Origin of the sequence: Gardnerella sp. DNF01195 (assembly GCF_049244175.1) — a bacterium.
Taxonomy (GTDB): Bacteria; Actinomycetota; Actinomycetes; order Actinomycetales; family Bifidobacteriaceae; genus Bifidobacterium; species Bifidobacterium leopoldii.
In genome coordinates this window covers 865,073-1,326,445 of sequence record NZ_CP058383.1, presented here as the reverse complement: position 1 = coordinate 1,326,445, position 461,373 = coordinate 865,073, and the positions used below count along the sequence as shown (strand labels likewise).

355 protein-coding genes, 18 tRNA genes, 10 pseudogenes and 1 riboswitch (2 of these 384 only partly in view) are annotated in these 461,373 nt (G+C 42.7%); of the genes and pseudogenes, 293 read left to right on the top strand and 90 right to left on the bottom strand.

Annotated elements, in window-relative coordinates:
- On the top strand, positions 1-50 hold the 3' portion of the coding sequence (locus HXT43_RS05145; RefSeq protein WP_174143421.1) for a hypothetical protein. Its footprint begins 2,293 nt before the window's first position; the window shows 50 of its 2,343 coding nt (coding positions 2,294-2,343); the start codon falls outside the window, past its left edge; it ends in the stop codon at positions 48-50.
- 95 nt (positions 51-145) lie between these two features.
- Here the strand turns inward: HXT43_RS05145 and HXT43_RS05140 are convergent.
- Together HXT43_RS05140 and HXT43_RS05135 are read right to left on the bottom strand one after the other, a co-directional pair.
- Positions 146-218, bottom strand: a tRNA-Ala gene (locus HXT43_RS05140).
- A 115-nt stretch (positions 219-333) separates the two neighbouring features.
- Positions 334-1,020 (bottom strand): DedA family protein, encoded by a 687-nt coding sequence (locus HXT43_RS05135; protein WP_004105614.1) that lies wholly within the window; start codon positions 1,018-1,020, stop codon positions 334-336.
- Between the two features lie 227 nt (positions 1,021-1,247).
- On the opposite strand from HXT43_RS05135, the gene HXT43_RS05130 reads away from it, so the two are divergent.
- The 23 genes from HXT43_RS05130 to HXT43_RS05020 all read left to right on the top strand — a co-directional run bounded on the left by HXT43_RS05130 (position 1,248) and on the right by HXT43_RS05020 (position 31,085).
- Positions 1,248-1,991, top strand: a complete 744-nt coding sequence (locus HXT43_RS05130; protein ID WP_101885869.1) for a teichoic acid transporter — start codon at positions 1,248-1,250, stop codon at positions 1,989-1,991.
- Between the two features lie 130 nt (positions 1,992-2,121).
- Entirely contained in the window at positions 2,122-2,391 is a 270-nt protein-coding gene (rpsO, locus tag HXT43_RS05125) for a 30S ribosomal protein S15 (protein WP_004109774.1), read from the top strand.
- Between the two features lie 364 nt (positions 2,392-2,755).
- On the top strand, positions 2,756-5,518 hold the full coding sequence (locus HXT43_RS05120; RefSeq protein ID WP_064340706.1) for a polyribonucleotide nucleotidyltransferase: 2,763 nt from the start codon (positions 2,756-2,758) through the stop codon (positions 5,516-5,518).
- Positions 5,519-5,765: 247 nt separating this feature from the next.
- On the top strand, positions 5,766-6,629 hold the full coding sequence (locus tag HXT43_RS05115) for an aldo/keto reductase (protein ID WP_064340693.1): 864 nt from the start codon (positions 5,766-5,768) through the stop codon (positions 6,627-6,629).
- 14 nt (positions 6,630-6,643) lie between these two features.
- Entirely contained in the window at positions 6,644-7,609 is a 966-nt protein-coding gene (locus HXT43_RS05110) for a polyphenol oxidase family protein (protein ID WP_004105603.1), read from the top strand.
- 176 nt (positions 7,610-7,785) lie between these two features.
- On the top strand, positions 7,786-9,219 hold the full coding sequence (locus HXT43_RS05105) for a hypothetical protein (protein ID WP_004574116.1): 1,434 nt from the start codon (positions 7,786-7,788) through the stop codon (positions 9,217-9,219).
- 111 nt (positions 9,220-9,330) lie between these two features.
- Positions 9,331-10,665: a C1 family peptidase gene (locus tag HXT43_RS05100; protein ID WP_004105599.1), complete on the top strand. Its 1,335-nt coding sequence runs from the start codon at positions 9,331-9,333 to the stop codon at positions 10,663-10,665.
- A gap of 264 nt (positions 10,666-10,929) precedes the next feature.
- On the top strand, positions 10,930-12,111 hold the full coding sequence (locus HXT43_RS05095; protein ID WP_004574114.1) for a 3-deoxy-7-phosphoheptulonate synthase: 1,182 nt from the start codon (positions 10,930-10,932) through the stop codon (positions 12,109-12,111).
- A gap of 113 nt (positions 12,112-12,224) precedes the next feature.
- Entirely contained in the window at positions 12,225-12,722 is a 498-nt protein-coding gene (locus tag HXT43_RS05090) for a hypothetical protein (RefSeq protein ID WP_004105595.1), read from the top strand.
- The gene (gene mtnN, locus HXT43_RS05085) at positions 12,715-13,425 is read left to right on the top strand and encodes a 5'-methylthioadenosine/S-adenosylhomocysteine nucleosidase (protein WP_004105593.1); all 711 of its coding nucleotides are present in this window, start codon (positions 12,715-12,717) and stop codon (positions 13,423-13,425) included. Before HXT43_RS05090 ends, mtnN begins: the two co-directional genes overlap by 8 nt.
- A gap of 206 nt (positions 13,426-13,631) precedes the next feature.
- Positions 13,632-14,858, top strand: coding sequence for a phosphate ABC transporter substrate-binding protein PstS (gene pstS, locus HXT43_RS05080; protein WP_004574113.1), 1,227 nt, complete (start codon positions 13,632-13,634; stop codon positions 14,856-14,858).
- Between the two features lie 106 nt (positions 14,859-14,964).
- On the top strand, positions 14,965-15,912 hold the full coding sequence (gene pstC, locus HXT43_RS05075) for a phosphate ABC transporter permease subunit PstC (protein ID WP_174164405.1): 948 nt from the start codon (positions 14,965-14,967) through the stop codon (positions 15,910-15,912).
- Positions 15,913-16,965 (top strand): phosphate ABC transporter permease PstA, encoded by a 1,053-nt coding sequence (gene pstA / locus HXT43_RS05070; RefSeq protein WP_174164249.1) that lies wholly within the window; start codon positions 15,913-15,915, stop codon positions 16,963-16,965.
- A gap of 77 nt (positions 16,966-17,042) precedes the next feature.
- The gene (pstB, locus tag HXT43_RS05065; protein WP_004105584.1) at positions 17,043-17,822 is read left to right on the top strand and encodes a phosphate ABC transporter ATP-binding protein PstB; all 780 of its coding nucleotides are present in this window, start codon (positions 17,043-17,045) and stop codon (positions 17,820-17,822) included.
- A gap of 253 nt (positions 17,823-18,075) precedes the next feature.
- Positions 18,076-19,479, top strand: coding sequence for an NCS2 family permease (locus tag HXT43_RS05060; RefSeq protein WP_421780947.1), 1,404 nt, complete (start codon positions 18,076-18,078; stop codon positions 19,477-19,479).
- Positions 19,480-19,869: 390 nt separating this feature from the next.
- Positions 19,870-20,391 (top strand): 50S ribosomal protein L10, encoded by a 522-nt coding sequence (rplJ, locus tag HXT43_RS05055; protein WP_004105577.1) that lies wholly within the window; start codon positions 19,870-19,872, stop codon positions 20,389-20,391.
- Between the two features lie 97 nt (positions 20,392-20,488).
- Complete coding sequence (gene rplL / locus HXT43_RS05050) at positions 20,489-20,869, top strand: 50S ribosomal protein L7/L12 (protein ID WP_004105575.1); 381 nt, start codon at positions 20,489-20,491, stop codon at positions 20,867-20,869.
- 587 nt (positions 20,870-21,456) lie between these two features.
- The gene (locus tag HXT43_RS05045; RefSeq protein WP_116442587.1) at positions 21,457-22,224 is read left to right on the top strand and encodes a hypothetical protein; all 768 of its coding nucleotides are present in this window, start codon (positions 21,457-21,459) and stop codon (positions 22,222-22,224) included.
- Positions 22,225-22,699: 475 nt separating this feature from the next.
- Positions 22,700-23,590, top strand: coding sequence for an Abi family protein (locus HXT43_RS05040; RefSeq protein ID WP_415688552.1), 891 nt, complete (start codon positions 22,700-22,702; stop codon positions 23,588-23,590).
- A 530-nt stretch (positions 23,591-24,120) separates the two neighbouring features.
- A complete protein-coding gene (locus HXT43_RS05035; protein WP_421780945.1) occupies positions 24,121-25,329 on the top strand; it encodes a hypothetical protein in 1,209 nt (402 codons plus the stop codon).
- 439 nt (positions 25,330-25,768) lie between these two features.
- The gene (locus HXT43_RS05030; protein ID WP_004574107.1) at positions 25,769-27,109 is read left to right on the top strand and encodes an FHA domain-containing protein; all 1,341 of its coding nucleotides are present in this window, start codon (positions 25,769-25,771) and stop codon (positions 27,107-27,109) included.
- Positions 27,110-27,126: 17 nt separating this feature from the next.
- Positions 27,127-30,885 carry a helicase gene (locus HXT43_RS05025; RefSeq protein WP_174143424.1) on the top strand — a complete coding sequence of 1,253 codons (3,759 nt, stop codon included), beginning with the start codon at positions 27,127-27,129 and terminating at the stop codon, positions 30,883-30,885.
- On the top strand, positions 30,882-31,085 hold the full coding sequence (locus HXT43_RS05020; RefSeq protein ID WP_004105564.1) for a hypothetical protein: 204 nt from the start codon (positions 30,882-30,884) through the stop codon (positions 31,083-31,085). Before HXT43_RS05025 ends, HXT43_RS05020 begins: the two co-directional genes overlap by 4 nt.
- A 131-nt stretch (positions 31,086-31,216) precedes the next feature.
- Here HXT43_RS05020 and HXT43_RS05015 read toward each other — a convergent pair whose 3' ends face one another.
- Entirely contained in the window at positions 31,217-31,996 is a 780-nt protein-coding gene (locus tag HXT43_RS05015; RefSeq protein WP_174143425.1) for an SAF domain-containing protein, read from the bottom strand.
- A 112-nt stretch (positions 31,997-32,108) separates the two neighbouring features.
- Positions 32,109-32,285 (bottom strand): FmdB family zinc ribbon protein, encoded by a 177-nt coding sequence (locus HXT43_RS05010; RefSeq protein WP_004574103.1) that lies wholly within the window; start codon positions 32,283-32,285, stop codon positions 32,109-32,111.
- Positions 32,286-32,594: 309 nt separating this feature from the next.
- On the opposite strand from HXT43_RS05010, the gene HXT43_RS05005 reads away from it, so the two are divergent.
- From HXT43_RS05005 to fdxA, 10 genes are all read left to right on the top strand, one after another.
- Positions 32,595-33,677 (top strand): hypothetical protein, encoded by a 1,083-nt coding sequence (locus HXT43_RS05005; protein ID WP_032835317.1) that lies wholly within the window; start codon positions 32,595-32,597, stop codon positions 33,675-33,677.
- Positions 33,678-33,850: 173 nt separating this feature from the next.
- Positions 33,851-34,144, top strand: a complete 294-nt coding sequence (groES, locus tag HXT43_RS05000) for a co-chaperone GroES (RefSeq protein ID WP_004114319.1) — start codon at positions 33,851-33,853, stop codon at positions 34,142-34,144.
- A 246-nt stretch (positions 34,145-34,390) separates the two neighbouring features.
- Positions 34,391-35,488 carry a histidinol-phosphate transaminase gene (gene hisC / locus HXT43_RS04995; RefSeq protein WP_112928489.1) on the top strand — a complete coding sequence of 366 codons (1,098 nt, stop codon included), beginning with the start codon at positions 34,391-34,393 and terminating at the stop codon, positions 35,486-35,488.
- 110 nt (positions 35,489-35,598) lie between these two features.
- Positions 35,599-35,680: transfer RNA gene (locus tag HXT43_RS04990), tRNA-Tyr, on the top strand.
- A gap of 1 nt (position 35,681) precedes the next feature.
- Positions 35,682-35,753 (top strand) — tRNA-Thr (locus HXT43_RS04985).
- A 4-nt stretch (positions 35,754-35,757) separates the two neighbouring features.
- Positions 35,758-35,831, top strand: a tRNA-Met gene (locus HXT43_RS04980).
- A gap of 53 nt (positions 35,832-35,884) precedes the next feature.
- A complete protein-coding gene (rpmG, locus tag HXT43_RS04975; protein ID WP_004105548.1) occupies positions 35,885-36,055 on the top strand; it encodes a 50S ribosomal protein L33 in 171 nt (56 codons plus the stop codon).
- A 124-nt stretch (positions 36,056-36,179) separates the two neighbouring features.
- The gene (locus tag HXT43_RS04970) at positions 36,180-37,451 is read left to right on the top strand and encodes an FAD-binding protein (protein ID WP_174143426.1); all 1,272 of its coding nucleotides are present in this window, start codon (positions 36,180-36,182) and stop codon (positions 37,449-37,451) included.
- Between the two features lie 290 nt (positions 37,452-37,741).
- Positions 37,742-39,373 carry an APC family permease gene (locus HXT43_RS04965; protein ID WP_064340729.1) on the top strand — a complete coding sequence of 544 codons (1,632 nt, stop codon included), beginning with the start codon at positions 37,742-37,744 and terminating at the stop codon, positions 39,371-39,373.
- Between the two features lie 122 nt (positions 39,374-39,495).
- On the top strand, positions 39,496-39,828 hold the full coding sequence (gene fdxA / locus HXT43_RS04960) for a ferredoxin (RefSeq protein ID WP_004105541.1): 333 nt from the start codon (positions 39,496-39,498) through the stop codon (positions 39,826-39,828).
- A gap of 35 nt (positions 39,829-39,863) precedes the next feature.
- Here fdxA and dinB read toward each other — a convergent pair whose 3' ends face one another.
- Positions 39,864-41,174, bottom strand: a complete 1,311-nt coding sequence (dinB, locus tag HXT43_RS04955) for a DNA polymerase IV (protein ID WP_064340705.1) — start codon at positions 41,172-41,174, stop codon at positions 39,864-39,866.
- Positions 41,175-41,283: 109 nt separating this feature from the next.
- Here dinB and HXT43_RS04950 point away from each other — a divergent pair, with 109 nt between their 5' ends.
- The 42 genes from HXT43_RS04950 to HXT43_RS04745 all read left to right on the top strand — a co-directional run bounded on the left by HXT43_RS04950 (position 41,284) and on the right by HXT43_RS04745 (position 71,527).
- Positions 41,284-42,216, top strand: coding sequence for an EamA family transporter (locus tag HXT43_RS04950; RefSeq protein WP_004105538.1), 933 nt, complete (start codon positions 41,284-41,286; stop codon positions 42,214-42,216).
- 111 nt (positions 42,217-42,327) lie between these two features.
- Positions 42,328-42,414: transfer RNA gene (locus HXT43_RS04945), tRNA-Ser, on the top strand.
- 296 nt (positions 42,415-42,710) lie between these two features.
- Positions 42,711-45,665: a peptidase gene (locus HXT43_RS04940; RefSeq protein WP_415707219.1), complete on the top strand. Its 2,955-nt coding sequence runs from the start codon at positions 42,711-42,713 to the stop codon at positions 45,663-45,665.
- Between the two features lie 182 nt (positions 45,666-45,847).
- Positions 45,848-46,141, top strand: coding sequence for a metal-sensitive transcriptional regulator (locus HXT43_RS04935; RefSeq protein WP_004574096.1), 294 nt, complete (start codon positions 45,848-45,850; stop codon positions 46,139-46,141).
- A gap of 15 nt (positions 46,142-46,156) precedes the next feature.
- Positions 46,157-46,825 carry a YigZ family protein gene (locus HXT43_RS04930; protein ID WP_415707218.1) on the top strand — a complete coding sequence of 223 codons (669 nt, stop codon included), beginning with the start codon at positions 46,157-46,159 and terminating at the stop codon, positions 46,823-46,825.
- Positions 46,826-46,835: 10 nt separating this feature from the next.
- Positions 46,836-47,462, top strand: coding sequence for a hypothetical protein (locus HXT43_RS04925; protein WP_004105530.1), 627 nt, complete (start codon positions 46,836-46,838; stop codon positions 47,460-47,462).
- A gap of 8 nt (positions 47,463-47,470) precedes the next feature.
- Positions 47,471-49,645, top strand: coding sequence for a 4-alpha-glucanotransferase (malQ, locus tag HXT43_RS04920; protein WP_100209130.1), 2,175 nt, complete (start codon positions 47,471-47,473; stop codon positions 49,643-49,645).
- Between the two features lie 256 nt (positions 49,646-49,901).
- Positions 49,902-50,351, top strand: a complete 450-nt coding sequence (gene rplM / locus HXT43_RS04915; RefSeq protein WP_004574093.1) for a 50S ribosomal protein L13 — start codon at positions 49,902-49,904, stop codon at positions 50,349-50,351.
- Between the two features lie 17 nt (positions 50,352-50,368).
- Positions 50,369-50,857, top strand: a complete 489-nt coding sequence (gene rpsI / locus HXT43_RS04910; RefSeq protein WP_004105525.1) for a 30S ribosomal protein S9 — start codon at positions 50,369-50,371, stop codon at positions 50,855-50,857.
- A gap of 367 nt (positions 50,858-51,224) precedes the next feature.
- Positions 51,225-53,930 carry a bifunctional acetaldehyde-CoA/alcohol dehydrogenase gene (gene adhE, locus HXT43_RS04905; protein WP_004105523.1) on the top strand — a complete coding sequence of 902 codons (2,706 nt, stop codon included), beginning with the start codon at positions 51,225-51,227 and terminating at the stop codon, positions 53,928-53,930.
- A 322-nt stretch (positions 53,931-54,252) separates the two neighbouring features.
- Positions 54,253-54,561, top strand: coding sequence for a 30S ribosomal protein S10 (gene rpsJ / locus HXT43_RS04900; protein WP_003808013.1), 309 nt, complete (start codon positions 54,253-54,255; stop codon positions 54,559-54,561).
- 16 nt (positions 54,562-54,577) lie between these two features.
- Complete coding sequence (gene rplC / locus HXT43_RS04895) at positions 54,578-55,228, top strand: 50S ribosomal protein L3 (protein ID WP_004105519.1); 651 nt, start codon at positions 54,578-54,580, stop codon at positions 55,226-55,228.
- A gap of 5 nt (positions 55,229-55,233) precedes the next feature.
- Positions 55,234-55,899 (top strand): 50S ribosomal protein L4, encoded by a 666-nt coding sequence (rplD, locus tag HXT43_RS04890; protein WP_004105517.1) that lies wholly within the window; start codon positions 55,234-55,236, stop codon positions 55,897-55,899.
- 5 nt (positions 55,900-55,904) lie between these two features.
- A complete protein-coding gene (gene rplW, locus HXT43_RS04885) occupies positions 55,905-56,201 on the top strand; it encodes a 50S ribosomal protein L23 (RefSeq protein WP_004105515.1) in 297 nt (98 codons plus the stop codon).
- A 34-nt stretch (positions 56,202-56,235) separates the two neighbouring features.
- A complete protein-coding gene (gene rplB / locus HXT43_RS04880; RefSeq protein WP_004574091.1) occupies positions 56,236-57,066 on the top strand; it encodes a 50S ribosomal protein L2 in 831 nt (276 codons plus the stop codon).
- 15 nt (positions 57,067-57,081) lie between these two features.
- The gene (gene rpsS / locus HXT43_RS04875; protein ID WP_004114357.1) at positions 57,082-57,360 is read left to right on the top strand and encodes a 30S ribosomal protein S19; all 279 of its coding nucleotides are present in this window, start codon (positions 57,082-57,084) and stop codon (positions 57,358-57,360) included.
- A gap of 16 nt (positions 57,361-57,376) precedes the next feature.
- Positions 57,377-57,736, top strand: coding sequence for a 50S ribosomal protein L22 (gene rplV / locus HXT43_RS04870; RefSeq protein ID WP_004105510.1), 360 nt, complete (start codon positions 57,377-57,379; stop codon positions 57,734-57,736).
- 2 nt (positions 57,737-57,738) lie between these two features.
- Positions 57,739-58,557: a 30S ribosomal protein S3 gene (gene rpsC, locus HXT43_RS04865; protein WP_004574090.1), complete on the top strand. Its 819-nt coding sequence runs from the start codon at positions 57,739-57,741 to the stop codon at positions 58,555-58,557.
- A gap of 4 nt (positions 58,558-58,561) precedes the next feature.
- Positions 58,562-58,981, top strand: coding sequence for a 50S ribosomal protein L16 (gene rplP, locus HXT43_RS04860; protein ID WP_004109684.1), 420 nt, complete (start codon positions 58,562-58,564; stop codon positions 58,979-58,981).
- On the top strand, positions 58,981-59,232 hold the full coding sequence (gene rpmC / locus HXT43_RS04855; RefSeq protein WP_004105502.1) for a 50S ribosomal protein L29: 252 nt from the start codon (positions 58,981-58,983) through the stop codon (positions 59,230-59,232). Before rplP ends, rpmC begins: the two co-directional genes overlap by 1 nt.
- Before the next feature lie 2 nt (positions 59,233-59,234).
- Complete coding sequence (gene rpsQ / locus HXT43_RS04850; protein ID WP_004114365.1) at positions 59,235-59,501, top strand: 30S ribosomal protein S17; 267 nt, start codon at positions 59,235-59,237, stop codon at positions 59,499-59,501.
- A 91-nt stretch (positions 59,502-59,592) separates the two neighbouring features.
- Entirely contained in the window at positions 59,593-59,961 is a 369-nt protein-coding gene (gene rplN / locus HXT43_RS04845; protein ID WP_004574089.1) for a 50S ribosomal protein L14, read from the top strand.
- 1 nt (position 59,962) lies between these two features.
- On the top strand, positions 59,963-60,298 hold the full coding sequence (gene rplX / locus HXT43_RS04840; RefSeq protein WP_004105501.1) for a 50S ribosomal protein L24: 336 nt from the start codon (positions 59,963-59,965) through the stop codon (positions 60,296-60,298).
- Entirely contained in the window at positions 60,295-60,867 is a 573-nt protein-coding gene (gene rplE / locus HXT43_RS04835; protein WP_004109679.1) for a 50S ribosomal protein L5, read from the top strand. Before rplX ends, rplE begins: the two co-directional genes overlap by 4 nt.
- Before the next feature lies 1 nt (position 60,868).
- Positions 60,869-61,054, top strand: coding sequence for a type Z 30S ribosomal protein S14 (locus tag HXT43_RS04830; protein WP_003808046.1), 186 nt, complete (start codon positions 60,869-60,871; stop codon positions 61,052-61,054).
- A gap of 86 nt (positions 61,055-61,140) precedes the next feature.
- On the top strand, positions 61,141-61,539 hold the full coding sequence (gene rpsH / locus HXT43_RS04825; RefSeq protein WP_004105495.1) for a 30S ribosomal protein S8: 399 nt from the start codon (positions 61,141-61,143) through the stop codon (positions 61,537-61,539).
- Between the two features lie 16 nt (positions 61,540-61,555).
- Complete coding sequence (gene rplF / locus HXT43_RS04820) at positions 61,556-62,095, top strand: 50S ribosomal protein L6 (RefSeq protein WP_004105494.1); 540 nt, start codon at positions 61,556-61,558, stop codon at positions 62,093-62,095.
- A gap of 1 nt (position 62,096) precedes the next feature.
- Positions 62,097-62,468: a 50S ribosomal protein L18 gene (gene rplR / locus HXT43_RS04815; RefSeq protein ID WP_004109670.1), complete on the top strand. Its 372-nt coding sequence runs from the start codon at positions 62,097-62,099 to the stop codon at positions 62,466-62,468.
- Positions 62,465-63,193, top strand: a complete 729-nt coding sequence (rpsE, locus tag HXT43_RS04810; protein WP_004574087.1) for a 30S ribosomal protein S5 — start codon at positions 62,465-62,467, stop codon at positions 63,191-63,193. Before rplR ends, rpsE begins: the two co-directional genes overlap by 4 nt.
- Positions 63,193-63,375: a 50S ribosomal protein L30 gene (gene rpmD, locus HXT43_RS04805; RefSeq protein WP_004105491.1), complete on the top strand. Its 183-nt coding sequence runs from the start codon at positions 63,193-63,195 to the stop codon at positions 63,373-63,375. Before rpsE ends, rpmD begins: the two co-directional genes overlap by 1 nt.
- A 2-nt stretch (positions 63,376-63,377) precedes the next feature.
- Positions 63,378-63,833 (top strand): 50S ribosomal protein L15, encoded by a 456-nt coding sequence (rplO, locus tag HXT43_RS04800; RefSeq protein ID WP_004105490.1) that lies wholly within the window; start codon positions 63,378-63,380, stop codon positions 63,831-63,833.
- A 195-nt stretch (positions 63,834-64,028) separates the two neighbouring features.
- Complete coding sequence (secY, locus tag HXT43_RS04795) at positions 64,029-65,372, top strand: preprotein translocase subunit SecY (RefSeq protein WP_004574086.1); 1,344 nt, start codon at positions 64,029-64,031, stop codon at positions 65,370-65,372.
- 28 nt (positions 65,373-65,400) lie between these two features.
- Positions 65,401-65,961: an adenylate kinase gene (locus tag HXT43_RS04790; protein WP_004574085.1), complete on the top strand. Its 561-nt coding sequence runs from the start codon at positions 65,401-65,403 to the stop codon at positions 65,959-65,961.
- A 142-nt stretch (positions 65,962-66,103) separates the two neighbouring features.
- The gene (infA, locus tag HXT43_RS04785; protein ID WP_004105485.1) at positions 66,104-66,322 is read left to right on the top strand and encodes a translation initiation factor IF-1; all 219 of its coding nucleotides are present in this window, start codon (positions 66,104-66,106) and stop codon (positions 66,320-66,322) included.
- A gap of 20 nt (positions 66,323-66,342) precedes the next feature.
- Positions 66,343-66,456 carry a 50S ribosomal protein L36 gene (rpmJ, locus tag HXT43_RS04780; RefSeq protein ID WP_003842636.1) on the top strand — a complete coding sequence of 38 codons (114 nt, stop codon included), beginning with the start codon at positions 66,343-66,345 and terminating at the stop codon, positions 66,454-66,456.
- A gap of 144 nt (positions 66,457-66,600) precedes the next feature.
- Complete coding sequence (gene rpsM, locus HXT43_RS04775) at positions 66,601-66,978, top strand: 30S ribosomal protein S13 (protein ID WP_004105472.1); 378 nt, start codon at positions 66,601-66,603, stop codon at positions 66,976-66,978.
- A gap of 83 nt (positions 66,979-67,061) precedes the next feature.
- Positions 67,062-67,460, top strand: coding sequence for a 30S ribosomal protein S11 (rpsK, locus tag HXT43_RS04770; RefSeq protein ID WP_004105468.1), 399 nt, complete (start codon positions 67,062-67,064; stop codon positions 67,458-67,460).
- Between the two features lie 79 nt (positions 67,461-67,539).
- The gene (locus tag HXT43_RS04765; protein ID WP_004574084.1) at positions 67,540-68,535 is read left to right on the top strand and encodes a DNA-directed RNA polymerase subunit alpha; all 996 of its coding nucleotides are present in this window, start codon (positions 67,540-67,542) and stop codon (positions 68,533-68,535) included.
- 77 nt (positions 68,536-68,612) lie between these two features.
- The gene (rplQ, locus tag HXT43_RS04760; RefSeq protein ID WP_004129014.1) at positions 68,613-69,047 is read left to right on the top strand and encodes a 50S ribosomal protein L17; all 435 of its coding nucleotides are present in this window, start codon (positions 68,613-68,615) and stop codon (positions 69,045-69,047) included.
- Between the two features lie 129 nt (positions 69,048-69,176).
- Positions 69,177-70,415, top strand: coding sequence for an Mbeg1-like protein (locus HXT43_RS04755; protein WP_117008583.1), 1,239 nt, complete (start codon positions 69,177-69,179; stop codon positions 70,413-70,415).
- A 28-nt stretch (positions 70,416-70,443) separates the two neighbouring features.
- Positions 70,444-71,349 carry a tRNA pseudouridine(38-40) synthase TruA gene (truA, locus tag HXT43_RS04750; protein ID WP_064340474.1) on the top strand — a complete coding sequence of 302 codons (906 nt, stop codon included), beginning with the start codon at positions 70,444-70,446 and terminating at the stop codon, positions 71,347-71,349.
- A gap of 92 nt (positions 71,350-71,441) precedes the next feature.
- Positions 71,442-71,527, top strand: a tRNA-Ser gene (locus HXT43_RS04745).
- Positions 71,528-71,797: 270 nt separating this feature from the next.
- Here HXT43_RS04745 and HXT43_RS04740 read toward each other — a convergent pair.
- Positions 71,798-72,799, bottom strand: coding sequence for a hypothetical protein (locus HXT43_RS04740; RefSeq protein ID WP_004105452.1), 1,002 nt, complete (start codon positions 72,797-72,799; stop codon positions 71,798-71,800).
- 171 nt (positions 72,800-72,970) lie between these two features.
- Here HXT43_RS04740 and nusA point away from each other — a divergent pair, with 171 nt between their 5' ends.
- The 6 genes and pseudogenes from nusA to ribF all read left to right on the top strand — a co-directional run bounded on the left by nusA (position 72,971) and on the right by ribF (position 80,228).
- A complete protein-coding gene (nusA, locus tag HXT43_RS04735) occupies positions 72,971-74,053 on the top strand; it encodes a transcription termination factor NusA (RefSeq protein ID WP_004105450.1) in 1,083 nt (360 codons plus the stop codon).
- 319 nt (positions 74,054-74,372) lie between these two features.
- Positions 74,373-74,520 (top strand): annotated as a pseudogene (locus tag HXT43_RS04730) (translation initiation factor IF-2 N-terminal domain-containing protein); the annotation flags it as partial.
- Between the two features lie 176 nt (positions 74,521-74,696).
- Positions 74,697-77,228 (top strand): annotated as a pseudogene (infB, locus tag HXT43_RS04725) (translation initiation factor IF-2); the annotation flags it as partial.
- Positions 77,229-77,230: 2 nt separating this feature from the next.
- On the top strand, positions 77,231-77,770 hold the full coding sequence (gene rbfA / locus HXT43_RS04720) for a 30S ribosome-binding factor RbfA (protein ID WP_410297460.1): 540 nt from the start codon (positions 77,231-77,233) through the stop codon (positions 77,768-77,770).
- A gap of 48 nt (positions 77,771-77,818) precedes the next feature.
- Positions 77,819-78,922, top strand: coding sequence for a tRNA pseudouridine(55) synthase TruB (gene truB, locus HXT43_RS04715; protein ID WP_415688569.1), 1,104 nt, complete (start codon positions 77,819-77,821; stop codon positions 78,920-78,922).
- Positions 78,923-78,983: 61 nt separating this feature from the next.
- A complete protein-coding gene (gene ribF, locus HXT43_RS04710) occupies positions 78,984-80,228 on the top strand; it encodes a bifunctional riboflavin kinase/FMN adenylyltransferase (protein ID WP_004105442.1) in 1,245 nt (414 codons plus the stop codon).
- 59 nt (positions 80,229-80,287) lie between these two features.
- Here ribF and radA read toward each other — a convergent pair whose 3' ends face one another.
- Positions 80,288-81,775: a DNA repair protein RadA gene (radA, locus tag HXT43_RS04705; RefSeq protein ID WP_076002627.1), complete on the bottom strand. Its 1,488-nt coding sequence runs from the start codon at positions 81,773-81,775 to the stop codon at positions 80,288-80,290.
- A gap of 107 nt (positions 81,776-81,882) precedes the next feature.
- Between radA and HXT43_RS04700 the strand changes: the two genes are divergently transcribed.
- Positions 81,883-82,539, top strand: a complete 657-nt coding sequence (locus HXT43_RS04700; RefSeq protein ID WP_004109607.1) for a hypothetical protein — start codon at positions 81,883-81,885, stop codon at positions 82,537-82,539.
- Between the two features lie 103 nt (positions 82,540-82,642).
- Entirely contained in the window at positions 82,643-82,732 is a 90-nt protein-coding gene (locus HXT43_RS04695; RefSeq protein ID WP_004268639.1) for a 30S ribosomal protein bS22, read from the top strand.
- Between the two features lie 136 nt (positions 82,733-82,868).
- Here HXT43_RS04695 and rpiA read toward each other — a convergent pair whose 3' ends face one another.
- The 4 genes from rpiA to HXT43_RS04675 all read right to left on the bottom strand — a co-directional run bounded on the left by rpiA (position 82,869) and on the right by HXT43_RS04675 (position 87,901).
- Positions 82,869-83,567, bottom strand: coding sequence for a ribose-5-phosphate isomerase RpiA (gene rpiA / locus HXT43_RS04690; RefSeq protein WP_004105437.1), 699 nt, complete (start codon positions 83,565-83,567; stop codon positions 82,869-82,871).
- Between the two features lie 388 nt (positions 83,568-83,955).
- On the bottom strand, positions 83,956-85,062 hold the full coding sequence (locus tag HXT43_RS04685) for a ribonuclease H family protein (RefSeq protein ID WP_415707217.1): 1,107 nt from the start codon (positions 85,060-85,062) through the stop codon (positions 83,956-83,958).
- Positions 85,063-85,096: 34 nt separating this feature from the next.
- Positions 85,097-86,770: a phosphoglucomutase (alpha-D-glucose-1,6-bisphosphate-dependent) gene (pgm, locus tag HXT43_RS04680; protein WP_101885886.1), complete on the bottom strand. Its 1,674-nt coding sequence runs from the start codon at positions 86,768-86,770 to the stop codon at positions 85,097-85,099.
- Positions 86,771-86,800: 30 nt separating this feature from the next.
- Complete coding sequence (locus tag HXT43_RS04675; RefSeq protein WP_004105433.1) at positions 86,801-87,901, bottom strand: diacylglycerol/lipid kinase family protein; 1,101 nt, start codon at positions 87,899-87,901, stop codon at positions 86,801-86,803.
- Positions 87,902-88,283: 382 nt separating this feature from the next.
- Between HXT43_RS04675 and HXT43_RS04670 the strand changes: the two genes are divergently transcribed.
- The 5 genes from HXT43_RS04670 to HXT43_RS04650 all read left to right on the top strand — a co-directional run bounded on the left by HXT43_RS04670 (position 88,284) and on the right by HXT43_RS04650 (position 97,554).
- A complete protein-coding gene (locus tag HXT43_RS04670) occupies positions 88,284-90,101 on the top strand; it encodes a L,D-transpeptidase (protein WP_112928497.1) in 1,818 nt (605 codons plus the stop codon).
- A complete protein-coding gene (locus HXT43_RS04665) occupies positions 90,098-91,582 on the top strand; it encodes an App1 family protein (protein WP_415707216.1) in 1,485 nt (494 codons plus the stop codon). Before HXT43_RS04670 ends, HXT43_RS04665 begins: the two co-directional genes overlap by 4 nt.
- Positions 91,583-91,671: 89 nt before the next feature.
- Positions 91,672-94,176 (top strand): S9 family peptidase, encoded by a 2,505-nt coding sequence (locus tag HXT43_RS04660; protein WP_415707215.1) that lies wholly within the window; start codon positions 91,672-91,674, stop codon positions 94,174-94,176.
- Positions 94,177-94,463: 287 nt separating this feature from the next.
- Positions 94,464-95,174, top strand: a complete 711-nt coding sequence (locus HXT43_RS04655; RefSeq protein WP_004105425.1) for a Crp/Fnr family transcriptional regulator — start codon at positions 94,464-94,466, stop codon at positions 95,172-95,174.
- 58 nt (positions 95,175-95,232) lie between these two features.
- Positions 95,233-97,554 (top strand): transglycosylase domain-containing protein, encoded by a 2,322-nt coding sequence (locus HXT43_RS04650; protein ID WP_174143438.1) that lies wholly within the window; start codon positions 95,233-95,235, stop codon positions 97,552-97,554.
- Positions 97,555-97,695: 141 nt separating this feature from the next.
- Here HXT43_RS04650 and HXT43_RS04645 read toward each other — a convergent pair whose 3' ends face one another.
- Positions 97,696-98,850 carry a quinone-dependent dihydroorotate dehydrogenase gene (locus HXT43_RS04645; RefSeq protein WP_004105417.1) on the bottom strand — a complete coding sequence of 385 codons (1,155 nt, stop codon included), beginning with the start codon at positions 98,848-98,850 and terminating at the stop codon, positions 97,696-97,698.
- A 228-nt stretch (positions 98,851-99,078) separates the two neighbouring features.
- Here HXT43_RS04645 and HXT43_RS04640 point away from each other — a divergent pair, with 228 nt between their 5' ends.
- The 16 genes from HXT43_RS04640 (at position 99,079) to rsmD (ending at position 118,612) form a co-directional block, all read left to right on the top strand.
- On the top strand, positions 99,079-99,936 hold the full coding sequence (locus HXT43_RS04640) for a DeoR/GlpR family DNA-binding transcription regulator (RefSeq protein ID WP_004105415.1): 858 nt from the start codon (positions 99,079-99,081) through the stop codon (positions 99,934-99,936).
- A 533-nt stretch (positions 99,937-100,469) separates the two neighbouring features.
- Positions 100,470-101,663, top strand: a complete 1,194-nt coding sequence (locus HXT43_RS04635; protein ID WP_116442599.1) for a hypothetical protein — start codon at positions 100,470-100,472, stop codon at positions 101,661-101,663.
- 600 nt (positions 101,664-102,263) lie between these two features.
- Positions 102,264-103,520 (top strand): AMP-dependent synthetase, encoded by a 1,257-nt coding sequence (locus HXT43_RS04630; protein ID WP_421780939.1) that lies wholly within the window; start codon positions 102,264-102,266, stop codon positions 103,518-103,520.
- A 396-nt stretch (positions 103,521-103,916) separates the two neighbouring features.
- Positions 103,917-104,213 carry a 30S ribosomal protein S6 gene (rpsF, locus tag HXT43_RS04625; RefSeq protein ID WP_004574062.1) on the top strand — a complete coding sequence of 99 codons (297 nt, stop codon included), beginning with the start codon at positions 103,917-103,919 and terminating at the stop codon, positions 104,211-104,213.
- A gap of 154 nt (positions 104,214-104,367) precedes the next feature.
- Positions 104,368-104,949 (top strand): single-stranded DNA-binding protein, encoded by a 582-nt coding sequence (locus HXT43_RS04620; RefSeq protein ID WP_064340624.1) that lies wholly within the window; start codon positions 104,368-104,370, stop codon positions 104,947-104,949.
- Between the two features lie 139 nt (positions 104,950-105,088).
- Positions 105,089-105,337 (top strand): 30S ribosomal protein S18, encoded by a 249-nt coding sequence (gene rpsR / locus HXT43_RS04615; protein WP_004105399.1) that lies wholly within the window; start codon positions 105,089-105,091, stop codon positions 105,335-105,337.
- 16 nt (positions 105,338-105,353) lie between these two features.
- Entirely contained in the window at positions 105,354-105,800 is a 447-nt protein-coding gene (gene rplI, locus HXT43_RS04610; protein WP_004105397.1) for a 50S ribosomal protein L9, read from the top strand.
- Positions 105,801-106,340: 540 nt separating this feature from the next.
- Positions 106,341-107,465 carry a mevalonate kinase gene (gene mvk, locus HXT43_RS04605; protein ID WP_064340625.1) on the top strand — a complete coding sequence of 375 codons (1,125 nt, stop codon included), beginning with the start codon at positions 106,341-106,343 and terminating at the stop codon, positions 107,463-107,465.
- Positions 107,466-107,600: 135 nt separating this feature from the next.
- Positions 107,601-108,698, top strand: a complete 1,098-nt coding sequence (gene mvaD / locus HXT43_RS04600) for a diphosphomevalonate decarboxylase (RefSeq protein WP_004574055.1) — start codon at positions 107,601-107,603, stop codon at positions 108,696-108,698.
- A 9-nt stretch (positions 108,699-108,707) separates the two neighbouring features.
- A complete protein-coding gene (gene fni, locus HXT43_RS04595) occupies positions 108,708-111,071 on the top strand; it encodes a type 2 isopentenyl-diphosphate Delta-isomerase (RefSeq protein WP_174143440.1) in 2,364 nt (787 codons plus the stop codon).
- A 127-nt stretch (positions 111,072-111,198) separates the two neighbouring features.
- On the top strand, positions 111,199-111,393 hold the full coding sequence (gene rpmB, locus HXT43_RS04590; RefSeq protein ID WP_004105392.1) for a 50S ribosomal protein L28: 195 nt from the start codon (positions 111,199-111,201) through the stop codon (positions 111,391-111,393).
- A 91-nt stretch (positions 111,394-111,484) separates the two neighbouring features.
- On the top strand, positions 111,485-113,923 hold the full coding sequence (locus tag HXT43_RS04585; protein WP_174143441.1) for a DEAD/DEAH box helicase: 2,439 nt from the start codon (positions 111,485-111,487) through the stop codon (positions 113,921-113,923).
- Positions 113,924-114,212: 289 nt separating this feature from the next.
- Entirely contained in the window at positions 114,213-115,361 is a 1,149-nt protein-coding gene (locus HXT43_RS04580) for a PfkB family carbohydrate kinase (protein ID WP_064340538.1), read from the top strand.
- Between the two features lie 72 nt (positions 115,362-115,433).
- Positions 115,434-116,372 (top strand): nucleoside hydrolase, encoded by a 939-nt coding sequence (locus tag HXT43_RS04575; RefSeq protein ID WP_410294747.1) that lies wholly within the window; start codon positions 115,434-115,436, stop codon positions 116,370-116,372.
- A gap of 60 nt (positions 116,373-116,432) precedes the next feature.
- The gene (locus HXT43_RS04570) at positions 116,433-117,866 is read left to right on the top strand and encodes an MFS transporter (RefSeq protein ID WP_410294748.1); all 1,434 of its coding nucleotides are present in this window, start codon (positions 116,433-116,435) and stop codon (positions 117,864-117,866) included.
- 161 nt (positions 117,867-118,027) lie between these two features.
- Positions 118,028-118,612 carry a 16S rRNA (guanine(966)-N(2))-methyltransferase RsmD gene (gene rsmD, locus HXT43_RS04565; protein WP_410294749.1) on the top strand — a complete coding sequence of 195 codons (585 nt, stop codon included), beginning with the start codon at positions 118,028-118,030 and terminating at the stop codon, positions 118,610-118,612.
- Between the two features lie 487 nt (positions 118,613-119,099).
- Here rsmD and trmD read toward each other — a convergent pair whose 3' ends face one another.
- The 7 genes from trmD to cysS form a co-directional block, all read right to left on the bottom strand.
- A complete protein-coding gene (gene trmD, locus HXT43_RS04560; protein WP_004574049.1) occupies positions 119,100-119,984 on the bottom strand; it encodes a tRNA (guanosine(37)-N1)-methyltransferase TrmD in 885 nt (294 codons plus the stop codon).
- Positions 119,985-120,024: 40 nt separating this feature from the next.
- Positions 120,025-120,624: a ribosome maturation factor RimM gene (gene rimM / locus HXT43_RS04555; RefSeq protein ID WP_415707256.1), complete on the bottom strand. Its 600-nt coding sequence runs from the start codon at positions 120,622-120,624 to the stop codon at positions 120,025-120,027.
- A gap of 1 nt (position 120,625) precedes the next feature.
- Positions 120,626-120,859, bottom strand: coding sequence for an RNA-binding protein (locus HXT43_RS04550; RefSeq protein WP_004105376.1), 234 nt, complete (start codon positions 120,857-120,859; stop codon positions 120,626-120,628).
- A gap of 2 nt (positions 120,860-120,861) precedes the next feature.
- Positions 120,862-121,323 carry a 30S ribosomal protein S16 gene (gene rpsP, locus HXT43_RS04545; RefSeq protein ID WP_004574047.1) on the bottom strand — a complete coding sequence of 154 codons (462 nt, stop codon included), beginning with the start codon at positions 121,321-121,323 and terminating at the stop codon, positions 120,862-120,864.
- A gap of 116 nt (positions 121,324-121,439) precedes the next feature.
- Positions 121,440-122,663, bottom strand: a complete 1,224-nt coding sequence (locus HXT43_RS04540; protein ID WP_415707212.1) for an endonuclease/exonuclease/phosphatase family protein — start codon at positions 122,661-122,663, stop codon at positions 121,440-121,442.
- Positions 122,660-124,330, bottom strand: coding sequence for a signal recognition particle protein (ffh, locus tag HXT43_RS04535; protein WP_004105368.1), 1,671 nt, complete (start codon positions 124,328-124,330; stop codon positions 122,660-122,662). Before ffh ends, HXT43_RS04540 begins: the two co-directional genes overlap by 4 nt.
- A 75-nt stretch (positions 124,331-124,405) precedes the next feature.
- Complete coding sequence (cysS, locus tag HXT43_RS04530; RefSeq protein WP_410299481.1) at positions 124,406-126,043, bottom strand: cysteine--tRNA ligase; 1,638 nt, start codon at positions 126,041-126,043, stop codon at positions 124,406-124,408.
- 193 nt (positions 126,044-126,236) lie between these two features.
- Here cysS and HXT43_RS04525 point away from each other — a divergent pair, with 193 nt between their 5' ends.
- From HXT43_RS04525 to rpmF, 6 genes are all read left to right on the top strand, one after another.
- The gene (locus HXT43_RS04525; protein WP_004105363.1) at positions 126,237-127,574 is read left to right on the top strand and encodes a nicotinate phosphoribosyltransferase; all 1,338 of its coding nucleotides are present in this window, start codon (positions 126,237-126,239) and stop codon (positions 127,572-127,574) included.
- A 233-nt stretch (positions 127,575-127,807) separates the two neighbouring features.
- Positions 127,808-128,137, top strand: a complete 330-nt coding sequence (locus tag HXT43_RS04520) for a DUF3039 domain-containing protein (protein WP_119527012.1) — start codon at positions 127,808-127,810, stop codon at positions 128,135-128,137.
- Positions 128,138-128,264: 127 nt separating this feature from the next.
- Positions 128,265-128,813 (top strand): pantetheine-phosphate adenylyltransferase, encoded by a 549-nt coding sequence (gene coaD, locus HXT43_RS04515; protein WP_032835291.1) that lies wholly within the window; start codon positions 128,265-128,267, stop codon positions 128,811-128,813.
- Positions 128,814-128,828: 15 nt separating this feature from the next.
- Complete coding sequence (locus tag HXT43_RS04510; protein WP_415707211.1) at positions 128,829-129,866, top strand: hypothetical protein; 1,038 nt, start codon at positions 128,829-128,831, stop codon at positions 129,864-129,866.
- A gap of 2 nt (positions 129,867-129,868) precedes the next feature.
- The gene (locus tag HXT43_RS04505) at positions 129,869-130,498 is read left to right on the top strand and encodes a YceD family protein (RefSeq protein WP_004574043.1); all 630 of its coding nucleotides are present in this window, start codon (positions 129,869-129,871) and stop codon (positions 130,496-130,498) included.
- A gap of 332 nt (positions 130,499-130,830) precedes the next feature.
- The gene (gene rpmF, locus HXT43_RS04500) at positions 130,831-131,025 is read left to right on the top strand and encodes a 50S ribosomal protein L32 (protein ID WP_004574042.1); all 195 of its coding nucleotides are present in this window, start codon (positions 130,831-130,833) and stop codon (positions 131,023-131,025) included.
- A 554-nt stretch (positions 131,026-131,579) separates the two neighbouring features.
- Here the strand turns inward: rpmF and rnc are convergent.
- Positions 131,580-132,401 (bottom strand): ribonuclease III, encoded by an 822-nt coding sequence (gene rnc / locus HXT43_RS04495; RefSeq protein WP_004105351.1) that lies wholly within the window; start codon positions 132,399-132,401, stop codon positions 131,580-131,582.
- A 127-nt stretch (positions 132,402-132,528) separates the two neighbouring features.
- Here rnc and HXT43_RS04490 point away from each other — a divergent pair.
- From HXT43_RS04490 to HXT43_RS04475, 4 genes and pseudogenes are all read left to right on the top strand, one after another.
- Positions 132,529-134,290 (top strand): annotated as a pseudogene (locus HXT43_RS04490) (ABC-F family ATP-binding cassette domain-containing protein); the annotation flags it as partial.
- Between the two features lie 104 nt (positions 134,291-134,394).
- Positions 134,395-134,625 (top strand): annotated as a pseudogene (locus HXT43_RS04485) (ABC transporter C-terminal domain-containing protein); the annotation flags it as partial.
- 66 nt (positions 134,626-134,691) lie between these two features.
- Positions 134,692-135,453 carry a ribonuclease PH gene (rph, locus tag HXT43_RS04480; protein ID WP_004105347.1) on the top strand — a complete coding sequence of 254 codons (762 nt, stop codon included), beginning with the start codon at positions 134,692-134,694 and terminating at the stop codon, positions 135,451-135,453.
- Between the two features lie 22 nt (positions 135,454-135,475).
- On the top strand, positions 135,476-136,162 hold the full coding sequence (locus tag HXT43_RS04475) for a non-canonical purine NTP pyrophosphatase (protein ID WP_004105345.1): 687 nt from the start codon (positions 135,476-135,478) through the stop codon (positions 136,160-136,162).
- A 31-nt stretch (positions 136,163-136,193) separates the two neighbouring features.
- On the opposite strand, the gene HXT43_RS04470 is transcribed toward HXT43_RS04475, so the two are convergent.
- Together HXT43_RS04470 and HXT43_RS04465 are read right to left on the bottom strand one after the other, a co-directional pair.
- Positions 136,194-136,274: transfer RNA gene (locus HXT43_RS04470), tRNA-Leu, on the bottom strand.
- A 70-nt stretch (positions 136,275-136,344) separates the two neighbouring features.
- A tRNA-Thr gene (locus HXT43_RS04465) sits at positions 136,345-136,417 on the bottom strand.
- 330 nt (positions 136,418-136,747) lie between these two features.
- Between HXT43_RS04465 and pgi the strand changes: the two genes are divergently transcribed.
- The 10 genes from pgi to HXT43_RS04415 all read left to right on the top strand — a co-directional run bounded on the left by pgi (position 136,748) and on the right by HXT43_RS04415 (position 149,551).
- Complete coding sequence (gene pgi / locus HXT43_RS04460) at positions 136,748-138,442, top strand: glucose-6-phosphate isomerase (RefSeq protein ID WP_004105339.1); 1,695 nt, start codon at positions 136,748-136,750, stop codon at positions 138,440-138,442.
- A gap of 172 nt (positions 138,443-138,614) precedes the next feature.
- A riboswitch (M-box (ykoK) riboswitch) is annotated at positions 138,615-138,775 on the top strand.
- A gap of 104 nt (positions 138,776-138,879) precedes the next feature.
- The gene (locus HXT43_RS04455) at positions 138,880-139,026 is read left to right on the top strand and encodes a hypothetical protein (RefSeq protein ID WP_004574037.1); all 147 of its coding nucleotides are present in this window, start codon (positions 138,880-138,882) and stop codon (positions 139,024-139,026) included.
- Positions 139,027-139,262: 236 nt separating this feature from the next.
- Positions 139,263-141,011, top strand: a complete 1,749-nt coding sequence (locus HXT43_RS04450) for an ABC transporter permease (protein WP_004105335.1) — start codon at positions 139,263-139,265, stop codon at positions 141,009-141,011.
- Between the two features lie 82 nt (positions 141,012-141,093).
- On the top strand, positions 141,094-142,608 hold the full coding sequence (locus tag HXT43_RS04445; protein ID WP_032835348.1) for a nitrate/sulfonate/bicarbonate ABC transporter ATP-binding protein: 1,515 nt from the start codon (positions 141,094-141,096) through the stop codon (positions 142,606-142,608).
- Between the two features lie 256 nt (positions 142,609-142,864).
- Entirely contained in the window at positions 142,865-143,230 is a 366-nt protein-coding gene (gene rplS / locus HXT43_RS04440) for a 50S ribosomal protein L19 (protein ID WP_004105329.1), read from the top strand.
- Between the two features lie 28 nt (positions 143,231-143,258).
- Positions 143,259-144,047, top strand: a complete 789-nt coding sequence (gene lepB, locus HXT43_RS04435) for a signal peptidase I (RefSeq protein WP_004105326.1) — start codon at positions 143,259-143,261, stop codon at positions 144,045-144,047.
- 65 nt (positions 144,048-144,112) lie between these two features.
- Complete coding sequence (locus HXT43_RS04430) at positions 144,113-144,856, top strand: ribonuclease HII (RefSeq protein WP_410297447.1); 744 nt, start codon at positions 144,113-144,115, stop codon at positions 144,854-144,856.
- A gap of 12 nt (positions 144,857-144,868) precedes the next feature.
- On the top strand, positions 144,869-145,972 hold the full coding sequence (locus HXT43_RS04425; RefSeq protein ID WP_004105321.1) for a LacI family DNA-binding transcriptional regulator: 1,104 nt from the start codon (positions 144,869-144,871) through the stop codon (positions 145,970-145,972).
- A gap of 270 nt (positions 145,973-146,242) precedes the next feature.
- A complete protein-coding gene (locus HXT43_RS04420; RefSeq protein WP_415688593.1) occupies positions 146,243-148,789 on the top strand; it encodes an ABC transporter in 2,547 nt (848 codons plus the stop codon).
- A gap of 51 nt (positions 148,790-148,840) precedes the next feature.
- Positions 148,841-149,551, top strand: a complete 711-nt coding sequence (locus HXT43_RS04415; protein WP_004574033.1) for an HNH endonuclease family protein — start codon at positions 148,841-148,843, stop codon at positions 149,549-149,551.
- Positions 149,552-149,607: 56 nt separating this feature from the next.
- Here HXT43_RS04415 and HXT43_RS04410 read toward each other — a convergent pair whose 3' ends face one another.
- From HXT43_RS04410 to trxA, 3 genes are all read right to left on the bottom strand, one after another.
- A complete protein-coding gene (locus HXT43_RS04410) occupies positions 149,608-151,203 on the bottom strand; it encodes an MDR family MFS transporter (protein WP_004105306.1) in 1,596 nt (531 codons plus the stop codon).
- Positions 151,204-151,366: 163 nt separating this feature from the next.
- On the bottom strand, positions 151,367-152,353 hold the full coding sequence (locus HXT43_RS04405) for a G5 domain-containing protein (RefSeq protein ID WP_004574031.1): 987 nt from the start codon (positions 152,351-152,353) through the stop codon (positions 151,367-151,369).
- Between the two features lie 148 nt (positions 152,354-152,501).
- A complete protein-coding gene (trxA, locus tag HXT43_RS04400; RefSeq protein ID WP_004105301.1) occupies positions 152,502-152,843 on the bottom strand; it encodes a thioredoxin in 342 nt (113 codons plus the stop codon).
- 107 nt (positions 152,844-152,950) lie between these two features.
- On the opposite strand from trxA, the gene serS reads away from it, so the two are divergent.
- Together serS and HXT43_RS04390 are read left to right on the top strand one after the other, a co-directional pair.
- Positions 152,951-154,237, top strand: a complete 1,287-nt coding sequence (serS, locus tag HXT43_RS04395; RefSeq protein WP_004574030.1) for a serine--tRNA ligase — start codon at positions 152,951-152,953, stop codon at positions 154,235-154,237.
- Positions 154,238-154,433: 196 nt separating this feature from the next.
- Positions 154,434-154,518 (top strand) — tRNA-Ser (locus HXT43_RS04390).
- 412 nt (positions 154,519-154,930) lie between these two features.
- Here HXT43_RS04390 and HXT43_RS04385 read toward each other — a convergent pair.
- From HXT43_RS04385 to HXT43_RS04370, 4 genes are all read right to left on the bottom strand, one after another.
- Positions 154,931-156,187 (bottom strand): hydroxymethylglutaryl-CoA synthase, encoded by a 1,257-nt coding sequence (locus HXT43_RS04385; RefSeq protein WP_116442607.1) that lies wholly within the window; start codon positions 156,185-156,187, stop codon positions 154,931-154,933.
- A gap of 35 nt (positions 156,188-156,222) precedes the next feature.
- Positions 156,223-157,605, bottom strand: coding sequence for a hydroxymethylglutaryl-CoA reductase, degradative (locus HXT43_RS04380; RefSeq protein ID WP_116442608.1), 1,383 nt, complete (start codon positions 157,603-157,605; stop codon positions 156,223-156,225).
- Positions 157,606-157,692: 87 nt separating this feature from the next.
- Entirely contained in the window at positions 157,693-158,970 is a 1,278-nt protein-coding gene (locus HXT43_RS04375; RefSeq protein ID WP_064340379.1) for an acetyl-CoA C-acyltransferase, read from the bottom strand.
- A gap of 1,082 nt (positions 158,971-160,052) precedes the next feature.
- Positions 160,053-160,634: a xanthine phosphoribosyltransferase gene (locus HXT43_RS04370; protein WP_004110321.1), complete on the bottom strand. Its 582-nt coding sequence runs from the start codon at positions 160,632-160,634 to the stop codon at positions 160,053-160,055.
- A 188-nt stretch (positions 160,635-160,822) separates the two neighbouring features.
- Here HXT43_RS04370 and HXT43_RS04365 point away from each other — a divergent pair, with 188 nt between their 5' ends.
- The 23 genes from HXT43_RS04365 to HXT43_RS04255 all read left to right on the top strand — a co-directional run bounded on the left by HXT43_RS04365 (position 160,823) and on the right by HXT43_RS04255 (position 186,901).
- A complete protein-coding gene (locus HXT43_RS04365) occupies positions 160,823-163,759 on the top strand; it encodes an ATP-dependent helicase (protein WP_415707210.1) in 2,937 nt (978 codons plus the stop codon).
- A gap of 142 nt (positions 163,760-163,901) precedes the next feature.
- A complete protein-coding gene (locus HXT43_RS04360; protein ID WP_064340381.1) occupies positions 163,902-164,315 on the top strand; it encodes a DUF4418 family protein in 414 nt (137 codons plus the stop codon).
- A gap of 38 nt (positions 164,316-164,353) precedes the next feature.
- Entirely contained in the window at positions 164,354-165,565 is a 1,212-nt protein-coding gene (locus tag HXT43_RS04355; protein ID WP_101885909.1) for an FtsX-like permease family protein, read from the top strand.
- A gap of 2 nt (positions 165,566-165,567) precedes the next feature.
- A complete protein-coding gene (locus tag HXT43_RS04350; protein ID WP_101885910.1) occupies positions 165,568-166,350 on the top strand; it encodes an ABC transporter ATP-binding protein in 783 nt (260 codons plus the stop codon).
- A 436-nt stretch (positions 166,351-166,786) separates the two neighbouring features.
- Entirely contained in the window at positions 166,787-167,413 is a 627-nt protein-coding gene (rpsD, locus tag HXT43_RS04345; protein ID WP_004105277.1) for a 30S ribosomal protein S4, read from the top strand.
- Between the two features lie 141 nt (positions 167,414-167,554).
- A complete protein-coding gene (locus HXT43_RS04340) occupies positions 167,555-168,229 on the top strand; it encodes a histidine phosphatase family protein (RefSeq protein ID WP_004105274.1) in 675 nt (224 codons plus the stop codon).
- Between the two features lie 146 nt (positions 168,230-168,375).
- Positions 168,376-168,822 carry a DUF948 domain-containing protein gene (locus HXT43_RS04335; RefSeq protein ID WP_004105272.1) on the top strand — a complete coding sequence of 149 codons (447 nt, stop codon included), beginning with the start codon at positions 168,376-168,378 and terminating at the stop codon, positions 168,820-168,822.
- On the top strand, positions 168,822-169,067 hold the full coding sequence (locus tag HXT43_RS04330; RefSeq protein WP_004105270.1) for a hypothetical protein: 246 nt from the start codon (positions 168,822-168,824) through the stop codon (positions 169,065-169,067). The genes HXT43_RS04335 and HXT43_RS04330 overlap by 1 nt, the downstream gene beginning before the upstream one ends.
- A 211-nt stretch (positions 169,068-169,278) precedes the next feature.
- The gene (gene alaS / locus HXT43_RS04325; protein WP_117008563.1) at positions 169,279-171,963 is read left to right on the top strand and encodes an alanine--tRNA ligase; all 2,685 of its coding nucleotides are present in this window, start codon (positions 169,279-169,281) and stop codon (positions 171,961-171,963) included.
- Positions 171,964-172,016: 53 nt separating this feature from the next.
- The gene (gene ruvX, locus HXT43_RS04320) at positions 172,017-172,481 is read left to right on the top strand and encodes a Holliday junction resolvase RuvX (protein ID WP_004119274.1); all 465 of its coding nucleotides are present in this window, start codon (positions 172,017-172,019) and stop codon (positions 172,479-172,481) included.
- A 45-nt stretch (positions 172,482-172,526) separates the two neighbouring features.
- Positions 172,527-173,708, top strand: coding sequence for an endolytic transglycosylase MltG (gene mltG, locus HXT43_RS04315; RefSeq protein ID WP_064340386.1), 1,182 nt, complete (start codon positions 172,527-172,529; stop codon positions 173,706-173,708).
- 172 nt (positions 173,709-173,880) lie between these two features.
- Complete coding sequence (locus tag HXT43_RS04310; protein WP_117008562.1) at positions 173,881-174,297, top strand: peptidase A24; 417 nt, start codon at positions 173,881-173,883, stop codon at positions 174,295-174,297.
- A 49-nt stretch (positions 174,298-174,346) separates the two neighbouring features.
- Complete coding sequence (gene aroC, locus HXT43_RS04305; RefSeq protein ID WP_004119269.1) at positions 174,347-175,534, top strand: chorismate synthase; 1,188 nt, start codon at positions 174,347-174,349, stop codon at positions 175,532-175,534.
- Complete coding sequence (locus HXT43_RS04300; protein ID WP_004119266.1) at positions 175,531-177,213, top strand: bifunctional shikimate kinase/3-dehydroquinate synthase; 1,683 nt, start codon at positions 175,531-175,533, stop codon at positions 177,211-177,213. The genes aroC and HXT43_RS04300 overlap by 4 nt, the downstream gene beginning before the upstream one ends.
- 19 nt (positions 177,214-177,232) lie before the next feature.
- The gene (gene aroQ, locus HXT43_RS04295; protein ID WP_076002657.1) at positions 177,233-177,688 is read left to right on the top strand and encodes a type II 3-dehydroquinate dehydratase; all 456 of its coding nucleotides are present in this window, start codon (positions 177,233-177,235) and stop codon (positions 177,686-177,688) included.
- Between the two features lie 62 nt (positions 177,689-177,750).
- Positions 177,751-179,433: a CTP synthase gene (locus HXT43_RS04290; RefSeq protein ID WP_004119263.1), complete on the top strand. Its 1,683-nt coding sequence runs from the start codon at positions 177,751-177,753 to the stop codon at positions 179,431-179,433.
- Between the two features lie 410 nt (positions 179,434-179,843).
- On the top strand, positions 179,844-181,403 hold the full coding sequence (gene sufB / locus HXT43_RS04285; RefSeq protein WP_117008644.1) for a Fe-S cluster assembly protein SufB: 1,560 nt from the start codon (positions 179,844-179,846) through the stop codon (positions 181,401-181,403).
- The gene (sufD, locus tag HXT43_RS04280) at positions 181,403-182,650 is read left to right on the top strand and encodes a Fe-S cluster assembly protein SufD (protein ID WP_117008561.1); all 1,248 of its coding nucleotides are present in this window, start codon (positions 181,403-181,405) and stop codon (positions 182,648-182,650) included. Before sufB ends, sufD begins: the two co-directional genes overlap by 1 nt.
- Positions 182,651-182,659: 9 nt before the next feature.
- On the top strand, positions 182,660-183,436 hold the full coding sequence (gene sufC, locus HXT43_RS04275; protein ID WP_004105229.1) for a Fe-S cluster assembly ATPase SufC: 777 nt from the start codon (positions 182,660-182,662) through the stop codon (positions 183,434-183,436).
- 94 nt (positions 183,437-183,530) lie between these two features.
- Positions 183,531-184,874, top strand: coding sequence for a SufS family cysteine desulfurase (locus HXT43_RS04270; RefSeq protein ID WP_174143475.1), 1,344 nt, complete (start codon positions 183,531-183,533; stop codon positions 184,872-184,874).
- An 87-nt stretch (positions 184,875-184,961) separates the two neighbouring features.
- Positions 184,962-185,609, top strand: a complete 648-nt coding sequence (sufU, locus tag HXT43_RS04265) for a Fe-S cluster assembly sulfur transfer protein SufU (RefSeq protein ID WP_116442614.1) — start codon at positions 184,962-184,964, stop codon at positions 185,607-185,609.
- A gap of 32 nt (positions 185,610-185,641) precedes the next feature.
- Positions 185,642-186,115: a metal-sulfur cluster assembly factor gene (locus tag HXT43_RS04260; RefSeq protein ID WP_064340461.1), complete on the top strand. Its 474-nt coding sequence runs from the start codon at positions 185,642-185,644 to the stop codon at positions 186,113-186,115.
- Positions 186,116-186,214: 99 nt separating this feature from the next.
- Positions 186,215-186,901, top strand: a complete 687-nt coding sequence (locus HXT43_RS04255) for an HAD family hydrolase (RefSeq protein WP_174143462.1) — start codon at positions 186,215-186,217, stop codon at positions 186,899-186,901.
- A gap of 220 nt (positions 186,902-187,121) precedes the next feature.
- Here HXT43_RS04255 and HXT43_RS04250 read toward each other — a convergent pair whose 3' ends face one another.
- The 3 genes from HXT43_RS04250 to HXT43_RS04240 form a co-directional block, all read right to left on the bottom strand.
- Positions 187,122-187,787 (bottom strand): DUF4125 family protein, encoded by a 666-nt coding sequence (locus HXT43_RS04250; RefSeq protein ID WP_117008558.1) that lies wholly within the window; start codon positions 187,785-187,787, stop codon positions 187,122-187,124.
- Positions 187,787-189,796, bottom strand: a complete 2,010-nt coding sequence (locus HXT43_RS04245; protein ID WP_415707207.1) for a DUF4037 domain-containing protein — start codon at positions 189,794-189,796, stop codon at positions 187,787-187,789. The genes HXT43_RS04250 and HXT43_RS04245 overlap by 1 nt, the downstream gene beginning before the upstream one ends.
- Positions 189,797-190,063: 267 nt before the next feature.
- Positions 190,064-190,137: transfer RNA gene (locus tag HXT43_RS04240), tRNA-Pro, on the bottom strand.
- 260 nt (positions 190,138-190,397) lie between these two features.
- Between HXT43_RS04240 and lysS the strand changes: the two genes are divergently transcribed.
- Complete coding sequence (lysS, locus tag HXT43_RS04235) at positions 190,398-192,095, top strand: lysine--tRNA ligase (RefSeq protein WP_004105214.1); 1,698 nt, start codon at positions 190,398-190,400, stop codon at positions 192,093-192,095.
- 70 nt (positions 192,096-192,165) lie between these two features.
- The gene (locus HXT43_RS04230) at positions 192,166-192,906 is read left to right on the top strand and encodes a phosphoglyceromutase (RefSeq protein WP_004119231.1); all 741 of its coding nucleotides are present in this window, start codon (positions 192,166-192,168) and stop codon (positions 192,904-192,906) included.
- A gap of 171 nt (positions 192,907-193,077) precedes the next feature.
- Here the strand turns inward: HXT43_RS04230 and phoU are convergent, their stop codons facing one another.
- On the bottom strand, positions 193,078-193,758 hold the full coding sequence (phoU, locus tag HXT43_RS04225) for a phosphate signaling complex protein PhoU (RefSeq protein WP_004105212.1): 681 nt from the start codon (positions 193,756-193,758) through the stop codon (positions 193,078-193,080).
- 241 nt (positions 193,759-193,999) lie between these two features.
- Here phoU and HXT43_RS04220 point away from each other — a divergent pair, with 241 nt between their 5' ends.
- Entirely contained in the window at positions 194,000-195,304 is a 1,305-nt protein-coding gene (locus tag HXT43_RS04220; RefSeq protein WP_117008556.1) for a sensor histidine kinase, read from the top strand.
- Between the two features lie 82 nt (positions 195,305-195,386).
- Here the strand turns inward: HXT43_RS04220 and HXT43_RS04215 are convergent, their stop codons facing one another.
- Positions 195,387-195,653, bottom strand: coding sequence for a DUF2530 domain-containing protein (locus HXT43_RS04215; protein WP_004105210.1), 267 nt, complete (start codon positions 195,651-195,653; stop codon positions 195,387-195,389).
- Between the two features lie 185 nt (positions 195,654-195,838).
- Between HXT43_RS04215 and HXT43_RS04210 the strand changes: the two genes are divergently transcribed.
- The 3 genes from HXT43_RS04210 to HXT43_RS04200 all read left to right on the top strand — a co-directional run bounded on the left by HXT43_RS04210 (position 195,839) and on the right by HXT43_RS04200 (position 199,006).
- Positions 195,839-196,984 carry a CHAP domain-containing protein gene (locus HXT43_RS04210; RefSeq protein WP_064340455.1) on the top strand — a complete coding sequence of 382 codons (1,146 nt, stop codon included), beginning with the start codon at positions 195,839-195,841 and terminating at the stop codon, positions 196,982-196,984.
- Between the two features lie 135 nt (positions 196,985-197,119).
- On the top strand, positions 197,120-197,842 hold the full coding sequence (locus tag HXT43_RS04205; protein ID WP_032842321.1) for a C40 family peptidase: 723 nt from the start codon (positions 197,120-197,122) through the stop codon (positions 197,840-197,842).
- Positions 197,843-197,980: 138 nt separating this feature from the next.
- The gene (locus tag HXT43_RS04200; RefSeq protein WP_004105206.1) at positions 197,981-199,006 is read left to right on the top strand and encodes a universal stress protein; all 1,026 of its coding nucleotides are present in this window, start codon (positions 197,981-197,983) and stop codon (positions 199,004-199,006) included.
- 335 nt (positions 199,007-199,341) lie between these two features.
- Here the strand turns inward: HXT43_RS04200 and HXT43_RS04195 are convergent, their stop codons facing one another.
- Complete coding sequence (locus tag HXT43_RS04195) at positions 199,342-200,607, bottom strand: glycosyltransferase (RefSeq protein ID WP_410295135.1); 1,266 nt, start codon at positions 200,605-200,607, stop codon at positions 199,342-199,344.
- Between the two features lie 140 nt (positions 200,608-200,747).
- Positions 200,748-201,167 carry an OsmC family protein gene (locus tag HXT43_RS04190; protein ID WP_174191511.1) on the bottom strand — a complete coding sequence of 140 codons (420 nt, stop codon included), beginning with the start codon at positions 201,165-201,167 and terminating at the stop codon, positions 200,748-200,750.
- A 151-nt stretch (positions 201,168-201,318) separates the two neighbouring features.
- Between HXT43_RS04190 and HXT43_RS04185 the strand changes: the two genes are divergently transcribed.
- The 9 genes from HXT43_RS04185 to HXT43_RS04145 all read left to right on the top strand — a co-directional run bounded on the left by HXT43_RS04185 (position 201,319) and on the right by HXT43_RS04145 (position 211,407).
- Positions 201,319-202,191, top strand: a complete 873-nt coding sequence (locus HXT43_RS04185; protein ID WP_116442616.1) for a thymidylate synthase — start codon at positions 201,319-201,321, stop codon at positions 202,189-202,191.
- 77 nt (positions 202,192-202,268) lie between these two features.
- Positions 202,269-202,913: a dihydrofolate reductase gene (locus HXT43_RS04180; protein ID WP_174143468.1), complete on the top strand. Its 645-nt coding sequence runs from the start codon at positions 202,269-202,271 to the stop codon at positions 202,911-202,913.
- Between the two features lie 49 nt (positions 202,914-202,962).
- The gene (locus HXT43_RS04175) at positions 202,963-203,511 is read left to right on the top strand and encodes a low molecular weight protein-tyrosine-phosphatase (RefSeq protein ID WP_116442618.1); all 549 of its coding nucleotides are present in this window, start codon (positions 202,963-202,965) and stop codon (positions 203,509-203,511) included.
- A gap of 249 nt (positions 203,512-203,760) precedes the next feature.
- The gene (locus HXT43_RS04170; protein ID WP_004105198.1) at positions 203,761-205,128 is read left to right on the top strand and encodes a dipeptidase; all 1,368 of its coding nucleotides are present in this window, start codon (positions 203,761-203,763) and stop codon (positions 205,126-205,128) included.
- Between the two features lie 158 nt (positions 205,129-205,286).
- Positions 205,287-205,925, top strand: a complete 639-nt coding sequence (locus tag HXT43_RS04165) for a DUF3043 domain-containing protein (protein ID WP_004105197.1) — start codon at positions 205,287-205,289, stop codon at positions 205,923-205,925.
- 153 nt (positions 205,926-206,078) lie between these two features.
- Positions 206,079-206,852 carry a DUF4191 domain-containing protein gene (locus HXT43_RS04160; RefSeq protein WP_032835341.1) on the top strand — a complete coding sequence of 258 codons (774 nt, stop codon included), beginning with the start codon at positions 206,079-206,081 and terminating at the stop codon, positions 206,850-206,852.
- Between the two features lie 606 nt (positions 206,853-207,458).
- A complete protein-coding gene (locus HXT43_RS04155) occupies positions 207,459-208,067 on the top strand; it encodes an ECF transporter S component (RefSeq protein ID WP_004105192.1) in 609 nt (202 codons plus the stop codon).
- 54 nt (positions 208,068-208,121) lie between these two features.
- Positions 208,122-210,941 carry an ATP-binding cassette domain-containing protein gene (locus tag HXT43_RS04150; protein ID WP_174143469.1) on the top strand — a complete coding sequence of 940 codons (2,820 nt, stop codon included), beginning with the start codon at positions 208,122-208,124 and terminating at the stop codon, positions 210,939-210,941.
- A 393-nt stretch (positions 210,942-211,334) separates the two neighbouring features.
- Positions 211,335-211,407: transfer RNA gene (locus tag HXT43_RS04145), tRNA-Arg, on the top strand.
- 21 nt (positions 211,408-211,428) lie between these two features.
- On the opposite strand, the gene HXT43_RS04140 is transcribed toward HXT43_RS04145, so the two are convergent.
- Complete coding sequence (locus HXT43_RS04140; protein ID WP_080550925.1) at positions 211,429-211,692, bottom strand: Txe/YoeB family addiction module toxin; 264 nt, start codon at positions 211,690-211,692, stop codon at positions 211,429-211,431.
- Positions 211,693-211,709: 17 nt separating this feature from the next.
- Positions 211,710-211,985, bottom strand: coding sequence for a type II toxin-antitoxin system RelB/DinJ family antitoxin (locus tag HXT43_RS04135; RefSeq protein WP_019260758.1), 276 nt, complete (start codon positions 211,983-211,985; stop codon positions 211,710-211,712).
- A 656-nt stretch (positions 211,986-212,641) separates the two neighbouring features.
- Here HXT43_RS04135 and HXT43_RS04130 point away from each other — a divergent pair.
- The 14 genes from HXT43_RS04130 to HXT43_RS04065 all read left to right on the top strand — a co-directional run bounded on the left by HXT43_RS04130 (position 212,642) and on the right by HXT43_RS04065 (position 248,639).
- Positions 212,642-213,574, top strand: a complete 933-nt coding sequence (locus HXT43_RS04130) for an ORF6N domain-containing protein (RefSeq protein WP_415707203.1) — start codon at positions 212,642-212,644, stop codon at positions 213,572-213,574.
- A 1,240-nt stretch (positions 213,575-214,814) separates the two neighbouring features.
- Positions 214,815-220,937 (top strand): Rib/alpha-like domain-containing protein, encoded by a 6,123-nt coding sequence (locus tag HXT43_RS04125; protein WP_415707201.1) that lies wholly within the window; start codon positions 214,815-214,817, stop codon positions 220,935-220,937.
- Positions 220,938-221,301: 364 nt separating this feature from the next.
- On the top strand, positions 221,302-222,984 hold the full coding sequence (locus HXT43_RS04120; protein WP_421780925.1) for a SpaH/EbpB family LPXTG-anchored major pilin: 1,683 nt from the start codon (positions 221,302-221,304) through the stop codon (positions 222,982-222,984).
- Positions 222,985-223,192: 208 nt separating this feature from the next.
- Positions 223,193-224,368, top strand: coding sequence for a class C sortase (locus HXT43_RS04115; RefSeq protein WP_004119160.1), 1,176 nt, complete (start codon positions 223,193-223,195; stop codon positions 224,366-224,368).
- A 1,113-nt stretch (positions 224,369-225,481) separates the two neighbouring features.
- Positions 225,482-231,598, top strand: coding sequence for a S8 family serine peptidase (locus HXT43_RS04110; RefSeq protein ID WP_421780923.1), 6,117 nt, complete (start codon positions 225,482-225,484; stop codon positions 231,596-231,598).
- 455 nt (positions 231,599-232,053) lie between these two features.
- A complete protein-coding gene (locus HXT43_RS04105; protein ID WP_410294779.1) occupies positions 232,054-232,797 on the top strand; it encodes an Abi family protein in 744 nt (247 codons plus the stop codon).
- A gap of 752 nt (positions 232,798-233,549) precedes the next feature.
- Positions 233,550-239,249, top strand: coding sequence for a S8 family serine peptidase (locus tag HXT43_RS04100; protein ID WP_415707200.1), 5,700 nt, complete (start codon positions 233,550-233,552; stop codon positions 239,247-239,249).
- A 369-nt stretch (positions 239,250-239,618) separates the two neighbouring features.
- Positions 239,619-242,570 carry a hypothetical protein gene (locus HXT43_RS04095; protein ID WP_421780921.1) on the top strand — a complete coding sequence of 984 codons (2,952 nt, stop codon included), beginning with the start codon at positions 239,619-239,621 and terminating at the stop codon, positions 242,568-242,570.
- On the top strand, positions 242,567-244,303 hold the full coding sequence (locus HXT43_RS04090; protein WP_421780919.1) for a SpaH/EbpB family LPXTG-anchored major pilin: 1,737 nt from the start codon (positions 242,567-242,569) through the stop codon (positions 244,301-244,303). Before HXT43_RS04095 ends, HXT43_RS04090 begins: the two co-directional genes overlap by 4 nt.
- A 90-nt stretch (positions 244,304-244,393) precedes the next feature.
- Positions 244,394-245,479 (top strand): class C sortase, encoded by a 1,086-nt coding sequence (locus HXT43_RS04085; protein ID WP_410295129.1) that lies wholly within the window; start codon positions 244,394-244,396, stop codon positions 245,477-245,479.
- A gap of 755 nt (positions 245,480-246,234) precedes the next feature.
- Positions 246,235-246,308 (top strand) — tRNA-Lys (locus HXT43_RS04080).
- Positions 246,309-246,428: 120 nt separating this feature from the next.
- A complete protein-coding gene (gene xseA, locus HXT43_RS04075) occupies positions 246,429-247,907 on the top strand; it encodes an exodeoxyribonuclease VII large subunit (RefSeq protein ID WP_421781104.1) in 1,479 nt (492 codons plus the stop codon).
- A gap of 45 nt (positions 247,908-247,952) precedes the next feature.
- On the top strand, positions 247,953-248,285 hold the full coding sequence (locus HXT43_RS04070) for an exodeoxyribonuclease VII small subunit (protein ID WP_004573891.1): 333 nt from the start codon (positions 247,953-247,955) through the stop codon (positions 248,283-248,285).
- A 281-nt stretch (positions 248,286-248,566) separates the two neighbouring features.
- A tRNA-Arg gene (locus HXT43_RS04065) sits at positions 248,567-248,639 on the top strand.
- Positions 248,640-248,645: 6 nt separating this feature from the next.
- On the opposite strand, the gene HXT43_RS04060 is transcribed toward HXT43_RS04065, so the two are convergent.
- Complete coding sequence (locus HXT43_RS04060; RefSeq protein ID WP_004105159.1) at positions 248,646-248,795, bottom strand: DNA-binding protein; 150 nt, start codon at positions 248,793-248,795, stop codon at positions 248,646-248,648.
- Between the two features lie 358 nt (positions 248,796-249,153).
- On the opposite strand from HXT43_RS04060, the gene ileS reads away from it, so the two are divergent.
- Both ileS and murI read left to right on the top strand, forming a co-directional pair.
- The gene (gene ileS / locus HXT43_RS04055) at positions 249,154-252,588 is read left to right on the top strand and encodes a mupirocin-resistant isoleucine--tRNA ligase (protein WP_174143511.1); all 3,435 of its coding nucleotides are present in this window, start codon (positions 249,154-249,156) and stop codon (positions 252,586-252,588) included.
- Between the two features lie 136 nt (positions 252,589-252,724).
- Entirely contained in the window at positions 252,725-253,498 is a 774-nt protein-coding gene (murI, locus tag HXT43_RS04050) for a glutamate racemase (protein ID WP_004105157.1), read from the top strand.
- Between the two features lie 26 nt (positions 253,499-253,524).
- On the opposite strand, the gene HXT43_RS04045 is transcribed toward murI, so the two are convergent.
- Positions 253,525-254,175, bottom strand: coding sequence for a vitamin K epoxide reductase family protein (locus HXT43_RS04045; protein ID WP_004105156.1), 651 nt, complete (start codon positions 254,173-254,175; stop codon positions 253,525-253,527).
- Positions 254,176-254,287: 112 nt separating this feature from the next.
- On the opposite strand from HXT43_RS04045, the gene HXT43_RS04040 reads away from it, so the two are divergent.
- A complete protein-coding gene (locus HXT43_RS04040; RefSeq protein WP_174143512.1) occupies positions 254,288-255,208 on the top strand; it encodes a PHP domain-containing protein in 921 nt (306 codons plus the stop codon).
- 46 nt (positions 255,209-255,254) lie between these two features.
- Here the strand turns inward: HXT43_RS04040 and HXT43_RS04035 are convergent, their stop codons facing one another.
- A complete protein-coding gene (locus HXT43_RS04035) occupies positions 255,255-255,473 on the bottom strand; it encodes a DUF3107 domain-containing protein (protein ID WP_004105154.1) in 219 nt (72 codons plus the stop codon).
- Positions 255,474-255,536: 63 nt separating this feature from the next.
- The gene (locus tag HXT43_RS04030; protein ID WP_254596682.1) at positions 255,537-257,267 is read right to left on the bottom strand and encodes a phosphotransferase; all 1,731 of its coding nucleotides are present in this window, start codon (positions 257,265-257,267) and stop codon (positions 255,537-255,539) included.
- A gap of 155 nt (positions 257,268-257,422) precedes the next feature.
- Between HXT43_RS04030 and HXT43_RS04025 the strand changes: the two genes are divergently transcribed.
- Positions 257,423-258,982, top strand: a complete 1,560-nt coding sequence (locus tag HXT43_RS04025) for an ATP-dependent helicase (protein ID WP_174143514.1) — start codon at positions 257,423-257,425, stop codon at positions 258,980-258,982.
- Between the two features lie 145 nt (positions 258,983-259,127).
- Here the strand turns inward: HXT43_RS04025 and HXT43_RS04020 are convergent, their stop codons facing one another.
- Entirely contained in the window at positions 259,128-260,924 is a 1,797-nt protein-coding gene (locus HXT43_RS04020) for a zinc-dependent metalloprotease (RefSeq protein WP_174143515.1), read from the bottom strand.
- 260 nt (positions 260,925-261,184) lie between these two features.
- On the opposite strand from HXT43_RS04020, the gene HXT43_RS04015 reads away from it, so the two are divergent.
- The gene (locus tag HXT43_RS04015; protein WP_174143516.1) at positions 261,185-262,072 is read left to right on the top strand and encodes a YlbL family protein; all 888 of its coding nucleotides are present in this window, start codon (positions 261,185-261,187) and stop codon (positions 262,070-262,072) included.
- 58 nt (positions 262,073-262,130) lie between these two features.
- Here HXT43_RS04015 and HXT43_RS04010 read toward each other — a convergent pair.
- Positions 262,131-262,204: transfer RNA gene (locus tag HXT43_RS04010), tRNA-Val, on the bottom strand.
- 118 nt (positions 262,205-262,322) lie between these two features.
- Here HXT43_RS04010 and HXT43_RS04005 point away from each other — a divergent pair.
- Genes HXT43_RS04005 through HXT43_RS03995 form a run of 3 tightly spaced genes read left to right on the top strand, consistent with a single transcriptional unit; the run spans position 262,323 to position 265,418 of the window.
- A complete protein-coding gene (locus HXT43_RS04005) occupies positions 262,323-263,843 on the top strand; it encodes a DivIVA domain-containing protein (protein WP_174143517.1) in 1,521 nt (506 codons plus the stop codon).
- A 31-nt stretch (positions 263,844-263,874) separates the two neighbouring features.
- The gene (recO, locus tag HXT43_RS04000; protein WP_004573900.1) at positions 263,875-264,621 is read left to right on the top strand and encodes a DNA repair protein RecO; all 747 of its coding nucleotides are present in this window, start codon (positions 263,875-263,877) and stop codon (positions 264,619-264,621) included.
- A gap of 2 nt (positions 264,622-264,623) precedes the next feature.
- Positions 264,624-265,418, top strand: coding sequence for an isoprenyl transferase (locus HXT43_RS03995; protein WP_004105147.1), 795 nt, complete (start codon positions 264,624-264,626; stop codon positions 265,416-265,418).
- Positions 265,419-265,435: 17 nt separating this feature from the next.
- Here the strand turns inward: HXT43_RS03995 and HXT43_RS03990 are convergent, their stop codons facing one another.
- Together HXT43_RS03990 and HXT43_RS03985 are read right to left on the bottom strand one after the other, a co-directional pair.
- The gene (locus HXT43_RS03990) at positions 265,436-266,668 is read right to left on the bottom strand and encodes a M20 family metallopeptidase (RefSeq protein WP_421780914.1); all 1,233 of its coding nucleotides are present in this window, start codon (positions 266,666-266,668) and stop codon (positions 265,436-265,438) included.
- A gap of 74 nt (positions 266,669-266,742) precedes the next feature.
- Positions 266,743-267,132 (bottom strand): MTH1187 family thiamine-binding protein, encoded by a 390-nt coding sequence (locus HXT43_RS03985; RefSeq protein ID WP_064340585.1) that lies wholly within the window; start codon positions 267,130-267,132, stop codon positions 266,743-266,745.
- A 191-nt stretch (positions 267,133-267,323) separates the two neighbouring features.
- Between HXT43_RS03985 and HXT43_RS03980 the strand changes: the two genes are divergently transcribed.
- The 8 genes from HXT43_RS03980 (at position 267,324) to HXT43_RS03945 (ending at position 274,445) form a co-directional block, all read left to right on the top strand.
- Positions 267,324-268,844 carry a glycine--tRNA ligase gene (locus HXT43_RS03980; protein WP_004105144.1) on the top strand — a complete coding sequence of 507 codons (1,521 nt, stop codon included), beginning with the start codon at positions 267,324-267,326 and terminating at the stop codon, positions 268,842-268,844.
- A gap of 69 nt (positions 268,845-268,913) precedes the next feature.
- Positions 268,914-270,068, top strand: a complete 1,155-nt coding sequence (gene dusB / locus HXT43_RS03975; protein ID WP_421780911.1) for a tRNA dihydrouridine synthase DusB — start codon at positions 268,914-268,916, stop codon at positions 270,066-270,068.
- Between the two features lie 202 nt (positions 270,069-270,270).
- Positions 270,271-271,482: a cell division protein FtsZ gene (gene ftsZ, locus HXT43_RS03970; protein ID WP_032835254.1), complete on the top strand. Its 1,212-nt coding sequence runs from the start codon at positions 270,271-270,273 to the stop codon at positions 271,480-271,482.
- 24 nt (positions 271,483-271,506) lie between these two features.
- Positions 271,507-271,965, top strand: a complete 459-nt coding sequence (locus HXT43_RS03965) for a cell division protein SepF (protein ID WP_004105139.1) — start codon at positions 271,507-271,509, stop codon at positions 271,963-271,965.
- A 159-nt stretch (positions 271,966-272,124) separates the two neighbouring features.
- Positions 272,125-272,943 (top strand): tRNA (guanosine(46)-N7)-methyltransferase TrmB, encoded by an 819-nt coding sequence (gene trmB, locus HXT43_RS03960; RefSeq protein ID WP_116442639.1) that lies wholly within the window; start codon positions 272,125-272,127, stop codon positions 272,941-272,943.
- Between the two features lie 107 nt (positions 272,944-273,050).
- Positions 273,051-273,122: transfer RNA gene (locus tag HXT43_RS03955), tRNA-Glu, on the top strand.
- 281 nt (positions 273,123-273,403) lie between these two features.
- Positions 273,404-274,084 (top strand): ECF transporter S component, encoded by a 681-nt coding sequence (locus HXT43_RS03950; RefSeq protein ID WP_032842304.1) that lies wholly within the window; start codon positions 273,404-273,406, stop codon positions 274,082-274,084.
- Between the two features lie 287 nt (positions 274,085-274,371).
- Positions 274,372-274,445, top strand: a tRNA-Ile gene (locus tag HXT43_RS03945).
- 80 nt (positions 274,446-274,525) lie between these two features.
- Here the strand turns inward: HXT43_RS03945 and HXT43_RS03940 are convergent.
- Both HXT43_RS03940 and HXT43_RS03935 read right to left on the bottom strand, forming a co-directional pair.
- Entirely contained in the window at positions 274,526-275,428 is a 903-nt protein-coding gene (locus HXT43_RS03940; RefSeq protein ID WP_004105130.1) for a carbohydrate kinase family protein, read from the bottom strand.
- A gap of 283 nt (positions 275,429-275,711) precedes the next feature.
- The gene (locus HXT43_RS03935) at positions 275,712-277,307 is read right to left on the bottom strand and encodes an aminopeptidase P family protein (RefSeq protein WP_004573905.1); all 1,596 of its coding nucleotides are present in this window, start codon (positions 277,305-277,307) and stop codon (positions 275,712-275,714) included.
- A gap of 278 nt (positions 277,308-277,585) precedes the next feature.
- On the opposite strand from HXT43_RS03935, the gene HXT43_RS03930 reads away from it, so the two are divergent.
- Entirely contained in the window at positions 277,586-279,043 is a 1,458-nt protein-coding gene (locus HXT43_RS03930; protein WP_116442640.1) for a bifunctional folylpolyglutamate synthase/dihydrofolate synthase, read from the top strand.
- 13 nt (positions 279,044-279,056) lie between these two features.
- Here the strand turns inward: HXT43_RS03930 and HXT43_RS03925 are convergent, their stop codons facing one another.
- From HXT43_RS03925 to HXT43_RS03910, 4 genes are all read right to left on the bottom strand, one after another.
- Positions 279,057-279,785 (bottom strand): aspartate/glutamate racemase family protein, encoded by a 729-nt coding sequence (locus HXT43_RS03925; protein WP_004105127.1) that lies wholly within the window; start codon positions 279,783-279,785, stop codon positions 279,057-279,059.
- A 35-nt stretch (positions 279,786-279,820) separates the two neighbouring features.
- Positions 279,821-281,062 (bottom strand): carboxylate--amine ligase, encoded by a 1,242-nt coding sequence (locus HXT43_RS03920; RefSeq protein ID WP_410299450.1) that lies wholly within the window; start codon positions 281,060-281,062, stop codon positions 279,821-279,823.
- A gap of 134 nt (positions 281,063-281,196) precedes the next feature.
- Positions 281,197-282,993: a UDP-N-acetylmuramoyl-L-alanyl-D-glutamate--2,6-diaminopimelate ligase gene (locus tag HXT43_RS03915; RefSeq protein WP_174164129.1), complete on the bottom strand. Its 1,797-nt coding sequence runs from the start codon at positions 282,991-282,993 to the stop codon at positions 281,197-281,199.
- A 25-nt stretch (positions 282,994-283,018) separates the two neighbouring features.
- Positions 283,019-283,798: an exonuclease domain-containing protein gene (locus HXT43_RS03910; RefSeq protein WP_004573910.1), complete on the bottom strand. Its 780-nt coding sequence runs from the start codon at positions 283,796-283,798 to the stop codon at positions 283,019-283,021.
- Between the two features lie 278 nt (positions 283,799-284,076).
- On the opposite strand from HXT43_RS03910, the gene HXT43_RS03905 reads away from it, so the two are divergent.
- A complete protein-coding gene (locus HXT43_RS03905; protein WP_415706227.1) occupies positions 284,077-284,625 on the top strand; it encodes a sigma-70 family RNA polymerase sigma factor in 549 nt (182 codons plus the stop codon).
- 68 nt (positions 284,626-284,693) lie between these two features.
- On the opposite strand, the gene HXT43_RS03900 is transcribed toward HXT43_RS03905, so the two are convergent.
- The 4 genes from HXT43_RS03900 to HXT43_RS03885 all read right to left on the bottom strand — a co-directional run bounded on the left by HXT43_RS03900 (position 284,694) and on the right by HXT43_RS03885 (position 287,808).
- Complete coding sequence (locus tag HXT43_RS03900) at positions 284,694-284,768, bottom strand: 50S ribosomal protein bL37 (protein WP_369803150.1); 75 nt, start codon at positions 284,766-284,768, stop codon at positions 284,694-284,696.
- Between the two features lie 137 nt (positions 284,769-284,905).
- Positions 284,906-285,406, bottom strand: a complete 501-nt coding sequence (gene ybaK, locus HXT43_RS03895) for a Cys-tRNA(Pro) deacylase (protein WP_004105119.1) — start codon at positions 285,404-285,406, stop codon at positions 284,906-284,908.
- Positions 285,407-285,582: 176 nt separating this feature from the next.
- Positions 285,583-286,638, bottom strand: a complete 1,056-nt coding sequence (gap, locus tag HXT43_RS03890) for a type I glyceraldehyde-3-phosphate dehydrogenase (RefSeq protein ID WP_004573912.1) — start codon at positions 286,636-286,638, stop codon at positions 285,583-285,585.
- 372 nt (positions 286,639-287,010) lie between these two features.
- Positions 287,011-287,808: a thiamine diphosphokinase gene (locus HXT43_RS03885; protein ID WP_101886177.1), complete on the bottom strand. Its 798-nt coding sequence runs from the start codon at positions 287,806-287,808 to the stop codon at positions 287,011-287,013.
- Between the two features lie 298 nt (positions 287,809-288,106).
- Between HXT43_RS03885 and asnB the strand changes: the two genes are divergently transcribed.
- The 10 genes from asnB to HXT43_RS03835 all read left to right on the top strand — a co-directional run bounded on the left by asnB (position 288,107) and on the right by HXT43_RS03835 (position 298,342).
- Positions 288,107-289,993: an asparagine synthase (glutamine-hydrolyzing) gene (gene asnB, locus HXT43_RS03880; protein WP_004105112.1), complete on the top strand. Its 1,887-nt coding sequence runs from the start codon at positions 288,107-288,109 to the stop codon at positions 289,991-289,993.
- Between the two features lie 230 nt (positions 289,994-290,223).
- The gene (gene infC, locus HXT43_RS03875) at positions 290,224-290,985 is read left to right on the top strand and encodes a translation initiation factor IF-3 (protein WP_012913964.1); all 762 of its coding nucleotides are present in this window, start codon (positions 290,224-290,226) and stop codon (positions 290,983-290,985) included.
- Positions 290,966-291,160: a 50S ribosomal protein L35 gene (gene rpmI / locus HXT43_RS03870; protein WP_004128670.1), complete on the top strand. Its 195-nt coding sequence runs from the start codon at positions 290,966-290,968 to the stop codon at positions 291,158-291,160. The genes infC and rpmI overlap by 20 nt, the downstream gene beginning before the upstream one ends.
- A 68-nt stretch (positions 291,161-291,228) precedes the next feature.
- On the top strand, positions 291,229-291,612 hold the full coding sequence (gene rplT, locus HXT43_RS03865) for a 50S ribosomal protein L20 (protein ID WP_004105106.1): 384 nt from the start codon (positions 291,229-291,231) through the stop codon (positions 291,610-291,612).
- Positions 291,613-291,706: 94 nt separating this feature from the next.
- Positions 291,707-292,666 (top strand): site-specific tyrosine recombinase XerD, encoded by a 960-nt coding sequence (gene xerD / locus HXT43_RS03860; protein ID WP_004105098.1) that lies wholly within the window; start codon positions 291,707-291,709, stop codon positions 292,664-292,666.
- A 48-nt stretch (positions 292,667-292,714) separates the two neighbouring features.
- The gene (locus HXT43_RS03855; RefSeq protein WP_004105096.1) at positions 292,715-293,554 is read left to right on the top strand and encodes a ParA family protein; all 840 of its coding nucleotides are present in this window, start codon (positions 292,715-292,717) and stop codon (positions 293,552-293,554) included.
- Positions 293,555-293,745: 191 nt separating this feature from the next.
- Positions 293,746-295,671 carry a translational GTPase TypA gene (gene typA / locus HXT43_RS03850; protein ID WP_004105095.1) on the top strand — a complete coding sequence of 642 codons (1,926 nt, stop codon included), beginning with the start codon at positions 293,746-293,748 and terminating at the stop codon, positions 295,669-295,671.
- Positions 295,672-295,713: 42 nt separating this feature from the next.
- The gene (locus HXT43_RS03845; RefSeq protein WP_004573915.1) at positions 295,714-296,121 is read left to right on the top strand and encodes a hypothetical protein; all 408 of its coding nucleotides are present in this window, start codon (positions 295,714-295,716) and stop codon (positions 296,119-296,121) included.
- Between the two features lie 125 nt (positions 296,122-296,246).
- A complete protein-coding gene (locus tag HXT43_RS03840) occupies positions 296,247-297,245 on the top strand; it encodes a prephenate dehydratase domain-containing protein (RefSeq protein ID WP_004573916.1) in 999 nt (332 codons plus the stop codon).
- Complete coding sequence (locus HXT43_RS03835; RefSeq protein ID WP_064340236.1) at positions 297,239-298,342, top strand: prephenate dehydrogenase; 1,104 nt, start codon at positions 297,239-297,241, stop codon at positions 298,340-298,342. The genes HXT43_RS03840 and HXT43_RS03835 overlap by 7 nt, the downstream gene beginning before the upstream one ends.
- Before the next feature lie 321 nt (positions 298,343-298,663).
- Here HXT43_RS03835 and HXT43_RS03830 read toward each other — a convergent pair whose 3' ends face one another.
- The gene (locus HXT43_RS03830) at positions 298,664-298,957 is read right to left on the bottom strand and encodes a DUF6725 family protein (protein ID WP_064340235.1); all 294 of its coding nucleotides are present in this window, start codon (positions 298,955-298,957) and stop codon (positions 298,664-298,666) included.
- A gap of 85 nt (positions 298,958-299,042) precedes the next feature.
- Here HXT43_RS03830 and HXT43_RS03825 point away from each other — a divergent pair, with 85 nt between their 5' ends.
- The 15 genes and pseudogenes from HXT43_RS03825 (at position 299,043) to HXT43_RS03755 (ending at position 315,423) form a co-directional block, all read left to right on the top strand.
- The gene (locus HXT43_RS03825) at positions 299,043-300,011 is read left to right on the top strand and encodes a tyrosine recombinase XerC (RefSeq protein WP_117008927.1); all 969 of its coding nucleotides are present in this window, start codon (positions 299,043-299,045) and stop codon (positions 300,009-300,011) included.
- Positions 300,012-300,396: 385 nt separating this feature from the next.
- Positions 300,397-302,025, top strand: a complete 1,629-nt coding sequence (locus HXT43_RS03820; RefSeq protein WP_101885958.1) for a peptide ABC transporter substrate-binding protein — start codon at positions 300,397-300,399, stop codon at positions 302,023-302,025.
- Between the two features lie 201 nt (positions 302,026-302,226).
- On the top strand, positions 302,227-303,153 hold the full coding sequence (locus tag HXT43_RS03815) for an ABC transporter permease (protein ID WP_004105077.1): 927 nt from the start codon (positions 302,227-302,229) through the stop codon (positions 303,151-303,153).
- Between the two features lie 12 nt (positions 303,154-303,165).
- Complete coding sequence (locus HXT43_RS03810; protein WP_004105075.1) at positions 303,166-304,158, top strand: ABC transporter permease; 993 nt, start codon at positions 303,166-303,168, stop codon at positions 304,156-304,158.
- A gap of 24 nt (positions 304,159-304,182) precedes the next feature.
- Positions 304,183-306,207, top strand: coding sequence for a dipeptide ABC transporter ATP-binding protein (locus HXT43_RS03805; protein WP_004105069.1), 2,025 nt, complete (start codon positions 304,183-304,185; stop codon positions 306,205-306,207).
- Between the two features lie 179 nt (positions 306,208-306,386).
- Entirely contained in the window at positions 306,387-307,253 is an 867-nt protein-coding gene (locus HXT43_RS03800) for an exodeoxyribonuclease III (protein WP_117008926.1), read from the top strand.
- A gap of 179 nt (positions 307,254-307,432) precedes the next feature.
- A complete protein-coding gene (locus HXT43_RS03795) occupies positions 307,433-308,197 on the top strand; it encodes a DUF3710 domain-containing protein (protein ID WP_004105066.1) in 765 nt (254 codons plus the stop codon).
- 24 nt (positions 308,198-308,221) lie between these two features.
- A complete protein-coding gene (locus HXT43_RS03790; RefSeq protein ID WP_410294652.1) occupies positions 308,222-309,043 on the top strand; it encodes a DUF3159 domain-containing protein in 822 nt (273 codons plus the stop codon).
- Between the two features lie 37 nt (positions 309,044-309,080).
- Positions 309,081-310,481, top strand: coding sequence for a class I SAM-dependent RNA methyltransferase (locus tag HXT43_RS03785; RefSeq protein ID WP_410295133.1), 1,401 nt, complete (start codon positions 309,081-309,083; stop codon positions 310,479-310,481).
- A gap of 399 nt (positions 310,482-310,880) precedes the next feature.
- A complete protein-coding gene (locus HXT43_RS03780) occupies positions 310,881-311,351 on the top strand; it encodes a GNAT family N-acetyltransferase (protein WP_004111719.1) in 471 nt (156 codons plus the stop codon).
- Between the two features lie 195 nt (positions 311,352-311,546).
- Entirely contained in the window at positions 311,547-312,164 is a 618-nt protein-coding gene (locus HXT43_RS03775) for an SAP domain-containing protein (protein WP_004574894.1), read from the top strand.
- 178 nt (positions 312,165-312,342) lie between these two features.
- Positions 312,343-312,849 (top strand): annotated as a pseudogene (locus HXT43_RS03770) (conjugal transfer protein); the annotation flags it as partial.
- A 251-nt stretch (positions 312,850-313,100) separates the two neighbouring features.
- Positions 313,101-313,202 carry a tetracycline resistance determinant leader peptide gene (locus tag HXT43_RS03765; protein ID WP_207719977.1) on the top strand — a complete coding sequence of 34 codons (102 nt, stop codon included), beginning with the start codon at positions 313,101-313,103 and terminating at the stop codon, positions 313,200-313,202.
- Positions 313,203-313,217: 15 nt separating this feature from the next.
- Positions 313,218-315,137, top strand: coding sequence for a tetracycline resistance ribosomal protection protein Tet(M) (gene tet(M), locus HXT43_RS03760; protein ID WP_415707187.1), 1,920 nt, complete (start codon positions 313,218-313,220; stop codon positions 315,135-315,137).
- A gap of 118 nt (positions 315,138-315,255) precedes the next feature.
- Positions 315,256-315,423, top strand: coding sequence for a cysteine-rich KTR domain-containing protein (locus tag HXT43_RS03755; protein ID WP_000336323.1), 168 nt, complete (start codon positions 315,256-315,258; stop codon positions 315,421-315,423).
- A 59-nt stretch (positions 315,424-315,482) separates the two neighbouring features.
- On the opposite strand, the pseudogene HXT43_RS03750 reads toward HXT43_RS03755, so the two are convergent.
- The 3 genes and pseudogenes from HXT43_RS03750 to HXT43_RS03740 all read right to left on the bottom strand — a co-directional run.
- Positions 315,483-315,629, bottom strand: a pseudogene (locus HXT43_RS03750) (XRE family transcriptional regulator); the annotation flags it as partial.
- Between the two features lie 88 nt (positions 315,630-315,717).
- Positions 315,718-315,918 (bottom strand): annotated as a pseudogene (locus HXT43_RS03745) (transposase); the annotation flags it as partial.
- A gap of 619 nt (positions 315,919-316,537) precedes the next feature.
- A complete protein-coding gene (locus HXT43_RS03740; protein WP_415707252.1) occupies positions 316,538-317,341 on the bottom strand; it encodes a sulfite exporter TauE/SafE family protein in 804 nt (267 codons plus the stop codon).
- A 129-nt stretch (positions 317,342-317,470) separates the two neighbouring features.
- On the opposite strand from HXT43_RS03740, the gene HXT43_RS03735 reads away from it, so the two are divergent.
- Positions 317,471-317,809 (top strand): hypothetical protein, encoded by a 339-nt coding sequence (locus HXT43_RS03735; protein ID WP_004573940.1) that lies wholly within the window; start codon positions 317,471-317,473, stop codon positions 317,807-317,809.
- Between the two features lie 46 nt (positions 317,810-317,855).
- The gene (locus tag HXT43_RS03730) at positions 317,856-318,347 is read left to right on the top strand and encodes an NUDIX hydrolase (protein ID WP_004573943.1); all 492 of its coding nucleotides are present in this window, start codon (positions 317,856-317,858) and stop codon (positions 318,345-318,347) included.
- Here the strand turns inward: HXT43_RS03730 and HXT43_RS03725 are convergent.
- Entirely contained in the window at positions 318,309-318,509 is a 201-nt protein-coding gene (locus HXT43_RS03725; protein ID WP_410295094.1) for a hypothetical protein, read from the bottom strand. The genes HXT43_RS03730 and HXT43_RS03725 overlap by 39 nt on opposite strands.
- A 105-nt stretch (positions 318,510-318,614) precedes the next feature.
- Here HXT43_RS03725 and HXT43_RS03720 point away from each other — a divergent pair, with 105 nt between their 5' ends.
- The 6 genes and pseudogenes from HXT43_RS03720 to HXT43_RS03695 all read left to right on the top strand — a co-directional run bounded on the left by HXT43_RS03720 (position 318,615) and on the right by HXT43_RS03695 (position 322,850).
- Positions 318,615-318,794, top strand: coding sequence for a hypothetical protein (locus tag HXT43_RS03720; protein ID WP_004104935.1), 180 nt, complete (start codon positions 318,615-318,617; stop codon positions 318,792-318,794).
- A pseudogene (locus HXT43_RS03715) lies at positions 318,790-319,158 on the top strand (hypothetical protein); the annotation flags it as partial. The gene HXT43_RS03720 and the pseudogene HXT43_RS03715, both read left to right, overlap by 5 nt.
- 91 nt (positions 319,159-319,249) lie before the next feature.
- Complete coding sequence (locus HXT43_RS03710; RefSeq protein WP_004114737.1) at positions 319,250-319,534, top strand: hypothetical protein; 285 nt, start codon at positions 319,250-319,252, stop codon at positions 319,532-319,534.
- A 107-nt stretch (positions 319,535-319,641) separates the two neighbouring features.
- Positions 319,642-321,120, top strand: coding sequence for an Lsa family ABC-F type ribosomal protection protein (locus tag HXT43_RS03705; protein WP_004113321.1), 1,479 nt, complete (start codon positions 319,642-319,644; stop codon positions 321,118-321,120).
- Positions 321,121-321,580: 460 nt separating this feature from the next.
- Positions 321,581-322,066, top strand: a complete 486-nt coding sequence (locus tag HXT43_RS03700) for an NUDIX hydrolase (RefSeq protein WP_004104930.1) — start codon at positions 321,581-321,583, stop codon at positions 322,064-322,066.
- A 182-nt stretch (positions 322,067-322,248) separates the two neighbouring features.
- A pseudogene (locus HXT43_RS03695) lies at positions 322,249-322,850 on the top strand (hypothetical protein).
- 90 nt (positions 322,851-322,940) lie between these two features.
- On the opposite strand, the gene HXT43_RS03690 reads toward HXT43_RS03695, so the two are convergent.
- Both HXT43_RS03690 and HXT43_RS03685 read right to left on the bottom strand, forming a co-directional pair.
- Entirely contained in the window at positions 322,941-323,318 is a 378-nt protein-coding gene (locus HXT43_RS03690) for a type II toxin-antitoxin system death-on-curing family toxin (RefSeq protein ID WP_032842276.1), read from the bottom strand.
- Positions 323,315-323,563 (bottom strand): prevent-host-death protein, encoded by a 249-nt coding sequence (locus HXT43_RS03685; RefSeq protein ID WP_032842275.1) that lies wholly within the window; start codon positions 323,561-323,563, stop codon positions 323,315-323,317. The genes HXT43_RS03690 and HXT43_RS03685 overlap by 4 nt, the downstream gene beginning before the upstream one ends.
- Before the next feature lie 347 nt (positions 323,564-323,910).
- Here HXT43_RS03685 and HXT43_RS03680 point away from each other — a divergent pair, with 347 nt between their 5' ends.
- From HXT43_RS03680 to HXT43_RS03665, 4 genes are all read left to right on the top strand, one after another.
- Positions 323,911-324,555 (top strand): helix-turn-helix transcriptional regulator, encoded by a 645-nt coding sequence (locus HXT43_RS03680; protein WP_004573989.1) that lies wholly within the window; start codon positions 323,911-323,913, stop codon positions 324,553-324,555.
- Between the two features lie 200 nt (positions 324,556-324,755).
- The gene (locus tag HXT43_RS03675; RefSeq protein WP_004573993.1) at positions 324,756-325,262 is read left to right on the top strand and encodes a GNAT family N-acetyltransferase; all 507 of its coding nucleotides are present in this window, start codon (positions 324,756-324,758) and stop codon (positions 325,260-325,262) included.
- A gap of 115 nt (positions 325,263-325,377) precedes the next feature.
- Positions 325,378-326,337 carry a hypothetical protein gene (locus HXT43_RS03670; protein ID WP_421780905.1) on the top strand — a complete coding sequence of 320 codons (960 nt, stop codon included), beginning with the start codon at positions 325,378-325,380 and terminating at the stop codon, positions 326,335-326,337.
- A gap of 534 nt (positions 326,338-326,871) precedes the next feature.
- Complete coding sequence (locus HXT43_RS03665; protein WP_004573997.1) at positions 326,872-327,117, top strand: hypothetical protein; 246 nt, start codon at positions 326,872-326,874, stop codon at positions 327,115-327,117.
- A 108-nt stretch (positions 327,118-327,225) separates the two neighbouring features.
- On the opposite strand, the gene HXT43_RS03660 is transcribed toward HXT43_RS03665, so the two are convergent.
- Together HXT43_RS03660 and HXT43_RS03655 are read right to left on the bottom strand one after the other, a co-directional pair.
- A complete protein-coding gene (locus HXT43_RS03660) occupies positions 327,226-327,378 on the bottom strand; it encodes an IS3 family transposase (RefSeq protein WP_116971428.1) in 153 nt (50 codons plus the stop codon).
- Between the two features lie 389 nt (positions 327,379-327,767).
- Complete coding sequence (locus HXT43_RS03655) at positions 327,768-328,046, bottom strand: type II toxin-antitoxin system RelB/DinJ family antitoxin (protein ID WP_004573998.1); 279 nt, start codon at positions 328,044-328,046, stop codon at positions 327,768-327,770.
- A 431-nt stretch (positions 328,047-328,477) separates the two neighbouring features.
- On the opposite strand from HXT43_RS03655, the gene HXT43_RS03650 reads away from it, so the two are divergent.
- Genes HXT43_RS03650 through HXT43_RS03640 form a run of 3 tightly spaced genes read left to right on the top strand, consistent with a single transcriptional unit; the run spans position 328,478 to position 331,312 of the window.
- Positions 328,478-329,587 carry an ABC transporter ATP-binding protein gene (locus HXT43_RS03650; RefSeq protein ID WP_116442651.1) on the top strand — a complete coding sequence of 370 codons (1,110 nt, stop codon included), beginning with the start codon at positions 328,478-328,480 and terminating at the stop codon, positions 329,585-329,587.
- Between the two features lie 10 nt (positions 329,588-329,597).
- Positions 329,598-330,377: an ABC transporter gene (locus HXT43_RS03645; RefSeq protein ID WP_162861581.1), complete on the top strand. Its 780-nt coding sequence runs from the start codon at positions 329,598-329,600 to the stop codon at positions 330,375-330,377.
- Positions 330,374-331,312 carry an ABC transporter permease gene (locus HXT43_RS03640; RefSeq protein WP_116442652.1) on the top strand — a complete coding sequence of 313 codons (939 nt, stop codon included), beginning with the start codon at positions 330,374-330,376 and terminating at the stop codon, positions 331,310-331,312. The genes HXT43_RS03645 and HXT43_RS03640 overlap by 4 nt, the downstream gene beginning before the upstream one ends.
- A 447-nt stretch (positions 331,313-331,759) precedes the next feature.
- Here the strand turns inward: HXT43_RS03640 and HXT43_RS03635 are convergent, their stop codons facing one another.
- Positions 331,760-338,740 (bottom strand): Ig-like domain-containing protein, encoded by a 6,981-nt coding sequence (locus HXT43_RS03635; RefSeq protein WP_421780902.1) that lies wholly within the window; start codon positions 338,738-338,740, stop codon positions 331,760-331,762.
- Positions 338,741-339,095: 355 nt separating this feature from the next.
- A complete protein-coding gene (locus HXT43_RS03630; protein WP_064340707.1) occupies positions 339,096-339,542 on the bottom strand; it encodes a hypothetical protein in 447 nt (148 codons plus the stop codon).
- Between the two features lie 321 nt (positions 339,543-339,863).
- Here HXT43_RS03630 and HXT43_RS03625 point away from each other — a divergent pair, with 321 nt between their 5' ends.
- The 4 genes from HXT43_RS03625 (at position 339,864) to sstT (ending at position 350,864) form a co-directional block, all read left to right on the top strand.
- Positions 339,864-340,454, top strand: coding sequence for a hypothetical protein (locus HXT43_RS03625; protein WP_116442655.1), 591 nt, complete (start codon positions 339,864-339,866; stop codon positions 340,452-340,454).
- A 311-nt stretch (positions 340,455-340,765) separates the two neighbouring features.
- Entirely contained in the window at positions 340,766-342,073 is a 1,308-nt protein-coding gene (locus HXT43_RS03620; RefSeq protein WP_174143397.1) for an MFS transporter, read from the top strand.
- A 184-nt stretch (positions 342,074-342,257) separates the two neighbouring features.
- On the top strand, positions 342,258-349,181 hold the full coding sequence (locus HXT43_RS03615) for a GA module-containing protein (protein ID WP_174143396.1): 6,924 nt from the start codon (positions 342,258-342,260) through the stop codon (positions 349,179-349,181).
- Between the two features lie 426 nt (positions 349,182-349,607).
- Positions 349,608-350,864, top strand: a complete 1,257-nt coding sequence (sstT, locus tag HXT43_RS03610; RefSeq protein ID WP_116971439.1) for a serine/threonine transporter SstT — start codon at positions 349,608-349,610, stop codon at positions 350,862-350,864.
- Between the two features lie 168 nt (positions 350,865-351,032).
- On the opposite strand, the gene epsC is transcribed toward sstT, so the two are convergent.
- Both epsC and cysK read right to left on the bottom strand, forming a co-directional pair.
- Positions 351,033-351,872 (bottom strand): serine O-acetyltransferase EpsC, encoded by an 840-nt coding sequence (gene epsC / locus HXT43_RS03605; protein ID WP_004119974.1) that lies wholly within the window; start codon positions 351,870-351,872, stop codon positions 351,033-351,035.
- Positions 351,873-351,989: 117 nt separating this feature from the next.
- Positions 351,990-352,922, bottom strand: a complete 933-nt coding sequence (cysK, locus tag HXT43_RS03600; protein ID WP_174143395.1) for a cysteine synthase A — start codon at positions 352,920-352,922, stop codon at positions 351,990-351,992.
- Positions 352,923-353,887: 965 nt separating this feature from the next.
- On the opposite strand from cysK, the gene HXT43_RS03595 reads away from it, so the two are divergent.
- The 6 genes and pseudogenes from HXT43_RS03595 to HXT43_RS03570 all read left to right on the top strand — a co-directional run bounded on the left by HXT43_RS03595 (position 353,888) and on the right by HXT43_RS03570 (position 361,071).
- Entirely contained in the window at positions 353,888-355,462 is a 1,575-nt protein-coding gene (locus tag HXT43_RS03595) for an InlB B-repeat-containing protein (RefSeq protein WP_116442658.1), read from the top strand.
- Positions 355,463-355,952: 490 nt separating this feature from the next.
- Positions 355,953-356,375 carry a GNAT family N-acetyltransferase gene (locus HXT43_RS03590; protein WP_004119964.1) on the top strand — a complete coding sequence of 141 codons (423 nt, stop codon included), beginning with the start codon at positions 355,953-355,955 and terminating at the stop codon, positions 356,373-356,375.
- 129 nt (positions 356,376-356,504) lie between these two features.
- Complete coding sequence (locus tag HXT43_RS03585) at positions 356,505-357,314, top strand: nucleoside phosphorylase (protein WP_004107172.1); 810 nt, start codon at positions 356,505-356,507, stop codon at positions 357,312-357,314.
- Positions 357,315-357,604: 290 nt separating this feature from the next.
- Complete coding sequence (locus HXT43_RS03580; protein WP_004119962.1) at positions 357,605-359,371, top strand: ABC transporter ATP-binding protein; 1,767 nt, start codon at positions 357,605-357,607, stop codon at positions 359,369-359,371.
- Positions 359,372-359,641: 270 nt separating this feature from the next.
- Positions 359,642-360,232 (top strand): type IV toxin-antitoxin system AbiEi family antitoxin domain-containing protein, encoded by a 591-nt coding sequence (locus tag HXT43_RS03575; protein WP_004119958.1) that lies wholly within the window; start codon positions 359,642-359,644, stop codon positions 360,230-360,232.
- Positions 360,229-361,071: pseudogene (locus HXT43_RS03570) on the top strand (nucleotidyl transferase AbiEii/AbiGii toxin family protein). The gene HXT43_RS03575 and the pseudogene HXT43_RS03570 overlap by 4 nt, the downstream one beginning before the upstream one ends.
- 232 nt (positions 361,072-361,303) lie before the next feature.
- Here the strand turns inward: HXT43_RS03570 and HXT43_RS03565 are convergent.
- Positions 361,304-362,644, bottom strand: coding sequence for a Na+/H+ antiporter family protein (locus HXT43_RS03565; protein WP_032842528.1), 1,341 nt, complete (start codon positions 362,642-362,644; stop codon positions 361,304-361,306).
- 526 nt (positions 362,645-363,170) lie between these two features.
- Between HXT43_RS03565 and HXT43_RS03560 the strand changes: the two genes are divergently transcribed.
- The 3 genes from HXT43_RS03560 (at position 363,171) to HXT43_RS03550 (ending at position 367,345) form a co-directional block, all read left to right on the top strand.
- Positions 363,171-363,938, top strand: a complete 768-nt coding sequence (locus HXT43_RS03560) for an ATP-binding cassette domain-containing protein (RefSeq protein WP_004119947.1) — start codon at positions 363,171-363,173, stop codon at positions 363,936-363,938.
- Positions 363,928-366,006 (top strand): YhgE/Pip family protein, encoded by a 2,079-nt coding sequence (locus HXT43_RS03555; protein ID WP_162861582.1) that lies wholly within the window; start codon positions 363,928-363,930, stop codon positions 366,004-366,006. Before HXT43_RS03560 ends, HXT43_RS03555 begins: the two co-directional genes overlap by 11 nt.
- 163 nt (positions 366,007-366,169) lie before the next feature.
- Entirely contained in the window at positions 366,170-367,345 is a 1,176-nt protein-coding gene (locus HXT43_RS03550; RefSeq protein ID WP_116442660.1) for a hypothetical protein, read from the top strand.
- Positions 367,346-367,539: 194 nt separating this feature from the next.
- On the opposite strand, the gene HXT43_RS03545 is transcribed toward HXT43_RS03550, so the two are convergent.
- Both HXT43_RS03545 and nox read right to left on the bottom strand, forming a co-directional pair.
- Positions 367,540-368,670 carry a 4-hydroxybutyrate dehydrogenase gene (locus tag HXT43_RS03545; RefSeq protein ID WP_004107157.1) on the bottom strand — a complete coding sequence of 377 codons (1,131 nt, stop codon included), beginning with the start codon at positions 368,668-368,670 and terminating at the stop codon, positions 367,540-367,542.
- Positions 368,671-368,862: 192 nt separating this feature from the next.
- Positions 368,863-370,203, bottom strand: a complete 1,341-nt coding sequence (gene nox / locus HXT43_RS03540) for a H2O-forming NADH oxidase (RefSeq protein ID WP_174143393.1) — start codon at positions 370,201-370,203, stop codon at positions 368,863-368,865.
- Between the two features lie 478 nt (positions 370,204-370,681).
- Between nox and HXT43_RS03535 the strand changes: the two genes are divergently transcribed.
- Complete coding sequence (locus tag HXT43_RS03535) at positions 370,682-372,889, top strand: DEAD/DEAH box helicase (RefSeq protein ID WP_004107155.1); 2,208 nt, start codon at positions 370,682-370,684, stop codon at positions 372,887-372,889.
- Between the two features lie 11 nt (positions 372,890-372,900).
- On the opposite strand, the gene HXT43_RS03530 is transcribed toward HXT43_RS03535, so the two are convergent.
- The gene (locus HXT43_RS03530) at positions 372,901-373,344 is read right to left on the bottom strand and encodes a toxin-antitoxin system HicB family antitoxin (RefSeq protein ID WP_004119931.1); all 444 of its coding nucleotides are present in this window, start codon (positions 373,342-373,344) and stop codon (positions 372,901-372,903) included.
- A gap of 153 nt (positions 373,345-373,497) precedes the next feature.
- On the opposite strand from HXT43_RS03530, the gene HXT43_RS03525 reads away from it, so the two are divergent.
- From HXT43_RS03525 to HXT43_RS03505, 5 genes are all read left to right on the top strand, one after another.
- Positions 373,498-374,235 (top strand): hypothetical protein, encoded by a 738-nt coding sequence (locus HXT43_RS03525; protein ID WP_174143392.1) that lies wholly within the window; start codon positions 373,498-373,500, stop codon positions 374,233-374,235.
- Positions 374,225-376,849: an HAD-IC family P-type ATPase gene (locus HXT43_RS03520; protein ID WP_410295034.1), complete on the top strand. Its 2,625-nt coding sequence runs from the start codon at positions 374,225-374,227 to the stop codon at positions 376,847-376,849. Before HXT43_RS03525 ends, HXT43_RS03520 begins: the two co-directional genes overlap by 11 nt.
- Positions 376,850-376,934: 85 nt before the next feature.
- Positions 376,935-378,503 (top strand): L-serine ammonia-lyase, encoded by a 1,569-nt coding sequence (locus HXT43_RS03515; protein WP_410295035.1) that lies wholly within the window; start codon positions 376,935-376,937, stop codon positions 378,501-378,503.
- Positions 378,504-378,782: 279 nt separating this feature from the next.
- Positions 378,783-379,190 carry an FKBP-type peptidyl-prolyl cis-trans isomerase gene (locus HXT43_RS03510; RefSeq protein WP_116971448.1) on the top strand — a complete coding sequence of 136 codons (408 nt, stop codon included), beginning with the start codon at positions 378,783-378,785 and terminating at the stop codon, positions 379,188-379,190.
- 71 nt (positions 379,191-379,261) lie between these two features.
- Positions 379,262-379,741, top strand: coding sequence for a GreA/GreB family elongation factor (locus HXT43_RS03505; RefSeq protein WP_004107146.1), 480 nt, complete (start codon positions 379,262-379,264; stop codon positions 379,739-379,741).
- A gap of 228 nt (positions 379,742-379,969) precedes the next feature.
- On the opposite strand, the gene lexA is transcribed toward HXT43_RS03505, so the two are convergent.
- On the bottom strand, positions 379,970-380,644 hold the full coding sequence (lexA, locus tag HXT43_RS03500) for a transcriptional repressor LexA (RefSeq protein ID WP_100066613.1): 675 nt from the start codon (positions 380,642-380,644) through the stop codon (positions 379,970-379,972).
- A gap of 217 nt (positions 380,645-380,861) precedes the next feature.
- Between lexA and HXT43_RS03495 the strand changes: the two genes are divergently transcribed.
- The gene (locus tag HXT43_RS03495) at positions 380,862-381,239 is read left to right on the top strand and encodes a LysM peptidoglycan-binding domain-containing protein (RefSeq protein WP_064340256.1); all 378 of its coding nucleotides are present in this window, start codon (positions 380,862-380,864) and stop codon (positions 381,237-381,239) included.
- A 232-nt stretch (positions 381,240-381,471) separates the two neighbouring features.
- Positions 381,472-381,927 carry a transcriptional regulator NrdR gene (gene nrdR / locus HXT43_RS03490; protein ID WP_004119918.1) on the top strand — a complete coding sequence of 152 codons (456 nt, stop codon included), beginning with the start codon at positions 381,472-381,474 and terminating at the stop codon, positions 381,925-381,927.
- A gap of 61 nt (positions 381,928-381,988) precedes the next feature.
- On the opposite strand, the gene HXT43_RS03485 is transcribed toward nrdR, so the two are convergent.
- Together HXT43_RS03485 and HXT43_RS03480 are read right to left on the bottom strand one after the other, a co-directional pair.
- A complete protein-coding gene (locus tag HXT43_RS03485) occupies positions 381,989-384,265 on the bottom strand; it encodes a HelD family protein (protein WP_410295036.1) in 2,277 nt (758 codons plus the stop codon).
- 112 nt (positions 384,266-384,377) lie between these two features.
- Positions 384,378-385,304, bottom strand: coding sequence for a hypothetical protein (locus HXT43_RS03480; RefSeq protein WP_004119897.1), 927 nt, complete (start codon positions 385,302-385,304; stop codon positions 384,378-384,380).
- Positions 385,305-385,554: 250 nt separating this feature from the next.
- On the opposite strand from HXT43_RS03480, the gene HXT43_RS03475 reads away from it, so the two are divergent.
- Positions 385,555-387,012: an MFS transporter gene (locus tag HXT43_RS03475; protein WP_004107137.1), complete on the top strand. Its 1,458-nt coding sequence runs from the start codon at positions 385,555-385,557 to the stop codon at positions 387,010-387,012.
- A gap of 142 nt (positions 387,013-387,154) precedes the next feature.
- Here HXT43_RS03475 and hrpA read toward each other — a convergent pair whose 3' ends face one another.
- Positions 387,155-391,240 (bottom strand): ATP-dependent RNA helicase HrpA, encoded by a 4,086-nt coding sequence (gene hrpA, locus HXT43_RS03470; RefSeq protein WP_421780896.1) that lies wholly within the window; start codon positions 391,238-391,240, stop codon positions 387,155-387,157.
- A 45-nt stretch (positions 391,241-391,285) separates the two neighbouring features.
- Complete coding sequence (locus HXT43_RS03465; RefSeq protein ID WP_004107129.1) at positions 391,286-391,987, bottom strand: class I SAM-dependent methyltransferase; 702 nt, start codon at positions 391,985-391,987, stop codon at positions 391,286-391,288.
- Positions 391,988-392,251: 264 nt separating this feature from the next.
- Between HXT43_RS03465 and hflX the strand changes: the two genes are divergently transcribed.
- The 4 genes from hflX to HXT43_RS03445 all read left to right on the top strand — a co-directional run bounded on the left by hflX (position 392,252) and on the right by HXT43_RS03445 (position 396,880).
- The gene (hflX, locus tag HXT43_RS03460; RefSeq protein WP_410294548.1) at positions 392,252-393,706 is read left to right on the top strand and encodes a GTPase HflX; all 1,455 of its coding nucleotides are present in this window, start codon (positions 392,252-392,254) and stop codon (positions 393,704-393,706) included.
- A 143-nt stretch (positions 393,707-393,849) separates the two neighbouring features.
- Positions 393,850-394,812, top strand: a complete 963-nt coding sequence (locus HXT43_RS03455) for an L-lactate dehydrogenase (protein ID WP_004107125.1) — start codon at positions 393,850-393,852, stop codon at positions 394,810-394,812.
- A gap of 124 nt (positions 394,813-394,936) precedes the next feature.
- On the top strand, positions 394,937-396,421 hold the full coding sequence (locus HXT43_RS03450) for a sensor histidine kinase (RefSeq protein ID WP_004107121.1): 1,485 nt from the start codon (positions 394,937-394,939) through the stop codon (positions 396,419-396,421).
- A gap of 186 nt (positions 396,422-396,607) precedes the next feature.
- Positions 396,608-396,880 carry a WhiB family transcriptional regulator gene (locus tag HXT43_RS03445; RefSeq protein ID WP_004107118.1) on the top strand — a complete coding sequence of 91 codons (273 nt, stop codon included), beginning with the start codon at positions 396,608-396,610 and terminating at the stop codon, positions 396,878-396,880.
- 7 nt (positions 396,881-396,887) lie between these two features.
- On the opposite strand, the gene HXT43_RS03440 is transcribed toward HXT43_RS03445, so the two are convergent.
- The 3 genes from HXT43_RS03440 to HXT43_RS03430 all read right to left on the bottom strand — a co-directional run bounded on the left by HXT43_RS03440 (position 396,888) and on the right by HXT43_RS03430 (position 401,787).
- The gene (locus HXT43_RS03440; RefSeq protein ID WP_410294547.1) at positions 396,888-398,711 is read right to left on the bottom strand and encodes an FtsK/SpoIIIE domain-containing protein; all 1,824 of its coding nucleotides are present in this window, start codon (positions 398,709-398,711) and stop codon (positions 396,888-396,890) included.
- Between the two features lie 233 nt (positions 398,712-398,944).
- The gene (locus HXT43_RS03435) at positions 398,945-400,243 is read right to left on the bottom strand and encodes an LCP family protein (protein WP_032842522.1); all 1,299 of its coding nucleotides are present in this window, start codon (positions 400,241-400,243) and stop codon (positions 398,945-398,947) included.
- Positions 400,244-400,353: 110 nt separating this feature from the next.
- Positions 400,354-401,787: an LCP family protein gene (locus tag HXT43_RS03430; protein ID WP_004119875.1), complete on the bottom strand. Its 1,434-nt coding sequence runs from the start codon at positions 401,785-401,787 to the stop codon at positions 400,354-400,356.
- A gap of 321 nt (positions 401,788-402,108) precedes the next feature.
- Between HXT43_RS03430 and HXT43_RS03425 the strand changes: the two genes are divergently transcribed.
- Entirely contained in the window at positions 402,109-405,510 is a 3,402-nt protein-coding gene (locus tag HXT43_RS03425; RefSeq protein ID WP_415707263.1) for a glycosyltransferase family 2 protein, read from the top strand.
- Entirely contained in the window at positions 405,497-407,083 is a 1,587-nt protein-coding gene (locus HXT43_RS03420; protein ID WP_116442669.1) for a DUF5719 family protein, read from the top strand. Before HXT43_RS03425 ends, HXT43_RS03420 begins: the two co-directional genes overlap by 14 nt.
- A 76-nt stretch (positions 407,084-407,159) precedes the next feature.
- Here the strand turns inward: HXT43_RS03420 and HXT43_RS03415 are convergent, their stop codons facing one another.
- Entirely contained in the window at positions 407,160-407,588 is a 429-nt protein-coding gene (locus HXT43_RS03415) for a metallopeptidase family protein (RefSeq protein ID WP_421780894.1), read from the bottom strand.
- Positions 407,589-407,707: 119 nt separating this feature from the next.
- Here HXT43_RS03415 and HXT43_RS03410 point away from each other — a divergent pair, with 119 nt between their 5' ends.
- Both HXT43_RS03410 and HXT43_RS03405 read left to right on the top strand, forming a co-directional pair.
- Positions 407,708-408,529 (top strand): HAD-IIB family hydrolase, encoded by an 822-nt coding sequence (locus tag HXT43_RS03410; RefSeq protein ID WP_004119866.1) that lies wholly within the window; start codon positions 407,708-407,710, stop codon positions 408,527-408,529.
- A 91-nt stretch (positions 408,530-408,620) separates the two neighbouring features.
- Entirely contained in the window at positions 408,621-409,514 is an 894-nt protein-coding gene (locus HXT43_RS03405; RefSeq protein WP_101885990.1) for a ComF family protein, read from the top strand.
- On the opposite strand, the gene HXT43_RS03400 is transcribed toward HXT43_RS03405, so the two are convergent.
- The 3 genes from HXT43_RS03400 to glgB form a co-directional block, all read right to left on the bottom strand.
- On the bottom strand, positions 409,511-410,686 hold the full coding sequence (locus tag HXT43_RS03400; protein WP_004107079.1) for a sensor histidine kinase: 1,176 nt from the start codon (positions 410,684-410,686) through the stop codon (positions 409,511-409,513). The genes HXT43_RS03405 and HXT43_RS03400 overlap by 4 nt on opposite strands.
- A gap of 61 nt (positions 410,687-410,747) precedes the next feature.
- Entirely contained in the window at positions 410,748-411,500 is a 753-nt protein-coding gene (locus HXT43_RS03395; RefSeq protein WP_410294536.1) for a response regulator transcription factor, read from the bottom strand.
- Positions 411,501-411,516: 16 nt separating this feature from the next.
- A complete protein-coding gene (gene glgB / locus HXT43_RS03390; RefSeq protein ID WP_162861583.1) occupies positions 411,517-413,790 on the bottom strand; it encodes a 1,4-alpha-glucan branching protein GlgB in 2,274 nt (757 codons plus the stop codon).
- 134 nt (positions 413,791-413,924) lie between these two features.
- Between glgB and HXT43_RS03385 the strand changes: the two genes are divergently transcribed.
- Entirely contained in the window at positions 413,925-414,521 is a 597-nt protein-coding gene (locus tag HXT43_RS03385; RefSeq protein WP_180946758.1) for a CarD family transcriptional regulator, read from the top strand.
- A 214-nt stretch (positions 414,522-414,735) separates the two neighbouring features.
- Here the strand turns inward: HXT43_RS03385 and HXT43_RS03380 are convergent, their stop codons facing one another.
- Positions 414,736-415,788 (bottom strand): metal ABC transporter solute-binding protein, Zn/Mn family, encoded by a 1,053-nt coding sequence (locus HXT43_RS03380; RefSeq protein WP_116442672.1) that lies wholly within the window; start codon positions 415,786-415,788, stop codon positions 414,736-414,738.
- Between the two features lie 122 nt (positions 415,789-415,910).
- Here HXT43_RS03380 and HXT43_RS03375 point away from each other — a divergent pair, with 122 nt between their 5' ends.
- The 21 genes from HXT43_RS03375 to glgX all read left to right on the top strand — a co-directional run bounded on the left by HXT43_RS03375 (position 415,911) and on the right by glgX (position 448,830).
- Positions 415,911-416,795, top strand: coding sequence for a bifunctional methylenetetrahydrofolate dehydrogenase/methenyltetrahydrofolate cyclohydrolase (locus HXT43_RS03375; RefSeq protein WP_415707264.1), 885 nt, complete (start codon positions 415,911-415,913; stop codon positions 416,793-416,795).
- Positions 416,796-416,941: 146 nt separating this feature from the next.
- Positions 416,942-418,444, top strand: a complete 1,503-nt coding sequence (gene rpsA, locus HXT43_RS03370) for a 30S ribosomal protein S1 (protein ID WP_004107061.1) — start codon at positions 416,942-416,944, stop codon at positions 418,442-418,444.
- 212 nt (positions 418,445-418,656) lie between these two features.
- Complete coding sequence (locus HXT43_RS03365; RefSeq protein WP_004119289.1) at positions 418,657-418,983, top strand: TM2 domain-containing protein; 327 nt, start codon at positions 418,657-418,659, stop codon at positions 418,981-418,983.
- Between the two features lie 67 nt (positions 418,984-419,050).
- A complete protein-coding gene (gene coaE, locus HXT43_RS03360) occupies positions 419,051-419,761 on the top strand; it encodes a dephospho-CoA kinase (protein WP_004107057.1) in 711 nt (236 codons plus the stop codon).
- A gap of 22 nt (positions 419,762-419,783) precedes the next feature.
- Positions 419,784-421,898 carry an excinuclease ABC subunit UvrB gene (gene uvrB / locus HXT43_RS03355; RefSeq protein ID WP_174191544.1) on the top strand — a complete coding sequence of 705 codons (2,115 nt, stop codon included), beginning with the start codon at positions 419,784-419,786 and terminating at the stop codon, positions 421,896-421,898.
- A 300-nt stretch (positions 421,899-422,198) separates the two neighbouring features.
- Positions 422,199-422,471, top strand: a complete 273-nt coding sequence (locus HXT43_RS03350; protein WP_004107052.1) for a type II toxin-antitoxin system RelB/DinJ family antitoxin — start codon at positions 422,199-422,201, stop codon at positions 422,469-422,471.
- Positions 422,468-422,749 (top strand): type II toxin-antitoxin system mRNA interferase toxin, RelE/StbE family, encoded by a 282-nt coding sequence (locus HXT43_RS03345; RefSeq protein WP_174191545.1) that lies wholly within the window; start codon positions 422,468-422,470, stop codon positions 422,747-422,749. Before HXT43_RS03350 ends, HXT43_RS03345 begins: the two co-directional genes overlap by 4 nt.
- A 399-nt stretch (positions 422,750-423,148) precedes the next feature.
- Positions 423,149-424,588, top strand: a complete 1,440-nt coding sequence (pyk, locus tag HXT43_RS03340) for a pyruvate kinase (protein ID WP_004107046.1) — start codon at positions 423,149-423,151, stop codon at positions 424,586-424,588.
- Between the two features lie 232 nt (positions 424,589-424,820).
- A tRNA-Leu gene (locus HXT43_RS03335) sits at positions 424,821-424,894 on the top strand.
- 224 nt (positions 424,895-425,118) lie between these two features.
- Positions 425,119-426,678 carry an alpha-amylase gene (locus HXT43_RS03330; protein ID WP_415707284.1) on the top strand — a complete coding sequence of 520 codons (1,560 nt, stop codon included), beginning with the start codon at positions 425,119-425,121 and terminating at the stop codon, positions 426,676-426,678.
- A gap of 247 nt (positions 426,679-426,925) precedes the next feature.
- Complete coding sequence (gene pulA / locus HXT43_RS03325; RefSeq protein ID WP_415707265.1) at positions 426,926-432,865, top strand: type I pullulanase; 5,940 nt, start codon at positions 426,926-426,928, stop codon at positions 432,863-432,865.
- Between the two features lie 179 nt (positions 432,866-433,044).
- Positions 433,045-434,727: a VWA domain-containing protein gene (locus HXT43_RS03320; protein ID WP_004119297.1), complete on the top strand. Its 1,683-nt coding sequence runs from the start codon at positions 433,045-433,047 to the stop codon at positions 434,725-434,727.
- Positions 434,728-434,779: 52 nt separating this feature from the next.
- On the top strand, positions 434,780-436,207 hold the full coding sequence (locus tag HXT43_RS03315; protein ID WP_004119300.1) for a glycoside hydrolase family 3 protein: 1,428 nt from the start codon (positions 434,780-434,782) through the stop codon (positions 436,205-436,207).
- Positions 436,208-436,781: 574 nt separating this feature from the next.
- Positions 436,782-437,408: a hypothetical protein gene (locus HXT43_RS03310; RefSeq protein WP_004107001.1), complete on the top strand. Its 627-nt coding sequence runs from the start codon at positions 436,782-436,784 to the stop codon at positions 437,406-437,408.
- Between the two features lie 223 nt (positions 437,409-437,631).
- Positions 437,632-439,596, top strand: coding sequence for an ABC transporter ATP-binding protein (locus HXT43_RS03305; RefSeq protein WP_217430171.1), 1,965 nt, complete (start codon positions 437,632-437,634; stop codon positions 439,594-439,596).
- 26 nt (positions 439,597-439,622) lie between these two features.
- Complete coding sequence (locus HXT43_RS03300; protein ID WP_004106997.1) at positions 439,623-440,396, top strand: energy-coupling factor transporter transmembrane component T family protein; 774 nt, start codon at positions 439,623-439,625, stop codon at positions 440,394-440,396.
- A gap of 54 nt (positions 440,397-440,450) precedes the next feature.
- Complete coding sequence (gene menA / locus HXT43_RS03295; RefSeq protein WP_415688474.1) at positions 440,451-441,536, top strand: 1,4-dihydroxy-2-naphthoate octaprenyltransferase; 1,086 nt, start codon at positions 440,451-440,453, stop codon at positions 441,534-441,536.
- Between the two features lie 232 nt (positions 441,537-441,768).
- Positions 441,769-442,557, top strand: coding sequence for an ANTAR domain-containing response regulator (locus tag HXT43_RS03290; protein WP_391496405.1), 789 nt, complete (start codon positions 441,769-441,771; stop codon positions 442,555-442,557).
- Positions 442,558-442,635: 78 nt separating this feature from the next.
- Positions 442,636-445,713: a DNA polymerase I gene (gene polA / locus HXT43_RS03285; protein WP_004106991.1), complete on the top strand. Its 3,078-nt coding sequence runs from the start codon at positions 442,636-442,638 to the stop codon at positions 445,711-445,713.
- 21 nt (positions 445,714-445,734) lie between these two features.
- Positions 445,735-446,619 (top strand): Nif3-like dinuclear metal center hexameric protein, encoded by an 885-nt coding sequence (locus HXT43_RS03280; RefSeq protein WP_004119313.1) that lies wholly within the window; start codon positions 445,735-445,737, stop codon positions 446,617-446,619.
- An 81-nt stretch (positions 446,620-446,700) separates the two neighbouring features.
- Complete coding sequence (glgX, locus tag HXT43_RS03275) at positions 446,701-448,830, top strand: glycogen debranching protein GlgX (RefSeq protein ID WP_032835386.1); 2,130 nt, start codon at positions 446,701-446,703, stop codon at positions 448,828-448,830.
- A gap of 106 nt (positions 448,831-448,936) precedes the next feature.
- On the opposite strand, the gene HXT43_RS03270 is transcribed toward glgX, so the two are convergent.
- Entirely contained in the window at positions 448,937-450,040 is a 1,104-nt protein-coding gene (locus tag HXT43_RS03270; RefSeq protein ID WP_004119320.1) for a hypothetical protein, read from the bottom strand.
- Positions 450,041-450,224: 184 nt separating this feature from the next.
- Here HXT43_RS03270 and HXT43_RS03265 point away from each other — a divergent pair.
- Both HXT43_RS03265 and aroA read left to right on the top strand, forming a co-directional pair.
- Positions 450,225-450,298 (top strand) — tRNA-Pro (locus HXT43_RS03265).
- An 81-nt stretch (positions 450,299-450,379) separates the two neighbouring features.
- A complete protein-coding gene (aroA, locus tag HXT43_RS03260) occupies positions 450,380-451,741 on the top strand; it encodes a 3-phosphoshikimate 1-carboxyvinyltransferase (protein WP_064340547.1) in 1,362 nt (453 codons plus the stop codon).
- 77 nt (positions 451,742-451,818) lie between these two features.
- Here aroA and HXT43_RS03255 read toward each other — a convergent pair whose 3' ends face one another.
- The 3 genes from HXT43_RS03255 to HXT43_RS03245 form a co-directional block, all read right to left on the bottom strand.
- Positions 451,819-453,048, bottom strand: coding sequence for an acetate/propionate family kinase (locus tag HXT43_RS03255; protein WP_174143377.1), 1,230 nt, complete (start codon positions 453,046-453,048; stop codon positions 451,819-451,821).
- A 150-nt stretch (positions 453,049-453,198) separates the two neighbouring features.
- Positions 453,199-454,905 (bottom strand): phosphate acetyltransferase, encoded by a 1,707-nt coding sequence (gene pta, locus HXT43_RS03250; RefSeq protein ID WP_004119325.1) that lies wholly within the window; start codon positions 454,903-454,905, stop codon positions 453,199-453,201.
- Between the two features lie 287 nt (positions 454,906-455,192).
- On the bottom strand, positions 455,193-457,670 hold the full coding sequence (locus HXT43_RS03245; protein WP_004111342.1) for a phosphoketolase: 2,478 nt from the start codon (positions 457,668-457,670) through the stop codon (positions 455,193-455,195).
- 401 nt (positions 457,671-458,071) lie between these two features.
- Here HXT43_RS03245 and guaA point away from each other — a divergent pair, with 401 nt between their 5' ends.
- Both guaA and HXT43_RS03235 read left to right on the top strand, forming a co-directional pair.
- Positions 458,072-459,634, top strand: coding sequence for a glutamine-hydrolyzing GMP synthase (guaA, locus tag HXT43_RS03240; protein ID WP_004106945.1), 1,563 nt, complete (start codon positions 458,072-458,074; stop codon positions 459,632-459,634).
- Positions 459,635-460,153: 519 nt separating this feature from the next.
- Positions 460,154-461,373 carry the 5' portion of a PTS ascorbate transporter subunit IIC gene (locus tag HXT43_RS03235; RefSeq protein WP_004106942.1) on the top strand. The gene runs 169 nt beyond the window's last position, so only the first 1,220 of its 1,389 coding nucleotides appear in the window; its start codon is at positions 460,154-460,156; its stop codon lies beyond the right edge, outside the window.

The following is a 461,373-nucleotide window of genomic DNA, read 5'->3' as shown; positions in this document are numbered from 1 at the left end:
GAATTAGCATTATTTTTAAAAAGAAAATTAACGTAAGTAAGCTGTTTTAATAGTTTTAATGGTTTTGATAGTTTCGATAGATTTGATAGGCATTGTGCAAGAAAATAAAAAGCCCACTGCGGTGGAATGAATGCAGTGGGCTTAGTGGAGCTAATGGTAATCGAAACCACGACCTCTTCGATGCGAACGAAGCGCTCTACCAACTGAGCTATAGCCCCAATGTCTAAGACAAATCATCTTACGACAACTCTGCACACTGTACTACAAAGCTTGTATAAAAACAACATTTCTTGTAGTGCAGCGTGCTTGAGTGTCGTAAGTTAAAATACTAGTTTATTTGTTTTCTTTATTAAGTTTTGCTGTTTTCTTTGCTTTGTGTGCTTTGTATAAACCAATAAAAGTTGGCACAAGCGAAATAAGCAAAATTGCAACAATTACTAATTCAAAATTCTTCTGTACGAAATCAATCTTGCCGAAGAAATATCCAAGAAATGTGAAAAGCGACGACCAAATGAGACCGCCTAGTACAGAAAATGGTGTGAAGCGTATCCAACGCATTCCAGAAATTCCGGAAATAAACGGCATAAAAGTGCGTATGAATGGGAAGAATCTACCCAAGAATACTGCCAGCGGACCCCATTTATCAATCATTTTTTCGGTTTTTGCAACTCGTTCTGGAGTGAGCGCTTTTACTTTCCCAGATTCTACAATCTTTCGTCCGAAGAAATGACCAATAAAGTAATTGCACTGATCGCCAATAATTGGGGCTAGCCACACTACGGCAAGTAATAGTGGAAGTGGAAGCGCGCTATGACCTGTTTGAGCGTCAGGAGCTGCAAAAAAGCCTGCTGCAAAAAGAAGTGAATCTCCTGGGAGGAATGGGAAGAATACTACGCCTGTTTCAATAAAAACAATGAGAAAAATAAGGCCTAATGCTGGAGCTGTGCCCATTGCAATCCAACTTGCAATAGCTGAGCGTGGATCCTTGAGTAGGTTAACAATAAAATGAATAAATCCCATAATGTCCTGTCATAAATTTTGCGTATTTAGTGACGCTTGTTAATTAAAAATCAAGCGAAACAACTGTTATTTTGAGCCTAGCAGTCGCCATAAACGGTTGACACTTTTTGTGCACACGCTATCAGTTAATTGCGTTATAACATACAATAATAATTAGTAATGTAATGTTGCATGGTTAAAACTTGAGAAATTGCTTGGCGATTAAAGATTGGCAGGAGAAGTAACGCATGAAGTTAAATGATGAGCATGATGGTGAACATCCACAAAGTTTTGCTCCGCTAAAGCCTAGAAAACGTTCTGCTCGCGTAATCAATGCTAATGAAGTTCCGAAAAAGAATGATGATTCGAAAAGCAAAATTCCTGACGAATATTTAAACATTGGTTTGCCGGAAACAGACCTATCGATTGCTGATTTTTCTCGTAAGCATTCTAATCCAAAGAATTGGTGGATTTATTTTGGCGTTCTGCTTGTTGCTATTGTTATTCCGTATTGGATTGGTCGCACTATGGCAGCTCGTCATACTTCGTGGGTTATTTCGCATTGCTCTGGATTATCTTCGCAAGGTGTTGTTTTTATTTCGTGGGTAATCACAGTGTCTGCTTTTACAAGTCTTGCTATGGCGTTAATTGACACTCATCGTTGGATTTGGCGGATAATGTTTGCTGTTTTTCTGGCTTTAGAACAACTTATTGCCGGATTATGCATGCTAAACATAAGCTTTTGGTATTCGACGTATGTGGTTTATGGTCACGCTTCAGGTTTAGCGAATGCGGCAAATCTTGGCATTATTTCTGCAGGTATTGGAGTAGCTGTATTTGCTGTCATTTTTGTTGGTTTGCTTGTCATTGTTCCTAAAACCTCGGCTTTGAATGTTCTTACGCGTAGTTGGGCGTCGTTCATAATGTTTTATGCGATTGAGGTTTTGGCAATATTAGCGGTTATTTTTGGTGGTTTTTTGACAGCAATGTAATATTTAGATTTTGCGAAAATGAGTTGTTTGCAAGTGGTTGTACAATAAATATTTGGCGTGTAACGCCCGCGGATTGAGAGCGCTACAGCAGAAGGTTGTGGCACCGCGCAGTGATATTAAGGAGGACGCCGTGGCATTAACGGCTGAAGATAAGAAGAACATTATCAACGAATACGCGACGCACGAGGGTGACACGGGTTCCCCAGAAGTGCAGGTCGCTTTGCTTAGCAAGCGCATTGCTGACCTTACTGAGCACTTGAAGGAGCACAAGCACGATCATCATTCTCGTCGTGGTTTGTTGCTTATGGTTGGTGATCGTCGTCGTCTTCTCGATTACTTGAAGCGTGTTGATATCAACCGTTATCGTTCTTTGATTGAACGACTCGGCTTGCGTCGATAGTCTTATTGCCCGGGCTTAAGCTCGGGCTTTTGTATTATTTATACGTTTTGCTTAATTGTTAAATGTATAAATTGTTCACTCATGCGCAATATTTGGGGAAAGTGTAGTGGGCAATATTTAAAATTTATAATTAAAAAGTAATTTATAACTAAAAAGAATTAACAAATAATTCAACACATAATTGAAAATTGAAGCATAACTTAATACGGATGATTGAAGTAACCGAAACAAAAAACACTACGAAATATTGACGTAACGCAAGTGTTGCAAAGAGTGCAAATGTTCGCATATAGGTAATAATGCGAAGTCGTCAATGTTATTACGCATGTTGGTTGATTAGGTAAGTTAAGAAAAGGAGGAACCCGTGGAGGGTCCCGAAATTAAGGCTGTAGAAGCCGTTATTGATAATGGTTCATTTGGTAAGCGTACGCTACGCTTTGAAACTGGTCGACTTGCTCAGCAAGCAGATGGTGCTGTTGCCGCATATTTGGATGACGATTCCATGATTTTGTCGACGACGACTGCAGGATCTAGCCCGAAGGAAAATTACGACTTCTTCCCATTGACTGTTGATGTGGAAGAAAAAATGTATGCTGCTGGAAAGATTCCAGGTTCGTTCTTCCGCCGTGAAGGTCGTCCTTCTAACGAAGCAACGTTGGCATGCCGTATTATTGATCGCCCGTTGCGTCCATTGTTCCCACACACTTTACGTAACGAAGTGCAAGTTGTTGAAACAATTTTGGCAATTAATCCAGATGATGCTTACGATGTTATTGCTTTGAATGCGGCGTCTGCATCTACTATGATTTCTGGCTTGCCATTTGAGGGTCCAGTTTCCGGCGTTCGTTTGGCTTTGATTGATGGCCAGTGGGTTGCTTTCCCACGTTGGAGTGAGCGCGAGCGTGCAGTATTTGAAATTGTTGTGGCTGGTCGTGTGATTGAAAATGGCGATGTTGCTATTGCAATGATTGAAGCTGGTGCTGGTAAGAATGCTTGGAATTTGATTTACAATGATGGTCAAACCAAGCCAGATGAGCAAGTTGTAGCCGGAGGTTTGGAAGCTGCAAAGCCATTTATTAAGGTTATTTGCGATGCTCAAAATGAGTTGAAGCGTATTGCAGCTAAGGAAACTAAGGAATTCCAACTCTTCCCAGAATATACTGACGAACTTTATGCTCGTATTGACGAGATTGCTCATGCTGATTTAAATGAAGCTCTTTCTATTGCTGAAAAGCTTCCTCGTCAAGATCGTATCGCTGAAATTAAAGAAGGCGTGCGTGCTGCAATCGCTGAAGAATTCACTGATATGGACGAAGCCGAAAAGGAAAAGGAACTCGGCAATGCGTTTAAAGAATTGCAGCGTCAAATTGTTCGCCGTCGTATTTTGACTGAAGATTATCGTATTGATGGTCGTGGTTTGCGCGATATTCGTACGCTTTCTGCAGAAGTTGATGTTGTGCCTCGCGTGCACGGTTCTGCACTCTTCCAGCGTGGTGAAACCCAGATTTTGGGTGTGACTACTTTGAATATGCTGAAGATGGAGCAGCAGGTTGATGCGCTTTCTGGTCCACAGACTAAGCGTTATATGCACAACTACGAAATGCCTCCATACTCCACTGGTGAAACTGGTCGCGTTGGTTCTCCAAAGCGTCGTGAAATTGGTCACGGTGCTTTAGCTGAGAAGGCTTTGGTTCCAGTATTGCCTGGACGCGAAGAGTTCCCATACGCTATTCGTCAGGTGTCTGAAGCTATTGGTTCTAACGGTTCTACTTCTATGGGTTCCGTTTGTGCTTCTACGCTTTCTTTGCTTGCTGCTGGCGTGCCTTTGAAAGCTCCAGTTGCTGGTATTGCTATGGGCTTAGTTTCTGGCGATGTTGATGGAAAGCATATCTTTAAGACTTTGACTGATATTCTTGGTGCAGAAGATGCATTTGGTGATATGGACTTCAAGGTTGCTGGTACTTCTGAATTCATCACTGCTTTGCAGCTCGATACGAAGCTTGACGGTATTCCAGCTGATATTTTGGCTGCCGCTTTGCAGCAGGCACATGAAGCTCGTACAACGATTCTTGAAGTTATTAACGAGTGCATTGATTGCCCAGCTGAGATGAGCCCATTTGCTCCACGCATTATTACAACCACAATTCCTGTAGACAAGATTGGTGAAGTAATCGGACCTAAGGGCAAGATGATTAACCAAATTCAGGAAGAAACTGGTGCTGAAATCGCTATTGAAGATGACGGTACTGTTTACATTTCTTCTGAAGGCGGCGAAGCTGCTGAGAAAGCTAAGGGAATCATCGATTCTATTGCAAATCCTCGCGTGCCAAAAGCTGGTGAAACTTTTACAGGCAAGGTTGTTAAGACCACAAGTTTTGGAGCTTTTGTGAATTTGACTCCTGGAACTGACGGTTTGCTTCACATTTCACAGATTCGCAATTTAGCAAATGGTGAGCGCATTGACACTGTTGAAGATGTGCTGAAGGAAGGCGATAATGTTGAAGTTATCGTACAAAGCGTAGATGAGCGTGGCAAGATTTCTTTGGCTATTCCAGGTTTTGAAGATCAAGAATCTTCTGCTCCAGCAGTGCGTGAAAATCGTTCCCGCGGTTCTCGCGACGATCGCGATTCTCGTGACTCTCGTGGCGATTACCGTCGTTCTCGCCGTGACGATCGCGATAATCATGATCGTGCGGATCGTGCAGAGCGTCCTCGTCGCCGCATGCGCGATGATCGTGACGATCGAGATCGCATGGATCGAAATGACCGATACGCGGATCGCGATAACCGTTATGATGACCGCAGCACTCGTCGCGACGACCGTCGTGCAGATCGTGATGACCGTTACAGTGATAACGATTTTGATGAGCGTCCTCGTCGCCGCATGCGCGATGATCGTGACGATCGTTACGAAAATCGCGACGATCGTGAAGAGCGTGCAGACCGTGACGACCGTGAAGATCGTTCAAATCGTCGAGATTCAGAAAATCGTCGCGTATCTGATCGAAAGCCGCGTTATGCAGCTGATGACGATCACTATGACGAGTATCGTTCGGCTCGTGAAGAGCGCGCAGAGCGTCCTCGTCGCCGCGTGCGTCGCGATTTTGATCCATTTGAGGAAGATTAATCGCGCAAATAGTATTAAAGCAAAATTATTGCTAGATACTAAGTAAAAAATAAATATTCGTAGAAATGCCTTCAAGCTGCGTTTGCGTTTGGAGGCATTTCTTTTAGATAGCTATTTAAATGTTTTATGTAATCTGTGCAATAAAATAAAATATAAAAAGTAGTAAAATATTGTGACTGCGTAAAGTAGCGTAATGCAATAATAAATACTTACGGAAAATATAAAACTTACAAAATAGGGGTGAAATATGGTTATGCATCGCGCATTAGGTTCGTTTGATACAACCGCTATTGGTTTTGGCGAAATGCCATTGACAATAGAAAATAATCTTGGTCACGATATGGGAATTAAGACAATTCACGCAGCTCTTGATGCAGGTTGTACGCATATTGACACAGCTTGGGCATATTACTGCTCTGGCGGCGAGGAACAAACTGGTGAAAAGCTTGTTCGTGAGGCTTTAGAAAGCTGGAAAGGCGACAAATCTTCTATTTTAGTTGCAACAAAAGTCGGTCACTTCCGTAACTTTACTGACGGACGACCAACGTGGGGTAAGGATGGTAAGCCAGAGCATTTGATTCGTCACGCTAAAGAGTCTGCAATGGCTTTAGGCGTTGACACTATTGACTTGCTTTACTTCCACAGGCCAGATCCGGAAGTTCCATACAATGAGTCTATTGAAGCAATGCAACAGTTGCTTGACGAAGGTGTGGCTCGAGAAATCGGTATTTCTAACGCTTCTGTAGAGCAAATCGATATTGCACGCAATATTTTAGGAGAAAAGCTAGTAGCAGTGCAAAATCAATATTCTCCAGTTCATTTAGAGAATGAAGATACGTTGCAATATTGTGAAAAGCTTGGAATTGCTTTTGTTTGCTGGAGTCCTCTTGGTGGATTCCGTCATCCTTATGACGAGCATCTTTTCGATCCATTCCGCAAAGTTGCAGAAAATCATGGCGTAAGCTATCAGCAAGTAGTTTTGGCTTGGGAGCTAGCTAAAGGCGATCACATATTCGTAATTCCTGGAGCTCACAGACCAGCTACAATTTTAGATAGTTTGAAAGCTTCCGATTTGCAATTAAGCAATGAAGAATTGGCTTATTTAGGCTGAAAGAAAACAATAAAATGCAAGAAACAAGCGTAACTGGTATGCCGTTGCCTCACGAAGATGAGGACGGTACGCCAATTCCTGTGACTATTCCGGTGGCTTTAGGAACTCACACTCATGCAGTTTTTACTACTAGATTGGGTGGAATTTCTGAAGGTTCATTTGCTTCACTTAATTTAGGCGGACGCGCAGGAGATAGTGAGGAGGCTGTAGCAAGCAATCGCGCAGCTTTACAAAAAGCTTTGCAAGCTGACTTGTCGCTTGTTGCTCAAGTTCATAGCAGAGAAGTATTTGACGCAGATAGTGTAGTAGATTCATGGAATACTTCTTACGGCTTTGATGCAACAGGTTTTGCGGATTCGCAATTGAGAATTGAAGCAGATGCGCAAGTTTCAACTGCGTGCTCGCTTGCATTAGGAATGTTTGCTGCAGATTGTTTGCCAGTTTTACTTGCGGACGACGAAGCTGGAGTAATCGCTGCAGCGCATTGTGGGCGAAAAGGATTGATGGCTGGAGTGCTTGATGCTGTTATCGAAGCAATGTGCGAAAAGGGAGCTGAGCGTTCTCGTATAACAGCAGTGCTCGGTCCATGTATTTGTGGAGATTGCTACGAAGTTGGTGAGAGTATTGCGCGCGATTTTGAAAAACGTTACCCGCAAACTGTAACAAAAACTCGTTTCGGTGGAATCGGTATTGATATTGCTGAAGCTGCTCGCATTGATTTAGCACTCGCAGGAGTTGCGAATATTGTTGACGCTTTGCCGCGAGTTACAGCTGCAACGCAATATTTATCTGAAGATGAGGAATTGCGTACGATTTGCGAAGTAGATGGGGAAGGTGAATCTTTGCCAGAACGTTTGCAAAATTTGCAAAACCCAATGTGCACTTTGGAAAATCCACTCTGGTATTCTCATCGACGTGCTAGTTTAGCTGGAAAATCGCATGAAGGTAGACTTCTTGCTTTAGTAATTCGCGACAAATAATCACATATGCTATATAAACAGTACTGTATTTGAGCTAGGTAGTAAGTGCAGTTGTGTGAGCTTAGCAAAAACGTGCGCAACACACGAGTGTTTTTTGCTTGTAAGTGATAGCGTTGATTCTGATGGTGTAGCACAGCGTTTTGTGCAGCTGTGTGGGGGCTTGTGAAAGGAATATTATGGTGGCTGATTTATTCCCAACCGCGTTGCGTGGGTACGATAAAGACAAGGTAAATGAAGCATTTGCAAACTATGAGCGTACTATTTCTCGTCTGCGTGAACAAGTGCGTTCAAGCGATGAATCAATTTTGCAATTACAAGCGCAATTGCAAGAAGAAAAAAATAATGTAAAACGTGCCAAAAGCGGAAATACTTTTGCGTCTTTAGGTGCAAATGCGCAACAATTGCTGGCATCTGCAGAGCAAACTAGTTCTCAATTGCTTGAGCGCGCTAAGCAAGATGCTGCATCAATTAAAAAGAATGCACAAGCACAAGCCGGAACTTTGCTGAACAATGCAAAGCTGGATGCTGCACATTTAATGCAAGAAGCACAAACTAAAGCAGACACAATGCTTTCCAATGCCACGCAAAAGTCGACACAACTTATGCAAGCTGCGCAAGAAGATTCTGCACGTTTGCGCGATACTACTGCTAAAGATGTGCAAGCTCAAAAAGACGCTGCAGAATTAGCTTTACAAAACGCTCAAGAAGAACATACAAAGCGTATGGCTTCAGAGCGCGCGCAACAAGAAAGCAGTATTTCGCAACTTAAGTCGGAAGCTGCTCAAAAAATTGCTGAGCAGCGTGCGGCTGCAAACGAAGAGATTGCGCGTGCTAAGGCTGAAACAAACGATCAGATTGAATCTGCTCTCGCTGAAGCAAATAAAAAGCTTGCTGATATGCGCGAACACGCTTCGAAGATGATGGCTGACGCACAGCGCAAAGCTGGCGAAATTACGGATGCTGCTGCCGCTAAAGCTCAAGAAATTGCAGATGATGCTCAAGTTGAACGTACGCGTACGTTAAGCCAAGTTAGTGCAGAAGTTGAGCAGATTCGCGCAGATATTGCTGCTCAACAGGAGGAAGCTACAAAGAAAGTCAATGCCTTGCTTTCTGGCTTGAAAGAGAAAGAAAGTGCAGCTCAGGAAGAAGCAGATGCTTTGGTTGCTCGCGCAAAAACTGTTCATCAAGAAGCTGACGAATATGCAGCGCAAACGCATCAGGCTGCGGATAGTCAGGCTGCTGATATTGTGCGCAAAGCTATGCAGGAGGCGACTGCTCAGGTTGAAGAGCGTAGAGCTGCAGCACAACAAGAGCTTGATGGCATGACGACTCGATTAACCCAATTGCAGCATCGTGAGGCAACTATTACGCAGCGAGTTACGGAATTGCGCTCGCTGTTTGCGAATGCTTTCTCTGGATTTGATTTTGGAGATGCTCAACAAAACCAACAAGTTGCGCAAGCTTCTGACGATAATGAGGATTCGGCGAATGCTCAATCTTCTGCGGATGCGAAGCAGGCTCAGCGAGATGTTCAAGCTGCGTTGGCTGAATCTGAGGAAGCTAGTGAAGCTAACGAGTCTCAAGAAAACCAAGACACAGATAATCAATAAAGAAAATATTATAAAATTTGTAGATTGGCTTAAGTATCGTACGTTAGAATGTGCTGGTATTTGAATAAATATTTGAAATAAATATTGATAATTAACAGGAAAGGTAGCATTGTGACTGAAATCACTGCTCTAACTGATGAAAAATTACAAGGTTTGCGTGAGGATTTTGACGCAAATCCTTTAAACCGTTTAGCTATGAATGGTGTGACTGCTGCTGGTATTGATAAAGTCGCGCGTAATTATGATCGTGCGCGCTTATTGCAGCGTCGTTTTTCTACCATTGTTGATAACGGAGATGCAACACATCAGGATCGTTCTGGCCGTTGCTGGCTGTTTAGCTCGTTGAACGTGGCTCGTTTCATTGCGAAGAAATCCCTTGGATTGAAGGAATTTGAGTTTTCTCAGAACTACGCAATGTACTATGACAAGCTTGAGCGAATTAACTACTTCTTGAAGGATGTTGCGGCTTTGGTGCGTGCAGGTGAGCCTTCAGATTCTCGTTTGATTCAGCATTTGTTGCATGACGTTATGGGCGATGGCGGTCAGTGGACCATGGCTATGAACGTTTACAAGAAGTATGGTGCTGTTCCTAAGGATTTGTTCCCAGAAACCGCTTCTTCTAAGAATACTGGTGCTATGAATACGCAGTTGCGTGCGCTTTTGCATACTGCTGTTGCTCATATGTATGCGAATGCCACTGAAATTGATGAGATTATTGCGGATGCTACTGCTGCAGGTCACAGGATTTTGACAATTCACTTGGGTGAGCCACCTAAGAGCTTCGATTGGGAGTGGACTGATAGCGACGGCAAGTTCCATCGCGATGGTGAGATTACGCCAGTTGAGTTCTGGAAGAAGTACGTGAATGCTGGTCTTGAGGATTATGTGTGCTTGGTTGACGATCCTCGCGCTGAACATCCTAAGGGCAAGAAGATTGCTATTGAGCACTTGGGTAATGTTGCTGGCGGAGACGCAACCGAGTATTTGAACGTGCCAAACCAGTTTATGAAGGATTGCGTGCGTAAGATTTTGGTTGAGAAGGGCATTCCAGTGTGGTTTGGTGCCGATTGTCATCCTATGATGGATCGCGAGAATGGCGCTTGGGCTACTGATTTGTTCGAGTATGGTCGCGTTTATGGCGTTGATTTTGATTTGGATAAGGAAGCGCGTGTGCGTTTTGCTGATTCTGCGATGAATCACGCTATGGCTTTTGCTGGTGTTGATGTTGCTGATGATGGTACGACTACTCGCCGTTGGCGCGTAGAGAACTCTTGGGGCACTGATATTGCAGATAAGGGTTACTTTACGATGAGTGACGACTGGTTTACTGAGTATGTGTACGAAGTTGCAGTGCCGAAGAATCTGCTTCCGGAAGAATATCGCAAAGCCCTAGAAGAACCAGCAATTGTTTTGCCGGCGTGGGATCCAATGGGCGCTTTGGCTTAGCTTAAGCGCATTGGGCGCTTAAGCTACTCCAAAGCGCCGCGCTCACTATTGCGAAAAGCACAGTGTGCTTTTCGCGTGAGCGCGGCGGTGCTTGCATCTTTATTCAAGATGCAAGCACCGACCACATCAAATGTGGTTGTGCTTTCAACGCAAGCTCGGCGGTGTACGCATCTTTATTTCAAGATGCGTACACCGACCCCACAGTTAGGTTAACTCTTTGCGCAAGCGCGGCGGTGCGCGTTTTGTTTTATAGGATGGTGACAAATGTCTTCTGCAGCTGAGCAGCGTACTTCTCGCGCGGTAAAGAAGGAGGTTGAGGAGGGGCGCAACCCTCTTAACTCTGCGAAGTTCCAGCGCTGGGAGGACCAGGTTGGTGTGGATCGCATTATTAACCGCCGCGTGCTTGAGCTGGAGCCGCTGCCGACTCCTGCTCAGGTGCTTGGCGAGTTGCCATTGTCGTCGTATGCGCAGGATATTGTTGCGCAGTCGCGTGATGAGATTCGTGGCTGTTTGAATGGCGACGACGATCGCCTTCTTGTTATTGTGGGCCCGTGTTCTGTGCATGATCCTAAGGCTGCTCTTGATTATGCGAATCGTTTGGCTAAGTTGCGTTCGGAGCTCGAAGATGAGCTTCTTATTGTTATGCGCGTGTATTTTGAAAAGCCGCGCACAGCTCTTGGCTGGAAAGGTTTGATTAACGACCCGGATATTGATGGAACGCATGATATTCATAAGGGTTTGTTGCTTGCGCGTAAGACTTTGCTCGGCGTGTTGGATGCTGGTTTGGCTGCTGCTACTGAATTTTTGGAGCCGACTAGCCCTCAGTTTATTGCGGATGCTGTGAGTTGGGGCGCGATTGGTGCGCGTAATACGGAGTCTCAGATTCATCGTCAGCTTGCTAGTGGTCTTTCTATGCCGGTTGGTTTTAAGAATGCTACGGATGGTTCCGTTTCTGCGGCTGTAAATGGCTGCTTAGCTGCGAGCCAGCATCATACGTTCTTTGGTATTGATCATCTTGGTCGCGCTTGTGCTGTGCAGACTCTTGGCAACCCTGATTGTCACGTGGTTTTGCGCGGTTCTAGTAAAGGTCCTAATTATGATGCTGCGTCGGTTGCTTCTGCTGTTGCTTCGATTCGTTTGCGCTTGGGCACTGGTTGTATGGCTTCTAACGGCGTGGTTGTGGATTGTTCGCATGGTAATTCTGGCAAGGATGAGCGTCGCCAGATTGAGGTTGTGCGTGAGATTGCAGATCGTTTGGCTGATGGCGAGCAGGGTATTAAGGGCGTTATGATGGAGAGCTTCTTGCAGGGTGGCAATCAAGATCCTGCTCCTCTTAGCGAGCTTGAATACGGCAAGTCTATTACAGATCGTTGCATTTCTTGGGAAGATACTGCCAATTTGCTAAGAATTTTAGCTAAATCTGTAGCAACTCGCCGTAGAGCTTAGAGATTAGAGATTGTAGTAAGATAATCTCAATTAATTTCTACTTGGCTTATATTCCTTACTGTATTTGCCGCCTATTTTTGCATTATATTTTGCGTACAAGGGAGTGTGTTGAAATGTATAACAAAGACTTGAATAAAGCTAATAAAGCGAATAAAGGTTTTATGTGTAAAGCATTACCGGTGGTGCGTTATATATTGTTAGCTTTGATTTACAACGGTGTGCTTTTGTTGGCTCTTGCATGGTATCGTGGCACGCATAGCGCTGGGTATACGCTTGTTACGTTTTCTGCTTTGTGGTTTAGCGTTTTTATGCCGTTTGTAACTGGAATTGCTTTAATTGTTTTTGCTAGCGGATGGCGTCGCATTGTTGGTACTTTAGTTTGTGTGCTTCTTATAGCTGGATTTTTTGCTTTTCTTGCTTTGCAGGATCAAATTATTGCGTTTTTCAATGTTCCTGTTGTGAATCCTTGGTTTGATTTTACGTGCGGAGCATTGCTGAAGATTGCGACTTTGACTTTTGTTATTATGACTTTAGTATGCGTGTTTTTGGTTAAGAATAACGATAAATGCGTAAGTAGCGAAGTAAAAAAGGATGATTCTGCTAATGCCTAGTACTGAGAAAATTACGAAAGTCGCTGTTGTCGGTGCTTTAGAGGAAGAAGTTGCACATATTGCTAGCGCGCTTGAAAACGTGACTCACGATAAGTCTGCAAGTCTTGATGTATCTTGCGGCACTCTTGACTCGGCGAATGGCAGTAAAATCGAAGTTGCAGCTACGGTTGGCGGAATGGGCTTAGTAAATGCTGCTGCAACTGTGCAGTATCTTATTGACACATACAATCCTCAAGCTGTAATTTTTTCTGGAATTGCAGGAAATCTTAATAAAAATTTGCATACGAACGATGTTGTTCTTGGAAAGACTGTAAAATATCTCGATACTGATATGCGTCTAATCGGTCAGTGGAAGCCGTTTGCAAGCGAATTTCATTCGGATGATTACTTGCTTAAAGTAGCTAGCAATGTATTAACTGACATGAAAATCACGCATATTGCTGGAACGATTGCGTCCGGCGGATATTTTGTTGATTCGCAAGAAAAAGTTGCGGAAGTAATTGCAGCTACTAAAGCAGATGCAGTTGAAATGGAAGGTGCTGCTGTCTTGCATGTTGCTGCTCGTAATGACGTTCCTGCGCTTATTGTGCGCGCAATGAGTGATAATGCAGACACTGAATACGAAACTTTCCGCGCTTTCGATATTTCCGAATACGCGGACACTGCTGCAAAAATTACTGTAAATATAATTCGCAATTTGTGACATTTCGACACGCCGATGTAGTCGCCGACCTTCATTTTGCTTAGGTCGCGTCAAATATAACGCCAAATACCGCCGTTTTTGATACCCACTTTATTTTTGCCGGTGAGGTTTTACCCACCTGTTTACGATGGTTGCGTTAATAAAAAAAGATAGGGATTAATTAAGAAAATGCGCCCAATTCGCAATACGGCTATAGGAACGCGAAAATGTGGTGGGGCGCAAGGCAATTCTTCGCGAAAGGAAAGAAGAATATGCGTAACGATATGAATAAGTCAAATATGAATAAATTTAATATGAATAAAAGCGCACTTAAGTTCCGTAGTATTGCTGCTGCGGCGCTCACTTTCGGCTTGTGCGCAACTTGCGCTGCTTGCGGCGACAATAGTCCAGCGGGCAGCAACAACGCAACCGGAGCGCAGAATGCAAAAATTTCCGGCAATTTCCAAGGCTCGGGTGCTTCTTCCCAGCAGGTTGCAATGGAAGCGTGGATTGCAGGATTCCAATCTAAAAATCCGGGTGCAAAAATTGCCTACAATCCAACCGGCTCTGGTGCTGGTGTTACCACTTTTATGACAGGAGCCACGGCTTGGGCTGGTTCAGACAAAGCGTTGAGTAACGACGAAGTTGAAAAGTCTAAGTCGGTTTGTGCTCATGGAACTACGGCTTTCGACGTGCCTGTGTATGTTTCACCAATTGCGATTATTTTCAACCTTAAAGGTGTTTCTGATGCTGGCAAGCATATTAATTTGGACGCTTCGACGATTGCTAAAATTTTCGACGGAAAAATTACGCGCTGGAATGATGACGATATCAAGAAGCAGAATCCTAAGCTAAAGCTTCCAGACACCCCGATTACTGTTGTTCACCGCTCCGATAAGTCTGGCACAACGCAGAATTTCTTAAGCTATGTGAAGGATGCGGCTCCAGACGATTGGTCGCACGATCTTAGCGAAAACTGGCCAAATAGCGTCGGTCAAGGTGCAAAGGGCACTTCGGGCGTTGTATCTACTATTCGCATGGCGAATGGTGCGATTGGTTACGCTGATTTTTCACAGGTCGGTAAGCTCGGTACTGTTGCGGTGAAGGTGGGGGATACTTACAATGAGATTTCTCCGGAAGCTGCTTCTAAAACTTTAGCTGATTCTGAAATTGACGCAGACGCTTCTGAAAAATATCCTAATCGCGTTGTTATGAAAATTAATCACAATACGCAATCTAAGGGCGCTTATCCAATTGTGTTAGTTTCTTACGATATTGCTTGCCCGGTTTATAAAGATGCAGGAACTGCTCGATTTGTGAAGTCTTGGCTGAGCTACGTAACTAGCGCGGAAGGGCAGAATGCTGCTTCTTCTGCTGCTGGAACAGCTCCACTTCCACAAAATTTGGTAAGCAAAATTAACGCATCGATTAAGTCTGTTAAAACAGGAAAATAAAAACTTTACAAACTGATATTATGAACGTATCGGTTATAAAGGAGAATGATTGAGTTCTACGAAAAATGCGAAAGCAGTCGCGAATAGTGCAAACGAAACTGCTAAAATTTCTGAGAGCAATAGAAAAAATTATGTTGGCACTCATCTTGCAGACCGTCTTTTTAAAGGCGTGGCTGCAGGCTGCGGCATGCTAATTTTGCTTGTTCTTACGGCAGTTGCAGTATTTCTGCTGTTTTGTGCTTTGCCTTTAATAAGTGGAAATCACGATCAAGTAAGTCATGTGTTTGCTGATTTTACTGGTGGTAAGGCACATGATTTTATAAGCTATGTGTCTCCGCTTATTTTTGGCACAGTGCTTATGTCTGCGCTCGCGCTGCTGTTCGCATTTTTTGTGGCAATTGGTATTGCTCTATTTATTTCTTATTATGCACCTAAAAAAATTGTTCCGCTTTTCAGTGGAGTAATTGATTTGCTTGCGGCAATTCCATCCGTAATCTATGGTTTGTGGGGCGGATTGGTTTTGGTTCCAGCTATGTATCCTTTCTGGGATTGGGTTTCTAAACTTTTTGGCTGGATTCCGTTATTTTCTGGTCCGGCGGCTAATCCTTCTCGTTCTGCTGCTACAGTTGCATTAGTTTTGGCTGTGATGATTTTGCCGATTATTACTTCTATGGCTCGCGATATTTTCCAGCAGGCTCCGCGTTTGCAGCAAGAAGGTGCGCTTGCGCTTGGCGCTACAAAGTGGGAGATGATTAGATTAGCGGTTCTGCCGTTTGCAAAGTCTGGTATTGTGTCGGCTTCTATGCTTGGGTTGGGTCGTGCTTTAGGCGAAACGATGGCAGTTTTGATGATTTTGTCTCCTGGATTTACTTTTGGTATCAATATTCTCAAGGCTTCTCAAAATCAAACTATCGCAGCAAATATTGCAGCGCAGTATCCGGAAGCAAACGGACTTGGCGTAAGTGCGCTTATTGCAACCGGCTTAGTTTTGTTCGTTATTTCTTTTGCAGTCAACTTTATTGCTCGCAAAATCACAGGAAAGGCGGGCGCATAAATGGGGAATCAAATTAATAATATTGAAGTGCTTAGCGAGAATACTTTTGCCGAAAAGTCTGTCGAAAGTTCTGTTGAGAATTCCGCAGAAAATTCCGCAGCTCCGGTTATTGACTTCAACAAATTCCGCCCAACTCGCTCACACATAGCTGCGCGCAAACGTAAAGACATGCTTATGCGCGTGCTGATTTTCTTATCTTTTGTTGTGGCACTTATTCCGCTTATTTCTTTGCTTTTAACAACCATTATTAATGGTATTAAGCGCTTGAATTTTGATTTTCTCACTCATAACATGACTTATGTTGTGGGCGGAAATGCTACTGGAACTGGCGGTTATGGCGGAATTTTGCACGCGATTATTGGAACTCTTGAAATAACGCTAGGAGCTATGGTTATTTCAATTCCGATTGGTTTAATGTGTGCTGTTTATTTGGTTGAGTATTCTCGCGGAAACAAAATTTCGCGCATAATTAATCTGCTTGTTGACGTTATGAGTGGTATTCCGTCTATTGTTGCTGGCTTGTTTGCGTTTTCAATGTTTGCTTTTCTTGCTGGCCCAGGTACAATCAATGGTTTTGAAGGATCTGTGGCTCTTTCTCTTCTTATGATTCCAACAGTTGTGAAGTCTTCTCAAGAAATGCTAAAAATCGTGCCTAACGATTTGCGCGAGGCGTCTCTTGCTTTGGGAGTTACTCAGCAGCGCACAATTACAAAAATCGTTTTGCGCACTGCTCTTCCGGGAATTGTGTCTGGCTGTATTCTTGCGGTTGCGCGCGTTATTGGTGAAACTGCGCCACTTCTTATGGCTTCAGGCTTTATTGCTTCAACGAATCTCAATTTATTTGACGGGCAAATGACGACTTTGCCGGTGTATGTTTACCAGGAGTATTCCAAGCTTTCTGCGAATTGCCCTGCTAACGCGCCGGCTTCTTGTGTAACGTCAATTCCGATGGAGCGCTCGTGGGCTGCAGCTTTAACGCTTATTGTGTTGGTGTTGTTGCTAAATATTTTGGGGCGAGTTGTAGCTCGAGTGTTTTCTGTAAAGGCGAGATAAAGCGAAATAAAGTAAAGCAAAGCGAAGCGAAATAAAGCAAAGCAAAACGAATTAAATTTTTAGAAAGTGAGCATAAAATGGGTCAGCGAATTGATGTGAAGCATCTGAATATTTATTATGGCGATTTTCTTGCTGTAGAAGATGTGAATATTAATATTGAGCCAAATAAAGTGACGGCTTTTATCGGACCTTCCGGATGTGGAAAATCAACAGTTTTGCGCACCTTAGACCGCATGCACGAAATCACTCCGGGCGCGCGAGTAGAAGGACAGGTGCTTCTTGAAGGCCGCGATTTATATGGCAAAGATGTGGATCCTGTGGCTGTCCGCCGCGATGTTGGCATGGTTTTCCAGCGCCCAAATCCTTTCCCAACAATGTCTATTCGCGAAAACGTGCTTGCTGGAGTTCGTTTGAATAATCGTAAAATTGCTAAGAGTGATGCTGACGATTTAGTTGAGTGGGCTTTGCGAGGCGCGAACTTGTGGAATGAAGTTAAGGATCGCTTAGATAAGCCGGGTATTGGTCTTTCTGGCGGTCAGCAGCAGCGACTTTGCATTGCTAGGGCTGTGGCTGTGCATCCGCAAGTTTTACTTATGGATGAGCCTTGCTCAGCTCTTGACCCTATTTCTACGTTGGCTGTAGAAGATTTGATTAATGAGCTTAAAAACGATTACACGATTGTGATCGTGACGCATAATATGCAACAGGCTGCGCGTGTTGCGGACTACACTGCATTCTTTAATTTGAAGGCTGTCGGTAAGCCTGGTCATCTGGAATACTTTGCAGACACAACTACTATGTTCAACAATCCGCGCAATGCTGAAGCTGAGCGTTATATTTCCGGTCGTTTTGGCTGATTTGTTATATACTTTTTTGATTTCGGTGTATTTCCTTGGTCAGCACGTGCGCGTAAGGTCAGAGCTGTTCGGTTGTTCAAAGGTTTCGCAATTTTCATAATTTTATGTGAGATTTTGTGATGCCTTCGTTCATTCGACGAGTCGCAGTAACCTCTGCGTGAATGCCCAAATGTAATTGCGTACGCGATTGCTCAAGTGCTTTCGCCGCGCTTTTCTGGTCTTTTGCGCTTGTAAACCAAGGAACAGAGAGTTTATGGAAAAGTTCTTCCATCTCAAAGAAAACGGCACGAATGTATCAACGGAGATCACTGCAGGTCTCACTACATTCTTCGCAATGTCGTACATTATCATCGTAAATCCAAATGTATTAAAAGAAACTGGTATGCCATGGGGTGGCGTGTTCTTAGCAACAATTATTGCTGCTATTATTGGCACGCTTGTTATGGGCTTATTTGCTAACGTGCCTTATGCTCAGGCTGCTGGTATGGGCTTAAATGCATTCTTTACGTTCACAGTCGTAAAAGGCTTAGGCTTTAGTTGGCAGCATGCAATGTGCATGGTGTTCTTATGCGGTTTAATTAACATTATTATTACCGTTACTAAAATTCGTAAAATGATTATTCGTGCCATCCCGACTTCGTTACAACACGCAATCGGCGGTGGCATTGGTTTATTTGTGGCTTATGTTGGCATGGTGAACGTTGATTTGATTAAGTTCACTCCAAAGGATGACAAAGCTGCAAAAGTTGCGTCTCATTTTGGTGCAGCTCCTGCAATTCCAGGTCTTGCTGTTTTAAAGAACCCAGTATTGTGGTTGTTCCTCATTGGATTGCTTTTGGCAATCGTGCTTACTGTGTTGAATGTTCGTGGATCTTTGCTTATTTCCATTGTTGTTACTGCATTAATCGGTATTCCAATGGGACTTACAATCATGAGCAATTCTGTTTCAGTTTCAGAAGCTTTTAATAATTTGCCAACTACTTTCTGCGCAATATTTAGTGACAAAGGCTTCTCAACGCTGTTTGCAGACCCTTCGCGTGTTCCGCTTGTTTTGATAACGATTTTTGCATTCTCAATGTCTGATACTTTCGACACCTTGGGTACCTTCATTGGCACTGGTCGTCGTACAGGTATCTTCTCTGAGGCTGACGAAAAAGCTCTTGAAAACGGCTCCGGCTTTAGTTCCAAGATGGATCGCGCTTTGTTCGCTGATTCCATCGCAACTTCTGTTGGTGCAATTTTCGGTACTTCTAATACCACTACTTATGTAGAGTCTGCTGCAGGTATTGGTGCTGGTGGTCGTACTGGTTTGACTTCCGTAGTTGTGTCTATTTGCTTCGCGCTTTCTATAGTGCTTGCTCCTGTAGTTTCCGCTGTTCCTGCTGCTGCAACTGCCGGTGTGCTTGTGGTTGTTGGTTGCATGATGGCAAGCTCTTTGAAGGAAATTGCTTGGGATGATATTTCTGAGGCAATTCCTGCATTCTTCGCTGCAGTGTTCATGGCATTCTCTTACAACATTTCTTATGGTATCGCCGCCGGCTTTATCATGTACTGCTTGGTGATGACTTGCAAGAAGCGTGCTAAAGAAGTTCATCCAATGCTTTGGATTGTTTCTTTGCTGTTCTTACTTGATTTTGTTGCTAATGCTGTGCTGTAAATGTGCATTTAATGTAAGGGTGCATTTTACAAGTAGTGAACTTGTGAAACAAAAAATATAAAAGTAAAAATTAAAAAATTAGAGGGTATGTAAATTACATGCCCTCTTTTTTATTTCTATAATATTTCTCTTGACATTGTCCTAACAGCGTATTAAAATTACCCAACGTAAACCACAGACCGTTGGTGGGATCGCGAGATTCCTGAAATTGATGTGTCATGCCAGCACAGGTTGAGCGAGGATTTATAGCGGATCTCGTTATGAGTCGAAAATTTAGCACGCTTTAGTGCTTCTTATGTTGCTCTGCCAGTGCGCAGGGCTTTTTTATTGCCCTGTTTAATTAAGCTTGATGCGTTTCTTTCACCTACGGCCAATTTAGGAAGGAACGCCATGAAGAGGCCCGAAAAGGAAGCGGTAGTTGCCGAGCTTACGGAACTTTTCCGTAATGCAGACGCTATCTACCTCACCGAGTACCGCGGGCTTACCGTTCCGCAGATTTCTACTCTGCGCGAAAAGCTAGGCCGCGATACTTCCTACTCTGTGGCTAAGAACACGCTTGCTCGTATTGCTGCTAAGGAAGCGGGCATTGAAGGTCTCGACGAGCTTCTCGCCGGCCCAACTGCAGTCACCTTCGTTAAGGGTGATTTCATTGAGGCTGCTAAGACCTTGCGTGATTTTGCCAAAGAGAATAAAGCCCTCGTCATTAAGGGCGGTTTCGCAGATGGAACCGTTTACGATGCCGAAGGTGCAAAGCAGCTCGCCGACTTGAAGTCGCGCCCACAGTTGCTTTCCGAAATGGCCGGCGCGCTCAAGGGCACCATGTCCAAGGCCGCTTGCCTGTTCAACGCATTGCCAACCAAGGCAGTTCGTACAATCGACGCTTTGCGCGAGAAGCAGGAAAAGGCCGCTTGATTCCCTTGCAGCTTGCTGCATGAGACCAACCAAATATAAAAATGTTATGGTCGTAAGGCATAAAGTATGCCCGGCCAAGTAAGAAAGGAAGCCAATTATGGCTAAGCTCACTAACGAAGAGCTTCTTGAAGCTTTCGGTGAAATGACCCTCGTTGAGCTCTCTGAGTTCGTCAAGGCATTCGAAGATAAGTTTGATGTCGAAGCTGCTGCTCCTGTAGCCGCTGTTGCTGCTGCTCCAGCTGCTGCTGGTGCTGCTGAGGAAGAGAAGGACGAGTTTGACGTCGTTCTCACCGCTGCTGGCGATAAGAAGATTGCAGTCATCAAGGCTGTGCGTGCTTTGACCAGCCTCGGCTTGGCTGAAGCTAAGGCTCTCGTGGACGGCGCTCCAAAGGCTGTTCTCGAGAAGGCTAAGAAGGAAGATGCTGAGAAGGCTAAGGCTGCCCTCGAAGAGGCTGGCGCTTCCGTTGAACTTAAGTAGTTCTAACTTTTTGTTGCTTTGCGCGTAACGCAGTTTTATGCGTGTGTGCATAGTAAAAATTAGGCGGTAGGATTATTCCTGCCGCCTTTTTTGTTGCGTCCCAACCTTTTCTTTACTCGCGCGTAAAGTTTTTGCCGCTATTTCGCACGCAAACGACCTTTTATTTACACCGCTGTAAAGTTTTTGCCGCGTGCGATACGCGAGAAGCGGGTTGTCGGCGTGTCGCACAAGAGTGGCTATATTGCAACGGTTTTGCGGCTGGTTGGGGGAGTATTCAAGAGTTTCCTGAGAGTTTTCTGAGAAAAATCTTTAAAAACCTTGAAATTGACATTTTTACGAAAAATAACGCATAATACTGTATTTTTATTCTTGAAAATAGTTTGACTGAAATATTTTTATAAAAATATGAATGTTTTTTGTTAATGAGTTGTGTGTTGGCTCTTGACTTTTTCGAACGGGGGGGGGTATGTTAATAGCAAACGCCGGTCAGTCCTAGTTTGACGGGCGTGTGTGGCTCCGGTTGGAGTTACACAGCAAATTTTTCTTCGTGTACCTAGCACGAAGGAGAAGAAGAAAGGAAAAATATTATGTTGAATAAGAAGGCTATCGCCGCATTCGCTGCTGGCGCCACCCTCCTCTCCGGTTTCGCTTTTGCTGCACCAGCAATGGCTGATAGTGCGAATTTACCTCAAACAGCCATTGAGAATGCTAAGAAGCAGGAAAAGGCTGATGCAGCTGAGTTGGCTAAAAAAGTTGAAGAGAACAAAGCTAAGGAAAATAAGGCAGTTTTAGATAATCTCGATAAGTCCAAGGCTTTTGACAACTTCCTTAACGGTTCCGAAAAGGGAGACATTGTAAATGGTTCTTTGGGCACCTTGAATGGTCGTGGTGCTGCAGAGGTTTCAGCAGCTAGGTCCAAGGCTAATGAAGCTACTGCTGCTTTGAATGCTTTGAAGGCTAAGTGGGCTGATATGTTGGCTCAGGCTGATTATCTTGACGCTGAAGGTGAACATGAAGCTGCTGCTGCTTTGCGTAAGGCTTACTACACTAATGTTCCATTCTTAGATAGTATTTCTGCTGCTACTAAGAATGAGAAGGAAGCCAAGGATGAGCTTGCTAAAGCTGAGAAGGCTTACAAGGAAAGTAAGGAACGCTTTGCTAAGTTCTTGAACAATCTTGGTGGCAAGAAGGCTGATGTTAAGAAGTCTGATAAGAAGGCTGATAAGAAGGCTGCTGCTAAGACCCCAGTTGCTGCTGCTCCATTGGCTAAGACCGGTGCTGCTGTAGCTTTGGCTGCTGTTGCTGCTTCCGTGCTTGCTGGCATGGGTGCTGCTCTTCGCAAGATTCGTCACTAAGCTGTTAGCACATTAAGTGTGTTGATTGTTTAATGATTTGTGAGCGTGCTGTATGTAAGTATGGTGCGCTCACTTGTTAAATCTTTCACTCAACGTGCCGTAAATACTGTTCAGTGTTTTGCGGCGAGTTGCTTGTAGGCTGTTTCATAATTTTACTGTTTTGCCAGATCTCTTTCTTGACAGTGGGATTGTGGTATGGTTTGTGAGTGGGACTGTTGAGTGTAAGGCTGGTTTATTTTTAGGGAGATAGGCCAGTTTATTAAGGGCTTGGGTTTAGTGCTTTTATTTGGTACTTATTCTCCGAGCCCTTTTCTTTGTATTTACGTACTTATTTACTTACCTGCTTACCTACCTATCTACTTAGGCACTTACTCTTTTTGCTTTTCCTATTCTTTCTTATACTTGAATCATTAAAGGAAAATAAATAGTTTTCTTAGTTATTTAGATTATTTTGCTTATGGATAGGTGGTGTTTCATGTTACAGACAGAGCAACTTATAGATAAGCTAAAAGGTAAGGGTGTTACTTTTCAAAAATGTACAATTAAGGATGCTATTTCATTTTTGAATGAGCATAATTATTATGTTAAGGTCACTGCCTATAAAACCAATTTTCATAAGCATAATGGTAAATATGTGGGTCTTGATTTTATGGCTCTAAAAGATTTATCTACTATTGATATGTATTTACGACGTTGGATTATTAGTGCAAGTCTTAGCGTGGAACATTCTTTAAAAGTTAATATATTAAAAAATATACAAGAAAAAAATATTGATGAATTCAGTATAGTAAGTGAATATATCGCAAAGTATCCACGCATTATAACAGAGCTTAATAACAGACGTTCTACTGCGTATGTAAAGACTATATTGGGTAAATATACTCACCCCAAGTATCCTATATATGTTTTTCTGGAAGTGATTCCATTTGGAGAATTTGTTAATTTTTATAAGTATTACTGTTCAAAGTATGAATATAATGAATTTAATTGTACATTGTTGGATAGCATAAGGAATATACGAAATGCTGCCGCTCATAGCAATTGTGTTATTCATGATTTAACGAATAAAGATGGTTTTTACAATAGTTATTTAGCTTCTAGACTTGTTGAATTATTGCCTGATATAAGAAAAAGGACTATTCAAAACCGATTAAAAAATAACTGTGTGCAAGATTTTATTTCGCTGCTTATTGCGGTGGATGATGTTATAAAAAGTGAGGATTTGAAGAATCATTGTTTACAGGAAATCAAGGAATTGTTTGACGGTAGGATGATTACTAATAGGGACTTGTATAAGTCGTCTACATCAGTGCAACAGATGTATGCTTTTTGTAAAGAGATTGTATATAATGTACAGCCATCATAGTAATTTATTAGATACGATTTGAAAACGAAAGTTTTGCGGGCGATGCATTTATGCGTCGTCCGATTTTTTTATTTGCTGGGCTATAGGCCAAGAAGCAGTATTGCTTTTGTATGAACGTAGAGGAACTGCCGCGCGTGTTATGTAAAAGTGGGTTGTTGGCGTGTCGCGTGGGAGTGGCTATATTGCAACGGTTTTGCGGCTGGTTGGGGGAGTATTCAGGAGTTTCCTGAGAGTTTTCTGGGAAAAATCTTTAAAAACCTTGAAATTGACATTTTTACGAAAAATAATGCGTAATACTGTATTTTTTACTTTTAAAAATAGTTTGACTGAAATATTTTCGTAAAAATATGAATGTTTTTTGTTAATGAGTTGTGTGTCTGCTCTTGACTTTTTCGAACGGGGGGGGGGTATGTTAATAGCAAACGCCGGTCAGTCCTAGTTTGACGGGTGTGTGTGGCTCCGTTTGGAGTTGCACAGCAAATTTTTCTTCGTGTACCTAGCACGAAGGAGAAGAAGAAAGGAAAAATATTATGTTGAATAAGAAGGCTATCGCCGCATTTGCTGCTGGCGCCACCCTCCTCTCCGGTTTCGCTTTTGCTGCCCCAGCAATGGCTGAAGTTATCGTTCCAGATTGCCCAGTGAATAAGGACGATTGGAATCTTAAGAGCAAGAATGAGTCTATCGCTGCTGACGCTAAGAAGGCTTGGGATGATGCAAAGGCTGCTGTTCCAGCTGAGCCAGTTGCGCCAACTGCGCCAACTAAAGAAGCAGTTACTAAGTTGTACCAACAGCGTAATCCTTCAGGTGCGCTTGAGATGGTGAATCCTGTTCCTGCTAATACAGATCCAGCAGATGTTGCAGAAGCTCAGACATATGTAACTAGTATGAATACGTATGTTTTTAATAAAAACAACTACGAAGCTAAGCTCGCTGCTGCTAATGCAGCTCATGCCAAGTATCTCAAGGCTTTGGACAACGTTAATAACTGCTCTACCCCAGATCCAACTGAGGATCAGGTTAAGAGGGCTCTTATTAACAAGGTTCGTCTTGCTGAGATGAACTTGGACAACAAGGATGATGAACTTGCTGTTGCTAAGAATAAGTTCAATGATGCTTATAAGGCTTTGGTTGCTGCTATTGCTGAGTACAATGCTCGCATGGATGCATTCAGTGCTGCTAATGGAAAGCTCAACGCATTCTTGGCTTCTGGCGTGAATGATTCTGCTACCCTTACTCGTTTGCGTGATGCTGCAGATCGTGCTGAGGCTCACCTTAAGCGTGCAACTCTTGCTCTTGCCAAGGCTAAGGCTGCTTATGATGATGCTCTGGCAAAGGATTTGGCTGCTGTAGCTGCTTATAATAAGGCTTTGCAGACTTACAAGGATGTTTACAATGAGGCTGTTGCTGCTGGTGTGAACCCAGCTTTGTTGCCACCAGTTGTGACTTCTGATCCTTTGGCTCCAACATTCCCAGCTGTTCCTGGTTTGAAGCATGCTTATGCTTCTGCTATGAGCGGTAAGTTTGGTAAGGAAGCTAAGGCTGCTGAGGCTGCTGCTAAGCAGGGTAAGGATACCAAGGCTTCTGCTCAGCAGAACAGCAATGCTAACGGTGCTGCCGCTGGTGCAAACGGTGCCGCTGCTGCTGGTTTAGCTAAGACTGGTGCTGCTGTAGCTATGGCTGCTGTTGCTGCTTCTGTGCTTGCTGGCATGGGTGCTGCTCTTCGCAAGATCCGTCACTAAGCTGAAATCTGATTCAGTGATGAATCATTTGGGCTTTAGCTTATTGGTTGATCGTTGAGTCGGTTTTACTGTGAATTACTTAGTCTAGTGTGCTAAAAGGTGCGCTAGACTAAGTGCTTTTATAAAAATTTTGTGCTTGGCACGCTGTGTAGATCTTTTAGTTTTATACAGCAATTACTTGGTTTGCGTTTGCTTGTTGATATGGTTTGCCAAATTTCCTTTTTTACTATTGATTCAGGCTTCGTTAACCGATTAATGCTGAGCGCTTTGCGTTGTTGCTTTCCGCTAGGGACGGTTGGTAATATCGCAAGTTTCGAGGCTCGGGAGTTTCTTCCGAGCCTTTTGTTATTTTTATGCTTAAAATCAACAAATACTAGCGCAATATACACAAAGCATGACACAATAGTAAGTAGTATGTTTTTTGAAGGGAGCAGATCACGTGAGTGAGCGACAAACCGTGCAGCGCTGGATGATTACAGTTGGTGGTGTCGAGCAGGCACGTGTGGGTGCAGGTCAGTCTGTAGAGATTGGTCGAAAGCCTATACGCCCGTTGCGTGAAGATGGTTTCGCGCGCGTCGACATAGTAGATAACAAACGTTCTATGTCAAAGAGGCATGCGCTGCTAATTGTAGACATGCGAGGCGTGGCAACAATACGAGATTTGCATTCGACCAACGGTACGTATTTAGTCAGCGAAAATGGTGATTTGCTGCGTCTAGAGCCTGATGTTGATTTTCAACTTCCAGATAACTTAATGCGCATGCAATTCGGTGATGTTCCTGTTGATTTTGTGCGTGTAGAAGAAGAATCTGCTGAAGTTGAAAAAGATAACGCAGTGCGTAATCTGTTCTCTTATGCTACAGATGAATCGCATGATGAGCCTGCAGCTTCAGATTTATCGGTAGACCAAATTCTTGATTTGCGCGCTGGTGAGCCAACAGGTGTTTTCCATGCTCAATCAGTTTCGCATCCTGGGTTGTCTTGGAAACAAGGCATGCAAAATCAAACTCAGCTCAATGATGATTCGCAAACAGATGTTGCTCCAATCAATCATGATGTAACTTTGCCTGTTATGCGAGAGCAGCAGGAGGCTCCTGTAGAGCCGCGTAATTTATTTGCAGATGCGCAAGCAATTCAGCAAGAAAGTGCGACTAAAGAAGAACCTTCTCAACAAGATTCTGTGGTTTCTGCAGTTGATTCGGTTTCTGCAGTTGATCAAGCTGATTCGGTTGCTCAGGTTTCTTCGGTTACGCCAGTTAATTCGGAAACAAATGTATTGCAAAACGAAAGTTCTCAAGAATTTCCAGTATCTCCATTAAATTCAACTGAAACTTTTGCTGAAAATATTGTCAATACTTCAGCTTTTAATAGTGCAAATACAGGTTCTAATAATCTCGATATTAACAGTTTTGGCTCTACAAATCTCGGTACTACAAGTCTCGACTCTAATAATCTCGATATTAACAATTCTGATGCGGAGTACACACCTGCATTTGAGCCAGGCTCCGTATTTGAAAAAGTATCAAAAGGCGAATTTGACTCTCAAGAAAATGTAGTGGAAGCCGGCGGATTCACGTCAAAAGAAGCTGAAGAAAGTAGTGATTTTTCAAAGCAATTTGAGATGGCGCAATATTCGCAGTTGCTTCCGTTCTTGGCTGCAAACACTGGGTTATACGATGACTTGTACGCGTGGCTCGCAGCTCAAGGTAATTCTGAAGTAGATGCTGCACTAGCTAGAAACAGCGGTTATAGTGCATATCGCAAAGCTATTGAACAGTAAGCAAGTAGGGTGGGAATATGAGTGATACAAACAACGTGGAGCAGGATTCGTCAGAGCAAGTTTTTACTGATGCAGTAGTTGAAAATACTACGTCAGAGGATGGTTCTTTAGAAAAATCTGGCTCTAATAATACGAACAGCGCTCGTACTAACGCTTTACAACATATAGTTGAGTGGAAGCAGCAATATCAGGCTCAGCTATCTCCTTCTCCACTAGAAGATATAACGCAACTTGCTGCTCAATTAGAGTTGACGCATGCTCATCCTTCCGGAATTGCGCAACTTTTTGCAAGCGGAAAAGTAACATTAAAATCTTTATTCCGGGACGCTGGAATGTTGCGAGCTGCTGGGCGAAGGCTAGATCGAGTTTTTGAAGATAGAGACGCAAAAGCGCACGAAAGTGGTGTTTCCGAGCTTTCTTTAATAGTCGGTGTTGCATCGTGGAATGGCAACCATGTGCCTGTTCTTACGTATCCTGTGAAAGTTGTTCGTGACACTAATCAAGATGAAACCTCCGCCACTATTTATTTCTCTGGAAGTGTTGGGCTGAACAATTCGCTTGTGTCGCGTTTAAGTGAGCGTGGTGTTCAACTTAGGGAAGATGTTTTATTCGACGGATCTCAATATGAAAGTGGAACGCCAGAAACTTCTGTAGTGTTTGATGCTATTTGTAAGCAAGCTCGCTCAGCTTTTCCAGATTTTGATATTGAGCGCGATATTATACTTGGCTGCTTCACAGATGCTGGTTCGCGTTTCGTAGCAGAAAGTGAACAAATTATTAACGCTTTGCAATCTGGCAATGTTGGGAATGCAATGATTGACGCTATGGCTGGCGATGATCGAGCTATTCATAAGCTTCAGTCTGCAAATAAGCCAGAATATAGTCCTTTCGACGCAGATCCTCATAGCGAATGCGAAGTTGGTGAAGTAGATAACGTTGTGCGTTATGCAGCGGAGCTTGTTGCTTCTGGAAAATCTCTGTTCGTGGATATTGATTCGGGATCGGATTCAGCTGCGATTGCTGCTGCGATTGCTTCTCGTTCTGTGATTGCAGGACGTTCTGTGTTGTATGTGCCTAATGTTGTTGAACAGCAGAGGCGTTTCCGTTACACGTTGAATACGCATGAAATTTCCTCATTAGCATTAGACGTTGCGGATGGTCATATTGCTAAGCATGTCGATGCGCAGTTGATTGCAGCAGTTGGCGCTAGACATAGTATTGCGACTTCACGATTTGAGCAGGTTGCAGATGAGTTGGTTGGAGTGCGTTCTCGCCTTACTCGTTATTTAGGTGATCTTCATGGTATCAACGAAACTTGGGGAGTATCTGCATATCAAACAATCCAGAATCTTGCAGCAATTGCAATGTTCCCAACCCATCCGTCTACGCATGTGCGTTTAGATGTTGCCGCAGCGCACGCTATGACCGGTCATATTGAGGAGTGGTCGAAGAAATTCCACCAAGCCGATGAACTTGGAGAGTTTAGGATAAATCCTGAAGATACTCCTTGGTTTGGCGCGTCGATATTTGACGAAAATGAAGCTATATCTGTATATCAGCGTGTTGTAGACGTGCTTCTTAAGCTTCTTCCAGCAACTCGAGAACAAGTTAAAAGCACTGTGCAAAGCTGTGGTTTCCCTGTGCCAACAACAGCTCGTGAGTGGAGTCGTCAAGTTACAGTTCTCAAAAATTTGCGACGTGTACTTGACGTATTCCAGCCTGAAATTTTTGAGCGCGATTTAGATGCAATGATTGAAGCGAGTAAGCCGAAAGCTCAGCGTAAAGCCGAAGGCACAATTATGGGCTTCTGGGAACGTAGACATCATGTTCGAGAAGCGCGCAGCTTGCTAAGAGTTGGAGCTAAAGTCGATGATTTGCATGAGGCATTAAAGATTGTTGCGCAGCAAGCAGCTCAGTGGCGTACTTTCGTGCCTCACGGCGGATGGCCTGTTTTGCCGCCAAAATTGGATGATATTGTAAATACTCAAGAATTATTAGCAAGGCATTTAGTTGCTCTTGATGCAGTGTTAGCAACAACTCTTAAGGGTGCAGATCTTGAAAATATTGAATTTGCGCAGCTCGAAGCTCGTTTGCAAGATTTGCATGACGACAGAGCATCTCTAGATACTCTCCCTGGTCGTTGCAATTTGGAACGCGAGTTCAGTAAAGCGGGCTTATCTGATTTAGTCAGCGATTTGCGTCGTCGCAACGTTACAGGTAATGCAATTGACGGTGAGTTGCAATTAGCTTGGTGGACTACTGTTTTTGAAGATATCGTTAATTCTTCTGCAATTATTTCTCACCAAGATGGCTCAGCAATGCAAGATGCTTCTGATCGATTCGTGCAAGTTGATACAGAACATGTGCGTTCAATCGGTCCGATGGTTCAGCAAGAAGCTATGAGGCATTTGTGTGATTTATTGTTCTCGCATACGCAAGAAGCTAATCAGTTACATACTATGCTCGCCGGAAACCGTTCTGGAATTACTTTTAATAAATTATTGCGCAATTATGCGGAACTTGTTTTGGCTGCGAAACCAATACTTGTAGCTATGCCATCTACTCTTACTATGATGACTCCGTTGAGACCTATTGCAGATACTGTAATAATTGATTCGGCATCTCATATATCAAATATTGAGTTGCTATCTATTTTGTCTCGTGCTCGTCAAGTAGTAGTTTTAGCACATAAGCAAACAATAAGTTCTGAAAGCTTGCGTTCACTTATTTCATTACTCCCATCTGTAACAGTAGTTTCTAGAGCAACAAGGCGCTCGCTTCGTTTAGCGCGATTCTTGGAAGAATATGGTTACGGAAAGTTGCGTCACGACGTTCCTGTTGAGCGTTTGCAAGGCAAAGTTCGTTTGCATCAAATTGAAGCAACTGGAGTTCCAGTAATGTCTTCTGGGCTTATTGAAAGCAGCCAGCGTGAAATTGATGAAGTAGTTGAGCTTATTCGTCAGCGTGCGAATACGTTTACGGTTGTTCCTTCAAGCTATGTGCTTGTCGTAGTTACGTTGACAAACGTGTTCCGCAGTCGTTTGGGAGCTGAGTTGAAGTCTTTGTCTATTAAAGACGAAAACATGGCTAGATTCTTGCGACATGTGAGACTTTTGGGCGTTAATGAAGCTTCTGGAGCAATAGCAACAGATGTAATTATGTCGCTTTGCTATGCAAAGACATCTCATGGCAGACTTCTTCAGCAGTTTGGATTGCTTGAAGAAGAAGGTGGAAGCAGTATGCTTCTTGACGCTTTGGCTCTAGCTCGTCGTCATCTAGATATTGTTAGTGCGTTTACATCTAAAGATATGGAAGATGAGCGTTTGCACCAAGATGGTCCAAAGCTTTTGAAGAGTCTTTTGCAATGGGCTGAGAAGTTAAGTGATAAGCCGCTTCGTCCAGAAGATGCTAACGATGTTGAAGCGCAAATTGCTGCAGAAGCTGCGCAAAGGAATGTGCTATTTACTGATTTAGCTGAGCGTATTCGCTCGCGTGGATTAAAAGTTGCAGTCAACTATGGCTTCGATAATGGCGTTAGAATTCCTCTAGTAGTTGGACTTGCTGATAAGCCATTTGCTGTTGCTGTGCTTACGGATGATGCACAATTTATGAGCGTGCAATCAACTCGTGAACGTCATCGCATGATTATTCAGGATTTGGAATCCTTGGGCTGGTCAGTTATGACAGTGTGGAGCGTTGGAGCTTTTGTCAATCCTGAAAAAGAGGTTGATCGTGTTGTTTCTCGTCTTGGGGAATTGTATGGTGACAACGAATGAGTAAATACGATCCCAATAGAAGATCTCCCCGCAGGTCGGTTAGGGTTGTCCGTGAAGGCTCAGAGCTTTTTGATGCAGATGGCGTTAAACTCGAGCCTTCTGACGAGCTTACTTTGCAACAGCGTAATCAAGACGACGATAATCGTATTTTAAGCGAATTGCCGCCTCACTGGGCTGTATTTTCCGAGCGTATGAGTTGAGCTTGAAATACGCGAGAAGTAGCAGAATGATTTATTCTTGTTGCTGCTTGTTGCTGACTGGCTATTATCGCTAATTGCTAATAATTACCGCTGATTTCTACTAATCGTGTACGTATTCCATGACGGCAATCTCATTGTGACAATTTCATGGCAATAATTGCCAAAGAGGGGTTTGCAGACTGAGCTTGTAATAATCGCAACGCATCTGCAGCAGGCATAGCAAGAGTGGTAGTATTCTGCTGATTTTGTGAAGCTTGAGTGTTTTGACTTATTTGCATCACCATAACATTATGAACTACGCTAACATAGCGTTCGTCAATTTCTGCAATATTGTTTTCTTCAATATCGTGGTTTTTGTTTTTATCGTTATTTTCTGCAGTGTTACTTTTAGATTTTTCGCTGTTTCGGCTTTCTGCATTTTGAGAGTTAGAAATTTCTTCATCTTGCACAGGCTTGCTAAAAGCTAAATCGATTTTTTCGCCAGGAAGCAGTGTGTGATCTGCACTAGCTAAATGAATGGTAATAGAAGTGAATCCTTTTGGAATGCGCGGAATTTTACTTAATAGTGTTTGCAAAATTGGCATGCCTTTACGTATTTCACATGTTGCAACAATAGAAGCATTCGCGCTTATATTATTGGATAGCGCTTGATTAAATACTTTATGCTTAGGCACTCGAACGTATGCAATATCGTTTACGCTAACGCGTGAACCTTGCTGAATATTGTGTTTAGCTACTGCTATGACTTGAGTCTCTTGTGAATCAATAATAGTTGACACAACGAGTAAAGCCATCATTCCAGCACATAGCACAATAATGATTTTCCGCACGAAAGCGCGTTGCCTTCGCTGCAATAACGCACTATTTTTTGCGTTATTTTGAGATTTAAATAAAGAAAAATTTATGCTCATACTTGCATTTTGAAATATAAAAAATGCAAGAGCAAGAAAAATTGCGCACTGTGGATAAAACCTATTAGCGCGCAATATTTAAACAATAATTAATATTTATAATTTTACAAAATCATTTATCGGTTCGATAAAAGCCTTTGCCTTTAAAGTTGATTGGAGGAGCGGAGTACACTTTGTGCACTGCATCTTTCCCGCACTGAGGGCAAATGGTAATAGGGTCATCTGAAAATGATTGATGTTCTGAAAAATCGTATCCGCATTGCTTGCAACGATAATGATAAGTAGGCAAAAGTCCCTCCGAAGTTACACGAGCACGTAAGTAGAAACTTACTGTTCCTTCACATATCCTAGTACATACTATGACAGTTATTATAGGTGTTAAATTTGCTTAGTGAATGATTGCGGCACAGCATATTGTGTGATGGCGCGCGCAATAATCCCACATTTTGGCGACACGCCGAAATGTTTATGTTGCTACACATCCTATGACTTCCTTATATTAATAGTTATGGGTTATGAATCGGTGAGTGCGGTACTCGTATTAGTCATCCTCGTAGCCTTATGGTTCGGGTGGTTGCCTAAACGCACGGTTAACGGCATGAAGTCTATGCTTGAACATCGCGAGGATAGGTTTTCACCAACACTTCATCTTGTAGGTGAGTGGAGTACTACGCGTATTTGCGACGGTACTAGTATGTTGGCAAAAGGGGCTTGTATGCAACCGACACAACAAAAACGAACATTAACTCCTGAATATATTGCGCGCATTCGCGCTGCTAGGCGTGCTGCGATACGCCGTCGTTGTGTGTTGGTAGTTGCGCTTGCTGTCTTGACTTTTGTCGTATTCTTAGCAGGATGCTCTGGTATATTTTCTCCAGTTTTTGCTCTTATTCCTGGAGCTATGTTGGCAGTAGTGCTTTATTTTGGAGCTCGTGCTTCTAAGCATGCTCGTGCTTGGGAGGCGCGTATTGCAACAATGCGCGCTGCTTCGAAACGCAAAGCTGAGGATGAATTATGTGAACGCCGCAATAGTGCTGTTATACGTCAGTTGAAAGATTATTCTTCTGCATCTGATTCTGATTTTAATGGAGAAATCAACAGTAGTGATGCGATTTCCCAAAACGACAGTGCTGAGTATTCTGTATCTCAGACTGTAGTGCCTGTTCGAAATGGCGCATCTCGTGACAATACTGAAACTTCGGTTATGGAGCAGAGCGAAATTCGTGTTGCGTTACATCGTGCGGAGCAAGAGCGCAATGCAGCGTTGCGTGAGCGTTCGTATAAAGAAGAATCTGAATCTAAAGAATCTAATATCGTTGAAGCGGAAAATAAAGACGCATACGATTCTTCTAACGCTTCTGTGGCTTCGGGGCAAAACTATCAGTCTAATCAAGATTTAATTTCGTTCTCGCTTGATTCACAAACTAAGTCTGATTCAAGTAATGCTAATTTGGCATCTCGTACTCCAGAAAGTTTGGAAATTAAATCAACTAAGCAAGTAGTTAAAGCTGTACCAGTTGCTAACGCTGATAGTGCTGCTGCCGCTACTAATTTTGTTGCTGCAAACTCTTCTCAGTTCCACGAAAAAGAAAAAGTAAGCGAAGTGGATGCTCCAGAAAGTTCTGAAGACTCACTTGGTGTGGCAAATTTGCATGATGTTCTTGCTCGTCGCAATGCCTGATTTAAGAGTTTTCTAAAAATTTTCTTAAAAGATTAGCACTCGAGTTGTTAGAGTGCTAAATTCGCGCTATTATGAGGCACAGAGCGTAAGTGCGGTTGCGGACGTGATCGTCAGCCTCGTCGGATTGTTTCTTGCGTACGAAATTAATATCTCTTATGAAAGGGGTGGCAACAGTGTCGATTAAGCTCACACCGTTGGAGGACAAGATTATTGTTAAGCAAGCTCAAGCGGAAACTCAGACTGCTTCTGGCTTGTATATTCCAGATAATGCCAAGGAAAAGCCACAGCAGGGTGAAGTTCTTGCCGTAGGTCCTGGTCGTCGTGACGATAAGGGCGAGCGCATTCCTATGGATGTTAAGGTTGGAGACAAGGTTCTTTATTCCAAGTACGGTGGAACTGAAGTGCATTACGAAGGTGAGGACTACTTAATCGTGTCTTCTCGTGATGTGCTTGCGATTCTTGGCTAGTATTTAGCCGGTTGAAGCAATAAAACTTACGCTGGAAATGACGGAAACGTTATTCCCAGCGTTTTTTATTGCGGTACGTAAGAATGTGCCGTGAAATATTTGGATAGCCGGCAGAAAGTTTACATGGCTGTAAAGTTTTGGTCGGATTAAGGCGATAAAGCGGCAGTTTCTTTACATGCGTGCGCAATTTTAGTCGGATTTTCGCTATTGCACAGTTAAGGTATGTGTAGAGTATGATGGAGAAGTATGACATACAAACACCGCAATATTGTAGATACAATTCCTAGCTACAAGCAGGGTAAGCCAGCTCCTAAATTGGACGGCATTCGTGCGTATAAGATTTCTAGTAACGAAAATCCTTATGAGCCTTTGCAAAGCGTAAAAGAAGCAATCTCAAATCGCGCGCTTAATGTAATAAACCGTTATCCTAATATGCGTGGCACAGAAGTTGTTGAAGAACTTGCTAAGCGTTTTGGTGTGACTGCAGACGAAGTAGTGCTTGGTTGCGGCTCTACGGAAGTTATTACGCAGCTTGTTGACTTGGTTGCAGGTCCGGGAGATGAGGTCATATATCCTTGGAGAAGCTTTGAAGCTTACCCGATTATTGTAACGGGAGCTGGTGCTACAAGCGTTCAGATTCCTAATCGTGCCGATGGTTCTCACGATGTTGACGCTATGATTGCAGCTATTAACGATCGCACGCGTTTGATTATTTTGAATAATCCTAATAATCCAACTTCTGCTTCACTTAGCGAGAAGGAAGCTCGCAAGGTGTTAGATGCTGTGCCAAGCGACGTTCTTGTACTTATTGACGAAGCTTATGTGCAGTTTAACACAGCAAAAGGCACTGCAAATGGCATAAAGCTGTACCATGAGTATCCAAATGTAGTTGTTGCTCAAACGTTCTCCAAGGCTTATGGATTGGCAGGTTTGCGCATTGGTTATGGTATTGCTCCGGCTGAAGTCGTAGACGGTATGCGTAAAGTTGCTGTGCCATTTGGAGTGTCTCAAATAGCGCAGGTCGCAGCTTTGGCTTCTTTGGAAGATGACGCAAGCAAGGAGATGAGTACTCGTGTTGCATCTCTCGTTGCTGAGCGCGAGCGCATTGTTGAAGCTTTACGCGAGCAAGGCTGGAATATTGAGGATGCGTACGCAAACTTCTTCTGGATGCCATTTGGGGCAGATACTGAGAAAGTAACAGAACATTTTATTGCTGCAGGATTGTCTGTTCGCGCTTTTGCTGGTGAAGGTATTCGCATTAGTATCGGCGAGCGCGAGGCTAATGACAGAGTTTTGACAGTTTGCGAAAATTTAAAAAAAGAGGGTTTTTCGCTAAATAACTAGCTTTTTGCATAAAAGTTTTGCTTTCGGCGTGTCTTAATCTTGCATTAGTCGCGATTTCGTGGCAAAATAACAAAGTTGCCGTTTGAAGTTCACTTCTTACGGAGACTGCTGGCGGGTTTCCCAAGTGGTCAAAGGGAGCTGACTGTAAATCAGCCGCTTCGTGCTTCAGTGGTTCGAATCCACTACCCGCCACGCCTCGATAGCTCAGTGGTAGAGCACTTCCTTGGTAAGGAAGAGGTCGTGAGTCCGATTCTCACTCGAGGCTCTCTGGCGGGGTAGCTCAGCTGGCTAGAGCGTACGACTCATAATCGTAAGGTCAAGAGTTCGAGTCTCTTCCTCGCTACAACGGCCAGTAGGAGACTGGCTGGCCAATAATGAATTGTAGAGGTGAACGAAATGGCAAGCAAGAGCGCCGACATCCGTCCGGGCATTACGATGGCATGCACGGAGTGCAAAGAGCGTAATTACATCACGACGAAGAATCGTCGCAATACGCCTGATCGTCTTGAGTTGAACAAGTTCTGCCCACGCTGCGGCAAGCATACGCTTCATCGCGAGACTCGCTGAATTTTCAGCTTACTGCGCTCACGGTTTTGGCTTGTTTAAGCTTGTTGCTAGTTGCGCAGATTTTATGCTTATTACCCCGCTTAATGCGGGGTTTTTGTTATTTATTGCTGTTAATATTTAAACCATGAGTATGCAAGCATCTTTAGTAAATAATCCATCATTTGCAGATATAACAACTGTTGGCGTAGGTGGCAAAATTGTGCGTTTTATAGAGCCCAAAAGTCGCGTTGCTGTTATTGAAGCGGTAGAAGATGCTGATGAGGCTGGTCTGCCTTTATGTGTTATCGGTGGCGGCTCTAATATGCTTGTTAGCGATGAGGATTTCAACGGCGTTGTTGTGCGAGATGCTAGACGCGATATTCATGTGCTTGATGAAGCAGCACCTTCAGAAGATGGCATTGATTTGCAAAGTGGTGCTCATTTAGTGCATATCAATGCTGAAGCTGGTTGTAATTGGGATGATTTTGTTTCACATACGATTTCTCTTGGCTTAGAGGGTGTAGAAGGTCTTTCTGGCATACCTGGCACTGTTGGGGCTTCTGTTGTACAAAATATTGGCGCTTATGGTCAAGAAGTATCTCAAAGTGTTACTTCCGTAGAAGTTTGGGACCGCAAAACAAAATCAACTATAGAGCTGCAGAAGGATGCTTTGAATTTTGGGTATCGCACTTCATTGCTTAAAAAAAGCATGTACTCTTCAGTAGGAGTCCCTGCGGATTCGTATTTTCCTACTCCTCGTTACGTTGTACTGTCTGTTACTTTTTGTTTGAAGCATAATTCAACTGGCGTTGTTTCTCATTCGCAATTAGCTAATGCTTTGCACGTAGAATTAGGCGAGCGTATGCAAACAGCAGCAATACGTCGTGAAGTTTTGCGCGTTCGTGCTTCTAAAGGCATGCTTGAGGATGCTTCTCGTTACGATAAGCTGTGGATGCGTGGTACAAAGTGTGCTGAAGGTGTTGAATTTGCTTTGCGATTGCAAAGTGAAGACTATGTTACTGGCGAATTTTTAGAGGGCGATAATATTTACAGTGATCGTCATAGTTGCGGTAGTTTCTTTATGAATCCAATACTTAGTACTAGTGAAGCCGATACTTTGCCAGAAGATGCTCCTAAATTTGATGCAATTATGCAAGATGGATCGCATGGTATAAAAACTTCTGCAGCTTGGCTTATTGACCATGCTGGATTCCATAAGGGTTTTAGGCTTATAGAAAATGGGAAACCTTCGCCTGCAGGTCTTTCTTCATTGCATACTTTGGCGCTTACCAATCGTAATAATGCTTCTTGTGACGACATTGCAAATTTGGCAAAAACTATTATCCGTGGTGTGCAAAGTAAGTTTGGTGTAACGCTTATTCCTGAACCTGTTGTAATAAATATTTCTATAAACTGAAAATTTTACGAATATAATATGTTTTATGCAGTAATATATAAGTTTATTGTTTAAATTTTCACAAATAATAAAGGAACACACGGTAAAACTACCGTGTAAGCAATGTTTTGTGTAATATTTACCTACATTATCTATATAAATTTTTTATTTAATTACATTTACAGGAATAAATAAAGAAAATTAAGTAGAAATTTTATATAGGTGAAGTCGCAACTGTTTCGCAAATTTATTAATTCGCTTCTGATTGCGGCATACCTTTATACCTATACCTCAACGAAAGTGCGTTTATTATGCAAATATGGAGAAAGAAGTCTGTTGAACAGACTATCGCTGAGACTATGGATGGTGAACGCCATCTTAAACGTACATTAAATGCTTGGGATTTGGCAGTTATGGGTGTTGCTGTCGCTGTTGGTGCCGGTATTTTCTCTGTCGGTGCTCAGGCTGCAGCATTCCATGCTGGTCCTGCTGTAATTATTAGCTTTATTATTGCAGGCATTGTATGCGGTTCTGCTGCAATGTGCTACGCAGAATTTGCTTCAATGATCCCAGTTGCTGGATCTGCTTATACGTTTACATATACTACAGTTGGTGAGCTTATTGCTTGGATTATTGGCTGGGATATGATCCTAGAAATGCTGATGGCTGGCTCAGTAATTGCAAAGTATTGGGGCGTTTATCTTAACGATTTAATGAAGCTTTTCGGTTTGAATATGACCACCAGTTTTAACGTAGGTGGTTTCACTATTGATGTTGCTCCAATTATAATCGTTGCATTCTTTACAACTATGCTTGTCCTTGGAACTAAGCTTTCTGCACGCTTCGACGGCGCTTTAACAATCTTGAAGATTGGTATCGTTCTGTTCGTGGTTGTTGTGGGCTTCTTCTACATTAAAGCTTCCAACTTTACGCCATTTGTGCCACCTGCAACCGACGCTGCAAGTGTAAAGGGAATAGAAGTCTCTGGGGTTATGGCACAGCCTCTGTGGCAGTGGGTAACAGGCATGCAGCCAGCTGTTTATGGCGTTCCAGGTATTCTTTCCGGCGCGGCCCTCGTGTTCTTCGCGTTTATTGGTTTTGACGTTGTGGCAACCACAGCAGAAGAAACTAAGGATCCGCACAAGAACATTCCACGAGGCATTGGTCTTGGATTGTTTATTGTTACTGTTCTTTACATCCTCGTCGCAGTCGTAACAACTGGTATGGTTTCCTATAAGGATTTGGCAAAGCAAGCCGCTCCTTCGCTTTCTACAAGCTTCGAACTTGTGGGTGCTACTTGGGCTGCAAAGATTATTTCCCTCGGTATTGTTATTGGTTTAACAACCGTTGTGATGGTGCTTTTGCTCGGTCTTACGCGCATTATCTTCGCTGTTAGCCGTGATGGTCTGCTCCCACGCAGCTTCTCTAAAGTGAGCAAGCGTGGTATTCCTGCAAGACTTCAGATCGTTGCTGGTATTGTTGTGGCAGTCGTTGCTTCCACTCTCGATATTGGTATTCTTTCCGATATGGTGAACATTGGTACGCTTTCTGCATTCCTGCTTGTTTCTGCTGGCGTGCCGATTATGCGTATGCGCAGACCAGATTTGCACCGTTCATTTAGCGTTCCTGGCAATCCATGGCTTCCGCTGTTTGCAGCACTTTCTACATTCTGGCTCATGCTTAACTTGTCTGTGCTTACGTGGATTCGTTTTGCAGTGTGGCTAGCAATTGGTTTTGCGGTGTACTTCGGTTACTCTTACCGTAATTCTTTGCTTGGCAGGCAGTTGCGTAAAGCTAAGCAGCTCGGTGTTCCGGTTGAAACTTTGTTTGCTCAAGATGCCGCTGCTGCAGCGAAGGTAGCTGAAGGAGAAACAGAGGAGCAGGCTCGTGCAGAAGTTCAAGCTGAGGCGTCTGCTGCGGCCTCGCAAAATAATCAAAATTAATAAATTATTTATTTAGCAAGAAGTCGGCATACGGTTATATCGCATGCCGACTTTTTGTGTCATAGACTTTTCAAAAATGTTCTATAATAGAAAAGTTGCATAAAAGCAGAAAGGAGGGCGTTATGCCATATGTAATCGCAGAGCCTTGCGTTGATGTAAAAGATAAAGCGTGTGTAGATGAATGCCCTGTAGACTGCATTTATGAAGGCGATCGAACGCTTTATATTAACCCGAACGAGTGTGTGGATTGTGGAGCTTGCGAACCGGCTTGCCCAGTAGAAGCTATTTTTTATGAAGATGATTTGCCAGAAGGCTGGGAGTGGTATCGCGATGCTGCGGTTGATTATTTCGACAAGCTCGGAGATTTGGGAGGAGCTACAGATGCTGGAGCTTCCGGATGGGATGAAGCTCGCGTTGCAGCCTTGCCTCCGCGTTCAGATAAAGCAAGTAATTAATCATTTGAAAAAGTATTGTTTAATGTGGCGCGAGTTCATAATCCAATATGAGCCGCGTTGTTGCCGTATTTTTTGCGAACGGCATCTAAAGCGTGTTCTGCGTGACGCAATCTAGTATTTTTATTCATTGCGGACATGCTGTTTTGTGTAGGATTTTTAGATTCGCGAGTATTTTCCTCCAGAATATCGTTTAGAGAAGGCTGAAGTGAAACCTTATTTGTTGGCACAAGATTATTCGCTGTAACACCAGCTAAACGAACTGGGCTTAAAAGCTTTGTATTATTGCCTCCAAGAATGTAATTATGCACAGTTGGATTAGCTTTAGAAAGCAAAACAACGACATGCTCGTAAAACTCGTGTGTTGAATCAGTTGCGTTTTGCAAAGTAGAAGATCTAGTAACATAATGCAAGTCGCCAAAGCGTAGTTTTAACGTTATAGTGCGTGCCATAAGTTTTCTGTTTCGCAACTGTTGAGTTACTTCGCTGCAGCATTGCTGTAGTAATTGTTTAACAGCATTCTCGTCCGTGGTATCTGTATCAAGAGTTCGCTCACTTCCAATGGATTTTTCAGGGGTATGTGCAGTTACAGTGCGCTCGTCTATGCCCCTAACTGATTGATATATCATTCTTGCTAAGATTTGCGAACCTGTTATGCGAGTAAGCGTTGCTTCGTCAACATTTTTAAGCGACGTAACAGTAGATAAGCCCCAATCCTCAAGCTTATGTATTAAAGATGAGCCAATTCCTGGTATTGCGCGCAATGGCATTATTGATACAAAATCTTCATTGCATTTTTGCGGAATAAGAAGCATTCCATTAGGTTTTGCATTAGTGGAAGCCATTTTTGCAATAAGTTTATTGTTAGCAATACCAACTGAACATGTGATATGATACTTTTCAAATACTTCTTTTCGTACCCAAGTTCCAATATTTACAGGCGATTTCCACTGTAATAAAGCCGATTTAACATTCATATAGCATTCGTCAACAGAAACTTTTTCAACTTGATTAGTAATATGCAAAAAAATATTTTCAAAAATACTTTTGGAAACGCTTGAATAATAAGGAATGTCAACTGGCAAGAAAACTCCTTGTGGACAAAGATTTCTAGCTTTAACAACGGGCATAGCGGAATTAACGCCGTAAGCGCGCGCTTCGTAACTTGCTGCAGAAACAACAGCACGATTGCCTGTGCCAATAATAAGCGGCTTTCCTTTAAGCTCCGGATGTCTTGCAACTTCTAAAGAAGCATAAAATGCATCCATGTCGACGTGAAGTATGTTACAACCTGAGGTGTCGTGCCCCCAATCACGTTTCGCTGCTTGTACTCTCGGTGCTGTACTCATAAGTTTATAATAGAACAAACGTTCGATTTCATGGAAAAAATTTGTGGATTAAACTAATGTTTTTGTAAAAAAGCGTATGTCGGATCAATATTCATGTAGGGTTGTTGCTATGAAGCAATTTGTCGTCAATCTTTTACATCGCATGCCTGTGCTGCTTATTATCGTCATTGAGGCTTCAATGGTGTATACAGCAACTTCTGTTGCAAAAGTAGCTTTTAGCCAATTGGATCCTCTGTATGCAGTGTGGTATCGAGTAGGATTTATGACATTGTTGCTTTTGGCTTGGAGAAGACCATTTTCTCGCAGCAAACGTAGTCTTTTACCAAAAACGCTACGAGAATGGGGGATTGTTGCAGCTGTTGGCGTGTCGTTAGTTGCTATGAACACTATGTTCTATGTTGCTATTAGTTGCATGGCTGTTGGCGTTGCGGTAACCATAGAATTCATAGGCCCCTTGCTTGTAGCTGTTATTACAGGTCATGAATGGCGAGAGCGTGTGGGAATTGTGATTGCTGTTTGTGGCATTATGCTGTTAGCTAGTGCTTCTATACATAGTTCAGTAAGCCCACATTTTCTAATTGGGTTATTCGCCATTCTTGTTGGCGGTTCAATGTGGGGTCTATATATTGTTTCAGGTCGCATGTTGGCAAAAAGTTCACACGCTATTGATCGTGTAAGTGTTGCAGCTCTTATTGGTTGGCTGCTGCAGTCTGTTGTTCTTGCTGTTCCTGCAGTGCAGCATGTTATTTCGCCTAAACCAGAAGCTACTTGGGCTGCTCGCCCTGGTGGTTCTTTTGCTTTACTTGCGTTAATGTTGGTTATTGCAATATGCGCTTCTTTCTTCCCAACTTTGCTTGATCAGGTTTTATTGAAACGTGTTACTTCTGCAAAATACTCTGTTATGCAAGCGTTGTATCCTGCGATCGCGGTTATTATTGGAATGGGATTTGGTGAAATTCCAACATTGACTGATATTGCAGGAATAATTCTTGTTATGTTTGCTGTAGTCGTAACGTTTTCTGGAGATCATAATCCTGTGTAGCACTGGATATTGTTATATTAATGTTATCTTAAAGTGTGTCGCCAAGCTTGTTTACAGTCCTTAAGAGGTGCTATAGTGTCAATCTGTTGCTGTTATGTACAGTAAACAAGTGGAGTCATGCCTGAGTGGCCGATAGGGGCACCCTGCTAAGGTGTTAGTCGTGTAAGCGGCTCGAGAGTTCGAATCTCTCTGACTCCGCGGGTTACTCCGGATTGCTTTTCGCGGTCCGGAGTTTTTGTTTTTTTATCGATTGCGTATAGAAAACGTGCAGTATGCAATTAAAATGCGCTTATTTTACACTTTAGAAATAAAAAATAATATATCAAAAGAAGAAATTGTGGATTTGTGAATAGCTCCGTAATTTTACTCAAGCTTTTAACCACAATAGTAAAAAAATATTTACTCATACTTTCTTTAAGCTCATAGTTGACTCATGAATGCTTATTAAAAGTGTTCAAAATAATATTTAAAGGGTTGGGCTAAAGGAGATTTTTATGAAAAAGTATGGAGGGAAGCATAATAGTGCTCGTAGCGATAACAATATGCGCGCTAGTATGAAACGTAAAACTATTCGTAGTCTGTCAGCATTTTTTGCTTCTATTTTTGTAATTCCTGCTATATTCTGCACGCAGTCAGCTTTAGGTTATTATGATGAACCTGGTGTATTTTATAAGGTTTCAGACAAAATAGAATGGCTTAAAGATCATACTCTTCGCACAAAGCTTGGTCCTACACCAAGTTATTGGGGCAAGAAACATATATCTTATTGTATTGAATCAAGTGTAGATTTTGGTCGCTCATCAGGTGATTGGAAGCAAGAACTCGACAAAGATTATCGCATTGCTGCAGAAATGATAAAAACTTCTAGTAATAATGACGATTTGCTTACTCAAACATCTATAGCTTTCGCAATGCACGATCATTTTGATCTTAAAAAAGATGAGTGGAAAAGAGCTGTAGATAATGGTTTTGAAAAAATCTCTACTGAGGATTTGAAAAAAACATCTAAGAAATTGTGGGAAGAAGCCGAAAATAATACTCCTATGAACTTAGAAGTTAATCAAGAGTATACTTCAGGAAAGCATGCTGGAGTTGTGCATGTAAGGGTGAAAAATATCAAGGGCTATGCTCTTAAAGATGTTCCTATTAGGCTTGAATCTGAAGATGCTTTAGTTGAGTTTAATGATGGTAAACAATCTGTTGAATTAAAGTCAAAAGATGAAGTAGTGAATATTCCTTGGAGTTCTAAGAGGAATGGTACTGCCATCGTTAAAATTGGATTTTTAGCTCCTAAAGCTGAAAGATATTATTCACCTGAATATCAAGACGAGATACGTTCCATAAACGATGCTGAATATAGTGAAAAACTTGCTTTCGGAGTAAAAGACAGTTTCCAGCCGACTCTTACTTCAAAAGTTGCAAAACATGAGCTGCATGTGGGCGAGAAGGTTGATAGCACGGTAACCAGTGGAGTGTTGGCAAAAGATAGTTGGTTAAATGGAGTTACTTTGCGTGCCCAAGGATATTATTTCGTTGGATCTGCTAAAGATATTTTGCAAATTAGGCAACGTAACAATGGCGAATCTGCAGTTCAATACCTGAAACGTATTAGAGCTTTGCCAGATTTGCGACAGGTTGCTGCAGCAAAAGCTGACTTTTCTAAAGCTAACGAAAGTGTGAATGCTAAGGCTAAACGCGCAAATGGCGATATTAGTGCATCAGATTTGAAGGAAGCTGAAGATTACAAAGTCGCTGATAATGAAGCTGGTCTTTTTGGCACATGGGTTTGGATTATTTCTCGTGATGCGCAGAAAAAAGAAGATGCAGATAAATTAGATGATGAAGTTGTGAAAGTATTTGGTTCTGCAGATTCTACTTCTGTATACCAAGCAACTATAAGTTCTGATGTTGTTACAAAGCAGAAAATTGTTGGTATTGGCACAGAAATTGTTAGTGAAATCACTGTAAGAGGTCTTCCGGAAACATATGGATCGTTTAAAGGTAATGAAACATATGGTTTTAATGCCGACAAGAAGGCACACATTCGCGTTTGGTGGGCTGGAGAAGGCAGTGAAAAAAGCACTAAAAAAGATAATGAAAAATATATGCCGGGATCTAAAGGTGAAGCAGCCGAGCAAGAGCCAAAAGAAGATGCGCATCATCATTTAATTGGTAATTGGGAGGTTCCAGCAGTAAATGGAGTTTATAAGGTTGGTAATGGAAGCATTACAATGCGCCCTATTGCTGGAGTCAATAAATCTTCTTCGGATCCGAAAGTTTTGAAAGATAATGTGCATATTCGCGCCAATAAAAATAGTGAGTCAGGATGGTATGTGTTTGTTTATGATTTTCCTGGTTCTTCGCGCGCTTTAGCTCATAAATCTGCGTATAACGGATTGTGGAGTCGTGCCTTAGTTGAACCGAATGTTTTAACTACTCCTGTATCTGTTACAACTAGAGTAAGCGATGAAAAGGTTAAGGCTGGTGAAAAGTTCCACGATAATGCTCGTATTACTGGCACGTTGCCAAAAGGCAGTTACGTAGTGTTTAGTGCATACGAGTATGAAGATGGTAAGGAAAATAAGAGCGATTGTGACGGAGCTAAATGTAACGATGCTAAGGATGGCGACGCTAAGAATAGTGAAACTAAAAATAGCGGTACAAAAAACAGTAATTCTGAAACTAAGGAAACTAAGGAAGCTAAAGAAACTAAAGAAACTAAGGAAACTGCAATATCTGTTGAAATTGAGAAAAAAATGCCTCAATCTCGCGTAAATATTACAGATAAGCAGGCTGAAGAAAGTAAGAAGTCTTCTATTTCTGTAAGTTCTGCAGATATTACATTAGATCATGAAGGAACTATTTATTGGAAAGCTGAAGTTTACGATGCTCAGGGTAATCCTTTAGCAACTCATGTATTGGGTGTAGAAGGAGAGACTGTGCAAGTTTCCGGCGGCGAGGATCGTTCTAAGAATGATAAGAATGATGGAAATGATGAGCATGATGCAAATGATGAGAAAAATGAAGAAACTTTGAGTAATGAAACTGATGGAAAAAATAGTAATGAAAATAAGGAGAATGGTAAAGAAAGCAAAGAAAAAGTAGAAGAAAATCATAGTAAAACTGGTAGTGATGAAACGGTTAACAGTGATGATTTAACTGATTCAAAAAATGATGGGAACGATCATACTTCCAATCAACATGTCGGTACGAATAGCAACGAAAATGCTAGTAAGAATTATGTTAATCAAAGTAATACAATTCCAACATCGCTTGCTGTTACTGGCGCTTCTTCGGTAACTGTGATACTTCTTGCTGTTATTATGTTAACCTTTGCTTCAGGTTTATCGTTAGGTCGTTTTTCAGCTATAGTTCCTAAACATGGGAGAATGTCTACTGGGGCACGGCATAGCGAAATTCCTCCAATGAGGCGTAGATTAGTGCGATAATATGTTTTGATATAGAATATTTGACGCGTTAGTCTATTGAGATCTTTTTGAAGTAGATTAACGCGTCATTTTGCAATAAATAATACGATGATGCATAATATAGATACAACGATTTATTGTATTAATTTGTATATGATGTTATAACCTTTGTGTGGTTATGTAATTGATAAATCGGAGTAACGATGAAAAGTTATGATATTGATAAAGAAAAACTGATAGTACGCATGCATCGAGTACAAGGTCAGCTTGCAGCAGTCAATACTATGATTGAAAACGATGCGAAGTGTCAAGATGTTCTTATGCAGCTTTCCGCTGCAACTGCTGCTTTACATTCTTTAGCAGTGATAGTGGCAAGGGAACATGTCAATAAAGAAATACATGAATCTGTAAAAATTGGTACCGAAGGAGGTGCCGATGCAGCAATGGAAGATATTTCTGGTATCATTGACAGGTTATTGCGTTACGAAAAAGCGTAGTATTGGTAGTATCTAGTGATTAATTCGCATAATATTCTGCACACTGTTCGTCAATTGCAATCGCAGCCTTTCGAGGCTTCTTTCATAGAGAAAAAATCAGAGTTTATTGGATGTATTTGTCATATTGACAATCTTGACGATGCTGTGGAATTTATGCAATCAGTGCGTTTTAAGAATCCTAAAGCTCGTCATGTTGCTTATGCTGCAATTTGTGGCTCATCGAAAGCTCAATTGCGTGAGCGCATGAGTGACGATGGTGAGCCAACTGGGACAGCAGGAAAACCAATATTAGATGTACTTAGATCGTCAAATTTAACAGATTGTGTAGTAACAGTAACGCGATATTTTGGCGGTATTTTGCTTGGAGCTGGTGGTCTAACCAGAGCTTATGCGCGTGCAGCAAGTATGGCAGTAGAATCTGCGCAAATAGTTGATATTATTACGTGCACTCGTTTTACTTGCAAGTTGCAATATCAACAATTGCGAATGTTGCAGCATATTGTAAGTCAAATGGAAGGCATAATTGACAACGAAATTTATGGTGCTGAAATTTCTCTTAATATTGCTATTCCAACTTTAAAATCACAAGAATTTCTTGATATGGTTCAGAATGCTTTTTCTGGAAGCGTTGTGCCGGAAGCAGATGGTACTCTAAGTAATAAGCTGATAGATACTAAGCGTTAAAGGTGATTTCATGGAAAAGACTAATGAAAAAACAAACACTACTGACGATTCATCTTATGAACCTTTAACTGCTGTATATGAGCATTTACGACATAGCGAAGATTCAGCTGAGCTTCATGAATTTGCTAGGAGAGAATTACCGGATCGATCAGATCAAGCGGCATTTTCTAGAGCCACTTCCTTGCTTGAAGCAGTTGCAGGTAATATCAATACTCCAGAAGAAGACCGTATTTATTTAGCTACAGAAATGCCTTTTCCAAACATATTAGTGAAACTTTCTGAAGATTCTGCTGATAAAGTGCGTTTGGCTGTTGCTGAAAATAAAAATGCTAAAAATTGGTTAGTTGGAAGACTTACTAAAGATTCATGTAATGCAGTTCGAAATGCTGCATTATGCAATCCAAAAGCTTCTTGGAAAATGCGTTTAGAGGGTGCGCAATCGGATGGCATAAGTGCTGAAACATTGAAATATTTGGCCTCCCTTGGTGTTAGTGCAGAAGAAAACGCTCCAACTGTATTAGCTTCCATGGTACGAAGAGCTGTTGCGTTAAATCCTGGTGTTCCACAAAATGTGCTGCAAGAATTATGTAACGATAAATCTGAAGATGTATCATCAGCGGCGCGCAGTCGTTGCTAACGCGAATAATGGAGCGTATGGATAATACAACAGATGAAGAAGTAGCAATGAAGCCATTACACCGTCTTGCTGAATTAATGGGCGTTGGCGTGAGTTTTATTGGTTCAGATAATCAAAAACACGAGATTCAAGATAACGTATTAGTTTCGGTTTTAGGCGCATTAGGCGTGGACGCTTCGACCAATGAGGCAATAGAAAAATCTACAAACGACGTTTTAGCGTATCGACATGGACGCATTATTGCGCCAACTATTTTGCACACTGTTGGCAAATGTGATGAAGTTACAGTTAATACGGGAATATTAGAATACCCAGTTGCAACATTGACATTGGAAAATGGTGAACAATATAAAGGCGATTTAACTATTGTTCCTAACGAAAATGATGTTGCATACCCTGTAAATGGAAAATTTGTTGCAACATCTCTTATAAAAATTCCTGAAGATGTGCCAATGGGTTATCACACATTGCGTGTGACGGTTGGTGAGCGTCAAGAAGAGGCAACACTTATTAGTGCTCCAGAAAGCATTGATACGCTTAATTCCTTGGAACCAAATGGAGAACAGCTTTGGGGATGGATGGCACAACTTTACTCAATCCGTTCTTCAAAGTCTTGGGGCGTTGGTGATTTTGCTGATTTGGCGACTCTTCTTACTGAAGCTAAGCAAAAAACTGGTGCTGACTTTGTGCTAATAAACCCAATGCATGCAGGTGAGCCTATAACTCCGCTTACTCCATCTCCATACCTGCCGGTTGCTCGAGGAATGGTAAATGTAACGTATATTCGCCCAGAAAGTATTCCTGAGTACGAAACGTTAAACGATAAAACTCGCAAAGAAATTGAAAAGCTTCATGGACAGGTTGAGCCGCTTAACAATGACGCGCAAATAATAGACCGTGATTCCATGTGGCGTGTAAAAATGCGTGCATTGTGGCTGATTTTCAAGGCTGGTATGTCTGAAACTCGCGCTCGCGTTTTTAATGAGTTTAAGCAGGAGATGGGTGACAGGCTTGAATCTTATGCTACTTGGTGCTTGTGCTATGACAAGTGGGGTGCTCCAAAGGGTGACGATTGCTGGGAGAGGACTCTTACTAAGGATTCTGATCAAGTTCGCGAATTAGCTAATCGTTTCCCAGATACTCTTGAGTTTTATCGTTGGCTTGAGTGGGTTGCTTTTACGCAATTGCATGATGCTCAAGTTGCTGCTCGTAACGCTGGTATGAAAATCGGCATTATGTCTGATATGGCTGTTGGCGTGCATCCTGCAGGATCTGAAGTTTGGTGGAATCCAGAGCGATTTGCTAACGGAGCTACTGTTGGTGCTCCGCCTGATTACTTCAATCAGCAAGGTCAAGATTGGTCTCAGCCACCTTTGCATCCATTTGAGCTTGAGCGTACTGGTTTTAAAACATACCGAGATATGGTTCATGGAATGTTTGCTTCAGCAGGCGCTGTTCGCATCGACCATATTCTTGGACTTTTCCGCTTATGGTGGATTCCAGAAGGTTCAGCTCCAAGTGGCGGTGCTTATGTTTACTACGATGCTGATATTATGCTTGGCATTTTGGCAATTGAAGCCGCTCGCGCTCACGGTGTAGTTGTTGGCGAAGATTTGGGTGTTTTGCCTGCAAATGCTTTGGAAGTGTTGCGCAAGAAGGCTGTGCTTGGTTGCACGGTTGAATGGTTCGAAGAGCGTGACGGCGAATTCCGCACTCCAGACAAGTGGCGCGAAATGACGCTTGCATCTGTAAATACGCATGATTTGCCTCCTGCTGCCGGCTATTTGCGCTATGAACAGGTTAATATTCGTGAGCGTTTGCACTTGCTTACTGGTTCTGTTGAAGAATTCCGCGCTGGCGCTGAGGCAGAGCATCGCGCTATGATGCGAATGTTGGTCAAAGGTGGTTATTTGGATGCTCAGTTGCTTGAAGATGAGGATGCTCATACTCAGGAGATTATTGAGGCATTGTATCGCGCTTTGAAGGATGCTCCTTCGCGTTTGCTTGCTGCTTCTTTGGTTGATGCAGTTGGAGAGTATCGTACGCAAAATCAGCCTGGAACGAATGACGAGTATCCAAATTGGCGTATTCCGTTAGCTGATGGTGAAGGCAATCCTGTGTCTTTGGACAATATGTTTGATTTGCCTAGAGTGCGGTCGCTTTCAGCAATTATGAACGCGTGACGTTTTGCGATTCGTTTTGCGATTCGTTTTGTAATTCGTTTTGTAATTCGTCGCAGCCTTATATAAAATATACATTTGCAAGTAGTCGCCACTTGGCGATATACTTGCAGATTGTTGTGTTTCCCTAAGGGGTCCTTCAAAGCGCTTTTCCCACTCGCCATCGAGGACTTTCAGGGAGCCCACGGATTATGAGTAAAATATTTTCTATAAACCAAGAAAATATACGCTCGAAACACAATAGAGAAAAGGTACGATTGTGAAGACTTTCACACCGAAACCAGCAGATTTAACTCATGACTGGTACATCATCGATGCCACTGACGTGGTACTTGGTCGTTTGGCCTCTCAGGTAGCAATCTTGCTGCGTGGTAAGAATAAGCCAACGTTTGCTCCTCATGCTGATTCTGGCAATCACGTTATTATTATTAACGCTGAAAAGATTGCTTTGACTGGCAATAAGTTGAGCAAGGAACTGTATTCCCACTCTGGTCGTCCAGGCGGCCTTCGTCGTGATAGCTATGCAGAGCTTTTGGAGAGGAATCCAAAGCGTATTATCATGACTGCCGTTAAGGGCATGCTTCCAAAGAATCGTCTTGCTAAGGTGCAGCTTGACCGTCTTCGTGTGTTCACCGGCGCTGAGCATCCGCACACTTCGCAGAAGCCACAGGTCTTCGAGATCGCTCAGGTCTCTCAGCAGGCTAAGTGAGATCAAGGAGAATAGATATGGCAGAAAATAACAACTCCGCGGTTCTTGAGAACGAAGAAGAACTGACTAGCTACACCACTGAAACCAATGCTGGTGCAGGCACTGGTACTTCCGCCATCGAGCCAGGCTATGGCACTGGTCGTCGTAAGGAAGCTGTTGCTCGCGTGCGCTTGGTTCCTGGCTCCGGCAAGTGGACTATCAATGGTCGCACTTTGGAGGAGTACTTCCCATCTCGTTTGTTGCAGCGCGAAGTGAATTCACCAATCGTGTTGCTCAAGCTTGAAGGCAAGTTTGATGTTGTAGTCCTCGTTGACGGTGGTGGTACCACTGGTCAAGCTGGTGCTATTCGTTTGGGTGTTGCTCGTGCATTGAATGCTATCGATCGCGATGCAAACCGTGTTGCTTTGAAGAAGGCTGGCTTCTTGACCCGCGACGCTCGCGTTGTGGAACGCAAGAAGGCTGGTTTGCACAAGGCACGTCGTGCACCTCAGTTCTCGAAGCGTTAAGTTTCGCGAATTTATATTTGCAAATGGCTCCTGGTTTTGCTGGGAGCCATTTTTTGTATTTTTTATTATTTATTAAATTAAATTAAATTTGTTGAGTAAATGTTATAAATAGTGTGCAACTAGCCGTTAAAATTGACATTCTAGAAAAATTTATCTATTAATTGAACATAAATTATTACAAATAAGAACAAATAACGAACAATAGAGGATAAAGCTCGCTCATAAATAGCGCAACTCGCTTCAAAGATGCGAAAGTACAGCAAAGAGGCTAAATTGTGACTTGTATCACATATTTAGCGGTGAATACTAAATTAGTCTGCTCATAAGTCTATTGGTACCGCTGGTGGAACTATCGAGGAGGATACTCATGGTTGAGGCACAACACCAAGCCGAGACTGGCAAAACTGCTAGTGCTGATGACGTTGCGTTAGCTGCTCAAAATGAAGTTGATCAACTTGTTGAAAAAGCAACCGTCGCTTTGAATGAGTTTGAGAAGCTTAATCAGCAGCAAATCGATCATATTGTTGCTAAAGCTTCAGTGGCAGCGTTGAATAAACATTTGGTTCTTGCAAAGATGGCTGTCGATGAAACAGGTCGTGGCCTAGTAGAAGACAAAGCTACAAAAAATATCTTTGCATGCGAACATATTACGCATTATCTAGCAGGTCAAAAAACAGTTGGTATTATTCGCGAGGACGATGTTCTCGGAATTGACGAAATAGCTGAACCGGTTGGTATTGTTGCAGGCGTAACTCCAGTTACTAACCCAACTTCTACAGCTATTTTTAAGTCGCTTATTGCACTTAAGACTCGTTGTCCAATTATTTTTGGATTCCATCCTTTTGCGCAAAAGTGCTCTTCTGAAGCAGCTCGAATTGTTCGCGATGCTGCTGTGGCTGCAGGCGCGCCAAAAGATTGCATTCAGTGGATTGAACATCCTTCAATTGAAGCTACCGGTGCATTGATGAAACATCCAAAGATCGCAACTATTCTTGCAACAGGCGGTCCTGGAATGGTTAAGGCAGCATATTCTTCAGGAAAACCTGCTCTTGGTGTGGGTGCAGGAAATGCTCCTGCATATGTCGATAGTGACGTTGATATTGTGCGCGCTGCAAACGATTTGATTCTTTCAAAGCATTTTGATTACGGAATGATTTGTGCAACAGAGCAAGCAATTATTGCGCATAAGGATGTGTATGAGCCATTACTTCGCGAATTGAAGCGCAGGAAAGCATATTTTGTTAATGCTGACGAAAAAGCTAAGCTTGAACAATATATGTTTGGATGCACTGCATATTCTGGAAATACACCAAAACTTAATTCCGTTGTTCCTGGTAAGTCTCCGCAATATATTGCGCACGAAGCTGGATTTGAAATTCCAGATGATGCTGTGATTTTGGTTGCAGAGTGCAAAGAAGTTGGCGAAATGGAGCCGCTTACTATGGAAAAGCTCGCTCCTGTACACGCAATGCTTCGTGCAGAAAATAAGGAACAAGGCTTCAAGATGTGCGAGCAGATGCTTGTACATGGAGCTGGTCACACTGCTGTAATTCACACAAATAATCAAGATCTTGTGCGCGAATATGGTGTTCGTATGCATGCTTGCAGAATTGTTTGGAATTCTCCTGGATCTCTTGGTGGCGTTGGAGATATTTACAACGCGATTGCTCCTTCGCTTACTCTTGGATGCGGATCTTATGGTGGAAATTCCGTTTCCGGCAACGTACAAGCTATAAATCTTCTTAATATTAAGCGTATTGCACGAAGGAATAATAATATGCAATGGTTCAAGATTCCGGCTAAAACTTATTTTGAGCCGAATGCTATTCGTTATTTGAGGGATATGTACGGCGTTGAGCGCGCAGTTATTGTGTGCGATAAGGTTATGGAGCAACTTGGCGTAGTCGATAAGATTGTTGATCAGCTTCGTGCTCGAGATAATCGCGTTAGCTTCCGTATTATTGATTACGTTGAGCCTGAGCCAAGCGTTGAAACAGTTGAGCGAGGGGCTGCAATGATGCGTGACGAATTCCAGCCAGACACAATTATTGCTGTTGGTGGTGGTTCGCCAATGGATGCTTCTAAGATTATGTGGCTTATGTATGAGCATCCGGAGATTTCTTTCGCTGATTTGCGAGAAAAGTTCTTCGATATTCGTAAACGCGCATTTAAGATTCCGCCTCTTGGCAGCAAAGCTAAGCTTGTTTGCATACCAACTTCTTCCGGAACTGGTTCTGAAGTTACGCCTTACGCTGTTATTACAGATCACAAGACTGGATACAAGTATCCTATTACGGACTACGCTTTGACTCCAACGGTCGCAATAGTCGATCCTGTTTTGGCTCGTACGCAGCCGCGTCGATTGGCATGCGATTCTGGTTTTGATGCCTTAACTCATGCTATGGAAGCTTATGTTTCTGTTTACGCAAATGATTTTACGGATGCTATGGCTTTGCATGCTTCGAAACTTATTTGGGAAAATCTCAACGATTCTGTGAATTGCGAAGATTCTCAGCGCAAGGTTGAAGCGCAAGAAAAAATGCATAATGCAGCTACTATGGCTGGAATGGCGTTTGGTTCTGCATTCTTAGGAATGTGCCACGCTATGGCTCATACTATTGGTGCTTTGTGCCACGTTGTACACGGTCATACAAACGCAATTTTGCTGCCTTACGTTATTCGCTATAACGGTCAAATTCCGCAAGAGCCAACTAGCTGGCCAAAGTACAACCGCTATATTGCTCTTGAGAGATATCAGGAGATCGCTAAGAATCTCGGTGTAGATCCTGGTAAAACCCCTGAAGAAGGCGTTGAAAATCTTGCTCGTGCTGTTGAAGAGTATCGAAATGAAAAGCTTGGAATGGACGCTTCGTTTAAGGCTTGTGGCGTAGACGAAGAGTACTACTGGTCGATACTTGACAATATTGGCATGCGTGCTTACGAAGATCAGTGTGCGCCTGCAAATCCTCGTATTCCGCAAATTGAGGATATGAAGGATATTGCTATTGCTGCATATTATGGTGTTTCTCAAGAAGAAGGCCATCGTATGCGTTTGGAGCGTGAAGCGGCGTAATTATTTGCGTATTTAGTTAATAATGGCAGAAGCTCAACTAATTGTAGTTTCTGCCATTTTTTGTTGGAAAATAGCCGACACGCCCGGTTTTTAATAATCGAAGGTTGATGGTTTAATTACTTAGTTGCCTGTTTTAAGGCTCGCATATTGTAATTAAAAAAAGCGAGCGCGGAAGCAAAAACTTTGAATCGAAATCTTTTTGTATGAATAGGTTTTTGATGCCGCGCACTGATGTGGAATTACCCTAGGGGTTTATTCTCGCCGGTGCCCTTGAATTCAGGTTGGTAAACAGTAAACGAATCGCTAGAAAGGGCGGACGGCAATGGCGGGACAGAAAATCCGCATCAGGCTTAAGTCCTATGACCATGAGGTCATCGACCAATCGGCGAAGAAAATCGTCGAGACGGTGACGAACGCGGGCGCCACAGTAGTGGGTCCGGTTCCTCTGCCGACCGAGAAGAACGTGTTTGTTGTTATCCGTTCTCCTCATAAATACAAGGATTCTCGCGAGCATTTCGAGATGCGCACTCATAAGCGCCTCATTGACATCGTAGATCCAACGCCAAAGGCTGTGGATTCTTTGATGCACATTGACCTGCCTGCGGATGTAAACATCGAGATCAAGCTGTAGGAAGGGGGAGAAAGTAATGTCGCAGAATAAGAATCGCACTGCATTGCTCGGCCGCAAGCTGGGTATGTCGCAGGTTTGGGATGAAAACGGCTTCTTCGTCCCCGTAACTCTGGTTGAAGTTGCTACTAACGTAGTTACCGCTGTAAAGACTGTAGAGTCTGACGGTTATTGCGCAGTACAGCTCGGTTATGGCCAGATTGATCCTACCAAGGTGACTAAGCCATTGGCTGGTCATTTTGCAAAGGCTGGTGTAACTCCTCGTCGTCACCTCGCTGAGGTGCGCACCGAGAACGCAGCAGATTATCAGCCAGGTCAGGAATTGACTGCTGAATTGTTCGCTGAGGGTTCTGAAGTAGATGTCACTGGCACTACCAAGGGTAAGGGCTTTGCTGGCACTATCAAGCGTTGGGGCTTCAAGTCCTATCGCCGTACTCACGGCTCGCACAAGAACGAACGTCGCCCAGGTTCTGTGGGCGCTTGCGCAACTCCAAGCCGCATTTTGAAGGGCAAGCGTATGGCTGGTCGCATGGGTCATGTGACTTCCACCGCGCTTAACCTCACAATCGTTTCTTCGGATGTCGAGAACGGCATTCTCGCTATTAAGGGCGCTGTTCCAGGTCCTAAGGGCGCAATCGTTCTCGTCCGTTCGGCAGTGAAGGGAGCCTGATAATTATGGCAAACGTAACTCTGAACGTCACTGATACTAAGGGCAATGCAAGCGGAACCGTTGAAGCTCCTGCTGAAATTTTCGGCATCTCCAACGAAGACGTTTTAGCTCACGGTCCACTGGTTCATCAGGTCGTAATCGCTCAGCTTGCTGCTGCTCGTCAGGGCACCCATGCTGTGAAGAATCGTGCTAATGTTTCCGGCGGCGGTAAGAAGCCATGGAAGCAGAAGGGCACCGGTCGTGCTCGCCAGGGTTCCATTCGTGCTCCTCAGTGGGTACATGGTGGCGTTGTTCACGGTCCAGTTCCTCGTAAGTACGATCAGCGCACCCCGAAGAAGATGAAGGCAGCTGCTCTTCGCTACGTTCTTTCGGATCGTGCAAATGCTGGACGTATTGCTGTAGTTGACTTTGGTATTAAGGATGTTCCATCCACCAAGACAGCTGTTGCAGCACTTACTCCTGTGACCAATAACCAATTCACTACTGTTGTTCTTTCTCGTGAGAACATCAATGAGTGGATGTCTGTACGCAACATTCCAACTGTTCACGTGATCTTCGCTGATCAGCTCAACACTTACGATGTTGTTACAGCTCAGTACGTCGTCTTCTCCAAGGAAGGCTTCGAAGCCTTCGTTGCTGCTAAGACCGAGCCTGTCGTTAAGGAGGCCTGATTTAAATGGTCGCAGTCCATAACCCAGCACATGACGTAATTCTTAAGCCAGTTGTTTCTGAAAAAAGTTACGCAGCTTCTGATCGTGGTCAGTACACTTTCGTAGTGGCTCCAGATGCTAACAAGGTTCAGATCAAGCAGGCTATCGAAGAAATCTTCAAGGTCAAGGTGACAAACGTTAACACTTTGAACCGCGCTGGCAAGTTGAAGCGCTCTCGCACCGGTTTCGGCCGTCGTGTGAACCAGAAGCGTGCTATTGTCACCGTGGCTGAAGGTCAAACGATTGACATCTTTGGTAACTGAAGGCTAGCCGAGAAAAGTAAAGGAATACTATATTATGGCTATCCGCGTTTATAAGCCGACGACTGCAGGCCGTCGTAACGCTTCGGTTTCGGATTTTGCCGAGATCACGCGTTCTACGCCTGAAAAGTCGCTGGTACGCAAACTCAGCAAGACTGGTGGTCGTAACTCTTACGGCCGCATGACTTCTCGCCATCGCGGCGGCGGTCACAAGCGTCAGTATCGTCTCATCGACTTCAAGCGTTGGGACAAGGATGGCGTGCCAGCAAAGGTCGCTCATATTGAGTATGACCCTAATCGTTCCGCTCGCATCGCTTTGTTGCATTACGCAGACGGTGAGAAGCGTTACATTATCGCTCCTGAAGGCGTTGCCCAGGGTGATGTTATTGAGACCGGCGCTCAGGCTGATATTAAGCCAGGCAACAACCTGCCTCTGAAGAATATCCCAACCGGTACCGTGGTTCACGCAATTGAACTTCGTCCACTTGGTGGTGCGAAGATTGCTCGTTCCGCTGGTGCCGCTGTTCAGCTCGTCGCTAAGGATGGTGCTTATGCGCAGTTGCGTATGCCGTCTGGCGAAATTCGTAACGTGGACGCTCGTTGCCGCGCTACTGTTGGCGAAGTAGGTAACTCCGATCACGCCAATATCGAGCTTGGTAAGGCAGGTCGCGCACGTTGGCTTGGTCGTAGACCAATCACCCGAGGCGAATCCATGAACCCTGTGGACCATCCACATGGTGGTCGCACCCGTGGTGGTAAGCCACCAGTTTCTCCATGGGGCAAGGGCGAGGTTCGTACACGTCGTCCAAAGAAGGCTTCGAACAAGATGATTGTTCGTCGTCGCCCGAATGGTAAGAACCGCAAGTAAGGGAGTGTCGAATAGATGACTCGTAGCATCAAGAAGGGCCCTTTCGTCGACGCCCACTTGCAGAAGAAAGTCGACGAGCAAAACGACAAGGGTACGCACAATGTCATTAAGACTTGGTCGCGTCGTTCGATGATCACTCCTGATTTCATTGGACACACCTTTGCCGTACATGATGGCCGCAAGCATGTGCCGGTATTCGTTACCGAAGCCATGGTTGGTCATAAGCTCGGTGAGTTCGCCCCGACCAAGACCTTTAAGGGTCACGTGAAGGACGACAAAAAGGCACGCCGCTAAAGGAGAGTTAGGACACATGGAAGCTAAAGCAATCGCTCGTCACGTCCGCGTGACGCCGCGCAAGGCTCGCCGCATGGTCGACCTCATCCGAGGCAAGCGTGCAAGCGAAGCTATTACCATTTTGAAGTTTGCTCCTCAGGACGCATCATTGCCGGTGCGCAAGGTTCTTGAAAGCGCGATCGCTAACGCTCGCGTTAAGGCTGAAAAAGCCGGTGAACCATTCCGTGAGCAGGACTTGGTCATCAAGGAAACCTATGTGGACGAGGGTGTAACGCTTAAGCGTTTCCGTGCTCGTGCACAGGGTCGCGCTGCGCGCATTAACAAGCGCACAAGCCATATCACTGTTATCGTCTCGCTTAAGGAAGGAGCCCGCTAAAGATGGGTCAGAAGATCAATCCTTTCGGCTATCGCCTGGGCATCACCGAGAATCATCGCTCTAAGTGGTTCTCTGACTCCAACAAAGCTGGCGAGCGTTATCGTGACTTCGTCCTTGAGGATGACAAGATTCGCAAGGAAATGAGCCATGACCTCGAGCGTGCTGGCGTATCTCGTATCGTTATCGAGCGCACTCGTGATCGCGTTCGTGTAGATATTCACACTGCTCGTCCGGGTATTATCATCGGTCGTCGTGGCGCTGAAGCTGAGCGCGTTCGCGCAAAGCTCGAGAAGCTCACAGGCAAGCAAGTACAGCTCAACATCTTCGAAGTGAAGAATGCTGCACTTGACGCTCAGTTGGTTGCTCAGGGAATTGCGGAGCAGTTGACAAACCGTGTTACATTCCGTCGTGCTATGCGTAAGGCACAGCAAGATGCAATGCGTGCAGGTGCCAAGGGTATCCGTATCAAGCTCTCCGGTCGCCTTGGTGGCGCCGAAATGAGCCGCTCTGAGTTCTATCGCGAGGGTCGCGTTCCACTGCAGACTCTTCGTGCCTTGATTGATTACGGCTTCTTTGAAGCTAAGACCACATACGGCCGTATCGGCGTAAAGGTCTGGATCTACAAGGGTGATATGACCGAGCGTGAGTTCGAAGAGCAGCAGGCTCAGCAGGGTAAGCGTGAAGGTCGTCGTGGTGGCGATCGTCGTCCACGTCGTGGCGCACGTCCTGCTAACCAGCAGAAGGCTGCTGAAGCACAGGCTGAAAAGCCAGCTGAAGCTGCAGCTGCTGAAGCTCCTGCCGCAACGGAAACGAAGGAGTGAGCAGATGCTTATCCCAAAGAGGACTAAATATCGTAAGCAGCACCGTCCTACCCGTAGCGGCATGTCTAAGGGTGGCACCGAGATCGCTTTCGGCGATTTTGGTATTCAGGCGCTGGCTCCGGCTTACATCACTAACCGACAGATCGAGGCAGCTCGTATCGCAATGACTCGCTACATTAAGCGTGGCGGTCGTGTGTGGATTACGATCTTCCCAGATCGTCCATTAACCAAGCACCCGCTTGGTGCGCGAATGGGTTCCGGTAAGGGTGCTCCAGAATTCTGGATTGCCAACATCCACCCAGGACGCGTAATGTTCGAGATCGGTGGTGTTTCTGAGGACATCGCTCGCGAGGCTTTGCGCCGCGCTATCGATAAGCTCCCAATGAAATGCCGTGTTATTGCGCGTGAAGGCGGTGACATCTGATGCCAGTCGGAACTGCAGACTACACCATCAAGAATTTGAACGAGAAGACAAATGCTGAGATCGAAGGCTTCTTGAAGAAGTCTAAGGAAGAGCTATTTAACTTGCGCTTCCAGGCAGCAACTGGTCAACTCGAAAACAGCGCTCGCCTCAAGGCGGTCAAGCACGACATTGCCAGGATGTATACTATCCTGCGTGAGCGTGAACTCGGCATCAGCCAAGAGCCTGGCGCCACTGAGGTCAAGGAGAAGTAAGCATGGCTGAGAACCAAGAGCGCAACTTCCGCAAGGTTCGTCGCGGCTACGTCGTGTCCGAGGCCATGGACAAGACAATCGCCGTTGAGCTGGAGCAGCGTTCGACACACCCGCTTTACGGTAAAGTCGTTCGCTCCACCCGCAAGGTCAAAGCCCATGATGAACACAATGAGGCACATATTGGCGACCTCGTGAGTATTATGGAAACTCGGCCACTGAGCAAGACCAAGCGTTGGCGTCTCGACTCGATTATCGAGCGCGCCAAGTAAACAAGTTCGGCAAGGCTCCGCGCTTCACCTGTGTCTGCTACTGTGGTAGACACAGGTGAGTGGGGAGAACCAGCTCGGCTAAGGAGAATCAATGATTCAGCAGGAAACGCGGCTTCATGTCGCCGACAACACGGGTGCTAAGGAGTTACTTGCCATCCGCGTGCTCGGTGGATCGAAGCGACGCTATGCCGGCATCGGCGACATCATCGTCGCCTCCGTCAAGGACGCGATCCCTGGCGGGTCGGTCAAGAAAGGCGACGTAGTTAAGGCTGTCGTCGTCCGTACTGTCAAGGAACATCGCCGTGTCGATGGTTCCTATATTAAGTTCGATGAGAACGCCGCCGTAATTCTCGGCTCCGGTCGTGAACCAAAAGGCACTCGTATCTTCGGACCAGTCGGTCGTGAATTGCGCGATCAGCGCTTCATGAAGATTGTGTCCCTTGCTCCGGAGGTGATCTGATATGGTAGCCAAGATTAAGTCCGGCGACCAGGTGAAGGTCATTCGCGGCAAGGATCGCGGTAAGGAAGGCAAAGTAGTTCGTGTACTAGCCGATGACCGTTTGATCGTAGAAGGCGTTCAGGTCGTTAAGAAGCACGTTCGCGCCACCCAGCAGGGTCAGCAGGCGGGCATTGTTTCGGTTGAGGCTCCAATCCATCGCTCTAATGTGATGGTTATTGATCCAGAGACCAAGCAGCCTACACGCGTTGGCGTGATTGTTAAGCAAGAGGCTCGTGACGGCAAGGTTAAGACCGTGCGCGTGCGTGTCGCCAAGAAGTCCGGAAAGGAGCTGGCATGACCGATACTACAGTTGAGTTGCCGGCAACTCCGCGCTTAAAGCAACAATACAAGGATGAAATCGTACCAGCCTTGGAGAAAGAATTCGGCCACACTAATCCTATGCAGGTGGCTCGCGTGCAGAAGGTTGTCGTCTCTATGGGCGTCGGCGCTGCAGCTCGTGATTCTAAGCTCATCGAAGGTGCGATTAAGGATCTCACTTTGATTGCCGGCCAGAAGCCAAAGGTAACTAAGGCAAAGAAGTCTGTCGCTCAGTTCCATTTGCGCGAAGGTCAGGCTATCGGTGCTTACGTAACTCTTCGTGGCGATCGTATGTGGGAATTCTTGGATCGTTTGCTCACTCTGGCTTTGCCTCGTATCCGCGATTTCCGTGGTATCAATGGCAACCAGTTTGACGGTCAGGGTAATTACAACTTTGGTCTTACGGAACAGTCTATGTTCCATGAGATCGATCCTGACTCGATTGATCATCAGCGTGGTATGGACATCACCGTGGTGACTACCACCAAGGACGATGTGGAGGCCAAGTCTTTGCTTAAGCACCTCGGTTTCCCATTCAAGGAGAACTGAAATGGCAAAAACCGCTCTGAAAAACAAGGCGGCCGCCAAGCCGAAGTTCAAGGTACGCGCTTATACGCGTTGCCAGGTTTGTGGTCGTCCTCACTCCGTGTATCGCAAGTTCGGTCTGTGCCGCATCTGCCTTCGTGAGAAGGCTCATCGCGGTGAGTTGCCGGGTGTTACGAAGTCCAGTTGGTAAATATCGACGCTGAAGGTCCACTGCTTGAAGACAAAGTTCTCATATAGAGGCGGTGGAAACCACGGCGAGAAAGGGCGTTAGCCCACATGACAATGACAGATCCAATCGCAGACATGTTGACACGTCTGCGTAATGCGAGCGCGGCAAAGCACGATACCGTGGAAATGCCGTACTCCAAATTCAAGGCGAATATCGCCGAGATTCTGAAGCACGAAGGCTATATTAAGGACTTCGCTGCTAAGGAAGCTAAGGTTGGACAGACGTTGGAAATTACGTTGAAGTATGGCTCCAATGGCCAGCGTTCTATCCAAGGCATCAAGCGCATTTCTAAGCCAGGCTTGCGTCGTTACGCAAAGTCTGATGCTTTGCCAATGCCTCTTGGTGGCCTCGGTATTGCTATTATCTCGACCAGCTCGGGATTGTTGACTCAGAAGGAATGCCTCGATCGAGGCATTGGCGGCGAAATCGTCGCCTACGTATGGTGAGAAAGGAGAGCTGAAGATGGCATCGCATATTGGTAAGCTCCCCGTCGACATTCCTGCAGGCGTGGAAGTAAAGATTGAAGGTCAGTCCTTCAGCGTCAAAGGCGCTAAGGGTTCTGATTCTTATGAAATTCCAGAGGGAATCACCGCAGCAGTCGCTGACAATCAGATTGTTCTGACTCCAGTTGACGATTTGCGCCCAACTCGTGCAAAGCATGGTTTGGCTCGCGCAATTGTTGCTTCTATGGTGAAGGGTGTGCATGACGGCTACACCAAGACTTTGGATATTGTCGGTACCGGTTATCGTGCAGTGATGAAGGGCAAGGGCATTGAGTTCTCGCTCGGTTATTCTCACACTATTACCGTTCAACCACCGGCAGGTATTGAGTTCGAGTTGCCAAATCCTAACCAGGTAATCGTAAAGGGCACCGATAAGCAGACTGTTGGCCAGGTTGCTGCTAACATTCGTAAGCTTCGTGCCCCAGAACCTTACAAGGGTAAGGGTATTAAGTACACCGATGAACGTATCCTGCGCAAGGCTGGAAAGGCTGGTAAGTGATATGAGCGTTAAGATTTTCGGTAAGGGTACCAAAGTCGCACGTTTGCGTCGTCACGCCCGTCTTCGTAAGCACATTGCCGGCACATCTGAACGTCCTCGTTTAGTTGTTTCCCGTTCTAACCGTCATATGGTTGCTCAGATTGTGGATGATACCAAGGGAATTACTTTGGTAAGCGCTTCCACTTTGACTGCTGACTTCGCTGGTTTCACTGGCACGAAGACTGAAGCTGCAACCAAGGTTGGCGAATTAGTAGCGGCTAAGGCGAAGGAAGCGGGTATCACCGCTGTAGTCTTCGACCGTGGCGGTAACAAATATCATGGTCGCGTCGCAGCAGTGGCTGAAGGCGCCCGTCAGGGAGGTCTGGCACTGTGAGCGACAACGAAAAGGAAACCCAAGTGGCTGAAGAAACTCAGAACACTCAGGCATCCGCTGAGGAGCGTAACGATGATCGTCGTTCTCGCCGTAACAAGGGCGAGGGTAAGCGCGGCGAACGTCGTAATCGTCGTGAAGAAAACCGTGGCGAAGAGCTTCTGGATCGCGTAGTTACTATTAACCGTGTTTCCAAGACCCACAAGGGTGGTCGTACCTTTAGCTTTGCAGCACTTGTTGTTGTTGGCGACGGTAAGGGCACTGTTGGTGTTGGTTACGGCAAGTCTCGCGAAGTTCCAGCTGCTATTGCTAAGGGTCAGCTTGACGCTAAGAAGCATATGTTCACTGTTCCACGCATTCGTGGTACCGTCACTCATCCAGTGCTCGGTCACGATGCTGCTGGTACTGTGTTGCTCCGTCCAGCTGCTCCAGGTACTGGTGTAATTGCTGGTGGTGCTGTGCGCGCTGTTATGGAATGCGCCGGCATTACGGACATCCTCACCAAGTCCATGGGCTCTGCAACTGCTGTAAACGTAGTGCGTGCTACTGTGGACGCTTTGAAGAAGCTCGAAGAGCCAGAAGAGATTTCTGCTCGTCGTGGTCTTTCTCTTGAGGAAGTCGCTCCTGATGCTTTGCTCCGTGAGCGTGCTGCCGGCATTGCCGAAGCTCGCAAGGCTCGCGAAGAAGCTCAGGCCGCCAAGGCATCTGAAGCAAAGGATGGTGAGTGATGTCAAATTTGAAGATCACTCTGGTGCATGGTTTAGTTCATACAACTGAGCGCCAGCGCGCGAATGTTCATACGCTCGGCCTTCATAAGATTGGTCACAGCGTAGTTCGCGAGGACACCCCCGTCAATCGTGGCTTGGTTATGGCCGTTCGCCACTTGGTGAGCGTCGAGGAGGTCGACTGATTATGGCTAACGAAGAACCAATGCTGCATATGCACACGTTGCGTCCAGCTCCAGGAGCTAAGAAGGATCGCATCCGTGTAGGTCGTGGTGAAGGCTCTAAGGGTAAGACCTCAGGTCGTGGTGATAAGGGCACAAAGAAGCGTTATCAGGTTCGTCCTGGCTTCGAAGGTGGCCAGCTCCCACTGTACATGCGCTTGCCTAAGTTGCGTGGCTTCAAGAGTCCTTTCAAGAAGGAATTCCAAGTCGTCAACGTTGCAGATCTTGCTGAACTTTTCCCAAAGGGTGGCGAGGTTACTGTAGCTGACCTTATTACTAAGGGCGCTGTACGTGATGGCTATCCTGTAAAGGTTCTTGGTGATGGTGAATTGACTGTTGCCTTGACTCTTAAGGGTATGAAAGCTTCTGCTTCTGCTAAGGCAAAGGTTGAGGCTGCCGGCGGCTCCATCAGCGAAGAGTAGTTAAAGGCTACTTAAAGCTTGATGCAGTTATAAATCTGTGATAGTCCCTCTAGCATTGTCTAGAGGGACTATTTTTATCACCAAAACTCACCAATAACCTATTTCAGTAGGTACCGTGGGTTAAACTATTGCCTCAGAGTTTGTTTTTTGCACTGTTGCGCCTAGGAGTGCGCGAAAAAAGGGAGGAAGACCCAGGTGAAAACGTTAATCCAGGCCTTCAGGACGAAGGAGTTGAGGAACAAGATCCTCTTCGTCTTCGCTATGATAATTATTTATCGTATTGGTTCATTTATTCCGATTCCGGGTGTGGACTATAAAGTTGTGCATGCTTGCACTGTTAAATTAGCTTCATCGAGCGAGAACTTTATTGGGTTAGTTAACTTGTTCTCAGGTGGCTCGCTGTTGCAGCTTTCTATTTTTGCTTTGGGTGTTATGCCTTACATCACTGCTTCCATTGTGATTCAGCTTTTGCGCGTGGTTATTCCTCGCTTTGAAGCTCTTCATAAGGAAGGTCAGTCTGGAGAAACAAAGCTTACGCAGTACACGCGTTATCTAACTATTGGATTGGCAATTTTGCAATCTACTACGATTTTGGTAACAGCACGTACGGGTGCTTTGTTTAATTATCAGTGCGGAAATAATATTATTCCAGACGGAAGCATGTGGAGCCTTATTGTCATGGTTTTGATCATGACTGGCGGTACTGGTCTTATTATGTGGATGGCAGAACTCATCACCGATAAGGGTATCGGTCAAGGCATGTCTGTCTTAATCTTTATGTCTATTTGCTCTGGCTTCTTGCCAAAGCTTTGGGAAATTGGTTGGGGCACCAACGGTTCTAATGGCGATTGGAATAAGTTCGCTATTGTTGGTGGCGTTTTGATTGTTATCCTCATATTTGTTGACTTTGTTGAGCTTGCTCAGCGTCGTATTCCTGTGCAGTATACGCGCCGCATGATTGGCCGAAAAATGTATGGTGGCTCTTCGACTTATTTGCCATTAAAGGTGAATATGAGTGGTGTTATTCCACCAATCTTTGCTTCGTCAATTCTTGCTGTTCCTACTCTTATTGCCCAGTTTGGAGATAAGAGCAAGGCTTGGGTGAATTGGATTGAAGCTAATTTGGCTAATTCCACTTCTGCTTGGTATATTGCGTTTTACACAGTAATGATTGTGTTCTTCTGCTTCTTCTACACAGAGATTACTTTTAATCCTGATGAGACTGCAGATAACATGAAAGAGTATGGTGGCTTCATACCAGGCATTCGCGCTGGTAGTGCTACAAGTCATTATCTTAGCTATGTTATGAACAGGTTGAATACTGTCGGTGCTATTTATTTGCTCTTTGTTGCATTGATTCCTACCGTTTTGATTATGGCTTTGCATTTGAATACAAAATTGCCATTCGGTGGTACAACAATTTTGATTATTGCTGGCGTTGGTTTGGATACGTTGCGTCAAGCAAAGGCTCAGACTGAACAATTCCAGTATGCTGGTTTCTTGTTCAAGCATGATGAGCAAAAGCAAGTATCTAAGTAACTACAGTTAGCGAGCCAAGGAGATGAATATGCGATTACTAATTATGGGTCCACAGGGCGTTGGAAAAGGCACTCAGGCCGCTTTGTTAAGTGAGCATTATGGCATTCCAGCGATTTCTACTGGTGATATTTTCCGCTATAACCTTAAGAATCATACTGAGCTTGGAAAACAGGTTCAGGGATATCTTGACAAGGGCGAGTTGGTTCCAGATGAGCTGACTAACAACATTGTTAAGGATCGTCTTGCTCAAGATGATGCAAAGAGTGGTTGGATTCTCGACGGTTATCCTCGCAACGCTTCTCAGGTTCAAGCTTTAGATCGTATGTTGGAAGAGCTTGGCACTCCTCTTGATCACGTTGTGGCTCTCGAGGCTGAGCGCGATGTTTTGCTCGAACGCATGCAAAAGCGTGCAGTGGAGCAAGGCCGTTCTGACGATACTCCAGAAGTAATTGCTAAGCGTTTGGAAACGTATGAGAAAGAAACAGCTCCATTGCTTGATATTTATGATAGCCGCGGTCAGTTGGTTGAAGTAGATGGCGTTGGAGATATTAAGGAAATCAATAATCGCATTGTTGAATCACTTAATTAAGTAGTGCGTTTTTAAATTTAAAAAGTAAAATGCGTTCTGTTCGACACGCCGAGTGTTGAATGGGACGCATTTACTGTATTATAGAAGATTGGCGTGTCTTCGGATGCGCAAAGTAGTATGCCCAAGGAACGGAACGAGGCTCATGGCAAAAGACGGTGTGATTGAAGTCGAAGGCACGGTAGTAGAAGCACTACCAAATGCGATGTTTCGCGTTCAGCTTGAGAATGAGCACATTGTTTTAGCTACGATCTCTGGTAAGATGCGTAAAAATTATATTCGCATTCTTCCTCAGGATCGTGTAGTGCTAGAGATGAGCCCTTACGATCTGAATCGTGGGCGTATTACGTACCGTTATAAGTAAGGTACAAGCAAAGGAAAACCATGAAGGTCAGCCCTAGCGTGAAGAGGATCTGCGAAAACTGCCGCGTGATCCGCCGTCACGGCCGCGTCATGGTGATCTGCATTAACCCACGTCATAAGCAGCGTCAGGGCTGAGCAGATTTCCATCGCGGAATACAAAGAATAAGGCGCTAAGTCACAGCAGAAGCTGAACCCTGGGTGCGCAGGCCCAGGCCGCATTTAGTTTCTATTAATGCGGAAGACTTGGTGCACGACCTGCGTAACAGTAAAGGAATTACAATGGCACGTCTTGCCGGAGTAGATATTCCCAATGAGAAGCGCATTGAGATTGCCCTCACCTACATTTTTGGTGTTGGTCGTACTCGCGCTAAGGAAACGCTTGCCGCGACCGGTGTTAATCCGGACACTCGCGTCAAGGATCTTACGGATGAACAGCTGATCACCTTGCGTGATTATCTTGAGGCCAATTACAAGATTGAAGGCGATTTGCGTCGTGAGATCGACGCTGACATCCGTCGTAAGATTCAGATCAACTGCTATCAAGGCCAGCGTCATCGCAAGGGTCTTCCTGTGCGTGGTCAGCGTACCAAGACTAATGCTCGTACTCGCAAGGGTCCGAAGCGTACTGTCGCCGGGAAGAAGAAGGCCACCCGATAGTAGTCGGTGGTCGGCTCTAGGCCACGGATATATTTCCATCGTCTAGACATACCAACTCATTCGTCATTAGGAAACGAGGGTCAATGGCAGCTGCAAAGCAAGCCTCGCGCAAGCCGCGTCGCCGGGACCGCAAGTCGGTGCCGGTTGGGCAGGCGCATATTAAATCAACATTCAATAACACGATTATCTCCATTACCGATCCATCCGGTGCAGTCCTTTCTTGGGCTTCCGGCGGTGATGTCGGCTTTAAGGGTTCCCGTAAGTCGACTCCTTACGCTGCAGGTATGGCTGCTGAGTCTGCTGCACGCAAGGCAATGGAGCATGGCCTCAAGAAGGTCGACGTGTTTGTTAAGGGTCCAGGTTCCGGTCGTGAAACCGCTATCCGTTCCCTCCAGTCCGCGGGTCTCGAAGTTGGTTCTATTACCGACGTTACCCCGCAAGCGCATAACGGCGTACGCCCACCAAAGCGTCGCCGCGTCTGAGCACTCTTACGAATCCATCCATCCAACCCGCTTATGGGCGGCGAGTGCACCACCGACCAGAAGCTGAAAGGATACCAAAGTGCTTATCGCACAGCGTCCGACACTTACCGAGGAATCACTGAATCCCCAGCGTTCTCGCTTTACTATTGAGCCGCTGGAACCAGGTTTTGGCTACACTCTCGGCAATTCGCTGCGTCGTACCTTGTTAAGCTCTATTCCAGGTGCTGCCGTTACTTCGGTTCGCATCTCTGGAGCTCTGCATGAGTTTACGACTCTGCCAGGTGTTGAAGAAGATGTCACTGAAATTCTGCTGAACATCAAGGGCATCGTGCTCACGAGTGAGTACGACGAGCCTGTAGTGATGTATTTGCGCAAGAATGGTAAAGGTGAAGCCACTGCTGGAGATATTACTCCTCCAGCCGGTGTTACTATTGCTAACCCTGACTTGCATATTGCTACACTCGCAGAAGATGGTGAACTTGAAATTGAGTTTACTGTTGAACGCGGTCGCGGCTACGTGCCAGCTCAGATGAACAAGCAGGAGAACAGCGAAATCGGCCGCATTCCTGTGGATTCGATCTACTCACCAGTTTTGAAGGTGAGCTATAAGGTCGAAGCTACCCGCGTGGAACAGCGCACGGACTTCGATAAGCTCATCCTGGATGTGGAAACCAAGCCAGCTATTACACCGCGTGATGCAGTTGCATCTGCAGGCTCGACTTTAGTTGAGCTTTTCGGTCTTTGCCGTGAGCTTAACGTTGATGCTGAAGGTGTTGAAGTTGGTCCAGCGCCAACTCATGATGAAGCTGATTCTCAGTTGGCTATACCGATTGAAGATATGAATTTTACTCAGCGTAGCTATAATTGCTTGAAGCGTGAGGGTATTCATACAGTCGGCGAACTGGTAGTTCACACTGAGCAGGATTTGCTCGATATTCGTAATTTCGGCATGAAATCCATCGATGAAGTTAAAGAGAAGTTGCAGGCAATGGGTCTGTCTTTGAAGGCTTCACCGATTGGCTTCGACGCCAATAATCTCGAAGGTGGCACTTTCTTCTCGCCTGAAGACGAGTAAGTTCCGCCTGCAATCGTCGTAACGTTCGGATGTTCGGGTTGATGCCCACCTGAGCGATGCGACAATAAGGAGTAATAATGCCTACACCGAAACAAGGCCCTCGTCTGGCTTCTAGCCCGGCTCATGAGCGCCTGATGCTGGCCAATATGGCGACCAGCCTCTTCCAGCACGGTCGTATCGTAACGACGTTGCCAAAGGCAAAGCGTCTTCGTCCGCTTGCTGAGCGTTTGATTTCATTCGCTAAGCGTGGCGATTTACATTCGCGTCGTCGTGTGTTGCGTGTAATTCGCAACAAGTCCGTGGTTCACGTGCTTTTCACTCAGATTGCTGAGCAGATGAAGCAGCGTGAAGGTGGTTACACCCGCATCGTGAAGATTGCTCCACGTCGTGGTGATACCGCTCCTCAGGCAATTATTGAGCTCGTGACTGAGCCAGTAAGCCCAAAGAAGGCTGTTGTGAAGGAAGCTGAAGCGGCTACTAAGGTTGCAGCTAAAGAAGAAGCTGCCGAGTAGTTTATATTCCAGCTTTACGCATCGGTAAAGTGAATCTTAAAGCAAGCGTTTAATCGCTTCTTAAAGAATTGCTAAGACGAGTCGAGGTTAGTTCCTCGGCTCGTTTTTTATTTGTATTATTATTAAGTTATGCCGAATATTATTGATTTGTTGCGCAACGATTTCTCTACCTTCGCTCAGCGCAAGTTTAATGCCGTGGATGCGCTGATTTTGTGCGAGCTATCTTATATAAATATGCCAACTTCCGTGCCAAAATATTGCGATAATCCAAAGAATATTTCGACTGTATCTATTAACGAATTGTTTAGAATAGAAGACTATTCGTCAATGTTTGCTTCTGGGGCTCCTAAAGTAGATAAATTCCGTAGGAAGCTGCTTCTTGCTGTCGCTTCCAGCCCTAGGTATAGGGGAATTCGCGTAGGGGAGTATCTTGAGAGGTTTGATGAATCAAATATTGACGAATCATTAGAACAGCAGTTTGCTGGAGTTACTTTTGATCTTAGCAATTGCGAGGGGATTGATAATCCTCATACTCTTGTTATTGCGTATCGTGGCACTGACAATACGCTTGTTGGGTGGAAAGAAGATTTCAACATGGCTTTCCGTTGCCCAGTGCCAGCGCAAGAATCTGCTGCTGAATATTTGACTTCTGTAGCGCAAAGATATAGCAAATGTTATTCTAATAAAAACTTCTTTAATAAACTTTTTGCGAACAAACTTTTTGCCCGCTTTTCAAAATCTTCCGTAGACTTGCAAAATAATAATTCAAATATTATTGTTGTCGGTCATTCAAAAGGTGGGAACATGGCTGCTTATGCGGCTATGCGCTTAGATGCTACAAGTCAAAAACTAGGTGACCTTGTATCAAAAATTTATTCTATGGACGGTCCTGGTTTTGCGTCTGATGTAGTGGATACAAGCGTTTTTGCGAATGTTTCAAGTCGTATTGAAAAAGTAGTTCCGCAGTCTGCTTTTATTGGACTGATTATGGATACTGGGGTGCCGTATAAAGTCACGACTGCCGATTCTATTGGCTTAATGCAACATTTTGGCATGTATTGGCAAGTTAAGAATGGCGATTTTGATTACTGCGATTGCGTAACGCCGCGCGCGCTGGCAGTTTCTAAGGCAGCGAACGAGTGGATGATGAATTTGCCGTTTGAAGAGCGCAAGCGCAGGATTGACGCTGTTTATAAGATTTTTAGTAATTTGGGTTACCCAACTTTTGATGAAATGTCTTTGCATTGGTCGGAAGTTGTTCCTAAATTATTGAAGGTTGCGATGCATATGGATTCAAAGACTCATGAGCTGATTCGTAGTGTTATGAGCGCTTTTGCGCTTGTGGGCGGTTCGGATAAGAAAAGCTAGTGTAAAGTCTGTTTGGAAAGGTTTTTAAATGCGACTTCGCTTGGATTTGGCTTATGACGGCGGCGGATTTTATGGTTGGGCTAAGCAGCCTACTTTGCGCACTGTTCAAGGTGATATTGAAGCAGCATTGCATATGGTTTTGCGCGTCCCGGAAAATGATCCTACTGAATCGTTGCGTCTTACTGTTGCTGGTCGTACGGATACTGGCGTTCATGCATCTCATCAAGTGTGTCATTTAGATATTTCAGATGAAACATTGCAGCGTTGCATAGGGCATACTGGTTTAGATGGTGTTAGTGCGCTGGAGTATAGGCTGAGGCATGTGCTTCCGCAGGATATTGTTATACACAAGGTTAGTGTTGCGCCTTATGGCTTTGATGCTAGATTTTCTGCGCTAGAGCGCACATATGTGTATCGTATTGCTGATGGGTATTGCAAAGCTAAATATGATCCTCGTATGCGCGGCTTTGTTTTGCGTTTTGATTCAGAGCTTGATATTGATGCTATGAATCAGGCTGCGCGTCTTATGGTTGGTTTGCATGATTTTGGCTCATTTGCTAAGCCGAATCCTGGCGGAACTACTATTCGCGAAGTTAAGCAGGCTCGATGGCACAGAGTTGGGTCAAAGGATGCGCAGAATAGTACTGGATTTGTTCTTCCTATTGAACAAAGTTTGCTTGAATTTACTATTGTCGCTGATGCTTTTGCGCACAATATGGTGCGTTCTCTTGTGCAAGCTTGTGTGCAAATTGGTTGTGGAAAGCGTTCTCTTGATTGGTTTGAGGAAAAGATTAATGTTCCTCTTCGTGAAGGCTCGACGGGTCCAATTGATCCTCATGGATTGACATTGGAATATGTAGCTTATCCTCCTGATGAGGAGCTTGCTTCTCGCGCTGAAAAAATTCGCGCTCGCCGTGATTCGTCTGAGTTATAACGTTTCAACGCACCATGGATTTTATATTCGCGGCATGGTTTACAATTGAAAAGTTGCGTTTGTGCGCGCTTGCAGTGCGACAAATTGCAAGTGGATGAATGTCCGAGCGGTCTAAGGAGCACGCCTCGAAAGCGTGTGAGGGTAAACTCCTCCGCGAGTTCGAATCTCGCTTCATCCGCGAATTAACCAAGCCTAAAGCATGTAAATTGCTTTAGGCTTTTTTAATTCGCCGAGCTTGCGTCAATAAAGACGCAGGCAGGGCAGACTAGTGTATTTCCGCGCAAGCTCAGCAGCAAGCGCGTAATCCGCGCGAACTTTCTCTCGTGTTTGGAGCGTTTTGTTTTGGAAATTGTTCCAAACGTGCGCAACTTATCTCGCGTTTGAAGTCAAGTCCTGTTTTGTGTGTAAAGGGGAATGCCGTATAGGCTAAAAGCACTAAGTTTAAGTTTTACTTCAAAATAAGTTTTGCATCAGTAGGATACCCAAGCTCATAAGCTCTTAACAGTCTAGATGTGATTAATTGCACAATTGCATTTTTAAGAGTTTGTTGGGCGCGCATTACAGAATCGTTATCATCGCTTTTTGCAGTAACGTTATTCTCGGATGCATTATTATTTTTTGACGTAATCGTTATTATTTGATTAAAAGCAGCTAGTTCTTCTCTAGCGCAATCCATGTAAGCTATAGCGGTAATCGGCAGATCTTTTCCGTTTACTGAATCATGTGTTTTTCCGCTTTCTAACGTCTCTTGAGGAATATCGTAAACTTTTTTGCGCAAGTCTGTTCCTTCTCCTGCAGCTCGCATAAGAGTTTGAGCATTTGTCGACGCCATATCGCTGTATTCCAATGCAATATTTTGCTCTTTTCGCGCTGCTAGTGTCTGTAAAATAAAAGCAAGTTTGTCTTCAGCTTCTGCAGCTTGAGCCAAGGGCTGATGTGTCCATTTGAAGTTTTTGTAATGATTTATTACTTCGATAAGATTCGCGTATGAATCGTGCTCCATTTGTTGCGCTGTTGTAGTTTTTGTATTTTCTGAGCTTTCGTTTCCGCTTTTATTGCTTACATTATTTGAATTTTCGTCACTATTTTTCTTTGAAAGCATTTCCCATTGAGCTTGCGTGCTGTATACAATGCTTTCGCTTAATCTTCCTGGGCATTGCTGAGCGACAGTTTTCCAATATTTCGCTGCGGTTTCAAAATCCTTAAGGGATGTGTTATTCTGGTTCTTTTTGATTTCGCGCTGCCTTTTTTGCGCAAGCCTGTATGCTTTAGCACATGCATTTTCTGGAGCTGCTGTGTGAACTGTATGCTCGACATGAATGTTTTGCAATGTTCCGCAAGCGGTTAAGAGTGGAGATATTAAAACGCATATAAGAAGCACGAGTGCTCTGGCAATACTGCGTTTTACTTGTTTGTGCATATCATTTAACAAAACATAAAGTGTCTGCATAATCTACTAAAATAGCCACTGACTGTGACCAATATCGATTTATTAATTTGGTATTTGTTCTAAGTCTGTAACAATTAAAGCTAACTGTTGTTAGAAGAAAAAAATAAGTGTGCTCTAATAGTTACAATTAATAATCATAAATTAATGCGTTATAACGAGAGGACGTGCGCGATGGAATTGGATTTGGCGGGAATGCATCAGCTTGCGGCACAGCAGGGGATTAATGCCGAGGAGCTGGACGAGGCGCTCGCCGAGGCCTTGCGTCTTGCGTATATGAAAACCGCTCATCCTGCAAAGCATGTGCGAGTTGAATTGGACGAACGTGCAGGTTCGTTCACTGTGTGGGCTAGGGATGAAATTCCTGGTAAACCTACTGAAGATAACCCGTATCCAGCCCCAACGCTGGGAGAGGAGTATGACGATACTCCGCGTGATTTTGGTCGTTTAGCTGCTGCGACGGCTCGTCAAGTTATTAGTCAAATTTTCCGTAAAGCTGAAGATGACCGCGTATTTGGTGCGTTTTCTGGTCAAAAAGGCAAGCTTATTAACGGCATCATTCAACAAGACGCAAAAGATAACACTAACATCCACGTTGCTGTTGGAGACGTTGAAGCTATTTTGCCGCGTCGCGAGCAGGTTCCAGGTGAACGTTACCGCCATGGCGAGCGTATTCGCGTATATGTTGTAAATGTTGCTCGCGGTCTGCGTGGTCCAGAAATTGTTGTTTCACGTTCACATCCTGAATTAGTTCGTCGTCTTTTTGAGCGAGAAGTGCCGGAACTTGTTTCTGGAGCAGTTTCTATTATGTCGATTGCGCGCGAAGCCGGTGCTCGCACAAAGATTGCTGTTAGAGCTAATACTGAAGGTGTGAATCCAAAGGGTGCTTTAATTGGTCCTGGCGGTTCACGCGTGCGTGCTGTAATGGAAAACTTGGGTCAAGAGAAGATTGATATTGTGGATTGGTCGTCTGATCCAGCAAAGTTTGTTGCTGCTGCTCTTTCGCCTGCTACTGCTACACAAGTGCAAGTAGTGAGTGAAAAGAATCAAACTGCAGTTGCTTTTATTCATGATGCTCAGCTTTCTCTTGCTATTGGTAAAGAAGGTCAGAACGCTCGTTTGGCTGCAAAGTTGACTGGTTGGAAGATTGGTATTGAGTCTGCGGAAGAGCATGCTAAGAAGGTTGCTGCAGCTCAAGCACAAAATGCTCAGCCTGCTTCAGTTGATTTGAATAATAACGCATCTGCTGCTGAATAGATTGTTAATTGAGAAGTGCTAAATATTTTTTAGGTTGATATTTCCGCAATGTTTAGCACTTCTTGATTGTTTATTTTGCTAGTGGTGTGCAAATAAAGTAGTCTCTCGCGTGGCATTTAGCGACACTCGAGCCAATCCAACGTTTCGAGTATGCTAAAAGCTGGAATCTGGGCGAAAGGCAATCGCCATCGTCCGGCGGGAGACGAGGTATAAGATCATGGTCGCACGATGATATATCGCACGATAATAAATAATAAGCTCGCAATAATGTAAAGTGGTCGCGTGTACTAGCGCTGCCACAGACAGAGGAGAACACTGAGTGGTTAAAAAGCGCGTGTATGAACTGGCCAAAGAATTTGGTGTAGACAGTAAAACCGTGTTGGAGCGTTTGAAGAGCATGGGCGAATTTGTTAAGTCTGCTTCTTCAACAGTTGAGGCTCCAGTAGTCCGTCGTTTGCAAACAGCGTTAGCATCTGACGGAAATAAGTCCGAAAAGGCATCTAGTGCAAGTAAGCCTGCTGCGCCAAAAGCTAAGCCTCAAGCTAAGCCGCAGGCTAAACCTCAAGCTAAAGATTCGTCACACAGTGATTCTGTAGCTGGCTCTTCTGCTAACCAGCCTGTGCATAACACAGCTTCTCATTTTGCTCCAAAGCCGGGTGCAAATCATACTCGTTCAAACAATACTTCGCGTTCTAATGCGTCTGCCGGCGAAAATAGAAAAAATGATCGCCGCAATGATAATCGTGGCGAATCGCGACAGCAAGCTCAAGGTCAATCTCACTCAGATCGTTCACAGATGCCTCCTCGCCCTCGTCCGCACCAGAATGCACAAGGTGCAGGTGCATCTGCTCCACGTCCTGGTAATAATCCGTTTAGCCGTAAGCAAGGTATGCGTGCTCCTACACCTGGAGATATTCCACGTCCTCATCCGATGTCTCGTCCTGGCGCTGAAAATGGCCGCGGTGGTCGTCCGGGTCAAGGTGGCTCTGGAGCTCAAGGTTCGCGTGGTGAACGTGCAGAACGCGGTGGTCGCTCACGTGGCGGTCGCTCTGGTCAAGGTGGCGCACGCTCATCGCAGTGGTCGGGTCAGCGTCGCGGTCAAGGTGGCGCAGGTGCAGGCTCCGGTGCATCTTCTCGCCCATCTGCAGAATCTCGTTTTGCGTCTCAAGGAGCTAGTTTCCAGGCTGCTGCAGCGGGCGCACCTAATGGTGGTCCATCGCGTAGTGGCGGTCGCGGTCGTGCAGGAGCTGCAGGCGCATTCGGTCGTCAAGGTGGTAAATCTTCTAAGGCTCGTAAGAATCGCTTAGCGAAACGTCGTGAATACGAAGAGCTTAAAGCACCAGTGATTGGCGGTGTGCGTATTCCTTCTGGTAACGGCGCTACGATTCGCTTGCGTCAAGGCGCAACTCTTTCTGATTTGGCAGAAAAGATCGATGTAAATCCAGCAGCTTTGGTAACTGTTCTCTTCCACTTGGGTGAGATGGCAACAGCTACACAATCTTTGGATGAGTCGACATTCCAAATTTTGGGTGAAGAAATTGGCTGGAATATTAGCATTGTTTCTGCTGAAGAAGAAGATAAAGAGCTTTTGCAGCAGTTTGACATCGATTTGGACGAAGAAGAGCTGCAAGAAGATGACGATTTGCAGTCTCGTCCGCCTGTAGTAACAGTTATGGGTCACGTCGATCACGGTAAAACTCGCTTGCTTGATACCATTCGTAAGTCGAATGTTATCGATCGCGAAGCAGGTGGCATTACTCAGCGCATCGGTGCTTATCAAGTAACTGTAAATCTTGAAGGAAAGCCTCGTAAGATTACGTTCCTCGATACTCCAGGCCACGAAGCGTTTACTGCTATGCGTGCTCGCGGTGCTGAGCTTACAGACGTTGCAATTCTTGTTGTTGCAGCAGACGACGGCGTGATGCCTCAGACTGTTGAAGCTATTAACCACGCTCAAGCTGCTCATGTGCCAATTGTTGTGGCTGTGAACAAGATTGATGTTGAAGGTGCTAACCCAGATAAGGTTCGCGGTCAGCTTACAGAATACGGTTTAGTTGCTGAAGATTACGGTGGAGACACCATGTTTGTGGATATTTCTGCAAAGCAGGGCACGAACGTCGATAAGCTTCTTGAAGCTGTGTTGTTGACTGCTGACGCTGAGCTTGATCCTAAAGCAAATCCAAATATGGATGCTCGCGGTGCAACTATCGAAGCTCGACTCGATAAGGGTCGTGGTGCTGTTGCTACTGTTCTTGTGCAGCAAGGTACTCTTCACGTCGGTGATTCTATTGTTGCTGGCACTTCTTATGGTCGTGTGCGCGCTATGCTCGACGAGAACGGCAAGCATTTGCAGGATGCGGCTCCTTCCACTCCTGTTCAGGTGCTTGGTTTGACTTCTGTTCCAACCGCTGGCGACTTGTTCTTGGTTACTTCGGACGACCGTTCTGCTCGTCAAATTGCTGAAAAGCGCGCAGCTACAGAGCGTGCAGCTCAGCTTGCTAAGCGCCGCAAGGTTGTGTCTCTTGAAAGCCTTAAGGAACAGTTCGCTAAGTCTGAAGTTGACATGCTGAACATCGTTATTAAGGGCGATTCTTCTGGTTCTGTTGAAGCTTTGGAAGATTCCTTGATGAAGATTGAGGTCTCTGAGGAAGTTGGCATCCAGGTTATTCACCGCGGTGTTGGTGCAATTACTCAGAATGATGTGAACTTGGCAACTGTCGATAAGGCTGTGATTATTGGCTTCAACGTGCGTCCAAACCGTCAGGTTGCTGATTTGGCTGAACGCGAAGGCGTGGAGGTTAAGTACTACTCGGTTATTTACAAGGCAATCGAAGATATCGAAGCTGCTTTGAAGGGTATGCTTAAGCCTGAATTTGAAGAGGTTGTCACTTCTCACTCTGAGATTCGCGAAATCTTCCGTTCTTCCAAGTTCGGCAATATTGCTGGTGTTATGGTTCAAGATGGCGAAGTCAAGCGCGGTACGAAGTGCCGTATTTTGCGCGACGGCGTTGCTACAGTCAACGACTTGGAGATTTCCAGCTTGCGTAGGTTTAAGGATGACGTGCAATCCGTTAGCGAAGGTTACGAAGCTGGTATTAATCTCGGCAGCTTTAATGACATTGAGCTTGGCGATATAATCGAAACCTTTGAAATGAAGCAGATTGAGCGCAAGTAATTATGGCAGGAACGAATCCTAGAGCTGCACGTATTGCAGCATTAATTCAGCGCGTAATCGCTTCCAATATGGAATCGCATTTGCATGATAAGCGTTTGGCGAGTGTGACTATTACGGAAGTGCGTGTTACGAACGATTTGCAAATTGCAAAGGTTTACTGGACTCAACTTGGTCACGAAGGCAAAGAGCAGGGCGAGCGTCAGCGTGCAGCACAAGCTTTGCAGCAGGCTCACGGTCGACTGCGCTCTTTGGTCGGTGCAAAAGCTGGATTGCGTTTGACTCCTCAATTGCAATTTATTTATGACGAAGTGCCGTCTGAAGCGCACGAAATTGAGGATATTCTTGTTGCAGCTCGTCATCGTGATGAAGAATTAGCTAAGTTGCGTGAAAATGCTAAGTATGCTGGTGATGTCGATCCGTATAAGAAGCCACGCGAAGTTGAAGAATCTGACGATGATTTCGATGACGACGACGATTTTGACGACGACGATTTTGAAGAGGACGACTTTGAAGACACGTCTGAATCGTCTGACAACAATTAAATCTCAAAGCAAACTCAATGTGAATCGTATAGTAGCTAGATTTAACTTATGTGCATACCAGATTCAGGATTACTGCTTGTAGATAAGCCTCAGGGCGTTACAAGTCACGATATTGTTGCATGCGCTCGTCATTTGTTGCATACAAAACGAGTTGGGCACGCAGGAACGCTTGATCCTATGGCAACAGGATTGCTAATCATAGGTTTTGGCAACGCAACGCGACTTTTAAATTACATGTTGGGGCATGATAAAACCTATGAAGCAGTAATCCGCTTAGGAGAAGCAACTACTACTGATGATGCAGAAGGTGAAATTCTTCCGGATGACGCATTAAATATAGGTCCGGGGGTTCACGTCGCTAATAAAGACATGTCTTTTGAAAAGTCACTGTCTTTTGAGCGAATTAAGCAAGTTGTTAGCGAAAATTTAGTAGGCAAAATTATGCAAGCTCCTACTGCTTTTTCTGCTATTAAAATTAATGGTCAACGCGCTTATGATTTAGCGCGCGAAGGAAAATCAGTAGAGATTGCTCCTAGAGAGATATTTGTTAGTGATTTTTCAGTGAGCAATCCTCGAATTACTAGGGGAGTGAGTGGGAAACTCGTATGCGATATATCTGCAAAAGTTTCTTGCAGTAGTGGAACATATATTCGCGCTTTAGCTCGTGATTTAGGTCGCTTACTAGGAGTTGGTGGACATCTTACTCAGCTTCGTCGCACTAGCGTTGGTGATTTTTCGGTTGCTGATTCGCGAGTTCTTAAACTTCGCGCTCAAATGCGAGAATTTACTGATCGCAATGGAGTATTGCAGCATCGCTCAAAAGCAGTTCCTAGTGACGATTTTGACGCAAATAATATGCTTCCTAAAATTTGCTTAAATATGATGGATGCAGCTTCGCATTCGCTTCCAACTTTAAGCATTGATGAGAATCAAGCTAAAGACTTACGTTTTGGGCGCTGGATTGAGCTTAAATCTGGCATAAATTACGAAAATTATCCTGCAATAGCGTACGTTTCAAACGCAAATACTGAGGAATGTGACGTTGTTGCAGTAGTTGAATTGACAAAAAATATAAAAAGTAATCAAATCAAACCAATTGTGGTATTTCCGGCAAGCGAGAAGACTGGTAAACTAGATAAGTATTTAAAATAACGAATTGCGTATTTTGCGTAGTTTGCTTGAGTAATGCTTGAACGCGGATAGTAAGGATATCATGAAGGTCATCGACATTCGACCAGATGCCAACGGCATGATTAATTGGCCAACGTTAAGTGCAGAGCGTAAAGCGGTTGTTACAATTGGCGTATTCGACGGTATGCACAAAGGTCATCGCGAGGTTATTCGTCGTACTGTGGATCTTGCGCATCGTCATGGAGCGTTTTCAGTAGTGATTATGTTTGATCCGCGTCCAAGCGTAGTGCATGCTAATCCTGATTTATACGATGATTTTGGCGACGTTAATTCTAAACTTCCGGACGATCCGGATGCTCTTACAAGCGTGCGTCAACGTTTGCGCGTGATGTCACAGTTGGATGTTGATCATGTTGTGATTGTGCGCTACAGCCTTGCTTTTGCTGCAAAATCGTACCGTTTCTTCTTAGGTCAGCTCGTTGGAAAGCTTGGTATGCGAGCATTAGTTCTTGGCTCTGATGCTGCGCTTGGTGCTCGTCGTGCTGGTGATATCAAAGCAATTCGTGAGTTGTCTCAAGCAACTGGAGTTTTTGAGCTTATTGAAGTAGAGGATTTGGGTCCAGATGACGTTCGCGTGCCTGATCCTATTGTTCGTGAAGTTCCACAGGAGCCTGGAGATCCTAAAGATCCTTCTGAGGGCATGAATAAAGCTGAATATCGTGCTTGGAGTAAGAGCATGCCAAATAAGAAAGTGCGTGCTTGGAGTTCTACAAATGTGCGCTGGATGTTGGCTACTGGTCGAGTCAAAGAAGCGCGTGAAATTTTGGATCAGCCGCATCGCGTTGAAGGAACAGTAGTTCATGGAGACGAGCGTGGGCGCGAGATTGGATTCCCAACAGTAAATCTTGGCGAAAAAATTGAAGGCTATGTGCCAGTTGATGGCGTGTATGCAGGTTGGGTTGTTGATTTAGATGCTGACAATAAGAACGATGTCAGACCATCGAAAAATGCTGTTCCAGATGTGAGTGTTTTGCGTCGTGATGAGCTTCATTTAGGCGTTCATTCTCCGTGGCGTTGGCCTGCTGCGATTTCTATTGGAACTAAGCCAACATTTAATAAAGATGGCGAAGAAGATGCAGAGCGCACTGTTGAAGCTTACGGATTGTTCGACGATTGGAAAGACTTGTACGGGCATCGCGTTTGCATTGAGTTTGCTAGTTTCTTGCGTCCGCAACAGGCTTTTGATTCAGTTGACGCGCTAAAAGATATGCTCAAAGCTAATGTTGAGCAAGTGCGCGAGATTACAGATGCTGAAGCTGAAGTCTGATTTTGATATTTGCGCTTAGTGGTTTTTAGTTGCGATTATTTTTGCTAGCTGCGTTTAGCTTATAGCCCAAGTGCTTTTAACGCTTCTCGCACTGTGCTAACTTCAATAATTTCTAATCCTGGAATACTAACGCTTTTCCGCATATGGCAAACTATTGCGCGCTTATATCCTATTCGCGCAGCCTCGCGCAATCGCGGCTCTATTCTTGGCACTGGGCGAACTTGACCGGTTAAGCTCATCTCGCCAATTGCGCAAGTTTTAGGAGTTACTGCTTTCCCGGCAGCAGCGCTAGCTAAAGCTGCTACAATTGCCAAGTCGCAAGACGGCTCCTTTGCCAACGCTCCTGCAATAGTAGATACGTACAAATCTTTTGCAAGCAAATTAACGCGTCCGTGACGATACAAAACTGCTGTAAGCATTGCAAGACGGTTAGAATCAACACCAGAAACTGCACGGCGAGGAGTGGGCAGAGCCGATTGTGTTACAAGTGCTTGTATTTCAATCGGCAGGCTTCTGTGTCCTTCAAGTGTAAAAGTGACGCAAGTTCCGTCGTTTGTGCCATCTTGCGCATTTTTACCTTGATTATTGTTTTCTGTAGAAGACAAAAACAGTCCGGAAGGATCCGGCACTTCCTCAATTCCTTCACCGCTCATATCGAAGCAGCCAACTTCGTCTGTAGGTCCAAAGCGATTCTTTACAGCTCTTAGCATGCGTAGTGCTGTTTGTGTATCGCCCTCAAATTGACATACTGTGTCGACTAAATGCTCAAGCGTACGCGGCCCTGCTATTGAACCATCTTTTGTAACGTGCCCAACTAAAAGTATCGGAATATTGTTAGTTTTAGCAACGTCGATAAGTGCGCTCGCAACTTCTCTAACTTGTGTAGAACCGCCTGTAATACCATCTACTTCTTGTGCGGAAATCGTTTGTGCAGAATCGACAATAGCAAGCGTAGGGTGATGTGTTTCAATAAGATCTAGTACAGTGTCAAGATCGCCTGTTGTTGCAAGTAATAAATAATCGTTTACAGCGTTAATTCTAGACGCGCGCAATTTAACTTGTGCTGCTGATTCCTCGCCGGAAATATACAATACAGGGGGAGTGTTGCTTTCTTTTGATTGTTTAGATACGTAAGCTGCAGTTTTTAGAAGTAGTGTTGATTTTCCGATACCTGGCTCTCCTGCTATAAGAGTTACGGAGCCTGGCACAAGTCCTCCGCCTAATACGCGATCGAATTCGCTAAAACCAGTGTGAATGCGCATTGCGTCGTCTGCTTGAATTTCATTAATTGGTTGCGCAGATGTTGCTGAATCGAGAGTTGAATGTGCGATATTGCGATTAGAAGTAGTTATGCCATCCGGTGAATAGGTGCGCGATGCTGTTGTTGCGCGTGATGCACGTGTTGTACGAGATAATCCGCTAACTCGCGCCTCTCTAAACTCGTTCACTGTGCCCCATTCGCCACATTCAGGGCAGCGACCGTACCATTTTGAGCCGCTCCAACCGCATTCGGAGCATAAATAGTGAAGAGTAGATTTACTAGCCATATCTCGACGCTATACGCTTTATTAGACAATCATATTTTGTATTTGTTTTTGATTGTAAAGCGCTTTTGCGTACTAAAAGCGTCATCGCGATGTGACATAATGCAAGTATGTCGAAATCGAATGCTTCAAGTATGAATGCTTCAAAGATGGGTGCGTTGAATATGAATTCCTCAAGTGTCAATAATTCATCACACAGCAAGTTATTAGTTGTGTTGACTTCAGCTGCAGTAATTGTGGTTTTGGCTCTAATTTCAGCATTTATGTGGCCAGGTTGGGCATTGAATCACGAAAATGTTGCGAGCAAAAATCATATGGTAATGCCTAAAACGCCTTCTATACCATCGAAACCTTTGCCAGCATCTTCTACGGCATTGCTTAAGGCTATGCCTGATAGCGTACTTGATTTCGCTCGTGTTGACGCTATACCTAGTGCAACTTGGACTGAATCGTCGCCTTTGGAGGAATATTCTGTTAAGTACTCAACTGGTCAGCCAGATGGGGAAGTGTCTGTAACTGTTGCTCAATGGTCGAATCGCGATTCTGCGAACAAGCAGTATGAAGCGTTAGTTGATGGACTTAAGGGTTCTGATATCGCAAGTGGAAAAATTCAAGTTTCTGGTAAGACTTCCGGTAGCTATGTGTTGCGAAATGATGAAAATGATAAATCACAGGCTAGTGCATTGTGGCAGAACGATACCGCTGTTTTTGAAGTGAACGGCGCAAAGCAAGCAGTAGAGCGTTTTTATCACAGATTCCCAATGTAAATGTTGTAAAAAATGATGTTCTTTGTAATATCACTCCACAAAGTCGTTAAAACGGTGTAACATTAGGCAAGTTGCACACTTTACATAGGAATGGAGGCTTCAGATGGGTTCTGTCATCAAGAAGCGCCGCAAGCGGATGAGCAAGAAGAAGCACCGCAAACTGCTGCGTAAGACTCGTCACCAGCGCAAGTAATTTTCTTACTATGCGTTGATGCGTGTCTGAACGTTTAGGCACGTAAGACTTTTTTGAAGCGTCGGTTTTTCCGGCGCTTTTTATATACAAAAAAGTAGAGCCCGCGTTTGCGGACTCTACTTTTCGATTAGTTTCGCTACTTATTTGGGTTTGTAAGCGTGCGAGGACCGTTTGGATCGCCAACAATCACCGTGTCAACCATGTTCAAGAACAAGCCGTGTTCCACAACGCCAACAGTTTCAATCAAATCTTTCGCCAACTCCTGCGGATGCTCAATGCGCTCCATGTGCAAATCAACCACGAAGTTGTTCTCGTCGGTGCGCACTTCCTTGCCGTCAGCATCAAGACGCAAAACTGGCTTATATCCGCGCTTTTCGAACTTACGAATCACCTGCGCGGAGCCAAACGGAATCACCTCAACAGGAAGTGGGAACTTGCCAATCGTGTCGACTACCTTACTTGCGTCAACAATCCACACAATGCGGTCGGAATTAATAGCCACAATCTTTTCCCAAAGAAGAGCTGCGCCGCCGCCTTTAATTCCGTTGAAATTCTTGTCAACCTCATCAGAACCATCGATTGTAACGTCAATGTGATCCACTTCGTTAATGTCGAGAATCTTAATGCCGTAGCCCTCTGCCTGCTCTTGTGTGCGACGAGAAGTGGTGACTCCTGTGAAGCTCAAGCCTTCTTCCTTAACTCTGCGGCCAAGCTCGTCAACTAAGAAACGCACTGTAGAGCCGGTGCCAAGACCAACCATCATTCCATTCTTTACAATCTTTGCGGCTTCAATGCCTGCTGCTTTTTTAAGCGCATCTTGTTGTGCTTTATCCATTATCCCTGCTTTCTTGTTTTTGTTATTCCCGAGTTCGCCGATGAACTTCCATCGCTATTTGCGGGAGAGGCTTTGTGTTTTTATGCGTGCCTCATTTTCGTACATTTCCATATTAACCTTTGCCAAGATTTTTAGGGCTATGTGCATCTTAGTTGCGTCGTCATTCATTCACGGGATATTCGTGTGGTAGAGATTTGAGATTTTTCGCACTGAACGAAGGACGCTCGCGCGGTTAACGCGCTCGCTACTGAGCTTGCGCTGAAAGCACACTGTGCTTTCAACTTGAGCAAGCTCACGCTCCGAGTTGCTTTCGCGCGCGCAATGCTGCGCGAAAGCAGGTCGTCGCGCCCTCGTTTGGAGCGCAACACTAAACGAATTGCAAAAATAGCTATGAAAGGTAGAAGGCAGTTGGAGATAAATGCAAGGTGCCGTCGGGCTCTACGTAGCCGCTTACGTTGATTGTGCCGGAAATAAAACGCGCCTCGCCGTTAAAGCTTGGGCTTGTGTTTGGCGGGGGAGTAAACTGCAGCACGCCAGAAACACTTAATCCTTGAACTGGTTTAGATGTAGTTTGCGTAACATTTTGCTCTGTTTTTGGAACTTCTTGAACAATAGTTATAGCGTCTTGCTGGTGCATATCTTGTTTATTTTCTATTGATAGTGCATCTTTTTCGCTATTTTCTAACGTTTCACGCTTTGTTTCACGCATTTGTTCAGGCTTCGTTTCACATGCTGCTTCTTGCGTTTGTTCGCGCGCTGATTCATTTGCAGATTCAGTTAGATCACTAGCGTTTTTACTATTTTGTGCAGAAAAATCAGGATTAATATCTTCACCAACTGTGCGTTCAAGATGATATTCTGCATTGGAAATTTTGCCATCTAAAAGCATTTTCGCATCACTTGGCACATTCGTACCTTTTGCATATTCAGAAGCAAGAAGCGACTTCCAGCCTTCTAAAGGCAAGTATCCGTCCTTCAAACCATTTCGGCAATCTTCCGCATATCCGCGCGCTAGTGTATCAACTTTTTCGTTTCCTTCGTTTCCTGCGTGACCCTTAACCCACACGAATTTTACGGCGCCTTCGCGCTTAGTAATTTCCGCGTCGATTGCTCGAATCAGCTCGGCATTTTTAACAGGTTCATTTTTAGAGTTTTTCCAACCGTTCTTTTTCCATCCGTGAATCCACGTAGTTGCGCAGTTTATAGCGTATTGTGAATCACTTTCGATTGTGAGCGGCTCACTTCCAGGATGTGCTCGTAAAGCTTCCAAAACTGCGCATAATTCGCCAATTTGATTTGTGCCATTAGTTGCGCCTCCAGCATCTGCATTGCCTGTGTGATGGTGTTCGTTAGAGCTACCAGACTCGTCAATGTGATCTGCCCACGCCCAACCCATTGAACCGTTTGGGTTTCCGAGCGCGGAACCGTCTGTTGAAACAACAATCATGACAAAACCTTTCAAAAATGCGCCGGCTGCAGATTGCAACCAGCGCAATTAGTAGATTCTTTATTTACGCAAGATTATTACGTTACGCTAAAGCCTTGTCGACTACAGCAGTAGCTTCCTCAAGCACCTTGTCAAGTGCTTCTGGAGAAACGAAGGATTCTGCGTAAACCTTGTAAATATTCTCGGTACCAGATGGGCGAGCAGCGAACCAGTTGTTCTTAGTCGTCACCTTCAAGCCGCCAATCTTTGCGCCGTTTCCAGGAGCTTCCGTAAGCTTTGCGGTAATATCTTCGCCAGCAAGCTTAGTTGCTTCAACGTCGCTGCCGCTCAAAGCTGCGAACTTCTGCTTTTGCTCAAGAGTTGTCGGCGTATCGACGCGCTTATACCAGCTTTCGCCAAAGCGAGCAACCTGATCCTGGTGAAGCTGAGCTGGGTTCTTGCCAGTCTTTGCAGTAATTTCCGCAGCGAGTAAATCAGGAATCAAACCATCCTTATCGGTGGTCCACACGCGACCATCTTTGCGCAAGAAGCTCATGCCGGAGCTTTCCTCTCCGCCGAAAGCAACTTCGCCGCTAAAGAGTGGGTCAACGAACCACTTGAATCCAACTGGAACTTCCACAAGCTTTGCGTTAATAGAAGCAGCCACGCGGTCGATCAAGGAAGAAGACACAAGCGTCTTGCCGATAGCAGTATTCTTTGGCCAATCCGGACGAGCACCGCCGAACAAATACTCCACGCATACCGCAATGTAATGGTTCGGGTTCATAACGCCCCAGTTAGGGCACACAATACCGTGGCGGTCAGCATCTGGATCGGTGCCGCCAACCAAATCGTACTTATCCCAAGCGCCAGCGTTAAGCTGATCAACTAAGCCCTTCATTGCGTAAGGGGAGCTTGGATCCATACGAATCTTGCCATCGTGGTCAATAGTCATGAATCGCCAAGTTGGATCAACTTCTGGACGCACAACGCCGATGTTCAAACCGTACTTTTCGTTCATAAGTGGCCAGTAGTTTACGCTTGCGCCGCCGAGTGGGTCAATTCCCAAACGCACGCCGCTAGAGCGAATCACATCGAAATCGATTACATTAGCCAAATCGCTAACGTAGTGTTCGCGGTAATCGAAGCCTTCAACCAAATCAGACTTGATTGCTTCCTCGAAAGGTACGCGCTTTACGGACTTGTAATTGTCGAGCAATTCGTTTGCGCGAGCTGCAATTGCGTTAGTTACTTCCGCAGGTGCAGGGCCGCCTGTTACAGGATCGTACTTAAAACCACCGTCGGTTGGTGGGTTGTGCGAAGGGGTGACGACAATGCCGTCAGCCAAGCCGTCGCCGCTAAAACGCTGAGTGCCGTCGGCTGCGCGATTATGAGTCAAAATAGCCTGAGAAACAACAGGAGTTGGCACGAAGTCGCCGCGAGAATCCACGCGAACGTGAACTCCGTTAGCAACCAAAACCTCAATAGCGGTTTTTTGAGCAGGCTCAGAAAGAGCGTGCGTATCGCGACCAATATAAAGAGGACCAGTTACGCCAGCTTTCTTGCGATATTCAGCAATAGCTTGCGTAATTGCCACAATATGAGCTTCGTTAAACGAAGTTTTCAAAGCAGAACCACGGTGACCGGACGTGCCGAAAATCACGCGCTGTTCTGGAATGTTGGAATTTGGAACTTCATCATAGTAAGCGCCAACCAAAGCGTCGACGTCGACTAGATCTTCTGGGGTGGCGGGCATTCCCGCATTTTTTGCTACCATAATTTTTTATTTTGCCACAGCGCTTGTATTTTATTTATTTTCTGGCACTCTTACGCACAATGCTTGCTTGTCAACAGTGAAGCGCAAATGTTTCGTATATCCCAAAATGTCGCCGTCTACTTGCACTGGAGCAGATTTTTCTAATTGCACTTCTGCGCTAAAACCTTGCGTTTGGTCAATTCTCGAGCCTGCAGAAAGCGAATCCTGCTGGAGTGCGCGCCCTGTTAGCGTTTGGTGTATTACTCCTCGGAACAAATTAGCCCAACCAATTAAACCGCCAGAAGTGTCAATAATCTCAAAATCAAGCACACCATCGTCGTATGCTGCTTCTGGCATAAGCGAAAACATAGGAATTTGACCGCAATTTCCAGCCATAAGTGTGCGGAAAGTCAATCCTTTTAGCACACTTTCGTCGCCATTTGAACGCTGTAAGGTAACGGTTGCGCGATATTTTGGCATAAACAAATGCTTTACACCAGAGACAAAATAAGCAAGCCAACTAATATTCTTTTTTAAGTTTGGATCAGTGTCGTCAATCATTAACGCGTCAAAACCAATGCCTGCAATAATTAAGAATGCGTGTCCATGATCTTCTTCTGGATTGTCGAGAATCGTTACGCGCCCAACGTCAACCTGCCTAGAGCCGTGAGAAGTTGCAACACGCAGCGCAGCATCCACGTCGTTTACTGGAATTCCCATATTTCTAGCAAAAAGATTGCCAGTTCCAATAGGAATAATTCCCATCGCATGACCTTTACCGCTTACTGCGCTCGCAACAGTACGAACCGTGCCATCTCCGCCGACTGCTACTACTACATTAGCTCCATTTGAAAGTGCTTCTAAAGCGCATTCGCGTCCATCTTTATCTAACTGTGTATCAATAATTTCGTAGGTTAAATTGCGTTCTTTGCAATAATTTTTAATACTTTCGCGATACGATTCCGCTTGTGGTTTTGAAGGATTAAGTATGAATGCGTAATGCACTGAGTCGCCGTGTCGTTGAGCAAGTTTTTCTGCCAAATGATGACGTTTTAAAGCGCGCGAAACAATCATGATGACGAATGGTGCGAGTACAAGCGCGAATACAATCATCATAAGAGCAATAGTCGCTTGAATAGGCATAGTTGGCATACCTCCTATTCTTGCACATTATTTTTTCTACAATACTAAATTTTGCGGCATATTGCGAATATTTACGTTTTTTACACATTTGTGTAGTATTTATTGTTTTTATAAATATCGTTTATTGCTTGTATTAGATGTTTATTAGTTACTCATTAGGTGTCGGCTAGTTGCTAGTTAATTGTGCATTTTGCTGCTTTTGCTTGTTCTTTGCTCGTTTTTTAACGTGTATTATTCGCATTAATTCTGTACTAAATATTTAGCTAGTTATATAGCTAGTTATGTAACCAGTTATGCTCTCATGTTTCGCTAATACTAATTTCGTGCGTCGCTAGTGGTAAACTGTGCAAGCGTGTCTGTCGCATACAATTATTGAGCAGAGGTTTTGAATATGGCTGAATTACAGCAAAATTTTGAGGGAGATGAATCCTTCAATATTACATCTAGTAATATGCCTGATGATGCTAGTGACGATACTGTTGCTTTTATGCAGGTTCCTCAAAGTCATGTAGAAGATCAAATGGCTGATAATTCTGTTAATTATGAGGGAACTCTTGCTGATAATTTAGGCGAAGTCGCCGATGAAGAAGATACTTCTGGAGACATTGTTGACGATATCGTTGAAGATATTGCCGGTAATAAGAAGAATGTGTTTGGCAATAATGCTACATCTTATGGCATGTATGCAAATGCAACTCCTGCCGATTCAACTGCAACCGATTCATTTAGAGTAGTAGAGCCGAAAGCAAAGAAACATCGTGCGAACCGTTCCGCATTGGCGTTGATGTATTCGCTTCTTATTTTTGTTATTTTGTTAGCTGCAGCATTTTTTGCACTTCATTTGTATTTCAACAATCGAGTTGCTCCAGGTGTTGATTTTGGTGATGCTTCTATTACGCGCAATCTCACTGGCTATCAGGAAGATTCTGTAAGCAAGACTGTTCAGAATGCTGTGGACCATAGCGAATTAGTAATTAGTGACGATCAAGGCAATAGTGTTGATGCAGATTTGAGTCAACTTGGTGTCAAGATTGATAAGAACGCAACTGTAAAAGCTATTATGAATGCTAAGCGAGATAATTTATTTACTCGTATTATGCCTTGGGTTCATCAAACCGTGAGCTTGAAAGCTGTACGTGATGATTCTGCTTTGGATTCGTACTTATTGCATAAGTTTATTCGTGAGAAGGATCGCGCTGTACCTTATAGTGCAGTTTTCGACAAGGATTCTGAATCTTACAAGGTAGAGGATGGTATACCTGGTCGCACTATAGAAACTATGTCTGTTCGTGAAGCAGTAAAAAAGTTAATTGCTCACCCTGGTAAAACAGTAAAAGTTTCTGTTACATCTCGACGCACTGACGCTCCTATTAAGCTTGATGCAGCGCAGAAACTTGTAGATGATTTAAATAAACTTCTTGAGAAAAAAATCACGTTTAATAACGGTGACGGTAAAGATTTTACGGTTCCAAAAGAAGCGATTGCGTCTTGGATCAGTATAAAAGCAGATACGACTCGCCGTAAGCTTTCTTACACAATTGATGCAGATAAAGCAGATTATTATTTGTCTCAAGTTCTTCCAAAAGAGCTTAATCAGCAAAAGATTAATCAGGAAGATGCAGTCAATAAAGAAGGCAAGTTTATTTTCACAACACTTAAAGGTTCTAATGGTGTTGAAATTAGCTATTCCGATAGTATTGCGAAAAAGGCTGTAGAATCTTTGCGCAATGGCAATGATTTCAAGATGTCTGTTCCTTCAAAAATCACTAAGTTTACCGTTGAAAAGAAGCTTGTTGAAATGCGCATTGTTGTTGACAAAACAACCCAAACGGCTTCTGTTTATAGGAATGATGAACTTGTAAAAACATTCCCTGTTTGCACAGGTAAGCGCGGTGCCGATGATTCAGCTTCTGGTACATTCTTTATTTACTTGCGTTATGCTTCACAAGATATGCGCGGTAGGAATGGCGATGGCTCTCCTTACTTCTCTCCTGGAGTGCGTTGGGTTAGCTATTACCATGGTGGAGAAGGTTTCCACACTGCTTCTTGGAATTATAAGGGTATTGCAACTGGCGATGCTGCAAATCACGGCTCTCATGGTTGCATAAACATGTATGAGCAGGATGCTCGCTGGATTTTTGAAAATTGTCCACGTGGCACTATTGTGCAAATTGTTGGCACGACTCCGGATGGTCCGGTACGCGAATGAGCGAATCTGTGGGTAACTCACTTAACAAAGATGAACGCGCCGAAGGACTTTCGCTTTCTGCGCGTTCTAATCTTGAGTATGTGCAAAGCCCACAATCTACTCCGCAATTAGTGGCGTCTAGACGGATTAGCAGTGCGCCAATTCCTGTGCATGTTACGGCAACATTGTTTGACGCTCCTTCTAAAGCTGAGCGTATTGACAATAAGCCATTGCTTGTGCGTTTTGGTCGCAGGCTCGTTACGTCTATTGTCGGCATGTGGATGCGTCTTGCTGGTCGTGTTGCTCGTCGTTTTGGCTGGTTTCCAAGTGTTGAGCCATATATTGGGTATGGAACGCATAGATATGCTCGCTTGATTTGCAGAACTGTGTATGCTCCAAAGCTTGGTCATCATTCTGCTCTAAAACGCGGAATTTATGCGATGCTTGTTGTTCCTGCTGTGCGTGTGCGCGTGGCTTTGTCTATTGACGGTATTCCTGTAGAAACAGCTCAAATTGGCGATTCTGAAATATACGATAAGCCTGAAGGTTCACGCGATGGTAGTGCAGAGTACTGTATTTCTGACCGTGCAGGGTATTTAGATTTAATTACCGAACGCGCTTTAGAGCCTGGTCGTCACGTTGTTTCGTATTCTGTTAGTGACCGTGAGCCTGTAAAAGCGAGTTTATTTGCTATTGATGCAAATGTTCCTGTTGGTGTTATTTCGGACGTTGACGACACTATTATGGTTACTCAAGCGCCTTCGCCAATTCGCGCTGCTTATAATTTGCTTATTATGAATCCTGCTCATCGTTCGCCAGTTGCTGGAATGTCTGAGTTTTTCCAGTCTTTAGAGCGTTTGCGTGACGATATTCCATTTTTCTATCTTTCTACTTCTCCGTGGAATGTTGAGGCTTCAATTCGTCACTTTATTGATCGCGAAAAGTTTCCTGAGGGTCCTCTTCTTCTTCGTGATTTGGATCCGCGTCCTAAAACTTTTATTCCAAACGGACCGCAGCATAAATTAGAATTTGCAACTCAACTTATGGATGATTTTCCTGGCATGCGTTTTGTGCTTATTGGCGATGATGGTCAAAAGGATCCTTTAACGTATGCGAATATTATTCGTAAGCATCCAGGTCGTGTGCTTGCAGTAGGTATTAGGCAATTGCGTAAGCGTGCTACTGTTGAGGATTTTCGTCGTAAATTATCTCGTGATTTTGCTGTTGCTTTAAGTGCATCTAAACGTGCGTATGTTTTTTCGGATGCTCTTGATACTGCGTGTGAAGATGCGCAAGAAATTCCTACTATGGCGATCGAAAAATTACATAATGCTAACGAGTTTTCTGGTGATATTGATGATTTTGATGATGCTCAAATGCGCATAATTGAAGCAGAAGGTGCTGCTGGTACTTTGCAAGGCGTGCCATTTTTTGCAGCTCCTCAAGGCAAAGATTTAGCTAAAGTAATGCTTCCGTTTATAGAGGAAGCGATTGCGAAATAGTATAAAATAATTGCAAAATAATTTTGTAATATTAAAGAATTGCAGAAAATATTTCGTTACTAATATATAAGAGCTGAAGAAAATACTTAATGAAAATTAAAAGAGGTGTAGCTATGAATAATCAAGATTTTGCAAAGCCAAAAGCGGCAGAACGCATACCGTCGGCACGTGAATTCCATGGCGACACTTATATAGACGAATATGCTTGGATGAAAGATCGCAATAATCCTAAGCTTATGGAATACGTCAATAGTCAAAATGCTTATACTGAACAGCGTGTAAAGCACTTAGCAAACTTGCGTTCTACATTATTTGACGAGTTGCGCTCAAGAGTTCAAGAAACAGACATGTCTGTTCCTGTGCGCATGAATAATTACTGGTATTACGTGCGCACTGAAAAAGGCAAACAATACGCTGTGCAATGCCGTATGAAAGTCGAAAATAGTGACGATTGGAATCCGCCAACTATCGACAATTCTGCAAAACCTGGCACAACTGATGGTGAAGAAATTTTATTTGATGCAAACCTTGAATCTGAGCACTCTGGTGGCAAGTTCTTTAGAGTCGGTGGAATGGATTTGAGCACCGACGGTTTGCGAATGCTGTACGGTGTCGACACTCAAGGTGATGAACGCTTTAACTATTTTATTCGTGACTTTTCTACAAAAACATGTTCTTGGTCGCAGTTAGAAGAATCGTGGGAAAATCTTGCTTCTGCTTCACTTTCTCCAGATGGAAAATGGGTGTTTTATGTAAAGCTTGATGATGCTTGGCGTCCTTATCAGGTTTGGAGGCATAAGGTTGGCACTAACGTTTCTAATGATGTAAAAGTTTTTGAAGAAACTGACGAGCGATTTTTTGTTGACGTGTATGAAAGTTTTGACGAACGATACATGATGATCAGTAGTAGTTCAAAGACTACATCGCGCGTGCTTATGCTTCCTTTGAGCAATCCTGAAGGCGAATTCCGTATGGTTATTGAGCCGGTTGAGGGGGTGGAATACGATATTTCTTTCGCTTGCTTTGAGAATGCTGGCGAAAATGGTGAAGATATTCCAATTGCGATTGTGTGCCATAACGCTAAAAATCCTAATTTTGAAATTGACATTATTGATATGAGAGGAAATTCCGGCAAGTTTGATGAGCATGTAACGTATAAGCTTTCGGATGGAGTATGTGTTGCGTCGGGTTCTCCTTATGGTTGCGAGCAGGGAGATGCTTGGCAACAAGGTGCCGGAAGTGAGCCTATTACAAAGCCTTATAATTCGCCTCAAAATCCTGAAATATTGCAAAATGCAGTTGGATTGAGCATAAGCGGATTGTCAATGTACAAAAATTATGTGGCACTAGCTTACCGTTCTCAAGGTTTGCCGCATTTGGCTGTAATGAGCAAGAAGCGCGCTGTTGAAGATTTTTTGCAAGCAAAACCGTGGCGTTTTTGCGAAGTGCGACCGCTTTCTTCCCAGCTTGCGAATCAATTTACGGATCAACCTACGGATCAATTTTCTTCTCAACTTACGGATCAACTTGCGGATCAAGCGCAAGCCGAATCACGTGCTGCGCTCGCAAATATTTCACAAGAAGAAATCAACAATAATCGCTTATTTAGTATTTCTATGACTGGAAATCCTTCGTACGAAGCTCCGCGTATGCGTTACGCTTTTGGCAGTTACGCAACTTTAGGTCAACTTCGCGAGTTGGATCCTTTAACAGGCGAAGATGTGCTGCTCAAGCAAGGTAAAATTTTAGGCGAATTTAATGAGCACAATTATGCTGAAAAGCGCGTTTGGATTACTGCTCGAGATGGTGAGCGTGTGCCAGTATCGCTTGTGTGGCGTCCGGATAAAATTTCTAAAACTGACTCAATGTTTATTACTGGTTATGGAGCGTATGAAGTTAGTTCAGACCCTACTTTTTCTGTCGGTCGCTTGAGTTTGCTGGATCGCGGCGTGTTATATGCGCAAGTGCATGTGCGAGGCGGCGGTGAAATGGGTCGCGCGTGGTATGAACAGGGTAGGCGTGTTAATAAAAAGCATACTTTTGAAGATTTTGTTGATGCCACGCGTGCTTTGCAAAATGCTGGTTTTGCTTCTGCTTGCCATACTGTTGCAAACGGTGGTTCAGCAGGAGGCTTGCTTATGGGTGCTATAGCAAATATGGCTCCGGAATGTTATGCAGGAATTGAAGCAGACGTGCCTTTTGTAGATGCTCTTACGTCTATGCTCGACTCTTCTTTGCCGCTTACTGTAACAGAGTGGGATGAGTGGGGCAATCCGCTCGATGATTCTGAAGCTTATGCTTATATGAAATCGTATACTCCTTACGAAAATGTGCCTTGCGCAAAAACGGAAGATGGTCGCAAGAAGTTAGCTGATTTTCCGAAAATCTTAATCACATCGTCTATTCACGACACGCGCGTGCTTGTTACGGAACCTTTGAAATGGCTCGCTAAATTGCAAGCTTCTGGGGTTGATGCAATTGCTCGTATTGAAACTGACGGTGGTCACGGTGGCACTTCTGGCAGGTACAGGCAATGGCAGGAGTTAGCTTATGAAAACGCATGGTGCTTGCATGTTATGGGAGTAAATAGTTAGTCGGAAGCGGCAGAAACTTTACTGCGTTGTAAAGTAAATGTCGTTTGTGTGCTAAAAGGCGGCAGAAACTTTACTGCGTTGTAAAAAAAACGGTCGTTTGCATGCTAAAAAGCGGCAGAAACTTTACAACGGCGTAAAGTAAATGTCGTTTCCTCGTCTTTCGTGATATCATAGGTCAGGTGATGTGCGTTTTTCGCTTACGCTTTTCGTTTGCGTTTGCGCTCATCCGCATACAGGTAGTTCAATGGAGATATCTACTTATTGCTTAATGAAGGGGTAGAGCAGCAATGGCAACACTCAGCGTTGACAGCGATGAATTTTCACTGCAACATACCGCATTGTTTAAGCAAGTTCCAGCTGATCAAGTAAAAGAATTGATGCAGTATTTGCAAGAATCGACATTTAAAAAAGGTTCGGCAATTTTTAATGAAGGCGATACTGACCATCGAATGTACTTGCTTGAGCGTGGAAGAGTAAAATTAGTTCGTCATTCAAACGACAATCGTGTGCAATTGTTAAGTATTCACACTCCTGGCGAAATTCTAGGCGAAATTCCCGTTTTTGATCCTAGCGGCGGTCCTCGTACAGCTTCAGCAATATCTATTACCAACAATACTAGAGTTTTATGGCTAGAAAATGACGTGTTATTCCATTGGCTAAACAATCACCCTAGCGTTGCAGTAGATATGCTTCAAGTGCTTGCAGCGCGCATGAGAGCAAATAATGAGCGAATTTCCGACTTAGTTTTTATGGATGTTCCTGCTCGTTTAGCGAAGACTTTGCTGAATTTAGCTTCAAGATTTGGCGAGCCTATGAGCGATGGCTTGCTTGTGCCGCATGATTTAACGCAAGAAGAGCTTGCGCAACTTGTTGGCTCTTCACGCGAAACAGTTAACAAAGCACTTATGGATTTTGCAAACAGAGGCTGGATTATGCGCCAAGGCAGGTCAATTATTATTTATAAGCCTGGCATGCTTATTCGTCGAGCTGAGCGTTAAAGTGCGAATGTTTATGATGCCAGTTTTCAAGTAGAGGCAAACCTTTAGAATAGTACGCATGCCGAAAAAGAATTCACTGACTGTTCGCCGTGTGCTAGCACTGTTCCTTACCTACATCACTTTGTGTGTTGCAGGAGGTGTTGCAGCAAGTATTATGTTTGTTCCTGGCGTAATGAGCGTGAATAGCATAGTGAAAACAGTAGTACCTTCACTTCGCGTTGACGGCATCGATTTTGATGTAACTGCTTTGCCGCAAAAATCGCGACTTTACGCTTCTGATGGCAAAACTATTATTGCAACTTTTTATGCTCAAAACCGCACTGTAGTGCCGCTCCGACGCATATCGCAATATATGCAGCGAGCAATGGTTGCTCGTGAAGACCGTCGATTCTTTGAGCATTCCGGCGTAGATATGCAAGGTGTTATTCGCGCATTCGTGCAAACATTCGTTAAAAAGGGAGATATGCAAGGTGGCTCTTCCTTAACTCAGCAATATGTAAAAAATGTGCTTATGATTAAAGCTCGCGAAAATAACGATCCTTTAGCTGAGTATCACGCTTCTGAAGGCACTATTGCTCGTAAATTGCGCGAAATGCTTATTGCAATTCAAATGGAGAAAAAATACTCTAAACTTGAGATTTTGCAGGGATATTTAAATATTGCGCAGTTCGGTAGCAATAATATTTACGGCGTAGAAACTGCAGCTCATCGCTACTTCAATACGAGCGCTGCAAAACTTAATCTTGTGCAATCGGCAACTATTGCTGCAATTACAAAGAATCCTTCGCGTTACGATCCTTCTATTGAAGCAAATCAGCCTGAAGCGCAAAAGCAGCGCAATATTGTACTTGATTTAATGCTTCGTCAAGGTTTTATTACTAAGAGCGAGCATGATTCCGCTGTTGCTATTCCTCTTAAAAGCACTCTTAACATACAGAGGGAAGTTTCTAAGATTGGATGCCAAGCTGCAGGTGATGCAGCATTCTTCTGCGATTATGTAACGAAGAAAATTTTGCATTCTCGCGAGTTTGGTAAAACTGCTGCCATGCGCGAAAAGTTGCTTACTGAGGGTGGTCTTGATATCTACACAACTATGGATTTGCGCGCCAGCAAGGCTGCTATGAAAGCTGCTAGAGATACGATTCCTGTAAACGATAAGAGCGGTTTTGAAGTTTCAATTGCGGCAATTAAGCCTGGAACTGGTGAAGTTTTGGCATTTGGCAGCAATCGTATTTATGATGCTACGGATGCTGCAAAATCAGATCCTACGCATACGGCTTTGAACTATGCTGTAGATGAGCGCGATGGTGGCGGTCTTGGTTGGCAGATTGGTTCTACGTGGAAGCCAATTAATATGGTTGCGTGGATGCTTGCTGGAAAGTCAATTAATCAGCCTCTTCGCACTTCTATGCTTTATAACAATGCTGATTTTAATTGCAGCAAATTCCGCGGAGTTGGTAGTTGGTCGGTTCAAAACTCTGGTGGTGGCACAATTAATCCGGAAACTCCTTTGCAAGGTCTTGTGCGCTCGCATAACACCACTCAGGCTTCTATGGCTCAGCAAATTAAGCTGTGCTCTATAGCGGATGCTGCTCGCATACTCGGCTACCATAATTCGCCTCTTGGTCAGGAAAGCGTGTATTCTGCTAACTCGCTTAATCCGCCTATGACGATTGGTTCTGTGCAAGCTTCGCCTTTAACTGTGGCGAATGTGTATGCAACTCTTGGCGCTGATGGCGTGGCATGCGATCCTATTGCTATTAAGCGAGTTGTTGACAAAAACGGTAAGCGTTTGAAAGTTCCTAGTGCGCATTGCCATCAAGCAATTCCAAAGGGAATTGCTCAAACTGCTGCTTATGCGCTGAATCAGGGTGTTGTGCAACCTGGCGGCGAGGCTTCAACTACCCAACTTGATGGTGGTCGCAAGACTTTCGCAAAAACTGGTACTAACGAACAGTACTACATGACTACAGCTGGTTTTGTGCCGTATCAAGTTGCTTCGTTTGTGGCAGTTGGTAACGCCGAATCACAAAAAAGCTTTAATGGCATGACTATTAACGGTCGTACAATGGCAGCTTGGTATGGTATGTATATTGCAACGCCAGCGTGGAAACAGTTTATGAATGACTATTTGAAAGCTGCTAACATTCCTGTTGACAACGATTATGGCAAGCCTGATCCAAAGTACACTGCCGGTGGAACTCTGCCTGGCATGCCTAAAAATACTGTTAAAACTGATCAGCAGAAGCGAGATGAAGACGCTAGAAAGCAGGCAGCACAAGAACAGCAGGAAGAAGCTAAGAAACAAAAGAACACGCAAGATCAGTACGGCACTGCTCGTCGCGACGACTATAGTAATTCAGAAACTGATAATTACTAAATGGTATTTGTTAACTCGTAATTGCTAGTTAACTTACTAAATACTAAGTTGTTTTGTGCTGTTCCTTACAAATAGACCCTTACTTATGCTACTTGATTGTGAGCAAAGTAAGGGTCATTTTTAGCGCAAATACGCACTGTACTAGTTCAAATCCGCACCAACTGCGTCTGTAACATGCTCAAAGCCGTCGCGTTTCAAAAGATCCGCAAGTCCGCGTTTCAGCGTTGTGATTTGCTGCGGTCCTCTGTACATAAGTGACGTAATAAACATAACCAAATCAGCACCTGAGCGAATCTTCTCATATGCTTGCTTTGGCGTAAATACTCCGCCAATGCCTGCAATAGCAAAACGTTTACCAAAAGCTTTGCGCGTGCGTCGAATAAGCTCGTTGCTTGCGCTGTAGGTAGGACCTCCAGAAAGTGCTCCTTGCCAATCTTCCGGAACATCAAGTCCTGCGCGATTCTTTTGCAAGTTCGCAATACTTACTCCGTCAACTTTATGTTCGGCAAGTACGTCAAGCAAAGATTTGAACTGTTCCCAACCACCGTGCAAATTAAGCGGCATCTTAACTAACGTTGGCTGAGGTCGCTTAATAGTGTCAAGATCGGTGAATAATTTGTCAAGTGCTTCCGGCTGACTAAATGGTTCACCCACACGCGTGTTCGGGCATGAAATATTTACTTCAATTATTGAGCTTTTTCCAGCTGCACGTTCCATAGAAATATGGTAGTCTTCAATTCCTTCTTCCAAATCGCCAACTAAGTCGTCGTTTGTGCGCGCAATAGAAATAGACATATTCATAGATTTTGCGTGCGTCCAGGCTTTCTCGGCTCGTGCAACAACGGCTTCGCTGCCATCGTTTGCTAGTCCTGCGTGTACAAGAATAGAGTCATATTCTGGAAGGCGATGATACCAAGGTTTTTGATTTCCTTCGCATGGTCGGCTTGTGGTAGAGCCAACTGTTTCAAAACCAAAGCCGGCGTTGTCTAGTACGGTCGCCATTTGGCAGTTTTTATCCAGTCCTGCACTTAAGCCAAACGGATTTGCAAAATCCACACCCATAACGTTAGTTTCTAGCACTGGGTCTGTGTAGTTAAGCATTTCGCGAAGAAGCCACATTAATCCAGGAGTGCGTTCGCTAAATTTGCAAAAATTAATCATGCGATCATGCGCTTCGTCTGGAGGAATGTTAAAAACAAAATGCGGTTTAATAATGTGTTTGTATGAGAATGTAAAAAGGTCGGTCGTTGCTTTATTGACGACATTGTGCAATGAGTGTTCAGAAACGTAATACATATTTATATAGTAGGGCATTATTGTTATATGCGCTATTACTTAGTGTATTTTGTGCGTTTTTTTCTTGCCGTAGTTTGTGCGTTTTCTTCCTTAGTACGCGTTCGTTTTTGTGCGATTTTTCATAAAACTTGCTTTGCTTGACAACAAAATGTGCGTTCTTTTCGTTTTAATGCCCTGAAACGCTCAATTACGTTTGTTTTTTGCGTTTACGTGTGCGATAATGTTCGTATGATTTCTTCACAGCGTCAACATTTGATTTTAAGCCGTCTCCGTACGCGTGGTGCTGTTCGCATTACTGCGCTTTCTAAGGAACTGAACGTTTCTGCTATGACGGTTCGCAGGGATATCGCAGAGCTTTCGGATCGTGGGCTTTTAAAGCGCGTTCACGGCGGCGCTGTAACGACTAATACTTTGCTTTCGGAGCCGCTGTTTTCTGTAAAGTCGCAAATGGATATTGGTTTGAAGGATGCAATTGCGCGTTTGGCTGTGGATTATGTTTCTCCGGGGGATGTGATTGCTATTGGCGGCGGTACCACTGCTTATGTGTTTGCGCAACATTTGCTCGAGTCGCGCAGGGCTTCTGGCATTACGATTTTGACTAATTCGATTCCTGTTGCGGAGCTTGTGCAAGCTTTAGAGTCGAAGGATGTCGAGGTTATTGTTACCGGTGGCGTGATTACGCGTTCCAATTCGCTGGTTGGGCCTATTGCAGATAAAGTTGTTGCTTCTCTTCGTGTGAATACCGTTTTTCTTGGCACGCATTCTGTGTCTCTTCCTCGCGGATTCCTTATGCCAAATTCTTTGGAAGCTGCTACGGATATGGCGTTAATGGATATTGCGGATCGCACGATTATTTTGACGGATCATACTAAATGGAGTTGTACGTCGCTTTCGCTATTTGCTCGTTTTGATCAGGTTGATACTGTTATTACCGACGATGGTTTGGATGCTGACTCTCAGCTTCGTACGCGTGAGCTTGTGAAGGATTTGGTTTTGGCACCTGTTATTGATGAGCGAGATGTTCTTGATGCGTCTAATGCTGACGATTTAGTGAGTTCTGGAGATTCTGACGATTTGCTTGATTAGTATTTTTGCGAATATTTTTGCAAAGTTTAATTTTGCGCGCTGATGATTTTAATGCCCGAGTGAGTTGTTTACTCGGGCATTTTTGGTTTTTCTGTTTGGTTTTGCTTCAAGTGTGTCGATGTTTAAACAAATTTTGCTATGTTTAAATAAAGCGTGCCGATGCTTAAATATTGCGTTTTTTTGTTGTTTTTATAAGGCATTTAAAGAAATCGCAAAACTCAAACCTTAAAGAAAGCTGAAAAAACGTTAAAAAAATCCAGTATATGGCGTGTCGCGTAATTTTTATTAAAAAATACAGAAAAATGTCGTAAATATTTCTGCTTTTCAATGAATATAACGAATATTTATCAAGATTTTTGTATTTTTGATGCTGAGAAACCTGAATTTTAGTGTTGAGTTTTCTGAGAGCTTGCGGTAAGTTTTAACTCAGTTACCGGTTGAATCCCTAGTTCACTGGTACGAGCGGGAAACCGCAAATGGCAAATTTTTCTTCGCATACCCTAGTGCGAAGGAGAAGAAGAAAGGAAAATATTATGTTGAATAAGAAGGCTATCGCCGCATTCGCTGCTGGCGCCACCCTCCTCTCTGGTTTCGCTTTTGCTGCTCCAGCAATGGCTGCATGCCCAGATCCTGCTCCATTCAAGAGCGCTGCTAAGACGTCTGCTGATGCTGCTTACAAAGCTTATACTGATGCTAAGGCTGTTCTTGATGGTATGACTGTAACTCCTAAGCCAGAACAGCCTCTAGTTGTTATTACTACTTGGATTAATTTAACTCCTGATGCTACTACTGGTTTGATTGCTCTTAAGCCTACTGCTGCTTCTGCTGCTCCGTACGATGTGTATGTAAAAGCTAAGGCATATGTTGATGCTTTCAATGCTAACGTTACAGAGACTAGGGCTAAGGAAGCTCAGCAGACTAAGGTAAATGATCTTCTTGCTAAGTATCTCGATGCTAAGAACGTATTGGAGAACTGCGCAGTTCCAGATCCAACTGAGGATCAGATTAAGAGGGCTCTTATTAACAAGGTTCGTCTTGCTAAGATGAACTTGGACAACAAGGATGATTTGCTTGCTGTTGCTAAGAAGAATTTCAATGATGCTTATAAGGCTTTGGTTGCTGCTATTGCTGAGTACAATGCTCGCATGGATGCATTCAGTGCTGCTAATGGAAAGCTCAATGCATTCTTGGCTTCTGGCGTGAATGATTCTGCTACTGAGACTCGTTTGCGTGATGCAGCAGATCGTGCTGAGGCTCATCTTAAGCGTGCAACTGTTGCTCTTGCTAAGGCTAAGGCTGCTTATGATGATGCTTTGGCAAAGGATTTGGCTGCTGTAGCTGCTTATAATAAGGCTTTGCAGACTTACAAGGATGTTTACAATGAGGCTGTTGCTGCTGGTGTGAACCCAGCTTTGTTGCCACCAGTTGTGACTTCTGATCCTTTGGATCCAAAGGTTCCAGCTGTTCCTGGTTTGAAGCATGCTTATGCTTCTGCTATGAGCGGTAAGTTTGGTAAGGAAGCTAAGGCTGCTGAGGCTGCTGCTAAGCAGGGTAAGGATACCAAGGCTTCTGCTCAGCAGAACAACAATGCTAACGGTGCTGCCGCTGGTGCAAACGGTGCCGCTGCTGCTGGTTTAGCTAAGACCGGTGCTGCTGTAGCTATGGCTGCTGTTGCTGCTTCTGTGCTTGCTGGCATGGGTGCTGCTCTTCGCAAGATCCGTCACTAAGCTAAAAGCTGATTCAGCGATGAATCATTTGGGCTTTAGCTTACTGGTTGATCGTTGAGTCGATTTTACTGTGAATTACTTAGTCTAGTGTGCTAAAAGGTGCGCTAGACTAAGTTTTTTTTGACCTATAAACCTTTTTATAACAATTTTGTGCTCTTCGCCTCCTGTCTGCACATCCTGTCTGCGCTTTCTGCTGCACCCTTGTAAACTTTCTGCCGTTTTTTCGCTCTTTCGCGACTTTTCCTTTACGCAGCTGCACAGTTTTTGCCGTTTTATCGCCTTAATCCGACCGTTTCTTTACGCCGCTGTAAAGTTTTTGCCGTTTTATCGCGCGCATCCGACCTTTCCTTTACTCCCATGTAAACTTTCTGCCGCCACCTGCCAATTCCGCACCTTCTTTTCGCACCTTCTTTCCGTACCTTTTATCCACAATGCAAGAAATTTATTTACGCACGAATAAGGCTTTAATAACCTTGCATTATGAATAATTTTTATATAAACGATTTATTTTCGAATAGTGAACAGAATAAGCGTTGCTTCGCCCCGAAAACTAATGCTGAAAGAAAAGCAGTTCAAAGGTCATCGCAACGTGGAGAAGCTGTGCGCGTGTACAAAAATCTTTACATGCGTAAAGAATATTGGAATAGTCTTTACGAAGCTGAAAAAATACGTCATATTGCGTTATCTATTATTGAATCGCACCCCGATTGTAAATTAACAGCTTCGACTGCCTCGGCACTTCTTGGGTATCAAGTTTCGAAAGATTATGACAGCGAAAAAAATTGCTATGATAATGCTTTTCTTAGCAAAAAGAAAAATTGTGTGGACGCAAGAGATACTAAAATTTATATTCGAAGCAACAAGCGAAAATCAAACAAGTATAACAATCAACTAAAAGTTATTCCTTCCGTAGGTTACGAACAGAATGGTATGAGCGATGATGTCCGCATTTTAACGCGTGAGAATAACAGTACTGGACAATTAATAAAGCTTCCGCATGCAAGCGATTGCGTGACTGAAGAAATAAAAAGTCACTTGGTAGATAAAAGCACTATGTTGTTTGACGTTGCTAATAATTACTCATTTAGATTTGCTTTGCCTATTTTCGATTCAGCAGCGCGAGATAATGTGAATTTAAACAGAGTGATCGAAATTTGCAAAAGCCGATACTGCGATTGCAAGAATAACTTGAGTGGCGTCGATTGTAATAGTGAGATTGCAAATAATAAAACGTGTGCGAATGGCAGTTTACACAAAAACCAACGTCATTATACAAGGGATTACGCTTATTTGGATGACTTGCGAAACTATGCAAAAACGAATGGTGGGACTAATTTTTCATTGTCTTTTAAGCAAATTTTTGAGTGTGAACAAAAAAAGTTGGCTAAATTATGTAAGCTTTGCTTCTTTGCAAATGGTCTTAGCGAGAACGCTGGTGAATCCTTAGCTCGGGGAACAATGATTAATTTAGGATTTATGATACCAGAATTACAGCGTGAGTTTGAGATTCCACATGTAAATTTGAAGTATCGTTGCGACTTTTTGTGGAGCCTGAATAATGGGGAGTTGATTGTTGGGGAGTTTGACGGGTATTCGAAATACTACATTGATACAGATGATGCGCAATATAAGAATGTGAATCTTAATTCTTCAGAAGACAATAAAAATTTATTCGAATCGCGAAACCAGAGTGTTATTCATAAGAATATCGACAAACAAGCGGAACGTGAGGTATTGCTTATGAAGGAATGTGGCGTAAATAAAATCGTGCGCTTTAATTACTCGGATATCCTTGATCCTAGGAAGCTTGAGAAGAAACTTGCAGCTGTTGGAGTGCCTAGAATTATTGGGAAATAGCCGATGCGTGCGTGTGCTGCGGAACTTTGCGCTTGATTCCGACCAAAACTTTACTCCTGTGTAAAGTTTTTGCCGTTTTTTAGCACGAAAACGACCTTTTCTTGACAACGCTGTAAAGTTTCTGCCGCTTTTTAGCACGAAAACGACCTTTCCTTTACTCCCGTGTAAAGTTTTTGCCGTTTTTTGGCGTGTAGCCGACCGAAACTTTACGCCGCTGTAAAGTTTCTGCCGCCTGACACCATCGTTTAAGCGCGTAACTCTCGTCGTCACGAGCGTGCTGTAAAATAGCAAAGTTGTGTGCGGTTTTGGTGCTTGTCATCAAACATATCGCGCATATTTTGCAAACACACTCCTGCTGTGGAAGGTCCACAGCCGATAGTCCGAAGGAGGTGGGTGATGTCTGCACATAAGTATGAACTGATGTTCATTGCAAATCCTGAGCTGGATGAGCACGGTCTTAAGAAGTTGACCGAGCAGTATCTTGAGCTTGTCACCAACGAGGGCGGTTCCGTTGACGGTACCGATTACTGGGGTCGCCGCAAGTTTGCCTACGAAATTGAAGGCAAAACCGAAGGTAACTACGTTGTGGTGAACTACACTGCCGAGCCATCTGTAAGTGACGAACTTGACCGTGTTTTGAACCTTAACGAATCTGTAATCCGCACGAAGATTCTTCGCAAGGACGCTAAGTAAAAACTAGCAAAACTAAGTAAGCTCTAGTGAATTAAATAAAAACTAGTTAAGCTAAATAAATACGTAAACAACCGCGCATAAGTTGCGCACAAAATTGCCAGTAATTGCTAACTAACATGCGATTACGAGTAAAGCGAGAAAGAAAAGGCACGATATGGCAGGTGAAACAATTATTACCGTCGTGGGAAATCTCACTTCGGATCCTGAATTAAGGGCACTTTCCAACGGTGCTTCTGTTGCGAGCTTTACCATTGCATCCACACCTAGAACGTTTAATCGTAATACGAATCAGTTCGAGGATGGGCCTGCATTATTTATGCGTTGCTCAGCGTGGAGAGACTTGGCAGAACATTGTGCAAACAGCCTTTCTAAAGGCATGCGCGTGATTGCTCAAGGCAGGTTGTCGCAGCGTTCGTATCAAGCGCAAGACGGCTCTAATCGCACAGTTGTTGAACTTACAGTTGACGAAATTGGTCCATCTTTGCGTTATGCAACTGCGCAAGTTAACCGCCAAAGCTCTTCAACAGGTTTTGCTGGTGGCTCGCGTGCAGCAAATGCTGCTGGTGCAGGTTATGCTGGCGGAGCAAATTATGCTGCTAGCCAGACTGCTTCTCAGCATGCCGCAAGTTCTTCAGCGGCTGATCCGTGGAGTGCTGCTGCGCCAACAAACGATAGTTTTTCAACTTTCGGTGCCAATTCTGATTTTGGTGGCGATTCTGAAGAACCTGAGTTCTAGCGTTTTAGTTGAGCTATAGATAGCGTATTTATTTGTTTATTTATGCACTTATTTACGCGCTTACTTAATCCTTATAAATACATCATCAGTTAAATGTTATGCGAACAAAAAGCATAACGGATTTGAGAGAGGACATCTTATGTCACGCAAAAGGCCGCAACCACCGGTCAAGCCTTTCAAAAAGAAGCCAAATCCTTTGAAGGCTGCCAAGATTACTGAAATTGATTATAAAGACGTTGCTTTGCTGCGCAAGTTCGTTTCTGACCGCGGCAAGATTCGTTCCCGTCGTATCACCGGCGTAACCGTGCAGGAACAGCGCAAGATCGCGAAGGCAGTGAAGAATGCTCGCGAAATGGCTTTGCTTCCTTACGCCACTACCGGTCGCTGATTGAGAGGATAGGAATATGGCTGAAACCAAGGTTATTCTTACCAAGACTGTTGCCAACCTCGGTCACTCTGGTGACGTTGTTGAAGTTAAGGCTGGCTATGCACGCAACTACCTGATTCCTCAGGGTCTTGCTTTTGCATGGAACAAGGGTGCTGCTTCCCAGATTGAAGCAATGCGTCGCGCTCGTCTTGCCAAGGCTGTTGCCACTCGTGAAGAGGCAGTTGCAGCTAAGGCTCAGATTGAAGGCACCGTTGTGGAGCTTTCTGCTAAGGTTTCCGAATCCGGCAAGCTTTTCGGTGGCGTTTCTGCCGATAAGATTGCTGCTGCTTTGGCTTCCAAGGCTCAAGTTGAGGCTCGCGCAATTAAGGTTGCTACTATTAAGACCACTGGTGAGTTCCCAGCAACCGTAACGTTGCATCCGGAAATCACCGCTTCCTTCACTGTTAAGGTTGTGGCTGAGTAAGTAGCTTTGTGAATTTTACAAAACATGTTGCAGCAAGCAGATTCTTGCTTTTAGTGGTTTTCTGCTTGTAATACATGTGGATTGAACTTAAGCATTAACTCTGCGTTTGCGTTGTATTGAGTTTTCTCATTGCGATGCTGCGCAGAGTTTTTTTATTGCTGCGCGCTGGTCGGTTTTACATTTCTATTCCCCGCGCGACCTTTTCTTTACAAGCGTGTAAAGTTTCTGCCGTTTTATTGCCTTAATCCGACCGAAATTTTACACTCGTGTAAGGTTTCTGCCGTTTTTCTGCCATTTTGCGACTTTTTCTTTACAAGCGTGTAAAGTTTCTGCTGTTTTATTGCTTTAATCCGACCGAAACTTTACACTCGTGTAAAGTTTCTGCCGTTTTCCAAATGTGAATGTGTTGTAAGTGTCACGTGCGTAACGTAGTTTTTTAAGTTTTACTCGACTAAATTAGAACAGTTGGAAAATTGCGAAATTATAAAGGAGATGCAAACTGTGCTGGAAAGCAAATATGAACTGGCTGACGAGCTTAGTATGAACGCAAAAGCGCAAGATGCCAACATATCTGCTATTCGCAATGACGAAGAGTATGCTTGTAAAAATTCCGTAAGCGCAAATCTTGAAAACGCAATAAAATACAGCAATCACAAAGGTTATGGCGAAACTTGCGCGAAGGTTATTCTTTTTGGCGAACATTCCGTGGTTTATGGCCATTCTGCAATAGCTTTGCCGCTTAAAAACTTGCGTATGCGCGCTGTTGTAACTAGTTGCAATGAATCTTTAGCACCTGTTTCGTGTGAATCTTTATCTTCTACATCAAGCGAATCTTTAGCATCTACGACGAATCTCGATTCACATATAACTCTTTCATGCCTTGACTTTACTGGCAAACTTTCCGAAATTCCTACGCGCTTTAATAGCATACGAACAGCAATTCGCGCGTCGCTAGAGTTTGCAGGGTGGAGCGGTGAGAATTTGCACATTTTTACCGAGTCTGATTTTCCAGCAGAACGAGGTCTTGGTTCGTCTGCGGCAGCTGCCGGTGCTGTAATTCGTGCGATTCTTGACTATTATGGCGTTGCAGCTAGCAATGATGAGATTTTTAAGTTGACGCAGACTGCTGAGTGTGTGGCTCACGGATGTTCTTCAGGCTTGGATGCCACTGCAACTGCTGCTTCCTGGCCTGTGCGTTTTAGTCGTGGCTGTTTTGATCGCATGGAAATTAACATGCGTGCGTGGCTTGTTTTGGCGGATTCTGGATGCAAAGGAATGACTCGCGAAACAGTTGAAGCTTTACGTTCTCGTTTAGAATCGAATCCTGTTGAAGTTGGAGCGCAGCTCAATAAATTGGGGGAGATTGCGGCTGTTGCAGAAGATGATTTGGCGTTTGGCCGTATTGAAAATATGGGTAAGCAAATGACTTTCGCACACCGTATTTTGGCGGATTTGGGCGTAAGTACTGCAAAACTTGACGCCTTGGTAGATGCTGCTTGTCAGCATGGCGCGTTGGGTGCAAAACTTACCGGTGGAGGTGGTGGAGGATGTGTCATTGCGCTGGCTGATAGTGAGGATGCTGCTAAGCGAGTGAGTGAAGCTTTTAAAAATGCCGGTGCTTGCGATACGTGGGTTGTAAATATAGGTGATTCTGCAATAAATTGAATCTTATTTTTACTTGAAATGTAGCATAAACTTTACAGTTGTTTAAAGAAAAGAAGCTTGTGCGCACTGTTTTGCTAAAATATTGCTTAGCACATTAACAAACGAGAATTACTTATCTGCCGCAAGAGGAACAGCATGCAAAATGTTGAAATTCAGCCAAAAATAACGTTTGACGCTAGTCTTTCACCCAACTCAGCTTTTGCTAAAGCAAACGCGAATATTGCGCTGATTAAGTATTGGGGTAAGCGCGATGAAAAGCTGATTTTGCCTTATACTTCCTCGCTTTCGCTCACCCTTTCGGATTTGTCTACAACTACAAGCGTAAGTTTTGCGAATAATCTTGAACAAGATACTTTTACTTTAGATAATGAAAAGATTTCGCCGTCTGCCAAAACTTTTCGTCGCGTAGTCGCTATGCTCGATTTGGTGCGTGAAATTGCAGGAATTTCAATGAAAGCAAGCGTTATTTCGCATAATATTGTGCCAACTGCTGCTGGTCTTGCGTCGAGTGCGTCTGGTTTTGCAGCTCTTGCGTCTGCTGCCTCGTACGCTGCTGGATTAAACCTAACTCCACGAGAACTTTCTAGACTTGCAAGACGTGGTTCTGGTTCAGCTTGTCGTTCGATTTTTGGAGGACTTTCAATTTGGCATGCAGGTTGCGACGACGAAACGTCTTATGCAGAGCCTATTGAAAACGCACAAGTTGCGCTTAAAAATTTAAACCTTGCTATGATTGTCGTCACTTTGGACGATAGCAAAAAGCCGATTTCTAGCCGAGAAGCGATGCGCAGAACGGTTGAAACTTCGCCAACGTATATGCAATGGGTTGAGCAGTCGAAGGACGACCTTGAAATTGCTAAAAACGCAATTCAGCGAGCAGATATTGAGCAATTGGGTGAGGTTGTTGAACGCAATGCTTTTGGAATGCACGAAACTATGCATAATGCTGTTCCATCGGTGAATTATTTGACTAGTAGCACGCATATTGTGCTTGAAGCGGTTAAAAATATGCGAAAAGATGGTTGGCTGGTGTGGTCTACGATGGATGCTGGTCCGAATGTGAAGGTGCTTACTTCTGGAGATGATGCTTATCGTGCGATGTGTCAGTTGCGCTCGCGAGTTGAAGATGGTTTGCGTAATTCTAGCGTTTTTTGTAATACAGAATATTGCGAGCCGAAATTTGCGATTGCGCTGCCAGGTGACGCTGTGACGGTGAGTACGAGTTTAAAATAGGCGGATAATATGACTCAAGTGCGCTCTAGTGCCCCAGGAAAGCTTTATATTGCGGGCGAGTATGCTGTTGTTGACGGCTGTGCTGCAATTGTTGCTGCTGTTAATCGTTATGTGACGGTTAGTGTAAGTGATGAAACTTTAAACGAAGAGTTACGCGAAAATTTGCAGAAAAATGCGCCTAGTAGCAGAAATTATTGTGGTGTGATTACCTCAGATGGCGAAAAATATAAACCGCTTCTTTGGTCGCGTGCATCCGACGGAAGTATTGAAATACAAAACGACGGAAAATATGCTTATGTGCTCGCTGCAATGTGCGTAGTCGACGCTTATGCTAGTGAGGAATGTGCGCCAAATATTAACCGAAAAAGTTACAATGTGCATATTTCTAGCGAACTTGATGACGCAAAAACCGGTAGAAAATACGGTCTTGGATCTTCTGCTGCGGTAACTGTTGCGGTTATTCGCGCGTTGTGCAAATGGTATGATTTGAATCTTTCGACTCCAGAAATTTGCAAGTTAGCGTTAATTGCGTCGTCGAGTGTTAAAAAATCCGGAAGCGGTGGAGACGTTGCTGCCAGCTCTTATGGCGGTTGGATTATGTATCGCGCGTATAACCGCGAGTGGCTTGAAGCTGAGCTTACGCTAGTAAAATCCGGATGCTCTGATTTCGGTGAGTTGTTGCACAAAAAGTGGTCGCGACTGGAAGTTAAGCGTTTAAATGTAGATAAGTCGCTAAAACTTTTAGTCGGCTGGACTGGTTCTCCTGCGTCTAGCGCAAAGCTAGTAAGTAGCGTAGAAAGTAGCGTTAAAACTAGTACGGAAAGTAGCGTTGAAAGTAACGCTGAAAATAACGTTGAAAGTAGCGTCGAAACTAGTGCTTTTGACAAAAAAATTAAATCTTTCACTTACGAAGATTTTTGCAAAGAAAGTGAGATTTGCGTGCAAAAACTTGCGCGCGCAATTGAAAAGTTTGAAATAAGCGAAATCTATAGCGGTTTTGCTCAAAATCGTGCGTTGTTGCAAAAATTAAGTGCTCTTACTGGAACTGTTATCGAAACGCGTGAACTTACAAAATTTATTGAAATTGCGACTTGTGCCGGTATTCCTGCAAAAACTAGCGGTGCAGGCGGAGGAGATTGCGCAATTGCGCTGTCGACAATTTATGACAATAATGTAATTGAAACTATGAAATCTACTTGGGAAGCCAATGGAATAAAGCCATTGAATATTGATGTTACGGAAATTTTTGGAACTGGTAAGCCTTCTGAAAATATTGTATTAGACGCGTTTGCTAAGCGTAACGAGCTTAATATGCAATCTGCTCAATCTTGCATAATACAAAACCGAAAAGACGCGCATATTGCGCTTGCGGACAAGCAGTATAAAACTCGTGCAGATTCAGATTTTGACAAAGTGCGTTTTGTGCCGAATGCTTTGCCGCAAGTCGCGCTTGAAGAAATTGACGCTAGCGTGAGCGTGCTAGGAAGCGAAGTATGCGATTCTGTGCATTGGTGCTCGCCGATATATATTAACGCAATGACAGGCGGAAGTGATGCTGCTAAAAAAGTGAATGCAAGTCTTGCTAGAGTTGCTGCAAAAAATTCTGTTGCTATGGCGAGTGGATCTTTGAGTGCTGCTCTTCGAGACGAAACTTTACTCAGCACTTTCAGTGTCATAAGAAGCGAAAATCCACACGGATTTGTGATGGCAAATGTTAGCGCTGGAACTAGCGCGTCTGATGCATTGCGTGCTGTAAACATGATTCATGCGAATGCGTTACAAGTGCATTTAAATGCTGCACAAGAGTTGGTTATGCAAGAAGGCGATCGCGATTTTCGAAATTGGTTGCGCAATATTGAGTCTATTGTCAGTGCGTGTGAAGCTCTAAAAGTGCCTGTGATTGTGAAGGAAACTGGATGCGGAATTTCTGCTAAAGATGTTCAGCGTCTTAAAGATGTTGGAGTGCGCACTGTAGATGTTTCTGGTCGTGGTGGAACTAATTTTGTAACAATAGAGAATGCTCGCAGGAACTTAGGCGACTGTGATTATTTGGCTGATTGGGGTCTTACTACTGTTGAGTCGCTGGTTGACATACGCAAGTGTGATTCGTTAAAAAATATGGAAGTTTTCGCAAGTGGAGGAGTTCGCACGCCTTTGGATGTTGTGCGCGCGTTGGCTTTGGGTGCTTCTGCAGTTGGTGTCGCTGGCGAGTTTTTGCATACGCTTATGCATGAAGGTGAGGACGCGCTTTCTTTGCAAATTGATAACTGGAAGAAGCAAATTAGGGTGATTATGGCGCTTCTTGGATGCAAGACAGTTAAGGATTTACAAGAAAAGACTGAGTTTGTGCGTGCGGATTGTCTTGGTAAGTGATATACTTGTGTAGTTGTGCGTTCAAGCGTGCTTATTTGTTTATGCAATGTGCGTAAGTAATTTGCGTAAGTAGTTCGTGTGTTTGAATGACGCAAGACTTGCAAGTCAAAGAAAATAGGAGTCCATTATGGCAGCTCGTTGCGCAGTATGTGGCAAGGGACCGCAGACCGGTTTCAGCGTTTCACATTCGCACATTCGCAATAAGCGCACCTTCCGCCCGAACCTTCAGCCGGTTCGCACCACCATTGATGGCGAAAACGTTCGCCTTCGTGTGTGCGTAAAATGCATTAAGGCAGGCAAGGTTCAGCGCGTTGAGGCGTGAATCGCGTGTTAAATGTAAGGCCCTGAGCAGTGCTCGGGGCTTTTTTGTATTTGCATATTTTTTCGCGCGCACGTTATATTCCTGATTGCGGATGATTTATAATCGAAATATGCTAAATACGCCCACGAACTCAGCCAAAATGCATACTTCGCTTTCTGCGATAATCAGCAATAAGCGACGCGTTTCTGCATTAAAATCTTTGGGCATAGTCACAGTTGAAGACGCGTTAACTTACTACCCGTTTAGAGTTACAAGTCCACTGAGAATTGCGAACTTAAAAGATGTAAAAATTGGCGAAGAAGTGGCTTTCTATGCGCAAGTTCAGTCAATTAACGTTGTGCCTATGAACGCTCGTCGCGGTTTTAGAATCGAAATTAACGTTTTGCAAGATATGCAAGCAGTAGCTCAACTTATTTATTTTTCTAAAAATCGTCAATACGCTCAGTGGCTTTCTGCAAAGATGCATGTTGACGAAATGGTTGTTGTTGGCGGCACGTCTAGTGCTTTTAATGGTAAATTGCAATTTACGCATCCTCAAATTTTAACCGTATCTGCTGTAGAAGAAAGCGATAGCTTACATCAATCTCGCGATACTGTAAGAAGTGTGGAAGATGGTTTGGCGCGTATGAGTGCTCCTATGCCCGTGTATCATGCAAATTCGCGAATCTCTAGTGAGCATATTCACGAAACTATACTTTCTATACTTTCTGCACTTTCTAAAGATTCTGAAGATTTCGCAGCTTCCGCAGCTTCCGCAGATTCTAAAGATTCCGCAACTTGCACTACTGAATCCCTGCAAATCCCAAACATTACGCCTGAATCAGTGCTAAAAAAACGTAACCTCATGACTAGAGCGTCAGCAATATACTCAATTCATAATCCGCAATCAGTTGACGAATTTTACAAAGCTGTTGACTCGTTGCGCTATGAAGAAGCTTTTATTTCCCAAGTAGCTGTATTGCGATCTCGTGAAGATTCTAAAGATAATCAAGCAAAATCCTGTAATAATTCTCTTATAAGAAATGAATTTGTGGAAAGTTTGCCGTTTGAGCTTACTGCAGGTCAAAAAGATGTAATTGATGAGATTGTACGTGACATGCGTGAGCGCCATCCGATGCGTCGCTTGCTTCAAGGTGAAGTTGGTTCCGGAAAAACAGTTGTTGCGCTCGCTGCAATGCTTGAGGCAGTTGGATCAGGATATCAGGCTGTGCTTGTGGCTCCTACTCAAGTTCTGGCGTCTCAACATGCCGAAAATTTGCGCCAAATGATTGCGCGCGCGAATCTAAAAGTGCCTGTAATCGTAGTAACTGGCGGCATGAGACTTGCGGATCGCAGACGTGCGCTAGCGAGTGTTGCAAGTGGGGAGCCTTCGCTTATTGTTGCAACTCATGCAGCGTTCTCGTCGACTTTTAAGCCGACTAATTTAGCTTTGGTAATTATTGATGAGCAACATCGTTTTGGTGTTGAGCAGCGCGATGTTTTGTTACGCAAAATGAGTGTAGATCCGCATGATAGTGCTGAAAAGTCTTTTACACCGCATCTTTTAGTAATGACTGCAACGCCTATTCCGCGCTCTGCTGCTATGACGTGGTTCGGTGATTTGGATGCTTCATATTTAACTGAATTGCCTGGAGGCAGAAAACCTATTCGCACTTTTGTTGTACAAGAATCGGATGCGAATACTATGGCGAGAATGTTTGCGCATATTCGTGCTCGCATTGATGCAGGTGAGCGTGCGTATGTTGTTTGCGCGCATATTGATGATGATTTTAATGAGGATTCTGGTAGGGATTCTGGTAGGGATTCTGGTAGTGCTTCTGCTAGGGATTTTGATAGCGATGAATCTGAAGGTTTTGAAGATGTTTCGCAATCTGTGCAATCTAATCAATCTGAAGAAAATAGCGCAGATTCTTTGCGTAAACTTCACACAGTTAACGGCATTTTGAAGCGGCTTTCAGCTTTGCCGCAATTTAAAGGCGTTACTTTTGCTAAGCTTACTGGTCGCGACGATGATGCTACAAAACGCGAAACGATGGAACATTTTGCACGCGGAGATGTGCAAGTTCTTGTTGCTACAACGGTTATTGAGGTCGGTGTTGATGTGCCTCAAGCGAGTTGCATTGTGATTTTTGACGCGGATCGTTTTGGCCTTGCACAATTGCATCAGTTGCGTGGACGTGTTGGGCGTGGTGGCACGAATTCTTGGGCATTTTTGGTTGCGCAAACTGAGGATGGAAGTCTTGCTCAAGAACGTTTGCAAGTTGTTGAAAATTCGCTAGATGGTGCCGTAATTGCTAAAAAAGATTTGGAATTGCGCAATGTTGGCGATGTTCTTGGCGATAAGCAGTCGGGTGGTCGCTCGAGTTTGAAGATTTTGCGAGTTGTTAAGGATGCAAAGATTATCGCTATGGCTCGTGAAGATGCGTTGGAGACTTTGCAAAAAGACGCTCATCTTGTTTCGTTGCCGTATCTTGCAGGTGCAGTGCTTGATTTTACGAGAGGCGGAAGTACGCAAATCGTAAGCAATTAAAATTCTAAAGTTCTGAATTTGCTCGCAAAATATCTTATAAAATTAAAATATTATATGAATAAAATATCCTATAAAGAAAAGTATAAAGAAAAAATTATTGCATATTTATGCACTTAATTTAGTAAAAAATACTGTAAGAAACTATTTTTAATTGATAATTAATATCAACTTTTGTTAGATATAATATAAAAAAACAACAAAATTACATAAATTTACGTGCATATTATGAGAATTGTGAATATCCTAGATAGTAGGCATCATTTGTAATCACAATAGAGATGAGGCGACAATGACTGAACGCGAACAACAAATCTTGACTTGGATTCAACAAAACCCGATGATTAGCCAGCAGGAACTTGCAAATCTCGCAGGAATTACTCGTTCAGGTGTGGCCGCTCATATTTCCAATTTAATTCGCAAAGGCTATTTACGAGGTAAGGGATATATTGTTACTCCTCCAAGTTATGTGACTGTTGTTGGCGGAATTAGCATGGATGTTCTTGGCATTGCTTGCGGAGATTTGATGGATTACACGTCTAATGCCTCCCACGTGCGCTACATGCTAGGCGGTGTTGGAAGGAATATTGCAGTCGCGTTGGAGCGTCTTAATATTCGCACAAGCATGGTTTCTGTCTACGGTGGCGATCACAACGGAGAACTTTTCCGCATTGATGCTGCTGCAAACGGCTTAGATATCGGTTATGCGAAGCAACTTCCTGAGTCGATGACTGCTTCGTACATGTATGTTGGTGACGCTTCTGGTCAGCGTTTGCTTGCTTTAGACGATATGAGTATTTACGATCACATGACTCCTGATTTTTTGCGTGAGCGTATGTCTATTATTGAAAATGCTGATATTTTGGTGTTGGATACTAATATTCCGCAAAAGTCAATTGAGTGGCTATGTGACCGTTATCGCCGTCCTATTGTTGTTCGTGCAGTTACGGATGCAAAAGCTCCTCGAGTGCTTTCTAGATTGTCTCGTATTGACACTCTTATTTTAGATACTGCTGAATCGCAGGCTTTAACTGGCATTAATGCTGTTGACGAGCGTTCTGCAATTCGCTGTGCGAATGTGCTTCTCAAGCGTGGAGTAAAACGTGTATTTGTAAATGCCGGTCGCGCAGGAGTTGCTTATGGTGTTGCAGATGAGGGAGTGTCGTTCTATCCTGTCCCAGTCAAGCGCGTCCAGAGAATGATGCTAACTCGCGGAAATAGCAATGCTGGTGTTAAAGCAGTCGGCAACGACAACGGTTCTAGCGATGCTGCTACTGCGGCGCTTATTTACGCGCGATATAACGAATTTGATTCTTCAAAAACTGGCAGATTTGCGGTTGCTGCTGCAGCTTTGAATACTGAATCTATGCAGCCTGTACATGAGTCGTTTAATCCAGAACTTATTTCTCAACGCATGACGAATATTCATGAGCATGCTTAATTTTGCGTTCTTATGCGAAGTGCATTCGTCACGATTTGCTTCCAAAATACATGTGTTTATGAAGGAGTTAGTATGACTTCCATCATCCTAGATTGTGACCCTGGTCATGACGATGCGATGGCAATTTTATTAGCTGTTGGCAATCCTAGTATCGATTTGCTCGGCGTAACTACGGTTGGTGGAAATCAAAGCCTAGAAAAAGTAACATACAATGCTCGAGCAACTCTAGAAATAGCTCATGCAACTAATATTCCAGTTCATGCCGGATGCGACCGTCCTATGGTTCGTCCTCTAAAAGTTGCTGCTGCTGTTCATGGAGAAACAGGATTAGACGGAGCAAATATTCCAGTGCCAACTAAACCTTTGGATAGAGGGCATGCTGTTAACTGGATTATTGACACAATTATGAGCCATGAGCCTGGCACGATTACGCTTGTACCAACCGGACCTCTTACGAATATCGCTATGGCTGTGCGATTGGAGCCTAGAATTGTCAGCCGCGTTAAAGAAGTAGTTCTTATGGGTGGTGGCTATCATAGCGGCAATTGTAGTGCTGTTGCTGAGTTTAATATTAAGACAGATCCTGAAGCTGCGCATGTTGTGATTAATGAAAATTGGCGAGTTACGATGGTTGGCTTAGACTTAACTCACCAAGCTTTGTGCACTTTAGAGATACAGAAGAAAATTAATTCTATTGGAACGCCTGTTTCTAAATTTGCTTGCGATCTTATGGATTACTTCCGTAAAGCTTATAAGAATAATCAAGATTTTGTTGATCCTCCAGTGCATGATCCTTGCACAGTCGCTTATTTGATCGATAAAAGTGTTATTAGCACAAGGCGTTGCCCACTTGATGTTGAAATAAACAGTGACTTAACTCTTGGCATGACCGTTGCAGATTTGCGTGGCACTGAACCTTCTGAAGAAGAATGCCATACGCAAGTTGCTACAAAACTTGATTTCGATAAATTCTGGAATTTGATTATAGATGCGATTAAGCGCATTGGATGATTGTTGGTGACTTTTGAATGACGTTTGAATGACTTTACGTAATTAAGCGGAGGTTAGATTATGGTTGAGGTTGAATCTCCAACATTTTCTACGCGTATGCTAGATAAGGGTGGACGTTCCGTTTTGGCGTTAATGGTGGCGTTTCTTGCTGCTATCTTTGCGTTCCAGCTAAACGTTTCTATGCTTTCGCCAGTATTGACGACGATGTCAAAAGAACTTCATACTACAGATACTCAAATCGCTTTAACGCAAACAATATTCTTTACTGCTGCAGCATTATTTTCGCTATTTTTGCCGCGATTGTCTGATCTAATTGGGCGTAAAAAAGTACTTTCCGGAATTCTTATCTCAACTCTTTTTGGAAGCATTATTTCTGCGCTAGCTCAAGACGTTAATATGCTTATGCTTGGACGTATTTTGCAAGGTGCTTCCGGTCCTGTATTGCCAATGTGCTTAATTATGTTGCGCGTGCGCGTACGGCAAGAAAAAAGTTACGCAAAGTTGATGGCAATATTAAGTTCTGTAAATGGCGGTATTGCTGGATTTGATGCTTTATTAGGTGGTTGGCTTGCCAGTAAATACGGATTCCGTTCTGTTTTCTGGATTATGGCTTCAATCGCAACTATTGCTGTTATTATGATTATTGTTTTAGCTGATGAATCTCGCTCGGATGCTACTAGCAGAATGGATTGGCTAGGAGTTGTAACGCTCGGAATTGCGTTTCTTGCAATATATCTTTCTATTAATGAACTTAGTAATAAACTAGCTAAATCTAACTGGCTTATGGTGCTTATTCTTGTGCTTGTTGCTGTGTTGTTTTTCGCAATATTCTGGAAAATCGAAGTTTTAAGCGCGGCTCCGCTGGTTTCTACAACATATATGAAGCAGCGTCGTACATGGGGTTTGCTTTTGTGCACTTTATTGACAATGACTGGCGTGTTTGCTTTGATAAATGGCGTTGTGATAAAGCTTGCTAACGATAGTAAGTTTGGTGCAAATATTGGCACAAATATGGTAAGTTTCGTAACTCTTACTCCTTACGCAATTATTGGGCTATTGTTTGGCACTATTTCGGGCGTGCTTGCTGCAAATTACGGGTACAGGCTTGTGTTGCGTATTGGAATTGCGTTTAGCATGATTTGTGTTGCTTTTGGTGTGTATGTTGCTTATATGCCGTCTGCTTGGGCTTTGGTGCTGTTTTCAGTGTGGGTAGGTGTGAGCTATTCTGGCATGGCAAATATTATGCTTAATGGCTTAGGTATTGTGCTTTCTCCAAAAGATAATCCGGGATACTTGCCGGGTATGAATGCTGGAGCTTTTAATTTGGGAGCCGGCTTAAGTTTTGCAATTTTGTATGCTGTGATGACGAATGTTGCGTCTTTAAGTGGCGTAACATGCGGATACGCTGCTGCGATGGTTGCCGGCGTCGTTTTGCTAGCTTTTGCGCTTGCTTGCTCGTTCTTAATTCCAGATCCTAAGGCTGCGGATAAGTAATATTGTAAAGTTTCTGCCGTTTTTTGGCGCGCAAACGGCTTTTCCTTTACACAGCTGCACAGTTTCTGCCGTTTTTTGGCGCGTAGCCGACCGAAACTTTACACGCGCGTAAAGTTTCTGCCGCCACGTGTGTGTCTGCAGGTTCCAGCTAAGCTATAAGTATGCACATTATTGCTGGACGTTTTAAATCTTTGCCGCTTACTTCAGCGCAGTCGTGTACAAGACCTACTACAGATCGCACAAAAGAAGCGATATTTTCTAGGCTCGATTCGTGGGATGTTATGCACAATGCGCGCGTACTTGATCTATTTGCTGGCACGGGAGCACTCGGAGTTGAAGCGCTATCTCGTGGCGCGCGTGAGCTTGTTTCTGTTGAAGCAAATTCGCAAGCAGCTGCGCTTATACTTCGTACGTCGAAAGCGTTGCAGAGTTCAAAGGCTTGGGATTCTGCGCTTTCTATGAGGGTTCTTCGAAAGCGCGCGGAGCAGTTCGTTGCGGATTATAGTGGGGAAGCGTTTGACTTGGTTTTTATTGATCCGCCTTATGCTTACGAAACTGCGGATTGCGAAAGTTTATTGGCTTCGATGATTGCGAGCGGAGTTGTGAGCGTTTCTGCAGATACGTTGATTGTGTTGGAGCGTAGCGCGCGAAGTGTTTTGCCGACTATGCCTGAAGGTTGGGAGCTGTTTGATACGCGTAATTACGGAGAAACTTCCGTGTTGTTTATTCAGTCTTCTCGCGACTAATTTATTTTTCGGCTTCGTTACAATCTGTTTTCGCACTCAGGCTGTGGCGCGAGTTTTGGGGGATTTCTCTCCTCGCACGTCCCGTCCTTCAGTCGCTTTGGCTGTTAGATGTTTTGCTGTCTGCTTTGTTCTTTAAAGAACGTTGCTCCATCAGTCCTCTTTTAGTGCTCGTAGAGAAATCCCCCAAACTCTGCGTGTTTAATCTTTAATAACCGTGCTCATCGCAGAGATTTTTCGATTTTTCTTCTTCGCTTGGCGAATCAGCAGCCTGCGGCTCTGACGTTCGCCGCGCTCAGTGCGAAAAATCTCAAATCTCTACCACACGAATATTAGTACATTGAAGTTAGCGTACTAAACAGGTGGTGGTGTTATGGTGAAGGGATTTTGTGTTGTACGTGCGGCAGCAATAATGTTAGTGTTCTCTAATCAACAAGTAATTAACGTTAGCAGGGCAATACTGTTGCCGGAGTATTTCTGGCTTTTGTTGCTAGAGTAAGTTTTTGCGCGGATGATCGCCAGAAACTTCCCATCCGAGCGACATAAGTGTTTTTCGATCCGCCTTATCTATCTTGTGGCAGTCCAATTTTTCAATCAAATCAGGTCGAATTTCGCTTGTGCGAGATATAGCTTCATCTCGACGAAAACGATCAACTTTGGCGTGATTTCCGGAAGTGAGTATTTCCGGAACGCTTATACCTCGCCAAGTAGTTGGACGCGTGTATTGATGGTGTTCCAAGAGTGCGTCCGATCCTGTGTACGACTCTTCAACAATCGACTCAGGATTTCCCATAAACCCAGGGATTAAGCGTGTAATTGCCTCAAGCATAACGCTTACTGCAACTTCTCCGCCATTTAGCACGTAATCGCCAATTGAATACTCGCGTACGTCAATTCCTTGCGCGCGGTAATATTCTGGAATCCTAGCGTCGTAGCCTTCGTATCTGCCGCATCCAAACACCAAATGATTTGCGTTGCTTAATTCCGTTGCGTCTTTTTGCGTAAATAGTGGGGCAGAAGGGTTCGGGAATATAAGGATTGGTTTAGTTGAGTCTATTTTATTAGGCGCGATTCTTGCTTCTGCGCAACTATCGCACGTATCGCAACTATCGCACGTATCACACGTATTTTTTACTTCAGATTTTGGCAAGTTAAGCAGCTCGTCTAAGCATTCCGCCCAAACTTCAGGCTTCATAACCATGCCAGCGCCACCGCCAACCGGCGTGTCATCAACCGATTGATGCACATCGTGAGTCCATTTGCGTAAATTGTATGCGCGAATTTGCAATAAACCATTATTTTGCGCTTTGCCTAACAAACTTAGGTCTAGCATGCGAAAATATTCTGGGAATACGGAAATAATATCGATGTCCATCATAAGGCACTCTACTACGAAAACTACAAAACTACGAAAACTACAAAAGCCCCGGAATTAAACCGCCAGGAGGATCAATAGTCAAATACCCGTTTGCAACATCAACTTCCGGCACAATAGCTTCAACAAATGGCACGAGCGCTGTTTTATTCTCTTCGTCAATCGGATGATCTAAACGGATTTTCAGTAACGATTGCGCGCCGTCGAGCACATCCACGACTTTTCCAATAACTTTAGGAGTAAGCCCAAGCTGATTTTCTTCGCACAAACGCGCTTGCAAACCGACCAAATCCTTAATATACCAAGCATTTTCAGCAGCAAGCTCTTGCGCATCTTCTGCATGCACATACAATTCAGTGCCATTAAGTGCTTCCGCATCGTTGCGATTTTGTGATTCTTCGAATAGTAAAATCCAACGATTTTTGAACGTTCTTGCGTTCTCAATAACGAACTCGCGCTCGCCGTTTGCAGTGCACAATATATTTCCAGGCTCAAAACGTTCATAAGGCTCATCTGTAAAAATTTGTACAGTGACTTCACCTCTTAAACCTTGGGCTTTACCGATACGACAAACCCTCAGCAGGTCATTACGACTTTGCTGAGGGTTGTCAAAAGATTGTTGGTCTAATGCCACGTTCATCTCACTTACGTACGTCCATAATGTCAACGCGCACATTGTGGTTGCTCAAAGCTTGCACAACAATGCGAATTGCATTAGCGGTACGACCATTGCGTCCAATAACGCGACCGATATCTTCAGGATTCACGCGTACTCGAAGCAATTCGCCGCGAGCATTTTCGTGAGAACGTACCGACACGTCATCTGGAAAATCTACGATGTTCTTAATGAGATGTTCAACAGCTTGAGCCAGCATGATTACTCAGCCTTTTCCTCGGCTTCGGCAGCTTCAGCTGGGGCTTCTTCGGCTTCGTTTGCAGCGGCTTCAGCTGCAGCCTTAGCCTTAGCAGCGGCTTCAGACTTAGCGGCCTTCAGCTTCTGAGCTTCAGCTTCAACAGCTTCAACGCGAGCCTGTGCGTCTGGGCCAGCTTCAGAAGTCTTCAACGTGCCTTCGGCGCCGTCGAGACCCTTGAACTTCTGCCAGTCACCAGTGATCTTCAAGAGCTTCAACACTGGTTCGGTTGGCTGTGCGCCAACGCCAAGCCAGTACTGTGCGCGCTCAGAATCAATCTGAATCATAGATGGCTGCTTGTTTGGATCGTAAACGCCGATCTCTTCGATGGACTGACCGTTGCGCTTGTTGCGTGAATCAGAAATGACTACACGGTAGAAGGCATAGAACTTCTTGCCCAATCGCTTAAGACGAATCTTGGTTGCCAAAATGGCTCTCCTTATAACTAGAGTCGTGGAATTTCGTTCGGGTGTGGGGCACTCCTTGCGAGCTTCCACATGTTCCTCACGTGGTCGGGAAGAGGGCGCCGATTCACGCGAATAACTTATCTATTATGCCTGCGCGCTTGGACGTTTTTATCTAGTGATTGTAGGTCGATTGCTGCGATGTAGGCTAGGTGATCAGTGCCGTCAACAACTATATTCTTTTGCCATAGTGCGTTAGATTTACAGTTTTTTGCGCAAAATAGCACATGGTCAAGTGTAAGATTTGGCCACTTAAGCCATGTAGGCCATGTGCGTAGACGCTTTCCAATTGAAATTGCAACATCTGTAAATCCGTATTTCAAAAGAGATCGAAAGCTTGGGTGATCGACTGTTGAATTAAGATCGCCAGTAACAATAGTAAGAGTTGCTAAATCGCAAGTTTTCGAAGTGGATTCGTCAACGCATTTGTTAGTGCATTTGTTAGCGGAATCAGCGGAAGAATCAGTAGCGAAATCGTTAGAACAATAAGTAGCACAATAAGTAGCAGAATCAATAGTCGCAAGTGAGCGAATTCCATTACTCCAAGCAGCACACCCACGCATCGGTGACTTTGGATGTGCAGAAGCAAATTTCACTACAACTTTTTCAGTTGCACCAAAATCTAAGCAAGTCGTAACGCTTGGTACGCTTGCAGCTTCAATTTTTACGGAATTATTGCAAGTAGAAATCGCGGAATATTGCGTAAAAATAGCGTTGAATCCGCCGTTATTATGCTCACTTTGCGCGCCTACGCACGAAGTTGGAAAAATCTTGTATATTCCAAGTTTTTCAAGATTTTTTACTAAAGACTCGCTTAATTCTTGTAAAAGTAACGTATTTACGTGATATTTTTTCGTTATTTCTATTATTTCGGATGCGCTCGCTTTTCCGTATCTGCAATTAAGAGTCATCACGCGTATTTCTTGATGCCGTTTCTTGCAGCTTTTGCGCGACGACCTGCTTTCGTGCAACCTACGTAATTTTGCAAACCAGTACGGCGTATGCGACTTAAGCGAAATCAAAAATAGCACAGCGTACGCAATACATAAATATCCGTAAGATTTCGCGTAAGATTGCGCTAAATTAAGCGATTTCGTCACTTTTTCTGCGCAGCATGTATACAGCAAAAAACCGCCAAAATTACACAAAAACAGTGCTCCCATAACGTAAGTTGCAAGTGGAAGCAGCGCAATAATATACGGAAGTGGGTTATATTTATCCGCACCTGTTGGCAGCCAACGCATCAACTGCCACAAAAGAAGCGGCACAAATATAACCCACAAAAACGCCAATACTAAAATCATCGACCGAATAAGCCAGCTAATCCGCCGCCAAAGTTAGGTGGCAGTTGATTATCTTGATTTGCATCTTCGGAATTCATAAGTTCCTTAAGTCCTTCAGGAAGATTCTGAAGATTTGGTTGCTGCGGCTTTGCAAAAGCAGAACCTGCAACATCGTCGCTAGTAGATTCGCCAGAAAGACGCTCACGCAACGCGCGCTCTTCAGCTTCCCTGCGCATTGGATTTCCGGACTTTCCGCCCTTCTTCTTGCCTTTCTTGTCTTTGCGCTTCGACTTACTGCCGGCTCCACCGAAGCCAGGAATTCCGCCCATGCCAGGCATTCCAGCGCCTCCGCTCATTCGCTTCATCATTTTTGCAGCCTGCTCGAAACGTTGCAAAAGTGCATTAACTTGCGAAACGCTCACACCTGAACCAGCAGCAATTCTCGCGCGGCGAGATCCGTCAATAATCTTTGTATTTCTACGCTCTTGAGGAGTCATAGAGCGAATAATTGCCTCAGTTCGGTCAATTTCCTTATCGTCAAACTGCTCAAGCTCCTGACGGTGAGCTGCCATTCCAGGCATCATGCCCAAAAGCTTCTTCATTGAGCCAAGCTTACGAACTTGCTGAAGCTGCTCCAAAAAATCATCCAAACCAAAGCTGCCTTCAGCTATTTTTGCAGCAGCCTTGCGCGATTCTTCTTCGTCGAACTGCTTCTGTGCGTGCTCAATAAGCGTCAAAATATCGCCCATATCGAGTATGCGTGAAGCCATTCGATCAGGATGGAAGATTTCAAAATCCTTCAAACCTTCACCTGTAGAAGCAAACAAAATCGGCTTTCCAGTAACGCTTGCAACCGAAAGTGCAGCACCGCCTCGAGCGTCGCCATCAAGCTTAGAAAGCACAACGCCAGTAAAGTTCACGCCATCGTTAAAAGCTTGAGCAGTGCGAACAGCATCCTGACCAATCATTGCATCAATAACAAACAGCACTTCTTGCGGTTGCACGGCATCGCGAATATTGCGTGCCTGCTTCATAAGCTCTTCGTCAACACCCAAACGACCTGCGGTATCAATAATCACAGTGTCATACATTTTTTCGCGCGCATAATTAATAGAATCGCGCGCAACTTTAACAGGGTCGCCTTTAGTGAACCATGGCAAAGAAATCGCGCTTCCACCTGTTTGCACACCCTTTTCTGGAGCAAATACAGGAACTCCTGCGCGCTCGCCAACAACTTGCAGCTGTGTGACTGCATTAGGTCGTTGCAAATCTGCTGCTACAAGCAAAGGAGTATGACCTGCATCCTTTAGCCAGTAGCCTAGCTTTCCAGCAAGCGTAGTTTTACCTGCACCTTGCAAACCTGCAAGCATAATTACAGTTGGAGGGTACTTCGCAAAATTAAGCTGCCTATCTACACCTGCGCCCAATACTTGCGTAAGCTCGTCGTTTACAATTTTCACAACTTGCTGAGCTGGATTTAAAGCGTGCGAAACTTCCTCACCAAGAGCGCGCTCGCGAATTCGAGCAGTGAATGAGCGTACTACTTCCAACGCAACGTCTGCATCGAGAAGTGCGCGACGAATCTCGCGAATTGTGCCGTCAATATCGGATTCTGATAGCTTGCCTTTGCTGCGCAAATGCTTAAAAGCATTGGAAAGGCGGTCTGTTAACGAACTAAATGCTGCCATAGTTTTCCATTCTACCTGTTGTTGCTAACGTAACTTTAGTGCAATTGCTAACTAATACTTTTGCGTTACTTTCGTTTATTGCAAATGCCAAGATGATCCTTGCGAAGTATCGACAATTACAATTCCTGCGTTATTTAACGCGTCGCGAATAGCATCTGCAGTAGCAAAATCCTTTGCTTTTCTAGCATCTGCTCTAGCTTTAAGTTGCAAAGTAATTAAAGAGTCCAAAGCTGAGTATTCTTTGCTTTCCTTGCCATTTGAGCCTTCTGCAGACGATTGATTATCGTTCGAAGCCCACGTTTTTGCGTAAGGATCCAAGCCCAAAGTATCTAACATAGCTCGCACTTGCAAAACAGCGAGATATATGAGCTTTTGTACGCTTTCGCTTTGTGCTTGTGAAGAATCTTTGCTGCAGTCGTCAATAAGAGCATTTCCTTGACGAATTGTAGTAAATATTTCTGCGATTGCGCCAGAAACGTTAATGTCATCGTTCATAGCGCGAGTAAAATCTTCTGGAAGCTCGTCTGCGTTAACAGAGTGCACTTCTTCGCAAGTTGGCTTCTTGTCAAGCAATCTGCCAGCTCTCTCAAGGAAGTTCATAATGCGATCGTAAGCCGATTTTGACTCCACCAAAGCTTGGTCGGACCACTCCAGCATTGCACGATATTGCACTGCTCCCAAAGCATAACGCACAACCCAAGCCGAATTATTTGCCAAAACTACTGGTACGGAAAGTCCATTTCCTAAGGATTTGGACATTTTTTCACCTTTTGCGGTAACCCATGCTGAATGCATCCACACATCAGCGCTTTCCCAGCCAGCAGCACGCGTTTGTGCCATTTCGTTTTCGTGGTGAGGGAAACGCAAATCCAGGCCGCCTCCGTGAATATCGAAATCCTCGCCAAGATATCGATGGCTCATAGCAGAGCATTCAATATGCCAACCAGGGCGTCCCTCGCCAAAAGGAGTTTTCCAGCGCGCATCCGGCTGATCGAAATCGCAAGGTGCTTTCCAAAGTGCGAAATCCCTAGGATCATGTTTGTCTGGTGAAGCATCTGCAGGATCTGTTGGATTGTAAATATCGTTTTCAGCAGCGTCTACGCTTGGACCCTTTGCGTCTGCAATAGCTGCGGCTTCGTCTGCGCAAGTTTCATTTTGGTTCTGATTTTGGTGTGTTAATTCGCCGTAATGCTCCCAACTTGGCACGTCAAAATAAACATTTCCAGTAGGATTTCCGTCGCTGTCATTAATAACATATGCGTGACCGCGCTCAATCAAACGCTCAATCAGCTCAACCATGTCTGTAATATGACCTGTTGCGCGCGGCTCAACTGTTGGCGCAAGTACCCCTAAAGTATTGTAGGATTTTGTAAATTCGCGCTCGTAAATATATGCTCGTTCCCACCAATTTTGCCCTGATTCATTGGCTTTTTTCATAATTTTGTCGTCAATATCTGTGACGTTTCTAACAAACGTGACTTTGTAGCCTAAACGTAGCATCCAGCGACGGATTATATCGAATGCGATCGCTGCGCGAATATGACCAATATGCGGAGAACTTTGCACTGTGGCGCCGCACACGTACATGCCTACTTGACCAGGCTTTTTAGGTACGAAAGTGTTCGTTGAATGTGAAGCCGTGTTGTATAAGTGCAGGTTTTCTGCGGCTTTAGTAACTTTTGCAGTCTCTTCGTTCAAACTCTTATTAAGCATAATTGCTATTATAAATGCTTCTTTATACTCAGAGTGACTTTGAGAAGTTGCATTTCGTGCGTCGGCTCTTTAGTTAGCGATACAATTATTGCGATTTGGTTTTAGATTTAGCTTTAGTAATCCAATTAGATTCATATCTATTACTTATCTATTACCTAGCTGTTTTTATTTTGTTCGTTACGAAAGGAATATCATGGCTGAGATTTCATCTGCTCTTATGACGGACATGTATGAATACACTATGCTCGACGCTGCTCTTAAAGACGGCACCGCAAATCGCAAGTGCGTTTTTGAAATTTTTACGCGCCACTTGCCTCAAGGCCGTCGTTACGGAGTTGTTGCTGGCATGGGCCGCATTTTGGAAGAGTTGCAAAAATTCCATCTTTCGGAAGATGATTTACGTTTCTTAAGTGATCGCAAAATTGTTAGTACAGAAACCATTGAATGGCTGAAAAATTTCCGATTCCGCGGTAAAATTTCCGGTTATCGCGAGGGTGAGATGTTCTTCCCTAACTCGCCAATTTTGCAAGTAGAAGGCACTTTCGGCGAGTGCACTTTGCTCGAAACTCTTCTGCTTTCCGTTCTCAATTACGATTGTGCTGTGGCGTCTGCTGCAGCTCGCATGGTTTCTGCTTCCGCAGGACGTCCTTGCATGGATATGGGCGGCCGCCGCACGAACGAATATTCTGCAGTTGCCGCATCTCGTGCAGCAGTAATTGGCGGTTTTAAAGGTACTGCAAATCTGTTAGCTGCAAAACTTTACGGTTTAAAGGCAATCGGAACTGCAGCTCACTGCTTCACTCTTGTTCACGACACTGAGCGTGACGCTTTCACTTCTCAAATTGCAGCTCTTGGCAAAGGCACTACGCTTCTTGTTGACACTTATAATATTGAGGAAGCTGTAAAGACAGCCGTGGAAGTTGCAGGTCCAGATCTTGGCGGAATTCGTATTGATTCTGGAGATTTGTGCGCTCTGGCTCGTCGCGTTAGGAATCAGCTCGACGAGTTGGGTGCTAAAAACACAAAGATTACAGTTACGAACGATTTGGACGAGTATGCTCTTGCTTCCTTACAAAATGCGCCTGTGGATTCTTACGGCATCGGCACAATGCTTGTAACCGGCTCCGGCGCTCCAACTTGCGCAATGGTTTATAAGCTTACTGAGCGTGAGGGTGCAGATGGTGTAATGCAGCCTGTTGCTAAGCGTTCTAAGAATAAAGCGACTGTGCCTGGACGTAAATTGGCGTATCGTTCATACGATTACAGCAACGATTCTTGCGGTGTAGCTGATTGCGAACGCGTGATTTCCGGTTCGGAAGTTGCGCTCGCTCAGTTTAAGCCTAAGGATTCGTGGGAGAATCTGCTAGTTGATTACATGGTCGACGGTGAAGCTGACGAACAGTTTATGGGTCACGATGCGATTATGCGTGCCCAGGATTATTGCGCTTCTGCTTTGCGTCGACTGCCTTTGGCTGCGCAAAGTTTGATGCGCGGAGACCCTGCAATACCAACAGAAATTCAAGTACTGTAAAAGTACTGTAAATTGATCTTTTTAAAACTAAACTTTACTAAATAACTAAATAAGATTCGCAAAAGGATCGCAAATAATTTTCGCAAATAATTCATGCGTAAAGATTAGCGTTTTCGACAGCTTTTTGAGTGTTTGTTGCGATAATGCTTTATGCTTGGTTTTGCGAATAAAATTCAATTAAATTTTAGTGCGCTACGAAATTCGTTACACAATGCGTTACGAAAGGATGCGAGATGTTTTCATCTTTAGAAGCAGATAATGCGTTAGATGCTGTTATGGAATCTGGTTCGCAATCCACAGATCCAGACTCTGGTTCAGGCACAAGCACTTCTGTTCTAGAACGTCCAGAAGTTGACGAAGATGCTCGTCTAGATGATGGTGGTAATGCAGATCGTTTTGCGCACTATGTGTCAAAAGACAAAATTGACGAGTCGCGCTTAACTGGTCGACCAGTGGTAGCTTTGTGCGGTAAAGTGTGGATTCCTCGACACGAAGCAAATGACTACCCAGTTTGCCCTGAATGCAAGCGCATATACGAGGAATTAGGAAAGTTTAATTTTTAAGTAATTATGTTGCGTATTTAAGCAATTTATATTAAATGTCAGCGTTACTTCTATCTTTAACGATAAAAGTAACGCTATTTTATTAATATATTTTTGTTATGAGCGCAATGGGTGATAATCTAAAAGCATGACTATAGCTGTGTGCCCCGGCTCGTATGATCCAGTCACTGCCGGCCATTTAGACGTAATACAACGTTGTACGCATCTATTTGATGAAGTACATGTGCTAGTTGCGGTAAATGCTGCAAAGACTCCGTTATTTCCTGAATCTGAGCGCGTAAAAATTATTCAAGAAGCAATAAATAATTTGCCGCAAGCTCAGAATAGTTTCAATCGCAATTGCAAAATAGTAGTAACTTCAACAGCTGGTTTGATTACTGATTACTGTACAAAAGTTGGTGCTACAGTAATCGTAAAAGGCTTACGTCAAAACGGTGATTATGAGGCAGAACTTGGAATGGCGCTAGTGAACCGCAAATTAGCAGGTATCGAAACGCTTTTTCTGCCTGCTGATCCTGTGCTTGAGCATGTTTCAAGCTCTGTGGTTAAAGATGTTGCTCGTCATGGGGGAAATGTTACTGGCATGGTTCCAGATAACGTAATACCCTTATTAAAAAAGCTTTTTAATGAACAATCATTAGGTGTAGATAATAATTCATCTATGCTGAACAATTGAACAGGAGAGTAGAAGATGACAAATAAAAATGAACTTACTGACGCAACTTCTGGATTATCTAGTGAAGGAGACGACACAATGGAGCGCGAAGTGCAAGTTGATCGCAATCAAAAGCTTCCATTGCATCCGGTTCTTGCAGATGAAGAAGATGCTCAAGACGGCGTTGTAAATACAACGCAATCCGACGTGCGAAGTGCGCGTAAAGGCGACCTATTAGTTGACTCAGATGCTGACAATACAGAAACGTCATCTGTTGCGGCAGTTGGAAGTGTTTCTGCTGCGGAAGATGTGCGAGATAATGGCGCTGATAGTGCAAATAAGAACAATAAAAATAGCAAAGCAGCTTCTTCGCCAGCATCATTTTCTCCTTTCCCTCTTCCAGATTTACGAGAGCGAGAAGACGGTGGTGCTATCGACTTTGAGGAAAATGAATCTGAAACTTCAAAAGTAGCTGCAGAAACAATAAGCGATGAAGTGCGTTCAAAGAGTCGCGCTGAATTTACTACAGTTTACGACATTATTGACGCAATGGAAGCAACGCTTTCGGAAGCAAAGAATGTTCTGTTTGCTGCAGGAATGGTAAAAATTGATCGCGATGAGTTCGTTGATCAGTTAGCACGTTTGAAAGATATGCTTCCTGTGCAATTGGAGCGAGCTTCTGCATTAATGCGAGAAGCAGAGCGACGTTTGCGTACAGCGCAAGCACAAGCAAGCTCTATTGTTTCCTCAGCGCAATCTCAATCTGCAGAAATAATTGAAGAGGCGCAAGAGCGTGCTCAATTCTTAGCAGGTCAAGAAAACGTAACGGCTTTAGCAAAACAGAAAGCTCGCGATATTCTCGCTACTGCGCAAGCAAAATCAGACAAGCTTACTCAAGGTGCGGATCAGTATTGCGCAACTGTTATGGAAGGCTTAAAGCAGCAGCTAGATAAATTAGAGCAAGACGTGCAAGCGGGTCAGCGAGTGTTAGAAGATCGTCGTCGAGCTGCAGCGCACGTACAAAACGACATTAGCTCATCATTGTATGACGATGATGAAGAGGAAAGGAATTAGTAATGGCTTCGCATCCATCCCAATCACCATGGGCTGTTCCAGTAGCGCAAATGGCTGCGCGCGCTGGTAGTAGCATGTCGTTGCATCGCGTATTTCCGGCGCCGGAAGGCATTGGAGATTACGTTATTGGCGTAAAGCCAGGCAGTGATGTTATGGTTGATGGCGATTTTGATGCTGTGGTTGACGGCTTAATGTTTCAGGGCAGTATTACTGCTCCGGTGCATGCAGAATGTACTCGATGCTTGATGCCGCTTCGTCGCGATTGGAAAGTGGATGTGTGTGTATTCTTCCCATATGCTGACTCGCGTTCTAATCGTTCTGATAATCGCAATACTCGTGGCGATGCGGATGAAGCTGAATCGCAAATTTGGGATGAAAATGACGAGTCAGGCAATGTGTATCCGCTAGTTGCGGGTGGCGATTTTGCGGATATTGAGGCTCTTATTCGCGACACGATGGTAAGTGAGTTGCCGTTGCAGCCGTTGTGCGAGCCGGATTGCCGCGGACTTTGCTCTCAGTGTGGCGAAAACTTAAACGAGCATCCAGATCATCATCACGACGTTACGGATATTCGTTTTGCTGCTTTAGAGGATTTGAAAGCTCAGCTTGAGCAGAATGAAGAGCGGCATTAATTTTAGCGAGTTGTAAAGTTTCTGCCGTTTTTGAGCTGATTCCCGACCGAAACTTTACAGTAGTGTAAAGAAAAGGTCGTTTGCGCGCCTTATTTCGACCGAAACTTTACAGTAGTGTAAAGAAAAGGTCGTTTGCGCGCCTTATTTCGACCGAAACTTTACAGTAGTGTAAAGAAAAGGTCGTTTTTGGGCTGAAAAGCGGCATAAACTGCGCACGTTTGTAAAGTTTCTGTCGCACTAAAGAGAAATTAGGTTGCGCAATTTGTACGGCGCTTGCTGTAATATACAGAACGCTTAAGCTCAATCGATTGAACGAAATAGAGGAAAGAATTATGGCACTGCCTAAGTACAAGACCTCGCGTGCTAATACGCATTCGCGTCGCGCTAATTGGAAGGCGTCTGCCGTGCAGACTGTGACTTGCCCGAACTGCGGTTCTCAGGCATTCCCACACATGGCTTGCCCATCTTGCGGAACCTTCCGTGGTCGTGTTTACCGTGAAGCTATTCGCTCCGAGCACACCAAGTAGGTTTTATTAACAGAAACCCTGCCATCGACGGGTGGCAGGGTTTTTCTTTTTCTTTCGTATTGTGGTTGTTGCGCGAGTTATCGTTTGGTGTGGCGTGAGTTTTGGGGGATTTCTCTCCTCGCACGTCCCGTCCTTCGTCGCTTTGGCTGTTAGAGGTTTTGCTGTTTGCTTTGTTCTTAAGGAATGTTGCTTCCTCAGTCCTCTTTTAGTGCTCGTAAAGAAATCCCCCAAACTCTGCGTGTTTAATCTTTAATAACCTCGTTTTATCGCAGAGATTTTTCGATTTTTCTTCTTCGCTTGGCGAATCAGCAGCCTGCGGCTCTGACGTTCGCCGCGCTCAGTGCGAAAAATCTCAAATCTCTACCGCACTAATATTCGACCTCTCAAGCAACACCCACCCCTCACTACTCAGAAAATGATTAGTGTTTTTGTTGTGTGGTAGTCATTTCGGTGTAGCGATGGCAGAGCAATAATGCTAGTGTTCTTTGATTGATAGTCGCTTATCGTATTCGAAGTATCGATGACAAAGTTCGCAGATCAGGTAAAGTTCGTAGTTACTTACGCGCGTCGAGTGCGTGCCAAGCGATTTCGGCGGCTGCGAGTTGCGCTTTTCGTTTGCTAGAGCCACTTCCGACTCCCAGCACTTCGTCGCCATCCTTATGCGCCAAAACCGCGCGAGCCTCAAATACTGGTGCGTATTCTGGCCCAGAAACAGCCATTCGATACTCTGGATCTTCCAAACCCATATCGTGAGCTTTGACTGTAAGCGAAGTCTTCCAATCGAGAGCTGGTCCTTCAGTTAGCACTTCCGCCAAAGTGTCGTCAATCAAACGATGCACAACTCTGCGAGCTTCATCAATTCCATGCTCAACAAAAGTTGCGCCAATAAGCGCTTCAACAATATCGCACAAAATTGAATCTTTATTATTTCCGCCCTGCTCCATTTCTCCGCGACCGAGAAGAATATACGCGCCAACATGCAGCTTTTCGCGCGCAACAGCAGAAAGCGCCCATTCAGACACAGCTTTCGCTCGCATCTTTGCAAGCTGACCTTCAGTCATGTCTGGATGTGCAGAAAACAGCGTTTCCGTAGAAACTAACTCAAGCACAGCATCGCCCAAAAACTCAAGTCGCTCATAATTTCGTGTGCCAGGATGCTCGTGCGAGAACGAGCGGTGGGTGAGTGCTTCTACCAAAAGATCCGGCGAAATAGTTGTGCCTAAAGCGTTCAAAAGTTCCTGCGTTGGGTCTCCAGGACGTGTTTCATCGCCATCTAATCTCAAAACTCCATCTTCGTTGTGTTGCGCATGTGAGTTGTTTTGATTATTTTGATTGTGTTTGCTCTGCATATTTTGTTGATTGTTCTGAGTTTTCATAGCACGTATTATTATAGTCCTACTACCAACACAAGCGCTTTTAAGCTTCGTGTTCGCATTTGCGATCGCATTTTTCCATATTCCTTCTATATCCTTTCGTATAAGTGTTCAGCTATATTTGTGGATTATGCCTACGTATGATTTGGGATTAGAACGAGTTTCGCTAGAATTTGCTACAAAAACGATTTTTACAGACGTAACTCAAGGTGTTTTTGAAGGCGACAGAATAGGTATTGTTGGAAAAAATGGTGACGGAAAGTCAACGCTACTTCGGCTACTTGCCGGTACAATGCAGCCTGATTCTGGTCGCGTTACGAAGCGCGGAGGGCTTACTTTTGGCATGTTGGATCAGCGCGATCCATTGGACGATAACGCAACTGTGCGCGAGGCTGCTCTTGAAAATCGCGAAGATTACGAGTGGGCTGCAGATCAGCGTTCACGCGAAATTGTAGAAGCGCTTCTTGGTGGCATAAATTTGGAAGCAAAAGTAGGCACGCTTTCTGGAGGCCAGCGCAGGCGCGCAGATTTAGCAAGATTATTGTTGCACGATTGGGATATTTTGGCTTTGGATGAGCCTACGAATCATTTGGACGTTGTGACGATTCATTGGCTTGCGGAGCATCTTCTTCACCGTTGGCAGGACGGTCAAGGTGCGCTTTTGATTGTGACGCACGACCGTTGGTTCTTGGATGAGGTTTGCACTTCGATGTGGGAAGTGCACGACGGCGTAATTGATCCTTTCGAGGGTGGTTACAGCGCTTATATGATGCAACGCGTGGAGCGTGAACGCCAAGCGGATGTGCGCGAAGAGCGTCGCAGAAATTTGGCAAGAAAAGAGTTAGCTTGGCTTTCTAGGGGTGCTCGTGCGCGTTCTACTAAGCAAAAATTCCACGTAAAGCAAGCGCGTGAGCTTATTGCAGATGTGCCGCCGCTAAGAGACACTCTTGAATTGAAGAAAATGGCAACTTCGCGTCTTGGTAAGCAAGTTGTTGATTTAATTGACGTTACGCAAATTTTCGACAACGCTCAGCAGCTAAAAAATATCGATCCGGATATTGTAGAAAACGCATCTTTAGGTGAAGATAATGCAGAAAAATCAAATAAAGTCGATATCGTAGAATCTGCTTTTGCGCAACCAACTCACGTAGGAAGCGTTACTATTGCTGTTGACGAGAGTCAAGAAAATTCTTTTGAAAATGCTGCGCCAAAAAATGAGGAAAATACTGCTACGAGCGCAGAAAACATTGCAGAAACTTCAGCTGCATCGCGCAAAACTATTACTGGACGCATGATTTTAGACGATGCAACTTGGCTTATAGGCCCAGGCGATCGTTTTGGAATTGTGGGTGCGAATGGAGCAGGAAAATCAACATTATTAAGCATTATTGACGGGTCTCTAAAGCCTACGCTTGGACACGTAAATATCGGCAAGACTGTAAAATTTGCTGTGCTTTCGCAGCGGCTAGAAGAGCTTGAAAAGCTTGGAAAATATAAAGTAAAAGAAGTTTTAAGTCGCTATAAGCCTAGCTATATTATCGATGGCAAAGAAGTGACTCCAGGTCAGCTTATGGAAAGGCTTGGTTTTAAGCCCGAGCAGCTTATGACACCAATTGCGGATCTTTCGGGCGGTCAAAAGCGCCGTATGCAGTTGCTGCTGATTTTGCTAAACGAGCCAAACGTGCTGATTATGGATGAGCCTGGAAACGATCTTGACACTGACATGCTTGCAGTTATGGAGGATTTGCTCGATACTTGGCCCGGCACTTTGATTGTTGTTTCGCACGATCGCTACTTGCTTGAGCGCGTAACAGACCAACAATTTGCGCTTATTGACGGCAAAATTCGTCATCTTCCAGGCGGTGTAGATGAGTATTTGCAGATTGTAGAAAAGTTGCAGCGCGATCACGAAAATAGCATTAGTGCTGCGAGTACTGTGAATGCTTCAAGTACTACAAATTCTACAACTAAAGAAAGTTCAGAAAGTACAGTAGCTGAGCCAAAACTTACAGGCAAAGCCTATCACGATGCTGCAAGGCGAGTTTCTGCAATCGAGCGAAAACTTTCAAAGCTTGAAGAAGAAAAGTCGCAAATTGAAGCGCAAATGGCTGCGCACAACCCAAGTGACTTTGTTGGGCTTCAATCTCTTAACGAAGATCTCCAAAAAAACGAGCAAGAAACCAGTGCTCTTGAGGATGAGTGGATGGAGCTTTCTGAGCAACTTTAGTACAAAATTGCTGCGCGCTAAGAAGAAGAAATAGAAGATAACAGCCACGTGCTAAATTTGTGAGGTATGACTCAAATCAAGGATATGTTGGAATCTGTAAAACCAATTCGCGTTGACGGTCGTAATGTTGACGAGCTCCGACCTGTGCGCATAACACGTAAATTTACTGATGTTCCTGAAGGTTCTGTGCTTATTGAGTGTGGCAATACGCGCGTAATGTGCACTGCAACTTTTACGGTTGGTGTGCCTCGTTGGCGTAGAGATTCCGGTTTGGGTTGGGTAACTGCCGAATATTCTATGCTTCCTAGAGCAACAGCTGAGCGAACTGATCGCGAATCTGTGCGTGGAAAAATTGGTGGTCGCACTCACGAAATTAGTCGTCTTATTGGTCGCTGCTTGCGCGGTGTAGTCGATATGAAAGCGATGGGTGAGTGCCAGATTCAAATTGATTGCGACGTGTTGCAAGCGGATGGTGGAACTCGTACTGCTTCTGTAACTGGAGCTTATGTAGCTTTGGTAGATGCGCTTAATTGGGCAGAAAAGAATGGTCATATTCGCTCTGCTGCAAGTGTTATTAAGGATTCTATTTCCGCTGTTTCTGTAGGCGTTATTAACGGCACGCCTATGCTTGATTTGCCTTATGTTGAAGACAGTCAAGCTATGACAGATATGAACGTAGCTATGACAGGTTCCGGCACTTTCATTGAAATTCAAGGCACTGCAGAACATCGTCCATTTAATCGCGACGAATTAAATACGTTACTTGATTTGGCAACTAAAGGTAATCGCGAATTGCAAGCTGCTCAAAAAGCCGCTTTAGCAAAATAGAAGAGATTGAAGGAGAACGGGCGTGAAGCTTATTGTGGCAACACATAATGAGGGAAAACTCGTTGAAATTAAGCAAATTTTAGAGGAGCAATTGTCGAAGCTGGCAAACAGTTTCGAGTTAGTAACTGCAGGTTCTCTTGGCTTGCCTGATCCTGTGGAAACTGGCGTGACTTTTGAACAGAATGCTTTGCTCAAAGCGCGTGATGTTGCTGCAAGAACAGGTTATCCTGCTATTGCAGACGATTCGGGTCTTATTGTCGACGTGCTTGGTGCTGCCCCTGGTATTCTTTCTGCCAGGTGGAGTGGTGTGCATGGGGACGATAAAGCTAATAATGAGCTTCTTTTGCGCCAACTTTCTGATATTCCAGATCAATGTCGTACTGCTCGTTTTCGTTGTGCTGCAGCTCTTGCTATTCCGGATGGGTGCAGTGAGGTTCCTGAAGGCAGTGTTATGTCGCATTCTCACGGCTTTGAGACTGTTCGAGTCGGAGAAATGGTTGGTCACTTGTTGCGCGAGGTGCACGGAACTAACGGTTTCGGCTATGATCCGCTATTTGTGCCAGATCTTCAGCCTATTCGCGATGGTGTGCAAATGAAAGGTTTGACTAGCGCGGAGCTGACTCAAGAAGAAAAGAATGCTATTTCGCACAGAGGTAATGCTTTGCGCGCGCTTTTGCCGGAGTTGCAGGCATTATTTATTACCGAATAAGCATTTATTACTGAATAAGCGAAAAATTTCGTGCGCGAGATGGGACTTGAACCCACACGTCGTAAGACACAGGAACCTAAATCCTGCGCGTCTACCATTCCGCCACTCGCGCATAGACTCATATAAATAATCGAGCGAATAAAAACAAATCAAAAGTATTAATACACTCGAGCGAGTCAGAGAGCCGCTTGACAGAATCGAACTGTCGACCTTCTCATTACGAGGGAGACGCTCTACCGACTGAGCTAAAGCGGCATGTTGCCCGAGACGCATTCGCGACTCGCGCACAAATCAATTACTATATATCATATTTTTAAATTTGTCCAATGGGCGCGCCGTACAAAATATAATAGTCATTAAGCAAGTATTGCATAGTTTGTATTGCAATTCGTTTAGTGTGGCGCGAGTTTTGTGGGATTTCTTTCCTCGCAGGCGCGACGACCTGCTTTCGCGCAGCACCAGTGTGATTGTGTTCATTTTTGTGTTAAGCTTCGCGTGTTTCTGTCTGCTTTTGTGAGTATCTTGTGAATTGGACTATAGTGACGATTGCTGTCACGTAAGTTGAAGAAATGAAAGGACCTAGAAATGGCCATCAATCCGCCAGTTGACGCCGTAAAAACCCCAGAGTGGGCTGCATTGCAGAAGCATTACGACGAGTTGCAATCAGAAGGTGTTTGCCTGAAGAAGTGGTTTGCTGAGGATGCAAATCGCGTGGATAAGTTGAGCTTCGAAGCTGGAGATCTCCACTTCGATCTTTCTAAGAATTTAATTAAGCCTGAAACTCTTAAGCTTTTCGCAGACCTTGCAAAGGCAGTTAAGCTTGACGAGCGCACTAAGGCAATGTACACTGGCGTGCACATTAATAATACAGAAGATCGTGCAGTTTTGCACACTGCTTTGCGTCGTCCTGCAGAGGATGCTGGCAAGTTCATTGTTGACGGTCAAGATACCGTTGCAGACGTGCGTGAAGTGTTGGGTCGCATTTACGATTTCGCTAACGAAGTTCGTTCCGGCGCTTGGAAGGGCGTTACCGGCAAGAACATTAAGACCGTTGTAAACATTGGTATCGGCGGCTCTGATTTGGGTCCGGTCATGGTTTACGAAGCTTTGAAGCCATATGCTGACGCTGGTATTAGCGCTCGCTACGTTTCTAACATTGATCCAAACGATATGGCAGAAAAGACCAAGGATTTGGATCCAGAAACCACTTTGTTCATCATTGTTTCCAAGACCTTCACTACTTTGGAGACTTTGACCAACGCTCGTACCGCTCGCACTTGGTTGCTGAATAAGCTTCAGGAGTGCGGTGCTATTGACGGAAGCGACGCAAAGAAGGCTGAAGCTGTTGCTAAGCACTTCGTGGCTGTTTCCACCAACCTCGAAAAGGTTGAAGAGTTCGGCATCAACCCAACCAACGCTTTTGGCTTCTGGAGCTGGGTTGGCGGTCGTTACTCTGTGGATTCCGCTGTCGGCACTTCTTTGGCTGTTGTTCTCGGTCCAGAGCGCTTCGAAGAGTTCTTGAAGGGCTTCCATGCAATCGATACTTACTTCGCTGAGACTCCATTCGAGAAGAACGTTGTTGTGCTTCTCGGTATGCTCAACGTTTGGTACCGCAACTTCTACAAGGTTGCTTCTCACGCTGTGCTTCCATACGATCAATACTTGCACCGCTTCCCAGCTTATTTGCAGCAGCTCACCATGGAATCCAACGGTAAGTCTGTGCGCTGGGACGGCACTCCTGTAACAAGCGAAACCGGCGAAATCTTCTGGGGTGAGCCAGGTACTAACGGCCAGCACGCTTTCTACCAGTTGATTCACCAGGGCACTCAGCTTATTCCAGCTGATTTCATTGCTTTCGTGAACACGCCAAATCCTACTAAGGATGGCGATCAGGATGTGCACGAGCTCTTCTTGGGCAACTATCTTGCACAGACTAAGGCTCTTGCTTTCGGCAAGACTGCTGATGAAGTTCGCGCTGAAGGCACTCCAGAGGAGATTGTGCCAGCTCGCGTGTTCAAGGGCAACCGTCCAACCACGTCCATTTTCGGCGATGCTTTGACTCCATTTAGCCTGGGCGAGCTTATTGCTCTCTACGAGCACATTACCTTCGTTGAAGGCACTGTGTGGGGCTTGGATTCCTACGATCAGTGGGGTGTGGAGCTTGGCAAGCAGCTTGCAAAGCAGATTACTCCTGCAATCTCTAAGGATGATGAAGCTTTGGCAGCTCAGGATGCTTCTACGCAGAGCTTGATTCGCTTCTATCGCGCTCATCGCAAGTGAGATAGTAGTCATATAGGCAATCGTTTTTAGCGATTGTTGATTTATAAGCCTCTTGGCGTTAATTCGTCAAGAGGCTTTTTTGTTTAGCATCTGTCGCTGAGTTTTGTAAGTTTCAAATGCATCGCAATGTGTTTTGCTGCATGTTGACACAGCTGCAACAATAATTTATAATGAGCACGGTCGGTAGGTAAGGCTACCACGGGGATACGGGTTGCTGCCGCAACACAGTGGAGACACTGCACGCTGGTTAACAGTCGTTGTCGAATTCAAGGCTTCGACTAATGCAACGCCACCGCCCTGCGAAGCTGAAGCTTGAACGACGTGGCACGCTTAACATGCGTTTGTGTGTTTTGGTGCTCCTCTGTTCTCTTGTAAACCTCCGATTCAATGATGAAGATTTGCGCCGGCAGCGCACTAACTTAAGGAGGTGATTTGCCGTGAAACATGACAGTAAAAGCCATAATTCTAGTACTCGTACTGATGAAGGCTCCGACACTATTGGCAGTAGTAGTTCGGATGTTCCTCCTGAATATATGAAGCCGGCAATCACCGAATTTAGGTTGCAAAACTTGCGAAATATATAACTTACGAAATACAACTTACGAAGTATAATTTACGAAATATAATTTGTGGAGTTAAAACGTGAGTTCTAGTTATTTGCGCCTGTAACGTAATCAATGGTGATACGGCTACGCAAGAATTTACGAAAATCTAAATAGAAATTCGCATAGAAATCTCAATAGATATCTGCGTAATAAATGAATAGAAATAAAAAATACACGAAAGTGAACCCACTTATTGCCTATTCGAGGACTTTATTATGACCGTATTTACAACTTCGCGCAAAGAAAGCGCAGGCGCGCAAGTCGACGAGAACACTCGTTTCTGGTCGGATATTATTGTGTGCGTTGGCATTATTGCCGTTTTTGGCGTAACTGCCTTCCTTATTCAGCGCATAAATCAACCGATTGGTCCAAGTGGCATACCATCTAAGGTATCCACGGACTTAATCAATCTGCCTTACTACACTTTGCGCTCAGTATTTCGCATGCTGATCGCATTAGTTGCATCTCTTATCTTTACTATTGTTTATGGATCTATTGCAGCTCGCAGTCGTAGGCTTGGCAAGGTGCTTATTCCTCTTCTGGATATTTTGCAATCAGTTCCAATTCTTGGCTTCCTTTCGGCAACTGTCACTATTTGGTTGGTAATTTTCCCTGGATCGATGCTTGGTGTTGAAGCTGCTTCGATTTTTGCTATTTTTACGAGTCAAGCATGGAATATGACTTTTTCGTTCCACCGTTCGCTGCTAAGCGAGCCTAAGGAACTGGATGAGGCAGTTCGTAGTTTGCAACTTACGCATTGGCAACGTTTCTGGGTGCTAGACATGCCTAACGCAATGATTCCTCTGCTTTGGAATTGCATGATGTCTGTTGGAGGCGGATGGTTCTTCCTTACAGCTTCGGAAATGATTTCCGTAAATAATCACACTTACGCTCTTCCTGGCATCGGTAGTTTTGTGGCACAAGCTGCTGCCGAAAATAAGCTTGGTCTTATTTGGTGGGCTATTGTGTCGATGGTGATTGTTGTTTTGGCACTTGACTTCTTCTTGTGGAAACCGCTTACAGCTTGGGCTGAGCGTTTCCGCATTACGCAAAGCGCATCTGATAATGAACGTCACAGTGCTATTTTGACTCTTATTCGTCACTCTCATGCAGATGAAGTTATTAGTAAACTGTTTTTGCCAATTCGCGAGTGGCTTGAAAAAGTAACGCGTCCATTCGGTCGCACAGGCTCCAAGTGGCCTCACAAGGCTGCTCAGCATAAGCTTGGTGATTGGGTATTTAACGTTATTATGCTAATTATTGTGGCTGCTGGCGCTGCCCATATGCTTTACTTTGTGTATACAACTGCAGGTTTGCATGAGTTTATTACTGCAGGCATGCTTGGTGGCATCACTTTTATACGCGTTGCTGTGTTGATTTTAATAAGCTCGCTTATTTGGGTTCCTGTTGGTGTTGTAATCGGCATGAATCCTAAGATTTCGCGTATTATGCAGCCTATAGTGCAAATTCTTGCTAGCTTCCCAGCAAACTTCATCTTCCCGTTTGCTATGGCTTGGTTTATGGCTTGGCATATTGATCTTGGTTGGGGAAGTATTATTTTGATGGCTCTTGGTACGCAATGGTACATTCTGTTCAATGTTATTGCAGGTGCTAGTGCTATCCCTGATGATTTGCGTGAAATGACGCGCAGCTTCCGCTTGGATCGTACTTTGCGATGGAAGACGCTTATTTTGCCGTCTATTTTCGGTTCATGGTGCACTGGCGGTATTACAGCTGCAGGCGGTGCATGGAATGCTTCGATTGTGTCTGAGATTGTGGAATATGGAAAGAATCACATGGAAACTCAGGGTTTGGGCGCATATATTACTAATGCAACCACTTTAGGAGATTCTGCGCGCACTTTAGTTGGCGTAACTGTTATGAGCTTGATTGTTGTTTTAAGCAACCGATTATTCTGGTCGCCAATGCAACGTATTTCCGAAAAACGTTACGTATTGAATTAAATCGACTAATAAAATTTACTAATAAAATTTACTAATAAATCGCTTAAAATAACAAGATTTTATGAAAAAGATTGGCAAAATTATGAATACTTTAAAGAGCAATGCAAAAAAAGTGCAATCCTCAATTACAAGCGATATTATCGACGCAAAGCACATCAGTCAAAGCTTCACTTCTGACAGTGGCACTACTCAGCACGTTTTGCACGATATTTCTTTCACCCTTCGCGAAGGTGAAATCGTAGCAATATTAGGACGTTCTGGTGCTGGAAAATCAACTTTCCTACGCACAATGGCTGGTCTTGTGCAGCCAACAGAAGGCACAGTAACGTATCGCGGACGCGAGCTGACAGGTCCAAACCCAGGTGTTGCAATCGTATTTCAAACCTTCGCTCTTATGCCGTGGCTTACAGTACAAGACAATGTGGAACTTGGTTTGCGTGCTAGAGGCGTTAGTAAAGAAAAGCGTACTGAGCTTGCTTTAGCTGCAATTGACGCAATCGGTTTGGACGGCTTTGAAACAGCATATCCTAAGGAACTTTCCGGCGGTATGCGTCAGCGAGTTGGTATTGCGCGCGCGTTGGTGCTACGACCGGATGCATTGTTTATGGACGAGCCATTCTCTGCTCTCGATGTGCTTACTGCAGAAAACTTGCGTCAGGAAGTTCTTAAGCTGTGGTCTAGCGAGGAGCGAGATATTAAGTCTGTGCTTATTGTGACGCACAATATTGAAGAAGCTGTGCAAATGGCTGATCGCGTTGTGGTTCTTGGATCTCATCCAGGTCACTTAATTGCTGATGTGAATGTTGATTTGCCTCGTCCTCGAGATAAGCACAGTGCTGAATTTGAAGCGATGGTTGATAATCTGTATGCTATTTTGACTGGTTCTGCTCCAGAAAGCGCTGCAGAGCAAGACGCTTCCGAAGATGCTGATTCTCAAAATCAAGCAAATAATGCAACTAATGAAGATGCTGAAGATAACGAAGCTGCAGCAATTGCAGATATGCTTATTCAGCGCCACCATGACGATGAAGATGAAGATAAGCAAAGTGAGGATGAAGCTGAAGCAGGTGAGGCAAAGGCAGAGCCTGTGGCTGTTCATTTGCTTCCAAACGCTACACCAGGTGGTATGGCTGGTTTGCTTGACGTGATTTCTGAAAACCCAGATGGCATTGATTTGGCTGATTTGGCAGCTGATTTGTCGTTTGAGATTGATGATTTGTTCCCACTTGTCGATGCGGGTACGATGCTTAATTTACTTACTGCAGAAAACGGTCATATTACTATTACTTCTGAGGGTGAAGAGTGGCATAATGCCGATATTTTGCACAGTAAGCAAGTTTTTGCTCGTCTTGCGATTGAACATGCACCTCTTGTGCACGCAATTGATCAAGCTTTGAGTAGGAATCGTAACGGAAAGCTTCGTGGCGAGCTGATTTTGGATTTGTTGCGCAGTAAGCACACGGATGCTTTGGCACGTCAGCAGTTTGATATTGCAATTAGCTGGGGTCGTTACGGCGAGTTGTTTGATTATGACGCTGATGATGACGAGTTGACTCGTACAGTTGAAACTGCTCCTCTCGATGGAGTTGTGCGCTGAAATAGTGCGGAATAGTGCGGAATAGTGCGGAATTATGCTCAATAATGTCCATTATTGAGCATAATTTGGTATTTGTATGCTTTCGATAAAGGGATGCCGCATAGTTCTTTTATCTTTTAGGTCTAGTCGCTTCTTATTTAAGATTGCGCGGATCGGAAGCCCCCTAAAAAGCGAACTTTTTGGGGAAAGAATTGCGTAGCACATTTGTTGCTAACGCTTACTATGCGTCGATATGCGGCGGCGATGGAGGAATATTATGGTAAATGCTGTAGAAGCATTTGATGCTAAGCATCTTAAGGCTGCTGAAGAAATTCCAGCTTTCCGTCCTGGCGATACCGTTGATGTCAATGTTAAGATTCAGGAAGGCAACAACACTCGTATTCAGACTTTCACCGGCGTTGTGATTGCTCGTAAGGGTGCTGGCGTGCGTGAAACTTTCGTTGTTCGTAAGGTGAGCTTCGGCACTGGTGTTGAGCGTCGTTTCCCACTTCATTCTCCAGCTATCGATTCGATTAAGCTGGTTCGTAGCGGTCGCGTTCGTCGCGCTAAGCTTTACTACTTGCGCGCTTTGCGTGGTAAGGCTGCTCGTATTGCCGAGCGTCGCGATAACTCTGCTAAGTAAAATGGAACTTATGTGAAGGGTATTTGTTATGACTGATGACACGCAAATTAGCGATACTCATATCGTTTCAGTAGCGGGTCATGGTATAGATCCTTCACCGGTTCCACCAGAGCCGGAAGGAGATTTACCTTCCGGCTCTCGCATGTTTAAGCGCAAAAATAGAAAAGGTAAGCATTTTGCACATTCTAAGCGTGCTAAAAATGACCGCCTAACTTTGCGCGATGCTATAACATGGTTCGGTATTCCAGTATTAGTAGTGATACTTATTCGTGTGTTCCTATTTGGAGCTTACACAATTCCTTCTGGCTCTATGCTAGATACTATTCATATTGGCGATTATGTTATTACGACTAAGCTAACTCCGCGCTTATTCCCATTAAAACGTGGAGATATTGTTGTTTTTGAGGATCCTGCACATTGGTTGAGTGGTGAAAATTCTTCCGGTGCTGTTGGCAAGGATTTAATTAAGCGTCTTATTGGTTTGCCTGGAGATACTGTTGAATGTAAAGGCGCTGGGCAGCCTATTGTTGTGAACGGTGTTCCAATACGAGAATCTTCCTATATTCGTCCTGGTGTTGACCCGAGTGCTTTTCCGTTTAAAGTAAAAGTCAAAGCCGGTCACGTGTTTGTTTTGGGTGATAATCGTTCTAATTCTGCAGATTCACGATACCATCGCAATGATGGCGATGACGGTTTAGTTCCTATTTCCAAAATCGAGGGCGTTGCTGTGTTTAGATCGTGGCCGCTTGATCGAATTGGTCTTTTAGACGAACATCATGATGATTTTAACAATGTGCCTGATCGTCCTGCAAAATAAAAGTATTAGCGCAATGAGTATTAACGAAATTATATTAGCGCGACTTATATCAACTGATTTCAATTATGCCAAATAAATCATCCAATATACCGCTTGTTCCATCATTTAAATATGAGCAAGATCTGCTTTCTGAAGGCTATGATTGGGTTATTGGTCTTGATGAAGTAGGAAGAGGCTCTCTTGCAGGTCCTGTGATGGTAGGAGCTGTAGTTATTGGAATTAAACAAGTAAAAGAAAACTATATGCCTGAAGGCTTAGCTGATTCTAAATTGCTGAGCGAAAAGCGTCGAGAAGAGCTTTATGAACCGTTGCAAAAATGGTGTACAACTTGGGCAGTCGGGTCTTGCACTAACACAGAAATTGATGAGTGGGGTATTAGCTATGCGCTTGGTGTCGCTGCATTAAAAGCAATTTCTAAAGTTGAAGAAGATATTAAAAAGCTAAGTTTTAGCGTAAATGCGAATACGCGTGCGAATACGCGTGCGAATTCAAACTTTCGTATTGCCGCAATATTGGATGGACCTTGCGATTATATTGACAAAGTCGCAAATACTTTTGACGCTCCTTACGTTCCGGAGCCTGTAAAAGTTCATACTTTAGTAAAAGCAGACAGGCAGTGTGCGAGCGTAGCTGCAGCTGCAGTTTTGGCAAAAGTTACTAGAGATAATCTTATGGTATCTCTTGCTAAAAATCCGCAATATGAAGCCTACGATTGGGCAAGTAATAAGGGTTACGGTTCTTTAGCTCATCGCAATGCCATTAAAAAAGTAGGACCTAGCGATTTGCATAGACTGTCTTGGCATTTATAAGCGAGGGTGCATATGGCAAAAAATGAAGCAAAACGCGTGTCAATGATCGATGTTGCGCACGCTGCTGGTGTAAGTCATCAAACTGTTTCTCGCGTTATTAATAATTCTCCTGATGTTTCTGCTAGCACGCGAATTAAAGTTCTGCGAGTTATTGAGCAGCTTGGGTATTATCCGAGTAATTCAGCACGCGCATTAGCGACTAAGAAATCGCGTACTTTAGGGCTTATCGTTGGTGCAGAAAATAGAACATCTCGAAACATTATTGCTCCTATAGAAGCGCAAGCAAAATCTCGCGGTCTTTTTCTTTCTATTAGCATGGTCAACGAAACATTATGTGAACAAAGTGATATTCAAGATTTATGCGAGAGTTTTGAAGAGCAAAATGTCGACGGATTAATAATTGACGCTCCAACAGATGCAATATTTACGTCACTGTGTCGTACGCGTATTCTTAAGCCGTGCGTATGTGTTACTGCTACTCATGGTGCAATAAGCGCGCATGAAGGCATGAATATGTTGCGTTCTCATAGCAACGTTGAGTATTCAATGATTGGTATTAATCAATCTCGCGCAATGAACGATATTGTGTCACTTATTGCGCATTATGGACATCGAAATGCCATTTACATAGCAGGTCCTTCGCAATGGAGAGGCGCTGCAACGCGACTCATTGCATGGCGTTCACTTTCAACTGCTCAAGGTATTCATTCGCATATTGTGCAATGTACTTCGTGGAAGTCTTCTGAAAGCTACGCGCGAATGAATCATATGATTGAGAAATTTGGCATAGATGGCATTGCATTGCCGACTGTTATTGTTGCTTCAAGCGATGAGCAGGCAGTAGGAGTTGTGCGTTCCTTGTATGAGCACGGTTTGAAAATTCCGAGTGATATTAGTGTTGTTGGTTTCGGCGATATTCCGGCAATAAGTGATTTTTTCCCACCTCTTACAACTGTGAGTCTCGATATGCAGCAATTAGGGTCGTTGGCAGTGCGTGAAGCTTTGAGATTAATGAATCATGGGCCTGAGCCAGCATTCCCAGATATGTCTCATGGAGTTGGGCAAATACCTGCTGGCTTAAAATTGCGTTCTTCTATTGGTGCCGTATTGAGATAATTTTGCGATTGTGAAAAATTGCATTAAAAATTATCGAGAATAGAATTAAGAATGGTATTTTTAATTATTTTTTTTGATTATTTAAATATTGCGTGAAACAGTTGTGAAACAACTTTATTTTCTTAATGCTAATATCTGGCAAAATGGCTTAAAATCAGCATAATTACGCGGATGCCGGCGTGTTGATGGTGTGTGTGAAGCGTAATCTTAACATCAGTTGGGAGTGTGTGGTTTTTTGAATAAATATGGAATAAAGAAAAGGATCAGGAGATGATAAATCGCTGCTTTGCGTTCGTGCCAGGAATTAAGCATCTAGTTATTTTAAGGTCGGCGTGTCTTGCGATTTCTTATCTTGTAAACATAGCTTTTGTCTACGTTTGCGTTGGGATGTTGTCTCCAGTATTAAGACCTGTTCGTTCTACTGGAACTTCTTTAATGAGTTCTGTTGAATTTACGTCTTACATTATTGCTTTAGCTGCTATTATTTTGCTGAAATATGCAGTTTTTTACTGGTCGTGTACTGTTTGTGCAGAAATTGAGTCGCGAATAGCTATGCGTTTGCGCCCTAAAATGTTGCACGCAATGTTATCTCTACGTTCTGTAGATATTGAAGATTCTCATGACATTACTTCTCTGCGCGTAAATGAAGATATTTTTGCAATACAAAGTTTTGTTGCTTCTTTAGTTCCACAAATTATTGCAGCTATTCCTGTTCCTGTAGTCGTTTCTGCAGCACTATTTACAGTTAACCCTGCTATAGCCGGGATTTGCGCATTAGCTGCATTGTTTAATGTCGCTTCTCTTATATTCTCGTTGGCACTAAGCCCAGTATCGTGGCGTTGTGTAAGTGCGTTATTTGCCTATGTTATTGCTGGACTCGCAATTGTTGCAACTGTTTGGTTATCTTCCGTTAAAGGTGTAGGTCTTGCTGCAGCTCTGTTAACGATGCCTTTGTTAATGTTAAGCGTCCAGCCACTGAGAATTGTTGGTAAGAATATGCATGTAGTTAAGCATGCTGTTCATGGTTTGGATCATGTTGAAGCATTGTTAAAAATGGTTACTGATTCTCCTGCTCCAATAGCATTTAGTGACGATGGTTCAACATTATCTTTGCCTGATGGCTCAACCAATATTGCTTTGCGTATGCGATGCAATATTTCGGAAAATAATGCGAATACTAATGAAGCCCAGCGTTTATCGATAATTGCAAAATCTGGTGAATTGCAAGTTATTCCAAGTAAATATCATCATGTTATGCGTGAGAAAATACTTTCTGGTACAGGTTTTAACAAATCTGCTGACATATTGCTTTCTTATAGCGACCGTTATGATATTCATGAAGATGATGTTTCTCCATTTGTAGTTTCTGAAGTATTTGACGCAAACGATAGTGCATCTTACTTGTCGTTGAATGATGCAAGTTCTGCAGCTTTAGCAGATATTGTTACTATAGTTAGCGAGCGAAGTCATCTATTTTCCACAACATTGCGAGAAAACTTACTTTTGGCTGCTCCAACAGCTACGACTACTGCGATGTGGGATGCATTGCGAGCTGTGCGAATAGATGGCGTTGTTTATGCCGATTACGACGGTCTAGATATGCCAATAGATAGACTTTTTAATAATCCTGAAGCATCCTATAATTCTGAAGATTTAAAGCGTCGTGTTATTCTTGCTAGAGCAATTTTAAGACACACTAAAGTGTACGTTTTTGATTATTCCCAATGTGATATTAGCAATCATGAAGCTGAAGAAATTGTTAAAATATTGCGTCGCATAGCGCGTTATGCGAATGTAATAGTTTTAATGCCAAATGATGCTGGAATTAGCGCAACTGATGAAATAGCAACTGTAGAATCGTATCGTCATGTTGCTAATGATAGTTCTAAAAATATTACGCAACTAAATCAATTAAACGAATCTCAGAACTCGCAAAACGTTGAGCAAGCTCAGCAAGATCCTAATAAAAACAAGCATATTTCTTCTATTGCAAGTATTGCTTACACTTATGAAGTGAGAACAATCTCAAAGTTCAAACGTGCTATTTTTGCTTTTATATCAATGTTTAGTACTGCTCTCAATCTTGTTTCTGCAGTATGTATTCCTGTTGCTATTGTTTCAGCAATGTTTGCTGTTGCAGGACGTCCAATATTTGGTTTTGTAATGCAACAGTGTGTGCTTGTTGCTGTTGCTTGTATGGCAGTTCGTGCATTAACTCTTGTTACAACATTTGCAGGTGTAGATATGCATCACGAACGTTGGCATAAAGCTCATATCAGCATGAATGTTGGAATGATATTTGCAGTTGTGCCTCTTATGGTTGTTTTGTACTATTTCGATGCGAATTTGTCTTATGTAGCTATTGCTTCGTGCGTGTTTATTATGTTTATTGTTCCTCGATACTTACTTATACGCTCCAAGCATATTGCAAATAAAGTGCGCATTGAACAACATGAAGTTGAGAATGAAGTAAGTGATATTGAACTTGGTATCGATGAAGTACTTGCATTTAGGCAAGGTGAGCATTGCGTTAATCGAATGGTTACTTCAATGCATAAAGTTTCTCAACAAAGAATGCGTTTGGCTCGTAAAAGTGGAGGCATGTCGGCACTTGTTCTTGCTATATCGTTAATTAGCATTTCTGTAGCAGCACTAGTGGTTTCTCACACTATCCATCCAGTTCCAGCTAATATTCCAGCATGGAGCACTGTTTATGCTGTTATGGCAATGGTTTTGCTTGTAATTATGATTCAGCAAGTTGTAGATGTTGTTTTACAAAGAATACCGTCTGTTATGAGAGTTAAGAGCAGTAACTAACTTTAATTTAAAAAATATAGAATATGCATAAGTTGGGTTGGGGGACTGGACATGCGTAATCGTTGTAACAAGAGGCAGTTTCTTGCGCTGTTTTGGATGCTGCTGTTTGCTGTTTTATGTGGGATTGTTATTGGCTTGTTGCTTCCTAAAATAAACAGTAACGTTGGGAAGATTACAGGAGAATATGAAGCAAGCGGAGAAGCTGCGCAAGCATTGAAAAAATTGCGTATATCTAAGCCTTATCGTTACGGGTACGAGCGTCAAGTATTTGGATATCGTACTACTGACGATGACGGTAACGGATGTGACGTTAGGGAAGATGTTTTAGCGCGTGATTTACAAAATGTGAAATACAAGTACGCAGGATCTTGCCAAGTGCGTTTCGGCTTGTTGCATGATCCGTATACTGGCAAAGATATCAACTTCGTGCGTGGGCGAAAAACTAGTGCCTTAATTCAAATAGATCATGTTGTTGCATTACAAAATGCGTGGGAATCTGGAGCATGGAAATGGAACCGTGCAAAACGATTAAAATTTGGCAACGATATGATGAATCTGCTCGCGGTTGAAGGAGCTGCTAATCAAGAAAAAGGTTCCGCGTCCGCAGCTTACTGGCTTCCTTCAAACAAAACCTTTAGGTGCGAATATGTTGCTAGGCAAATAGCTGTTAAATATAAATATGGTTTAACTGTAACTCGCGAAGAAAAGCAGAGTATGGAAAGCGTATTGCATAACTGTTCTGCACAGAAATTGCCAAAGTAAGGATTTTGCTCAGTCTAGCATCCTTAAAGGCGACTTAGTAAGCGTTTAATAAGCATTTAGTAATGATTATGGGTGTGATCGTGCATTACGTCGTGATGCTCTGCTGAATGAGGAATATGCAAAACGCGCATGCGGTCAATAGCTCTACGCGCAAGATTGTGAGCAGAACCTGTGCCTTCGCCCTTGACTCCAAAAATAACGATAAGAGCCATAATTCCCGTAATAATAGCACTAATGCGCAAAGTCCATTGAACTCCAAAAATACTAGCAGCAACATCGGCAGCGTGACCTGTGCCAGAATGGTGAAGAGTTGTCAATACTGTCATTGTAACTACTAAAACAGGTGCTCCAATAGCACCCCAAAGTTGACGCATAGTATTAGTTACAGCAGAACCGTCGCCAAGCTCTTCCTTACGCAAACAATTAAGTGACCACGTAGTTATTGGCATAAGCAAGAATCCCATGCCAATTTGGCGAGTAAACTGCCAAATGGAAATCCACCAAATCCACGTATCCATGTCAATAAGACTCATCATTACAGTGCCAAAAAACAGAATAATAGAGCCTGCCATAGCAACTGGGCGCACTCCAAAGCGATCTAGCATACGACCGCCAAAATACTGCGAAATAGCCATGCCGAATGCTCCAGGAAGCAGAATTAAGCCGCTCATAGTTGCTGAAAAACCACGATCAGACTGAATATAAAGCGGAATAAGCACCATAATTGAGCTGAAAGCAAAAAATGTAAGGCAAGCGCAAATAGTACCTACCATAAAGTAGCGGTTTTTAAGCACATTAAGACCAAGAAGAGGAGTGTGACCGCGTTTTTGCGCTCGCAACTGCCTTATAACAAACCAAGCAATTCCAAAAGCACCAATAATCATAGGAGCCCAAGATAATGGGTGGGAAACTCCGCATCCTTCAATATTAGTGAATCCAAACATGAGTCCGCCGAAGCCGATAACCGAAAGACCAACCGAGAAGAAATCAGCATGCGCGTTAAGATCATGTTCTCCAAAATTATGCAAGAAAAATACTGCTAAAACGACGGATATCGCTCCGATAATAGTAAGAGAGCAGAAAATAGAACGCCATCCATTAATATCAGTTTGCAAACCGCCAATAGTAGGACCGATTGCTGGAGCAATACTCATAGCCATGCCGACGCTTCCCATTGCCACACCTCTGCGAGTAACAGGGTAGACGGAGAATACGGTAATTTGTAAAACAGGCCACATTACGCCAGTGCCAATAGCTTCAAGAGTTCTGCCAACAAGTGCCATCATAAAGTCGCTACTAAGCCATGCAAGTACGGATCCAAAAGTAAAAAGCGACATGGAAGTAATAACAATTTGGCGAGTAGAAAAGCGTCTTGTTAAAAATGCTGTAAGTGGAACCATAATTGCCATAATCAGCTGGAAAATAGAAGTAAGCCACTGACCAGTTGTGACGCTTATGCCAAATTCTTGAACTATTGTTGGCAATGCTGCAGTAAGTTGTAATTGTGCGAAATTGCCAATAAATGTAATAAACGTAAGAATAGCAAGAGAAATTAAAGCAGGACGTGTAAGACGATTGTTATTGTATGCTTCTTCGCCTGTTAGCGCATGGCTGAGATTTTGGCTTTTATTAGACAGCCATGTTGAGTGCATCAAAATAAAACATCCTTTTTATTCTTAAACGTAGTTTTTCTTAAGCATATTTTTAAGCATAGGTGGCAAAAGTCAATCGACTTAAGTCTATTCTCTTATCTATTACAACGAAAAATTGTAAGACTTAATTTGCGCAAAACAATAATATCTAGACTGATTCTAATCAGTAGCTGTGGTAGGAAAGCCAATGATTGTAAGCGCCTTGAATGGAGCCATAACGACCATTGCAATAATTCCAGAACCAGCGGAGCTGAGTTTGATAGTTAGTAGCCCAATCAGCTCCGGCAGAAGCCATTTTTCCGCCTGGCAAAGCTTGAGGTAAACCGTAAGCTCCAGAAGGATTCATTGCGTTTACGCGCCAGCCAGATTCATGAGAAATAATAAATACTGTTGCAGTAAAATCAGCTTCACTATAACCGTTAGAAATAAGCCAATCGTGAGCCCATTGTTGCATCTCGCCAGCAGGAACAGTCGTGCCGATAGAAGCAGCTAAGCCAAGTCCGGCAGAAGAACCGCCAGTTCCAACAAGAATAACCTTATCTTTTGGAGCTTTTTTAACATAAGAAGCAAAAATATTAGAGGAAACTATTTTTCCCTTAGTTCGAGTAACTATTTTTGCTGTTTCCATTACGCCGTTAGCGCCTTCACTTTGCACCTTCTCAGTACCTTTTGGAAGTGCAGCAGTTTCCTTTTTAACGACGTTAAACGCGATTGGGTCGTCGGAATTTTCTAATTTTGCGCCTGCACGATTAATAGTAATAACAGTTGATTCGCTAACTTTAGTTGTAAGAGATGGAGTAACAACATCGTGTGGCTCAAGAGTGATATCCCCGGCATCAAGAACGGATTTTACATCAGTGAAATTATTGCCCAAAATAGTACGATGATGACCATTTATAACAACGTTAACATATGAAGTTGCGCTATCATGCAACATGCGACGGCTAGCACTACGAGAAACTTGCGAAGAATCGGTTGCCGAATAAGAAGTAACCTGAACAGCGTGACCTTTAGACGAAGTGTAAAAATCTCGCGAGGCAAAACCAAGTATCACCAAAGCAATGAAGCCTAAAATAACCGCGCTAACTCTAGCCCACTGTCGTAAACTGAGTGAACCAAGCGTAACAGTATGCTTACGGTGACTGGCCATAACCCTCCTTATTCCTGCAATTACTCTATTGATACTTGCAAACGCTCGCAACGTAGACTAATAAAACATAAGAAACATGCGTTAAAATGTATGTGCAAAACGTATATGCAAAACCTCACATATTGTATCTCATGGCATAGTCTATAAATCAGGATTCAGAATCAGCAGGTTCGTAAGATTTAGCTTGTTCAACCAAATCTTCTAAATCAGAAGCTAGTAATGCTCCAGCTTGTCTATAAATAACTTCGCCGCGCTTAATAACCATTACTGTTGGAACAGCTTGGATTTGAGCAGCTGCAGCAATCTCGTTGCTTTTGTCAATATCAACTTTTACAAAAGGAATTTCGGGATATTTTTCACTGACCTTCTCAAAAATAGGACCAAAAGACCTGCATGGACCGCACCACGTTGCCCAAAAATCGACAACAACTATTTCATTTGTCGAAGCAATCTTCTCAAAATTTTCTGTAGTAGCATGTATTGCTGCCATATTACTCCCTCAATATTTTGCGTATTTGCTTTATTGTACGTGCCGCCTTGCATAAATGTTGTCGATAGTGCGCTTATCTGTCGTCTTGCGGCACTAGGCTAGGAGTCATGCTTGATATCCAATTTATTCGTGAACATGCCGACGTAGTTAAGGAATCGCAGCGCAAGCGCGGTGAATCCGTTGAGCTCGTCGATGAAGTATTGCACAACGATGACTTGCGTCGTACTGCTCTTAAGGCTTTTGAAGAGGCTCGCGCTGAGCAAAAAGCTATTGGTAAGAAGGTTGCAACAGCTAGCGCGGAGGAAAAGGTTGCTCTTATTGCCGAAACTAAAGAATTAGCTTCGAAGGTTGCAGAATACAAGGCTGAATCCGAAAAAGCTACTGCCGACTACACTACAGCAATGTGGAAGCTTTCTAACATCGTTGAAGATGAAGCTCCAGAAGGCGGAGAAGACGATTATGTTGTAGTTAAGAAGGTTGGCACACCTCGCGATTTTGCAGCAGAAGGTTTCGAGCCAAAGGATCATTTGACTCTTGGAACTGGAGTTGCTGGAATTGATATGCGTCGCGGCGTGAAGGTTGCAGGATCTCGCTTCTACTTCTTGCGCGGTGCTGTGGCTCGCTTGCAAATCGCAATGCTTACTATGGCTGTCGATCAAGCCGAAGAGCACGGTTTTACGCTTGCGATTACGCCAACGCTTGTGCGCCCGGAAGTAATGCGCGGAACTGGCTTCTTGAATTCTCATGCGGACGAGATTTACCGTTTGCGCGAGCCAGATGATCAGTATTTGGTCGGTACTTCCGAAGTTGCTTTGGCTGGTATGCATGAGGATGAGATTCTTGACTTAAGCAATGGTGCTTTGCGTTATTGCGGTTGGTCGAGCTGCTACCGTCGTGAGGCTGGTGCTGCCGGAAAGGATACTTCTGGTATTATTCGCGTGCATCAGTTTGATAAAGTTGAGATGTTCGTTTATTGCAAGCAGGAAGATTCTCGCGCTGAGCATCAGAAGTTGCTAGGCATGGAGCAAGAAATGCTTGCTAAGGTAGAAGTGCCTTACCGCATTATTGATACTGCTGCAGGTGACCTTGGTTCTTCTGCCGCTCGTAAGTTTGATTGCGAAGCTTGGGTTCCAACGCAAGGACGTTACCGTGAGCTTACTTCTACTTCTAACTGCACTGAGTATCAGGCTCGCCGCTTGAATGTGCGTGAACGTATGGAAGATGGTGGAACTCGTCCAGTTAGTACGCTTAACGGCACTTTGGCTACTACTCGCTGGCTTGTGGCTATTTTGGAAAATCATCAGCATGAGGATGGTTCGATTGATATTCCGAAGGCTATGCAGGCTTATATGGGTGGCAAGGAAGTCATTGAGCCAACTAAGTGGGAAGCGTGAGTTTGCTCGTGCACAAACACGGCGTTTGTTTCAAAAAATCGTTTAATTAACTATAAAGCCCGGGAAATTACCTGGGCTTTGTTTTTTAGTTGATAAGTTTTTTGAATCTGGGTGTTGTGTGTTGCGTTCTATACGTGATGATATGCTTACCACTTGTGCGTTAAAAGCGGCAATTTGATTGCTTTCGCGCGCAAATGGATGGGTGTCCGAGCGGTCTAAGGAGACGGTCTTGAAAACCGTTGTAGGGAAACCTACCGCGAGTTCGAATCTCGCCTCATCCGCGAATTAACTAAGCCTAAAGCATGTGAAATTGCTTTAGGCTTTTTTAATTCGCCGAGCTTGCTCAGGGTTGGAAGCACAGTGTGCTTCCAACGCAAGCGAGGTCTTTCTGCGTCAATAAAGACGCAGAAAGTGTGGGCTAGTGTGTTTAACGTAGTGTGTCAGGTTTGTGTTGCTGCATTTCGCGCTTGAAGCTTTTTTAATTCGCCGAGCTCGGGAAATTAGCAAATTGCGGCAGAAACTTTACAGCGGTGTAAAGAAACGGTCGGTTGTGCGCGGAATAACGGCAGAAACTTTACAGCAGCGCACAGTTTATGCCGCCTACGCACCAAAAAACGGCAGAAACTTTACGTGGGTGTAAAGGAACGGTCGGTTGCGCGCGAGAATCCGATTGAAACGTGCGCTCGCTCGATTTTAGCGCGTGGAATAATGACGCTCTTGAGAAGTGATTGCGTCAAGGAAGAAGTTCGCACCTTCGCGGCAAGACGTGCTGCTTTCGAAATCTTCCGGAGCGTAAGGCGCAACGCTTTCAAACATCTCCTCGTAATCAGCAACGCTTAAACGCACGCGCGAATCAAGCATATCCGCATGCTCGCGCGCAAACAGCGCATTTCTAAATCCTGGCGCAATCGTGCCGCTGAAAAATTCACCAACAGCGCCGGAGCCGTAAGAAAATAGCCCAATCTTATCGCCGCTTTTAAGTGCAGTAAGATTACTATTTTCGCAAGTAAATTCGTCTAACTCAAGTAAAGACAGCAATCCCAAATACAGGGAACCCGTATAGATGTTGCCTACGCGACGGCTGTACTTCGTGCTGGTTTCATAGCGCGAAAGTAAGCGATTGCGCGACGACTCGCTTAGGTTGCTATTATCGCAAGAATCCATCGCAGCCTTAAGCGCCTTCAAACCCATTTTCGTATACGGCAAGTGGAAGCACAATCCGGCAAAATCGTTGAAATTACAACCGTTTTGCGCACAATACTTTTGCCACACATCGCAGAAAAATTGTATGTACTGCTCAGTCGAAAACTTTCCGCGAGCAAGCGCAGTGTCTTGGTAAACAGGTCGCCAAAAGTCCTGAATATCAGCGGATTTCACAACGCTATCGTCGTTAATTTTAAGCACGTGCGGGTTCGCGCTCACAAGCATTGCTACAGCCCCTGCTCCCTGCGTTACTTCGCCAGGTGTAGCAAGACCGTAGCGCGCAATATCGGCTGCAATAACAAGCACTTGCGGATTTTTTTCGGCGTGCGCGCGCACGTAGTCACACGCCATCATCAAAGCCGCGGTGCCGCCGTAGCAAGCTTCTTTTACTTCAATAGAGCGCACCCACGGCGTGAATTTTAGCAGATTTTGAACGTACAGAGCACTCGATTTACTTGCGTCGACGCCGCTTTCTGTGCCGACGATTAGCATTTTGAGGCGATTGCTATCGATGTGGGGTAGCAGTGGGAGGGCAGCTTGCGCGGCGAGAGTGACGATGTCTTGGTGATTTGGTGGCACAGATTGTTCGCTTTGACCGATTCCGATTGTGAATTTGTTAGGGTCGATTCCGCGGTGTTCCGCCAGTTCTTCGAGGTTTAGGTAATAGTGCGGCGTTGTGAAGGAGATGCGGTCGATGCCGACGGCAAGGGGAGTGGTTGCTGATGTTTCGGTATTTTGTGTGTTCATTTGTCCTAAAATTCCTAAATTTTTCTTAATTTTTCTTAATTTTTACTTGATTCTCGTAACTTTTGAAGTAATTGCGTAACTTTTTCTGTAGTTCTTTCTGCAGGGCTAAGTTGCAAAATATCATGCGCGATTTCCGTGATTTCCGCACCTTTGGCACCTGCTGCAATTGCTAGGTTTGAAGACTGTAATGCCATATGACCTGCTTGAATTCCAGGGCCTGCTAGTGCGCGAAGAGCTGCAAGATTTTGCACCAAACCGAGCGCGGCAAGCGTGTTTCTAAAGTCGTTTGCGTTTTTGTAATTACCGATTTTGATCGCGAGTTTTGCCATTGGAAGCGATGAGATTGAGCCGCCAACAATGCCGATCTGTAGCGGAATTTCAATACTGCCATGGAGTATGGTTTTTCCGTTTAAAGTTTCGGTGTTCCACTTTGACAGTGGTAGGTAGCGACCGGAGCGCGCCGCCCACGCGTGTGCTGCCGATTCTAGCGCTCGCGTATCATTTCCTGACGCGAGCGCGGCTCCTGCGATTCCGTTTAGGATTCCTTTGTTGTGCGTGGCGGCGCGCGCAGGGTCGCTGGCGGCAAGCGCGCTCAATGCCGCGATTCGGCGCGCAAGGCGTTTTCCTTCGCTCTCTCGCTCAGAGTCTTCCAGCCGCCTGGATGCTAGTGCTTCAACCGGTATATGCACTTCTGCTGTGGTGGCAACGCGGCTGGTGTTTGTGAGTATTGCCACTAGCGCCTGCACGCCGAGCCAGCTCTCCAGCTGGGCTTTGACGGCTTCGCCCATAGTGTTTACTGTGTTGGCGCCCATTGCGTCGCATGTGTCTACGTCAATCTCGAGCTTTGCGAAGCCGTGCAAAGCTGAAGCGCGGCATTTTCGCGCGCCGCCACCCCTTTTACTCATTGATGGGTGTGACTCGTTTGCAATGCGCAACAGTTCTGCAACCTTTTCTTTATCTTCAACGATTCTGCGCAATTGCGCCGCCACGCTCCCGTCTGCGTCCTCAAAAGCTATTTGCGCTGTAGTCACGTATTGTGGGGAGCGCGCAATAATTCCGTATCCAACGTCAGTCGCCGCGTCAAATCCAACGTCAGTCGCCGCGTCAAATCCAGCGCCAGTCTCCGCCGCAATCCGCGCCCCATTGCACGCAGCTGCAATCACGGACGGCTCTTCGGTTGCAACCAGCACGTCCCGCACTTCGCCGTTCACAATCAGCCCACGCACAACGCCAACCGGCAGCGTATACTTTCCAATTTGATGCTCAATCATATGATTTGCAACGTCTGCAGGAATTGTAGTATCAGAACTTTCCGCAAACTGTTTAAGCAAAAATGTTGCATCAGCATCGTTAATTGCGCCCTCATTTTGCAAGGTTTTTATGCGATTTTCCACGCCTAATTCGCGAAAAGCAGTCATCGAAATCACCTCATGATTTGTAGACTACGAATGCTTCTGATCGCTTCGCATTCTGACTTAGTTGTTTTGCAGTCTGACTTTATTGTTTTACATTTTGGCTTGATTGTTTCGCATTCTAATTTGCATAGAAACGCCGATTCCGCCGCCGACGCACAGCGCAGCAACTCCATTTAACTTATTGCTATCTCGCAAAGCGTATATAAGCGTCGTCAAAATCCTAGCTCCGCTAGCGCCCAGCGGATGACCGAGTGCAATTGCTCCACCGCGTACGTTTAGTTTTGACTCGTCAATATGAAGTTGCTCCGAAACGGCAATGCTTTGCGCTGCAAACGCTTCGTTTATTTCGAATAAGTCAATGTTGTCAACGCTGCTACCGGTCGCATTTAGCATGCGTTCCATCACATGTTTTGGAGCATATCCCATTAAATCTGGGTCGATTCCGCCTTCTGCGAATCCCACAATTTGCGCAAGATATTCAATTCCGTGCGCTTGCGCGTAATCTTTGCTCATAAGCACTAGAGCTGCAGCTCCGTCGTTAATTCCGCTTGCGTTTCCGGCAGTTACAGTCGATTCGTGCTTGCAAACTTCGTGCTTGCAAACTTCGTTCTCGCTAATTTCGTTCTTGCCAACTTCGCAAGTCGCGCCCGAAGTTTCTTCCGATGCTTTAAAAAGCGTGCGCAATTTCGACAACTGCTCTAAAGACGTATCTTCGCGAGGATGCTCGTCTTGAGTTATAACAGTTCCGTTTGCAAGCGTTACTGGCACAATTTCAGAAGCAAAATCGCCTCGTTTAATAGCGGCAACAGCTTTTTGGTGAGATTTAAGTGCAAAAATATCTTGTGCTTCGCGAGTGATACCAAATTTTGCTGCAACATTTTCTGCAGTAACGCCCATTGCGTCGCCAGTAAAAGCGTCGTTTAAGCCGTCTCGTTGCAAACCGTCAATAAGCGCAAAATTCCCGTATTTGTGTCCGCTAAATCGCGAATTAGTTGCGTAAAACGGTACGTTGCTCATGCTTTCAGTGCCGCCTGCAACAACAACTTGCGCATCTCCCATAACGATTGCGGATTGTGCTAAACGCACTGCTTTTAAACCGGATCCGCATACTTCGTTAATTGTCATTGCGCAGCTAGAAGTATCTAAGCCTGCTTTTAACGCAATTTGGCGAGCAACGTTTTGTCCGCTGCCTGCTTGTAATACGTTTCCAAAAATAGCTTGATCCACGTCGTGTGAGCTAATTCCAGCGCGTTCTATTGCTGCTTTTGCTGCGATTGTTCCTAAATCAACTGAGGAAAGCGAAGATAAGCTGCCGCCGAATTTGCCAATAGGCGTACGTACAGCGCTTGCAATCACCACATCAGTCATATGTTTAGCCACCTAATCAATTGTTTGTTGCAATACGTGTTGAAGTATACCAACCGGACTACTTTATCGTATTTTTCGACAAAATTACCATTTGCGAAAAATTTTTCTCGTTTCCTTCACAATTAAACGTGCTTCAGTGAGTTCGCTCACCCGAATCCGGCATAAACTTTACAGCGGTGTGAAGTTTCGGTCGGCTACGCGCCTGAAAGCGGCATAAATTTTACAGCGTTGTAAAGTAACGGTCGTTTGCTCGCCAAATAGCGGCAGAAACTTTACAGTCGTGTAAAGTAATGGTCGGCTACGCGCCTGAATCTGGCATAAACTTTGCGCTCGTGTAAATTAAGGGTCGTATTTTCCCAAACCTCCTGAAGCTTTGCGCCAGTGCTTCTGCGAAAAGTGGTTTTGTAGCTTTGCGCCTGTGCTCTGCAGACGTTGCGTCTGTAGCTTTGCAGTAATGCTTTGCTAACGTCGATTACTTATTGCTTAGTGAACTTTAGCAATAATGTTCTGCAGACACTGATTACCTGTTGTTCAAGAACAACTAACGTCATTGCTGCTGCACACATCACGCCAGACACTCCTACCACACCACAAAACACTAGCGGTTTTACTAGTAGTGGGAGATAGGAATTGCTTGGTCGGAACAAATATTCGTGCGGTGAGATTTGAGATTTTTCGCACTGAGCGCGGCGAACGTCAGAGCCGTAGGCTGCTGATTCGTCAAGCGAAGAAGAAAAATCGAAAAATCTCTGCGATAAAACGAGGTTATTAAAGATTAAACACGCAGAGTTTGGGGGATTTCTCTACGAGCGCTAAAAGAGGACTGATGGAGCAACATTCTTTAAAGAAAGGCGAACACAATAAACGCCTTTAACAGTCAAGGCGACTGAAGGACGGGACGCGCGAGGAGAGAAATCCCCCAAACTCGCGCCACGGCAAGCAAGAGCGGAGCGCTGTCCTCACGGCTAATCGCCGTTCGGCTGAGCTTGCACGGAAAGTCCACTGGACTTTCCGCCTGAGCAAGCTCACGCTCCGAATTGCTTTCGCGTGCTACGTTCTAAGCGCGAAAGCAGGTCGGAGCGCTACTTACGGAACGAAATCGACCCATCAACAGGATCCATCGCGTCAACAATCGCCAGCGAATCCAAGTCATATCCGGCTTCACGAAGCGCATCTCCGCCACCTTGGAAGCCCTTTTCGATAGCGATTCCAATGCCTGCAACGCTAGCTCCAGCATGATTGCAAATGTCGATTAATCCTTGTAGAGCTTTGCCGTTCGCCAAAAAATCATCCAAAATAAGCACGCGATCTTCCGCACTTAAATACTTACGTGACACAATCACCGGAAACTCGCGCTGCTTTGTAAAAGAAAATACCGTAGATACGTATTGGTCGCCATCGAGATTAATTGACTGAGCTTTCTTTGCAAAAACCACAGGAACTCCACCAAAATGGCGTGCTGCAACACATGCGATTCCAATACCAGAAGCCTCAATCGTAAGAATCTTAGTAATATTTGCGTCGCGGAAATGCTCAGCCCAAGCGGCTCCCATATGATCAAATAAATTCACATCGCACTGGTGGTTCAAAAAAGCGTCTACTTTTAATACATTGCCTGGTTTTACGATACCATCTTGGAGAATGCGTTCTTCCAATTCTTGCACGATGCGCCCCTTCTTACGAACAATTACTTGCAGTACGCTCAAGCATACCCACGTTCGTGACACAATACGAGTAAAAACGACTGCAGCATGTGGTAAACCTGATTAGATACGTGCGCAATTAAAACGTGGGGGCGTTTTATTGCTGAAGCTAAAACGTAGGTAATTGGCAGCATCAATGGAGTACAAGTATGAGCGTAAGTATGGGCGCAAGTATGAATGCAAATATGAGTGCAAAAGATAGCGATTATGGATATGTAAGTGATTTGTTGGGGAATCCAGTTGATTCGTTCGATTCTGACGATCATTTTTACGAGAATGTTGCGGATGCGAATGATTATGCCAACTACAGTTACGACGAGTATGCTGACGCTTACGCTAAAGAGCCTGATTTTACGCAGCAAGAATATGCGTCTGATCAAGAATCAGTGCCTCCTCAAGAAGAAGTGTCTCCTCAAGAATCTCAAGAATATTCCCAAAATTCTGCACATTCTAGAGTTGCAGTTGACGCGCAAAAACTACTTGACGGCTTAAATTCGCAACAATCTCAAGCAGTCCAATACGACGGACCGGCACTGCTTATTGGAGCAGGAGCTGGAAGTGGCAAAACGCGAGTTCTTACGCGAAGAATAGCTTGGATATTAAGCCAAAAAGGTGCCTGGCCAAGCCAAATTCTTGCTATCACTTTTACAAACAAAGCAGCTGCCGAAATGCGTGAACGTTTAAGCAATCTTATTGGCAGCGAAGCAAATACTATGTGGGTTTCGACGTTCCATTCTGCATGTGTGAAAATACTTCGCAGATCAGGACAGTATATTGGCTTAAAATCAGGCTTTTCTATTTACGATACTTCCGATTGCGAGCGATTAGTAAAAATTATTGCAACAGAGCTTAACGTTGATATTAAGCGTTTTACGCCACGCAGCATTTTGGGCAAGATTTCGGATTGCAAAAATAGTTTAATCACTTGGCGTGAGCAACTAGACATGTATGCTAACGATTACAAGCCGGGTGTTGCAGGTCAACAAATTGCGCACGCTGGCAATTCTGAAGCTGTTTACGCAACTATTTATGCGGAATATCAGCATCGTTTATCTCAAGCAAATGCGGTTGATTTTGACGATTTAATTATGCGAACTGTGCAACTCATGCGCGAAGTACCAGAAGCTGCGCAATATTACCGCCATAAGTTCCGCTATATTCTCGTAGACGAGTACCAGGATACGAATCACGCTCAATACGAGCTTATCCGCGAGCTTGCAGGAGTGGATGCAAAGCAAAATAACGCAAATACATCTCAGCAAAATAGCACTCCTGCATCAATCACAGTTGTAGGCGACTCCGACCAGTCGATTTACGCTTTCCGCGGAGCAGATATTCGCAATATTCAAGACTTTGAAAAAGATTTTCCAAACGCTACAACTATTATGCTTGAGCAAAATTATCGCTCTACGCAAACTATTTTGGATGCTGCAAACGCAGTTATTTCGCATAATCAAGGACGAAAGCCTAAAAAATTGTGGACGGCCTTAGGTAAGGGCGCTCCAATTACCGGTTATGCAGCAGACAGTGCTCAACAGGAAGCAGCTTGGGTTGCGCAAGAAATAGCGCGATTAGCAGGTGAGGAGGGTGTTGCTTATTCGGATATGGCGATTATGTATCGCGCTAATGCACAGTCTCGTTCGCTAGAAGATGCGCTCGTTAAAGCAGGTCTTCCGTATCAACTTGTTGGCGGCACAAAGTTTTACGAGCGTCGCGAAGTAAAAGATGCGCTCGCATACTTGCAATCTATGGCAAACCCGGATGACGATGTGAATATGCGCCGAATTTTGAATGTGCCTAAGCGTGGGCTTGGAGCGCGTGCGGAGGCTTTGCTAACGCTTTACGCTCAAACACAAGGAGTTAGCTTCTGGCAAGCTTTGGAGCATTTGGAGTCAATCGAAGGCATGCCAACTCGCACTGCAACCAAGCTTAAAGAGTTCCGCGAGCTTATGCACAATTTAATTACTTGTATGCAAAACGATGACTCGAAACCTTCTAAAGTTATTGACAGCATACTGAACGACAGTGGTTTGCTGGAGGATTTGCAACGTTCTGAAGATCCTCAAGATGCCGCTCGCGTGGATAATTTGTCGCAATTGCAGTCGGTTGCAGCTGAGTATGAGCAGAATACGCCGGATGCTAGTGTTGCTGGATTCCTTGAAACGACGGCGCTTGTGGCTGATTCGGATCAATTGCCGGATGAAAATGAGGACACTGGTAAAGTTACGTTGATGACGCTTCACACAGCTAAGGGCTTGGAGTATCCGGTTGTGTTCCTAACTGGCATGGAGCAGGGAACTTTTCCGCATTCTCGCGCTTTGGAAGACGATGGCGAGCTTTGCGAGGAGCGTCGTCTTGCTTATGTTGGTATTACTCGAGCTAAGCAGCGTTTGTATGTTACTCGTGCTGCTGTTCGTGCGCAATGGGGGCAGGCTCAAGATATGCTTCCAAGCCAGTTTTTGGATGAGATTCCAGATAATTTGATTGATTGGAAGCGCAGAGAGTCTGATGTTGAGCGTTGGGGCGCTTCGTCTAGACGCGGCGATGATTTCGATAGCGATTTTGATAGTGATTTCGGTGGCGATTTCGGTGGCTGGGATGACGATTATAGCGATGCGTTTAGTGAAAAAACAACTTATGGTGGAAGCAGTTACGGTTCTGAAAAGTCGCATGGCTCTAAGTCTTACGGAAGAAATAAATCGTATGGCTCTAAGTCTTACGGCTCTTCTTACGGAAAGTCTTATAGCAAGTCTTACGGATCTTCTTATGGCTCGTCTTACGGCTCGTCTTATTCTAAATCGAATTGGTCTAAGTCAAGTGCAGTAAAAACGCGCAAAGTTACTGCAAAAACTGCGACTTCAACAAGCGCAACAAAAGTTGGTTCAACTTCTGCAGTTATGAATAAAGACAATCATCTAAATATTCAAGACTTCCAAGTTGGCGACAAAATTACTCACGATACTTACGGCTTAGGAACCGTGTTAGCAACGCAAGATAAGGGCAGAAACTCAATTATTACAGTCGATTTCGGCTCCGATGGAGTAAAGCGACTAATGCTTAGAGTTGCACCAATCGAAAAATTGTAAAATCTTTTATTTATGCACTTTAATGTAAGATAAATTTTTAACAAGGACGTGGCGTTTGCTGGTGTGAGCGCTGAGAAGCGTGTTGCATTAACGAAAATGTGACACTAAAAAATAAAAACATACATTTCATGAGGTATAAATTATGAAAAACAAATTATTCGCATCAATTCCTGCAATTATTTTCGGTTTGCTTATTGCCGTTGCACCATTGACGTTTGCAAAGCCATGCTCAACCGGAGGCATGCAAAAAATGCATATGATGATGCAACCTATGGCATGCTACTACACAGGTCGTGCAGCTGTTGGAATTGGCTTAGTTATTGCAGTACTTGGAATTATTGCGCTATTTGTTAAAGAAAATGTTCGCATTGGTTTAAATATTGCTGTAGTTGTGAACGCTTTGCTTATGCTCGCTGTTACAACATTCCTTATTGGCGTGTGCAAGAGCCCAATGATGCACTGTGCATCGGTTATGCGTCCAACACTGATTGTTCTGTCTGTGCTCGCATTAGTGTTCGCAGCTGTTTCCGTGTATTTGGATAATAAAGAAAATTAATAGTTCAAATAGTTCGAAAAGCTTAACAAAGCAAAATTATGCGCACTATTACGCTAAAGCGATTGCCGCTGGAAAATCTTAAACGCAAGCCATTGCGCACGGCTGCACTTATTGTTGTATCTGCGTGCTTGTCTGCAATATTTTTCGGCGGCTCGCTGATTTCTATGAATCTTGAACGCGGCTTGAACAGTATGCGAGAACGCATGGGAGCCGATATTATGGTTATCCCTCAAGGTACGCATACTAAAGCAGAAGCGCTGCTTACAAACAGTGGTTCAAGCACTTTTTATTTCACTAACGATATTGAGAATTTAGTAAGACGCTCTCCGGGTGTGCAAAAGGCGAGTGCACAAACGTATATTTCTTCGCTTTCTGCAGGATGTTGCGCTGAAAAATTACAAATTATTGGTTTTGATCCCGATTCTGATTTTGTTATAGGTCCTTGGATTTATTCTCAACATAAGCAGAAGTTACAAAAAGGCGAGATGATTGCTGGCGCAAATGTAATCGTGTCTTATATGAATACTGTTCGTCTTTTTGGACACCAATGGCCTGTAGCTGCGCAGCTTGCAAAAACCGGCACAAGCATTGATAATTCAGTGTTTGTGCGACGCGAAAGTGTGCCGCAAGTAGTTGAGTATTCAACGAAAGTAGGGCATACCGCTATTCCAAAGGAATATGCTAAAAAAGCAGTTTCTGCAGTTCTTGTAAAAGTACAAAAAGGTTACAGCGCGCAAGAAGTTGCAAAAAATATCCGTAAAACAACTGGTCTTTCAAGCATTGGCATAGTTTTTCCGGGCGGAATTACAGCAACTACGCAAGCTAATCTTGGTGTTTTTACTCGCACGTTGACTTTTATAATTGCTGCGTGCTGGCTAGTTGGATTGCTAGTTTTAGTTGCAGTGTTTTCAACATCTGTAAACGAGCGTAAAAAAGAGTTTGCTTCTCTTCGCATACTTGGCACAACAAGAAATATGCTTTTAGGTGTTGTAGTTAGAGAATCTACGATACTTGGCTTAGTTGGCGGAGTATTGGGTGTTGCGTCTGCAAGTCTTATATTGTTCCCTTACAGTTCTCTTATTTCTGAACAATTGCAGCTTCCGTATTTGGAAGTGACTGCTCTACCAGTAGCAGTGCTTATGTTAGCGTCTGTGCTACTTGCGCTTGTTGCAGTTGTTGTAGCTTCAGCGCTTACTACATTGCGTATTGCTATGCGCGAAACGTATTTGACACTTAGGTCAGGTGAGTAAGTATGGAAGATAAGAGTCAAAAACTGTCAAGTAATGAGTTTGATATTTTACCTGTTGTTGAACTTACTCGTGTAACTCGCGAATTTATGCGCAGAAAGCACAAATTTTTTGCAGTAAATAATGTGAGCTTTGTGCTAAATAGCGGCGATTTTGTGGCAATCGTTGGAAAGTCAGGTAACGGAAAATCTACTTTACTAAATTTGATTGCTGGGTTATTGAAGCCAACGCATGGAAGTGTAAAAGTTTGCGGCGAAGAGATTTCTGAACGCACTTTTAGTGATGTCAAGATGTCTCGTTTGCGCGCATGTGATATAGGTTTTGTGACGCAATCGCAGACGCTTTTGCAAAATCTTACTGTGCATGACAACATACTTTTACCTGTGCAAATTGCAGCTAATGCTTGTGAAGTAAGTAAGTCTGAAGTAAGTAAGTCTGCTGAAAGTAAGTCTGAAGTAAGCGAAGATTCAAACGAGACTCGCGCGTTAGAACTTTGCAAGCAATTGCATATTGAAGATTTACTGTGGTGCTACCCAAGTGAGCTTTCGGGTGGTGAAATGCGTCGCGTAATGATTGTGCGCGCGCTGATAAACAATCCGAAGCTTCTTATTCTTGACGAGCCTACTGGCGATTTGGATTTAGAGCATACTCGCATAGTGGTGAAAATGTTGCGTGAGGCTGCAAAAAATGGTGTGGCAGTGCTCATGGTAACTCACGATGTTGAGGCTGCTCGCTGTGCGGATCGCACATACACAATGGATTGCGGATTGACTTGCCGGAGCGCTTGAAGCGTAGCGCGCGAAGGCACTTCAATCCGGAAACTCGCTAAAGTTGGAAGTCCAGTGGACTTCCAACGCGAGTTTCGCAAGCGAGCGCGTTACTCGCGCGAGCGTTTTGGCTGGTTTGTGGAACATTTGCCGGGGAACTTACAACGTGAGTTTCGCGCTCAGTACGAAAAATATCAACAATTATTCTTACGGGTGTGTAAAATTAGAAACGATGCCTATTTTGTGTAAGCATCATCTGGAGCCTTAGCCCATCAGTGGGTCGGCGCGCGGTAGTTATGGCGTTATTTCAACGTTTTAATACTTGCGCGTTCGTGTGTTAGCACGAAGAAGCACTGGAGAGGCCGGCTCAGCGTGAGTAATTTTTAGGCGATTTTGCAATCGACTAAAAACTTGGTTCACGTTCCGTTCAGATAACGACAGAATTAAAGGATTAGTTATGACTAATATTCAGCGTTCTCGCCGTCAGGTGCGTCTTTCTCGCGCCCTCGGCATCGCTTTGACCCCAAAGGCTCAGCGTATCTTCGAGAAGCGTCCATATGCTCCAGGTGAGCACGGTCGCACTCGTCGTCGCACCGAGTCCGATTACGCAGTACGTCTTCGCGAGAAGCAGCGTCTTCGCGCTCAGTACGGCATCTCCGAGAAGCAGCTTCGTGCTGCTTACGAGAAGGGTACGCACACTGCAGGCCAGACCGGTGACGCAATGCTCACCGATTTGGAAACTCGTCTTGATGCTTTGGTTTTGCGCGCAGGCTTTGCTCGCACCACCGCCCAGGCTCGTCAGTTTGTTGTACATCGTCATATTTTGGTTGATGGCAATCTTGTCGATCGCCCATCTTACCGTGTGAAGCCAGGCCAGACCATTCAGGTTCGTGCCAAGAGCCAGACCATGGTTCCATTCCAGATGGCTGCAGAAGGCGTTCATCGCGACGTTTTGCCAGCAGTTCCTGGTTACCTCGATGTGAATCTTGCCTCTTTGAAGGCTACTTTGACTCGTAAGCCGGAAGTCGATCAGATTCCAGTTGAAGTCAACATTCAGTACGTCGTCGAATACTACGCTCGTTAATTCGCCGATTTAATTCTTAAGGACATACCGCTTGACCCCTGCTATGCGATTGCGTGGCAGGGGTCAATGCGTTTTTGTCGATTTCATCGGTTTGTTTGGTGTTTTCGACAGTTATGTACCGCTTAGTGCAATAATGGAGTTATGTTGCTGCATCTTTATTTAGTGCGTCACGGACAGACGCTATTTAATCGCTATAATCGACTGCAAGGATGGTCAAATTCTCCGCTTACTGAAAAGGGTTTGAAAGATGCGGACACGGCTGCAAAAAAGCTAGAAAATATTGCTTTTGCTGCAGCTTACTGTTCGGATACTACTCGTGCGCAAATCACAGCACAACGTATTCTCGATGCAAATGAAGCTGCCGGTAACGCGCGCCCGACGCTTGTAAGCGATATGCATTTTCGCGAGCAATGCTACGGCTATTTTGAAGGTCAAGATATGCAAATGGCTTGGTGGGCTGCAGGAGCGCCTCACGGAGCGCACACTTATAACGAAATCGTTGAAAAATTTGGGCTTGCGGCAACGCGAGACATGCTTAAAGAAGCGGATCCTTTTCACGATGCCGAGTCAGATATCGAATATTGGACTCGTGTAGAAGAAGGTTTTGCGTTAATTGCTTCAAATTCTTTGCTTAACGATGGAGATAATGTTTTGCAAATTTCGCATGGCAACACTTTGCTAAGTCTTATGCACCGTTTTGCGCCTGCAGGCTACGATTTAAGCGAACGCCCTCAAAACGGAAGCGTAACCAGACTTGATTTTGACACTACCAAACCTATTGATAATGCCATTACTATTCGAGGCTATAACGAGTAGATTCTACTGTTTAACTTTGTTATATGCGTCTCTACCGTTCGTTAATCTTAAGTCATTGCGAAGGGTTTAGTACGTAGTTTGATTTGCTGTTGTATGGCTTTTGATACTGCGAAATCTTAGGCAAAATGGTATAGAAAGAGGTTACGATGAGCGTTGGAGACATAGCTGCTCTTATTGCTGCGATTGCGTTTGCCGTTCTTTCTGGCTTTTTGATTTATCCGTTAATCAGATTAGGCAGATTGTTTGATCAGATTGCGAAAACAATTAAAGAGTCGGGTGAGCATGCAATGCCGGCAATCGATGAGTCTGTTACAACTATTAAGCAAGTTAATAAGACTCTTGACGACGTAAACGCTGTTTCAGGAGCTACTCGCACAACCGTTACAAATATTAGTGCTCTAACAGATTTGTATGGTGCTTTCCTTGGAAAACCGCTCGTAAAAATTGCAGCTGCCGGTTACGCTCTAAAAGATACTGTTTCTTCTTTCTTCAATAAGCCGACTGTGCCAACAGACAAGAATAGTGCCAATCGTAACGCTTCAAAAGAATCCTCTGACAAGAATGCAACTAATAATGCAAGCAGGGGGGAGTAATGTTCAAGCGTTTATTTTGGATGTTTGTTGGCATTGTAATTGGTGTTCTTACAGTTACGAAGGCTCGTGCATATGTCAAAGCAAAAATGCCGTCTTCTGCTAGTCGTTTTATATTTGATGAGGAACCGAAAAATATCACATTGCGCACAGTAATGGGATTGTTTAAAGATTTCAATACTAGCCGTAAAGAGCATGAAGCTGAGCTTAATTCTCGTTATGCTAATCGTAGAAATAGGGAATTTTAAATAAAAAACGAGTTTTTCATAATTTCGTTACTTTGCTAAGTTTAGTTAAGTTAAGTTAAGTATTGAAGTACTATATTGAATGTTTGCATGATTGCGTCGTGCGTCATGCGGCACGATTTCGTGTGAGCGTTGCATGTGGCTTTTGTTTATGACAGTTATTTGTGACGGTTTGCGTGGGTCTTGCTAAAAATTACACAAGGAGTTCGTACGTATGCGCACAGCAGAAATTGCAAAGCGTTATCTTGACTATTTTGCTAAGAATGGTCATATGGTTGTTCCTTCGGCTTCTCTTATTTCGCCGAACCCAACTACGTTATTTACTATCGCAGGCATGGTGCCGTTTATTCCTTACTTGCTCGGAGAGCAGACGCCTCCTTCGCGTCGTATGGCTTCGAATCAGAAGTGCGTTCGCACTCTAGATATTGACGAAGTTGGTAAGACTACTCGTCACGGCACCTTCTTCCAGATGGTTGGTAACTTCTCGTTTGGCGATTATTTTAAGGAAGAAGCTATTCACTACGCTTGGGAGCTTTTAACTAGTCCTCAAGATAAGGGCGGCTACGGTTTTGACCCTGAAAAGCTTTGGGTTACTACTTATACTGACGACGATGAAGCCCGCGCAATTTGGAAGAACGAAGGCTTCGACCCAGAGCATATGCAAGTTTTCGGTATGGAAGATAACTTCTGGACTACCGGCGGTCCTGGTCCTGGCGGACCATGCTCCGAAATCTACGTGGATCGCGGTCCTAAGTATGGTCGCGACGGAGGCCCAGCTGCTGACGAATCTCGCTTTATTGAGATTTGGGATTTGGTTTTCGAAAATTACCAGGTAGATAACGTCAAATCTAAGACTGATTTGCATATTGCTGGCGAACTCGATCAAAAGAATATTGATACTGGCGCTGGTTTGGAGCGTTTGGCTTACCTTATGCAAGGTAAGGAAAATATTTACGAAACTGACGAAGTTTACCCAGTTATTGAAGCTGCAGAAAAGCTTAGTGGCGTAAAGTACGGCGATAATAATGATGCTGACGTGCGTTTCCGCGTTGTAGCAGATCACGTGCGTTCCGCACTTATGATTATGAGCGATGGCGTGCGCCCAAGTAATGTTGGCCGTGGCTATGTGCTTCGTCGTCTTCTTCGCAGAACTGTTCGCGCAATGCGTATGCTCGGCGTTCAAGATCCAGTTTTGCCAACGCTGTTCCCAGTTTCTAAGGCTGCTATGGAGCCAAGCTATCCAGAGCTTAACGATACTTTCCACGAGGTTAGCGAAGCTGCTTACGGTGAGGAAGACGCGTTCCGTCGCACTCTTGAAAAGGGCACAACTATTCTCGACTTGGCTGTTGAAAAAGCTAAGAAAGAGCACAAGGATGACCCTATGGTTGGCGGCGCAGATGCGTTTACTTTGCACGATACTTACGGCTTCCCAATCGAGTTGACTTTGGAGATGGCAGCTGAGCAGGGTGTTAAAGTGGACGAAGCTAAGTTCCGCGAGCTTATGAGCGAGCAGAAAGGTCGCGCTCGTGCTGACGCTTTGAAGAAGCGTCACAATGTGGACGTTAGCGTTTACGACGATATTAAGAAGTCGCTCGAAAAGCCAATCGACTTCCTCGGTTACACTGACTTCTCAAGTCGTTCAAACGTTTTGGCAATTGTTGAAGCAGGCAAGGGTTCTGTTAAAAGCGTCACAGCTCCTGCAAACGTTGAGGTTATTCTCGATCGCACGCCATTCTATGCTGAGCGTGGCGGTCAGATTGCAGATCAGGGTGAGATTATTTCCGACGACGGCGCAATTTTGGAAGTCGACGATGTTCAGCGTCCAATCAAGGATTTGATTGTTCACAGCTGCCGACTTACTGAAGGTACTTTGAGCGTTGGTTCTCCTGTAAACACGAATATTGATCAGGTTCGCAGGGCTGCGTTGGCGCGTTCTCACACCGCTACTCACACTCTTCACAAGGCTTTGCGCGAAGAGCTTGGTCCACAGGCTACTCAGCGTGGTTCTGTAGTTGATCCAGATCGTTTGCGCTTCGACTTCCAGTGGCCAAAGGCTGTCGATAAAGATGCGCTTTCTCGCGTTGAAGCTCGCGTAAATGAGCGTATTCGTGACGATTTGCAGGTAGTTCCTAAGGAAATGCCAATCGACGACGCTTTTAAGCTTGGAGCAATGCACTTGTTCGGCGAAAAGTACGGCGATGTTGTGCGCGTTGTTGAAATCGGCGACGGTTGGAGCCGTGAGCTTTGTGGCGGTACTCACGCTAAGAGCACTGGAAAGATTGGTATGGTAACTATTCTTTCCGAGTCTTCTATTGGCTCTGGTGTGCGCAGAATCGACGCTCTTTGCGGTGAAGCTGCGTACGAGTATGGCGCTCGTGAACACACTTTGGTTGCGCAATTAGCAGATATGGTTAACGCTCGTCCAGACGAGTTAGCTGAACGTTTGGAATCTTTGCTTAACAAGATGAAGGATTCTGATCGTAAGCTTGCATCTGTTTACGAAGCTCAATTAAATGAAGCTGTACCAACATTAGTTGATGAAGCAAAGAATAGTAACGAAAAAGTTAAGTTGGCTCTTAAGAATGTTGGCAACTTTGGCTCATTCGATGCTTTGCGTAAGACAGTTCTAGATATTCGCGCTCGTTTAGGTGAAGATGCTCCAGTGGTTGTTGCACTTGCTGGTGTTAATGAGGATGATCGTCCAATGATCGCAGTCGCTACAAACGAAGCTGCTCGCGGTCTTGGTGCTAAGGCTGGCGACTTGGTGCGTACTGCTTCCAAGGTGCTTGGTGGCGGCGGTGGCGGCAAGCCAGACTTCGCTCAGGGCGGTGGTACAGACGCTTCTAAGATTGATGAAGCTCTCGAAGCTGCGAAATCAGAAGTAGCTAAGCTCGCCTAGTGCGTGTCTTACAGCTTAAAAATTTACGAATCATACCAAAAGCAACACGAAATATGGTGTGGTTAGGTATTGATTTAGGTGACGCAAGGGTCGGACTTGCACTTTCCGACCCTGGTCTCACCTTTGCACATCCTATTGGTAATGTGCAAGTGTTTGGAGATTCCTTCCGTGCTATAGATGAAGTGCTTGAAGTTATTGAAGATAACAATGTAGAAAAAGTTGTTATAGGCTTGCCTTTGCAACTCGATGGCACTGAAGGAAAATCTGCTAAAAAAGCTCTGCGCTGGGGGAAGAATCTAATAAAACGCATGCAAATATTGCATGATGAAAAAGATTGGGCATTGGATTATATGCCAGAAGTAGTTTGGAAAGATGAGCGTTTGACAACAGTAAGTGCTCATCGTCAGCTTTTGCAAGCAGATCTTTCTACTAAAAAGCATCGCCCAATGGTGGATCAGCAGTCGGCAGTGTTGATTTTGCAGTCTGCTCTCGATTCAAAATATGCGCAACAAAACTAGTAAAAGTAAATGAACAAAAGTTAGAAAGTAGAAGAGGAGTGTCAAATGTCTGATAGTTTTGATGAGTTCTTTGACAATCATGCACAATGGACTGAGCATGATGATTCTCCTTCATCGTCTACTTCTAACGGTTCAGATTCGTCAGGAAAATCTCGCAAACGAGCAAAAGCGCGTCTTGCTGCAAAGAAGCGTAAACGTCGAGCAAAAGCAGTTTTAGCTATATTGATTGTGTTCGTGCTATGTGTTGTTGGTTACGTTGGATACAGTGCTGTGCGTGCGTGGCGTTTGTCTCAGAACAGTGAAGCTGTTGCAGATTGGTCGGGTCCTGGTTATGGATCTGTTGAGTTTACAGTCGATACTGGCGAAGGCGCTATTACAGTTGCTGAAAAACTAGTGAAAGCGAATGTTGTTAAATCGCAAGCTGCATTCACTTCAGCTGTTTCTGCAAATAATAAAATTTTGTATCCTGGCGTTTACTCACTGAAAAAACATATGGCTGCTATTGATGTAGTTGATATTCTTTCAGATCAAACAAAAGCAGGCGGATTCCTTGATGTTCGTGCAGGGGATCACGCAGCAGACGTTTTGCAAAAAGCTTCAACATTATCTGGAATAAGTTTAGATAAATTCAAGGCTGCGTTAGCTGATGGCGCCGCAGGAATTCTGCCTGCTGAAGCAAACGGTAGCGTTGAAGGCTGGCTAGAGCCTGGAGTTTATAACGTAAAAGCTATGAAAAGTGCGGATGCTATTCTTTCCGCAATGATAAAAAAGCGTATTGAAAAACTTGATTCTCTTGGAATTCCTAAAGGTAAAGATAGAGAAAAAGCCTTAATTATGGCGTCTATTGCCGAAGCTGAAGTGAATAATCGCGAATATTATGGCAAAGTTATTCGCGTAATACTGAACCGTTTGGCAAAAGATATGCCGTTAGGAATGGATTCTACTGTTGGTTACGGCGCAGGAGTAAAACCTATTAAACTCACGCAAGCAATGCTTGACGATGCAAATAATCCGTATAATACACGTATTCATAAGGGTTTGACCCCTACGCCTATTGGCATTGCTGGCGACAGCGCGTTGCTTGCAACCATTAAGCCTCAAGATGGTCCATGGCTTTACTTCGTCACCACGAATTTGAAGACTGGCGAAACGAAGTTTGCGGATAACAAAGACGACTTCTTGAAATTCCGCGACGAGTACAAGCGCAACAATCCCGAAGGCAACTAAACTGTTAAATAAAAATATAGCTTTTAACCACATAGATGTGTTGAGGTTGTAACAGTTTCGCAAGTTTTCGTAATCTGCTTTAATGAAGCAATTAATTATTACGATACTATCGGTGCTACCAACGCTCACATGTTTAATTTCAGTTTGCGCAACAGACATAAAAAGTCGCGTAGTGCCAAGACTTTGGGTTGTTATTGCAGGAATTTTTCAATCTTTTGCGAATCTCATATATTCGATTATTTTATTTAGAAATAGTAGCGTGCTTATTTTTGGCTGGATTTCTTGCGTAATTATTTTTGTAATTTACTGGAGTATGCGAAAAATTTCCGCAAAAAATGCTATTGGCTTCGGAGATGTTACGAGCGCGTCAATGATTGCGCAAGCCTTGGTATTATTCGGCTTTGACTGCTTAATTTACTGGTTTGCTTTAGTTGGAGCAGTTGGCTTACTTTGGCTTTTGCTATGGAAAATTTACTGCAAAATCTGCTCTCCAACCAACGCATCAATACCATTCGTACCAGTAGAAGCAATATCTGCAATACTCGCAGCATTGCTGTCAATAACAACCAGCTCAATACTTGGTAGTTAGTAGAGTAGGGTATTTAGACGCGTAAATTACTTGAGAATGGAGAAATGGCATGCTTAGATGGCAAACGGCAGGGGAGTCGCACGGTGAAGCGTTAGTAGCCATGATTGAAGGTTTGCCGGCTGGCGTGCACATTACTAGCAACGATGTAGTTTCGGCACTTGCTCGCCGTCGCCTTGGTTATGGTCGTGGAGCGCGTATGAAGTTTGAGCAAGACAAAGTGCGTCTTTTAACTGGAGTTCGCCACGGAGTAACGCTTGGTTCTCCGATTGCTGTAGAAATCGCGAATACAGAGTGGCCAAAGTGGACCGAAGTAATGAGTGCAGATCCTTTGGATCACGAGGTTGAGCAAGTTGGCAGAAATGCTCCTTTGAGCCGTCCTCGCCCAGGTCATGCGGATTTAACTGGCATGCGCAAGTACGGTTTTAATGATGCTCGCGAAGTTTTGGAGCGTTCGAGTGCTAGGGAAACAGCTTCTCGTGTAGCTTTGGGTGCTATTGCTGATGCGTTTTTACAGCAGGCTTTGGGTGTGCGCACTGTTGCGCATGTTATCGGCATCGGCGGCGAATACACTAACAAAAGTTTAGCTTTACCAACACCAGACGATGTTGCCGCTCTAGATGCTTCTCCAGTTCGCACTCTCGACAAAGATGCTGAAGCTAAAATGATGGCTCGCATCGACGAAGCAAAAGCAAATGCAGATACGCTCGGTGGAGTAGTGGAAGTGCTTGCTTACGGCATGCCTGCAGGAGTTGGCACATACGTTGAGTCGGATCGTCGCTTGGATGCAGCTCTCGCGAGCGCGATTATGGGAATTCAGGCTATTAAAGGCGTGGAAATTGGCGACGGTTTTGCAGAGGCAGATCGCCCTGGATCGGCCGCGCACGACGAAATGGTAACAGACGAAAACGGGAAAATTAAGCGTCTTACTAATCGAGCTGGAGGAATTGAAGGCGGAATGTCGAACGGCGAAATTATTCGCGTGCGCGCTGCAATGAAACCAATTCCGTCTATTCCACGCGCTTTGTGCACAGTGGATGTGCTTACTGGCGAAGCTGCTCAAGCTATTAATCAGCGCTCAGATTTCACTGCTGTGCCAGCTGCTTCTGTAGTTGCAGAAGCGATGGTAAGGCTTACTTTAGCTAAGTATGCTTTGGAAAAATTCGGAGGAGATTCTTTGCAAGAAACGCGCCGAAATGTGGAGTCTTACGTAGCTTCCTGGCCGGAGAATATGAAATGAGCAACACTAAACTTCCGCTAGCTGTTATTATTGGCATGCCTGCTGCTGGGAAAACGCGTGTTGGCCGTGAAGTTGCGCATCTTATGAATCTGCCTTTTTATGATACAGATGACATGATCGAGTGCGATATTGATATGTCAATACCGCAATATTTCGAGGAATATGGCCAGGATGCTTTTCGTGAAATAGAAGCTCGCATAGTGCGAGAGGCAATTTTAGGAGATACATCTGCAGAAGATTCTACAAAGGGAATAGTTTCGCTTGGTGGCGGTGCGCCTATGCGTGAAGAAACTCAAAAAGTTTTGCGTGAGTATATGCGTAGTGGTGGTCGCGTTGTGTATTTGCAAGCAAATGCTAAAGAGGCTATTGAGCGCGCGAGCTGGAATAATAATCGTCCTATGTTTTCTGGAGAAGATGCGCAAAAGCGTTGGATGGAATTATTTGAGCAGAGAGATCCTGTTTTTAAGGCGGTGTCGAATATCCACATGCAAACAAAAGGTTCGACTCCGTATATGGCTGCAGAAAAATTAAGGAATATGATTATGCAACGTATTGTGCACGTAACAGGTGAGGGAATTGAACCATACGATGTGCGAATTGGTGACGGTGCAATGCAACTTCTGCCGCAAATGCTTGGAACTGAGCCGGTTAAAGTGGCGTTAGTTCACACGCAACCTGTTCAGCGTCATAGCGACAAAGCTCGAACTATTTTGCGCCAATCTGGTTACGAAGTTTTCGACATGCTAATTCCGGATGCAGAAGCTGGAAAAACTATTAAAGTTGCAAGCGGATTGTGGGCTAACTTGGCAGAAGCTGGTTTTACTCGTTCGGATGCAATTGTTGGTTTAGGCGGGGGAGCAGCAACGGATGTCGCTGGCTTTGTTGCTGCAACTTGGATGCGTGGAATTCGCTATGTAAACTGCCCTACTTCGCTTCTTGCGATGGTTGACGCGTCTACGGGCGGTAAAACTGGTATTAATACGGATGCTGGAAAGAATCTAGTCGGCAGCTTTTACACTCCAGCTGGCGTTTTAGCAGATACTTCTACGCTTGCAACTCTTCCAAACGATATTCTTATTGAAGGCTTGGGTGAGGTTGCAAAATCTGGTTTTATTCGCGACGGTGAAATTTTGAAGATTCTTAGCGATGCCAATAATGCGAAGCTTTTGCGTGAATTTAATGGGGATGATTTAGAAAATAATAACGAACTTCACGAACTGCTCGTGGAGCTTATTGAACGCACAGTTAAAGTAAAGGTGTATCACGTATCGAGCGATTTAAAAGAGCAGGGTTTGCGCGAGTTTTTGAACTACGGGCATACGCTTGGCCACGCGATTGAGCAGATTGAGCATTTCCGCTGGCGTCATGGAAACGCTGTAGCTGTTGGCATGGTTTTTGCGGCGGAGCTTGCGCAAATTTTAGGATATTTGGATGCGGGAGACGTTGCGTATCATCGTTCGCTTTTGGATTCGCTTGGATTGCCAACTTCGTGGCAGTGTGCAAAAGATGCGGATGCTGCTTTTGAGTGCGTGCTTAACCTTATGCATCGCGACAAAAAAGCGCGCGGCAACATGCTACGTTTCGTAATTTTGGATGGTATTTCGAATCCTATTCATCTTGACAACCCGCCTATTGAAGCAGTTAAAGAAGCTTTTGAGCGCGTTTATAAGCAAAATTAATTAATCTTGCGAGGTAAAAATGGAAAATCAGCATACAAAAAAAGTGCTTGTTGTAAACGGACCGAATTTAGGTCGTTTAGGCGTTCGCCAGCCGGACGTGTACGGTAGCGAGAACTTTGAAACTTTGCGCGAGAAATGCGAAAAGTGGGGTGCGGAACTTGGGTTTGAAGTAGAAGTGCGCCAAAGTGACGACGAAGCTCAAATGGTTCACTGGATGCACGAAGCTGCCGATACTCATACGCCCGTTGTTATGAATCCTGCCGCTTTTACGCACTACAGTTACGCGCTCGCGGACGCGGCTCACATGGTTTTGGATGCTGGAGTTCCGTTAATGGAAGTGCATATTTCTAATCCTGCTGCGCGCGATGCTTTTCGTAAAATTAGCGTAATTAGTCCTGTTGCAACCGGCACTATTACAGGCATGGGATTGTACGGCTATAAGCTCGCTTTGGAAGCTGTTGCGCATCTTGTTTGATTTTGTTCGATTTTTTGCGAATCAACACCCAGCGTCGAGGCTCGAAGATACTATGGAGTTCCATGGTTAGAAGACAACATGGTAACTCTCAGGAGCATATTACAAAGCATATTTTTGTCACTGGTGGCGTAGTTTCGTCCCTCGGAAAAGGCCTTACAGCATCATCTTTAGGCCGACTTTTACGCAGTCGCGGATTGCATGTATTACAACAAAAACTCGATCCTTATATCAATGTTGACCCGGGTACAATGAACCCATTCCAGCATGGTGAAGTCTATGTTACGGAAGATGGTGCAGAAACAGATCTCGATATTGGTCATTACGAGCGATTCCTCGATGTTTTCTTAAGCCAGAAAGCGAATGTTACAACTGGTCAGATTTATCAGTCTGTGCTTCGTAAGGAGCGCGCTGGCGAATATTTGGGTCAGTGCGTGCAGGTTATTCCGCATATTACTGGCGAAATCAAGTCGCGTATGCGCGCTCAAGCTTCCGACGATGTAGACGTTATTATTACGGAAATTGGCGGAACGGTTGGCGATATTGAGTCCCAGCCATTTTTGGAGGCAGCTCGCGAAGTTCGTCGCGATTTAGGTCCTGAAAACTGCATGTTTGTGCACGTTTCTTTGGTGCCTTATATTGCTGCAGCTCACGAATTGAAAACTAAGCCAACTCAGCATTCTGTTATGATGCTTCGCTCTCTTGGCATTTCTCCAGATGCGCTTGTCTTGCGTTCGGATCGTCCGCTTAATCAAGGCATTAAAGACAAGATTTCGCTTATGTGCGATGTCGATGCTGAAGGCGTTGTGAACTGCGTCGACGCTCCAAGCATTTACGATGTGCCGAAGATTTTGTTCAACGAAGGCTTGGACGCTTACGTTGTGCGCGAACTTGAGCTTCCATTCCACGATGTTGATTGGAACGAGTGGGAAGATTTGCTTGAGCGCGTGCATCATCCAAAGCATGAGCTGAACATTGCAATCGTTGGTAAGTATATTGATTTGCCAGATGCGTACCTTTCTGTTACTGAAGCTATCAAGGCTGGCGGTTTTGCAAACTGGGCTAAGGTAAACGTGCGCTGGGTTGCTGCAGACAAGTGCGAAACTCAAGAAGGTGCGGCTGCGGCTCTTGACCAAATGGATGGCATGGTTATTCCAGGCGGCTTCGGAATTCGCGGTATTGAAGGTAAAATTGGCGCACTTCGTTACGCTCGCGAGCACGGTTTGCCAACGCTTGGTCTTTGCCTTGGCTTGCAATCTATGGTTATTGAATACGCTCGTCACGTGCTTGGACTTGAGGATGCTAATTCCACTGAGTTCGAGAAGGATTGTGGCGATCCAGTAATCGCAACTATGGAAGAGCAGAAGGATATTGTGGCCGGTAAGGGAGATATGGGTCACACAATGAGACTTGGCTCTTACCCTGCAACGCTTGAAGAAGGCTCTATTGTTGCTGAGCTTTATGGCACTACGCATGTTACTGAGCGTCACCGTCACCGTTATGAAGTGAACGTGGCATATAAGGATCGTTTGCGTGAAGCCGGCTTGCGTATTAGCGGTCAAAGCCCAGATGGTAATTTGACTGAGTTTGTGGAGCTTCCAAAGGAAGTTCACCCATTCTACGTAGCAACTCAAGCTCATCCAGAGTTTAAATCTCGCCCAACTAAGCCTCATCCACTGTTTGCTGGCTTGGTTGCGGCTGCTCTTGAGCATCAAGAGGCTTCTCAAAATAGCAAGGAAGATAAGTAGACTTAAGTAAGATTTAAGTAAGGCTTAAGTAAAGCTTAAGTGGGACTTAAGTAAGAATTAAGTAAATAGAAATAAGCGGTAAGACTTGGTTTTCCTAAGTTTTGCCGCTTTTTAATTCGTAAACGACCTTTTCTTTACAGCGTTGTAAAGTTTCTGCCGTTTTTTGGTGCGTAAACGACCTTTTCTTTACACTTGCGTAAAGTTTCTGCCGTTTATGTTTTATTAGATTGTGATAAACATTACGTTTTGCACGTAACACGGCTATACCAAGAAATCGCATTACGCGGTAACCTTAGATAGGTGATAATTGAGTGGGGAGAGTGCAAAAGTAGCGCTTTGGGGAGCAGCTTTTGCCAATTAATACGTACCGCGCGCAGGTGTGCGTTAAGTATGGAGGTGTAACAGGCTTTATGAGCGATACTAGCAATATGAATGATACTGGCGTTACTGGCGATCCAAGCGTTGCAGCAAGTGATGGCAATAATTCAGCAAAAAATAAAGCTGCAGACGTTGAAATGAGCCAGTATGTGGCAGATCGCGCTCGCGTAAACGAAGAGAAAATCCGTAAAGACGAGCAGATTGTCGCTGAATTTGGCGATTACAATTACGGTTGGCATGATTCGGATGCTGCAGGTGAGGCTGCGAAGAAGGGTATTGACGAGTCGGTTGTTCGTGCAATTTCCGCTGACAAGCACGAGCCGGAATGGATGCTAAATCTTCGTTTGCAAGGTTACCGCGCATTTTTGCAAAAGCCGATGCCGGATTGGGGCGTGGATTTAAGCGGTTTTGACGCGGATGATTTTAAATACTACGTGCGTCCGGTTCACGATCAAGCGAAAACTTGGGACGATTTGCCAGAAGATATTCGCAAAACTTACGACAGGCTCGGCATTCCGGAAGCTGAAAAAAAGCGCTTAGTTTCAGGCGTTGCAGCACAGTATGAGTCGGAAGTTATTTACAATTCGATTCGCGAAGACTTGGCTGCGCAAGGCGTAATTTTTGTTGATACGGATACAGCAGTGCAAAAGTATCCGGAGCTTGTAAAAAAGTATTTTGCAACTGTGATTCCAGTTGACGACAACAAGTTTGCGGCTCTTAACACAGCGGCTTGGAGTGGTGGCTCGTTCGTGTACGTTCCAAAAGGCGTGCACGTGGATATTCCGCTTCAGGCTTACTTCCGCATTAATACGCCGAACATGGGTCAGTTTGAGCGCACGTTGATTATTGCAGACGAAGGCTCTTACGTTCATTATGTTGAAGGTTGCACGGCTCCAATTTATTCCACGGATTCTCTTCACGCTGCAAACGTTGAAATTGTTGTGGAAAAGCATGCGCGCGTGCGATACACAACCGTTCAAAACTGGTCAAATAACGTGTATAACTTGGTAACTCAGCGAGCTTACGTGCGCGAAGGCGGCACAATGGAGTGGGTTGACGGCAACATCGGCTCCAAAGCTACTATGAAGTATCCTGCTTGCATTCTTGCTGAGCCGTACGCAAAAGCAGAAACTATGTCTTTGAGCTTTGCTGGTCGCGGTCAGTATCAAGATACGGGTGCGAAAATGATTCATTTGGCTCCGCACACGAGTTCAACGATTGTTGCTAAGTCGATTTCGCGCGGCGGCGGACGTTCAGCTTACCGCGGTCTTGTGAAGATTATTAAGGGCGCGAAGGGCTCTAGTTCGTCTGTTGTGTGCGACGCTTTGCTTGTTGACGATTTTTCGAGGTCGGATACTTATCCGCATGTTGACGTGCGCGAAGACGACGTTTCGATGGCTCACGAGGCCACTGTTTCCAAGGTTTCGGAGGATCAGCTTTTCTACTTGATGAGTCGTGGACTTGAAGAAAAAGAGGCTATGGGCATGATTGTTCGCGGCTTCGTGGAGCCGATTAGCCGCGAGCTTCCAATGGAGTACGCGCTTGAGTTGAATCGCTTAGTTGAGTTGCAAATGGAAGGATCCGTGGGCTGATGAGCGAAGATTTAAAAGAGAATTTAGGCAATAAAATGACGGAAAAAGAAATTAATATTCCTGTAGCAGATCCTAATGATCCGTATGCGGTTCCTGCAGCAATGCCTTCTAGCGCAGACAAATCCATGCGCTCGTTCAACGTGGAAGATTTTGCGATTCCAACTAGAAAGCAGGAAGATTGGCGATACACTCCAGTTGAGCGAATTTCCGAGTTTTTCGAGCGTTTTGAACCATCTAATAGCATTCAAGTAACGCTTGAAGGCGTTGGTGGAGCTGCTTTGGATGATTCTTATGTTGGAAGCGACGGTTCCGTAAGTTTGCAAGTAAAGCCGCAAAACGAGGCTCCTCACACCGAAATGAAGCCTTCTGATCGCGCGGCTGCAGTTGCGTGGAATGCAACGAAACAAGCGCGCGTGCTTCACGTATCTGGCGAAATTAAAAAGCCAATCGTGCTGAAAATTCAGGGTAATAATGTTAATGCGCTTGACGCACTGCACTTAGTAATCGAAGCGGATTCTCGCTCGAATGCTGACATTATTATCGAACATACCGGCTGCGCGAAACTTGCAGAAGGTGTGGAAATTATCCTCGGAAAACACGCGCACGTTTCTACTACATTTATTCAAGAGTGGGATTCGGGCAGCAAGCACGTTGGAAACCAGCGTATTCACGTTGGGGAGGGAGCTTCGCTTCGCCACACGATGGTCACTCTTGGCGGAGATGTTGTGCGCATTCGCATGGATCAGGATTTTGGCGGCGAGCAGGGCGATTTGAACATGCTCGGCATGTATTTTGTGGATCCGGGCGAGCATGTTGAGCATCGCACGATGGTTGTGCACAATTATCCGGAATGCAAGTCGCGAGTAGTGTACAAGGGTGCTTTGGAAGGAAAGGGCGCGCATTCAACTTGGGTTGGAAACGCGCTTATTAAGCCGGAAGCTCCTGGCACAGATTCGTATGAGTTGAATCGTAATTTGGTGCTCACTCCTGGAGCAATCGCTGATTCTGAGCCGAATTTGGAAATTGAAAACGGAAATATTATTGGTGCCGGTCACGCAAGTTCAGTCGGTAGATTTGACGACGAAGAGCTTTTCTACTTGCAATCGCGCGGAGTTAGTGAGATTGAAGCCAGAAAGCTTGTTGTGCGTGGATTCTTTAACGAGCTTATTGAAGAAATTGGCGTTCCGGAAATTGTTGATCACTTAATGAAGGCAATTGAGCGCCGTCTTGCAAGAACGGAAGAATAGGAGAAAAACATGTCAACTTTGGAAATTAAGGATTTGTACGCTTCTGTAGAAACAAAAGAAGGTCGCAAACAAATCTTAAAAGGCGTAAACCTTACAGTTAATTCTGGCGAAACTCACGCAATTATGGGTCCTAACGGATCTGGAAAGTCTACTCTTGCATACACTTTGGCAGGGCACCCAAAGTATGAAGTCGATTCCGGTCAAGTTCTTCTCGACGGCGAAGATATTTTGAAAATGACTCCTGACGAGCGCGCAAAAGCCGGACTGTTCCTCGCAATGCAATACCCGGTAGAGGTACCGGGCGTATCTATGACGAACTTCCTTCGTACTGCAAAAACTGAAGTCGAAGGCAAAGCTCCATCTTTAAGAAGCTGGGTTAAAGAACTTAGCGAGGCTATGAAAAAGCTTCGAATGGATCCAAAATTTGCGTCGCGTTCTGTAAACGAAGGATTCTCTGGCGGCGAAAAGAAGCGCGCGGAAGTTTTGCAATTAGAGCTTTTGAAGCCGAAGTTTGCAATTTTGGACGAAACTGATTCTGGTTTGGATGTTGACGCGCTTCGAATTGTGTCTGAAGGTGTGAATCGCGCCAAAGAAAACACCGGTTTGGGCATTATGATGGTCACGCATTACACACGAATTCTCAAGTATATTAAGCCGGATATTGTGCATGTTTTTGCGCAAGGTCACTTTGTAAAGACTGCAGGACCGGAGCTTGCGGACGAGCTAGAAGAAGAAGGCTACGACAAGTATTTGCCGGAAGGTACAACCGAGTCGGCGCTGGCTTAAGCGCGGTTCAAGTGCAGTTTAATCTATCTGTATATTCGTAAAAATAGCGTTAAAATAGCGGTTTAATATGACTACAGTGACTACAGAAAATATTATGCGAGAATTTAGCGATTTGCGCTCGCAGTTTCTGATTTTAAGTCGCACGGTTCACGGCACTTCGCTTCACGATACTGTGCACGGAAAACCTTTGATTTACTTGGATTCTGCAGCTACTTCGCAAAAGCCGCAAGTTGTAATCGACGCTGAAAAAGAGTTTTACGAAACAATTAACGCTGGTGTGCACAGGGGAGCGCACGAGTTGGCTGCACTTTCGACGGTTGCGTTTGAACAAGCGCGCGCGAAAGTTGCGTTGCTTGTTGGAGTGTGCGCAGATGCTGGCAGCGAGGAAATTATTGTTACTCCGGGAGCTACGGGCGCTCTTAATCTTCTTGCAACTGCTATTGGTAACGCTAGTGCGAAGGCGAGAATTTGCAAAAAAGACAGTAGTGATCTGGCTGATTCTAAAAGTGATTTCCGCAAAAATTTTGCGCTTCAAGAAGGCGATGTAATAGTCGTATCTCGCGCGGATCACCATTCTGTTTTGCTTCCATTCCAAGAGCTGGCTCTTCGCACGGGGGCTGAGCTTCGCTGGATTGATGTAACAGAAGACGGTCGCGTGCGCACGGATGCAGATTATTTGCGAACAATTATTGACGAGCGCACGAAAATCGTTGCAGTTACGCATATTAGCAACGTTACTGGCGCTATTACGGACGTTTCGTCGATTTGCAAGCGCGCTCACGAAGTCGGCGCGATTTTTGTGCTTGACGCATGCCAGTCAGTTCCGCATATTCCAGTTGATTTTCACGCATTAGACGTTGATTTTGCGGCATTTAGCGCGCATAAAATGTATGGTCCTACAGGAGTTGGATTCTTGTATGGTCGTCGCGAGCTTTTGAATGCGCTTCCGCCTGCGAATTTTGGCGGCTCAATGGTGGAGCTTGCTTGGCTTAACAAGCCGGCGCAATACATGGATGCGCCTTACCGCTTTGAGGCTGGAACTCAGCCTGTTGCGCAAATGGTTGCGGCAGGAGTTGCAGCGGATTGGCTGCGCGCGTTGGATATGAACCGAGTTGCAGAGCATGAGCAGGAAATTGCTGTAGAATTGCTAAAATTGCAAGATGTTCCAGGCGTGCGCGTTTTGGGTCCGACTGATTTAGAGAATCGAATTGGCACAGTTGCTTTTGAAGTTGAGGGCGTGCATCCGCACGATGTTGGACAGTTTTTGGACGCGCAGGGCATTGCGATTCGCGTCGGGCACCATTGTGCTCAGCCGATTCACCGTCATTTTGGTGTGTACGCTTCGAATCGCGCGTCTGTTGGTGTTTACAATACAGTTGACGAGGCTCGTGCGCTTGTTGAAGCAGTCTCACACGTTCGCGCCTACTTTGGCGCATAATATTGTTAGCGAGCGAGTTGGAGAAGTTAGCGAGTTAGTCAATCGAATCGGCGAGTCAACGAGTTAGTGAGTAGGTAAGGAGAGCGTATGTTTGATATGGGTTTTGGTACAACAGGTGCTGGTTTTGCAGATGCGGCTGGTGACGGCTTAGAAAGCATGTACCAAGAAGTAATTTTGGATGCTGCGCGAAATCCGCATGGCAAAACTCATTTCGAAAGTACGGACGAGCTCGCACAAGCGGAATTGCAGGAAGAATCTCAAGAATCTGCAGGAAATACAAAATCTGCCGAAATTACCTTAAATAATGCTCACGAAAGTTGCGTTGCAGCTGGCGAAAACTCTGCTTTAGGTCAATCGCACCAATTCAATCCAACTTGCGGCGACGAAGTCACAATGCGCGTGGAGCTTTCACGCAGCGCAAATAATGACGAAACTCCAATAGTATCAAGTATTAAGTGGGATGGTCATGGCTGCTCGATTTCGCAGGCAAGCCTTTCAATGATGGTTGATTTAGTCGAAGGAAAGTCGGTTGACGAAGCTTTGCGATTAGACGCGCTTTTCCACAAACTTATGGAATCTCGCGGCGAAGGTTTTGAAAATGAAGAGGACGAAGATGCGCTGGAAGATGCAATGGTTTTGCAAGGCGTATCGCGCTACCCAATGCGAATTAAGTGCGCGCTTTTGGCGTGGGAAGGCTTAAAAGATAGCATTGCAAAGGCTATGAAAGAACTATAAAATCTTTATGTAACGTAAAAGCAAGGAATATTATGGCAGAAAATCAATCAGCATCTGAGGTGACGCATGAAACGCATCCTGCGAATTTAAGCGCGAATGACATTGGACGAGTTACAGAAGATGATATTTTAGACGCTTTACACGATGTTGTGGATCCTGAGCTTGGCATTGATGTGGTTGATTTGGGCTTGGTTTATGGCATTGAAATTGATGAGCTTGGGCGCGCAATTATTACTATGACGCTTACTACTCCTGCATGTCCGTTAACTGAATTGATTGAGGATGAGTGTGCGAATGCGCTCGCAGGCTTGGTCGAAGAGTTCCGCATTGACTGGACGTGGAAGCCGCGTTGGAGCGTTGAAAACATTAATGAGGACGGTCGCGCGCAGCTTGAGGCGCTTGGCTACAATCTCAACAGTTTGCAAGCGAGTTTTGCTGCAGGAATGTACGGTTCTGGCGTAGTTGGTGATGCATCGATGAGTGCTGGTATTCCGCCAACTGTGTGAGCATTTGGTTTGCGTGCTGTTTCTGTTTTGCTGTTTCTGTTTTGCTGTTTCTGTTTTGCTGTTTTGTTTTGAGAGCAACGTATTGCACAAGTGAGAATTATGGGCGCTGAAATAAAGGCAGTTAGTGCAAGCGGTATCTGTGATATTCGCGAAATAAGTGATGTGCGCAATGATGTGCGTAATGATGTGCGCGAAATAAGTGATGTGCGTAAAAATAGTATCCGCGAATATGCTTTGCGCGGAATAACTGACGTTGTTTTCGACTTGCAATTGCTTGTGGATTGGGATGCGCGCCGCACTCTGGCTGCAGACTATCCGGATTTTATTGGGGAAGTGCTCTTTAGTTTCGAGCCGGAATGGGGTTTTGAGTTTCACGAGTCATTGCGCGAGGCTGGGTGGAGCAGAAAGCAAGCGATGGATTCGTTTGATGAGCATCACGGACCGGCAGTTACGTGGCTATATCGCTTGTATTTTGAGCGTTTCGAGCGCGGTTTTGCTGGCGAGCGCGCGGATGCTTCGGCTGTGGCACGCGAGTTGATTGCGAGCGGCGTGCGCGTGTGGGCACTTGGTAACGCTTCTTGCGATTGGTTAAACTGCGCGCGCAAAACTTGCCCAATACTCGGTGAGTTAAACGGTGTTTGTGCATCTTACGAATCGCATTTGCGCAAACCTGACGTAATGCTTTACCGCGCGTTTTTGCAACACGCCGGTCTTTCTGCTGCTTCCACGCTTTTTCTCGAAAGTGATTCTCGCGCCGCTTCTGCAGCGTCGTTGCTTTATTCTTAAGCTGCGCGCGTGCGCGACGACCTGCTTGAGCGCTGCGATTTAGCGCGCGAAAGCAATTCGGAGCGCCGAGCTTGCTCAGGGTTGAAAGCACAGTGTGCTTTCAACGCAAGCGAGGTCTGCCTTCGTCTCGATTGACGAGGGCAGGGCAGGTTCGCGTGGCGGTGCTTTAGAAACTAGGTTGTGACTGGTGTGCGTAACGAATGAATCCGGCGCTCGCACTTTATTGCGCGCGCTCGGCTGCTTCGAGCGAATCGTAGCCATACATGCGCACAGTATTCGCAATTATCATTTGCGTAAGATTTAGATTTTCCGTGCGCAAATTATTTACAAAACGCTGGTATTTTGCGAAAGTTGCGTCAGAATATGTGCTTAATTCGCCTCGCAAATACGTTTCAAAAGACGTATTTTCTGCCGTATCCTCGCTAGTTTTAAGCATGCGCATCGCAAGACCTAAATGCGGGTAGCGATTGCGAAAATCCGCAGCCCACTCGACTTGCGTTAAAATAATCTGCTCCTGCGCGCTTTTTCTAGGTTCCAAAATTGGCTTAATATAAGGCTTAATCGTGCGCTCAAAAATTTCCGGTGCAGTAGATTCCATCATTCGCGCATACTTTTCCGTAATCAAATTGCGTCCATCGCTATTCGCGCGCTCAAGATCCTGTTTATAAGACTCCTGCAAATCAAGCGGCCACGCCAAAAATTGACTCATGCGCATAATGCGAAAAGTTGGCCAGTTTCCTTGGCAATTCGCGCGTCCGCCTTCGTTTTGCGTGAGCTGGAACTGATCCCACTCGAGTTTAGTGATTTCTTCCGCAAGCTTTTGCGTTCTCGGATTTTGCGTTTTCGGAAGATTTTGCGTTTTCGGATTTGCTGATAAATCGCACATCATAAGCTCCTTAAGCACGCCGCACGCGAATTAATATGCGCTTCAACATACGGCCGCTGCCATTCCAAAAAAGTTTCGTCGCAATCGCTTAAGCCCTCGTATTGCAGTTCGCGCACAATATCTTCGCAAATGCTGTCAATTATTTGCGAAACTTGCTTTTGCGCAAGTCCAGCGCCCTTGCCGCCTTCGCCAAAACCGTCGCCGCCAAAGCAAGCAGCGGAAGAAAGTTGCATTATCGACTCAAGTTTGCTGCACACTTCCGGAAGCCTAGAAGCCATGCGATTGCTGAGCTTGCGCAATGCTGCAAACTGCCACTTGTAGTAAGGCAAGTAGCCTGCAGTTACGGGATTGTTGAGCAAAAACACGATTGAAGCGGTCGCGCGCACGAATTCGTTGATAGAAAGCCACGCTGCGGAAGCGTCTTTGCGCGCGATCATGCGTGGGAAATTGTACTGGCCAGCTTGCGAAATCATGCCAAGTCTTCTGGAGATTAGTGAGATTCGCACGTCGTCCGGCATGAGCTTGAAGCTTTGGCGCGCCTTTGAGAACTCTCCAAGAGGATCCGCGAAAATTTTGCCATTCGTTGCTGCTGCAAGCGTTGATTCGCTTAGCGATAGCCATAAGTGCGGCTCGTTTTGGCTTGGAGCGGTGGGGAAGCCGGTTAGATTTTCAAAAAATTCGCTTATGCTGAACACTCCGACGCGCTTGCTGCCTTCGCATGATTTTGCGCGCGGTGTTTCGTTGCGAGAGCCAAAACCGGCGTATTTTCGCGGAAGTGCGTCGTAAGCAGTCTGCAAATCCGCGCCGATTTCCGCGTAATCTTCGTCGGTAAGCCATAAGCAGAAACCGGGTCCAAAATCGTGGTCGCGCGAAATCTCGTCGTCAAAACCGTAACATTCCGATCCGTGTCCAACTAATCCCGCAGCTATGCGGTTTTTGTATTTCGCAAATTTTGGCTGATCAAGTAACGGCTTTCCGTAAGTTTGCCAATATGATTGCGCTAATTGCATGCCAGTTTTTATATTATGGTTTGCTGCGTTTTGGTTTGCTGGGTGTGAGTTCGTTGAGTGTTGTTCTGTTATATCTTGGTTTGCTGATTCTTGAATTTCTGTAGATTCTTTCGTAATTTTTTCTGCCAACTCGCGCGCCTGCCGCAAATTTTCTGCCGTAATCGCGTAAGATTCGCTATCTTTTCCGTAGCATCTCGCAATCAAATCAAGTGCCTTACTGTAACTTTCCTCAGCCTGAGCGTACTCGCCGCGCGCGCACTGTACTTGCGCAAAACCTGCCAATGCAGAAGCGTAGTGCGGCTGATTTTCGTTATTCCCCGCGACGTACATGCGAACGCTGGTCGAAGCGTGTTCAAAAGCGGAGTCAAGAGTCGCGGATTTGCTGTTTGTGCTGGTGTTAGGGTGCGAGCATTCTTTTGAGCACTCCTTGCGTTCTTGCGTACACTCTTTTGAGCACTCCTGCAACATTGCAAGCGCAAGATTCGTGTGCGTGGCGGCAATATCGATGTCGCGCTCAGGATCCGTGCTCGTATTTTGCAAAATTTCAAGCGCATGATTGAGCTCCTCAATTGCATCATGAGTGCGACCGGTTTCGCTGTAAAGCATCGAAAGATTGTTGTGAAGCGCGGCAAGCTTGCGGTTTTTAGCGCCGAGAGTTTCGGAGGATTCGTTAAGAGCTTGAGTGTAAATTTTTTCGGCGCGATCGTAGCTGCCTGCCGCGCGAAGGCTTGTGGCGGCGTTAATTAGCGTGGTTGTGCCGGCTTCGGTGCCAGCTAAATCCATCTTCTTTGCCAAATCTAGCGCCTTATCAATGATTGGCTTGTTTTTTGCGTGCTCTCCGCGCGATCTATAAAATCCCATGAGTTCGTTGAGAACTGAAAGCTGCAGGGGATTGGCTTCGGCAAGTTTTCGCAAAAGATACGTCTCGATCGCGTCAGCGCCCGCGTGATTCGCAAACATTTCGTCAAGCTCGTTATAAAATTGCGCAGCGTTCTCCATCAAAGCCCCCTTGCTATTGCGCTTGTTCACAATCAATCGACTTCAACTTTACAGTCATGTAAAGAAACTGCCGTTTTTACGTCAAAAACCGGCAGAAACTTTACAGCCGCGCGCAGTTTATGCCGTCTTCGCGCCAAAAAACGGCAGAAACTTTACGCACGTGTAAAGAAAAGGTCGTTTGCGTGCGAAATAGCGGCAGAAACTTTACAGCAGTGTATAGGAAACGTCGGAATTGCGGTGGGGGGGGGTGATTCTGGAAATCAAAAGTCGGGCTGGCGGGATTTGAACCCGCGGCCTCTTCGTCCCGAACGAAGCGCGCTACCAAACTGCGCTACAGCCCGATGCTGAAACTCGCGAAAGCATATGCGCATAAAAGTTCCAACAACGTCCGTAATGTTACAGGTTGGCTAATACAAATTATTGTAAAGCGTGTGCAAGTTGCGCAAAGTAAGTCCCGCGCAAGTATATTGCGTACAAGCTGCGGAATTCCTTTGTAAACATATTACAAATTATCGCTACAGCTTCTGTGTAAACATATCGCAAATTAGCACTGCAAGTCGCGTATAAAACCTGTATTACCTACTGGCTACAATTAGCGTTTATGACTGACACCAATACTGCAATGTCTGCCGCGCAAAGTGCCGCAGAATCTGCCGATAAAAATGCAGCAGAAAACGAAGCAACAGATACCGTCAATGAAATTGACACTGTTGAACATGCTGAAATGTTACTCGCTCAAGACGAAGCAATCGCCAAGCGCGTAAACGAAGGCGCAACTCTGGATGAAGCAATCGACCCAAGCAATAAAGAATTTGGACCGCAAGCTCATCCTGAGCAGGTACAGATGCGCGTTGCTAAGCGCGCAATGATGCTTAAGGAAGGCGTGCAGCCTTATCCTGTGCATCTTAACGTTACGGATACTATCGAAAAGGTGCGTGCTGATTTCGATGGCAAGCTTGAAGCTGGCGAAGAAACCGATACTGAGGTTGGTATTGCTGGCCGCGTGCTTTTCTTGCGTAACGCTGGCGGCTTGTGCTTTGTTAAGCTTTCTGCCGGTGACGGTACTACGATTCAGGCGATGGTTTCCAAGAAGGAAATTGGCGAAGAATCCATTAAAAGCTTCAAGCAGATGGTGGATTTGGGCGATCATCTTTACGTGCGCGGTCGCGTGATTTCTTCTAAGACCGGTGAGCTTTCCGTATTCGCAACCGAGTGGGCGATTGCAGCTAAGGCTTTGCAGCCGCTTCCGGCTTTGCACAAGGAATTAAGCGACGACACTCGTACGCGTAAGCCATATATTGGCATGATTGCGGACGAGAAGATTCGCGATATGGTTCGCAGGCGTTCGCGCGCTGTGGCTTCTCTTCGCCGTACTTTCGACAGTCACGACTTCTTGGAAGTCGAAACTCCAATGTTGCAAACGGTTCACGGCGGTGCTGCTGCTCGTCCATTCACAACTCACATGAACGCTTTCGACATTGATCTTTATTTGCGCATTGCTCCGGAGCTTTTCTTGAAGCGCTGCTTGGTTGGTGGCATTGAGCGCGTGTTCGAAATCAACCGCGACTTTAGAAACGAAGGCGTGGATGCAACTCACGCTCCAGAGTTTACAATGCTTGAGGCTTACCAGGCTTACGGCACTTACGATACGATTGCTGCTCTTACCAAGGAGCTGATTCAAAAGGCTGCACTAGACGCTTTCGGTTCAACTAAGGTGACTTTGCTTAACGGCGAAGAGTACGATTTTGGTGGCGAATGGAAGCAGATTACCATGTACGGCTCGCTTTCTGAGGCTTTGGGCGAGGAGATTACTCCGGAAACTTCTGTTGAGCATTTGGGCGCGATTGCGGACAAGCTTGGCGTTGAGCGCGACGAAGTTGAGAATCACGGCAAGTTGGTTGAGCACTTGTGGGAGCACTTCTACGAGGATAAGCTTTACGCGCCAACGTTTGTGCGTGACTTCCCAGTGGAGACCAGCCCGCTTGTTAAGGGTCACCGCACGAAGCCTGGAATGGTTGAAAAGTGGGATTTGTACGTGCGCGGCTTTGAGCTTGCAACCGGCTATTCTGAGCTTAACGATCCTGTTGTGCAGCGCGAGCGCTTTGTTGCTCAAGCTAAGGATGCTTTGGCTGGCGATGTTGAGGCAATGGATATTGATGAGGACTTCATTGAGGCTCTCGGCGTCGGCATGCCTCCTGCTGGCGGCATGGGCATGGGAATTGATCGCTTGCTGATCGCTCTTACGGGCGCAACTATTCGCGAAACAATTACATTCCCACTCGTAAAGCCTCTTCGCTAGTTGACGCAAAGTCAAAGTTAATGTAAGTGTTAATGCAAGTAGTCGTATGAAACGAATAGACTAGGTAATTATGACATACAAATTAGTATTGCTCCGACATGGTCAGAGCGCATGGAATAAGACCAATCAGTTCACTGGTTGGGTTGATGTACCGCTGACTGAGCAGGGTGTCGAGGAAGCTAAGCATGGTGGCGAGCTTCTTAAAGAGAAGAACGTTCTTCCAGACATCGTGTTCACTTCTTTGCTTCGTCGTGCTATCAATACCGCGAATTACGCGCTTGATGCAGCCGACCGCCTTTGGATTCCAGTTCGTCGCAGCTGGCGTTTGAACGAGCGTCACTACGGTGCTTTGCAAGGCAAGAATAAGTCTGCAATTCGTCAGGAATATGGCGATGAGAAGTTCATGATTTGGCGTCGCTCTTACGCAACTCCACCTCCTGAGATTGATCCAAATGATCAGTATTCCCAGGCTAACGATCCGCGTTATGCTGGCGAACCAGTTCCAGAAACTGAGGCTTTGGCAAACGTCGTGACTCGCGTAACTCCTTACTGGGAGTCGGATATTATTCCAGAGCTTAAGTCCGGCAAGACTGTAATGATTGCTGCTCACGGCAACAGCTTGCGCGCAATCGTTAAGATGCTCGATAACTTGAGCGAGGAAGAGATTTCCAAGGTGAACATTCCAACCGCTATTCCTCTGCTTTACGAGTTGGATGAGAACTTCAAGCCAATCAAGCCTCGCGGTGAGTATTTGGATCCAGAAGCTGCTGCTGCCGGTGCTGCCGCTGTGGCTGCTCAGGGTCAGAAGTGAGATTCTGATTCGCTGGCTTTGCCGCGCTTAAGTTAGTTTTAAGAGCTTAAGTTAGCTTTTAAAATAAAAGTAGGTTTGCAATTAATTTGCAAACCTACTTTTTGTTTACTTTTATTTTCATGCGCGCTTTGTGCAACTTGAAATTGCGTAGCGTGTTTTGCTGTAACCGCGTTACGCTACAACAGTGTCTTTATCTGGCTCTGGCTTCTTGGACGGATCGAATCCGGAAACAATAAACACAATTTGCCTTGCGACGGCAACGCAATGGTCTCCAATTCGCTCAATAAAGCGGCTAAGCAGAACGACATCAATTAACTGCCTGCGCGTACCCTTCCAATTTTCGCCTTCTACCAGCTCAAAAATCTTCTCGTGCAATTTGTCGAGCGCATCGTCGCCAGCAATAATAGTTTCCGCAATTTGCACGTCGCGATTTGCAACCATGGTCGTTAAGCGACCTGACAGTTCGCGCAAGAAATCAACCATTGCAACAATAGTTTCGCGTCCTTCTTGTGCAATAGCAGATTCAGGCCAGGTTCGTCTAGTAATTTGAGCGATATGACTTGTTAAATCTCCCATGCGTTCAAACGTTGCAGCTAATCGCATTGTAGCTACAACTTCGCGCAAGTCCGTTGCCACAGGGTTTTGGCGAGCAAGCAAAGTCAAGCATTGGTCAATAGTGTTTGCTTCTAAAGCGTCTAAGTCTGCGTCTTTATCGATAACAGTTTGAGCAGCTTCCAAATCCGCGTTTAAAAGCGCGCTTCCAGCATCGTTCATAGCTTTTGCTACAAGTTCTGCCATGCGTTCGATGTTTGAAGCAATTGCCTTCATTTCTTCGTTGAAAATTACTCGCATGGTGCGTCCTTTCTCAGTGCTGTGAGTTTATTTGAACGCCTAGTTTGCACGTCGCTATAAGTCAGGCATCCTATGTAATTATAGACGACGCTGGTAACGAAGCGACCGAAACTTTACGGCGGTGTAAAGTTTATGCCGTTTTTGTGGTGATTTTCGACCGAAACTTTACAGCCGTGTAAAGTTTATGCCGCTTTTTAGTTGCATAGTTACAAAAGCGCGCAAAGTATGAGATTATAGGAGTATGCCTCAAGGTTCTTCTGCGGTTGTGATCGTTGTATTTGTTGCTTTCGGCGTGCTTGCGTTGTGCGTTGTGCTTTCGTTGTGTGTGTTGATGTCGGATTGGTTTTCTACAGTTTGCCGTCTTTTTAAACGAGCGTTTAATTATATTCGTGGCGCAAGGTATGACGCAAAGTATGACGAAAGCGACGACATAAGCGACGACATAAGCGACGACATAAGCGACGACATAAGCGACGATTCAAGCGACAACGCAAGTGACGATATCAGCTACGACGCGTCCCAAGTTTTGGCAATGCTCGACATGCCAACTGTTGTAATTGATGCCAACAATGACGTAATTCGCGCAAGCTCCGAGGCTTATTTGCTGGGTGTTGTTAGCGATGATTCGTTATGCCAGCCTCGCGTTCTTCAAGCTGTTAATTCCGTGCGAGCTTCTGGCGGATTCGAGCGCTTCTCTTTGGTTACTTCGACACCTGAGCGTTATGTGTCAATAACTGTAAATCCTCAAGAGTCAACCACTGTTTCGCGCCCTAATTGGCTTACTGTTACGGCTGGAAGCATTGGAGGCGGTATCGTAGTTGTAATTATTGAGGATACGAGTGCAGCTCACCGTTTTGCGCAAACTCGCGACGACTTTATTTCCAACGTTTCTGAGCAGTTAATGCGATCTACTCGCAACTTAACTCAGCTTACGAAAGTTTTGCAAAACGAACAAGTATCTGCGCAAAAAATTAAAGATATTGCGCAAATTGCCGGTAAATCTTCCAAGAAACTTGAGCACATGCTTGAAGATTTGTTGTGGCTGGTTCGCGCTCAAAATCCTATTGACTTAGATTCTGCGCAAGTATTTTCTTTGAATGATGTTTTGTCGTATGTGCAAAATCAAGTTGCTTCATTTGCTAAGGATTGTTGCGTACGCGTTGTGTCAAAAGTCGATTCGCGTTTGTGCGTGCGCGGTGAAATTTCGCAAATTCAAGCTGCAGTGCGGAAATTAGTTGAGAATGCAATTACGTATTCTCCAAAAAATTCTACAGTTTCGCTATCTGCGTCACTATCGACAGATGGTCAATACGCTGTGATCCGTGTTGTAGATCGCGGAATTGGCATTGATTTGCAAGATCAGTCGCGAATTTTTGAACGATTCTATCGTGCGAATAATCAAAATAGTCAAAGCCAGGATGGCGTTGGTTTAGGGCTTGCAATTGCCAAGCATGTGGCACTTACGCACCACGGAAATATTACTCTTTGGAGTATGCCGGGGCAGGGTACTACCGTAAGTTTTGCGCTACCAATTGCAAATAAATAAGTAGCAAATTAGTAAGTTAGAAAATCAGTAAGTTAGCAAGCCAGCAAATCAGCAGTAAATAATTCAGCAAATCAGCAATAACCTATTTTCCTAAGCGCCTGTAGTCCCAGCGGTCAAAATGTTCCCAAATTAATAGCAGAACGCCAATAATTGTTCCCGATGCGCAAAACAACACAGGAAACCAAGTTGTAATATGCAATAACGCAACGATAAGCGCAATTATTGTTGCGACTAGCCACGCGATCGTTCCTATAGCAAAAACCTTTCGCAAATCAACTCGCAGCGGTTTTGGTGCTGCTTTTCGTGCATCAGGATTAACTATAGGTGCGAATTTCATACTTCCAACCATACAACTTACCGAAGTCTAAGTGTGACGAGGGCAGCTTAAGGGCGAAAATTGGCGGATTTAGGCTATGTGCGTTTCTTACATCCTAACCACGTTGTAACCTTTCACATAGAAGATTGAAAGAAAGTCAGTTGGGGGTGTGGCGTTTGTGCGCTGCGTTCCGCGTTTAACATAAGAAAGTGATTAGTATGAGACATGCTGCACATGGTGCCACAAAAGCAAAGAGGCATGGAGATTCGCCGCTTTCGCTGTTTGTAGCTCAGCGTGGCGCGCATGGTGCGCATAGTGTGCGTGGCATGCGTTCTGTTCAAGCTAATCGTGTTAGTGAGCGTTTGGCTGCGGTTGCTACTAGCAATGGTGCTGTTGTAGAGCTTCCAGAAGCTGTTTCTGAGCGTTTGCAGGAGCTTGTTCCTCAAAGCAGGCGCGCGCTTAGGTTGTCTAAACTTGCTAATGAGCGTCGTCGCAATGTAATACTTTCGACTTCTCTTGTTGCAATGGTTGGTACTGTTGCAGCTACTATGGCTTTAACTAAGGTTAATAGTTTTGATTCTCGCGCTTCCGAATTTGAGCCATCTATGACTGCAGTTGGCGACGCATCTTCAACAGTTTCGCGTTCTAGCCAACGCGAGTCTCTTGATCCTATGGCAACTATTAATAACGCTGTTGACTCTATTGAGAATGCTGCTAAAAAATCGCATAATGCGGACTCTGCTGATGCTGCAAATAGTGCGAATGAAAGTAGTTCTGCTCGCTCGAATTCGAAGCATGAAAACTTAGCCGATAAGGTTGCTAATTCAGTACAACCTGGCACTTTTTCTACTATATCTTCGAAGTCTGATTCGTGGAATTTAGGTTCTGGTTCAGGCTTTAATATTGCAGAGATGTCACGTTCTGCTGCGAATAATCCTAAGGTTGCTTTGTTGATGGATAAAGACTTTGACGTTTTGCCGAAGGGCTTTAATCCAAATCATGCAACTGGTGATACTGGTAACGCGTATGAGTTCAGCCAGTGCACGTGGTGGGTGTATGTTCGTCGCCATCAGTTAGGTTTGCCTGTTGGCTCGCATTTTGGCAACGGAAATATGTGGGCTGATTCTGCGCGCAGTCTTGGCTATTGGGTAGATAATTCCGCTCGTCACGTTGGCGATATTATGGTGTTCCGCTCAGGTCAGGCTGGTTCTGATCCGTTCTACGGGCACGTTGCAGTTGTTGAAAAAATTAATTCAGACGGTTCTATTGAAACTTCTGAATGTGGTGCTTCTTACCAAGGACGAACTTTCTCGCGCAAGTTTGACGCTAAGGAAGTTTCTCAATATCAGTTTATTCATTACTAAATTTGTACTACTGAAGCTTTGTTACTAAAGCTGCTTTATTAAAATTAGTTTGTTTATTACTAAAATGAGTTTGCTTGTTACTGGCGTTGCTAATTTCTCTCGTATGTAATGCCCCGATGATATACTGCAAAAAGTATGCTAAAACAAAGTAGAATTTTCTCAGTTTTTGTATCAGCTGCCGCAGCAGCTTCAATGCTTACTGTTATGGCGCCATTCGCCATGGCAGAGTCTTCGCATGAGCTTTCCGAGTCAGCTGTCACTTCTACGCGCGCATTTCCAAAGGTGACGAATGTGCGTCGCGATATTTTAACTGAATCCACTTCTACTGATGTCGACGCAAATTCTCATTGGGGTGGCATAGAAAGCTTGAATGTACCTCAAACTAAGACTCCTAGCGAACAAGCTGCTGAAACGGCACGCCGTGCTTTTGCTGGAAATGCTACTGCAAGCCGTTCTGGTTTCCGCAGTGGTGTTGAACAGGTTCCTCTTGCTTCTGTAGTTCCTCCTGATGGTAAGTCTGTTGCCTCTCTTTTGAATTTTGCTACTCAATTCTTAGGCAAAGTGCCGTATCGCAGCGGTGGCAATACTCCTGCTGGATGGGATTGCTCCGGTTTTGTGCAGTATGTTTTTGCTAGTGTTGGTATTTCTTTGCCTCGTACTTCTGGAGCGCAGGCAACTGTTGGAACTCCAATCCCAAGTTTGGCTCAAGCGCAGCCTGGAGATATTATCGCGAATGCGCAGCATGCTTCTATTTATGTTGGCAACGGCATGGTAATTAATTCGCAGCTTGCTGGCACTAAGTACGATCCTATCCGCTACGTGTTCCCAGGCGGGTACTCTATTCGTCGCATTCTGTAGCTTCTATAGTTTCTGTAGCTTCTGTAGTTATATATCGCAAAACTGCCAACACTCAATCTAAAATTACGCTACAATAGTATTTACAAGTTGTGCGCGAGTGACGCTGCTGTCGCGAGTGCAAGTATGAGGAGGTTGGCAATGATCCCAGAAAAAGCTGTATTGGTTGGAGTTGACGGCTCACACGCGAGTTATAAAGCGGTTTGGTGGGCTGCAAATTACGCAAAGCATGCTGGGTTGCAATTGCAAATTGTTTGCGCTTATTCGTTGCCAAGTTATGCTGCTGTTTCTTTTGATGCCACCTACACTGCGATTGGTGACGATAATGCAGCTCATCACGATGCGCAAGAAATTCTATCTAAAGCAAAAGCTGTTGCTCTTGAGCAGGGAGTTGACGCGACTACGCTAATTGTTACGGGCGATCCTTCTTCGGTTTTCGTGGAACTTTCTCGTAACTATCAGCTTATTGTGATTGGTAATCGTGGAAAAGGTGGCTTGGCAGAGCGTTTGCTCGGCACAACTAGTTCTTCGCTTCCAGCTTATGCGTATTGCCCAATTGTGGTTGTGCCTTACACTGACGATGACGGTCAGCGTATTCACTTGAATAATACGATTACGCGTGTGGCTGTTGGCTCTGACGAGTCAAAGTGGGGGCTTAAAGCTCTTGAAATTGCGGCTGATTTGGCGGATAGCTGGCATGCTGAGCTTGATGTTATTTCCGCAGTGCCAAGAGTGCAAGGTGCTGAGGGCGATACTGCTGTTATGGGATCGTACATGGAGGATCTTGAGGAGCGCGTGAAGCCAATTTTGCAGCGTTTGCCGGATTTGCAAATTCATCGAACTGTTGTGCCTGGTTCTGCCGTTGAAGCTTTGACTCAGGCTAGTTTGAATCATGATCTTGTGGTTGTTGGTTCTCGCGGTCGCGGTGGCTTTACCGGTTTGCTGCTTGGTTCGATTAGCCAGGGATTGTTGCAGCATTCTTCGAGACCTGTGTACGTTGTGCCGCGCAAGTATGTGGAATTTAGTGCAGCTCAGGTTGCAGCAGCGCAAAAGCAGCATTCTGAAGCGTCTATTGACGATATTTCCGGAGTACATGAGGTTGATGTGCCGAAGGCTGGTAAAGAAGCTGCTAAGGAGATTGAGCAAACAATCGATCCGCTGCGATAGCGCGAAAGCATGTCGTTACGTGCGCAGTCGCTCATCTGCACCAGTAACGAAAAACGGCAGAAAACTGTGCAGCTGTGTAAAGTTTCTGCCGTTTGCCAGCCGGATTCCGGCCAAAACTTTACAGCCGTGTGCAGTTTCTGCCGCTTCCCAGTCGGATTCCGACCAAAACTGTGCGGCTGTGTGCAGTTTCTGCCGCTTCCCAGTCGGATTCCGACCAAAACTGTGCGGCTGTGTACAGTTTCTGCCGCCTACGCGTTGTGCTGCGCTCAAGCATGTCATCGCGACCGCGTTTTGGAGCGTTTGGAGCGTTTGGAGCGTGAGAGCGTCTAATCTTGCTACTCTTGCGATTCCGCTTCAGTATTCTCGCGCTTTTTCAGCATAAAACGCGCGCGCCTGGCATCTCGCTTAGCTTTCTTTTCAGCGAGCTTCTCTTTGTTCATCTCGATTGCGCGCTTGTAAATCTTAAGCAGCTCAAACGCTTGGCTCTTAAAATCGTTATTCTTCGAATACTCGAGCACGTTCGCCTTAAGCTGAGACTGCTCAGCCTCGCTCATATTCAAAACTTTACTAAAAACAGCCTTAAAATCTTCCTTAGTATCCCACTGATATCCGTTTTGACCGCTAATAATCTGCTTCTCATTCGGCACATCATGCTTTACAAGCGCAAACAGACCGGAAGCCATTGCCTCTAGCATCGAAAGTGAGTGCATTTCGGAAAGTGATGCGGTTGTGTAGTAGTCCATTGCGTGCAAATACTTTGGAATTTCCGTGTGAGCAATAGGCCCAAGCAAACAAATTCTGTCGTCAAAACCATTATCTGCCACGCGCTTGCGCAACGATTCCAAATCAGGACCGCCGCCAATAACAAATAAGCGCGCTTTTTCGCGAGGAAAATCGCAATACATAAAGTTGTCAATTAATTCTGAAATATTTTTTTCAGCGCCGATTCTACCAACGAAAACAAACAGCTTAGTAGAGTCAGAAACGCCATATTTTTCGCGGAAAGCTTTGCGGAATGCAAGTCGCTCAGGCGTTGGTAGGAACTTTTTATATTCCACAGCATTATTCAGCACAATTACTTTTTTATCAACCTTCTGACGGTCAATATATGCCTGTGCTTTAGGAGACATGCTCGTAATAATTGTGGCATTTTTCGAGAATCGCATAAAATATTTCGCCGAAATATTGCGAGAGAACTCAGTAAAATGCTTTAAACCAATGTAAAACAGGAATTTATCGTATTCTGTGTGAAGCGTGTAAATAACGGGAATATGCTCTTTTTTTGCTACTTCCAAGCCGATTTCGCCAATGCCAAATTCGTTTTGAATATGAATGACATCCGGCTTAAATTTAAGAGGAAGTTGCTTTCGCATGTGACCAATCGGGAGCGCAACGCGGTATTTGTAAAGCTTTTTAAGCAATATGCCCGGAACGTAAACAACTCCATCTTCAAGCTTGGTTTTGCGCTGTTTTTCGGAGCCGACCGTGACTACTAGCACTTCATGACCAAGCTCTTCATACATCTTTTTGAGCATATAAGACTGTGTTGCGACGCCATTTATGTACGGTGGATACGTTTCGGTAAAAATAGCGATTTTCAAAGTTTCCTCCGGTTGCATACATGCATGCGTAGCGTCATTATTGCGCAAATATCTTGTGTACTCAATTGTGCCACACGTGGTGAATTTTAGTGTGATTTTAGTGCGATTTTAGTGCGATTTTTCGCGACTTTTGGCTTATTCTAGCGGCGAACCGTAACGTTTACGCTAACTTGCGCGCCTTTTTCGAGCGTATGCTTAACAGTACAACCCCTGGAAATGTGGCGTTCCATGCGCTCTTTTAGTGCGGACGCATCTTCCTGGCTGAGTGCAGGTTTTGCGCAAGTTGCGTCAAGAGTGACATCTTCTTGAAAACGCAAGTACGTGCCTTCTTCCGCGTCGTACGTGCCGTTTACTACAACTCGTGCTCCAGCGCCCTCGCCAATAGCGTGTTCTGCAGCGTACTGGCTGCTAAGAGCTGTGCAACCAGCTAAAGCGATTTGCATTAATTCAACCGGGTTGAACATGCCTTCGCTGTGACCAAACTTCAAGCTCACACCGTCGTTGCTGTGTGCTTCCCAAGTGCCGTCCTCGTTGCGCTCTACCCATAATCTTCTAGACATTTTTGCTCCTTTGCTGTAGTCGTTTTTGTTCATGTTATCGTAAGGATTGTAACTTTGTGCTCAATTGTCGAATCTAGCGTTTTGCGTGGTAGGCATATGGTTTTACGAGCGCAATTCTTTAAATTTATTAGCGCTTTGTTAACATGGCAGCATGGCTTTAACAGAAGAAGAACTTGCAGCAATTCGCGCGCGTGTACCACAAAAACCACTTTCCAGCATTCCAACTCCTTACGAGGATTTAGTGCGAAAAATCCTTACGGAAGGCACTTTAAAATCAGATCGCACAGGCACTGGTACGATTTCGCTTTTTGGCCAGCAAATCCGCTTCGACATTAGCAAATATTTCCCGCTTATCACCACGAAAACCGTGTTTTTCAAAGGACTTGCGTACGAGTTGCTTTGGTTCCTTAAGGGTTCGAGTAACGTGCGTTGGTTGCAGGAAAATGGCGTTCACATTTGGGACGAGTGGGCGGACGAAAACGGCAACTTGGGTCCTGTTTACGGTGTGCAGTGGAGGAGTTGGCCGGCGCCAACCGCGGAAAATCCAAACCGCACAATCGACCAAATCGCAAACGTGCTGGATCTTATGAAGAATCACCCGGATTCTCGTCGCATGATTGTTAGCGCTTGGAATCCTGCGGAAGTTGAGCATATGGCGTTGCCGCCTTGCCATTCGCTTTTCCAATTTTACGTTGCTGACGGCAAGCTTTCGTGCCAGCTTTACCAGCGCTCTTGCGATATGTTCCTTGGCGTGCCGTTTAACATTGCGTCTTACTCGCTTTTGACGATGATGATGGCTCAGCAAGCAGGTCTTGAGCCGGGCGAGTTCGTGTGGACGGGCGGCGATTGCCATATTTATGACAATCACGTTGAGCAGGTGCTTGAGCAGCTTTCGCGCGAGCCGTACCCGTATCCGCAGCTTGAAATTCGTAAGGCGGATTCGATTTTTGATTACGATTACAGCGATTTTAAGGTGGTTGATTACAAGCATCATCCGACGATTAAAGCACCGGTTGCGGTGTGATTGATTGCAAATTATTTTGCTTGATTTTGCTTGATTTAGTTTAATTTTTAGCTTGTTTTAGCGTGTGAGGTGCGTATATGGCAAACAGCGTGTCGCATAATTTCCCTGTGCGACTGATTTGGGGCGAGGCTTCTGGTTTGGACGGCAAGCCCGGCGCTATGGGCGTAAACGGAGGCATGCCGTGGCGACTTTCGCCGGATTTGCGCTATTTTAAGGCGATGACTATCGGCTGCCCTGTGATTATGGGTCGCGGTACATGGGATGCGACGCCTCCGAAATTCCGTCCGCTTCCGGGTCGCGAAAATATTGTTGTTACGCATAATCCTGATTTTGTAGCAGATGGAGCGCGTAGTTTTACTAGCATTGACGCGGCTTTGGATTACGCGCGCGAATGGCTGGAAAATAGGGAAGTGCTGGAAAGTCAGGAAAGCGTATCTCAAAACGTATCTCAAGACTCGCCTCAAGATGGCCCAGCAATCTGGGTTATTGGCGGAGCTGCGATTTTGCGCGAAATGCTTGCGAATTATCACGCAGACGCAGCTTACGTAACGCAAATTGATGCGAAAGTTGCAGCGGACACATTTGCTCCGAATATTCATGCATTAGTTGATGCAGGAAAATGGCATGTTGTGCGCGAAGGCGAGTTTGAGGAAGCGCCGCTAAAAGTTGGTAGCGAAAGCAATCCTGCACGATACCGGTTTATGGTATATGAGCCTGCTTAGTAAACGAGAAATCGCAAAGTAAACGAGACAGCAAAATAAACGAGGAAGCATGACTGAAGAATCAAGCAAAATCAAGGTAGACGCACGTCACCCATACACTGTTATGACGGTTTGCACAGGCAATATTTGTCGCTCGCCAATGGCGGAAATTGTGTTGCGCAACGAGTTTCAATTGAGGGGATTGGGCGACGTTGTTGCCGTGCGTTCCAGTGGTGTAAGCGACGAAGAGTACGGAAATCCGATTGACCGTCGCGCGCAAAGGGAATTAACTAAGCGCGGATACAGGCTTCCTGCTTCGCATTTTGCGCATCGAATTGAAGCGGATGAGATTGCGGAAACGAACCTGTTTTTGCCTATGACGGCTTCGCATATGCGTTCGCTTTTGCGTTTGCTGCCGGCGCAAAAACGCGAACTTGTGCACATGTACCGTGCGTTTGACCCGTCACTTCCTAAGCCGCAGTCTGGTCGCGAGATGTTGCTCGACTTGGCAGATCCGTGGTACGGAGGTCCTCGCGAATTTGAGGTTGCGATGGATCAGGTTGAGCAGTGTGCGCCTTATATCGTCGATTGGGTTGCCACGCGCATTGAGAGGGCTTGAAAGCGGCAGAAACTTTACAGCCGCGCGCAGTTTATGTCGTTTGCGCGCCAAAAAGCGGTAGAAACTTTATGTGCGTGTAAAGTAATGGTCGGTTGTGCGCTTGAAAGTCCAGTGGACTTCCAACGCGAGTTTCGTAAGCGAACGCTTATAGCGCGAGCGTTTTCTCACGTTTGCGAATATAGTTTAAATTTGTAGGTATAGTTTTACAGGCATCAATTACCGCTCTGTTACTTTTAGTTGGGAGGATTTATGGCAGATTTGGCTGTCGAAGACGTGCGCGCTCGCGTGCAAAACGCCTGGAATGACGTAGTTTCCGTGCTGAATAAGAAGATTTCGCTGGCTGCGGTGTCAGCTAAGGGCATTGCTGGCGAGCATATGCGCAAGTCCGCGCAATACGTGGCTGGGGTATTGCGTGAGGTTGGTATTGACGCGCGCGTCGAGCAGTCCACGAATCCGGACGGCACTCCTGGAGCTTTCGAAGTGGTCGGCTCGCGCATCGTAAACCCAAGCGCGCCAACGGTTTTGCTCTACGCGCATCACGATGTGCAGCCAGTGCCGGACCCATCTGAGTGGGAAACCAACCCATTTGAAGGCACAGAGCGCGACGGTCGCCTCTATGGACGCGGCTCAGCCGACGACGGCGGCGGAATCGCAATTCACTACGGAGCTTTGCGCGCACTGAGCGACGATTTGCGCGTAAATATTAAGGTTTTCATCGAAGGCGAAGAAGAAATGGGCTCGCCAAGCTTCATTCCTTTTATCGAGTCGCATAAAGCCGAATTTGAATCAGACGTAATTATCGTTGCCGACTCCGGCAACTGGTCCGCCGAAATCCCAAGTCTTACAACGAGTTTGCGCGGAAATACCGACGTGGACGTGAAGGTTAAAGTGCTCGGCCATCAAGTGCATTCCGGTCAGTTTGGCGGCCCGATTTTAGATGCTTACACGCTCGCTTCCATGCTTATTGCCTCGCTTTACAACGAGGCTGGCGACCTGGCAGTGCCTGGAATTGAAGCACAGGAGCCGGTTGGCGGTTTGCAGCGCGATTTGGACGAAGCGCAAGTGCGTGCCGACTCTTCCGTGGTCGATTCTTATAAGCTTGCCGGCACCGGTTCTCTCGCAGCGCGCATGTGGACTAAGCCGAGCTTGACGGTAATCGGCATGGACGCACATCCTGTTGAGGGCAGTTTTAATGTGATTGCGCACGAAACTAAGTTGCGTCTTTCGCTTCGTACCGCGCCTTCGCAGCGTCCGGAAGAAGCGCAAAAAGCTTTGTGCGACTTCTTGGTATCTCACGCGCCTTTTGGTGCAGAAGTTACTGCAGAGCCGATTGATAACGGCATGGGTTGGGCAATGGATCCGGATGCTGTTGCAACGAAGGATGCGCTCGCTTCTATGCGCGATGCTTTCGGCGTGGAGCCGGTAAATAAGGGCGAGGGTGGTTCGATTCCGTTTATTCCGGAGCTTCAGCGCATCTTCCCGAAGGCGCAGGTGCTGGTGACGGGTCCGGAAGATCCTAAGTCCAATGCACACAGCCCGAACGAGTCGATTTCGCTTTCTGGTTTGCGCGGAAATATTGTGACGGAAGCGCTGCTTTTGGATCGATTGGGCGAGTAATTCTGGCTAATTTTGCGCGCAGGCGGCATAAACTTTGCAACGCTGTAAAGTTTCTGCCGCTTTTTGCTGCGTAGCCGACTTTTTCTTTACACGCGCGTAAAGTTTCTGCCGTTTCCTCCGCGTCTGCATGCGTCTAGTCTGTTGAGTAATCTGCAAACATGACATGGAATCCATTTGCAAAGAAAACTGCCAATAATGAGGGCGCGTCTACTCCTTCGTTGCAAAAGAAAGTAGCGGATGCAGAATCGTCTGTAGCGACGAAATCTCGCGAAAAAAACGCGCCGACTCCTAAGCGCAACGCTGCTCAGGCGCAAAAGCTTCGCCCACTAGTACCAGCAGATCGCAAGGAAAGCGCAAAACGCGCGCGTGCTCGTCTTCGCGAATCTGAGAATTTGCAATACAACGCAATGCGCACTGGCGATTTGGCGCATATGCCAAAAATTGAGCAGCTTCCGTGGCGTGTGTATATTCGCGATTACGTGGATGCTCGAATTAATATTGGCGAGTTTTTCATACCAGTTGCAGTGCTGATTATGATTTGCTTGTTTGCGCTATCTAAGTTTGTGATTGTTTATTTTGTTTTTGCAGTGTTCTTGTACGCGTATTTGTTTGCATCTGTAATTGACATGTTTGTTATGTGGCGTAAGTTGCGTAAGGAGCTGATTCGTCGTTTTGGTGATGTGGCTGTGTCGCGCAAGTCGCGTTCCGGCATGTACGCATTCAGCCGCGCTATGCAGCTTCGTCGCTGGCGTTTGCCTAAGCCGAGTAGCGCAAAGCGTGGTAACTGGCCGAAGTAAGTGCAGAAATAAGTGCAAATTTATTAATATTTGCACAAGCTACTATTATTATTTGGGATACTCAAAATAACGCGAATATTATGGGGTAAACGCATGGCACAAGATAAAGCACAAAGCAAATCGCAAGGCGCGTCGAAGGGTGCGACGCAAGGCATGAAGCAGACTAAGAAAAAGCAGGGCATGTTCTCGCAGATCATACGTATTTATAAGTACACGCATTCTGACGATAAGCAGCTGCCTTTGTGGTTGTCTTGCGCGTTTGCTGCGCCGATTTTGGTTGCTGTAATTCTTGGAATTGCATCTCGTTGGTCCATTTTGATGTGGATTATGATGCTTATTACAGCGGTGATGCTTGGTTTGCTGCTGTTTACTGTTGTGCTTACGAAGCGTGCAGATAAAGTTGGTTACGCAAAGTTGGAAGGTCGTCCGGGTGCGGCTGCCGGCATTATTTCTGCGATTAATAAGGGCGGTTTTACTTTTCCGCAGCAGCCTGTGTGGGTGGATGCGCGCACGAAGGATGCGCTTTGGCGAGGCACTGGTTTTAACGGAATTTTCCTCGTTGGTGAGGGTAATTACGAACGTTTAATGCATGCTATGGATCGACAGGAGCACGCTATTAAAAGCGTTACTGCCGGATCTAATATACCTGTATACCGTATTGCTGTTGGTAATGGCGAAAATCAGGTGAAGCTTAAAGAATTGCGCGGAAAGGTGTTGCGCTCGAAGACGCTACAGCCTGTGAAGCACAAGTTTGCGTTGTTTGATAAAATTCATCCGAACCGCCGATTCTTCCTTACTAAGACGGAGCTTGCGATTTTGAATGAGCGTTTGCGCACGTTGCAAAGCAAGAGTGGATTTGGCATTCCGAAGGGAATCGATCCAACGCGTCCGCAGCGCATCAGCCGTCGTGCAATGCGCGGTAAGTAAATTATTCTTGCGACGGATTGGCGACAGTTACTTTACGTAAATGTGAAGGAACTGTCGCTTTTTTGATGAGATTTCGACATTTTCTGTACATGGCTGTAAAGTTTTGGTCGGAATTTGGCTGGGAAGCGGCATAAACTTTACACCGCTGCACAGTTTCTGCCGTTTTTTAGCGCGTAGGCGACCTTTATTTTACACGCGCGTAAAGTTTCTGCCGGGATTGCGCACGTAGGCGGCATAAACTGTACACCGCTGTAAAGGAACTGTCGTGCGTAAACAATTAGTCTCGTTGCGGCGTGCGTCTACGCGCTGCCGTACAATCGTCAATCGACACGGGTGCTCTGTGTTCTCGCTTATGTAAGCGTGAACATTCAGAGCTGAGAGAAAACCGCTTGAACGTGAATCCGGGTAATACCGGCGCACGGAGGTCTGTTTTTCCCGTGCCTGGAGAGGTGTTGCAAGGTTTCTTTGTAACGCAAAGTATTGCATGTAACGCATCGCAATGTAACGCGTTTGACGCACAGCATCGTAATGTACACATGTAACGCAAAATATTGCATTGCGCACAATGTAACGCATTGCAACACGTAACAAGAAAGGCACATTTTTATGTCAGAAGAAAATTATCAGTCCAACATGCAGTGGCGTGTTGCAGACATCGCAGTTGCTTCCGTAATTGGCGTTGTTTCTGCTTTTATTTATTGGGTTGTTGCCATTTTTAGTGAGGTTCCATGGACTGCGCTAAACAGCATTCTTCCAGGTTTTGCAGGTCTTATTAACGGTCTTTGGCTCTTCGCTGCTCCTTTGGCCGCAGTAATCGTGCGTAAGCCGGGTGCTGCTATTTACGCTGAAGTCGTAGCTGGCGTGCTCGAAGCTTTGATGGGCAATCAGTGGGGTGGTGCTGAAACCTTCGCTATTGCAGTGGTTCAGGGTCTGTTTGCTGAAATTGCGTTCATTATTTTCGCTTACAAGAAGTGGAATTTGAACACAATGATTCTTTCCGGCGCATTGACTGGCATTGGTTGCTGGGGTTACACCTTCCTCGGTAAGTTGCAGGCTGTTAGCGTATTCGGCAAGTATGGTCTTCCATACTTCGCCAGCACAGTGGTTTCCGGAATTGTGTTTGCTGGTGTTTTAATGTGGTTCTTGTATGTGGGAATCGCTAAGACCGGCGCGTTGGATCAGTTTGCGTCCGGTCGCGAAATACGCGAAAAATAGCGAATAACGTATTCGCAAAAATTAAAAATCTATCATTGCCATAAAGGATTTACTATGCCTGATGCTGTTAAATCGCAAGAATCTGAAACTTTCCTTCCATCAGCTTCAAGCAATTGCAATAGTGACAGCAGCGCTAATAACGCTAATAAAGCTAGCAAAGCTAATAACGCTGAGCTTCGTTTTGAGCATTGGGGTTATCGTCATGCTTCCCGTCGCGCTTTTGCTGTGCGCGGGTTGGACCTCACAATTAAGGCGGGGCAGCGCGTGTTGCTGCTTGGTGCATCAGGCATCGGTAAATCCACGATTTTAAGCGGCGCGGCAGGTCTTATTGGCAATGATTTTGTGGCGAAAAATAGCGCAAAAGATAGCGTAGAAAATAGCGAAGATGGCGCAAAATCCCAGCAAACCACTCTCGTCGAAGATGCCGATGGTGGTGTGAGCGAGGGTTGCGTTTTGGTTGACGGCGTGCCGGTTCGACGTGCGCGCGGTCGCGTTGGTTTGGTTTTGCAAGATCCGGATGCACAGGCGATTTTCCAGCGTTTGGGGGATAACGTTGCGTTTGGTCCGGAAAATATGAACGTTCCGCGCGGTGAGATTTGGGATCGCGTGCGCAAAAGTCTTAAAGAAGTTGGGTTGGATGGCTTGCAATTGCATCGCTCAACTTCGCATTTAAGTGGCGGTCAGATGCAGCGTTTGGCGCTTGCTGGCGCGCTCGCTATGCAGCCGAGTGTGCTGCTTTTGGACGAGCCGACTGCGAATTTGGATCCGGATGGCACGCAGCAGATTGTTGGTGCTGTGCGCGCGGTCTTGGATTCGACGCATGCCACGATGGTGCTTGTGGAGCATCACGCGGAGCCATGGATTGACATGATTGACCGCGTGGTTGTGCTTGGGCTTGAGAATGATGAAGCTGCGAACGGAAAAGCTGCGAACAACGAAACCGTTCACGATGACGATATTGCGCGCGCGGCTTCTTCGCGCACGGTGATTGTGGCGGACGGCACGCCAGACGATGTGTTTAATCGCACCGATTTGGACTTTGAGGATCTGGGTATTTGGCTTCCGGAGCGTTACAAGCACAACGCAAAGTCTTCCGAAAAATCTTCCGCAAATGCGGAATCTCCTGAAAATTCTTCCGCAAGTAATTCTTCCGTAAGTAATTCTTCCGCAAATGCAGAATCTTCTGAAAAATATTACGAAAACTGCAATCCAGCGGAAGGCTACGGAGAAGTGCTACTTTCCACGAAGGACCTCGCAATCAGCCATAATAGCGAGCCGATTGCGCGTCACATCAATCTTGAGTTTAAAGCCGGGCAGATTACGGCTTTGGTCGGCGCGAACGGTGCTGGAAAATCAACGCTTTCGCTCACTTTGGCTGGTCTTTTGCCGGCAGTAAGCGGCGAGGTTGTGGCGAGTGATGCTCTTGCTCAAGGCGCGAATGGTACGGATCCAATGAAGTGGAAGTCGCCTGATTTGGCGAAGCGCATTTCGTACGTTTTTCAGAATCCGGAGCATCAGTTTGCGTGTGGTTCGGTGTTGGATGAGGTTATGTTGGGACCGCTTCGCACGGGTGTTTCGGCGGATGAGGCGCGCGCGAAGGCTCAGGAGTTGCTGAAGCGATTCCGTCTGGCTCGTTACGCGAAGGCGAATCCGTACACGCTTTCGGGAGGTGAAAAGCGTCGTCTGACTGTGGCAGCGTCGCTTGCTGCGGCTCCGCGTGTGCTGATTTTGGACGAGCCGACTTTTGGGCAGGACCGCAAAACTTGGTTGCAAATTATTCGCTTGATTGCAAGCCTTCGTAGCGGGGGTGTGAGCATTATTGTGGTGACGCACGACCGTGAGCTGGTTGAGGCGTTGGGTGCGCGCTTGGTTGAACTTGTGCCGGATGCGAAAGCTGAAGCTGCTGAAATGAGTGCTGCTGAAGCTGCTGGTTCTGGAGCGAGTGCTGCTGAAGTGAGTGCTGCTGAAGCAAAATCTACCGAAGCGCTTGCTGTGAAATCTACCGAAGCGAGTGCTTCCGAAGCGCTTTCCGCAACTACCGGCGCAACAGACATTTCGCGTATCAAAGTGAGCGCTGTAAACAATCGCGACGAGGAAGCGAAACTTTCAAGCAAATCGCCGCTTCTTGCGTCAATTAATCCAGTATTTCGCATTTTTGGAGCGTTCGCGGCTTCGATTCCGCTACTTTTTACGCTTGATTGCGTTTCTGCTTCGGTTGCGTTGCTGCTGGAATTTGTGATTTTTGCGTGCATTAAGCTTCCGCCATGGCGTGTGATTCGCCTTTCGTGGCCTGTGTGGGTGGGCGCGCCGACTTCCGCGCTCACTGTGTTGCTATACGGCAAAAGTGGTGGAAATACTTGGTTCCAGTGGTGGCTGATGCATGCTACGGATCGTTCGGCTATGCTGGCTGTTGCAACTTCGCTTAGGATTTTGGCGATTGGCGTGCCGTCGATTGTGATGGTGATTGGGCTTGATGCTACGGATTTGGCGGATGCTTTCAGTCAGGTGCTACATTTGCCGGATCGATTCGTGTACGGCGGTTTGGCTGGAATTAGGCTGTTTGGCGTGCTGCAGGATGATTGGGCGGCGCTGACTGCGTCGAGGCGTTCGCGCGGTTTGGGTGATGAACATCGCGTGAGGGCGTTCTTCCCGCAGTCGTTTGCGCTGCTTGTGCTTTCGATTCGACGTTCGACGACGCTCGCCACGGCTATGGAAGCGCGCGGTTTTGGGGGAGTTGGTGCGCGTTCGCACGCTCGCGTGAGTCGTGTGCGTGCACGCGACTGGTGGATTTTTGCTGTGTGCGCGATTGTGTCGTCGGTTGCTGTTGCGGCTGCGCTTTATTTCGGCACCTTCGCCTTCCTCGGCGGCGCGTGATGGCTGTGCGCGCGATTGCGTGCGCAGGCGGCATAAACTGCGCGCGGCTGTAAACTTTCTGCCGTTTTTTCGTGCGTAGCCGACCTTTATTTTACATGGCTGCACAGTTTTTGCCGTTTTTTCGTGCGTAGCCGACCTTTCCTTTACACCGCTGTAAAGTTTCTGCCGCTTTTTGCTTCGCATCCCCAGTCACAATCTAGTTTCTAAAGCACAACCATACTAACCTGCCCTGCCTTCGTAATAAAGCCGCAGGCAGACCTCGCTTGCGTTGAAAGCACACTGTGCTTTCAACCCTGAGCAAGCTCGGCGCTCCGAGTTACTTTCGCGCGCGCTGTGCTGCGCTCAAGCAGGTCGTCGCGCATCCTCACTAGCGTGTATACTTTCTCGAGTTGTGGGCTTGTAGCTCAGTGGATAGAGCGTCTGCCTCCGGAGCAGAAGGTCGTGGGTTCGAACCCCATTAAGCCCACTTTTGATTTTTCTACTTTCCCTACTTATCGTCGTAGTGGCCTCTGCAGGCGTAGATTATAATCGAGTCATCTGTAAATGAGTAAACGATTCTATCCTTATCGTTTACTCGTCTACTCCAGCAGCCAGAATAGTTTCCTTTGAGTGGTTCAGGCTTACCTTTTCCGTCTATTGGATTCCGCATAATCTCTTTAATAATATTGTTGAGCTTTTTGCGAGTTTTATTATCGCTTTCCCAATAGAGATAGTCGTTCCAGGCATCTGGAGTCCAAGCAATCTTTCTCATTGTTTGAACCCTACGTCCTAATCCATTATTAGATTGTGCTCTTCGAGCTTGATGGTTCCATTTCTCACACCGTCAATCTGCGATTTCAAATATGCTTGATTTGACGGTTCGTAAAACGGATCTAGCGAAAAATCTAGCGGTATCCTCTTTTCGCGACCAATCGTTTTAATAAACACGTTCAGCGCGGCGCTCATAGAGATTCCGAGCTCCTTGCAAACTCGTTCCGCGTTGAGTTTGTCTTCTTTCTTTGCTCGAAAGTTTACGTTTACTATATCTGTTGTTGCTGTAGTCATTTTGACTCCTATGTCTATGGTGAATTTTGTACTTTTTCTCATACTCTCATATAAGTATACAATAATTCTATATAATGTAACGTAAATATCATTAATTATGCAAGCAATTATTGATGATTTTAGCGCGCGACGACCTGCTTGAGCGCTGCGATTTAGCGCGCGAAAGCAACTCGGAGCGCCGAGCTTGCTTAGGGTTGAAAGCACGGTGTGCTTTCAACGCAAGCGAGGACGTGAACGCGGTTAATCCGCGCGAGCGACACGACCTGCCTTTTCGCTTGGAGCGTAGCGCGCGGCTGCACAGTTTCTGTCGCAATTCCGTCATTTCGCGACATTTATTTTACGCGGCTGCACAGTTTCTGTCGCTTTTTGGCGCGTAGGCGACATAAACTGCGCGCGGTTGAGTCGTTTCGGTCGTGCCTGTCTACTCGTTGCTTTTCCTGTACTGTTTTGTAGAATAGTTGTATATGCGCTGATGCGTTTAAACGATGCGTTTATATGTGATTTGCGTGATTTTAGTAACTTAGTGATTTGTTTCTGTGATTTTGCAGTGTTGCTTGTGATTTTGCAGTGTTACTTGTGATTTATGGGTCTTGTGTTAGAAGTTACGTTTTTGTTGCACTGCGCTAGGTTTTACGCACATTTTTAGGAGTGATCTTATGGTAGAGGGGAATAAAAATTTAATTATCGCTGACTCTAAAAACGCGTCTGTTGGAATGATAATAGACGCTGAAATAATAAAAGAGAAGATTTATAACATTCGTAATCAAAAAGTCATGCTTGATTTTGAGCTTGCTGAAATATATGGGTATGAAACGAAAAATTTCAATAGACAGATTAAGAATAATATTGAAAAGTTTGAGGGCGAAGATTTTATGTTTCGGCTAACTGCTGACGAGTTCAAAAACTTGAGGTGCAAAAATTCTACATCAAGTTGGGGTGGTCGCAGAAAGCTTCCATATGCTTTTACGGAGCAAGGTATTTATATGCTCATGACTGTGTTAAGAGGCGAACTTGCCATAATTCAGTCGAAAGCGCTTATTAGAACCTTTAAGCAAATGAAGGATTATATTGTTGAAAACAGGGATTTTATTGGCGCGAATGAGTTAGCGCAGTTGGCGATTCAAACGAATCAGAATACTAAAGATATAGCGGAAATAAAATCTCAAATGGCAACGAAGGAAGATTTTAATAAGGTAATGGATAATTTTATTAATCCAGATTCGTATAAGCATTTTCTTCTTATGGACGGCAATAAAATAGAAGCGGATCTTGCGTATTGCAAAATATATAAATCAGCTAAGAAAAGCATTTACGTTGTAGATAATTATATTGGTCTTAAAACTTTGGAACTATTACGTTTTGCTGGTGAAGGGGTGGGAATAGTAGTTTTTAGTGATAATGCTAGGAATAAGAATATGCTTACGGAAAGCATGTTGGGAGATTTTGTAAGCGATTATCCTGGTGTTGATTTGAAGTTTAAGACTGCTGGCAGAAAGTATCACGATAGGTATGTGGTTATAGATTATGGAACGGATGATGAGGCTGTTTACGTTTGTGCGCGACGACCTACCTTTGCGCTTAAAGCGTAGCGCGCAAAGGTAATTCGGAGCGCTGAGCTTGCTCAAAGTTGAAAGCACGGTGTGCTTTCAATGCAAACCTGCCCTGCCTTCGTCAATAAAGACGAAGGCAGGGCAGGTTTGTGTGGTGGTTCATTGTGAATTCGGTTGTGTTTTGTGTGCGTGCGTATGCGGCATAAACTGCGCACGGCTGCACAGTTTCTGCCGTTTCTTCCGGCTCCGCACTTCTGCTCGCGCTTTCTGTCTGCACTCGCGTAAAGTTTTTGCCGGATTAAGGTGCGCAAACGACCGTTTCTTTACATAGCTGTAAAGCTTTTGCCGTTTTTTGGCGCGGAAACGACTTTTTCTGTACATGTGCGTAAAGTTTCTGCCGGAATCTGGCTGGGAAGCGGCATAAACTGCGCACGGCTGTAAAGTTTCTGCCGGAATCTGGCTGGGAAGCGGCATAAACTGCGCACGTGTGTAAAGTTTCTGCCAGATTTTGGTGCGTAGACGACCTTTATTTTACACCGCTGTAAAGTTTCTGCCGGAATCTGGCTGGGAAGCGGCATAAACTGCGCACGTGTGTAAAGTTTCTGCCGGATTTTCTTTCTGACGCGATGACATGCTTGAGTGCTGCACAGTATATATAGCAGCATGGCATATAGTGACGAAGCACACAGTATATATAGACGAATCATACAGCAGCACGGCATATAGTGACGAATCTCACACGCCACACAGCAGCGAAGTACACAGCACACAATACACACAGTATATACCAGCACAGTATATACCAGCACAGTATATAGCGGTGCGATGCGTGCATTATAACAACATGTAGTACTTTGGGTTGGGAAAGTGGTCGGTTTTTAGACACGCCGAAGACGCGATTTTTGCGTTTTGTCGTCGGAAATTATTCATTATAAATGCGTTTTACAGTAGATTTTTTAGCAAAATCCGCAAATTATAGAAATTTTTTATATGCACGAATCTAACACGTGTTTTGCTTGAAATCCTTCATGGGGGGGGGGTATAAATATTAGAGGCTTTTCAGCAACCATGCTTGCATATAGGGCATACAGGTATGTTATAATGACTACCTGTGGTTGGCTCTGTCTATGGCATTTGCAGTAGTGTGCGTACAAGGTTTTAGTACGCTGAGCATTGGCATCATATGCAGGTTGGGTACGTGAAGTCTTAAAGATTAGAGAGTTGGAATTTGGGATATACTGCGGCTTGTGCAGCGGTTGAGGACTAGGAAGGCGAGAAAATGTTACCAGCAAAGTTCCGTGGATTCGCATCACGCGTGGGTCGTCTTGCGTCGCGCGCTTTGGTCTGGCGTAAGACCAGCGCTGACGGCGCCGTTCGTACTTCCAGCACCGCAGTTATTTCTTCCAGCAATGCCAATACTTTCGGCACTGCCAGCACTTCTTTCGACAATGCAGTCACTTCCAGCAGCGCAGCTAATTCCGGCAGCGTTACCATCGCTCGCGCAGCACGCCCATCTCACACTCTTCGCCGCGCGCTCTTCGCAATGTTCGTAGCCGCTGCAACCATAGTAACCATGCTCATAGTGCCGCCGGCACACAATGCGAAAGCTGATCAGGCTTGGTGGGATAAATCAGGTAACGGTTTTTTCACTCATAATGGTTATTGGGTTGGTGACGCTCAGAGAGATATTGATCTTTCATATCCTGAAATAGAGACTGTTAATGATAATGGTCGTATCAGGAGAAAGATAACTTGGAAAGTAACTTTTAATGCCAACAGTTTAGCACTTAAAAGAATGGGCTCATCGCAATTCAATGCTGAAAATATTGGAAATCAGAAATCTGATGGTCAGGCTTGGGATGGTAGAAGCTACATCTACGTATATCTTCCGAGGGGTATTGATGACTCTAGTGTTCATGTTTATCGTGAATTTACAAAACGAAGTTTGTTGCCTGGGCAAACTAATTTTAACTGGTCGTTACAGGGAGATGAGAAGAATCCAGGAGAATTTAATGCAGGTTGGACCAGATGGACATATACCTATGCTGATGGGTGGAAATTTCAAAACGATTGGAATTTATCTTTAGGAAACCTTGGACAAGGTAAAGATCCGAAGGATCAATTTAAAGATCAATTTGATACTTGTGAAGTTAAAAAATGGAAAGAACACGGAGATTTTTCTCGTGTGTTGATTTCTCGAGAGAACGGTGATACCGTAACTGCGTATCGATGGACAGTTTCTGCTTATCTTGATGATTCTGTAACTGTTCCAGAAAACCTTCCATTCATTGCAGGATTTAGATCAGATGATAGTGATAAGCACAAGTTTGCGATCATGGGTCCTTATGATACAGATGGCGATGGTTTCCCTGATTTATGGGAGCACGCTCATAACACGAATCCTGATTCTTGGGATGAACTACGGTATCCAGAGCCGAAAGGTGCGTTTGGTAGATTCGATGACGGCAAAGATTATAACGCTGTTTATGGTAAACCTTATTCGCAAAAACCATTTATGTATACCGGTAAGTGGGTTGGTGATTCTGTAAAAGGTCATTTCGAATACAATAAGGATAAAAATCCGAAGCCTACAAACCCTAAGGACTATAAAACAGAAGATATACCACAAAATGGCATAGCATATGTGTTTACTAATCAAAAACTACCTGACGGAGTCCGGCGTGTGTGGAGTAGTAACAATATGCAGGATGGTGATGTATACCTCAATGAATTCACTGGTGAGGTCATATACAAACCTAGGAAGCAGGATGCGGGTAAGACTGTAACCTTTAATATAGGTATAAATTATCCTGATCCATCTTTCTATAACTGCAAGAAATCACAGGTTAGTGTATCTAAAAAGGTCGTTTTCAAAGTTAAGAAGATGTCGCAGTTGTACAACCCAGTGTATGCAACAAAGGATATGTATGCTGGTACTCAGGATTTTTCTGATAGACCTACCAGTGATGGATCGTATGGATCTATAAAGGGTCCTTTACCTGAAGGTACTACTTTTGCAATAGGAAAGTATAATCACGGAATAGAACCTTTATCGTGGTCTGCAATTCAACCACAAGATACTAAGACTGGTTCTGTATATTTTTACCCTAACAAGTGGCTTAGTGCAAGTAAACCAAATGATCCTTATAAGACACCAGTAATAGTTACATATCCTGATGGATCAAAATCTACAGATAAAGATTCTATTACTCAGGGTAATCCTGTTTATGCGAAGGTAAATTTAAAGCGTCATGATCCTGGCACTGGTGACTTGCAGCTCCATATTGCTAGGAACCAAAATGGTCAAGAGATTAACTACAACAATGGATTCGTATTCCGCAAGAATCGTGATGTTAATCCACAGCCATGGATAGATTCTTGGTCAGTGCAGGAGCCTGGCGATATTAAGATTCGCTCTGTGTGTGCTGATACTACAAGTCCTACGAATATTAAGTTTTATCTTGACGGTATTAATGGAATAAAAATAAATGGCGAAAAACCGTGGCCTCATGCTACTGATGAGGAACAGGAAAAGTGTCGAAATGGTCAGGGTTGTGTAGCAAACAAATTATTTGATAGCACTGGCAATACCATGGAGCGTACGCGTGGTAGCATCACAGGAAAGCCACTAAAGATTGGTAATTATCAGTGCACTGTGTATGCTTTGAAGCCTAAGGCTTTGAAGAAATTTGAGGATGCTGCTAACAAGAATAAGGATATTAGCAGCAAAGACGGTTCTTCTACCAATATCATTAGTTCGGATACCTTCAATGGGTTAAGAGAAGATATTGATTATACATCTAGGACTGTGCCAATTAAGGTTCACTCCGACGCGCATTATTATAATCCTCAATACGATAAGGTATATGTGCAGGCTGGTGGTAAGTCTAAAGAATCGGCTGCTCCAGTAAGCCATTCTGGTGCTAACGGCGTGGAAGGTAACGACAAGAGTCAAAAGGATCTTGTGCAGGATGGTACTAGATTGCCAAAAGGCACTTGGTTTGAGTTAAAAAAGTATCCTAAAGATAGTAAAAATCATGTTCTTACATGGTATAAATTTGTCAACAAACAAAGTAACAAGAAAACAGGCGAGGATAAGCCTGAAGATAGTACTTCTGACGCTAGATATGGCAAAGTTACTTTTTCTCCAGAAGGAACTGTAAGGCTTGGTGAATATTTTGCTCCTGTAATTGTGCATTATCCAGATGGTTCCACTTCTGAAGATCCGGATTCTGGTAATCTTGGCAAGCCTGTATATGCGCCTGTAGAGGTAACTAGTCAACCGATCCAAAAAAATGATTTAAAGCTCAATGTTTATTCGCAATATGGCGGAAGACGAATTGAAGACAATGATAAAAATGGTATGCGTTTCCGTAAAGATGAAGTGTTAGGCGAAGCTACTGGTAACACTAAGCCAATGTTCTTTGACTCATGGTCAAGTGCTAAGCAAGGAAAAATTTATCAGCGCATGCTTTGCTATAAAAAGAATCCACAAACTGGTAAACCTGAAAGCTATAAGATTGATGGTATTAATGGTTTGACACTTGCTGGTCGAAAAGGTAATACTACAAGCGGTGAATTTATTGATAAGCAGCCATCACAATGGACGAGAGCTACTGAAAAGAATAAGTATGAATGTAAGGTTCATGGTAAAAACTGCAACCGTAACCTTTACTTATACGGTGATGAGCATGATACAGTAGAGCGCACTTGGGGTTGGTTACATGGCAAGGTTAAGGAAAATGGCGACTTTGTGTGCACTGTGTACGCTATTAAAGACCTTGAAAATAAAGATGGTAAGCATGGTAATTTACAAAATAAGTTTGATAAAGCTGTAAATGACTTTGTAAAGAAACCTGGTGATCGCAAGTTTGAAGAGGTTATTAAATCAGTCTTAACAGATAAGCCGGGTGGTAAAGATAGTCTTCAAGAAGCCACTCAAAGGCATATCGATTGGGATTCGGTAACCTTCCCAATTCATGTGCATAGTGATGCTCACTATTACAACCCAGAGTATAAGGCTATTAGTATGGAGGCTGGTACTAAAAAAGCCACTGAGGTGCCTAAGAGCAAGAAGAATGCTAACGGTGCTGATAAGTCGCAAGACGATGTGAAAGAAGGCGACTTGCCGGACGGCACTTGGTTTGAAAAGAATGGTTTAAGTTATGCATTCTTTGAGGATGGTCAAGACAATAAAGCTGACTCTGGTGATTCAGCTAAAAATGGCACGGGTCAGTTTGGTAAGGTTACGTTCCGACCGCACAGGTGGTTCCCTGTTGCTCCTGACCAAACGCAGGTTATAGTGCATTATCCGGACGGTTCTAAATCAACAGATTCAGATTCTGGAAACAACGGCAAGCCTATTTATGCGAGTGTGAAGGTTACTCGATCACATGATGAGACTCCTGATAATTTGCACTTGAATGTTGGCGATAAAGAAGGTAGTGGCAACTGGTCTAATACTACAATCAAACTCACTAAGGGCGAGGAGTTAAGTGCTTCTAAACAGACGACTCGTTGGCTTGATTCTTGGTCCGTGTATAAGCCTGGAAAAATCAATTTGCGCACAATCTGCTATAAGATCAATTCAGACGGCACTAAGTCTCACTACCAGTCGGGCGGTATTGCCGGCATTACGATGCAGGAAGTTAAAATTTGGGAGCATACAGAGAATGCGCAACAGCAGAAAGACTGCGAGAAGGATAGCAGACAGTGCCACCCTGATAGGCAGCTGTATGACGATTACATTACGAATGGTAACTCACGCGACACAACTGAGCGTACTCGTGGATGGATTAAAGGCAAGGCTAACGAATCTGGTGACTACGAGTGCGTAGTGTATGCGATTAAGCAAAAGCAGTTTAAGGACGATACCAATAATTTGCTTGATAGATTCGATGCAGCTGTAGCAAAACTCAACAAAGATGCAAGTAAGAATAACACTGATCCGTTGCAAAACTTCAAGTGGAAACTTGATGGTGATAACGGCAGCAAAAACGCGGTTGAAGGCATTGACTATGCGAAGCGCCCAATACCAATTAAGATTCACAACGAAAACCACTTCTACAACCCGAAGTACGTTGATGTGAACGTTACGGCTGGTCAAAAGGTTGAGAATGCTGTGCCTCAAAGCGTTAAGAGCGCTAACGGTGCGGATAAATACCAGGATGCTGTGAAGGCTGGCGCGCTGCCGGATGGCACTTGGTTTGAGTTTAAGGATTCTGCGAACGGCTTTGAGGTAAATGATTACGGTACTAAGGGCAAGAGTGTGTCTTTAGACTGGTCGTATTGGGCTTCCGCTGCTGGTAACACCGGTGAGCAAAGCAATAAGCCTGACGATCCTACCAAACAAAAGAGTGGCAAGCACAGTGCCAAGGATGACGGCACGCGTTACGGCAAAGTGACCTTCCATCCAGATCAATCTGTTGCGCCTAAATCGTACTTTAAAGAGATTGTCATCCATTATCCGGATGGCTCCACTTCGGAAGAGTCGGATTCCGGAAACAACGGCAATCCTGTGTATGCGAAAGTTACGGTTTCAGGTTTGGGCAGTGGTGCCGACAAGGATCTTAAGATGACATTGCTAAGGTCTCAAGATGCTGATCCTGTTGACACTCTTGGTGGAGGTCATTCTCTTACTGTTATGAGCGGCACGAGCCTTACTAAGAACCCGTATGTGCTCGCGTGGAGCTTGAAGGATCGTAGCAATATTTCATTGCGCATGATGTGCACTAAGCAAGGCGAGGAAAAGTGGAGTCGCGGGCTTGACGATACACTCAATATGCACCTGAACCAGAATTATGGCGAAAGTGTAAAGCCGTGGACTTTTGCAACTGCTGATCAGCGAAAGTCTTGCAGTGAGAACAGTAATAATTGCATAGCTAACTTGCTGTATGGATTCACGAAGAATAAAGATCCGAACAGCATAGAAAGCGCTGTGTCTCGCAGTGAAGACGATATTGCTGGCGTACCTCAAAAGGCTGGAAATTACACGTGCGCTGTGTTTGCGTTGAAGCCGAATGCACTAACGGTGTTTAATAACACTGTTGATGCTGGGCTTAGTGCTGATAAAAAGTATTCGTCTACAAATATGCAAGCAGCTCAGCTTGCCGGCGTAACCGTTGGAAAAGACTGGAACAGAATTGCTGTTAATGTGACCGTGATCGATCCACCTAAATTCGCACTGCCAAAGACCGGCGGAATGAACTGGAACGTGCTGCTTGGTGCGTTTGCTGTGATTGGCACGGGCGTGATGGCGGCTGGGTTCTTCCTTGAGCAAACCAAGTGGGGGCGCGCGATGCTTGATGCGTTGCTGCGTAAGACACTGATTAAAGATTTTATCTGCAAAACTGCCAAAAAGCTTCGCGCTTTAAGGCGACGTAGCGAAAGGTGGCGATGCTGATGAAAACATTTGCACGCAATCCTGCTAGCCGGCTAGTCGTAAGACGTAACTGACTGCAAGCTTGCAGTGCGATTCTCGCTAAAACTTGTTGCGCAATGCGACGCGCGCAAACAGTGGCTAGCGGAAAACGGTGGCTAGTTCACATACCCTGGTGCGCGGCAAAAAAGTAGCTAGCGGCAAACAGTGGCTAGATCACTGAATGCGGCACGCGTACGGAATGTGGCTCTCACTCGCAAGTTGTGAGAACCTCTGCATGTGGGAACCTCTGAATGTGGTCACACTCGCAAACCGCAACACAAAATAAAACAATAAACGTATTTTCCTCAAAACCTGCCCACAAGGGCACTGAACAAAGGAGAAGAAAGTGAATAAATTCACTAAACAATGCGTGGCGGCATTCGCCTCGCTCGCAATGACTGGCACGCTGTGCGTCGCCGGCGCCGTGGTGGCAAACAACGTGGCATTTGCTACGGGTGCTGACCAAACAGCTGCTAAGCCAGCACCTTGGTCTGCGGATGGCCAGAAGCTGAAGGGTACTATCACCATTCACAAGCAGGATGATACTACTAAAAAAGGTATTAAAGGTGCTAAGTTCACCATTCAGAAGGTTACTGCTATTAAGACTAGTGCACAGGATACCAAGCCTCTTAGTGTAGATTTAAAGTCTGTGGATGGTTGGACTGAGCTTGCTAAGAAAGTTAAGCAGCTTAATGCAAGTCCTCTTAAGGAAGATCTGCTTACATTAGATACCGCAAAGAACCAGGCTACTGGTCAAGATGGTAATGCTAAATTTAATGACCTTGACTTGGGCTTGTACTTGGTAAAGGAAACGACTCCACCTACTGGCTATACGTCTGATGTTGTTCCATTCTTCATGACGGTTCCAGAGATTACTCGCGAGAAGAGCGCTACTAATAACACGTACACTTACGATGTTGAAGTAACTCCTAAGAACCACAACGTGAAGAACGCTATTAACAAGACAGCTGATACCAAGGATATGGTTGGTGTTGGTGATGTTTTGCCATACACGATTGATGCTACGCCAAACAAGACTAAGGCAACCAACCTTAAAGATGGTAAGGCTACGGATCTTACTGTTGATGATCTTAAGGGTTATGCAATCTTCGATGACGCGTTGACTGCGGCATATGACAATGCTAATGAAAGTGCTGTTACTGAAGTTAAGGTTGATGGCGTGGCTGATGCGTTAACAAAAGACACTGATTTTGAAGTAAAGAAAGTAACGAGTCCTATTGATGCCAATCGTACTCGTATTTCTGTTGTGTTTAAGGATGCTGGTCTTACAAAGATTGTTGAAAAGTTGAATGCGGTTACTGATAATAACCAACCAAAGGTTCATGTAACCTTTAAGTTCAAGATTTCTGCAAATGTTCCTACTGGTAGTGATAACAAGCTTATGAACAAGTATGGCTTCATTCCTGGCGGTAAGGATGGCGAAAACCATAATCCAATCGTGCCTGATACTCATACCGATACTGAGTTCCGTAAGTTCCACATCTTCAAGTATGACGGAACGAAAGATAAGACTGCTGCTGATGCCAAGCTTCAAGGTGCTAAGTTCAAGGTGTTTGCTGGAGCTACCGGAGTTGCTTCTGATGCCACGAATGATGCCAAGGCTCTTGCAGCAGCACAGAAGTGCGCTGATGATCCTACTGAAACTAACTGCTCAGCTGCTCTTAAAGGTTTTGATGAGAAGACTACTAACGCTAACGGTGTAACTGAGGACTACGTCGCTAAGGTTGGTCAGAAGTTCTACATTGTTGAGACTGCTGCTCCTGACAAGTATGCTCGTTCCACCAAGGTTTATGAAGTAACTTTGCAATCTGCTGCTAAGACTGCTAATGCTCAGAGTGTTGACATTGCTAACGTCCCAACTAAGGACGGTGGCTTCTGGTTCAACCTTCCAAAGACCGGTGCTGCAGGCGTGATTATCTTCGCTCTTGCTGGCATGTGCTTGGTTGCTGTTGGCATGTTCATCTTCTTGCGCAACCGCAAGAAGGATGAAGAGCAGCAGGCTGCCTGATTGTAGTTGGTGACTGCTGAGAAAAATCAGCAGTCACTGCTGCATGAATGTAAATATCTGTTTGCATGGCATAAATATTGGAGCTGGGTGCGACTTGTTGCTCCCGGCTCTATATTTGTGCGCTTTAATTGAACTAACTAGCGAGCGCAAAATAAATAAATCGTAAATCAAATCTAAATCCAACGAAAAACCCACGAAACGAGGAAGCATGAAATTAAACGACGCTGTTGCTAAAGTATATGCTTTCCTCAACAAAATCGCCCTTAATGCACCCATCGTAAGCAAGCTTTTCAAGAATCGCGCTTCTGAAACTAGCGCTGCTGAAACTGCTACTTCCGAAACTGTTACATCCGAAACTGTTACATCCGAAACTGTTACATCCGAAATTAATCCTGCAGATCAGAACTCTTCCGAGCAACCTTCCGCAAGTGCGCAACCTACCACAATCGCGCAAAAATCGCAGCAAAAAACCAATCAAAAATCCAAGCTCCGCCGCATCGTCGAGCCAATCGCATTCGTGTTGGCAGGTATTTTGTGCTTCAGTTACCCTGTTGTTTCAACGCTTTGGAACAATCGCGTGTCGAAGGAAATTTCTAACGCGTACGACAAGTATAACCACGATCAGGCTGGTGATGTGCGCCGCGCTCACATTCGCGCAGCGAAGCTTTACAATAAAACTCGCAAAAGCAAGCTTGCCGCGGATCCGTATGGTCCGGATGGGCAAAAAGACGTAACTAACACGCCTGAATACAAGCGTTATCTTAAGGCCCTTGAGGAGCCTATGGGCATTATCGGCATCGTAAAAATTCCGAAAATTGGTGTAAAACTTCCTATTTATCACGGTAGTTCGCAGGAAGTTTTGGCGCACGGCGCTGGTCATTTGTATGGCACGGATTTGCCGGTTGGTGGCAAGAACCGCCACACAGTTATTACCGCGCACACGGGTCTTGCTGACGCCACCATGTTTGACGATTTGGTGAATTTAAAGAAGGGCGACTACTTCTACCTCGACGTGCAAGGCGAAACTTTACGATACAAAGTGTTCCGCATCAGCGTTGTTGAGCCACACGATATTAGTTTGTTGCAGCGCGAAAAGGGGCGCGACTTGGCGACTCTGCTAACGTGTACCCCGTATGGTGTGAACTCGCATAGGCTTTTGGTGACGGGGTATCGTGTGCTGCCGGACCCTGTGAAGCCGCCGGATGACCACGTGCAATGGCCGCTTTGGATGACGCTATTCGTGGTTGCAATGGCGTTCTCATTGATTATTTTGTCCATGATGATTGCCGCTGCAACGTCTAAGCGAGGGCGACAGCTCGACATTCGCGGCAAGCATTTGCTGATTCTTTCGCGCAAAATGCTGCGTAAGTTGCGTCGCGAGTAACGCGACGACTGTGCGGTGAGCGTTGTGACTGCGCGCGCTAAATCGCAGCGCTAAAGCAGGTCGTTACTAACGCAGTCACTAATCTGTACCAGTAACAAAAAACGGCAGAAACTTTACAACCGCGCGCAGTTTATGCTGCTTCCCAACTAGATTCCGGCAGAAACTTTACGCGCGTGTAAAGAAAAAGTCGGCTACGAGCGAAAAAACGGCAGAAACTTTACAACCGCGCGCAGTTTATGCTGCTTCCCAACTAGATTCCGGCAGAAACTTTACGCGCGTGTAAAGAAAAAGTCGGCTACGAGCGAAAAAACGGCAGAAACTTTACAACCGCGCGCAGTTTATGCTGCTTCCCAACTAGATTCCGGCAGAAACTTTACGCGCGCGCTGTGCTGCGCTCAAGCAGGTCGTCGCGCCTGCGTTTGGAGAGCAAAAGTAGCGCAAACCCTCCAAATGTGAGATAAGTTCCCCGCAAATGGAGTGATTCGCAGCAGATAACACTCCAAACGTGAGATAACACTCGCGCGAGTTTTGTAGGCGAGCGCGTTACTGCGCGAGCGTAAAATTTAGGTCATTTGCGCATATCGTCGGTTGGCTGAAAAATTTACGGTTTATATTGCACAACGCGCCAACATTAGTTGGTAAATCAGCAATATTTTTTTAAAAAACATTGTCAAAATGCAAGGTTGTTGAAAAATTCTGTAAATTATATGTTAACTACAGATTTTTTACATGTTACTTGCGGAAAGGTGTTTGCGAGAAAATGGCGTAATTTAGCCATTTTCCTATCCTAAATATAATTTTTTCAAATTTTATTTGCTAAATTAACAAGTTAAAAAAATTTTTTCTCTTTAAACAAGTGCTAGAGTATATGAAAAATATTTTGTTGCACTTGCAAAAATGCATCATTATTTGCTGTTTGCATGGGGGGGGGGGTATGCCTCTTATGCGATATTTAGCGGAAATGATTCAAACCAGCGTAACAAAAATATTTACACCCGTATGAAAGATTTTGGCAGTCAGTATGAAATGTTTTGGCAGCTGGCATGAGTTTGTTATAGCTAGAACCGAAATTTTTCCGGGATAACAACCACCATTTTGAAGGAGAGTATGTTTATGAAGTTCAAACGAACGTCATATCTGACTCGTTTAGCAGCATTAGGCGTGGCTGCGGCGACGCTTATGGTACCGCTTGGGCAAGTTCCTGCGGCATTTGCAAAAAATGATAATGAAACTAAAAAAGATGGCAATGCACTTGTCTCTAAGATGCTTGATTCATCTTTAAAAGCTAATAGTGAGATTAAGTCTATAGAAGATTTACGCCATGTTAATCCAACTCTTGCTAAAGCTTTTGAGAATTACAGTAAAAAAGATCAATTTAATAAAAATTCAAATGCTCAAGTAACTGTTGTTGTTACGTTGAAAAATTATCGTTCGCAACTCACGGATGCTGACGAAAAAGCCAACATTCATGAGCAGAATGTTTTAATTAACCGCGTAAAGTCAAAGTACAATATGACGGTTCGTCGCCAGGTTGGTTATTTAATGAGTGCTTTTGAAGCTACTCTCCCTGAAAAACACGTTCAAGATTTGAAACGTGAGCCAGGTGTAGTTTCTGTCGCAAAAGAACGTTTATATCATCCAATGGAAAATTATGCTCGCGATTTACAAGGCGTGCAGACGGTGTTTAAAAAGCATCACCTCGATGGAACCGGAATGCTTGTTTCTATTATCGATACGGGCATCGATCCAAATCATCAAGATATGAAGCTTGACGCTTCAGCAAAAAAGAATATTCGCTTGAAGCCAACTGGTAAAGGAAATACAACAGATAAAGTTCCTGCAGGTTTCAATTACGCTGATGAAAATACTAATTTCACAGACGCTAATGGTGAACAGCACGGTATGCACGTTGCCGGTATTGTGGCTGCTAACGGCGATGAAAATGGTGCTCCAGCATCTGAAAATCATCGTGTTGATGGCATAGCTCCAAACGCTCAGCTGCTCGCTATGAAAGTCTTCTCAAATGTGCCAGGTTCGCATGGTGCTCGTGATGTTGATATTGTTGCTGCAATCGAAGATTCTGTAAAGCTTGGCGCAGACGTTATTAACATGTCTCTTGGCTCAGATAACGGTTTCGGTGGAACGTCAAGTGCTACTAGTGTCGCGTTAAAGAAGGCTCGCGAAGCTGGTGTGCTTCCAGTTATTTCTGCAGGAAACTCCGGCTTGAACTTCTCTGAAAGCGGTGGCATAGATGATAGTTTAGGCAAGTGGGATGATGCAACTCTCGGCTCGCCATCTTCTTATCCTTCTGCTTTCAGCGTTGCTTCTGTAGAAAATTCCAACATTACTCAGCAGTCTGCAAATTGGGTTGGAAAAGATGGCAAGTCACATACTTTGCCGTACAGCTATTCTATTGGTTCTTTAACAGATGCACTATCTCAGCATGAACTTGTGGATGCTAAAAAAGCTACTAAAGCTGATGTTAAAGATCTTGATCTTACCGGTAAATATGCTCTTGTAGAACGTGGTGGAATCAGTTTTACTGAAAAGTTTAATAATGCGATTTCTAAAGGTGCTAAAGGTGTGATTGTTTACAATCACGACAAAGATTCATCCTTATTCATAGGAATGGGCGGATTGGAGAAAATCAAAAATTGCTTTGGTGCATCTATTCCTCGTTCTTATGCATTGGAAATTAAAGCAGCATTAGATAAAGGTGAGAAAGTAAAGATAGCTTTCACTGAACAATTCGTTACTATCGCCAATCCGGATGATGGGAAGCCTTCTAGCTTTACTTCTTGGGGTCCAACTCCAGAATTTGATTTTAAACCTCAGATTGCTGGTATCGGTGGTAATGTTTGGTCCACGCAGAATGGAAATAAGTACACCAGCATGTCTGGTACTTCCATGGCTGCTCCAAACGTTTCCGGTCTTTCAGCGTTGGTGATGGAAAGCTATAAGAATCGTTTCCCTGAGCTTAACAAGTCTGAAATGGCTACCCGTGTAAGCCAAGCATTAATGAATACAGCAAGTATTATTGGACATAAAGATTCTGCAAATAGTAAGAAAATTCCTTATGCTCCTCGTCAAATCGGTGCTGGCTTAGCTCAGGTAGATAAAGCTGTTGCTACTGACGTGATTGCAACAGTAAACGGCAATTCGTATGTGGCTCTTAAAAACGTGAATTCTAATCGCGAGTTTACGGTTACTTTACATAATTATGGTAAGAAGCCAGTAAAATTTGCTGTCCCAGATCAGGAAGTTGTAAATGAGTCTAATGAGGCAAATAAAGATACAGTAACCTCTATTAGTGATACTGAAACGTTGCAATCAAAAACGCGTACAGTTACAGTAAAGCCTGGGAAAACCGCTGATGTTAAGTTTACGTTAAGTCCAAATAGTTCTAAAGGCAATCATTATATTGAAGGTTGGGTGCGATTTGAATCGCTCACTGATTCTCAACCAGATGTTTCTGTGCCATACCTTGGTTTTGTTGGAGATTGGAATGCTGAACCTATAATGGTAAAACCGGGAGAAAGCTATAGTGCAAAACATAGTGATCTTACGACATCGTTGCTTTCGGTAGCTGGTTTTATGGGTAAACTTCCGGTTAATAATGAAACTAAACCTTATGTACTTGGCGAATTTTCACCTGCAAATCAAGATGGCTGGATGGATTATGTTGTTCCATCTATGGCTATATTCCGCGGTGCATCTGACATAAAGTATTCTGTATTGGATTCTCATAATAAAACTAAGATTGTTCTTGGAACGGAACACAATGTGCATCGTTCTACTATTGCTAATGCTGGAACAACAGATGGTTTAGCTGGAAATTTCGACGGGTCTGTGTGGAATCCAAAAACAAGTAGGTTTGACATTCTTCCTGATGGATGGTACACGTATCGTATTCAAGCTCGCTTAGGAGATAAGTTTGATTGGCAAACTTATGATATGAAGGTAGCAATCGATAATCATGGACCTAAGGTCACAGTATCTGATCGTGATGATAAAGGCAATGTGAAGATTGTTATTAGTGATGAATTGAGTCCTGATCCTGGCGTGCCAACTATTCATCTTCCTGGTGTAAAGGATGCTTTGAACTATGGTGATGAAGACACTCAATGCCCGTTGAATGAAGCAACTCGTACGCGAGTGTGCAAGTCTATTCACATTGGTAATGAAGCTCAATACATAGATGTGCTTGTTCGAGACAATGCTATGAATCCAACTGAGGTTAAGAAGGTATTCGACACATATGTCCCGAATGGTTCAGGAAAACCTGAGAAGAACAAGAAGTTTATTATTCCAAATGAACAAAAACTTACTTCTCACCAAATTAAAGCAAATCAGTTAGAAGAAAGTAAGACTAACCCAGATATTAATGGTAAGTTCTATCTTGAGGGATATCTCACTAAAGATGTTGCTTCTATAAAAGCTTATGTGACTCCTAAAGACGGTAAAAATCAGGAAGTCAAATTAGCTAAAAAGCGCAAGGGTGAGAATACTTTCTATGCGTTTGTGCCACTGAAAAATGGCGAAAATACTGTAATGCTTAAAGCTTTTGATAGTAAAGGTAATCATATTGGCAATAAGGAACTTAAGCTAACGTTCAACGCGCAAACACCTAAGATTACTGTTAATGGTTTAGATGATAAGGGTAATTTGCCTGTAAGTTCAGATGGTAAAGTAACTGTTGCTGGTAAAGTAACTGATACTCCTGGAGATACTGTAAAGCTAAAGCTTACTTATCAGAAGGCTGCTGACAACACTACTCCAGCTAATGCAGTTGCTGGTTCTGTAAACAATCATGCTTCTGGTTCTGCTACTAAAGCTGTTTCTGGAGCTAATACAACTTCAACAGCGAATATTAATGCCAATGTAAAGAAAGCAGATACAGCTGTAGCTAGTAAAGAAACTGAAGAAGTAGTAACTGTTGGCAAAGACGGTAGTTTCAAAACAGTTATTACTCCTGCCGCTAAAGCTGTTATGGTAACTCTTGTAGCTACTGATTCTGCTGAAAACACTACAACTATAGGTTTGGCTCTCGCTGGTCGTTCAACTCCTACGCCTAAACCTGCAGCTGCAACAAAAGATTTCGTGCTTACTAATGCTGGCTCTATGGGTTCTTATGCGTGGTTAATTCATAAGAAGAATTATGGTCCAGACGTTATTGGCTCTGATTACTTTGTTGCTCAAGGTGATGTGAGTTCCAAGGTGACTAGCGTGGTGTTTACTCCAGCTTCGCGTTTTGATGCTACAACTAAAAATCTTGTAACTCCAAACCCATTGCGTGCTGAAATTAAGGACGGAAAGTTTAGTGTGAAGCTTCCAATGCATCCGGGTATAAATGATTTCCGCTTGCAGGTGAACACTAAGCCAACTGACGAAGATGCTGATGAAGACGATGAAACGAATGTAATCGATACTCCTGCAGCATTCTACTTCGACATTACGCCTCCAACAGCACATTTCGATACTCCAAAGCTGTATGGTCACACGTTGTTCACAAATCGTGACACCGTGACTTTCAGCGGCAATGTGTCGGATGATGCTTTCGGTCAAACTTTGCGAATTAACAACGATTCCGTTGGTGATTTCTACACTTTGGATACGAATGGTAAAGAAACAACTCGTCGCCAATTCTCAACTGACATTCCAGTAGACAATGGTGATAAGTTGCTGCTGCACTTAAGTGATCAGGTTGAATCTCATTTACTTGGTGTGATTCCAGTTGTTCTTGACGAAACGGATCCTACTGTTGAAGCAGGTTTGGTTGAAGGTGAAGAAATCGATGATGGTCACGAAATTACTGTTAAAGCAACAGATGATAATTTGAAGTCTTTGCGCGTTATGGTTGATGGTCGTCCAGTAGCGTATACAGAAAATTATCTTCCAACTACAGCAGTAGAGAACACATTAGTGGATGTTTCTAAGGTTAACGATAATCCAACTCCAGATAAGCCAGGTTCTACAACATTAACGTTGAAGATTCCTACTAATAAGTTGACTGATGGTTCTCACACTATCACCATTGAGGCGACCGATTTTGCCGGTAATACAGCAAGTGCCACAAGTGATAATGCAAAGGGAGCTACTGCATATACATTCAAAGTGAAGCATGGTGTGAAGCCTGGCGAGGATCCGTCTAAGCCTGGTCAAGATCCAAAGAAGCCTGGTGAGGATCCGAAGAAGCCTGGCGAGGATCCGGCTAAGCCAAAGAATCCAGGAACCAAGAATGAATCAACCCAAACTGATTCTGCCCCAATTCCTCCTGCTTCTACAGAAAAGATTCTAAAGTCTCTTGCTGGATTAGAAACCAAGAATGTTACAGCTGGAAAGGAAGTAAAGATTTATATTTCTGGAAAGCCTGCAGCTTTGAAGAATGCTGAAGCCAATGCTCGCATGTATGCGTTCATTTACTCTGATCCTAAGGATCTTAAGGGTGAAGATGGTCATGAATATGTGACAGTGCGTACTGATGAGAACGGTAAGTACTATTTCAAGGTTTTGATTCCTAGCGGATATTCAGGTAAGCACACAATCTTACTTATGGATGCAAATGGTAACCAGATTGCTTCTGGAGAGGTGTCTGTATCTTCCTCTGCTTCTTCTGATAGTGGCAGCCAAACTGATTCTGATAATAAGAATAATCAGAATAATCAGAACCAGAGTGGTAGCGGTAATACTGGTAACGCTGGTAATACTGGTAATACTGGTAATAGCGAAGGTGGAAGCTCAGGTCACGGTAAGGATAGTGGCAACAACGGTGGCAGCACTAGCGGTAGTGCAAGCGGTGATACCAACAATGATAGCCGCGGTGGTAATCATGGCGGTAGCCACAGCTCTAATCATGGCGGTAGCCACAGCTCTAACCACGGTGGTAATCATGGTGGAAAGTCCTTTACTACTGGAGGTAATTCCAGTAATAATTCGGAGTCGTCCTCAAAGGATGATGCGGATTCTACTAATGCAGGCGCATCCGCTGCATCCGGCGATGCCGCTGCCAATGGCAACGCAAGTTCTGCCAATGGCAACGCAAGTGCTGCGAATGCTAACGCTGCTGCAAAGCAGAAGGCTGCCGCTAAGTCTGCCGCCAAGAAGATGACTTCTGATTTGGCGATGACTGGTAGCAGTGTGATTGGCATGGTTGTGACGTTTATGGTGTTGCTTGCAAGCGGTGCTGTAACGTTTAAAACTCGCCGCCATCATGCGCACGCAAGCAAGTAAATAAACAAAATAAGTAAAAAAGTAAATAAACAAAGAGCACTCTTCATCTTCTAGTAAGGTGGGAGTGCTCTTTTTGTATGTAATATATTTTGGAGAATAATCCATAGTTTGTTTTACATATTAATTTGCTTCATCATTCATTCACGTGGATACTCGTTCGCTCTCCAAATGCGAGACAAGTTCCCCGTGTTTGGAGCAAAACACAACCTAAAACCCTCCAAATGTGAGAAACTTTCCTCGCTTTTGGAGTACCACACAAACCTACGTTTAGTAAATCCACCATCCAAAAACAACTGAGCTCTTGTTCTAAACAAACAAGAGCTCAATGAAATCACGTGTAGGAGCAACCTACACAGGTAAATTAGAGTCTACCACATCCCCTTAGAATTTGCGTTTGCCATGTTATATTTCGTGGCGAATGTCAAACTAAATGTGCAATAATGTACAATATTTTCATGTCTGCTAATACATTTTTTACTTTGCAAGAAGCGCAACAATTTTGTGGCGTGGCTAGATTTAATCGTTATATGCGCGATGCAAATAATGATTTAGGTACAGCTATGCTTATATGCAAATCGAATCATGAATTAGCAGGAATATTGCATGAGCAGATTGGATACGTAGAAATATGCGTGCGTAATTCAATTGATTTAGAACTTCGTAAACTTGCGTTGAAAGAAAAGCAAAATGAGGAATGGACCAATCCTCTGTATACGCCAGATTTGGTTAAAGATTTGATTGAAAATCAAGTCAAGCAAGCGAGAGAAATCGCAGTTCACTCGCATGATGGTAGAAGCGTAAATCATGATGACATTTTATCTAAGCTCATGTGGGGAACATGGGTAAAGCTTGTTGGATCTTCAGAAACAAAAAATAGCAATCGCATTCAACAAAAACTTTGGAAAGACGCTGTAGGCAATGCGTTTCCATTTGTGAACTGTTCAAAAATGAATAAAGAGTACGATGAGGATAGAAGAATAATAGCAAAAAATCTTATTTATATTAAAGAGATTAGGAATAAAGCAGCTCATTTTGATAATTTATATAACATAGCTAGGGGAAAGAGGAATCTTACGAACGCACTGTTTACGCTACTTCATGCGGTTAATAAGTCGTTTACAACTGGATGGATTGATCCCTCAAAAATACGTAAAGCTGCTAATAAATATTTGGAACTGATGATTGGTGTTGATGATTAATACTGATGATTGGTGTTGATGATTAATACTGATGATTGGTGTTGATGAAGTAAACGGTATGAAAGCAAATGCGTAAGTTGCGCGAACTACCTGCCTGAGCGCGCGCAATGCTGCGCTCAAGCATGTCGTCGCGCCTGCGTTTGGAGAGCAAAAGTAGCGCCAACCCTCCAAACGTGAGATAACACTCGCGCGAGCGTAAAATTTAGGTCATTTGTGCCTATCGTTGGTTGGCTGAAAAATTTACGGTTTATATTGCACAACGCACCAACATTAGTTGGTAAATCAGCAATATTTTTTTAAAAAACATTGTCAAAATGCAAGGTTGTTGAAAAATTCTGTAAATTATATGTTAACTACAGATTTTTTACATGTTACTTGCGGAAAGGTGTTTGCGAGAAAATGGCGTAATTTAGCCATTTTCCTATCCTAAATATAATTTTTTCAAATTTTATTTGCTAAATTAACAAGTTAAAAAAATTTTTTCTCTTTAAACAAGTGCTAGAGTATATGAAAAATATTTTGTTGCACTTGCAAAAATGCACCATTACTTGCTGTTTGCATGGGGGGGGGGGTATGCCTCTTATGCGATATTTAGCGGAAATGATTCAAACCAGCGTAACAAAAATGTTTACACCCGTATGAAAGATTTTGGCAGTCAGTATGAAATGTTTTGGCAGCTGGCATGAGTTTGTTATAGCTAGAACCGAAATTTTTCCGGGATAACAACCACCATTTTGAAGGAGAGTATGTTTATGAAGTTCAAACGAACGTCATATCTGACTCGTTTAGCAGCATTAGGCGTGGCTGCGGCGACGCTTATGGTACCGCTTGGTACAGCAAATGCTAAAGACAATAGTGCTGAGAACAATAATCTCGCACAAGTTGTAAATCAAAAGAATAAGAATAAGAAGAATAAAACTACTAAATATCTTGATCCTAAGATTGTTAGCAGAATAGTTAATAATCCATTTAATAGGACTGGTACTTCTAATAAGCCTGTTACTGTTATTGTTACTTTAAAGAAACAGCCAAAACTTCCTTCGAAAGAATCTGAAAGCAGTAATAAAGCTGACCAGAATCGTCTTATTGGAAAATGGTCTTCAAAATATGGCATGACAGTACGTCGCCAATTTGGTTACCTGATGAATGGTTTTGAAGCAACATTACCAGCTAACAAAGTTGCGGCTTTACGTCATGAACATGAAGTAGCTTCTGTTGCAAAAGAACGTTTGTATTACCCTCTTGAAAATTATGCTCGCGGCTTGCAGGGTGTAAACGAAGAATTTAAGAAGCGTGGACTTGATGGAACTGGGATGCTTGTGGCTATCATCGACACTGGTATTGATCCAAGTCACCATGATATGAAGCTTGATTTCAAAGCTGAAAAAGCTCGTAAGATTCAGAAGACATTCCCGTCTAATGGTGTAAAGTTCACTAATAAAGTTCCTGCTGGATTCAACTATGCTGATGAAAATTACACTATTACAGATAGTGGTGCAGAGCAGCATGGCATGCACGTAGCTGGTATTGTGGCAGCTAATGGTGATGATGAGAATAAGCCAGCTGATAAAAACGGTCATATTAACGGCATTGCTCCAAATGCTCAGCTACTTGCAATGAAAGTATTTTCAAATAAGCCGGGAGCGCACGGAGCTCGTGATGCTGATATAGTTGCTGCAATTGAGGATTCTGTAAAGCTTCATGCAGACGTTATTAACATGTCTCTCGGCTCAGATAACGGTTTTGGTGGAGCTTCTAACGCTACATCTCTCGCTTTAAAGAAGGCTCGCGAAGCTGGTGTGCTTCCAGTTATTTCTGCAGGAAACTCCGGTTTAAGCTTCTCTACATCTGGAGGAACTAATGATGCATTAGGAAAGTGGGATGATGCAACTCTCGGCTCGCCATCTTCTTATCCTTCTGCTTTCAGCGTTGCTTCTGTAGAAAATTCTTATATTATTCAAACCGCTGGTTCATATACGGATAAAGCTAATAAGACAACTGAGATTCCTTACTCTATAGCCTCAGGAAAAGCTGATGGTAAAGAACATGAGATTGTGAATATCGGTCTTGGCAAAAAAGATGAAGTTAAGGATTTGAATCTTCACGGAAAGTACGCTTTAGTTGAACGTGGCGCAATAGCATTTAGTGAAAAATTCCAGAATGCTATTGATAAGGGTGCTGATGGTGTAATCGTTTATAACAAAGCTGGCGATTCGGCACAGTTCCTCGGCATGGCTGGAGTTGATAAGTTCACATGCTTTGGAGCATCAATTCGTCGTGAAGATGCTTTAAAGATTGTTGATGCACTCAAAGCTAATGCAAGTGGTACAGTTAAGGTTTCCTTCTCTGATAAGACAATGGGCATTGCAAATCCTGATAAGTTGCATCCTTCTAGCTTTACTTCTTGGGGTCCAACGCCAGAACTTGATTTTAAGCCTCATATTGCTGGCATCGGCGGTAACGTGTGGTCTACTCAGAACAACAACAAGTACACTAATATGTCTGGTACTTCTATGGCTGCTCCAAACGTTTCCGGTCTTTCAGCTTTGGTGATGGAAAGCTATATGAAGCGTTTCCCTAAGCTTTCTCCAAAAGATCGTGCTACTCGTGTTGAACAAGCCTTGATGAATACGGCTGAGATTCTCAATAATTCCAGCAATGTACCATTTGCTCCCCGTCAAATCGGCGCTGGCTTAGCTCAGGTTGATAAAGCTGTTGCTACTAACGTGATTGCAACAGTCAATGGCAATTCGTACGTGGCTCTACGCCAGGTTAATGGAGATCGTAAGTTCACTGTTAAACTGCATAATTATGGAGATAAGGCTGTAACTTATGAAGTTCCTAAACAAAATGTTGTTAATGAATCTAATAATGCTAATGCAGAAACTACTACCTCTATTAGCTCAGAAACATTAGCTTCTTCGACTAATACAGTTACAGTAGATCCTAAGTCAGAAAAGGAAGTAGAGTTTACATTAACTCCAGACGCGACTCGCGACCATTATGTTGAAGGTTGGGCGCGTTTTACTTCAAAGACTTCTGGGGAACCAGATTTGGCTGTTCCATATCTTGGCTTTGTTGGAAATTGGGATAAGGAACCAATTCTTGTAAAGCCTGGTGAAGAGTATCTTCAAAATGCAATTAATATGACTACTTCGCTGATTGCCGAAAGTTATTTTGGTGATGTGCAAGTTAATGATGAAGCTCCTGGTCATTTAGAATTTTCTCCAAATGGTGATGAGTTATTCGATAAGATACGACCATCATTAGCATTATTCCGTAATGCAAGTTTAATACAGTATTCTGTTTTGGATAATTCTGGTAAGACTGTTGCAGAAGTAGGAGAGGAACATGACGTTTCTCGTTCTAATTTCTCAGAATTATTACGTGATCCAAGAGCATTAAATAGTTCTATTGATTTTGATGGAACTATTTATGATAAGACATCTACTGATATTGCGCATTTTAATAAGAAACTTCCTGATGGCAAATATATTTATCGAGTAAAAGCTTGCTTGACTAAGGATATGTGCCAGACGACTGATATGCATTTTAACCTTGATACTAAAGCTCCAACCGTTACAATTAGCGAACCTGATAATGATGGTAAAATCACCATTACAGCTCATGATGAGTTAAGTGAAACGTTGAGTGATCCAGGTGTAAAAGTTAATGGTAACAGTGATTATGTCAAGGTTGATGAGAAGGACTGCAGCGAAACTCATGACGCAAATGGCTATACTCGCACTTGCAAAGTTAATGTAGGTAAGGATGCTTATTACGTCAATGTCAGTTTGCATGATGGCGGTTTCAATGAAACCAATACTTCCAAAGTGTTTAAGGGATTTGCTAATAAAAAGATTCTCATAAATAATGAGGTTAATCTTAAGAATATTGGCATTAAGGATGTCACTGCTAAAAAAGATAACGGTGTTGATAAATATAGCATCGAAATCTCTGGACGTATTGCTGATGGTTGCAAGGATGTGAAAGCTTATGTTCAATCAGGAACTGAAGCAGAAAAAGAATTAGCTGTTAAGACAGATGATTCTGAATTTAGCTTTACAGCCCCTATTAAACAAGGTGCTAATACAATAAAAGTTAAGGCAAAAGGTTCTGATAATAAAGAAGTAGTTGAAACTCTTGCAACTAATTTCGACGGAAAAGCACCAACAATTAAACTAACTAATGCAGATAGTAATGGGAATGTAACAATTGACCAAACTGGTGCAGTAGAAGTTAAAGGTGAAGTTAAGGACGATACTAATCCAAAGCAGAATCTTACGTTTACTGTCAAGTATAGTAAAGATGAGGTTGTTGATGGTGAAGTCCAGAGTGAACAAGTGGAAGAGCCTGTAAATGTTGCTACTGATGGCTCATTTACTGTAAAAGTTATTCCATCTGCTAGTACATATTCAGTTACCTTGGTTGCTAATGATGGAGTTAACACAGCTACTCAGAATGTAGGTTTCGCTAATCGCGTTATGCCAACAAAGACAGAGCCAAAGCTTTATAATATTTCACTGAGTAATGCTAATAGCTTAGGAGCATACAACTGGATTGTTCCTGGAAATAGTGGTACTTCGCTCGATTCATTCACCGCAAACGGCAAAGTAAGTAACAAAGCTACAGAAATACTATTTACAAAAGCTAATCGAGTTAAAGATGATGGTTCGGGGTATGAGGATTTTGATCCTATAGCTGCAACAATCACTAAGTCCACTAATGCAAATGCTGATTCTACATTCACGGTAACTCTGCCAATGCATCCTGGAATAAATGACTTTAGGATGATTGTCAAAGAGGGAAGTGATGTGGTATTAGACACTCCAGTTGCTTTCTACTTCGACAGACAGGCTCCAGAAGTAATGTTTAGTACTCCAAAGTTGTATGGCGGCAGAATATTCACTAATAATGACACTGTGAAATTCAAGGGTGTTATTAGTGATGATTTTGCTGGTTATACTCTTAAGATTAATAATCTTATTGCTTCAGACAACTTCAGTACTGATTCTAAAGGCAAAGAAACTAATGCTCAGAGCTTCGATAGAGATGTTGAAGTTAAAAATGGAGAGTTTGTGTTAATCCAAGCCATCGATCAGATGTCTAGCGCACTGTATGGTCGTGCTCCTGTTATTGTTGATAAGGATGCTCCTTCTGTGACACTTGGAATAAAGGACAATGATCATGTTGAAGCAAATCATAAGATTTCTGTAACAGCTAAAGATGATCATTTGAAGTTATTGCGAGTGAAGATTGATGGTAAAGAAGTAAATCATGCAAGTAATGGTCTTAAAGAAACGGATATTAAGCTGAGTAAGAATAATCCTTACGATGCTACTTTTGCCGATCTGAAAGATCTGAAGGATCCGCTGAAGGTAGATGTTGATTTCAATTCACTTTCTGCCGGAAAGCACTTAATCACAGTTGAAGCTGTTGATTATGCGGGTAACGTTGCAACGAAGAATACTTCCGCAGAATTCGTCGTTGAAAAGAAGTCGAATGATGGTCATGGGAACGATCATGGTTCCTCCTCTGTAACTGTCAATCCTCCTTCCGCTTCAACTCCAGCACCTAAAGCTCCTGAATCTACCGCAAAGCTAGATCAGTCGCTTAAGGGAAGCCTTGTTGCTGGTGAACACATGAATGATGTTGTTCGTGCTGGTAAGAGCAATCCTGTGAAGTTGTATTTCGCTGGCATGGATGCTCCTGCTAAGGGTGATGCTGGCTCTAAGTCTCACAAGACTAAGGTCTCTTCTGCCACGAGCGAGTTCATCAAGGAACTTAAGAAAAACAAGGTTGCTTACGCTTATGCTTACATGTATTCTTCGCCTGTGTTATTGAAGGGCGCAGATGGATCTAAGTATGTGAAAGTAACTTTGGATAAGAATGGTCAACCTCAGTTTAATGTTGTGATTCCAGCTGGCTACTCCGGTAAGCATACGATTGTTTTGCTTAACGATAAAGGTGAGCAGCTTGCTTGGGCTAACGTGTGGGTTGTTCCTGAGAATGCTACAGCGTTCGATGAAACAGTTGCAGAGATTAACCTGAAGTATTCGGAGCTTCATTCTGGTACTGGATTCGGCAACGGGCTTGGTACTGGATTTGGTAACGGATTAGGTGCTGGTTCTGGATTCGGCACATTTACTGGCACTACTTACGTTGGTACAGACGGAAATGCCGCCAGCGGAAGTGGTAGCGCAGGTGCCGCATCCGGCGATGCCGCTGCCAATAATGGCAACGCAAGTGCTGCGAATGGCAACGCTGCTGCAAAGCAGAGGGCTGCTGAAAAGGAGCAGGCTGCCGCTAAGTCTGCTGCCAAGAAGATGACTTCTGATTTGGCGATGACTGGTAGCAGTGTGATTGGTATGGTTGTGACGTTTATGGTGTTGCTTGCAAGCGGTGCTGTAACGTTTAAAACTCGCCGCCATCATGTGCACGCAAGCAAGTAAATAAACAAAATAAGTAAAAAAGTAAATAAACAAAGAGCACTCTTCATCTTCTAGTAAGGTGGGAGTGCTCTTTTTGTATGTAATATATTTTGTGGAATAACCTGAATAACCCATATTTTGTTGTATGTAATATATTGCGAATATTCTAATTGCTCCATAAATTTTAAGGTTAAAATAACGTAATTTTAGATATTTTTCGCAAAATCTTTTAAATCTTAAATAGTGGTTGAAATCTGCCTTGGGGGGGGGGTATAGTTGCAAGAACTGTGGCTGCAATTAAGAGAGGTTTTGCAGTGCTGTGTAGTTTCTGATTTTGTAATGATGACTACACAAATTTTGAGAGTTTGAACTTAACGAAGGTGATTAGAGATGTTTCCGCAGCGTCGTCGTAACAGTCTTTCTAAGATTATGCGCGTAATTTGCGGTTTCACGTCCTGCGTGCTGACTCTAGCAACTCTCGCGATTGTGCCTATCACTCCGTCGAGTGCTTCAACCGAAGAAACAACGCCTAAGACCTCAGAGCGTGCTGAGATTAAGGGTAATCAAGAGCTTAAGAATAAAGACGAACATAAGTCTGATAAAAAAGCTGAGCAGCAACCTGTTAGTAATCTTGAACAACATACTTCCGCAACGGCTAATACAAATCCTAAGAACGAAGTTTCCAATAAAGATAAAGAAGCTGATCAAAACAGTAAAAATAAAAAAGCTAAAAACGCTGCTGAAGCCGCGCAAACTGGTTCGAACGGTGACAGAAGTTCTACCAACACTACCGAAAACGGAGCGCAATTCTATAATCCTGAGTATTTACGTACTCTGAATATTGTTGCTGGAAATCTTTCTACAAGTGCAAACAATAAGTCGGGCGCTCCTAGGAGTAAGCCAATTCACGGCAATAGGAAAATTAAGCGTGGATATCTTCCTGTTGGTACGCGGTTTGAAATTAAGCCAGATGCAAATGATAAAGAAGACGCGTACGAGTGGGCTAATTTTGAAGGCGAGCAATGCGCTGTAGCCAATGATGCGTCAGCCAATAATAAACAGTGCAAGGAAACGAAAGCTATTCCATCCGATAATTCAAAAAGTTATGGCGTTATAACTTTCCGTCCAAATAGGTGGACTAAAGCAGGTCGTTACAAAGTGCATGTAATTGTGCACTATCCAGATGGAAAATCTACTTCCGATGATGCAAATGCTGGAAATAGCAAAGGTGGTAAGCCTTCGCCTGTTTATGCAAATGTAGTTGTTACGCGATTTGATCCTCACGATAGTGATTTACAACTTTCAATAATTAGCAAAGACAAAGAAGATTTGAAATATGGACAATCTGATAACTCAGATTTAGTGTTATTGGCTGGTCAAGAGGTTAAGAAAACCACTTTTGATGCTTCTGCGCATTTTGGCATAGGCAATATTAATCAGCGTGTGATTTGCTATAAGAAAGATAAGAATGGAAATCCTGTTGATGGAAAATACGAGTCTGGTGGAATTAACGGGCTTGAATTAAAACAAGATACTAACGTAACAGTTTGGAAGCATGCCAGTTACGATCAGCAAAAGAAGTGCTTTGATGATCCTGCTAATGGCTGCAAGATGGATGATTTACTTTATGACGATTACGTGTACAACGAGTATGTTAAAACACATCCGAATTTTGAACCTAAGCGAGTAAATGAGCGTACAGTAGGACAGTTTAAGGGAACTGTAAAGAAAACCGGTGATTTTGTGTGCAAAGTTTATGCTTTAAGAAATTCTGTTAAAGATGACGGCGCGCAAGACAAGCAAGATGATGCTTTAGTAAAGAAGTTTGATCAAATAGCTGCAGAAAAACACAATAAGATTGATGAAATTGATTCTGCGCTAAAGTCAGAAAATTTGTTTAAGTCAAGTAAAGGCATTACTTGGGAAGCTAAGACTTTGAACATTACTGTTCGCAAAATGTCTTACTATTATCAGCCTAATTATGGTGATGGAATTAATACTCTTCCAGGTCAATATGCGACTTCTATTGTGCCGCTTAACCAGTGCGGAGTTGGCGAAAATTGCAGTAAGAAGTTAGCTAGAACTCGTAATCTTCCTGACGGAACTTGGTTTGAAATAAAGCCATATAAAAATGATTCTGAGCATCCAGTTCCTGATTGGGCCTCATTTATTGATGAAGATAACATTGATCAAAGTAACAAACCTACCAAAGCTGGGAGTGAAGTCGGAGAAGATAGTAGTGATGCTTCCGGTGCAGTGTACGGAAAAATTACTGTAAGAATGAGCACTTGGATTAAAACAGGGCATTACAATGTGCCAGTGGTTGCGCATTATCCTGATGGCTCCTCTTCAGAGGATGAAGATTCTAGTAACGAAGGTAAGCCTATCTATTTGAAAGTCTCGGTCAATAATTCTCCACGGATTAATAATGATGATTTAAAGTTACGTGTGACGACCGAAAAAGCTTCTGCTGATGGTGAGTCTGACTCGCAAAACGACGATTATGGTGATGTAGATCCAGACCAGGGCATCACAATGATGCGCGGAATGCGATTTTTGAATCCGTATATTGATGCGTGGTCATTGCGTGAAGTGGGTAAGAAAATTTCGCTGAAAGTTTTGTGCACTAAGGTTAGCAAAGATAGCAAAGCTAGCAAAGACGGCTCTGTTAACGCTAATAGCTCTAGTGGTGTGGGTGTTTGGTCTAGTAGCGTTAATGGCTTGACTGCTCCTACGGAGAATCAAATTCATAATTGGGATCATATTAAAACTGTTGCTGAACTTGAAAAGTGCAAGAATAATTCAGCTTCGTGTGATGCAAGTCGTACCCTATTTAGACGAGACGTTGAAGCTAGCGATTGGGATGAAGAAAATCCATTCTATGCAGTCGAACGCACGGATTCGATTATTGGCGGTGCGCCTAAAGAAACGGGCGATTATCAATGCGTTGTGTATGCGTTGAAGCCGAATGCGCTTGCTGCTTATACAAATAAAGTGGGTAGCGCAACTTCCGTACAAAATGGCGATACTCTTCTTAACGGCGTCGCTGGTCTCGAAAAAGGCAAGGACTGGACGATGACCGCGGTCAAAATTCACGTTGTTGAGCCTTTTAAACTGCCAAAGACGGGATTCGCCGGCTGGAACATGATTCTTAGCGTTGCTACAACGATTTTCACAAGTCTTATGGTTCTTGCGTTTGCTCTCGACCAAACACAGTGGGGGCGCGCATTTATGAAAAATTTTGTATACCAAAATTCTGCTCAAAAGGTCAGTGAAATAGCTGTTCAAAAGGGCACTGAAGTATCTGCTCGCAAGGGCACTGAAATAAAGGAGAAGAAATGAATAATTTCACAAAACGATGCGTCGCCGCATTCGCCTCGCTCGCAATGGCTGGGACGCTGTGCGCGGCGGGGGCTGTGACAGTGTCCAGCGTTGCGTGGGCTAGCAAGCCTGCTGTAAATACTGCAGATGATAATACCGGTGATAAACCATCCCAAGCTGTGCAAAAGGGAGATGCGCCATGGGCGCTTAATGATACCGATAAGGCAAAGACTTATTCCCTCACTATTTTCAAGTGGCAGGACGAGCTTGATAAGAGCGGCAAGCAGAAGAAGTCAACTCCTGTTCCTGGTGCTGAATTCACTGTAAAAAAGGTGACGCAAATCGACGGTAAGGATATCGATTTAACCAAGTACGCAGATTGGGTTAAGGTCGCCAGTAAGATTGATGGTCTTAATAAAGGCACTGCTACTGGAATAACCACTGAAAACGGTAATGGTACTAAGAAGAATACTTCTGGTACTGATCAAGGCACAAAAAAGGGTGTTGCGAAGTTCGATCTTGGAATCGGTCTGTACCAAGTTCAAGAAACGACAGTTCCAAAGGGCTTCTCCGCTGCCGAATCCAAGCCATTCTATATGACAATCCCAAGAATTGAAAAGGATAAGGATGGCAACGTAGTCTACAACTATGCTCCATACGCGGATCCAAAGAACAAGGATTTGAGCAATAGCGTTAAGAAGACTGCAGATCTTTCCAAGACTGTTGGTGCTGGCGATAAGATTTCCTACACCATTAGCGCTGAGTTTGACAAGATGAAGGAGAAGGCTGAGGCTGGACAAACTACTGCTGACCTTAAAGCTGACGATTTTAACGGTTATTCTGTAGTCGATCTCGCTCCTGATAAGGCTTTTGTTTATCCTACTGACATTACTAGCGTAGTTACAAAGGTACAACTTGGAATCGGCGAAGCACCTGTAAAGAGTGATACGACGCTTACTGCTAATACTGACTACACGGTTACTAAAGCTAAAGATCAAATTGCTGCTACAACCACTGACGTTGCTCGCGATAAGATTATTATCTCATTCACTAAAACCGGTAGGGATGCGCTTGCTACAGCTGCAAACAACAATGCTGGCAATGTAGTAAAGGTGTTTGTTACTTTAGAGTTCACTCTTGCTGATTCAACGACTCTTGGCAACAACACCGTTATTAACAAGGGTGGCTTAATTCCTTCGCACGAGGGTAAGACCCCAGACGTTGTTGAAGGTAAAAAGTACAAGGAAGTGAAGTTCTCAAAGTTCAAGATTAAGAAGGTTTCTTCTACAGATCAAAGTGCTCTTGAGGGTGGAAAGTTTGTGATATTTGCTAATAAAGCCGATGCACAAGCTTGCGCTACAGCAGTTAAAACAAATACTGATGTAGAGTCTAAGTGTGGTGCTAGTAGTCCGCGCTCAGCTTTTGGAGAAAAAACATCAGCAAAAGATACTGGTTTGACTGAAGAATATTCTGTAAAGCGTGATGAAGATTTCTACATCGTGGAAACTGCTGCTCCAGCTGGATATATTCGCAATCCTGATGTTGTTACAACTAGCGCAACTGACGGTGATGTAACATATACATTCCAGAATCTTCCTACCAAGGATAAAGGCTTCTGGTTCAACCTTCCAAAGACTGGTGCTGCTGGCGTAATCATCTTCGCAGTTATTGGCATGTGCTTCGTTGGCGCTGGATTCTTTGTGTACATGCGTCGTCGCAAGAAGGAAGAGGAGCAGGCTAAGCTCCGCGCTTAGTTAATCCCTTTCTTTAAGCATTAACGAAAATGGGGAGTCGGGCGCGCGTTAACTAACGCTTTCCCGGCTCCTTTTATTAGTGGAGGAATCATGAAGCTAGCTGATTTTGCAGAGTCTGCTCGCGCGCTATTTAAGCGGCTGACTCGTATGCGCGCTAATAAGTCCTCCAAAAGTGCGCATGATTCCGCAAGCTCTGAAATCACTGCATCTTCCGAAAATACTGAATCTGCGCAATCTCCATCATCGCAAGAGCAGTCTTCCCTAAAACCAATGTCCCCACTTCGCAAGCTGGCTGAGCCGATTGCGCTTGTTGCTATTGGCATTTTGTGTTTCAGCTATCCTGTGGTTTCTACTTTGGTCAACAATCATGCTGCCAAGGAACTCTCAATCGAGTACGACAAATTAAATAAGGAAAAGCCTAAAGAAAATCGCGCGGAAATTTTGCGAAAAGCGCGTGAATACAACGCTCGCCACAAAGCAATTATTAGCGCGGACCCGTATAACGGCAATAACGATTACATGGACACTCCCGAGTATAAAGAGTACGAAAAAGTGCTTAGCGAGCCGATGGGGATTATGGGCATCGTGAAAATACCAAAAATCGGCGTGAGACTGCCAATTTATCACGGAACCACTCAAGATACTCTCGCAATGGGCGCGGGGCATTTGTATGGCACGGATTTGCCGGTGGGCGGCAAAAGCAGGCACACGGTTGTGACGGCGCATACGGGTATGCCGGATGCCACGATGTTTGACGATTTAAACACGCTGAAAAAAGGTGACTACTTCTATTTTGATGTGCAAGGCAAAACTCTTCGGTACAAAGTGTTTCGCATAAATGTGGTGGAGCCGAACGATATTCGCTTGCTGCGGCGCGAGAAGGGGCGCGACTTGGCGACGCTGATTACGTGTACGCCGTACGGAATTAACACGCACAGGCTGCTCGTGACGGGGTATCGTGTGCTGCCGGATCCTGCCAACGTGCCGGGCGACCATATGCAGTGGCCGCTGTGGATGACGCTGTTTGTGATATCGATGGTGATGTCTGCGGTGTTGATGGCGATGATGCTGGTTGCGTCGTTGCAAAAGAAGAATGGTGTGAGTAGTGTGCAAGGCAGGCATTTGCTGGCGGTTTCGCGCAAAATGCTGCGTAAGTTGCGCAAACGACCTGCCTGAGCGAATATCGTCGCGCGCTTGCGTGGTTTTTGGCTGGCGGGTTTCTTGTGTGGCTGTGATTGTCGTGAATTTCTTTTGCTGTGGAGCGAGTTTTTGGGGATTTCTCTCCTCGCAAGTTCCCGTCCTTCGTCGCTCTGGCTGTTAAAGACGATTATTGTGTTCGCCTTTCTTTAAAGAATGTTGCTTCCTCAGTCCTCTTTTATTGCTCGTAAAGAAATCCCCCAAACTCTGCGTGTTTAATCGTTAATAACCGTGCTCATCGCAGAGATTTTTCGATTTTTCTTCTTCGCTTGGCGAATCAGCAGCCTGCGGCTCTGACGTTCGCCGCGCTCAGTGCGAAAAATCTCAAATCTCACCGCACGAATATTTGTTCCGACCAAGCAACACCCACCCTCACTACTAGTAAAACCGCTAGTGTTTTGTGGTACGGTAGGAGTGCCTGGTGTAGTGTGTGCAACAGCACGGACGCTAGTGTTCTTTAAGCAATAAATACTCAACGTCTGCAGAGCATTGATGCAAAGCTTCTTTACTCGTCAGATTGTGCTTTCTTAAGATAATAAAGAAAGCACAATCGTGTGCGCGCTTGCGCGTAAAGCCCACTGGGCTTTACGCATTATGCAAGCGCTACCGCATTAGTGTATCGAGAAGCGCACTGTGCTGCTTCTCGATACTCTAATGCGACACGCCGGCTTGCGTACGCTCTCATTCTGAGTATAGTAGTTACTCGGTTCGCGAAACGAGCCAAGATAACCAACGCCCCTTTAGCTCAGTTGGTTAGAGCAGCTGACTCTTAATCAGCGTGTCCAGGGTTCGAATCCCTGAGGGGGCACAAGCAAAACCCAAGCTTCACCGCTTGGGTTTTTTCGTATCTAATCCCTCCGTCACGCATATGCAGCAGCGCGCGTTTGTCCTTCTTTGCAGTCAAGCTGGAAACATGACCTCGTCAAATATGATGCCGCAATTATTCCAGGATGATGCCCATCTTGAACAGCCGCAACCGTCGCAACAACTGCTGCTAAATTTAGCACAGTCGCAGTCGCAACAAGTTCAGTCGCAGCCGCAACCGCTTACTCCGCAGCAAGCTCAGCCGCGCCAGCTCCCTTTAAAAGCTGCCGACACGACTGCCGAAAACCCGTGGCCTGTTGCAATCTTAAGCCAAAAGTTCCACAGTGCAGTAGAACGGTGGCCAGCAGCGTGGATTGAGGGTCAAATCGTCGAAATTAACATGCGCCGCGCATCTTCCGGCTACATCACCCTTCGCGACAGCAACGAAGAAGTGTCGATTTCAGTAATGGGCTTCAGCAATTTCGTGCAGCAGGCGCGCGAACTTCGCCAGGGCGACCGCGTAGTCGTTCACGGAAAGGCGGATATTTGGGTGAAAGCCACGCGTTTGAGCTTCGTTGCAGACGAAATCCGCCGCGTCGGTGCAGGCGACTTAAAAGCGCAAATTGACGAGTTGCGAAAAAAGCTTAAAGGCGAAGGCCTGTTTGACGCGGAGAATAAGGTGTCGCTGCCGGAATTTCCTAAGTGCATCGGTCTCGTGTGTGCTCCTCAAGCTCGCGCAGAGGGCGATGTTATTACTAACGTGAATTTGCGCTGGCCTGTTACGCGTTTTAAAGTTGTTCACGCGCACGTGCAGGGCGTGCAGTGCCCGGCGGATATTATTGCCGCAATCAAGCAGCTCGATGCAGACCCAGAGGTTGATGTTATTATCGTTGCCCGCGGCGGCGGTAGCTTTGAGGATTTGATTGGTTTTTCGGATGAAGGCGTGGTTCGGGCTACTGCTGCGTGCGTGACGCCGATTGTGTCTGCAATCGGCCACGAGGACGATTGGACGCTGATTGATTTGGCTGCAGACATGCGCGCTTCGACTCCTACGGATGCTGCAAAACGCGTTGTTCCGGACGTGCGCGAGCAGTGGCAGCTTATTGATAACGCGTTGCAAACTATGCGCATGCGAATTTCTGCGCGCGTTGACAATGAGCTTCGCCTCGTTGAAGGTTATGCGAATCGCCCGAGCCTTACGCGCCCGAGCACTATGCTTGAACCGCACGAGCGCTTGGTTGAGCAGGCTGTTGAGCGAATGCGTCACGGTTTGGTGCGACTTCTTGACGATGCGAGCTTGACTGTTGAGAAGGCTCACGCGAGCTTGACTGCGTTAAGTCCGCAATCGACTTTGAATCGCGGGTACGCTGTTGTGCAGCTCAGCGGTGGGCGAGTGCTTGACGACGCGGATTTAGTGAAAGTTGGCGACGATATGACAGTTACGCTTAAAAGTGGCGTGGTACTTGGCAAGGTGACTGGTACTAAGGTAGCTGGAACAAAAGTAGCTGCCGGAAAGTCAGCTGGTATGCAGAAGTCTGAAACAAAGTCTGCTGCCGTAAAGTCGGCTGCCGGAAAGTCAGCTGACGTAAAGTCAAGTAAGTAATTTTTTAGATATTTTAAATATTTTAGATATAACGAAAGGTTAGATATGAGCGAGAAAGTAACGAAAAAAGCGGAAGAAGTAGCGGCAGAAAGTAACGAAAGTGCAGAATTTGCAAGCACTCTTACGAAAGAAGAGCGCGCTGCGATTGAGGCGATGCCGTACGAAGAAGCTCGCGAAAAGCTGGTTCAGGCGGTTCAAGCGTTGGAAGCTGGCGGTTTGACGCTTGACCAGTCCATGCGTCAGTGGGAGATTGGCGAGGCGTTGGCAAAGCGCGCGCAGGGTTTGCTTGCCACTGTTCGCGCTAAGTTGGACGCGGCACAAGCGGAGCAGTCGGCAACGGCGGCTACAGCTGGTACGCAATCGAATCTTGAATCTTGAGCGCGTAACCGACTTTTTCTTTACGCGCCTGTAAAGTTTTTGCCGTTTTGTCGCCTTAATCCGACCGAAACTTTACATGGTTGCACAGTTTCTGCCGTTTTATTGCCTTAATCCGACCGAAACTTTACGTCGCTGCACAGTTTCTGCCGTTTTTTCGCGCGCAAACGACTTTTTCTTTACGCGCCTGTAAAGTTTCTGCCGTTCCGATCAGTCGCCTAGCCTAAATTGTTGCTCGCATAATTGTGCGCGAATCACGCCATGGTGTATAATTGCCATTTGTTGCCTCGGTAGCTCAGTGGATAGAGCACCACTCTCCTAAAGTGGGTGTCGTCAGTTCGATTCTGATCCGGGGCACTTTTATTACTTGTTTGCTTTTGCTATATCTCTTAGAACAAGTTGGACTGTTTTAGTATCTCCATCTTCTAGTGCAATAGCAAGATATTCATCAATTGCTTCCTGTGTGTCTAAGTATTTACTTGCGTCAAACGTTGAAAAACTAACCTTGTCCATCTTATTGTTCCTCGTGTAATTGTCCTGTCAATTTATATTAGCAAAGTTGCCAATGTTAGGGGATAGTGTTAGATTATTTCTAACTTAAGCGATGATCCGTTATCGGCGGGGAGTTTTCGGAAGAACGGCGAGTGTTTGTAAGATTCTCGCTTATTAGAACCGACGGGGTTGGCCCGTACAGCCAAACACGAGAGGCTATAAGAATAGTTCGATTGCGTCGCGTATCTGCGTCGCATATTCGCGTTGCGCACTTGCGCACTTGCGTTACGTAATCATCTTATAGCAAGCGAGGTGGTACCGCGGCAGTAACTGTCGTCCTCGCAGGGAAATATTCACCCTGTTGAGCGAGGAGAGCACAGTGAGCGAATCCACTAATCCAGCAGCAAACGCGTCCGAAAATACGTCCGAAAATACGTCCGCAAATACGTCCGCAAATCACGTATATCCAAAGGTAAGTGTTTCTGCATCAACGCAAGAAAACGCCGGCGCGCAAGTTGCACCAAATCCTTCTTTCCCAAAGCTTGAAGAGTCAGTTCTCCAATACTGGGATGCAAACAACACTTTCCGCAAGTCAATCGAATATCGCCCGTCCGGCAAGGGTAGCCAGAACGAGTTCGTGTTTTTCGACGGCCCTCCATTCGCAAACGGTCTTCCTCACTACGGCCACTTGCTCACAGGCTACGCAAAAGACGTCGTTCCGCGCTATCAGACTATGCGCGGTCGCAAAGTAAACCGCGTTTTTGGTTGGGACACTCACGGTCTTCCTGCAGAGTTGGAAGCGCAGAAGGAACTCGGCATCGAGTCAGTTGAGCAAATCGAAAAAATGGGCATCGCAAAGTTCAACGATGCTTGCCGTGCCAGCGTTTTGAAGTATACGAATGAGTGGCAAAACTACGTGCATCGTCAGGCTCGCTGGGTTGATTTCGAGCGCGGCTACAAGACGCTGAACATTCCATACATGGAATCCGTAATGTGGGCATTTAAGCAGCTTTATGATAAGGGCTTGGCTTACAAGGGTTACCGCGTGCTTCCGTACTGCCCGAAGGACCAAACTCCACTTTCAGCGCACGAGCTTCGCATGGATGCGGACGTTTACCAGAATCGTCAGGACACCACTGTTTCCGTCGCTGTTAAGCTTCGCGACGAAGCCGACGCTTACGCAGTCTTCTGGACTACTACTCCTTGGACTGTGCCAACCAACTTCGCAATCGTAGTTGGCGCAGACATCGACTACGTGGAAGTTCGCCCAACTGAAGGCAAGTTCGCAGGCAAAAAGTTCTACATCGGTAAGCCTTTGCTTGGCTCCTACACTAAGGAACTTGGCGAAAATTACGAAGTTGTGCGCGAACTTAAGGGCGCGCAGATGGCTGGTTGGCGCTACTACCCAGTATTCCCATACTTTGCAAGCGAATCTGCACTCGCAGAGGGTGGCACTCCTGGTCCTAACGCTTTTACGATTTTCACTGCAGATTATGTTGACACCGCTGAAGGTACTGGCCTTGTTCACCAGGCTCCTTACGGCGAGGACGATATGAACACGCTTAACGCGCACGAAATTCGCAGCGTTGACGTGCTCGACGCAGGCTGCAAGTTTACAAGCGACTGCCCAGATTACGAAGGCTTGTACGTTTTCGACGCGAACTTGCCAATTTTGCGTAACTTGCGTGCAGGAGACGGCCCGCTTGCTCAAATGCCGGAAGATCAGCGCGCGTTGCTATTCCAAGAAAAAAGCTACGTGCACAGCTATCCTCATTGCTGGCGTTGCGCAACTCCGCTTATTTATAAGCCTGTTTCTAGCTGGTTTGTGTCTGTTACGAAGATTAAGAAGCGCTTGCTTGAGCTTAATCAGGAGATTAATTGGATTCCTGGAAACGTTAAGGACGGCCAGTTTGGTAAGTGGCTTTCTAACGCTCGCGACTGGTCGATTAGCCGTAACCGCTTCTGGGGCTCGCCAATTCCAGTGTGGGTGAGTGACGATCCAAAGTATCCTCGCGTAGACGTGTACGGCTCTTTGGAAGAACTTAAGGCTGATTTTGGCGACTATCCGCGCGACGACGACGGCAATGTGAATATGCACCGCCCGTATATCGATCGCCTTACTCGTCCAAATCCAGATGATCCTACCGGAAAGTCGCAAATGCACCGTATTACGGACGTTCTCGACTGCTGGTTTGAGTCCGGTTCCATGCCTTTCGCGCAATTCCATTATCCGTTTGAAAATAAGGAATTCTTCGAAGAGCACTTCCCATGCGATTACATCGTTGAATACATTGGTCAGACTCGCGGTTGGTTCTACACACTTCACATTATGGCTACGGCTCTATTCGACCGCCCGGCTTATAAGAACGTGATTTGCCACGGCATTGTGCTTGGTTCCGACGGCCAGAAGATGAGTAAGCATTTGCGTAATTACCCGGATGTTAACGGCGTTTTCAACGAATACGGTTCTGACGCAATGCGCTGGTTCCTCATGTCTTCGCCAATTTTGCGCGGTGGCAATTTGATTGTGACTGCAGACGGCATTAGGGATACTGTTCGTCAGGTTATGCTTCCAGTTTGGAGCTCGTATTACTTCTTCACGCTGTATGCGAACGCTGCAAACGGTGGTAAGGGCTACGATGCTCGTCGCCTTCGCGCGGACGAGGTTGCAGGACTTTGCAATATGGATCGCTACTTGCTTGCTCGCACGCGTTTGCTTGTTGAACGCGTAGAAAAGTGCTTGAATGAGTTTGCGATTAGCGATGCTTGCGCGGCAGTTGGCGATTTTATTGACGTGCTTACGAATTGGTATATCCGCGGCAGCCGTGACCGCTTCTGGAATGAAGACGAGACTGCTTTCAACACGCTTTACACTGTGTTGGAAGTGTTCATGCGTACGATTGCTCCTCTTGCTCCTATGGAAGCTGAGGCTGTGTGGCGCGGTCTTACCGGTGGCGAATCCGTGCATTTGGCTGATTGGCCTTATTTGGTTGAGCCTGAGACTCTTTCGGATGGTGAGCCAAATCCTAAGGCTGGCGAAGTCACTGAGCTTGGCGCTGTTCTTGCGCACGACGATGCTTTGGTTGCTGCTATGGATAAGGTTCGCGAGGTTGTGTCTTCTGCGCTTTCGTTGCGTAAGGCGGAACAGTTGCGTGTGCGCCAGCCGTTAGCAAACTTGACTGTTGTTGCAGAAAATACTGCTGCTGTAGAGCCTTACGAGCAGGTTCTTGAGCGTGAGCTTAACGTGAAGAATGTTACATTCTGCACTTTGCAGGATGCAAGTGAACACGGTTTGAAGATTGTTCACGAGCTTAAGGTGAACGCGCGCGCGGCTGGTCCTCGTTTGGGTAAGCAAGTGCAGTTTGCTATTAAGTCTTCTAAGAGTGGTGATTGGCATGTTGACGGCTCTGGCGCTCCTGTTGTTCAGACTCCAAACGGCGAAGTTGCGCTTGTTGAGGGCGAGTATGAGCTTGTAAATCGCGTTGAGTCTTCGGATGCTCAAGCGGCTCAAAATACGGCTTCTGCTGCAATGCCAACTGGCGGTTTCGTTATGCTTGACACTGCTTTGACTAGCGATTTGCTTGCTGAAGGTTATGCTCGCGATGCTATTCGCGCTGTTCAAGATGCGCGCAAGGAGAACGGTTTGGATATTAGTGACCGAATCGCTTTGACTTTGAGCGTGCCAGCTCCGGACGTTGCTAAAGTTGAGCAGTTCCGTGATTTGATTGCGGAGGAGACTTTGGCTACGAGCTTCGAGGTTGTTGAGGCTGATTCTAGCGCAACTGATCTTAGCGTAACTGTTAAGCGCGCGTAAAACACAACTAACAGCTAGCTAACTAAACAAAACGTGCCGGTGTATTTCAATAATACGTCGGCACGTTTCTGTTATTGCTGCGCTATATATGTTGAGGCTCGCCATTACGATAGTAAGCGTTTTTAGGAGGTAGTTTATGGCATTGTCGGCAGCAATTGGCGTTTTTGATTCGGGGCTTGGGGGAATTTCCGTAGCTCGTCAGTTGCATGCTGCTCTTCCGCATGAGCGAATTGTTTATTTCGGCGACTCTGCTAACGCGCCATACGGCATTAAAACTCCTGAAGAAGTTAAAAAGTTAAGCTTTGCAATTGTCGAGCATTTTGTTCGTCTAAATGTAAAAGCTGTCGTAATTGCTTGTAATACCGCCACTTCCGCAGCTGTGAACGATTTGCGCGCGCATTACAATATACCTATCATAGGTATGGAGCCGGCGCTTAAATTAGCTTGCGATTTAGGCAAAGGTGAGTCTCAGCGCGTAATCGTAGCTGCAACTCCGCTTACTCTTCGCGAGCGCAAGTTTGCGGATTTGCTGCAACGTTTTTCGCAAAATAACACGATTTTTTCGCAGCCTTGTCCTGATTTAGTGCGTATTGTTGAGCGTGGGGAGCTTAATGATCGTGATGTAGTTTTTGCTGCTCTTCACAAGTATTTCGACGAGTATGATTTAGACAGTATTGATTCGGTTGTGCTGGGTTGTACTCATTTTGTGTTTTATAGGGATTATTTCCGCGAGTTTTTGCCTGCGCGCACGAATATTGTTGACGGCAACGAAGGAACTATTAATCATTTGCGCAAAATATTGGAACTTAATAATGAGCTTGCAAGCGATTCTCAAGAAGGCAGCATAACTCTTACTAATTCGGATACAAGCTTGCGCATGCAGCAACTTGCGAAGAGCTTGTGCTGTTAAAATCTTGCGCTAAAAATCGCTCTTATTCAGCCAAAAAATACTTTAGAATATTGGCACAAAATCAAAGTAAGCAATGCCGCAATCCAAAGCACGTCTATTAGCAAGTCGTATCGCAAACGGTAGTAGCTTTCAACCAAGCTAAAACGCTTAACAAGCAACTTTTGCGAACTTACGCTTGCATGAGTCAACGATATAAATTGCATTGTTGTGGAGAACATAAGCATAATGCACCACGGGCACAACGCGTGAATTACGAACATAGATTGCGAAAACAGCCAGTAAGCATAAACAAGCGCGCATAATCCGCCAAGCCAAGTGCAAATTGCGAACCATCGCGGCACGCGTACGCGAATCATTCCAATAACTGCGAGCGTTACGAATACGCTTTCTGCAGCAATTCCAAAGAATGCGTTTGGGAAGCTTAATTCGCCAAATTTCACAATTTCTGCCTGCCAAGTTTGCGCAACTCTAGAGCAGGATACTACGCTGTTGAAGTCGCAGCTGAGCAGCTTATTAGGTTCGCGCGCTAAAGCAAGGGTTTCAGCAGAAAGTATAAGCGAAGTTACGAGTGCTACCGCAGAGAAAAATAGCATAATGCCATACGTCCATACTGCAGAGTGCCTCCATCCGCTAAGTGTTGTTTCATAGTCTTCTTTAGCGGCGTTAGTTTGCTCCATTGCTGCTCCTAAAAGTTACTAATTGCGAATGATGTGAATAATAATAAATAATAGCAAATAATTATGTGTGCATATTCATTTCTCGTTACATGGCACAGTTTACGATGATTATATGACCGCAATAAGCAACAACCAACACGACGCATCAAATCATGCTAGCGATAGCAACTCCAGCATGATGAATTTTGCGCGCGAACGCTGGGATTTGCACTGTCATACTGTTTATTCAGACGGTACTGCAACTCCAGAAGATTTAATTACGCAAGCTAAAATCGTTGGTTTGCAAGGTGTTGCTATTACTGACCACGACACAACTGCAGGATGGCATGATTTTCAAGAGGCTGCTAAAGCTTCGAATGTGCCAGTATTATTTGGTTCGGAGATTACTGCGCAAGACTCAGGCGTGTTTGTGCACATGCTCGCATACCAGTACAATCCGCAAAATAGCATGATTGTGAGCATGTTTGAGCTTACTAGGAAGCGTCGTTTTGATCGCACAAAGCATATGGTTGAATGTATGTCACGCGATTTTCCAATTACTTGGGATGACGTTTTAGCTCAAGCGAAGCTCGGTGACTTAACTACAATCGGGCGGCCGCATATCGCTGATGCTTTAGTAAAAGCTGGCGTGTACAAAACGCGTTCTGAGGCTTTTGCTGGGCCTATTTCTCCGTGTAGCCCGTACTATATACCAACTCCTTCTCCAAATGTTTGTGAAGTTATTGAGGCTGTTAAAGATGCTGGGGGAGTTGTTGTTATTGCGCATCCTGCTGATCCTACGCGTAACCGCGTGCTTCTTTCGGACGATCAAATTATATCGTTTGTTAAAGCTGGTCTTGACGGTTTAGAAGTGTATCATCGCGGAAATTCTAAAGCACAGCGTGAAAGACTGCTTTCTTTAGCGAGTAAGTGCGATTTGCTTGTGACGGGCGGCTCGGATTGGCATGGCTATGGTAAGCCAAATCGTTTGGGCGAAGAAACAACAAGCCGCGAAGTAGTATCGGAAATACTATTGCGCGGCTATAAGCTTTAAAATGTTGCTGTAGAGTTTCTGCCGTTTTTAGCGAAATTCCGCTATTTTAATTGAGGGCTCCGAAACCTACAGAATGCTTTGGCGTATCGCCGATGAGTGCGTAAGACAGCGACGAAGCTGAGACCATAATAGTGCGCCCATTTACGTCCGTAAACTCAAGCATATCCTTGGAATCGTTAATCACTTTGCGCACTTCTTCTGCGCTTTGGTTGGTTTCAAAATCGATGGAATCAGAAACGTTTTTTACTCCTAAAACAACTCGCATACATGCTCCTTTTGCTTTTTACGCTATTTATCGTTTTAATTAGTATTTAGTATTTTATTTATCTTAGTCTAAGTCTGCTTGTGCGTCGCGCATCGCTCGTTCTTCACGTTCCAGAAGAGGAATGATTACGGTTTCTGGTTTATCGTCATAGTCTTGCATATTTTTTTCTTCATCTTCAGAAAGTTTTGAGTCAGAAGAAGTCTCGTTTGCACTATCGACCTTACTGTCACGCTCAGCTATAACTTCATCCTTAACCTCAGAATCATTGTTGTTCTTGGTGTCCTTAGCTTCCTCAGCGCTACCAGCGTTATTGACGCTTTCAGGCTCATCACTAGCATAGCTATCAGCAGATTTACTCATTGCAGTTTGCACAATAGTTTCTGCGGTTTCGTGTACTGTTTGAGTTTTTACATGAGTAATTACTTGAGTTGCTGTGTCATCAGCGAGTTGTGCTGCTTTTTCAGCCTCCTCAGCGTTAGCTGCGTGTGTGCCAGCATATTGAACTTTGCGCTCATGGGTATCGTCGCTTATAGTTTTGTTGCTATCGTAAGTCTCGTCTTGAGCGTTATTTAATTCAGTATTTCCTTCTGAAGTAATGTCTCGCTCATTAGTTTCGTCGCTATTTCCAGTGTTTAGTTGGTTTTCAGTAGAATTATTCTTAGAAATTTGGCGACTTTGCGTATTGTCATTTTCAAGAAGCGTTCCAACTGTAATAGTCGAGGCAGGATTTCCTGCAGCACGACCAGTTTTAGCAGTTTGTGCATTGCTAATACGACTAAGCTCGTGCGCTAAACGCTCAACTTGAGCCTTAAAACGCATAATACTGGTATTATCTGCACGTTGCAAAGCTTGAACAAAATCGCCAACTTGTTCCATTTGTAGCCACAAGTTTGCGCGGAGCATAATCAAACTATCTAAACGAGAACCCATAATTCTACCGTATGCAGAAAGCACTGCGTTTCGGCGCTGCTCGTTAAGTTTTGCAAAAATCCAAGCCAAATCGCGCGCAGGATCGTTAATTTGCATTCTTTGCCAATTTGTCACAGCAGTAATCGTTGAGCCGGTAAATAAAATGTCACCATCCATAAAACCGCCGTGTACTGGGCAAGTTTCAAATGACCACAATCCTTCAGTTTCCAATACTTTCGACCAACTGTCAGTAATTTCGGTTGGAATATGGCCGGCTTGACGAAGTCTTTTAATCCAACCGGTTAACTGTGCTCGAATTTGACCAGTAGTAAAAGCAGGGTATTTTCCGCGCGTCACGAAAGTAGGGCGCAAGCGATGAATAGCGCCGATTGCAGTTCCAACATTTGCGCAATCGTCGGTAGTAAGAAGACGCAAGTCGCGAGCGCTACCTTCAAGATGTTCACAAATAAGCACAGTGTCTTCATCGTTGTCGTTGGCAATAATGCTTGACATTCGTGTAGATTGCTGTTGAGTAGATTGCTTTTGCGCATATTGCTGGGTGCCAGCAACTGTAGAATTTCCAGCGGTTACATTATTTGCAACATTTCCAGTGTTATTATTGGCATCTTCGCGTTTTCCTGGCATAAACGTGAGCATAGTGTCGTAAGCGAATCCCAAAGCTGCCAAATCTTTACTGTGCTCAAGAGTCCATGCTGCACGAGCCCGGTCATGCAAACGCTTGCGACCTTTACTATCCGCACTGATAAAAACGTCGTAAAGTTTACCGGAAATATCTTGCACAACGGCGTGAGAAATTCCAGCCGCGGTATCAGTGGCATTAACTTGCTCACTTTGGCGCGTTCCTGCAAACTGTACTTCGGGCATGGCTGCAGATGCCAGTGCTGCCAACTTGAATCTACTGAGTTGTGTCACACTCCCACAGTAATACAAAGCACCGAAATTTTGCCAATTTTTTGTAAGTTATACACATATTTTTATTCTTGTTGCGTAAGCGTTGTTATTGCTGCAACAATAGAATTATGAATTCTTCACCAGAAACTTCGCAAGTGACTTCGCAAGTGACGTCTAAAACTTCGCAAGTGACTTCTCCAGAAGCGCTTTTAGACGGGTTGGATGATTCGCAACGCGAAGCTGCTACCGCGCTAGAAGGGCCTGTGCGCATTATAGCTTGTGCAGGAGCTGGTAAAACGCGCACTATTACGCGCAGAATTGCGTATGCTTGCGCTACTGGTAAGTGGGATCCTGAAAGAGTTTTGGCAGTTACTTTTTCTGTAAAAGCAGCTGCGGAAATGAGATCGCGTATTGAGGCTCTTGGTGTAAGTAATGTTGGATGCGTCTCAACATTTCATTCTGCGGCTTTGCAACAAATTCGCAGCGTGTGGAACGACGTCTGTTCAGCACAATTTCCATCAATTATGAATGATTCTCAGCAAATCATAGCTTCTGCGCTTAAACGTTATCCAGATTTTGCGGATATGACTTTGTTGCAAACTCGCGATATTTTGGCAGAAATTAATTGGGCGAAAGTTTCGCTTATTGCGCCTGACGATTACTTGCGTGTGTGTGCTTCTACGCATCGTTTGCCTCCTGCAGGCTTAGAGCCGCAGCAATTTGTCGATATATATGAAGCTTACGAAACCGAAAAAAATGCGCATAATTGCATAGATTTTAACGATATTCTTCTACTTTGCTGCCATATTTTACGAAATTTTCCGGAAGCTGCAAACCGTATTAAGCAATCAATCGGATGGATCACAGTTGATGAATATCAGGATGTGTCTCCTTTACAGCATGAATTGTTGCGATTATGGATGGGGCAGAACCGCGATATTTGCGTAGTGGGCGATCCTGCGCAAACAATCTACTCGTTTGCAGGTGCGAATAGTTACTATTTGCTTTCATTTCCGCAAGAATTTGCGCCTCTTGGTGCAGATATTAGTTTGAATACTGACTACCGCTCCACAGAACGCATCGTAGGTCTTGCTAATAGAGTGCTTGCTGCTTCTGCACATAAAAAGGATTACGTAAAAGTTAAAGCTGTAACGAAAGGTGGTGTTCGCGTTAGTCAGCAAGTTTTTGCCACCGATGTTGAAGAAGCTTTGGGCGTGGTTGAGCAAATTGCAAAACTTGTAAAAAGCGGTGCTGCGCATCTTGGGGAGTGCGCAATACTAACGAGAACCAATGCTCAACAGCAAGTAGTTTGTAAAGCGTTAAAAGCAGCAAAACTTCCGTATCGCGTGAGAAAAGACGTGGGGTGGCAGCGAAATGTTTTAGAGGATGCACAAAGCTATGGTGCTCAAGGTATTTCTGACGTTTTTGCATCTTCTAATATTTCAACTGTTACTGTTTCAACTATTCATGCTGTTAAAGGTTTAGAGTTTGCGCATGTTTACGTAATTGGCTGTTCTGAAGGGCTTATTCCTTTTGGCTCTACGGCTGATGACAGTGCCTTGGAAGAAGAGCGCAGACTTATGTACGTTGCAATAACTCGCGCAGAAAAGACTTTGCATCTTTCTTACGCTTCTAGAAAAGACAGTGGAACTGGCATGAATCGTGTGCCTAGCCGCTTTCTGGCTTAATCTCGCGGTATAAACTTTACGCTCGTGCACAGTTTATGCCGTTTTTTGGCTTGCAACCGACTTTTTCTTTACGCTCATGTAAAGTTTATGCCGTTTTGAGCGTTGAGGTCGATTATTTAGCTGGATTGTTGTTGGGGCAGGAGTTTTATTCGCCGTCAGCATCAGTTTCGTCGGAATTGCCGGTTTCGTTGCCGGTTTCGTCGGAATTGCCGGATTCGTTACTGTTTTTGTTACCAGATTCGTTGCCAGGTTCGTTACCGGTTTCGCTGTTTTGCTTCTTTTGGCGCGCATCCTCTTCCAAAAGCTTGCTAAGTTCGGCATCCCAATCATTTGTGCCTAAATCGTCTTCTGTTAATTTTTCAAACGATTTTTCGATAGGCGCATTTTCGATAGCGTTAGCAGTATTTTTGTTACTTTCGTAACTGTCTGTACTTTCGTGGCTTTCGCTAGTTTCGCTAGTTTTTTCAGTTGCTTCATTAGTTTGATTAGACTGAGTTTCTGTTGCATTTTTTGCAGCAGCTTCCGTTGCATCCTCCGCATCGGATTCTTTCGTAACTTCGTCACCAGCTTTACTTTCGTTACCAGCACCGTCACCTGCATTACCAACGCCAGCGTCTTTCGTAACTTCGCTAGCTTCCGGCAAAGTTGGCAATAAATCTGGATGACTCCACAAGCTATCTCGCTCTTCAATACCGCGCTCGCGAGTCAACTTTTCCCACAATTGCGATGCCTCACGCATACGGCGAGGGCGCAAATGCAAACCAAGTAACGATTCAAACGTCACTTCTGCAGGCCCTCCCGCAGCTCGCTCGCGACGCATCATCTCTCGCAACTGCTCAATGTGCACAATATGAGCCATTCCAGATTGCCATGTGACGCAATCAACCCAACCTTCAACAAGTGCAAGCAAAGTTTCCAAACTATGCAAAGCTTGACGCTGCTCTTCAGAATCATTGCTGCCAATATTTTGCAAATTAACAGCTCCTGAAATTGCTTCCGGATTCATTGTTTCCACGTCGCGAAGCTGTTCTTCCATAGCTTCTAAGTCAATGTTTATTCCGTTTGCGTACTTAATAATCAGCGCTTCAAATCGTGGCATAAGCCATGGCACGGATGCAAATAATCTTGCGTGTGCAGCTTCTCGCAAAGCCAAATAATTCATGACTTCTGTAATATCCAATTCCCACACTTTTGCATACTCAATGCAATTATATGGAATTAATCCGCCTGCAGGATTTTGTAAAAGCGCAAGACCTTGATCAAAACTGCCGTGCACTTCGTGTGAAAGTGCTCCAGCTGCTTGACCTAGTTGCATAGCAAACGAAGTGTTTCCAAGCAGTTTCATTAGTTGCGCTGGATTATTCATTCCTTCAGGCAGCGGAATTGGCACAACTCCTGCAAATAATCCTTTTACTTCAGCATCATCCACATCGCGGAATCGCTCTTCAATAACAGAAGTGAGTGCTTCGTTTACTGATTTTGCAACAGGATTAGCGAATTTAACCCAAGCTTCCAGCGTTTTTTCTACCCAATCAGCTCTAGATAATACTTCTGGCGTTCCAGGAGCAGGATTGAAATTGCACGTTATATCTAGCCACAAGTTCGCTTGGCTTAAAGATCTTCGTGTGGCATCTGCTACGTCTGCATTTACATTTCCTTGATCGCCATTAGCGTGCTGTAGAGCAATAGATTGCGCTAACTTGCGATTAATTGGCCCTTCTTCAAGTGTTGCTTCCATTTCGTATGGATTATTAAGACCGCCTGCACTAAAAGCTTGCATCATTCCGCGAACTTCGTCTGGTTTAGGAAGCTTATCTGGATTCTGATTTAAGAGTTGTTCGCGTAGCTCAAAAGGAAGCTGATCAAGTTGTTTCCATGCTTCTTCTCCTTGTATTGGCCCAAAGCATTCAATGAGCCATTGGTGAATTGCATCGTCATTCATGAGCGTATCCTTCTCGTGCCACGTGTTGCATAATTTACAGTTTTTATTTTTATACGTTTCGTATCTGCACGTATTTGTACGTATTTTATAAGTATTTATACGTATTTTACACGTCTTTATATGCGAGTTTAGCGCATCTTCTTAATAAAAATATTTTCTAATACAAATATTCTACTTGATAATATGGTTTTATGCGCTATAACTTGCGTGCAAATATATTTTAAAGCAAAACTATATAGGGCTTGTGTCATGATACAAGCATGTTTCGCTTTTCTACAGGTGCTAGTGTATTCCGTACGTGTTTTAGATTCTTGCGCTCGCTGCCTCATGCTTTAGTTTTGTACATTACTTCGCATTCTTTGCGATATTTTGCAGGATTCTTTACAGTAATTGTTGCAATTTTTGCGTTGTCGCTTCCAAGCGCATACGTTGTAGAAGAGCCTGGTCCAACGCAGGATGTTTTAGGATCCCTATCAAATACTCCTGTGATTGATATGTCTGGTTCTCGAGTAAAAGAGAATCATGATACTGGTAAGTTATTGTTGATTACTGTCAATGTTTCTGGTGTTCCTGGATATGAAGTTTCAACATTTTATTCATTGACTTCATGGATGGATCCTCATAAAACTTTGTTGCCTCGTGAAGCTATTGTGCCAGTAGGGCAGAGTGCTGACGAGTATGAGAAGGAATCCACAAATGAGATGGATGATTCGCAAAGCCTTGCTCAAAATGTTGCGTTGCAGTACGCGTCTAAGCATCTTGGAATTAAAAAAGAAGATGTAAAAGTTCGTTTACATATTGAAGATATTGGTGGACCGTCTGCCGGAATGATGTACACTCTAGGAATTCTTGACAAACTTACTCCTGAACAAGAAACTGGTGGTAAGACGATAGCCGGAACTGGAACTATTGAAAAATCGCAAAAAATTGGCGAAATTGGCGGTATTCGGTTAAAGATGATTGCAGCTAAAAGAGATGGGGCCACTTGGTTCTTAGCACCTTACGATAATTGCAATGAAGTTGTTGGGCATGTGCCACAAGGCTTGCGCGTTGTAAGTGTAAAAACATTGGATGATGCTTACAGAGCGTTAAAAGCTATTGGTTCTGGTCATGGGGCAAATAAATTGTCAAGCTGCAATGTGAAATAAAACTACAAACCAAATAAAGCAGAAAATAGATAAAGCAGAAAATAGATAAAAAAGAAAGTGGGCGATGAGGGACTCGAACCCCCGACATCCACCGTGTAAAGGTGGCGCTCTAGCCAGCTGAGCTAATCGCCCGTTCGCAACAAATTAAAAACATACATGATGGTGTGTACGAATGCAACGTGTGGCGCGCGTCGTAACAATCGCGTACAGTATACTGAATAAGAACATGTGCTCAGGAGGTCGATATTCGATGGCTCAGAAACCTGATACCGCTCGTAATGCTTCAGCAATGGAGCGTGTGGGTAAGCGTAAGTTAGGATATAACGTCGCGCAGGTGAATGCTTTTCTAGAGCGCGCTCACACTTTGTACGAAAGCGATGAAGCTCGACTCACGCAGAAAGATATTCAAGAGGTTTCTTTTGACTTGGAGCGTAATGGTTACATTATTGGTCAAGTTGATGCTGCGTTATCGCGTTTGGAACGTGCGGTAGTAGATAAGTGCACTGAGCAAGAATTGGCGCAATGCGGACGAGTTGCATGGAAAGCTCGTGTAGAAGCGCTTTATCGTAAACTTTTGCAACATGCGCAAAGAGATTATCGCGATCGTTTTGATCGTGGCTCTTCGCGTCACCCATCTTATGCGCGTAAACAAGTGGATATTATGGTTGATCAAGCCTTAGATAAGATTGCTCTTATGCTTGGTCATGAGCTTGAGTGGGAAACCGACAAAGAAACATTGCAAGATATTGATTCTACTTATGTTTCTAATGTGATTTTTACGCAAAAAAACGGTAAGCACGGTTATGATGAGCGTCAAGTTGATTATTATTTAAACGCTTGTGTGCGTTTGCTTAGCAGCTTGGAATCTTTTGAGCGTGTAGAACAGTATGTTGATGCGGATAATAGTAGTTCCTCATACTCTCGAGCAGAATCTGAATCTTATTCTGCTCCTGCTTCTGTTCCTCCTTCCGTTCCACCTTCTGTTATTCCTGTAACTAAAGCTGAAGAGCCTGCTAAATCTTCAGAATCTACGGAATCTTATAATCATTATGAAGAGCCTGTTCCATCATTTGCTCCTTCAAGAAAGCCTGCATCTGATTTCAGTGCTGCTTCTGCTGCTTCTTCCGCTTCTGCCACTGAACCTTCTGCTTCTTCAATATTCAAACCTGTTGAGGATGCTGTGGAAGATGAAGACACTGCGGATAGGTTGCCTAAGATTGCACCTCGCTCAATACCTAGCGTGCCAAATCATGATAAACAAAGCATTTTTGCTCCTGTAGATTATGCTAATCAAGATTCCAATGATTCGTTTGAAGCGTTAAATAAGTCTGAGCGCGCAATATTTACACCTCATGCTGCTGCAAGTAAGCCTTCTAATGTTCTTAACGATACTGATAGCAATGATGAGCTTTTGCAAAGCGCTACAGTAATGCGAAACTCTTCTGAATCTTCTGTACTACCTCCTTCTTTCACTCCTGCAGCTCGTAATCGCAATAATTCACCTGCTGCACCTAAGCCTGTTGCTGCTCCTGCACCGGCTCCTGCTGAGTCAATTCCATCATTTGCTCCTCAAGATCCTGCACAGCATTCGTCGCAGCATTCCTCGCTTAATATTCCGGAGTTGCATGTTTCTGATTTGCAGCCGAGTAAGCCATTGAGTTTAGATATTCCAGATTTGTCATTCCCAATTATTGGCCATATTGATGAATCTACTAATTTCGGTAGCTCTTCTCAAAGCGGCGACGATTCGGAAAATAACGATCGTAATTAATCTAACTATTAAAAAAGATATAGTTTGATTCATGCCATTGTATCGCGATGAAGCTGTTGTGCTTCGTACTTTTCCTTTAGGTGAAGCGGATAGGATTGTTGTGCTTCTTACTAAGCGGCATGGTAAAGTTCGTGCTGTTGCGAAGGGAGTTCGTAGGCTTAAATCACGTTTTGGTGGTCGTCTTGAGCCGCTTATGCGTGTTGATTTGCTTCTTGCGCAAGGTAAATCTTTGGATGTAATCTCGCAGGCTGTTTCTATTGCTGCTTATGCTGGTGAAATTTGTGCAGATTATACGTCCTATGAGTATGCAAACGTCATGCTTGAAGTTGTGGATTTGCTTGTTTCTAACGAATATACAGATGAATACAGGCGTGAATATCAAGATACGCTAGGGCAGTATCGTCTGCTTACTGCGGCTTTACTTTCATTGTCTAAGCATAAGCATTCTCCTGATGCTATTGGCATGTCGTATATATTGCGAGCATTGTCATTAGCTGGGTGGTCTCCGCGACTACAGGCTTGTGTTGTATGTGGCAAAAATGAAGATTTATGCTATTTTTCGCCTTGCACAGGTGGAATGATGTGTGCAAGCGATCACACTCCGGATTCAATAGTTTGTGCTAATTCGACGCGTTTGCAATTGTGTGCGCTTGCGCAAGGAAACTGGTCTGTTCTTGACGGAGTGTCGGTTGATTCTTCTACTATGCGATGCGTTCAGCAATGGGCTGAATATTATCTTGAGCGACCTATTCGTTCGATGGGGTTGTTACATTCGTAAGTATGGCTTTTGAAAACGTGGATTATAAGTCGCTTGATATTCCAGCGGCTCCTTTTAGTGACCCTTCTCGCATACCAGATTTTCCTAAGGGCAAAGTGCCTCGTCATGTCGGTGTGATTATGGACGGAAACGGACGCTGGGCAAAAGAGCGCGGAATGATTCGAACCGAAGGTCATAAAGCTGCAGAACCGGTAGTTTTTGACGTTATTGCAGGAGCTATAGAAGCAGGAGTTCGTTATTTAAGCTTATACACTTTTTCTACCGAAAATTGGAAGCGATCTCCGCAAGAAGTGCGCTTTTTAATGGGATTTTCTAGGGAGATTATTCATAGGCGAGTTGCACAAATGAACGAGTGGGGAGTGCGAGTTCGTTGGGCAGGTCGTCGTCCTCGTTTGTGGAAGTCTGTTATTGACGAGTTGGAAAAAGCGCAAGAAATCACCAAAAATAATAAAACCATTGACGTTGTTTTTTGCATAAATTACGGCGGTCGTGCGGAAATTGCGGATGCTTGCGCGCAAATTGCGAAAGAAATTCGAGACGGCAAAATTAAAGGCGATCGCGTAAGTGAAAAAATGATTGCTGAGCACTTGTATAATCCGGATATTCCAGATTGCGATTTGGTGATTCGCACTTCCGGCGAGCAGCGCACTAGCAACTTTTTGCCTTGGCAAGCATCCTACGCGGAACTTGATTTTGTGCCGGAACTATTCCCGGATTACGGCCGCGAAGCGCTGTGGAGATCAATCGACCGTTATGCGCATCGCGATCGCAGATTTGGTGGCGTAAAAAACGCCTAGTATCTCACTAAGATTTGTTACTTTTCGCTAGCGAGCCAAGCGCAAGCTGCTACAACTGCAGCTGCTAATCCGCGATTAAGAGTGGGCTGCAAATCTGGGGCGAATGCCGGATTGTGATTTCCAGGAGCATTCTGCATATCCGCAAAACCACCTAAGCCCCAGTAAGCGTAAGGAGTTTTAAAAGCGTTCGCGACTATAGAAAAATCTTCCGAAGCAGAAGCGCGCGAAATATCTACAGAATCTTCTCCAAAGTATTCATCAAAAGCTTTACGCACGCGCAAAGACGCATTCTGATCATTATTCGTAAGCGGATAGCGATCATAATACGTAAACTCTGGTTCTTTAGGACATCTTGCAAGCTCGCACTCTCCACGCACAATTCGTTCAATAGCATTGTGCACAAATTCTTGAGTATCTTCGCTATAAGTTCTTGTGTTAATTAAAAGCTCGGCATCATCAGGAATAATATTCGACTTACTTCCTGCATTAAGCGCGCCAACTGTAACAATTGCGTAATCTTTAGCTGCAAGTTCGCGAGAAACAATCGTCTGCAATTTAAGCACAATTGATGAAGCAACAACCACCGGGTCAACGCTCAACTCAGGCATAGAACCATGCGAACCTTTACCAAAAATGTGCACGCGAATCGAAGCTGCAGTAGTTAAGAATGCGCCCGAACGAATACCGACTGTTCCTGCAGGAATAGCACCCAACACATGCTGACCAAGGTAAACGTCGGGCTTTGCAATCATGCTCGTAATGCCATTTTCCACCAAGTCTTTTGCGCCTTGAGCTGTTTCTTCTCCAGGCTGAAAAACGCCAATGTACGTTCCTCTCCAAGCATCTTTATGTTCATTAAAAGCCTTCAAGGCACCAAGTAGGCTGGAAATATGAAAATCGTGACCGCAAGCGTGTGAAACTCCAACCGTTTTGCCATTTTCGTCTTGCGTGCTAACTGTTGAAGTGTAATCTTTTCCTGAATTTTCTTTAATTGGAAGCGCATCGATATCCGCTCTCATAGCAACAACAGGACCTTCGCCGTTTTTAATTTCTGCCACAACGCCTGTTTTTCCAACTCGCCTTGTTTCAATCCCAGCTTTGCTAAGAATATCAATAATTGTTTGAGCTGTATGATCTTCTTTCATTGACAGTTCAGGATGTTGATGAAAGTATTTGTATTGTTTTTCTCGTTCTGCTTGGGTTTCATCTAAATCGGATAATATTTTTTGAACTGCCGTAAGTTGCAGCATAAACTCCTGCTTTCTTTTGTTTTATTATAACTTTTTTGAGTTTTGAGATTATTTGAGATTATTTGATTTCAGTTTTATTCTTCTTTATTTCGTTCGTTGAGAATTTTATCTATAAGCGCACTTTTTGCGTCAATTTGATTGCTAAAACCAGGGCGAATATCTAATTTTAGTATTACTCCGGTACGGTATCCTTTGCTGACTAAAGCCATCGTAGCGTCTTTTACAACGCTCATAACGTCATCAAATTCGCCCTCAATATTCGTGAACATTGCGTTAGTTTCGTTCTTTAATCCAGAATCGCGAATTACTTGTACGGCATCCGCCACGTACTCGCTCAACTCGTCTCCGACTCCGCTTGGAGCAATACACAACGCTGCGACCGTGTTAGTTTTGTGAGCGTTTGTGCAACTATTTTCGCAATTCTTTGCGTTTTTATCTTTGTTATCTTTATTATTTTCACTCATAGTAACAATCCCTTTAAAATCGTAATCTTACGCAAATTTAGCAAAACAAGACAACGCCAAATAATGCGTCAACAAACTTATAAATTTGCGTTACTTTAACAGTTACTTTAACAATTTTACAAGCGTCACAGGGTTTTTCTATAATAGCAACGTTTTCACCCGAATTTTCTAGTTTTACGAAAAGGTGTATTGTGGCTGTTTCAAAGCTTGATGAAGTCGTCTCCTTGGCTAAGCGTCGAGGATTTGTGTTCCCAGCCGGCGAAATTTACGGTGGCACGCGTTCTGCGTGGGATTACGGCCCGCTTGGTGTTGCGTTAAAAGATAATATCAAGCGCGAATGGTGGCGCTACATGGTGACCACGCGTGGAGATGTTGTTGGAGTGGATACTTCCGTTATTCTGCCTTCACAGGTGTGGGTTGCCTCCGGTCACGTTTCCGTGTTTAACGATCCTTTGATCGAGTGCTTGAATTGCCATAAGCGTCATCGTGCAGATAAGTTGGAAGAGTCTTATGCTGAAAAGCATGGCGATAAAATGCCAGAAAATGGCTTAAAAGACATTGCTTGCCCAGATTGCGGTACTCGCGGAAACTGGACTGAGCCACGTGACTTCAACATGATGCTTCGCACTCATTTAGGACCGGTTGAAGACGAAAATAGCTTGCATTATTTGCGTCCAGAAACAGCTCAGGGCATTTTCGTTGACTTTAAGAACGTCATGACTTCTACTCGTCAAAAGCCACCTTTCGGTATTGCAAATATTGGTAAGTCTTTCCGCAACGAAATTACGCCTGGAAACTTCATCTTCCGCACTCGCGAGTTTGAGCAGATGGAAATGGAATTCTTCGTAGAGCCTGGAACCGACGAAGCTTGGCACCAGTATTGGATTGACACTCGCGTGCGTTGGTATGTTGATTTGGGTGTGAAGCCAGAAAACTTGCGCATGTATGAGCATCCTAAGGAGAAGCTCAGCCACTATTCCAAGCGCACTGTCGATATTGAATACAAATTCGGCTTCCAAGGTTCGGATTGGGGAGAGCTTGAGGGTATTGCAAACCGTACTGACTACGATTTGTCTGCTCATGCTAAGCATTCCGGCGAGGATTTGAGTTACTTTAACCAGGCTACTGGCGAAAAGTATGTGCCTTACGTTATTGAGCCTGCAGCTGGTCTTACGCGCTCGCTTATGGCATTCTTGGTTGATGCTTACGACGTTGACGAAGCTCCAAACACTAAGGGCGGAGTTGACAAGCGCACTGTTCTTCGACTTGATCCTCGTTTGGCTCCTGTTAAAGCTGCAGTTTTGCCTTTAAGCAAGAAGCCAGAATTGCAAGCTGTTGCTCAAGATTTGGCTGCAGATTTGCGTCAGCATGATTGGGTTATCGATTACGATGAGGCTGGAGCTATTGGTCGCCGCTATCGTCGTGAGGACGAAATTGGTACTCCTTTGTGCGTAACAGTCGACTTCGATACTTTGGAAGATCATGCTGTTACAATTCGCGAGCGCGACACTATGCAACAAGAGCGCGTTTCCTTGGACAAGGTTGCAGATTACGTTGCTAGCCGAATTAACGAAAAACGTGTTAAGTATCCGCAAGGTCCTGTTGAAATCGTTGGTACTCGTGCAGCCGACGGTGCTACGGATATTGCTAAAGAAGCTGGCGAAGACGAGTCTAAGCCTGTACAAATCGCTACTGCTGGCGGATTGTACTAATACGCGTTTGAGTAGTGCTTAAGCATTAATAAGCAAAATTATTATTATAGTGAACGGAGTTAAAGCAATATGAATTTTTCTATAAAACCAGTGGATTTAGGGAAAGTTCATATTGCAACTCCTGTTGTTCTATCTCCAATGGCTGGGATCACTAACTGGCCATTTCGCGTAATTTGCCGCGAATTTGGTCCGGACGGGCTTTACGTAGCAGAAATGATTACAGCGCGAGCTCTAGTTGCACGAAATCCAAAAGCGCTTAGACTTTGCCGTTTTGCTCCTAGCGAAAAAGTGCGCTCTTTGCAGCTTTATGGTGTAAATCCTTCTATTGTTGAGCAGGCAGCTCGAATTGTTGTCGACGAAAACATGGCTGATCACGTTGACTTAAACTTCGGCTGTCCAGTTCCAAAAGTGACGCGACGCGGCGGCGGTTCTGCTCTTCCTTGGAAAACTGATTTGTTGCAAGAAATTTTGCATCGCGTTGTTTCTGTTTGTGAGCCAGCAGGAATCCCTGTTACGGCTAAATTCCGTGTTGGAATTGACGAGAATCATGAAACTTTTATTCAAGCTGGTCATATTGCGCAAGAAGAAGGATGCGCTGCTGTAACTTTGCATGCTCGCACAACTGCAGAATATTACGGTGGTCATTCAGACTGGCAGCGTATTGGTGAGCTTGTAGAGGCGCTTGATATTCCGGTTTTTGGCAATGGTGATATTTGGGGTGCGGAAGATGCGCTCGCAATGTTTAAGGAAACTGGTTGCGCTGGCGTTGCTATCGGTCGAGGATGCCAAGGTCGCCCATGGTTGTTTGCTGATATTCGCAATGCTTGCGAAGGTAGCGATAATCGTGTGAATCCTACTTTGGCAGAAGTTGGTTCCGTTATTTTGCGTCACTTGAAGCTTTTAGTTGAGTTTTATGATGGTGACGAGCGTATGGCTGTTCACGACTTGCGTAAGCATGTTGCTTGGTATTTAAAGGGCTTTCCTGTTGGCGGTGGCACTCGTAAAGCGTTTATGGAGTGCGAGTCGATTGAGGATGTTCAACGTAATCTCGATGTGCTTGATGGTTCTCTTCGTTTGCCAGAAAAGGTGTTAGACACGCCGCGTGGACGAGTTAGATTTGCTAAAAAAGTTCATTTGCCGTATGGGTGGTTAGATTCTCGTACAACTAGTCACGAAGAGCGAGAGGCGTTATTTGGTGATGATCCAATGGATGCAAGTTACTAGTGTTTTCTAGGGCTTTCGTCATTTTTTTGCTCTGATTATTTCGAGAATATTCTATTAAAATCACCTTGTGCTCATATTTGCATATAGCACGGTGTATTATCAAAGCAGTGACATTTTTTCAGTTTATTGTGAAAACGTCGTCAGTATCGAGCGTTTTGCGCTAAAATATTGTGTAAACGTGCGTGAGTGACAGGAGATAACGGTGAGCGAGATTGCCCAGACTGACAATTTCAACGACAAAACCATCATCAAGGTAGTCGGCGTCGGTGGTGCCGGCGGTAACGCCGTCAATCGGATGATCAGCGAGGGCCTACAGAATGTAGAGTTTGTGGCCATTAATACTGACGCTAAAGATTTACTGCGTTCTGATGCTGATGTAAAGATTTCATTATCTGATGCTTCGAGCCGAGGCTTAGGCGCTGGTGCTGATCCTGAAAAGGGTGCTAAGGCTGCGCAGGATCATCAATCAGACATTGAAGAGGCACTTAAGGGTGCTGACATGGTGTTTGTTACCTGCGGTGAAGGCGGCGGCACAGGTACTGGTGCAAGCCCAATTGTGGCTCGTGCAGCTCATCAGCAAGGTGCTTTGACTATTGCTGTTGTTACACGTCCATTCGGTTTTGAAGGACCACAACGTGCTGCATCTGCAAAACTTGGTATCGAGAATCTTCGCAAAGAAGTTGACGCGTTGATTGTTATTCCAAACGATCGTCTTTTGGAAATTTCTGATCGTACTATTGGAATTATTGAAGCATTTAAGACGGCAGATACTGCGTTGCTCGCAGGTGTGCAAGGCATTACTGATTTAATTACCATGAATTCTTACATTCATGTTGATTTCTCTGATGTTACAGCTGTTCTTCGCGGAGCGGGTACCGCATTGTTCGGTATTGGTGCTGCAAAAGGCGAGGATCGTGCAACTCAGGCAGCTGAAATTGCTATTAGCTCCCCATTGCTGGAAGAAAGCATTGAGGGTGCTCACGGTGCTTTGATTAATATCGCAGGTCCAAGTGATTTGAAGCTTCAGGAAGCTTCTGCTGCAACTGAACTTGTTCGTAAAGCTATTCATCCAGAAGCTCAAATTATTTGGGGTCTTTCCCTGGATGATTCTTACGGCGATGAGGTTCGAGTTACGGTTATTGCTGCTGGATTTGATGCTCATCCTAAGGCGGAGGAGTCCTCAGCTAAAGCTGGTCAGTTTGTTGATATGCAAGCAGATGTTAAGCCTGTAGCTCCTGCACAGTCTACCTCATCTTTCAAAGAGGAAGCTCAAGCTGCTCCACAAGTAGAACAACCTGCTTCTATGCCTTCTATGTTTGAGCCTGCAATGAATCAGCAATATTCTCCTGCGGCAGCTCCTGTACAGCAGCCTGCCGAACCTGACGAATTAGATATTCCTGATTTTCTGCGTTAAGCGTGACGAGAGGAGGGTTGCTTCATGGCTGGCTTTATGAAGAACGTGATGTCATACGTTGGTATGGCAGATGTGCCTGAGGATGATGATTATGCTGAATCTGATGTTCAAGAAACGTCATTCGATAATGATCGCTCGGTAACTCCTGCTGTGTCGCAACATGGTAATGATTTGCGTGGTGGTTCTGCTCGTGCGAATGCTAGTCGTATGAGTCGTATCACTACAATTCATCCTAAGTCTTACGATGATGCGCAAATGGTAGGTCGTGCTTTGCGTGACGGTGTTCCAGTGGTTTTAAACCTTACTGGTGTAACTGAATCGGTTGCGTATCGTATTGTTGATTTTTCTGCTGGAGTTGTATTTGGTGTTCGCGGTTCTATTGAGCGTGTGACTCCTAGGGTATTTTTGCTAAGCCCAGCACAAGTGAATATCAAAGTAGAGGATGCTCCGAACGACAATACTGCGCGTGACTTGTTCTCCTAAAAATTGTATTTGCTAAAGAATTAATTGAGCAGCGTTTGTTTAACAACTTTCGCTGCTTTTTTATACTTTTTGGTAGCATAAAAGCGATGCGTACGAGCATGACTAAAATCATGCGAATTTAAACTAAAGGCATGTAACCCAAATAACGAAAGTAATCTCATGAGCACTGAAAATGAAAACGAAAACACTATGCAAGCCAAGCAACGCACTGTATTGTCGTTTGTGCGTCGTTCTGGGCGCTTAGATGCGCGTTTACAGCACGCTCAGGAGCGTTATGCAAGTCAGTACCTGCTAGACGTTACTGAAGCGCCTGGCTCATTTAGATTGCGCGAAAATTTGAACATTACGCATGATTGGATTAGCGATAAGTGGGGGAATGATAATCCGCTTATTGTTGAAATTGGCTCCGGGCAAGGCGAAAACATTGTTGCCGCAGCTGAACGTTTGCCGGAAACTAACTTTTTAGCGCTTGAAGTTTATGATCCAGGCGTTGCGCACACAATGCTTCTTGCTGGAAAGCAAGGTTTGACTAATCTTCGTATTGCGCAAATTAACGCTCCTGATTTCTTCGCTGCGTGCGACTGCGGAGTTTTAGAAGAAGTTTGGACTTTCTTCCCGGATCCATGGCCTAAAATGCGCCACCATAAGCGTCGTATTGTGCAGCCAGAGCTTGCCTCTACAATACACCAGGCGTTGCGTAGAGGGGGTGCGTGGCGCATTGCTACAGATATTGAGGACTACGCTTTGCATGTGCATGAGATTATGGATTCTCGCGAAGATTTTGCAAATATTGGCGAATTAAGCGCAAGTCTTCCAATTGAGCATGTAGGGAAAGGTACAGCTGATACTGCAGCAGCTCTTCCGCACGCAGATTTTAGCGAGTCTGAGCGCTTTGCTGGTCGAGTTCTTACGAATTTTGAGCGCAAAGGCTTGGAAGCTGGTCGCACGATTCACGACTTCACCTACATAGTACAATAATGCTTTGCCGCCGCTGTTCTCGTAGCTTTGCAGTTGTACTTAGCCTCAACACGCCGTGAGTTGCGCGACTCTTTTTTGAGTGTTAATATCATATGGTTTGGTTCGAAGCCCCCTTCGTCTAACGGTTAGGACACCAGACTTTCAATCTGACAACAAGAGTTCGACTCTCTTAGGGGGTACAAATTACGACGCCGCTGGGTTTTCAGCGGCGTTTTTCGTATTTCTGATTTTTGTATTTCTATTTTTACTGCTTACCCTATTTTTGCGCAGCAATTAGTTTTTCATATATTTTTTCTATAAATCGATATAACATCTGACAATGTATTAAATATCACAAAAGGTATATTGTGCTTTTTAGAGATGATACACTTTCTCATTGGTACTTCTGCCCGGGCTGCGTAGGTCAGGAAGTATTCAATTAAGTAATTTACAATGCGCAGCAGCTTAAAAAGGATTTCCTATGAGCGATATTTTCAATACAAATAATAATGGATTAGAATCATCTAATTGTGTAACGGATCAAGTGGATAGTAATGCTGCTTTTAGTATTAATAGGGTTGTAAGCATGCGTTGGCGTGTTGCAGATATCGCATTAGGTGCTGCTCTTGCTGCTGTTTTTGGCGTTATCTTGTATGGCTATGGCTTGGTGTTTATTCCTTTGATTCGTACTTTGAATGCAGCTGTTCTTCCTGGTTTTGCAAGCATTACGCATGGTGTTTGGTATTTGTCTGGAACTCTTGCAGTTTTGCTTATTCGTAAGCCAGGTTCTGCAGTGTATGTAAATGTTGTTGCAGCATTTGTACAGGTGCTTCTTGGAACTCCGTTTAATATGCGAGATACGCTTATTTCCGCACTTTTGCAGGGTGTGTTTGCGGAGATTCCGTTCTTAATTTTCCGTTTGCGAAAGTTTAATTTGACTTTAAGCGTTGTATCTGGATTATTGGTAGCGTTTGAGTATGGAGTTTACTTAACATTTACTAAGTATCAAGGTAAGGCTCCAACTTATATTACTATTCACATGCTTAATGAGCTTATTAGTGGATTGCTGCTTTCTGGAGTGCTTGTGTGGTTTGTGTATTTAGCTTTGCGCAAAACTGGTGCTCTTGATAACTTCGCATCTGGACGTTCTGACCGAGCTTGAAATCATCTGGATTTCAAGCTCCTTCAGAGCGTCGAGCTTGCTCAGGTTGAAAGCACGGTGTGCTTTCAACGCAAGCGAGGTCTGCCTTCGTCGTTATTGACGGAGGCAGATTTTGGTTGGTGTGGTTTTGTGTTGGGTTTTGTTTTTGTTTGTTTGGATTTTGACCGAGCTTGAAATCATCGGGATTTCAAGCTCAGTAATCCTAAGCAAGGTCAAAAATTCGACTCACTGAGTTGGCGACGTTTATGGGTATGTGCTAATCTAGTCGTTGCTAACTTTGTTAGCGTGGGGCTTTAGCTCAGTCGGTTAGAGCAGCGGACTCATAATCCGTCGGTCCAGGGTTCAAGCCCCTGAGGCCCCACAAGATATTAATAATGCCACTTCATTATGGTTTATGAAGTGGCATTTTTGTATCTTATAATTTAAATTTTATTTTTTGTTCTATTTGTTATTTTCTGCCAATGACAAGTAATCTGGTATTTGTTTTGGATACTTAGGCCATGCTCCTTCTTGAGTGCACACGAATGCTGCAGTATTAACAGCTGCGCGATGCGCCTCTTGTAAGCTTTCTCCTTTAAGAATATGCGCTGTGAATGTTCCTGAGAACGAGTCCCCAGCACCAACTGTGTCAAGAACGTCAACGTGTGGAGTTGGGATAGTTGAGCTTTCTCCAGTGCTAGTAGTAATCGTACTAAAAGTAGAGCCGCCTGTAAGAATCACATAATCTAGTGCATAACGAGCTTGGAACCACTTGCAAGCTTCCTCGTCTGAAGTGTCGCGAATATTGAACATGTCGCGCAATAAGAATAGTTCCGAATCGTTAAGCTTAAATACTGTGGCTTCTTGAAGTAATGTGTCAATAAGATCCTTAGAGTAGTGATCGCTTCTAATATTAATGTCGAAGAACTTCATTGCTCCAGGCTTAGTATGCTTTAACAATTGTAAAATTGTGTCGTGAGTTTCTTGAGAACGTAAGCTTAGAGTGCCAAAACATACTGCATCTGCTCGTTCTACTAAATCAATGAGTTCTCGAGTGTAAAGAATATGATCCCATGCTATATTTCGTAGAATAGTGTACTCTGGTATTCCATTTTTTAGTGTTACTTCTACAGTGCTTGTTGGCCAAGCGTTGCGTTGAATAATTGAAGCGATGCCAGCTTTGTTTACTTTGTCAATCAGCTCATCGCCGAGTTGGTCTTGACCAACAGCACTAATCATGCAACTTTGCGCTCCGTGACACTGTGCGTGATATGCAAAATTTGCTGGCGCTCCGCCAACACGTTTTCCGTGTGGGAGTAAATCCCATAAAAGTTCGCCGAGTGAAAGAACAATTGGCTTAGTCATAAATATTCCTTTCGCGCGCGTCAGTGCAGCAAATTTGTAGAGCTATACTTTTTACTAAATATCTTCTCGCTTCTTCAAAAGCATTTTGATGCAAATTTTGCTTGTAAAAATGCTATATAAACAATTATGGTGCGCCCTTTCGATAAGTAACATGCGCAATGCGTGTTACGTTTCTATAGAGCGCACCATAAGTGCCATATTGCGTACGTTTAACTTAGCTTATGCTGGCGTACTATATTATTATTTCGTTTTATTATATTTTTCTATTATTTTGATTTGCTGCTTAATGTTGGAAAATATCACTTTTGTGAGCTTGTTCAGCCATCCATGCTTCTACATCATCGATTTGCTTTGGAATGTCAATAGAAAGCCATTCTGGACCGTTTTCAGTCATTAGCACATCATCTTCAATACGAATTCCAATTCCGCGCATTTCTTCAGGAAGCATCAAATCGTTAGCTGCAAAGTATAATCCTGGCTCAATAGTGAATATCATTCCTGGAGTAATTTTTGCGCCCTGATAAGACTCATAGCGTGCTTGTGCGCAATCGTGCACATCCAAACCAAGATGATGAGCAACGCCGCAAGCGTGCCAACGACGATGCTGTTGACCTTCTGGCGAAAGTGATTCTTCAACGCTAACTTTCAAAATTCCCCATTCGTGCAAGTGTTCGGCTAGAACGCGCATGCAAGCATGGTGAATATCGGAGTAGGTTGCACCTGGCTTAGCTGCCTCAAAACCGGCTTGTTGAGCGTCAAGAACGCACTGGTAAAGCTTCTTTTGCAAGTCAGTGAATTTGCCATTTGTTGGGAAAGTTCGTGTAATGTCAGCAGTGTAGAGGCTGTTAACTTCAACGCCGGCATCAATAAGTAGCAATTCTCCGCTGGAAACAACGCCAGTATTGCGCATCCAGTGCAAAATTGGTGCGTGCTTGCCTGAAGCAACAATAGTGTCGTAGCCTACTTCGTTCCCTTCCTCGCGAGCAACAGAATTAAAAGCACCCTCAATCATGCGCTCGGAATGCTCATGACCTAAAGCATTAGGCAAACGCGTAAGCATGCGGTCAAAACCAAGTTTTGTGGCTGCAATAGCTTTGCGCATTTCGCGAATTTCGTAGTCGTCCTTAAGCATTCGTGCTTCTGCAGCGAATTCGTGCAATTTGTCGTCTGCGCAAGTGTTTGCATCTTCATCAGTAAATCCACTTGCTTCGCGCATTGTTTCAACTTTTGCAGTAAGCTCAGGATCCGTTTCTCGAACAATTCGCACGCGAATGCCCTCACCATTAGCGTCGTCGCTTACATTCTTTGCAATAGCGTCGTCAAGTTCTGCAATATCGCGCGTTTCAATGCCGGTCATTGCTTTAAGTTCTTTTAAGCCTGCACGAGGGCCGACCCAATATTCTCCATAGTGAGGATCCTTGTAAAATGCTGAAGTGCTGTTATCTGCGCGTGGAGCTACAAAAAGCTCAGGTACATGTGTTTTTCCAGCCTTAGCTTCTTCGCTATCTTTGTTGACTGGCTCCATAACAAGCACAGCACCAGCCTCATAGTCTTGACCTAATCCAGTGTAGTAGGCAAATGTAGTGTCTGGGCGGAAAGCATAATCACAGTCGTTATTACGCACCTTTGGTTGTCCTGCAGGAATAACTAAACGTTCGCCTGGGAAACGTTTTGAAAGAGCCTCTAAACGAGCTGGAATATACCTACTAGATTCAAGAGCCTTAACTTCTGGCTCCTGGTTATCCCAGTTATTCGTCATAAAATCTTTAAAAGAATCACTGTTTGGACGAAGTGAACGGTTATTTACACGATCTTCTGTCTTTTGTGTTCCGTCAGCCTTTAGCTCTTCGCCGTGCTCAGTTGGCGTATATTCTGCCATTGTGAGGCTCCTTAATTTTTGCTTGTTAATTTTTGCTTGCGCAAATTATACAAATAGTAAATAAACAGTCAATAAACTAACATAGTCTTATTTAGTGTTTTATGCGAGTTTTTTAGTGCAAAATAGCAAGATTTTATACGCAATTTACAAAGTGCGTATAAAACGCTTTTGCTATGTGAATATTGTCACAACATATTTATATGCGTGTGTTGTTGGTATCAACTAATCTAGATAGTTGGAAAATGAGTGAGCGAGCGTAAAAATTAGGGGGAGTAGTTATGTCTATTGAAAATCCAAATCGCAATAATGAGCGAATTGTTGATATTGAACGCAATATTATGAGCCGAGCTCCAGAACATAATAAAACTAATCTCGACTTGGACCGCATGCGTCTTATTCTCGATATTTTAGGTCATCCAGAGCAGTCTATGCGTGTTATTCACATAACTGGTACGAACGGCAAAGGTTCTACTGCTCGAATGGCTGAGTCGATTTGTCGAGCATACGGTTTGCGAACCGGATTATATACTTCTCCACATTTGGAGCGCGTAAACGAGCGCATTATGATTGACGGACAGGAAATTAGTGACGATCAGTTCGTTGATGTGTGGGATCAAATGAAAGACATTATCGACATGGTTGACGCTCGCATGGAGGCTGACGGTAAGCCAAAAATGAGCTTTTTTGAAGTGCTTACAGCCATGGCAATTTGGGCTTTTGCGGATGCTCCTGTTGATGTTGCTGTTATGGAAGTTGGCATGGGTGGTGAATGGGATGCCACCAATGTTATGAATGCTGATGCTGCAATTATTGGGCCGGTTGATATGGATCACATGCAATGGCTTGGAAACACTGTTGAAGAGATTGCTCGCACGAAGGCTGGTATTATCAAGCCAAATTGCACTGTTATTTTGGGTCCTCAGCCGCATGAAGCTAAGGTTTTGCCAATTATTAAGGAAGTTGCGGAGCGCAATCATGCTACATTATTGCGCGATTCTTCTTATGGAGATGGCGAGCTTGAAGTTGTGTCTCGTACTCCTGCAGTTGGTGGACAGGTTGTTACTTTGCGCACGCCTCTTGGCACTTATGAGGATGTTCCGATTGACAAGTTTGGCAAACATCAGGCTCATAATGCTTTGGCAGCTCTTGCTGCTGCAGAGGTTGTGTTGCCTGTAAATGGTGCTTTGGATGGCGATTTAGTTGCAGAGGCTTTAAGCCAGGTTAAGGTTCCTGGTCGTATTGAGCAGGTTCGTACTTCGCCTACGATCATTATTGACGGTGGACATAACGTGAATGCTGCTGAGTCTCTTCGCGAAACTATTGAAGAAAACTATCATTTTGAGCAGCTTATTGGCGTTGTGGCAATGATGGCAGATAAGCAAGTTGAAGAATACTTGGGTGTTCTTGAGCCTATTTTGACGAAGATTGTTGTTACGCGTAATTCTTGGCGCGACCGTGTAATGGATCCAGAAGAGCTCGAAAAGATTGCTGTAGGCGTATTTGGCGAGGATCGCGTAATTCGTGTTGACGAGTTGCCGGATGCTATTCAAACTGCCGTTGATTTAGTTGATGAAGACGATGAGCTTGGTGTGGGCTATGGTCATGGAGTGCTTATTTGCGGTAGTTTCGTCACTGCAGGAGACGCGCGCACAATGCTTGTTGAGCACGTGAATCCGGATCTAAAAAAGCCAAAGGATCAGCGCGTAGCAATCCACCCAAATATTGACGAGTCCTGATAAGCTATTTTTGCTACTTCATTCGCAAAGATTTAGCTTTTTCTACAGTATTTTTTACAAGTACTGCTTGAGCGTCAACTAACGGTATTTGCGGAAGAGGGAAAGCTTCATTAAGCACACTTAATTCTGTGCAACCCAAAATAAGTGCGTCGCAACGGCACGCTCCTGCAGGGTCAAGCATGTCGCTTAAAACGGACTCGTAACGGCGTAAATTAAGATCGCCTGTGCCTTTTACATCATCATAAATAAGTGATGTAATGCGTTTTTGTAAATCGTCGTCGGGTGCTACGAATGTGTATCCTGCTTCTTCTATAGCGCGCTGATACACTCCAGCTTTACGCGACCCTGCAGTACCTAAGAATCCAATACGGTTACATTTAGACTTTGGGTAACGTTTAGAAACTTCAGCTACAGCACCACGCGGCATATGCATAATTGGCACATCGGTGAGTGCTTGGAACTTATCGTAAAAGTAATGCGCAGTATTGCACGTGAGCACAATAAATGAAGCACCCATCGCAGTTGCTTTAGCTATGTCGTCTGCAAGAGTAGGGAATGGGTTTTCGGATGATTCGCCAACAATATATGCTGTTCTATCTGGCACAGAAGCATCATTGAACACCACATAATCTAAAAACTCTTGATCGTTATGCGCATGCGTTTCTTTGTTAAGTAAACGAATATAGCTTTCTGTTGCAAGTGTGCCCATGCCGCCAAGTACAGCAAAAAACGGACGTTTCATTGTCTCATATTCCCTTCAAAGTTACGTAATAATTTTCACGCTTTATTGCGGAAAAATTCTGCATAACGTCTTGTGTAAATTGAAAACATATGACGAATCATCAACCAGCGTAGCAGATTCATATCTTTTTTATATTCTAGCGTAGTGCCCCAATCGCCGCGACGAATCATATTAAGACCGCGCTTCTTTTCATCGCCTTCTGCTACATAATTGCAAAATATCGATCGCGGAATCTCCATCCACAGCTTTTCTCCACGGCCGAACACAGTATTCCCGTCAAAAGGCTTATGGTCAATTAAATCTTCAACAAAATATTTAGCAATATTAAATCCGTTTAAAGTGACGAAATAGCTTGAACGTCCTTGGCGTAAATTGATTTCAAAAAGCTTATATTTTCCGTCTCTCTCATCGTATTTCATATCAAAATTAGCTACGCCAACGTAACGTATATCTTCCAAAAATGCTTTAATATTTTGGAAAACTTCCTCATTATAGTCTGGAATAATAGCTGCATAATTTCCGATTGCTTCTGGAGTTGGATCCTCCAGTAGAGGGTGTCCTAGAAACATCATGCGCACATGATGGTCGCTATCAACGTAAGCATTTAGCACACGCATGCGGCTGTCGTCTCCAGGAATAAAGTCTTGCAAAATCATTTCGTCATCGTAGCCAGCTTTGTACGAGCGTTGAATAAGAGTATCAAGTTCTTGCGGAGTATTGATAATAAAAGCTTTTTTACGTCCCTCAAAATCAATGTCAAGCCATTTAGTGCTATTCGCTGGTTTCATAGCAATAGGGAAGCTGAATGGCAAATCTTCATAAGCGTGCGCTGCTACTTCTTGAGCGTTTACAACTTTAGTTTTTGGATGAGGAAGATTGTATTTTTCACAAGTTTTATAGAATGAGCTTTTAAGGCTAAGCTGGCGATTGAGCGAATTTGGCAATGTGTGGAAAGCAAAATATTCGTGCAATTCATCACCGCATTGGCTTAGGAGGTTCGCATATACGTCGCCGCAAGGAATAAGCAGAAGCTTGGTATTAGGATGATCCTCATGCCATGATTTAGCAAAATTAAGCATTGTATTGCGGAATGTAGGAAGTTCTCCAAAGCCTGGAACAATTCTCACATCGACAATTTTGCTAAATTTCGTAGGTGAAAGTTGGAAGTGCGCAAAAGCAATTGAAGTAATGCCATATTCTTCATGGAATGCTCGAGCCATGCCATATGCGTTTATATCGCTACCGAGTAACACAGGTTGGAATTGTTGATTATTCATTTGTATCTTCTTCATTTGTTTTAATTTGTTATTTAACTTGTTTGTTATTTAGTTTGTTAGCTAGTTTGTTATTTAGTTTATGTAGTAATTGCGTTTATTTTATTCGTATATTTTCATACTTTCGCATAAGCGTATTACAGACCAAAAAGACGCTTTATTACGAATGAATCACCCTCATATGGCACATGCTTTCGTTTGTTTTTAATCCAACGTTCATCGCCCTTACCAATAGCAAGAAGAATGTTTAATCTTCCATTTTTTTGTTCGCTGTTTGCAGCATCGTTGTAAGCGCATTCTATTGCTTCAGCTCTGTCGATAATAATGCGTGAAGAAACATTTGGGTTCGTAACATAACTTTGCATATCCTCGCAAATATGCATTACGTCTTCAGTATCAGTATCTTCAGTAGTGAAAATAAACTGTTCTATGCGGTTTTGCGCTGCTTCAACAATTTCTTTACGACGGTCGACAGCTTTATCTCCTGTGGAACCAGTTATTAGCGTAATTCGAGGATTAAATTTGCCGTAGCGCTCTTCTACAAAGTCAAGAACTGATTTTGTAGAAATGTAGTTATGCGCATAGTCGACAACTGCAATCATATTTGAGTGCGTGTCTTTGAAAACTTCCATGCGTCCAGAAATTTTCACGTTCTCAATAGCGTGTAATGCGTGTAAATCAGTATCTTGATTAATTCCCAATTCTCCTGCAATAGCGATTGCAGCTAAAGCATTTTCGTAGTTAAAATCTCCTGCAATAGACAATGCGAATTCGTCAATAGGGCAGTAGTGCACGTCTTCTTCGTAGTCGTTATCTTCATAGTCGTCGTCTTCGCTTGAGTCTCGCATAGCGATGCAATGTGATTCACTATTTTCTACTGGCATTGCAATGTAGTCAGGAGTAAGTAATTCTGTGTAGTCATCATCGTTAGCAGGAGCGCAATAATTTATGCGATCGTCGTCAATATCATCGAAATTGTCATTTTCGCAAGCGTCGCTTTCTATTTCATCTTTTTTAATGCGAGCAAAAGTTGTTACGAGCACATTGTTGCGTTCCGCATCTTGTAAAAGAAGATCTGCGTGATCTGTATCAGAATTTAGTACTAAACGCTTAGTATTTGCAATAATTTGTCGTTTGCAATACAAGTAATCTTCAAAAGTTGGGTGCTCAATAGGGCTAATGTGGTCTGGGCTAATGTTTAAGAATGCTGCAACATCGAATTTAAGACCGTATACGCGATTCACCTTATAAGCTTGCGAAGAAACTTCCATAACAAGATACTTCATGCCGTTATCTACAGCTTCGCGCATCATTTTGAAAGCATCAAAACTTTCAGGAGTAGTTAAATTAGATTCAACGTAATTTTTTCCGTCTACGCAATTATCTACTGAAGAAAACAGTGCTGCTTTACCGTGCGAATGGGAGTTTAGAATAGCGTGAGTAAAGTAGGCTGTAGTTGTTTTGCCTTTAGTTCCAGTAATTCCAACAATAGTGAGTTTTTCTTGTGGATTTCCAAAGAATGCTGCTGCAAGCACGCTCATTGCTTTTTTAGCATCCGTAACAATTAAACCAACAGCTTTTGTGTATTGTGCGTAGCTTTGTTCAGCAACATATGCAGCAAGTCCTTTGTTGTCTGCATTTAAAAGATATTCCGACTGAAAATTGCCTTTAATAAACAGAAGTGTCCCAGGTGTAATATCGCGAGTATCGTAAGTTGCGTTAGTAAAGCACTCATCTGCATCAATATTTGGGAAATAATACGGATTTAAAGACCATATTTCATTGCGAGAATGAGTAGAGTCTACAGTTTTTTCTTTAGTATTAGCACTATTAGTATCTTCTGCTTTACAATATTGAATCATTTCGCGTAACAAACCATAGTGTTGCAAAATTTCACTTGCGTTTGCTAGTGACAACGTGTTATGCATGATCATAATTTACTTCTTTTCGCCAAATGTTTTATAGCCATGTTCCAGTAATAGGCTCACGTCCGTGAGATTGCAGCCATTGATTGAAGCTATCTCGCCAATTAATATAAGCTTCGCGCTGCCAATCCATCATAGTATTCAGCCTCATGCAACTTACTGACTCATATAGTTTGCTCATTGGAGCAATCAAATCAAGAGCTGCAACTGTGTCTGCTGTAGCATCGTGGAAATCTCCGATTGGTTCAACTCCATAAAATTGAGATGTAATAGTGAGAGTACGCTTGCCGGATCTTCTAGAAACAGCTCTATCGATAACAAGAGGATCAACAGTAAGAATGTCATTAGCGTTTAGTGCATGTATTGAACAAGTTGCGCGTTCTTCTAGCGCAGTAAGATGCCAACGCTTCAAGTCGTGACGTAACATTGAAATATCAAATGGAGCGTTATAAGCAAGTAGTGGAATATTCTTAGCTTGAGCCATGCTTACTGCGCGTGCAAGGAATTCAAGTTCTTCTTCAGGCTCTCCGCCGTGTTCTTGAAGGTATTCGTCTGTGAAACCATTTACTTCGCTTGCCTTAGGATTCATAGGCTGATGAGGGTTAATTAACCAAGTTGATACCACATCTCCATCGTGAGCTAGTTCAGGATTGCGTAATACTAGAGTTGCAGAAACAATGGCATCTTTACCAATATTTGCACCTGTAGTTTCAGTGTCGAAACCAAGTAACCATGATTCAGCAAGTAATGTATTCTCAGCTTGCTTAGGTGCTAAATCTAAAGCATTTAACAATTCTTGAATATGAGTTGGCATAGTCACAATACTACCGCAATGTCACGCAATGTCACACTATGCCGCGCTGCATTATTGTGCTGCGATGTGTTATCATCTCGCGCTGCGCTACACTATGCAACACGACAAATTAGTAGCTATATGTGCAAAGTAAAAGTATTATTGACTATATGGGTGAGCAAATCGAGAAGACAAATGTTATGTGCTCTAAAAGCGTAAGAGCTAAAAAACAAAGTGCAAAAAATTGTAATGCTCGCTTATTTAGTGATCGTTTAGTAGATACTAAGCAAAGTTCTGCAATGGAAAGTCGACGCAAAAGATTTGAACAACTTGTATCTACTTGCGTTGATCCTTTGTACACTCAAGCTATGCGTCTTACGCAAAATGCGCAGGATGCGCAAGATTTAGTGCAAGATACTTTTGAGCGTGCTCTTAAATCTTTTGAAACTTTTCAGCCTGGCACAAATTTTGCTGCCTGGATTAACAGGATTGAACGAAATTTGTATTTTAATCAGTACGCGAAAGCAAAACGAAGCCCTAAACGTGCTAACGATGAAACTGGCGACTACAATGATTGGGATATCTATGAGGCTTCTAATCATTGCGCAAAAGGGATGCTTTCTGCTGAACAAGAATATTTAGAAGGGTTTGCTCCACAAGAGATTATTGCTGCGCTTAGTAAGTTGCCGCCTGAGCGTAGAAAAGTTTTTATTGAAGTCGCTATTCGAGGTAAATCTTATAAACAAATTGCCCAAGAAGAAGGCGTAAAAATAGGCACTATTATGAGCAGACTTAACCGCGCTCGCATGCAACTTAAACGTGAGCTTTCTGATTATTGTGGTGAATAAAAGTATGCTAAAACGAAAAAGCCCACGATTGACGTGGGCTTTACAGTATGTATAAGCGAATTTATAGCTTAAGCATTTGGTCTTTTGCCATGATTCGCTGCTTTTTTACGACGCGCCTTGCGCTTGCGGCCACGCATACCCATAATGCACTCCTTAACGATTAATGAACAACCTTAGGGATTATCGCACGTTGCCAAGACGTTATATTTGTCAACGTACTAATCTCGTGCGAGTAATCACTTGTTAGTAGCAATATTTGCAGTAATAAAGCTTATGTTGCTTATGCTGCTATATCAGCTACAGTTGCGTTTAATAATGTTACGATATCTTGAGGATTAAGAACTACGTCCAATCCTCGTTTTCCTCCAGAAACAAGAATCTCATCAAATTGCATTACGCTACTATCTAGTACTGTTTCATGGTGCGTTTTTTGTCCGAATGGTGAAATTCCGCCAACTACGTAGCCGCTTTCTCGTTGCGCAACTTCTGGGCTTGTCATACTTGCTTTCTTTGCGTGTACTGCTCCTGCAATTGCTTTCATATTGAGGCGTCCGTTTACTGGAACAATTCCAACCACTCGCTTTTCACCAGTGTCAACCATAAGAGTTTTGCAAACTTGAGCTGCGCTTACGCCTAGCTTCTCAGCAGCCTCAATTCCATAGCCGTCGTCCATGTGATCAGCGTCATGCTCGTATTGCGCTATGCGGAAGGTGATGCCTGCGTTTTCGAGTTGCGCAATAGCTGGAGTTGCTTTTCCGGTTTCTGCATGTTTTTTACTCATTTTGTTACCGTGCCTTATACTCAACTGTCAAATTGTGTTACATGATATGCTATACCGACTGTTGACTTAGTGTATATTAAACATATAAACCCCTTGTGGAGCTTAGAAAGCAGCACAAGGGGTTTATATATTAAATATTCGCACAACCAGCTATTGCTGATTGATGCTTAGCGAAATCACTCGGAGATTTCAGCGAAGTAAAGAAGAGTGCGAATCATGTTGGAAGTGAAGCCGTACTCGTTGTCGTAGAAGGTAACGGTACGAGCCAAAGTTACACCGTCAACAGTGTTCACATCGGTCTGAGTTGGATCGAAAACGCCACCGTGGGTGTCGCCGATGATGTCAGAAGACACGATGCTGTCTGCATTGTAACCGAAGTACTCGCAGTTTTCGAAAGCCTTCTTGAAAGCGTCGTTAATTTCTTCAGTGGTTGCTGGCTTCTCAAGAACAGTGGTCAACTCGGTAACAGAGCCGTCTGGAACCTGAATGCGCTGTGCGTGACCCTGGAGCTTGCCGTTAACTTCTGGCACAACCTTGCCGATTGCCTTAGCAGCGCCGGTGGAGTGCTCAATGGTGTTGCAAGCTGCGGAACGGTTGTTGCGTGGCTTGGAGCCGCGTGGGCCGTCGAGAATCATCTGAGTGCCGGTGTAGGCGTGAATTGTGGTCATGAAGCCGGACTTGATTCCCCAGTTGTCTTGAAGCAACTTCACCATTGCGGCCATGGAGTTGGTGGTGCAAGAACCAGCGGAAACAATGTTGTCAGAAGCCTTCAAGATTTCGTGGTTAACACCGAACACAACTGTTGGAGTGGTTTCATCCTTAGCAGGAGCAGAAATAAGAACCTTCTTAGCACCTGCGTTCAAGTGAGCCTGGGACTTTTCTGCAGAAGTGTAGAAACCGGTGCATTCGAGAACGAATTCAACGCCATCGTTCTTAACCCATGGAATGTTATTTGCGTCTTTTTCGGCGTAAACCTTGTAAGTCTTGCCATCTACAACGATTGCGTCTTCGGTGGAGGTTACCTCAACTGGGGTGCCGTCATCGTGGCGGAATGTGCCGTGGGTGCTGTCATACTTGAGCAAGTAGGCGAGCATCGAAGGGGTGGTCAGATCGTTGATGGCTGCGACTTCGATGTCACCTGCTTGACCGCCGCGAGCCTGAAGCTCAAAAATACGACGGAATGCGAGACGACCGATACGACCGAAACCATTAATACCAATCTTGACTGTCATGTGGTTCTCCCTTGAGTGAGACCTCGTGCGCAAGGTTTTAAGTCGCGCTATTTTCGCGATGAAAACTCACGCATTTAGGTCATCGTTATTTGAATTAACGGTGTTCATTTTAGTGTGCGGTATGTACGAAGAGTTGTAATATAGCTCACTTTTATTGCAATCATGCACTATGAGAACAGTGAGCGTTAACATGCTGTGTTTTATGAGTGTTTTTGTGAATTTTTTGATAGTTTCCAGTTGCGTTTTTGCATAACATTTTACGAATCAATATTGTTCAATTGAACAACGAGTGTAATTTTAAAAAGAAAAAGGCTGACGAGTTTTTCAAGTAAAAGAACCTCGTCAGCCATTTGCATAAACTAAAGTTTGCGCCTATTCGTTATACGTCATTGCTTCAGCAGCTGCAGTAGTCGAATATGTTGGAGTAGTCTCGCTTTCAAGAGGAACTGCTAATGCCTCAGATATAGAAGTATCGACTTCGCCTAAATCTCCAATTGGTCTTTTAAACCAGCTCACCTGTGGTAATGGAGCATTAATAGGGAAGGTTACAATAAGTGTTCCTTCATGAACGTCAATATGAGCAGGCGTATCATTTAATAATTCGTTACTTAAACCTTGTACTGCATCTCCATGCATGGTTGCGTGTTTAAGCTGATACTTTAATCCAACTTCATTTACATCATTAGAAACTGGAGTATGAGAAAAAACGGAAACTATGCGCAAATCATCTCCAGATGATGCTGGAAAATCAAGAGATCCATCATGTATTGCTGTAACAATTTGACCGTCGCCGTACAAGAATCCAATTCCGCCGCGGCGCGCTAAACGAACCATAAGTTGAATATTAGAAATAGTATGGTCAACTCGACCACCTAATCCTCCAAAAATATGAAATTCTCGAGAGCCTTTAGCCCAACCAACTTTTAACGCAGAAAGTAAGTCAGGATCATCTTTTTCTGCAGGCAATCTAGTAATAACTGCATCAGTAGGAAGTTTTAATCTAACAGAGTCAAAATCGCCGATGAGCGCATCCACATGCAAACCTAATTTACATGCATGATCCCAGCCTCCATCAGCTGCAATTGTTAAAGCGCGATCTGGCACATGTTCACGCGTATGATCGTAATAATCTCCTGCTGCTAATACTACGCAGCGTTGCAAAGGTTCCATAACAACATAATAACGCTGCATTTGTACTGATGACATACATTTATAACAAGAGTTTATAAGCGTAGTGTCAATCAACATTTGACTACGTTTTATGCCATTTTTCGGATTTGATATTAGCGCATTTGATTGTTTTTATTCCGACAAATACAGGAATTTTAGACTAATACTCGCTTAACATAAAGTGCTTGGTGTAGTATTGCATGGCAAGTTAGATTTTCCAAGTTATTATGGATTTTCGTTAATTATTTGCTAGTAGACTAACGTAATGCTGTGTTGTATATTCTACGAGGAGAAATAAATGTGCGGAATTGCAGGGTTCATTAATGACACCCCAATTAACGTCAAAAGCCAAATTGTAAAAGATATGACAGATGTGATTGCGCATCGTGGTCCTGACGAATATGGAACTATGATTGACGAACACGCAGCACTCGGTTTTCGTCGACTTAGCATTATAGATCTTCACGGTGGATCCCAACCTATGTACAACGAGGATGGGAATCTTGCAGTTACTTTCAATGGTGAGATTTATAACTACAAGCCACTTCGCGAAGAACTTATTAAAGCTGGTCACACTTTCCACACTGATTGCGACACAGAAGTATTAGTGCACGGCTACGAAGAGTGGGGTAAAGGCTTACTTAATCGTTTACGCGGAATGTTTGCATTCGTTATTTGGAACAAAAGTACTCAAGAATTGTTCGGCGCTCGCGACCATTTCGGTATTAAGCCTTTTTATTATGCGCAAATGAATGGTACTTTTATGTACGGATCCGAAATTAAATCTTTACTGCGCCATCCAGATTTTAAGAAGGAGCTTAACGAAAATGCGCTTAAGCCGTTTATGACATTCCAATATCCTGCAATTAACGAAACTTTCTTCAAGGGCGTTTTTAAGCTGCGTGAAGGTAATTGCTTTACGTATAAGAATGGCGAAATGAAGATTGAGCAATATTACGATCCTAATTTCAAAGAAACAAAGCAACGCTTGAATGAATTAGTTGATTCTATCGATAAAACAGTTTGTGATTCTGTTCAAGCTCACCAAATTGCGGATGTTGAAGTTGGTTCGTTCCTTTCTTCTGGAGTTGATTCAAGTTATGTTGCAGCTGTTGCACGCCCTGAACACACATATTCTATTGGTTTTGCTGGTGGAAGATACAATGAATCCAAACAAGCAAGTGAATTGGCAAAAATTATTGGCTTAAACAATAAATCTGAAATTATTGACGCTGCTGACGCATTCCGTTATTTTCCACAAATTCAGTGGTATTTGGACGAACCTGATTCTAATTTCTCTTGCGTCCCATTATTCTTCCTTGCAAAATTAGCTTCGCAAGATTTACGCGTTGTGCTAAGCGGTGAGGGAGCAGATGAATTATTTGCAGGATACATTGATTATGGTGTTCATACGCGTTCTAAACTTATTAAAGTTGTGACTCGCATGCTTGCAAAGTTGCCAAAAAAGTTGCGTTACGCGATTGGTCGAGCTGCAAAGGGTAAGCATTTCCACGGAGCGTGGCATTTGTACGCTAATTTGGCTCCAGCTGAGGAGCATTTTATCGGTCAGTCAAAGGTTTTCAATGAGGAAGATGCTGTAAAACTTTTGAAACCTGAGTATCGCAAGGGTCCTAGCGTTCGCAGCATTGTCGATGCTATTTACAATAGAATTGCTGGTAAGGGACTTTCTGAAGTGAAGAAAAAGCAATATCTTGATATGCATCAATGGATGCCAGGAGATATTTTGCTTAAGGCAGATAAAATGACTATGGCACATTCTTTGGAGCTTCGCGTGCCTTTGCTTGATCGTGTTCTTATGGATGTTGCAGAAAAAGTTCCTACTAAATATTTAATTACTGATGAAAATACGAAGTTTGCTTTCCGACAAGCTGCTTCCCGTCATTTGCCAAAAGCTTGGTATGACAGAGAAAAGCTTGGTTTCCCTGTGCCAGTTAAGGATTGGTTGCGTGAGGAACGTTTTTATAAGATTGTTCGTAAAACGTTTGAAAGTGACGATGCTGCTAAATTCTTCGATAGAGATGCTTTACTTCGTATGATTGACGATAATTATGCAAAGAAAAATGACGATCGCCGTAAGATTTGGACAGTTTACACATTCCTGACTTGGTATGATGTGTACTTTAATCACGATGGATTGAAGCCTGAGCCAATGCAGTTAGCGTAGAAATCGCATAGTTCTAGCTTTGATTTGTGGCAGTCAAAACACGTTTCGTGTGTTGACTGCCTTTTTGTCAAGGCTTCTAGTAGAATAGATATTCGGCTTGAGTAATCAAGAAAGTGGGATGTCCCCACCTGGAAGCCTACTGTGGTTTCGGGTTCATGACTTCGGTCACGCAAGTTAGCTTCTTGTGCTGCTTGCTGCGCTGTTATATAGCGTTTTATTGATATGAAGTAGTGAATCTTAAGCTCTTGGACTTCTTGGTGTATTACATCTTACAAGTATTTAGAAGGATTGGAGTCATCATTAGCGACGAACCACGCATTAACGAGGAAATTCGAGTCCCTCAGGTGCGCCTTATTGGTCCAAAGGGCGAGCAAGTGGGAGTTATCGCAACCTCTGTCGCGTTAAACCTTGCAAGGGAAGCTAACCTCGATCTTGTCGAAGTTGCACCTACTGCTAAGCCTCCAGTAGCCAAGCTTATTGACTACGGTAAGTACAAGTACAACGAAAAGATTAAGGCTCGTGAAGCACGTCGTAATCAGACTGTCGCAGAGGTTAAGGAAATTCGTTTCCGCCTCAAGATCGACGATCACGATTTCGATGTGAAGAAAGGTCATGTGCTTCGTTTCTTGAACGGCGGAGACAAGGTAAAAGTAACTATTATGTTGCGTGGCCGTGAGCAATCTCGTCCGGTTGGTGGCGTTGAATTGTTGCGCCGACTTGCAGATGAGGTCTCTGAAAGTGGCACAGTAGAGTTTGCGCCAAAGCAAGAAGGTCGAAATATTATTATGACTCTTGCTCCAAAAGGCAAGAAAATTCATACACAGTCTGAGCAACGTCGTCGTGGCGCTGAATCTCGCGCTGAGCGTCAAGCTCGTCAGGCTGCTCGTCTTGCAGCTAAGCAAGAGGTTCAGTCACAAGCTGCAGCTGCAGTAAATGCTATGCAATCCGATCAACATCACAAGGAGGGCAGCAATGCCGAAGATGAAAACTAATTCCGCAGCGTCCAAGCGCGTTCGTCTTACCGGTACCGGTAAGGTGATGCACGATGGTAGCGCCATGCGCCACAACTTGGAGCACAAGTCGGCTCGTAAGCGTCGTGCTCTTTCTGAAGATAAAGTATTGGCTACTGCGCAGAGCAAGAAGCTTAAGGGCTTGCTCGTTAAGTAAGTAACAAGTAAGAATTGCTTGTAAACGAATACGCAATCGAAAATTTTTAAGAAAGCTGAGGAATACTTATGGCACGAGTAAAGCGCGCAGTAAACGCTCACAAGAAGCGTCGCGTTGTTCTTGAGAGGGCTTCTGGCTACCGCGGTCAGCGCTCCCGTCTTTATCGCAAGGCAAAGGAACAGCTGCTCCACTCATTTACTTATAACTTCCGCGACCGCAAGGCTCGCAAGGGTGATTTCCGCAAGTTGTGGATTCAGCGCATTAACGCAGCAGTTCGCGCTGAAGGCATCACTTACAATCGCTTCATTCAGGGCTTGCACTTGGCAGGCATCGAATTGGATCGTCGCGCTCTTGCTGAGCTCGCAGTTTCCGATATTGAAGCTTTCAAGGCTGTTGTTGAAGCTGCTAAGGCTGCATTGCCAGCTGATGTAAACGCTCCAGTTGAAGCCTGATTTTGCTTTAATAGAGTTCTATTTTAAGCCCACCAATTTAGGTGGGCTTTTTCTTTTAAATCAACAAATTTACTTATTAGCTATAATTATTTTTATGCGCTCAAATCTTGATTCTGACAATAGGAAAAATAATATTCCTGAAGAGTTTGCACTTCATATTCAACGCTTTATTGCGCATATTGATATTGAGCGTGGTCTTTCTAAAAAAACAGTATCTGCATACGCTTCAGATTTGCAAGATTACACATGCTGGCTTTACGACGAACGAAAAATAAAAGATATTACTACTATTTCTCAATTAGATATTGAATCATATATTCGAACTTTGAATGAATTAGGGTTGGGGACTAGGACAGTTGCGCGTCGACTTGCAAGTATTCACGAGTGGCATCGCTTTATGCTTGCTCATGGTGACATACAAGCTGACGTTTCAGCGCAAGTAAAAGCTCCAAAACAAGCAGACTACTTACCGGATGTTTTAAGTATTGAAGAAGTAAATAGAGTTATTGAAGCTGCAGGGAATTTTGGAAGTTCCGATGCTATTTCGATTAGAGATACTGCGCTTCTCGAGTTTTTATACGCTACTGGAGCGCGAATTTCGGAAGCAGTTGGCGTAAAATTCGAAGATATTGATTTAAATGAGTCCGTTGTAAAACTTACAGGTAAAGGCTCTAAGCAGCGTTTAGTTCCGATTGGTGGGTGTGCTGTTCGTGCTCTTCGTAACTATATGGAGAAATCTCGCCCAGAATTAGCGTCCAAGGGCAAACGTGAATTGCACACAATTTTCTTAAATAAGAGAGGTAATGCACTTTCTCGCCAATCAGCATGGGCAATAGTAACGCAAGCTGGCGAGCGTGCAAAACTTGACAAACCATTGCATCCGCATACGCTGCGCCATTCTCTTGCCACGCATCTTATTGCAGGTGGTGCTGATGTGCGCACAGTTCAAGAGTTACTTGGACATGCTTCAGTTACAACAACTCAAATTTATACGCATATTAGTCCTGACGCATTAGTTGAAGCTTACGTAATGAGTCATCCTCGAGCTAAATAATTTTATGCTCAGAGTTTCGTGAGTATACCTGTTGATAAAGTGGGGAGCATGCCTACTGATTTACTTGGACGCGAATACGAAACTTTTCATGCACCAGAGCCGTTAACTTCACACGGTCCTGCTCGCATTATTGCAATGTGCAACCAGAAAGGTGGAGTTGGTAAAACTACAAGTTCCATTAATATTGCTGGCGCACTAAGTCAGTATGGTCGTCGCGTTTTGATTGTTGATTTCGATCCGCAAGGTGCGGCAACAGTTGGACTTGGAATTAACGCAAATGCGCTTGATAATACAGTTTATACGGCATTATTTGATTCGTCTGTGGACGTTCACGACGTAATTCGTCATACTGAAACAGAAAATATTGATATTATTCCTGCAAATATTGATTTATCTGCAGCTGAAGTTCAGTTAGTAACCGAAGTAGGACGAGAGCAAATATTAGCAGGTGTATTACGCAAAGTGCGTGACGAATACGACGTTATTATAGTTGATTGCCAGCCTTCTCTCGGCTTGCTTACTGTAAATGCGTTAACAGCAGCTGATGGCGTGATTATTCCACTTGCTGCAGAGTTCTTTGCTCTTCGAGGCGTGGCTCTTCTTATGCAGTCAATTGAGAAGGTACAATCTCGTATTAATCCAAATCTTAAAGTATTTGGAGTTCTTGTCACTATGTATACTCGCACGCTTCATAGTGAGGAAGTGTTGCAGCGCATTTATGAAGCTTTCCAAGATAAAGTTTTGCATTCCGTGATTTCGCGTTCTATTAAGCTGCCAGATTCTACAGTTGCTGCAGTTCCTATCACTATTTTTGCTCCTGAGCACAAGACTGCAAAAGAGTACCGCGAAGTTGCGCGTGAGCTTATTGCTAAAGGTGTTGTTGCTTAAGTTCTTGTGATTCTGCGTTAGTATGTTTTGTAAAGCTGTCTTAGCTCGCTAGTAAAATCGGTGCGGTTTGGCAGCTTACCTATTTGGGCGCTCGTCAATAAGGTATATGGCTACTGTTTTAGCTGATGTTTATAGCTTAAATGGTTGCATGTTAATAATTACTTAAACGCGAAGAATGGAAGAGGTTTGTGATGACTGTTCGCGGTGATATTCGAAATGTGGCAATTGTGGCGCACGTAGACCACGGTAAGACCACTCTGGTAAACGCCATGCTTCAGCAGTCGCACGTATTTTCTGAGCGTGAAGAAGTTCCAGATCGCGTTATGGATTCCAATGATTTGGAACGCGAAAAGGGCATTACTATTCTTGCTAAGAACACTGCTGTTCAGTACACAGGTCCATTAGCTGAAAAGTATGGTCATCCAGAAGGTATCACTATTAACGTTATTGATACTCCAGGTCACGCTGATTTCGGTGGTGAGGTCGAGCGTGGTATCTCTATGGTTGACGGCGTTGTTTTGTTGGTTGACGCTTCTGAAGGTCCTCTTCCACAGACTCGCTTTGTGCTTCGTAAAGCTTTGGAAGCTAAGCTTCCTGTTATTTTGTGCGTAAATAAGGTAGATCGTCCAGATGCTCGTATTGAAGAAGTTGTTGGCGAATCTACAGATTTGCTTCTTGGCTTGGCTCAGGATGTTGTTGAGGAAGGTATTGACCTCGATCTCGACGCTTTGCTTGATTTGCCAGTAATTTATTGCGCTGCTAAAGCTGGTTATGCTTCTGTTAATCAGCCTGCGAATGGTGCTCTTCCGGATAACGATAATTTGGAGCCACTGTTTGATTCTATTATTTCGAACATTCCAGCTCCTGAATACGAAGAAGGCGCTCCTCTTCAAGCTCATGTTGCAAACATTGATTCCTCTGACTTCTTGGGTCGTCTTGGTTTAGTGCGAATTTACAATGGTACTTTGGAAAAGGGCAAGACTTACGGTCTTTCTCGTGTCGATGGTTCCATTGAAAACTTCCGTGTTTCTGAGCTTCTTCGCACTCAAGGTTTGGAGCGCACTCCTGTAGCTTCTGCAGGTCCTGGCGATATTGTGGCTGTTGCTGGCGTAAACGACATTATGATTGGTGAAACTATCGTTGACCAGAATGATCCAAAGCCGCTTCCATTGATTCATGTCGACGATCCTGCAATTTCTATGACTTTCGGCGTGAACGATTCTCCTCTTGCTGGAACTGAAGGCAAAGATCATAAGCTTACTGCTCGTATGATTAAGGATCGTTTGGATCGCGAGCTTATTGGTAACGTTTCTATTAAGGTTATTCCAACTGAGCGCCCAGATGCTTGGGAAGTTCAAGGTCGTGGCGAGCTTGCTTTGGCTGTGTTAGCTGAGCAGATGCGTCGCGAGGGCTACGAGCTTACAGTTGGTCGTCCTCAGGTCGTTACCAAGACTATTGATGGTCAAATTAATGAGCCTATGGAAAGCACTACGATTGATGTCCCAGAAGAATACATGGGTACCGTCACTCAGCTTATGGCTGATCGTAAGGGTCGTATGGATTCTATGAGCAACCACGGTTCTGGTTGGGTTCGTTTGCAATTTACTGTTCCTTCTCGCGGTCTTATCGGTTTCCGCACTGCTTTGCTTTCTGCTACTCGCGGAACTGGTATTGCAAGCTCTATTTCCGCTGGTTATGCTCCATGGGCTGGTCAGATTGTGACTCGTCAGAATGGTTCCATGGTTTGCGATCGCAAGGGTGTTGCAACTCCTTATGCTATGCAGCGTTTGCAAGCTCGTGGTATCTTCTTCGTTGATCCACAAAGCCCAGTTTACGAAGGTCAAATCGTTGGTATTAACAATAAGCCAGATGAGCTGGATGTAAATATTACGCTTGCTAAGCACATGACTAATATGCGTTCTTCAACTGCTGACGTGCTTGAAACTTTAACTCCACCAATTAAGATGAGCTTGGAAGAGTCTCTTGACTTCGCTAACGAAGACGAGTGCGTGGAAGTTACGCCTGAAGCAATTCGCGTGCGCAAGATTATTTTGAGCCGCGATGAGTGGTACAAGTGGCGTGCTAAGCAGCGTCGTCAAAACAACAACGCTGCATGATAATCGCAATATACCAATTAGTGATGGAACGTTAGGCTTATTATGTCGTCGAAACCGTGGTCGCATCGCTTGCCTTCGTGGGGCAGGTATGCGACCACGTGTGTTTCTGCGCTAATATGCGCGTTGATTGGTACGTTTGCTCATCGCTGCGGTGCAGTGGATAATATTCCTTACGGATTTGCATTATCTATGCTTTTGCTATTTTTGTCTGCTTGGTGTGCAAGATCTCGTAGTGGTTGGAGTGGATTATTTATTCATGCAATAGTTTTTTCATTCGTAGCTTGGCTTATTGCTTTAGATTTTGTTGGTAGCGCAATTCTTGTACCTGTTGGTTTCACAATACCGTTGCCATGGTGTTCGCAATATGTTGGATATTTTTGGCTTTTCGGCATTCTTGTTGCTCACTTAGTTTTGCTTTGTATGCCTCAGCGTTGGTTTGTTATTGAATAGTAAAATAAGTAAAGAATTTGCAATAATTTAAGCTCAATTTTGCATAAAAAGCAGTATTAAGCAGTATTTTTTACAGTAGTCTTGATTACAATATTCTTAACTGCAACAGTTTTTAAGGAATAGTCATGAATGGTAATAAGAACAGTCAGAGTGCTCGTAAATTATGCTATTTAGGACCGGAAGGTTCTTTTACTCATCATGCATCTTTAAAAGTTCAAGAACAATGTCAATCATTTGATAATTTGCGACTTATTCCAACTGCTTGCGAGAATGTTCTTAGTATTGCTAGTGAAATTGAAGAGCATCACCATTGGGGTGTTATTGCGTGGGAAAACAATATTGAAGGCGTTGTAATACCTAATTTAGATTTACTCATTGATGCAAAGAATATGGTTGGTATTGCTCGAATAGGCGTTGATATTAGTTTTGATGCTGTTGTTTGCAAATCAGATTCAATCGATAATTGCTCTACTATTGTTGCTCACCCTCACGCGTTGGCGCAATGTCGTAAGTTTTCTCAAGAGCGCGGTTTACAAGAAAAAACTGCGTCTTCAAATGCTGCTGCTTGTAGGGATTTAGTTCCTGGCGAAGTTGCTTTATGTCCTAAAATTTGTGCTGATTTATACAATAGGCAGATTGTGAGCGAAGCAGTTGAAGATTTTTCTGGCGCGCGCACTGAATTTTTAGTGTTAGCTCCTCGAGATCAGGCTTTAGATTTTGTTAATGTGCAGCGAGAAAATTTTTCATCTTTTTCATCAATTATTGCGTTTATTCCGCGTTCTACAGGTGCTGGAGTGTTAGCAAATTTGCTTGATGTTGTGCGAGATCATGGCCTTAATATGACTTCCTTTATGTCTAGACCAATTAAAGGGCAGGATGGTTTATACAGTTTTATTGCAACTGTTGATGCTGCTCCTTGGGATTCTACGTGTAAAGCTATGATTCAAGAGGTTGTTGAACATGGTGATTGGGTTCGAGTTTTAGCAGTGTATTCTTCTGATAAACGCAAGAATCCGGTGATGAATGATTGGATGCTACCTCATGGTGGAGTGTGCGTTGAACCTTCAGTTGATGCTTTACGTAATTTGAACGTAATGCGTGCAGAAAGAGAATTATTATGGTAGAAGATGCTGAATTTTCGCAAAAATTTTCTGTTGGCATTGTAGGTCTTGGTCTTATTGGTGGATCTCTTGCAAAACGACTTGCTAAACTGGCAAATTGCAACGTATATGCATGGAATCGTCATAATGAGCCTTATGACGAAGCTAAAAGTTTAGGAATTACTTGCGTAGAAAAAGTGCAGGATTTAGCAAAACTTCGTCCAAATGTTTTGATTTTATGCAATGCTTTAGCCGCTATGCCAAGTATTTTGCATGAAATTGCGCCTTATATTGACAAATCTTGCACAACTATTAGCGATGTTGGCAGCGTAAAAACTTTAGTTCGAGAGCAAGTAAAAGACGCAGGTTTGCAAGATTGCTACGTTGGTGCGCATCCGATGGCTGGTAGTGAATTTACTGGTTGGAAAGCTTCTAGTGATGAGCTTTTAAATGGTGCTTTGTGGGCTTTAACTGTTGATGATTCTACTGAGTTTTGGCGAGTTAGAAATATTTTGCAAATGATTGTTTCGTTATGCAAGAATCGCGCAATAGTTTTGGATGATGCAACGCACGATAATTCTGCAGCTCTTATTTCTCACATGCCTCATGTTGTTGCAACAGCTCTTGCAAACGTATTATGTGAACAATCTAATCGTGCTATTGCTTTACAACTATCTGCAGGTTCCTGGCGAGATATGACACGAGTTGCTCTTACTGATCCTCAACGCACTCGTGCTATGGTAAGTGAAAATCGGCATAATACTGCGAAATTATTGCGTTCCGTAATTTCTGAGCTAACTTTTGCTGCAAATATGTTAGATAATGATGTTGAAACCGCGGATGCTTTAGAGCAAGAGTTTTTTGCTAAAGCTCAATCTTGGAGAGAATATAAATACCTGCAGCGCAACTCGTCTAAAACTAGTACGCAACAAAGCGACGATGCTAAGCAAAATGATGATGCAAATAGCAGATTGTGGAAGTATGATTCTCAAATCAATTGGCAGCAGGAATTACTAGAATCCGCGCGCTCAGGTGAATTCATTATTGAATTTTACGGATTTAATACCAACGAATCTTCGCAACTACTATTGCGCGCAGATAGTTCGCTAAACAACTTATAATGTGAGTTCCTCTTTGCTGTGGCGCGAGTTTTGGGGGATTTCTCTCCTCGCGCGTCCCGTCCTTCGGGCGCTCTTGCTGCTAAAAGAGTTCAGTGTGTTCGCCTTTCTTTAAAGAATGTAGCTTCTCAGTCCTCTTTTAGCGCTCGTAGAGAAATCCCCCAAACTCTGCATGCTAATTCGTTAATAACCGTGCTCATCGCAGAGATTTTTCGATTTTTCTTCTTCGCTTGGCGAATCAGCAGCCTGCGGCTCTGACGTTCGCCGCGCTCAGTGCGAAAAATCTCAAATCTCTACCACACGAATAGAAAAAATGAAGTATTACTACACACTAAGCGGCTTTTGGAATTTGCGTTCTGGGATTGGCTTTAAACGGTAAATGGTGTTGGCATCAATGAACATTTCTTCGGCAGCTCTAGTGCCGTTTGCTGCAGGATCTCGAAGTAAGTGAAGCATTACCCCGTCCCACTCGAGTACGTGCCCGATCGCATCATGGTACTCGATTTTTTGTGTTCCATCGTTATTGTTTTCTATAATTTTGTAAGTTCTTACTACTATGCGCGAGCCTGCAGGTATTTGCTTCGGTAGTGTAGTTGAATTCCGTGTTTGTGTGTTCATAACATGCTCCTTGGTGTATTATGCATGTGACTGAAGTATATGGCAAACGTTTTGTTTTAAACTTTTATGGAAGGGTGAGTTAAGCATGAGCAACAATAAATTTGTTTCTGAAAATTTCTTAGGTTTACCTTCTAAATATATGAGTTTAATAGATGATTATATTGATTATGTTCGTGCTAATAAAGGCTTGGGTGAACGCACGCAGAAAGCTTATGCCAGTGATATTTTGCAATGTTTAGCATGGTGTAATCGGCACGGATTTAATAATATTTCAGAGCTTACTACGGATGATTTGCGTTCGTGGATGGCTGATGAGTCGCGAAGTCATGCGCGTTCAAGTTTGGCTCGCAAAGTAGTTGCGGTGCGTGGTTTTTTTGCGTGGTGTCAGCATGTTGAATACATAAGCAGTAATCCTGCAGAAATTTTAATGACGCCAAAAATTAAAAACATGCTACCATCTGTTTTGGATGAACATCAAGCAGAATCATTAATGAATAATGTTGATTCTAAAGCTAATGTTTCATCTTCGTGTACCAAAAATCAGAAAGCTGTAGGACTTCGCAATGCTGCAATTCTGGAGCTTTTATATGCGACTGGTATTCGTGTTGGTGAGCTTACTAGTTTAAATATTCAGGATATTAATTTTTCCTCGCACACTATAAAAGTTACTGGTAAGGGAAATAAGCAGCGTGTTGTGCCTTTTGGGGTTCCTGCTTATAAAGCTTTATCTGCTTGGATTTCTAAAGATGGACGAGAAATTTTATTGCGGAATTCTGTTGAAGAGGCAGCATTTCTCGGTACTCGCGGAAAGCGTATCGATCAGCGTTTGGTAAGGCGGATTGTGCATGATGAGGCTAAGAGTGCGCATGTTCCGGATATTTCTCCTCATGCTTTGCGGCATAGTGCTGCTACGCATATGTTGAATGGAGGGGCAGATTTACGCGAAGTGCAGGAATTATTGGGTCATTCATCGCTTAATACTACTCAGCGTTACACTCATGTTTCTATTGAATCTTTAAAACGTAAGTATTCTCAAGCTTTTCCGCGTGCATGATATTAAATGCTTTAAGTATTCAATTATTCATATTTAACATGTTTTTTACATAATAAATATGTTAATTTACATTTTTGTAATATACATATACCTGTAAAAAACAATAAATTTTACTATATAAATAATAAAATTTTCGGTATTTATAATTAAATCTAGACTTAAATAATTAATTATTACTAATATACAATATTTTTTTCAATTTTCTTTTACTATTGCATTGTTTGTAAAAATACGTATCATTGAATTTTAATCAACGAAGAGGCCTCGTCATTGGCTTGCGAGAATCCATCTGGCAATAAAAACCGGATGGATTTTTATGTTTTAGCTGATGCTTGGCTTTTTTGTGATATGACAATCCTGCCTACCAGACGTTAGGAGAAAATATATGAAGAATAGGGCTTTGGCTTTCGCTGCTGCTGCCTGCTCGCTGGCAATGTTACTTGGTGGCTGTGGCTCTTCCGCTAAGAATGCACAAACAAACGGTGGCAAGGTTATTATTACCGTTTCAAACTCTGAGCCACAAAACGAATTAGTCCCTGGAAACATTAACGAAAATGCTGGCGCTCGTCCTGCCATGTTGGTTAATTCCACGTTGGTAACTTTCGATGAAAAAGGTAATCCTGTAAATGAGGATGCTGAAAGCATCACTCCAAATGCTGATGCTACCCAGTACACCGTGAAGGTTAAGAAAGGAAAGAAGTTCAGCGATGGCACTCCTATTACAGCCGAAAGCTTTGTGAAGGCTTGGAGCTTCGTCGCTAACGCTAAGAATGCTCAGAAGTGTGCTTCCTTCTTCCAAACCATTAAGGGTTATGCTGATTTGCAGAAGGATGGTACTAAGGGTGACGAACAGCTTTCTGGTTTGAAGGTTGTTGATGAAAATACTTTTACCGTTGATCTGGAACAGCCAGATTCTGTATTCCCAATTAAGGTTGGCTACTTGGCATTTGCTCCACTTCCGGAATCCTTCTACAAGGATCCAAAGGCTTATGGCGAAAAGCCTGTTTCTTCTGGTCCATACTTGTTCAAGTCTTGGGATCACAACAAGCAGATCGAAGTTGTAAAGAATCCTGATTACAATGGTCCGCGCAAAGCTCAGAATGATGGCGTAACCTTCAAGGTTTATACAGATGGTAACGCTGCATACCGCGATGTGCAGGCTGGAAACCTCGATATGACTGATAATATTCCAGATACCCAAACTAAGACTTTCCAGAAGGATACAACTGTTAAGGCTTACAACCGTCCAGGTTCTGTAATCCAGCAGTTCACTATTCCTTCAAGCCTCCCACACTTCGATGTAAAGACTGAAGAAGGTAAGCTTCGTCGTCAAGCTATTTCTATGGCTATAGATCGTAAGGTGATTATCGACAAGATTCTCAATGGCACTGCTTCTCCTGCAAACGAATTTACTTCTCCATTGACTCCAGGCTATAAGGCTGATCTTAAGGGTCACGAGAACGTAGAATTTAATGCAAAGAAAGCTAAGGAACTTTGGGCTAAAGCAGATAAGATTTCTAAGTATGATGGATCTCTTACTTTCTCCTACAATGCCGATGGAAATGCAAAGTCTGTGTTTGATGCTGTTGTGAATTCCCTCAAGAATAATCTCGGAATCAAGGCTGAAACCACCCCAATTCCTACATTCCAGGAATTCCGTAATGCTTGCGCTAAGCGTCAGATTAAGGGTGCATGGCGTGCAGGTTGGATGCCAGATTATCCAAGTGCAGAAAATTACTTGACTCAGGAATTTGCTTCCGTTGCAGCTGATGGCAATGGCTCTAACGAAGGTGATTATAAGAATCCAAAGTTCGACGATTTACTTAAGAAAGCTGCATCTTCTAAGCCAGAAGAGGCTATTAAGCTCTATCAGCAAGCAAACGAAATCCTTCTTGAGGATCTTCCATCTGTCCCATTGTTCTACTCGAACGCTAAGGCTGTGATGGTTCCAACTTTGAAGGGCTTCACAATGGATTGGCAGAATATGCCGCTGTACTATCAGCTTCACAAATAAGCTGGTAGCTAATTAAGAAAACAGCATAGTGTTACATACTTTTTAGAAAGTTAGTAAGTAACACTAGTTGGTTCCTCTCAATAATTTGATATCGCTTATTGCGAAATTGCTGCTCCAGCTAAACTAGTTAAATAAAACTATTGAGCTGGAGCGGCACTTTGTTGTTTTTTGAGTAAGTTTTAACAATTCAAGGAGAATTCGATGGGTAAGTACATTCTGCGTCGTATTTTGCAGATGATTCCTGTTGTTCTCGGCACAACATTATTAGTTTATGCTTTAGTATTTGCTTTGCCTGGAGATCCAGTAAAAGCAATGTTTGGAGAAAAACCTGTTAATCCTGCAGTGGCTGCACAAATACGAGCCGAGTATAACTTAGATAAACCATTTATTATTCAATATTTACTATTCTTAAAGAATGCTCTTACCCTCGATTTTGGTCATACTTTTGCAGGTCAACCAGTTATCGATGAAATTGGTCGTGCATTCCCAGTTACTGTTCAACTAGCAATTATGGCATTCGCTTTCGAAGCAATATTTGGTGTCATATTTGGCATAATTTCAGGTTTGAAGAAAGGCAAGTGGTATGACAGTGTGATCCTGGTTGTATCACTTCTTCTTATTTCTGTTCCAACATTTGTGACAGGTTTCGTAGGACAATACTTATTTGGTGTTAAATGGCGTATATTACCAGTTACAGCTAGTAACGATCCTGGATTCTTCGATTTGCTTCTTCCTGCAATGGTTCTTGGTTCTGTGTCTATGGCGTATATCATTCGACTTACAAGATCTGAAATCTCTTCAAATATTTCGCTTGATTATGTGCGTACAGCTCGTGCAAAGGGCTTAAAAGAAGGCTCTGTTATTGTTCGCCACGTTTTGCGCAACTCGCTTATACCTGTCGTCACCTTCTTAGGCCAGGATTTGGGTGCTCTTATGGGCGGTGCAATGATTTCGGAAACAATCTTCAACATTCATGGCGTTGGATTCCTCACATATCAAGGGATTCTAAAAGGAGAAGGAAACCTTGTTGTTTCCATTGTCACGCTTTTGACATTGATATTTGTATTTAGCAATTTTCTTGTTGATATGTTGTACGCGGCTCTTGATCCGCGCATTCGTTACGCGTGAGGGGAGTACACTATGGAAGATAATTTGATGAAAAATGATTTGATTGCAAATAATGCTTCAAATTGCAATATATTACCGGGGCAAGAACGCTACGTTGCACCATTAGACGATACGCCTATTCAAGAAGTGGATTCCGTAGACGAATCCGCTGCTGCAACGAGTATGTGGGCAGATACCTGGAGAACTTTGCGCAGGAATCCATTGTTTATTGTTTCTGCAGTTTTGATTATTGCAATTATTTTTGTTGCATTCTTCCCAAGCATTCTTACAAAGCACAATCCTAATTATTGCGTTTTGGAACACTCTCTTGAGCCAGCTTCAGCCGCGCATCCATTTGGTTTTGATATGCAAGGTTGCGATATTTATGCTCGAGTTGTTTATGGTACTCGTACATCGCTAAGTGTTGGTTTGCTTGCAACTATTTTGGTTGTACTTGTTGGTTCTTTGATTGGTGCGTTAGCAGGATTCTTCGGAGGCTGGGTTGATACTATTCTCAGCCGAATAACTGATATCTTCTTGGCTTTACCAATGCTTCTTGGTGCAATCGTAGTTTTACAAATGTTCCGTACATCTAAATCAATTTGGAAAATTGTGCTTGTTATGGTGCTTTTTGGATGGGTTAGCGTTGCTCGTATTGCACGAAGCGCTGTTATGGAATCAAAAAATCTTGAATTCAATACCGCATCTACTGCTTTAGGATCTACTCCAATACGTAATCTTTTCAAACACATTATCCCGAACTCTTTGGCTCCAATCATTGTTGTTGGAACAACTTCGCTTGGAACTTATATTGTGTTGGAAGCAACATTAAGCTTCCTTGGAATTGGTTTACCAAGTACTACTGTCAGCTGGGGTGGAGATATTTCTACCGCTAGAAATGTTCTTACTACGAACCCAGAAGTCTTGTTCTATCCGTCTATTGCACTCGCAATTACTGTGCTCGCCTTTATTATGATGGGTGATGCTGTAAAGGATGCATTAGATCCGAAGAGCCGTAAGGCGTGAATTTAGCGTGGAGGAATAAAACTTATGAATACAACACGTAAAGATATAGACATTCGCGCCATGCAGCTAGAGCAAGGGCCATTGTTGGAAGTAAAAAATCTCCAGGTTGATTTCACAACAGACTCAAAAAAAGCTGTTCATGCTGTTAGAGATGCTAGCTTCTGTGTTTATCCTGGTCAGTGGGTTGCAATTGTAGGTGAATCTGGTTCAGGAAAGTCCACTTCTGCAATGGCTGTTCTTGGTCTTCTTCCTGGAACCGGTCATGTTACAGGTGGATCTATTAAGCTCAAGGGTAAAGAAATTAGCAGTTTGAAGCCAAAAGAGATTGCTGCTTTGCGTGGTACTGCAATGGGTCTAGTTCCGCAGGATCCTATGAGCAACTTGAACCCCGTGTGGCGTATTGGCGAACAAGTTAAAGAAGCATTAATCGCAAATGGTGTTGACGTTGATCACGAGAAGCGCTCTTCATTAGCTGAGGCTCTTGCAGGCGATTCTGTTCAAGTCAAAAGCAATGAGGATGAAACATTCCTTGGCTCTAAAGAATTACCAGATTTGATTGAAGTCGCTAAGAAAGCTTTGAAAGAAGTTGGACTTGATGAGCATAACGATGCTGAAAAGTTCAATGAAGCTATTGATTACTACAAGAAAGAGTGGGTTCCAGGCTCTGAAACTCGTTGGCGCGTAGCAGACGATTTAATCAAATATGGTGTGAATGACGACAAAGCTTGGGAAATCGCCAAAAAGTATGTTGTAGGTGCAAGCGTTGAAGATCGTATTGCTGGTTTGCTTGACGAAGCTGGTTTGCCAGATGCTGCAACTCGTGCACGTCAGTTCCCACATGAGTTTTCCGGCGGTATGCGTCAGCGCGCTTTGATTGCCATTGGTTTGGCTTGCCGACCGGACTTGCTTATTGCAGATGAGCCAACTTCCGCTTTGGATGTTACTGTGCAAAAGCGTATTCTTGACCATTTGCATACACTAACTGATTCGCTCGGAACTTCTGTTCTCTTCATTACACACGATTTAGGCTTGGCTGCCTCTCGCGCGCAGCATGTTGTTGTTATGTATAAGGGTCGTGTTGTTGAATCTGGCCCATCGTTGGAAGTTTTGCAGCATCCTCAGCATCCGTATACAAAGAGACTTGTTGCTGCCGCTCCAAGCTTAGCTTCTCAGCGCATTATTTCTGTTAAAGAACACGGTGGTAATGCTGATAACTTGCTTGAGCATCACGTAGTAGGTGAGCAAACTCTCGAAAAAAGTGAGCATATTATTACTGTGGATCACTTAACTCGTGAGTTTAAGCTTCCTCGCAAGAAAGAGCTTTTTAAGGCTGTTGACGACGTTTCATTCTCTATTAAGCGTGGTACAACGTTAGCTATCGTTGGTGAATCTGGTTCAGGTAAATCTACCGTTGCGAATATGGTTTTGCGACTTCTTAAGCCAACAAGTGGAACTGTTACTTACGAAGGTAAGAATATTTCCGATTTAAAGGGTGCGGATTTGCTTGACTTCCGTCGCCATGTGCAGCCAGTTTTCCAGAATCCGTATGGTTCTTTGGATCCTATGTACTCAATTTATCGTTCAATTGAAGAACCTCTGCGTATTCATAAGATTGGTGATAAAAAGAGTCGTAAAAACCGTGTGGTAGAGCTTCTAGACATGGTTCGTATGCCTGCTTCAGTTATGACTCGATTCCCGAACGAACTTTCTGGAGGACAGCGTCAACGAATTGCAATTGCTCGTGCTATGGCTTTGGACCCAGATGTTATAGTTTGCGATGAAGCTGTATCTGCTTTGGATGTGCTTGTGCAAGATCAGGTTTTGCACTTGCTTAACGATTTGCAGGCAGAGCGTGGTTTGAGCTATTTGTTCATCACACACGATTTGGCTGTCGTTCGTCAGATTGCAGACGAAGTTGTTGTTATGCAGCATGGAAAGCTTGTTGAGCATGCAACTACAGATGAGGTATTCGATCATCCACAGATGGAATACACTCGCGATTTGCTCGATGCAATTCCAGGAGGAAATTTGGAGCTTGGTTTAGACTAAATAGTACAAGCTGATAAAAAGGTGCAGGTTTTATAGAATCTGCACCTTTTTATTTTTCTATTAATTCCGTGTTTATTGGTTGAGTAATCCATAACTTGTAATCTGTGTTGGTTGCGTGATTTATGTCCGTTGTTTAGTGATGGAGCTGTTTGTGTTGTGTACATATTAGAGTTGATTACATGATTACAATTACGACTTCGAATTTAAATGGTATTCGTGCAGCTGAGCGCAAAGGTATGCTTAACTGGTCTGACGCGCATACTCCAGACGTGTGGTGTATGCAAGAAGTGCGCGCTCCGCAGGATGCAATCGACCCAATTATGACAAAAATTGAAATGGGATATCGTACGTCTGAAAATATCGTAAATTCTATAAAAAACGATAATTTTACTTATACGAATGAAGTTTGCCGTGTAAAAGGTCGAGCTGGAGTAGCTCTAGTTACGTCTCTTCCTGTAGTTGAAAAACGCTACGGTTTGCCTGGTTTAAGTGAGGATGTTGATTCTGGGCGATGGGTTGAAACTGACGTGCGTACTCCTGACGGCTATAAAATCACTATTGCTTCTGTGTATGTTCATGCTGGAAATGTGGACGATCCGCAAAAAATGCAACAAAAATTCCGCTTTTTAGACACAATGCTTACTCGTTTAGGGGAGCTTCGAGATGCAGCAGCAAGTGGCGGAAATCAAGCGATTTTGTGCGGTGACTTTAATATTGCGCATACTTCACTTGATATTAAAAACGCTAAAGCTAATGAAAAAAGTGCAGGATTCTTGCCAGAGGAACGTGCGTATATTGATCGCTGGATTAACGAATATGAATTTGTGGACGTTATGCGTATGCTTGCAGGAGATATTCAAGGACCATACACTTGGTGGAGTCAGCGCGGTAAAGCTTTCGACAATAACGTTGGTTGGAGATTAGACTACCAGTTCGCAACTCCTGAAATTGCGGAAAGCGCTCGCGGATTTGTGATCGATCGTGCTGAAAGCTATGATGCGCGATGGTCTGATCACGCGCCGTTAAGTATAAAGTATGACGTGTGATGCGTAAGTATTAATTTGCATAATGTGAAATAACTAAGTAATCACATGTGTATATGAATGTACTATATACGCAAATTTTTCAGTGCTTTGCTTGTGCTATTCTGGTGAAGTTAGGCAATTTACAATAATAAGTAATAAATATATTTTTGTAGATTTGTTGTTTTAAGAAATGAGGAATAATGGGTTGGTTATTTGGCCGACATGAAGAAGAAAAATCTTCAAAAGTTGAAGACAAAATCGTAGAGGTAAAAACTGGTCCATGGGATTTCAATGATGAAGATGCTCCTGATTTTAGCGATTATCTAGATTTTGGTTCAATCTATATTCCATACTTTCAAGGCATTGAGTTGCGAGTAAAAAAGCAGCATGAAACATCGCAAGTTCTTGGTATGACAGTAACTTATGGTTCTTCAAGCGTAGAAGTTGAAGCTTTTGCTGCGCCTAAAACATCTGGTATCTGGCTAGAAGTGTGCAAAGATTTGCTTGATGGAAATAGTCAAGCGTGTACAGTACAAGGCGAATTTGGTACTGAGCTACTGTTACCTGTAAAAGTTGGAGAAAAAACCATTACAACGCGTATTGTTGGCGTTGATGGTCCTAGGTGGATGCTTCGCGGAGTATTCTCTGGGCCTGCAGCAACAGAGCTTGCAGATAATAATAACGAAACAAAACAATTAGACGAATGGTTTAAGGGGATTGTTGTAAATCGTGGTGAAGAGCCGCTTGCGCCTCGCGATTTTATTCCTATGCATGATCCAATAACTAGAGAAGAAAAAGAAGCTGCTTTAAATGCAGAAAATAGCGGTAAAGATGGGGAAAATAATACGTCTGATGAAGATGCTAATAATGCACTAAAAAAAGACGATAAACCATTAGGTTACGACCAACAAGTAGAAGTAAAAACTACGCTTACACGCGGTCCAATGTTTGCTGAAATTAGATAATGCAAGTAGTAGAAAGTTAATTGAATGGATTCACAAGAATCTTTACAGAAATCCGAAGAAGAGTTTTCTTCGCAAGAGTTTTCAAATGAAGTAAAACTCAACGATTCTGCGCAAACCAACGATTCTGCGCGAACCAAAAAACGCTCAGGACTAGCGACATTGGCTTCAATCGGAGCCGAAGGATCTACATTTTCTGTAATTGATTCAATGGGTGGCGTTCGAGGCGTAATCGAATCCATGCTTCCAGGCTTGCTGTTTGTTATTTGCTTCGTTGTAACACGAAATGTGCAAACAACGGTTATTGTTGCAGCTGTGATTGCTGTTTTACAAGTTGTGATTCGTCTTATTCAGAAGCAATCACTTATGGGAGCAATTAGTGGACTTATTTCCATTGGAATCTGCCTTGTTTGGGTGTGGACGAGTCACCAAGCGCGCGACTACTATATGATGGGCTTTATTACGAATGCTGTTTATGGTGTGCTTCTTGCGATTTCGCTGATTGTGCGCGTGCCTGCTTTAGGGCTTGTAATTGAATCAATTCGCAAAATGCCTACAGAAAACTTCGGTGCGTGGCTTCACGAATGGCTCGGTTATAAGCCGCTTAAGCGAGCGTATATGTATGTAACAGGATTGTGGATTGCTGTTTTTGTGCTGAGGCTCGTTTTGCAAGTGCCATTATATTTGACGAATCACGTTGTGTGGCTTGGCACAGTGCGTTTGATTATGGGATTGCCGTTTTGGGCGCTCGCAATTTGGGTTTCTTATTTGATTATTGCAACGCCGTTTATGCGTCTTCATCATAAAAATCACGAAGAAAAGCAGAGCGAAGAAAATCAGCTTAACTAAAATCAGCCTAACAAAACGCAAAACTAAGGGGTAGTTTATGCAAGTGACGATGCGAATCGAGCGATATGCGGATCAAGGCAGATGCGTAGGTCATCTTGACGGACGCGTTGTATTCGTGCGATTTGCGCTGCCCGGTGAGCTGGTTGTTGTGCGCATGGATGAGCCGATGCGTGCAAAAGCGCACTTTTTTACTGGCGAAGTTGTGGACGTTTTGGAGCCTAGCGCGGATCGTGTAGAGCCGCAATGGAAACTCGCTGGTCCTTTGGCTCAGGGTGGTGGAGTTGGAGGAGCGGATTTAATTCACGTTTCTTTGCCTGGGCAGATTCGTTGGAAGGCTTCCGTAATTGCTAATCAATTCCAGCGTTTAGCGCATATGGATGTTGCGGAAAGCGATGTTAACGTTGAGCGTATGCCGGGGGATGAGGAGCTTAACGGATTTAATTGGCGTACGCGCATGGAGTTGGTTGCAGATCATGAAGGGCGATTGTCTATGCGAAAGCGCGAGTCGCATGATCGCATTGCGATTGATACTATGCCACTTGCGTCGCGCGCGGTTTTAGCAGTTGCGGATTCTTTGGATTTGTGGAATCGCAAATTTGAGCCAAATTCGCAAATTCGACTTGCTGTTCCAGAGCCTCGAGTTGATGGTTTGGATTTTGGTGTTTCTGGTGATAAGTCTGCGCTCCTTAGTGAGATTGGCGAAAATTATGCGCTTATAGTAAATGATGAGTTGGTTGCAGGCTCGGCTTTGTTGCGCGAGCGTGTGCGCGTTGCGGTTGATGGTGATTCATCTCGTGCGCGTACTTTTGATTACGATGTTGACGCGCGTGGTTTTTGGCAGATTCATCGCGCAGCTCCAGAACATTTGGTGAACTACGTTTTGGGATTAGTTCGTTCTGCGCTTGGTGGGCGCGCTAAGAATACTGTTTTGTGGGATTTGTATTCTGGATCTGGTTTGTTTACGATTCCGCTTGCAACTTTGGCTAATGTTGGCGGAGATGTTGATGGTTCTGCAGAGCCAGCGCGCGTGCTTAGTATTGAGGGTGCGCCGATTGCTGTAAAGAATGCAAGGCGAAATATTGGGCGCGCAGGTCTTGGCAGGGATGTTATTGAAGCGCTTGAAGGCGATGTTGCGCAAACGCTTGAATCGCAGATATTTAAGGCGAGTAAGTCATCTAAGATTGTGCGCAGATTTGCGCATCCTGATGTTGTTGTGTTAGATCCTCCGCGCGCTGGTGCTAAAGCTCAAGTTTGTAAGCAGATTGCGAAGTCTGGAGCAAGAAGTGTTGTGTACGTTGCTTGCGATCCGACTAGTCTTGCTCGCGATGTCGGCACGTTTAGGGAGCTTGGTTACAGCGCTCAGTCTTTGCGCGCGTTCGACATATATCCCAACACTCATCACGTCGAGAGTGTTGTATTGATGTCAAAGGCTGATTAGGTGGGTGCAAGTTTGCCCTTGTGTAGCAGGGGTTAGCGAGGGCTATCGTTAAAAGGTTTAATGCGAAGCGGCTTTAAGCTGGGTTCTCGCGGTTTTTGAGCGTGATTTTGCTGTATGAGGGAACATGTCGACGCTTTAGGGTCGAGTGCACAGGATGTTAACGTTAAAAAGTGCACCCACTTTGCACCCAGCTGGTGAAGTGGGGAATGTCAATCAACGTTGAAGCTCTAACCCTGCTATCGCGCGATTAGCAAAGCTAATCGATGCGAAGCAGAGGTAGGTCTCATGTCAAGAATCTCCAAGAGAAGCGACCGAATAGGAAGCTTCGATTGGAAAGATTCGACGGCGGAGGCTCTAGTATTGATGACAAGAATAAATTAGAGTTTGTGGAGGACTGGATTGAATATAAAAGTAAAAGAAATTGAGAATAAACTAGAAAAGGAATCTGTATCGAGAGAAGTATTGTATGATCTTCAAGAATGGTTTGGAATGCCAGAAAGTACAGAAGAATATATTCAAGATTCACAGGAAAAGCCTTTTCTTGCTTGTTATATTAATGATAAACTTGTTGGGTTTATTGTGTTAAACGCAACCAGCAAGGATTGTGCAGAGATTTTTGTGATGGGTATAAAAAAGAAATTCCATAGAATGGGAGTTGGCTCGGTACTTAACAAAGCATACGAAGCTATGGCAAGGAAGATGGGTTACACATACTCACAGGTAAAAACTGTTCAGATGGGACACTACAAAGAATATGATATTACAAATCATTTTTATATCGCGATGGGATATAAAGAATTGGAATGTTTTCCAACTTTATGGGATGAGTGGAATCCGTGTCAAATATATATTAAATATCTAGGAGTGTGAGAACTCTAAGTTTATTTGCTTGAAACCTTTTAACGATAGGCAGAGATAATTGTTAAAAGGTTCATGGATATGTTTCTGCATACGAACATGTCGATAAGACATACCTAGTGTTTACTCGTTTAATGTGAAAGCTGCGGCGGAGGCTCTAGTATTGATGACAAACGAATAGAAAAAAAGAGAATTGAGGGAAAGTGTATGTTAGAAAGTAGACCTGAATTTAAAGATATAAAATCATTTGAAGAATTCAACAAATATTATTGGTATCGAGAGGAGTTATCAAAAGTTTGTAAGTCTCTTGGATTAGAATATAGAGGAACAAAAAAGGAACTGAATTATATTATAGAAGAATATTTTAAGGGAAATAAAATAAAAAAATCTTCAAGGAATAAAAATAAAAAGATAACTGATAATATAACATTAAATACTCCATTACTAGAATGTGGATTTTCATTCAATCAAAAATTTAGAGACTATTTTTCAGAGCAAACTGGAATTAAGCCATTTAAATTTAATGCGAATATGGCAGAAGCTTGGCGAAAAGTAAAAAGAAAGAACGACAAAAATTTTACAATTAAAAATATGCTTGATGTATATAATGGAGACTCTGATTACGCAAAATATGATAATACTACTAACCAATGGAACCAGTTTGTAAAAGATTTTAACTTAGATGAACGTAGTGATAAATTTTCTAATAAGATGAAAGTTGCTGCAATTCTTTGGAACGAAGTGAGAGAATCTAACCAAAGTAAAGTATATTCAAAAGAGCTTTTAAGCAAATATGCAGATAAAATAAAAGGATATTGTAAATGAGTAAATTCTACATTATATAATGTGCATTATATATCAAAAATATAAAACTAGATATGTTTCCAAATACGTACTAGTATAAAAAACCTATGATATGTTTACCAATACGAGGAAAACATTAAAAAAAGTCAATGATATGTTCGCGAAAACGAAAAAATGAACTTTTTATCCATAGTGTTGACTCCAGGCAACTGGCGACAATGAGTTTAATGTAACCTACAGTGTAGACCAGCTCATTACAGAGGGAGAAAATACAAAGACCGTCCACTCTGCTTATATAGTGAGTGTCTATGTAGATGGTTCTGGAAATATGGTACTGGTTAAGAATCCGACCATTACCAACATACCTAAGAAATCAAGTTATAAACCAAAAGCCATTGAAAGTGAGGGGACGGTTGATTCCATTACAACCAATGAAATCAATGAGTTTTTAACGACGTTCTTCAAGCTCTATCCTACAGCGACAGCCAGTGAACTTTCCTACTATGTGAATGACGGGATATTAAAACCAATCGGAAAAGAGTACATCTTTCAAGAACTGGTAAATCCTATTCACAATCGTAAGGATAATCAAGTCACGGTATCGCTGACAGTGGAGTATATCGACCAGCAGACCAAAGCAACGCAGGTATCTCAATTTGATTTGGTACTTGAAAAGAACGGGAGTAATTGGAAGATTATAGAATAACAAATATTGGTACATTATTACAGCTATTTTGTAATCACGTACTCTCTTTGATAAAAAATTGGAGATTCCTTTACAAATATGCTCTTACGTGCTATTATTTAAGTATCTATTTAAAAGGGAGTTAATAAATATGCGGCAAGGTATTCTTAAATAAACTGTCAATTTGATAGTGGGAACAAATAATTGGATGTCCTTTTTTAGGAGGGCTTAGTTTTTTGTGCCCAGTTTAAGAATACTTTTATCATGTGATTATGAAGTATACAGAAAATATCTGTATGCTTATGATTGTGCATTTATTTCCCAGTGATAAGAGTATCTGTCACTGGGATTTTTTATGCCTTTTTGGCTTTTGAATGGAGGAAAATCACATGAAAATTATTAATATTGGAGTTTTAGCTCATGTTGATGCAGGAAAAACTACCTTAACAGAAAGCTTATTATATAACAGTGGAGCGATTACAGAATTAGGAAGCGTGGACAAAGGTACAACGAGGACGGATAATACGCTTTTAGAACGTCAGAGAGGAATTACAATTCAGACAGGAATAACCTCTTTTCAGTGGGAAAATACGAAGGTGAACATCATAGACACGCCAGGACATATGGATTTCTTAGCAGAAGTATATCGTTCATTATCAGTTTTAGATGGGGCAATTCTACTGATTTCTGCAAAAGATGGCGTACAAGCACAAACTCGTATATTATTTCATGCACTTAGGAAAATGGGGATTCCCACAATCTTTTTTATCAATAAGATTGACCAAAATGGAATTGATTTATCAACGGTTTATCAGGATATTAAAGAGAAACTTTCTGCCGAAATTGTAATCAAACAGAAGGTAGAACTGTATCCTAATATGTGTGTGACGAACTTTACCGAATCTGAACAATGGGATACGGTAATAGAGGGAAACGATGACCTTTTAGAGAAATATATGTCCGGTAAATCATTAGAAGCATTGGAACTCGAACAAGAGGAAAGCATAAGATTTCAGAATTGTTCCCTGTTCCCTGTTTATCACGGAAGTGCAAAAAACAATATAGGGATTGATAACCTTATAGAAGTGATTACGAATAAATTTTATTCATCAACACATCGAGGTCAGTCTGAACTTTGCGGAAAAGTTTTCAAAATTGAGTATTCGGAAAAAAGACAGCGTCTTGCATATATACGTCTTTATAGTGGCGTACTGCATTTGCGAGATTCGGTTAGAATATCGGAAAAGGAAAAAATAAAAATTACAGAAATGTATACTTCAATAAATGGTGAATTATGTAAAATCGATAAGGCTTATTCTGGAGAAATTGTTATTTTGCAAAATGAGTTTTTGAAGTTAAATAGTGTTCTTGGAGATACAAAACTATTGCCACAGAGAAAAAAGATTGAAAATCCGCACCCTCTACTACAAACAACTGTTGAACCGAGTAAACCTGAACAGAGAGAAATGTTGCTTGATGCCCTTTTGGAAATCTCAGATAGTGATCCGCTTCTACGATATTACGTGGATTCTACGACACATGAAATTATACTTTCTTTCTTAGGGAAAGTACAAATGGAAGTGATTAGTGCACTGTTGCAAGAAAAGTATCATGTGGAGATAGAACTAAAAGAGCCTACAGTCATTTATATGGAGAGACCGTTAAAAAATGCAGAATATACCATTCACATCGAAGTGCCGCCAAATCCTTTCTGGGCTTCCATTGGTTTATCTGTATCACCGCTTCCGTTGGGAAGTGGAATGCAGTATGAGAGCTCGGTTTCTCTTGGATACTTAAATCAATCATTTCAAAATGCAGTTATGGAAGGGATACGCTATGGTTGCGAACAAGGATTATATGGTTGGAATGTGACGGACTGTAAAATCTGTTTTAAGTATGGCTTATACTATAGCCCTGTTAGTACCCCAGCAGATTTTCGGATGCTTGCTCCTGTTGTATTGGAACAAGTCTTAAAAAAAGCTGGAACAGAATTGTTAGAGCCATATCTTAGTTTTAAAATTTATGCGCCACAGGAATATCTTTCACGAGCATACAACGATGCTCCTAAATATTGTGCGAACATCGTAGACACTCAATTGAAAAATAATGAGGTCATTCTTAGTGGAGAAATCCCTGCTCGGTGTATTCAAGAATATCGTAGTGATTTAACTTTCTTTACAAATGGACGTAGTGTTTGTTTAACAGAGTTAAAAGGGTACCATGTTACTACCGGTGAACCTGTTTGCCAGCCCCGTCGTCCAAATAGTCGGATAGATAAAGTACGATATATGTTCAATAAAATAACTTAGTGTATTTTATGTTGTTATATAAATATGGTTTCTTGTTAAATAAGATGAAATATTTTTTAATAAAGATTTGAATTAAAGTGTAAAGGAGGAGATAGTTATTATAAACTACAAGTGGATATTGTGTCCTGTATGTGGAAATAAAACACGATTAAAGATAAGGGAAGATACTGAATTAAAAAAATTCCCCCTCTATTGTCCGAAATGCAGACAAGAAAATTTAATTGAAATAAAGCAGTTCAAAGTAACTGTGATTACAGAGCCAGACGCAAAGACGCAGAGCCGATAAAATGAGATTAATACAATCTCATTTTATCGGCTCTTTCCGTTATGTATGGATTCTTTTAATTAGTCTTCGATGTTTCTTGCTTCGTTGATACCGCTGGCTAAAGATTCCATTAAGGATAGTTCTTTGTCTGTAAAGCTATCCATGTATTTCTCTATCTGTAATCGTCGGGTGCTTTTTACCAAGTTATTAGCAGGTAAGAAAAATTCGGCAGTGTCAAGAATTTTGTGTAAACTCCACTAGTTGTCAATCAAGCTATCAATCCAATAATATTTGCTTTTCTACGAAAAGCAAATATTATTGGATTTCGAATTTTTCGTGCAGGTCATAAGACGCTAATCCAAATCCTCTATGAATTCTTTCTTTAGATAATTCATTTTGTTCAATACAAAATACTCCTAGATAACGATTTAAACTATCCTCTGCTGGAAACTGTTCCTTTGCTTTTAATCGTTTTTTTTTTAGTTGCTTATTGAGACTTTCAATTAAATTAGTCGGGTGCATTTTAGTCCTTGTGTAGCAGGGCTTAGCGAGGGCTATCGTTAAAAGGTTTAGTGAGTGGCGGCTTTAGGCTGAGTTCTTGTGGTTTTTGAGCGTGTTTTGGCTGTATGGGGGAAGATATCTACGCTCTAGGGTCGAGTGCACAGGATGTTAACGTACTTCGCTTGCGTTGAAAGCACACTGTGCTTTCAACTTTGAGCAAGCTCAGCGAATCGAAGTGCATTCGCGAATTATGTTATTCCTCACGGCTATTAGTAGCCGTTCGGCTGATTTGGCATGTAAAGTCCACTGGACTTTACATGCCAAATCACGCTTTGAAGGAGCTTGAAATGCGTTATACAATTTCAAGCTCTGTCAAAGCGCCCATGCAAGTCGATTCGCCACTTTGCACCCACCCTGTGAAGTGAGGATATACAGTATAGTTTGCATAATTATTTATTACGCAAAAAACATGATAATAAAATTTATACAAGCAAAAAGAGATGTTACTCAAATGACATAATTGTAAAAAGTTACTTTATAACATTCTCCTATATCGTGGGGCTTAAATCTAAGCCCCACTTTTTATATTCAAAACTATTTTTTCAAATAAATAAAAGTCAAAGACTTTACATATTTAACGCTTATTCTTAGCTAAAATACCTGTTTTTAATATCATTTGTAAGCATACGCTGAACAAAAAAATACAAAACAATATATTGCATATAAAAGGTGAAATACTGCGCGCAATTATTGCGCCTAAGTTTACAGTAAATGTCGCAAAAATACCGATAATAATTCCTTCAGTAAAATGAGTATAATGGTAACGAGCATTAGCAATACTACCACTTATAGCTGTAGGAAGCATGACAAGCAAAGCAGTTCCTCTTGCCATAAGGTCTCCCATGCCGAGCAAAAGTTGCACGCATGGCACTATAATTCCTCCGCCACCAACGCCTAAAATACCTGAAAAAATACCAGAAACAACGCCTATAAATATAAGACATATAGCTTTTAAAAAACTAACATTAAAATCTACATTTCTTAACGGAATCCAAATTTGACTAGAACATATAACTAGTAATACAAAAAGTATAAAACACCAAGGAAATATTTTTTTAGGCAAAATATGTGAAAAATATACCCCAATTTGTGATCCGAAAACTGAACCTATTATTAGAAAAAATGCTGATAAAAATGACACTTTGCCGTTTAAACCGTAAACAATGCTTCCACAAAGCGACGTTATAATTATGGCAACAAGAGAAGTAGCACTAGCATGACGCTGATCAAATTTCATAAAAACAGTTAATGCAGGAACTATCACCATTCCTCCACCTACACCGAACAATCCTGATAAGAAACCTGCTAATAGTCCAATGAAAACGATTAAAACAATATTCTGGAAATTATATTTGATTTTAAAAATATTTCTCAACATATATCTTTTCTTCACAAATTACCTCCTCGTACTTTATTCACTACTTTTACTAGATTATATGAAAAATAGAATATTTCTATACTAGTTCAATTGTAATTTATGTATTTATTTATCTAATTAACGTAAGTAATGGATAATAAGAAGTTTATCGCAGAGACGAAAGATGTTCGTTTAACGGTGAAACGTGCTGATACATTTGGCGTGAGCTTTGTTAACTGTGAACAAGATATATTGAGGGTTGAGGAAGCGCAAAATGTTATAAGGCTTATTCAAACTAAAAAAGTTTCAGCTTCGAATTGGCTGAGGTGGTTTACTCAGGGTATGCCTGAAATTGTTGTGAGTTTGCCACATGATGTGGAAGTTTGCGAGGTTGAATCTGATTCTAATCAAGTGCTCATCACGGATATTGAGATTGGTAAGCTTTATGTAGAAGTGAACAATGGCTTTGTATCCACTGGAGAAAGATAAAATTCATATTTAATGAAATTGACAATCAGGCCTTATGGAGGGTTTTATGGCTGAGATTTGGGATGCGTATGATAAAGAATTTAATAAATTAAAGAATATTACATTAGTGAGAGGAGAACCAATTCCTGACGGCATGTATCATTTGGTGGGCGAAGTAATTGTTAAACATATAGATGGTACTTACCTTATTATGCAAAGAGATTTTGAAAAGAAATTCGGTGGAATGTGGGAGTTGACAGCAGGTGGTTCTGCATTGCAATATGAAACACCATTAGAATGTGCAGTAAGAGAATTAAAAGAAGAAACAGGTATTGAAGCTTCAAATATTATGGAGATCGGAAGATTTGTGCAGGATGTTTACCACTCTCTTTATGTTGAATATCTATGCGTAACCGATTGTAAGAAAAATGCAATTGCTCTTCAAAAAGGAGAAACGGTTAATTATAAGTGGGTAGATAAAAAGAGCCTTTTGGAAATGAGCCAAGACGAGTTAGTATCATCAAGGGCAATCAAACTTATTAAAACAGTAGATATATAAATTCAAGTTTGGCTGTATGAGGGAAGATATCAACGCTCTGGGGTCGAGTGCACAGGATGTTAACGTACTTCGCTTGCGTTGAAAGCACACTGTGCTTTCAACTTTGAGCAAGCTCAGCGAATCGAAGTGCATTCGCGAATTATGTTTTAATCGCTCATGCAAGTCGATTCGCCACTTTGCACCCAGGTTGTGAGGTGGTAAAATATAGTTCAAAAGGTAAAATGAAACCTGATTATTAGTATGTGCACGAGGAGGTGTTTAAGGATAATGGACAAGCTCGTTCGTTTTTGCCGTGAAGTAGCGATGTTCGGCTTGACGGTTGCCTTAATCGCGATGCTGGTTGCCTTAATATGGGATGGCACACTTGCTATTAGAATTGGTTTTACCTCTTTTGTTATTGGTGTCACAGTGATCTCGCTTAAGACTGTCCTTCGAAAGACTGATTGAATTTTGTGAGGTTGAATCTGATTCTAATCAAGTGCTCATCACAGATATTGAGATTGGTAAGCTTTATGTAGAAGTGAACAATGGCAAGGTAGAAGTTGTTAATTTGAAGGCGGATGATGTCTTTCTTAAATGTTATAATGGGCTGGCTTCAGCAACAAACGTAGAAGTAACTCATGTTTGTACGCTTGATACGTTAAATGGCATGAGTATTTTAGAAGGAACAATCACCAAGGATGCAAGCCTTGAAGTAGATTGTGAGAATGGTGTCACCGAGGTTTCAGATAAGAAGAAGGTAAATTGTAAAAACGATGGATTTGCGCATTACATGGTGCACTGTCTTAATGGGAAAGCTATTGCGAAGTAGCAGACATATAGATCAAAAAAGAAGCAATAAAACTTGATATAAGTTGGAATTAGAGCGTATATAGACATACCGATAAAGGAGGAAGCCGTATATGCTCTATGTAAAATTTGATGATTTCGAAGATGTTAGCGTCATGGGAAATGAGAAAGATCATGGAATGTTTATTCCGATTAAGGATGGGAATGTGTATGCTGAGTGCGAACGGTGCGGTGTAGTTGAAAGGATCACCTCACCATGCGAATTCATTGCTAGCACATTTAGGTCAAGAGTGAACTTCAATGAAGGTTATGAACTTTGCGAGAAGTGCTTGCAAGAGGTTGAGTTTGTTACTGTCGCTTTGAGAACTGGAAAATTACCTAATCGAGAATTGAAATGACTGAAAAGCAAAGCAGTGATAACCGTAGTAATACATGAAAAACTAAACGTTAAAAGGTGCACACACTTTGCACCCGGGCGGTAAATGATAATTTAGGGAGGCGTTTTATGTCAGTAATTAAAATTGAAAACCTCACTTTCTCATATTATGGATATGTAAAACCCATATTTAAAAATGTATCGTTTTCCTTTGATACAAACTGGAAAACGGGATTGATAGGAAGAAATGGAATCGGTAAATCAACTCTATTTAAGTTACTTTTAAATCAAGAAACTTATCAAGGTAAAATAAGCAAGGATGTTGAATTTATTAAATTTCCACCAAATATAAGCGATACTTCAAAATTAGGAATTGAGTTATATAAAGAACTAATATCAGATGATGAAGAATGGAAGTTATTTAGAGAACTCAGTTTGCTAAATGTAGATGAGAACCTTGTTTACAGAGAGTTTGAAACGCTTTCTAAAGGGGAACAAACAAAAATCCTTTTAGCTATTTTGTTTACAAGAGAAGATGGCTTTTTACTTATTGATGAACCAACAAACCATTTAGATATGGACGGAAGAAAAATTGTAAGTGAATATCTGAAAAGTAAAAAAGGATTTTTGCTTATATCTCATGATAGAGATTTTTTAGATGGTTGTATCAATCATGTTATTTCTATTAACAGGAATTCTATTGATGTCCAATCGGGAAATTTTACATCATGGTATGAAAACAAAGTGATGAAAGACCAATTTGAAATTAGTCAAAATGAGAGATTAAGAAAAGATATTAAACGATTAAAAGAGTCTGCAAGACAAAGTCAAATTTGGTCTGATAAAATTGAAAATACTAAAAATGGTGTAAAAGTATCAGGTGTAAAACCAGACAAAGGACATATAGGTCATCAATCAGCCAAGATGATGAAAAAATCTAAGAATTTGGAGAATAGACAAAACAAGGCAATAGAAGAAAAACAGAGTTTACTAAAAGATATCGAAACAAAGGAAAGTCTATTATTGCATCCATTACATCATCATAAAAATCCTCTAATATCGGTTAGCAATTTATCATCATGCTATGGAGAGAGACAGATCCTAAATAATGTAAGTTTCGAGATAAAGCAAGGCGACATAGTGGCTATATATGGGGGTAATGGTAGCGGAAAATCAACCTTGATTAAAATTTTATTAGGTATAAATCACGAGTATACAGGTGAGATAAAATTAGCAGGTAATTTAAAAATCTCGTATATTCCTCAAGACACATCTAATTTAACAGGTAGCCTAAATGAATATATTCACAAGCAAGATGTTGATGAAACATTGTGTAAAACAATTCTAAGAAAATTAGATTTTTCAAGAGAATTATTTGAAATGGATATGAAGAATTATAGTGATGGACAAAAAAAGAAAGTTTTAATTGCTGTAAGTTTCTCAAAGCCAGCTCATATATTTGTTTGGGACGAACCACTGAATTATATAGATGTAATATCAAGAATACAGATTGAGGAAATTATAAAAGAAGCAAAGCCTACACTCATATTTGTGGAACACGATAAGCGATTTGTAGAAGATATCGCTAATAAAATAATACAATTTTAAGTAAAATCCAAATCCCAGTTTGTAGTGCCTTAGACTTTTATCATCATACGACATTCCCCTTGCCAGTTTCTCTCCTGCAATGAACGTTAAGGCTCTTTTATTGATGCATGGTTATCATAAGGGTAGTCTTGATACACGTGAGACTGTCGTATTGATGTCAAGGGCTTAATAGGTGGGTGCATTTTTGCCCTTATGTAGCAGGGGTTTGCAGGGTCTATCGTTAAAAGGTTTAGCGTGTGGCGGCTTTAGGCTGGCTTGGCGTGGTTTTTGAGTGTGTTTTGGTTGTTTGAGGGAACATGTCAACGCTCTAGGGTCGAGTGCAATAAGTTCAATGACTGTTGCTTGTGCACAATGTGATATACAAATGTATCAATCACTTGGATTTTCGATTAAGATTGGGAACTTGTTTGCATTTGAACCATAAGTCACAGTCATTAGATAAAAAATAAAGGAGTAAACTATGGAATATAATTGCGGATTTATTAACGATAAAAAAGCATTTAGATATAGAGCAGCAGCTATCATAGTCGAAGAAGGTTGTGTGCTATTTGCAAGAAATGATGAGGACGACTATTTCTACTCAGTTGGCGGAGCGGTTCACATGGGCGAGACATCAGAAGAAGCCGTTAAGAGAGAAGTATTTGAAGAGACAGGTCTTAATTATGAAGTCGATCATCTTGCTGTCATACACGAGAACTTCTTCATCGGCAGCTCTGGCTTAAAAGGAGTAGACTTCCATGAGCTGACATTCTACTACATGATGAAGCCCATGGGCAAAAGAGATTTTACGAGCCAAAGCACTACAGAGTCAGGTGCTAAAGAGACGATGCATTGGTTACCTATAGATGAGCTTGATAAGTGCAAGGCTTACCCGACATTTATGAAAGAATATCTTAAATCGGAGCACAGTGGAATAGAGCATATAATTTCAGATGAAAGATATTAATGAATCCCGCTATTATGGTAAGAGATCGTTACATAAACATTATTTCATTGAAATTGACAAATAACCACCAATAGTATATTACAATAATTAACAGTACCCGACGCGCCTCTTAGCAATGCGGACCAAGTCGGGTCTTTTGATTTTTGGTCTATAACTCGATATTTAACAAGGGAGTTGTTCAAGTGGCGAATAGTAGGAAGTTTGTAGCAAAAACGAAAGATGTTAGCTTAACGGTCAGAAGAGCTGAGTCTTTTAGTATTAGTTATGTTAATTGTGAAAAAGATATATTTTGTGTTGAAGAAAATTAAGACGGTATAAAGTTCGTTCAAACAGAAAAAGTGTGGCTTTTTACTGGCTTAAGTGGCTTGCTAAAGGCAGTCCTGAGGTCATTGTTACGTTGCCGGAGAATGTTGATTTTTGTGAGATTGAAGCTGAGTCGAATCAAGTATTAGTAGCAGATATTAAAGCTGACAAGATTTATGCAGAAGTTCATAATGGCAGGGTGGAAGCAAGGAATGCTCAGGCGAATGATGTTTTTCTAAAGTGTCTTAATGGTTCTGCTGTGGCGCATAATGTTAAGGTTGTTGTTTCTTGCATGGTGGATACGTTAAATGGTACGAGTGTTTTAGAAGGAGAAATTACCAAGGGTGCATGTCTTGAAGTAGTTTGTGAGAATGGTATGGCTGAAGTTTGTGATAAGCATAAAGCAGATCTTGGGCGCAAAACAAATGGATGTGCTCACTATGCTGTGCATTGCTTGAATGGAAAAGCTGTAGTGAAGTAATACTGTTGTGGTGTTTTATGTCCGCTACTTTGACTAGTCACACGAAATAGAGTTTGGCATATTCTAAAAATGTTTTTAAATGTCGGAGTATTAGGCTTGGTGATTTTTAATCCAAGTGTAAAAGTCATTTTCATTTGCCTTGCCTGATGCAACTTTGAGAATAATATCAATCAGTTCTTCATCTTTATAAGACAACATAATGTTGTTGAGTGCCAGAAAGATTAGCATGACATGTGTGCCAATACGCTTATTGCCATCAATAAAAGGGTGGTTCTTTATAAGACCAAAAGCTAGACGGGCTGCCTTATCTAAAACAGATGGGAAAAGTTCATTCTCGTCAAATGTTTGCAGTGGAGTCTTTAATGCAGAATCAAGCATTCCTACATCTCGGATACCTGAAGAACCACCGCTTGTTTCAATCAGAGCCTGGTGAAGTTTAATCACCTGTTCTCGTGTTAAATACTTCATTTGGCAAGTTCCTCATAAACTTTTTTGTTCTTTTTGATGAACATGTTGGATAAAGCCATAACTTCATCGTCCGCTGGAACAGTAACTTTTTCAGTTTTGGTTTTTGGGAATTCTAAAATTACATAGCGAGGAGCGTTGTTTTTCAAAATAACAGCTGATCCGTACGTGTCAACAAGTCGCGCAACTTTAGAAAAGTTTTGATTTGCTTCGGAAATAGAAACAAGTGTGTCTGTATTTACATTCATATGCATAACCTCCATTTTTAGGAGAATTATAGCATATATTTTAGGATAAATAAATCCTAAGTATTTTGAGAGTTATTTTATAAATGACATATAGCCTATGTGTGCTCTAGTTGCTTGTGTTTTGGGGAACAAACCGTCGCAATGGTCGTAAAAAAGTTCCCTACATTATTTGATTTCTTATGCTGTTACAGTTGGTAACTATAGTGTTTCATCTTGTTTCTTTTTCCGTTGTAAATTATTTGTTAGTTTGTAATTAGGCGGTATCTAAATCAAATGTTTCAATACTAATTTGGTTTCCGTCAAGTAATTTCATGATGTGTAATAAGTGATTTGAAAGGAGTTGTGTTATGAGTAGCGTTATATCTTTGGGAGAAAAAATTAGAAAGGCTCGTCTAGAAGCTGGGTTGACGCAGGAGGAGCTTTCGGAATTATTGATGGTATCTCGTGCTGCTGTAGCAAAATGGGAAACGAATCGGGGTTTGCCGGATATCGAGAATCTGAAATTTATTGCATCTGCTCTAAGCGTGAGCGTTGATTATCTTTTGGATGAGAACAATAGCGTTGATTTTTCTATTACTAAGAAGCCTATTAATCTCAATAAATATTGTTTCGACGGTAGGGTGAGCAGTTTTAAGAAGTCGAAAATTAAAGAGCAGATTGTCTTAGATGAATATCCTGACTCAGAAATCAATATGCTAACTGTTGTTAAAACTTATAACAGTTCATCTGAGAAGATAGTGGATAATTTTGTTGGATGGTTTTCTACTCTCCTTGGAGGATTGCCATTGTTTGGCATATATGATTTCAGTAAAGCTGTCTCCACTCTTGGGGCTGATCAGTATTATTTGGTGGATAAAAAAGATAAGCAGTATTTCGTGCTTATAACTGATGAGTATATTATTAGCAGAATTATGGGAGTGGCGTTTAATAGTAAAAAGTTCCGTATTGGAGATAAGGAATTTATGAAAGTTGGTTTTCTTCGTAATAAGTAGTAAATAGGTGGAAAGAAAAATTTTATGGATTCGAAAAGCCTGCACTTATTGGAAAAATAAAAAAATTTTTCTTTAATAAGGTTTGTATGTGTGGTTTTTTTAAATAGTAATACTATTAAGGCTAAACAGCCTGGTATGGATTCTAATTTTAATAGAATCGTATTCTTATTAGAATTGCATATTAAGAATAAGGAGAACTTATGAAATTAATTAGACCAGATAGTAAATATATTCAAGGTTATATAGAAGCAAATGAAGAAGATGAAATTTTTAGGCCGAATGCAGAAAGACGTTTTAGAAATTATGACACAATTATAGAGAGTTCTTATAACTATGAACATGGTATAAATCTGCCTGAAAATTATGTTAGAGCTACTACATTTTGGCTGATAGATAATGAAAAATTTATTGGTGAAATTAATATTAGGCATGAATTAAATTCTTTTTTAATTAACTATGGTGGTCACATAGGGTACGAAATTAGGCAATCTGAATGTATGAAGGGTTATGGAACAAAAATGCTTTCTATGGCACTTACATATTGTAAAGAGACTCTGAATCTACATAAAGTTTTGATTACATGTGATGATGACAATATTGGATCGATAAAAGTTATAGAAAATAATGGTGGAATTTTGGAGAACAAAGTGAAAAATAGCTTATCAAGAGGAAATGTTACGACAAGAAGGTATTGGATTAATATATAGGAAAAAGATTAAATTTTATCTATACTGACCACTCAATCGTGGCTTAGGACAATTTTTAGACATTTTGTATAATCAAAGCACTATATTCCGTGATTGCATTTTCTGGAGAAAGATGATGAGTGAGACGAATGTAAGGCCAGTGCTTTTCAAGCATGCTTTTTGGGGTCATGTGATTACAGAAACTGTTGCTAGCGTTTGCACGCTTATTATTGCGCTGCTTGTACAGCAGTTCGTAGGGCACCGCGTACTAGGTTGGGAAACTGTGGTCATACTCGCGTTGAGTGTTGTGGTGTTTTCGCTGCTAAGTGCAGCGTATCTGCAGTGGGATAGGCATCGCAGACCAGATGACGGATCTGGCGATTTGCTTATCGGAATCATCGATTTTGTGCTCAGGCTGCTGGTGACTTCTGGTATTGCTTTATTGCTTGTTTCCAATACTACGCTGCTAAGCATTATTATTGGTGCAGCGATTACTAGTGTGTTGCTGTTTGTTTTTGAAAAGCCTTGGCAGCCAGGTATGACGGATGCGCAATTACAGGAAGCTTCAAAGAAATCGGTTGAGCTTGGCGTTCAAATGCTTGAAGAAGAACGCGTAAAGCGCGCCGAGGTGAGAAACAAGATTGCATTACAGCATGCGAGCGCAGGTAAAACAGACACTCCTAGAGGTACGTCTCTAACATTCTCATCGTTAATCGTTGCGAATATGCTGATGGAAGCAGTATATGCTGTTGTTACATTTTTGCTTGCATTGATGCTGCAATGGTGGATGCTTTGTACTATCGCTGGCTGGAGCACGCTACTCGTCATATTCTTTGGCAATATGCTATTTTCTTGCGCGGCGGCTGCGATTATGGTTCTGATGGGCGCATTGAAGGCTGATCAACAGAAATGCCTAACAAAAAGTTGGCCTTTCTTAGTTATTGTTGTACTGCTTCGACTGCTGATCTTTGGTGTTCTCGCTTGGCTTCTTACACCGAGTTTGGTATGGGTAAGCGTAGTTGTTGGCATTGTTCTTACAGATATTGTTCTCGTTATCAAGTGGCACCCATGGAGAAGAACCGCAGTAGCTGCGTAAGATTTTGTAAGACTGTTTTCTTCTCTTTTGAGCAAAGGGTTCTACGTAACCTGTTATATCTTTCCTTTTTCCTTGCTATTAGTATTTATAGTTTTTGTTTAAAAAACTTAACAGCCATTTCATAAACAAATGTAACAGTTTTTTACGTGTTATATCTTGGCAATGTTGTATTAAAAAGAGCAGCATGTTTCGCATATCTCCATCGTGTTTTCTTTGCACTGGTTTTACCATTCTTAACCATCTTGTTGCTACATACACTACCAATGGGATTATTGCAAGAGTTCATCATTTAATTACAACAGTAGATTAGGTTAGTTTCATTAGAGTATTCTAATTGTAGTCTATTTGCATAATTTAGTATTTGGGGGAATAACCCTATTTCTATTTGTTACAAGTAAAACTTAGAGCACCTTATACATTTTATGTGTTATCAAAAATAACAACAACAATTGTATGGCAAAAAATTATTGGATAGAATGAGTATTAAACCTATTTGGTGTGCGACTCCGTGGAGTAAGTGAGGAGAATATTCTTATGTACAAGGTTCTTATGTTCGTGCTGAAGTTGGTTCTGTTTACAGCTGTGAATTTTATGTTCCTTTACTTGTCGATGGTGGTATTCGGCCATGATTTTGGTGTGATGTTCAAAACGTATGGGAATGCGCTCGGTCCGCTTATGTTCATGCTTGCTTTGATGACAACGATGTCGTTGCCTAATGAAGGAACCATTTTTGAGGATAAGCGGCAAAAAAGTGTGTCTAAAAACCCGAGTTATCGTTGAAATACCACGGAAAACTCGCTGTTATTAAGCTAAAAAAGCTTAACATTCAGCATTACTTGACATTGAAAACAAAAGGGGCTTAGGACAATTTTTAGACATTTTGCGCAATCATAGCACGATGTTCCATAATTGTCTTTTAAGCCCCATTTTAATTCTGTGATTGTTGTAAAAATCAATATAAGTATGAATAGCTTGACGTAATTCTTCTGTACTATCCCAGCTACTGCGACTTAGATAACAAATTGCGAAAAAGTTATGCAATGAGAACGTTATTTGCAATTTTTATATTGCGAGCATGCTGTTAGCGATTAAGCCCTCACTTTGGTGTAAATTCATTTCCTTCCCTTTATCTGCTATTTTTATGTTCAAACTCAAACGAGAAAATAAGCGGGGCTTCCTACCATCACGGTGCTTGATCGTATTATCTGATGTAGTAATGCGAACATAAAAATCGTGTATGACAGTCGAAAAATCCCATTCGTGCAATTGTGTTGCAATATGCGATACAGTATTTTATGGTGTGTGTATGGAGGTTGGTTGATATGGCAGTTACTAAAAGTGCGAATGTGAGTGTGAGAATATCATCCTCTAGTAAATAAACAAGTAACCAGTCTGGCTTGATGTGGCATTCGTGAACTTAACGTTGTACATCAGTCTTGCAACAACGCTTTCTTAAGGTCTTCCATAGAGGAATACGATGGTACGTTAGGGTCTCTGGAAATTCTTCTAGCTTCTTCCATAGCAGCCAGTGATTCAGTGTTATATTGTGACTGCTTAATTATGAATGGGAAACCGCCTTCCATTATGGAAGTTCGTAAGAAAATATTGATAGCATCAGTGACGGAAATTCCGAAGCTGTCAAATAAGTCTTCAGCACTTTGTTTTACACTTGGTTCAATACGTATGTTGATGTTTGCAGTTTTAGACATATTATTACTTCCAACTACTTATAATGTATTGCAAATGTTAAACAAATGTTTTGTGGTTGCTTATATTTGAGTTTTTGACGTAATGCTCATATAATTTTCCACGTAAAGCACATTTAAGTTTATGAGGTGTTGCGCTATGACTGCCCAAATGATCGCTAGTCTTAAGAACGGTTTGAAAGGCATATAAAAGCACATAAAACAGCTTAAGATACATATTCTTTAGCAGTATTAAACACGCATTGCACATGATGTTTGTCATTATGTTTGCACGTGCGCGTTGGTTTTTACACGTTTTTTGCATGTTTTTGCGCGTTCTTATCGTTTCTTGTAAGCAAGCGTTATCTTTTTATCTAACTGATTTTCATTGTTGAAATTTATTCAATAATAGTAAGAATTAAGCTTTAATAACAAGTAAGAACGAAGCAATAATAATGAATAATAATATAGAAAACGCAACTGATAGTCGCGATAACAATAATAAGCAGTCAACTAGCAACTTAATATTGTGTATTGATAATGTAACAAGATCTTATTCTCGTGGATTCGGTCGTAAGAAAACAACTCGCCAAGTTTTACATAACGTATCTTTTGATATTCATTCTGGTGAAATATTTTGCTTGCTTGGTCCGAATGGTGCAGGTAAAACAACTACTGTGAAAATTGTTGGTACGTTGTTAGCTCCTGATAGTGGTAGTGTTCGCATTGCTAGTATTGATGTTGTGAGTAATCCTCGAGAAGCGCGTAAGCACGTGTCGTTACTTCTTGGAGGTGAGCGAGGATTTTATCAAAGGTTAAGTGCATTAGATAATCTTCGTTATTTTGCGGATCTTTCTGCTGTTCCATATAGGGAGCAAGGTAAGCGTATTCATGATGCTCTTGAGCAAGTTGATTTACTTGATAAAGCTCATGATGCTGTTCAAACTTTTTCAAGGGGAATGTGGCAGCGATTGCATATTGCTCGATCGCTGGTTGCTAGAACGGATCTTATGCTTTTAGATGAGCCTACCACTGGTTTGGATCCTGAAAATGCTAGGAAAGTACGTGAAATTATTCATGCTTTACGAGATCAAGGAATAGCGATTTTGCTAACTACGCATGAGATGAGTGAGGCTGAAAAATTAGCTGATACTGTTGCTGTAATAAATCACGGTAATATTATCGCTCAGGGAAGTGTGCAGCAGTTGGCTTCTTTGCAGCATATTGATCATGTAACAATGTACGCGTATGACGGTGAAGTATCAAGCGGAACTCCTAGTGTTAAGGAAGAATTGCAAAAACTTGACGGAGTGTTGTGGTGTGATGTTTTTGAATCACACGGAGTGTTAAACATTACTATCGCGTGGAGCAAAACAGTATCTCAAGAACGAAATATTAAAATTCCTGTTGATGGGATTACACGTTTAGGTGATCGCGCTGCAAGTTTGGAAGAAACGTATCTTGCTATTGTGCAAAATGATAATATTTCTGCATCAAATACTTCTACTTCTACTTCTGCTGCTACGCTGTCTTCCTCGCCGTCCTTGCTCCCATTAAGTAAGTAGGAGGCTTAATATGAATACTTCTACTCGTTCATACGCTTCTGTGATTCGTGGCATGTGGTTTCAGCTTAAAAGCTTAGCAAAAACAACGTTTTTCTTGCAAAATGCGATACTTGCTCCAGTATGTTTTGCGTTGATGAAAATTGTTGCCTACTATGGTTTTTCTCATGATTGTACCAACTGCCTTAATAATATTTGGGTTGATTCTTCTATAGCTGGATTATGGTCTGCTACAACTACTGCTGTTGGAATTATTGGATACCAGCGTTATTTAGGAACATTACAATATTTAACTTTAAGTGTCATCTCACCTGCTGCAGTGTTTCTTCCTATTGTAGGATCCGCAGCTTTACTTGGGTGCATTGGTATGCCGCTTGCGATTATTACCGTTGCTGTTTTCTGCCATGGGTTCTTTATGATAACATTCACGCAGTTAGTTGGATACTTACTTTCTATGCTTGCTTGCGTAGCTTCTGCTGCATTATTATCTGGAATTTTTGTATTATGCCGTAAAGCTACAGTTTATGAAGGTTTGATTTTAATTCCTGTATGGATGCTTTGCGGAATAGTAATCCCTGTAGAATCAATGTCATTGCCAGTTCGCGTTATTGCGTTTATTCATCCGCTTACGTCTGCAGTGTGGGTGGCTCATGCGCAATCGTTTAATGCTACTACTGTGTTAGCGATTGTGTTATGTGTTGTATTATCTAGCGTTTTGCTTGTTATTGCAGGTTCTATGTTACGTCATGCTATTCGACTTGCAACGCTTAATGGAAGTTTGAACATAATATGATACGAAATAATAATCAGGTTGAAACTATGCGAAATAAAATTATTCAAAATAGTAAGTGCGCTAGATTGCATCAATATAATCAATATTCACAGTATGGTCACGTGAGCGTGTTATCTAGTATACGAACTGGTGCAAGAGTGAGTATACAGAGTATACCTAGCTTAAATAGTTGGAATACTGCTGTTATTCGTATGATTATTGAGCCTCTTTTATCCACGTTCTTATACGTTTTTCTAGCTGGAGCTGTAAGCGGAGGATTCAATGGAGCAGCTAGTGTAGCGACTAGCGCTGGTTTTAATCATAGTTTGATTGCTTCAACTCTTGCTGCTGTGATGGGTGCGTGTTCTATTTCCACAAGTATGACTGTGTCAGAAGCACTAGCATGGGATCGTTTTGAAGGCACAACACCATTCGTGCTTACAAGCGCGAAAGTTGCATTACCATTATGGTTCGGTCGTATTATTGCGCTCGTGACTATTTCTTTAGTGAGTGATGCTGTGACTTTGTTTATAACAATGCTTGTAGTAAGCCCAAGTGCTTTCTTTGTGATTAATATGAGTGTGTTGATGCTGTTGTTCCTTATTGTTCCTGTTGCTTCTACGGGATTTGGTATCGCTATAGCTGCTATAAGCATGATGATGAATGATGTTTATACTATTTCTAACGCGCTTAGTGCAATACTTCCTATTGTTTGTGGTGTGATTGCTCCAATTAGCGTATTTCCTAAGATGATGCAATACGTGTTATACGTGATTCCAGTAACTCATGTTACTCAAGCATCTCGTAGCATAGTTGATGGTTCTGTAAATGTTGACGTATCGTTACTTGTGATTCTTATTGTTGGTGCGTTGTGGGCAATTGTCGGTGTGATCATATGGAATGTTGGTGTGGCGATTCAACGACGTAAAGGTACTTTAACAAATATAGGATTTTAGGTAATAAATATGTGAATTTAGTTAATTAAATAAGGATTTTATTAGCGGGTAGGTGTGGGTGATACTAAAAGCATATTGATTATTGCGTAAGATTGTTCAGCAAACTATTAAGCCAATCTTAAACCTTTTAACGATAGCCTTTCTATCGTTAAAAAGTGCACTTATTTTGCCTATACATCTGTTTATGTGCGGAAATGTTGTTTAAGAACAATTTTTATATTGCAATTCTGTCAAAAATTGTTTTTTATTGATTTTATTATCGCTTATTTGAATATATTCAAAGATGGTTCTTCTTAAATAAGATATGTTTTGAATCACAATACAAGAGTTTATATGTGTAAGTGAGCAGCGATATAGAAAAAGGAGCTGGGTTTGTGGCTCAGCTCCTTTTTCTTAATTATTTTCAATTATTAGTTTACTTTTGTTTAATTTTGTAGGTGAACTTTTTTACTCGCGATTCTTCTTGCGAGAGAAGAATGCTGCTGCAGCTCCCAGTACACCAATCATTGCGCTGATCAATCCTACTCGTTCCACTTCAGCACCAGTCTTTACTAATTGGGACGAATGCTTTGCAGGAACCTTGTTGCCAGACTTAGTAGATACGTTGGAACCTGAAGCACCAGTGGATGCATTACCAGCTTTGCCGTTGCCAGCATTACCGGTTTCAGCGTTACCAGCGTTGTTAGACGTGGAATTGTTACCCGAATCAGATTCAGAACCATTGCTGTTTCCAGTCTCAGAACCAGAACCGGAACCAGAATCAGAACCGGAATCAGAATCAGAACCGGAATCAGAACCAGAATTTCCGCCGTTGTTTCCGGCTTTACCAGTGGCTTCGTCGGAAGTGTTGTTACCCTTCTTATCTTTAGCGGTTACGCTGCTACCGTCTTTGACTTTGTTTGCTGGAATAGTGACTTTACCAGTTCCTTCATCAACGGTTACGCCTTCTGGAGTGTTTTCACCCTTCCACTTGCCGTCATTGCCTTTCTTGACAGTGATGGTCTTCGGGTTGGTTTCACCTTCTGGCGTATAAGTGATTTCCAGAGTATCAGTACCGGCTGCTGGTGTTACGTCAACGGAACCATCATTTTGAGGCGTGACGGTTGGAGCAGTTGGTTTTGCTGCTGGTGTTTCACCGGTTACGGTCGTGTTGACTGGGTCTCCGGTTACGCCATCCTTGCTTGGAGTGAGTGTGAGGGTGGTGTTCGGGTCTTGCTTATCAATATCGACAGTGAAGTTTCCGTCGTTTCCAGCGGTTACCTTACCAACTTCTTTACCGTTCTTGCTGATAGTGACTGTTGCGCCTGGAGTGGTTTTACCACTCACGGTTGTCTTGTTGTTACCAGTCTTGTTTTCAGCTTTCGGATTGCTGACAGTTGGTTTTGCTGCTGGTGTTTCACCGGTTACGGTCGTGTTGACTGGGTCTCCGGTTACGCCATCCTTGCTTGGAGTGAGTGTGAGGGTGGTGTTCGGGTCTTGCTTATCAATATCGACAGTGAAGTTTCCGTCGTTTCCAGCGGTTACCTTACCAACTTCTTTACCGTTCTTGCTGATAGTGACTGTTGCGCCTGGAGTGGTTTTACCACTCACGGTTGTCTTGTTGTTACCAGTCTTGTTTTCAGCTTTCGGATTGCTGACAGTTGGTTTTGCTGCTGGTGTTTCACCGGTTACGGTCGTGTTGACTGGGTCTCCGGTTACGCCATCCTTGCTTGGAGTGAGTGTGAGGGTGGTGTTCGGGTCTTGCTTATCAATATCGACAGTGAAGTTTCCGTCGTTTCCAGCGGTTACCTTACCAACTTCTTTACCGTTCTTGCTGATAGTGACTGTTGCGCCTGGAGTGGTTTTACCACTCACGGTTGTCTTGTTGTTACCAGTCTTGTTTTCAGCTTTCGGATTGCTGACAGTTGGTTTTGCTGCTGGTGTTTCACCGGTTACGGTCGTGTTGACTGGGTCTCCGGTTACGCCATCCTTGCTTGGAGTGAGTGTGAGGGTGGTGTTCGGGTCTTGCTTATCAATATCGACAGTGAAGTTTCCGTCGTTTCCAGCGGTTACCTTACCAACTTCTTTACCGTTCTTGCTGATAGTGACTGTTGCGCCTGGAGTGGTTTTACCACTCACGGTTGTCTTGTTGTTACCAGTCTTGTTTTCAGCTTTCGGATTGCTGACAGTTGGTTTTGCTGCTGGTGTTTCACCGGTTACGGTCGTGTTGACTGGGTCTCCGGTTACGCCATCCTTGCTTGGAGTGAGTGTGAGGGTGGTGTTCGGGTCTTGCTTATCAATATCGACAGTGAAGTTTCCGTCGTTTCCAGCGGTTACCTTACCAACTTCTTTACCGTTCTTGCTGATAGTGACTGTTGCGCCTGGAGTGGTTTTACCACTCACGGTTGTCTTGTTGTTACCAGTCTTGTTTTCAGCTTTCGGATTGCTGACAGTTGGTTTTGCTGCTGGTGTTTCACCGGTTACGGTCGTGTTGACTGGGTCTCCGGTTACGCCATCCTTGCTTGGAGTGAGTGTGAGGGTGGTGTTCGGGTCTTGCTTATCAATATCGACAGTGAAGTTTCCGTCGTTTCCAGCGGTTACCTTACCAACTTCTTTACCGTTCTTGCTGATAGTGACTGTTGCGCCTGGAGTGGTTTTACCACTCACGGTTGTCTTGTTGTTACCAGTCTTGTTTTCAGCTTTCGGATTGCTGACAGTTGGTTTTGCTGCTGGTGTTTCACCGGTTACGGTCGTGTTGACTGGGTCTCCGGTTACGCCATCCTTGCTTGGAGTGAGTGTGAGGGTGGTGTTCGGGTCTTGCTTATCAATATCGACAGTGAAGTTTCCGTCGTTTCCAGCGGTTACCTTACCAACTTCTTTACCGTTCTTGCTGATAGTGACTGTTGCGCCTGGAGTGGTTTTACCACTCACGGTTGTCTTGTTGTTACCAGTCTTGTTTTCAGCTTTCGGATTGCTGACAGTTGGTTTTGCTGCTGGTGTTTCACCGGTTACGGTCGTGTTGACTGGGTCTCCGGTTACGCCATCCTTGCTTGGAGTGAGTGTGAGGGTGGTGTTCGGGTCTTGCTTATCAATATCGACAGTGAAGTTTCCGTCGTTTCCAGCGGTTACCTTACCAACTTCTTTACCGTTCTTGCTGATAGTGACTGTTGCGCCTGGAGTGGTTTTACCACTCACGGTTGTCTTGTTGTTACCAGTCTTGTTTTCAGCTTTCGGATTGCTGACAGTTGGTTTTGCTGCTGGTGTTTCACCGGTTACGGTCGTGTTGACTGGGTCTCCGGTTACGCCATCCTTGCTTGGAGTGAGTGTGAGGGTGGTGTTCGGGTCTTGCTTATCAATATCGACAGTGAAGTTTCCGTCGTTTCCAGCGGTTACCTTACCAACTTCTTTACCGTTCTTGCTGATAGTGACTGTTGCGCCTGGAGTGGTTTTACCACTCACGGTTGTCTTGTTGTTACCAGTCTTGTTTTCAGCTTTCGGATTGCTGACAGTTGGTTTTGCTGCTGGTGTTTCACCGGTTACGGTCGTGTTGACTGGGTCTCCGGTTACGCCATCCTTGCTTGGAGTGAGTGTGAGGGTGGTGTTCGGGTCTTGCTTATCAATATCGACAGTGAAGTTTCCGTCGTTTCCAGCGGTTACCTTACCAACTTCTTTACCGTTCTTGCTGATAGTGACTGTTGCGCCTGGAGTGGTTTTACCACTCACGGTTGTCTTGTTGTTACCAGTCTTGTTTTCAGCTTTCGGATTGCTGACAGTTGGTTTTGCTGCTGGTGTTTCACCGGTTACGGTCGTGTTGACTGGGTCTCCGGTTACGCCATCCTTGCTTGGAGTGAGTGTGAGGGTGGTGTTCGGGTCTTGCTTATCAATATCGACAGTGAAGTTTCCGTCGTTTCCAGCGGTTACCTTACCAACTTCTTTACCGTTCTTGCTGATAGTGACTGTTGCGCCTGGAGTGGTTTTACCACTCACGGTTGTCTTGTTGTTACCAGTCTTGTTTTCAGCTTTCGGATTGCTGACAGTTGGTTTTGCTGCTGGTGTTTCACCGGTTACGGTCGTGTTGACTGGGTCTCCGGTTACGCCATCCTTGCTTGGAGTGAGTGTGAGGGTGGTGTTCGGGTCTTGCTTATCAATATCGACAGTGAAGTTTCCGTCGTTTCCAGCGGTTACCTTACCAACTTCTTTACCGTTCTTGCTGATAGTGACTGTTGCGCCTGGAGTGGTTTTACCACTCACGGTTGTCTTGTTGTTACCAGTCTTGTTTTCAGCTTTCGGATTGCTGACAGTTGGTTTTGCTGCTGGTGTTTCACCGGTTACGGTCGTGTTGACTGGGTCTCCGGTTACGCCATCCTTGCTTGGAGTGAGTGTGAGGGTGGTGTTCGGGTCTTGCTTATCAATATCGACAGTGAAGTTTCCGTCGTTTCCAGCGGTTACCTTACCAACTTCTTTACCGTTCTTGCTGATAGTGACTGTTGCGCCTGGAGTGGTTTTACCACTCACGGTTGTCTTGTTGTTACCAGTCTTGTTTTCAGCTTTCGGATTGCTGACAGTTGGTTTTGCTGCTGGTGTTTCACCGGTTACGGTCGTGTTGACTGGGTCTCCGGTTACGCCATCCTTGCTTGGAGTGAGTGTGAGGGTGGTGTTCGGGTCTTGCTTATCAATATCGACAGTGAAGTTTCCGTCGTTTCCAGCGGTTACCTTACCAACTTCTTTACCGTTCTTGCTGATAGTGACTGTTGCGCCTGGAGTGGTTTTACCACTCACGGTTGTCTTGTTGTTACCAGTCTTGTTTTCAGCTTTCGGATTGCTGACAGTTGGTTTTGCTGCTGGTGTTTCACCGGTTACGGTCGTGTTGACTGGGTCTCCGGTTACGCCATCCTTGCTTGGAGTGAGTGTGAGGGTGGTGTTCGGGTCTTGCTTATCAATATCGACAGTGAAGTTTCCGTCGTTTCCAGCGGTTACCTTACCAACTTCTTTACCGTTCTTGCTGATAGTGACTGTTGCGCCTGGAGTGGTTTTACCACTCACGGTTGTCTTGTTGTTACCAGTCTTGTTTTCAGCTTTCGGATTGCTGACAGTTGGCTTCACGGTTATGGTTAGCTTTGCGGTGCCGGTTTTTCCTGCCGAATCTTTTACCGTGAAGGTTATAGTATGTGTGCCAACTTCCTTCGGCTGCATGTTCTTAACAGTAAGATCCAACACTTGTTCCTGATCAGTGTCAGTGGTTTTTGAAACACTTGCACGACCATTAACGATATCGGTAGCTTGAATAAGATTGGCGCCCGTTAATGCCTGTATATAGTTGATTTCTTCAACCTTCACATCATCTTTAGCAACAATGTGAATCTTCAGATCTTGCCCAACTGCTACAGACAATGAATCGGCAGTAGCAGTAATTGTTGGGTTTTGAGTATCCTTAGGCGCAGTAGCTTGTTTTTTCTCACTTTTTTCTGAAGTTAGTTCAAATCCTTGAATTGTTACTTTAGGAGTCTTTTCATCAGGCTTCTTTACAGTCGTTGTTGCATACACGACGCCTTCAGGAATTTCACCATTAACAGTAATCTCCGCTTTACCATTCTTAATTGTTGTAGTAGAGCCGATTTCCTTGTTATCTTTACCAAACAGTTTAACTGTTGTAGTAGTGCCTTCAGGAATGCCGCTTCCAACAGATACTGTTACTTTCTGCCCTGTTCTTCCAGCAAGATTAGTCAGATCAGTGTCGATAACTGGTTTCTGTGGTTTAACATTGATGGTTACATTTGTAAAACTCGTGGAATTATCGGAGTATGTTCCCTTAATCCTATTGGTAAATACGCCAACTGTATTAGTGTTTGGAGCAGTGCTGTTCCACTTTAATGTTGGTTGTTTGTCAAGCTTGCTGCCATCTTTAACAGTTACAAAATTGTCAATTTCTGTCAATTGCGGTAATTTTCCACCAACTGTAGTATCAATGGTTTTACCGGTAAGAGGATGTTCTTTAGAAAGTTTTGTCTTTTTAGTAACTTTGACTTTAACTTTGCGTGCGGTAACGTTGCCAGAGCCATCCTCGGAAGTAATAGTTACTGTCTTGTTGTTCATTTTATTAGTAACAGTGATGTCGCCTGATGAAAGCGGTTTGTCTTCGCTTCCATCGCCTTGCTTGGTTATAGGAGTGTCCGTTAAACCAGAAATGCTAAACTTCTCAATATGACCCTTGTTATCGGTGGTAGTGAAGCTTAGATTATCGCCTTCCGTGAGTTCAATGGTCTGATTATCGTCGGTTATTTCAGTTTTGCCATGATAAATTTTTGGCGCTTTGTTGTCGGCTTTATTGCGCTTTAACTTATCATCTTTGTCTTCATCATTGCTTGGATCTCTACCAGAAATAACTGTGTATGCAGAACTTGTAGTTTTTCCCCAAGAACCGCTATTTGCCCATGTCCATGCGTTTTGAATGTTTGCATACTTTTCGTTATAATTGTCTGCGTTTTTATTAATGGCTCCTGGACGAAGCTTTAATTCTGCATGCATATGATACGCAACATCGTCATACGGTTTAGCAACTGTTATACCCAAACCGTAATTTTTGTTATACTGCGAACCATTATTAAAAGCATACAATGCTTGATCTCCAGCCATTCGACTAATAAGAGATTCATTTGCGTTTCCATGGAAGATTTGACCTAAATCGGTATAAAGTTTATTACCAGGATTAAGTCCTATACCTACCTGATAAAGAGCATAACCATCTTTGCCAAAATGCTGATCAGTTTTTCTCATGTCAGGTACAGAGAATGATAGGGAATCATCTTTCACAAAAGCTTCTGGATCTTGCGAAAGAATGTGACCTTTGGTTTTCGGTCTGTACGCATCGTACCTAAGATTAGTAACCGTATCAGATTTATATAACCCATTTGAATCCAAGTCTGCAATTGCATATGGTACCTGCCATAAGTACCATTGCTTGTTAGATTTAGATACCATTGACTCAGCATTGTTGTTGAAGAAAACATCGAAAATAAGATAATCAGAGTTGTCACGTGTTTCCACATGTGCATACATAGCTGTTCTATCATTAACGAATTTCCAATTATTATCAGACCCTTCTTCGTCTGATTTTATTTCTGTTGCATTGCTGTTTCTACCGCGTACTCTTCTGAATTCAAGAATATTTGGATACTGCAACCAAGGTTTCTTTTCGCCTAGTGGAACATATTCGTGATTTTGAGACTCAGCAACCGTGCTATTCGTAAGACTTCTAACTACTCTAGACTGTGTTGGTGTAGGAAGTGGTGTGCGCGTCGTAACAGCCATTGCAGGCTGGCTGCCTAAGCAGGTTGCTGCTGTCAACAAAGCAGCCATTGTTGCTAACGGAAGTGTGTGTACTTTGTGTGCAGAACGCTTTCTAGAAGATTTTGATGATGATGTATGTTTTGAAGGATTAGCGGTAGTCATAACAATCTCCTTAATTTTCCCTAATCTTTAATGAATTTTTAAATAAATAGAACGAATTCTATGACAAATCTCTCCAATGCCAGTAATAAAACTCTCTATTTAAATGGGTCTATTTAAAATTCTATCATTTTTTGTTATTTTTCATGATATTTTTCAGTTTTAAATTAGTTTAGACTGTAAAATTTCCTACGGGGGGGGGGGGGTGCTCTAAAAGAAAATTTTTTGCTAAATGTTATAACAACATATATTTTTTCGAAAATTTCTTATTATTTTCGTAATCTGTAATACGTCTTATGGTGTGTCGCAAATTTGTGATTGGGTAATCGCTGAACAAATGTTGTAGTTCATTACCTCACTATAATTTTGATACTAAATTGTTTAGTACTTTGTCGAATTCAGACATTCTGTTTTCTTGATTAAAGAATGGAAGACCTATAATCTTGTATCCTCTTCCTAGAATATCGTTAATCTTGTAGTTGTTTTTAATCTGTCCTAAGAATTTTTCTTTCCACTCATCTTCAAATAAAAGTTGACTACCTTTAGGTTCGACATATGCTTGATATGTTTTAACATCCTCATACTCTTTCTCACGAATAAAAAGCAAGAAATCAGGCTCAAAACGTTCACCTGAATCAAACGAATAAATGGCAAGCTCAGGGATTCTCTCATTCCTAATAAGATAGTATTCAAGTCCTTTTGCTTTAAGCTTCGGCTCCGTAAAAGACGAAAGAATGTGAGCATTTGGAATGTTGAAAATCCAGCCTAGGGGTGCTTCTAGGATGTTTTTATGCTCAAAAATCAAGTTATCAAGCCAATCTTAAACCTTTTAACGATAGCCTTTCCTATCGTTAAAAAGTGCACTTATTTTGCCTATGCATCTGTTTATGTATGGAAATAAGATCCTGTGGATTATCGGATGATTTTTAGCTACAATTATTTTGTAGATTGCATATATGCATTCTTTGTCCATAATTTACATCCCGTCAGTTTTATTAGACTCAAAGATGATTTGTACTACGAGATGAATGAATATTGGGCAGATGATAGTGAATAACAGAGTGAAGATTGAACATGATAATCGTAGCTGCAATTAGGTAAAGATTAAGTTGTAGAGGAGGCATAAATGAAGCATATCAAGCATTATGCTTTTTTGACTGTGGTAGTTTGCATTATGTCACTTATTTCAGGTTGTAAGAATCAAAATAGTTTTAGCGATAATAATAGAGAAGTAAAAACAGAAAATAAAAAGTCTGCAAGGAATGAAAAACACTCAGAAAATAATGAAGATGTTGACTGGAAAGAGGTAAGTAAAAATGGTGTTGATGAAACTTTGCTCATAAAAAACATAGATGAAAAGGTTCTCACATATGTGGCTAAACAATTACAAAATCTATGCGATGAGATTGGTGAAAAGGGGATCAAAGATAAATACCATTGGCTGACAGGACAATGGTATAACGATGTAATATATTCTAAACAATACAAGAGTGTTGTGTCGTTGGGTAAAAAAGCAATGAAACCATTGTTCCTAATAATATATAAAAGCAAAGAGGCTGGAATGTATGAATGGGTTTGTAGTAAAGCTCTAGATGAAATATCTGGTTTTGATTTCTCGGGATTAAACAATGGCGTAGGCTGGAGTAATTCTAGAGAATTTTTAAAGGCATTTACCGATAAAATTATTGAACAAAAAATTAGCAAACAAAAAAATTAACAACTCTCTGTTTACAATTGTCTTGGACGCCTACTACGCAAGGTGAGACTGAGTATTATCAAGTCTCTTATTTGTGATTGCTAGTGGAGAAACTCGTAGTAGTTTTAGGATGGTTTCTCAGGGCTTTAGATGCAAATTTTGCTTTTTTTTTAAACGAGAGTATAGTGTTATCAAATTTGTCAAATAAGCTATTGGATTTGTGTAGTTTGTAGTGAATTATTTAAGTTGGATAGCAATTTGCAAGTAATCATGCGAGTAGTTATGTAAGTTTGCATTATTTTGAAAAAGTTTTTAGGGGAGAGTTAGTTGCTGTGAAGACGATTTTTAGCAAAGATAATATTTTTATTCGTATGAGATCTATTAGTCCGGCATTGCGATGGGCGCTTGTTGGCTTTTGTTTTTCTATGCTCGGCAATCAGGCGTATGAAGGCTCGGTTTTGCCTTCGATTATTATTGTTGGCTTGCCGGCTTGGGTGATTGGTTTTCGTAAGACTTTTATGACGGTTGCCGATTTTCTTTCGCCATGCTCTGGTTGGATTGTTGATAAGCTTGGCGGTTTTCGCGCTCTTGCTATGACTGAAGGCGTAGAAGGCGTGCTCAGTTTGCTGCCGCTTCTTATGCTTGGCTCTCCAGCTTGGAAGTGGTCGCTTGTAGCTCTTTCTTGCGCATTGTTGATTACCGGGCAAGTGATTGATATCGCTAGCGAAGTTTTCGAGGTTGATGCTGCCGGCGGCAATGACGGCATGATTGTAAACTACAGCGGCATTGTAAGCGTTTTGGCGAGTGTTACAGGAACCTTGCTCGGCTCTCCGCTTGGATCTTGGATTGCAAGCTGGTCAATTCCTGCGGTTTTGATTTTCTCGTCCGTGACTTCTTTTGCGGCTTGTGCTACGCGATTTATTATGAAACAAGATATTTCGCAAGCGTCTTGCGTAGAAGAGGAAGCGTCGCAAGATGTAGAGAATGAATCGCAAGAAAATCAAGAAAAGCAGACGGAACTGGAAAATAAAGCAGATTCCAAATCTGCAGATAATCAATCTACTATTAAGAAATCTGCGAATCCATCGTTCAAGAGTAAAATCATGCTTCTTGCCGGATCTCTTTTGGTTGCTTTTATTCCTGCATGCTCTGTTTCTTATATTCTTCTTGGTCTTGGTAAGCAATATGGCTCTAAATCCTTAACAATACTGTATATTTTCAGTGGCGTAGGAAGCGTGCTTGCGTCCGTTTTATATGCGCATTCGTCTCAAAAACTCGGTTTAAGAAAAATAGCGGTTTTAGGAATTGTTGTGAGCTTGCTTGCTTATTGCTTTATGTTTAGTAGTCTTTTGCCAATAATGTGGGTTGCATTCTTCCTTGAATCGATTGGTGGAATGTTGTTGGTGGAGTCGATTATTGTTGCGCGTCAGATTCTGTTCAAAGGAAGTGCGCTCGCTAAGTTTTCTGGTTGGGCGCGCCTTGCGTTTGCGATTGGTGCTACTACTGGATCTTGGATTGGATTTGCATTCTCGTCTACGTTCCAATGGCATCTGTTGCCTATACTTGCGCTGATTTTTACTGCCGGTTTGCTGGCTGTTTTACCACAGTTGCCAAATACTAGCTATGCGGCGCTCGCATGATTATTTGGAATAATTAATATTGAATATAGTTGTGACCTTAATCACATGGTAGTTTTTGTCTATATTACTTGAATTATTACGCGGGGGGGGGGTATCCTTTGCTCTGTTAACAAGCTCTTTTACAAGATGTGAGTTTATGTCTGCAGAGCGAGTTGAAGAGAAAATATACAAGTGAGGACTGCTAATGGTTAAGAAAACACAAGCTGCTAAAAACGCTTTACATGTGTCTAAGAATTACGCGTATTTGAAGCCGAGTACACTTCGTTCAATGGCGAAAGAGATAAGTGGAACTCGTTTAGAAGCATGTAAGTCGTATGCGGTTTCACGTTTACCGAAAATTGCTGTAACTGCAACATTGGCAAGCTTGCTTGCTTGTGGTGCTGGTTTGCCAACTCATCAAGCTTGGGCTAATGGTTTTAATCTTCCTGATGGTAGCTATAGGTATGCAAATCGCGATTCTTCTACGAAGGTGCAGAAATACGTAGATATTAACGCAGTTCCTTGTGATAAGAATAAGGAAATTGATAAAGACAAGGCTGATAGGGCAACATTCGGTCAGTACTATAAGGTTGAGTACCAGTTTAATTCTCATGGTGAATGGTGGGGTGGTCGACCATTCTGGTGGGCGAGCGTGCCTAAGGACGTCACAATTGTAGACGATAGCATTACTTTGTATAAAGACGAAGAGTTGACTGGTGGTTCAGCTTCTCAAAAAACAGGTACACAATATACAAAGGCTGCTTGGGATCAGTCTGTAAGCCGTTTCTGGTTTGATAATAATAAAGCGCAAGGTGCTGAATTTAAGAGTAACTGGGAAAGAATGACCGGTGAAGCCGGCGGTTATGATAAATCTGGTGATACTCTCGATACTTCTAGGGAGTATAAGAATGCTACTAGCGCTTTGATTATTAACTGGGAGAGTAGAGGCAATAGAAGATCTAAGATTAGCTTCGTTATTAAACTGAATAATAAAACGGAGCCTTTGAAGTTTGCTGCAGGTGTGTATCAGGTACTGGGTAACTGGCATTACACTGTTGGTAAGGTTGCGCTTGCGCCGACGTTGCCAGAGTATTCCAAGGAATTAGAACTTGCTTATCCTAAAGATAAAGTAGAGGTTGATTCTTCGAAATATGGCAAGAATCTTTCAGAAGATGCGAAGAAGTCTGTTCTTACAAAGCTGTGGGAAGCTAATAAGAATAATGCTGATGTACTGAAAAAGCTTAACGGTATGCCGGAAGTTCCTACTGAAGCGGCTTTCAAAAAGGCTGTAAAAGTCAATGACGATGGTAGCGCAACGGTAACGTATAAAGATAACTCTACGGATACTATTTTTAAGGAGAATCTAACTAAGCGCTACGTGCCATTAGCGGATCGCACAAAAATTACGTATCCAGCTTTGACTCCTGTGAAGAATCCAACTGCTCTTGATCAGTCAGAGAAGAAGCAAGTTGAAAATGCTATTAAGAAGGCTAATGATAAGATTAAGAATCTTATAGAAAAGGTTGATGTTGCCGCTAATGGTGATGCAACAATCACATTCAAGGATGCAACTGGTACTCATTCAACTAAAAAGCTTGAAGGCAAGTATCTTGTAAAGAAGCAGCGTTCACTTGCGGATAAGTTTACCCCTTACTATCCAGTTCCAATGGCAGTTGGAAAACCACAAGAGTTGACTCAAGGTGAGCAAACGGAACTTGTGAAGAAAGTTTATGAAGCGAATAAAACTAAAGCTGACTTCATAGATGCAATTGGTAAGCCTAACAATCTAGAAGAAGCTAAGAAATCTATTACAGTAGATAATAAAGGCAACGTGACTATCACTTATACTGATAAGTCTACTGATAAGCTCGATGGCAGCAAGCTGGTGTATCAAGCGAAGAAGCTTAATGAGACTACTTACATTACGCTTCCAGCTCGTACACCTGTACAAGATGCTAAGAAGATTCAAGAAAAAGAACGGTCAACTATTAGGCAAGCTATCTTAACAGCCAATAATGAGCTTCAAAGCAAGCTAAAAGGCAGTAATGAAAATAGTGCTATCACATTTGATGATAATACGCATACTATGACTGTTAAGTTTAATGATGATTCAACGTCTACCTTCGACTATTCTGAGTTGGTATACACCAAGGGTAATCCAGAGAATCCAACAACTGAAACAAAAAATAATAATGGGTACAAGTACAACATTACTAAGATTGCTGTTGCTGATAAAAACAAATTAACTCAAGATGATTGGCATAAGTTTGTTAGGAAGTTTATTCAAGATAACTGGAAAGCAAAAGCTGGAAAATCTGAGATAAACGATCAATATATAAATAGTACGAATGGTCTTCTCAATCAACTTCATGCGCCTGACTCTAATACGGGTGGTGGTATGACGTTGTATAAATTCTTTAGCGATTGGGATGTAACGTCTGGATCTACACTAAAACTCGGTGATAATAGAAGTAATAAAGGTATTGTTTCTTTATATCAACATGATGATGAGGTTGAGATAAAAGCATTACAGGGTTGGAATCCGAATACGGTTATTACTCTTACCAAGAACGACTGCTTTGTATCTAATGCTGCTGCTCCTAAGCCTGAAGAACTTAAGAATGAAGCTAATGATCTTATTGACAAGATTCTTCAGAAGCATGGCTTGAGTAAGGATGAGATTGATAAGTTCAAGAAAGATCATCAGAGTGATATTGATAAGATCACTAAGCCAGAAGATGTAGACAAGATTATTAAGTCTGCTGATAAGCATGGTAAAGATGAGAAGAAAAAGAAAGATGCTCAACAGCAGATTAATGATGCTAAGAATAATCTTGGTTTGACTCCTGAGCAAAAGACTGAACTTGATAAGAAGATTGGTACTGAGACTGATCCTGAAAAGATCCGTGAGAAGATAAACGAGTTCCAAAAGGAACAGGATCAAAAGAAGCAAAAGGAAGCTGATAAAAAGCAGCAACAAGCTGATCAGCAGGCTGAGCAACAACAGAAACAGCAGCAGCAGAAAGATGATACGAAGGTTGATACTGATATACAAACTCAGAATCAGCAAGAACAGCAAGACACAAGCAAGGCTGAAGAAGCTAAGAAGAAAGCTGAGCTTGAGAAGCAAAAGCAGGCTGCTATTGATGAAATTAACGGGAATGATAAACTCAAGCCTGGGGACAAAGAGCAGTTTATTAAGCAAGTTAATGATGCTCAGGATACTAATGGTGTAAATAAAGCCAAGAATGATGCTACGTTAAAAGGCAATCAGAATCAGACTGCTGCTGATAGCAGTAATAACAATGGTCTTGATGCTGCTAAGACTGATGCTAAAGATAAGATTGGCAAGTTGAAGAATCTCAGCGAACAAGATAAGGAGGAGTATCAAAACAAAGTAGGTACTGCAGATAGTCTTGATAAAGTTGCAGAGATTCTCAACAATGCTGAGTTTGAGGATGCTAAAGCTGCTGCTAAGAAGAAGATTGCTGAGCTGAAGAAGAATGGTGATCTTACGCAAGATGAGGCTGAAGGTTTCAATAAGCGTTTAGACGATTCTTCTACCGACTCTATACAAGACATTGATTCCATTCTTCAGGAAGCTGAGCTTGCAAAGACTAGAAAAGATGCGAATACTGCAATAGATAATCTTAAGAATCTTAATTATGCACAGAAGAAGGCTCTTAAGGAAGAAGTTGCGAATCCAGAAACTGATCCTCAGAGTAATTTAGACACTATCGAAAAAGTGAAAGCCGCTATCACTGCTGTTGTTACTAAGGCTAAAGAGCTTGACGGCAAGATGAAGTCGCTCAAGGATCTTGTGACTCTTGTTAATGGCCAGAAGTCTACTCTTACAGCAAAGCCTGATTATAAAGATAATAAGAAGACTGCTTTTGATAGTGCGTTCACGAATGCATCTACTCTTGTTGATGCAACTAAGGGTATGAATGCTGATGGTGCCAAGGTTGATGAGATTAAGAAGGCATTAGAAAAGGCTGTTCAGGATCTCGGTGGCAAAACTGTTGATAAGTCTGCGCTGCAAACACTTATTAACAATGATGCTGATTTCAAGAAGACGATTGCTTATATTAATGCAGATCAGACTAAGAAAATTACTTACAATGAAGCTATTGCTGATGGTAATGCAGTGCTTACTGATGCTAATGCAACTGCTGAGAAAGTAGCTCAAGCTGTTGATGCTATCAATTCTGCTAAAGCTGCTCTTGATGGCAAAGTCAATATAACTGGACTTGAGCAGAAAGTTGCTGAGGCTAAGAAGCTGAAGAAGTCGACTAACCCTCAATCTGCTGGCGATGCTAAGTATGAGAATGCTTCTGAAGCAAAGAAGCAAGCTGTTGATTCTGCTTTGCAACAGGCTGATTCTGCTCTTGCTGATGCTAAATCTACAGCAACTCAAAAACCTGGTGAGGCTGCTAAGACTCCTGAGCAGAAGCAGAAAGCTGTTAATGATGCATTAACTCAACTTACTAATGCCATTAACGAACTTGATGGTGTTGATACTCAGGCGCTTCAAGATGAAGTTACTAAGGACAATGCTCTGAAGAATAATGCGAAGTGTAAGAATGCTTCTGAAACAAAGAAGTCTGCGTTCAATACTGCTCTTGGCAACGCGCAAGCTGCTCTTAATGAAGCGACTCGTAAAACTCAGTCCACTAAGACTCGTGAGCAGAAGCAGAAAGCTGTTAATGATGCATTGACTGCACTCAAGCAAGCTGTTCAAAATCTTGACGGTAATGACGTGAGTGAGTTGCAGACTGCTATCACCAATGCAAAAGCTAAGCAGCAAGAAGTTGTTTACAAGAATGGTACTTCTGCTAAGAAAAAGGCTCTTGATGATGCTTTGAAGACTGCCGAAGATCTTGTTAAGACTCCTCACGGTCACACTGATTCTGAAATCAGCACAGCTTTGAATAACTTGAATACTGCGATAAACGGTCTTGATGGAACGGTTAATACAGCTGAGCTTCAGACGGCTGTTGATAATGCTAAGAAGTTGACCGGTGTTACTACTCCTAAGTCTCAGGACGCATATAAGTATGAGAATGCTTCTGAAAATAAGAAGAAGGCTGTTGATTCTGCTTTGCAACAGGCTGATTCTGCTCTTGCTGATGCTAAATCTACAGCAACTCAAAAACCTGGTGAGGCTGCTAAGACTCCTGAGCAGAAGCAGAAAGCTGTTAATGATGCGTTGACTGCGCTTACTAAGGCTGTTAATGAACTTGACGGTAACGACAAGACTCAATTGGTAACAAAGCTCACAGAAGCAAAAGATAAGAGGAATGATGTTTCTTATAAGAATGCTTCTACTGAGAAGCAATCTGCTCTTGACAATGCTATAGCTTCTGCAGAAGGCATTGTAAAGAAAGCTGGTGCAACAGCAGATGAGATTACTCGCGCTATCACTGCTCTTACGAATGCTGTTACTGGTTTGGATGGTCATGATGCTTCTGGTTTGCAGGCGGCTGTGACTGATGCTGAGTCGAAGAAGAAGACTGTTGCTTACACGAATGCTTCTGATGCTGCGAAGACTGCGTTTGATCAGGCTTTGCAAACTGCTCAGACTATTCTTGCTAAGAAGGGTGCAACAGAGAAAGAAATTTCTGATGCTACTACTGCTCTTAAGAATGCTTCTAATGCTCTTAATGGAACTGTAGATACGTCTAAGTTGCAGGCTGAAATTAACAAAGCTGATTCTTTGAAGAAGTCCGTACAGTATACGAATGCTGTTCAGGATAAGAAATCTGAGTATGATACTGCTCTTACGAATGCTGAGTCTGCTCTTGCTGATGCGGAGAATGCTCAATCAGCGAATACTCCTGATCAGAAGCAGACTGCTGTTAATGTTGCGCTGCTTCGACTTCAAACCGCAGCTGCTGCACTAAATGGTGTTGATATTGCTGATTTGCAAGCTGAGATTGCTCTTGAGAATAGTGTGAAAGAATCTGTAAAATACGCGTATGATACTGCTGAAAAGCAGCAAACATATAATAAGGCTTTGCAAGATGCGAAGGAGCTTATATCTAAGCTAGCTGATCCTGCTGGTAAGGGTGTGGAAGTTGCTGCTAAGTCTCAAGCAGATCGTCAAGCTCTTGTTAATACTGCATTAAAGAATCTTAAGAATGCTAAAGATGCTTTGAATGGTGTTAATAAGACGGTATTGCAAGCTGAAGTTGATGATGATTCTCACTTTAGCAAGTCGTTTGCCTACTTGCTTGGTGAAGCTCCTGATTTGGATGTGTATAAGAAGGCGTTGGCTGAAGCTAAACGTGTGCTTGCTGATCCTAATGCTACCCAGGCTCAAGTTGATGCTGCGTTGAAGGATCTTCAGGCTGCAAAGAACAGTATTGCGAATAAGTATAACGGTGCTGGAACCGGCAATATTGGTTCTGGTTCTGGAACAGGCAATGCCGGAACAGGTAATGCTGGAACTGGAACTGGAACTGGTGCTGGTGCTGGTAATGCTGGTTCTGGTTCTGAAGCTGGTTATGGTGTGAATGATAATGCGCCTACTACTGTGGATAAGGGTGAGTTGAATGTTCAGATTCAGGGTGCTGAGTCTGATTCACAGCCTGGAAATGCTGGTAACGGTAACGCTGGTGCTGGTGCTAATACTGGTAATGCTGCCAACGCAGCTGGTAAAGCTGATGCTGGCGTAAACTCTGGTAATGCAGGTAACGCTGCTAACAACAATGCTGGATCTCATGCTGCTAATGGCGTAAATTCTGCTGCTGTGGATGCTGCTGTTGAGAATAATCTGGCTGTGAAGCAGGCGGATGCTCAAGTTGCTAAGGCTCAGGCTGCTCTTGATGCTGCTTTGGCTGAGGCTAAGAAGGTTGCTGCTGATCCTAACGCTACTCAGGCTCAGGTTGATGCTGCGGTTCAGAAGCTTTCTGCTGCTCGTAAGGCTTTGGCTGCTGCTAAGGCTCATGCGGCTGATGTTCGTGCTTCTGTGCGTGCTCAGGTGTTGAAGAGTGGTAGTGTTGCTCAGCTTAGTAAGACTGGTAGTGACGTGTCTGTGTTTGGCTTGTTTGCTGCAACTCTTAGTGCTGCTGGTGCTGCGCTTTTCTCCGCTAAGCGTCGTGGTACTTCTCGTCATAGTAATAAGTAGAATATTTGCTAGCTGGTCTGGTTATTGCAGATCAGCTAGTTTAGAGCTGCTTAATGTTTGCTTAATTGTATTCAGTAAGTTTGCTGAGTATTGGGTTAATTAGCATAATGAAGTTAATGTAAAACGTGCCTTACTTTGCGTCTTTCTTTACTACGCAAAGTGAGGCATTTTGCTATTTTAGTTTGCGATTACACGGGAAGTTATTGTTGCTTACTATATTTTAAGAGTCATCTTGCTTACAAAGCACTTATTGAAGTGTTTAGTCACTGAGTTGCTAAGTTATTGAAATATCGAAACATTAAAGCTTAACGATTTGCATATATATGCATCCTTATGTATAATCTTTAAAAAATAAAATCTTGCAAGTGCTAATACACGTAAAAGAGTATAAAACATTCTGCACAAATTACTATACAGGAGACTCTCATGCACAAGATTGTTCAAAAATGGAATAACATTGACCTTATTTTACGCATTGTAATTGGTCTTTTTCTCGGTGCTGCGCTTGGTATTTTTGTGCCAGCTCACGTCTATGTGCTAGATCTTATGGGAAAACTTTTCGTCAGTGCGCTTAAATCTGTTGCGCCAATTTTAGTATTTTGCCTAGTTATTGGTGCGCTTGCGCAAGCAAAAAGTGTTGGCAATATGAAATTGGTAATAGGGCTGTACGCGCTATCTACGTTTACTGCAAGCCTTGTAGCCGTATGTGCTGCTATGATTTTCCCTGTTGATTTTACTTTTGCTCATGTTGCAGCAGCCTCTTCGCCGTCTCCTCAAGGAATTGGTGAGGTGCTTAATTCACTTGTGCTAAATATTGTTGTTAATCCTGTAGACGCTCTCGTTAAAGGTAACTTTATTGGTATCCTCTTCTGGGCGATTGCTTTCGGCGTTGCTCTGCGATTAGCCGAGCCTTCTACAAAAGCATTTTTCGATAACGTTTCATCTGCTATTGGAAAAATTGTCCACTGGATTATTAACGCAGCACCTTTTGGCATTATGGGTCTTGTTTATACAACAGTTGCAAGTAACGGTCTTCGTATTTTTAGCGAGTATGGTTTCGTTATTGCTTTGTTAGTAGGCACAATGGCTGTTGTTGCTTTGATTCTTAATCCTATTTTGGTTTTCGTGCTTACGCGTAAGAATCCGTATCCTCTTGTTTTTAGAACTTTGCGCGATTCGGGTGTTACAGCGTTCTTCATGCGTTCTTCTGCTGCAAATATTCCTGTGAATATGAATTTGTGCGAAAAGCTTGGATTTAACAAAGACAATTACTCTGTTTCAATACCGCTTGGTTCAACTATTAATATGAGCGGAGCTGCTATAACTATTTCTATCATGTCTTTGTGCGCTGCTCACACGCTTGGTATTCGCGTTGATATTCCAACGGCTGTGATTCTTTCTGTGCTTTCTGCAGTTTCTGCTGCAGGCGCATCTGGTGTAGCTGGTGGTTCGCTTTTGCTTATACCTCTTGCATGCTCGTCGTTTGGTATTTCAAACGATATCGCTATGCAAGTAGTTGCTATTGGTCTTATTATTGGTGTTATTCAGGATTCTTGCGAAACCGCACTTAACTCTTCCACAGATGTTCTCTTTACTGCGGTTGGTGAATATCGTATGTGGCAGCGTGCAGGTATTAAGTTTAAAATGGGCAGGGATCACGAGACTGTGCAACTTAAAAAGTAGCTGTTCTAGCTGTTGCTAGTTTTTGCTAAGTATTCTTGCTAGTGCGCGTTCTTACGTTTTTACGTTTTATGAGCGTGCACTTTTATTATATTTGGATGTTTATTGTAAATGAATCTAACGGATGTTCAAATAAAATAGTAGAAGTGGAATCAGTATTTTTAGCGCGCATTAGACTTTAGGGAAGTGGTAGGTTGTGTTTGCAGGAATGCTGCGGTTGATCCACGCGTTTGCTGCGATTATACTTCCGCTTCCTATTGTGGTTTCTCCGCCTAAGATTGTTGCGTTTGCGTAAATTACAACATTATTCCCAATATTTGGATGTCGCTTTCCACCTTTTATAGGATTTCCGTTCTCGTCTAGCGCAAAACTTTTTGCACCCAGCGTTACTCCTTGATAAAGCTTAACATGTTCGCCGATTACAGTTGTTTCGCCGATTACAATGCCAGTTCCGTGATCAATGCAAAAATATGCACCAATTTTTGCTCCTGGATGAATGTCAATTCCGGTTTTTCTGTGAGCATATTCGCTCATAAGTCTAGGAATTAGTGGCACGTTAAGCTCATAGAGTGCGTGAGCTGTGCGGTGAATAAGCATTGCGTAAAAACCAGGGTATGCGAGCGTGACTTCTACTTTGCTTGTGCAAGCAGGATCGCCTTCGTATATTGCTTGAATATCTGTTAAAAGTAACTTTTTAATTGCAGGAAGTTTATGTATAAATTGATTGCAAGTTTCTTGAATTTTAATTGAGTTGCTTGTATAGGATTGAAGTTCGTGGAATATAATGCGTTCTATAGTGTCTAACGCGTTTGAAGTAACGGTATTCAAAGTAGCATTGAGTTGCGCAGTATCGTTACTTACATTGCGTGCATGCAACTCAGGCAAAAGTAACACCTGAGTTGCATGTATGAGCGCAATAATATTGTGATAGTTAGGTATGAATGTAGCTTGCCTTATGTCAGAATCATGAATTGAATTGAGTTTGTTTATAAGGTCAAGATGCTCATTCATACATTAATCTCCAGTATTTTTTTGTTTTCTTTATTTTCTCGTTTTAATTACTAATTAATATTTGCACATATTATTTAATCAAAACTTGCGTGTTTATAGTAGTGCTACTAAATACAGTTAGTTTTCAAATAATGCAGTAGACAAGTATCTATCTCCTGAATCTGGAAGTATTGCAACTATGGTTTTTCCCGCATTTTCTTCTCTTTTTGCTTCTTGGATTGCTGTCCAAACCGCAGCTCCGGAAGAAATGCCTACGAGAACGCCTTCTTTTTTGCTTATAAGCTTGCCGCTTTCAATTGCGTTTTCATTTGTTACATGAACAATACGATCGTAAATGTTTTGGTTGAGCACATCTGGCACGAATCCTGCACCGATTCCTTGAATCTTGTGCGCTCCTGGCTTGCCGCCTGCGAGCACAGGGGAGTCGGCTGGTTCTACTGCAATTACTTCAAGCTGCGGATTTTGCTCTTTTAAATATGTTCCTGTACCAGTAATTGTGCCGCCTGTTCCAACGCCAGCGATAAGCATATCCACGTTTTCGTCAGTGTCTTGCCAAATTTCTGGGCCGGTTGTGTTGTAGTGCGCGTGCACATTTGCTTGATTGGTAAACTGTCCTGGAGTCCACGCGTTTGGCGTGTTTTCAACGATTTCCTTCGCTTTGGCAATTGCGCCTTTCATTCCTTCTGCAGCAGGTGTGAGCACGAGTTCTGCCCCGTATGCTTTCATAAGTTTTCGGCGTTCAATAGACATGCTTTCTGGCATCACAATAATGCTTTTGTATCCTTTTGTTTGTGCAATCATTGCAAGACCAATGCCAGTGTTTCCAGAAGTTGGCTCAACAATTACTGAGCCTGGCTTAATTGTGCCTGTGGTTTCTGCTTCTTCAATCATCTGCTTTGCGATGCGGTCTTTTACGGAACCTGCTGGGTTGAAGTATTCGAGTTTTACGAGGATTTTTGCTGCTAGATTGTACTCTTTTTCAATGTGAGTAAGCTCCAGAAGTGGAGTGTGACCTACGAGTTCTTGCACGGACTTGTAGATGTTAGACATAATATTTCCCCTTACTTGTTTGTCTTGTTTAATTTAATTTGTTTAATTTTGTTTATTTTTAATTTTTAAAAAATAATTTTTTATTAATAAAGAGACTGTTGTTTATTAGTTGTTTCTAAAAATGCCATTTATCTGTTTAATATCTAATCCGTATTAAATTGTTATCTTTTCAACGTTTTATATTCGAATTTTGGCATAAAAAAAGAAACAGCGCGCTGTTTCTTAAATCGTAATTTGCTGTGTTCTAACGTAAATGCTTTTAACACAGGCTAGATGTTATGCACAGTTAGTGCTTGAAAACATCATTTCGATTAAGAAATGCGCAACAGCATACGTTACAACAACAATTTGTCATCATATTTGTATGATACATGTGCACTCCTTTACTCGTCGAAATGGTGATAAGTGGAAACTATAGCGAATGGATTTGCGTTTGTCAAACTTAATTTAAGTTCGCTAATCTTAATTTGTGCTTTATGATCCTATTTTATGTTTGCCAAACTTAATTTTAAGAAATTATATGTTACTTTCATGTATCTTCGTTATTGCTGCTTTTGAGAGTTGGTTGTTTAGCAGATTTGATAGTTTATTTGTGAGTTATCTTATACTGGAATTTGCTAAGTTTGTTTGTTATAATTGGCATGTTAGTTCGGTGACGGAAGTTGACAAACTGAGATCATGAAAAATATAATCCTCGACAGACAGACAGACAGACAGACAGACAGACAGACAGACAGACAGACAGACAGACAGACAGACAGACAGACAGACAGCGTGATGCTGTCTTTTTCGTAACATAATTTTTATCGTCTCACCACTCTATACATTGTTTATTTTGTATTGAAATAGGTTAGTGGTTCTGCATATTTACACGCATTTTTGGTTTTGCGTTTGCACTATATAAATTTTCGAAATTTAATAAAAATTATTGTTACGATAATAGTTAGTTTGGCTGGAAATAAAAAATGAATAATAAAATAATAAAAAAAGTTATTAGTCTAGCAGTTGCTTTTGTAGCTACGATTGGACTTTTTGCTGGAACAGTGACAGCTCAGGCTGCTGGAGTGAATAATGCGAATAAGCAGCCGCTTCACATATCTATGAATTATGCAGAAAAATTAGGAAAAGGTCATACAACACCTGGAGCACTTGGACAGCTTAGCTCTGACATGGAACGTATGTGGAAAGAACTTCCTATAACAGTTATCGATGGGCAAGGGCATGAACTTGAAGTTAAGAAAGAATTAAATGGTCACTGTGAACGTACTGTTGGCAATTTTGCAAACGGCGAAAAAGTAACAATTAAAGTTGATACTTCAAAGCTTCCTGATGACTATCATCTTTCCTGGGAGTCTGATTACACGTATCCTAAACCAATTAAAAATTATTCTCAGTTCCAAGTAGTTGTTGATAGTAGTATGCCTGTACGTATTTCTTTAGCTAAAATGAAGGTGAAATTTGACCTACAGGGAGGCAATATCAATGGTAATACCAAGAGTATTGTGAAATTTGTCAATAAGAATAACGGTGTTGATTTCCCATCTGATCCAACAAAAGATGATTTGGTGTTTGGCGGCTGGTTTACCGAGTTACCTAATACTGAATCTTATAAGAAACTTGGGATTGTAGGCAAACGCTACTACTGGAATAGCAAATCGCTGTTTTCTGATTATAGTTGCGACTGGATGAGTTATAACGACACTAATACAGACCCATTGTATGACGGCGTATTTTTACTTCGCGCACAGTGGAATGCGAAAGTTTCGTTTAATGCTAATGGTGGCACTTTTATTGACGGTAAAACTGAGAAAAGTGGTGCAATACGGCAAGGTAAGAGTATTAAAATGTTAGCTGCTCCTACGCGCGAAGATTATCAGTTCTTAAACTGGGTGGATGCTGCTGGTAAAACCTACAAGCCTGGTGAAGAATATACTTTGAATGCTAATACTGTGTTTACTGCCAAGTGGAAGCAGATTCGAAGCACGGTTACATTTAAGGATGGCGATAAGACTCAAACGGTAAAGGTGGAAACTGGTAAGGCTATTGATATGGATGTGTTAAAAGATCAGTCAATGCCTAAGAATCCAACTAAAGATGGCTACACGTTTAAAGAGTGGAATACTAAGGCGGATGGTAAAGGTACTGCGTTTACTGGTAAAACCATAGTAAATAGTGATACGACTGTATATGCCATCTTTACGAAGAATCTGAAACCAGCACCTACTCCAGATCCAATTTTGCCTGCACCTTTTGAGCCTGAATCAGGGATGGAGAATCCATTGTCAGTTCCTGAATCTCAAACTCCGGAGACTAAACAAGAGCTATCTCATGCGCCTAAGTCGGAGCATGAACATAATACAGCGCATGAATATGTGAAATCTCCTGTTGTTGAGCATAAGACTGAAAAGCATGTTCCAGATATGCCTAAGACTGGTGAGTCAGCTTCAGTTGTTGCGTTGATTTCTGCTTTAGGTTTTGCTATTGCTGGTTTCGCTGTTGTGCGATTGAGGAGAGTGTTTGAAGCAAAATCCGTAAGATAACTAGTGTTTACTTGCGTAAGTTGAAGTTTTACGCGCTTTTATAAGGCTTCGTAAAGTCTTATAAAGTAAATGAGGCGGCCTTGACTAGTTGATAGTTAAGGCCGTTTTGTTTACTGACGCTTGTTTTTGTTTACTTATATAGCTGATAAGTAAACAAATTCGGGGAAGTGCTCTTGTTTTTATTTACTTGTGTACCCTCTAAATAAACAAATTCGGTGAGAAGCTCGCTAGTTAGATCTCTTACGAAACTCACGTTGGAGGTTCACAGTACTTCCAATCCAAGTGAGTTTTTGTATTGAAGGGAATTGAAATCCCAATGATTTCAATCTCGGTCAAAGCGCTATAGTAGTACACGAATGCACGGGTTGTCTTTGGTGCATTAAAGTCCTATGTTAAAAGAAGAGATAGGTGACTTGATATACTGAGCGATTACGCTAGAAAATTTAGGGTTTCAACGTTGATTGCACAGTATTCGGGGGTGTTATTGTCAATGAATTTAGCAGATGTTCAAATAAAAGAGTATGAAAAGTATAATAGCAAAGATATTTTAAGGTTGTATGATTCCGTTGGTTGGTCTGCGTACACAGATGATTTAGTTGCTTTGGAAAATGGTTTTAACAATTCGCTCAAGGTTTTAGCTGCATATAAAAGTGATGAGCTAGTTGGCATTGTTAGAGCTGTTGGCGACGGATATACGGTTGTTCTTATCCAGGATATCCTTGTTTTGCCTAAGCATCAAAGGCAGGGGATAGGGTCTGCTTTGTTAAAGGCGATTGTGGATTGTTATCCTAATGTTCGTCAAATTCAATTGACTACGGATTGTACTGAAAAAACTATTGCTTTTTATAAGTCAGCTGGCTTTATTGAGTTAGCAGAAATCGATTGCTGCGGTTTTATAAAAGACAGGACATGATGCAGAAAATATGATTCTCTAGTGGCCATTAAGTGCGAATTTGCAGCAATTGACCATTTTGTGATCTTTGCGTATTAATGTGTGTATTTGTATATAGGATTGAATGGTTTGTAGGATGGAGTTGATTATATGACAGAATATAATTTACCAATTTTAGAGTATGATTCCGATAAAAGTGCAGTTTTAATGCCAAAACACGATAATATTTCTGTTCAGCTTCCATCTAAAGCGGTTTTTGCTTTCTTAGGGGATGAAATTGATCAGTATGCTTTAAGTAGGAAAGCTACAATTGTAGCAAATTTTGAATCTGCAACTAAAAAATATCCGATATATGTTTTGGAAGAAAAAGTAGGAGATACAGTAAGAGAAAATACAAACAGCGCAGTAGAAGAAGAAACGCAAAAAATCTGCTTAGTACAGGCCCCGGTTGGCGCTCCGGCCGCTGTTCAGATCTTAGATTGGTTGATTTCTTACGGTGTTAGTGAAGTTGTTAGTGCTGGTTCTTGCGGATCGCTAGTTGATTATGCGGAAAACGTTTTTCTGGTTCCGTATAAAGCTTTAAGGGATGAGGGGACTTCTTATCATTATTTGCCTCCAAGTCGTTATGTTGATGTTTCAGAGCGTTCGAGGCATGCTATTTTGCAAACTTTGCAGGCGCATAATTTGCCTTATCATGAAGTTAAGACGTGGACTACGGATGGATTTTTCCGTGAAACTAAGACGAAAGTTGCTAACCGTAAGCAGGAGGGATGCGCGGTTGTTGAAATGGAGTGTTCTGCTTTAGCAGCTTGTGCGCAAATGCGCGAGATTGTTTGGGGTGAGATTCTTTATACTGCAGATACTTTGCATGATGTTGAAAATTATGATGAGCGCAATTGGGGTGGGGATTCTAAAGCGTATGCTCTTGAGCTTTGTATTGAAGCAGTGTTGCGCATTTGACACGTTTACGCTGATATCACGTATAAAACCATCGTTCTAATTTGATTTTTTTTTAACTCTATGCTTATTATTTCTAACAAGCATTACATGTAAGTGTGTTTAACCATTTATAGGTGTTGTCAAGTAGATAAGCATGAACAATCAGGATAAGTATGATAGTGTAGCTTTCAACGTTTTGTAGCGGGCGAATCGGCAAAACAGAAGCGAAAATGCTAGCTACGAAAATGCTATTAGATAGGAAACAGTAGAAATATCGAAAATAGCTATAAAGGAAGTGAGAGGTAGCGAGAATGAACAAAACTGACAATACAGCAAATCAGCAATCGTCCGCGAATCAGCAATCATCCAAACTGCATCCCGACGTAAAAAATTACGTAAAACTATTTTTCAAAGAAAACAAGCTTGTAGCTTTTCTTTCGATGATAGTTTTTATTTCCTTGTCTATGATTTACACTGCTATTTCTTGGATTTTGCAAATTATTTTCGACTATATGGCAGGTAAAGGATCCTACTCTTTAACTACTATTTTGCTGCTTGTCGTTTCCTTTATGCTGGCAATCTCCCTGATTTTCGCGTTGAAGCGCAGTTCGTACCCTCGCTTTCTTGAAAAAGCAATGAATCAGTATAAAGAGTCTGTTATCAAGAAGCTTTTACAGAAGAGTTATAGTGATTTTTCGCTCGCGAATTCCGGCACGTATCTTTCTGTACTTACTAATGATTGCGAGCGTATTCAAGAAAAGTATTTGAAGAAGATTTTTGACTTTGTTCAAGACGTTCTTATGCTGGTAAGTTCGCTAGCTCTTATGATTTACTATAGTCCACTGCTCACTGTTATTGCTCTTATTATTTCCGTGCTTCCTATGGTGTGCTCGATCCTTACAGCTAGCGGAATTGCCACTCGAGAGGAGCAGGTTTCTAAGTCGAATGAGTCTTACACAGCTTTGACGAAGGATGTTTTGAACGGCGTTTCGGTTATTAAGAGTTTTAAGGCGGAGCAGGAGGTTATTAACCGTTATCAGAATCAGTCGATGGAGCTTGAGCATACGAAGAATCTTCGCGAAAAAACGATGACTACTGTTTCTGCTCTTGGAACGATTTCAAGCCTTGCAACTCAGCTTGGCGTGATGCTTGTTGGTGCTTGGATGGTTAACGCTCATGTTGGTGTTATTACTGCTGGAATGGTGTTAGCTTTCACTAATTTGATGAATGGTGTACTTCAGCCTATTGCAAGTCTTCCGCAAATGCTCGGCGAGATGAAGGGCGCTAAGAAGCTGATTAGCAAGATGGCCGATTATATGAGTAACGTTAAGGAAGATTCTGGCGAGATCATTGACGATTCTGTTAAAAACGTTGTTTTGCGCAATGTTTCGTACGCTTATGATGCGGATCATAAAGTCTTGAAAAATGTAAATCTAACTTTGCAAACTGGAAAATCTTACGCGATAGTAGGACCTTCTGGTGCTGGTAAGAGTAGTTTGATTAATCTGCTTATGGGCTACTACAAGGATTATGAAGGTAGTGTGAAGCTGGATAATCACGAGCTTAGTGATGTGAGCAAGAGTTCGCTTTACGATAAGACGACTCTTATGCAGCAGTCTGTGTTTATGTTTGATGCTTCGATTTTAGATAATATTACGCTTTTTAAGCCATTCCCTGATGTGGAAGTGGATCGTGTGATTCACTTGGCTGGTTTGGATGATTTGATTGCTGCTAAAGGCAAGGATTATCAGTGCGGCGAGAATGGTAGTCATCTTTCTGGCGGCGAAAAGCAGCGTATTGCTATTGCGCGAAGCCTGCTTAAAAGGTCCGAGATTCTGCTGGTTGATGAGGCTACGAGCGCGTTAGATAACGAGACAAGTGCGAACGTAACGCAGTCTATTTTGAATTTGCAAGGAATTCTTCGACTCGTGGTAACTCACCGCTTGGATGCCAATTCGCTTAAGCAATATGATGAGATTCTTGTGATGAAAAGCGGCGAGCTTATTGAGCGCGGAAGCTTTGAGGAGCTTATGAATCAAAAGGCTTACTTCTACTCGCTTTACACTGTGTCTATGTGAGGATGTTAATCTGGCTTGGGCTTGGCTTTCGTTTGGCTTGCGCTGAGCAATTTTAAGCTCAGTAGAGACACTGGTGCAGATTGCGTACTGCGCGATGTCTCTGTTTGGCACTAGTGGCCATTAGGTGCAAAATTGCGTTGTTTGGCTACTTTGTGATTGGTTAAATGTGGTTTGACTATTTACACTTTACGATTTGCTTACGCATTTGATACGTTTATGCTGATATAATATATGAAATCAGTGTAAACGTATCATTAAGTAGGTGGGCAAATGTTAAAGGATCAATTGTGCAATTACATAGAGAAAAAGCAAGTTTTAAGCATTGATAGTGTCATCAAAGAACTTGGAATTAGCCCGTCTAGTGTTTATCGATTTATTAAAGATGAGAGCTTAGAACGCGTATCAAAAGGTGTTTACGTTAAGAGCAATTTGTGGAATGATGAAATGAATTTATTGTCAAAGCGCACATCTGTTGCTGTTTTTTCACATGAATCTGCCCTTCTTCTACATAATTTGACTGATAGAGAACCTTCTTCTTTAACAGTGACTGTTCCGTCAACTTATAATGCAAGTAGTCTAATTAAGACTGGTGTTAGGGTGTTTTATATAAAACCAGATTTTTTAGGAATTGGTAAGACGAATCTTATGTCGCTTGAAGGTAATCTTGTGCCTTCTTATGATTTAGAGCGCACAATTTGCGATATTTTGCGTTCTCGTTCTCAAATAGATGCACAGGTGGTATTTGGTGCGTTAAAAGCTTATGTTAAAAGAAAGGATAAGCGACTTGATATACTAAGCGATTACGCTAAAAAATTTAGGATTTCAAAGTTGATTTCACAATATTTGGGGGTGTTGTTATGAGAATGAAGGATGCTAATCAGCTTAAAGCAAAAATAAAGAATGTTGCACTCCAAAAGGGTGTAGATCCTCGCGTGCTAATGCGCGTATATATGATGGAGCGTTTTTTAGATCGTGTTTCTCGCTCGCGGTATAAAGACAATTTTGTTCTAAAAGGTGGAATGCTGATTTCTTATCTTGTTGGCGTAAATCTTCGTACAACAATGGATATTGATACAACTATGCAAAATATTTCTCTTAGTGAAGATGATGTGCGTATTTTTATATCAGATGTAATATCTATCAATATCGATGATGGTGTTAAATTTACGCTACAAACGCTTGATTCTATTATGCAAGAATCTGACTATCCAGGGGTTCGAGCTAGCCTAATTGCAGATTTTGATGGTACAAAAACTCCTGTTAAAATCGATATTTCAACTGGACATGCTATTACTCCATCTGCTATGGAAGCAGAATTGCCTTTAATGTTCTCATAATCTATCTCTTTATTGACTTATCCAATTGCAACGATTTTAGCAGAAAAGTTGCAAACAATTCTTGTGAGGGAAGAATTTAACACGAGAATGCGAGATTTTTATGATTTGCATGCTCTTAGAGTGTCTCAAGGAGATAATGTCTTTAAGAAAGAAGAGATTGCTAAAGCTTTTTACGCTACTTCTCAAACGAGAAACACCCTTTATTTACTGAGTAACGTGAATGAAATTTTCGATAGGATTAAAGATAGTGAAGTGATGAGAATAAAGTGGAAGGATTACCAAAGGAAAGCACCTTGGGCTAAAAGTCTTTCTTGGGAAGAAATAATGCAAGATATGAAATTTCTTTTTGATGTTCTTTCATAATGAGGTTGTAGCTTAAGTTATTTTATTATTTGAATGGCTTTTATTAAATCATCGGGAGACGTGCGATAGTGGCCAATCGTTGCGAATTTGCAGCGATTGGCTACTTTGCGATTGGTTGATTGGTGGTTAAAAATAAACGCCAGGGAGTTTATTCAACTCGACTGGCGTTTATTAGTCATTTGTGTTATTCGCTAGTTGTGTTTTTACTTGCTGTGTTTGCCAAAATAATCTGCTAAATAAACTGTGATATTACAATGCCGGCAGCCATAAGCGGAATATTGAAAATAAGGAATGTTGGAACGCAAGTATCCCAAATATGACTGTGCTGACCGTCTGCGTTTAAGCCGGAAGTAGGTCCAAGTGTGGTATCGGAAGCAGGGGAGCCTGCGTCTCCAAGAGCTGCAGCAGAAGACATAAGAAGAATCGTTGCAGGAGTGCTGAAACCAATGCTCTGGCACAGTGGCACGAACAAAACCGCAAGAATAGGAACCGTGCCAAACGAAGTACCAATGCCCATAGTCACAAGCAAACCAATAAGCGTAATAACAAATGCAGCAACAAGTTTGTTTTGTCCCATAGAAGCTACACCAAAGTTTACAAGCTCCTCAACTCCGCCTGTCGCTTGGATCACGTTAGCATATCCGCCCGCAATGAGCATCACAAACGCAATAAGACCCATGAGTTTTACGCCGCCAGTAAGCTGATTGTCAATGTCATTCCACTTTATTGCTCCAAAAATAATCATAGTTGCAAGACCTGCAATAGACGAAAGCGAAAGATCCTTACTAATAACTTGCACTACTACAACAACAATAATTGCGAGAATAGTCACATAATGGCGTAAATTAAGAGGTCCGACAACGGCGTCGGCGGCACGAGTGTCAGTTTCTGTAGTTTTGTATTCGCGAGGTTTCCTGTAGAGCACAAACACTGCAAAAAGTAGTGATGCAAACATCGCAAGACCTAAATACCAGTTCACAGCACTAACGTCTGCAACACTAACCTTCATGCCATTTTTAGAAAGATTTGTAGCAATAACAGTTTGGAAAATAAGACCAAAGCCAAATGGAATAGCAATATACGGAACTTCAAGACCAAAAGCAGTGCAGCATGCTGCAGCTCGACGGTCAAGCTTCATCTTATTCATAACTCTCAAAATAGGCGGAATAAGAATAGGAATATAAGCAATATGAACCGGCACAATATTTTGAGACATGCATGCAATAATAGTTAGTACCGCAAGTAGAGCGTACTTTTTCATGCCAATAATTGAGCTAATTTTTTTAGAAATAATTTGAGCTAAGCCTGTTGCAGTAATTGCTTCCGCAAAAGTTCCAAGCAAAATGTAAGCGAGAGCGGTTTGTGCGTTGGTGGAGAAACCGTCGCAAAGCAAAGCCATAATTGTGTGATTTCCGTCACCGAAAAGAGGAAGATGACCAGCAATGCCACCTGCAATGCAAGCTACTATCATTGATAGCAAAACATTAAGTTTTGCAAGACTAAGCGCGCATAGCACTACAACCGACACAATAACCGGATTAAATATAATATTTAAAATTTGCAAACCTAGCATGCCGTTCACCCCTTTAAATGCTTGAATTTTAATATATTGTTTGAAGCAATACGTTTTATTTCGTATTGCTTACGCTTGTATTTTTGCATATGTATTCTCACATATGTATTTCTTACATTTAGTAATTAAGGACAATATAGCATGGAAGTGTTTACAACATGTTTCTTAATTAAAGATGAAATATAAACAATTCAACAGAAAGATTGAAGTAGCTTAACAATTGTTTACCCAAAAGAGTACCCTAAGGTATCAGTGGTGAAGAATTAAGAATAATCACCAAATGTCCGGTTTTGCACCGTTTTATGCAGCATTGCAACGTGAGTTTATCGCTAAAAATAGCGATAAAGCAATGTGAAAAGTAAAAATTGTTTTGCTAATTGCGAAAATCTAAAAATAAACAACAAACACAAACAACAAAATTAAAAATTGAAAATTGGTTATTTAGAGTAAGGAGGAATGCCTGGCGCTCTAAGCAAAATTTAGATACTGCGTTGTGTCTAAGCAATAAGCGTCAAACATACAAATTATGCAAGAGGAACAAACGTTTTTAGAAGCTAAAGAATTAGGGTTAAAAAGATTTAGAAGATCGCCATTTTGGGATGTGTCGCTAAAAGTTGCACCTCATCAAATCGTTGCAATTTCAGGCGAACATGGTTCTGGAAAATCAGCTTTGCTGCTTGCATTATCTGGTTATATGAAATTCACTAATGGAATTCTTACTATTGCGGACGTAACTCTTCCTAATGATTTCCAAGAATCTCGACAATACGTTGGTTTGGGATTATTTAGCGGAATTAACGAATTTTATAAAACGCAAACAATAGAAGAAGTTCTTATGAGCGAGTTGAAACTAGCAGCGCGCTCGCCTCTATTTTTGAAGCAATACAAAAATGATGTTAAAAACCGTGAAGCTTTACAGCAGTACGCTTACAACGTGTTAGCTCAATGGAAAGTATTTTCTCCTCACGAAACAGCAATAGGAGAGTTGACTCCGTGCGAGCGCATGCGTTTGGCAATTGCGCTTGCTTTGTTAAAAAAGCCGTGGCTGCTATTTGTTGATGGAATTGAAACGGAGCTTACTAGCGAGCAAAGCGAATACCTATTTTCCGATATTCGCGCGTATGTTAGTAAAAATTACTGCTCTTGCCTTGTTGGAGTTTTGCAAAGTGAGTTAGAAAAGCAAGCTGATCAAGTCTTAAGACTAAGCCCAAATCATGGGGAATCAGAAAATTCTCATATTGATTCACAGCTTGGTATAAGTGAAGCAAATGGTGGTGAAAACAATGCGCGTTAATACTCTTTCTCTTGCATTTCGAGAGCTTAACAATACGTTGAAAGGAAAAGCTCGAAAGCTTGTTATTGGAACCGTAGCTTTGATTCCACTTTTATACGGATCGCTTTATTTGTGGGCATTTACTAATCCTTATAAGACTTTGAATACTGTTCCTGTAGCTGTTGTTGTTGAAGACAATGGTGCTGTGATTAACGGCAAAATGCGTAACATTGGAAACGAAATCAAAACTCGCTTAAAGAATCAAAAAGATGGTAGTGAGGGATTCCAATGGAATTTTGTAAATAGTGCTGAAGCGAATAAGGGGCTTAAAAATGGCAACTATTTTATGGTAGCAACCATTCCAGCTTCCTTCAGTAAGTGCATTGCTTCTGCGCAATATGAAACTCCTACTAAAGCAAAACTTCACGTAAAGTACGATCAGGCAAGTAATATGCTGGCTTCGCAAATTGGTAAAACTGCTTTCCATACTATGCGTAGCGAAATCAGCGAGGCGATTGCTCAAGAGTATTGGGAGAACATGTTTGCGAAAGTTAATTCTGCTTCTGATTCTCTTGGTGACGCAGTAAATGGTGCTGGTGCTTTGCATGAAGGCTCAAAATCTTTGCAAAATGGAGTAAATAAGCTTGCAGATGGATCTAGTCAACTTTCACAATCTTTGCGAAAACTTCAAGGCGGATTAAGTGAGCTTCAAAAAGGAGCGAATACTCTTTCTAAAGCAAATACTCGAAGTAAAGCAGGGGCGCAATATCTTGCTCAAAAAACGCAAGATTTAGCAAACGGAGCTCAACAATTAAGCAAAGGAACTCAAAAACTATCGGCAGCAACAAGCGAATTTTACGATGGTGCGCAAAAGCTTTCTGCTTCTAGTAGTGAATTAGAGGAACGCGTTAAGGCTGGAAATGCTGAAACAAAAGCACAAATTATGGGTCTTCTTATGAAAGCGCAAGATCCTAGAGTTACTAAGGAAGACGTGCTCGCTAGTTTGCAAGGTTTAGCTGGAGGATTAAGTGAGAATTCTGATCTTCTAGAAACAAATCTTTCTGCTTTAAGCGCTGGAGCAGACAAGCTTTCTGCTGGAAGTTTGCAAATAAAGGGCGGAGCTGACGCAATATCTCAAGGTGTTGAAGCTGTTAATACTGGCTCAAATAAGCTTGCTGCTGGAGCGAATAGTCTTGCTGAAGGTTTGGCTCAAGTAAGTAACGGTAGCGAGAAACTAAATAATGGTGTGAATGCAGCTGCACAAGGTTCAGCGAAAATAGTGAACGGTTCTGATCAGCTTAATTCCGGAGCTAAGAAGCTATCGGATAATACTCCAAAGCTGGTTGAAGGCGCAAAAAAGTTGCATGACGGGCTTAAGAATTCTCAAAAGTCTGGAAAAATCAACAATATCGTGCAAAAAAGTAAGATGATGAGCGCGCCGGTTTCCTTGGAAGAACACGAGTATTCTCACGTTGAAAATTACGGAACAGGTTTCGCTCCTTACTTTATTTCCATCGGACTTTGGGTCGGTGCTCTTATGGCAACCTTTGTTTTGAGAGTTATGGATAGGCGATCGATACTAAATGGCATGAATCCGCTTAAGAGTGCGCTTATTAGCTTAACGCCGTTTGTGATTATGGGCGTTGTACAAGCTGTAATTCTTATGGGCGTAGTGCACGTTGTGTTAAAGTTGCAAATTGACAACGTTCTTGCGTTCTATGGTCTTGGAATTATTGCATCCATAATGTTTATGGCAATAATGCAAATGATTATGGTGATTTTCCACATACCAGGGCGAATAGTTGCAATTGTGCTGCTTATGTTGCAAATCACAAGCTCTGCAGGAACATTCCCAGTTCAAATGACGCCGGCATTCTTTAGAGCTGTTCACCCATACTTGCCAATGACGTACTCGATTATGGGGTTGCGTCAAGCAATGGCTGGAAAGAACAGTGGCGAAATAGTTTTCGGCATTGAAATGCTTGTGCTTTTCGGCGTGATTGCGATTGCTATAACAAGCATCGTTGCGCGCATGAAGCGTACTGTAACGATGTTTGATTTGCATCCTGTGATAACGCTTGAGGCGTAAGCGTCGCTTATCTAATACTAACCTGCGTAAGAGTGAATAGCTTTTGCGCAGGCTTTTTATATTTAAGTAACCTAAATTTATGCAGTTTCCAAACATTACAACGTAGTATTAGAATATTTAACTTGCTTGCTTACAATTAGTTAAAGTTTGAGAAGGGGTAGTTATGCCTAATGGAATTGCGGTGAAGCTAAAAAAATTTATTGCATTAGCACTTTCGCTGTTTCTTTTTATGCCATTATGTTCAGGATGCTCAAATCAAAATGGCGCAAATACAGAAGCTGTTAATAGTGCAAAAAAAGTTAATGTTATTAATGCAAAAGTAGCAGCTTTATATAAAAAAGTTTTAGCAAACGCTGATAAATATAACCTTAATGAAGCTGATTCAGAAATTGATACTAGCAAAAGTAAGTATTCTTACGCGTTAGTCAATATGAGCGATAGGGATATTCCGGAGCTTATTCTTCGGAAAAATTATAAATATGTGTCACGTTCGAAGGTTTTTGCTGCAAATAAAGATTACAGTGACGTTGTTTCTTCAAATGATTTAATTTGCGATGGCGTTGGAGACATTGGCGGTTTTAGGGCTTCGTTATCGCAATACGCAGACAGCAATTCATTAAGCTATGTTGAGTGGTCTTCTGGAACAGGGGATACTGAGGCTTACAAGGTTACTATGAATATTGCTGATAGTAATCCTCTTAAAAAAGAAAAATACTGGTCTGGAATAATCACTGATCTTCCTAAACAGAATACAAAAAATATTAATTTTGTCAGTACAGATGACACTACGCTTCTCGATAATTTGGCAAAAACTGAAGATAATACTTATAAGAAAACCGTAAGCAATAAAGGCGGCGACTCTAATTCAGAAGATAAGGATTCTAAGAAGTCTGGCGAGAATGCAAGTAAGAAAGCTGATTCTAAGAAATCCGCTAGTGGCGAATCTTTAGACAGCAAGATTAAAGCTGAAAAAGCAAGCGGAAGGCAAGTAGTTTCCGGAACTGTGAAGGTTTTGTCGTACAACCAGGTTCTTGAAGCGCAAAATATTCAAGATCCTAATCCGGGATCTTCAGATCCTAATCAAACTTTCATGATTCTTATTCTGGATAATAAAACCAGCGTTACTTTGCCTCACAGCGGCGATATGGGCAATCCACCTCATCCTAGCGATGCGACCATGATGGCGTTTGATGATGGTAGTCAAGCTAAACAAATCATGGAAAAGTATGTGAATAAGAAAGTTTATGTAAGTTTTATTGTAAATGATGGATTCTTCCCTTCGGACACTGGATTGCCTTTAGGTGAGCCTCATTTGTGCAATCTAAAAGTTATTGAATAGCTATTGTTCAATTAGAAATAGTTGAAGTAGCTGTGGTAGTTGCACTGGTTGCAATAGTTGCTACAAATAAAATAAAGACCCCACATTTATTTGTGGGGTCTTTTGTTATTTTGCTTTTGTTATTTTGCGAAAAACTATTAGAACGTAATTAAAATCAACAAATTCTAGAAAATAAGTTTGCTAAAAATCTGATTTTAGAAAGTAGACGCGTAGACTTCGGCAATTGCAGCTTCGTCCATATGCATATAGGAGTTCTTCAAAAGTCGCTGCTGTTCTTTAACAACGCTTGAAGCCCAGCTTTGAATCATATCCTCGCTCATGCCATACTCGTGAAGCCTATGCTTAGGAAGAATCGTGTTAAGCACTTCGTCAAGCTTGTCTAGTACGTCTGCCTTCTTGCATTCTAGAATATTTGCCATGAAGTCGAAAAGCTTAGAAAGCTCAGTGTTTTCTGCGTTATTCTCGTTAGCGTCGTGCTTAGCATAGTATCGCAAAACGCTTGTAAGAAGCGCAGCATTCGTCTCGCCGTGAGCCACGTGGAAAGTGCCGCCAAGCGGATAAGCCATAGCGTGCACGCAACCGCAGCCAGCGTTACCAAACGCAATGCCAGCGTAAAGACTTGCTGAAACCAAATCGCTTACAACTTGGCTTTTTGCGCTGCTGCCTTCCTTTACAACTCGCATATAACTTTGCAAAATAAGTCCGCAAGCCTTGTAACTAAACATTTTTGTAAGCTCTGTTGCAATAGGAGAAAGTGCGGACTCAATCGAATGTGTAAGAGCGTCAATAGAGCTGGTTGCAAAAACGTAATCCGGTAGGCTCTTTAACAATTCCGGAATAAGAACCGCGTCCGTAGCGTAGCAAGCATCGTTTGCCAAACCTTTCTTGGTATTGCGCTTAGTAAGCGAGAACACGGCAACGTTCGTAACTTCAGAACCGGTTCCGCAAGTAGTTGGCACAAGAATAAGATCAGCGCCTTTTTGTGCAGGAATCTTGCCGTCGACCAAGTCTTCAAGCGGGCTAGTTTGTTTCAACGCACAAACCTTCGAAATATCCAAAACAGTGCCGCCACCAATGCCAATCACGCGCTTTGGAGTTGTGTGAATGTCGCTAACGATTGCATCAACCATTGCATCGCTCGGCTCACCCTTGCCGTATTTCTCTTGGAAAATAACGTCGCAATCAAGATTCAAATCACCAAAATAAGGCTCCCAAATGTATTGGTTTGTAATAACCAAATCACCCTTGCCGAGCTTGAATTCTTGCGCAAAGTCGCGTGCCTGCTCGAACTTATGAATAGTTGGTTTAATAGAAAGCTGCTTCATCCTAGACTCCTTTGTTTTAATCTGCATGTCTTACGCTAATATGCGCGTCGTGTGCGCGCTTTTGTGCGCGGATGATTAAAAAACCAAGCAACTGCTCCATTATAGAACAGATTGCTTGGTTTAATAAATGCGATTTAAGCTAATAGCAGAAGCTAATCGCAGAGATTAATCATCAAAGATTACAGATATTAATCATCCCTTCAACAAAGCAGTGTAAGCAGCCATCGTAATGTAGTTGTATGGCTGGTTGAAGTGAGGCATGAAGAAGATGTCGCACAAAGCAAGTTCCTTAATCGTGACTTTCTTCTGAATAGCCAGCGAGAACAGGTGAATTGCGGCAGACATATCGTAGTTAGAAGCCAATTGGCAACCAACAATAACCTTCGTATCCTTCTTGTAAACGATGCGAATCTTCACCTCTGGATTCTCAACTTCCATAAACGCAGGCTTTTGAGTATCTTCGAAATCAACGTAATCAACATCCATGCCCTCTTTTTGAGCGGCAGTTAAGCTCAAGCCGGTGCAAACAAGCTTGTAGTCGTAGATCATCATTGCGCTAGAACCTTGCACGCCCTCGGTTTCTACAGGAGTTCCGCAAACGTTGTGACCTGCAATCAAGCCGCTTCGAACTGCGTTAGTAGCGAGCGCAATGTAGTTTACGCGGTCTCGAGCGTTGTCGTAGATTGTAGCGCAGTCGCCAATTGCGTACACGTCCGGATCGGAAGTTTGCTGCTTCTTGTCAACGAGGAAAGCGCCATTAGCATACTGCTTTAAGTGATCTTTGCCGAGCGCAACGTTTGGGTGGAAGCCAATAGCGCAAATCACCATGTCTGCATCGTAAGTGCCTTTGCTTGTTTTAACAGCCTTGACTTCAGTGTCTCCAACAATTTCTTCAACAGTTTGACCAAGTTCAAACTTAATGCCTTTATCTTCCATAATTTGCTTCAAATTATCGGAAAACTCTGGGTCAAAGTAGCCGTTAAGAATATGGTCTTCCATGTCAATAAGAGTTACGTTCTTGCCAAGTCGCTTAAAAGCTTCCGCAAGTTCCACGCCAATGTAGCCTCCGCCAAGAACCACGACGTTATTAAAATCGCGCTCTTGAAGCTTAGCGATAACAGTTTGAGCGTTCTGGAAAAGCTTTACCATTTGCACGTTTTCCAAGTCAATGCCCTTAATGCGAGGCCTGTTTGGAAGGCTGCCGGTAGCAAGAACCAGCTTGTCGTAAGAATCGTGAATAACAGTGCCGTCTTTAAGTTCGACTGTTACTTCTTTCTTTGCGTAATCAATGTCGAGAACTTTACTTTCAAGATTTACCTTAGCGCCTTTTTTAACGAAATCTTCTGGCTTCTGATAGAACAGTCCGTCGCTGCTTTGAATTTGCTTGCCAATCCACAAAGCCATGCCGCAACCAAGGAAGGAAATATTACTATTCTGATCGTAGATGGTAAGCTCGTTTCCTGGGTAGCTCAAAATGGTGTTAGCGCAGGCAGTGCCGGCGTGATTTGCGCCAATCTGAATGATCTTCGTCATCGGTAATCTCTTTTCGTCGTTGAATCTAGTTTAATTTTATTTATTTCTGTTGAATTCTGCTGAAATTAATTTAATTTAGTTAATTTAATTTCGCTAAATTCTGTTGAAATTATTGTATGTGCTTCAACTGCTTTGTTTAATTCACGCTGCGGCGCGAATGCACATCCAATGCATAATACTATTACACGAATGCGAGTCTTACCAATTTTGATTTTGTGCGTGTTGTGGGGGGAGTTGTGTGGTTATTTCACAATCTGACTATCACTAATCTTTTCGCGAACATGAATTACATAGTAGAATCCTGAAGTTTGTATACAGTTTATATACAGTGACATTCACATATGTACAGTTTTTTGTGATGCGTTTTAATGTTTTGATAAAGTGAGAGTTATATGAAGGGGTATTGAAGTTGTGCTGCAAGTAATTGCGGATGATTGCTAGTAGAATAAGTTAAAATTCTGCAGATTTAAGGAGAAACATGAGAAGAGAATTTTCGTTTTCAGATGCTAGGAATCTGATAAGGCTGCATAAAAATTTGCAATACAATCTTGTTTCTTTAAATAATAAACAAGATGAGGCTAGGGTGCTTCTTGAGCATGTTGCACAAAAATATATATCTAATCAAGCTATCAGAATGGCAAAAAATGTTTCGATTGTAGAAGTTAATCGTGAGAAAAAAGGTATAAGAGTATCAATTCTTAAGAATGCTGGTTTTAATAATTTTGCTGATGTATTTAAAGCATCAGTGTATGAATTATCGGCTATTAGAGGTATTAGCGAGAATGGTGCAATTGAAATAAAAAGAGTTGTCGATGAAACTGTAGAAGAATTAAAAAAGAGAGTTAAACTGAAGCTTAGTTTAAGCAATAAAAGCAAGGATGTAGAAGATATCATTCGCTTTGCTTTTCTTTATAGGTATACTAATCAGTTTACGAAGGTTAGTAATAATTTAGCTGATAAGTATTTTCCAGTTATAGAGTCAGCTGTCGAACAAGCTAAACCAGCAAAAGGGTTTTTGAGATGGGCTTTTGCGTCAGATGAAAATAGACAGCGCGCAATTGAAGCTTGTAGGTTGCTTAGTGATATATTAACTGGTGAGTATGGTCAACAAGCTCATCAGTCTGTAGAAAATTTAGATAAGATACGCAATTTTAGCTGTGATCCGTGGGATGAATTACGGAAGAATCCGATTCAATGTGCGAATGTTATTGAAGATCTTGTTCCGGGGCTATTGGGAAGTGTTGACGATTTTTATGGTTTACCTGAAGGGCTTGCTGGCGAAGTTAAGAAACAGCCTATATTGTCAGATGGTTTATCATGTCAGCTTAGACGATACCAACAATTGGGTGTGAAATATATCCTTCACCAAAAAAGAGTGTTGCTTGGTGATGAAATGGGACTTGGTAAAACTGTTCAAGCTATTGCTTCAATGGTTTCTTTAAGAAATGAAGGTGGTACTCACTTCATTGTTATATGTCCTGCAAGCATTATTGTGAATTGGTGCAAGGAAATTAAAAGATTTAGTAATTTAAGAGTAGTTAAGGTGCATGGTTCTCAAAGAGATAGAGAATTTGCGTTACAAGATTGGATGAGTAATGGTGGTGTTGCTGTTACAACTTATGAAATGACATCATATTTTAACCTACCAGATAATTTTGAATTCTCAATGATTACTGTAGATGAAGCTCACTATATAAAAAATCCAGAAACAAAACGCTATCAGAATACAAAATTAATTCTTAATCATGCTAACAATATTCTTTTTATGACAGGCACTGCTCTTGAAAATAAAGTTAGTGAAATGGTGAAACTTATAAAATTATTGCAACCGGATATTGCTGCCGAAATTGTTGGTACCAGAAGTTTCGTTCTTTCAGATCTTTTTAAAGAGAAAATAGCTCCTGTTTATTACCGTAGAAAACGAGAAGATGTTTTATTTGAACTTCCTGAGTTAATTGAGAATAAATCTTGGTGTCAGCTTAATGCAGAAGAAGAATCTGAATACGAAAAAGCTTTGATGAGTGGTAATTTCCATGCTATTAGGCGAGTTTCGTGGAATGTTGATGATATGCGTAACTCAAGTAAGGCAAAACTATTAAAAGAAATAGTTGAAGAAGCAGAACTAGAGGAGAGAAAAGTACTTATTTTTTCTTTCTATTTGGATACTTTGCATAAAGTAGTTGATGCGTTCTCAAACAAGTGCATTGGTTTGATAAATGGTTCAGTTTCACCAGAAAAAAGAATAAAGATTATTGAAGAATTTGATAATGCACCAGCTGGAAGTGTGTTGGTGTCTCAAATCATGTCTGGTGGTACCGGTCTTAATATTCAATCCGCCAGTGTGGTAGTTATATGTGAGCCACAGCTTAAGCCCTCTACTGAGAATCAAGCAATTTCCAGAGCATATCGTATGGGTCAATCTAGGGATGTGATTGTCTATCATCTTTTAGCTGAAAAAACTATTGATGAAGGAATTACAAAAGTCCTTGAAAATAAACAGGAAATCTTTAATAGATTTGCTGATGAATCTGTTGCGGCTCAAAAAGTTGAAATTGATGAGAAAACATTAGGAAAACTCGTTGATGATGAAGTTAATCGTATTAGTAAGAGCAAAGATAATGTAAAAAATGTTTCCGAAGAAATCGAAAGTAAGGTCGAAAATAATACTAAGAATGAATTAGTATAAGTATTTATTTTCTACGCTCGCTCAAGCACGCGTTCAATAGCGTTATTTTGCGAAAGAAGATACACGCAATACTGGTTCATGCTTATGCCTTCGGCTTGAGATTGCTCAGCCAATTGCCTGTGTAATTCTTTAGGGAGACGCAGTTTGAATTGACCAGAATAGTCATTTAATTCAGTGCGAGACGGCTCTTTTATGTTGATTTTGCTTTCAAGTGCTGCTTCAATCCAAGCGTGCTTAGCGTCTTGCGCATTTGCTGCTGCTTCTTGTTCGGAGTCTCCTGAACTTATGCATCCGGGCAAATCAGGGTAGTAGGACACAAATCCACCTTCATCCGGATCTTTCACAATTTCCAGCTTATACGGTAGTGACATGTAGTAGCTGAGTGTTTTATTTGTTAGTGTTTTGGCGTTGTTTTTATGAGTGATATTTTTGCTAGCTTTATTTGTTTTAGTCATATTTGATTTCATATTATGCTGATTTTTAAAAGTTTTATAAAAGTATAAGTGGTGTTATATGTGGTGTCAATGTGTTAATGTATTACAATTTGTAGAATTGCATGAAATATCCCAAAACCACCACTTATGTTGAAGGTGTGGTATAAAAGTCTTATGTTTTCTAAACGCGCTATTACCATTTTTGCGACTACTGTCGTAACTGCTTTAGCGCTGGGTGCGTTGAGTGCTTGCGAGCCGCAGGGTAAAGCTGTGGGGAATACTGGTCGCGTTGGAGACATAATTCACGACGGTGTGGATATTGACGATATTCATCTACTTGTAATTGGTTCAAAATTAGCTGCGCTTGATGACGAAGTTATGAAGCATTGTAAAACGTCAAAATTGAGTGCCTCTTATGTGCCGCTATCCAATGTTGCTAATCCTAACGAAGCTGCTCAGCAAGCTATTCGCGCTGCAAGCGAGCAGCCTGTTTCATTAATACTTATAGACGCGCTCGACGTAACAGGCGTTGACGACCTGCATAATGCTAATAATCAACCTAATATAAAAGAGAATAACAAGCTTAATAACAGCACTCGCAATAAACAAAACGAAAGCAAAGCATGGATTTCTGCGCTGCAATACGCGCGTTACGCTGGAGTGCCAGTTGCGTTAATAAATCCTGTAAAAGCACCAAAAGACGCAACTTTATACGCAGCTACTTTGTATTTTGATAGCGATGGAAGTGGAATTGGAAAAAATATTCATGAATCTTATTTATCAAAAAATAGCGAATCTTTAAACAATAAAAGCAAGAAATCAAAATTTGAGCGTTCGTCTTTGCTAAGCATTGTTCGAGCAATAATTGACAATACGCCACACAGCAGGGAAGTGATTATAAATGACAAGTAATAAACAAAATGCAATAGCGTCTACAGAAAACGCTAATAATAAAGCTATTGCGGCGCTTCCTAAAGTAGAAGTTGATGGATTGAGTGACGAAGAGGTTGCAGAGGCTGTTTCTCGCGGAGACGTGAATATTACTTCTAAGCAGACTTCTCGTTCTTTAATGGATATTGTGCGCGCGAACGTGTTTACATTGTTTAACGCGATTATTTTCACAGCAATGGTTGTCGTGCTTGCAACTGGTTCGTGGAAGGATGCTGTTTTTGGTGTAGTAATTCTGGTAAACACTGGAATTGGCATTGTGACTGAATTAAAAGCAAAGCGCACTTTGGATAGGCTTTCTATATTGATTGCCGCTCGCGCAATGGTGCGTAGAGGTGGAGAAAATATTGAGATTGCGCACAAAGATATTGTGCTTGGGGACGTTTTGTGGCTCAGAGCCGGCGAGCAGGTTCCAGCAGACGTAGAAGTGCTGGAATCGTGGGGATTGGAAATGGACGAGTCCATGCTCACAGGCGAATCTGCTACAGTTCGAAAAGCCCAAGGTGACGACGTTTATTCCGGATCTACTGCAGTTTCTGGAATGGCTTTAACGCGTGTTACTGCCGTAGGTGAGCACAGTTATGCTGCAAAATTGGCTGCGCAAGCGAAGGTTTATACCAAAACAATTTCCGACTTAAGTCGTGGAATTAATACGATTTTGAAGTATATGACGATGGTTGTGGTGCCTTTGTGTGTGCTGCTTGTGTGGTCGCAAATGCACAAGGTTGGCGGATTTGTTGAAGCTTGGCAGACTGGTGCTTGGAGGGGAGCTGTTGTCTCTGCTGTTGCAGGCGTTGTTGGCATGATTCCAGAAGGATTGGTTCTTCTTACTTCGCTTAATTTTGCGGTGGCTGCTATGCGACTTGCGCGTAAGCAAACGTTAGTTCAGGAGTTGGAATCTGTAGAAACTTTAGCGCGCGTAGACTGCTTGAACCTAGACAAAACTGGCACTATAACCGACGGTGGTATTGCATTCGTTGGTGTAGAAAATCTAGATAATAGTAGTGTAGAAATATCTTTACAGACCAGCTTGCAAACTAATCAAGCTTTATTTGACTTATCAAACGAAGAAAATCCTAACGCAACAGGCGTTGCAATTATGCAAGGGCTTGATGCTCAAGGAGTTGCAGCTAGCGCGCATGTATCTAATCGTCTTCCATTCTCGTCTGCTAGAAAATGGAGCGCTGTGCAATATGTACAAAGTAGTGGAGAGCGTGCAACTTGGTATATGGGTGCTCCGGAAGTGTTGCTAAGCGCGATTAATTATGCAAATTCTAATGAACTTTTAGCGAAAGTTAATTCTTATGCTGAGCAAGGCGAGCGCGTGCTGCTTCTTGCAAAAGTAAGTAGCGAAAGTAGTACTGTAAGTAGCGTCGATAGTAGCAGCTTAAGTAGCGTAACAGAAACAGATAAAACTTTTGGCGATTCTCCCACTATTTGCGCAAATGCTCAGCCTGTTGCTTTAGTTCGCTGCTCTGAGCGTATTCGTGAAGACGCTCGTAAAACTCTTTCGTGGTTCCGTGAGCAGGGTGTGCGCTGCCGAGTAATTTCAGGAGATAATCCTAGAACTGTTGCGGCTGTTGCTGCAAAAGTTGGCTTAACAGGAGATCGCAAGCCTGTTGCAATGGACGCTAGAAAACTGCCAGAAGATATTAACGAATTGGCTAAAGTGCTTGAAAATGTGGATGTGCTTGGACGTGTGCTTCCTCATCAAAAGAAAGCGATTGTTCAGGCGCTTCACACTCAAGGTCATGTGGTCGCTATGACTGGTGACGGCGTGAACGATACTTTGGCTCTTAAAGAAGCTGATTTGGGCGTTGCTATGGGCAATGCTGCTCCTGCTGCAAAAGCTGTAGCCCAAGTGGTTCTTGTCGATTCACGATTCTCGCATTTGCCTGATGTTGTTGCTCGCGGTAGGCAAGTGATGGCAAATATGGAACGTGTGGCTGGCTTGTTCCTTGTAAAAACTGTTTATTCTGCGCTTATTTCTGCAGGAGTTGTGCTTCTAGCGTTACACTTCCCGTATTTGCCTCGTCACATTACTTATATTGGTTCTTTAACTATTGGTATTCCAGCATTTTTGCTCGCTCTGGCGCCTAATACTCGTCGATATATTCCAGGATTCTTGAAGCGAGTTGTTCGTTTTGCTGTTCCTAGCGGATTTGCTATAGCTGCTTCTGTGCTCGCTACTGCTGTTATAGCTCCACGAGTTTTGGGATTAAATCTTGACGATGTTGTTGCAAATAATTTGATAGCATCTCGTTTTATTGTTTCGAACGTGCAAGCTTTGGCAACCACTCGCAGTATTTGTTCCGTAATCGTATTTGTTCTTGGCATACTCGTGCTTGCAAGCGTCGCCAAGCCTTTGTGCTCGTGGAGAGGAATTATGGTTGCGTTATTTGCTGCAGCTGGAGTTGCTGGAGCTTTTATACCGTTTACTGCGAAATTCTTCGAAATTCACGTGCCGACTGCAGGAAGTGCGTTTACGGTAATGCTTATAGCTGTTGTGTTAGCTGTAATCTTATGGTTTGCGTGTGTGAGTTTAGCAAACTTGTTATCTAAACAAAGTAAGAAGTGAACAATCTAACATATTTCTCATGTAATTAGTGTGTCGACGTGAGCTTAATAATGCTTACAATAGATACGTGTTTAGTATTTTAGAGATGTTTTCAGTTGGAGTTGGTCCTAGTTCTTCACATACAGTAGGTCCTATGCGAGCTGCATGCTCGTTTGTTTCATCGCTTAAAAAAAGTGGTAGTCTTGCAAACGTTGCGCATGTAAGTGTGACTCTTTACGGATCGTTGTCTTTAACGGGTCTTGGTCATGGTACTGATCGTGCTTGCGTTGCAGGTCTTGAAGGAAATCTTCCAGATAATGTAGACACTGATCATATGCTTACTATTCGTCAGGAATGCAAAAAAACTGGCACTTTAATGCTCGCAGGTGAACATACTATTGCTTTTGATTACGATAAGGACGTAATTTTTGAAAAATGGATGCGAATGGTTGTTCATCCTAATGGAATGCGTTTTGTTGCAACTGATTCTGACGGAAATAAAATCGATGAGCAAGTTTGGTATTCAATTGGCGGCGGATTTATTCGTCAAGGGTGTGCAGATGATGCAATGGTTGGCTTGCATGAGCGTGTTACTGAGCAAGATGAAAATAATGCCAATAAGAATGGTGTAAGCGAGAATAATAGCGAAAGTAATAACGAAAGTAAGAACGAGAATAATAACGAAAGTAATAACGGAAATAATAACGAAAGTAATAACGGAAATAGTAGCGATAATGCTGCAAACTCCTCAAATCAAACAAAAGATTCCACTGTACCTTATCCTTTTACTTCATGCGACGAGCTTATAAATATTTGCCGAGAAAAGCATATGTCAATAAGCGATGTTGTGTGGCAAAACGAGCTTGCATTGCATGAAGGTGATGCCGACTACGTGCGCAACTATTTGCTGCATGTTTGGAAAGTTATGAGTAAATGTGTAGAAAACGGATGCAACTCAAAGCAACCGATTTTGCCAGGAGGTCTTGATGTGCCTCGTAGAGCTCCTCACATGTATGAGCGCTTAGCTGCAAATTCAGACATGCTTCGCAACAATCGTCGTCGTTCGGATGCTGCTTTAGAAAGTTCAGATTCTGCGTGGGTTAATCTTTTTGCGCTCGCTGTTAGTGAAGAGAATGCTGGTGGTGGGCGTATTGTTACTGCTCCAACGAATGGTTCTGCAGGAATTATTCCTGCAGTATTGCAGTATTATTGGCGATTTGTTGATTCTGCTGATGAAGACGGAGTTGTGCGATTCTTGCTTGCTGCAGGTGCTGTTGGTTACTTATTTAAGCGAAATGCTTCAATTTCTGGAGCTGAAGTTGGTTGCCAAGGAGAGGTTGGTTCTGCCTGTTCAATGGCTGCTGCAGGATTGTGCGAAGTGTTGGGAGGAACCCCGGAACAGGTTGAAAATGCTGCAGAAATCGGTATAGAACACCATTTGGGATTAACTTGCGATCCTGTAGGCGGTTTGGTACAAATTCCTTGTATTGAACGCAATGCTATGGCTGCAAATACTGCAATTAATGCCGTTCGAATGGCGATGCTTGGAGATGGCTCGCACATGGTAAGCCTTGACAAAGCGATTAAGACTATGAAAGAAACTGGTCATGACATGATGTCTAAATATCGCGAAACCTCAAAAGGCGGGCTAGCTGTAAACGTTGTTGAGTGCTAATTTGCTAATATTTTGCATTAATTCGCTGATATTTTGAGATTAATTTTTGCTAAGTTATACACAATGCGTATATTTCATGTACATACGTAACGTTTCAGTGCTAATCTAGGACAGGTTAATCTAGGAAGTGTTAGTCTAAACTGCATTTATTCGAATGTGCATTTACTTAAATGTACTATTTAAAATGCGCTGCTTTAGTAATGCAGGATGGTTAAAAGCTGTCTGTGTAGATGTTATACTGTTCAGATTATACTGTTTGGAGTTTGTAAAGGAGGAAATATGGCACAAGATATGCCAGAAGTGATTGCAGAATTTGGCACTACGCCAACGGTGACGTTCCCTGAATCTGAACCGCCAGCAGGTCTTAAAGTTGTTGAATTAGTTGAAGGTAATGGTCCTGTAGTTCGTGCCGGTGACACTGTAACTGTGAATTATCATGGTGTGGTTTGGGGTAGCGAAAAGCCATTTGATTCAAGCTTTGCTCGTCATACTCCAGCTAGTTTCGGTATTGGTGTCGGTCAAGTGATTCAGGGCTGGGATCGCACTGTTCCAGGTCATAATGTTGGATCTCGTTTGTTGATTTCTATCCCTCCAGAGTATGGTTATGGCTCTCGTGGCATACCGCAAGCCGGTATTGGTGGCGGAGACACTTTGGTATTTGTTGTTGATATTATTTCAACTCGTTGATAGAAGAGCGTGAATTTTATTTTCGCGCGAATAGTTTTTATTTTTAGAGATTGTTGGATAAGGAGGTAGCAATGGCTGAAGAAAAAACTATTTTACTTACGCAGGAAGCGTATGACAAACTAAAAGAAGAGTTAGCGCATCGTGAAGGTGAGTATCGAGAAGAAATCACTGAGCGTATTGCTGCAGCTCGTGCTGAAGGTGATTTGTCTGAAAATGGTGGTTATCAGGCTGCTCGCGAGGAGCAAGGAAAGAATGAAGGTCGCATTAATGAGCTTATTGTGAAGCTTCGTAATGCGAAGATTCTTGAAGCTCCGAAGGATGGCACTGTTGGCAATGGTTCTTTGGTTACTCTTGAGCTAGCAGGTCGAGAAATGACTTATGTTCTTGGTTCTCGCGATATTGCTGTAGCTACAGATTATGACGTTATTAGCCCGGAATCTCCAATTGGAGCGGCTATTATGGGTGCTCATACTGGTGATACTGTTAGCTATGCGGCTCCAAATGGACGTGAAATTTCAGTGACAATTAAGGATTCACATCCACTTGCGTAAGTAAGTATTAATCTCCCCACCTAGTTCGTTTGTGAATAGGTGGGGAGATTTTTTTAGGGTTTGGGTTTTAAGTTTTAGGGTTTTAAGTTTCAAGTTTTGCGTTTTGCATTTTATAACTTGTTTTTTATGGTTTGCAATTTATGTTCTCTGCTGCTTTAGCTCTATGAGCTAATGACAACTTACAACTTATTGTGTTAAATTCTATTGTTTGTTCAGTAGTTATATTTGTTAGATTTTTCGCAATACTGTAACAACTTTTCCCATAATAGTTGCGTGTGATCCGTCAATAGGAGAGTACGCCGGATTATGTGGAATAAGCCATACGTGACCATGGTCATTTCTGAAAGTTTTAACAGTTGCTTCGTTATCTAGCAGTGCTGCAACAATGTCTCCATTTACAGCCTCATGCTGCTCTCTAACTACTACATAATCGCCATCGCAAATAGCGGCGTCAATCATCGAATCGCCGTGTACTTCAAGCATAAAAAGATTTCCTGTACCTGTAAGACGTTCTGGCAATCGCATTACATCTTCAATATGCTGTTCTGCTGTTATTGGAGCTCCTGCTGCGATTCTTCCCACTAGAGGAACATCTCTAGAATTTATAACAGAATCAGATTCGTATGCGCTAATATTGGCAACTCTTGAAGAATTTTTATTAATTTTGTTATTTGAATTGTTTTCAACAATTGAATTATCAAGAATTTCAATAGCGCGACCTTTATTTGCATTAATTCGCAAAATCCCTTTATCTTCAAGTGTTCGCAATTGATGTTTCACAGAAGATGGGCTTCTAAGTCCAACTGCTTCTCCGATTTCGCGGAAAGAAGGAGGGAATCCATGAATTTTTATATTGTTTTGGATGGCATTGATAATATTGCGTTGGCGGTCAGTAAGTGACATTGCGTTAATATCGCTAGCATTAATGCCGTTGTTATCATTATTTGTGCCATCGTTATTCATGGTGCTCCTTTCGCTTTTACTATTTTAACGCACTTTCTTAGAAAAATCAAACATCTGTTCGACACGCCGTTGCAACTATCGAACAAATGTGTCATTATTAATACACCTGTTCGATAGAACAAATGTTCAGTCGATTAAGGAAGGAGAAAGGACAGTTATGAGTACATCATTAATTAGAAGTGGCAGGGAAGCTAGAGTAGGTATACAAGAAAATACTTATTTGATTCGTAAACGCTGCGTTTCTAATAAGCATGCGCGCAAAACTAGAGTTTTTCGTGTAGCTGTACTTTTGATGACAGCAATAACATTCTGTACATTGTTTATGCCAAAGACTGCTGTTTCTGCGATACCTGAAAGAGTTGTTACATATACAGTTCGTCCTGGAGATACGTTATGGAATTATGCTGCTACTATTACTCCTAAAAACGGTGATATATCAGATAATGTAGAGCGTTTAATGGCTTTAAATCATCTTTCTTCTGAAGATTTGGTAATCGGACAGTCTATTAATGTTCCATTAAATGATGCTCAATAGTTGATTGAGTGCAAATAGTATGAAATTGGGGGGAATATGAGAAGGGAAAATATTACTATATTTGAAATTGAAACTGATGAGATAAGTTTTACTGAAAATGATGATGTAATATTCAGTGTGTTTTATGGAGTATTTCGGATTATGGACAATAAAATCGTATAATATTCGGAAATATTTGAATAAAGTGAATAATATTATGTAGTTTTTCGCTATTTTTTAGTATGCTGAATATATGCATTGTCCTTTTTGTAAAAATTCTGATACGAAAGTTATAGATACTCGTATCAGCGAAGATGGTTACTCTATTCGCCGTAGACGTGAATGCCAAGTTTGTGGTAATCGATTTACTACAGTAGAAACAACTCAGTTGCTTGTAATGAAGCGTTCAGGCTCTATTGAACCTTTTGATCGAGCAAAAGTTGTTGCCGGTGTTAGCAAAGCATGTCAAGGACGCCCTATTAATGCTGAGGCATTAAAGACGATTGGTATGCGAGTAGAAGCTGATTTGCGAGCACGAGGTTTAGCGCAAGTTACATCTGAAGAAGTTGGCAAAGCTATTCTTAAGCCATTGCGTGAATTAGATGAAGTTGCATATCTTCGTTTTGCAAGTGTGTACCAAAACTTCACGGGTCTTGAAGATTTTGAACATGCCATTGAAGATTTGAAGCGCAGTAAAACAGAAGAATAATAATTTTATCGATTATTGTTACAGAATATCTATTCCCTGCGCTTTTGCATTATTTTGAGTTCTATTTCTCAAAATTTGCGTCATCTTTAGTGCGTATTATATGCAATTTTTGAGTTGGTCTAGTCATTGCAACATATAGATTGGCTGCAGCAGCTAGTCTAGATGCTGCTTCCTGTTCAATTTGAGAAGGTTGCAACACTATGACAGCGTCATATTCAAGACCTTTTACTTCCTCAGCTGTGCAAACGCTGCATTGGCAATCATCGGCATTTTGTTTGTTTAACTGATTCCATAATTTTTCAGGTAATGCATGTTCTAATGCTTGGTTTACAACCTTTTTAGCATGGCTAACCATGCTGTTAGGAGTAATGATTGCAATACGACCACTACCATCATCAGAGACAAATTTTTCGAATAGTTTTGTACAAGATTCTGCAAGTGCAGTATCGAGTTCATCTTGTGATTCAACCGTTTGTGATACAAGTGAATCAGGTACTGAGCGAACTGCATGAACAGTAGAAATGTATAATCCTGAATCTGTTGCAACCTTGCTTGCTGCTTCAGAAACTTCACTAGGATTTCGATAATTAATTGTTAACTCGTAAAGATCCCAATTTGGTTCTCCAAATAGAGAATTCATATTCTTCTGCCATCTGTGAGTTCCTCCGAGCGCAGAAGTCTGTGCAACATCGCCAACAATAGTAAAGGAGCGTGAAGGACAACGACGAATAAGCATTCTCCAATCCATTGCTGTGAGCTCTTGAGCTTCATCGACAACTACGTGACCATATGTCCACTCGCGGTCAGAAGCTGCTTTACGGGCAAGCATTCCTGCATCGTCGCCTTGCAGATTATCAAGAAGCATATCGGCGGTTACTATGCCATTTCCAATACCAGCTTGTGCTAGAGTGTCAGCTGCAAATTGCTGTTCTTCAAGTTTTTTTGCTTGTGCTGCAGATCTTTGAGCGTCAAGTTTTGGATCAGGACCAAGCAATTCCATAGCTTCATCAAGTAATGGAATATCAGAACGAGTAAGCGGGCTGCCTTTTGGTCTAGTAAGTGAGTTGATATCTTCGTTGCTTAACCAAGGTGCGTATGTGCGTAATTTGTCAGGTTTAGCAAAAAGTTGGTCAATAAGCCATTCTCCAGTCATAGGTAACCATGCAAGATTTAAAGTAATGCGCAGTTTATCGTCAAGACGAAGTTGAGAAGTTATATCGTTTAATTCAACTTGATCTGGAACATAATCAAGCTTTTCCAAATAACGATTTTTCAATATGCTGAGCACAGTTTTTATAAAAGTATTTCGCGCCTGGTTATGCGGCTGGTGAGTCCGTTGAGCATCTGATTGAGCTATCTCAATATCTTCTTTTAGAAGAGGAATACTAAATCCTCCAACATGAATTGTTGGAAGATTTTTAGGAACGCGAATACGAGCGGCAATTGCATTCGCAATAACTGTTCGCATACGATACATTCCTTTTAATTTTGCTGCGTATGGAGAATCTTCAGCTGTAGCACAAATTCCAGGAATTAAGTCGGGAATAGTTCTACTTACTACACCTGTTTCACCAAGAGAAGGGAGTACTTGATCAATATAACGCAAGAATGCCGAACTTGGACCAACAATAAGAACTCCTGAACGCTCAAGTTTGCGCCTGTGAGTGTATAACAAATAGGCTGCTCTGTGCAAAGCAACAGCTGTTTTTCCTGTGCCAGGACCTCCCTGTACAACAATAGTGTGATCAAGAGGAGCGCGAATAATTCGATCTTGTTCTGCTTGAATAGTGGCAACAATATCAGTCATTTTGCCGGTTCTGCGAGAACCTAAAGATGCGAGCAGTGCTCCTTCGCCAGTAAGAGTACCTTGTTGTGAAGCTTTTCCTATTTCATCAGAATGTATGTCAAGTACTTCATCTTCAACACCAATAACGTCTCTGAAACGGAGTGTAATATGACGACGCATAACAATATCGCCATGATGCGAAGGGGTTGCCTCATAAAAAGGTCGTGCAGCTTCAGCGCGCCAATCTGTAAGAATAGGATCATGGTTTTCGCTAAGCAAACCAATGCGACCAATGTATCGCCTAATGCCTTCTGTGTTATCAAGCCTTCCAAAAACAAGACGATCCTCAACAGCTCGTAATTGTGTAAGACGATCTTCGTACATGGTTGCGAATGAGTCGCGCTCTGTGCGCTGTGTTGGTGAACCGTGCGAACCTGACGCGCGCACAGCGTCTAAGCGTGCGCGAATAGTATTACGCAAATCGTCTAGACGGCTATAAGCTCGGTCAACAGCTTGTTGTTCTTCACCAAGTTGTGAGGAATAGGTAGACATACGCATCCATTCTTCGTAAAATACCGCAACCAATTGTGCCAAAAATTAGGCATTTAAGTATATCTCGACGCTTATACACCAAAATTGTATTTCTATGTTGATCTAACGAATATTATTTGCGAGGATCTCCGAACCATGCAGAGTAAATCAATGAAAAATTGCGATTTCCATATGCTGAGCACGAATTTCCTTCGCCGTATCCAGCTTTTAACGATTCTATATTTGGCTGATAAGGAGTATAGATATAAAGCAATGCAGTAGCCTTATTTTCGATATAAACATTGCTAGATCCGCATGATTTATTTGGCGAATATTGAATTGTGTTAATCGTGTTAGGGTGGTAGTTATATTGATCGTTATGAAGAAGATAATATCTATATCTTCTTGCGGAACCAATTACTTGTTTAAAGAATCCTGCAAAACGTGGGTTGCAATGAGAATCATCTGGACAATCTAATCCCATAGCTGATTTGTATTGGAAATCGCTAGGATCAGTGTCTGTTACAAGATGTTGTTCTTTTTGCAGCATTGTAAGTAATACTTGTTGACTGATATGACATGCTTTTGCTGATTTGTATATTATGTCTGCAGAAGATTCTTTGCTTACACCTTGATACTTTGAACATAGTGAATCGGCAGGAATAGTGTGAGTATTAAAGTACGCATTTTTTAAGCAATTTTTACCAGTGCATTTTGCTCCTTTTTTGCGTATAAAATTGCGTACTTCATCTTTACTCATTGCGTTATCGTCAAAAAATTGAGAATCAGAAATAATATTGCCTGGATTAAAATCAAAGCGTGACACAAGTTGTTCTTGTTTGTTGCGAAGATCAGAAACAGTCTGTTCCCAACGTATCCACTGAACAACAGGAATGATAATAGCAATGCCTATGACAGCAATAATAATGTTTCGTAAAATTTTATTGGAGTAAAACTTATGCTTTAAAGAACTGTTGTTTTTATTGTGATGAGCACCACTATTATGTTCACTATTTAGGTTGACATGAATAGAATCATGTTTCTTTCTTCTCTGCACCATGTTTCCTCCTACTTAGCTTGTTACATTATAAGTGATATGCGAATCATTTTATTATTGTGATTATTTTTTAAAATTGTTCCCAATTTTTATTGTTGATTGTAACTATCAAACTGTAGAATTATCCGATTGAGTAGCTACGCGCGAAGAATTTGTTGCGATTAACTTTAGATTGTTAGGGCAGATTGATTTATTTGCAGTAGTTTTCTGCACAAATGTTGGAATTATTAGGATGTGGCAGGAGAGTAAGATAATGATGATTGGAACTAAACGAATTGATTGTTCTTCTATGGATCCTTATGATGACCCAGAAATGCGCAATAAGGTTGCTGTTCGTGCGTTAATACTACTGCTTATTACATTTATTATTAGCACGTTGTGCTTGCAAGGTTTCAACCTTGTTTATAAACAAGTTGGTATAGATGTGAAAGCTGTTGATCAAGCGCCTCTTATAACAGGTTTACCTGGCATTATTTTAGGAATCGTATGCTTTATTTACGGTTCTTTAGGCGACTTTGTGTCATTAAAAAAGCTAGTAACCATTGGATTAACATCTTTGTTTATAGGCTCAGTTTTTGGATTTGTAGCTAATTCTTGTTTTGAGCCAAATTTGTGGACAGTTATTGCTGCTCGTATTATGCAAACAACTGGTGAACAAGTAGCAGGTTCATCATTCTTAGTAATTGCAACAAAATATTTGCGAAATGATTTGAAAGTTATCTTCTTCGGATTATTTACAGCATCGTACCAGCTTTCTGCATGTATTGGAGTGTTTTCAGCAGGATTGTTAAGCTCTATTGCTTGGCAATATTTATTCTTAATTCCAGCATTAACTATTCTAATATTGCCGGCATTATTGCATTATTTACCAACAAAAAACGGCAATGGTAAAAAAATTGATGTTGTTGGTTTTACAGTCTTTGGATTTGCTGTTGCATCTCTTACATTGTTCATTTCATACAGAAACTTGTTGATGCTTATTTCAGCAATTATATTGTTTATAATTTTTGGTATTTACATTAGTAAAGCTAAAGAGCCATTCGTTACGCCAGCTTTCTTCAAGAATATTCGTTGGCTTTCTGGCATAATTTTGATGGGCATAATATACTTCACGAATTATTGCATAAGTCCACTGTTCAATAGAGTTGGAAAAACTTTGTATAATATGACTACTTCACAAGTAGCTTCTTATTTAGTTTGGGCTTTTATTGTTGCTGCAATATTCGGTTCATGCTCAGGCTTAATAATTAGTCGTATAGGAAGAAAAACAGGTTTATTATTAGCAATATTGTTTATACTTTGCGGATGGATTGGTATTGCAGTATTAATAAATTCTGGATTCTTGGCTATAGCTTTGTGTGCATGCATTTATTATGCAGGTTGTGGAATGGTGTATTCTCCACTGGCCTCAACAATTCTTTCATCTCTTCCAGTTGAAGAATCTGGCAGAGGGTGCGGAATGAATGATTTAGCTATTAGTGTTTCTGCGTCTGTTGGTGTAGTAATTTTTGACGGAATATTAGATAAAAACATGTTGAGTGGGGATTCTATAACCGGTGCTTCTGGTATTTCGTCTGGATTTGCAAACATATCTCTTATGTGTGCTGCTGTTGCATTATTAGGAATTATCGTATTTACATTCAGAAACTTTATCACTAAAGAAAGCAATGCAATCGAAGTAGACGAAGATCAAGAACAAGACCAAAAATAATAGTGAAAGCAAAAGCAATAGAATTATAATTGGCAATAACTTAGCAACTGTGCAAATAAAGTTTGTTTGCAACGTTATGAGCAATATTGTTTACAACATTGCAAGCGCTAAGAAAAATATATGCATATATGCGAAACAGTTTTCACCTTCCGTCAATCATCTTTCGCATGCGTTGTATGCTAATCGGATATGCAGTTCCCAATTCTTGCGCCCAAAGAGACACATAGAATTCTTCGCACATCCAACGTAATTTCTCAGCGATCATTTGCGACTCGTCATGAGCGGGTCCCGCTGGGATTTTCTGAGTGTCTTCTTGAGTTTTTATTACAAGCTTATGTGCTTCATCTGCTTGCCAAGCCCAACGTACGTCACGGTTTTTATCTGCTTTAGCTTTAGTAAGACGAATCACGTCTGCATGCAAGTAGCGTTCAATACGAGGTAGAGAATCAGATGGAGTTTTGGCAATAAATCCTTCGTATACAAGACTTGCAGTGTGTTCTCGGATTGATTGCAACACTGAAAGCAACGGTAAATCAGCCTTGCCGGAAACAGCTTTACTTGATTCTGCTTGACGCTTCAATATTGCGATCACATCGTGTGCAACAGCATAAACAGTGTCTTCATATACTTCAGATACGTTTGCAACAGTTTCGCGTAATAAATTGTCGTCAGTAATATTATCCGTGTTCGCAATTAGTCGTTTTACTGCAGCCATTTGCAAGTCTTCTGCTAAAGCATTAGAAGTTGAATAAGGTGCAGCTGCGAGCATTAAAGCTTCAGAACCAAGCCAGCGAGAAGTAATACGCTTATTGTCTAAATGCAGCATATTCAATGCGCTTTGCCAAACCATTTGTGCGCGTGAAAGGTTTGTAGCACCAGATTTGTGTAATAAATCTGCTCGTTCAATTACATGACCAGCTTGTGCTGCTTTATTTGCTTTGATATTTACAACTTCTCGTGCAGATTCTTGTGCTTCTTTCGCAAAACGCTGTTGCAATGCAATTAATGATTTGTCTGTTCCAAGAAGAGTAGGTTTTACGTGATTAGAGTACTTGTTGCGACCTGCAAGTTTATTGCGACTTTCGTTAGCTTTTCTCTCTTCAACACTAAACGTCATGCGCAAGTATGGCGAAAGTCTGCTTATTTGCTCGTCATCGAAAACTTCAGGATGTATTTGCGCGCCAACTACACAAATTGCAGCTTTAGTGAAAACTTCTCTAAAATCTTGCCATTCGCTTTTTATATTGCTTTCTGTTTCTCCAGTCCCAGGAAGCTCGTCGTAATGTTCGTCAATCCAAGCGCGAATTTTTTGAGCAGTGTCAGGAGCTGGAACAAACTGTACTCGTAGAGCTTTAGGCAAAGATTTAATCATGCCAATAATAAGCTCATCAAGCAAACCTGGAACATTCCAAGTAAATTCTTCAGGAGTTAAACGCGAAAGTACGTAAAGCGGCACATGCACTGTTACGCCGTCCAAAGGATTAGCCGGATCATACACATAACTTAAACGCAACCTTATAATCTGACCGTCTGTACCAACTGTATTCCAATGGTCAGGATAATCAGCTAAATCAGTGCTTTGCGTAGTTTGTAAACGTTCAACTTCATCGGGATTAAAGTCTAACTTGTGCGGATCTTCTTCGCGGTTATCTTTCCACCATTTTGCAAGAGCTGCAATAGTAGTTGCTTCTTGAGGAATGTGAGTGTCGTAAAAAGTAAATAAATCTTCGTCGTTTACAGTTTCGCTTATTTGGCGAGTGCGATTTGCTTGATTATCTGCATCTTCAAGCACATTGTGATTATTTAAAATAAACTCATCGTGTGCAAAACGCTGTTGCACATCTGCCTCAACTAAGCCTTGACGAATCATAATCATTCGAGCTTCGTAAGGATTAACTCTAGCCCATTGAACTGTGCGATCTTGAACAATAGGCAATCCGTATAGTAATACCTTAGATTTTGCTACAGCAGCACCTTTAGAAGCGCTCCAATGAGCGTCTGAATACGTGATTCTAGTAAGATTTTTAGCAAGAGGCTCAGCCCAAGCAGGATCGATTTGTGCGCAATATCTTGCCCAAAGTCTAGATGTTTCAACTAATTGCGTACACATAACCCATGAAGGAGTTGTTTTAGAAACAGATGAAGCCGGGAATATTGCGAATCTTCCTCCGCGCGCGCCTTGATAGTCGTTTTTAGCCATTTTTTGAGCGCGTTTCATAGCGCGAATTTTTGCTGATCCATGCAAATTAGCAAAATCTGAAGCTTTCGGTTCACGCACTACTTGCATTCCCAACATAGAAAGTAATCCTGCAAGCATCGACGAGTGTATTCCTTGCGAATCCCAAGAGCAGCACAAGCTATGAGCAGCCTGCTGATTATTAGGAAGTTGACGAATTTCCAAAGATGGCCTTTTAGATGGAATAGGCTCGCCAACTTTATAATGTAATTCTTTACACAAGTCTTGAAGTTGATTAACTAAATCTTTCCACTGTTTTAAACGCAAAAAGTGGAAGAATTCCGCTTTGCAAAGTTTGCGAAGAGCATTATTGCTCATATTTCCGTCTGCTTGGAAAATATAATCCCAAATATTTAAAGCAGTTAAGAAATCGCTTGTTTCATCGGCATAACGATTATGAAGTTTATCTGCTTCTTCACGCTGTTCTTCAGGGCGCTCGCGAGGATCTTGCAAACTCAAAAACGCAACAATTACCAGCACAGCAGCAAGAGTATTCGGAGTGGTTTTACGAGCTGCTTCAACAATCATGCGTCCTAAACGAATGTCAATAGGCAATTTCGAAAGCTCGCGTCCAATATGAGTTAAAGTAATGAAACCTGATTTTCTGCTTATTGCGCCAAGCTCGTTAAGCTCATTAAAGCCGTCGCTTACTGCTTTCATATCAGGAGGGTCAATAAAACCGAAATTCGTAATATCTTCGCCAGTTTTAGCAACGCCTACTGAAAGCATGTGTAATACTACTGCTCCAAGCGAAGTGCGCAGAATCTCAGGATCGGTAAAACGAGGTCGAGTTTCGTAATCTTCGCGCGAGTAAAGTCTAATAGCAATTCCGTCCGCGATTCGTCCGCATCGTCCAGAACGCTGATCTGCGCTCGCTTGAGAAATCGGCTCTATAGGAAGCCTTTGCACTTTTGCAGACTTAGAATATCTGCTAATTCTCGCAAAACCAGGATCGACAACGTATCGAATCCCAGGAACAGTAAGCGAAGTTTCAGCAACGTTCGTAGCAATAACAATGCGTTGATGAGAGTGATGTTCAAATACGCGATGCTGATCTTTTGCAGAAAGACGCGCAAAAAGCGGCACTATTTCAATAGCATCCGCTCGTTTCATATCACTTGCTCGAGTGCCAAAATATGAGCGTAATCCTGCTTCAAACTCTCTAATATCGCGCTCGCCGGAAGCGAAAACCATAATGTCGCGCGCGCCTTGCTCGTGGCTTGAATGAATAACTAATTGAGCGCATGCGCGAGTTACTGCAGATGTCATATCTTCATCTGTAATATCGTCTCGATTGCTTTCGTTAGATTGGCTTTCTGCGACAGTTTCCTCATCCATTGTTATGTCTGCAAAGCCGGGGACATGTCGCATAAGTGAAGGTGCGGAGCCAAGCGGCTCATAAAGCACTCTCACAGGGTACGTGCGTCCAGAAACTTCAATAACAGGAACTTTTATGTGTAAAGCTTGTTCGAAATGTTCACGGAATTTTGCAGAATCTATTGTTGCCGAAGTAATAATCAGCTTCAAATCGCGTCTTTGCGGAAGTAAAGTTGTTAAATACCCTAGCAAAAAGTCAATGTTAAGACTGCGTTCGTGAGCTTCGTCAATAATAATCGTGTCGTATTTAGTAAGAAGAGGATCTCGCTGAATTTGCGCAAGTAAAATACCGTCAGTAACAATTCGAAGCTTCGTTTTAGGTGAACTTTCGTCGGTAAATCGCACTTGGTAGCCGATTTCTTCACCCAGTTTTACTTCCATTTCGCTTGCGATTCGCTCAGCAACAGTGCGTGCAGCTAAACGGCGAGGCTGAGTGTGTACGATTTGCTTACCTCTTCCGCCTCTTCCAAGCTCAAGCGCCATTTTTGGGATTTGCGTAGTTTTACCGGAGCCAGTCTGTCCGGAAACAATCACGACTTGTGAAGACTTAATTGCTTCTATTATTTCGTCGTGTGCTGCGCAAATAGGAAGCTCAACAGGGTAGTCGAATTTCATAGTGTATATTTCTTTTCGTAAATTTTTTACTTTTTTGGTACTTCTTTAGTGCTTACTTTTTAGTACTTCTATAATTCGGTATCCTTTAGAGCTTGCATATTTTTCAACGTTGTAGTTTTCGCCAAGATTTTCAGCAAGCCAAGGAATAAGTGAGTCTGAGCCAAGATTTTTTTGCACAACTAAGTAAGCTGCTCCTCCCACTTTTAAACGCGGAATCCAAGTCATCAAAATGTCGTGCAACATTTCTTTTCCAACGCGAATTGGTGGATTGGACCATATGAGATCAAAATTATTAAATTCCAAAGTATTATTTTCTTTTAAAGCGTCATCTACTAAAGAAGTGCGAATATGCTTTAAGCCAGCGTTTTTTGCGTTTAGTTCAGTAAGCTCTAGCGCTCGCTCATTTACATCTACAGCTACAATTTCAGCTTCTGGAGATTCTAAGCCCATTGCAATGCTTATAGGACCCCATCCGCATCCAATATCAAGGAATTTGCCATTTTCTGGTGGTTTTGGAGCATGTTTTAGTAGCACAGACGTGCCTAGATCAAGCTTAGAAGCGCTGAATACTCCGTTTGAGACTTGTATAACAGTTTCATGATTTCTCAAAGTTACATGTAACGTTCTTCGCTCATCGCAAGATGATGGTGTTGCAGAAAAGTATTGTTCGCCACTGATTTTTTGCGTTTTTTCTGATTTTGGTGATTTGGTTTTATCGTATTGTTTAAATTGTTGATGACTTTCCATGATCTCGCTCAAAAATACCGTATTTCGCCTATAAATTTAAATTTATTAATATACTTTTTACTATTGTATCTTTATTTACATATCATACATATAGGTTGTGTTCATATATTGTCGTCTCAAGTCACCATAATAAGACAAACGTTGTAAAACGCTATTTACAATGAAATAGAGGAGGGACAGTTGGTGGATAGTAATGTGGTATCCGGGCGAGATGATGTGCTTAATTCAAACGATCTTTCCTCCCTTGAAAATGATTCTAATAATATGAATGAGCATAATCTCACCAATAATGCAGTGCTTTATGCTCATTCGGATGTGCTTCTAGACACTACTTCTGACAGTGAAAAGCATGATGAAGCTTGGCAGGAGCGTGAGTCTCGTAATGCTTTAAAGCGTGTAGCTGGTCTTGGTGAATTACAAGATGTTACCGAGGTTGAGTATAGAAAGCTTCGTCTTGAGCGCGTTGTGCTAGTAGGAGTGTGGTCTAGTGCAAAAGGAACTCTTGCTCAAGCTGAAGAATCGTTGCGTGAGCTTGCAGCGTTGGCACAGACTGCTGGTGCTGTTGTTTGCGATGGCATGTTGCAACAAAGATATAGGCCAGATGCTGCAACTTATGTTGGTTCAGGTAAAGCGCGTGAGCTTGCAGCAATAGTTGCTCAACATGATGCAGATACGATTATTGTTGATGATGATTTACCACCTAGCCAGCGTAGAGCTTTAGAAGATGCAACCAAAGTTAAGGTTGTAGATCGCACTGCTGTTATTTTGGATATTTTTGCTCAGCATGCTACAAGCCGTGAAGGTAAAGCTCAAGTTGAGCTTGCTCAATTGCAATATATGCTACCTAGGTTAAGAGGCTGGGGTGCTGCTCTTTCCAGGCAGGCTGGTGGTAGAGCTGCAGGAGATGCTGGTATTGGTTCTAGAGGTCCTGGCGAAACTAAAATCGAAATGGATCGTCGAGCTATTCGAAATCGTATTTCTAAACTTCGCCACGATATTGCAAATATGGCACCTGCGCGCGATGTAAAACGCGGTTCTCGTAGACGACAAGATATTCCAACTGTAGCTGTTGTTGGATATACGAATGCTGGCAAGTCGTCTATTATAAATCGTCTTACTGGTTCACAAGAATTAGTAGAAAATGCACTGTTTGCAACTCTTGATACTGCAGTACGTCGTTCTCAAACTCAAGATGGTAGAAGCTATACTTTGGTAGATACTGTTGGTTTTGTTCGCAGACTTCCAACTCAATTAGTTGAAGCATTTAAATCCACTTTGGAAGAAGTTGGACAAGCAGACGTTATTTTGCACGTAGTTGACGGTTCGCATCCAGATCCTATTTCGCAAATTAATGCAGTAAACGAAGTTCTCGCTAATATTTCTGGTGTAGAAGATATACCTCAAATTATGGCATTGAATAAATCAGACATGATGAGTGATGCTGCGCGAGAACGTTTTTCTTCTCTTTATCCTGATGCTGTTATTGTTTCTGCATTCAGTGGCGAAAATTTACAAATATTGCGCAATCGTTTAGAAGAATTGTTACCGTCTCCTCGTGTTCGTGTAGATGTAACTTTGCCGTACGAGTTTGGTGGATTATTATCAAAAGTTCGTGAAAATGGTGTAGTTGAAAAGGCAGAATATGTAGATTCTGGGGTTGAACTTATTGCTTGGGTCGGACCATCGTTAGCTGCAAAACTTATGAAAGTAGCATTGTAATAATAAATTCCGGTGGTGCGATTAGAGTAAAGGTGTTCATACCAAAAGCTCTTAATGTGAGAGCAGCCCTTAGTAATGCATAAATCGTGGTATTTTGTGTGCTTATAAGGGTGTGATAGGTTGTTGAAAAGAGGTTTTTGCTCATGGTGAGTTCGCAGGTTAAGCCAACTAAGCTTGCAATTATTGGTGCCGGCGCAGTCGGATCTACTCTCGCTTTCGCTGCTGCTCAGCGTGGTGTTGCGCGTGAGATTGTGCTTGAAGATATTGCTAAGGAACGTGTTGAAGCTGAAGTTTTGGATATGCAGCATGGTTCTAGCTTCTATCCTGCAGTTTCTATTGCCGGTTCTGACGATGTGGAAATTTGCCGTGATGCTGACATGGTCGTGATTACTGCTGGTGCTCGCCAGAAGCCAGGTCAGACTCGTTTGGAGCTTGCAGGAGCCACTATCAACATCATGAAGTCAATCATTCCGAACGTTGTGAAGGTTGCTCCTAACGCAATTTACATGTTGATTACTAATCCTGTTGATGTTGTTACGCACGTTTCTATGAAGCTTTCTGGTCTTCCAGCAAACCAAATGTTTGGTTCTGGTACCAACCTTGATTCCGCTCGTCTTCGTTTCTTGATCGCTCAGCACACTGGCGTTAATGTTAAGAACGTTCACGCATACATTGCTGGCGAACACGGTGATTCTGAAGTTCCTCTGTGGGCTTCTGCAACCATTGGTGGTGTTCCAATGTGCGATTGGAACGCTCTTCCAGGTCATGAGCCACTTGATGCTGCTAAGCGCGAAGAAATCCATCAGGAAGTTGTTAACGCTGCTTACAAGATTATCAACGGTAAGGGTGCAACAAACTACGCTATTGCTATGTCTGGTGTAGATATTGTTGAGGCTGTTCTTCGCGACACTAACCGCATTCTTCCAGTGTCTTCTTTGCTCGATGACTTCCACGGCATTTCTGATGTGTGCATGTCTGTGCCAACATTGCTTAATCGCAATGGTGTAAACTCTCGTCTAAACACTCCAGTTTCTGATCGTGAGTTGGCTGCTTTGAAGCGTTCTGCTGAAACTTTGCGCGAAACTGCTGCTAAGTTTGGCTTCTAGTTTTAAAGAATAATTTATAAATTATTAAACCGCTTCTTCTCTTAATTGAGGAGGAGCGGTTTTCTTGTTCAAAACAACAACATGCCTCACAGAATTTTCTGTGAGTTCGATATATTATTACATTATGGCTGATTTTTCTAACATTCTTGCTACTCGTCCTGATTTTAATGACAGTGATCGTGAGTGGCTTCATCATTTGGTGGCCGATTGGCAGGTTATTGCAGATTTGAGTTTTGCAGATTTGCTGCTGATTATTCAAAATGGTGACGGTGATTATGTTGTTGCTGAACAATGTCGTCCTTCAACAGCTATTACTTTGCGTACTGATGATTTGTTAGGTAAAAAATTAGATGATTCTTTAGTACCTGAGCTTAATGAGGCGATGAAATCTGAGACAAGTTTCCACTCTTCAACCTTACGTTCTATTGGTAGAGCTACTGTATGCTACGTTTACGCTCCAGTTCGTCATAGGGGTAAAACCATCGGATTAGTTATGCGCGAAACTAATTTGGCAACGCGTGAATCTAACGGTCGTTATGAAACCGAAAGTATCAATGCTGGTAAAACTTTATTTGACATGATTCCTCGTGAACAATTCCCATATCATGAATCTGTATTAAATCAGCGACATAATGCTCGAGTATCCGATGGTTTTATTGTGCTAGAAGACGATGGAATAGTTCGTTATGCTTCCCCTAATGCCATTAGTTGTTTCCGCAGACTCGGTGGATTAAATACTATGCAAGGTGAATATTTAAGCGAATTTGGCACTAGGTTGTTGCATACAAACGATAATGTTCCCGAAAGTTTACCTCTTGTATTAACTGGAAAAGCTGATGTAGATTGTGAACTTGAAGCGAACCATTCTATAGTTTCCATGCGCTCCTTGCCTCTGTGGGGTCCAAATAATCGTGTTGGAGCTGTAGTGTTATGTCGTGATGTTACTGAAGTTTTGCGACGTGAGCAAGAATTGCGCACTAAGAATGCCACTATTTCTGAAATACATCATCGCGTAAAAAACAATTTACAGGCTGTTTCTGCTCTTTTGCGTTTGCAAGCCCGTAAAACAAAATCTATTGAAGTTAGAAAAGAACTTGAGGAAGCTCAACGTCGTGTGCAAACTATAGCACTAGTTCATGAAGGCTTGAGTCAAACTGCTGACGAAATTGTTGATTTTGACAAAGTTATTTCGAGTTTGTTGAAGATGTCAATTGAGTTGGCGTCTCAGAATCAAAATATTGATATTGATTTTGTTGGAAAATTTGGCAGATTAGCAGCTCAGGATGCTACACCATTATCTCTTGTTTTAACTGAGTTAGTGACGAATGCAGTTGAACATGGTTTTGAAGGTCGTGAAAAAGGTCATATTCGTATTGCAGTTGGTAGGGGCGGAGACAATCTTAATATTGTCGTTGAAGATGATGGAGATGGTATAGATAGCGAGTCTTCTCATGGAATGGCTAAACCATCTGGCTCTGGCCTTGGAACGCAGATCATAAACACATTTGTCACTAACGATTTTGGTGGTACAGTTCGTTGGTCTCCTCGAAGAGAAGGCGGAACTAGGGTAGTGTTAGACATTAAATTGCGCGTATCTGGTATTGAGTAGCTTTAGTAAAAATTGTTTTCCAACGTGCATTAAATGTTATACATTTAGTGTAAAAAGTATAGGAACAATTAAAATTGCTAATAAAGATGCAAAATACCTTGAAAAAACTTTCTTTTCATGATTTCCTTACATTCAGGGGAACTTCTAAAGCTCACCGTTGTAGGTAAGAAATGAGGATAATAATTCATGAGCAACTCGTTTGATTGGCGCACAACAGCAGCATGTAGTGACAAAGATCCTGAACTGTTCTTTCCTCTTGGCAGTGCTGGTACAGCAGTTCAACAGCTTGAAGAAGCAAAAGCAGTATGTCGCTCATGTGATGTTGCAACAGAGTGCTTAAAATGCGCATTAGAAACTAACCAAGATTACGGTGTGTGGGGAGGATTAAGCGAGGATGAGCGTAGAACTCTAAAGCGTAGAGCAATGCGCGCACGTAAAAGTCAAGATGCGTCACTATGAATAAATTTTATTCTAGGTGCACTATTTGGGTTAAACTTGCTGATCCTGGAGTGATTAAAACACATCGTCCTGGAAGTTGATAGTCTTCAATATCAAAACTTTTAGATAAAGCAGAAGGTATTCCAAGCATTGTATCTGTGCCAATATCTCCTGTTGGGAATATTATCCTCACTGGTGCTTGCTCAGGTAAACGTAAGTAGCGAGAAGTGCTAGTGCTCATAATAACTGGGCATTGTTTACTATTTAATCTTTTTTGAAAAGCAATAGCAGTTTGTCTCGTATTTAGCGGATCAAGCAATTCATCCGCATCGTCAATAATGATTGGCGTATTTTCGTTGTAAATGTTATTAATGTTTTGTTCGTATAGTGATTTTCCTGAATATATTGGCAGGTTTAAAGTTTTAGAAATTATTTTTAATATTGTTGTTTTGCCTTGTTTTCTACTTCCAATAATAGCTATATTTCCAAGGTGAATTGGTAATAGAGCAGGATATAAGTGTATGGTATCGTCTTGCAAACCAATAATAATATGCTTCGTATGAAATTCTTGAGTACGTAAACTTTGAGATATTTTTTGCTCCGAATTTTTGTATTTGTAATTATTTGAATACTCTGCAAGTTGTTTTGCTGAAAGGATCGACGGCAATGGTTTGCTAAATAATTCTGGAGAATGATCATGATGGCAGAATCTACCAGCTAACTGTATTGCTCGTACTAAATGTGCAGGATTGCTGCTTTGAGCACATCGCAAAGCAGCTACTCCTTCTCCAATATTGTAATATGCGGCTCCTGGTGTATTTGGGCTTATTCTAGCTGCATGCGCTGTTCCTAATAATTCTTGCGATTGCATTCCGTCTCTAACTCTCAAGCAAACATTAATAGAAATATTAGCTTTCATATCTGCGCTTACTTGTACGAGTGGATTTTGAGTTCCAGCAATAATATGCATTCCCAAAGATCTGCCTACTGATGCAATTCGTATAAGACGAGGCATGTAGTCGGGAAGTTGATCTTTTAAAGCATGAAATTCGTCAATAACAATAAGCAATGAAGGCTCAGCTGGAGTTACTTGTGCAATATTATTACACCCATGATGAGCTACTAGTCTTTCTCGTCTATCTAGTTCTAGTTCGAGACCTTTTAGAGCGCGTATTGCGTGTTTAAGATTTAAATCCCCTACGTTTCCCATAGCATGTGGGAGTTTAGATAGTATGTCAAAAGTTGCTCCTCCTTTAAAATCCATAAAAACAAACCGTAGCTGCTGTGGGCCGTATTGAAAAGCCAAAGCTAAACACCAAGTCGTAAGAAGTACTGATTTACCAGAACCAGTTGTTCCAGCAACTAAAGCATGTGGTCCATTGTTAATTAAATCTAAATAGCAGTATCCATTATTGCTTATTCCAAGTGGAGCTATAAGGTGTTTAGTTTTTGAATTAGGTAAGTAGTTATAAATATTTGTATTTAGATTTTCCTTCATACTATTAGATTGGTTTTTTGTGTCGTATGTTCCTGCATTTTTTAACCATATTTGCAATACTTCTTTCCAGTGATGTTGCGTATTAGAAATTGCATTTCTTCTCATAAGTAATGTTTCTAAACTTACTGGTGTAATAGTATCTGGCAAACTTTCTACAGTTTGTTGATTATAAGTTAAGTTATTTGACGATTGCGTAGTGTTTAATAATTGAATTTGCTGATTTTGTTGAACACTTTGAACAGAATTTTTCTCAGATATGTATTGAAAAATTTGTGGAATAAGACTTGCTATGTACATCATAATGCTTGGAATAATCATGGTTAGCATCATCCAATTATTTTGCATCCATGCCATTATAGCCAATGCTATGTGAGCGAATATGGGAACTATACTCGCTGCCATCTGCACATGCATAAGTACTTTAGTTGTAGATATTCCTGTATTAGATTTGTTACTCATAAATGTATGAGACAATATTTTTGATTTTTGTGCAATACTTATGCAAGATTGTGGTTAAAAGATACGGGTTTAATGCTTTCTAAGTTATGGTATCTAATTGAAGTGTTGCATACAACAATACTTCGAAATTATTGTTGCTCCGCAAGAGTTCCAACTGATCCAGGTTTATGAGTGCCTGATGCAAGTTGGTTGAATAAATCTAAGTTTTTAGCATCATCGAGAAGCACAGATGAACCAACTCCTGGAACTTGATAGTCAGGATTCGTCCAATATACTGTTCCAGATATGCCTGACGGTCCAGTTGCTTCTTTGAATGCTTGAGCCATTTCCCATAATGTTCCTGGATTGGTTTTCTCGTCAAAAATAACTGAAGCAAGTCCCGTTTCAGCAAGCTTTTTTACTTTTCCAAAATTCAATAATGTATTGTGATCTAAAGCTTTTTTCATAATAGCTGCAATAACCATTCGTTGACGTGCAGCTCGTCCAAAATCAGATTCTGGATCTGCGTATCGCATTCGCGAAAATGCTAACGCTGTATTCCCATCAACGTGATGGCATCCAGAAGTCCAATTTAACCCGCTAAACTTATCGCTTACGGTACGGTTGTAGCATAAATCAATGCCGTCTATAGCGTTAACAACATTAGTAAGACCGCCAAAACGTATTTCTGCAACATGGTCAATGCGATGACCTGTAATTTTTTCTATTGCTGCTGTTAATGCTTTATTTCCAGCTGCTTGCGCAACGCTATTAATTTTTACTTGTTCGCCATTTAAAGAAACAAGAGAATCTCGAGGAATAGAAATTAGAGAGCTGTGACCATTGCTCGGCTTTGTCAATACAAGAATAGTATCTGTTCTAAATCCTGTTATCTCTTTAGCTTCTTCGCCTTCTCTTTGATCAGAACCAAGAATAAGCCATGCTTTGCCTTGAGTGCTAGGAGTATTAGTAAGCCAAGTAGTGCGGTTAATTCTTGAGTCAACCCAGTTCCATGAATATACCCCAAAACCAGTTACACCTACTGCCAGAACAACAAAAAATGCAATAAATGCATGTAAAATTCTGTGCGGTTTGTGCGGTAGTATTTTTGCTGCACTTCCAACTGCTTTATTTATAGTTGTTGGAATACGCATTTGTGAAATAGAACTTGTGCGCGGTGCTGGTCTTGGTTGCAATTGCGATGTGTAAGAAACAGGTCTAGAAGAACATTGTTCTGGACTTTTTAAGATTCTTGTTCTTTGAGTTGTAGGCGCAAAAGACGGCGCTTGTGATGGAAGCGCATTAGACTCTATTTTGCCTCTTTTTACGCGTTTTGGAGTGAAACTAGGAGGCACGTTTGAGTTAGATGAATCGTTATTATGAGAAGGAGTGAAGATAGGTGGGTTTATATTATCTTCAGAAGGGTCCTCATACAATCTCGAATTCATGCATCCTCCAAAATAAGCATATGCGCCATATATCTTCAATGACTATGAGTATATAATATACAAGTTATGCTCGTACATTAATATTCATAGATTACATCTTGCTTAATTGTTTACTTTTTTCTAGGCACAGCGCAAAGTACATTGTTTGCATACTTGTCTGCAAAGCCAACGTATTGTCCTGTTTGTGGATCGTGAATAGTTCCATTTTCAGGATTTACAATTCCTCCAGTATTTGGATCAATAAGTTGTCCTTGAGAATTTTTTATTAATCCTGTTTTTGGATCAACATGTCCCATCTTCTTTGGATTTGTAGTTTTATTAAGTTTGTCGTTTTCGCTTATATTGCTATTGTCATCCGTATCTTCATTGTCTTGATCGTTCGTATCCTTAGGCGAATTATTGGCATTCTTTTTGTTAGTGCCGTTAATTTTATGATTTAGCGATAGCGGTTTATTTTCACGCATTAAATCCCAAATATTGTCTGCTTCGTCAGACCATACAACACGATTTGGATCATAAGGATCTGGAATAACAGGAGTAGTACGAGCATAAATATGTGAAGAATCTAATTTACGCATGCTTAATGCCAAACCGACCAAAGTGGTAGGATTGGCCAAGCCTTCACTTATATTTAATGCTCCCAACGATGCTTTTGCAAGCTGGTAAAGCTCACTTGTCTGAGTAAATAAGTTTTTAGACAGTGCTTGATGTAAAAGCTGTTTAATCAAGTATTGCTGTCTTGTTGTTCGCATTATGTCAGAGCCATCGCTTGCTGTATCGTGGCGCATTCTAGCGTATTGAGTAGCAAGTCGACCATTAAGATGCTGCATTCCTTGTTTGAAATTTACACCCGTATAGGCATCGCGAGTTGCTGTTGGGATGCATACGGATACTCCACCAACTGCATCAATCATATTGCTTAATCCACTGAAATCAGCGACTATAAAATGATGGATATTTAAACCAGTAAGTGAATTAACAGCTTTTAACGAGCATGATGCTGCTGAGGCTAAATCTCCGCCTTGTGCATATCCTAAGGCGAAAATTGAATTAAACATCACATGTTTTCTTGCAGGAATATGTCCTTTTGTAGTGTCGCATGCTGGTGCGTTTACCATAGAATCTCGTGGAATAGAAACGATATTCATGTATGATCTATCTGCGCTAATTTGAACTACCATAGTAGTATCTGACTGATGATCACCAGTTTCACCGTCGTGTGTGAAGCTTTGATTGTTCCCATCTCGAGAATCTTGACCTAAAACAAGAAAAGTTACTGGTTTGCCTGCGTTAATATCAAGTGTCTGATTAGCTTCTGGATCTTTAGATATGACGTTTACAACTCTGTTACTTACAGCAGAAGAAAAATCTAACCACACTGCAGCTATGATTGTTGAAAAGAATGTAAGTACTGAAATAACAAGCATACACAGTATCTTGCGCGTGCGGTTAATCATTCTATAACCAAGACTATGATGAGGAGTTGAATTCCAATCTTCGCCTGGTTGGTACCGCATGCCTTCATGATACCGTGAAGTTGTCATCGTACCTTCTTTCTCAATAATGAGGAACCTTTTAGGTTGTGGCAATATCATTTCTTTTGCCATCGAATAAATCAATATTCAATGGACACATATAACGCGCCATTATAGTACATGGCAATGAGATTTATGACACCTGGTTGTGTTGAATATTATTTGATCTTTTAATGAAAATTTTAATAAGTTTAAGCAAATATTCTAATTAAATTTATATGGAATGCACTGGTTAATATGAACAAAAATATTAATAAAATATGTATAAATTTATTTAGAATTACGACTTGTGTTTTGGTGGATACATACCCCCTGCGTAAACTGGTAAGTATGGATTCGATAACCGCTCATAATCTTACATTTGAAGACGAAGTTTTACAGGTGCTGTCATCTGCGAAAGATGCGCATCCTCATGATGTGGATTCGTCCATTATGGCAATGATGTGTGTGGAGCGAGATACTCGTTTTTATGCTGATACGTTACATGCAGTACTAAGTCAATCAATTCTTCCTGGAACTTTGGTAATAGTCGATTGTGCTAGTCGAGTAAAGCAGACTATGCAAACGAATTTACAAATAAAAATTAATTCATCTATGCTTGCGGGAGCAATTAATACTAGAAAATCATTATTGCAGAATGCTAATAATATCGATTCCAATAATACAATTGATAGCGATTCAAAATATAGACCAAATACTAATCGCGTAAATAATGCTCGCGTAAACAATAGTGAAAATAAATCTGTACGCATAATTATTATTCCCATTTCTTATGCTCATTCTTTTGGAGATGCAATAGAAAAATCTTTGCGCAAGATTTTGCCTTGTGCAGGAGTTTCTGCATTATGGCTTTTGCATGATGATTCTCGTCCTGCAGACTTCCATTGCTTAGAATATTTGCGTGAAACTTGGCGCAATACTCCGACTGCATCAGTATTGGGAGCTAAACAAGTTGATTGGCAAGGAAATATCTTGCACAACGTTGGAATGTATGCTTGGCGTCACGATGTTCATACTCTTACTGTTGACGGCGAGCCAGATCAAGAACAGTATGATGGGCGTGGAGATGTGTATGCAGTATCGCTAGCAGGTGCTTTAGTCACATTAACTGCATGGCAAACTTTACGCGGTACGCAACCATGGATGACAACTTTTGGCGAATCAAGAGATTTTTGTCGTAGAGTATGTCTATCTGGAGGTCGTGTTGTTGTAGTTCCTTCAGCTCGTATTGCACACAGGCGTGCAAGGTTAGAAGGTATCCGTACTCGTAACGGTGATGCTAGAAATCATGATAATTCAGGATCTAAATATGGTGTAGCAGCTTCTCTCGTAGCTAAGCAGCGTTACAAATACACTGATATTAGTATTTTTTTGTGGCCTCTTATATGGATTCTTAGTTTGCCTGCTTGTTTCGTTGGCGCTTTGCATTCGCTGTTTGCTAAACATCCTTATATAGCGTGGATCCGTCTGCTTTTGCCATGGCTTGCTATCATGCAATTACCTAGAGCAGTTTTTGCTCGCAGAAGGATTGCAAGGAATACTCGTGTTCCATTAAAGCGACTTGTTCCTCTTATCGCAGATCGTCATCAAGTTGCACGTTGGCGTGATCGTAGTTCTGCTTTCCAAGCTCAACAGCATTTCGTGCTGTTAAGTCCTCTAGCGAAGCGGCATTTGCATATTCGAGTGTTGCGTAGGTGGAGTGCTGTTATTCTTGCGTCTCTTCTTCTTTTTGCAGTCATATTGAATTTATATGGCTCTCCATGGCGTGAAATTTTAAGTGGCGCTTCTTGGAATGCGCAGCAATGGTTACCAACGGGTGCAGATTTCAATCAACTATGGAATTCTGCTATTGGTGCATGGGTTCCTGATGATGGTTTTGGACCTGCAATTCCTCCAGCACCATGGCTAAGTATTTGGGCAATCGCATCAACTGTGGTTGGCGCTAACCCGTTATTGGCTGTCACATTAATGTTCTTCTTAGCTGCTCCAGCTATGTGTTTAAGTTTTTGGGCTCTTGCTGGCGTATTTACGCGCTCGGATACTGTACGTGTATGCGCTGGTATTTGCTGGACTATGATTGCTATTGCTTTTGGTTTGTTTGCACGCGGTGATTTGCCAATGTTAATGACTATGGCATTTTTGCCTGCAGCATTTGCTTTTGCGTTCCATGCTGTTGGAATGTACGTAACAGAAGATCCTGTGCGTCCTGTTAAATCCACTCAATGTGCAGCATGCGCAGCATTATGCTTTATGGTTCCAGTAGCTGCAGAACCGCAGCTTGTTTTGCCTCTTATTGTTATTTTTATTGCAGCGTTTATTATGGTGCGCTCTCATCGTATTATGTTTGCGCTTATGCCTATACCATCGATAATTGTTCTGCTTCCTACAATAGGAAGTGCTATTAGATATGGCGGATCTGGAATGTGGCGTCAATTGTTCTCTAGTATGGCTTTGCCATTGAGAAGTGTGCAAGGTGCTCCACGCGTAAGCGATTACGCTGATGTTTTGTTGCACGCTTTTAATATGGCTTCTCCTAATGTTGAAATTAATATGCCATTGATGAGCTTAAGAACAATAATAATGGTAATTTTTGCAATTCTAGCTGTTGTTATGGCTGTTACGTCATTAACTTTGCCTTTTGCTTTGCGAGTTTCTCGAATGATGTGGGTTGTGATTATTTCCGGAATGCTGTTATCTCTTATTGCTGCTCGTGTTGTAGTTGCATCCGATATTTCGGGACCTGTTGCTGCAAGCGTTTTGCCTGGAGTCGCATTATCTACTGTCGGCATTTTATCTTGTATGTGCATGGTTGCCGGTCAAGCTGTTCGACGCTTTGAGCCACTACGTACTTCGAAGGAATCTGAGTCCCAAATTTTTGATAACTATAAAACTCGTGCAAGTAGACGTGCTGCAATGCGTCGTTCTGCGGCACAATTGTTGCAGCACATAATTCGCGTAGCACGCGCTGTTCTTGCAAGTGGCATGTTGACTATGGCGGTTCTTTTGGGTCTTTTTGCTGTATTGAGCGGACCTGCTACATCTATTTGCGCAAATAACAATGAGCTCCCTATGGTTGTTTCTGATTATTTGCGAAAAGACGATACTCGGCGAATACTTGCTTTAAGAGCTCAAAGTAGCCATGATTTGTCAATCTCTATTATGCGAACATCTAAGGGAGATGCAATAGACGAATCTCCAGCACTTCGTGTTAGACAAGTAATGTTTGGTGATTCATCAAGTAATAAAGCAATATATCGCGCCTCAGCACAATTGTTATCTCATGCAGATAATGGCGCAATTTCAACGTTAAAGCAACTTGGAATTGGCGGTATTTATATTGTTAATAGTTCAGAAAATAAGCAGGTTTCCCATAAAACTTCTATGTCAATACAACAATTGTTACATCCTTCTGTGCAAACTGTAAGTAATGTTAACAAAGAAGCTACTGAACAATTAATTGCACACGTTAACGCTTCTGACGGTACACAATTAGTTGTTTCATCACCGCAAGGAACTTATTGCAGATTTGATGGTGTGCCTGATTCTAAGTCGTTGTCTTCTACATCTCCGTATTATCGATCTAGGCCTCTTGCGTGGAGAGTTCCTTGGATTATTGTTTCTTCTATGGTATTACTGCTGTACTGTATTGTTGCCGTGCCTCGATTTGGCAGACATGCAATGATAGAACGTTCAGATGACAGGCATGAGGAGGAATTAGATGAACTGGCATAAAAATCCTCATGAGGGCTCTAAGCATGGTGAAGTAAATGCAGATGTAGATATTAATCGCAAGAACAAAATAGTCAGTATTGTCTCACTTGCTATTTTTAGTGCAATAATACTTATTGCTTCTGCATGTGTTGTTGCATTATGCTTACCAATGCCTCACTTTGTAGATAATCCTAATACTCCATCTAGTGGCGTTATAAGTAGTGTTGGTTCTACTCGTTTGCAAACTATTTGTCCTATTCGATTGTCTCTTCCAGATTTGACTCAATATGGTGATAGCGAATATAACGAATCAGAAGGCGATTTACAATCTTCTGCTCGTTATGGTGCTTTTGGAGATGTGTATAGTTCTAGCTTGCGTAACATACGAGATAACAATGATCAATCTATTACGTTGAATTCAAAATCAACTGATGATGATACGTCAGCTTTTATTGCTAACAATAATGTAAATCATGACGCTCAAGTTCTAGAAGGACATTTATCACGAGTTGGATCTGGCACTGGAATATCTGCTTCCATGGTTTCATGGGCTACTAAAGGTGACGTAAAAGGTTTATCTGCAACTACCTGTTCCATGCCGTCTATGAAACAGACATTCCTAGTTCCAGAATCTGCTGATGGAATTTCTATTCGTTTAGAAGCATTTAATGCTGCTTCAAAATCTACTGTTGTTCGTGTTAAAGCTTGGTCTGCAGAACATGGCAACAATCAGTTAAATCTTTCTACAGGAAGTGCTTTTACTGTTCCTGCTCGTTCTCACGCATATTTTGATCTTGCTGCTGCTTCTCCTAAGACTTCTGGATTATACGTGCAAGTTGAAAGCGAACAGACACCTATAGCATCATTTGTAAAAGTCGTTCATATGAGTGGCTTATCTGTAAAAGGTGTAGATATTGTTCATGAATTAAGCACTCAATCTAATACAAATATTCTTTCAGGTATTAGTGAAGGCGATCAATCTAAGTTATATGTATGGCCAAATAAAGATGGTAATGTAACACTTTCATGGATGAATGATACAGGTTCTAAAGAAGTAAAGAATTTGACGTTAAAAGCACACCATTTGCAAGTTGTCGATCTTGGAAAAGTTCCAGAGCATGTTAATGCTTTGAGCGTAAGTGGAGATGTTCCTACTCAAGTAATGATGTCTATTACTAAAGATAGCAAAGATAATCAATCAGATGTAGCTTTTATTACACCATCTAGCGTGCAAGGTAGTGGCGCAATTGTTTCACCTGTTTCTGCTAATGAAACAGCTCTATACCTTTCTTCTTCAAGCGATAAAGATACTTCTGTGCGTTTGCAAGGATTTGATTTAAATGGTGTATTAGCTGCTACAAAAAACGTAACGATTCCTGCGAATGCATCTTTAAGAATTCCTGTTTCAGACATTTCGCACGATGTAGTTATGTTTATTGCGAAATCGCATAGCAAAGTTTCTTTGTCTGCCCGTATTCATAAAGATGAAATCGATAAGGCTGGTATAGCAGGTATTTCTTGGCTTTCTGCGCAATCTTTGGAGCCGCAAGAAATGAAGGTATACGTTAAAACTGACAATCATATTGTGCAATAATACGAATAAAAATATTGCTATAAGCGACTATAAATTAATTAAAATACTTGATAATTTTAATTAATTTAAAAATTGTTTACAAACCCCAATCTGGATCAATTTCTTCTGGTCTGCGACCGTATAGTTCTGCTAAGCGTTGCACAAGCTCATCTCTGATAGCATATTGAAGTTCACTTCTGCTGTTTACATGAGTGCATAGCGGAAGCCTATACAATACAATTCTAGATTGCATACCACGGCTAGCTGGAAACGCTTGTGAAAGTATTCTGCGGTTTTGTTCCCATAACAGTGGTTGTGAAGGTGGCACATCTTCTACTGCAAATTGAACGTCTTTAGTTAATGCTCTCCAAGCACTGTTAAGACGTCTAATTTGAGCCGCTACCATAGCATCGAACATTCCGCTAGCGGTTCTATATTGTGGCAGGCGAGTACCAAATATTGGTGCCCTAAGACCTCTACCATGCCTATTTCTATAGTGACGTTCTTCCCAAATTAGACCTGTCATGCTTCCACTTTACGAGAAGGCTAGGGCAATAATATGTAAATAATTAATATGCGGTGTGTGAAATACGCTCACACTATAGAATACTATATATATGGTTTTAAAAGTCAGGAGGATTTGTAATGCTCAAACCAATAGTGCATGATTGGAATGAGTTTAATCTTGACTTGAGCATTGCTGAATCGTCTCTTATTGCTTTTGATTTAGATAACACACTGGCATGTTCTAAAAAACCTATGCTTAAATCGATGGCTGAATCATTAAGTAAGCTGATTGATATAATTCCTGTTGCTGTAATAACAGGTGGCTGCTTAGAGTTAGTTAAGAAGCAAATTTTAGATATGCTAACTACTGGCACTAATCTTAAAAATATTCACATAATGCCTACTAATGGAACTAGTTATTATCGTGTGAATAATGACATGTCATTGCAATGTGTTTATGAGCATAGTATCGATTTTAAGCAAGCGCAATGCGTTATTGATGCAATACACAAGTGTGCAAAAAATATGGGCGTTTGGAAAGAACCCGGCGATCCAATGCTGTGGGGAGAACAGATAGAGAACCGCGGTAGTCAAATTACTTTTTCGGCACTAGGACAACTAGCTCCTATTGAATATAAAAAAACTTGGGATCCTAGCGGTTGTTTGAAAGCTCAACTTGCACAAAGCATTTCTCAAGCTTTACCTAATTTTGCTGTACGCGCTGGAGGAGATACTAGCATCGATATATACAGGCGCGGTGACGATAAAGCTCAAGCTTTGCGAATGCTATCTCAATATTGTGATTTTAATATTGAAAAAATTACTTTTATTGGCGATCGTATGTATCCTGGAGGAAACGATTATCCTACTGCCTTTACAGGAGCGTTAGTTGTTAAAGTAAGTAATCCTTCGGATACCTTAGAGCTTTGTAATAAGGTACTTAATATTTTAGAAATATAGAATTTTATTAATTTTTCATTTTAAAATACCTTTTATCCACAATAACATTTTTTATTTGCATAGTTAATAAGCGATCGCATATGCTGTCATTATGGTTGGGAGACGCAAGGTTATAAACCACCAAAACAAAAAGAAGTATAGAAGCGTGACATCTCATGGGGGATTAGCATGTCACGCATCTGTACCTTGTGGTGTATGTGAAAACAAGGATGTTGATTCTGTAAATTGGCGTTTTGCTACTTGGAAGAATGTAGCGATTGCTTTATTTAATTTATTTTTGCCTCGCGCATGTGCAGGCTGTGATACTCCAGACTATATATTGTGTGACAACTGCAAGAAAGCGTTGCAATGCTGGAAACGTGCACCATTTACAAGAACAGTATGTGGATATCGCTACGCGTGTGGTTCGTATTCTACGGTTGTTCGCCGCTCAATATTATTGTGGAAGGATCATTTCGATATTGCATGTGACAAAATATTTGGTGAACTTATTGGCGATTTAGTAGTAGAAGTTATATCTAAATTTTTGCGCTCGCATTCTTGTTATATAAGTGAAAATCCTATATTTGTTATACCAGTTCCGTCATCTAAGTATTCATCAAGACATCGTGGGCGTAAACATATGTTGCCTGTTGCAAATTGTGTTGCTAAACGATTGTGTAATAGTGGCATTAGGGCATACGTTTTAGATATTGTAAGTATGAATGCTAGAATTACTGCGAAATCAGTGCAAACTTCCGGTTTTCGTGGAAGGTCTAACAGAATTTCTAAAGCGTTTAGCATCGATTTCAAAGAATTGAGAAAGCAAAAGTCTGAAAATCAACGCGAGTACAAAGCTATTGTATTGGATGATATTGTAACTACTGGCTCAACTATGAATAGCTGCGTTTCAACTCTACAGAGTAGTGGAATTACTGTTTTGGCATGCTTTTCTTTAGCGTGTGTATGCAATAAGGATGATCGTACAGCAGATTACGAATGTTAGTTTACTATTGTATTGCTATAGTTTAGCGGAAGCGTAATCTCAAAGTTTGGACCACGCTTATCGTCTACTACTTTTACAGTTCCATGGTGCAATTGTGCAGCCCAACGAGCAATTGACAATCCTAATCCTGTTCCTCCTGATTCTGTGCCAATTCGCTGATTTCCTTTAACAAATCTTCTGAAAATATCGGCGCGATCTTCTTGAGGAATTTGTTCTCCAAAATTCACAACATTACATATTACAGAGTTTTGGTTGTGATTAATATGAGCACTTATAAGGACACGAGTTCCATCATCTGAATGTTTTAGAGCGTTGGAAATAATATTAGTAAAAAGTTGCGAAAGGCGAGCTTGATCTCCTGTTAATTCAATCTCATCATTAATTTGAACTTCAATATTATGATTATGACCTGAATCAGCTATTTCTAGTGGCTCAATAATTTCGTCAATAAAGTCTGTGAAATTAAATGAAGTTATATTAAGGCTTTCCGCACCTGCTTCAACTCTAGATAAATCAAGAAGGAAAGTAATAAGATCAGCGAGTCTATGAGTTTGGTTTAATATAGCTTCCATATTAGATGGAGTAGGATCAACAACTCCGTCTGCAAGATTTTCAAGCATTGCTTGTAAAGCAGAAACAGGAGTGCGTAATTCGTGACTTACGTTTGCTATAAGCTCTCTACGCATCTGATCTGCATGTTCAAGTTCTTCTGCCATTTCATTAAATGCAAGAGTTAATTTACCTACTTCGTCACGACGATTTTCTACAGCAACTCGTACAGAGTAGTCGCCATCAGCCATGGCTTCTGCAGCATTTTTCATTTGACGAAGTGGTGCTGTAAGTCCTCTAGAAAAAATGTATGTAATTCCTAGAGCAACAATAAGCGTTAATGGCATTGCAATCCAGCCATTTAGACCAGTTTTAAGTAAAAACCATGCCATTACAAAAGCAATTGCTGTTGCAAAAACAATAATTGCCGAAAGTTCAATTTTTAGAGATGAAAAAAATCCGACAGGTCTATTTGGATAATTATGCTTTATAGAAGAATTCGTAAATCGAGTTTTTGACTTATTTCTAAGTTGAGGATTTGAGTTTTTATTTAATAAATTACGTTGCTTAGTATTTTTATATTGTTCAGAATTAGCAGTATCTATTTTATTTTTTAATACCATTTACGAATTTTCCGAAGCTAAAGTGTTGTAACTATTTACTATTTATGAAAGTTATAACTATTTATGAAACTTGTGATTGCAGAACTTTGTCGTAATCACTAATAGGTGGCTCGAATGCGTATCCTATTCCGTGTACAGTACGAATCCATTCCGATCCAATTTTATGCCTTAAAGACTTAATGTGCGAGTCCACTGTGCGAGTTCCAGAGGCATCTGGCCAATCCCACACCTCTTCAAGTAACTCTTCACGCTTAAATACGGTATGAGGATGACGAGCTAGAGTAGCGAGCAAGTCAAACTCAGTTGGTGTAAAATGTACCTCTTTGTCGTTTAAAGTTACAAGTCTTTGACGGGGTCTAATAATAAGTGACCCAAAATTAATTGTGCGTTCATGTTCCATTGTCTTTGCTATTTGCGATGCGCGTTCTACGCGTCTCAGCAATGCTGCGCAACGAGCAATTAACTCACGTGGCGAAAATGGTTTAGTCATGTAATCATCTGCGCCTGCGCTTAAGCCAACAATTTTATCGGCTTCTGCGTCGCGTGCTGTTAACATGAGGATAGGGACAGGCATTTTGGAGATAATTCGTCGAGTTGCTTCAATCCCATCCATAATAGGAAGCATAATATCCATAATTATGAGATCAGGTTTTAGTTGTTCGGCAGCTCTAACAGCAGACGCCCCATCTGCAGCGACTCTTGCTCTCCAGCCTTGTGCAGTAATGCGTTGTGCAATTGCTGTAGCAAGATCTGGCTCATCCTCAACAACGAGAATTGTACGAGCATTTACGCTAGCTGATGGAGCGTTTAGCATATTTTAAAAAGACCTTTCAGTGTTGTACTGGCTTCAAGAATACCGCACCTAACGCTGGAACAGTGATTCTTGCAGAGTATGGTCGAGAATGATACTCTTCAGCAGCAGCAGTGAATGTGCCGTTGTGAATATTAGATCCGCAATACTTTGCATCATCAGTTGTGAGTATCTCTTCCCACTGTCCACCTTTTGGTAGCGCAACCTGATAGTCTTGCCATGCTTGACCTGAGAAGTTTACTACTACAACGATTTCTTCTCCGTTGTCGCCAATACGCATGTAGCTTAAAGTATTGTGATCGGAATCGTCGCTCGTAAGCCACTGGAAACCATCAGGAGTAAAGTCTTGACTCCAGAATGCGCGAGAGCTCTTATACAGAGTATTCAAATCTGCAACAAGCTTTTGCACACCTTGATGGAACGGCCATTGTAGCTCATTCCAGTTAAGTGAAGTATTGAAGTTCCATTCGCTGGATTGTCCAATTTCTCCACCCATGAACAGAAGATTCTTTCCTGGATGAGACCACTGGTATGCAAGCAATGCGCGTAATCCTGCGAATTGTTGCCATTCGTCGCCTGGCATCTTTCCAAGTAACGAACCCTTACCGTACACAACTTCATCGTGGCTTAATGGCAACACATAATGCTCAGAGTATGCATAAACCATTGAGAATGTAATTTCGTTATGATGCCAACGACGGTTAATTGGTTCTTCTTTAAGGTATTGCAAAGTGTCGTGCATCCAGCCCATATTCCACTTCAAACCGAATCCTAAGCCGCCCATATCGGTTGGTGCAGTTACGCCTTGGTAAGCAGTGGATTCCTCAGCAATCATCATGATGCCAGGATTATTCTTGTATGCAGTTGCGTTTGCTTCCTTAATGAAGTCAATTGCTTCAAGATTTTCGCGTCCGCCGTAGATGTTTGGTCTCCACTGTCCTGCTTCACGGCTGTAATCCAAATAAAGCATTGAAGAAACTGCGTCAACGCGCAACGCGTCAACATGGTATTCGTCAAGCCAGAAGCAAGCATTAGCAACCAAGAAGTTACGAACTTCATGACGACCAAAGTTGAAGATGTAAGTACCCCAGTCAGGATGCTCGCCTCGCATAGGATCAGGATCTTCATACAAGGCTGTGCCATCAAAACGACCGAGTGCAAAGTCATCCTTAGGGAAGTGAGCTGGAACCCAATCCATAATGACGCCAATACCTGCTTTATGGAGTTTATCTATCAAGTACTTAAAGTCATCAGGGGAGCCAAGGCGAGAATCGACTGCATAATAACCTGTTACCTGATATCCCCAAGACCCAGAGAATGGATATTGCGTCAGCGGCATGAACTCGACGTGAGTAAAGCCTTCTCTTTGCACATAATCAACTAAATGATCAGCAAGTTCGCGATAATTACCCAGATCGCGATTCCAGCTGTTAGCTTGCACTTCGTAAATGCTTATTGGACCGTTGTGAGCGTCTGTTTTTGCGCGCTTATTCATCCAATCGGTATCGTGCCACTTAAACTCAGAATCAACAACAACAGATCCTGTGTTTGGTGGAACTTCATGAGAGCGCTCCATCGGATCGGCTTTCATAATCCAATTACCAGATTGCGTAAGAATTTCGTATTTATATACTTCGCCCGCTGTAACTCCTGGAATAAAAAGTTCCCAAATGCCAGAAGAGCCGAGCGAGCGCATAGCGTGGCGACGACCATTCCAGTAATTAAAGTTACCAACTACGCGTACTGCACGAGCATTTGGTGCCCACACTGAGAAAGCAGTACCAGTAACTTTCTTTACCATCTTTCCAGTTTCAGGAGATATAAGCCCCCATGAATCTGCTATTGTTTTGACATGTGCGCCTAATGCTTCCCAAAGACGTTCATGACGACCTTCTCCAAATAAGTACATGTCAAGTTCGCCAACTTGAGGCAGATAACGATAAGGATCGTCATCTGTGGATTCAGAACCGTCTATTTCCACAGTGTAAACGCGATAACTAGGAACAGACCAAGACTTTGTTTTTGTGTGCTTTACTGCAGGAATAACAGCTGTAAAGATGCCGTTATATTCGTGTTTAGCTTCGTATTCACCGTTCTTAGTAAGAATAACAACTTTCTTTGCCATAGGGCGCAATACGCGGACGGTTACAGTGTCGGCACCTTTGCCAGTTCCAAGGTGACCTCCGAGAACCTCATGTGGATTGTAATATTCTGCATTGCTCACCGCAGCTAATACGTCCTGTCGGACTGGGACTGCGACTGCATCTTCATTGATGTTAGTAACTGTACTCATGCTGACTATCATACATGCTTTATTGCTGTAAGTCGCGTGTGTTTCGCGCTATTGTGAAAAAAATATGAAAATTTTTTCAAGTCGTGACCTTATGGGAAACTGTTATGAGTTTTTCTGTGCATACGGAGGGTTCTGTGGAATATCAAGTCGGCGATATGGTCGTCTATCCTCGTCATGGTGCGGCTCGTGTTGAAGAAATTAGTGAGCGCACCGTAAAAGGTGTAACTCGTCAATATTTACGATTGGTAGTGTTATCATCTGATGGTTTAGAAATTAACGTACCTGTCGATAATGTTAAAAAAGTTGGCGTGCGAGACATTGTTGGAGCGCAAGAAGTTGCAAAAGTTTTTGAGATTTTGCGTACTCCAATAGTTGAAAAAGAAATGAATTGGTCTAGACGCTACAAGCTTAATGTAGAGAAGATTGCTACTGGCGATGTTAACAATATTGCTGAAGTAGTTCGTGATTTATCTCAGCGAGATGTTGATGAGCATGGTTTGTCTGCAGGAGAAAAGCGAATGCTTGCTCGCGCTCGCAGTATTTTAATTTCCGAAATTGCTTTGTCTGAAAAGATTGATGAGATTGAGGCGGAGCGACTTTTAGATGTGAATCTTGGATACAAGGAGCCTCAAAAAGGCGATGAAAATCACCATACTGTAGCTCCAGAAGAGCCTGCATCGCGAACTTTAGCGCTGTTAGAAGAGCGTAATAAGAAATCTAAGAAAAAGTGATTTGCGTTATGCAAAATAAATAGATATTAATTGTTCATATTATTTTAAGCCCTTCTAAACGTTGGTATATTGGCGAGTTAGAAGGGCTTTTGCTTATATATTTGCTTACGTATTTATTGTATGTTTTGCTTTTGTTCTTGCTTAAAACAGATAATAAAAAATCCTTGCATTTACAAAATGCAAGGATTTTTTATTTTAACAGATTCACCTAAATTTACTTACCTGGATCTTGTTGACCTTGGTTAGAATTTTTAGGATCGGTATTCTTTGCTATGTGTGGCTTCTCAGTGATTGGCTTTTTTTGAGGCTCTTTGTCATCAATGTCTTTACGCATATCCTTTGTTGCTTTTACAGCATTATGTAGGTCGTCACAAATCTTCATAATCCATTTATCAAGCTGATCTGCGTATTTTGGCATAAGTTCGCTTACTCGCACTGTGGACGTATAGCTGCGTCCTGCGATTCCGTTTAGCAAATTTAGAACATCGTTTCCTTGTTGGCTATCGCTAATCAACACATCGATTTTGCGACCTTCAATAAGCTTCTGAAACTCCTCAACGCTTGAATGTTCTGGTTCATTATTGTTATTTAGTGCGTCAGCATATTCTTTAGGTGAGCTATCTTTCAAATTGGCATCAGACATTAGCCAGAAAAGAATAGGAGATGTAGAAGCATACTTTGCATTACCATTTTCTTTAGAGAAATCACTTAAGTAGGTGGTTAATTTCTTTTCCTTTTCCTGCCATTGTGCTAGTCGCTTAGAAAAAGCTTGTTTTTTTGATGGCAAAACTTTGGAGAAGGTGTCAGCCATGGCAGATGCCATTGCGTCCCTAGCATCGTGAGAAAACCAAAGATATGGATTGTCTCCGTTAAGTGCTCCTACAGTACCTGCTGCACTAAGCACTTCAGCTTTAGCTGGGTGTACTTTGTTTGCCCAATCATCGTAGCCTGCACCATTTGTAACTAATACTTGTGCATTCTGCATATTTTTTAAATCTTTTGAGCTAGGTTTAAACGACGATATGTCTGTATCTGAGCCAGTCATAACTGATTCAACTTTGACGTCAGAGCCACCGATCTCTTGAGCTAAGCTACCCCAGGTGTCAACAGTGGATACAACAGAAATATTTGTTGCAGCTTTTGGTTTTTCTTTTGGTTTTTCCTCAGTTTTTCCACAAGCTGCAAATCCAAGTATTACTGCAGAAGCAATAAGGCATGTTATGGCAGTTTTTCCAAACTTCTTTACTGCACAAAGAACGGTACGCATCACTGTGACTCCTCCCGTGATAATGGTGCGTCGGCGCACGCAAAATTGTTAGTCGACCCATATCTTCTATACTTCACGATAGCCTATCCTTACGAATTGTGCGAGTTGGGAGGAAATTTTTTATGGCTATTGTGTTGGATGGTAAAGCTTTAGCTAGTAAAATTAAAAAAGATTTGGCAGCGCGCGTTGCTATTTTACATAAAAAAGGCATTAATCCAGGTTTGGGCACGTTACTTGTAGGTAGTGATCCTGGTTCGTTGAAATATGTTGCTGGTAAGCATCGTGATTGCGAAGAAGTGGGGATTAATTCTATTCGTTGCGATCTGCCAGAAGATGCTAGTGAAGATGAGATTCTTGCTGCTTTACAGAAATTAAATAATGACCCTCTTTGTACTGGATTTATTGCGCAACTGCCATTGCCAAAAGGAATTGATGTTCAAAAAGTTATTTCTTCTATTAATCCTGCAAAAGATTGTGATGGAATGCATCCGTATAATTTGGGTGAACTTGTTACGCATATTTCCGGTGATATTACAACACCTTTGCCGTGCACGCCGCGTGGAATTTTAGCTTTGCTTGATGAATACGGTATTGAACTTTCTGGTAAGGAAGTTTGTGTGCTTGGTCGTGGCATTACGGTTGGACGTACTATTGGCCTTCTTTTAACCCGCAGGGGAGTAGATGCAACTGTTACGTTGTGTCATACGCATACTCGGAATGTGCAGGAGATTATGCGTCGTTCTGATGTAATAATTGCCGCAATGGGTTGTGCTGGTTTTGTTAAGCCAGAAGATATTAAACCTGGTGCTGTTCTTGTTGATGTAGGCGTATCTCGTGTTTTTGATGAAGAAGCTGGTAGATACCGCGTAAAAGGTGATGTTGATTCAGCTTGTCGCGAAATTGCTGGAGCGTATTCTCCGAATCCTGGTGGAGTAGGTCCGATGACTCGAGCTATGTTGCTGGCGAATGTTGTAGATATGGCTGAGCGAGCACTTAATTGCAAATAAAATGCGACACGCCCGAAGTAAAACGTAAATTTTGGCTATGCCTGTATATAAAATCGACAAAGCGCGTGCATGGCATACATGCGTAACGTAAATACATAATTAAATATCGAGTAATATCCACCCCAAGAAGAAACCACTAATAACTAATGGCAGAGAATAATAACGAAGTCGCCAAGGTTGCGATTAATGATATTGGCACCGAAGAAGACTTCATCAAGGCAGTCGATTCAACCATCAAGAATTTTGATGATGGTGATTTAGTTGAAGGTACCGTCGTAAAGATTGATCACGACGAAGTATTGCTGGACATCGGCTACAAGACTGAAGGTGTAATTCCTTCCCGTGAACTTTCCATCAAAAAAGACGTTGATCCAGATGATGTTGTCGAGGTTGGCGACACCATTGAAGCCCTTGTTGTCACTAAGGAAGACAAGGAAGGACGTCTTATTCTCTCCAAGAAGCGTGCACAGTATGAGCGTGCTTGGGGTGACATCGAGAAGATTAAGGATGCAGACGGCATCGTTGAAGGTACCGTTATTGAGGCTGTTAAGGGCGGCTTGATCGTAGATATCGGTTTGCGTGGCTTCTTACCAGCATCCTTGGTTGAAATGCGTCGCGTTCGCGATCTTTCTCCATACATTGGTCAGAAGATTAAGGCTAAGATTCTTGAGCTCGATAAGAACCGCAACAATGTTGTGCTTTCTCGTCGTCAGTTCCTCGAGGAAACTCAGTCTGAAGTTCGTGAGACCTTCCTCTCGCAGCTTAAGAAAGGTCAGATTCGTGAAGGCGTTGTGTCTTCTATCGTAAACTTCGGTGCATTCGTTGATCTCGGCGGTGTTGACGGTCTCATTCACGTTTCTGAGCTTTCTTGGAAGCATATCGATCACCCATCTGAGGTTGTTAAGGTTGGCGATAAGGTTACCGTTGAGGTTCTCGACGTTGATCTCGATCGCGAACGTATTTCCCTTTCCCTTAAGGCAACTCAGGAAGATCCATGGCAGCGCTTCGCTCGCACTCATGTTCCTGGACAGGTTGTTAAGGGTAAGGTCACCAAGATCGTTCAGTTCGGTGTGTTCATCTCCGTTGAAGATGGCATTGAGGGCTTGGTTCACATTTCTGAGCTTGCAAACCGTCACGTAGAGAATCCAGAAACTGTTGTTAAGGCAAATGAAGACGTATTCGTCAAGGTTATTGATGTTGATCTTGATCGCCGTCGTATTTCCCTCTCCTTGAAGCAGGCTAATGAGGCTGTTGATCCAAATTCTGAAGATTTCGATCCAGCTCTTTACGGTATGCCAGCTGAGTACGATGCTGAAGGCAACTACAAGTACCCAGAAGGCTTCGATCCAAACACTAACGAGTGGATGGCTGGTTACGAGCAGCAGCGCGAAGAGTGGGAAGCTCAGTATGCTGCAGCTCACGAGCTTTGGGAAGAGCACAAGGCTTTCGCTGCTAAGGAACTTGCAGCTGCAGCAGAATCTGCTGCTGCTGACGGTCAGCAAGAAGAAGCTGAAAAGAAGCCAGCTAAGGAAGAAAAGAAGGAAGAAGTTGCTTCCAACTATTCTTCTGAAACAACTAGTGAAGGTGCTTTAGCTGATTCTGATCAGCTCGCAGCTTTGCGCGAACAGCTTTTAAGCGAAAAGAAGTAGTTTTCTACTAAAAGCGTATGAACGAAATGCCCTGGTGAGTAATCATCAGGGCATTTTGTTCATTGCGATTATCGCAATGTGCTCTAAATACTCTGATTTTATAATTTATATTCTGTAATTAAATGTGAGTACAACAAATTTTCTTTTAAGAAGCACGATTATATGATTTTGTTAAAGCATTAATTAAGTTATTAAAAGGATTGGTGAAAATTATGAGTACATTTGATAACAATCAGAAGAATGCTCAGTTCCCTTCATACGATGGGAATAATTCAGCGAATAATGCTACTTTAGTAAGTTCTCGACATAAGCTTGCTGCCGGTCTTTTAGCGATTTTTGTAGGTGGTTTAGGGATTCACAATTTCTACCTTGGTTTTAAAGGCAAGGCTATTGCCCAATTGTTGATTTCTGTTCTTTCTATTGGTTTGCTTGCAGGTATTTCGATTATATGGTCATGTGTTGAAGGAATTTGCATTCTTTGCTCAAAGCCTGGGACTAAATGGCATAAAGATGCTGATGGTGCAGAATTACAAGATTAACCATTTGTTTTCTTTTAATAACAATGCCCTGGTAATTATTTACTGGGGCATTACTTATAATTTATATATGACAATATTGCGGATTGCGGTAACAGGCGGAATTGCAGCCGGAAAATCTACTGTAGTAAACCATTTGCGTTTGCTTGGTGCGTTTGTTATTGATTACGATGTTTTAGCGCGTAAAGTAGTGGAACCGGGAAGCGCAGTATTGCAACAAATAGTAGGTATTTTTGGGGAAAATGCTGTTAAGAATGATGGTTCTTTAAATCGTGCGTTTATTGCGGAGCGTATTTTTGGTGACGACGATGAACGTAAGCAAGCGTTAAGTAAGATTGAGTCTATAATTCATCCTGCTATTTATGATTGCGCAAAGCTTTTAGAAAGCGAGTATATTAGTAAAATTTCTAAGGAAAATTGCAATGCTAAAGAAAATTGCAACGTGTTGGACAGTATAAATTCAGTTATTGTGCATGACATTCCACTTCTTGCGCAAGTAATCGACAGCATTCCATTTAGTTTTGATCATATTATTACTGTTGAAGCGCCTCAAGAAATTCGCGTTAAGCGAATGATAAGCGAGCGGAACATGACTGAGAGTCAGGCTTTAGCGCGCATAAATAGTCAACTTCCAAGTAAAGTTCGAAAAGATATGGCGGATTTTGTAGTTGATTCCACTAAACCAATGGAATCTATGCTTAACAGTGTTGACGATACGTTGAAATCATGGTTGCGCGAAATAAACAATAAAAGTGCTGAAATTGCGAAATTGGGGAAGTAAAGAACTGGGGAAGTAAAAGATTATGTCGAATAAAATTCAGCGCACAAACAAGCCTTTTGTAGTAAAAGCGCCGTATGCGCCTTCGGGTGACCAGCCGCAAGCAATCGAAGAGTTAGCGAATCGCATTGAAAACGGAGAAAACGACGTTGTTTTAATGGGTGCTACTGGAACTGGTAAAACTGCTACAACCGCTTGGCTTATTGAGCGTTTGCAACGACCGACACTTATTATTGAGCCGAATAAAACTTTGGCAGCTCAGCTTTGCGCGGAATTTCGCGAGCTTATGCCAGATAATGCCGTGAGCTATTTTGTGTCTTATTACGATTACTATCAGCCGGAAGCGTATATTCCGCAAACAGACACGTATATTGAAAAAGATTCGAATATTAACGACGATGTTGAGCGGCTTCGTCATGCTGCTACAGCGAATTTGCTTACTAGACGCGATTGCGTTGTTGTGGCTACTGTTTCTTGCATTTATGGACTCGGTACTCCAGAGGAGTATGCCGAGCGAATGCTTATGCTAAGCGTTGGCGAGCAACTTGAGAGAGATGATTTATTGCGTCAATTTGTGAGTATGCAATACAAACGCAATGACATTGCCTTTACGCGCGGAACTTTTAGAGTGCGCGGAGATACGGTTGAGATTATTCCAGTTTACGAAGAATTAGCTGTGCGAATTGAGTTCTTCGGTGATGAAATCGACAGAATTACCATGTTGCATCCTCTTACAGGAGAAGTAATTCGCCAGGAGAGTAGCGTTCATATTTTCCCAGCATCTCACTACATTGCAGGACCAGAGCGCATGGAGCGCGCGTTAGAGGCGATTGAAAAAGAGCGCGACGAGAGAGTAGCTCAGCTTAAAAAGCAGAACAAATTGCTGGAAGCTCAGCGTTTGGAAATGCGAACTACGTACGATTTGGAGATGCTTCGCCAAGTTGGTGTATGCCCAGGAGTGGAGAATTATTCTAGGCATTTTGACGGACGCGATGCAGGCACGCCTCCGCATACTCTGCTTGACTTTTTCCCGGATGACTTTTTGCTAGTTTTAGACGAGTCGCATGTAACAGTGCCGCAAATTGGAGCTATGTATGAAGGCGATGCTTCGCGCAAAAGAACGCTTGTAGAGCATGGATTTAGGCTTCCTTCTGCAATGGATAATCGCCCGTTAAAGTGGAAAGAATTTTTGGAGCATGTTGGTCAAACTGTGTATCTTTCTGCAACGCCTGGAGATTACGAGCTTGGGCTTTCAGATGGTGTAGTTGAGCAAATTATTCGCCCTACCGGCTTGCTTGACCCTAAGATTGAGGTTCGCCCTGTAGAAGGTCAGGTTGACGATTTGCTTGCGGAAATCAAGGAGCGAGTAGCAAAAGATGAGCGCGTGCTTGTTACTACGCTTACAAAGAAAATGGCGGAAGACTTAACTGATTACTTTTTGGAGCTTGGTATTAAAGTTGAGTACTTGCATTCTGATGTTGATACTTTGCGCAGAGTGGAGCTTTTGCGTGAGCTTCGCGAAGGCAAAATTGATGTGATTGTTGGCATTAATTTGCTTCGTGAGGGTTTGGATTTGCCGGAAGTTTCGCTTGTAGCGATTTTGGATGCAGATAAGGAAGGTTTCTTAAGATCTTACCGTTCGCTTATTCAGACGATTGGTCGTGCTGCTCGTAACGTTTCTGGAACTGTTCTTATGTATGCGGATACTGTTACGGATGCTATGAGCAAGGCGATTAGCGAGACAGAGCGCCGCCGTGAAAAGCAAATTGCGTATAACAAAGCTCATGGAATTGATCCTAAGCCTTTGCGAAAGAAGATTAGCGATGTTAACGACATGCTCGCTAAAGAGGATGTTGATACGCAAACTTTGCTAGCAGGCGGTTACAGAAATGCTAATAAGGCTGGGAACTCGCATTATGGAGTGCCAAAAGAGCCAAATCTTGGGCGGCAAAGCAAAGAAAAGCGTATGGCGAATATTTCTGAGCTGCCGCAAGACGATATTATGTCGCTGATTAAAAATTTGAGCGATCAAATGCATGTTGCTGCTGAGCAGTTGCAATTCGAGCTTGCAGCGCGATTGCGCGACGAAATACGCGATCTAAAGAAAGAGTTGCGGCAAATAGATGCGGCTGATAAGTGATGCTAATAAATGAGCATTGCAAATTGATGAGCGTTGCAAATCAAAAATGTTCGTGCAATTGATTACTTTTATCTACTGAAAATATTTGACGCGTATGTCAAAATATTTATTGATTTTTCTAACATGATGTAATTTTGGGCTTAAAACTACTTAATTAGTAAGAGAGTTTAATTTATTCAATCATGTGAATTAAAGATTATTGGATTACTTTAGTCAGTTTAAGTTATATACAATGCAATGACAATATGTTGAATGTAAACGAATGTTTGCGTATAGTAAAAGAAGATGGAGGTGTCGTATATGACTACTACGAATTTAAATATTAGAACAGATAAGGGAATTAAAGAACAAGCTGATAAGATTTTTTCAGAACTCGGGCTCAATATGACAACAGCGATTAACATGTTTTTGCGAACAACTATTCGTGAGAACGGGATTCCATTTTCTCTTAAATTAGAGGTTCCAAATGATACAACGATTGCTGCTATTGAGGAAGGTAGACGGATTGCGTCTGATCCTAGTGTAAAGGGTTATCGGAATATGGGAGATCTTAAGGTGGCTCTTGATTTATGAAATATGAAGTAAAATTCACGAATCAATTCAAAAAAGACCTTAAATTAGCTAAGAAGCAAAATAAAAATACGGATAATCTTTTAAAAGTAATTGATGTTTTAGCTAACGGTGGTGTACTAGAAGCTAAATATTGTGATCACGGTCTGACTGGAAAATATAGCGGAACAAGAGAATGTCATATTGAACCCGATTGGCTTTTAGTTTATGAAATTAAAAATGAAATTCTTGTTTTGATGTTATACAGGCTTGGTACGCATTCAGAATTATTTAAGGAATAAAATAACACATTTTAAATCTACAGCTTTTGTTGATAAAAGGTTTAGTGTGTGGCTGCTTTAGGCTGAGCTTGTGCAGAATAAGCAGGTTGCAAAGTAGTCTGGCTGGTGTAAATCGTAAGCATGCTAGGCATTTGCGCTAGCTAGTGTTAGCTATATAGTGCGCTAATCGAGGCTAATCGCAAGCTAAACGCGATTAATAAGAGAGCGTATCTAGTCGTGTTTAATCGTAGTAAATAGGTATTCCTTGAGTATTTTTTGTGAGCGTTCACAAAACGCCGAATAAATACAATAAGCGGTCACAATACGTTGATACACTGGAAAGCGGAATTGGGCGTTTTATGGTTTTATCATTAAATCGCCCATAAAAAAATAAACAGAAATAGAAAATAGGTAGGCATTATGCGTAAAGCCAAAATCGTTGATACTATTGGTCCAGCTACCGAATCCTTGGAAGGTATTACCAAGCTTGTTGAAGCCGGTATGGATGTTGCTCGTTTGAACCGTTCTCACGGCACTCCTGAAGATCATTTGCGCGTTTACAACAACGTTCGTGCAGCTTCCAAGTCCACTGGCCGCAATGTTGCTGCTCTTGTTGATTTGCAAGGTCCAAAGATTCGCTGTGGATGGTTCAAGAAGAACGCTGAAGGCGAAGATAAGGTTTATTTGGAAGAAGGTCAGGAGTTCATCATCACTACTGATGATGTTGAAGGTGACGAGCACCGCACTTCTACAACCTTTAAGGGCTTGCCAGGAGATTGCCACGCAGGCGACCCAATTCTTATCGATGATGGTAAGGTTCGCCTTGAGGTAACTAAGGTAGAAGGCAACGACGTTCACACTAAGGTTATTGTTGCTGGTCCAGTTTCCAGCCACAAGGGCATTAACCTCCCAGGCGTTGCAGTTTCCCTCCCAGCTTTGACTGAAAAGGATGAGGCTGATCTTCGTTGGGCTATTCGCACTGGTGCTGACATTATTGCTATGTCCTTCGTGCGTTTCGCTACCGATATTGATCGCGCTCACGAAATCATGGACGAAGAAGGTCGTCGCATTCCAATCGTCGCCAAGATTGAAAAGCCACAGGCTGTTGAAAACTTGGAAGAGATTGTTAAGACCTTCGATGGCATTATGGTTGCACGTGGTGATATGGCTGTGGAAATGCCTCTCGAAGAGGTTCCACTTGTCACCAAGCGCTGCATTGAGCTTTCTCGTCGCTATGCAAAGCCAGTTATCGTTGCTACTGAAGTTCTTGGCACAATGGTTAACTCTCCAGTTCCAACCCGTGCAGAAGCTTCTGACTGTGCTAACGCTGTTCTCGACGGTGCTGACGCAACAATGACTTCTAACGAAACTGCTGTTGGCAAGTATCCAGATGTTACCGTTAAGACTATGTCTCGTATTTCTCAGTATGCTACTGAGCACGGCTATGATCGCATTCCTGCTGTTGAGCTTGACATGTCTAGCACCGGTGCAGTTTCTTCTGCAGCTGTTGATTTGGCAGATAAGCTTAATGCTAAGGCTATTGTTGCCTACACTCAGACTGGTCGCACAGTTCATCGCATTTCTCGTGAACGCCCAACCGCTCCAATCTACGGCTTGACTAACAATGAGCACACTTATCGTTGGTTGGCTTTGAGCTGGGGTACTGAAGGCTTCTTGATTGATGAAGATTACCATGACATGAATCGTCACGATTTGATGATCTTCACTGACAAGGTTCTTCGCGAAGCCGGTAAGGTTTCCGATGGTGATCAGATTGTTATCTTGAGCACTGCTCAGGGTGAACGCCAGGCTGGTCGCACTGACTCCATCTACGTTCACACCGTCGGTGCTTGCGACTAATTGCTTGATTCTGCGTTCTTGTACTAATACGCTAGTTCTTCTAGTTTAAGTGCATTTGCGCAGTAGTATAGTTTGCATAATGCGCGCTAGCTGTTTTGCAGTTTGCGCGCATTATGTTATGTATGATCAATATTGTTGATTTGCGACACGCGCAAAACGCTTTAACTATTTGCATGTGGCTTAAAGTGTGCTATAGTCAACAAGTCGCAAAAAAATGCGGAAAATTAAAAATGCCCCTGTATCCCAATTGGTAGAGGAAACAGCCTCAAAATCTGTGCAGTGTGAGTTCGAGTCTCACCGGGGGCACGTGCACGACGTCGCTTAGCTTGCTAGGCGACGTTTTTATTTTATATTTTAATGTCTCGTACATAAACAATAAGCGTATAATAATAAAAGTATTCTCGCACAATGAAAGTGCTGTACGTGATGTGAAAGGAACAACGATGATCCACAGTGCACGATTGCAAGTAAGTGAGCGTAAAAGAAGTAATTATGCTTGCGAATTAATCAATAATTACAAGCGCAATGTAATGTGCTCTTTTACTGCAATTGCTGCAATTGCTGCTGTAGCAACAGTATTAATGTGTATTTTTGCTATTGTTCCAAACTCTTCGGCATTTGCTTCAACTAAATCAACAGACGGTCTTCCGTCAAAAGGTGTGATTGTTACTGCTTTTCAGCAAAATTGGAAAAGTATTGCAAAAGAGTGTAAGCGAACTTATGGTCCTGAGGGTGTGAGTTATGTACAGGTTTCGCCGCCGCAGGATCATATTAAAGGTAAAGCGTGGTGGACTTCTTATCAGCCAGTTAGTTACAATCTAAATTCAAAGCTTGGCACTGAAGACGAGTTTAAAAATATGATTACTACTTGCAGGGCAGCTGGTGTTGGAATTGTTGTTGATGCTGTAATTAATCACACAACCGGTGATAGTAATAAAGATACTGTAGGTGTTGGCGGTAGTAAGTATGATGCGGCAAATCAAAGCTATCCGGATGCTGGTTACACAAAAGATGATTTTCACCAAATAGATAAAGATATTTACACATATAAAGATGCGCAAGTCGTTTGGAATTATCGTTTAGTTGGTTTGCTTGATTTGGATACTTCTAAGCCTCATGTACAAAAAATTCTTGGTAACTATTTTGCAAAATTGCTGAAAATGGGTGTTGCGGGCTTTAGAGTTGATGCCACAAAACATATGTGTCCTGAAGATGTGAAAGGCATAAAAGAAGCTGCTGCTAAAGCTGCTGGAATGAAGCCTGAAAATATTTGGTGGATGCAAGAAACAATTGGTTTTCCTGAACAAGATCCTAAAATTCAGCCAGATCAATATGTTGGTACAGGTGAAGTAGATGAGTTTGAATACTCGTATCGCTTGCGTAATTATTTCTATGGCTCAATTGAGAATTTGTCTCATATTACAGATCAGCTTATTCCTAATAAGAAAGCAGCTATTTTTGTGACTAACTGGGATACTGAGCGTGACAATTCGACTCGAGTTCTCACTTATAAGGATGGGGCAAAGTACGAGTTAGCTAATGCTTTTATGCTTGCTTATCCGTATGGAACACCAAATATTTATTCTGGATATAAGTTCACTCAGCGCGATGACGGTGCTCCTGGTGCAACTGATACGAACATTCCAGATGTAAAGTGCGGAAAGAATTCTCAGTGGCAGTGCACTCAGCGTTGGACTTCTATTCGTGGAATGATTGGATTCTACAATGCTGTTAAGGGCACGAAAGTAACTCAATGGCAGGATGACAACGATAATAACATTGCTTTTAGTCGCGGAAACAAGGGATTCTTGGCGATTAACAATACTGATAAGCCTAAAAATGTGAGTTATAAAACTGATTTGCCTGACGGTGAGTATTGTAACGTATATGCTTCACGTAAATGCTCTAGCACAGTTACTGTAAATGGTGGGAAAGTAGAGATAACTATTCCAGCTAATTCTGCTATTGCTTTGCATGTTAAGGCTGTAGGGCATTTTGGAAGTACTTCCACGTTTAGTACTGTGGCGATGATTGTAATTGTTTTCGCTGTGCTATTGATTGAGTCAGCTCTGATTCTGTGCAAAAAATAAGGCAGGTTCTAATAAGTAAATTGCGAAGTAAAGGACGATCTGGAAGTAAATTTGTATTGACATTATTACAGTTTTTGTATAGTTATTGCAATATTGTCAATATGTAGATGTTATAATTTTCTCCGCTGATAATGCACGTTTATAACGATGGCTGGCAACATAGTAGTGCTAGCCATCGTTTGTGCATTGAGGCTATTAATGCGCCCAAGGAAGAAGCGTGTTGATACCAATGGAGGAAAGGATACTGATGAGTCATCGTCGACACTTTGCATCGAAGATGGTTGCTGTTGCTACGTCTGTTGCAATGCTTGTAACTGGTTTTGCTGTTACGGGTAGTGCAAACGCTGTTAGCGATAGTTCAAATAAAGAAAATCTAACTCTTAACCGTAAGGGCGTTATTGTTACTGCATTCCAGCAGAATTGGAAGAGTATTGCTCAAGAGTGCACTAAAACTTACGGTCATGAGGGCGTGAAGTATGTGCAAGTGTCTCCTCCGAATGATCATGTAAAAGGTAAGCAGTGGTGGACTTCTTATCAGCCTGTGAGCTATAAGCTTGATTCTAAGCTTGGCACTGAAGCTGAGTTTAAGCAGATGATTCAAACTTGCAAAGCGGCAAATGTTGGAATCATTGCTGATGCTGTGATTAATCACATGACTGGTGCTGATAATAGAGATAAAGTTGGCGTTGGTGGAAGTGCATACGATGCTGCTACGCAAACTTTCAAAACAGCTGGATATACTAAGGATGATTTCCATCAGAGTACTGAAAATATTAAAAATTACAAGAATGCTGAAGAAGTTTGGACTCACAGGCTTGTAGGTTTGCTTGATTTGGATACTTCAAAGCCGCATGTTCAGCAAGTTTTAGGCAAGTATTTTGCAGATTTGCTTAAGATGGGTGTTGTTGGTTTCCGTGTGGATGCCGTTAAGCATATTTCGCCAGCGGATATGAAAGCCATTAAAGCTGAAGCTGCAAAGCAGGCAAATACTACTCCTGACAAGATTTGGTGGATGCAGGAGACGATTGGCGATCCTTCTGAAGCTCCAGAAATCCAGCCAGCTAAGCATTTAAACGAAGGCGAAGTCAACGAATTCCAGTATTCCTACCGTTTAAAGAACGATTTTTATGGATCAATTTCGAATCTAAAGAGTATTACTAATGGGCTTGTTCCAAGTGATAAAGCTTCGATTTTCGTTACTAATTGGGATACTCCTCGCGAAAATTATGTGCGCACTCTCACTTATAAGGATGGTCCTCGCTACGAGCTTGCAAACGCGTTTATGCTTGGCTATCCGTATGGAAACCCAAACATTTACTCGGGGTATAGGTTTGATGCAAAGAATAAGGATGATGGCGCGCCTGGTGCGACTGAAACCTCTGTTAAGGATGTAGATTGTTCTCCAAAAACTGGATGGCAGTGCACTCAGCGTTGGACTTCGATTCGTGGAATGATTGACTTCTTTAATGCTGTAAATGGTGCTCAAGTCACTAATTGGCAGGAGAGTGACAATAATAACATTGCATTTAGCCGCGAGAAGAAGGGCTTCTTAGCAATCAACAATACGCCAAATGCAAAGAGAGTTTTGTATAAGACTGATTTGCCTAATGGTGAATATTGCAACGTTTATGCTACAGGTGACTGCTCTAAGACTGTTAAAGTTACAGATGGCAATGTTGCTGCGACTATTGCTCCTTATTCTGCAATTGCTTTGCATGTAAAGGCAACTAAGGATAACGTTAAAAAGATTGCAGCGCGCAATGAATCTGATCCAAAATACAATGTTGACGATGTTAAAGACCAGTCAACAACTATCTATTTCAATGCTAAAGGTAAAGCAGGTAATCCAAGTTCTGTAAATATTCATTATCAAATCGGCAATGATTCTTGGACTGCAGTTCCTGGTAAACCAATGCATAAGTCATGCAAAGATTGGTTTGTAAGAACAATTCCTAATAATGGTCAGAAAATTACTGCTGTATTTAACGACGGTGGAAGTAATTGGTATCACGTAAATGGCAAGAATGATGGCGATTTCACTATTCCTGCTGGCGCAAAGACTTATGTAGTAGATGCAGATTTGAAAGGTTCTGAATCTGCTGAAATTCCTTGCAAAGTAGAATCTTCAAAATCTTCTGCATTAAAAACGAAGATTGCTATTCACTACAAAGGTAGTAATAACAATATGGGCGTCTATATCTGGGGTCTTAAAGATGCAGATGGTAAAGAGATAAAAGGTACCTGGCATGCATTTAATGGTCAAGACGCTTTTGGTAAGACTTACACAATTGAAGCTGATGGCACTTACGAGAGTGGAAAAGTCGGATTTATTATTACTACTGATCCAGGAACTGATAATAAAAATTGGCATAAGGACGGAACAAAAAACCGTTTTATTTATAATATCGAAGATGGAGTAGGTCAAGCTTGGGTTATAAGCGGGAATGAAGATACTTTTGCTGAACCACCAGTTGAAGTTGCGGGCAAACTTAATAAGATTCAAACGTTAAACGTTACTGTTCACTACCGTAGAACAAACAAGGATTACGCTGGTTGGAATCTCTGGACTTGGTATGGTAAGCAAGAAGGCGTAAAGCAAGATTTCACGGCTCATGATGATTTCGGCAAGATTGCAGAATATACGTTTACGGATAGTAATGGCGTAAAAGATCCGAAGTTTATTGTGCGATATTCTATGCAAGGCAACGATTGGGTTGCTAAAGATCCTGGTGAAGGCGATCGTGCAATTCCTGCAAAGGCAATCACTTTAAGCCAAGATGGTAAAACTGGTAATGCTGAAATCTGGCTTATGCAGGGCGATAGTAGAGTTTACTTAAGTCCAAACGTAATCAACACGAAGGCTAATGCTATTAATGCTGATATTACGTCTTTGAAGGAATTTACTGTAAATGCGAGCGGTGACCCTTCAGAGATTAAGAAGAATGACGTAACTATAACTGATGTTACAGATTCAAAGAAAGAGAATCATACGGCAGTAGATATTTCGCAAGTTGCTGTTGTAGATAATAAGATCGTAATCACCGCAAAGAACGAATTAGATCTTAAGAAAATGTATGAAATCAGCATTAAGGGTGTTGGTGGAATGCCTAAAACAGTGTCTGTGTCAACTGTTAAAGGCTCTAAGATTGTTCGCACTGATGAGTTCGATAAGAAATACGCTTATGCTGGCGACGACTTGGGTGCTGTTGTAAATGGTAATTCTACGACTTTCAAGCTTTGGGCACCAACTGCTACGAAAGTTGAGCTGGTAACTTATCAGTCTGATGCTGAGAATGCTCCAGAAGCTAAAAAGCAAGAGATGAAGCTTGAAAGCAATAATAGTGTGTGGAGTATTACTACAAGCGATGCAAAAGCTGGCACTGCTTACACGTACAAGGTTCATTTTGCAGACGGTGCTGTTAATAATTCTCCAGACCCTTATGCAAAAGCTGCTGTGCGAAATGGAATGAGATCTGTTGTATTCGGTGGCAGTATGGCAACACCTGTAACTCGCATGGCATCGTTTGGTAAGCGCCCAACTGATGCGACTATTGCAGAAATGAATATTCGCGACTTTTCGATTCATGAAAGTTCTGGCGTAGATGTTGCAAAGCGCGGCAAATATCTCGGTGTAATTGAATCTGACACTAAGAATGGAAGCAAGCCAACTGGTTTGGATTATTTGAAGTCCCTCGGCATCACTCACGTGCAAATCATGCCAATGTATGATTTTGGTTCTGTGAATGAAGCAGGAGATTTGAGTTACGGCAAGTCAGGTGCTCAAAACTGGGGCTACGATCCAATCAATTACAACGTTCCAGAAGGTTCGTATGCGTCTGATTCAGCAAACCCTGCTACGCGTATTGCGGAACTAAAGCAAATGGTTGACGGTTTGCATAAGGCTGGCTTGCGCGTGATTATGGATGTTGTTTATAACCACGTTTATAACGCTCAAAAGAACGCTTTTGGCCAAACTGTGCCAGGTTACTACTTCCGTTACAACGATGACGGCAGCTTTACTAATGGATCTGGTTGCGGAAATGATACTGCTTCTGAGCGCAAAATGATGCGAAAGTATATTGTTGACTCTGTAAAGTATTGGGCTAAAGAGTACGGTATTGACGGCTTCCGATTTGATTTGATGGGATTGATTGATCTTGAAACCATGAAGGAAGTGCGTAAGGCTGTTTATGACATTGATAAAAACTCTATTATTCTTGGCGAAGGCTGGGATATGAGCCAATTGCCTTATGGAAACCGCACTATTCAGCCTAATGCGTATAAGCTTGCAGACAATAATGGCGTTGCATTCTTTAACGATTCCTTCCGTGATGCTGTAAAAGGCAAAGGAGATGATGATGTTGCTGGATTCGTGTCTGGAAATAGAGGCAGTGACAATCTGGTAATGCAAAATCTTTACGGTTGCCAGCCTGGAAACTCAAGTTGCACTGATAGACATTATGCGAATGCAGGTCAGACTGTGCAATATGTTGAAGCTCACGACAATCTTAATCTTTACGATAAGTTGAAGAAATCTTTGCCTCATGAGTCAGAAGAGAATCTTAAGAAGCGAGTAATGCTTGCTAATTCGCTTGTAATGTTTGCTCATGGCATGCCATTCTTTGAGCTTGGTCAAGAGTTCTTACGAAGCAAGAACGGCAATAAGAATAGCTACAATGCTGGTGATAGTGACAATTCTGTTAAGTGGGATTTGGTTAATAAGAATTCTGATGCTGTTGAATACTTCAAGGCATTGATAAAGTTAAGAAACGAAATTCCAGCTTTACGCGATTCTACATATTCTGATGTTAATAAGAATATGCATTGGATTAAGAGCAGCGATGGTATTAATGCGTTTAGTGTTGATGCCAAAGATAAAACGTATGTGTTTATTTTCAACGCTAATAGTAGTGAATCTACTGTAAATATTGGCAAAGGAAAGTATCGCGTGCGCATTGCTGATGGAAAAGCTAATGGTGATGATGCATCAAAGTTCCCTGAAGTATCTGTAGACGATAGTGGAAATTACAAGGTTTCTGCTCTTTCTACTGCAGTGCTTGTGAAGGATGCTGAAAAGAAGAATAATAAGAATTCTATTGATCTTGAAAAGGTCGCTGAATATAAATTGCATCCTGCTGACGTAAGCGAACTAGTTAATGGTACTGTGAATCCTGCGCCTGAGCCATCGCCGGCACCTGGTCCTGTAAATCCTCAGCCTGGTCCTCAACCTCAGCCTCAGCCTGGTCCTGGTCCTGTGACGCCAACGCCTCAGCCACCTGCTCCTGCTCCTGTAGTTCCAACACCAGCTCCTGGACCTCAGCCGCAGCCTGGTCCGCAACCAGCGCCAGTTCCAGCTCCAACTCCTGGTCCTGTGAATCCTGCTCCGGCTCCTCAGCCTGGTCCACAGCCTTCGCCATCACCTGCTCCGGCTCCGGTGCCAACGCCTCAGCCTGCACCAACACCGTCTCCGGCACCGGCTCCTCAGCCTCAGCCATCTGAGCATGAAACTCCAGCTAAGCCGGATCAGACTAAGCCGGATCAGTCTAAGACTGAAACTCCAGCTGAGCAATCTGAACAGTCCGCACCTGCTAAGTCTGAACAGTCCGCGCGTGCTAAGTCTGAACAGTCTGCACCGGCAAAGTCTGAGCATTCTGCGCCAACTAAACCAGCAGAATCCACTCCTGTACCTGTTGCTCCGAAAACTGTTCAGCAGCTTAATCCAGAATTAAAGGGAACTCTTAGCGTTGGTAACAATAACGTTGCAACTGCAGGTGTTGTTAACAGTGTAAGAATTAATCTTGTAAACAGCGAGTTCATCGAGCGTTTGCAGCGCGATGGAGTAGTTTATGCATACGCGTACATTTACTCGTCTCCTCGTTTGCTTAAGGGTGCTGATGGTTCAAAGTTTGTGACTGTTCGCATGGTTAATGGCAAGCCTCAGTTTGATGCTCAATTCCCAGCTGGATACATTGGAAAGCATACGGTTGTTTTGGTTGACGAGAAAGGTAATCAAGTTGCTTGGACAGATATCACAGTAACAAACAATGCAGTTTCGCAACAGCTTCATAGTTTAAGTGCGACAGGCAGTAATATATTCGTAGTTACTGCTGTATGCTCAATACTTATTGCTGCTGCGAGCGTATTGCTACTTCGTATTAAGAGTCACAAGCGCTATAGGAATTCGTGAGGTTTTATTAGTAAATAAATGAACTAATAAGTTCGCTCATTATAAAAGCCGAGGATAATTGCATTTGTTGCGATATCCTCGGCTTTGTGTTTGAAGCAGGGTATAGAATTAATAGATAGTTTGGTTTTTTATAACTGTATGTGAATGTTTTACTAATAAGGAAGAGAAAGAAGAAAATCATGTACTGCGTTAATTGCGGAGCTATTTTAAAAGATAATACGAGGTTCTGCACGCAGTGTGGTGCAGAAATTACTTCTTCAGCAAATAATACTCAGTCTCAGCAAGCAGAGCAGCCTCATCCTGAAGCGCAAACGCAAGTATTTTATACCAGCAACATTCCTAATCAGTATTATCGCCCTGAAGCAAATACACAATACCCGTATCAACAACAATACGGGTATGCGCAAGTTGCTGCTGAAAATGATGCGAAGCGAAGGAATATTATTATAGCTATTATTGTTATGATTGCTGTTATTCTTTCAAGTATTTTCGGGTATTGCATTTGGGATTATATGAGACCAAAACAAATTCCTTACGAAACTTTGCGAAAAGAAATTATGAAATCCAATAAATACGCGGATTATAAGTTGAAAATTGTTGACTCTGACGTATCTAAATATCCTCATGTAAAACTGTACTTTTCGCTTACTGATAGTAGTGGAAAAGCTTTGGAAATTGATTCTCCTACTGCTGCAATTCGTGAGAAGATTGGTGGTGGCAGAGAAGCTGAAAGACTTATCCATAAAGTTGAGCGCATTAAAGATAAACAAGGTGTTAATTACGAAATTCTGCTTGATAAATCTGGATCTATGGAAGATTCTATAGATACGATGAAACGTACTATGAGTGATTTTGTGCGCAATCTTAATTATAAGGTTGGCGATACAGGAGAGCTTATATCTTTCGATAGTTACTTAATGTATATGGCAACGTATACTAACGATAAAGATCGATTGCTTACAGGCATTGATAATATGACTCCTTACGGCATGACAGCTTTGTATGACGCACTTTATACCGGAATTACTAATGCTTCTAATCATCCTGGCTTTAATTGCGTAATTGCGTTTACTGATGGTCAAGATAATGAGAGTACTCATACTGCTGATGAGGTTATTTCTTTAGCTAAAGAAAAAGGTATTCCTGTATATTTGATTGGTACTAGTGAAGCTGATTCAAGTACTCTGCAAAATATTGCGAATGAAACGAATGGTTACTTCTGGGATATGAATTCAATTTCAGATATGCAAGAGGTAATGAATAGAATTCGAGTCAATCAAGATAATGTTTATTGTTTAGAATATGATTCTGATTCTTCTTCGAATGCGTATGCTGATCGAGTGGTTTCTGCATTGGTTGCAGATTCCAAGAATCATCAGTCTGGTGGTATTGGTGATGATTTGTCGTTTAAGCCAATTAAGAAGAAGAATTATAAGAAGGGTGCAACTCGCTTCGTGCTACATAAGGGCGATGTGAAGTGGACTGAAGCTAATAGTGCATGCATGCAAGATGGTGGTTACTTAGTAACTCTTACCAGTAAGAGTAAAGAGAAAAAGGTAATCAATATGGCGAAAAAGGAAGGCGTTAAGTATGTGTGGATTGGCGGTTATACTTCGCAACGTGAGAATGGTGACGTATTTGCGCACTGGGTTACTGGTGAAAAAGTAAAGTATGAAAACTGGTTGCCAGGAGAACCAAGTCGAAACGATAAAGATGGAGAGCCTGAGTTCTATCTTATGCTTTGGCGTTTAAATGATGAGTGGTCTTGGAATGATCAGCGCGATGATTTATTTACGACTCCTACATTGCGTAAAACCTTTAGCGGTAAAACTGGCTATGTTTGTGAGATAAATAGGCATTAGTATTACGCTACTACTTTTTGGTTCATTTTTAGCGAATTAGAGGAAACTCGTTATGCGAAAGCAAAGGACACGTAAACTACAAAGCAGTCCGCATTATGTAGATGGTCGCACTATGCAATATCGTAGTGCTCAGCATCATAATCAAATTGCAAGTGTTGTTCCAAGAAAGCGTTTTGCTGCTATTTTAGTGGCTATTATAGCTATTGTTTTACTTACAATATCTATGTTTGCTGCAGTATCTGTTATGCGCTCGCATTTTTTTAATGTTTCTTCTAAAACTTATGTTAGTAAGAAAACAGTTAACCCTGCGGATGTGGCTAAAAAACTTGAAGCACTAAAGCAAGCACGTAAAAGGCAAGCAAGACGGGGGATTGACCCTAATAGCAGTGTTGTTAAAAATGTGCTATCAAAGATGTCTCTTGAAGATAAAGTTGCTCAAATGTTCATAGTTAAGCCTGAAGAATTAGCTGGAACATACGGGACTGTGGTATCTTCTGGCTCGCAAATGCAGCAGTCGTTTAATTCCATACCTGTTGGCGGAATAATGTATAGCAGGGAGAATATTCAGAATCCTAATCAAACTCAGCAAATGATTTCTGGGTTGCAATCAATAAGCGAATCTAGAGTGTCACTGCCTGCTTTAGTAGCTGTTGATGAAGAAGGTGGCACTGTTGCGCGAGTTAGCTCAAATCCTCAAATGGGTGTTAATTCCTCGCCTAATATGAGGGATATTGGAGCGACTAAGAAAACTCGCAAAGCTTATAAAACTGGTGCTTACATTGGTAATTATCTTTCGAATTTAGGTTTTAATGTTGATTTTGCTCCAGTTGCTGATGTGATTACTAATCCGGATAATAACCTGATGATCAAGCGTTCATTCGGCTCTAATGCTTCGCTAGTTGCAAATATGACAGATGCGTTTACTGACGGTTTGCAAGAGCATCACGTTTTTGCCACGTATAAGCATTTTCCTGGTCATGGCTCAACTTTTGAGGATTCTCACAAAGGCGTTACTGTTTCGAACCAAACTCCACTTGCGTTAAGAAAAATAGATTTAGTACCATTCAAAGATGCTGTAGACACTGGTGTTAAGTTTATTATGGTCAGTCACGTGTCGTATCCGAAGATTACAGGTGATGATATTCCTGCTAGCATGTCTGAGAAAATTGTTACTGGTTTAGCTCGTAAAAAGCTTGGTTATAAAGGTATTCTTATTTCTGACTCTTTAGGAATGGGCGCAATATCGTTGCGCTATTCTCCTGGAGTTGCTGCAATTACAGGAATTAAAGCAGGCATCGATATATTACTTTCTCCTGCAAATTTGCGTCAAGCGTATTATTCTGTTGTTAATGCAGTTCGTCAAGGTGATATACCTGAGTCTCGAATTGATGAGTCTGTAAAGCGAATTATTGCAGTAAAATTACAAATTGCTCAGCAATTAAAGAGTCAAAATGTAAAAAATTCTAAAATAACTAAATGAATCAGCGTGTTGCATTTATTTAAGTAAATTTTTTCTTTTACATTATTTCGGGAGTTTCTTTATTTAAAACGAGATTTTCTTTGCAAAATAAGGATTTACGAATAATAAATTTATAAATATTTTTGTAATAATTATTTCATTAGGAGAATATTTTTGAAAAAATGTTTGCATTTGTACTTTTATGGTGTTAGCATCATTTCCAACACAAACAAATATCGAATACTTCGGTTGAGGTTTGTGTGTGAACCACAGTTAGTATTAATGAGTTAAGGAGGCAGACATCATGCTTAACATGAACATGAATGCTGAATCTTTCGATACTCTTAATGCTGCACGTATGTGGTGGTGGCAGTCTTCTCTTTGGCGTGAGTTTACTCTGAAGTTTTAGAAGCTGCGTATAAAAGCTTGTAAAAGACCTCCGGGTAAGCCCCGGGGGTCTTTTTGTATACAAGCCTTAAATTTCAAAAATCACAAATCACAAATCACAAATCACAAATCACAAATCACAAATCACAACAAAATATTCGATAGCTTTGTATTCAAATAATATGAAGCTTAAACAAGGAGAGAAATCATGGCTAATGAAACTAATGAAAAAGTTATGGAAGCTACTAGCGGCGTCGCAAATGCAACTGCTGATGTTGCGTCGGTAATGATGAAAAATGCGAAAGTTAAGAATCATGCACTAAATATTACTTCGTTAGTGCTGGTTGCAGTTCTATTTGCAGCAGGATGCATTCTTGATTTTACTGTTGCCAAGCCTCTTTCTATTGGAAATATCCAGCCTGAGTTTGTTATTGCTTCATTCTGCTTGGCGATTTTGTTGGTTCGTCCAAAGATTTATCAAGGAGCTATTATTGGAGCTCTTGCTGCAACATTAATCCAACTTAATACTTCGATTCCATTCCTTGAATATGCGTGTGACATTCCTGCTGCAATTATTATGACAGCTATTTTAATTGGATATGTCCATCTCTTCCCAAAGGATGCTGCTCGTAAAGTAAGTGTTTTCCCATTTATTGCAACTTTTGTTACAACAGTAATTTCTGGTTGCATTTTCGCTTCTATTGCTGCTTACTTTATTCTTCATTCTCCAAACATGGTAATCGTAATGATGCCAATTATTTTTGGTACTGCTGCATTTAATGCGATTATTGTTGAAATTCTTTATACTCCATTGCGACTTGTATTGCACAAATAATAAATAATGTAACTAAGAAATTCTTATGATTGCATGTTTAATTGCACGTTATACATCATTATTAACGAATGTGTTTAATGCGTATAAATGTATAAAGTCATAGAAGTATAAATATAAAGGTATAAAAGCAAGTTGGCATCAGTCTAATATGATTGATGTCAACTTGTGTTTTTGTGTTATTAATTTTTTAGCGTTTGCTCGGTGTGTTAGAGTTAGGAATGTTATGTCTCAGCAAGAAAAATATGTTGCAGATAATCATTTAGTTGATTCTGCCGAACCGTGTAAAGAGCCTATGAAAAAAAGTGATGAATCAGTAAAAGAAGTGCCATTGCTTGAATTAAGCAATGTATCTTTTCGTTACGATACTCATAGTGATGAAAGTGTTGCAAATAAAGATAAAAAAGACAATGAAGATAATTGCAACTATGCTCTTCATAAAGTAAACCTTAGTATTCATCAAGGTGAATTCGTTGGAATTATTGGACCTTCTGGGTCTGGTAAAACAACTCTTGCTTCACTTTTTTCTGGAGCAATTCCTCACCATTATTCGGGAAAGTTTTTCGGAACTGTCAGAATTGCTGGTCATGACACTACTACTCTTGAGCTCACTAATATTGCTTGTTTAATTGGCTCTGTTATTCAAGATATTGATGCGCAAATGGTTGCTGCAAACGTTGAAGATGAGTTGCTTTTTGGCTTAGAAAACTTCGGAGTTTCGCACGATGAAATTCCTGAGCGTATAGCAAATGCACTAGAAACTGTTGGTATTAGCAATTTGCGAAATCGTGATTTAGATACGCTATCTGGAGGTCAAAAGCAGAAGGTTGCAATAGCTGCTATTTTGGCTTTAAGGCCTAAAGTGATGGTTTTAGATGAGCCTACTTGTGCGCTGGATCCAGTTTCTTCACGTATGATTTTCGACGTTTTAAGTGATTTGAATAAAAACTTTGGTATTACTATTGTAGTGATTGAGCAAAAAGTAGCTTTATTAAGTGAATATTGCAAGCGTCTTATAGTGCTTTCTAAAGGTGAGCTTGTTCTCGATGCTCCTGTTTGCGAAGCTCTTAAAGATATAGAGTTACTTCGTAAAGTAGGTATTAATTATCCACGTACTACGCGATTGCTTAAACAATTGCAAGATGAACAAATTTGCGATCCATCACCTCTTAGTGTTGGCGTTGATGAAACTGTAAATACTATTGTTAAAACTTTGCGTTCTGATTATTCTAAACTTTCTAATCGCGATGATGCGTATGATGTAGAAGCTGATTTAGAACTTAATAAAGAAGATTCTAAAAGAGCTAACAATGCAGTTAATAATACTGATAAGCCATGCCTTTCAATAGATCATGTGAGTTTTGCTTATGCAAATGATGTCAAGGCTCTAAAAGATATTTCATTTGATGCTTATGCTGGTGAATTGATCGCATTAATTGGCAAAAACGGTGCCGGAAAAACTACTATTACAAAAATTATTAACGGTCTACTAAGACCTACTGAAGGTAGTGTAACAATTGACGGTATCGACACCAAGCCATTGCGAATTAGTCAAATAGCAAAATATGTTGCGACATTATTCCAAAATCCTGATCATCAATTATGTAAAGAGACTGTTCTTGAAGAAGTAGAGTTGAGCTGTATTTTAATTGGTGAAGATTCTAGTCAAGCGAAAACGCATGCAATGGAAATTATTGAGAAACTTGACTTAAATCCTACTGACAGTCCATTCATGCTTTCTAGAGGGCAGAGACAAATGGTGGCATTGGCTGCAACTGTCGTAACGCGTCCTAAAATACTTGTTCTCGATGAACCAACTTGTGGGCTTGATTACCATGAATGCGTGAGAATTATGCAAGTAGTTGAGGAGTTGCGAGCTCACGGTTGTTGCGTGATTATGGTTTGTCATGATATGGAAGTTGTGCTTGATTATGCAACTAGACTTATAACGATTAATGATGGAAAGCTTATTATTGATGGTTCAGCGCATGATGTTTTTGAAAAACCAGACGTCTGTTCAGCTGCTTCTTTATATCCACCATTATTGTGTGCTGTTTGCCAAGGTTTGGTTTCTAACGGTTTTAAGCAATGCTATGGATTGTATACGCGAAAAGAATTAGTTGAAGCGTTGCGTTTTGGTAAAATCGCAAAACTTAGTCAGAATAAGCAGCATAATCAGCAGAATAGTTAGAAGTAAAATAAAGGCATCTGATATTTATGAAAACGAGACTATTAACATATCAATCAGGCAACACATTCCTTCACCGCACAAACCCTATTGCGAAGCTAATTCTTGCTGCGAGTATTGTAATAAGCGTATTTATTGCTAAACAGTATTCTGTACTTATTGCGCTAGCTGTTATTATTTTTGTTGGCATGGCTTTTACTCATGTTGTTAAAACATTATTTGGCCTTATTAAAGCTATGCTAATAATTTCTTGCGTAATGTTTTTGCTACAAACTGTTATTGCTCAAAGTGGGAACTATATTTTTCTATGGTTTACGTTAAGAGGTATTGATATTGGAGCGAAAGCTTCTTTGCGTTTGTTCTGTTTTGCTTTTCCTCTTGTTACAGTGCTAACAGTAACTAAATTAAACGATCTTGCAAATGCTGTAGTCCAATATTTGCATATTCCATATTGTTATGCTTTTACTATAACTACTGCGGTTCGTTTTGTGCCTATTTTTGCGCAAGAAATGTCTCAAATCACAGAAGCTCAAATGGCTCGCGGAGTTGAATACGATAGTAAAAATCCATTTAAAAAATTAAAACTTATGATGCCTCTTATTGTGCCTCTTTTGGTTTCTTCAGTGCGTAAAGCAGATAGTTCTGCGCTAGCAGCGGAAGAGCGCGGCTTTTATTTGCGTACACGCAAGTCTTCGTATTACAAATACCCATTCGGATGGCGTGGATTCTTGTCTTTAGTTATTTCTGCACTTATTATTGCTTTACCAATATGCACTTCAATCTTTTTGCCAAATTTAGTGTAAAATATTTGTGTAAATCATAAATAAATAAATCATAAATAATTTATGAGGCTTTTGATGAAAAGTGTAAAAATTTGGCTTAAGGGTGCAAGAATTTACACGCTTCCAATAGGCTTAGTTCCTGTTGTTATGGCGTTTGCGGTTTCATTTAGAATGATGCGATTTTCGTATTTTGAAGAACCAATTATGCATCTAGAGCAATGTTTTATACAATTTTTCTTGTGCTGCATGGTTGCTGCGTTTATGCAAATCGCCGTCAATTATGCCAATGATTATTGTGACGGATTGAATGGCTTGGATGAGAATCGTAGTTTGCGTGCTTTAAGTAGCAATAATTCAAAGCCTTTATGCGATGTATCTTGGCGCCTTGCAAATGCTGGAATTTCCCCGAAATCTGTGCTTAAAGCTGTAATAATTTCTGCTTTTATTTCTTGTATTTTTGGTTTGATTATTGTTTTGCGAACTGGAATATATTGGTTTATTTTACTTGGAATTGCGTGCTTTGCTGCAGCCTGGTTTTATGCCGGGGGTAAACATCCTTACGGTTATAAGGGTTGGGGAGAAGTAAGTGCGTTTGTATTTTTCGGTCCTGTTCCTTTTATTGGTTCGTTATGCGCAATTACATATGGAATTGGTATTCCAGAAACTAGTATATTTATTAATGGCGGGCAAAGGATTTTGGCTTGTTTGCTAATATCTTGCATTCCTGGTGCTTATTCGGCTTGCTTAATGATGGTAAACAATCTTCGAGATATTAAAAGCGATAAAGAGCATGGAAAAATAACTGCTATGGTTAGAATTGGTGAGCGCAATGGTAGGCGTTTATGCGCTGCTATGAGCATTGTTTCTGCTGTTCTATTGATCGCATATTCTATTTTGATTATTGTGTTACCTTCTGTAGTGCCATCAATATGGCGCTTTTATAGTGTTGAAGTTTTCCTCAGTTTTAGTGCGATTGTATGCAATACTTCATGGCATTTATTTTTTGCTGCTTTTCAGTGGCTCTTATTGTTAGTCATTGCAATTAAAGCTTATAAGTTTACTAAATGTGTGCTTATAGGTGATTACAAGAACGCTTTTCCTATGTGCGTTGCTCAGGCAATACTTGGTGCGCTGGCTGTATTATTATCTGCGATTATATAAAATAAGCAAAATAGTGCTAATTGTATGTGCTTGTTCGCGCGTCTTGCAATTCTTATGATATTATTAATTGACACGAACATGGTGCGCGTGCGGTATTTTAATGACTTGCAAATTGTGTTATGATGCGCAATTTCCACTAGTGTTTGTGAGTGTGCCGTTGCGTGAGCGCCATGTTAAAGATGCATGGCGATGTTGCCCTGTGAATGTGTGGCAATGAAGTGAGGTTTTGAATATGCCAGGTATGGATGAAAATGAAGGGACAGAGCCAGCGATGCCTGAGGTACTTACTGATGATGAGCTGCGCAAAGCTGCAGATGATGAAGCTGCTCAGCGAGAATCTAAAGAAAAGAAAAACAATCATATTCGTACTGTGGTAGTTGCAGAAGATGAATCAGTTAATCGTATGGATTTAGTGGCAATGCTTGAAGATAACGGATATCAAGTTGTAGGTCAGGCTGCTAACGGTCAAGAAGCTATTGAGTTGACGCGTGAAAATCATCCAGATGTTGTATGCATGGATGTTAAGATGCCTGTTATGGATGGCATTACTGCCGCTGCAACAATCTGTGATGAGAATATTGCTCCTGTAGTAATGCTCACTGCTTTTTCACAGTCAGATTTAGTAAAACAAGCAACTGGTGCTGGAGCGATGGCGTACGTTACTAAACCGTATGAAGAATCTAAACTTCTTCCTGCTTTGGAAGTTGCTATGGGTCGCTTTAGCGAGATCAACGATTTATTAGATAGTGTTGAACGTGCAGAAAACAAGTTACACGATGCTGAAGATCAGTTGAAGAAGACAGAAGAAAAGCTGAAGAAAGCTGAAGATACTTTAGAAGAACGTAAGCTTGTAGATCGTGCTAAAGGTCTTCTTATGGATAAGGCTGGATTCTCTGAGCAGGGTGCTTTCCGCTGGATTCAAAAAACTTCTATGGATCAACGTATCCCTAAGAAGCGTCTTGCAATGGCTATTATTGCAAAGTATAGCGATGATAAAGTAGAATCTTCATCTGAAAATTAGTAGGGTTATATTTATTCATTTTTATATAACTGCATAGTTATTTATTAGTAATTACGGAACGTGGGTGAGTAGTCAACAGTGAATACCGACATCGTTGAAGAACATTCTTCGGAACTTAAGAATGAGAAAGGAACGTTGTTGGTTGTCGATGGCCATTCTCTTGCGTTCCGTGCTTTTTTTGCAATATCTGCAGATAATTTTTCTACTCGCTCTGGGCAAGCAACAAATTCCATTTGGGGATTTATTACTATGCTTTCGCAGGTTGTAAAAAAAGAGAAGCCTGACCGCTTAGCTATTGCTTTTGACGTTAAAGGTGGAACTTTTAGAAATACTATGCTTCCTCAATATAAAGGTACTCGTGATGCTGCTCCGCAGGAGCTTCTTTCGCAGCTTCCTATTATTCAACAGATGCTTAAAGCTCTTGGTATCACTTATATTGAGAAACCAGGTTATGAAGGTGATGATGTTATCGGCACCCTTGCAACAATGGGAGCGAATGCCGGTTATAGAACTTTGGTACTTTCTGGCGATCGTGATGCATTCCAACTTATAGATGACAATATTACTGTTTTGTATCCAGGACAGCATTTTAAAGATTTAAAAGAAATGGATAAGGATGCTGTTTTTGAAAAATATCATGTTACGCCTAAGCAATATCCTGATCTAGCAGCGTTAAGAGGAGAAACTGCAGATAATATTCCAGGAGTTCCAGGTGTTGGAGATGGGTACGCTGCTAAATGGATTAATCAATTCGGCAGCCTAGAAAATATTATTGAACATTCGAATGAGATTAGCGGTAAAAAGGGAGAAGCTTTAAGAGAAAATATTGATCAAGTTCGTTTAAACCGTAAAGTTAATGCTTTAGTTTGCGATTTGGATTTAGGCGTAACTGTAGATGATTTGTGCTTTGGTGATGTTGATGCTGCAAAATTAGGAATCTTGCTGTCTCAACTTGAATTTGGCGAATTAAAAAAGAGAAAGATTCTCAAAACTTTTAGCAACGGTACGCAACAATCTATTGAAAATAATATGCGTATAATGTTTTCGTCTACGTATGAAGGTAATGCTAATAACGATGAGCTAGTTCAAGGTGATCAATCAAATATTGACGCAGAAAATTTTCAAGAAATGCTAGCAAGCATTGACTTGCATCATGTTAAAACTGTAGAAGACTTTATTAATTGGGAGAATTCCGTTTCTTCTTTACTTTATACAGAAATAAAGAAAGATTCAAAAAATACTGAAGATACTTTCGACCAACTAAGTTCCGAAGAAGAGAATTTTGAAGAATTAAGTTCCGAAAAAATTATAAATAATTCTCGTAAATGTGCCGAACCTATACTGAAAAATCAAGAAGTTGTAATATACGCTCATGAGTGCAAGAAGAATTCAAAACATCATTTTGAGTTGACTGCAGATTCTTTAATAATTCTTGTTGCTCATAAAGCTGTGTTATTGTACGCGTCTGATTTGCAATCGGCAGATCGAGCTTTGCTCGAGATGTTGCGAAAGTTCTTGCAAAAAAATTCTTCAATAACAGTATTGCATGATTATAAAAAGCATTTGGGATTGCTAAAATCGCTAAAATTATTCGATTCGAATAATTCATTTGGCACTCCACTTCTTGATACTCGATTGGCATCATATTTATTGGAGCCTGATTTTCGAGCTGAAACTTTAGAAAATATGGCTGAACATTATTTAGATATTCAGTCAGATGAAGATAATTTGGGTGAAAATGAAGCTAAGCAGGGTGAGCTCGATCTTCTTATTGACGATGAAACGCCAGCCAGTGAAGAAGAAAATAATGAAAAGCAAACTCAAGCGCGTGAAGCTAAATTCTTAAGAACTGCGCTTCTTATTCGTCTTTTGGCTCTTCATTTTGCTTCAACACTTGATGATAGAAAACAAACTGGTTTGATGACTGATTTGGAAATGCCTATTTCGCGAGTTTTGCGTGGCATGGAAGACGTCGGTGCTGCAGTTGATATGCAACGTTTAAGTGGTATGCTTAAGCAATTTTCTGCAGATGCTGAGTTCGCGCAAAATATGGCTTGGAAAGTTGCAGGTAGTTCTGTTAATTTACAAAGTCCTAAGCAGTTGCAGCAAATACTTTTTGAGCATTTTGGTCTTAAACCTACTCGTCGCACAAAGAATGGCTCGTACACGACTAATGCCGAAGCTTTGCAAGCTATGTACGTTAAACTCGATCCCGAAGAGCCTGCAAGTCAATTCTTGGGTGCCTTACTTAAACATCGCGAAACTAATAAATTGAAGCAGATTGTGCAAAGTTTAATTGATGCGGCTCATTATGATGATAGGCGCATCCATACAACTTTTGAGCAGACTATTGCGGCAACTGGTCGTTTAAGTTCTGCTGATCCTAATCTCCAGAATATTCCTAATAGGAATGCTGCTGGTCGTGAGATTCGTGCTGCTTTTATTCCAGGAGAAGAATTTGAATATTTAATGAGTTGTGATTATTCACAAGTTGAGCTTCGTATTATGGCTCATGCATCTCATGATAAAACTCTTATTGAAGCATTCCGTTCCGGCGCAGATTTTCATAAATATGTTGCGAGCTTAGTTTATAAGATTCCTGTTGAACAAGTAACGCCGGATCAACGTTCTCATGTAAAAGCTATGAGCTATGGATTAGCATATGGATTGAGTACTTATGGACTAGCCAAACAGCTTTCTATTAGTCCGGCTGAAGCTGAAATGTTGAAGAATAAGTATTTTGATACTTTTGGCAATGTTCATGACTATCTGGAATCTCTTGTGTCAAAGGCAAAAGAACTTGGATATACAGAAACTATGTTTGGTCGACGTAGGTACTTCCCGCAGCTTTCTTCCAATAATCGTGCATCTCGTGAAGCTGCTGAGCGCGGAGCTCTTAACGCTCCAATACAAGGTACTGCCGCAGATATTATGAAACTTGCTATGCTTCGTGTTGATTTGGGATTGCGTGAAGCAAAAGTTCGTAGCCGAGTAATATTGCAAATACATGATGAATTGATTTTAGAAATTTCACATGGTGAGCAAGAGCAGGTAGAAAATATTGTGCGTAAAGCTATGGAAAATGCTGTGCATTTAGATGTTCCTCTTAATGTTTCTACTGGAGTTGGTGTAGATTGGCAACTAGCAGCGCATTAACACTACTTAAAGGTAGAAGAAATGATTAGATTAAGCAAAGTAATTGAAGCTATAGAAACATTGTACCCATTAAGCTTTGCTGAAGAGTGGGATGAGCCTGGTCTTATTGTTGGAGACTTGAATTCCCAAATTCAGCGAATCGTATGTGTCAGTGATCCTACGATTAGCGCAGTTGATCGAGCGTTATCAATGGGTGCCAACCTATTAGTGACTCATCATCCGCTATTTTTCAAAGCTGTGCATGGAGTTTCAAACGAAACTGTTCGTGGCGAAATTGTACAGCGTTTAATTAGTAATAATTGTGCGCTATGGGTTGGCCACACTAATGCGGATGTCGCGTGGCGTGGAGTTGCTCATGCTGCGGCAGAGTATTTTGGTCTTCATAATTTGCGTCCAATTGTTGTTTCTAAACAGATCGATTCTGCTGGACGTAACATTGGCTTAGGCAGAATTGGTGTTTTGGATGTGCCAATATCATTGCGTGATTTTGCGCAAAATGTTTTTAACGTTCTTCCTCATACAAAAGTTGGTGTTCAAGTTGCTGGAAATCTTGATGCGAAAGTTAGTACAGTAGCTGTTTTGCCTGGTTCTGGGGAAAGCTTGTTAGATGAAGTTCGCAAGGAAAAAGTTGACGTATATGTTACAAGCGATTTGCGTCATCATCCTGCACTTGATGCAATTGAGCGAGCTAAATATGAATCGAAACTGCGTCTTTCTTCTGGTGAAGATTACATTCAACACACATATCCTATGATTATTAACACTTCTCATAGTGCTATTGAGTCATTGTGGTTTACTTATGCGATTAATGATATTGCTGACTGCGTAGAAGAAATGTATGGAGAGCGTCCAGAAGTTGCTTGGTTAGGTGAAGCTTGCGATCCATGGAATTACGTTATTAATTGAGGCTTTCATTTAAAATTCAAGCTTTTTTAAATAACTTCAACATGACGTGAAAACTACTCGAATATATGAGATACTTATATTATGCATATACGACCAGGTTCCATGTATCCGCTTGGCGCAAACTATGATGGCGCTGGCGTGAATTTTGCGCTGTTTTCCGAAGTTGCAAAGCGCGTTGAATTATGTTTATTTGATGAGCATGATAATGAAACACGTATTGATATGACTGAGCAGAACTCATACGTGTGGCATAACTATGTTTCAGGCATACAGCCTGGTCAGCGTTATGGTTATCGTGTTCACGGACCCTATGATCCTTCTCATGGTTTATGGTGCAATCCTCATAAGTTGTTGCTTGACCCATATGCCAAGGCGATTGAAGGAAATATAGACGGTGATGAGAGTCTTTTCTCGTATTGGTTTGATAATCCAGATGATATTTCAGCAATGAATACTTTGGATTCTGCGGATCATACGATGAAGGCTGCAGTTATTAACCCGTATTTTGATTGGGGTAATGATCAGCACCCTATGATTCCGTATCATGATTCTGTTATTTACGAAGCTCATGTTCGTGGAATGACTAATCTTGATAAACGTGTTCCTCCAGATATTAGAGGCACTTATGCTGGACTTGCACATCCAAGCGTTATTTCTTATTTAAGGAAGCTTGGTGTTACTGCAATAGAATTGATGCCTATCCATCAGTTTGTAAACGATTCTTTCTTGCAAAATAAAGGATTAAGTAACTACTGGGGATACAACACTATTGGTTTCTTCGCTCCTCAAAATTCTTATTCCAGCTCTGGTCAGCGCGGAGAGCAAGTTAACGAATTTAAGTCAATGGTTAAGGCATATCATGCTGCAGGCATGGAAGTGATTCTAGACGTTGTCTACAATCACACTGCTGAGGGCAATGACCGTGGTCCTACTTTGAGTTTCCGTGGTATTGATAATCGCGCATATTATCGTCTTGTAGATAATGATCAGCGTCATTATTTTGACACTACTGGTACTGGTAATTCCTTACTTATGCGTTCTCCAAAAGCGTTGCGGTTAATCACAGATAGTTTGCGTTATTGGGTAACTGAAATGCATGTCGATGGCTTCCGTTTCGATTTAGCAGCAACTCTTGCGCGTCAGTTCCAAGAGGTAGATAAACTTTCTGCATTCTTTGACATTATTGAGCAGGATCCCATTATTTCAAGTGTGAAGCTTATTGCTGAGCCTTGGGATATTGGTGTTGGTGGATATCAAGTTGGTGGATTCCCTCCAAGTTGGTCTGAGTGGAATGGAAGATATCGCGATTGTGTTCGCGACTTTTGGCGCTCACAACCATCTACATTACCTGAATTTGCTAGCAGGCTTATGGGTAGCTCAGATTTGTATGAGCAAAATGGACGAAAGCCTGTAGCTTCCGTGAACTTTATTACAGCTCACGATGGCTTCACTATGAATGATTTAGTTAGCTATAACGAAAAGCATAATGAAGCTAATAAAGAAGGCAATTGCGATGGTGCAAACGACAATCGTTCGTGGAATTGCGGTGTTGAAGGACCTACTAATATTCACGATGTTAACGAATTGCGTGAACGTCAAATACGCAATTTGTTCTCAACTCTTTTGATGAGCCAGGGCATTCCTATGATATGCGCTGGTGATGAAGTCATGCGTACGCAGAATGGTAATAACAATGCTTATTGCCAAGATAACGCTATTTCGTGGATAAGTTGGGATTATAACGAAACTCAACGAGATATGTTCGATTTCGTTTCTAAGCTTATTCACCTGCGTTTGAAGCACCCTGTGTTGCATCGTCGTCGTTTCTTTACAGGTCGTTCTGCTGGAGATGATGTAAGCGATATTCCACAAGTTGAATGGCTTGACCATAACGGTACTGTTATGGATATGGAGGACTGGTCAAATACTCATGCTTTATCTGTGATGATTTATTTGAATGGTTCGGATATTCCAGAAACTGACTGGTATGGAACGAGAATGGTTGATAATGACTTTATTCTTATTTTTAATGCGCATTATGAACCTATTACTTTTACTTTGCCAGATAAACGTTATGGTGAAAAGTGGAAGTTGATTGTGGACACATATAATCCAAAGGGTCCGGAATTGTTATATGAAGCAGGATTTAATATTGTCGCACAATCTCGTAGTTTCTTGCTTCTTATGAGCGAGCATAAGCCAGAATGTTGAGTATTATGCTTTATTCGTAAAGAAGTTCGTGACTTGTAAAAACTAAAAGCAGCGCAGAAATTTAAGTTTCTACGCTGCTTTTGTTAGTTTAATTTATCTTTTGTTCTTATTCTATTTGTGCTTTTGAGCTTCTATTTAATATTAAAGCTTGATTTATTTTTGATTGAAGACGATCGCTTTGCATAGCCGCAACTTGTCGTGAAAATACAATAATCCATCCAAGAAATAGCAGACATGATAATGCTTCAACATTTGTAAGAGTATTATTTCCATGTACCCACTGATTTCCTGCCCACGCAGTAAGAATAACCGCTAAATCGGAAGCAATATAGAATGTGCGAGAAAGCCTAGGAGCAAGCCATGGAAGGCAAACAAGCATTGTGCAAATTAATCCTGTCACTCCTCGAGCACATAAATCATGTAAGAAAGGATGTGGCGTGTATCTAAAAGTTCCTATTCCAATAAACGATATTCCTCCAAGAATCAGCAAAGCTGCCATAACAGTTGTGCGCATCTTGAAGTGTTTAATCAGTTTTTGGTTATTGTGTTGTAGCATTTCGTGCTGTGTTGCAACGAATTCAGTAATAGCAAAGTAGCTCGTTATGATAATGCAAATTCCTGACAAAACAAGTGTTGCATTAAACATACTAGCTGCAAATGTTGTGCGGTCTCCAAGTTGAGAGAAATTATTGTTATACCAGTACGGATCATCTGTCGTAAGACCTGCAGTTGCAGCTCCAGAAATAACGAATAATGGCAGGAGGGAAGCCACAGTTTTAGCTTCAAGAAGTTCAGCTTGAATAAGAGTTGCGTATCCAACTATTCCAGATAAAGCTGAGCATAATACTGGTAAATAGCTGTTCATTGCCGCTCTGCCAATAATGCTATTAATAATAGATAGCAAAGCAAAAGACATAAGAAACATCGTTGCGCCGTAAATCGTAGAAAGCGCTGTTATTTCAAACGCGTGCTTAGCTACTCGAATTAAGTGATGGCTGATAACTTTTTTATTTGTACGCAAGTATCCAACAATAAAAGCGCCTACGCTGCACAAAGACACAATAGTTGAAGCTGTAAGGAATAATCGCTGGCTAATTTGCCAAAATGCTGGCATTGTTGCCATATACATTCTCATAATAATCATTCCACAAGCTGCACAAACTATGAATGATATTAACCCCATTGCCTCTGTTCGCTGGAAGCGTCCCATACTTAGCCCCTTTTTCTTTAAACTAATTCTATTGTATCGTTTGGTGGCTAGTAATGAGTTTTGTTAGTCGAATTTTGTAATGAAGAAAAAATTTTCATAATACGTGTGTCGTAATTTGCATTTGTCTGCAAAGTGCGCTATTGTAATTGATTGTGCTTGGAACTGGTAATCAGTTCAAAAGCCTCGGGGTGTAGCGCAGTTTGGTAGCGCGCCTGCTTTGGGAGCAGGATGTCGCAGGTTCGAATCCTGTCACCCCGACTTTTTATATCTAATGAAATATGCGTATTTTTGCTTTTTATTCTTATTTAACAGTACATGTCAATCGATAGTATTCATAGTATGAGTGGTATTAACGATATTGCAGATTGCACTACTTTTTGGAAAGCGCCGTATGCTAATCATCAATTAAAAGCTTATATTGAGGTTCCTGGAAGTAAATCTTTGTCGAATCGTTATTTAATTTTGGCAGCTTTGGGCACAAAACCAGTAGTTTTACAAGGATTATTGCGCTCGCGCGACACGGAGCTTATGATTAGCGCTTTATCTACATTTGGCGTTAGATGTGAGTCATTAAATGAAGATGGAACTAAGCTTCGTGTAATTCCTCCAGAAGACGGAGTTTTTAGGATTCCAGATAATGCTGAAGTGTATTGTGGTTTAGCTGGAACTGTAATGCGTTTCGTTGCAGCTTTAGCTTTATTTGCAAATAAAGCTGTGCGATTTGATGGCGATAAGCAAGCTTATGCGCGTCCTATGAAGCCAGTTCTTGACGGTTTAGAGCAGCTTGGTGCTCGCGTAGAGTATCAAGGAGAAGAGGGTTTCTTACCTTTTACTATTACGCCACCTTCAGTCGAATTTAAAATAAATAATTTTTCTGAAAAAATCGTGCAAATTGATTCTTCTTCATCATCACAATTTATTTCTGCGATGCTTCTAATTGGTTCACGTATACCTGGAGGCTTAAGTCTTAAACATATTGGTGACACATTGCCAAGTATGCCGCATATTCGCATGACTATGGACGATATTTGCAAAGCGGGTGGGGTTGTAAATATGACTAGCAACGCAATGTGGCATGTTAAAGAGAGCAAAATAGCTTTATCTGATACTGTTACTATAGAGCCTGATCTTTCTAATGCTGCGCCATTTTTAGGAGCATCATTGATTGCTGGAGGAAGTGTCAGTATACCTAATTGGCCGTTTTCTTCAACTCAACCTGGAGGATTGCTTCCTGGAATATTAGAGAAAATGTGCGCAAAAGTTAGTTTTGAAAAAACAAGCGATGATGCTGGAATAATGCATGTGGAAAGCGATGGTTCGATTAAAGCAATTCCGTATCTTGATTTGAGTGCAGCAGGAGAGATTGCTCCTAGTATTGCAGCTATTCTTGCTTTTGCGGACGGTCCGAGTGAACTTCATGGTATCGCGCATTTGAGAGGGCATGAAACGAATCGTTTGCAAGCTTTAGTTAATGAATTGAATCGAGTTGGGATTGGTGCTAAAGAGCTCGAAGATGGCATTCGTATTGAGCCAAGTAATCATATGCATGGGGAAGTAATGGAAACTTATGCGGATCACAGAATGGCAACTTTTGCTGCAATGCTTGGATTACGCATAGAAAATATAAGAATCAAAAATATTTCTACTACTCGCAAAACGATTCCTGATTTTCCAGGAATGTGGCATAGAATGCTTGAATAATAAATAATCCCGAGCCTTTTTGACCCGGGATTATTCATATTTATTTATTTTGTTCTACGCCGTTAAGCGCAAACAATTTAGTGCTCAAACTTGTTGCCGTAGCTATCTTCACCAGCTTCAGCAATGGTTGCAGCCTTGCGCGCAATAGCCAACTCTTCGTTCGTTGGAATCACAGCAATAATCACAGAGCTGTCTGGAGTGGAAATAACGCGTGGCTCCTTAGAACGAACCAAATTCTTTTCCTTATCGAGCTTAACGCCGAATGGCTCAAGCTTTTCGCATACGCGAGCGCGCACAATTTCGTCGTTTTCGCCGACACCAGCTGTGAAGGTAATGACATCAACGCCGCCCATTTGAGCAGTATAGTTGCCAATATAACCAACAATGCGGTGCACGTATACGCCGAGAGCGAGCTTAGCGTTTTCATCGCCTTCTGCGATGAGCTTGTGAATATCACGCAAATCGCCATGACCAGTCATACCCATCATGCCTGAACGCTTGTTGAAGAGAGTGTCAAGTTCGTCCACGTTCATGTGAGCGTTGCGAATAAGGTGGAATACTACAGCTGGGTCAATATCGCCAGTGCGACCGCCCATCATCAAGCCTTCGAGTGGGGTTAAGCCCATAGAAGTTTCGACTGGTTTTCCAGAAATCTGAGCAGAAGCAGAAGCACCGTTACCAATGTGCAAAACAATCTGCTTCAAACCTTCTGCAGGCTTACCGACAACGCTTGGAACAACAGAGCCAATGTATTCGTGAGAAGTGCCGTGAGCACCATAACGACGAATATGATAGCGATCTGCGATTTCCTTGTTCAAAGCATAAGTTGCTGCAACCTGTGGCAAATCATGGAAGAATGAAGAATCGAATACCATAATTTGTGGAACATCTGGCAAAAGTTCAGTCATGACTTCAGCGCCAACAGCTTCTGGACCGTTGTGAAGTGGAGCCAAAACTGCCAAATCCTTAACCTTATTGATTGTCTTTTCATTGACTAATGCAGGCTTAGGGAATGTTAAGCCACCCTGAACAACGCGGTGACCGACAGCAACAATGCCAGATTCTGAAAGCTTTGGACCATATTCTTCGAAGAATCCAAGTACGCGCTTCAAGCCCTGCTCGTGATCGTGAACTGGCTCATCGAACTCATGCTTTTCGCCATTGAATACGTGCTTGTAGTGGCCGTCAACTGGCTCGCCAATCTTCTCAACGATGCCGGAAGCGATACCTTCACCGCTTTCCAAGTCAACGAGTTGATACTTAATCGAACTGGAACCAGAATTGATAACAAGAACGGTTTTTGCCATGTGGGCATCCTCCATAAGTATTGATAAGGCTTATAAATTGCCACGCTCTAGTTTAGCGTTAAGTTCCTACAAACTTAAAGATATTGAGTGCAATGCAATACCTCAAGGTTACGTACGCACTGTGATGCTGTTTTAGGAGCTTTATTATGTTTATTCTGATTGTGCTTCTAACGCGGTTAAAGCAACGGTATTAATAATATCTTGTACTAAAGCTCCTCTAGACAAATCATTTACAGGCTTATTTAATCCTTGCAAAATTGGACCAACAGCCAGTGCTCCGCTAGAGCGTTGCACGGCTTTATAAGCGATATTTCCTGCGCATAAATCAGGGAATACAAATACATTCACATGACCAGCAATACTATTATTTTTTGCTTTTGCTGCAGCAACTGTAGGAGACCATGCTGCATCAAACTGTATAGATCCAACAATTGCTAAATCAGGTGCTTTTTCTTTCGCAATGCGTGTTGCTTCCTCTACAGTATCAACATCTGGCCCTTTTCCTGAACCAAGCGTTGAATAGGATAGCATTCCAACTTTAGGGTTGAGTCCGAAAGTCTCAGCAGTGTGTGCAGACTGAATAGCAATATCAGCAAGCTGTTCTGCACTAGGATTTGGGTTGATTGCACAATCTGCAAATACAGATACGTGATCTTTGAAGCACATAAGGAATGCTCCAGAAACCAGCTTAGAACCAGGCTTAGTTTTGATAACTTGAAGAGCAGGACGTACAGTGTTAGCGGTTGAATTAACTGAACCAGAAACAAGACCGTCTGCTTGACCTAGTACTACTAGCATGGTGCCGAAGTAGCTTGCATCTGTTAATTGTTCACGCGCTTGCTTTTCTGTCATTCCTTTCTTTGCTCTTAATTCGCAAAGTTTTGTAATCATATGGCTTAGCATTGCTTCATCGTGCATAGATTGGAAACTAGCTTTGCAAAGAGAATTGAGATTTAGTTCTTCTGCTCGAGCAAGAATAGATTCGCGTTCTCCAATGATAATTAGATTTACAATATCACGTTCTAGCAAATAGTTTGCTGCTTTAAGAATACGATCTTCTTCTCCTTCCGGAAGAACTATAGTTTTCTTATTTTCTTTTGCTTTCCCTAATAAACTGTATTGGAAAGCATAAGGTGTAGTTGGAACTTTAAATGGTTGGTGGAGAGCATTAAGAACATCATTTTCTCGAACGCAATTTACGAATGTTTCTAATGAAGAATTTTTAGTTTCTTCATCTATTGGTGGCAAAACCCATAATGGAGTTTGGCTTACTCGGGATGCTTCGTCGTTTGAGTTTGCATAATTCCTAGAGCTATAGTCACGCATTAACTCAGCTCCAAGTTCTGGATCGCAGTTTGTAACAAATACTCCTAAAACTTGTGTGCATGATTTAAGAACGCAAGCATTTGCAGAATCTATAGTTTGTAAAATTTGTTGTGAGTTTCTGCCTTGAGCTGAAACTGTGAGAAAAACAGGTGATGCCAAGTCAGCTGCAACAGTTGCGTCGAAAGAAAACAGTTCTGGATCATATGCTGGGTTTGCGTCACTAGAAACAATAATAGAAGCTTGAGCAGAGGTGGATTGCAACAATTCGTTATAGCGCGCAACGATATCTCCTCGCACTGTGTCTTTATTTGTTCTAACTATTTCTGGAGTTGTTGCAATAACTTGCTCTAATTTCGCTGAAGTATTTGTGATACCCAAAAGTTGTTTAGTAAAAGTGTCATTTGGTTGAGCGCATGGACGAAAAACAGTAGTGCTGTAGTTATTAGACAGAATATGTGTTATTCCGAATGCAACAGCATTTCTGCCGTACATATCTTCGTTGCCGATAATTGTTACATTAATATGCGACACGATGCGTTCTCCTTTGATACTTCGTGTTACTGCTAGGTTTATATTGTTAATGTAAGTTTTGCATTTTGCAATATAAACAAACTTTTTCTATTGTACGGCTTATCTATGTTGTACACGCACAAAATAGTAATTATAAATGTAATTTATTTTGCATATAACTAGTTTTATTGCATTGTTTGTTTTAATACATGAAGCTTTTTTGTTTTAATACACAAAACGGGAGCCAATCTTTCGATTGACTCCCGAAATGTTTTTAGCTAACCAATTTTAGCTTTATCAGCTTAAAACTACTCGTTATCGCCTGCGGTTGCAGCGGTAGCGGTGACAGCGCCTGGCTTATCGGTCTTAACGCCTGGCCATACCCAATCGGTGTAGTCTGGGTGATCAAGACCCTTGTCGACTGCATACTGGAAGGCTTCGAGGCGGAAGTCCTCGAGCTTCTTGATTTCGTCGGCATACTTAGCGGCGTCAACCATGCGCAATGCTTCAGCGGTAAGCTCGTAACGATCCATGTCGTTCACACGAACCATATCGTATGGCGTTGTGGTGGAGCCCTGCTCCTTGTAGCCATGAACGTTGAAGTTATCGTGGTTTGGACGATCATAAATCAAGCCGCGAACGTCATGTGCATAGGAGTGATAAGCGAAGAGGACTGGCTTGTCAGCAGTGAAGAGCTCAGTGAACTCTTCGTCAGTCAAAGCTTCGTTGTTTTCCTTAGCGGACTGCAACTTGAGCAAGTCAACAACGTTAACAACCTTGAACTTAACGCCAAGCTTGTTCAACTTGTCGGCAGCTGCCATCAATTCCTGCTGTGGAACATCGCCAACACCAGCGAGAACAACCTGAACTTCGTCATTGTTCTTAGCGTTGGAAGCCCACTTCCACTCAGCAGCACCCTTCTCGAGCTCTTCGCGAGCTTCGTCGAGAGTCAACCAAGTAGCAGCTGGCTGCTTACCAGCGAAGATAGCATTAATCATGTTGGTGGACTTGTAAGCCTTTTCAGCAACAGCAAGCAACATGTTGGAATCTACTGGGAAGTAAATGCCGATTACGTGATCGTTGTTGAAGGTCTTGTTCAAGAGCACGGAGGTTACGCCTGGATCCTGGTGCGAGAAGCCGTTGTGATCCTGACGCCATACGTGGGAGGATACCAACAAGTTCACAGAGGAGATTGGCTTACGCCATGGGATCTCACGAACGGTAGCCTCAAGCCACTTTGCGTGCTGGTTCAACATGGAGTCGATAACGTGTACGAAGGACTCGTAGGAGCTCCAGATGCCGTGACGACCGGTGAGCAAGTAACCTTCGAGGAAGCCTTCCATCTGATGCTCGGAAAGCTGCTCGGTGACCTGACCGGTAACAGCCATGTGCTCATCGACTAAGCCGGAGAGATAGCCAGCATCCCACTGCTTGTTGGTTACTTCGTAAGCAGCCTGCAAACGGTTGGAAGCAGTCTCATCTGGTCCGAAGATACGGAAGGAATCTGGGTTGTTCTTGATGATGTCACGAGTGTAAACGCCAAGACGACGGGTAGCTTCGAGCTGACCCCAGCCGTGACCGAATTCCTTAACTTCCTTGACTTCGTAATCCTCAAGCTTTGGAAGCTTCAAATCTTCACGAATACGACCACCGTTGGCGTTTGGATTTTCACCAATGCGGAGTTCGCCCTTTGGCATGAAGGAAAGAACGTCTTCCTTCACAGCGCCCTTTTCATCGAAGAGCTCTTCAGGCTTGTAGGACTTCATCCAGTTCTTCAAAACCTCGAAGTGAGCTTCGGTATCGCGAGCAGATGCCAGTGGCACCTGGTGTGCACGCCAAGAACCTTCGGTCTTCTTGCCATCGATGAACTTCGGGCAGGTCCAACCCTTTGGAGTGCGGAAGATAATCATTGGGTAGTAAGGACGAGTTACATCGTTAGTCTGAGCCTCAGCCTTAATATCGCAAATTTCATCGAAGATAGTTTCGAACATGTCAGCAAAGCGACGGTGGATGGACATATGATCCTCATCGTCGAAGCCAGCAACGAACTCGTATGGTTCATAACCCATGCCGTGGAAGAACTCATGAAGCTCTTCATCGGAAATACGGGAAAGAATTGTTGGGTTAGCAATCTTATAGCCGTTCAAGTGCAAGATTGGAAGCACGATACCATCGGTACGTGGGTTCACAAGCTTGTTGGACTGCCAACCGGTAGCCAAAGGACCGGTCTCAGCTTCACCATCGCCAACGATTGCTGGAACGAACAAGCTTGGGTTGTTCATAACAGCGCCGTAAGCGTGAGAAAGTGCGTAACCGAGCTCGCCACCTTCATGGATGGAACCTGGGGTTTCAGGAGCGAAGTGAGAAGGAATACCGCCTGGGTAAGAGAACTGACGGAAGAACTTCTGCAAACCAGCTTCGTCCTTAGTAATCTTTGGATAGTACTCAGTGTAAGTACCGTCGAGGTAAGACTGAGCAGTACCAGCTGGGCCGCCGTGGCCTGGACCCATGATAATCACGGTGTTCTGCTGGTGATCAGCGATAAAACGATTAATGTGGCCGATAAGGAAGTTAAGACCTGGAGTGGTGCCCCAGTGGCCCACCAGACGATGCTTAACGTCTTCGCGAGTGAACGGCTCCTTCATTAGAGGGTTGCTGCGAAGATAAATTTGGCCGATTGCAAGATAGTTGGCAACGCGCCAGTACTTGTCTACGCCTTCGATAGCTGCCTCGGAAACTGGAGCGTTTAGCTTCTTCCAAGGTGTGCCAATAACAGGACTCGTCATGTGTACTCCTGTACTCAAGCACTTTTCAGTGCAATTTGATCATTACCATTTGGTTATAGAGACTGGAAAACAAATGTATTACAGCTCTTTTTCCATCCGTTTCAGTATAGTGCCAGCGTCTGACTTTTGTTCGTTTGGTTACTTCTTCGTGCATTTGTGTTGAAAAAATGTGTGATTATGTGCGTAAAAAATGAGCCATTTGTATAGATTATGTTATATTTAATGTTCATTTTATACTTTATAGTTAAGCGTTTCGCACAAAAATCTACCAACGTTATTTGCAGTGTTAGACTGTACGTGTAACTTTTGTGTTTAATTTTCGGCGTTTTGTAATTATATAACGTCGCAAAGTTTCACTATTATAAGTTGAATCGTGTTAGAACATATATATAAGGAGAATCATGGCAAAAGGACCAGTGCTTGTCGTTGATTTTGGCGCTCAATATGCTCAGCTTATTGCTCGTCGAGTGCGCGAAGCAAATGTGTATTCAGAACTTGTTCCTCACTCTATGCCAGTTGACGAAATGCTTGCTAAGGATCCTCAAGCTATTATTCTTTCAGGTGGTCCTGCTTCTGTTTATGAACCAGGTGCTCCTGACATTGATCCAAAGATTTTTGAAGCAGGTGTACCGGTTCTTGGTATTTGCTATGGCTTCCAGGTAATGGCTCATGAGCTTGGTGGCGATGTCGATAAAGCTGCACTTGGTGAGTATGGCAAGACTGCTGCAACTATTGATGATTCTGAAGGTTTACTTTCCGGATCCCCATCTGCGCAGAATACTTGGATGAGTCACGGTGTTGCTGTTAAGCGTGCTCCAGAAGGTTTTACGGTTTTGGCTCACACAGAAGGTGCTCCAGTTGCAGCAATGCAAGACGAAAGTCGCAAACTCTACGGTGTGCAATGGCATCCAGAAGTTAAACACACTCCATTGGGTCAGGAACTTATATCTACATTCTTACATAAGTGTGCAGGGCTGGATAATAATTGGAATCCTTCTAATATTATTGAGGATCAAGTTGCTAAGATTCGTGAAGAAGTTGGCGACGCGCAAGTTATTTGTGGTCTTTCTGGCGGCGTAGATTCTGCTGTTGCTGCAGCATTGGTACATAAAGCAATTGGCAATCAGCTTACTTGCGTTTTTGTTGACCACGGTTTGCTTCGTAAAGGCGAAGTTGAGCAGGTTAAGCATGATTTTGTTGAAGCAACAGGCATTAAACTTATTGCAGTTGATGCAGAAGATGACTTTTTGAACGCACTTAAAGGCGTGAGTGAGCCGGAGCGCAAGCGCAAGATTATTGGCGAAAAGTTTATACGCACTTTTGAAAAAGCTCAGCGTCAAGTTATCGAAGAAGCTGGAAAATCTGGAGCAGAAGTTAAGTTCCTTGTGCAAGGCACGCTTTACCCGGATGTAGTTGAATCCGGTGGCGGTGATGGTGCTGCAAACATCAAATCTCATCACAATGTTGGAGGTTTGCCAAAAGATTTGAAGTTTAAGCTTATTGAACCTTTGCGTACTTTGTTTAAGGATGAAGTTCGTGCTATTGGAACTGAGCTTGGACTTCCAGATGAAATTGTTTGGCGTCAGCCATTCCCAGGACCTGGTTTAGGTATTCGTATCGTGGGCGAGATTACACGCGAACGCTTAGCTGTTCTTCGTGAAGCAGATGCTATTGCACGCGAAGAGCTCTCTAAAGCTGGATTGGATCGCGACATTTGGCAATGCCCAGTCGTTTTGCTTGCTGATGTTCATTCTGTTGGTGTTCAGGGTGATGAGCGTACATATGGTTCTCCAATTGTTTTGCGTCCTGTGAGCTCTGAAGATGCTATGACAGCTGATTGGTCTCGTGTGCCTTACGATGTGTTGGCAAATATTTCTACTCGAATCACGAATGAATGCCGTCAAATTAATCGTGTAGTGCTTGATGTAACGTCTAAGCCGCCTGCCACGATTGAGTGGGAGTGACAGTTTTTGATGAGAATTATTGACTGAAATATAAACATATGTTTATACAGTAAAACATATGTTTATTTTCATTAAAAACTGTAATAATTACTGATTTTTATAAAGCACTTCGTGAAAATGGAGTGCTTTTTTCTGTATATTGGTGTGTCGAATTTTCTAAAAACAGGTAAATTTTCGAATTTTATCGATATTTAATGAATATTTTAGTAGTAAATACTGTTGTTTTTAATTGTTTATAATGTTAAACGATATAATGAATTTTACATGAAACAACAGTATGAGCTGTAACAGTAGTTGTTGGCTGGGTGTAAAAACTGCTGCTCGTAGTAGCTCTTACTACTTTGCTTCATTGCGGAACCGTGAATTTTGTATGTGTAGTTTTACTGTGCTACGAAACTAATCGTGTATTTCGAATAGTTTCGCCTACGGTATCGTTTGCGAAGTTTGTAAGATATTTTTGCCGCCAATAATTGCGTAAGCCGCTCAAACTATATCGATTAATATGGTAAGGAGAGTTACGTGGACGGCATTCTGTCAGTACTGCTCGATATTTTCAGACAGCCATCTGTTATAGTTGCGCTTATTTCTTTTATTGGGCTTGCAGTGCAAAGAAAGAAATTCTCGGATATTTTGCAAGGATCAATCCGTACCCTTGTTGGTTTTCTTGTTTTAGCAGCTGGTTCTGGAGTTATTACTGAAGCGTTGAATCCATTTGGCAAAATGTTTCAATACGCATTTCATGTGCAAGGCGTAGTGCCGAATAATGAAGCAATTATTGGAACTGTTTTATTGAAGTATGGCTCTGAATCTGCGCTTATTTTCTTCTTTGGAATGATTGTTAATATTATTCTTTCTATTACTTCTCGTTTTAAATTTATCTATTTAACGGGTCACGTAGCTTTCTATATGGCAAGTATGCTTGCTGTTATATTTAATGTTGCTGGTTTTAGCATGTGGGAAGTCCTTTTATGGGGTTCAATTGCTCAAGGATTGTTTACGACAATTTCTCCTGCACTAGTGCAACCATTTATGAAAAAAGCTTCAGGCAAAGATGATGTTGCTTTAGGACATCCTGCTGGTACTGGTGTTGCTTTAGGTGCGTTAATTGCAAAAATTACTGCTTCAAAAAAGCGTCCTTCTAAGTCAACTGAGGATATTAAATTCCCAGCCGCATTGGGATTCTTGCGTGATACAACAGTTCTTATCACGCTTTCTATGGCTGTTATTTATATCGTAGTGGCACTTTTTGCTGGATCTTCGTATGTTGAAACACATTTATCTAATGGTCAAAACTCCATTGTTTTCGTTATGTTGAAGGCTGCAACTTTTGCTGCAGGTGTTTATATTATTCTTGCAGGCGTGCAGATTGTTCTTGACGAAATTGTTCCAGCTTTTAAGGGAATATCGGAAAAGCTTGTTAAAAATGCTCGTCCTGCTTTAGATGCACCAATGACTTTTGGCTTTGCTCCTAATGCTGTTCTTATTGGCTTCTTGGCTAGTTTCTTTGGCGGCTTGCTTGGAATGACGTTTATGGCGATTTTGGGAACGACAATTATTATTCCTGGAATTGTTGCGCATTTTATGGCTGGTGGTGCTGCAGGAGTATTTGGTAATGGTCAAGGTGGAATACGTGGTTGCTTGACTGCATCATTTATTAATGGCCTTTTCATTACTTTCCTTCCGTTGTTCCTTTTGCCAGTGCTTGGCAATTTAGGAAGTGCAAATTCTACATATTCTGA

Coding starts and splice junctions, on each gene's coding strand:
- HXT43_RS04410 (WP_004105306.1), bottom strand. CDS start 151,203: ATGCACTCAACATGGCTGTCTAATAAAAGCCAAAATCTCAGCCATGCG.
- HXT43_RS03425 (WP_415707263.1), top strand. CDS start 402,109: ATGGATTCGATAACCGCTCATAATCTTACATTTGAAGACGAAGTTTTA.
- HXT43_RS04020 (WP_174143515.1), bottom strand. CDS start 260,924: ATGAATGACGATGCAATTCACCAATGGCTCATTGAATGCTTTGGGCCA.
- HXT43_RS03305 (WP_217430171.1), top strand. CDS start 437,632: ATGTCTCAGCAAGAAAAATATGTTGCAGATAATCATTTAGTTGATTCT.
- HXT43_RS03735 (WP_004573940.1), top strand. CDS start 317,471: ATGGATAATAAGAAGTTTATCGCAGAGACGAAAGATGTTCGTTTAACG.
- ribF (WP_004105442.1), top strand. CDS start 78,984: ATGAAGGTCATCGACATTCGACCAGATGCCAACGGCATGATTAATTGG.
- HXT43_RS04180 (WP_174143468.1), top strand. CDS start 202,269: ATGGCAAACAGCGTGTCGCATAATTTCCCTGTGCGACTGATTTGGGGC.
- HXT43_RS04245 (WP_415707207.1), bottom strand. CDS start 189,796: ATGGAGAACGCTGCGCAATTTTATAACGAGCTTGACGAAATGTTTGCG.
- HXT43_RS04360 (WP_064340381.1), top strand. CDS start 163,902: ATGAAAAACAAATTATTCGCATCAATTCCTGCAATTATTTTCGGTTTG.
- rplC (WP_004105519.1), top strand. CDS start 54,578: ATGTCGCAGAATAAGAATCGCACTGCATTGCTCGGCCGCAAGCTGGGT.
- HXT43_RS03395 (WP_410294536.1), bottom strand. CDS start 411,500: ATGCTAAACGCTCCATCAGCTAGCGTAAATGCTCGTACAATTCTCGTT.
- HXT43_RS03560 (WP_004119947.1), top strand. CDS start 363,171: ATGCAAGAGGAACAAACGTTTTTAGAAGCTAAAGAATTAGGGTTAAAA.
- HXT43_RS04115 (WP_004119160.1), top strand. CDS start 223,193: ATGAAATTAAACGACGCTGTTGCTAAAGTATATGCTTTCCTCAACAAA.
- HXT43_RS04185 (WP_116442616.1), top strand. CDS start 201,319: ATGGCTTTAACAGAAGAAGAACTTGCAGCAATTCGCGCGCGTGTACCA.
- HXT43_RS03585 (WP_004107172.1), top strand. CDS start 356,505: ATGACAGAATATAATTTACCAATTTTAGAGTATGATTCCGATAAAAGT.
- rpmB (WP_004105392.1), top strand. CDS start 111,199: ATGGCAGCTCGTTGCGCAGTATGTGGCAAGGGACCGCAGACCGGTTTC.
- HXT43_RS04015 (WP_174143516.1), top strand. CDS start 261,185: ATGTTTCGCTTTTCTACAGGTGCTAGTGTATTCCGTACGTGTTTTAGA.
- rpsF (WP_004574062.1), top strand. CDS start 103,917: ATGTCTGCACATAAGTATGAACTGATGTTCATTGCAAATCCTGAGCTG.
- glgB (WP_162861583.1), bottom strand. CDS start 413,790: ATGAGTACAGTTACTAACATCAATGAAGATGCAGTCGCAGTCCCAGTC.
- sufB (WP_117008644.1), top strand. CDS start 179,844: ATGAGCGATACTAGCAATATGAATGATACTGGCGTTACTGGCGATCCA.
- recO (WP_004573900.1), top strand. CDS start 263,875: ATGCCATTGTATCGCGATGAAGCTGTTGTGCTTCGTACTTTTCCTTTA.
- rpsQ (WP_004114365.1), top strand. CDS start 59,235: ATGGCTGAGAACCAAGAGCGCAACTTCCGCAAGGTTCGTCGCGGCTAC.
- HXT43_RS04025 (WP_174143514.1), top strand. CDS start 257,423: ATGAATTCTTCACCAGAAACTTCGCAAGTGACTTCGCAAGTGACGTCT.
- HXT43_RS03915 (WP_174164129.1), bottom strand. CDS start 282,993: ATGATCATGCATAACACGTTGTCACTAGCAAACGCAAGTGAAATTTTG.
- HXT43_RS04125 (WP_415707201.1), top strand. CDS start 214,815: ATGTTACCAGCAAAGTTCCGTGGATTCGCATCACGCGTGGGTCGTCTT.
- HXT43_RS03530 (WP_004119931.1), bottom strand. CDS start 373,344: ATGACTAAAACAAATAAAGCTAGCAAAAATATCACTCATAAAAACAAC.
- HXT43_RS03455 (WP_004107125.1), top strand. CDS start 393,850: ATGGTGAGTTCGCAGGTTAAGCCAACTAAGCTTGCAATTATTGGTGCC.
- HXT43_RS03920 (WP_410299450.1), bottom strand. CDS start 281,062: ATGAATAATCAACAATTCCAACCTGTGTTACTCGGTAGCGATATAAAC.
- HXT43_RS04335 (WP_004105272.1), top strand. CDS start 168,376: ATGAGCGTTGGAGACATAGCTGCTCTTATTGCTGCGATTGCGTTTGCC.
- guaA (WP_004106945.1), top strand. CDS start 458,072: ATGGCAAAAGGACCAGTGCTTGTCGTTGATTTTGGCGCTCAATATGCT.
- HXT43_RS04350 (WP_101885910.1), top strand. CDS start 165,568: ATGGAAGATAAGAGTCAAAAACTGTCAAGTAATGAGTTTGATATTTTA.
- HXT43_RS03475 (WP_004107137.1), top strand. CDS start 385,555: ATGATGATTGGAACTAAACGAATTGATTGTTCTTCTATGGATCCTTAT.
- HXT43_RS03330 (WP_415707284.1), top strand. CDS start 425,119: ATGTGCTCTTTTACTGCAATTGCTGCAATTGCTGCTGTAGCAACAGTA.
- rplW (WP_004105515.1), top strand. CDS start 55,905: ATGGTCGCAGTCCATAACCCAGCACATGACGTAATTCTTAAGCCAGTT.
- HXT43_RS05025 (WP_174143424.1), top strand. CDS start 27,127: ATGAGTGATACAAACAACGTGGAGCAGGATTCGTCAGAGCAAGTTTTT.
- rpiA (WP_004105437.1), bottom strand. CDS start 83,567: ATGGATAAAGCACAACAAGATGCGCTTAAAAAAGCAGCAGGCATTGAA.
- rsmD (WP_410294749.1), top strand. CDS start 118,028: ATGCACATTATTGCTGGACGTTTTAAATCTTTGCCGCTTACTTCAGCG.
- HXT43_RS04645 (WP_004105417.1), bottom strand. CDS start 98,850: ATGTATTACGTTTCTGAACACTCATTGCACAATGTCGTCAATAAAGCA.
- HXT43_RS04445 (WP_032835348.1), top strand. CDS start 141,094: ATGAATACTTTAAAGAGCAATGCAAAAAAAGTGCAATCCTCAATTACA.
- HXT43_RS04140 (WP_080550925.1), bottom strand. CDS start 211,692: ATGAGAAAGATTGCTTGGACTCCAGATGCCTGGAACGACTATCTCTAT.
- sufD (WP_117008561.1), top strand. CDS start 181,403: ATGAGCGAAGATTTAAAAGAGAATTTAGGCAATAAAATGACGGAAAAA.
- aroA (WP_064340547.1), top strand. CDS start 450,380: ATGAGTGGTATTAACGATATTGCAGATTGCACTACTTTTTGGAAAGCG.
- HXT43_RS04215 (WP_004105210.1), bottom strand. CDS start 195,653: ATGGTTGGAAGTATGAAATTCGCACCTATAGTTAATCCTGATGCACGA.
- HXT43_RS03280 (WP_004119313.1), top strand. CDS start 445,735: ATGATTAGATTAAGCAAAGTAATTGAAGCTATAGAAACATTGTACCCA.
- rnc (WP_004105351.1), bottom strand. CDS start 132,401: ATGAAAACTCAGAACAATCAACAAAATATGCAGAGCAAACACAATCAA.
- HXT43_RS03450 (WP_004107121.1), top strand. CDS start 394,937: ATGGCTGATTTTTCTAACATTCTTGCTACTCGTCCTGATTTTAATGAC.
- HXT43_RS04650 (WP_174143438.1), top strand. CDS start 95,233: ATGCCGAAAAAGAATTCACTGACTGTTCGCCGTGTGCTAGCACTGTTC.
- HXT43_RS03400 (WP_004107079.1), bottom strand. CDS start 410,686: ATGGTATTAAAAAATAAAATAGATACTGCTAATTCTGAACAATATAAA.
- truA (WP_064340474.1), top strand. CDS start 70,444: ATGCGACTTCGCTTGGATTTGGCTTATGACGGCGGCGGATTTTATGGT.
- HXT43_RS03885 (WP_101886177.1), bottom strand. CDS start 287,808: ATGGAACCTTTGCAACGCTGCGTAGTATTAGCAGCAGGAGATTATTAC.
- HXT43_RS04790 (WP_004574085.1), top strand. CDS start 65,401: ATGCGATTACTAATTATGGGTCCACAGGGCGTTGGAAAAGGCACTCAG.
- HXT43_RS03790 (WP_410294652.1), top strand. CDS start 308,222: ATGGATTCACAAGAATCTTTACAGAAATCCGAAGAAGAGTTTTCTTCG.
- HXT43_RS04210 (WP_064340455.1), top strand. CDS start 195,839: ATGAGACATGCTGCACATGGTGCCACAAAAGCAAAGAGGCATGGAGAT.
- trxA (WP_004105301.1), bottom strand. CDS start 152,843: ATGGCAGCAATACATGCTACTACAGAAAATTTTGAGAAGATTGCTTCG.
- hflX (WP_410294548.1), top strand. CDS start 392,252: ATGAATGAGCATAATCTCACCAATAATGCAGTGCTTTATGCTCATTCG.
- HXT43_RS03405 (WP_101885990.1), top strand. CDS start 408,621: ATGGTTGGGAGACGCAAGGTTATAAACCACCAAAACAAAAAGAAGTAT.
- asnB (WP_004105112.1), top strand. CDS start 288,107: ATGTGCGGAATTGCAGGGTTCATTAATGACACCCCAATTAACGTCAAA.
- HXT43_RS05130 (WP_101885869.1), top strand. CDS start 1,248: ATGAAGTTAAATGATGAGCATGATGGTGAACATCCACAAAGTTTTGCT.
- truB (WP_415688569.1), top strand. CDS start 77,819: ATGTGCATACCAGATTCAGGATTACTGCTTGTAGATAAGCCTCAGGGC.
- HXT43_RS04330 (WP_004105270.1), top strand. CDS start 168,822: ATGTTCAAGCGTTTATTTTGGATGTTTGTTGGCATTGTAATTGGTGTT.
- rpsR (WP_004105399.1), top strand. CDS start 105,089: ATGTCACGCAAAAGGCCGCAACCACCGGTCAAGCCTTTCAAAAAGAAG.
- HXT43_RS05015 (WP_174143425.1), bottom strand. CDS start 31,996: ATGAGCATAAATTTTTCTTTATTTAAATCTCAAAATAACGCAAAAAAT.
- HXT43_RS03740 (WP_415707252.1), bottom strand. CDS start 317,341: ATGTTGAGAAATATTTTTAAAATCAAATATAATTTCCAGAATATTGTT.
- typA (WP_004105095.1), top strand. CDS start 293,746: ATGACTGTTCGCGGTGATATTCGAAATGTGGCAATTGTGGCGCACGTA.
- rplB (WP_004574091.1), top strand. CDS start 56,236: ATGGCTATCCGCGTTTATAAGCCGACGACTGCAGGCCGTCGTAACGCT.
- HXT43_RS05105 (WP_004574116.1), top strand. CDS start 7,786: ATGGTGGCTGATTTATTCCCAACCGCGTTGCGTGGGTACGATAAAGAC.
- HXT43_RS03255 (WP_174143377.1), bottom strand. CDS start 453,048: ATGGCAAAAACCGTTCTTGTTATCAATTCTGGTTCCAGTTCGATTAAG.
- HXT43_RS03535 (WP_004107155.1), top strand. CDS start 370,682: ATGAGAAGAGAATTTTCGTTTTCAGATGCTAGGAATCTGATAAGGCTG.
- rpsJ (WP_003808013.1), top strand. CDS start 54,253: ATGGCGGGACAGAAAATCCGCATCAGGCTTAAGTCCTATGACCATGAG.
- HXT43_RS03290 (WP_391496405.1), top strand. CDS start 441,769: ATGCCAGGTATGGATGAAAATGAAGGGACAGAGCCAGCGATGCCTGAG.
- HXT43_RS03810 (WP_004105075.1), top strand. CDS start 303,166: ATGGAAGATAATTTGATGAAAAATGATTTGATTGCAAATAATGCTTCA.
- lysS (WP_004105214.1), top strand. CDS start 190,398: ATGACTGACACCAATACTGCAATGTCTGCCGCGCAAAGTGCCGCAGAA.
- HXT43_RS04135 (WP_019260758.1), bottom strand. CDS start 211,985: ATGACTACAGCAACAACAGATATAGTAAACGTAAACTTTCGAGCAAAG.
- HXT43_RS04005 (WP_174143517.1), top strand. CDS start 262,323: ATGGCTCAGAAACCTGATACCGCTCGTAATGCTTCAGCAATGGAGCGT.
- HXT43_RS04270 (WP_174143475.1), top strand. CDS start 183,531: ATGCGAGAATTTAGCGATTTGCGCTCGCAGTTTCTGATTTTAAGTCGC.
- HXT43_RS03935 (WP_004573905.1), bottom strand. CDS start 277,307: ATGGCAGAATATACGCCAACTGAGCACGGCGAAGAGCTAAAGGCTGAC.
- rpmC (WP_004105502.1), top strand. CDS start 58,981: ATGCCAGTCGGAACTGCAGACTACACCATCAAGAATTTGAACGAGAAG.
- rpsH (WP_004105495.1), top strand. CDS start 61,141: ATGACAATGACAGATCCAATCGCAGACATGTTGACACGTCTGCGTAAT.
- HXT43_RS03480 (WP_004119897.1), bottom strand. CDS start 385,304: ATGGTGCAGAGAAGAAAGAAACATGATTCTATTCATGTCAACCTAAAT.
- HXT43_RS03485 (WP_410295036.1), bottom strand. CDS start 384,265: ATGTCTACCTATTCCTCACAACTTGGTGAAGAACAACAAGCTGTTGAC.
- HXT43_RS04505 (WP_004574043.1), top strand. CDS start 129,869: ATGGCTTCGCATCCATCCCAATCACCATGGGCTGTTCCAGTAGCGCAA.
- HXT43_RS04700 (WP_004109607.1), top strand. CDS start 81,883: ATGTCGAAATCGAATGCTTCAAGTATGAATGCTTCAAAGATGGGTGCG.
- rpsS (WP_004114357.1), top strand. CDS start 57,082: ATGACTCGTAGCATCAAGAAGGGCCCTTTCGTCGACGCCCACTTGCAG.
- HXT43_RS03580 (WP_004119962.1), top strand. CDS start 357,605: ATGAACAAAACTGACAATACAGCAAATCAGCAATCGTCCGCGAATCAG.
- HXT43_RS03300 (WP_004106997.1), top strand. CDS start 439,623: ATGAAAACGAGACTATTAACATATCAATCAGGCAACACATTCCTTCAC.
- HXT43_RS04230 (WP_004119231.1), top strand. CDS start 192,166: ATGACATACAAATTAGTATTGCTCCGACATGGTCAGAGCGCATGGAAT.
- mvaD (WP_004574055.1), top strand. CDS start 107,601: ATGCAAAATGTTGAAATTCAGCCAAAAATAACGTTTGACGCTAGTCTT.
- lexA (WP_100066613.1), bottom strand. CDS start 380,644: ATGTCACTTACTGACCGCCAACGCAATATTATCAATGCCATCCAAAAC.
- HXT43_RS03645 (WP_162861581.1), top strand. CDS start 329,598: ATGAATACTTCTACTCGTTCATACGCTTCTGTGATTCGTGGCATGTGG.
- HXT43_RS05095 (WP_004574114.1), top strand. CDS start 10,930: ATGTCTTCTGCAGCTGAGCAGCGTACTTCTCGCGCGGTAAAGAAGGAG.
- HXT43_RS04425 (WP_004105321.1), top strand. CDS start 144,869: ATGGCAAAAAATGAAGCAAAACGCGTGTCAATGATCGATGTTGCGCAC.
- HXT43_RS03820 (WP_101885958.1), top strand. CDS start 300,397: ATGAAGAATAGGGCTTTGGCTTTCGCTGCTGCTGCCTGCTCGCTGGCA.
- fdxA (WP_004105541.1), top strand. CDS start 39,496: ATGCCATATGTAATCGCAGAGCCTTGCGTTGATGTAAAAGATAAAGCG.
- aroC (WP_004119269.1), top strand. CDS start 174,347: ATGCTTAGATGGCAAACGGCAGGGGAGTCGCACGGTGAAGCGTTAGTA.
- HXT43_RS05090 (WP_004105595.1), top strand. CDS start 12,225: ATGTATAACAAAGACTTGAATAAAGCTAATAAAGCGAATAAAGGTTTT.
- HXT43_RS04415 (WP_004574033.1), top strand. CDS start 148,841: ATGCGTAATCGTTGTAACAAGAGGCAGTTTCTTGCGCTGTTTTGGATG.
- HXT43_RS03990 (WP_421780914.1), bottom strand. CDS start 266,668: ATGCTGCAACTTACGGCAGTTCAAAAAATATTATCCGATTTAGATGAA.
- HXT43_RS03640 (WP_116442652.1), top strand. CDS start 330,374: ATGATACGAAATAATAATCAGGTTGAAACTATGCGAAATAAAATTATT.
- rpmD (WP_004105491.1), top strand. CDS start 63,193: ATGTCAAATTTGAAGATCACTCTGGTGCATGGTTTAGTTCATACAACT.
- HXT43_RS04540 (WP_415707212.1), bottom strand. CDS start 122,663: ATGATTTTAGTATTGGCGTTTTTGTGGGTTATATTTGTGCCGCTTCTT.
- HXT43_RS03800 (WP_117008926.1), top strand. CDS start 306,387: ATGATTACAATTACGACTTCGAATTTAAATGGTATTCGTGCAGCTGAG.
- adhE (WP_004105523.1), top strand. CDS start 51,225: ATGGTTGAGGCACAACACCAAGCCGAGACTGGCAAAACTGCTAGTGCT.
- HXT43_RS04205 (WP_032842321.1), top strand. CDS start 197,120: ATGCTAAAACAAAGTAGAATTTTCTCAGTTTTTGTATCAGCTGCCGCA.
- HXT43_RS03590 (WP_004119964.1), top strand. CDS start 355,953: ATGAATTTAGCAGATGTTCAAATAAAAGAGTATGAAAAGTATAATAGC.
- mltG (WP_064340386.1), top strand. CDS start 172,527: ATGTCTGATAGTTTTGATGAGTTCTTTGACAATCATGCACAATGGACT.
- HXT43_RS03345 (WP_174191545.1), top strand. CDS start 422,468: ATGAAATATGAAGTAAAATTCACGAATCAATTCAAAAAAGACCTTAAA.
- HXT43_RS04035 (WP_004105154.1), bottom strand. CDS start 255,473: ATGCGAGTTGTTTTAGGAGTAAAAAACGTTTCTGATTCCATCGATTTT.
- HXT43_RS03905 (WP_415706227.1), top strand. CDS start 284,077: ATGGAAAGTCGACGCAAAAGATTTGAACAACTTGTATCTACTTGCGTT.
- HXT43_RS03270 (WP_004119320.1), bottom strand. CDS start 450,040: ATGGGACGCTTCCAGCGAACAGAGGCAATGGGGTTAATATCATTCATA.
- HXT43_RS04950 (WP_004105538.1), top strand. CDS start 41,284: ATGAAGCAATTTGTCGTCAATCTTTTACATCGCATGCCTGTGCTGCTT.
- coaE (WP_004107057.1), top strand. CDS start 419,051: ATGACAATATTGCGGATTGCGGTAACAGGCGGAATTGCAGCCGGAAAA.
- HXT43_RS04695 (WP_004268639.1), top strand. CDS start 82,643: ATGGGTTCTGTCATCAAGAAGCGCCGCAAGCGGATGAGCAAGAAGAAG.
- HXT43_RS04420 (WP_415688593.1), top strand. CDS start 146,243: ATGATAAATCGCTGCTTTGCGTTCGTGCCAGGAATTAAGCATCTAGTT.
- HXT43_RS05115 (WP_064340693.1), top strand. CDS start 5,766: ATGGTTATGCATCGCGCATTAGGTTCGTTTGATACAACCGCTATTGGT.
- HXT43_RS04100 (WP_415707200.1), top strand. CDS start 233,550: ATGAAGTTCAAACGAACGTCATATCTGACTCGTTTAGCAGCATTAGGC.
- HXT43_RS04200 (WP_004105206.1), top strand. CDS start 197,981: ATGATCCCAGAAAAAGCTGTATTGGTTGGAGTTGACGGCTCACACGCG.
- ybaK (WP_004105119.1), bottom strand. CDS start 285,406: ATGAGTAAAAAACATGCAGAAACCGGAAAAGCAACTCCAGCTATTGCG.
- rplE (WP_004109679.1), top strand. CDS start 60,295: ATGACCGATACTACAGTTGAGTTGCCGGCAACTCCGCGCTTAAAGCAA.
- HXT43_RS04355 (WP_101885909.1), top strand. CDS start 164,354: ATGCGCACTATTACGCTAAAGCGATTGCCGCTGGAAAATCTTAAACGC.
- HXT43_RS03320 (WP_004119297.1), top strand. CDS start 433,045: ATGTACTGCGTTAATTGCGGAGCTATTTTAAAAGATAATACGAGGTTC.
- HXT43_RS03635 (WP_421780902.1), bottom strand. CDS start 338,740: ATGACTACCGCTAATCCTTCAAAACATACATCATCATCAAAATCTTCT.
- radA (WP_076002627.1), bottom strand. CDS start 81,775: ATGGCTAGTAAATCTACTCTTCACTATTTATGCTCCGAATGCGGTTGG.
- HXT43_RS03445 (WP_004107118.1), top strand. CDS start 396,608: ATGAGCAACTCGTTTGATTGGCGCACAACAGCAGCATGTAGTGACAAA.
- HXT43_RS03845 (WP_004573915.1), top strand. CDS start 295,714: ATGTCGTCGAAACCGTGGTCGCATCGCTTGCCTTCGTGGGGCAGGTAT.
- HXT43_RS04670 (WP_112928497.1), top strand. CDS start 88,284: ATGGCTGAATTACAGCAAAATTTTGAGGGAGATGAATCCTTCAATATT.
- HXT43_RS03520 (WP_410295034.1), top strand. CDS start 374,225: ATGACAAGTAATAAACAAAATGCAATAGCGTCTACAGAAAACGCTAAT.
- malQ (WP_100209130.1), top strand. CDS start 47,471: ATGGAGCGTATGGATAATACAACAGATGAAGAAGTAGCAATGAAGCCA.
- HXT43_RS04550 (WP_004105376.1), bottom strand. CDS start 120,859: ATGCTGGCTCAAGCTGTTGAACATCTCATTAAGAACATCGTAGATTTT.
- HXT43_RS04585 (WP_174143441.1), top strand. CDS start 111,485: ATGATTTATAATCGAAATATGCTAAATACGCCCACGAACTCAGCCAAA.
- HXT43_RS04260 (WP_064340461.1), top strand. CDS start 185,642: ATGGCAGAAAATCAATCAGCATCTGAGGTGACGCATGAAACGCATCCT.
- HXT43_RS03440 (WP_410294547.1), bottom strand. CDS start 398,711: ATGGCATGGATGCAAAATAATTGGATGATGCTAACCATGATTATTCCA.
- HXT43_RS04375 (WP_064340379.1), bottom strand. CDS start 158,970: ATGACTGATGTGGTGATTGCAAGCGCTGTACGTACGCCTATTGGCAAA.
- HXT43_RS04665 (WP_415707216.1), top strand. CDS start 90,098: ATGAGCGAATCTGTGGGTAACTCACTTAACAAAGATGAACGCGCCGAA.
- HXT43_RS03595 (WP_116442658.1), top strand. CDS start 353,888: ATGAATAATAAAATAATAAAAAAAGTTATTAGTCTAGCAGTTGCTTTT.
- HXT43_RS03835 (WP_064340236.1), top strand. CDS start 297,239: ATGGTAGAAGATGCTGAATTTTCGCAAAAATTTTCTGTTGGCATTGTA.
- rplD (WP_004105517.1), top strand. CDS start 55,234: ATGGCAAACGTAACTCTGAACGTCACTGATACTAAGGGCAATGCAAGC.
- xerD (WP_004105098.1), top strand. CDS start 291,707: ATGCGCTCAAATCTTGATTCTGACAATAGGAAAAATAATATTCCTGAA.
- mtnN (WP_004105593.1), top strand. CDS start 12,715: ATGCCTAGTACTGAGAAAATTACGAAAGTCGCTGTTGTCGGTGCTTTA.
- HXT43_RS04575 (WP_410294747.1), top strand. CDS start 115,434: ATGACTTCCATCATCCTAGATTGTGACCCTGGTCATGACGATGCGATG.
- rpmG (WP_004105548.1), top strand. CDS start 35,885: ATGGCAAGCAAGAGCGCCGACATCCGTCCGGGCATTACGATGGCATGC.
- HXT43_RS04655 (WP_004105425.1), top strand. CDS start 94,464: ATGGCAACACTCAGCGTTGACAGCGATGAATTTTCACTGCAACATACC.
- epsC (WP_004119974.1), bottom strand. CDS start 351,872: ATGAATGAGCATCTTGACCTTATAAACAAACTCAATTCAATTCATGAT.
- sstT (WP_116971439.1), top strand. CDS start 349,608: ATGCACAAGATTGTTCAAAAATGGAATAACATTGACCTTATTTTACGC.
- HXT43_RS04640 (WP_004105415.1), top strand. CDS start 99,079: ATGATTTCTTCACAGCGTCAACATTTGATTTTAAGCCGTCTCCGTACG.
- HXT43_RS03775 (WP_004574894.1), top strand. CDS start 311,547: ATGTTAGAAAGTAGACCTGAATTTAAAGATATAAAATCATTTGAAGAA.
- HXT43_RS04155 (WP_004105192.1), top strand. CDS start 207,459: ATGTCAGAAGAAAATTATCAGTCCAACATGCAGTGGCGTGTTGCAGAC.
- HXT43_RS03435 (WP_032842522.1), bottom strand. CDS start 400,243: ATGAATTCGAGATTGTATGAGGACCCTTCTGAAGATAATATAAACCCA.
- pgi (WP_004105339.1), top strand. CDS start 136,748: ATGGCCATCAATCCGCCAGTTGACGCCGTAAAAACCCCAGAGTGGGCT.
- HXT43_RS05110 (WP_004105603.1), top strand. CDS start 6,644: ATGCAAGAAACAAGCGTAACTGGTATGCCGTTGCCTCACGAAGATGAG.
- HXT43_RS03465 (WP_004107129.1), bottom strand. CDS start 391,987: ATGGAAAGTCATCAACAATTTAAACAATACGATAAAACCAAATCACCA.
- HXT43_RS05035 (WP_421780945.1), top strand. CDS start 24,121: ATGTTGAATAAGAAGGCTATCGCCGCATTTGCTGCTGGCGCCACCCTC.
- HXT43_RS04740 (WP_004105452.1), bottom strand. CDS start 72,799: ATGCAGACACTTTATGTTTTGTTAAATGATATGCACAAACAAGTAAAA.
- HXT43_RS03720 (WP_004104935.1), top strand. CDS start 318,615: ATGGACAAGCTCGTTCGTTTTTGCCGTGAAGTAGCGATGTTCGGCTTG.
- cysK (WP_174143395.1), bottom strand. CDS start 352,922: ATGTCTAACATCTACAAGTCCGTGCAAGAACTCGTAGGTCACACTCCA.
- HXT43_RS04660 (WP_415707215.1), top strand. CDS start 91,672: ATGAAAATTAAAAGAGGTGTAGCTATGAATAATCAAGATTTTGCAAAG.
- HXT43_RS03650 (WP_116442651.1), top strand. CDS start 328,478: ATGAATAATAATATAGAAAACGCAACTGATAGTCGCGATAACAATAAT.
- HXT43_RS04510 (WP_415707211.1), top strand. CDS start 128,829: ATGACAAATAAAAATGAACTTACTGACGCAACTTCTGGATTATCTAGT.
- HXT43_RS04580 (WP_064340538.1), top strand. CDS start 114,213: ATGACTGAACGCGAACAACAAATCTTGACTTGGATTCAACAAAACCCG.
- HXT43_RS03830 (WP_064340235.1), bottom strand. CDS start 298,957: ATGAACACACAAACACGGAATTCAACTACACTACCGAAGCAAATACCT.
- rbfA (WP_410297460.1), top strand. CDS start 77,231: ATGGCAGGAACGAATCCTAGAGCTGCACGTATTGCAGCATTAATTCAG.
- rplQ (WP_004129014.1), top strand. CDS start 68,613: ATGCCTACACCGAAACAAGGCCCTCGTCTGGCTTCTAGCCCGGCTCAT.
- sufC (WP_004105229.1), top strand. CDS start 182,660: ATGTCAACTTTGGAAATTAAGGATTTGTACGCTTCTGTAGAAACAAAA.
- HXT43_RS03365 (WP_004119289.1), top strand. CDS start 418,657: ATGAGTACATTTGATAACAATCAGAAGAATGCTCAGTTCCCTTCATAC.
- HXT43_RS03375 (WP_415707264.1), top strand. CDS start 415,911: ATGGCTATTGTGTTGGATGGTAAAGCTTTAGCTAGTAAAATTAAAAAA.
- HXT43_RS05135 (WP_004105614.1), bottom strand. CDS start 1,020: ATGGGATTTATTCATTTTATTGTTAACCTACTCAAGGATCCACGCTCA.
- HXT43_RS04365 (WP_415707210.1), top strand. CDS start 160,823: ATGAGCGTAAGTATGGGCGCAAGTATGAATGCAAATATGAGTGCAAAA.
- HXT43_RS04175 (WP_116442618.1), top strand. CDS start 202,963: ATGACTGAAGAATCAAGCAAAATCAAGGTAGACGCACGTCACCCATAC.
- HXT43_RS04290 (WP_004119263.1), top strand. CDS start 177,751: ATGGTTAGAAGACAACATGGTAACTCTCAGGAGCATATTACAAAGCAT.
- HXT43_RS03550 (WP_116442660.1), top strand. CDS start 366,170: ATGCCTAATGGAATTGCGGTGAAGCTAAAAAAATTTATTGCATTAGCA.
- HXT43_RS04340 (WP_004105274.1), top strand. CDS start 167,555: ATGTTGCTGCATCTTTATTTAGTGCGTCACGGACAGACGCTATTTAAT.
- ruvX (WP_004119274.1), top strand. CDS start 172,017: ATGGTGTGGTTAGGTATTGATTTAGGTGACGCAAGGGTCGGACTTGCA.
- HXT43_RS03655 (WP_004573998.1), bottom strand. CDS start 328,046: ATGTCTAAAACTGCAAACATCAACATACGTATTGAACCAAGTGTAAAA.
- pulA (WP_415707265.1), top strand. CDS start 426,926: ATGAGTCATCGTCGACACTTTGCATCGAAGATGGTTGCTGTTGCTACG.
- HXT43_RS03700 (WP_004104930.1), top strand. CDS start 321,581: ATGGAATATAATTGCGGATTTATTAACGATAAAAAAGCATTTAGATAT.
- HXT43_RS04830 (WP_003808046.1), top strand. CDS start 60,869: ATGGCAAAAACCGCTCTGAAAAACAAGGCGGCCGCCAAGCCGAAGTTC.
- HXT43_RS04130 (WP_415707203.1), top strand. CDS start 212,642: ATGGTAGAGGGGAATAAAAATTTAATTATCGCTGACTCTAAAAACGCG.
- HXT43_RS03665 (WP_004573997.1), top strand. CDS start 326,872: ATGTACAAGGTTCTTATGTTCGTGCTGAAGTTGGTTCTGTTTACAGCT.
- HXT43_RS04755 (WP_117008583.1), top strand. CDS start 69,177: ATGCCGAATATTATTGATTTGTTGCGCAACGATTTCTCTACCTTCGCT.
- HXT43_RS04165 (WP_004105197.1), top strand. CDS start 205,287: ATGACATGGAATCCATTTGCAAAGAAAACTGCCAATAATGAGGGCGCG.
- dusB (WP_421780911.1), top strand. CDS start 268,914: ATGAATTTTTCTATAAAACCAGTGGATTTAGGGAAAGTTCATATTGCA.
- HXT43_RS04570 (WP_410294748.1), top strand. CDS start 116,433: ATGGTTGAGGTTGAATCTCCAACATTTTCTACGCGTATGCTAGATAAG.
- HXT43_RS05060 (WP_421780947.1), top strand. CDS start 18,076: ATGGAAAAGTTCTTCCATCTCAAAGAAAACGGCACGAATGTATCAACG.
- HXT43_RS04635 (WP_116442599.1), top strand. CDS start 100,470: ATGTTGAATAAGAAGGCTATCGCCGCATTCGCTGCTGGCGCCACCCTC.
- HXT43_RS05045 (WP_116442587.1), top strand. CDS start 21,457: ATGTTGAATAAGAAGGCTATCGCCGCATTCGCTGCTGGCGCCACCCTC.
- HXT43_RS03615 (WP_174143396.1), top strand. CDS start 342,258: ATGGTTAAGAAAACACAAGCTGCTAAAAACGCTTTACATGTGTCTAAG.
- HXT43_RS03510 (WP_116971448.1), top strand. CDS start 378,783: ATGGCACAAGATATGCCAGAAGTGATTGCAGAATTTGGCACTACGCCA.
- HXT43_RS03545 (WP_004107157.1), bottom strand. CDS start 368,670: ATGAAGCAGCTTTCTATTAAACCAACTATTCATAAGTTCGAGCAGGCA.
- HXT43_RS03910 (WP_004573910.1), bottom strand. CDS start 283,798: ATGCCAACTCATATTCAAGAATTGTTAAATGCTTTAGATTTAGCACCT.
- HXT43_RS05020 (WP_004105564.1), top strand. CDS start 30,882: ATGAGTAAATACGATCCCAATAGAAGATCTCCCCGCAGGTCGGTTAGG.
- trmD (WP_004574049.1), bottom strand. CDS start 119,984: ATGGACATCGATATTATTTCCGTATTCCCAGAATATTTTCGCATGCTA.
- HXT43_RS03705 (WP_004113321.1), top strand. CDS start 319,642: ATGTCAGTAATTAAAATTGAAAACCTCACTTTCTCATATTATGGATAT.
- HXT43_RS03430 (WP_004119875.1), bottom strand. CDS start 401,787: ATGACAACTTCACGGTATCATGAAGGCATGCGGTACCAACCAGGCGAA.
- rpmI (WP_004128670.1), top strand. CDS start 290,966: ATGCCGAAGATGAAAACTAATTCCGCAGCGTCCAAGCGCGTTCGTCTT.
- nox (WP_174143393.1), bottom strand. CDS start 370,203: ATGACGAAGATCATTCAGATTGGCGCAAATCACGCCGGCACTGCCTGC.
- HXT43_RS04070 (WP_004573891.1), top strand. CDS start 247,953: ATGAGCGAGAAAGTAACGAAAAAAGCGGAAGAAGTAGCGGCAGAAAGT.
- HXT43_RS03515 (WP_410295035.1), top strand. CDS start 376,935: ATGTTTTCAGTTGGAGTTGGTCCTAGTTCTTCACATACAGTAGGTCCT.
- HXT43_RS03310 (WP_004107001.1), top strand. CDS start 436,782: ATGGCTAATGAAACTAATGAAAAAGTTATGGAAGCTACTAGCGGCGTC.
- HXT43_RS03380 (WP_116442672.1), bottom strand. CDS start 415,788: ATGCGTACCGTTCTTTGTGCAGTAAAGAAGTTTGGAAAAACTGCCATA.
- HXT43_RS03930 (WP_116442640.1), top strand. CDS start 277,586: ATGTCTATTGAAAATCCAAATCGCAATAATGAGCGAATTGTTGATATT.
- lepB (WP_004105326.1), top strand. CDS start 143,259: ATGACTGATGACACGCAAATTAGCGATACTCATATCGTTTCAGTAGCG.
- coaD (WP_032835291.1), top strand. CDS start 128,265: ATGACTATAGCTGTGTGCCCCGGCTCGTATGATCCAGTCACTGCCGGC.
- HXT43_RS04090 (WP_421780919.1), top strand. CDS start 242,567: ATGAATAATTTCACAAAACGATGCGTCGCCGCATTCGCCTCGCTCGCA.
- mvk (WP_064340625.1), top strand. CDS start 106,341: ATGAACGCAAAAGCGCAAGATGCCAACATATCTGCTATTCGCAATGAC.
- HXT43_RS04450 (WP_004105335.1), top strand. CDS start 139,263: ATGACCGTATTTACAACTTCGCGCAAAGAAAGCGCAGGCGCGCAAGTC.
- HXT43_RS03785 (WP_410295133.1), top strand. CDS start 309,081: ATGCAAGTGACGATGCGAATCGAGCGATATGCGGATCAAGGCAGATGC.
- HXT43_RS03575 (WP_004119958.1), top strand. CDS start 359,642: ATGTTAAAGGATCAATTGTGCAATTACATAGAGAAAAAGCAAGTTTTA.
- aroQ (WP_076002657.1), top strand. CDS start 177,233: ATGGAAAATCAGCATACAAAAAAAGTGCTTGTTGTAAACGGACCGAAT.
- rpsA (WP_004107061.1), top strand. CDS start 416,942: ATGGCAGAGAATAATAACGAAGTCGCCAAGGTTGCGATTAATGATATT.
- HXT43_RS03245 (WP_004111342.1), bottom strand. CDS start 457,670: ATGACGAGTCCTGTTATTGGCACACCTTGGAAGAAGCTAAACGCTCCA.
- rplT (WP_004105106.1), top strand. CDS start 291,229: ATGGCACGAGTAAAGCGCGCAGTAAACGCTCACAAGAAGCGTCGCGTT.
- pgm (WP_101885886.1), bottom strand. CDS start 86,770: ATGGTAGCAAAAAATGCGGGAATGCCCGCCACCCCAGAAGATCTAGTC.
- HXT43_RS05040 (WP_415688552.1), top strand. CDS start 22,700: ATGTTACAGACAGAGCAACTTATAGATAAGCTAAAAGGTAAGGGTGTT.
- rplS (WP_004105329.1), top strand. CDS start 142,865: ATGGTAAATGCTGTAGAAGCATTTGATGCTAAGCATCTTAAGGCTGCT.
- HXT43_RS04085 (WP_410295129.1), top strand. CDS start 244,394: ATGAAGCTAGCTGATTTTGCAGAGTCTGCTCGCGCGCTATTTAAGCGG.
- HXT43_RS03555 (WP_162861582.1), top strand. CDS start 363,928: ATGCGCGTTAATACTCTTTCTCTTGCATTTCGAGAGCTTAACAATACG.
- HXT43_RS03995 (WP_004105147.1), top strand. CDS start 264,624: ATGGCTTTTGAAAACGTGGATTATAAGTCGCTTGATATTCCAGCGGCT.
- HXT43_RS04620 (WP_064340624.1), top strand. CDS start 104,368: ATGGCAGGTGAAACAATTATTACCGTCGTGGGAAATCTCACTTCGGAT.
- sufU (WP_116442614.1), top strand. CDS start 184,962: ATGTTTGATATGGGTTTTGGTACAACAGGTGCTGGTTTTGCAGATGCG.
- HXT43_RS04095 (WP_421780921.1), top strand. CDS start 239,619: ATGTTTCCGCAGCGTCGTCGTAACAGTCTTTCTAAGATTATGCGCGTA.
- HXT43_RS03925 (WP_004105127.1), bottom strand. CDS start 279,785: ATGAAACGTCCGTTTTTTGCTGTACTTGGCGGCATGGGCACACTTGCA.
- hisC (WP_112928489.1), top strand. CDS start 34,391: ATGACATACAAACACCGCAATATTGTAGATACAATTCCTAGCTACAAG.
- rplP (WP_004109684.1), top strand. CDS start 58,562: ATGCTTATCCCAAAGAGGACTAAATATCGTAAGCAGCACCGTCCTACC.
- HXT43_RS04045 (WP_004105156.1), bottom strand. CDS start 254,175: ATGGAGCAAACTAACGCCGCTAAAGAAGACTATGAAACAACACTTAGC.
- pstB (WP_004105584.1), top strand. CDS start 17,043: ATGGGTCAGCGAATTGATGTGAAGCATCTGAATATTTATTATGGCGAT.
- HXT43_RS03495 (WP_064340256.1), top strand. CDS start 380,862: ATGAGTACATCATTAATTAGAAGTGGCAGGGAAGCTAGAGTAGGTATA.
- nusA (WP_004105450.1), top strand. CDS start 72,971: ATGGAATTGGATTTGGCGGGAATGCATCAGCTTGCGGCACAGCAGGGG.
- HXT43_RS04250 (WP_117008558.1), bottom strand. CDS start 187,787: ATGTGCGATTTATCAGCAAATCCGAAAACGCAAAATCTTCCGAAAACG.
- HXT43_RS04060 (WP_004105159.1), bottom strand. CDS start 248,795: ATGGACAAGGTTAGTTTTTCAACGTTTGACGCAAGTAAATACTTAGAC.
- nrdR (WP_004119918.1), top strand. CDS start 381,472: ATGCATTGTCCTTTTTGTAAAAATTCTGATACGAAAGTTATAGATACT.
- HXT43_RS03685 (WP_032842275.1), bottom strand. CDS start 323,563: ATGAATGTAAATACAGACACACTTGTTTCTATTTCCGAAGCAAATCAA.
- rplO (WP_004105490.1), top strand. CDS start 63,378: ATGGCTAACGAAGAACCAATGCTGCATATGCACACGTTGCGTCCAGCT.
- HXT43_RS04385 (WP_116442607.1), bottom strand. CDS start 156,187: ATGAACACACAAAATACCGAAACATCAGCAACCACTCCCCTTGCCGTC.
- rplV (WP_004105510.1), top strand. CDS start 57,377: ATGGAAGCTAAAGCAATCGCTCGTCACGTCCGCGTGACGCCGCGCAAG.
- HXT43_RS04300 (WP_004119266.1), top strand. CDS start 175,531: ATGAGCAACACTAAACTTCCGCTAGCTGTTATTATTGGCATGCCTGCT.
- HXT43_RS03505 (WP_004107146.1), top strand. CDS start 379,262: ATGGCTGAAGAAAAAACTATTTTACTTACGCAGGAAGCGTATGACAAA.
- HXT43_RS03690 (WP_032842276.1), bottom strand. CDS start 323,318: ATGAAGTATTTAACACGAGAACAGGTGATTAAACTTCACCAGGCTCTG.
- rimM (WP_415707256.1), bottom strand. CDS start 120,624: ATGAACGTGGCATTAGACCAACAATCTTTTGACAACCCTCAGCAAAGT.
- HXT43_RS04040 (WP_174143512.1), top strand. CDS start 254,288: ATGACCGCAATAAGCAACAACCAACACGACGCATCAAATCATGCTAGC.
- HXT43_RS04220 (WP_117008556.1), top strand. CDS start 194,000: ATGCCTCAAGGTTCTTCTGCGGTTGTGATCGTTGTATTTGTTGCTTTC.
- rplL (WP_004105575.1), top strand. CDS start 20,489: ATGGCTAAGCTCACTAACGAAGAGCTTCTTGAAGCTTTCGGTGAAATG.
- rpsM (WP_004105472.1), top strand. CDS start 66,601: ATGGCACGTCTTGCCGGAGTAGATATTCCCAATGAGAAGCGCATTGAG.
- HXT43_RS03940 (WP_004105130.1), bottom strand. CDS start 275,428: ATGACTAAGCCAATTGTTCTTTCACTCGGCGAACTTTTATGGGATTTA.
- HXT43_RS04110 (WP_421780923.1), top strand. CDS start 225,482: ATGAAGTTCAAACGAACGTCATATCTGACTCGTTTAGCAGCATTAGGC.
- HXT43_RS04105 (WP_410294779.1), top strand. CDS start 232,054: ATGTCTGCTAATACATTTTTTACTTTGCAAGAAGCGCAACAATTTTGT.
- HXT43_RS04940 (WP_415707219.1), top strand. CDS start 42,711: ATGAAAAAGTATGGAGGGAAGCATAATAGTGCTCGTAGCGATAACAAT.
- serS (WP_004574030.1), top strand. CDS start 152,951: ATGCTTGATATCCAATTTATTCGTGAACATGCCGACGTAGTTAAGGAA.
- HXT43_RS03680 (WP_004573989.1), top strand. CDS start 323,911: ATGAGTAGCGTTATATCTTTGGGAGAAAAAATTAGAAAGGCTCGTCTA.
- HXT43_RS03985 (WP_064340585.1), bottom strand. CDS start 267,132: ATGAGTGAAAATAATAAAGATAACAAAGATAAAAACGCAAAGAATTGC.
- rpsK (WP_004105468.1), top strand. CDS start 67,062: ATGGCAGCTGCAAAGCAAGCCTCGCGCAAGCCGCGTCGCCGGGACCGC.
- HXT43_RS03950 (WP_032842304.1), top strand. CDS start 273,404: ATGAGCGATATTTTCAATACAAATAATAATGGATTAGAATCATCTAAT.
- HXT43_RS03415 (WP_421780894.1), bottom strand. CDS start 407,588: ATGACAGGTCTAATTTGGGAAGAACGTCACTATAGAAATAGGCATGGT.
- rpsI (WP_004105525.1), top strand. CDS start 50,369: ATGGCAGAAAATAACAACTCCGCGGTTCTTGAGAACGAAGAAGAACTG.
- HXT43_RS03625 (WP_116442655.1), top strand. CDS start 339,864: ATGAAGCATATCAAGCATTATGCTTTTTTGACTGTGGTAGTTTGCATT.
- rplF (WP_004105494.1), top strand. CDS start 61,556: ATGGCATCGCATATTGGTAAGCTCCCCGTCGACATTCCTGCAGGCGTG.
- HXT43_RS03420 (WP_116442669.1), top strand. CDS start 405,497: ATGAACTGGCATAAAAATCCTCATGAGGGCTCTAAGCATGGTGAAGTA.
- HXT43_RS03730 (WP_004573943.1), top strand. CDS start 317,856: ATGGCTGAGATTTGGGATGCGTATGATAAAGAATTTAATAAATTAAAG.
- HXT43_RS03815 (WP_004105077.1), top strand. CDS start 302,227: ATGGGTAAGTACATTCTGCGTCGTATTTTGCAGATGATTCCTGTTGTT.
- rpmF (WP_004574042.1), top strand. CDS start 130,831: ATGGCACTGCCTAAGTACAAGACCTCGCGTGCTAATACGCATTCGCGT.
- rpsC (WP_004574090.1), top strand. CDS start 57,739: ATGGGTCAGAAGATCAATCCTTTCGGCTATCGCCTGGGCATCACCGAG.
- HXT43_RS04170 (WP_004105198.1), top strand. CDS start 203,761: ATGGCAGATTTGGCTGTCGAAGACGTGCGCGCTCGCGTGCAAAACGCC.
- glgX (WP_032835386.1), top strand. CDS start 446,701: ATGCATATACGACCAGGTTCCATGTATCCGCTTGGCGCAAACTATGAT.
- HXT43_RS03765 (WP_207719977.1), top strand. CDS start 313,101: ATGAAGTATACAGAAAATATCTGTATGCTTATGATTGTGCATTTATTT.
- rplI (WP_004105397.1), top strand. CDS start 105,354: ATGGCTGAAACCAAGGTTATTCTTACCAAGACTGTTGCCAACCTCGGT.
- hrpA (WP_421780896.1), bottom strand. CDS start 391,240: ATGAAATTCGACTACCCTGTTGAGCTTCCTATTTGCGCAGCACACGAC.
- HXT43_RS03855 (WP_004105096.1), top strand. CDS start 292,715: ATGCCTACTGATTTACTTGGACGCGAATACGAAACTTTTCATGCACCA.
- HXT43_RS04935 (WP_004574096.1), top strand. CDS start 45,848: ATGAAAAGTTATGATATTGATAAAGAAAAACTGATAGTACGCATGCAT.
- HXT43_RS04430 (WP_410297447.1), top strand. CDS start 144,113: ATGCCAAATAAATCATCCAATATACCGCTTGTTCCATCATTTAAATAT.
- murI (WP_004105157.1), top strand. CDS start 252,725: ATGGCATTGTCGGCAGCAATTGGCGTTTTTGATTCGGGGCTTGGGGGA.
- phoU (WP_004105212.1), bottom strand. CDS start 193,758: ATGCGAGTAATTTTCAACGAAGAAATGAAGGCAATTGCTTCAAACATC.
- HXT43_RS03315 (WP_004119300.1), top strand. CDS start 434,780: ATGCGAAAGCAAAGGACACGTAAACTACAAAGCAGTCCGCATTATGTA.
- HXT43_RS03825 (WP_117008927.1), top strand. CDS start 299,043: ATGAGCAACAATAAATTTGTTTCTGAAAATTTCTTAGGTTTACCTTCT.
- rplR (WP_004109670.1), top strand. CDS start 62,097: ATGAGCGTTAAGATTTTCGGTAAGGGTACCAAAGTCGCACGTTTGCGT.
- pstS (WP_004574113.1), top strand. CDS start 13,632: ATGTGGTGGGGCGCAAGGCAATTCTTCGCGAAAGGAAAGAAGAATATG.
- menA (WP_415688474.1), top strand. CDS start 440,451: ATGAAAAGTGTAAAAATTTGGCTTAAGGGTGCAAGAATTTACACGCTT.
- HXT43_RS03670 (WP_421780905.1), top strand. CDS start 325,378: ATGAGTGAGACGAATGTAAGGCCAGTGCTTTTCAAGCATGCTTTTTGG.
- xseA (WP_421781104.1), top strand. CDS start 246,429: ATGATGCCGCAATTATTCCAGGATGATGCCCATCTTGAACAGCCGCAA.
- HXT43_RS04190 (WP_174191511.1), bottom strand. CDS start 201,167: ATGTCTAGAAGATTATGGGTAGAGCGCAACGAGGACGGCACTTGGGAA.
- HXT43_RS03675 (WP_004573993.1), top strand. CDS start 324,756: ATGAAATTAATTAGACCAGATAGTAAATATATTCAAGGTTATATAGAA.
- HXT43_RS04160 (WP_032835341.1), top strand. CDS start 206,079: ATGAAGCAGACTAAGAAAAAGCAGGGCATGTTCTCGCAGATCATACGT.
- HXT43_RS04150 (WP_174143469.1), top strand. CDS start 208,122: ATGCCTGATGCTGTTAAATCGCAAGAATCTGAAACTTTCCTTCCATCA.
- HXT43_RS03710 (WP_004114737.1), top strand. CDS start 319,250: ATGCTCTATGTAAAATTTGATGATTTCGAAGATGTTAGCGTCATGGGA.
- rplJ (WP_004105577.1), top strand. CDS start 19,870: ATGAAGAGGCCCGAAAAGGAAGCGGTAGTTGCCGAGCTTACGGAACTT.
- HXT43_RS03840 (WP_004573916.1), top strand. CDS start 296,247: ATGAATGGTAATAAGAACAGTCAGAGTGCTCGTAAATTATGCTATTTA.
- HXT43_RS04675 (WP_004105433.1), bottom strand. CDS start 87,901: ATGCCAACTATGCCTATTCAAGCGACTATTGCTCTTATGATGATTGTA.
- HXT43_RS04520 (WP_119527012.1), top strand. CDS start 127,808: ATGTTTTCATCTTTAGAAGCAGATAATGCGTTAGATGCTGTTATGGAA.
- ffh (WP_004105368.1), bottom strand. CDS start 124,330: ATGGCAGCATTTAGTTCGTTAACAGACCGCCTTTCCAATGCTTTTAAG.
- fni (WP_174143440.1), top strand. CDS start 108,708: ATGACTCAAGTGCGCTCTAGTGCCCCAGGAAAGCTTTATATTGCGGGC.
- cysS (WP_410299481.1), bottom strand. CDS start 126,043: ATGCTTAATAAGAGTTTGAACGAAGAGACTGCAAAAGTTACTAAAGCC.
- rph (WP_004105347.1), top strand. CDS start 134,692: ATGACTCAAATCAAGGATATGTTGGAATCTGTAAAACCAATTCGCGTT.
- HXT43_RS04925 (WP_004105530.1), top strand. CDS start 46,836: ATGGAAAAGACTAATGAAAAAACAAACACTACTGACGATTCATCTTAT.
- rplX (WP_004105501.1), top strand. CDS start 59,963: ATGGTAGCCAAGATTAAGTCCGGCGACCAGGTGAAGGTCATTCGCGGC.
- rpsD (WP_004105277.1), top strand. CDS start 166,787: ATGACTAATATTCAGCGTTCTCGCCGTCAGGTGCGTCTTTCTCGCGCC.
- rplN (WP_004574089.1), top strand. CDS start 59,593: ATGATTCAGCAGGAAACGCGGCTTCATGTCGCCGACAACACGGGTGCT.
- HXT43_RS03565 (WP_032842528.1), bottom strand. CDS start 362,644: ATGCTAGGTTTGCAAATTTTAAATATTATATTTAATCCGGTTATTGTG.
- HXT43_RS03805 (WP_004105069.1), top strand. CDS start 304,183: ATGAATACAACACGTAAAGATATAGACATTCGCGCCATGCAGCTAGAG.
- HXT43_RS03410 (WP_004119866.1), top strand. CDS start 407,708: ATGCTCAAACCAATAGTGCATGATTGGAATGAGTTTAATCTTGACTTG.
- rpmJ (WP_003842636.1), top strand. CDS start 66,343: ATGAAGGTCAGCCCTAGCGTGAAGAGGATCTGCGAAAACTGCCGCGTG.
- gap (WP_004573912.1), bottom strand. CDS start 286,638: ATGACAGTCAAGATTGGTATTAATGGTTTCGGTCGTATCGGTCGTCTC.
- HXT43_RS03795 (WP_004105066.1), top strand. CDS start 307,433: ATGGGTTGGTTATTTGGCCGACATGAAGAAGAAAAATCTTCAAAAGTT.
- alaS (WP_117008563.1), top strand. CDS start 169,279: ATGCGCACAGCAGAAATTGCAAAGCGTTATCTTGACTATTTTGCTAAG.
- pyk (WP_004107046.1), top strand. CDS start 423,149: ATGCGTAAAGCCAAAATCGTTGATACTATTGGTCCAGCTACCGAATCC.
- infA (WP_004105485.1), top strand. CDS start 66,104: ATGGCAAAAGACGGTGTGATTGAAGTCGAAGGCACGGTAGTAGAAGCA.
- HXT43_RS05005 (WP_032835317.1), top strand. CDS start 32,595: ATGAAGTCTATGCTTGAACATCGCGAGGATAGGTTTTCACCAACACTT.
- HXT43_RS04525 (WP_004105363.1), top strand. CDS start 126,237: ATGGCTGAGATTTCATCTGCTCTTATGACGGACATGTATGAATACACT.
- HXT43_RS04030 (WP_254596682.1), bottom strand. CDS start 257,267: ATGCCCGAAGTACAGTTTGCAGGAACGCGCCAAAGTGAGCAAGTTAAT.
- pstA (WP_174164249.1), top strand. CDS start 15,913: ATGGGGAATCAAATTAATAATATTGAAGTGCTTAGCGAGAATACTTTT.
- HXT43_RS04405 (WP_004574031.1), bottom strand. CDS start 152,353: ATGGCCAGTCACCGTAAGCATACTGTTACGCTTGGTTCACTCAGTTTA.
- HXT43_RS03525 (WP_174143392.1), top strand. CDS start 373,498: ATGTTTTCTAAACGCGCTATTACCATTTTTGCGACTACTGTCGTAACT.
- HXT43_RS03965 (WP_004105139.1), top strand. CDS start 271,507: ATGGCTGGCTTTATGAAGAACGTGATGTCATACGTTGGTATGGCAGAT.
- uvrB (WP_174191544.1), top strand. CDS start 419,784: ATGTCGAATAAAATTCAGCGCACAAACAAGCCTTTTGTAGTAAAAGCG.
- trmB (WP_116442639.1), top strand. CDS start 272,125: ATGAGCACTGAAAATGAAAACGAAAACACTATGCAAGCCAAGCAACGC.
- HXT43_RS04380 (WP_116442608.1), bottom strand. CDS start 157,605: ATGACTGCTTTTCGCGAATTAGGCGTGGAAAATCGCATAAAAACCTTG.
- HXT43_RS03350 (WP_004107052.1), top strand. CDS start 422,199: ATGACTACTACGAATTTAAATATTAGAACAGATAAGGGAATTAAAGAA.
- HXT43_RS04970 (WP_174143426.1), top strand. CDS start 36,180: ATGAGTATGCAAGCATCTTTAGTAAATAATCCATCATTTGCAGATATA.
- HXT43_RS04255 (WP_174143462.1), top strand. CDS start 186,215: ATGGGCGCTGAAATAAAGGCAGTTAGTGCAAGCGGTATCTGTGATATT.
- HXT43_RS04965 (WP_064340729.1), top strand. CDS start 37,742: ATGCAAATATGGAGAAAGAAGTCTGTTGAACAGACTATCGCTGAGACT.
- dinB (WP_064340705.1), bottom strand. CDS start 41,174: ATGAGTACAGCACCGAGAGTACAAGCAGCGAAACGTGATTGGGGGCAC.